At 49.8% G+C, this 461,373-nt stretch carries 374 protein-coding genes, 21 tRNA genes, 9 rRNA genes, 3 other RNA genes, 10 pseudogenes and 2 riboswitches (1 of these 419 cut by a window edge); of the genes and pseudogenes, 310 read left to right on the forward strand and 107 right to left on the reverse strand.

The features are described 5' to 3' along the window. Positions 1-425: 425 nt before the first annotated feature. From AC3ARB_RS00885 to AC3ARB_RS00965, 17 genes and pseudogenes are all read left to right on the forward strand, one after another. Positions 426-661, forward strand: a pseudogene (locus AC3ARB_RS00885) (transposase); the annotation flags it as partial. Positions 662-1,153: 492 nt separating this feature from the next. After that, positions 1,154-2,697, forward strand: a 16S ribosomal RNA gene (locus AC3ARB_RS00890). A 234-nt stretch (positions 2,698-2,931) separates the two neighbouring features. Further along, positions 2,932-3,004 (forward strand) — tRNA-Ala (locus AC3ARB_RS00895). Between the two features lie 279 nt (positions 3,005-3,283). After that, positions 3,284-6,187 (forward strand): 23S ribosomal RNA (locus AC3ARB_RS00900). A 94-nt stretch (positions 6,188-6,281) separates the two neighbouring features. Beyond that, positions 6,282-6,397, forward strand: a 5S ribosomal RNA gene (gene rrf, locus AC3ARB_RS00905). Together the 16S, 23S and 5S rRNA genes with 2 tRNA genes alongside form the textbook arrangement of a ribosomal RNA operon. Before the next feature lie 5 nt (positions 6,398-6,402). Continuing rightward, positions 6,403-6,475: transfer RNA gene (locus AC3ARB_RS00910), tRNA-Asn, on the forward strand. A gap of 195 nt (positions 6,476-6,670) precedes the next feature. Further along, positions 6,671-11,065: a PolC-type DNA polymerase III gene (locus tag AC3ARB_RS00915; RefSeq protein ID WP_488320716.1), complete on the forward strand. Its 4,395-nt coding sequence runs from the start codon at positions 6,671-6,673 to the stop codon at positions 11,063-11,065. Positions 11,066-11,133: 68 nt separating this feature from the next. Continuing rightward, positions 11,134-11,379: a hypothetical protein gene (locus AC3ARB_RS00920; RefSeq protein WP_488320717.1), complete on the forward strand. Its 246-nt coding sequence runs from the start codon at positions 11,134-11,136 to the stop codon at positions 11,377-11,379. Positions 11,380-12,092: 713 nt separating this feature from the next. After that, entirely contained in the window at positions 12,093-12,521 is a 429-nt protein-coding gene (locus tag AC3ARB_RS00925; protein WP_488320718.1) for a MarR family winged helix-turn-helix transcriptional regulator, read from the forward strand. A gap of 137 nt (positions 12,522-12,658) precedes the next feature. Continuing rightward, on the forward strand, positions 12,659-13,264 hold the full coding sequence (locus tag AC3ARB_RS00930) for an NADPH-dependent FMN reductase (protein ID WP_488320719.1): 606 nt from the start codon (positions 12,659-12,661) through the stop codon (positions 13,262-13,264). A 343-nt stretch (positions 13,265-13,607) separates the two neighbouring features. Next, on the forward strand, positions 13,608-14,576 hold the full coding sequence (locus AC3ARB_RS00935) for a thiamine pyrophosphate-dependent dehydrogenase E1 component subunit alpha (RefSeq protein WP_488320720.1): 969 nt from the start codon (positions 13,608-13,610) through the stop codon (positions 14,574-14,576). 535 nt (positions 14,577-15,111) lie between these two features. After that, complete coding sequence (locus tag AC3ARB_RS00940) at positions 15,112-16,107, forward strand: alpha-ketoacid dehydrogenase subunit beta (protein ID WP_488320721.1); 996 nt, start codon at positions 15,112-15,114, stop codon at positions 16,105-16,107. A 102-nt stretch (positions 16,108-16,209) separates the two neighbouring features. Next, positions 16,210-17,592 carry a dihydrolipoamide acetyltransferase gene (locus AC3ARB_RS00945; protein ID WP_488320722.1) on the forward strand — a complete coding sequence of 461 codons (1,383 nt, stop codon included), beginning with the start codon at positions 16,210-16,212 and terminating at the stop codon, positions 17,590-17,592. Between the two features lie 83 nt (positions 17,593-17,675). Continuing rightward, the gene (gene lpdA, locus AC3ARB_RS00950; protein ID WP_488320723.1) at positions 17,676-19,427 is read left to right on the forward strand and encodes a dihydrolipoyl dehydrogenase; all 1,752 of its coding nucleotides are present in this window, start codon (positions 17,676-17,678) and stop codon (positions 19,425-19,427) included. Positions 19,428-19,797: 370 nt separating this feature from the next. After that, entirely contained in the window at positions 19,798-20,694 is an 897-nt protein-coding gene (locus tag AC3ARB_RS00955; RefSeq protein WP_488320724.1) for an ATP-binding cassette domain-containing protein, read from the forward strand. Between the two features lie 9 nt (positions 20,695-20,703). Next, complete coding sequence (locus AC3ARB_RS00960) at positions 20,704-21,909, forward strand: hypothetical protein (protein WP_488320725.1); 1,206 nt, start codon at positions 20,704-20,706, stop codon at positions 21,907-21,909. Further along, positions 21,902-22,951 (forward strand): hypothetical protein, encoded by a 1,050-nt coding sequence (locus AC3ARB_RS00965; protein WP_488320726.1) that lies wholly within the window; start codon positions 21,902-21,904, stop codon positions 22,949-22,951. The genes AC3ARB_RS00960 and AC3ARB_RS00965 overlap by 8 nt, the downstream gene beginning before the upstream one ends. 44 nt (positions 22,952-22,995) lie before the next feature. On the opposite strand, the gene AC3ARB_RS00970 is transcribed toward AC3ARB_RS00965, so the two are convergent. Further along, positions 22,996-23,592 (reverse strand): hypothetical protein, encoded by a 597-nt coding sequence (locus tag AC3ARB_RS00970; protein WP_488320727.1) that lies wholly within the window; start codon positions 23,590-23,592, stop codon positions 22,996-22,998. A gap of 138 nt (positions 23,593-23,730) precedes the next feature. Between AC3ARB_RS00970 and AC3ARB_RS00975 the strand changes: the two genes are divergently transcribed. The 3 genes from AC3ARB_RS00975 to ffs all read left to right on the forward strand — a co-directional run bounded on the left by AC3ARB_RS00975 (position 23,731) and on the right by ffs (position 25,134). Beyond that, on the forward strand, positions 23,731-24,510 hold the full coding sequence (locus AC3ARB_RS00975) for an MBL fold metallo-hydrolase (protein ID WP_488320728.1): 780 nt from the start codon (positions 23,731-23,733) through the stop codon (positions 24,508-24,510). Continuing rightward, a complete protein-coding gene (gene tadA, locus AC3ARB_RS00980) occupies positions 24,507-25,010 on the forward strand; it encodes a tRNA adenosine(34) deaminase TadA (protein ID WP_488320729.1) in 504 nt (167 codons plus the stop codon). Before AC3ARB_RS00975 ends, tadA begins: the two co-directional genes overlap by 4 nt. A 27-nt stretch (positions 25,011-25,037) precedes the next feature. Then, positions 25,038-25,134: signal recognition particle sRNA small type (gene ffs / locus AC3ARB_RS00985), an RNA gene on the forward strand. A gap of 487 nt (positions 25,135-25,621) precedes the next feature. On the opposite strand, the gene AC3ARB_RS00990 is transcribed toward ffs, so the two are convergent. Both AC3ARB_RS00990 and def read right to left on the reverse strand, forming a co-directional pair. Next, the gene (locus AC3ARB_RS00990) at positions 25,622-25,942 is read right to left on the reverse strand and encodes a hypothetical protein (RefSeq protein ID WP_488320730.1); all 321 of its coding nucleotides are present in this window, start codon (positions 25,940-25,942) and stop codon (positions 25,622-25,624) included. Positions 25,943-25,956: 14 nt separating this feature from the next. Beyond that, positions 25,957-26,571: a peptide deformylase gene (gene def, locus AC3ARB_RS00995; RefSeq protein WP_488320731.1), complete on the reverse strand. Its 615-nt coding sequence runs from the start codon at positions 26,569-26,571 to the stop codon at positions 25,957-25,959. A 186-nt stretch (positions 26,572-26,757) separates the two neighbouring features. Here def and AC3ARB_RS01000 point away from each other — a divergent pair, with 186 nt between their 5' ends. Next, complete coding sequence (locus AC3ARB_RS01000) at positions 26,758-28,065, forward strand: uracil-xanthine permease family protein (protein ID WP_488320732.1); 1,308 nt, start codon at positions 26,758-26,760, stop codon at positions 28,063-28,065. Between the two features lie 97 nt (positions 28,066-28,162). On the opposite strand, the gene AC3ARB_RS01005 is transcribed toward AC3ARB_RS01000, so the two are convergent. Further along, the gene (locus tag AC3ARB_RS01005; protein ID WP_488320733.1) at positions 28,163-28,915 is read right to left on the reverse strand and encodes a hypothetical protein; all 753 of its coding nucleotides are present in this window, start codon (positions 28,913-28,915) and stop codon (positions 28,163-28,165) included. Between the two features lie 7 nt (positions 28,916-28,922). Next, positions 28,923-29,387 (reverse strand): annotated as a pseudogene (locus AC3ARB_RS01010) (cupin domain-containing protein); the annotation flags it as partial. Positions 29,388-29,651: 264 nt separating this feature from the next. Here AC3ARB_RS01010 and AC3ARB_RS01015 point away from each other — a divergent pair. The 3 genes from AC3ARB_RS01015 to AC3ARB_RS01025 all read left to right on the forward strand — a co-directional run bounded on the left by AC3ARB_RS01015 (position 29,652) and on the right by AC3ARB_RS01025 (position 31,450). Further along, complete coding sequence (locus AC3ARB_RS01015) at positions 29,652-30,611, forward strand: acyltransferase family protein (protein ID WP_488320734.1); 960 nt, start codon at positions 29,652-29,654, stop codon at positions 30,609-30,611. A gap of 173 nt (positions 30,612-30,784) precedes the next feature. Then, positions 30,785-31,054 carry a 30S ribosomal protein S15 gene (gene rpsO, locus AC3ARB_RS01020; protein ID WP_018164109.1) on the forward strand — a complete coding sequence of 90 codons (270 nt, stop codon included), beginning with the start codon at positions 30,785-30,787 and terminating at the stop codon, positions 31,052-31,054. Between the two features lie 279 nt (positions 31,055-31,333). Next, positions 31,334-31,450: a putative metal homeostasis protein gene (locus AC3ARB_RS01025; protein WP_488320735.1), complete on the forward strand. Its 117-nt coding sequence runs from the start codon at positions 31,334-31,336 to the stop codon at positions 31,448-31,450. 85 nt (positions 31,451-31,535) lie between these two features. On the opposite strand, the gene gshAB is transcribed toward AC3ARB_RS01025, so the two are convergent. The 4 genes from gshAB to AC3ARB_RS01045 form a co-directional block, all read right to left on the reverse strand. Next, the gene (gene gshAB, locus AC3ARB_RS01030; RefSeq protein ID WP_488320736.1) at positions 31,536-33,788 is read right to left on the reverse strand and encodes a bifunctional glutamate--cysteine ligase GshA/glutathione synthetase GshB; all 2,253 of its coding nucleotides are present in this window, start codon (positions 33,786-33,788) and stop codon (positions 31,536-31,538) included. Positions 33,789-33,953: 165 nt separating this feature from the next. Beyond that, entirely contained in the window at positions 33,954-34,211 is a 258-nt protein-coding gene (locus tag AC3ARB_RS01035) for a chorismate mutase (RefSeq protein WP_488320737.1), read from the reverse strand. A gap of 109 nt (positions 34,212-34,320) precedes the next feature. After that, entirely contained in the window at positions 34,321-35,562 is a 1,242-nt protein-coding gene (locus AC3ARB_RS01040) for a peptidase U32 family protein (RefSeq protein WP_488320738.1), read from the reverse strand. A 9-nt stretch (positions 35,563-35,571) separates the two neighbouring features. Continuing rightward, complete coding sequence (locus tag AC3ARB_RS01045) at positions 35,572-36,492, reverse strand: peptidase U32 family protein (protein WP_488320739.1); 921 nt, start codon at positions 36,490-36,492, stop codon at positions 35,572-35,574. Between the two features lie 260 nt (positions 36,493-36,752). Here AC3ARB_RS01045 and AC3ARB_RS01050 point away from each other — a divergent pair, with 260 nt between their 5' ends. The 46 genes from AC3ARB_RS01050 to AC3ARB_RS01275 all read left to right on the forward strand — a co-directional run bounded on the left by AC3ARB_RS01050 (position 36,753) and on the right by AC3ARB_RS01275 (position 95,150). Continuing rightward, positions 36,753-37,781 carry a 3-deoxy-7-phosphoheptulonate synthase gene (locus tag AC3ARB_RS01050; protein ID WP_488320740.1) on the forward strand — a complete coding sequence of 343 codons (1,029 nt, stop codon included), beginning with the start codon at positions 36,753-36,755 and terminating at the stop codon, positions 37,779-37,781. Positions 37,782-38,058: 277 nt separating this feature from the next. Further along, positions 38,059-38,736 (forward strand): type I 3-dehydroquinate dehydratase, encoded by a 678-nt coding sequence (gene aroD / locus AC3ARB_RS01055; RefSeq protein WP_488320741.1) that lies wholly within the window; start codon positions 38,059-38,061, stop codon positions 38,734-38,736. Further along, positions 38,726-39,595 carry a shikimate dehydrogenase gene (locus tag AC3ARB_RS01060; RefSeq protein WP_488320742.1) on the forward strand — a complete coding sequence of 290 codons (870 nt, stop codon included), beginning with the start codon at positions 38,726-38,728 and terminating at the stop codon, positions 39,593-39,595. Before aroD ends, AC3ARB_RS01060 begins: the two co-directional genes overlap by 11 nt. Before the next feature lies 1 nt (position 39,596). Continuing rightward, positions 39,597-40,658 (forward strand): 3-dehydroquinate synthase, encoded by a 1,062-nt coding sequence (gene aroB, locus AC3ARB_RS01065; protein ID WP_488320743.1) that lies wholly within the window; start codon positions 39,597-39,599, stop codon positions 40,656-40,658. 32 nt (positions 40,659-40,690) lie between these two features. After that, positions 40,691-41,857, forward strand: coding sequence for a chorismate synthase (gene aroC / locus AC3ARB_RS01070; protein WP_488320744.1), 1,167 nt, complete (start codon positions 40,691-40,693; stop codon positions 41,855-41,857). Positions 41,858-41,955: 98 nt separating this feature from the next. Beyond that, on the forward strand, positions 41,956-43,239 hold the full coding sequence (gene aroA / locus AC3ARB_RS01075; protein ID WP_488320745.1) for a 3-phosphoshikimate 1-carboxyvinyltransferase: 1,284 nt from the start codon (positions 41,956-41,958) through the stop codon (positions 43,237-43,239). After that, positions 43,232-43,723, forward strand: a complete 492-nt coding sequence (locus tag AC3ARB_RS01080; protein WP_488320746.1) for a shikimate kinase — start codon at positions 43,232-43,234, stop codon at positions 43,721-43,723. The genes aroA and AC3ARB_RS01080 overlap by 8 nt, the downstream gene beginning before the upstream one ends. Positions 43,724-43,954: 231 nt before the next feature. Then, positions 43,955-44,404: a LytTR family DNA-binding domain-containing protein gene (locus tag AC3ARB_RS01085; RefSeq protein WP_488320747.1), complete on the forward strand. Its 450-nt coding sequence runs from the start codon at positions 43,955-43,957 to the stop codon at positions 44,402-44,404. Positions 44,405-44,413: 9 nt separating this feature from the next. Continuing rightward, positions 44,414-44,827, forward strand: a complete 414-nt coding sequence (locus AC3ARB_RS01090) for a DUF3021 domain-containing protein (RefSeq protein WP_488320748.1) — start codon at positions 44,414-44,416, stop codon at positions 44,825-44,827. 90 nt (positions 44,828-44,917) lie between these two features. Next, complete coding sequence (rpmH, locus tag AC3ARB_RS01095; protein WP_488320749.1) at positions 44,918-45,055, forward strand: 50S ribosomal protein L34; 138 nt, start codon at positions 44,918-44,920, stop codon at positions 45,053-45,055. A 262-nt stretch (positions 45,056-45,317) separates the two neighbouring features. Further along, entirely contained in the window at positions 45,318-46,088 is a 771-nt protein-coding gene (locus AC3ARB_RS01100; protein WP_488321512.1) for a TatD family hydrolase, read from the forward strand. After that, complete coding sequence (locus AC3ARB_RS01105; protein WP_488320750.1) at positions 46,081-46,554, forward strand: hypothetical protein; 474 nt, start codon at positions 46,081-46,083, stop codon at positions 46,552-46,554. The genes AC3ARB_RS01100 and AC3ARB_RS01105 overlap by 8 nt, the downstream gene beginning before the upstream one ends. Before the next feature lie 12 nt (positions 46,555-46,566). Further along, positions 46,567-47,139 carry a ribonuclease M5 gene (gene rnmV, locus AC3ARB_RS01110; RefSeq protein ID WP_488320751.1) on the forward strand — a complete coding sequence of 191 codons (573 nt, stop codon included), beginning with the start codon at positions 46,567-46,569 and terminating at the stop codon, positions 47,137-47,139. Positions 47,140-47,225: 86 nt separating this feature from the next. Continuing rightward, complete coding sequence (locus AC3ARB_RS01115) at positions 47,226-47,483, forward strand: type II toxin-antitoxin system Phd/YefM family antitoxin (RefSeq protein ID WP_488320752.1); 258 nt, start codon at positions 47,226-47,228, stop codon at positions 47,481-47,483. A gap of 3 nt (positions 47,484-47,486) precedes the next feature. Next, positions 47,487-47,744 (forward strand): Txe/YoeB family addiction module toxin, encoded by a 258-nt coding sequence (locus tag AC3ARB_RS01120; RefSeq protein ID WP_488320753.1) that lies wholly within the window; start codon positions 47,487-47,489, stop codon positions 47,742-47,744. A gap of 56 nt (positions 47,745-47,800) precedes the next feature. Further along, positions 47,801-48,652 (forward strand): DNA adenine methylase, encoded by an 852-nt coding sequence (locus AC3ARB_RS01125; protein WP_488320754.1) that lies wholly within the window; start codon positions 47,801-47,803, stop codon positions 48,650-48,652. Positions 48,653-48,662: 10 nt separating this feature from the next. Next, positions 48,663-50,363, forward strand: coding sequence for an AlwI family type II restriction endonuclease (locus AC3ARB_RS01130; RefSeq protein WP_488320755.1), 1,701 nt, complete (start codon positions 48,663-48,665; stop codon positions 50,361-50,363). Between the two features lie 17 nt (positions 50,364-50,380). Next, positions 50,381-51,253 (forward strand): 16S rRNA (adenine(1518)-N(6)/adenine(1519)-N(6))-dimethyltransferase RsmA, encoded by an 873-nt coding sequence (rsmA, locus tag AC3ARB_RS01135; RefSeq protein ID WP_488320756.1) that lies wholly within the window; start codon positions 50,381-50,383, stop codon positions 51,251-51,253. A 159-nt stretch (positions 51,254-51,412) separates the two neighbouring features. Beyond that, a complete protein-coding gene (locus AC3ARB_RS01140) occupies positions 51,413-53,152 on the forward strand; it encodes a hypothetical protein (RefSeq protein WP_488320757.1) in 1,740 nt (579 codons plus the stop codon). Beyond that, a complete protein-coding gene (locus AC3ARB_RS01145) occupies positions 53,152-55,605 on the forward strand; it encodes an LTA synthase family protein (RefSeq protein WP_488320758.1) in 2,454 nt (817 codons plus the stop codon). Before AC3ARB_RS01140 ends, AC3ARB_RS01145 begins: the two co-directional genes overlap by 1 nt. A gap of 102 nt (positions 55,606-55,707) precedes the next feature. After that, entirely contained in the window at positions 55,708-56,478 is a 771-nt protein-coding gene (gene sufC, locus AC3ARB_RS01150) for a Fe-S cluster assembly ATPase SufC (RefSeq protein ID WP_488320759.1), read from the forward strand. A gap of 2 nt (positions 56,479-56,480) precedes the next feature. Further along, positions 56,481-56,987: a GNAT family N-acetyltransferase gene (locus AC3ARB_RS01155; RefSeq protein ID WP_488320760.1), complete on the forward strand. Its 507-nt coding sequence runs from the start codon at positions 56,481-56,483 to the stop codon at positions 56,985-56,987. Between the two features lie 15 nt (positions 56,988-57,002). Beyond that, complete coding sequence (gene sufD, locus AC3ARB_RS01160; protein WP_488320761.1) at positions 57,003-58,265, forward strand: Fe-S cluster assembly protein SufD; 1,263 nt, start codon at positions 57,003-57,005, stop codon at positions 58,263-58,265. Between the two features lie 42 nt (positions 58,266-58,307). Further along, positions 58,308-59,534, forward strand: a complete 1,227-nt coding sequence (locus tag AC3ARB_RS01165) for an aminotransferase class V-fold PLP-dependent enzyme (RefSeq protein ID WP_488320762.1) — start codon at positions 58,308-58,310, stop codon at positions 59,532-59,534. Then, positions 59,521-59,952 carry a Fe-S cluster assembly sulfur transfer protein SufU gene (gene sufU / locus AC3ARB_RS01170; protein WP_488320763.1) on the forward strand — a complete coding sequence of 144 codons (432 nt, stop codon included), beginning with the start codon at positions 59,521-59,523 and terminating at the stop codon, positions 59,950-59,952. The genes AC3ARB_RS01165 and sufU overlap by 14 nt, the downstream gene beginning before the upstream one ends. After that, positions 59,949-60,359: an MmcQ/YjbR family DNA-binding protein gene (locus AC3ARB_RS01175; protein ID WP_488320764.1), complete on the forward strand. Its 411-nt coding sequence runs from the start codon at positions 59,949-59,951 to the stop codon at positions 60,357-60,359. Before sufU ends, AC3ARB_RS01175 begins: the two co-directional genes overlap by 4 nt. Positions 60,360-60,439: 80 nt before the next feature. Next, complete coding sequence (locus AC3ARB_RS01180) at positions 60,440-60,910, forward strand: hypothetical protein (protein WP_488320765.1); 471 nt, start codon at positions 60,440-60,442, stop codon at positions 60,908-60,910. A gap of 485 nt (positions 60,911-61,395) precedes the next feature. Further along, positions 61,396-62,814 (forward strand): Fe-S cluster assembly protein SufB, encoded by a 1,419-nt coding sequence (gene sufB / locus AC3ARB_RS01185; protein WP_488320766.1) that lies wholly within the window; start codon positions 61,396-61,398, stop codon positions 62,812-62,814. 581 nt (positions 62,815-63,395) lie between these two features. Then, positions 63,396-63,617, forward strand: a complete 222-nt coding sequence (locus AC3ARB_RS01190; RefSeq protein ID WP_488320767.1) for a hypothetical protein — start codon at positions 63,396-63,398, stop codon at positions 63,615-63,617. Positions 63,618-64,334: 717 nt separating this feature from the next. Further along, positions 64,335-73,343: a mucin-binding protein gene (locus AC3ARB_RS01195; protein ID WP_488320768.1), complete on the forward strand. Its 9,009-nt coding sequence runs from the start codon at positions 64,335-64,337 to the stop codon at positions 73,341-73,343. A gap of 71 nt (positions 73,344-73,414) precedes the next feature. Continuing rightward, positions 73,415-74,143 carry a 23S rRNA (guanosine(2251)-2'-O)-methyltransferase RlmB gene (rlmB, locus tag AC3ARB_RS01200; protein WP_488320769.1) on the forward strand — a complete coding sequence of 243 codons (729 nt, stop codon included), beginning with the start codon at positions 73,415-73,417 and terminating at the stop codon, positions 74,141-74,143. Between the two features lie 81 nt (positions 74,144-74,224). Next, a complete protein-coding gene (locus AC3ARB_RS01205) occupies positions 74,225-75,118 on the forward strand; it encodes a DUF7916 family protein (RefSeq protein ID WP_488320770.1) in 894 nt (297 codons plus the stop codon). Between the two features lie 97 nt (positions 75,119-75,215). After that, positions 75,216-75,845: a uracil phosphoribosyltransferase gene (upp, locus tag AC3ARB_RS01210; RefSeq protein ID WP_488320771.1), complete on the forward strand. Its 630-nt coding sequence runs from the start codon at positions 75,216-75,218 to the stop codon at positions 75,843-75,845. 5 nt (positions 75,846-75,850) lie between these two features. Then, positions 75,851-76,324 (forward strand): SMI1/KNR4 family protein, encoded by a 474-nt coding sequence (locus AC3ARB_RS01215; protein WP_488320772.1) that lies wholly within the window; start codon positions 75,851-75,853, stop codon positions 76,322-76,324. Between the two features lie 235 nt (positions 76,325-76,559). Continuing rightward, positions 76,560-79,256 carry a phosphoenolpyruvate carboxylase gene (gene ppc, locus AC3ARB_RS01220; protein ID WP_488320773.1) on the forward strand — a complete coding sequence of 899 codons (2,697 nt, stop codon included), beginning with the start codon at positions 76,560-76,562 and terminating at the stop codon, positions 79,254-79,256. Between the two features lie 121 nt (positions 79,257-79,377). Next, positions 79,378-79,635 carry a hypothetical protein gene (locus AC3ARB_RS01225; protein ID WP_488320774.1) on the forward strand — a complete coding sequence of 86 codons (258 nt, stop codon included), beginning with the start codon at positions 79,378-79,380 and terminating at the stop codon, positions 79,633-79,635. A gap of 355 nt (positions 79,636-79,990) precedes the next feature. Continuing rightward, complete coding sequence (locus AC3ARB_RS01230) at positions 79,991-80,188, forward strand: helix-turn-helix domain-containing protein (RefSeq protein WP_488320775.1); 198 nt, start codon at positions 79,991-79,993, stop codon at positions 80,186-80,188. A 267-nt stretch (positions 80,189-80,455) separates the two neighbouring features. Continuing rightward, positions 80,456-81,454 carry an LTA glycolipid anchor biosynthesis glycosyltransferase, IagA/BgsA family gene (locus tag AC3ARB_RS01235; RefSeq protein ID WP_488320776.1) on the forward strand — a complete coding sequence of 333 codons (999 nt, stop codon included), beginning with the start codon at positions 80,456-80,458 and terminating at the stop codon, positions 81,452-81,454. Positions 81,455-81,471: 17 nt separating this feature from the next. Beyond that, complete coding sequence (locus AC3ARB_RS01240) at positions 81,472-82,806, forward strand: glycosyltransferase family 4 protein (RefSeq protein WP_488320777.1); 1,335 nt, start codon at positions 81,472-81,474, stop codon at positions 82,804-82,806. Positions 82,807-82,832: 26 nt separating this feature from the next. Beyond that, complete coding sequence (locus tag AC3ARB_RS01245) at positions 82,833-83,219, forward strand: hypothetical protein (protein ID WP_488320778.1); 387 nt, start codon at positions 82,833-82,835, stop codon at positions 83,217-83,219. Positions 83,220-83,918: 699 nt separating this feature from the next. Further along, positions 83,919-85,859, forward strand: coding sequence for a threonine--tRNA ligase (thrS, locus tag AC3ARB_RS01250; RefSeq protein ID WP_488320779.1), 1,941 nt, complete (start codon positions 83,919-83,921; stop codon positions 85,857-85,859). A 54-nt stretch (positions 85,860-85,913) separates the two neighbouring features. Further along, a complete protein-coding gene (locus tag AC3ARB_RS01255) occupies positions 85,914-86,351 on the forward strand; it encodes a hypothetical protein (protein ID WP_488320780.1) in 438 nt (145 codons plus the stop codon). Positions 86,352-86,393: 42 nt separating this feature from the next. After that, positions 86,394-86,891: an FUSC family protein gene (locus tag AC3ARB_RS01260; RefSeq protein ID WP_488320781.1), complete on the forward strand. Its 498-nt coding sequence runs from the start codon at positions 86,394-86,396 to the stop codon at positions 86,889-86,891. 87 nt (positions 86,892-86,978) lie between these two features. Then, a complete protein-coding gene (locus AC3ARB_RS01265; protein WP_488320782.1) occupies positions 86,979-87,350 on the forward strand; it encodes a MerR family transcriptional regulator in 372 nt (123 codons plus the stop codon). Between the two features lie 14 nt (positions 87,351-87,364). Continuing rightward, a complete protein-coding gene (glnA, locus tag AC3ARB_RS01270; protein WP_488320783.1) occupies positions 87,365-88,708 on the forward strand; it encodes a type I glutamate--ammonia ligase in 1,344 nt (447 codons plus the stop codon). Between the two features lie 118 nt (positions 88,709-88,826). Continuing rightward, positions 88,827-95,150, forward strand: coding sequence for a ZmpA/ZmpB/ZmpC family metallo-endopeptidase (locus tag AC3ARB_RS01275; protein WP_488320784.1), 6,324 nt, complete (start codon positions 88,827-88,829; stop codon positions 95,148-95,150). 83 nt (positions 95,151-95,233) lie between these two features. Here the strand turns inward: AC3ARB_RS01275 and AC3ARB_RS01280 are convergent, their stop codons facing one another. Next, positions 95,234-96,019 carry a DUF2785 domain-containing protein gene (locus AC3ARB_RS01280; RefSeq protein WP_488320785.1) on the reverse strand — a complete coding sequence of 262 codons (786 nt, stop codon included), beginning with the start codon at positions 96,017-96,019 and terminating at the stop codon, positions 95,234-95,236. Positions 96,020-96,031: 12 nt separating this feature from the next. Further along, entirely contained in the window at positions 96,032-97,390 is a 1,359-nt protein-coding gene (locus tag AC3ARB_RS01285; protein ID WP_488320786.1) for an MATE family efflux transporter, read from the reverse strand. A gap of 88 nt (positions 97,391-97,478) precedes the next feature. On the opposite strand from AC3ARB_RS01285, the gene AC3ARB_RS01290 reads away from it, so the two are divergent. The 3 genes from AC3ARB_RS01290 to groL all read left to right on the forward strand — a co-directional run bounded on the left by AC3ARB_RS01290 (position 97,479) and on the right by groL (position 100,565). Beyond that, a complete protein-coding gene (locus AC3ARB_RS01290) occupies positions 97,479-97,874 on the forward strand; it encodes a single-stranded DNA-binding protein (protein WP_488320787.1) in 396 nt (131 codons plus the stop codon). Positions 97,875-98,375: 501 nt separating this feature from the next. Then, complete coding sequence (groES, locus tag AC3ARB_RS01295; protein WP_488320788.1) at positions 98,376-98,666, forward strand: co-chaperone GroES; 291 nt, start codon at positions 98,376-98,378, stop codon at positions 98,664-98,666. Between the two features lie 276 nt (positions 98,667-98,942). Beyond that, positions 98,943-100,565, forward strand: coding sequence for a chaperonin GroEL (gene groL / locus AC3ARB_RS01300; protein WP_488320789.1), 1,623 nt, complete (start codon positions 98,943-98,945; stop codon positions 100,563-100,565). Between the two features lie 86 nt (positions 100,566-100,651). Here the strand turns inward: groL and AC3ARB_RS01305 are convergent, their stop codons facing one another. From AC3ARB_RS01305 to AC3ARB_RS01335, 7 genes are all read right to left on the reverse strand, one after another. Continuing rightward, on the reverse strand, positions 100,652-101,797 hold the full coding sequence (locus AC3ARB_RS01305) for a tyrosine-type recombinase/integrase (RefSeq protein ID WP_488320790.1): 1,146 nt from the start codon (positions 101,795-101,797) through the stop codon (positions 100,652-100,654). Between the two features lie 127 nt (positions 101,798-101,924). Further along, complete coding sequence (locus tag AC3ARB_RS01310) at positions 101,925-102,362, reverse strand: PH domain-containing protein (RefSeq protein WP_488321513.1); 438 nt, start codon at positions 102,360-102,362, stop codon at positions 101,925-101,927. Between the two features lie 19 nt (positions 102,363-102,381). After that, positions 102,382-102,774 carry an ImmA/IrrE family metallo-endopeptidase gene (locus AC3ARB_RS01315; protein WP_488320791.1) on the reverse strand — a complete coding sequence of 131 codons (393 nt, stop codon included), beginning with the start codon at positions 102,772-102,774 and terminating at the stop codon, positions 102,382-102,384. Between the two features lie 13 nt (positions 102,775-102,787). Then, the gene (locus AC3ARB_RS01320; protein ID WP_488320792.1) at positions 102,788-103,066 is read right to left on the reverse strand and encodes a type II toxin-antitoxin system RelE family toxin; all 279 of its coding nucleotides are present in this window, start codon (positions 103,064-103,066) and stop codon (positions 102,788-102,790) included. Further along, on the reverse strand, positions 103,056-103,277 hold the full coding sequence (gene relB / locus AC3ARB_RS01325; RefSeq protein ID WP_488320793.1) for a type II toxin-antitoxin system RelB family antitoxin: 222 nt from the start codon (positions 103,275-103,277) through the stop codon (positions 103,056-103,058). Before relB ends, AC3ARB_RS01320 begins: the two co-directional genes overlap by 11 nt. Before the next feature lie 33 nt (positions 103,278-103,310). After that, the gene (locus AC3ARB_RS01330) at positions 103,311-103,532 is read right to left on the reverse strand and encodes a hypothetical protein (RefSeq protein WP_488320794.1); all 222 of its coding nucleotides are present in this window, start codon (positions 103,530-103,532) and stop codon (positions 103,311-103,313) included. Positions 103,533-103,541: 9 nt separating this feature from the next. After that, on the reverse strand, positions 103,542-103,904 hold the full coding sequence (locus tag AC3ARB_RS01335; protein WP_488320795.1) for a helix-turn-helix domain-containing protein: 363 nt from the start codon (positions 103,902-103,904) through the stop codon (positions 103,542-103,544). Between the two features lie 714 nt (positions 103,905-104,618). On the opposite strand from AC3ARB_RS01335, the gene AC3ARB_RS01340 reads away from it, so the two are divergent. From AC3ARB_RS01340 to AC3ARB_RS01570, 47 genes and pseudogenes are all read left to right on the forward strand, one after another. Next, positions 104,619-104,759 carry a hypothetical protein gene (locus tag AC3ARB_RS01340; RefSeq protein WP_488320796.1) on the forward strand — a complete coding sequence of 47 codons (141 nt, stop codon included), beginning with the start codon at positions 104,619-104,621 and terminating at the stop codon, positions 104,757-104,759. 218 nt (positions 104,760-104,977) lie between these two features. Further along, a complete protein-coding gene (locus AC3ARB_RS01345) occupies positions 104,978-105,196 on the forward strand; it encodes an XRE family transcriptional regulator (protein ID WP_488320797.1) in 219 nt (72 codons plus the stop codon). Then, positions 105,186-105,317 (forward strand): hypothetical protein, encoded by a 132-nt coding sequence (locus AC3ARB_RS01350; protein ID WP_488320798.1) that lies wholly within the window; start codon positions 105,186-105,188, stop codon positions 105,315-105,317. The genes AC3ARB_RS01345 and AC3ARB_RS01350 overlap by 11 nt, the downstream gene beginning before the upstream one ends. Before the next feature lie 192 nt (positions 105,318-105,509). Further along, entirely contained in the window at positions 105,510-105,851 is a 342-nt protein-coding gene (locus AC3ARB_RS01355; protein ID WP_488320799.1) for a hypothetical protein, read from the forward strand. A 62-nt stretch (positions 105,852-105,913) separates the two neighbouring features. Continuing rightward, on the forward strand, positions 105,914-106,225 hold the full coding sequence (locus AC3ARB_RS01360) for an excisionase (protein WP_488320800.1): 312 nt from the start codon (positions 105,914-105,916) through the stop codon (positions 106,223-106,225). Positions 106,226-106,227: 2 nt separating this feature from the next. Beyond that, positions 106,228-106,401 (forward strand): hypothetical protein, encoded by a 174-nt coding sequence (locus AC3ARB_RS01365; RefSeq protein WP_488320801.1) that lies wholly within the window; start codon positions 106,228-106,230, stop codon positions 106,399-106,401. Positions 106,402-106,403: 2 nt separating this feature from the next. Further along, entirely contained in the window at positions 106,404-107,738 is a 1,335-nt protein-coding gene (dnaB, locus tag AC3ARB_RS01370; RefSeq protein WP_488320802.1) for a replicative DNA helicase, read from the forward strand. Position 107,739: 1 nt separating this feature from the next. Further along, positions 107,740-108,336, forward strand: a complete 597-nt coding sequence (locus AC3ARB_RS01375) for a hypothetical protein (RefSeq protein WP_488320803.1) — start codon at positions 107,740-107,742, stop codon at positions 108,334-108,336. Next, the gene (locus AC3ARB_RS01380; protein WP_488320804.1) at positions 108,323-109,045 is read left to right on the forward strand and encodes a conserved phage C-terminal domain-containing protein; all 723 of its coding nucleotides are present in this window, start codon (positions 108,323-108,325) and stop codon (positions 109,043-109,045) included. Before AC3ARB_RS01375 ends, AC3ARB_RS01380 begins: the two co-directional genes overlap by 14 nt. Beyond that, positions 109,046-109,867: an ATP-binding protein gene (locus tag AC3ARB_RS01385; protein WP_488320805.1), complete on the forward strand. Its 822-nt coding sequence runs from the start codon at positions 109,046-109,048 to the stop codon at positions 109,865-109,867. Beyond that, positions 109,867-110,328, forward strand: a complete 462-nt coding sequence (locus tag AC3ARB_RS01390; protein WP_488320806.1) for a class I SAM-dependent methyltransferase — start codon at positions 109,867-109,869, stop codon at positions 110,326-110,328. Before AC3ARB_RS01385 ends, AC3ARB_RS01390 begins: the two co-directional genes overlap by 1 nt. 18 nt (positions 110,329-110,346) lie before the next feature. Then, complete coding sequence (locus AC3ARB_RS01395; protein WP_488321514.1) at positions 110,347-111,144, forward strand: DNA methyltransferase; 798 nt, start codon at positions 110,347-110,349, stop codon at positions 111,142-111,144. Next, the gene (locus tag AC3ARB_RS01400; protein WP_488320807.1) at positions 111,131-111,499 is read left to right on the forward strand and encodes a hypothetical protein; all 369 of its coding nucleotides are present in this window, start codon (positions 111,131-111,133) and stop codon (positions 111,497-111,499) included. The genes AC3ARB_RS01395 and AC3ARB_RS01400 overlap by 14 nt, the downstream gene beginning before the upstream one ends. Positions 111,500-111,514: 15 nt before the next feature. Next, complete coding sequence (locus AC3ARB_RS01405) at positions 111,515-111,763, forward strand: hypothetical protein (protein WP_488320808.1); 249 nt, start codon at positions 111,515-111,517, stop codon at positions 111,761-111,763. A 14-nt stretch (positions 111,764-111,777) separates the two neighbouring features. Next, positions 111,778-112,353 carry a hypothetical protein gene (locus AC3ARB_RS01410; protein WP_488320809.1) on the forward strand — a complete coding sequence of 192 codons (576 nt, stop codon included), beginning with the start codon at positions 111,778-111,780 and terminating at the stop codon, positions 112,351-112,353. A gap of 176 nt (positions 112,354-112,529) precedes the next feature. Beyond that, entirely contained in the window at positions 112,530-112,955 is a 426-nt protein-coding gene (locus AC3ARB_RS01415) for a YopX family protein (RefSeq protein ID WP_488320810.1), read from the forward strand. Next, positions 112,952-113,248: a hypothetical protein gene (locus AC3ARB_RS01420; RefSeq protein WP_488320811.1), complete on the forward strand. Its 297-nt coding sequence runs from the start codon at positions 112,952-112,954 to the stop codon at positions 113,246-113,248. The genes AC3ARB_RS01415 and AC3ARB_RS01420 overlap by 4 nt, the downstream gene beginning before the upstream one ends. Beyond that, on the forward strand, positions 113,241-113,645 hold the full coding sequence (gene ssb / locus AC3ARB_RS01425; protein ID WP_488320812.1) for a single-stranded DNA-binding protein: 405 nt from the start codon (positions 113,241-113,243) through the stop codon (positions 113,643-113,645). Before AC3ARB_RS01420 ends, ssb begins: the two co-directional genes overlap by 8 nt. An 8-nt stretch (positions 113,646-113,653) precedes the next feature. Beyond that, on the forward strand, positions 113,654-113,839 hold the full coding sequence (locus tag AC3ARB_RS01430; protein WP_488320813.1) for a hypothetical protein: 186 nt from the start codon (positions 113,654-113,656) through the stop codon (positions 113,837-113,839). 114 nt (positions 113,840-113,953) lie between these two features. Next, positions 113,954-114,313 (forward strand): hypothetical protein, encoded by a 360-nt coding sequence (locus tag AC3ARB_RS01435; RefSeq protein ID WP_488320814.1) that lies wholly within the window; start codon positions 113,954-113,956, stop codon positions 114,311-114,313. 1 nt (position 114,314) lies between these two features. Further along, complete coding sequence (locus tag AC3ARB_RS01440; RefSeq protein ID WP_488320815.1) at positions 114,315-114,809, forward strand: DUF1642 domain-containing protein; 495 nt, start codon at positions 114,315-114,317, stop codon at positions 114,807-114,809. Between the two features lie 45 nt (positions 114,810-114,854). Then, positions 114,855-115,313: an ArpU family phage packaging/lysis transcriptional regulator gene (locus AC3ARB_RS01445; protein WP_488320816.1), complete on the forward strand. Its 459-nt coding sequence runs from the start codon at positions 114,855-114,857 to the stop codon at positions 115,311-115,313. Between the two features lie 104 nt (positions 115,314-115,417). Then, on the forward strand, positions 115,418-115,960 hold the full coding sequence (locus AC3ARB_RS01450; RefSeq protein WP_488320817.1) for a site-specific integrase: 543 nt from the start codon (positions 115,418-115,420) through the stop codon (positions 115,958-115,960). 254 nt (positions 115,961-116,214) lie between these two features. Beyond that, positions 116,215-116,421 carry an HNH endonuclease gene (locus tag AC3ARB_RS01455; RefSeq protein WP_488321515.1) on the forward strand — a complete coding sequence of 69 codons (207 nt, stop codon included), beginning with the start codon at positions 116,215-116,217 and terminating at the stop codon, positions 116,419-116,421. A gap of 113 nt (positions 116,422-116,534) precedes the next feature. Beyond that, positions 116,535-117,014 carry a hypothetical protein gene (locus AC3ARB_RS01460; protein ID WP_488320818.1) on the forward strand — a complete coding sequence of 160 codons (480 nt, stop codon included), beginning with the start codon at positions 116,535-116,537 and terminating at the stop codon, positions 117,012-117,014. Beyond that, positions 117,007-118,719: a terminase TerL endonuclease subunit gene (locus AC3ARB_RS01465; protein ID WP_488320819.1), complete on the forward strand. Its 1,713-nt coding sequence runs from the start codon at positions 117,007-117,009 to the stop codon at positions 118,717-118,719. The genes AC3ARB_RS01460 and AC3ARB_RS01465 overlap by 8 nt, the downstream gene beginning before the upstream one ends. 11 nt (positions 118,720-118,730) lie before the next feature. Continuing rightward, the gene (locus tag AC3ARB_RS01470; protein WP_488320820.1) at positions 118,731-119,879 is read left to right on the forward strand and encodes a phage portal protein; all 1,149 of its coding nucleotides are present in this window, start codon (positions 118,731-118,733) and stop codon (positions 119,877-119,879) included. A gap of 71 nt (positions 119,880-119,950) precedes the next feature. Continuing rightward, positions 119,951-120,214 carry a hypothetical protein gene (locus tag AC3ARB_RS01475; RefSeq protein ID WP_488320821.1) on the forward strand — a complete coding sequence of 88 codons (264 nt, stop codon included), beginning with the start codon at positions 119,951-119,953 and terminating at the stop codon, positions 120,212-120,214. A gap of 48 nt (positions 120,215-120,262) precedes the next feature. Then, entirely contained in the window at positions 120,263-120,805 is a 543-nt protein-coding gene (locus tag AC3ARB_RS01480) for an HK97 family phage prohead protease (protein ID WP_488320822.1), read from the forward strand. 16 nt (positions 120,806-120,821) lie between these two features. Next, the gene (locus AC3ARB_RS01485) at positions 120,822-122,084 is read left to right on the forward strand and encodes a phage major capsid protein (RefSeq protein ID WP_488320823.1); all 1,263 of its coding nucleotides are present in this window, start codon (positions 120,822-120,824) and stop codon (positions 122,082-122,084) included. Positions 122,085-122,106: 22 nt separating this feature from the next. After that, a complete protein-coding gene (locus tag AC3ARB_RS01490) occupies positions 122,107-122,442 on the forward strand; it encodes a phage head-tail connector protein (protein WP_488320824.1) in 336 nt (111 codons plus the stop codon). After that, complete coding sequence (locus tag AC3ARB_RS01495; RefSeq protein ID WP_488320825.1) at positions 122,439-122,744, forward strand: phage head-tail adapter protein; 306 nt, start codon at positions 122,439-122,441, stop codon at positions 122,742-122,744. The genes AC3ARB_RS01490 and AC3ARB_RS01495 overlap by 4 nt, the downstream gene beginning before the upstream one ends. Further along, positions 122,744-123,091, forward strand: coding sequence for a hypothetical protein (locus AC3ARB_RS01500; protein WP_488320826.1), 348 nt, complete (start codon positions 122,744-122,746; stop codon positions 123,089-123,091). The genes AC3ARB_RS01495 and AC3ARB_RS01500 overlap by 1 nt, the downstream gene beginning before the upstream one ends. Further along, a complete protein-coding gene (locus AC3ARB_RS01505) occupies positions 123,078-123,434 on the forward strand; it encodes an HK97 gp10 family phage protein (RefSeq protein WP_488320827.1) in 357 nt (118 codons plus the stop codon). Before AC3ARB_RS01500 ends, AC3ARB_RS01505 begins: the two co-directional genes overlap by 14 nt. Before the next feature lie 14 nt (positions 123,435-123,448). Next, a complete protein-coding gene (locus AC3ARB_RS01510; protein ID WP_488320828.1) occupies positions 123,449-124,123 on the forward strand; it encodes a phage tail protein in 675 nt (224 codons plus the stop codon). A 3-nt stretch (positions 124,124-124,126) separates the two neighbouring features. Then, the gene (locus AC3ARB_RS01515) at positions 124,127-124,600 is read left to right on the forward strand and encodes a hypothetical protein (RefSeq protein WP_488320829.1); all 474 of its coding nucleotides are present in this window, start codon (positions 124,127-124,129) and stop codon (positions 124,598-124,600) included. Positions 124,601-124,638: 38 nt separating this feature from the next. Beyond that, complete coding sequence (locus AC3ARB_RS01520; RefSeq protein WP_488320830.1) at positions 124,639-124,767, forward strand: hypothetical protein; 129 nt, start codon at positions 124,639-124,641, stop codon at positions 124,765-124,767. A gap of 15 nt (positions 124,768-124,782) precedes the next feature. Next, a complete protein-coding gene (locus AC3ARB_RS01525; RefSeq protein ID WP_488320831.1) occupies positions 124,783-127,308 on the forward strand; it encodes a phage tail tape measure protein in 2,526 nt (841 codons plus the stop codon). A 1,189-nt stretch (positions 127,309-128,497) separates the two neighbouring features. Next, a pseudogene (locus AC3ARB_RS01530) lies at positions 128,498-128,797 on the forward strand (phage tail protein); the annotation flags it as partial. Next, complete coding sequence (locus AC3ARB_RS01535; protein WP_488320832.1) at positions 128,797-133,773, forward strand: phage tail spike protein; 4,977 nt, start codon at positions 128,797-128,799, stop codon at positions 133,771-133,773. The pseudogene AC3ARB_RS01530 and the gene AC3ARB_RS01535, both read left to right, overlap by 1 nt. A gap of 11 nt (positions 133,774-133,784) precedes the next feature. Further along, a complete protein-coding gene (locus AC3ARB_RS01540; protein WP_488320833.1) occupies positions 133,785-134,222 on the forward strand; it encodes a DUF1617 family protein in 438 nt (145 codons plus the stop codon). 2 nt (positions 134,223-134,224) lie between these two features. Beyond that, complete coding sequence (locus AC3ARB_RS01545; RefSeq protein WP_488320834.1) at positions 134,225-134,593, forward strand: hypothetical protein; 369 nt, start codon at positions 134,225-134,227, stop codon at positions 134,591-134,593. Next, positions 134,586-134,993 (forward strand): phage holin family protein, encoded by a 408-nt coding sequence (locus AC3ARB_RS01550; RefSeq protein ID WP_488320835.1) that lies wholly within the window; start codon positions 134,586-134,588, stop codon positions 134,991-134,993. Before AC3ARB_RS01545 ends, AC3ARB_RS01550 begins: the two co-directional genes overlap by 8 nt. Positions 134,994-135,082: 89 nt before the next feature. Then, positions 135,083-135,799, forward strand: coding sequence for a CHAP domain-containing protein (locus AC3ARB_RS01555; protein WP_488320836.1), 717 nt, complete (start codon positions 135,083-135,085; stop codon positions 135,797-135,799). After that, positions 135,796-136,401, forward strand: coding sequence for a hypothetical protein (locus AC3ARB_RS01560; protein WP_488320837.1), 606 nt, complete (start codon positions 135,796-135,798; stop codon positions 136,399-136,401). The genes AC3ARB_RS01555 and AC3ARB_RS01560 overlap by 4 nt, the downstream gene beginning before the upstream one ends. Before the next feature lie 12 nt (positions 136,402-136,413). After that, a complete protein-coding gene (locus tag AC3ARB_RS01565; RefSeq protein WP_488320838.1) occupies positions 136,414-137,271 on the forward strand; it encodes a hypothetical protein in 858 nt (285 codons plus the stop codon). 3 nt (positions 137,272-137,274) lie between these two features. Next, complete coding sequence (locus tag AC3ARB_RS01570; protein WP_488320839.1) at positions 137,275-137,778, forward strand: hypothetical protein; 504 nt, start codon at positions 137,275-137,277, stop codon at positions 137,776-137,778. A 67-nt stretch (positions 137,779-137,845) separates the two neighbouring features. Here the strand turns inward: AC3ARB_RS01570 and AC3ARB_RS01575 are convergent, their stop codons facing one another. Together AC3ARB_RS01575 and AC3ARB_RS01580 are read right to left on the reverse strand one after the other, a co-directional pair. Next, positions 137,846-138,040 (reverse strand): hypothetical protein, encoded by a 195-nt coding sequence (locus AC3ARB_RS01575; protein ID WP_488320840.1) that lies wholly within the window; start codon positions 138,038-138,040, stop codon positions 137,846-137,848. Between the two features lie 140 nt (positions 138,041-138,180). Beyond that, positions 138,181-138,330, reverse strand: a complete 150-nt coding sequence (locus tag AC3ARB_RS01580; RefSeq protein WP_488320841.1) for a hypothetical protein — start codon at positions 138,328-138,330, stop codon at positions 138,181-138,183. A gap of 314 nt (positions 138,331-138,644) precedes the next feature. Here AC3ARB_RS01580 and AC3ARB_RS01585 point away from each other — a divergent pair, with 314 nt between their 5' ends. The 9 genes from AC3ARB_RS01585 to comGG all read left to right on the forward strand — a co-directional run bounded on the left by AC3ARB_RS01585 (position 138,645) and on the right by comGG (position 143,812). Beyond that, positions 138,645-139,208, forward strand: coding sequence for a hypothetical protein (locus tag AC3ARB_RS01585; protein WP_488320842.1), 564 nt, complete (start codon positions 138,645-138,647; stop codon positions 139,206-139,208). Positions 139,209-139,540: 332 nt separating this feature from the next. Then, entirely contained in the window at positions 139,541-139,915 is a 375-nt protein-coding gene (locus tag AC3ARB_RS01590; protein WP_488320843.1) for a DUF1033 family protein, read from the forward strand. Between the two features lie 48 nt (positions 139,916-139,963). Next, the gene (gene comGA, locus AC3ARB_RS01595) at positions 139,964-140,935 is read left to right on the forward strand and encodes a competence type IV pilus ATPase ComGA (protein WP_488320844.1); all 972 of its coding nucleotides are present in this window, start codon (positions 139,964-139,966) and stop codon (positions 140,933-140,935) included. After that, positions 140,838-141,866 carry a competence type IV pilus assembly protein ComGB gene (gene comGB, locus AC3ARB_RS01600; protein WP_488321516.1) on the forward strand — a complete coding sequence of 343 codons (1,029 nt, stop codon included), beginning with the start codon at positions 140,838-140,840 and terminating at the stop codon, positions 141,864-141,866. The genes comGA and comGB overlap by 98 nt, the downstream gene beginning before the upstream one ends. A gap of 64 nt (positions 141,867-141,930) precedes the next feature. Next, the gene (comGC, locus tag AC3ARB_RS01605; protein ID WP_488320845.1) at positions 141,931-142,254 is read left to right on the forward strand and encodes a competence type IV pilus major pilin ComGC; all 324 of its coding nucleotides are present in this window, start codon (positions 141,931-141,933) and stop codon (positions 142,252-142,254) included. Continuing rightward, the gene (comGD, locus tag AC3ARB_RS01610; protein WP_488320846.1) at positions 142,214-142,657 is read left to right on the forward strand and encodes a competence type IV pilus minor pilin ComGD; all 444 of its coding nucleotides are present in this window, start codon (positions 142,214-142,216) and stop codon (positions 142,655-142,657) included. Before comGC ends, comGD begins: the two co-directional genes overlap by 41 nt. Further along, positions 142,614-142,904: a competence type IV pilus minor pilin ComGE gene (gene comGE, locus AC3ARB_RS01615; RefSeq protein ID WP_488320847.1), complete on the forward strand. Its 291-nt coding sequence runs from the start codon at positions 142,614-142,616 to the stop codon at positions 142,902-142,904. Before comGD ends, comGE begins: the two co-directional genes overlap by 44 nt. After that, positions 142,891-143,325: a competence type IV pilus minor pilin ComGF gene (gene comGF / locus AC3ARB_RS01620; RefSeq protein ID WP_488320848.1), complete on the forward strand. Its 435-nt coding sequence runs from the start codon at positions 142,891-142,893 to the stop codon at positions 143,323-143,325. The genes comGE and comGF overlap by 14 nt, the downstream gene beginning before the upstream one ends. Further along, positions 143,303-143,812 carry a competence type IV pilus minor pilin ComGG gene (gene comGG / locus AC3ARB_RS01625; RefSeq protein ID WP_488320849.1) on the forward strand — a complete coding sequence of 170 codons (510 nt, stop codon included), beginning with the start codon at positions 143,303-143,305 and terminating at the stop codon, positions 143,810-143,812. Before comGF ends, comGG begins: the two co-directional genes overlap by 23 nt. A 34-nt stretch (positions 143,813-143,846) precedes the next feature. On the opposite strand, the gene ldcB is transcribed toward comGG, so the two are convergent. From ldcB to AC3ARB_RS01650, 5 genes are all read right to left on the reverse strand, one after another. Beyond that, positions 143,847-144,626: an LD-carboxypeptidase LdcB/DacB gene (gene ldcB / locus AC3ARB_RS01630; protein WP_488320850.1), complete on the reverse strand. Its 780-nt coding sequence runs from the start codon at positions 144,624-144,626 to the stop codon at positions 143,847-143,849. A 3-nt stretch (positions 144,627-144,629) separates the two neighbouring features. Further along, positions 144,630-145,049 (reverse strand): TcaA NTF2-like domain-containing protein, encoded by a 420-nt coding sequence (locus tag AC3ARB_RS01635; protein WP_488320851.1) that lies wholly within the window; start codon positions 145,047-145,049, stop codon positions 144,630-144,632. Beyond that, positions 145,021-146,994, reverse strand: a complete 1,974-nt coding sequence (gene tkt, locus AC3ARB_RS01640; RefSeq protein ID WP_488320852.1) for a transketolase — start codon at positions 146,992-146,994, stop codon at positions 145,021-145,023. Before tkt ends, AC3ARB_RS01635 begins: the two co-directional genes overlap by 29 nt. 120 nt (positions 146,995-147,114) lie before the next feature. After that, positions 147,115-147,303 carry a hypothetical protein gene (locus tag AC3ARB_RS01645; protein WP_488320853.1) on the reverse strand — a complete coding sequence of 63 codons (189 nt, stop codon included), beginning with the start codon at positions 147,301-147,303 and terminating at the stop codon, positions 147,115-147,117. Positions 147,304-147,318: 15 nt separating this feature from the next. Continuing rightward, on the reverse strand, positions 147,319-147,501 hold the full coding sequence (locus AC3ARB_RS01650) for a hypothetical protein (protein WP_488320854.1): 183 nt from the start codon (positions 147,499-147,501) through the stop codon (positions 147,319-147,321). A 218-nt stretch (positions 147,502-147,719) separates the two neighbouring features. Between AC3ARB_RS01650 and AC3ARB_RS01655 the strand changes: the two genes are divergently transcribed. Continuing rightward, positions 147,720-148,565 (forward strand): undecaprenyl-diphosphate phosphatase, encoded by an 846-nt coding sequence (locus AC3ARB_RS01655; protein WP_488320855.1) that lies wholly within the window; start codon positions 147,720-147,722, stop codon positions 148,563-148,565. 35 nt (positions 148,566-148,600) lie between these two features. On the opposite strand, the gene AC3ARB_RS01660 is transcribed toward AC3ARB_RS01655, so the two are convergent. The 3 genes from AC3ARB_RS01660 to cysK all read right to left on the reverse strand — a co-directional run bounded on the left by AC3ARB_RS01660 (position 148,601) and on the right by cysK (position 150,844). Then, entirely contained in the window at positions 148,601-149,107 is a 507-nt protein-coding gene (locus AC3ARB_RS01660; RefSeq protein ID WP_488320856.1) for an ECF transporter S component, read from the reverse strand. Positions 149,108-149,467: 360 nt separating this feature from the next. Further along, complete coding sequence (gene gloA / locus AC3ARB_RS01665) at positions 149,468-149,839, reverse strand: lactoylglutathione lyase (RefSeq protein ID WP_488320857.1); 372 nt, start codon at positions 149,837-149,839, stop codon at positions 149,468-149,470. Positions 149,840-149,914: 75 nt separating this feature from the next. Then, a complete protein-coding gene (gene cysK / locus AC3ARB_RS01670; protein ID WP_488320858.1) occupies positions 149,915-150,844 on the reverse strand; it encodes a cysteine synthase A in 930 nt (309 codons plus the stop codon). Positions 150,845-151,116: 272 nt separating this feature from the next. Here cysK and AC3ARB_RS01675 point away from each other — a divergent pair, with 272 nt between their 5' ends. The 4 genes from AC3ARB_RS01675 to AC3ARB_RS01690 all read left to right on the forward strand — a co-directional run bounded on the left by AC3ARB_RS01675 (position 151,117) and on the right by AC3ARB_RS01690 (position 155,222). Further along, on the forward strand, positions 151,117-152,643 hold the full coding sequence (locus AC3ARB_RS01675; RefSeq protein ID WP_488320859.1) for a flavocytochrome c: 1,527 nt from the start codon (positions 151,117-151,119) through the stop codon (positions 152,641-152,643). A 224-nt stretch (positions 152,644-152,867) separates the two neighbouring features. After that, a complete protein-coding gene (locus AC3ARB_RS01680; protein ID WP_488320860.1) occupies positions 152,868-153,287 on the forward strand; it encodes an Rrf2 family transcriptional regulator in 420 nt (139 codons plus the stop codon). Between the two features lie 88 nt (positions 153,288-153,375). After that, positions 153,376-154,386: an NADP-dependent oxidoreductase gene (locus AC3ARB_RS01685; RefSeq protein ID WP_488320861.1), complete on the forward strand. Its 1,011-nt coding sequence runs from the start codon at positions 153,376-153,378 to the stop codon at positions 154,384-154,386. After that, positions 154,386-155,222, forward strand: a complete 837-nt coding sequence (locus AC3ARB_RS01690) for an alpha/beta fold hydrolase (RefSeq protein ID WP_488320862.1) — start codon at positions 154,386-154,388, stop codon at positions 155,220-155,222. Before AC3ARB_RS01685 ends, AC3ARB_RS01690 begins: the two co-directional genes overlap by 1 nt. Before the next feature lie 80 nt (positions 155,223-155,302). Here AC3ARB_RS01690 and AC3ARB_RS01695 read toward each other — a convergent pair whose 3' ends face one another. Continuing rightward, positions 155,303-155,932 carry a YigZ family protein gene (locus tag AC3ARB_RS01695; RefSeq protein ID WP_488320863.1) on the reverse strand — a complete coding sequence of 210 codons (630 nt, stop codon included), beginning with the start codon at positions 155,930-155,932 and terminating at the stop codon, positions 155,303-155,305. Positions 155,933-155,988: 56 nt separating this feature from the next. Between AC3ARB_RS01695 and AC3ARB_RS01700 the strand changes: the two genes are divergently transcribed. The 5 genes from AC3ARB_RS01700 to AC3ARB_RS01720 all read left to right on the forward strand — a co-directional run bounded on the left by AC3ARB_RS01700 (position 155,989) and on the right by AC3ARB_RS01720 (position 166,932). Continuing rightward, a complete protein-coding gene (locus AC3ARB_RS01700; protein ID WP_488320864.1) occupies positions 155,989-157,284 on the forward strand; it encodes an ATP-dependent helicase ComFA in 1,296 nt (431 codons plus the stop codon). Continuing rightward, positions 157,281-157,943 (forward strand): phosphoribosyltransferase family protein, encoded by a 663-nt coding sequence (locus AC3ARB_RS01705; RefSeq protein WP_488320865.1) that lies wholly within the window; start codon positions 157,281-157,283, stop codon positions 157,941-157,943. Before AC3ARB_RS01700 ends, AC3ARB_RS01705 begins: the two co-directional genes overlap by 4 nt. A 79-nt stretch (positions 157,944-158,022) precedes the next feature. Continuing rightward, on the forward strand, positions 158,023-158,571 hold the full coding sequence (hpf, locus tag AC3ARB_RS01710) for a ribosome hibernation-promoting factor, HPF/YfiA family (RefSeq protein WP_488320866.1): 549 nt from the start codon (positions 158,023-158,025) through the stop codon (positions 158,569-158,571). A gap of 168 nt (positions 158,572-158,739) precedes the next feature. After that, positions 158,740-159,945 (forward strand): FtsW/RodA/SpoVE family cell cycle protein, encoded by a 1,206-nt coding sequence (locus tag AC3ARB_RS01715; RefSeq protein ID WP_488320867.1) that lies wholly within the window; start codon positions 158,740-158,742, stop codon positions 159,943-159,945. 168 nt (positions 159,946-160,113) lie between these two features. Then, entirely contained in the window at positions 160,114-166,932 is a 6,819-nt protein-coding gene (locus AC3ARB_RS01720; protein WP_488320868.1) for a G5 domain-containing protein, read from the forward strand. Positions 166,933-167,196: 264 nt separating this feature from the next. On the opposite strand, the gene AC3ARB_RS01725 is transcribed toward AC3ARB_RS01720, so the two are convergent. Genes AC3ARB_RS01725 through AC3ARB_RS01740 form a run of 4 tightly spaced genes read right to left on the reverse strand, consistent with a single transcriptional unit; the run spans position 167,197 to position 172,304 of the window. Then, on the reverse strand, positions 167,197-168,102 hold the full coding sequence (locus AC3ARB_RS01725; protein ID WP_488320869.1) for a sensor histidine kinase: 906 nt from the start codon (positions 168,100-168,102) through the stop codon (positions 167,197-167,199). Between the two features lie 2 nt (positions 168,103-168,104). Next, complete coding sequence (locus AC3ARB_RS01730; protein WP_488320870.1) at positions 168,105-168,794, reverse strand: response regulator transcription factor; 690 nt, start codon at positions 168,792-168,794, stop codon at positions 168,105-168,107. Next, positions 168,795-171,605, reverse strand: coding sequence for an ABC transporter permease (locus AC3ARB_RS01735; protein WP_488320871.1), 2,811 nt, complete (start codon positions 171,603-171,605; stop codon positions 168,795-168,797). 9 nt (positions 171,606-171,614) lie between these two features. Next, the gene (locus tag AC3ARB_RS01740) at positions 171,615-172,304 is read right to left on the reverse strand and encodes an ABC transporter ATP-binding protein (protein WP_488320872.1); all 690 of its coding nucleotides are present in this window, start codon (positions 172,302-172,304) and stop codon (positions 171,615-171,617) included. A gap of 258 nt (positions 172,305-172,562) precedes the next feature. On the opposite strand from AC3ARB_RS01740, the gene AC3ARB_RS01745 reads away from it, so the two are divergent. From AC3ARB_RS01745 to tpiA, 4 genes are all read left to right on the forward strand, one after another. Continuing rightward, positions 172,563-173,033, forward strand: a complete 471-nt coding sequence (locus tag AC3ARB_RS01745; RefSeq protein ID WP_488321517.1) for an RNA polymerase sigma factor — start codon at positions 172,563-172,565, stop codon at positions 173,031-173,033. A gap of 15 nt (positions 173,034-173,048) precedes the next feature. Next, positions 173,049-174,113 (forward strand): anti sigma factor C-terminal domain-containing protein, encoded by a 1,065-nt coding sequence (locus AC3ARB_RS01750; protein WP_488320873.1) that lies wholly within the window; start codon positions 173,049-173,051, stop codon positions 174,111-174,113. Positions 174,114-174,237: 124 nt separating this feature from the next. Continuing rightward, a complete protein-coding gene (tuf, locus tag AC3ARB_RS01755) occupies positions 174,238-175,434 on the forward strand; it encodes an elongation factor Tu (RefSeq protein WP_488320874.1) in 1,197 nt (398 codons plus the stop codon). A 149-nt stretch (positions 175,435-175,583) separates the two neighbouring features. Further along, a complete protein-coding gene (gene tpiA / locus AC3ARB_RS01760) occupies positions 175,584-176,342 on the forward strand; it encodes a triose-phosphate isomerase (RefSeq protein ID WP_488320875.1) in 759 nt (252 codons plus the stop codon). 299 nt (positions 176,343-176,641) lie between these two features. Here the strand turns inward: tpiA and yidA are convergent, their stop codons facing one another. The 5 genes from yidA to serS all read right to left on the reverse strand — a co-directional run bounded on the left by yidA (position 176,642) and on the right by serS (position 180,636). Then, positions 176,642-177,454, reverse strand: coding sequence for a sugar-phosphatase (gene yidA, locus AC3ARB_RS01765; protein ID WP_488320876.1), 813 nt, complete (start codon positions 177,452-177,454; stop codon positions 176,642-176,644). A gap of 18 nt (positions 177,455-177,472) precedes the next feature. Continuing rightward, positions 177,473-177,772: a DUF1827 family protein gene (locus tag AC3ARB_RS01770; protein WP_488320877.1), complete on the reverse strand. Its 300-nt coding sequence runs from the start codon at positions 177,770-177,772 to the stop codon at positions 177,473-177,475. A 144-nt stretch (positions 177,773-177,916) separates the two neighbouring features. Beyond that, positions 177,917-178,450, reverse strand: coding sequence for a nucleoside tri-diphosphate phosphatase (gene ntdP / locus AC3ARB_RS01775; protein ID WP_488320878.1), 534 nt, complete (start codon positions 178,448-178,450; stop codon positions 177,917-177,919). A 62-nt stretch (positions 178,451-178,512) separates the two neighbouring features. Then, complete coding sequence (gene recX, locus AC3ARB_RS01780; protein WP_488320879.1) at positions 178,513-179,289, reverse strand: recombination regulator RecX; 777 nt, start codon at positions 179,287-179,289, stop codon at positions 178,513-178,515. 69 nt (positions 179,290-179,358) lie between these two features. Then, positions 179,359-180,636: a serine--tRNA ligase gene (serS, locus tag AC3ARB_RS01785; RefSeq protein WP_488320880.1), complete on the reverse strand. Its 1,278-nt coding sequence runs from the start codon at positions 180,634-180,636 to the stop codon at positions 179,359-179,361. Positions 180,637-180,997: 361 nt separating this feature from the next. On the opposite strand from serS, the gene AC3ARB_RS01790 reads away from it, so the two are divergent. From AC3ARB_RS01790 to AC3ARB_RS01805, 4 genes are all read left to right on the forward strand, one after another. Further along, positions 180,998-181,369 carry a BlaI/MecI/CopY family transcriptional regulator gene (locus AC3ARB_RS01790; RefSeq protein ID WP_488320881.1) on the forward strand — a complete coding sequence of 124 codons (372 nt, stop codon included), beginning with the start codon at positions 180,998-181,000 and terminating at the stop codon, positions 181,367-181,369. After that, on the forward strand, positions 181,370-182,956 hold the full coding sequence (locus AC3ARB_RS01795; protein ID WP_488320882.1) for a M56 family metallopeptidase: 1,587 nt from the start codon (positions 181,370-181,372) through the stop codon (positions 182,954-182,956). Positions 182,957-183,155: 199 nt separating this feature from the next. Beyond that, on the forward strand, positions 183,156-183,887 hold the full coding sequence (locus tag AC3ARB_RS01800) for a polyphosphate polymerase domain-containing protein (RefSeq protein WP_488320883.1): 732 nt from the start codon (positions 183,156-183,158) through the stop codon (positions 183,885-183,887). After that, positions 183,884-184,570, forward strand: coding sequence for a DUF4956 domain-containing protein (locus AC3ARB_RS01805; RefSeq protein WP_488320884.1), 687 nt, complete (start codon positions 183,884-183,886; stop codon positions 184,568-184,570). Before AC3ARB_RS01800 ends, AC3ARB_RS01805 begins: the two co-directional genes overlap by 4 nt. Positions 184,571-184,625: 55 nt before the next feature. On the opposite strand, the gene AC3ARB_RS01810 is transcribed toward AC3ARB_RS01805, so the two are convergent. Beyond that, complete coding sequence (locus AC3ARB_RS01810) at positions 184,626-185,435, reverse strand: Cof-type HAD-IIB family hydrolase (protein ID WP_488320885.1); 810 nt, start codon at positions 185,433-185,435, stop codon at positions 184,626-184,628. Between the two features lie 26 nt (positions 185,436-185,461). Continuing rightward, positions 185,462-186,307 (reverse strand): hypothetical protein, encoded by an 846-nt coding sequence (locus tag AC3ARB_RS01815; RefSeq protein ID WP_488320886.1) that lies wholly within the window; start codon positions 186,305-186,307, stop codon positions 185,462-185,464. Between the two features lie 308 nt (positions 186,308-186,615). Here AC3ARB_RS01815 and AC3ARB_RS01820 point away from each other — a divergent pair, with 308 nt between their 5' ends. Both AC3ARB_RS01820 and AC3ARB_RS01825 read left to right on the forward strand, forming a co-directional pair. Next, positions 186,616-187,812 (forward strand): phosphoglycerate kinase, encoded by a 1,197-nt coding sequence (locus AC3ARB_RS01820; RefSeq protein ID WP_488320887.1) that lies wholly within the window; start codon positions 186,616-186,618, stop codon positions 187,810-187,812. A 59-nt stretch (positions 187,813-187,871) separates the two neighbouring features. Beyond that, a complete protein-coding gene (locus tag AC3ARB_RS01825; RefSeq protein WP_488320888.1) occupies positions 187,872-188,561 on the forward strand; it encodes a CPBP family intramembrane glutamic endopeptidase in 690 nt (229 codons plus the stop codon). 198 nt (positions 188,562-188,759) lie between these two features. On the opposite strand, the gene pbp1a is transcribed toward AC3ARB_RS01825, so the two are convergent. Together pbp1a and recU are read right to left on the reverse strand one after the other, a co-directional pair. Beyond that, positions 188,760-190,949, reverse strand: a complete 2,190-nt coding sequence (pbp1a, locus tag AC3ARB_RS01830) for a penicillin-binding protein PBP1A (RefSeq protein ID WP_488320889.1) — start codon at positions 190,947-190,949, stop codon at positions 188,760-188,762. Further along, complete coding sequence (recU, locus tag AC3ARB_RS01835) at positions 190,921-191,532, reverse strand: Holliday junction resolvase RecU (RefSeq protein ID WP_488320890.1); 612 nt, start codon at positions 191,530-191,532, stop codon at positions 190,921-190,923. The genes pbp1a and recU overlap by 29 nt, the downstream gene beginning before the upstream one ends. A 78-nt stretch (positions 191,533-191,610) precedes the next feature. Between recU and AC3ARB_RS01840 the strand changes: the two genes are divergently transcribed. The 7 genes from AC3ARB_RS01840 to AC3ARB_RS01870 all read left to right on the forward strand — a co-directional run bounded on the left by AC3ARB_RS01840 (position 191,611) and on the right by AC3ARB_RS01870 (position 196,747). Continuing rightward, positions 191,611-192,138, forward strand: a complete 528-nt coding sequence (locus AC3ARB_RS01840; RefSeq protein WP_488320891.1) for an SLOG family protein — start codon at positions 191,611-191,613, stop codon at positions 192,136-192,138. Positions 192,139-192,231: 93 nt separating this feature from the next. Beyond that, positions 192,232-192,606, forward strand: a complete 375-nt coding sequence (gpsB, locus tag AC3ARB_RS01845) for a cell division regulator GpsB (RefSeq protein ID WP_488320892.1) — start codon at positions 192,232-192,234, stop codon at positions 192,604-192,606. A gap of 11 nt (positions 192,607-192,617) precedes the next feature. After that, an RNA gene (rnpB, locus tag AC3ARB_RS01850) (RNase P RNA component class B) lies at positions 192,618-192,993 on the forward strand. Between the two features lie 60 nt (positions 192,994-193,053). Beyond that, positions 193,054-194,211 (forward strand): THUMP domain-containing class I SAM-dependent RNA methyltransferase, encoded by a 1,158-nt coding sequence (locus AC3ARB_RS01855; RefSeq protein WP_488320893.1) that lies wholly within the window; start codon positions 193,054-193,056, stop codon positions 194,209-194,211. A 13-nt stretch (positions 194,212-194,224) separates the two neighbouring features. Next, the gene (locus AC3ARB_RS01860; RefSeq protein WP_488320894.1) at positions 194,225-195,601 is read left to right on the forward strand and encodes a cell division site-positioning protein MapZ family protein; all 1,377 of its coding nucleotides are present in this window, start codon (positions 194,225-194,227) and stop codon (positions 195,599-195,601) included. Between the two features lie 236 nt (positions 195,602-195,837). Then, the gene (locus tag AC3ARB_RS01865) at positions 195,838-196,428 is read left to right on the forward strand and encodes an ATP-dependent Clp protease proteolytic subunit (RefSeq protein ID WP_488320895.1); all 591 of its coding nucleotides are present in this window, start codon (positions 195,838-195,840) and stop codon (positions 196,426-196,428) included. A gap of 31 nt (positions 196,429-196,459) precedes the next feature. After that, positions 196,460-196,747 (forward strand): putative quinol monooxygenase, encoded by a 288-nt coding sequence (locus AC3ARB_RS01870; protein WP_488320896.1) that lies wholly within the window; start codon positions 196,460-196,462, stop codon positions 196,745-196,747. A gap of 582 nt (positions 196,748-197,329) precedes the next feature. On the opposite strand, the gene tyrS is transcribed toward AC3ARB_RS01870, so the two are convergent. Further along, positions 197,330-198,586, reverse strand: a complete 1,257-nt coding sequence (tyrS, locus tag AC3ARB_RS01875; protein WP_488320897.1) for a tyrosine--tRNA ligase — start codon at positions 198,584-198,586, stop codon at positions 197,330-197,332. A gap of 243 nt (positions 198,587-198,829) precedes the next feature. On the opposite strand from tyrS, the gene AC3ARB_RS01880 reads away from it, so the two are divergent. The 29 genes from AC3ARB_RS01880 to AC3ARB_RS02020 all read left to right on the forward strand — a co-directional run bounded on the left by AC3ARB_RS01880 (position 198,830) and on the right by AC3ARB_RS02020 (position 221,747). Continuing rightward, positions 198,830-200,284, forward strand: coding sequence for a hypothetical protein (locus AC3ARB_RS01880; RefSeq protein ID WP_488320898.1), 1,455 nt, complete (start codon positions 198,830-198,832; stop codon positions 200,282-200,284). A 169-nt stretch (positions 200,285-200,453) separates the two neighbouring features. Next, positions 200,454-202,925, forward strand: coding sequence for a bifunctional DnaQ family exonuclease/ATP-dependent helicase (locus tag AC3ARB_RS01885; RefSeq protein ID WP_488320899.1), 2,472 nt, complete (start codon positions 200,454-200,456; stop codon positions 202,923-202,925). A 79-nt stretch (positions 202,926-203,004) separates the two neighbouring features. Then, a complete protein-coding gene (locus tag AC3ARB_RS01890; protein WP_488320900.1) occupies positions 203,005-204,189 on the forward strand; it encodes a pyridoxal phosphate-dependent aminotransferase in 1,185 nt (394 codons plus the stop codon). 88 nt (positions 204,190-204,277) lie between these two features. Beyond that, entirely contained in the window at positions 204,278-205,624 is a 1,347-nt protein-coding gene (gene asnS, locus AC3ARB_RS01895) for an asparagine--tRNA ligase (RefSeq protein WP_488320901.1), read from the forward strand. Positions 205,625-205,668: 44 nt separating this feature from the next. Continuing rightward, the gene (locus AC3ARB_RS01900) at positions 205,669-206,511 is read left to right on the forward strand and encodes a hypothetical protein (protein ID WP_488320902.1); all 843 of its coding nucleotides are present in this window, start codon (positions 205,669-205,671) and stop codon (positions 206,509-206,511) included. 457 nt (positions 206,512-206,968) lie between these two features. Next, positions 206,969-208,156, forward strand: coding sequence for an acetate kinase (locus AC3ARB_RS01905; protein ID WP_488320903.1), 1,188 nt, complete (start codon positions 206,969-206,971; stop codon positions 208,154-208,156). A 349-nt stretch (positions 208,157-208,505) separates the two neighbouring features. Beyond that, positions 208,506-209,342, forward strand: coding sequence for an ABC transporter ATP-binding protein (locus AC3ARB_RS01910; RefSeq protein ID WP_488320904.1), 837 nt, complete (start codon positions 208,506-208,508; stop codon positions 209,340-209,342). After that, positions 209,335-210,033: a hypothetical protein gene (locus tag AC3ARB_RS01915; protein WP_488320905.1), complete on the forward strand. Its 699-nt coding sequence runs from the start codon at positions 209,335-209,337 to the stop codon at positions 210,031-210,033. Before AC3ARB_RS01910 ends, AC3ARB_RS01915 begins: the two co-directional genes overlap by 8 nt. A gap of 752 nt (positions 210,034-210,785) precedes the next feature. After that, on the forward strand, positions 210,786-210,980 hold the full coding sequence (locus AC3ARB_RS01920; protein ID WP_488320906.1) for a helix-turn-helix transcriptional regulator: 195 nt from the start codon (positions 210,786-210,788) through the stop codon (positions 210,978-210,980). A gap of 197 nt (positions 210,981-211,177) precedes the next feature. Next, on the forward strand, positions 211,178-211,414 hold the full coding sequence (locus tag AC3ARB_RS01925; protein WP_488320907.1) for a hypothetical protein: 237 nt from the start codon (positions 211,178-211,180) through the stop codon (positions 211,412-211,414). A gap of 29 nt (positions 211,415-211,443) precedes the next feature. Further along, positions 211,444-211,626 (forward strand): hypothetical protein, encoded by a 183-nt coding sequence (locus tag AC3ARB_RS01930; protein WP_488320908.1) that lies wholly within the window; start codon positions 211,444-211,446, stop codon positions 211,624-211,626. A gap of 17 nt (positions 211,627-211,643) precedes the next feature. Then, positions 211,644-211,841, forward strand: coding sequence for a hypothetical protein (locus AC3ARB_RS01935; RefSeq protein ID WP_488320909.1), 198 nt, complete (start codon positions 211,644-211,646; stop codon positions 211,839-211,841). Continuing rightward, positions 211,834-212,301: a hypothetical protein gene (locus tag AC3ARB_RS01940; RefSeq protein WP_488320910.1), complete on the forward strand. Its 468-nt coding sequence runs from the start codon at positions 211,834-211,836 to the stop codon at positions 212,299-212,301. Before AC3ARB_RS01935 ends, AC3ARB_RS01940 begins: the two co-directional genes overlap by 8 nt. A 13-nt stretch (positions 212,302-212,314) precedes the next feature. After that, a complete protein-coding gene (locus AC3ARB_RS01945) occupies positions 212,315-212,491 on the forward strand; it encodes a hypothetical protein (protein WP_488320911.1) in 177 nt (58 codons plus the stop codon). Then, positions 212,484-212,924, forward strand: a complete 441-nt coding sequence (locus AC3ARB_RS01950; protein WP_488320912.1) for a hypothetical protein — start codon at positions 212,484-212,486, stop codon at positions 212,922-212,924. Before AC3ARB_RS01945 ends, AC3ARB_RS01950 begins: the two co-directional genes overlap by 8 nt. Before the next feature lie 68 nt (positions 212,925-212,992). After that, entirely contained in the window at positions 212,993-213,172 is a 180-nt protein-coding gene (locus tag AC3ARB_RS01955) for a hypothetical protein (protein ID WP_488320913.1), read from the forward strand. A gap of 483 nt (positions 213,173-213,655) precedes the next feature. Then, positions 213,656-215,204, forward strand: a 16S ribosomal RNA gene (locus AC3ARB_RS01960). Positions 215,205-215,282: 78 nt separating this feature from the next. Then, a tRNA-Ala gene (locus AC3ARB_RS01965) sits at positions 215,283-215,355 on the forward strand. A gap of 284 nt (positions 215,356-215,639) precedes the next feature. Next, positions 215,640-218,543 (forward strand): 23S ribosomal RNA (locus AC3ARB_RS01970). Positions 218,544-218,637: 94 nt separating this feature from the next. After that, a 5S ribosomal RNA gene (gene rrf, locus AC3ARB_RS01975) occupies positions 218,638-218,753 on the forward strand. Between the two features lie 127 nt (positions 218,754-218,880). Further along, positions 218,881-218,953, forward strand: a tRNA-Val gene (locus AC3ARB_RS01980). A gap of 17 nt (positions 218,954-218,970) precedes the next feature. Continuing rightward, positions 218,971-219,043: transfer RNA gene (locus AC3ARB_RS01985), tRNA-Asp, on the forward strand. A gap of 88 nt (positions 219,044-219,131) precedes the next feature. Continuing rightward, a tRNA-Lys gene (locus tag AC3ARB_RS01990) sits at positions 219,132-219,204 on the forward strand. 3 nt (positions 219,205-219,207) lie between these two features. After that, positions 219,208-219,289, forward strand: a tRNA-Leu gene (locus AC3ARB_RS01995). Positions 219,290-219,300: 11 nt separating this feature from the next. Beyond that, positions 219,301-219,373 (forward strand) — tRNA-Thr (locus tag AC3ARB_RS02000). A 3-nt stretch (positions 219,374-219,376) separates the two neighbouring features. Next, a tRNA-Gly gene (locus AC3ARB_RS02005) sits at positions 219,377-219,448 on the forward strand. 16 nt (positions 219,449-219,464) lie between these two features. Beyond that, positions 219,465-219,538: transfer RNA gene (locus tag AC3ARB_RS02010), tRNA-Ile, on the forward strand. A 25-nt stretch (positions 219,539-219,563) separates the two neighbouring features. Then, positions 219,564-219,635, forward strand: a tRNA-Glu gene (locus AC3ARB_RS02015). Positions 219,636-220,028: 393 nt separating this feature from the next. Further along, positions 220,029-221,747, forward strand: a complete 1,719-nt coding sequence (locus AC3ARB_RS02020) for a phospho-sugar mutase (RefSeq protein WP_488320914.1) — start codon at positions 220,029-220,031, stop codon at positions 221,745-221,747. Between the two features lie 393 nt (positions 221,748-222,140). Here AC3ARB_RS02020 and AC3ARB_RS02025 read toward each other — a convergent pair whose 3' ends face one another. The 6 genes from AC3ARB_RS02025 to AC3ARB_RS02050 all read right to left on the reverse strand — a co-directional run bounded on the left by AC3ARB_RS02025 (position 222,141) and on the right by AC3ARB_RS02050 (position 227,390). Then, the gene (locus tag AC3ARB_RS02025) at positions 222,141-222,803 is read right to left on the reverse strand and encodes a hypothetical protein (protein ID WP_488320915.1); all 663 of its coding nucleotides are present in this window, start codon (positions 222,801-222,803) and stop codon (positions 222,141-222,143) included. 9 nt (positions 222,804-222,812) lie between these two features. Further along, on the reverse strand, positions 222,813-223,637 hold the full coding sequence (nadE, locus tag AC3ARB_RS02030; protein WP_488320916.1) for an NAD(+) synthase: 825 nt from the start codon (positions 223,635-223,637) through the stop codon (positions 222,813-222,815). 12 nt (positions 223,638-223,649) lie between these two features. Then, positions 223,650-225,110 (reverse strand): nicotinate phosphoribosyltransferase, encoded by a 1,461-nt coding sequence (locus tag AC3ARB_RS02035; protein WP_488320917.1) that lies wholly within the window; start codon positions 225,108-225,110, stop codon positions 223,650-223,652. Between the two features lie 308 nt (positions 225,111-225,418). Next, on the reverse strand, positions 225,419-225,694 hold the full coding sequence (locus AC3ARB_RS02040) for a GIY-YIG nuclease family protein (RefSeq protein WP_488320918.1): 276 nt from the start codon (positions 225,692-225,694) through the stop codon (positions 225,419-225,421). Continuing rightward, positions 225,684-226,430 carry a tRNA1(Val) (adenine(37)-N6)-methyltransferase gene (locus tag AC3ARB_RS02045; RefSeq protein WP_488320919.1) on the reverse strand — a complete coding sequence of 249 codons (747 nt, stop codon included), beginning with the start codon at positions 226,428-226,430 and terminating at the stop codon, positions 225,684-225,686. The genes AC3ARB_RS02040 and AC3ARB_RS02045 overlap by 11 nt, the downstream gene beginning before the upstream one ends. Beyond that, positions 226,431-227,390: a polysaccharide deacetylase family protein gene (locus AC3ARB_RS02050; RefSeq protein ID WP_488320920.1), complete on the reverse strand. Its 960-nt coding sequence runs from the start codon at positions 227,388-227,390 to the stop codon at positions 226,431-226,433. A 113-nt stretch (positions 227,391-227,503) separates the two neighbouring features. On the opposite strand from AC3ARB_RS02050, the gene AC3ARB_RS02055 reads away from it, so the two are divergent. From AC3ARB_RS02055 to AC3ARB_RS02130, 16 genes are all read left to right on the forward strand, one after another. Next, positions 227,504-227,896, forward strand: coding sequence for a YwiB family protein (locus AC3ARB_RS02055; protein ID WP_488320921.1), 393 nt, complete (start codon positions 227,504-227,506; stop codon positions 227,894-227,896). A 113-nt stretch (positions 227,897-228,009) separates the two neighbouring features. Then, positions 228,010-229,923 (forward strand): ATP-binding cassette domain-containing protein, encoded by a 1,914-nt coding sequence (locus AC3ARB_RS02060; RefSeq protein ID WP_488320922.1) that lies wholly within the window; start codon positions 228,010-228,012, stop codon positions 229,921-229,923. Positions 229,924-230,524: 601 nt separating this feature from the next. Further along, the gene (locus AC3ARB_RS02065; RefSeq protein ID WP_488320923.1) at positions 230,525-230,989 is read left to right on the forward strand and encodes a sigma-70 RNA polymerase sigma factor region 4 domain-containing protein; all 465 of its coding nucleotides are present in this window, start codon (positions 230,525-230,527) and stop codon (positions 230,987-230,989) included. A 305-nt stretch (positions 230,990-231,294) separates the two neighbouring features. Beyond that, positions 231,295-232,838, forward strand: a 16S ribosomal RNA gene (locus AC3ARB_RS02070). Positions 232,839-232,916: 78 nt separating this feature from the next. Next, positions 232,917-232,989, forward strand: a tRNA-Ala gene (locus tag AC3ARB_RS02075). 284 nt (positions 232,990-233,273) lie between these two features. Then, a 23S ribosomal RNA gene (locus AC3ARB_RS02080) occupies positions 233,274-236,177 on the forward strand. Between the two features lie 100 nt (positions 236,178-236,277). Next, a 5S ribosomal RNA gene (gene rrf, locus AC3ARB_RS02085) occupies positions 236,278-236,393 on the forward strand. A gap of 127 nt (positions 236,394-236,520) precedes the next feature. Then, positions 236,521-236,593, forward strand: a tRNA-Val gene (locus AC3ARB_RS02090). 17 nt (positions 236,594-236,610) lie between these two features. After that, positions 236,611-236,683: transfer RNA gene (locus AC3ARB_RS02095), tRNA-Asp, on the forward strand. An 88-nt stretch (positions 236,684-236,771) separates the two neighbouring features. Continuing rightward, positions 236,772-236,844, forward strand: a tRNA-Lys gene (locus tag AC3ARB_RS02100). A 3-nt stretch (positions 236,845-236,847) separates the two neighbouring features. Further along, positions 236,848-236,929 (forward strand) — tRNA-Leu (locus AC3ARB_RS02105). An 11-nt stretch (positions 236,930-236,940) separates the two neighbouring features. Next, positions 236,941-237,013, forward strand: a tRNA-Thr gene (locus tag AC3ARB_RS02110). Positions 237,014-237,016: 3 nt separating this feature from the next. Next, positions 237,017-237,088 (forward strand) — tRNA-Gly (locus tag AC3ARB_RS02115). Between the two features lie 11 nt (positions 237,089-237,099). Beyond that, positions 237,100-237,183, forward strand: a tRNA-Leu gene (locus tag AC3ARB_RS02120). 15 nt (positions 237,184-237,198) lie between these two features. Further along, positions 237,199-237,272 (forward strand) — tRNA-Arg (locus tag AC3ARB_RS02125). Positions 237,273-237,274: 2 nt separating this feature from the next. Next, positions 237,275-237,348, forward strand: a tRNA-Pro gene (locus AC3ARB_RS02130). 95 nt (positions 237,349-237,443) lie between these two features. Here AC3ARB_RS02130 and AC3ARB_RS02135 read toward each other — a convergent pair. After that, on the reverse strand, positions 237,444-238,700 hold the full coding sequence (locus tag AC3ARB_RS02135) for an ISL3 family transposase (RefSeq protein WP_488320924.1): 1,257 nt from the start codon (positions 238,698-238,700) through the stop codon (positions 237,444-237,446). Positions 238,701-238,958: 258 nt separating this feature from the next. Between AC3ARB_RS02135 and pbp1b the strand changes: the two genes are divergently transcribed. From pbp1b to rpoC, 3 genes are all read left to right on the forward strand, one after another. Next, on the forward strand, positions 238,959-241,253 hold the full coding sequence (gene pbp1b / locus AC3ARB_RS02140) for a penicillin-binding protein PBP1B (protein ID WP_488320925.1): 2,295 nt from the start codon (positions 238,959-238,961) through the stop codon (positions 241,251-241,253). 386 nt (positions 241,254-241,639) lie between these two features. Then, positions 241,640-245,269 (forward strand): DNA-directed RNA polymerase subunit beta, encoded by a 3,630-nt coding sequence (gene rpoB, locus AC3ARB_RS02145; RefSeq protein WP_488320926.1) that lies wholly within the window; start codon positions 241,640-241,642, stop codon positions 245,267-245,269. Between the two features lie 61 nt (positions 245,270-245,330). Then, entirely contained in the window at positions 245,331-249,014 is a 3,684-nt protein-coding gene (gene rpoC, locus AC3ARB_RS02150) for a DNA-directed RNA polymerase subunit beta' (RefSeq protein ID WP_488320927.1), read from the forward strand. Positions 249,015-249,204: 190 nt separating this feature from the next. On the opposite strand, the gene AC3ARB_RS02155 is transcribed toward rpoC, so the two are convergent. After that, the gene (locus AC3ARB_RS02155) at positions 249,205-258,879 is read right to left on the reverse strand and encodes a ZmpA/ZmpB/ZmpC family metallo-endopeptidase (RefSeq protein WP_488320928.1); all 9,675 of its coding nucleotides are present in this window, start codon (positions 258,877-258,879) and stop codon (positions 249,205-249,207) included. 136 nt (positions 258,880-259,015) lie between these two features. Here AC3ARB_RS02155 and AC3ARB_RS02160 point away from each other — a divergent pair, with 136 nt between their 5' ends. The 12 genes from AC3ARB_RS02160 (at position 259,016) to AC3ARB_RS02215 (ending at position 267,736) form a co-directional block, all read left to right on the forward strand. Then, positions 259,016-260,074, forward strand: coding sequence for a M24 family metallopeptidase (locus AC3ARB_RS02160; protein WP_488320929.1), 1,059 nt, complete (start codon positions 259,016-259,018; stop codon positions 260,072-260,074). Positions 260,075-260,086: 12 nt separating this feature from the next. Continuing rightward, positions 260,087-260,539, forward strand: a complete 453-nt coding sequence (locus AC3ARB_RS02165) for a deoxycytidylate deaminase (protein WP_488320930.1) — start codon at positions 260,087-260,089, stop codon at positions 260,537-260,539. Continuing rightward, positions 260,536-261,063 (forward strand): hypothetical protein, encoded by a 528-nt coding sequence (locus AC3ARB_RS02170; protein WP_488320931.1) that lies wholly within the window; start codon positions 260,536-260,538, stop codon positions 261,061-261,063. Before AC3ARB_RS02165 ends, AC3ARB_RS02170 begins: the two co-directional genes overlap by 4 nt. A 55-nt stretch (positions 261,064-261,118) precedes the next feature. Then, a complete protein-coding gene (locus AC3ARB_RS02175; RefSeq protein ID WP_488320932.1) occupies positions 261,119-261,748 on the forward strand; it encodes a hypothetical protein in 630 nt (209 codons plus the stop codon). A 505-nt stretch (positions 261,749-262,253) separates the two neighbouring features. Then, positions 262,254-263,345 carry a 3-phosphoserine/phosphohydroxythreonine transaminase gene (gene serC, locus AC3ARB_RS02180; RefSeq protein ID WP_488320933.1) on the forward strand — a complete coding sequence of 364 codons (1,092 nt, stop codon included), beginning with the start codon at positions 262,254-262,256 and terminating at the stop codon, positions 263,343-263,345. Next, positions 263,345-263,872, forward strand: coding sequence for a GNAT family N-acetyltransferase (locus AC3ARB_RS02185; protein ID WP_488320934.1), 528 nt, complete (start codon positions 263,345-263,347; stop codon positions 263,870-263,872). Before serC ends, AC3ARB_RS02185 begins: the two co-directional genes overlap by 1 nt. Continuing rightward, the gene (locus AC3ARB_RS02190) at positions 263,860-264,054 is read left to right on the forward strand and encodes a hypothetical protein (protein WP_488320935.1); all 195 of its coding nucleotides are present in this window, start codon (positions 263,860-263,862) and stop codon (positions 264,052-264,054) included. Before AC3ARB_RS02185 ends, AC3ARB_RS02190 begins: the two co-directional genes overlap by 13 nt. A gap of 33 nt (positions 264,055-264,087) precedes the next feature. Next, positions 264,088-265,266, forward strand: coding sequence for a 3-phosphoglycerate dehydrogenase family protein (locus AC3ARB_RS02195; RefSeq protein WP_488320936.1), 1,179 nt, complete (start codon positions 264,088-264,090; stop codon positions 265,264-265,266). Between the two features lie 79 nt (positions 265,267-265,345). Next, positions 265,346-265,576 (forward strand): DUF6440 family protein, encoded by a 231-nt coding sequence (locus AC3ARB_RS02200; protein ID WP_488320937.1) that lies wholly within the window; start codon positions 265,346-265,348, stop codon positions 265,574-265,576. Continuing rightward, complete coding sequence (locus AC3ARB_RS02205; RefSeq protein WP_488320938.1) at positions 265,573-266,070, forward strand: methylated-DNA--[protein]-cysteine S-methyltransferase; 498 nt, start codon at positions 265,573-265,575, stop codon at positions 266,068-266,070. The genes AC3ARB_RS02200 and AC3ARB_RS02205 overlap by 4 nt, the downstream gene beginning before the upstream one ends. Before the next feature lie 47 nt (positions 266,071-266,117). Next, positions 266,118-266,477: an arsenate reductase family protein gene (locus tag AC3ARB_RS02210; protein WP_488320939.1), complete on the forward strand. Its 360-nt coding sequence runs from the start codon at positions 266,118-266,120 to the stop codon at positions 266,475-266,477. 146 nt (positions 266,478-266,623) lie between these two features. Beyond that, a complete protein-coding gene (locus AC3ARB_RS02215) occupies positions 266,624-267,736 on the forward strand; it encodes a 5-methyltetrahydropteroyltriglutamate--homocysteine S-methyltransferase (protein WP_488320940.1) in 1,113 nt (370 codons plus the stop codon). 757 nt (positions 267,737-268,493) lie between these two features. On the opposite strand, the gene AC3ARB_RS02220 is transcribed toward AC3ARB_RS02215, so the two are convergent. After that, positions 268,494-269,051 (reverse strand): chromate transporter, encoded by a 558-nt coding sequence (locus AC3ARB_RS02220; RefSeq protein WP_488320941.1) that lies wholly within the window; start codon positions 269,049-269,051, stop codon positions 268,494-268,496. After that, complete coding sequence (locus tag AC3ARB_RS02225; protein ID WP_488320942.1) at positions 269,041-269,592, reverse strand: chromate transporter; 552 nt, start codon at positions 269,590-269,592, stop codon at positions 269,041-269,043. The genes AC3ARB_RS02220 and AC3ARB_RS02225 overlap by 11 nt, the downstream gene beginning before the upstream one ends. 176 nt (positions 269,593-269,768) lie before the next feature. Between AC3ARB_RS02225 and AC3ARB_RS02230 the strand changes: the two genes are divergently transcribed. The 6 genes from AC3ARB_RS02230 (at position 269,769) to AC3ARB_RS02255 (ending at position 273,490) form a co-directional block, all read left to right on the forward strand. Continuing rightward, the gene (locus tag AC3ARB_RS02230) at positions 269,769-270,308 is read left to right on the forward strand and encodes an ECF transporter S component (RefSeq protein ID WP_488320943.1); all 540 of its coding nucleotides are present in this window, start codon (positions 269,769-269,771) and stop codon (positions 270,306-270,308) included. Next, the gene (locus AC3ARB_RS02235; RefSeq protein ID WP_488320944.1) at positions 270,289-270,678 is read left to right on the forward strand and encodes a DUF4430 domain-containing protein; all 390 of its coding nucleotides are present in this window, start codon (positions 270,289-270,291) and stop codon (positions 270,676-270,678) included. Before AC3ARB_RS02230 ends, AC3ARB_RS02235 begins: the two co-directional genes overlap by 20 nt. A gap of 341 nt (positions 270,679-271,019) precedes the next feature. Then, positions 271,020-271,610, forward strand: coding sequence for a GDSL-type esterase/lipase family protein (locus AC3ARB_RS02240; RefSeq protein WP_488320945.1), 591 nt, complete (start codon positions 271,020-271,022; stop codon positions 271,608-271,610). 12 nt (positions 271,611-271,622) lie between these two features. Next, entirely contained in the window at positions 271,623-272,531 is a 909-nt protein-coding gene (locus tag AC3ARB_RS02245) for a magnesium transporter CorA family protein (protein WP_488320946.1), read from the forward strand. A 114-nt stretch (positions 272,532-272,645) separates the two neighbouring features. Continuing rightward, positions 272,646-273,059 carry a hypothetical protein gene (locus AC3ARB_RS02250; protein WP_488320947.1) on the forward strand — a complete coding sequence of 138 codons (414 nt, stop codon included), beginning with the start codon at positions 272,646-272,648 and terminating at the stop codon, positions 273,057-273,059. Beyond that, positions 273,059-273,490: a hypothetical protein gene (locus AC3ARB_RS02255; protein ID WP_488320948.1), complete on the forward strand. Its 432-nt coding sequence runs from the start codon at positions 273,059-273,061 to the stop codon at positions 273,488-273,490. Before AC3ARB_RS02250 ends, AC3ARB_RS02255 begins: the two co-directional genes overlap by 1 nt. On the opposite strand, the gene AC3ARB_RS02260 is transcribed toward AC3ARB_RS02255, so the two are convergent. Continuing rightward, entirely contained in the window at positions 273,453-281,483 is an 8,031-nt protein-coding gene (locus tag AC3ARB_RS02260; RefSeq protein ID WP_488320949.1) for a ZmpA/ZmpB/ZmpC family metallo-endopeptidase, read from the reverse strand. The genes AC3ARB_RS02255 and AC3ARB_RS02260 overlap by 38 nt on opposite strands. Before the next feature lie 206 nt (positions 281,484-281,689). On the opposite strand from AC3ARB_RS02260, the gene AC3ARB_RS02265 reads away from it, so the two are divergent. From AC3ARB_RS02265 to AC3ARB_RS02305, 9 genes are all read left to right on the forward strand, one after another. Beyond that, positions 281,690-282,577: an SPFH domain-containing protein gene (locus AC3ARB_RS02265; RefSeq protein WP_488320950.1), complete on the forward strand. Its 888-nt coding sequence runs from the start codon at positions 281,690-281,692 to the stop codon at positions 282,575-282,577. Between the two features lie 75 nt (positions 282,578-282,652). Then, complete coding sequence (locus AC3ARB_RS02270; RefSeq protein ID WP_488320951.1) at positions 282,653-282,826, forward strand: hypothetical protein; 174 nt, start codon at positions 282,653-282,655, stop codon at positions 282,824-282,826. Positions 282,827-282,896: 70 nt separating this feature from the next. Then, positions 282,897-283,181, forward strand: a complete 285-nt coding sequence (locus tag AC3ARB_RS02275) for a hypothetical protein (RefSeq protein ID WP_488320952.1) — start codon at positions 282,897-282,899, stop codon at positions 283,179-283,181. A 113-nt stretch (positions 283,182-283,294) separates the two neighbouring features. Continuing rightward, the gene (locus AC3ARB_RS02280; protein ID WP_488320953.1) at positions 283,295-285,154 is read left to right on the forward strand and encodes an SH3 domain-containing protein; all 1,860 of its coding nucleotides are present in this window, start codon (positions 283,295-283,297) and stop codon (positions 285,152-285,154) included. A gap of 30 nt (positions 285,155-285,184) precedes the next feature. Next, a complete protein-coding gene (locus tag AC3ARB_RS02285) occupies positions 285,185-285,826 on the forward strand; it encodes a DUF6287 domain-containing protein (RefSeq protein ID WP_488320954.1) in 642 nt (213 codons plus the stop codon). A 15-nt stretch (positions 285,827-285,841) separates the two neighbouring features. Further along, a complete protein-coding gene (locus AC3ARB_RS02290; protein ID WP_488320955.1) occupies positions 285,842-286,537 on the forward strand; it encodes a DUF6287 domain-containing protein in 696 nt (231 codons plus the stop codon). Positions 286,538-286,621: 84 nt separating this feature from the next. Beyond that, a complete protein-coding gene (locus AC3ARB_RS02295; RefSeq protein WP_488320956.1) occupies positions 286,622-287,449 on the forward strand; it encodes an exodeoxyribonuclease III in 828 nt (275 codons plus the stop codon). A gap of 87 nt (positions 287,450-287,536) precedes the next feature. Beyond that, a complete protein-coding gene (locus AC3ARB_RS02300) occupies positions 287,537-288,202 on the forward strand; it encodes a DNA alkylation repair protein (protein ID WP_488320957.1) in 666 nt (221 codons plus the stop codon). Between the two features lie 6 nt (positions 288,203-288,208). After that, positions 288,209-288,370, forward strand: coding sequence for a hypothetical protein (locus AC3ARB_RS02305; RefSeq protein ID WP_488320958.1), 162 nt, complete (start codon positions 288,209-288,211; stop codon positions 288,368-288,370). Positions 288,371-288,425: 55 nt separating this feature from the next. Here AC3ARB_RS02305 and AC3ARB_RS02310 read toward each other — a convergent pair whose 3' ends face one another. The 6 genes from AC3ARB_RS02310 to murA all read right to left on the reverse strand — a co-directional run bounded on the left by AC3ARB_RS02310 (position 288,426) and on the right by murA (position 295,347). Continuing rightward, complete coding sequence (locus AC3ARB_RS02310) at positions 288,426-289,109, reverse strand: YjjG family noncanonical pyrimidine nucleotidase (protein ID WP_488320959.1); 684 nt, start codon at positions 289,107-289,109, stop codon at positions 288,426-288,428. Positions 289,110-289,365: 256 nt separating this feature from the next. After that, positions 289,366-290,097: a DNA alkylation repair protein gene (locus AC3ARB_RS02315; RefSeq protein WP_488320960.1), complete on the reverse strand. Its 732-nt coding sequence runs from the start codon at positions 290,095-290,097 to the stop codon at positions 289,366-289,368. A 510-nt stretch (positions 290,098-290,607) separates the two neighbouring features. Further along, positions 290,608-292,287 (reverse strand): ABC transporter ATP-binding protein, encoded by a 1,680-nt coding sequence (locus AC3ARB_RS02320; protein WP_488320961.1) that lies wholly within the window; start codon positions 292,285-292,287, stop codon positions 290,608-290,610. A 392-nt stretch (positions 292,288-292,679) separates the two neighbouring features. Next, a complete protein-coding gene (locus AC3ARB_RS02325) occupies positions 292,680-293,447 on the reverse strand; it encodes an alpha/beta fold hydrolase (RefSeq protein WP_488320962.1) in 768 nt (255 codons plus the stop codon). Beyond that, positions 293,444-293,890 carry a peptide-methionine (R)-S-oxide reductase MsrB gene (msrB, locus tag AC3ARB_RS02330; RefSeq protein WP_488320963.1) on the reverse strand — a complete coding sequence of 149 codons (447 nt, stop codon included), beginning with the start codon at positions 293,888-293,890 and terminating at the stop codon, positions 293,444-293,446. Before msrB ends, AC3ARB_RS02325 begins: the two co-directional genes overlap by 4 nt. 194 nt (positions 293,891-294,084) lie before the next feature. Continuing rightward, positions 294,085-295,347 carry a UDP-N-acetylglucosamine 1-carboxyvinyltransferase gene (murA, locus tag AC3ARB_RS02335; RefSeq protein WP_488320964.1) on the reverse strand — a complete coding sequence of 421 codons (1,263 nt, stop codon included), beginning with the start codon at positions 295,345-295,347 and terminating at the stop codon, positions 294,085-294,087. Positions 295,348-295,470: 123 nt separating this feature from the next. On the opposite strand from murA, the gene AC3ARB_RS02340 reads away from it, so the two are divergent. After that, complete coding sequence (locus tag AC3ARB_RS02340) at positions 295,471-296,385, forward strand: aldo/keto reductase (protein ID WP_488320965.1); 915 nt, start codon at positions 295,471-295,473, stop codon at positions 296,383-296,385. Positions 296,386-296,452: 67 nt separating this feature from the next. Here the strand turns inward: AC3ARB_RS02340 and AC3ARB_RS02345 are convergent, their stop codons facing one another. Continuing rightward, positions 296,453-297,409: an asparaginase gene (locus AC3ARB_RS02345; protein WP_488320966.1), complete on the reverse strand. Its 957-nt coding sequence runs from the start codon at positions 297,407-297,409 to the stop codon at positions 296,453-296,455. Between the two features lie 69 nt (positions 297,410-297,478). Between AC3ARB_RS02345 and AC3ARB_RS02350 the strand changes: the two genes are divergently transcribed. From AC3ARB_RS02350 to AC3ARB_RS02400, 11 genes are all read left to right on the forward strand, one after another. Next, entirely contained in the window at positions 297,479-298,876 is a 1,398-nt protein-coding gene (locus tag AC3ARB_RS02350) for a Cof-type HAD-IIB family hydrolase (protein WP_488320967.1), read from the forward strand. Positions 298,877-298,922: 46 nt separating this feature from the next. Continuing rightward, a complete protein-coding gene (locus AC3ARB_RS02355) occupies positions 298,923-300,086 on the forward strand; it encodes a class I SAM-dependent rRNA methyltransferase (protein ID WP_488320968.1) in 1,164 nt (387 codons plus the stop codon). Further along, entirely contained in the window at positions 300,083-300,781 is a 699-nt protein-coding gene (locus AC3ARB_RS02360; RefSeq protein ID WP_488320969.1) for a type I 3-dehydroquinate dehydratase, read from the forward strand. Before AC3ARB_RS02355 ends, AC3ARB_RS02360 begins: the two co-directional genes overlap by 4 nt. Continuing rightward, positions 300,771-301,112: a YlbF/YmcA family competence regulator gene (locus AC3ARB_RS02365; RefSeq protein ID WP_488320970.1), complete on the forward strand. Its 342-nt coding sequence runs from the start codon at positions 300,771-300,773 to the stop codon at positions 301,110-301,112. The genes AC3ARB_RS02360 and AC3ARB_RS02365 overlap by 11 nt, the downstream gene beginning before the upstream one ends. Before the next feature lie 341 nt (positions 301,113-301,453). After that, positions 301,454-301,990, forward strand: coding sequence for a hypothetical protein (locus AC3ARB_RS02370; RefSeq protein ID WP_488320971.1), 537 nt, complete (start codon positions 301,454-301,456; stop codon positions 301,988-301,990). An 11-nt stretch (positions 301,991-302,001) separates the two neighbouring features. Continuing rightward, positions 302,002-302,430, forward strand: coding sequence for a hypothetical protein (locus AC3ARB_RS02375; RefSeq protein WP_488320972.1), 429 nt, complete (start codon positions 302,002-302,004; stop codon positions 302,428-302,430). A gap of 4 nt (positions 302,431-302,434) precedes the next feature. After that, complete coding sequence (locus AC3ARB_RS02380; RefSeq protein ID WP_488320973.1) at positions 302,435-303,124, forward strand: DivIVA domain-containing protein; 690 nt, start codon at positions 302,435-302,437, stop codon at positions 303,122-303,124. Between the two features lie 38 nt (positions 303,125-303,162). Beyond that, a complete protein-coding gene (locus AC3ARB_RS02385) occupies positions 303,163-311,424 on the forward strand; it encodes an Ig-like domain-containing protein (protein ID WP_488320974.1) in 8,262 nt (2,753 codons plus the stop codon). A 101-nt stretch (positions 311,425-311,525) separates the two neighbouring features. Continuing rightward, positions 311,526-315,284 carry an LPXTG cell wall anchor domain-containing protein gene (locus AC3ARB_RS02390; protein ID WP_488320975.1) on the forward strand — a complete coding sequence of 1,253 codons (3,759 nt, stop codon included), beginning with the start codon at positions 311,526-311,528 and terminating at the stop codon, positions 315,282-315,284. A gap of 273 nt (positions 315,285-315,557) precedes the next feature. Beyond that, positions 315,558-320,354 (forward strand): mucin-binding protein, encoded by a 4,797-nt coding sequence (locus tag AC3ARB_RS02395; protein WP_488320976.1) that lies wholly within the window; start codon positions 315,558-315,560, stop codon positions 320,352-320,354. 64 nt (positions 320,355-320,418) lie between these two features. Further along, positions 320,419-321,354 (forward strand): manganese-dependent inorganic pyrophosphatase, encoded by a 936-nt coding sequence (locus AC3ARB_RS02400; protein ID WP_488320977.1) that lies wholly within the window; start codon positions 320,419-320,421, stop codon positions 321,352-321,354. A gap of 267 nt (positions 321,355-321,621) precedes the next feature. Here AC3ARB_RS02400 and AC3ARB_RS02405 read toward each other — a convergent pair whose 3' ends face one another. Continuing rightward, positions 321,622-323,055: a UDP-N-acetylmuramoyl-L-alanyl-D-glutamate--L-lysine ligase gene (locus AC3ARB_RS02405; RefSeq protein ID WP_488320978.1), complete on the reverse strand. Its 1,434-nt coding sequence runs from the start codon at positions 323,053-323,055 to the stop codon at positions 321,622-321,624. A gap of 139 nt (positions 323,056-323,194) precedes the next feature. On the opposite strand from AC3ARB_RS02405, the gene AC3ARB_RS02410 reads away from it, so the two are divergent. The 6 genes and pseudogenes from AC3ARB_RS02410 to AC3ARB_RS02435 form a co-directional block, all read left to right on the forward strand. Then, positions 323,195-324,793, forward strand: a complete 1,599-nt coding sequence (locus AC3ARB_RS02410) for a putative polysaccharide biosynthesis protein (protein ID WP_488321518.1) — start codon at positions 323,195-323,197, stop codon at positions 324,791-324,793. Positions 324,794-324,931: 138 nt separating this feature from the next. Next, positions 324,932-326,029: a cystathionine gamma-synthase gene (locus AC3ARB_RS02415; RefSeq protein WP_488320979.1), complete on the forward strand. Its 1,098-nt coding sequence runs from the start codon at positions 324,932-324,934 to the stop codon at positions 326,027-326,029. A gap of 103 nt (positions 326,030-326,132) precedes the next feature. Further along, on the forward strand, positions 326,133-327,302 hold the full coding sequence (locus AC3ARB_RS02420; protein WP_488320980.1) for a MalY/PatB family protein: 1,170 nt from the start codon (positions 326,133-326,135) through the stop codon (positions 327,300-327,302). Positions 327,303-327,404: 102 nt separating this feature from the next. Beyond that, positions 327,405-328,406 (forward strand): catabolite control protein A, encoded by a 1,002-nt coding sequence (ccpA, locus tag AC3ARB_RS02425; RefSeq protein WP_488320981.1) that lies wholly within the window; start codon positions 327,405-327,407, stop codon positions 328,404-328,406. A gap of 190 nt (positions 328,407-328,596) precedes the next feature. Next, positions 328,597-328,899 (forward strand): annotated as a pseudogene (locus tag AC3ARB_RS02430) (IS1182 family transposase); the annotation flags it as partial. 159 nt (positions 328,900-329,058) lie between these two features. Next, a pseudogene (locus tag AC3ARB_RS02435) lies at positions 329,059-329,345 on the forward strand (transposase); the annotation flags it as partial. Between the two features lie 231 nt (positions 329,346-329,576). Here the strand turns inward: AC3ARB_RS02435 and AC3ARB_RS02440 are convergent. From AC3ARB_RS02440 to AC3ARB_RS02450, 3 genes are all read right to left on the reverse strand, one after another. Then, positions 329,577-329,870, reverse strand: a complete 294-nt coding sequence (locus tag AC3ARB_RS02440) for a hypothetical protein (protein WP_488320982.1) — start codon at positions 329,868-329,870, stop codon at positions 329,577-329,579. A 279-nt stretch (positions 329,871-330,149) separates the two neighbouring features. After that, a complete protein-coding gene (locus AC3ARB_RS02445) occupies positions 330,150-331,820 on the reverse strand; it encodes a formate--tetrahydrofolate ligase (protein ID WP_488320983.1) in 1,671 nt (556 codons plus the stop codon). 26 nt (positions 331,821-331,846) lie between these two features. Continuing rightward, positions 331,847-332,476 carry a hypothetical protein gene (locus AC3ARB_RS02450; RefSeq protein ID WP_488320984.1) on the reverse strand — a complete coding sequence of 210 codons (630 nt, stop codon included), beginning with the start codon at positions 332,474-332,476 and terminating at the stop codon, positions 331,847-331,849. Positions 332,477-332,736: 260 nt separating this feature from the next. Next, a riboswitch (glycine riboswitch) is annotated at positions 332,737-332,812 on the forward strand. 10 nt (positions 332,813-332,822) lie between these two features. Then, positions 332,823-332,914: riboswitch (glycine riboswitch) on the forward strand. Positions 332,915-333,099: 185 nt separating this feature from the next. On the opposite strand from AC3ARB_RS02450, the gene AC3ARB_RS02455 reads away from it, so the two are divergent. Both AC3ARB_RS02455 and AC3ARB_RS02460 read left to right on the forward strand, forming a co-directional pair. Next, positions 333,100-334,428, forward strand: a complete 1,329-nt coding sequence (locus tag AC3ARB_RS02455) for an alanine/glycine:cation symporter family protein (RefSeq protein WP_488320985.1) — start codon at positions 333,100-333,102, stop codon at positions 334,426-334,428. Between the two features lie 175 nt (positions 334,429-334,603). Further along, on the forward strand, positions 334,604-335,800 hold the full coding sequence (locus AC3ARB_RS02460; RefSeq protein WP_488320986.1) for a cation diffusion facilitator family transporter: 1,197 nt from the start codon (positions 334,604-334,606) through the stop codon (positions 335,798-335,800). Positions 335,801-335,850: 50 nt separating this feature from the next. Here the strand turns inward: AC3ARB_RS02460 and AC3ARB_RS02465 are convergent, their stop codons facing one another. Both AC3ARB_RS02465 and AC3ARB_RS02470 read right to left on the reverse strand, forming a co-directional pair. Continuing rightward, complete coding sequence (locus tag AC3ARB_RS02465; RefSeq protein WP_488320987.1) at positions 335,851-336,231, reverse strand: PH domain-containing protein; 381 nt, start codon at positions 336,229-336,231, stop codon at positions 335,851-335,853. Positions 336,232-336,242: 11 nt separating this feature from the next. Beyond that, positions 336,243-336,842 carry a TVP38/TMEM64 family protein gene (locus AC3ARB_RS02470; RefSeq protein WP_488320988.1) on the reverse strand — a complete coding sequence of 200 codons (600 nt, stop codon included), beginning with the start codon at positions 336,840-336,842 and terminating at the stop codon, positions 336,243-336,245. Between the two features lie 93 nt (positions 336,843-336,935). Here AC3ARB_RS02470 and ssrA point away from each other — a divergent pair. Next, positions 336,936-337,282, forward strand: a transfer-messenger RNA (tmRNA) gene (gene ssrA, locus AC3ARB_RS02475). Positions 337,283-337,351: 69 nt separating this feature from the next. Here the strand turns inward: ssrA and AC3ARB_RS02480 are convergent. Beyond that, positions 337,352-337,683 (reverse strand): annotated as a pseudogene (locus AC3ARB_RS02480) (transposase); the annotation flags it as partial. A gap of 156 nt (positions 337,684-337,839) precedes the next feature. Then, a pseudogene (locus AC3ARB_RS02485) lies at positions 337,840-338,159 on the reverse strand (transposase); the annotation flags it as partial. A 270-nt stretch (positions 338,160-338,429) separates the two neighbouring features. On the opposite strand from AC3ARB_RS02485, the gene rpsB reads away from it, so the two are divergent. After that, a complete protein-coding gene (rpsB, locus tag AC3ARB_RS02490; RefSeq protein WP_488320989.1) occupies positions 338,430-339,209 on the forward strand; it encodes a 30S ribosomal protein S2 in 780 nt (259 codons plus the stop codon). Positions 339,210-339,322: 113 nt separating this feature from the next. Continuing rightward, positions 339,323-340,363, forward strand: coding sequence for a translation elongation factor Ts (gene tsf / locus AC3ARB_RS02495; RefSeq protein WP_488320990.1), 1,041 nt, complete (start codon positions 339,323-339,325; stop codon positions 340,361-340,363). 59 nt (positions 340,364-340,422) lie between these two features. Here the strand turns inward: tsf and AC3ARB_RS02500 are convergent, their stop codons facing one another. Then, the gene (locus tag AC3ARB_RS02500; protein ID WP_488320991.1) at positions 340,423-340,644 is read right to left on the reverse strand and encodes a hypothetical protein; all 222 of its coding nucleotides are present in this window, start codon (positions 340,642-340,644) and stop codon (positions 340,423-340,425) included. Between the two features lie 51 nt (positions 340,645-340,695). Then, the gene (locus AC3ARB_RS02505; protein WP_488320992.1) at positions 340,696-341,142 is read right to left on the reverse strand and encodes a hypothetical protein; all 447 of its coding nucleotides are present in this window, start codon (positions 341,140-341,142) and stop codon (positions 340,696-340,698) included. A gap of 265 nt (positions 341,143-341,407) precedes the next feature. Here AC3ARB_RS02505 and metG point away from each other — a divergent pair, with 265 nt between their 5' ends. From metG to lepA, 12 genes and pseudogenes are all read left to right on the forward strand, one after another. Continuing rightward, positions 341,408-343,459 (forward strand): methionine--tRNA ligase, encoded by a 2,052-nt coding sequence (gene metG / locus AC3ARB_RS02510; protein WP_488321519.1) that lies wholly within the window; start codon positions 341,408-341,410, stop codon positions 343,457-343,459. 221 nt (positions 343,460-343,680) lie between these two features. Next, entirely contained in the window at positions 343,681-345,309 is a 1,629-nt protein-coding gene (locus AC3ARB_RS02515; protein WP_488320993.1) for a glycosyltransferase, read from the forward strand. Further along, on the forward strand, positions 345,309-347,114 hold the full coding sequence (locus AC3ARB_RS02520; protein ID WP_488320994.1) for a glycosyltransferase: 1,806 nt from the start codon (positions 345,309-345,311) through the stop codon (positions 347,112-347,114). Before AC3ARB_RS02515 ends, AC3ARB_RS02520 begins: the two co-directional genes overlap by 1 nt. After that, positions 347,101-347,841, forward strand: coding sequence for a sulfite exporter TauE/SafE family protein (locus AC3ARB_RS02525; protein WP_488320995.1), 741 nt, complete (start codon positions 347,101-347,103; stop codon positions 347,839-347,841). Before AC3ARB_RS02520 ends, AC3ARB_RS02525 begins: the two co-directional genes overlap by 14 nt. An 18-nt stretch (positions 347,842-347,859) precedes the next feature. Next, on the forward strand, positions 347,860-348,627 hold the full coding sequence (gene cysQ, locus AC3ARB_RS02530) for a 3'(2'),5'-bisphosphate nucleotidase CysQ (RefSeq protein ID WP_488320996.1): 768 nt from the start codon (positions 347,860-347,862) through the stop codon (positions 348,625-348,627). A 27-nt stretch (positions 348,628-348,654) separates the two neighbouring features. Beyond that, entirely contained in the window at positions 348,655-349,611 is a 957-nt protein-coding gene (locus AC3ARB_RS02535; protein WP_488320997.1) for a hypothetical protein, read from the forward strand. 28 nt (positions 349,612-349,639) lie between these two features. Beyond that, entirely contained in the window at positions 349,640-350,410 is a 771-nt protein-coding gene (locus AC3ARB_RS02540; RefSeq protein ID WP_488320998.1) for a sulfotransferase family 2 domain-containing protein, read from the forward strand. Between the two features lie 20 nt (positions 350,411-350,430). After that, complete coding sequence (gene cysD / locus AC3ARB_RS02545; RefSeq protein ID WP_488320999.1) at positions 350,431-351,324, forward strand: sulfate adenylyltransferase subunit CysD; 894 nt, start codon at positions 350,431-350,433, stop codon at positions 351,322-351,324. Beyond that, the gene (cysC, locus tag AC3ARB_RS02550; RefSeq protein WP_488321000.1) at positions 351,324-353,156 is read left to right on the forward strand and encodes an adenylyl-sulfate kinase; all 1,833 of its coding nucleotides are present in this window, start codon (positions 351,324-351,326) and stop codon (positions 353,154-353,156) included. The genes cysD and cysC overlap by 1 nt, the downstream gene beginning before the upstream one ends. A 1-nt stretch (position 353,157) precedes the next feature. Then, complete coding sequence (locus AC3ARB_RS02555; protein ID WP_488321001.1) at positions 353,158-353,973, forward strand: ABC transporter permease; 816 nt, start codon at positions 353,158-353,160, stop codon at positions 353,971-353,973. Then, positions 353,973-354,698, forward strand: a pseudogene (locus AC3ARB_RS02560) (ABC transporter ATP-binding protein); the annotation flags it as partial. The gene AC3ARB_RS02555 and the pseudogene AC3ARB_RS02560, both read left to right, overlap by 1 nt. A 677-nt stretch (positions 354,699-355,375) precedes the next feature. Beyond that, positions 355,376-357,208, forward strand: a complete 1,833-nt coding sequence (gene lepA / locus AC3ARB_RS02565; RefSeq protein WP_488321002.1) for a translation elongation factor 4 — start codon at positions 355,376-355,378, stop codon at positions 357,206-357,208. A gap of 96 nt (positions 357,209-357,304) precedes the next feature. On the opposite strand, the gene AC3ARB_RS02570 is transcribed toward lepA, so the two are convergent. Together AC3ARB_RS02570 and pepF are read right to left on the reverse strand one after the other, a co-directional pair. Further along, positions 357,305-357,778 (reverse strand): glutathione peroxidase, encoded by a 474-nt coding sequence (locus AC3ARB_RS02570; RefSeq protein ID WP_488321003.1) that lies wholly within the window; start codon positions 357,776-357,778, stop codon positions 357,305-357,307. After that, a complete protein-coding gene (gene pepF, locus AC3ARB_RS02575; protein WP_488321004.1) occupies positions 357,778-359,577 on the reverse strand; it encodes an oligoendopeptidase F in 1,800 nt (599 codons plus the stop codon). Before pepF ends, AC3ARB_RS02570 begins: the two co-directional genes overlap by 1 nt. 168 nt (positions 359,578-359,745) lie before the next feature. Here pepF and AC3ARB_RS02580 point away from each other — a divergent pair, with 168 nt between their 5' ends. Continuing rightward, entirely contained in the window at positions 359,746-367,734 is a 7,989-nt protein-coding gene (locus AC3ARB_RS02580; RefSeq protein ID WP_488321005.1) for a discoidin domain-containing protein, read from the forward strand. Between the two features lie 185 nt (positions 367,735-367,919). Beyond that, on the forward strand, positions 367,920-375,938 hold the full coding sequence (locus AC3ARB_RS02585) for a G5 domain-containing protein (protein ID WP_488321006.1): 8,019 nt from the start codon (positions 367,920-367,922) through the stop codon (positions 375,936-375,938). Here AC3ARB_RS02585 and AC3ARB_RS02590 read toward each other — a convergent pair. Continuing rightward, positions 375,922-376,182, reverse strand: a pseudogene (locus AC3ARB_RS02590) (hypothetical protein); the annotation flags it as partial. The gene AC3ARB_RS02585 and the pseudogene AC3ARB_RS02590 sit on opposite strands and share 17 nt — an antisense overlap. A 175-nt stretch (positions 376,183-376,357) precedes the next feature. On the opposite strand from AC3ARB_RS02590, the gene AC3ARB_RS02595 reads away from it, so the two are divergent. Continuing rightward, positions 376,358-386,608: a beta-N-acetylglucosaminidase domain-containing protein gene (locus tag AC3ARB_RS02595; protein WP_488321007.1), complete on the forward strand. Its 10,251-nt coding sequence runs from the start codon at positions 376,358-376,360 to the stop codon at positions 386,606-386,608. Between the two features lie 91 nt (positions 386,609-386,699). Here the strand turns inward: AC3ARB_RS02595 and AC3ARB_RS02600 are convergent, their stop codons facing one another. Then, positions 386,700-388,874: an LTA synthase family protein gene (locus tag AC3ARB_RS02600; RefSeq protein WP_488321008.1), complete on the reverse strand. Its 2,175-nt coding sequence runs from the start codon at positions 388,872-388,874 to the stop codon at positions 386,700-386,702. 153 nt (positions 388,875-389,027) lie between these two features. Here AC3ARB_RS02600 and AC3ARB_RS02605 point away from each other — a divergent pair, with 153 nt between their 5' ends. From AC3ARB_RS02605 to AC3ARB_RS02720, 24 genes are all read left to right on the forward strand, one after another. Beyond that, on the forward strand, positions 389,028-390,170 hold the full coding sequence (locus AC3ARB_RS02605) for a glycoside hydrolase family 3 protein (RefSeq protein ID WP_488321009.1): 1,143 nt from the start codon (positions 389,028-389,030) through the stop codon (positions 390,168-390,170). Between the two features lie 109 nt (positions 390,171-390,279). Continuing rightward, a complete protein-coding gene (locus AC3ARB_RS02610; protein ID WP_488321010.1) occupies positions 390,280-390,723 on the forward strand; it encodes a dUTP diphosphatase in 444 nt (147 codons plus the stop codon). Beyond that, on the forward strand, positions 390,720-391,466 hold the full coding sequence (locus tag AC3ARB_RS02615; RefSeq protein WP_488321011.1) for a protein NO VEIN domain-containing protein: 747 nt from the start codon (positions 390,720-390,722) through the stop codon (positions 391,464-391,466). Before AC3ARB_RS02610 ends, AC3ARB_RS02615 begins: the two co-directional genes overlap by 4 nt. Before the next feature lie 234 nt (positions 391,467-391,700). Further along, positions 391,701-393,059 (forward strand): DNA repair protein RadA, encoded by a 1,359-nt coding sequence (gene radA / locus AC3ARB_RS02620; RefSeq protein ID WP_488321012.1) that lies wholly within the window; start codon positions 391,701-391,703, stop codon positions 393,057-393,059. Between the two features lie 66 nt (positions 393,060-393,125). Further along, the gene (locus AC3ARB_RS02625; protein WP_488321013.1) at positions 393,126-393,851 is read left to right on the forward strand and encodes a MerR family transcriptional regulator; all 726 of its coding nucleotides are present in this window, start codon (positions 393,126-393,128) and stop codon (positions 393,849-393,851) included. Between the two features lie 149 nt (positions 393,852-394,000). Beyond that, positions 394,001-395,266 (forward strand): DUF1576 domain-containing protein, encoded by a 1,266-nt coding sequence (locus tag AC3ARB_RS02630; protein ID WP_488321014.1) that lies wholly within the window; start codon positions 394,001-394,003, stop codon positions 395,264-395,266. Continuing rightward, positions 395,267-395,617: a hypothetical protein gene (locus tag AC3ARB_RS02635; protein WP_488321015.1), complete on the forward strand. Its 351-nt coding sequence runs from the start codon at positions 395,267-395,269 to the stop codon at positions 395,615-395,617. A gap of 234 nt (positions 395,618-395,851) precedes the next feature. Next, a complete protein-coding gene (gene ispE, locus AC3ARB_RS02640; RefSeq protein WP_488321016.1) occupies positions 395,852-396,703 on the forward strand; it encodes a 4-(cytidine 5'-diphospho)-2-C-methyl-D-erythritol kinase in 852 nt (283 codons plus the stop codon). Between the two features lie 140 nt (positions 396,704-396,843). Then, complete coding sequence (locus tag AC3ARB_RS02645; RefSeq protein ID WP_488321017.1) at positions 396,844-397,587, forward strand: response regulator transcription factor; 744 nt, start codon at positions 396,844-396,846, stop codon at positions 397,585-397,587. Continuing rightward, entirely contained in the window at positions 397,580-398,923 is a 1,344-nt protein-coding gene (locus AC3ARB_RS02650; RefSeq protein WP_488321018.1) for a sensor histidine kinase, read from the forward strand. The genes AC3ARB_RS02645 and AC3ARB_RS02650 overlap by 8 nt, the downstream gene beginning before the upstream one ends. A 137-nt stretch (positions 398,924-399,060) precedes the next feature. Continuing rightward, on the forward strand, positions 399,061-399,801 hold the full coding sequence (locus tag AC3ARB_RS02655) for a hypothetical protein (protein WP_488321019.1): 741 nt from the start codon (positions 399,061-399,063) through the stop codon (positions 399,799-399,801). A gap of 35 nt (positions 399,802-399,836) precedes the next feature. Beyond that, entirely contained in the window at positions 399,837-400,712 is an 876-nt protein-coding gene (locus tag AC3ARB_RS02660) for an ABC transporter ATP-binding protein (RefSeq protein WP_488321020.1), read from the forward strand. Between the two features lie 2 nt (positions 400,713-400,714). Continuing rightward, a complete protein-coding gene (locus AC3ARB_RS02665) occupies positions 400,715-401,488 on the forward strand; it encodes a hypothetical protein (RefSeq protein ID WP_488321021.1) in 774 nt (257 codons plus the stop codon). A gap of 140 nt (positions 401,489-401,628) precedes the next feature. Further along, the gene (locus AC3ARB_RS02670; RefSeq protein ID WP_488321022.1) at positions 401,629-402,078 is read left to right on the forward strand and encodes a zinc-dependent MarR family transcriptional regulator; all 450 of its coding nucleotides are present in this window, start codon (positions 401,629-401,631) and stop codon (positions 402,076-402,078) included. Then, entirely contained in the window at positions 402,075-402,779 is a 705-nt protein-coding gene (locus AC3ARB_RS02675) for a metal ABC transporter ATP-binding protein (RefSeq protein ID WP_488321023.1), read from the forward strand. The genes AC3ARB_RS02670 and AC3ARB_RS02675 overlap by 4 nt, the downstream gene beginning before the upstream one ends. Beyond that, complete coding sequence (locus AC3ARB_RS02680) at positions 402,769-403,584, forward strand: metal ABC transporter permease (RefSeq protein WP_488321024.1); 816 nt, start codon at positions 402,769-402,771, stop codon at positions 403,582-403,584. Before AC3ARB_RS02675 ends, AC3ARB_RS02680 begins: the two co-directional genes overlap by 11 nt. Positions 403,585-403,746: 162 nt before the next feature. Then, positions 403,747-404,769: a branched-chain amino acid aminotransferase gene (locus tag AC3ARB_RS02685; RefSeq protein WP_488321025.1), complete on the forward strand. Its 1,023-nt coding sequence runs from the start codon at positions 403,747-403,749 to the stop codon at positions 404,767-404,769. A 233-nt stretch (positions 404,770-405,002) separates the two neighbouring features. After that, entirely contained in the window at positions 405,003-406,094 is a 1,092-nt protein-coding gene (locus AC3ARB_RS02690; protein ID WP_488321026.1) for a PTS sugar transporter subunit IIC, read from the forward strand. Positions 406,095-406,456: 362 nt separating this feature from the next. Then, on the forward strand, positions 406,457-407,392 hold the full coding sequence (locus AC3ARB_RS02695) for a 2-dehydropantoate 2-reductase (RefSeq protein WP_488321027.1): 936 nt from the start codon (positions 406,457-406,459) through the stop codon (positions 407,390-407,392). A gap of 76 nt (positions 407,393-407,468) precedes the next feature. Then, positions 407,469-408,464 (forward strand): phosphate acyltransferase PlsX, encoded by a 996-nt coding sequence (gene plsX, locus AC3ARB_RS02700; protein ID WP_488321028.1) that lies wholly within the window; start codon positions 407,469-407,471, stop codon positions 408,462-408,464. A gap of 28 nt (positions 408,465-408,492) precedes the next feature. Next, entirely contained in the window at positions 408,493-409,989 is a 1,497-nt protein-coding gene (locus tag AC3ARB_RS02705; protein WP_488321029.1) for an AAA family ATPase, read from the forward strand. Positions 409,990-410,012: 23 nt separating this feature from the next. After that, positions 410,013-411,308: an adenylosuccinate lyase gene (gene purB, locus AC3ARB_RS02710; RefSeq protein ID WP_488321030.1), complete on the forward strand. Its 1,296-nt coding sequence runs from the start codon at positions 410,013-410,015 to the stop codon at positions 411,306-411,308. A gap of 117 nt (positions 411,309-411,425) precedes the next feature. Continuing rightward, entirely contained in the window at positions 411,426-412,541 is a 1,116-nt protein-coding gene (locus tag AC3ARB_RS02715; RefSeq protein ID WP_488321031.1) for a PfkB family carbohydrate kinase, read from the forward strand. Position 412,542: 1 nt separating this feature from the next. Continuing rightward, on the forward strand, positions 412,543-413,460 hold the full coding sequence (locus AC3ARB_RS02720; protein WP_488321032.1) for a pseudouridine-5'-phosphate glycosidase: 918 nt from the start codon (positions 412,543-412,545) through the stop codon (positions 413,458-413,460). A gap of 53 nt (positions 413,461-413,513) precedes the next feature. Here AC3ARB_RS02720 and AC3ARB_RS02725 read toward each other — a convergent pair whose 3' ends face one another. Beyond that, positions 413,514-414,005: an S-ribosylhomocysteine lyase gene (locus AC3ARB_RS02725; protein WP_488321033.1), complete on the reverse strand. Its 492-nt coding sequence runs from the start codon at positions 414,003-414,005 to the stop codon at positions 413,514-413,516. Between the two features lie 236 nt (positions 414,006-414,241). Between AC3ARB_RS02725 and AC3ARB_RS02730 the strand changes: the two genes are divergently transcribed. From AC3ARB_RS02730 to AC3ARB_RS02745, 4 genes are all read left to right on the forward strand, one after another. Next, on the forward strand, positions 414,242-415,849 hold the full coding sequence (locus AC3ARB_RS02730) for a ribonuclease Y (RefSeq protein WP_488321034.1): 1,608 nt from the start codon (positions 414,242-414,244) through the stop codon (positions 415,847-415,849). Positions 415,850-416,027: 178 nt separating this feature from the next. Beyond that, on the forward strand, positions 416,028-422,012 hold the full coding sequence (locus AC3ARB_RS02735) for a glycosyl hydrolase family 95 catalytic domain-containing protein (RefSeq protein WP_488321035.1): 5,985 nt from the start codon (positions 416,028-416,030) through the stop codon (positions 422,010-422,012). Positions 422,013-422,356: 344 nt separating this feature from the next. Next, positions 422,357-424,798: an SF1B family DNA helicase RecD2 gene (gene recD2 / locus AC3ARB_RS02740; RefSeq protein ID WP_488321036.1), complete on the forward strand. Its 2,442-nt coding sequence runs from the start codon at positions 422,357-422,359 to the stop codon at positions 424,796-424,798. After that, positions 424,791-425,168, forward strand: a complete 378-nt coding sequence (locus tag AC3ARB_RS02745) for a hypothetical protein (RefSeq protein ID WP_488321037.1) — start codon at positions 424,791-424,793, stop codon at positions 425,166-425,168. Before recD2 ends, AC3ARB_RS02745 begins: the two co-directional genes overlap by 8 nt. Positions 425,169-425,267: 99 nt before the next feature. Here the strand turns inward: AC3ARB_RS02745 and AC3ARB_RS02750 are convergent. Then, positions 425,268-425,882: pseudogene (locus AC3ARB_RS02750) on the reverse strand (DinB/UmuC family translesion DNA polymerase); the annotation flags it as partial. On the opposite strand from AC3ARB_RS02750, the gene AC3ARB_RS02755 reads away from it, so the two are divergent. From AC3ARB_RS02755 to AC3ARB_RS02780, 6 genes are all read left to right on the forward strand, one after another. Then, positions 425,800-425,970: a hypothetical protein gene (locus AC3ARB_RS02755; protein WP_488321038.1), complete on the forward strand. Its 171-nt coding sequence runs from the start codon at positions 425,800-425,802 to the stop codon at positions 425,968-425,970. The pseudogene AC3ARB_RS02750 and the gene AC3ARB_RS02755 sit on opposite strands and share 83 nt — an antisense overlap. Positions 425,971-426,070: 100 nt before the next feature. Continuing rightward, the gene (locus AC3ARB_RS02760) at positions 426,071-428,827 is read left to right on the forward strand and encodes an SH3 domain-containing protein (protein ID WP_488321039.1); all 2,757 of its coding nucleotides are present in this window, start codon (positions 426,071-426,073) and stop codon (positions 428,825-428,827) included. A 142-nt stretch (positions 428,828-428,969) separates the two neighbouring features. Continuing rightward, positions 428,970-429,818 carry an SAM hydrolase/SAM-dependent halogenase family protein gene (locus AC3ARB_RS02765; protein WP_488321040.1) on the forward strand — a complete coding sequence of 283 codons (849 nt, stop codon included), beginning with the start codon at positions 428,970-428,972 and terminating at the stop codon, positions 429,816-429,818. A gap of 20 nt (positions 429,819-429,838) precedes the next feature. Next, a complete protein-coding gene (locus AC3ARB_RS02770) occupies positions 429,839-430,384 on the forward strand; it encodes an ECF-type riboflavin transporter substrate-binding protein (RefSeq protein ID WP_488321041.1) in 546 nt (181 codons plus the stop codon). A 158-nt stretch (positions 430,385-430,542) separates the two neighbouring features. Then, entirely contained in the window at positions 430,543-432,192 is a 1,650-nt protein-coding gene (locus AC3ARB_RS02775; RefSeq protein WP_488321042.1) for an ABC transporter ATP-binding protein, read from the forward strand. Next, on the forward strand, positions 432,185-433,018 hold the full coding sequence (locus tag AC3ARB_RS02780) for an energy-coupling factor transporter transmembrane component T family protein (RefSeq protein ID WP_488321043.1): 834 nt from the start codon (positions 432,185-432,187) through the stop codon (positions 433,016-433,018). Before AC3ARB_RS02775 ends, AC3ARB_RS02780 begins: the two co-directional genes overlap by 8 nt. A 28-nt stretch (positions 433,019-433,046) precedes the next feature. Here AC3ARB_RS02780 and AC3ARB_RS02785 read toward each other — a convergent pair whose 3' ends face one another. From AC3ARB_RS02785 to AC3ARB_RS02825, 9 genes are read right to left on the reverse strand one after another with little or no spacing between them, the layout of a single operon-like run. After that, a complete protein-coding gene (locus AC3ARB_RS02785) occupies positions 433,047-433,553 on the reverse strand; it encodes a DUF3278 domain-containing protein (RefSeq protein WP_488321044.1) in 507 nt (168 codons plus the stop codon). A gap of 1 nt (position 433,554) precedes the next feature. Beyond that, positions 433,555-433,746: a hypothetical protein gene (locus AC3ARB_RS02790; RefSeq protein WP_488321045.1), complete on the reverse strand. Its 192-nt coding sequence runs from the start codon at positions 433,744-433,746 to the stop codon at positions 433,555-433,557. A gap of 37 nt (positions 433,747-433,783) precedes the next feature. After that, positions 433,784-434,317 carry a DUF3278 domain-containing protein gene (locus AC3ARB_RS02795; RefSeq protein ID WP_488321046.1) on the reverse strand — a complete coding sequence of 178 codons (534 nt, stop codon included), beginning with the start codon at positions 434,315-434,317 and terminating at the stop codon, positions 433,784-433,786. A gap of 39 nt (positions 434,318-434,356) precedes the next feature. After that, positions 434,357-434,566, reverse strand: a complete 210-nt coding sequence (locus AC3ARB_RS02800; RefSeq protein WP_488321047.1) for a hypothetical protein — start codon at positions 434,564-434,566, stop codon at positions 434,357-434,359. 17 nt (positions 434,567-434,583) lie between these two features. Then, a complete protein-coding gene (locus AC3ARB_RS02805; RefSeq protein ID WP_488321048.1) occupies positions 434,584-435,102 on the reverse strand; it encodes a DUF3278 domain-containing protein in 519 nt (172 codons plus the stop codon). Positions 435,103-435,113: 11 nt separating this feature from the next. Next, positions 435,114-435,296, reverse strand: coding sequence for a hypothetical protein (locus AC3ARB_RS02810; RefSeq protein ID WP_488321049.1), 183 nt, complete (start codon positions 435,294-435,296; stop codon positions 435,114-435,116). A gap of 10 nt (positions 435,297-435,306) precedes the next feature. Then, positions 435,307-435,825, reverse strand: a complete 519-nt coding sequence (locus tag AC3ARB_RS02815) for a DUF3278 domain-containing protein (RefSeq protein WP_488321050.1) — start codon at positions 435,823-435,825, stop codon at positions 435,307-435,309. Positions 435,826-435,836: 11 nt separating this feature from the next. Beyond that, positions 435,837-436,337 carry a DUF3278 domain-containing protein gene (locus AC3ARB_RS02820; RefSeq protein ID WP_488321051.1) on the reverse strand — a complete coding sequence of 167 codons (501 nt, stop codon included), beginning with the start codon at positions 436,335-436,337 and terminating at the stop codon, positions 435,837-435,839. 11 nt (positions 436,338-436,348) lie between these two features. Continuing rightward, complete coding sequence (locus tag AC3ARB_RS02825; RefSeq protein WP_488321052.1) at positions 436,349-436,546, reverse strand: helix-turn-helix transcriptional regulator; 198 nt, start codon at positions 436,544-436,546, stop codon at positions 436,349-436,351. Positions 436,547-436,876: 330 nt separating this feature from the next. Here AC3ARB_RS02825 and tig point away from each other — a divergent pair, with 330 nt between their 5' ends. Further along, the gene (gene tig, locus AC3ARB_RS02830) at positions 436,877-438,160 is read left to right on the forward strand and encodes a trigger factor (RefSeq protein WP_488321053.1); all 1,284 of its coding nucleotides are present in this window, start codon (positions 436,877-436,879) and stop codon (positions 438,158-438,160) included. Positions 438,161-438,279: 119 nt separating this feature from the next. Here tig and AC3ARB_RS02835 read toward each other — a convergent pair whose 3' ends face one another. From AC3ARB_RS02835 to AC3ARB_RS02845, 3 genes are read right to left on the reverse strand one after another with little or no spacing between them, the layout of a single operon-like run. Next, positions 438,280-438,903 carry a DsbA family protein gene (locus AC3ARB_RS02835; RefSeq protein WP_488321054.1) on the reverse strand — a complete coding sequence of 208 codons (624 nt, stop codon included), beginning with the start codon at positions 438,901-438,903 and terminating at the stop codon, positions 438,280-438,282. A 1-nt stretch (position 438,904) separates the two neighbouring features. Then, positions 438,905-439,312: a nuclear transport factor 2 family protein gene (locus tag AC3ARB_RS02840; RefSeq protein WP_488321055.1), complete on the reverse strand. Its 408-nt coding sequence runs from the start codon at positions 439,310-439,312 to the stop codon at positions 438,905-438,907. A 4-nt stretch (positions 439,313-439,316) separates the two neighbouring features. Continuing rightward, positions 439,317-440,132 (reverse strand): MBL fold metallo-hydrolase, encoded by an 816-nt coding sequence (locus AC3ARB_RS02845; RefSeq protein ID WP_488321056.1) that lies wholly within the window; start codon positions 440,130-440,132, stop codon positions 439,317-439,319. 161 nt (positions 440,133-440,293) lie between these two features. Between AC3ARB_RS02845 and AC3ARB_RS02850 the strand changes: the two genes are divergently transcribed. Both AC3ARB_RS02850 and rpoE read left to right on the forward strand, forming a co-directional pair. Beyond that, entirely contained in the window at positions 440,294-440,632 is a 339-nt protein-coding gene (locus AC3ARB_RS02850; RefSeq protein WP_488321057.1) for a winged helix-turn-helix transcriptional regulator, read from the forward strand. 140 nt (positions 440,633-440,772) lie between these two features. After that, on the forward strand, positions 440,773-441,363 hold the full coding sequence (gene rpoE, locus AC3ARB_RS02855; protein WP_488321058.1) for a DNA-directed RNA polymerase subunit delta: 591 nt from the start codon (positions 440,773-440,775) through the stop codon (positions 441,361-441,363). 113 nt (positions 441,364-441,476) lie between these two features. Here rpoE and AC3ARB_RS02860 read toward each other — a convergent pair whose 3' ends face one another. From AC3ARB_RS02860 to AC3ARB_RS02945, 18 genes are all read right to left on the reverse strand, one after another. Next, positions 441,477-442,169: a methionine ABC transporter permease gene (locus AC3ARB_RS02860; RefSeq protein ID WP_488321059.1), complete on the reverse strand. Its 693-nt coding sequence runs from the start codon at positions 442,167-442,169 to the stop codon at positions 441,477-441,479. Continuing rightward, positions 442,163-443,233 (reverse strand): methionine ABC transporter ATP-binding protein, encoded by a 1,071-nt coding sequence (locus AC3ARB_RS02865; RefSeq protein WP_488321060.1) that lies wholly within the window; start codon positions 443,231-443,233, stop codon positions 442,163-442,165. Before AC3ARB_RS02865 ends, AC3ARB_RS02860 begins: the two co-directional genes overlap by 7 nt. Further along, entirely contained in the window at positions 443,226-444,599 is a 1,374-nt protein-coding gene (locus AC3ARB_RS02870; protein WP_488321061.1) for a M20/M25/M40 family metallo-hydrolase, read from the reverse strand. The genes AC3ARB_RS02865 and AC3ARB_RS02870 overlap by 8 nt, the downstream gene beginning before the upstream one ends. Before the next feature lie 107 nt (positions 444,600-444,706). Next, positions 444,707-445,576: a MetQ/NlpA family ABC transporter substrate-binding protein gene (locus AC3ARB_RS02875; protein ID WP_488321062.1), complete on the reverse strand. Its 870-nt coding sequence runs from the start codon at positions 445,574-445,576 to the stop codon at positions 444,707-444,709. Positions 445,577-445,726: 150 nt separating this feature from the next. After that, a complete protein-coding gene (locus AC3ARB_RS02880) occupies positions 445,727-446,572 on the reverse strand; it encodes an amino acid ABC transporter substrate-binding protein (protein WP_488321063.1) in 846 nt (281 codons plus the stop codon). Between the two features lie 94 nt (positions 446,573-446,666). Further along, on the reverse strand, positions 446,667-446,981 hold the full coding sequence (locus tag AC3ARB_RS02885) for a hypothetical protein (protein ID WP_488321064.1): 315 nt from the start codon (positions 446,979-446,981) through the stop codon (positions 446,667-446,669). Between the two features lie 12 nt (positions 446,982-446,993). Continuing rightward, positions 446,994-447,236, reverse strand: coding sequence for a hypothetical protein (locus AC3ARB_RS02890; protein WP_488321065.1), 243 nt, complete (start codon positions 447,234-447,236; stop codon positions 446,994-446,996). Positions 447,237-447,340: 104 nt separating this feature from the next. Then, positions 447,341-447,703 carry a hypothetical protein gene (locus AC3ARB_RS02895; protein ID WP_488321066.1) on the reverse strand — a complete coding sequence of 121 codons (363 nt, stop codon included), beginning with the start codon at positions 447,701-447,703 and terminating at the stop codon, positions 447,341-447,343. Continuing rightward, complete coding sequence (locus AC3ARB_RS02900) at positions 447,696-448,841, reverse strand: amidohydrolase (protein ID WP_488321067.1); 1,146 nt, start codon at positions 448,839-448,841, stop codon at positions 447,696-447,698. The genes AC3ARB_RS02895 and AC3ARB_RS02900 overlap by 8 nt, the downstream gene beginning before the upstream one ends. Beyond that, positions 448,834-449,436 (reverse strand): hypothetical protein, encoded by a 603-nt coding sequence (locus tag AC3ARB_RS02905; protein WP_488321068.1) that lies wholly within the window; start codon positions 449,434-449,436, stop codon positions 448,834-448,836. Before AC3ARB_RS02905 ends, AC3ARB_RS02900 begins: the two co-directional genes overlap by 8 nt. Before the next feature lie 68 nt (positions 449,437-449,504). Next, the gene (locus AC3ARB_RS02910; RefSeq protein WP_488321069.1) at positions 449,505-449,738 is read right to left on the reverse strand and encodes a GlsB/YeaQ/YmgE family stress response membrane protein; all 234 of its coding nucleotides are present in this window, start codon (positions 449,736-449,738) and stop codon (positions 449,505-449,507) included. Between the two features lie 86 nt (positions 449,739-449,824). Further along, positions 449,825-450,700: an N-carbamoylputrescine amidase gene (gene aguB, locus AC3ARB_RS02915; protein ID WP_488321070.1), complete on the reverse strand. Its 876-nt coding sequence runs from the start codon at positions 450,698-450,700 to the stop codon at positions 449,825-449,827. Continuing rightward, positions 450,697-451,803, reverse strand: coding sequence for an agmatine deiminase (gene aguA / locus AC3ARB_RS02920; RefSeq protein WP_488321071.1), 1,107 nt, complete (start codon positions 451,801-451,803; stop codon positions 450,697-450,699). Before aguA ends, aguB begins: the two co-directional genes overlap by 4 nt. 341 nt (positions 451,804-452,144) lie before the next feature. Beyond that, complete coding sequence (nspC, locus tag AC3ARB_RS02925; protein WP_488321072.1) at positions 452,145-453,272, reverse strand: carboxynorspermidine decarboxylase; 1,128 nt, start codon at positions 453,270-453,272, stop codon at positions 452,145-452,147. Next, positions 453,272-454,531, reverse strand: a complete 1,260-nt coding sequence (locus AC3ARB_RS02930) for a saccharopine dehydrogenase family protein (protein WP_488321073.1) — start codon at positions 454,529-454,531, stop codon at positions 453,272-453,274. The genes nspC and AC3ARB_RS02930 overlap by 1 nt, the downstream gene beginning before the upstream one ends. Beyond that, on the reverse strand, positions 454,528-455,388 hold the full coding sequence (gene speE / locus AC3ARB_RS02935) for a polyamine aminopropyltransferase (RefSeq protein WP_488321074.1): 861 nt from the start codon (positions 455,386-455,388) through the stop codon (positions 454,528-454,530). The genes AC3ARB_RS02930 and speE overlap by 4 nt, the downstream gene beginning before the upstream one ends. Positions 455,389-455,758: 370 nt before the next feature. Continuing rightward, positions 455,759-456,217 (reverse strand): HIT family protein, encoded by a 459-nt coding sequence (locus AC3ARB_RS02940; RefSeq protein ID WP_488321075.1) that lies wholly within the window; start codon positions 456,215-456,217, stop codon positions 455,759-455,761. 4 nt (positions 456,218-456,221) lie between these two features. Continuing rightward, on the reverse strand, positions 456,222-457,676 hold the full coding sequence (locus AC3ARB_RS02945) for an aminotransferase class I/II-fold pyridoxal phosphate-dependent enzyme (protein WP_488321076.1): 1,455 nt from the start codon (positions 457,674-457,676) through the stop codon (positions 456,222-456,224). Positions 457,677-458,693: 1,017 nt separating this feature from the next. On the opposite strand from AC3ARB_RS02945, the gene rnhC reads away from it, so the two are divergent. From rnhC to AC3ARB_RS02965, 4 genes are all read left to right on the forward strand, one after another. Then, complete coding sequence (gene rnhC / locus AC3ARB_RS02950; RefSeq protein ID WP_488321077.1) at positions 458,694-459,671, forward strand: ribonuclease HIII; 978 nt, start codon at positions 458,694-458,696, stop codon at positions 459,669-459,671. 1 nt (position 459,672) lies between these two features. Beyond that, on the forward strand, positions 459,673-460,269 hold the full coding sequence (gene lepB, locus AC3ARB_RS02955) for a signal peptidase I (RefSeq protein WP_488321078.1): 597 nt from the start codon (positions 459,673-459,675) through the stop codon (positions 460,267-460,269). 376 nt (positions 460,270-460,645) lie between these two features. Continuing rightward, the gene (gene nrdR / locus AC3ARB_RS02960) at positions 460,646-461,137 is read left to right on the forward strand and encodes a transcriptional regulator NrdR (RefSeq protein WP_488321079.1); all 492 of its coding nucleotides are present in this window, start codon (positions 460,646-460,648) and stop codon (positions 461,135-461,137) included. Next, positions 461,124-461,373, forward strand: the beginning of a protein-coding gene (locus AC3ARB_RS02965; protein ID WP_488321080.1) for a replication initiation and membrane attachment family protein. It continues 938 nt past the right edge of the window; 250 of the gene's 1,188 nt are visible here — the first part of the coding sequence; it begins with the start codon at positions 461,124-461,126; its stop codon lies off the right edge, out of view. The genes nrdR and AC3ARB_RS02965 overlap by 14 nt, the downstream gene beginning before the upstream one ends.

Raw genomic sequence — 461,373 nt, forward strand, 5'->3', positions numbered from 1 at the left:
CTTAGTGTAACATTTCACGAACAAGAACAACAGGACACAAATGTCCTGTTTAGAATAAAATGCAGCTTTTTGAAGAAATTCAATATAGGGGATAATACTAGAGTTTTTCATATTAAGGATGACCGCGGGATTTCCAGATGTCTCTTGAATTTTACAAGAGGTTAGTTCATAACTGATTGTTGCGACAGTAGGTACCACAAGCAAGGATTCAAAATGGTCACTAATTTTGAAAGATGAAGTAGAAATTACCTGTGGTGCTAGTTGATTTTTCAGTATAAAAAAAGCTCGCTTGGATTAAACTGTAAGTGACAAAACATACAGGAGATCATCCCAATGAGCCACTTACATAATACCGCTAACTCTCATCGTGTATAATGGAGTTTACGTCAATTATCACACGTTTGCCATCGCTTTTATCAAAACGACTGTCCAGATACCTTAGACAAGCCATGGATGACAGGGTTAATCCCGACGACCTTGTCCTTATAGACAGCTTCCCTTTGCCACTTTGTCAATCCGTCCGCAATCACAGGGTTTCGATTTTTAAAGGAGTAGCCGATATTGGTTACAATGCTTCTAAACAGGTATGGTTTTACGGCTTTACAGTCTATATGTTAGTGACCTTGTCGGCTATATTCTAAACGATGTTGTCACATCTGCCTTAGGTTAATTAAGTCATGAGCTTAAAGCAGATTTGGCCAAAGAAAGGTATGGGGGCCTCTAAAAACTAGCTTTTTGACTATTTTTCCAAGTCAAAAGTCTATCAAATCAACGATTTGAATGTTGTTAATTGAGTTTTTAGAGGTCCCCACGTGAAACTCATTAAAAGAATGTCTTGTGAGTGGCTGAGAGAACGTGAAATTGAGTTTTCTCAGTAATGATAAAAAAATAAAACTTCCCCCTTGCCAAGCCCGAACAGATGTGTTAAGATATAACAGTTGTCTCGCAAGAGACGCCTAGTGCAAAAAAAGATTTCAAAAAAACTAAAAAAAGTAGTTGACAAAGAAATCTGTCTGTGCTAGAATAAGATAGTTGTCTCGCGAGAGACGTCATGACCCTTGAGAACTGAACAAGACGAACCAAGTTGGGATTGAATTTGATGTTTAATCCCGTCAATAACAATAAGTCAGTAAAGACTGACCAAGATAAAACTTTATATGAGAGTTTGATCCTGGCTCAGGACGAACGCTGGCGGCGTGCCTAATACATGCAAGTAGAACGCTGAAGAGGAGCTTGCTCCTTGGATGAGTTGCGAACGGGTGAGTAACGCGTAGGTAACCTACCTGATAGCGGGGGATAACTATTGGAAACGATAGCTAATACCGCATAATAGTCTTTCTCGCATGAGAGAGGCTTGAAAGGAGCAATTGCTTCACTATCAGATGGACCTGCGTTGTATTAGCTAGTTGGTGAGGTAACGGCTCACCAAGGCTTCGATACATAGCCGACCTGAGAGGGTGATCGGCCACACTGGGACTGAGACACGGCCCAGACTCCTACGGGAGGCAGCAGTAGGGAATCTTCGGCAATGGGGGCAACCCTGACCGAGCAACGCCGCGTGAGTGAAGAAGGTTTTCGGATCGTAAAGCTCTGTTGTAAGAGAAGAACGTTGAGTAGAGTGGAAAGTTACTCAAGTGACGGTATCTTACCAGAAAGGGACGGCTAACTACGTGCCAGCAGCCGCGGTAATACGTAGGTCCCGAGCGTTGTCCGGATTTATTGGGCGTAAAGCGAGCGCAGGCGGTTTAATAAGTCTGAAGTAAAAGGCAGTGGCTCAACCATTGTATGCTTTGGAAACTGTTGAACTTGAGTGCAGAAGGGGAGAGTGGAATTCCATGTGTAGCGGTGAAATGCGTAGATATATGGAGGAACACCGGTGGCGAAAGCGGCTCTCTGGTCTGTAACTGACGCTGAGGCTCGAAAGCGTGGGTAGCGAACAGGATTAGATACCCTGGTAGTCCACGCCGTAAACGATGAGTGCTAGGTGTTAGGCCCTATCCGGGGCTTAGTGCCGGAGCTAACGCATTAAGCACTCCGCCTGGGGAGTACGGCCGCAAGGCTGAAACTCAAAGGAATTGACGGGGGCCCGCACAAGCGGTGGAGCATGTGGTTTAATTCGAAGCAACGCGAAGAACCTTACCAGGTCTTGACATCCCGGTGCCCGCCCTAGAGATAGGGTTTTGCTTCGGCACACCGGTGACAGGTGGTGCATGGTTGTCGTCAGCTCGTGTCGTGAGATGTTGGGTTAAGTCCCGCAACGAGCGCAACCCCTATTGTTAGTTGCCATCATTTAGTTGGGCACTCTAGCGAGACTGCCGGTAATAAACCGGAGGAAGGTGGGGATGACGTCAAATCATCATGCCCCTTATGACCTGGGCTACACACGTGCTACAATGGCTGGTACAACGAGTCGCAAGTCGGTGACGGCAAGCTAATCTCTTAAAGCCAGTCTCAGTTCGGATTGTAGGCTGCAACTCGCCTACATGAAGTCGGAATCGCTAGTAATCGCGGATCAGCACGCCGCGGTGAATACGTTCCCGGGCCTTGTACACACCGCCCGTCACACCACGAGAGTTTGTAACACCCGAAGTCGGTGAGGTAACCATTTGGAGCCAGCCGCCTAAGGTGGGATAGATGATTGGGGTGAAGTCGTAACAAGGTAGCCGTATCGGAAGGTGCGGCTGGATCACCTCCTTTCTAAGGAACCCCTTATGGGGAAACGGATACTTGAGTTTGTCTTGTTTGGTTCTGAGGGGTCAGTTTAACAATTGAAGACTCAATACACATAAGTGTAGGGGCCTTAGCTCAGCTAAGCGAAACCTTCAGGTTGAAGCTTTGTCGAAGCGTTAGCGCACGACAGGAACCAGCGGATACCAAACGATATCATATCGAAACAAACTAAATAACGTTAATAGTACATCCCATATGTACGGGGCCTTAGCTCAGCTGGGAGAGCGCCTGCTTTGCACGCAGGAGGTCAGCGGTTCGATCCCGCTAGGCTCCATAGGATATAAGTTCCTACTAAACTGAATAAAGTGAAGTTGAACACGTGACTAATTTCTTAGTAAATTTCTCGACCTTCCCTAGACTGCGAGCAGTCGTCGTCAGGTTTCGAAATTTATACAGAAATTTCCGCAAGCGGACCGTCACTTTGTATCCTAACTTTGTCCATTGACAATTGAATATCTATATCAAATTCCATTTATTTAAGATAAATGAAATAGTAACAAGAAAATAAACCGAAACGCTGCGCATGAACATGCGATAAAATGATTAATTTAAAGGTTAAGTTAATAAGGGCGCACGGTGGATGCCTTGGCACTAGGAGCCGATGAAGGACGTGACGAACAACGAAATGCTTTGGGGAGCTGTAAGTAAGCATTGATCCAGAGATGTCCGAATGGGGGAACCCGGCAGGTTGATGCCTGTCATCCGCATCTGTTAAGGATGTCGGAGGGAAGACGCAGTGAACTGAAACATCTAAGTAGCTGCAGGAAGAGAAAGCAAAAGCGATTGCCTTAGTAGCGGCGAGCGAAACGGCAGAAGGGCAAACCGAAGAGTTTACTCTTCGGGGTTGTAGGACTGCAACGTGGACTTAATTTTGATAGACGAATGACATGGGAAGGTCAGCCAGAGAGAGTGAGAGCCTCGTAGTCGAAATCGAAGTTATACCTAGCAGTATCCTGAGTACGGCGAGACACGCGAAATCTCGTCGGAATCCGGGAGGACCATCTCCCAACCCTAAATACTCCCTAGTGACCGATAGTGAACCAGTACCGTGAGGGAAAGGTGAAAAGCACCCCGGGAGGGGAGTGAAATAGAACCTGAAACCGTGTGCCTACAACAAGTTCGAGCCCGTTAATGGGTGAGAGCGTGCCTTTTGTAGAATGAACCGGCGAGTTACGATATGTTGCGAGGTTAAGTTGAAGAGACGGAGCCGTAGGGAAACCGAGTCTTAATAGGGCGTCATAGTAACATGTCGTAGACCCGAAACCATGTGACCTACCCATGAGCAGGTTGAAGGTGCGGTAAAACGCACTGGAGGACCGAACCAGGGCACGTTGAAAAGTGCTTGGATGACTTGTGGGTAGCGGAGAAATTCCAAACGAACTTGGAGATAGCTGGTTCTCTCCGAAATAGCTTTAGGGCTAGCGTCGACATTGAGATTCTTGGAGGTAGAGCACTGTTTGGATGAGGGGGCCATCTCGGTTTACTGATTTCAGATAAACTCCGAATGCCAAAGAATTATGGTCGGCAGTCAGACTGCGAGTGCTAAGATCCGTAGTCGAAAGGGAAACAGCCCAGACCACCAGCTAAGGTCCCAAAATATATGTTAAGTGGAAAAGGATGTGGGGTTGCACAGACAACTAGGATGTTAGCTTAGAAGCAGCTATTCATTCAAAGAGTGCGTAATAGCTCACTAGTCGAGTGACCCTGCGCCGAAAATGTACCGGGGCTAAAACATATTACCGAAGCTGTGGATGACACTTATGTGTCATGGTAGGAGAGCGTTCTATATGCGGCGAAGGCATACCGTGAGGAGTGCTGGAGCGTATAGAAGTGAGAATGCCGGTATGAGTAGCGAAAGATGGGTGAGAATCCCATCCACCGTAAGACTAAGGTTTCCAGGGGAAGGCTCGTCCGCCCTGGGTTAGTCGGGACCTAAGGAGAGACCGAACGGTGTATCCGATGGCCAACAGGTTGATATTCCTGTACTAGAGTATGAAGTGATGGAGGGACGCAGTAGGCTAACTAGAGCCGGCGATTGGAAGTGCCGGTCTAAGCAGTGAGGCTTGGTATGAGTTAAATGCTTGTACCTATAAGGTTGAGCTGTGATGGGGAGCGAAGTTTAGTAGCGAAGCTAGTGACGTCACACTGCCAAGAAAAGCTTCTAGCGTTGTATTATACTCTACCCGTACCGCAAACCGACACAGGTAGTCGAGGCGAGTAGCCTCAGGTGAGCGAGAGAACTCTCGTTAAGGAACTCGGCAAAATGACCCCGTAACTTCGGGAGAAGGGGTGCTGGCTTTAAGTCAGCCGCAGTGAATAGGCCCAAGCAACTGTTTATCAAAAACACAGCTCTCTGCTAAATCGTAAGATGATGTATAGGGGGTGACGCCTGCCCGGTGCTGGAAGGTTAAGAGGAGGGTTTAGCGCAAGCGAAGATCTGAATTGAAGCCCCAGTAAACGGCGGCCGTAACTATAACGGTCCTAAGGTAGCGAAATTCCTTGTCGGGTAAGTTCCGACCCGCACGAAAGGCGTAATGATTTGGGCACTGTCTCAACGAGAGACTCGGTGAAATTTTAGTACCTGTGAAGATGCAGGTTACCCGCGACAGGACGGAAAGACCCCATGGAGCTTTACTGCAGTTTGATATTGAGTATCTGTACCACATGTACAGGATAGGTAGGAGCCTATGAGATCGGGACGCCAGTTTCGATGGAGGCGATGTTGGGATACTACCCTTGTGTTATGGCTACTCTAACCCAGATAGGTTATCCCTATCGGAGACAGTGTCTGACGGGCAGTTTGACTGGGGCGGTCGCCTCCTAAAAGGTAACGGAGGCGCCCAAAGGTTCCCTCAGATTGGTTGGAAATCAATCGTAGAGTGTAAAGGTATAAGGGAGCTTGACTGCGAGAGCTACAACTCGAGCAGGGACGAAAGTCGGGCTTAGTGATCCGGTGGTTCCGCATGGAAGGGCCATCGCTCAACGGATAAAAGCTACCCTGGGGATAACAGGCTTATCTCCCCCAAGAGTTCACATCGACGGGGAGGTTTGGCACCTCGATGTCGGCTCGTCGCATCCTGGGGCTGTAGTCGGTCCCAAGGGTTGGGCTGTTCGCCCATTAAAGCGGCACGCGAGCTGGGTTCAGAACGTCGTGAGACAGTTCGGTCCCTATCCGTCGCGGGCGTAGGAAATTTGAGAGGATCTGCTCCTAGTACGAGAGGACCAGAGTGGACTTACCGCTGGTGTACCAGTTGTCTTGCCAAAGGCATCGCTGGGTAGCTATGTAGGGACGGGATAAACGCTGAAAGCATCTAAGTGTGAAACCCACCTCAAGATGAGATTTCCCATGATTTTATATCAGTAAGGACCCTTAGAGAAGATGAGGTTGATAGGTTGGGAGTGGAAGTGTTGCGAGACATGGAGCGGACCAATACTAATCGTCCGAGGACTTATCCGAAGTCAAAATTAAGTCAGTAGAAGTATTGACAAGCGTAGCGGTTTTGAGTTACAATATAGGTATTCAATTATCAGTGGATAAGCACTGAGATTAGTTAAGTGATGATAGCCTAGGAGATACACCTGTTCCCATGCCGAACACAGCAGTTAAGCCCTAGTACGCCTGAAGTAGTTGGGGGTTGCCCCCTGTGAGATAAGGGAGTTGCTTAGCTATAATCCGCCATAGCTCAGTCGGTAGAGCGCATGACTGTTAATCATGATGTCACAGGTTCGAGCCCTGTTGGCGGAGTAAGAAAAGGAAAACGTTGAGCAATCAGCGTTTTCTTTTTGTTTTAAGTTTTTCTTAGAAGAGTTGGTGGCTAATAAGTTTTTGTCTACGATTTGGTTTTGTTAAGAGGAGATGGGAGGGACATAAGCTCTGCCATTTCCCAAAAAACGCTAAAAATATGGTAAAATAGGGGGACTAGAAACGAGGGAGAAGACTATGTCAGACTTATTTCAGCAGTTGATGAGCCAAATTCAGATGCCTCAGGAGGTCCAGGCGTCGCCGCCCTTTTTGTCTGCGGACATCAAGGGGGTCAAGGTTCACAGTCAGAGCCGCCATTGGGAGTTTGATCTAGCCTTTGCGGAGGTTCTGCCCATCGCGGCCTACCGGGAGCTTAGAGAGAGGCTGACAGCTACCTTTGCGGCTGCCGACATCAGGGTGAGCCTGCGGGTTTGGGTCAATGAGCCGAGCTTTTCAGGCGAGTTGTTGGAGGCTTACTATCGGGAGGCTTTTGAGTTTGAACCCTGCAACCAGCCCAATTTCAAGGCCTCTTTTAGCCAGTTGGCGGTCAAGTACGATGGTCAATCGCTGATTATCGAAACTCCAGAGTTTTTGGTGGTCGAGCATTTCCAGAAGACTCACTTACCCAACCTCCGTCAGCAGTTGGCTGATTTTGGTTTGGGACAGGTTAACCTCGTTTTAGAGCCCTGTGCCCAGACCACTCAGGACCTGGTCAGTCAGTTTGAGGCCAGTCGGGAGGATATTCTCCAAGAGGCTCATCAACAGGCGTTGGAAGCCCAGAAGTCGCTAGAGGCCAGCCTGCCACCTAAGGAGGAAGCCAAGCCGACCTTTGATTACAAGGAACGGGCCAAGGCTCGTCAGGCTGGTTTTGACAAGGTAGCCCTGACCCCTATGATTGAGGCCCTAGATATGGAGGGCGAACGGGCAGTCTTTGAGGGTCTGGTCTTTGATGTGGAGAAGAAAACGACCAGAAACGGTCGCCACATTTTGACCTTCAAGATGACCGACTACACTTCCAGTTTCTTTCTGCAAAAGTGGGTCAAGGATGATAAGGAACTTAAAGAGCTAGACTTTATCAAGAAGGGCAGCTGGGTTCGGGTTAGAGGGTCAATCGAGTTCAACCAGTTTTCTAAGACCCTTACCATGAACGTCCAAGAGGCCAAGGAAATCAGCCACACGCCTCGCAAGGACCTGATGCCAGAGGGCGAGAAACGGGTGGAGTTTCATGCCCACACCAACATGTCCACCATGGATGCCCTGCCGACCGTTGAGGATTTGGTGGCAACGGCTGCCCGCTGGGGCCATAAGGCCATAGCCATCACCGACCACGCCAACGTCCAGTCCTTCCCCCACGGCTACCACGCTGGCCGCAAGGCTGGCATCAAGGTCATCTTTGGTCTGGAGGCCAACATCGTTGAGGACAAGGTGCCCATCACCTACAACGAGGCGGATTTGGACCTCCACGAGGCCACCTATGTGGTCTTTGACGTGGAGACGACCGGTCTCTCAGCTGTCCACAACAAGCTGATTCAGATTGCGGCCTCCAAGATGTACAAGGGTAACATCATTGAGCAGTTCGATGAGTTCATCGACCCTGGGCACCCCCTGTCTGCCTTTACCACCGAGCTGACAGGCATCACCGACAACCATGTCAAGGGCGCCAAGCCCATTGAGCAGGTCCTGGCTGAGTTCAAGGCCTTCTGCGAGGGCACGGTCATGGTCGCCCACAACGCCACCTTTGACGTGGGCTTTATGGACGCCAACTACGAGCGTTATGGTTTTGGGAAAATAGCAGAGCCCGTCATCGATACCCTGGAGTTTGCACGCAACCTCTACCCAGACTACAAGCGTCATGGTCTGGCTGCGCTGACCAAACGCTTTGGCGTTGCCTTGGAGCACCACCACATGGCCAATTATGACGCGGAGGCCACCGGTCGCCTGCTCTTCATCTTCCTAGAAGAGGCTAGAGAAAAGCATGGTCTGACCAACCTCCTCCAGCTCAACACCCAGCTGGTGGCTGAGGATTCTTACAAGAAAGCTCGGATTAAGCACGCCACCCTCTATGTGACCAATCAGGTTGGGCTCAAAAACATCTTCAAGCTGGTCAGCCTATCCAACGTGGTTTATTTTGACGGGGTGGCTCGGATTCCTCGGACGGTGCTGGATGAGCACCGTGAGGGGCTGATTTTGGGGACGGCCTGCTCAGACGGCGAGGTCTTCGCTGCCCTCCTGTCCCAAGGTTATGAGGCCGCCCGTGACTTGGCTGGCTACTATGACTTCATCGAGGTCATGCCACCAGCCCTCTACGCCCCACTTGTCGCCAAGGACAATGTCAAGGACATGGCGGCCGTGGAACAGCTGATCAAGGATTTAATCCAAATCGGTCGGGACCTGGACAAGCCTGTTTTGGCAACAGGCAACGTCCACTACCTGGAGCCTGAAGACGAGATTTACCGAGAAATCATCGTCCGAGCCCTGGGGCAAGGGGCCATGATTAACCGGCCAATCGGTCGGGGGGAAGATGCCCAGCCAGCTCCCCTGCCTAAAGCTCACTTTAGAACCACCAATGAAATGCTGGACGAGTTTGCCTTTTTGGGAGAAGACTTGGCACGGGACATCGTCATCACGGCTCCCAATGCTATGCTGGAGCGATTCGAGGAGGTGGAGGTGGTCAAACGGGACCTCTACACTCCTTATATCGAAAAGGCTGAGGAGACCGTTGCGGAGCTGACCTACCAGAAAGCCTTTGAGATTTACGGCAATCCCCTGCCAGACATCATCGACCTGCGGATTGAGAAAGAGCTGACCTCTATTTTGGGTAATGGTTTTGCGGTGATTTACCTGGCCTCCCAGATGCTAGTTAACCGCTCTAACGAGCGGGGCTATCTGGTTGGTTCACGGGGATCGGTTGGGTCTAGTTTTGTGGCCACCATGATTGGGATTACAGAGGTCAACCCCATGCCCCCTCATTACGTCTGCAAGTCTTGCCAGTACAGCGAGTTTATCACCGATGGCTCCTATGGTTCGGGTTACGACCTGCCCAACAAGGACTGTCCGCAATGCGGCAGCCATTTGACCAAAGACGGCCAAGACATCCCCTTTGAGACCTTTTTGGGCTTTGACGGCGACAAGGTACCCGATATTGACTTGAACTTCTCAGGGGACGACCAACCGTCGGCCCACTTGGACGTGCGGGAGATTTTTGGTGAGCAATACGCTTTTCGTGCAGGAACGGTGGGAACGGTGGCCGACAAGACGGCCTACGGCTTTGTGCGGGGTTACGAGCGAGACTATGGCAAGTTCTACCCCGAGGCCGAGGTGGATCGCCTGTCTAAGGGCGCTGCTGGGGTCAAGCGAAATACCGGCCAGCACCCGGGCGGTATCGTTGTTATCCCAGATTACATGGATGTGTATGATTTTACGCCCATCCAGTACCCGGCGGACGATGTGACGGCCAGCTGGCAGACCACCCACTTTAACTTCCACGATATTGACGAGAACGTGCTCAAGCTGGATGTTCTGGGTCACGATGACCCGACCATGGTGCGGAAACTCCAGGACTTGTCAGGGATTGACCCCAAGGACATTCCTGCGGACGACCCTGGGGTTATGGCCCTCTTTTCTGGGACGGAAATTCTGGGGGTGACCCCAGAGCAGATTGGGACGGCCACGGGCATGTTGGGGATTCCTGAGTTCGGAACCAATTTCGTTCGGGGCATGGTGGACGAGACCCATCCGACCACTTTTGCGGAGCTCTTGCAGCTGTCGGGTCTGTCTCACGGGACGGACGTTTGGTTGGGCAACGCTCAGGACTTGATTAAGAACGGCATTGCGACCCTGAAAACCGTTATCGGCTGTCGGGATGACATCATGGTTTACCTCATGCACGCGGGATTAGAGCCTAAAATGGCCTTCAACATCATGGAGCGGGTGCGGAAAGGCCTCTGGCTGAAAATCTCTGAGGAGGAGCGCAACGGCTACATCCAGGCCATGAAGGATAATAAGGTGCCAGACTGGTACATCGAATCCTGTGGTAAAATCAAGTACATGTTCCCTAAGGCTCACGCGGCGGCCTACGTGCTCATGGCCCTGCGGGTGGCCTACTTCAAGGTTCATCACCCGCTTTACTACTACTGTGCTTATTTCTCCATCCGGGCCAAGGCCTTTGAACTGCGGACCATGTCAGGCGGCCTTGAGGCCGTTAAGGCCCGCATGGCTGACATTCAGGAGAAAAAGAAAAACAACGAGGCCAGCAATGTGGAACAGGACCTCTTTGTCACCCTGGAGTTGGTCAATGAAATGCTGGAGCGGGGCTTTAAGTTCGGTCAGCTGGACCTCTACAAGAGTGACGCCATCGAGTTCAAGATTGAGGGTGACACCCTGATTCCGCCTTTTGTTGCCTTGGAAGGTTTGGGCGAGAACGTTGCCAAGCAACTGGTGGCGGCTCGTGAGGAGGGGGACTTCCTCTCCAAAACGGAACTCCGCAAACGGGGCGGCCTGTCAACGACCCTGGTTGAGAAGATGACCGACATGGGCATCCTGCATGGCCTGCCAGAGGACAACCAGCTCAGTTTGTTTGATGACTTGTTTTAGAGGGGATTTTCTGACAAAAAGGACCTGTTCAAGTTGTCCTTGGGCGCCACTATTTAAGGAGGCGTAAGATGATTTTTTGGAAAAAACTGCGACAAGATTTTGAAGAGAGCAAGTCCCCCGATGATGATTTTCTGGGCTGGTTCTTGCGGCGAAAACTGGGTTTCTGGGGCAAGATGGCCGTTGTTGCCAGCTTGTGGTTGATTTGGATTTACCTCTACCTCAACATCCACCTCTATGTTTATGTCTTTCGAGGGCTCTTGCTCTTAGCTTTAGGAACGGGTTTGATCCGTTTTTGGAAATACCTGCGGAAATAAACCTCACCAGCTTGTGATGAGTTGTTTTTTTGGGTGCTGTTTATGGTTCAAATCCTTTTGGATACCTTGAGTTTTTTGCGACTGGTGGGACTGATTATCCTGTTTGTGGACTGGATGCGTAAGCTCCATACTCGGAAATTTTCTCCCTAAAAGCAGTTTTATTTGACCTGTCAGACCTGCCCGCAGTAACAAGCCGTTAATGGTCCAGAGCTGAGGGAATTGATTAGCTGGAAAGTATCGTGGTTATCTGGGCAACGTGGACACGTCAGTTTCTTTTATAAGCTCTTTTGTTGGACCTGTCAGACCAGGACCAAGCAGAGGATTAGTCTGGTCAGGCCAGCAGATGAAGGCCCTCAAAATTTATATGGATGGCTCAGTCGTCTGATCGGCGGGGATCCGGGCTATATAAAAGTAGCCTTCCTTGGTGCTCTGAAAATCTTCCTCTTTATGCGGCTGAGTCGGCTTCCTTTGGACTTGCTAGTTAAGGTCTTTGCTCAGTTGGACAAGTTTTAAGCTGGGCCATCTCAGAACCTCCTCTAGTTTTATGAACTGGTCTTCAAGCCTCGGTGGGTACACTTGCCTGCTCAGCCCTAGCCCCTGATTTGTCAGGGGCTATTTTTCTAAAAGAAGGGCTGGCAAGGTGTTTGGCTTGCCCTTGTCACTATTTAGTGGTAGGATAGAGGTCAGAGAAATGAAAGAAAGGGGGGGCAGGCATGAGCAAGCAGGTGAAAGAGACGGCCCGCAAGGCCAATATCGTTTTTCGGAAGGCCCAGATGAGCATTGATAACCATGTGGTGCCTCAGTTGCGGGAGCAGGGGATTACCCATACCCAGTTTGGGGTTTTGGACCTGCTTTACAGCAAGGGGGAGCAGCGGATTAGCCAGCTCTTGACAGGACTTTTGGCCACGTCTGGCAACATGACTGTGGTTTTGAAAAATATGGAAAAGAAGGGTTGGGTCTATCGTCGGCCTTGCCCAGAGGATAAACGGGCTAGTTTGATTGGTTTGACCGAGGTTGGTCGAGACCTCATCAGTCGTGTCCTGCCTGGTCACCTGGACCGAGTAGAGGAGGCCATGAGCGTCCTGACCGAAGAGGAGCAGGAGCAGCTGATTAGCCTCTTGAAAAAGTTCAAAAATTTGTAGGAAGATCTTATTAGGGGTGTTCTGGACAAAAATACTACTTAGTGAAATTTTTGAGACAAATCTGTTGACAATCTCTTGGGCTTGGCTTATAATCACTACATAGTCATAAATATGACTGAGAAGTAAAGGAGATAGTCATGTCTATCATAAACACTATCAAATCACTATTTTCCAAAAAGGAGGACATTGTCATGTCTAAAAACATTTTGTTCGTTGTCGGCTCTTTGCGTGAGGGCTCATTTAACCACCAGTTGGCTGCGGCTGCTGAGAAAGTCTTGGCTGAAAAGGGTGCCAGCGTGAGCTACCTTGACTACAAGGATGTGCCACTCTTCAACCAAGACCTTGAAACACCAGTTTTGCCAGCGGTTCAAGCGGTGCGTGATGCGGTTCAAGCCGCAGATGCCATCTGGTTCTTTTCACCAGTTTACAACTACTCTATCCCAGGTGTGGTGAAAAACTTGACCGACTGGATTAGCCGTGCCCTTGACTTGTCAAATCCAAAAGGCCCTTCTGCTATCAACGAAAAAGTAACAACGGTTTCAGCTGTTGCTAACGGCGGTCACGACCACCTCTTTGCAGAATTCAAGCAAATGCTGACCTTTATCCGCACCACTCCAGTGGGTGAGTTCACAGGTTCACCAGTTAACCCAGAAGCTTGGGGTACAGGTGAGTTGGTGGTATCTGACGAAGTTATCGTTAAACTCTCTGCTCAAGCAGACGCTGTCTTGGCAGCCCTTAACTAAAGCTTTTAAACCAGATTCCTCGGAGTCTGGTTTTTTTGCGGTGCAAGTCTTGTGCCCTAAACCAGTGCAACAGTTTGGTAGACTGTTCTAGTTTTTTGGAAAACGTTCGGGAATAAGAAACGATAATTTGACTGAGTAGTTCTTTTTCAGATAAGTTGACGCTTTTGCTGGCATTTTTTCTAGGCTCAGTTGTGACTTTCAGGAAACGGAAAAAGATTGTGAAAAGACAATCTTTTTCTTTTCAAAACTGACCTATAACAGCTCAGGAAAGGGTTGAAATACTTGCACTTTGTGATGTTTTCCGATAAAATAGAAGGGTAATAAAATTTTGTTGGAGGACAACATGGTAACACTCTCTAAAGAGACACATTTGGAAATGTATTTGAAAATGCAACGCATTCGTGAGTTTGATATGCGGATTAACAAACTGGTGCGTCGTGGTTTCGTTCAAGGGATGACCCACTTCTCAGTTGGTGAAGAAGCGGCTAACGTTGGTGCCGTTCAGCACTTGACTTATGATGACTGCTTCTTCTCTAACCACCGTGGTCACGGTCAATCAATCGCTCAAGACATGGACTTGAACGCCATGATGGCTGAACTTGCTGGTAAAGTAACCGGTGTGTCTAAGGGCCGTGGTGGTTCCATGCACTTGGCAGACTTCAAACGTGGTAACTACGGGACCAACGGTATCGTTGGTGGTGGTTACGCTATGGCTGTCGGTGCGGCATTGACCCAACAGTACAAGGGGACAAACAATATCGCAGTTGCCTTCTCAGGTGACGGTGCGACCAACGAAGGTTCTTTCCACGAGTCTGTTAACATGGCAGCGACTTGGAAGCTCCCAGTAATCTTCTTCATCATCAACAACGGCTATGGTATCTCTATGGATATCAAAAATGCTACCAACACCCCTCACCTTTACACCCGTGCTGAAGCCTACGGTATCCCAGGTTTCTACGTTGAAGACGGTAACGACGTTTTGGCCGTTTACGAAACAATGGGCAAAGCTGTTGAGCACGTTCGTGGTGGAAACGGACCAGCCATCGTTGAGGTCATCTCATACCGTTGGTTCGGTCACTCAACTGCCGACGCTGGTGTTTACCGTACCAAAGAAGAAGTTGAAGAGTGGAAGAAAAAAGACCCAATGATCAAGTACCGCGACTACTTGACCAAAGAAGGTATCGCAACTCACGAAGAGCTTGACGCTATCGACGCCCAAGTGGTTAAAGAAGTTGACGATGCTTACGAATTTGCCGTAAACAGCCCAGACCCAGAACTCTCAGTAGCCTTTGAGGATGTTTGGGTAGACTAAGTTGTGAGAGCGTTAAAAAGGCAAAGTCAAAACAGGAAATCGGCAGAAAATCCTGATTTTCTAGACGATTTATCTTTTTGACACTGCCTTTAGCTCGAGCACGATTGTAACGTCAGAAGGTTGTCTAAGCACTAAAGTGCTTGACAATCTACGGCAACCACGATAGTGGTCTGCCTACTTGTCTGACTAAGACGTTATCGCTGTGTTATCGACAGTGATAACTCCGTGTCGTAGATGGTAACCTAACCCCTCTCGACACCCCAAACCCGTTTACGACAAGGCTTGTTGCTTGTCCAGTCAGGACGACTGGCGAGCGAAGCGAGCCACTAATGGATAGATTCGCTGTGGTGAAACAGTCATCGGCCAGTTTTGGCTGATGACTGACGGAAGTTTTGAGACCTTAGGCTCAAAACTTAGCCATGAGATGCCGTAGGCAGCTGCTGGCGTCCGTCACCACCTAAGAATCTATCCAAAAACAAAAAAAGCAATCATTGGAAAAAATCTTTTCATAAACAACACAGGAGAAAAACACAAAATGGCTGAAATGAAATTGATGGCTCTGCGTGAGGCGATTAACCTTGCCATGAGCGAAGAAATGCGTAAAGACGAAAATGTCTTCCTGATGGGTGAGGACGTTGGTATCTACGGTGGTGACTTCGGTACCTCAGTGGGTATGTTGGCTGAATTTGGTGAGAAGCGTGTTAAAGACACGCCAATCTCTGAAGCGGCTATCGCTGGTGCAGCGGTTGGTGCGGCCATCACTGGTCTGCGTCCGATCATCGACTTGACCTTCATGGACTTCATCACCATCGCCCTTGACGCGATTGTCAACAACGGTGCCAAAAACAACTACATGTTCGGTGGTGGCTTGATTACCCCTGTTACCTACCGTGTGGCATCAGGTTCAGGTATCGGTTCTGCGGCTCAGCACTCTCAATCACTTGAGGCTTGGTTGACTCACATCCCAGGTATCAAGGTGGTTGCACCTGGTACAGCTAACGAAGCTAAAGGTCTCTTGAAATCTTCTATCCGTGATAACAACATCGTTATCTTCATGGAGCCAAAAGCCCTCTATGGTAAAAAAGAAGAAGTTAACCAAGACCCAGACTTCTACATCCCACTTGGTAAAGGTGACATCAAACGTGAAGGTACTGACGTGACCATCGTGTCTTACGGCCGTATGCTGGAGCGTGTTATCCAAGCAGCTGACGAAGTGGCAGCAGAAGGCATCAGCGTTGAGGTTGTCGACCCACGTACCCTGATTCCATTGGACAAAGAAATGATCTTTGACTCTGTTAAGAAAACTGGTCGCTTGATCTTGGTCAACGACGCTTACAAAACGGGTGGTTTCATCGGTGAAATCGCATCTCAGGTTGCTGAAAGCGACGCTTTCGACTACCTGGATGCCCCAATCATCCGTTTGGCCTCAGAAGATGTGCCAGTTCCTTACGCTCGTGTTCTTGAGCAAGCCATGCTTCCAACTGTTGAGAAGATCAAGGCTGCTATTTATCGCTCAGTTAACAAAGGTTAATGTTGCCTAGTGGTCGGGCAGAGCCCAATGGCCGAGCGGTAAGACCGTTCTGTCTAGCTCTGCTATTACCCCAAGGAAAAGAACACTAAGAAAGGAAACCCCATGGCAGTAGAAATTATTATGCCTAAACTCGGTGTGGACATGCAAGAGGGTGAAATCATCGAGTGGAAAAAGCAAGTGGGCGATGTCGTTAAAGAAGGCGACGTCCTGCTTGAAATCATGTCTGACAAGACAAACATGGAACTTGAGGCAGAAGACTCAGGTGTCCTCTTGAAAATCGTTCGTGGCAACGGTGAGACCGTGCCTGTAACAGAAGTTATCGGTTACCTGGGCGCTGAAGGCGAAGTGGTTGAAGAAGGTAGCACGCCAGCAGCGGCTCCTGCGGAAGCCCCAGCAACAGTTGAAGCTGCTCCTGCTGCAGCCGCAACACCAGCACCAGCATCGGTCAAACGCCCAGCTGGTGAGAAGGTGCGTGCTACCCCTGCGGCTCGTAAGGCGGCTCGTGACCTGGGCATCGACCTTGACTTGGTTCCAGGTACAGGTGCTAACGGCCGTGTCCACAAGGATGACGTTGAAGCCTTCAAGGGTGCCGCTCCGAAGGCGACGCCATTGGCAGCTCGCATCGCGGCTGGCGAAGGCCTTGACTTGGCTAACGTGGTTGGTACAGGTGTTGGTGGCAAGATCACTAAGGAAGATGTCCTTGGTGCCATCGCTCCAGTTGTTGCTCCAGCAGCGGCAGCGGCTCCAGTAGCAGCTGACAAGCCAGCTAAGGAATTGCCAGAAGGCGTTGAAGTGATTAAGATGAGCCCAATGCGTAAGGCCATCTCCAAAGGTATGGTTAACTCTTACTTGACCGCTCCAACCTTCACGCTCAACTATGACATTGACATGACCAACCTCATGGCTCTTCGTAAGCAAGTTCTTGAGCCAATCATGAACAAGACTGGTTTGAAAGTGACCTTCACTGACCTGATTGGTCTGGCGGTTGTGCGTACCCTCATGAAACCTGAGCACGAATACCTCAACGCTTCCCTGATCAACAATGCTGAAGAAATCGAACTCCACCGCTTTGTGAACCTGGGTATCGCCGTAGGTTTGGATGCTGGTCTGGTCGTGCCTGTTGTTCATGGCGCTGACAAGATGAGCCTGTCTGACTTTGTTGTGGCGTCTAAAGATGTTATTAAGAAAGCCCAATCTGGCAAGCTCAAATCAGCTGAAATGTCTGGTTCAACCTTCTCCATCACTAACCTGGGGATGTTTGGTACTAAGACTTTCAACCCAATCATCAACCAGCCAAACTCAGCTATCCTTGGTGTAGCGGCAACGGTTCAAACCCCAGTTGTGGTTGACGGCGAAATCAAGATTCGTCCAATCATGGGCCTTTGCTTGACCATTGACCACCGTATCGTTGACGGTATGAACGGTGCCAAGTTCATGGTTGACCTCAAGCACTTGCTTGAGAACCCATTGGAGTTGTTGATCTAAGTTAGTCACTATAAAGCTGTGCAGACTACCCACTCGGGCTGGTCTGCTCGGCTATTTTCAAAAAACTATAAAAGGAGATAATCATGGCAGTAGAAGTCATTATGCCTAAACTCGGTGTTGACATGCAAGAAGGTGAAATCATCGAGTGGAAAAAACAAGTCGGCGATGTGGTTAAGGAGGGCGATGTGCTCTTGGAAATCATGTCAGATAAGACCAACATGGAACTTGAAGCTGAAGATTCAGGTGTGCTCTTGAAAATCGTTCGTGGTAACGGGGAAACTGTTCCTGTAACAGAAGTTATCGCCTATATCGGTGCTGAAGGCGAAGTGATTGCTGAAGGTGCTGCGCCAGCAGCGGCTCAAGCAGAAGCTGACCTTAAAGCGGCTGGTCTTGAAGTGCCAGCAGCTCCAGCGGCGGCTCCAGCAGCTCCTAAGGCTGAATTGGCAGCTGACGAGTACGACATCATCGTTGTTGGTGGTGGTCCTGCTGGTTACTACGCTGCTATCCGTGGTGCGCAACTTGGTGGTAAAATCGCCATCGTTGAGAAATCTGAGTTCGGTGGTACCTGCTTGAACGTGGGCTGTATCCCAACTAAGACCTACCTCAAGAACGCTGAAATCCTTGACGGTTTGAAAATCGCGGCTGGCCGTGGTATCAACTTGGCATCAACCAACTACACCATTGACATGGATAAGACGGTTGACTTCAAGAACAGCGTTGTTAAGACCCTGACTGGTGGTGTTCAAGGTCTCTTGAAAGCCAACAAGGTAACCATCTTCAACGGTCTTGGTCAAGTTAACCCTGATAAGACGGTGACCATCGGTTCACAAACCATCAAGGGTCGTTCAATCATCCTTGCAACTGGTTCAAAAGTATCTCGCATCAACATCCCAGGTATCGATTCTAAGCTTGTTTTGACATCTGACGATATCCTTGACCTGCGTGAAATGCCTAAGTCACTCGCTGTCATGGGCGGTGGTGTTGTCGGCGTGGAACTTGGTCTGGTTTGGGCATCTTACGGTGTTGAAGTAACCGTTATCGAGATGGCTGACCGCATCATCCCAGGTATGGACCGCGAAATCTCACTCGAGCTTCAAAAAGTCCTTTCTAAGAAGGGCATGAAGTTCTTGACATCTGTTGGTGTTGAGGAAATCGTTGAAGCCAACAACCAATTGACCATCAAACTCAACAACGGTGAGTCTGTGGTTGCTGAGAAAGCCCTCTTGTCTATCGGTCGTGTGCCACAAATGGCTGGTCTTGAGAACCTTAACCTTGAACTCGACCGTGGTCGTATCAAGGTGAATGCTTACCAAGAAACCTCAATCCCAGGCATCTACGCTCCTGGTGATGTGAACGGTACTAAGATGTTGGCTCACGCTGCGTACCGTATGGGTGAAGTAGCTGCTGAGAACGCCATGAATGGTAACCACCACAAGGCTAAACTCGACTTCACACCAGCTGCGGTTTACACCCACCCTGAAATCGCTATGGTTGGTTTGACAGAAGAGCAAGCCATCGAGAAATACGGTAAAGACAACATCATTATCGGTCGCAACAGCTTTACGGGTAACGGCCGTGCCATCGCTTCAAGCGAAGCTCACGGTTTCGTTAAGGTTATCGCTGACAAGAAATACCATGAAATCCTTGGTGTTCACATCATCGGCCCAATCGCTGCTGACATGATCAACGAAGCAGCAACCATCATGGAAGCTGAATTGACCATCGACGATGTGGCTGCGTCTATCCACGGTCACCCAACCTTCTCTGAGGTGATGTACGAAGCCTTCCTTGATGTGCTTGGAGTGGCTATCCACAACCCACCAAAACGCAAATAATAGACAAAAACAGAGTTTGGGCAGACGTCCCAAGCTCTGTTTTTCAATAGGCAGGGGGCTCTTTGTGTAGGACAGGAGGTCGCTGTGCTAAGGGTGACGGCAACCTCCTGCCCTTATCACGATTTATGGCGTTTCTATGTTGATGATTTGGACTTGAAACGTCGCCCTGCTGTTGACCAAAGTGATTAGCAAGGCTCAGTTACTGTTTTTGAATTGACTTGACGAGCGTTTTGGCCCCACCAAGGCGACTTTTCTTGGTTAAGGCTCGGCACTTTGTTGGCGTTTTCCTTTTTGCTTGACACGGTGGGGGAGGTAGTATAATATAATGGTTATAATAAGTTAGCTCTGCTGATGGCAAGGAGGCGTGACGATGGTTCATTTACAGATTGAAGACTTGTCATTTTCTTATAAGGACAAGGTGATTTTTGACCGCATCAATTTATCGGTGACTTCCCCGGGGATTATTGGCTTGGTCGCTCCAAACGGGACTGGTAAATCAACCTTTGTTAATATTTTGGATGGTAGCTTGCCGGGATTTTCTGGAAGCATTACCTATCAAGGCGTGACCTTGGGGTCAAAGGCCTATAAAAAGCAGTTCCAAGCGGACCTGTTGCGGATGCCTGACCAGTTTGACCTGTTTGGTGAATTAACGGGGCGTGCTCATTTGAAACTCTACCATGGCTTGGCGAAATCTCCAAAACCTCTTGCTGAGGTCATTGACCGTTTACAGATGGGGGCTTATGTTGATAAAAAAGTAGCGTCTTATTCTCTGGGCATGCGGCAGCGGTTAGCCTTTGCCATGTCCTTGGTGGCCAATCCAACTGTTTTTCTATTGGATGAAATCATGAACTCGCTGGACCCGATGAATGTTCAGCTGATTTCCGATGTTTTGTTGGAATTGGTTGCTGAGGGAAAGGTTATTTTCCTGGTTTCTCATATTTTGGATAATTTGGAGTTTTTGTCAGAGCGGATCATCTTTTTGAGGGATCAAAAAATTATCCTGGAATACGCTCCAAAATCCTTGCCGACCCAGGACCTTACTTTTGAATTTGCTAAAGGGGTCACTGAAGAGGCCAAACAAGCTTTTCTAGCCAGCGTATGGCCGAGCTGTGTGGCCCGTGATGGTAGCTTTGCTATTGACCAAGAGCTAACAAACGAGGAGTTACGGGGTCTTTTGGCGCTTTTTTTGAATCAGTTGGCCCTGTTTAGACGGATTCATTTGGGGCCAAAGTCCTGTCAGGTTTTTTATCGGGAGCTTTATCTCTAGGAGGTGTCGATGATTGCTTATTTTTTGAAGCGTTTGGTCAAGCATCAGGCTTATGGGATTAAGTGGTTGGTCTTGCTCTTTCTGGGAGCTTTTCTGCTTTACGGGGCTTGGACAGATACGGCGTCATTTTTGGAGGACCTGGAGTGGTCTCACTACCAAGAGTCCCTGCTTTACCGAGAGCAGTTGGCTTTTTCTCAGAAAGCCTATGCGGAGACGGAAGATTTAACGACTTATGAGAAGTTGGTTTTTCAGCAGAATCTAACGATTTTTAGTTCTGGTGTAGAGGGCTATGAGGCTTTTCAGGCAGGTGATTATGCTGCTAGTGTTGGTCATGAGTTGAAACGGATCCGAACGACAGCTGAGGCCTACAAGATTGGTAATGGGGCTATTCCGCCAGGAGGAGGCTATTTCGTTAGTACGGTCAAGCAGTATGATCATTTTGTGACCTTAAGGGAGGCCTATTATCGGGAGTTGTTGCGGCACCCAGAAGAAATCGGCAAGGAAGAGGCCCTTAATCTCTCGGCCTTGGATTTGTTTTTACACCTGACAGGCTATTGGAAGGCTAAGGCGGCGGACTGGCTTAACTTGAATAGCTACCTGTTTTTGGTGCCTCTGCTGTTTTCGGTTGGGCTGGTAACAAGGGATCGTAAGGTTGCTTTACTTTACAGGAGGATGGGCTACTCTAATCGGACCTATACCAGAGACCTGTTTTTGGCCAATTGGTGCCATGCCTTTCTGTGCCAGCTTGTCCTGTGCTTAGGGGTCTTTTTGCCTCTCGGTTTCAGGTTTGGCTTTGGTAATCCCTTAGTCCGTTTGGGGTTTATTTGGAATGGTCAGTTGGTGGACTTGCCCTTTTGGACTGCCATGGCCAGTTATGTTGGTTTGGTCTTGATTTTGGATGCGTTGTTGATTTTGCTGGCCCTCTTGGTTGAGCTGGTTTTAGAGGAATTATCAGCGATTGCAGTAACAGCAGTGGTCTTGTTGGCTGGGCTGCGTCTGGCCTTTTTGAGGAGTGATTACTTGGGTAAGTCCTATAACCCCTTTTACTATTTGGACAGTTTTCGTGCGTTGAATGGCTGGGTCAATCTCACACGCCAGGGGCTCAACCTGTCCTTTGACCGTTTCTTGATTGGGGCAGGAGTTGTTGGTGGCGGTGTGCTAGTCCTGCTTGTTCTGGTCTTGTTGGTGAAAGAAAGGAGAGGTGCTTATGTCTAAACTGACGAGCTTGTGGCTCTGGTGTCGGGGCATCGTTCTTGTCCCCTTATTGGCTCTCTTGGTCAGTCTGTCTGTGTTTCTCGTCCCTTATTCGCCGAAAGAGTGGCTTTCTTTCTCTGATGATTTAGAGGTTTTAGAGACCAAGTTGATAGAGCATGGAGCCTTCTCTCAAGAATTGGAGGGCTGGTTCAAGGAAGTCTATGAAATTGAACGCAAAGAAGGTGTGGCGATTCTGATGAACAAGGACCAGGGAGAATTGGCCGATTTGCTGGCTAGCAAATACGAGACCTTACGAGCCATTGAAGAGCAACTCATCCCGTTTGACCTGTCCTTAAAGGGCCTGTCAGACTTAAAACGGAATGCTATTTTGGTGGGATATGCTCAGGAACACGGCTTTGATTTGTTTGTCCAGGAGTCAGCTTTTGGTTATTTGAGCCGTTTACTCAACCTGTTACAATATGGCGGGGTGATGTGGTGCTTTCTCATTGCCTTTATCAGTCAACTGTATCGGCGACGACAGCAAGAGTCTCTGGCCCGCTGGTCCTTTAACACCTCTTGGCACCGCTGGCTGGTGTCCTGTCTTTACGGGCTTGTGACCTACCTCCTACCGACTGCTCTGGTGCTTGTTGTCTTTCTGGCTTATGGCCTTTCTCAGAAACTTAATCCGCTGGCCTTCCCAATTATTCTTGGCGGAGAGCAGGGCTTCGAGGCTGTTTCCGTGTCCAGTTTTTTGTTGCCTTTGCTGACTTATCAGCTCATTGGGCTGGCTGTGATGCACCAATTGAGCCGTTTTCTGGTTTTGCTGAATGGGGACTGGACCTTGATTCTCCTGAGTTTTGCAACAGGCTGGTTGCCTCTTGTCCTTCCGATTCGGGAATTGATTTGGTCGCCTTTTCATGTGATTCACTCCTTTGCCAGTTTTTCTGCCCTTGACCATCGGCTGCCTTGGCAAGGGGCAAGCCTTGCTCTGGGGAGTTACTTTATCTTGCTGAGTTTGGGCATTGCTGGCTTGAAAAAGTGGCGGCGATTGCCTTATCTCTAATCAAGCAGCCTCCACGGTGTCGTGGAGGCTGTTTTGGTGTGTGGTTAGGCTTGTTCGATATGTCCAACAGTTTTTGGCTCTACTGCGGGAGCTTTTTTCCCGAAGAAGTAGCTCGCAAAGGCTAGGCCAGTCAAGGCGTAGACGGCCACCATGAAAGGCAGGTTGTTGCGGATATCGGTAATGAGTTGGACGTGGATAAAGGTCAGGCCAGTAGCCAGGGCGTTGAGGCGGTTGCCCCAGGTCAGGAGGTGGGCAGGTGCCGTCAGAGCAGGCAGGTAATTAACCCGGGCGTAGGTCAGGCTATAACATGCCACGGAAGCCAGAGCCACCAGAGCCAAGTTGCCAGTCAGGCTGGTCCAATCTGTCGCTGGGCTGAGGTTGGCGTGGGACAAGCCCAGGGGCAGGGCCCCTATCAGGAGCGACCCTTGGGCCAGGCCAGCCGCTGTCTTGTCTAGGATTTCTTGCTGACCAGCTAGGAATAGAGCCCCCAGCATCCAAACGTAGGCGAAGATGCCCGTGGTCAGAGCAAAGAGCTTGTCGCTAGGGTAACCGCCCAGGCTGAGGGTTCCGAGCAAGAGCAGGGGTAGACCGATGAGCAGGCCCAACCAAATCAGGCCAGAGCGGTAGTTTTTGAGTGTCATGAGTAGTCCTCCATAGGTGATTTCTTCTATTATAGCTTAATTTGAGGGGCCTTGTAACCCCTTTCGGCCATTTGATAGCCGTTCTTGTTTACACTTCGCTTTCGTGCTATAATAAAGCAAAACCTCAAGGAGAAGGACATGAAACTACACACACTAGGCTCATGGGGGGGCTACCCCCACGCTGGGGCTGGTACGACCAGCTTCCTCTTGACTGGCCAGGATGGCTTTACCTTGCTCATTGACTGCGGCAGCCAGGCCCTCAACGAGCTGGAAACCGTTCACTCGCCCCTGGACCTCGACGCCGTCATCATCAGCCACTACCACCCTGACCATGTGGCTGACCTAGGCGTGCTCCGCCACTACCGTCAGCTCTACCCCAGGGACGCCTGGACGCCTCGGGTCCTGCCTATTTACTGCCACGCCGAGGACGCCCACGAGTTCGCCAAACTGACCGTTCCCGATGTCAGCACCGGCATCGCTTACGCCCCCGACCAAACCCTTACGGTTGGCCCCTTTGCCATCACTTTCATCAAAACCGTTCATCCTGTGGTTTGTTACGCTATGCAAATAGCCGAGCAGGCAACTGGTCAGGTTCTGGTTTTCACGGGTGATACAGGCTACTTTGAGGGCCTGGCTGACTTTACCAGCGGAGCGGATTTGTTCTTGGCGGATGTCTATTTCTACGAAGGCAAGGAAAATCACCCCGCCCACCTGACCAGCAAGGAGGCAGGTCTCATTGCCAAAGAAGCTGGGGTGAAAAAGCTGGTTCTGACCCACCTGCCCCAGTTCCCAGAGCCTCACATCCCAGCTGAAAATCACCTAGAAACCCTCCGTCAGCAGGCTGAACACTGGGCAGACGGCATTTCTGTTGACCTGGCCCAGCCTCACAAGGCTTGGGACTTGGGTGATTTGGCATGACCCAGTACACAGCAGAAGAAAAGGTCTATTTTATGGGACAGGCCTTGTTAGAGGCTGAAAAGTCCTTGGCCAAGGCAGAAATTCCCATCGGGTGCGTGATTGTCAAGGACGGTCAGATTATCGGCCGAGGCCACAATGCCAGAGAAGAACTTAACCAGGCCATCATGCATGCGGAAATCATGGCCATCAATGAGGCCAATCAGGCAGTCGGTAACTGGCGGCTGCTGGACTGCACCCTTTTCGTGACCATCGAGCCTTGCGTCATGTGCAGCGGAGCCATTGGGCTTGCCCGAATCCCGCAGGTTATCTATGGGGCCCAGAACCCCAAGTTTGGGGCGGCGGGAAGCCTCTATGAGATTTTGACTGATGAACGGCTCAACCATCGGGTTGAGGTGGAAATCGGGGTTTGTCAGGAGGCCTGTGCGGCCATCATGCAGGCCTTCTTCCGTCAGGGGCGGGAGCGGAAAAAAGCCCAAAAAGAGCAAGAAAAGGCCATCTAGGCCTTGCAAAATCCTGAAAATATGGTAGAATAAAAGTGGAGCAAGGTTCTTGCGTGAAGCGGGTCAGGGGAGGAATCCAGCAGCCCTAAGCGATCTAGAGCTTGTGCTCTTTTTTTTGTTATCTTTTGACAAACCCAGCCTAGTATGGGATAATGAAGGTGTAAAATGATTTCTGTTCATCCATTGGGCAGAAAAGCCCCCTGCTCACTTCCACATCAGCAGGGGGCTTTTTGGCACTATCAGTCCTCGTCGTCTAGCCATTTTTCAACGACTAGGAGGATTAGAACCTGTATTCACATCTCAGCAGTCACTGGACTGGCTAGTCTTAGCTCACTCTTTGTCACATTTTTTTGCAATACAGGCAGTATTTCTGCAAAAATGTTTCTCGATTGCACCAAAACTAGCCTAGTCAATCAACTCCTTTGATTGTGAATACAGGTTCTTAAACCGACCACAAGTGGTCCGATGATAGTTGTAAAAATGATTTCTTCCACGGGCAAACTCACCACCAATCTATGGCGGTTTAGCTAGTGGCAATCTGATTATACCACAAAAGAAACCATTCCCCCACCTGGCAACAGGTGGGGGAATGGTTTTGTGGGGAGGTACTACTATTCCTCAATAAGGTAGTTTGACCAAAAGCAGTCTAACATTTTTTGGAACAGGTTATCGCTGAAATCTTCTATGTCAGGGATTTTTTCTTGCAAGGTTGGCCGCCAAAAGGCCAGGTCATCTTTGGTATGTTGGTCGGCAAATTTGTTAATTGTCAGGATTATTTTATCTCTGTCCGAGAGGCTAATTCCCATTTCCAAGCAAAAGAGGCTGGCAGATTTGACCTCATCTCCATAGAGTTCCGTTAGTGCGGAACGTAATAACTGGTTTGTTTCGTAGACTTGCTCGAGCGTTAACTGATAATCTTTTTCTGATAACATTGCGGTTACCTATTCTAATCCAAAAGCACCAAATCTTCCGGCTGGTCAAACGGGTTGGTTTTGTTAATCCGGTCGTAGAAGAAGATGCCGTTGAGGTGGTCGATTTCGTGTTGGACGACGATGGCGTTGAAGCCCTTGAGCTTGATGCGTTGGGCTTGGCCGTTTTTATCAGTGTAGTCCACGGTGATGCGGCTGTGGCGGGGCACATAGCCCTCAACTGGGCGGTCAACGGACAGGCAGCCCTCGCCGTCTGCCAGAGCGGTCTGTTGGACCGAGTGGGCCACGATTTTAGGGTTGAACATGATGACTTCCAGGGCGTAGGCCTCCCGTGGTGGGTTGCCCTCCTCGTCTTCTGGGTTGGGGACCAGAGCCGCGATGAGGCGTTTTGAGATGGCCAATTGCGGAGCAGCCAAGCCGACACCTGCCCGCAAGCCTAGTTTCTCGTTCATGACAGGGTCTTGGGAGTGCTTGAGGAACTGGAGCATCTTTTCGCCCAGGATGATGTCCTCATCAGACAGAGGGAAGTCAACAGGCTCTGCGGTTTCCCGTAGGATGGGGTTGTCTTCGCGGATAATATCGGTCATATCAATCAAGTGGCTGGCACGAATAATCTTTTCTTGGGGTGTCATGGGGTTCTCCTTTTTTCTTCTACTATACCATAAAATGACAAACAATTAAAGTCTGGGCTTGCTAGCTAACCACAACTTAAATCTGAACGTTTTTTGGCAAACGACTCAAAAATATTTCATAATTACTTGATTAACCACGTATTTTTTGTTATAATAAAGCTCTATTCCATCAGAAAGAGGTTTATCATGTCACAAAAACCAACCCATCACGCCGATGATTTGCTTTATGGCTTAGAGGACAAGCCTAGCCTGCCAGAAACCATTTTGCTGGCCCTCCAACATATCCTGGCTGCCTTTGCGGGCATCGTGGCCGTGCCCCTAGTTATCGGTTCAGCTCTGCAATTTTCCGCCCAAGAAACAGCCCTCATGGTTAGTGCCACTGTTTTTGCGTCCGGTCTGACCACCATTCTCCAGTCCAAAGGGGTCGGCCCAGTCGGTTCTCGGGTGGCCAATATGATGGGGACGGACTTTACCTTTGTGAACCCATCCATTGCGGTCGGGGCCAAGTTTGGGGTGGCCGGTATCGTGGCGGCGACCATCACGGGTGCCTTGGCAGAGATTATCCTCAGCCGCTTCATCAAGCCCCTCATGCGGTTTTTCCCGCCCCTCATCATCGGGATTGTGGTTTCCTTGATTGGTGTCACTCTCCTGCCAGTCAGCATTGACTGGGTGGCTGGTGGTTTTGGGTCTCCAGACTACGGTTCCCTCAAGAACCTAGGTGTGGCCTTTACTGTTTTGGCCTTCACCCTCTTCCTCAGCCACTTTGGTAAGGGCATGTGGAAGACGGCTGCTGTTTTTGTCGGCATGGTCTTTGGTTATGCCATCTCCATCCCTCTGGGCTTGGTGGACTTGACCCCTGTTAAGGAAGCCAGTTGGGTGGCCTTCCCCAATGTTCTTCGCTACGGGTTTACTTTTGATTTGGCTTCAACCCTATCCTTTGTTCCAGCTTATATCGTGTCCAGCATTGGCACGGTTGGTGTGGTCATGGCCATTGGTGAAGCCTCACGCACCAAGGTCAGCAGCGAGCGGATTTCCGCTGGTGTTCTGGCTGACGGTCTGGGCTCTATGGTTTCTGGCCTCTTCGGTGCTGGTCCTAACACCGCCTTTTCGCAAAACGTGGGCCTGATTACCCTGACCAAGGTGGCCAGCCGTCACGTCATGGTGGTTGCCGGTTTGATTTTGGCGGTTTTGGGCCTCTTCCCCAAACTGTCTGCCCTGATTTCGGTCATGCCTAGTCCAGTTTTGGGTGGGGTTGGGGTTATCATGTTCGGTCTGGTGGCTGCTCAAGGCCTCAAGACCCTGGGGCAAATTGATTTGGGTGACCGTGAGCTCCTCATCATTTCAGTGGCTTTTGCCCTTGGTATCGGCGTAACCGTCCGTCCTAATCTTTTGGACCAATTGCCAGAGGCGGTTCGCATGATTTTCTCTTCAGGCATTTCCGCAGGAACCCTGGTGGCCCTCTTGCTCAATGTCATCTTGCCTGAGAAAAAATAAGTCCTTATCGCTTAACAGTTAAAGCAACGGTGATGCTACCGTTGCTTTTTTGTGTTTTTCTGCCCATTGAGACGGTTGTCCTCAAAGACAACAACCATCAGAAAGCCGTCCAGTTAAAGCTGGCCGGGTCCAGGGCCATGCGGCCCCCATCAAACTGATTGACATGTTCTGGATCGGCCAGCTCTCTTTGATTAAAATCTGTCTGCCCAATCACCCAATGGCCGCTATTATCAGGGGCCAGCTGGTAGAGGTAGGCGGTGCCTTGACCGTTACCAGAGCTCCACTCGTCCCACTCCACCGTGCCGTCATGGTAGATGGTGAAACTCTCCCGCCTGCCGCCGCCACCTGCCACATAGGAGCGAGCTAGGTAGGTCGGCACCCCGTTTTGCAGGTAGTAGATGGCCGCCAGATGCAGGTAACCCTCCCCAATCTGAGCGGTAATCAGCTCGGCCGTCCCATTGCCGTCTATATCCACAAAGGCATAGTGGGTGCCCCGACCAGGCGTGGGATCAGTTGCGACTAGATGAAGGGTGGTCGCATAGAGTTCCTCGTTGCTCGGCGGTTGGTTCTCAGTTTGGCTGGTTTGGGGGTCCATAGCAGAGCTGGTCTCACTCGTCGTCTGACTAGAGGCTTCCGTCTGTGAACTGGAGCTAGTAGTGCTAGGAGCAGAGCTGATTGAGGTTGTTGTGCTTGAGCTAGCCTTAGTAGCCTTAGTCGAGCTGACCTTGCTGGAGCTACTAACTCTTGTTGAGCTGGTGCTGTTGGCCGTCTCATGCTTGTTGGTTTTGGTCTGGCAGGCCGTCAAGAGGGCCAGGCAGCAGGTCAGGGTCAGTAGGCTTATCTTTTTCATCTTCATCTCCTTTGGTCAGGCGGGTGATGATGGCTGCATGGTCAGGGTAGGTTTCCAGCAAGTCAGCTCGGTCAAAGAGCTCAAAATCTTCGTATTCAAACCCAGGGGAGACCATACAGGACACCAGGGCAAAACCGCCCGGCTCCTCAACCGTTGAGCCGAAGATGGTGCCCTTGGGTACGCAGTATTGCAAGACCTGACCAGCAGCTAAATCATGCCCCAACTGGGCGGTGGTGTAGGTTCCGTCTGGGTCAATCATGTGGACGGTCAAAGCTTGCCCAGCATGGAAGTACCAGATTTCATCAGCGGTTAAGCGGTGAAAACGGGACGGGTTGTCTGCGGTCAGTAAAAAATAAATGCTGGTGTAGAGCTTGCGGTGGTCCTTAAAGTCGTCACCAGCCTTGTAAACCTGGCGGTAGTAGCCGCCCTCAACATGGGGAATGAGGCCTAATTGGTCGATTAATTCTTGCATATTGTTTCTATACTCAATCACAATCACCATCAGACTAATGTATCCATCCAAGGCTGTCTGTCACAGCGACGTGATGGTAGCTGCTGGGATGGTCAATGTGTTGTCGCTCCTTATCTTGTTTGGTTTTAGTATATCAGTTCCAACCTCTTCTGTACAGTTTTTCCAAAAAATGATAAAATGGAACGGAAACTATCGTGAGGAGAACCGAGATGACTAGAGGTGTTCGTCAATCCAAATTTGAAATACTTCGCATTTTAACCACTTTTGCCATTGTTTGTTTCCATATTATTGTTCATGGAACCTTCCCTAGCCGAACATTCGGGGGGGGGGGTAAGCTTCTTTGAGCTTGTTTTTACCTCGGGGGCTACGCTTAATGCTATTTTTGTTCTGGTGACTGGCTATTTTTCGGTCTATCAAAACAAATCAACCTGGCCCAAGATAGTGGCTCTTTTAGGGCAATTGTATAGTTCCATGGTCTTTGTAGCCCTGATTTTAGTAATCTGGCGGCAGCCCTTAACCAATGAAGTGCTGGTCAAGCTAGCCTTTCCTTTTGATGATAGTGTCTGGTTTGTGGAGACTTTTCTATGGTTGTTAATGGTCATGCCCTTTTTGAACCAAACGCTCCATCAGTTGATAGGGGCGAGAAAGTGGCTCCTGATTTTGCTTGTTTTTTTGGTCGGTAGTTTAGTACCGACTTACTTCACTGTTTATCCCTTCCATCAACTGCTTTGGTTTATTGGGCTTTATTTGCTTGGGGGTGCCTATCGCCAGATGGAGGCTGTTGCCTGGCAGAAGGTGCTGATGAGCGTGTCGTTTTTGGGAATCGGTTGGTTCAGCCTCTGGTTGGTAAATGCACAACAGGAGCTGAGAGGGGTTGCATTTATGGATACCTCCTATTTTTCCTCTGTCTGTTTTGCGGTGGCTGTTGTTGTCTTGGTGGACTTGTTGCCAGATTTTTCTTGGCAGTGGGTTAATCGCTTGTCTTCTTTAACCTTGGGGATTTATATTTTTCACGATAATAATTTTATTCGTCCCTTGCTACATCAGCTGATCAATTTTGGTCAACTAGCGCTCGATGTGGAGTTTGGCGTGATGATTGGGTTTGTCTTGACCCGGGGGCTTCTTGTTTTTGTGGCAGCTGCTCTTCTTGAACTGGTAAGGAAAGGGTTGTGTGATAAAGCGATTCAAGCCCTGTCTCGTTCTTGGTTTAAGGACCTGGTCTAGTTTAGAAAAATACCTGCCCAGCTCGGCTATTGCCCCAAAAAATCGGCCATCATCTGGTTTGACAAAACCGACGGGGCGTGGTAGAATAAAGAGGTCTTTATGACAATAACCTCTTCTTGGTTCTGGGGCCGCCATCCCAGTACTCAGTTGGAGGAGAAAAAAGGAGAAAAAACATGGCAATCTCAAAAGAGAAAAAGAACGAAATCATCGCTCAATACGCTCGTCACGAAGGTGACACTGGTTCAGTTGAAGTGCAAGTCGCTGTTTTGACTTGGGAAATCAACCACCTCAACGACCACATCAAGCAACACAAAAAAGACCACGCTACTTACCGCGGTTTGATGAAGAAAATCGGTCACCGTCGTAACCTTTTGGCTTACTTGCGTCGTACCGATGTTAACCGCTACCGTGAGTTGATCGCGTCACTCGGTCTGCGTCGTTAATTTTTTCGCTAAAACTGTTGTTGACGTCGTTAAGGCGGTTTGCCGTACCCTAAGTACAGCCCGCACCGCCTTGCCTAGCCAACAGTCAGGTTTATCTGAAAAAATCAAAAGTCTTCCAAATTTGGAGGACTTTTTTGTTTTCCTAAGGGCCGAGATGGGCAAGTTTTTTGCTGCTTCTAGTTGGTTTTTGGGAGTGTTCAAAATTTGTTGTTCAATATAGTTTACCAGTTAATTAAATTGTGCTATAATCTTCTTATCCCCAAGAAAAGGAGAATGAACATGGCAGAACGCATGGATTTATCAAGTGCCTACCGCAAGCTCAAGAGCCCTAACATCAAGACCCGCAAGCGGGCCCTCAAGGTCATTCACGAGCACAAGCGGCAGAACAAAAAATAGCAGGTTTGGGCTGGGCCCAGCTTGTTACTAACGACAGGTGTTGTCACATCACAAAAAGCAAACGGTTGGCCGTTTGCTTTTTGTCTTAATGGAGTTCGGGGAAGAGCTTGGCCAGGATTTTTCCAGTCAGGGCTTGGCCTGGTCCCTGATGGCAATAGGTGTGCATGTACATGGAGGGGTTGAAATTGAGCTCGATGCAGGTGCAGTTGGGTTTGTCAGGGCGAGATGGCTGGGTGCGGTCAGGGATAATCAAATCCACCCCGCAGGCCCAGGCCCCGATAGCCGTGGCCATGTCCGCGGCTAGCTGTTTGTAGGAGTTATCCATGTCAGCCGTCATGTCGATGGAATCCCCACCGGTGGAAATATTGGAATTGCCCCGCAGGTCAGCCTTGACACCAGCAGGTAGGATGGTTTCTGGGCTGTAACCCTGTTGTTGAAGCATGAGGAGTTCGATGTCACCTAGATTGATGATTTCCAGCGGTGAACGGTGGTCCCGCCCTCGCAGGGGATTTTGGTTTTTGATGGCTACTAGTTCAGCGATGGTGTGCTTGCCGTCTCCGACCACGTTGGCGGCCACCCGTAGCAGCACGGCCTCGCAGGTGCCGTCCAGAACAAAGAAGCGGTATTCGGTGCCTGGGATAAATTCTTCCACTAGGACGGCCTGGTCTTCAGCGAAGGCGATGTCCAGGGCCTTGTCATAGGCTTCTAGGTTGGCTGGTTCATGGAAAATCGAGATGCCCAGCCCAAAGTTGGTTGACTTGGGCTTGACCACGATTGGGTGCTCGGCGATTTGCCCAAAGTAGCGGAGGGCGTCGGCTTTACTGGCGAACTCGCTCCCCGCTGGCACGGGGAAGCCCGCTTGGGCCAGGAGCTTTTTGGTCACGGTTTTGTTGGCCATGGCCAGAGGCACCACATAGTTGTCTCGTGCAGTCATGTTGCCGTTCTTGACGTACTCGATGTGGTCTTTGTGGCTGAGCTTGAGAAATTGGTCGGCCTCGTCCAAAATCTCCAGAGAGACCCCTTTCTGGATGGCGTCGAACATGAGGAGCTGGGTGGACAATTCCATGGTCTCGTAGCCCTTGAGGGCATAGGGAGCAGTCCAGAAATAGTCCCGATAGGCCTGTCCTTGTTGCTGACCGAAGGCCGTCAGAGAACCAGATTCAACCTTCTCCAAGAGTTGGCCAGCCAGGGTCTGGCTAGGGTCAGCGACAGCAGTTTTAATCTGGTCAATCAGGCCTTGGTAGCCATCGCCCAGGTCAAAATGATCAACCAGTTCTTGCATGGCCGTCAGGAGTTTCTCAACCTCAGCCTCCTCAGGCAGGCTGTCCAGAGGGTGACTGAGGGCGATGCGGTTATTGAGTTGCTCAGCTACCAACAGATCCTGGTCAATGTCTGAACTGCTGTCCAACCAAAGCAGGGCCAGGGCAAAGAGGTGGACGGTGTCTAGGGTGACTTGGCTGATGCCTAGTGGTTCGAAGGGATTGAGGTCAAAGCAGCGGAATTCCAGGTAGCTGATGCCCTTGGTCAAGAAATCACGGTTGCGTTTGCTGCCCCGCAGGCGGACGGCCGAGTAAAACTCTTTCTCAGCAGAGAGTTGGCCAGCCGCCACATAACCCTCAAGGTCAGCCACATAGCGGTCCAAACTAGCGAAGGACACCCGAATATCTGAGTGGTTAACGTAGCCATGGGTACTGTTGCGAATGGAGCGGACAGGGCCGGTCAGATCCTCCTTGAGAAAACCTGGCTCAGCCAAAGGACTAGCCCCGTAGAGGTAGGTCAACAGCCAGCGGTAACGCAGAAAATTCTGGGCCAGCTTGAGGTAGAGGTCGTTTTGGAAAGCCAACCTGTCCTCGTAGCCGCTTTGGGAAAATAGCAGAGCGGTCAAGTCTTTACCCAAGCCTAGATTGTAGTGGATGCCACTCATGGATTGGAGGCGTTTGCCGTAGCGGTGAGCCAGCCCCACCCGATAAGCGTATTCGGTCTGGTCTTCCAAGGCAGCGATGGTGATGTCGTCTTCGCTGATTTGTGGTGGCATGGACAGGGGCCAGAGGTACTCGTCCTTGGCGATGGTTCGACCAGTCACATCGCTAATGCCCCCCAGAGAACGACGGGCTTCTTTGGTGGAGCTGGCAACAGGTGTAATCAATTCCAGTTGAGCCTCGCTGTAATCAGTTTGAATGTAGGGATGGAAGGTGCGTGAGCCAAAAGCCTTGGGATGGGGTGTCTGAGCCACAGTACCTTGGTTGGTGATGCGGAGGCTCTCCCGTTCCAGGCCGAAACTGGCTTGGAGGATGGGTGCGGTTGATGGCAGGTTTTGGAGTAGGTGATTCAGGGTCATGCGTGTCCTCTTTTCTCTAATTATCCTGTTCATATTATAAAATCTTTGAGGAGGAAACTCAACTTTTTGACATGGGTTGGCGACTTTTGTTTGGATTTGCTTTGACTGAGTTCAAACAGCCTCTAAAGCTCTGCTATTTTTCAAAAGAAAAGTAGAGGTGGTCGCTTACTGCTTGCTCTGAAAGGCTCTGGACAATCGCATGATTTCGGTGTAGATGTGGGCGATGTCGTCAGCCAATTCAGGTCTGGTCAGGTAGGATTGGACCTTGCTGATGACGGCGTCTTCCCGCCCCTGATCAAGGACAGGCAGGCCCTGGGCTTTTTTGATGGCCACGATGTCCTCGACCACGGCCATCCGTTCTTCAAAGAGAGCGACCATCTGGCGGTCAATGGCATCGATTTTTTGTCGTTCTTGACTGAGCATGGGGCTTGTTCACTTTCTAAACTGATCTTGCCACTAGTATACTGCGTTCGGGTTGCGACGGCAAGCTGATTGGCGAAATGGTGCTTGCCTTCCCAAAGGCCTTCCTCATCTATTTTTGCTTTCTAATCATGTCCCATTTTTGGACGGGGTGCTTGACTCTCATCTTGCAAATCATCATGGCGTTTGGGGCCACCTCAATGGGCTCGCCGTCTTCGTTCCATAGTTCTTCCAAGGTTTGCTCGAAGTGACGCATGCCAGGCCCGTAGAACTCGATGGTCTGCCCGACCTTGAAATTGTTGCGTTGCTGGATGGTGGCGATTTGAGTGTCAGGGTCGTAATCCAAAACCTGGCCGATGAAATTGTAGGCAGGGATTTTGCGACGTGGGCCAAAGAGTTGTTTGTTTTCATCTGGAATCTCGTAGTAGAATCCTGTAGCGAGTTCCCGTTGGGCAGCCTTCCAGAGTTCGTCAATCCATTCTTGTTTGACCTCGTAGTTGTCAGGGTCTTGGCAGTAGCTGTCAACGGCTGCCCGATAGACGTTGCAGACGGTGGAAACGTAGTGAATGGATTTCATCCTGCCTTCGATTTTCAAGCTGTCCACGCCAGCATTGACCAAATCAGGAATGTTGTAAATCATGGTCATATCGACCGCACTCATGGAGAAGGGCTCGACGTCCTGGTCCTGTTCGCCCATGGTCACATGGCGTTTGGCACCGGTCGTGTCGATGTCGAAAAGGCCGTACTTCCAACGGCAGGATTGGCAGCAGCCGCCACGGTTAGCGTCCCGCTGGGCCATGTGGTTGGACAGAACGCAGCGACCGGAGTAGGAGATGCACATGGCTCCATGGATAAAGGCTTCGATTTCCACATCCACCTTGTCCTGCATCTCGACAATTTCTGCCATGCTGACCTCACGGGCCAGAACCACCCGCTCCAGCCCCTCGTCCTTCCAGAAATTGAGGTTTTCATAGTTGGCGGCAGAGGCCTGGGTGGAGAGGTGGATAGGCAGACCTGGCGCCTCGCTGGCACAGATGTCCATGAGGGCAACGTCTGATACGATGACCGCATCGACACCGATGTCCCGCAGGGTACGGAAGAAATCGCCAGCCCCTTCCTCGTCTCCCTCGTGGGTGACCATATTGGCCGCCACATAGACCTTGGCCCCCCGCTTGTGGGCAAAGGCAACCCCCTCACGAATCTCGTCGTAACCGAAGTTTCCTGCCCGACTGCGAAGCCCGTAAGCCTCGCCCCCGATAAAACAGGCGTCCGCCCCGTAGTGAATGGCGGTTTTCAATTTTTCTAGCGTGCCAGCTGGTGCCAGCACCTCAGGTTTTTTCAAACGTGTCATCATCAAACCTCCTTACTTAACAACCTTGGGATCAAAGAGATAGAAGCCCGTATCTAGCCCTCGATGGGCAGGGTGGAGCTCCCTGACCGCTCGTTCCAGCTGGTCCGCCTTGGCTTGGTGCCATTCGCCAGCTTGGATAGTCTCTTTGGCTTGGGCAAATAGCTGAGCGATTTTGACGAACTGGTCCTGAGGAGTGAAAAGCCCCTCCAACTTCCATTGGTGCACAGGCATCTCTGCCAATTCCTGCAAGTGTTGAGCCATCAGGATATCGTTATTGGCAAAGATATGGGTGCCGTTGGTGTCCTCATAAACCGAGTAGTGGGTGTCAGGCTTGTTGGGTTCGGAGAGAAAGAAGCCCCTGTCCTTGCCGACGGTTTCCGTGTCTTTGATATAGTTAAAGTAGTTCTGCAAGAGTGGCCGTTTAGACTGGTGAATACAGGTCGCTCCGTAAACCAAGCACTCAACAGGCACCTTGGCTTTCTTGGTCAGGATTTTCAGGGAGTCTCGAGGGACTTCCCGAGCGACCACCGCTGCGACTGCCCCACGGTCAGCCCAGAAATTGATTTGGCGAGAGCTCGTGACCACCACCTGGGTATCGTAGCGGTAGGGGATAAAGAGGTCAGGATTTTTCATGACCTGAACCACCCCAGGGTCCCCAGCCGTGATGGTGTCAACGCCGATAGCCCTGAGAAAGGCCAGGTAGTCTGGCACCTCAGCGATGCCGTCATTGTGGAAAATGGCGTTGACCGCCACTGAAACCTTTTTCCCGTAGCTATGAGCCAGTTTGGTCAGTTCAGCCTGTTCCTGACGGCTGAAGGAGTGGGGCAGTCGCAAGCCGAAACGGTCTTCTCCAAAGTAAAGGGTGTCAACCCCAGCCTTCAAGAGTTCCTCGGCCTGGTTCAGTGATTCGACTGTTGCAATCAGTTCAATCATTGGTTCACCTCAGAAGATATGGTTATGTCAATCCATTATAGCATATATTGAGCTAGAAATGAGATACCCTATAAAATTTTGTTAACTTTTTCACCAGTTTTTATCTTTTTGACCTCTTCTTTCTATCCCTTTCTTGAAATCAGTCCTGTCTTATGATAGAATATTAAGTGATGATTCTCACAATCAATCCTGTTTGAGGAATGGTTGGGAATAGATTAACATGAGCTAATATTGTTGAAAAAAGACGGGAGAAACCAGCTGTGGCGTTCAGACAAAAGGGGGAACCGATTGCGATTGAGACTATTCGCCAGAACTATCGCTTGTCGGGCGAGGTGCTTGCCAAAAAATCTGATCGAGATAAGGAGTTGGAGGCTATTATCAAGGGAGAGGATGACCGTATTCTGTTGGTAATCGGCCCATGTTCGTCAGATGATGAAGAAGCTGTTCTGGAATACGCCCGCCGTTTGGCCAAGTTGCAAGAGGCGGTTCAGGACAGAATCTTTATGGTTATGCGGGTCTATACGGGCAAGCCCCGCACAAAGGGGGATGGTTATAAGGGGCCGCTCCACCAGCCCAACGCCTTAGACTTGCCAGACTTGATTAAGGGGGTGCTGGCCGTTCGTAAACTCCATTATCGTGTGAACACAGAAACGGGTTTGACAACTGCTGATGAGCTGCTTTACCCGTCCAATTTAGTTTATAGTGACGATTTGGTTTCCTATTATGCGGTGGGGGCTCGCTCGGTCGAAGACCAGGAACACCGCTTCGTCGCCTCTGGCATTGATGCCCCAACGGGCATGAAAAACCCAACCTCCGGCAACCTTGAGGTCATGTGCAATGCCATTTATGTGGCCCAGTCCGCTCAAAGTTTTATTTATCAGAATGCCGAAGTGGAAACCTCTGGCAATCCCTTGGCTCACGCTATTCTGCGTGGTGGGGTTAACCTGTATGGCAAGGCTCAACCCAACTACCACTATGAGAACCTACTTGAGGTTATTGAGAAGTGCGAGACCATGGGTCTTGCCAATCCCTTCATCGTGGTTGATACCAACCATGATAATTCTGGAAAGCAGTATTTGGAGCAGGTTCGAATCGTCCGTCAGACCCTGATTAACCGCGAGTGGAATGAGAAAATCAGAACCCATGTCCGTGGTTTTATGATTGAATCCTACTTAGAAGACGATCGTCAGGACACCCCAGAGATTTTCGGCAAATCCATTACAGACCCCTGCCTGGGCTGGGACAAGACAGAAGCCCTGATTAGGGAGATGTATGACGCTCTCGGCTAAACTGCTCGCTCTAACAGGAAGCAGCTACCCTAGTTGACTCATTAGCTCCCCCTATCGTGCAAAGTGAAAAACCAATGCTTCACTAACGATAAGGGGAGTTTTGGTCTAGTCCCAACCAGGCTATCCCTTCCGTAGAAGCAGGCCTTTATGAGGCGACGTTTGAGTTGGCAGGAAGTATTTTTTCAAATTGTCAGAATATTAAGTGACTAGAATGAAAAAATATAGTAAAATGAAACCAATCAATTTGAATGTGAAAGAATAAGAAAAGGAGAGGCTGATGAAATTAGTTGTATCCATTATGCCCGGTTCCTTGGAGGAGCTGGCCCAGCTTGATTTGGCAAGTTTTGAAGGGGCAGACCTGATTGAATGGCGAGCAGATTATCTGGCCCCAGAGGACATCTTGCCCCTAGCCCCAGCTGTTTTTGAACGATTTGCTGGCAAGGACATCCTGTTTACCCTTCGGACGGTGGCAGAAGGTGGGCAGTTGGCCATTTCGGATGAGGACTATGTAGCCCTTATCCGCCACGTTAACGACCTCTACCAGCCCGCTTATCTGGATTTTGAGTATTATTCCCATCAGGCGGTTTTTGACCAGGTCACTGACTTGTCCAATCTGGTTCTGAGCTACCATAACTTTGACCGAACACCTGAAAACCTGATGGAAATGTTCTCGGAACTGACCGCCCTGGCCCCTCGTGTGGTTAAGATTGCCGTCATGCCCCAGCAGGAACAGGATGTTCTGGACCTGATGGCCTATACCCGAGGCTTCAAAACCCTCAATCCTAATCAGGACTACGCGACCATGAGCATGGGGAACTTGGGCAAGCTCTCTCGCTTGGCGGGTGATCTGGTCGGTTCGTCCTGGTCCTTTGCTAGCTTGACGGCTGCCAGCGCTCCTGGTCAGCTGAGTCTGGCTGACATGACCCACATGAGGGAGGTTCTCTATGGAGATTAACGGTCATACTAGAATGGCTGCCGTTGTTGCCAGACCCATCAAGCACAGCATCTCCCCCTTTATCCAGAATTTTGCCTTTCGAGAGCATGGCGTCAACGCCGTTTACCTGGCCTGGGACATCGCCGAGGAGGACTTGGATCAGACCCTGAACAACATCCGCCGCTACGACATGGTGGGGCTCAACATCTCCATGCCTTATAAGCAGGCGGTTCTCCCCTTTCTGGATGAGCTCAGCCCAGCGGCAACTCTGATTGGAGCGGTCAACTGCATCTCCCACGAGGACGGCAAGCTGATTGGCCACAACACTGATGGTCAGGGTTTTCTCCTGAGTTTGGAGAGGGAGCTGGGTTTCTCGGTTGCGGGCCAGGACCTGGTCATCTTGGGTGGCGGCGGTGCAGCGACAGCCATTGTCACCCAAGCAGCCTTAGACGGTGCCAAGTCCATCAGCATCTTTAGGCGGACCTCTTCTTTGGGCCATAGCAGAGCTTTGGCTCAGCAACTGACTGAGCAGACAGGGACGGTGATTGAGCTTTTGCCCCTTGAGGATAGCAAGCTCTTGGAGGAACGACTGCAAGAAGCAAGCCTCCTGGTCAATGCGACCAGCGTGGGTATGGATGGCCAGTCCTCGCCTCTGGGTGCCGAGGTCAGCTTGCCAGACGGCTTGGTTGTTGCTGACATCATCTACCAACCCTTTGAAACGCCCCTCTTAAAACGGGCTCGAAAACAAGGCCTGCCAGCCATCAATGGCCTGGGCATGCTGCTTTATCAGGCAGCCATTTCCTTTAAGATTTGGACGGGTTTGGACATGCCGACCGAGAAAATCTGGACGGCACTAGAAGAAACCTACAAGGAGAATTGATATGATTGTGCGTGTGGATTTACCCCACCACCCCTACGATATCCTCATTGAGGAGGGGAGTTTAGAGCAGGTTGGTCAGTGGGTGGCCAGTCTCTGGCAGGAGCAGAAAATTACTATTATCACTGACGACCGTGTTGGTGGTCTTTATGCTGACACGGTCAAGCACCAGCTGGAAGCGGCTGGTTTTGAGGTGGCCGTTTTTGATTTCCCTGAAGGGGAGGCCAGCAAAAATCTGACCACGGTCAACCGAGCTTACGAATTCCTGGTCAATTTTGGCATGACTAGGAGTGACGGTATCATTGCCTTGGGAGGCGGTGTGGTCGGTGATTTGGCTGGCTTTGTGGCAGCGACCTACATGCGGGGCATTCATTTCCTGCAAATTCCCACTAGCCTGACGGCCCAGGTGGATGCCTCTATCGGGGGAAAAACTGGCGTCAACACTGATTTCGCCAAGAACATGGTGGGGGTCTTTGCCCAACCAGACGGGGTCTTGATTGACCCGACCGTCCTAAAAACCCTTGGTCGCCGTGAATTGGTTGAGGGCATGGGGGAAGTCATCAAGTACGGTCTGATTTACGACCGAGAGCTTTGGCAGCTTTTGGACGGTTTGGCTGGTCCTGATGACATTCTGACCCATGCCACCACCATCATTCATCGGTCTTGCGAGACCAAACGCCACCATGTGGTGGCAGATGAGTTGGACAAGGGCATCCGCCTCTACCTCAACTTTGGTCACACCATCGGCCATGCGGTGGAAACGGTGGCTGGCTATGGTCAGGTCATGCATGGCGAGGCTGTCGCCATTGGCATGGTCCAGCTGGCTCGTGCGGCCGAACGAAAAGGCCTGATGCCAGTTGGTATCACCCAGCAAATTGAGGCCATGTGTGCCAAGTTTGGCCTGCCAACACGTTTTGCTCCTTGGCCAGTTGAGGACCTCTACGTTGCCTTAACTCACGATAAAAAAGCCCGAGGCAAGACCATCAAAACCGTTATCGTTCCTGAATTGGGGCGAGCGGCCATTAACCAAATCCCCCTAGTAGAGCTGAGAGATTATTTGGAGTGATAAGATGCTGAGAGATTATTTGGAGTGATAAGATGAGGTATTTTACAGCAGGAGAATCCCACGGACCAAGACTGACGGCCATTATCGAAGGGGTGCCAGCAGGTCTGCCCTTGACAGCAGAAAACATTAACGGTGAACTCAAGCGTCGCCAGGGCGGTTACGGTCGTGGTGGTCGCATGACAATCGAGAGTGATCAGGTGGAAATCACCTCGGGTGTCCGTCATGGCCTGACCATGGGCAGCCCCATCACCCTCAATGTGACCAACCGTGATTTCAAAAACTGGACGGAAATTATGGCGGTAGCTGATGTCGAAGATAAGATCAAAGCCCGCCGCAAGCTGACCAAGCCCCGCCCTGGTCATGCTGATTTGGTTGGTGGCATGAAGTACCGCTTTGACGACCTGCGAAATACCCTGGAGCGGTCATCGGCTCGTGAAACCACCATGCGGGTGGCAGTCGGTGCCGTTGCCAAGCGGCTCTTGGAAGAATTGGGTATAGATATTGCCAGCCATGTTGTGGTCTTTGGTGGCATTGAGGTCCAGGTTCCAGACGGTCTGACCGTCGCAGACATCAAGGAGCGGGCTGGCCAGTCTGAAGTTTCCATTGTCACTCCTGAAAAGGAGCAGGAGATTAAGGATTACATTGACCAGATTAAAAAAGAGGGGAACACCATTGGAGGAATCATCGAAACCGTGGTCGGCGGCGTTCCCGTCGGCTTGGGTTCTTATGTTCAATGGGACAGAAAACTGGATGCCAAGCTGGCTCAGGGTGTCGTCTCCATCAACGCCTTTAAGGGGGTTGAATTCGGTGTCGGCTTCAAGGCCGGTCACCTGCCAGGTAGCGAGGTCATGGACGAGATTGCCTGGAGCGAGGCGGACGGCTACACCCGCCGGTCCAACAACCTGGGCGGTTTCGAGGGAGGCATGACCAATGGCCAGCCCATCGTGGTGCGTGGAGTCATGAAACCTATTCCGACCCTCTACAAGCCCCTCATGAGTGTCGATATCGAAACCCATGAACCCTACAAGGCTAGCGTGGAGCGGTCTGACCCAACGGCTGTTCCAGCGGCTGGTGTCGTGATGGAAAATGTCGTGGCAACCGTTTTAGCGACAGAAATCCTTGCCAAGTTCTCATCAGACAACATGGAGGAGCTCAAGGAGGCTGTCGCCCGCCACAATGATTACATCAGACATTTTTAGGGTAAGGTCAAGCCTGAAAAAATAGAAATGTGCAGTCATTAGCTAGGATTAGTTAGGAAACAACCTAGTCTAGCACCTCGATTGAGCAAGGAGACGATATGAAACTGAGAACCAAGGTTGAGCGTCTGGCAGGAACCATTCGGGTGCCAGGTGACAAGTCTATTAGCCACCGCTCCATCATGTTCGGTAGTGTGGCCAAGGGGCAGACCACCATTCACGGGTTGCTGCGTGGTGAGGATGTTCTCTCCACCATGCAGGTCTTTCGTGATTTGGGGGTGACTATTGAGGACGATGGGCAGGTAGTGACCGTTCAAGGGGTTGGTTTTGACGGGCTTCAAGCACCGAAAAAGGCCCTCGATATGGGGAACTCTGGCACGTCAATCCGCCTGATTTCAGGTGTCTTGGCTGGTCAGGATTTTGAGGTGGAGATGTTCGGTGACGATAGCCTGTCCAAGCGTCCCATGGATCGGGTGACCGAGCCCCTGTCTCAAATGGGAGCGACCATTTCTGGTCAGACTGACCGAGACCTGCCCCCCTTGCACCTCAAGGGCAGCAAGTCCCTCAAGCCTATCCATTACCAACTGCCAGTCGCCTCTGCCCAGGTCAAGTCAGCCCTGATTTTTGCGGCCCTGCAAGCTGAGGGTCAATCCGTCATCATCGAAAAAGAGCCGACCCGCAACCACACTGAGGAGATGCTTATCCAGTTTGGTGGTCAAGTTGCCATTGACGGTAAGGAAATCCGCCTTTCAGGCGGTCAGGAATTGACCGGTCAGACTGTCGTGGTGCCAGGTGATATTTCCAGCGCAGCCTTCTGGCTGGTAGCTGGGCTGATTGTTCCTAACAGTCGGGTGGTTCTGGAACATGTCGGTATCAATGAAACTCGGACGGGAATCCTCGATGTCATCCAGGCTATGGGCGGAAAAATCACAATCAGTCAGGTGGACGAGATGGCCAAGTCGGCGACCCTGACGGTGGAGACGTCAGACCTCCACGGGACGGAAATCGCTGGCGACATCATTCCTCGCCTAATTGACGAGTTGCCCATTATTGCCCTCTTGGCGACTCAGGCCGAGGGTCAGACCCTTATCCGCGATGCCCAGGAGCTCAAGGTTAAGGAGACTGACCGGATTCAGGTGGTGGCTGATGCCCTAAACGCTATGGGTGCAGCCATCACACCGACCGAGGACGGCATGGTGATTGAGGGCAAGACCACCCTGCATGGGGCGACCATTAACACCTTTGGTGACCACCGCATCGGCATGATGGCCGTCATTGCTGCGCTGCTGGTCCAGGACGGTGAGGTGGAGCTGGAGCGGGCTGAAGCTATCAAGACCAGCTACCCCAACTTCTTCGACCAAATGGAGGAACTCATCCATGGCTAGGGTTTTGATTGGTTTTATGGGGGCTGGCAAGACGACTGTCGGTCAGCTCCTGACAGACCAGCTTTACGATATGGATGCGATTTTGGAAGACCGTATCGGTATGCCAATCAAGGATTTCTTTGAGCAAAAAGGCGAGCCAGCCTTTCGTCAGCTGGAAACGGATTTGCTCAAGGAACTCTTGGCTTTGGGAGAGGTCTGGATTTCCCCTGGTGGTGGGGTGGTTCTGAATCCAGCCAACCGTATCCTGCTCCAAGGGCATGACCTGATTTTCTTGGAGGCTGATTTTGAAACGGTTTATGACCGTATCCGTCAGGATAAGGACAACAAACGCCCCCTCTTTCTCAAGAATAGCAAGGAAGACTTCAAGGCGATTTTCGACAGTCGGCAAGCCCTCTATCGAGAATTGGCCACGATGACCGTTCCTGTGGCTGACAAGAGCCCAGAGGAGATTGCTGAGCTGATTAGAACAGGTCTCAATGCTTGAGCTCAAAGGAGAATGGATTGACGGTCGCTTTTCTAGGGAGAAGTTCGGCTCCGTAACCGGTTCACTGTGATTATCGCTTTTTAGGTTGGGGTTGGCCCAGCCTTTTTGCGTGGGGAAATCACCGCTCACCAACCAAAATCAACCACTTACCGCAAATCTGCTCCCAAAGCTCTGCTATTTTGCTAAAATAAAAGCAGATGAGACGTCCATCAAACCAAGAAAGGAGTGCTTATGAAGTGCCAGTTTGAAGAAGACCACCAGCAGGAGGAGTTGCTGATTAGCCTGAAAAAGGCTAGTCGTGATGCCCAAGTGGAGGCGGTGCTGGCCTACCTGAGCCAGTTCGGTCAGGTTAGCCCGGACATCGTGCCTGTCAAGACCGCTGACCGCATCCAGATGCTGCGGGTGGCGGAGCTGATTGCCGTGGAGGTGGAAGGGAGCGACCTGCGGCTCCACACCCAGAAAGGGAGCTTGGTGACCACCGACCGCCTCTACAAGTTCCAGGCCAGGCTCAATAACCCTGACCTGGTCCAGGTCTCCAAGCAGATCCTGCTCAATATCGCCCACCTCAATTACTTGGAAGCCAGTTTTTCTGGCAATATGACCGCTTTTCTTAGCCAGGGGGTCAAGGTGACTGTTAGTCGCCGCTACCTCAAGGCCCTGGAGCAAAAACTAGGATTATAGGAGTTTATCATGAAAAAATTATTTGACCGCTTTGCCTATGGCGTGACCATTGGCAGCTTCATTTACCTGGCTCAGTTGTTTATTTGGAACATCGCCGAGCAGACCAGCCAGCAGCTTCTGGTTACCGTCTTTTTCTCAGGCCTCATGGGCCTGTCAGCCCTGATTTATGAGCTGGAAAAGGGTTCTGACTTGGCCAAGACGACCCTGCATTTTGTAGTGATTTTAGCTCTGGTGGCTGGCATGACCAGCCTCAACGGCTGGGTGGACTGGACAGCTGACCTTGGTTTCTTGTTTGGTTTTTTGACCCAGTTCAGCCTGATTTACCTGGCCATCTGGACCCTGATTTACCTGCTCAACCGCCAGCAAATCAAGCGTATCAACGAAAATTTACGAAAAAAAGCAGATAAGCTTGACAAGGCGTGAGTTTTGAGATAAAATAGCAAGGTATGTTTAGTAACTGATATCACAATAGCCGGCTAAACGAATACGAAAATCTATGAGGAGGTATTCATCGTGAAACGTACTTATCAACCAAGTAAAATCCGTCGTGCCCGCAAGCACGGTTTCCGCAACCGCATGTCTACTAAAAATGGACGTCGTGTGCTTGCAGCGCGTCGTCGCAAAGGACGCAAGTCTTTGACACAAGCTTAATGCTCAGAACCCCGCCAGAAACTCGAGTCTGGTGGGGTTTTGATTTTTGTGAAATTTTGCAGGGAATTTTCTGAAAACCAGACAACAAGACCCACCTCACACCTCCCAGCCTATCAGCTCTGCCAGAGTGCCACAGGTTACTTGAGGGCTAGGCAGTTGGTTGCCAGCTGTACTGAGGGGACGATTAAGCCAACTAGGACCACCATAACAGATAAACTGGGGCACGATTTTTCCAAAAATATGGTACAATAAAGCCATGACTATCGAGATTTTTGACACCCACACCCACCTCAACGTGACTGCTTTTGAGGGGCGTGTGGCAGAGGAACTAGAACTGGCTAAAGAAATGGGTGTGACCCGCCACAACGTGGTGGGCTTTGACCGTCCGACCATTGAGACCGCCATCGAGCTGGCCGACCGCCACCCTGAAATCTACCTGACCCTGGGTTGGCACCCGACTGAGGCTGGCGACTACACTGATGAGACTGAGAGCTACCTGCGGGACAAGCTCCGCCACCCCAAGGTCGTCGCCCTGGGCGAGATTGGCCTGGACTACTACTGGATGACCGCCCCCAAGGCCGTCCAGCGGGCCGTTTTTGACCGCCAGATGGCCCTGGCCAAGGAGCTGGACCTGCCCTTTGCCGTCCACACCCGCGACGCCCTGGAGGACACCCTGACCGCTATCCGTGAGGCCAACATCGGCCCCCGCGGCGGCATTATGCACTCTTTTTCAGGCTCTTGGGAAATGGCAGAGCAGTTCATGGAGCTAGGGATGATGATTTCGCTCTCAGGTGTGGTCACCTTTAAGAAGTCAGTCGAACTTCAAGAAGTGGCTAAACGCATCCCCCTAGACAAGCTTCTGGTGGAAACTGATGCCCCCTACCTAGCCCCAGTCCCTAAACGAGGACGAGAAAACAAGACCGCCTACACCAGACACGTTGTGGACTTCATCGCTGAGCTACGAGGCATGACCACGGAAGAAGTTGCCAGAATCACGACAGAGAATGCTATGAGGTTTTTTAGACTTGACTGACCGTTTAATTATTGATGATTATTTAGACAGTTTTCCGGAAACTCTACTCATGAAAATTGATTTGGAGGAGACCAGACGGTTCAACCAGTTGTTGATGAAACATGGGGTTCAGGAGTTAGTGTTTAAACCCTTAACTTATTGCCTGACTGCTTATGTTGTTAAGGAGTGGAAGACGATTGTTGAGATTTTGGACAGGCTTAGTCTTGATTCTAGTAAGGATTATGATTGGTTTGAGACTAGCTTTAGCAGTTTGTTTGAGGGACAAATACTGCTAGATGACACTCTTTATTGTCAGGCTTATTTCTACGTTTTCGACATGATTGCTAATGGTCACCCTAAAGTTTATGGCCTTAAAAAATCTGAACAAGAGTATATCTATTTAGAGAACACTGCTGTCACAGGTGGAGTCCGAGTTCTAGAATATCAAGATAAACTAGTGCTACTTACCCTTTCGGGATATGACTAAGTTAGGAGTTTTATGACTGATAAAATCACCATCCAAGAAGTCGTCGTCGTGGAAGGCAAGGACGACACCGCCAACCTCAAACGCTTTTACGAGGTGGACACTTACGAAACCAGGGGGTCAGCCATCACGGACGAGGATTTGGAGAGAATTGAGAAACTCCATAATCTGCGTGGGGTTATTGTTTTTACTGACCCAGACTATAACGGTGAGCGGATTCGTCGCATCATCACGACAGCCATTCCCACCGTCAAGCAAGCCTTTCTCAACCGAGACGAGGCCGCCCCAAAGTCCAAGACCAAGGGACGATCGCTGGGTGTCGAGCACGCCAGTTTTGAAGACCTGGAAAAAGCCCTCAAGGGTGTCCGAGGCAATTTTGAGGACGAAGATAACTTTGACATCACCCAAGCTGACTTGATCCGATTGGGGCTCTTGCTCAAATCAGACAGCCGCCAACGCCGAGAATACCTGGGCCAAGAACTCCGTATCGGTTATTCCAACGGCAAACAACTGCTCAAACGATTGAGATTGTTTGGGGTGACCTTGGAAGAGGTGGAGGAGTGTATGGGAGGCTATACAAGAAAGTAGGATTATTTTCTCAACATAGACTTGTACAAGAATTTTGACAAGTCTTTTTTTTTCTGTTACAATGGTGAAAAATAGGAGGATATCTTATGGAAGCAGTCGCTTATTCCCATTTTCGTAATCACCTCAAAGACTATATGAAAAAGGTAAATGATGAGTTCGAGCCTCTGATTGTGGTCAATAAAAATCCTGACGAGGACATTGTGGTCCTGTCTAAAAGCGAGTGGAGTAGCATCCAAGAAACCCTTACGGTCGCTCAAAATGCTTACCTGTCAGAAAAGGTTTTGCGTGGCATGGCAGCCGTTCGAACTGGTAAAACACAAGAACGTCAGCTAGTAGAGGATTAGGTCATGAAACTTTGTTTCACGGATGAGGCTTGGGAGGACTATCTCTATTGGCAGGGGCAAGATAAGAAGACCCTCAAGCGGATTAACAAGATTATCAAGGATATTCGACGCCACCCTTTTGAAGGCATTGCCAAACCAGAACCGCTCAAGTACGACTACCAAGGTAGCTGGTCACGGCGAATTGATGCTGAAAACCGCTTGATTTATATGGTTGAAGATGATTGCTTGTATGTTTTGTCGGTCAAGGATCATTATCGGTAGGGATGTTGCAATAAATGTTGTGATCTGATTTTGGTAGAGGTGGAGGAGTATAGAAGGTGAAACCGATTTTAAAATATAGGGGTGGAAAATCAAAAGAATTGCCAGCTTATATTGATTTGATACCTGAATTTAAAACTTATTTTGAGCCTTTTTTTGGTGGTGGTGCAACTTTTTTTCATCTAGAACCAAATCAAGCAGTTGTTGGAGATATTAACCAGCAGTTAATGACATTTTATAAGGAAATTTCATCTCATAAATTTGTCAAAATTAAAAAAGAGTTGTTGGGTTTGCAAAATGAATACGAGGAAAATCGTAGGTTGTTTTTGTACCAAAAATCTTTAGAGCCTCATAATCGGGTATTAGACCCAAATGATGAGCTTTATTACAAAATTCGTGATATGTTCAATGGGAAACGAATTTCAGAGTACGAGAAAGCAACACTGTATTTTTTTATCAATAAGACAGCCTACTCGGGCATGATACGCTATAATTCATTAGGAGAGTTTAATGTCCCATATGGTAGGTATGCAAATTTTAATACTAATTTGTTGACAGTAGGACATCATACTCTTTTATCTGGTTCAGAACTTTATACGGGTTCTTACGAAAAGTCTTTTTGTCGAGCTACAGAAAAAGATTTTATTTTCTTAGATCCTCCCTATGATACCGTTTTTTCAGATTATGGGAATGAAATGTTTACAGGAGATTTTGGTGAACATGAACATCGAAAATTAGCTGAGGATTTTAAGAATTTATCTTCTCGAGCATTGATGATTATTGGCGAAACTCCTTTAATTACAGAGTTGTATTCGGAGTTTATATTTGGCAAGTATCCGAAGAACTATTCGGTAAACATAAGAAACCGATTTAAGTCGGAAGCAAATCACCTTATTATAAAAAATTACTAAGGAGAAATTTATGGCTCGTTTTGGAGAACGCTTTTTGTTGGGATTTACTAGTCCGAGGAACCCAAATTTAATTACCAAATATATTGAAGTGATTGAAAAAAATAATCTCGATGGGGAGGCTTATGATGTTCGTTTTCAGGAGGTGTTTTATAATGTGTTGTCCGAAGCTAAAGTTGCGGGAGAAGAAGCTGGTCAAGCAAAAGATAAAGCATTGGCAGGAAGAGATAAATTGACACGTATGCCTCAAGCATTGGGATTCTTTATTACTCAAAACGGGAAACCTTTTAAGATTACCACAGCTGGGAATTTATTGAAAGATGAAAATTTATTTGAAGATGTGCTTTTACATCAACTATTAAAATTTCAATTACCGTCAAAATTACATCAGGAAAGTAAGACAAATAAGGGATATTTCAATATAAAGCCGTTTTTAGAATTGATTCGTTTGGTAGATAGGCTTGAATATTTAACTTATACGGAGTTGTACATATTCGGTATGACACTGACTGATTATCGAAAATTTGATGCTACTGTAAATGCTATCAAACAATACCGAATCAGTAGGAAGACAGAACAGAATAAGAAGCAATTTGATTATGATGTTCATGTCAAGGTTTTTTCTGATTTATATCGAGATATTATTGATTCGGGAAATATTAGCACGAGAGAAACACCGACGACAACCCCTGAAGAATTCATGAAGAAAAAACTTAGAAATTGGGGAGATTATACAGATTCTATTTTTAGACTATTAAGATCCTCTGGGTTGTTTGTTTTAACTAGGGGGAACTCTCTATCTATAAGTTCCAATCGCCAAAAAGAAGTTGATTATCTTTTAAAACATGTAGAGCGTGATATTCTTCCATTAGATATTTCTCGGGAGGAATATGATGCTTATCTTACGAATCCATATATTCCTACATTGTTAACAGATGACAAAGAACAACTCATAGGCTCTTTAGTTGATTCGGGAAGCTATGGCGAGAATACCGAAGAATTGTATCTCTTAAAGCAAAGATTGGGCAAACAACGTCAATTAAATAGAGAGGCTAAGGTTAGAAAGCAGATTTCATCATTAAAATCAGGCGATAAATCTCAAATCAACGATATACTTAGTGTGTTTAAAGCAATAAAAAATAAAGAAATCCAACCAGCAAGTATGAGACCGACGTTTTTTGAATGGAATATTTGGAGAGCGATGACGATGATTAACCACGGTGATATAAAAGGGAATTTTAGAGTTGATGACTCTGGTGTACCGATTTCAACAGCTGGAGGTGGCCAAAGTGATATTATCGGAGATTATGGTGATTTTAATATTGGTGTTGAAGTAACATTGTCGACAGGTAAGAAGCAATATGAAATGGAAGGTGAACCTGTCTCTAGACATATTGGTGAAATGCAGTTAAAGAAACCAACTTTTGGAATTTTTATTGCTGAAGAAGTAGTTGATACTGTGGTGCACCATTTTTATACTTTATCACATCAAAATTCAAAAATTTATAATGGTGTAGTAGATATTATTCCTATGAATATTGATACATTTATTGAATTCTTTGAAAAAGCAACTGGTAAAAATATTTCTCCACAGGACTTATATTCTATACATCAGCATTCGATAACTGTATCTAAGAAAATGCTCATTGAAGGTAAAACAGAAGATGATTGGCATCGATCTGTGCTTGATAAAGTATTTGACATTGTTAGCTAAATTTAGAAAGAACACACATGAAAATCGCAGATAGAAACGCTACGCGTGCCATTTTGGAACGGCACGGGTTTACCTTTAAGAAGTCTTTCGGTCAGAACTTTTTGACCGACACCAACATTTTGAGCAAGATTGTGGCCACGGCTGAGATTGACAAGAACGTCAACATCATCGAGATTGGGCCTGGTATCGGGGCTCTGACCGAGTTTTTGGCTGAGAGTGCCGCTGAGGTTATGGCCTTTGAGATTGACGACCGCCTGATTCCCATCTTGGCGGACACCCTCAGCCAGTTTGACAACGTTCAGGTGGTCAACCAGGATATCCTGACCGTGGACCTGGCCAGCTACATCGGCAAGTTCAAGAACCCTGACCTGCCCATCAAGGTGGTGGCCAACCTCCCCTACTACATCACCACGCCTATTCTCATGCACCTCTTGGAGAGCAAGATTCCCTTCGCTGAGTTCGTGGTCATGATGCAAAAAGAGGTGGCCGACCGCATCTCTGCTGAGGCCAACACCAAGGCCTACGGCAGCCTCTCCATCGCCGTCCAGTACCACATGACCGCCAAGGTGGCCTTCATCGTGCCCCGCACCGTCTTTGTGCCGGCCCCCAACGTGGACTCGGCCATCCTCAAGATGGTTCGCCGCGAGGAGCCCTTGGTTAGCGTTAAGGACGAGGATTATTTCTTCCGTATCGCCAAGGCCAGCTTTGTTCACCGCAGAAAGACCTTGTGGAACAACCTGACCAACCATTTTGGCAAGTCCGACCAGGTCAAGGACCAACTGACGCAGGCCTTGGCCATGGCAGAGCTGGAAGCCTCTGTCCGAGGTGAAGCCCTGACCCTGGCTGACTTTGCCAGACTGGCTGACGCCCTGCAAGCGGCAGGCCTGTAACCAATCCGCCTATCAAGGTTAGTTTGCCCAACGTCTTCGTTGACAGGTCTGGCTAAGCTTGCTATACTTGATGATGGATTTTTCCAAAACAAACGGTTCGGATGAGGTCTGTGCGGCGTTGGTCGGCAACTCATCCGAGTTTTTTATGAAGGGATTCTCATGTTAAAAACGCCTATACAAAAACACCCTAATCTTCTTGCCCTTGGGTTGTTTGTGGTCTTTTCCTTGCTCCTGCTTCTCCCCCACTTGCTGACTAGGGGGATGGTGACAGGGGCTGATTTGATTTTCCATTATAATCGCTTTTACGATGCAGCCATGCAACTGAAGGAGGGAAATTTTTCTCCGTTTATCAGCCTTTATGGTTACCAGCAGTCAGGGCGGATAGTGAATGCCCTCTACGGCCCCTTGTTTGCTTACCTGCAAGGCGGTCTGGTCTTGTTGAGTGGCACCTGGTTTCGTTACCAAATCTTGTCCAACCTCCTCTTGGGGGTGGTGAGTTCTAGTTCCCTCTATGCCCTCATGCGGGTCCTCAAGGTCAGGTATCGATTTGCCATCCTCTTTTCCCTCTTTTTCGTGACCACTTATTCCATCCAATACTGGTGGGCTACCCAGGGCTTCACCAGCTGGGGAGTGGCCCTCTTTCCGCTCTGCTTGATTCCTGCGGTGCGATTTTTACAAACCAAGACAGTGCCCGTGGTTTGGATGGCAGGGGCTGTTGGGCTCATGTTACAGGTTCACATGTTGTCCACCCTTTTTTTGGTCTTGGCCTACGGCCTCCTCTTTTTCCTGGGTTGGGTGACTGCCCGTGACAAGTGGCGAATCGTGGGGCAGGTGCTGGTGTCAATCGGCATTTTCCTGGTTTTGACGGCCAATATCTGGCTGCCGCTGGTTCATATCAATCTGGAAAACACTCTCGTGCCTCCTTTTATCAATAAAAAATTTGTCTCCAATACAGTAACTTGGTCTAAGACCCTCTTTCTTTATTACCCTTATTCCTTGCCAGCTGTCTTTCTCGCCTACCTCTGGTTGACGCTGAGGCAATGGAAACGTCATACCTTGGCGATTGCAGGGGTGTCTCTAACCTATGTTCTTTTCTTTGTTCTGTCTACTAACCTGTTTCCCTGGCAGTTGGTGGCAGGTAAGGGGATAACCCTGGTGGAATTGATTCAGTTTCCATTTCGTTTTTTCCTTTATGCTAATGCTCTGGTTTTGGCTGTTCTGGCTTGGCAGGTCGGCAACCTGTCTCAGAAGGCTCAGAAACTGGTGACGGGCCTAGCTGTTCTGGCCTTATTGGTTGGGGTCTTGTTCAGCTGGCAGGAAAGTGTCAAGGAAATCCAAGGTCACTATTACAGCGACAGCTTTCTGACCAAACGCATCCACACCACCCTTTACGGCACTAGCGATGAGGTGCGTGCTTCCTTTCACACCAAGGACTTGTCGGCCTTCATTCATCTGGCTCAGAAATCCACCCCAGACTATGTGCCCGATTTGTCCCTAAGCACGGCCCCCAAAACCAATGAGGAGTCGGACAACACCTATGACACCTACCGTGATCAGGTGATTTTGCCCAATGCAGGTTTCGACAAGCAGGTGCAGGGCAAGAGCCTGTTGTTGACTTGGGAGGCAGCTACTGCGAGTCCGACGGCCTTGCCCGTCATTATTTACCAAGGTAGCCAAGTGGTCCTAAATGGGCAAGAAGTGAGCAGGGCTGACCTTAACCTGTCTACCATCGGTGTGCCGACGGTTCAGGGGCAAGCAGGGCAGAACCAACTGATCCTATCTTACCCAACCCCATGGTGGGTGGTCCCAATCCTGGCGATTAGCCTTGGTGGCTGGCTGCTTTGGTTAGTCTTGGCAGGGCTGACGGTGTTCCAAAATCGAGCAAGGGGTGAGGTCTGATGAAGAAACCTTCTTTCAAGTGGCTGGGACAGTTTGTCCTAGTGATGGCCATGACAGTGGTTCTGATCATGGCAAGAGCCCTTTTGCTCACTAAGCTAGCTTTTCCCACCTGGTTTTTAAGCTTGAGTGGCCTAGCTTATCTGGTGTTTACAGCCTACCTGTTGCTCATTTTAATCCGTTATGACCGACAGATTTGGACGGTTCAATTTGCCAAGCACCTGGCCTACTTTTTCGGTGGTCTCTACCTGGTCAACCTGGTTTATCGGCTTAACGCCAAGGCCTTTGAACCCTGGAATATTGTTCGGAACAACCTCTTTCAACTGGAGCTGTTGGCTATGGTTTTCTTGCCTGTCCTTGTCTGGCTCCTGTTGCGACGGTGGCCAGCTGGTCGACAAAGGCTCCTATCCCTTGGCGACAAGCTCCTCTACCCTGACAGCTACCTGCTCCTGGCCTCTTTCTTGTCCCTCAGCCCTCTAGCCGTTTCCTATTGGAAAGATAGCCATTATCAGACCTTGGTCGAAAAAGGGACCTATCAGGCCTTCTTCCAACAGACCCCTGTTTTTGCCAGCCTGCATGTTTTGGCCTATTATGTGTTTCTGGTTTATTTGGTCAAGGCTTATCAGGCCTTTCGAGCCAATCGGACTGGCGGTCGGAGCATGGCCTTTATCAGCTTGGTGCTGGCGATTCTGTCCCATATCGGCTACCAGGCTTCAATGGCTGGTGGCACAGGTGCTTACTTTAGCCGTCATCTCTTTCCAGGTGCCATTGTCTTTCAGGTCTTTTGCCTCTTTTTACTCAATGTGTTCATCAGTCTGGTCCTCAATCGGCAGGTCCTGTCGGTTGCCCTCATCGCCAGTCTCAATATCAGCCTCATTACCATCAATTTCCTGAAATTCCGTTACCGTTCAGAACCCTTGACGCCCAACGATTTCAAATGGATTGGTAATGCTGGGATGTTGTTGAGCTTTATCAGCCTGAGGGCTGTCTTGGTATCGGTTTTGGCCATAGTGGTGCTGGCTTTGGTCTATGTTCACCTCCGCAATCGCTTTTTCCAAGGGCCAATTATCAGCTCTCTTTGGAAACGTTTGGTGGGGATAGGGACCATCTTGGCTGTGATTTTTGGCATGGGCTTTGCCATTCGTCAGGAAAAGAACCACCAAATCTGGTCAGGAATACCTATCCTGTCCCAGGTCAATAACTGGCGGAATGTTGACTGGAAGGGCTATGCCTTTGTGGCCCGCTACCGAACCCTGTCTTTTCTTTGGTTGCAACAGTTGAGTAAAAGCAGCATGGAAGAGCCAGAAGATTACTCGGAGAAAAGTCTGCGTCGGATTGCTCGCAAATACAGCCGTCTAGCAGAGACCATTAACCAAAATCGGCCCAATCACTTGACCGACCAGACCGTGATTTACGTTCTGAGCGAGAGCTTGGCTGACCCATCAAGGCTGCCAGGCCTCAATCTGAGCCACAATGTCCTGCCTAATATCCAGACCATCATGGGTCAGACAACCAGTGGCTTGATGAAAAGTGATCACTACGGCGGTGGCACAGCCAATATTGAGTTTCAGGTTTACAGTGGCCTCCCCTTTTATAATTACAGCTCGTCCATTTCATCGGTTTACCTAGACGTGGTGCCCAAGATGAAAAAACTGCCAAGTATCAGTGACCTTTACCCTGCTGACAATCGGGTTGGGATTCACCCTTATTTTGACACCAGTTACAACCGTAATATGGTCTATAAACAGTTAGGTATCGCTCATTTTTATAGCCTCAATAGCCTGACCCATCCGATTGCGGTCACAGCTGATGATTACCTGGGCAATTTTGTCAGTGATCAAAAGACCTACGACCTGATTTTGGACCAGGTTAAGGCTGGTCAATCACGCTTTATCTCGGCCATTACCATGCAAAACCATGTTCAGTGGCGGGCACAAGGACCAGCTGAGATCATCGGTACAGGACCAGGCTTCACCGTGGAGGAAAATGCCAACCTGACCAGCTATGTTCGCCTGCTGTCGCAGACGGATAAGGCGACTCAAACTTTTTTAGACCAGCTCAAGCAATTGGATCAAAAAGTGACCCTGGTTTTCTTTGGTGATCACCTGCCGGGCCTCTATCCAGAGTCAACCTTTGCAGCAGATCCGAGCTTGCAGTACAAGACCGATTATTTCATCTGGAGTAATTTTGAGACGCAGGCTTATCATTATGAGTTGATTGGGCCCAGCGACCTCAACGCCTTGATGTTAGAAACGACTGGTAACAAGGTCAGTCCCTACTATGCCTTGTTGACAGAGGTTCTGCACAAGGATCGGGTTGGCCAAACCAATCGTGTTCAAGACCTTGCGGCCGACCTCAGGCTGGTTCAGTATGATTTGTCACGGGGCAAGGGTTATTTATTGAAAGAGCCAAGTTTTTTTGAAATCCCAGTTTTTATAGACGATAATATTCGTTAAAAATTAAAACACGGCAATAACACAAGTGCCGTGTTTTTTGCTATAATTCTAAGAGAGCAGGTGGGCGATTCACAGGCCCGCCAAGACCAGAAAGGAAACCACATGTCAACCTTAGAAATCAAAAACCTGCACGTGTCCATCGAGGACAAGGAAATCCTGAAAGGGGTCAATTTGACCCTCAAATCAGGTGAAATTGCGGCCATCATGGGCCCTAACGGAACAGGCAAATCCACCCTGTCCGCCGCCATCATGGGTAACCCCAACTTTGAAGTGACCGATGGCGAAGTCCTCTTTGACGGCGTCAACATCTTGGAGCTAGAAGTGGATGAGCGGGCCCGTCTTGGCCTCTTTTTGGCCATGCAGTACCCGTCTGAAATCCCTGGTATCACCAATGCCGAGTTTATCCGTGCAGCCATGAACGCTGGCAAGGAAGACGAGGACAAGATTTCCGTCCGTGACTTCATCACCAAGCTGGACGAGAAGATGGAACTCTTGGGCATGAAAGAAGAAATGGCCGAGCGTTACCTCAACGAGGGCTTCTCAGGAGGGGAGAAAAAACGCAACGAAATCCTCCAACTCCTCATGCTGGAGCCTAAGTTTGCTCTTCTGGATGAGATTGACTCTGGTCTGGACATCGACGCCCTCAAGGTAGTCTCAAAAGGGGTCAACGCCATGCGGGGCGAGGGCTTTGGTGCCATGATCATCACCCACTACCAGCGTCTCCTCAACTACATCACCCCTGACGTGGTTCACGTCATGATGGAGGGTCGCGTGGTCCTCTCTGGTGGCCCTGAGCTGGCTGCTCGCCTGGAGCGTGAGGGCTACGCCAAGATTGCTGAGGAGCTGGGCCTCGAGTACAGCGAGGACGTGTAAGGGTGTTTAGCAACAACCTATCTCAATCCTATCGGGTTCGCCCCTTAACGCTGGACGACAGCCCAGAAATTCTAGCCCTATATCAGACCAATCCCCTTTATTTTGAGCATTACCCGCCGCAACCGACGTTGACCAGTGTTGCCAGCGATTTAACCAAGTTTCCGCCATCAAAAACCGCAAGCGATAAGGTCTTTCTAGGTTTCTTTGATGGGGAGACCCTCTTGGGCGTTCTGGATCTGATAAGGGATTACCCGCAAGATGGAACCGTCTATCTGGGCTTGTTCATGGTTCATGCTGCTTATCAGGGGCAGGGCTTGTCCAGTCAGTTGCTGACGGAGATCTTGTCGGCTTTAGGGGCGGACTACCAAAAGGCTCGTTTGAGTTATGTCGCCACCAATCCCCAGGCGTCGCAGTTTTGGACAAAACAGGGCTTTATCCCTACGGGGGAGCGGCTAGAGACGGGTGACATTGAGATTGTTGTCGCTGAGAAACACCTGAGACAGGAATAAGGAGTAAATATCATCATGACCAAAGATACCATTCAAGCCTATTCCCAAGGCCTAGCTGAGCCCCAGTGGCTGCTGGACCGTCGTTTGGCGGCTTTTGGAAAAATAGCAGAGCTGGACTTGCCTGTCATTGAGCGGGTCAAGTTCCACCGTTGGGACCTGCTGTCGGACAGCCTAGAGCTCAGCCAAGACTTTGCCAATGTTCCTGATTTTATGGCCTTGGGTGACAACCCCAAACTGGTTCAGGTCGGCAGTCAGACTGTCCTTGAACAGCTGCCTATGGAGCTGATTGAGCAGGGTGTGGTTTTCACCGATTTTGCCACTGTTCTGGACGAACAGCCTGAACTCTTGGAGCAGTTTTTGGGTCAGGCCACGCCTGATGACAGCCACAAACTGGCTGCCCATAACATGGCCTATTTTACCAGCGGAGCCGTCCTCTATGTGCCTGATAATGTCGAGGTGGACCAACCGATTGAGGGCATCTTCTTCCAAGACAGGTCATCTGCTCAGCCATTTGTCAAAAAAATCCTCATCATCGCTGGGAAAAACAGCAAGTTCTCCTACCTGGAGCGGTTGGAAAGCCTGGGCGAGGGTGAGGCCAAGGTGTCGGCCAATATCAGCGTGGAGCTTATCGTCCAAGACGGCAGTCAGGTCAAGTATGCGGCCATCGATCGTCTGGGTCAGCAGGTGACGGCCTATGTCAGCCGCAGGGCCCGCCATGCCAGAGACGCTAGCGTTGACTGGGCCATGGGCGTCATGAACGAGGGCAATGTGGTCTGCGACTTTGACAGCGACCTGATTGGCAATGGGAGTTCGGCCAACCTCAAGGTGGTGGCAGCTTCCAGCGGCCGTCAGGTTCAGGGCGTGGACACCAGCGTGACCAACTACGGCAACCACTCCGTCGGCCATATCCTCCAGCACGGGGTGATTTTGGAGCGGGGAACCCTGACCTTTAACGGGATTGGCCACATCATCAAGGGGGCCAAGGGGGCAGATGCCCAGCAGGAGAGTCGGGTGCTCATGCTCAGTGACCAGGCTCGGAGCGATGCCAACCCTATTTTGTTGATTGAAGAAAATGAAGTGACCGCCGGTCACGCGGCCTCAATCGGCCAAGTGGACCCAGAGGACATGTACTACCTCATGAGCCGAGGTCTGGATCAGGCCACGGCCGAACGCCTGGTTATCCTGGGTTTCCTAGGTTCGGTCATCACCGAAATCCCAGTCAAAGCGGTTCGTGAGGACATGATTGCGGTTCTGGACAAGAAGTTACAGGAGCGGTAGGGTGATCGACCCAATGCCTGCCACCTTAGAAAGGAGCTCATTGTGCGAGATTTGAAAGACATCAAAAGAGACTTCCCCATCTTAGACCAGCTGGTCCACGATGAGCCCTTGGTTTATCTGGACTCGGCGGCGACCAGCCAGAAGCCTCTTCAGGTTATTGAATCGGTGCGTGCCTACTACGCTGAGGACAATGCCAATGTCCACCGAGGCGTGCATTGTCTGGGGGAACGCGCCACCCAGGCCTATGAAACAGCCAGGGAGACGGTGCGTGAGTTTATCAAGGCCAAGTCCACCAAGGAAATCATCTTCACCTCTGGCACCACGGCCGGCCTCAATCTGGTGGCTGGTTTTGCTGGTCAAATCCTGCAACCTGGCGACGAGGTTTTAGTTTCTGTGGCCGAACACCACGCCAACCTGATTCCCTGGCAGCAGGTCTGCCAGCGGACGGGAGCTAAACTGCTCCATGTGGAGTTGTCTGATGGCCAGCTGGACATGGCGGACTTGGTCAGCCGGTTGTCTGACCGAACCAAGTTTGTTAGCCTGGCCCAGGTGTCTAATGTCCTGGGCTACATAGCCCCCATCAAAGAAATTGCCCAGCTGGTTCATGCCAAGGGGGGCTATCTGGTGGTGGATGCGGCCCAGTCGGCTGCCCACCTGCCAGTCGATGTTCAGGATCTGGACTGTGATTTTCTGGCCTTTTCTGGCCACAAGGTCCTGGGCCCGACGGGCATCGGGGTCTTGTACGGCAAGGAAGACCTGCTCCGTCAGTTTGAACCCCTTGCCTTTGGGGGTGAGATGATTGAGTTGGTCGATTTGCACCAGGCGACTTGGAAAGACTTGCCTTGGCGGTTTGAGCCGGGCACCCCTAATATCGCTGGGGCTATTGGCCTGGCGGCGGCTCTACGCTACCTGTCTGAGGTCGGCATGCCTGCGGTGCACCGCCATTGCCAAGACCTAACGGCCTACACCCTGGAGCGACTGCAAGCCATGGAGGGCGTGACCATCTATGGGCCAGCGGAACCTGAGGGTCGGGCAGGCCTCATCAGCTTTGGGCTGGCTGGGGTCCACCCCCACGACTTGGCCACGGCCCTGGACTATGAGGGCGTGGCCGTGCGAGCGGGCCACCACTGTGCCCAGCCCCTCCACCGCCACTTGGGGGTCGGCTCGACCCTGCGGGTCAGCTTTCACCTCTACAACGACGTGGCCGACTGCGACCGCTTTTTGGCGGCCCTCGTGACTGCAAAGGAGTATTTTCATGGCCTTGTCTAAACTGGATAGCCTCTACCTGGCGGTGGTGACCGAGCATTCCAGGAGCCCCCACCATCGAGGCCTTCTGCCTGGCACCCAGCCCACGACCAAGCACAACCCCACCTGCGGGGACGTCCTCTCGGTCAGCGTCCAGCTGGCCGAGGACCGCATTACTGCCATCGGCTTTGACGGCGACGGTTGCAGCATTTCGGTGGCCTCTGCCTCCATGATGTCTGACGCGGTTTTGGGCAAGCCCCTCTCCGAGGTGCTTGCAATGGCAGAGCTCTTTTCCGACATGGTTCAGGGCAAGCCCATCCCCAAAGCAAACGATCTTGGCGATGCCGCCTTCCTGGCTGGCGTGGCCAAGTTTCCCCAGCGGATCAAGTGTGCCACCCTGGCCTGGAATGCCTTGAAAGATGCCCTGGAGGTCGATCGATGAGCCTAGACGACAGGATTCTAGCCTGTGTGGCTTTCGGCGACCAGTTGCCTGGGGCCAGGGTTTATTACCGAACCGACTGGGATTGTTACTATTTTGACGTGGCTGGCAAGTTTTTCGGCCTCCTCTTTCCCCAGGCTGACAAGGGCTTTATCAACCTGAAAAATCGCCCCCAGGTCAATCAAGACCTCCGAGACCTCTACCCAGAAGCCATCAAACCAGGCTGGCACCTCAACAAGACCCACTGGAATTCTATTTCTTTAGAAACAGAAGCCATCAGTCAGGCCATGTTGGCAGAGCTGATTGAGCAATCCTACAAGCTGGTTGTTGCCACTCTACCCAAGAAGGTGCAGGCCCAGCTAGTAAGCCTATCAAGCTGGAGCCAGAAAAGTGAAGGGCGTGCAGAGTAGCTAGCCCAAGTCCCCGTGGCATTTGCTTAGGTCAGAGCCTGCCCAGTTCATTTCCCCGTGGCATTTGCTTAGGTCAGAGTATGACCTGTCTATTTCCTCGTGGCATTGGCACTGGTCAGAGCGTGACCTGGCCATTTCCTCGTGGCATTGGGCTTGGTCAGAGCCTGACCTGTCTATTTCCCCGAGGCATTTGCTTAGGTCAGAGCTTGACCAGCTCAATTCCCCGTGGCATTTGCTTTGGTCAGAGCATGACCAGTTCATTTCCCCGTGGCATTGGGCTTGGTCAGAGCTTGACCTGGCTATTTCCCCGAGGCATTAGTCTAGGTCAGAGTTTGACCAGTTCATTTCCCCGAGGCATTTGCTTTGGTCAGAGCTTGACCTGGCTATTTCCCCGTGGCATTGACTTTGGTCAGAGCTTGACCTGGCTATTTCCCCGTGGCATTGGCTTAGGTCAGAGTATGACCAGCTCATTTCCCCGTGTCATTTGCTTTGGTCAGAACGTGACCTGGTCATTTCCCTGTGGCATTAGCTTTGGTCAGAGCTTGACCTGACCATTTCCTCGTGGCATTGGCTTAGGTCAGAGCCTGACCTGTTCAACTCCCCGTGGCATTTGCTTAGGTCAGAGTATGACCTAAGCATTTCCCCGTGGCATTGGCTTAGGTCAGAGCTTGCCCAGCTCATTTCCCCGTGGCATTGCTTGGGTCAGAGCTTGCCCAGTTCATTTCCCCGTGGCATTAGTCTAGGTCAGAGCCTGCCCAGTTCATTTCCCCGAGGCATTAGCTTAGGTCAGAGCCTGACCTGTTCAACTCCCCGTGGCATTTGCTTAGGTCAGAGCCTGCCCAGTTCATTTCCCCGAGGTATTGGCATTGGTCAGAGCTTGACCTGTCTATTTCCTCGTGGCATTAGCTTAGGTCAGAGCCTGCCCAGCTCATTTCTGCCTGGCTTGGCCTGAACAAGCTTGTCTCCTCGGGTATTTCCCCATCTTTTATTTAGCGATTGACGGGCCAGCTTAGGGCTTGCCCCAGAAAGGACACTTATGTCAGAAACAACTGAAATTGTAACCCCTAAGCCCATCGACCTGGGCGAGTACAAATTTGGCTTCCATGATGATGTGGACCCGATTTTCTCAACCGGTAAGGGCCTCAACGAGCAGGTCATCCGTGAGCTGTCGGCTGCTAAAAATGAGCCTGAGTGGATGCTGGACTTCCGTCTCAAGGCCTTTGAAGCCTTCCAGAAAATGCCCATGCAGACCTGGGGGCCAGACCTGTCGGACATTGATTTTGATGAGATTATCTATTACCAAAAGCCGTCTGACAAGCCAGCCCGGTCTTGGGACGATGTGCCTGAGAAAATCAAGGAAACCTTTGAACGGATCGGGATTCCCCAGGCTGAGCGGGCCTATCTGGCTGGTGCTTCAGCCCAGTACGAGTCCGAGGTGGTTTACCACAACATGAAGGAAGAGTTTGAGAAGCTGGGCATCATTTTCACGGACACCGATTCGGCCCTGCGAGACTACCCAGACCTTTTCAAGCAGTATTTCGCCAAATTGGTGCCGCCGACCGATAACAAGTTGGCCGCCCTCAACTCGGCCGTTTGGTCAGGTGGCACCTTCATCTACGTTCCCAAGGGGGTCAAGTGTGACATTCCCCTGCAGACCTACTTCCGCATCAACAACCAGAACACCGGTCAGTTTGAGCGGACCCTCATCATCGTTGACGAGGGGGCCAGCGTCCACTACGTCGAGGGCTGTACCGCGCCGACCTACTCCAGCAACAGCCTCCACGCGGCTATCGTGGAAATTTTCTCTCTGGAAGGGGCCTATGTTCGCTACACGACCATTCAGAACTGGTCGGACAACGTCTATAACCTGGTGACCAAGCGGGCCCGAGCCCTCAAAAACGCCACCGTCGAGTGGATTGACGGCAACCTGGGGGCCAAAACCACCATGAAGTACCCGTCGGTTTACCTGGACGGCGAGGGGGCTCGCGGGACCATGTTGTCCATCGCCTTTGCCAATACCGGGCAGAACCAAGACGCAGGCGCCAAGATGATTCACAACGCTCCTCATACCAGCTCTTCCATTGTCTCCAAGTCCATTGCCAAAGGCGGCGGTGCGGTTAACTACCGAGGTCAGGTCACCTTCGCCAAAAATTCACGTAAGTCAGTCAGCCACATCGAGTGCGACACCATTATCATGGATGATTTATCCAGTTCCGACACCATTCCCTTCAATGAAATCCACAACTCCCAGGTGGCCCTGGAACACGAAGCCAAGGTGTCCAAGATTTCCGAGGAGCAACTCTACTACCTCATGAGCCGTGGCCTGTCCGAACAAGAAGCCACCGAGATGATTGTCATGGGCTTTGTCGAACCCTTCACCAAAGAACTCCCAATGGAATACGCTGTTGAGTTGAACAGACTGATTGCTTATGAGATGGAGGGGTCAGTTGGCTAGAATCGTTAGCAGTTCCATAGCTAAAAGACTATGGAACGCAACGATTCGCCAACTGAGCGTATGGTTAATAAAGAAAACCGCTAGGTTTTCTACTGCTGAGGTTGATTATCATGGGTAGACTAGAAACATCCCAACACTCGTCAAAGACGGTGCAACTGTTTTTCAGTTGTTGTCATTCTGCTAACTGAAGTGGCGGATGAAGAAAGCCGTCAGGCTTTCTACTTCTTTACATGATTTTTTAGGAAATCGGGATACTCCAACACTCGTCAGTGAACGGTAACTTGATTTTTAGTTGATACCATTCTGCCAACTGAGCGTATGGTTAATAAAGAAAACCGCTAGGTTTTCTACTGCTGAGGTTGATTAACGTAGATAGACTAGAAACATCCCAACACTCGTCAAAGACGGTGCAACTGTTTTTCAGTTGTTGTCATTCTGCCAACTGAAGTGGCGGATGAAGAAAGCCGTCAGGCTTTCCACTTCTTTACATGATTTTTTAGGAAATCGGGATACTCCAACACTCGTCAGTGACAGGGAACTTGATTTTCAGTTGATACCCTTCTCCCGACAGAAGTAACGGGATGAAGAAAAGCGGTAACTTTCTACTCACTCAAGCCGTAATCTTAGATAAAACCATGGCTATGCCACATCCTCTAATCTCATCAGAGAAGGTCAAAAAAGCCCCTTGGTCTCGCACACCAAGGGGCTTTGGTTTTGGTAACAAGATGCTACGCAATTCTTTCACCTATGATTATCCCATGTTGGGTCAGGTTTGTCAAGGAATAGGCGGTTCCTTTCAGTAATAGCCTGACGCTCAGGTTGATTTGCGCTATAATAGACTGACTGTCGTGCCTTTTCGACTAGTCTATCGGAAAGGAGGTAACTAGTCATGCTTGTAATTCTTCAAGAGCTCTTGCTCAACATTGTGGCAGAAGTGATAGCAGGCTTAGTCCTTTATCTCATCTGCAAATGGTTAGATGATGAGCCGTAAGCGACAGCTAGCCTAACCCCTTAATCTCATCAGAGAAGGTCAAAAAAGCCCCTTGGTCTCGCACACCAGGGGGCTTTGGTTTTGGTGAAGCACTGCCTCGAGTTCTTCTATCTCCGATTACCCCATGTTGGGTTTGTTAAGGAAAAAGCGGCGGTCAACTGGCAAAGGGCAAATCCTTTCAGAGCCTAAGCATAATCTTTAACGCTCTAATCAGTTTTGATACTAGATTGTGAAAAATTTATGAAAGTTTTGAAAACAGATGAAAGAAGTCCAGCTGATTTATTTGATATTTATAATAAATCGCCAAGGCAAATAACTCTGGGAAACAACTTAGAAACCGCTTTCCTCGGGGGGGGTATGGATTATAACAACAATCTTAAAAACTTCTTAATAATCCTTGAAAAACACGTCAAATTACTTGCTTTTATACGAAAAGTAGTGATATAATACTACGGTATACAGACCTTGGGGGAATGAATTGTTTCCTCGAAGAATGTAGAATGAAACGATTTTCAAAAGGAGAACAAATTTGGAAAACAAAACTAACTTGCGTCGTTCAGTTAGACCAGAGCGTCGTGAACGCTTTTCCATCCGTAAATTTAATGTCGGTGTTGCTTCGGTAGCAGTAGCGGCATTCTTCATGGCGGGTGGTTCGAGCGTGGCGGCAACTGAGCTTTCAGGAACAGGCACGACAGAGGCGACAACAGTAGCAGGTGGTGAAACCACTGGCGAAACTAGCCCAGAAGCTACCGATGCAGCTGAGGAAGCTGAACCAGCTCCTGCGGTTGAAGTCGCACCAGCAGCACCACAAGCAGAGGAAGCTAAGGCTGAGGAAGCTCCAGTAGCAGAAGTTGCACCAGAAGCACCAAAAGCTGAAGAGGCTCCAAAAACTGAGGAAACTCCATCAGCAGAGGTCAAAGCTGAGGAAACTCCAAAAGCTGATGCACAACCAGCTGAACCAGTTACACCAACAATTACGACTCGTGTTGCAACCGAGGAAGCGCCAGTAGTTGCTGCTCCTGTACGGACCGCTGCAACAACCTACCGTGTGCAATACATTGACGCTGAAACCGGTGAACAAGTCAAACAAGAGAACCGTTCTGTTAACCAAGAGACAACGAACGCTAAAGACGAGCCTGTAACCTTCAAGGTTGACATCAAGTTGGATGCCCCAACAGGCTACAAGGCTGAAACAGCTAGCAACAACGCTGGCACTGAATTTGCCATCGTCAACAACGCTATCGCTGCTGCCATCGTTGAGGGCAACACAGCAAGCCGTACCATCAAGGTGTTTGTGCGTAAAGACGCAGCTGCTGCCAGCAACAACAATACTGAGGGCAGAACAGATTTCCGTGGAAAAACGGAACAAGCAGATTTCCGTCCTGTTTCTGTCTTAGTGTCTAACCAAGATGGTTCATCAGAAACTAAGACCATTGAAGTTAAAGGTTTAATCAGCGTTCCAGACAACCAGCATAACCCAGACGCGACGTTTGGTTATGAAATCAAACTGCCAAACGATACTTTCCGAGCAGGTGATAAACTCGTTCTGACCTTTACTGAACTTGGTCCGATGAACACCTTGACGTCCAGTCCTGTTAAGGAATTGGTTTCCGATGAAGGGATTGTCTTTGGTACCTTGGTAGCCAATGCGTCAACGCAGAACTATACCAACTTGGATGGTCGTCCATCCTACTTCTCTCAACGTAACGACGCGTTGACACCAGTTGAAAAGCTGGATCAGGACATCAAAGCTCGCGGTTATTCGGTTAGCCATACTTATATCTTCAACGAAAACGTTGAAGCCCTGCAAGAGGTTTACTTCGGTCAGCGGATGCAAGGCTCAGTGCTTTACCCTCGTGTAGAGGTTGCTAAGAACGTTGAAGCCAACATCACGGTCAATGACCAAGTGATTGTTGACGCCCCTTATACCATTGCAGGAGACCCTCGTCCAAATGGTGAGACAGGACCATCTATTATCAACTCAACGGGTGACGTTGCGGTAAAAGCCATCAAGGGCTCGACCGAGCAAGAAATCATTGGATATAACTCCATTTGGAACTTCTGGACCCGTGGTCAACAGTATGAGCCAGGAACGGTCTTAACCATCAACCTGAATGACACCGAACTCTCTAGATTCCAGTCTCTGATTGCCGACGGTGCAGAGTACCCACTCTTCAAACCACGTGCAGCTGGTGGTTCTGAGCAGAGCGTTGCCCTTGTTAATGAACACGACGTTATCCTCTTCGGTCAGCGGACAGCACCAACTTTCCGAGTTAAAGAGGTTCAAGACAACAAGCTGTCTATTGAACTCGTTGAAGGCAGCATGTTGCCAGGTTATAACTACCAGTTCCACATGGGAGACGAGAGTGGTGTTAACCGTGTGTTTACAGATCATACACTTGATTATATCCGGGTTAATGGTAACAACGCCGTTCTTGAGAACTTGGATGGCACCTTGACCGTTACGACGCCAGAAGGCGACGAGGTTGTTGACGGTAACATCCGTGCAGCCAAAGCGGTTGTCAACTGGACGATTCGTTCAGACCAGCCACTTTCTGGTGGTATTCGTAGAGGAGCTGAAGGTAACGTTATCTTGCGTTATGTTGATGCTGATACAGCAGGTACAGCGACCAATCACCTTTTGACAGCGACTCCGATTATCAATACCATTGAAAAAGAGCGCCTCTTGCGTGATAAGTATGCGACAGCCAGACCGACCAAGGATTTGACCGAAGCTAACGCAGCGACTGAAGCGGACAAGAAGACAACAACTAATGTCACCACAGCAGCTAATGGTGTGCCGACAACAACTGTTACAGCACCTTACTTGATTAAAGACGCTGACGGCAACTACTACATCTTCAAAGAGTACACAACAGACGGCAAGTATAGCATCGATAATGCTAAGCGGGAAGGAACCATTTCCCTCAAGCAGGCCAACATCGTTGCAGCCTATAACAAGGCTCGTTTCTCTGATGTTGTCGTTAACTACTACAAAGAAGGTACTGAAACACGTCTGAAAGCTCAAGACACAACAACTTATGACAAGACACCGAAACTGACCAACCTTGTTGGTGAAGCTTACGATGTCACATCTATTGTTGCCCCTCCAGAATTGACAGACGAGAACGGCTTGGTTTATGAGTTGAAAACAACACCTCAAGCGGCTGGTGCAACAGGTACTTTGGAAGCGACAACCAAACAAGTTAACTACTACTACGCTCCTAAGGCTGGTGGCCCAGTAACCGTTAAGTATGTTGCTGAAGTTGGTTCAAACAACACCAAAGAAACCATCAAAGCTGATGAAATCGTTCGAGCTCAAGGCACCCAAGTTGGTACAGACTATGTGGTATCAGATGCCTTGAAACCAGCTTTAATTGCTCAAGCTGGGATTGACTTCCTTAAGGTTCGTACTGAGGCTGGTTCAGCACCAGAAGCAGGTGATGTTACTGCTAACGAGCAAGTCATTACCTACGTTTACAAACCAATCCAAAACGCAATCATCAACTTTGTTGAGGTGGCTTCTAAAGAGCCAAACGCTGCGGTTGTTAAAAATCTTGACCAACCTCTGACTTCTGAGACCCAACCTAAAGACGCTAAGCGTTTGGCTGGCGAAACCATCACCTTGTCAACAGCAAACCGTATTGCAACTTACCTTGCTCAAGGTTACGAATTGGTTTCTGATGAATTCACCGAAGGTGGTGCCAAGGTTTATGACAATGTCAAAGAAAACCCGGGGACAGCTAGCCAGGTTTACACGGTTAAACTGACACCTAAGAAGGTCGTTATCGACCCAGAAAAACCAGAAAACCCACCAGTTCCAGCAGGTGTGACTCTGGAGGCCCAGACTGATACCGTTACCCGTAACATCACTTACACCTACAAGGATGGTAATAAGGCTGGTCAAGAAGCAGCACCTAAACAAACTGAAACCGTTGAGTTCACTCGTGTGGCAACCATTAACGCTGTCACTAAGGAAGTGACCTACACGGACTGGAAGGTTAAAGGCTCTGATAACCAGCCAACGAAGTTACTGTCACAGGTAACATCACCAGATCGCACTAGCGAGTTCTACGATGCTGAACGCACAGCGGTTCCAGCAGTTACCGTTCGTGCCCTTGAAAACAATACGCCTAACCGCATCATCGACGAAAAAGTTGAATACTTAGCTCAAAAAGGTGGTGCTGTTAAAGTAGCATACGAAACTGACTTGGGTGAAAAACTCAAAGGTGGTGCGACAACTGAGGTTAAACCAGCAGGTACACAAGTTGGTGAAACCTACAACACCACTGTACCAGCAACCAAGTTGCCGACGATTAGTGAATTTGGCATCGACTTCCTTTTGACAGGTGTTAAAGAGAATTCAGCACCTGAAAACGGTTCTGTTGCTAAGGACGAGCAGGTCATTACCTACATTTACAAGGCCATCCAAGCAGCCAACGTTCGCTTTGTTGAAGTGGATAAAGCTGGTACAGAAGTTAAAGAGCTGGACAAACTGACCACTGAAGAGCAAGCAAAAGATGACAAACGTCTGCCTGGTCAACCAATTACCTTTGACCGTCCAGTTGCAGAAGTGATTGCCGACTTGGTTAAGCAAGGTTATGAAGTGGTAGCCAATGATGTTCCAGGCACACCGACTTACGATAACACCAAGGATAACAAAGGCAACCCAAGTCAAGCCTTTACTGTTAAAGTAACACCACGGATTATCCAAACACCAAACCCACAGGATCCTGAGATTCCAGCTGGCGTTAAGGTTGATGCCTTGACCGAAGAAGTTTCTCGGACCATTATGTACAAGTTTGATAACGCAGAAGGTCCAGAGGCTGCACCAACTAAGGTCCAAGAACCAGTGACATTCACTCGTGAAGTGATCATCAACTTGGTTGAAGCCCTGAAAAACCCAGCTAACTACACACCAACCTACACCGACTGGTCAGCAGACCAAACCCTGCCAGCCGTAACCTCACCAACAGCTGCTGACAAAGCAGACTTGGCAGGCTACACCGCTGACAAACCAGTTGTTGACGCTCAGACGGTTAAAGCAACGGATGAGGACCCAACCGTTACGGTTGTTTACACTAAAGACCCTCAAAAAGCAACTATTACCTTCAAGACTGACGCGACTGCTAAAGAGCCTAACAAGGACCTTGGTTCAATCGTTAAAGAAGGTAAGTCAGGTGAGCCAATCACAACTGATGAGTACAAGGCTAAATTGGCTGAGCTTGAAAAAGCTGGTTACGAAGTAAACCCACCATTTGAAGATGACTTCAAGGGTGATAAGAACTTCGATAACGTTAAAGATGAAAACGGTGAACCAACTCAGAAATACACTGTTGTTGTGAAAGAGCGTGTGGTTCCTGTGACTAAGGACAATACCCCAGGTACAAAAGTTGATCCTGAGAACCCTAACTCACCAGTTTACCCAACACCATCTGAAGAGATTGTGACTGAGAAAACTGTTACTCGTACTATTACTTACACTTACTTGACACCAGAAGGTGAGCCTGTTACTGAACCAGTTGTTCAAACAGTAACCTTCACTCGTCCTGCGACCGTGAACTTGGTGACAGGCAAGGTTGAGTTTGGTGCTTGGTCTGAAGACCAGAAATTTGCTCCTGTAACCTCACCAACAGTTGCTGACAAACCAGAATTGGCTGGCTACACCGCTGACAAACCAGTTGTGGCAGAAGTGCCAGTTAAGGCAACAGATGAGAACAGCCGTGTTCAAGTTGTTTACACTAAAGACGATCAGAAAGCTGTAACAAGTTTCACTTACCAAGATAAAGACGGTAAGGATAAAGTTGTCGAAGGTAACACACCGATTGAGGAACTTGGTAAGACAGGTGAGCCATTGACTAAGGCTGCTGATGTCGCAGAGAAAATCAAAGCGGCTGAAAAAGCTGGTTATGAACTCGTTAGCAACACTTACCCAGAAAACGGCAAGTTCGATAACGTTACAGACGAAAACGGTGAACCAACTCAGAAATACACTGTTGTTGTGAAAGAGCGTGTGGTTCCTGTGACTAAGGATAATACCCCAGGTACACCAGTTGATCCAACTGATCCTAACTCACCAGTTTACCCAACACCATCTGAAGAGATTGTGACGGAGAAAACTGTTACTCGTACCATCACTTACACTTACTTGACACCAGAAGGTGAGCCTGTTACTGAACCAGTTGTTCAAACAGTAACCTTCACTCGTCCTGCGACCGTGAACTTGGTGACAGGCAAGGTTGAGTTTGGTGCTTGGTCTGAAGACCAGAAATTTGCACCTGTAACCTCACCAACAGTTGCTGACAAACCAGAATTGGCTGGCTACACCGCTGACAAACCAGTTGTGGCAGAAGTGCCAGTTAAGGCAACAGATGAGAACAGCCGTGTTCAAGTTGTTTACACTAAAGACGATCAGAAAGCTGTAACAAGTTTCACTTACCAAGATAAAGACGGTAAGGATAAAGTTGTCGAAGGTAACACACCGATTGAGGAACTTGGTAAGACAGGTGAGCCATTGACTAAGGCTACTGATGTCGCAGAGAAAATCAAAGCGGCTGAGAAAGCTGGTTATGAACTCGTTAGCAACACTTACCCAGAAAACGGCAAGTTCGATAACGTTACAGACGAAAACGGTGAACCAACTCAGAAATACACTGTTGTTGTGAAAGAGCGTGTGGTTCCTGTGACTAAGGATAATACCCCAGGTACACCAGTTGATCCAACTGATCCTAACTCACCAGTTTACCCAACACCATCTGAAGAGATTTTGACGGAGAAAACTGTTACTCGTACCATCACTTACACTTACTTGACACCAACTGGTGAAACAGCCTCAGCGACCGTTGAGCAACCAGTAACCTTCACGCGTCCTGCGACCGTGAACTTGGTAACAGGTAAGGTTGAGTTCGGTACTTGGTCAGAAGACAAACTCGTTCCAGAGGTTAAGTCACCAATCATCCAAGGCTTCTTGGCTGACCGTGCGACTGTTGGTGAAGCAACTATCAGCAACACAACAGAAAGCTACACTGAGAACGTTGTTTACAAACCACTTGGTCAATACGTTGTTAAAGTTCCAGGTCAAGATCAGCCAACAACTGAAACTTACCCGAACAACCCAACAGACCCAACTAAACCAGGTGAACCAAAAACTGTTGTACCATTTGTACCAGGCTTCACACCAGTTGACGGAAGCAACAATCCATTGAAACCAGTTAATCCAGCTGATCCAACTGAGGGCTATGTGGTTCCAGCTATCCCAGCTGACCCAAGTGTTGATACCCCAATCGTTTACGTTCAAGACGGTCAAACAGCGACTATCGTCTTCAAGTCTGATGAGACGGCTAAAGAGCCTAACAAGGAACTTGGTACAGTTAACGAAACAGGTAAGTCTGGTGAGAAAATCTCAGCTGATGCTTACAAGGCGAAATTGGTTGAGCTTGAAAAAGCTGGTTACGATGTGAAAACTCCTGCTAAGGATGAATTTGCAGGTGACAAGAACTTTGATAACGATAAAGACACTCCACAAACCTTTGAAGTTGTCTTGAAAGAGATTGTAATTGAAGTTCCTAAGGACGCTGTTCCAGGTCAACCAGTTGATTCAAACAACCCTAACTCACCAGTATGGCCATCAACTGTTGAAGGCTTGGTGAAAGAAGAGATGGTTACTCGTACCATTAAGTACATTGATGGTGAGGGTAAAGAAGTTTCTACTACTGTAACTGAGACCTTGAGCTTCACTCGCCCTGCAACAGTTAACTTGGTAACAGGTGAGGTGGTTTACGGTGCTTGGACAAGTGCAGATGACAAGTTTGACGCTGTTAAGTCACCAGTTATCCCAGGTTACTTGACTTCAGTTTCAGAAGTTCCAAGTGCAACTGCTAAGGCAACAGATAAGGATTCGGAAGTTCTTGTGGTTTACCGTCCGCTTGGTAGCTACATCATCAATGTTCCAGGAAAAACTCCAATCACTGATGTTTATCCGAACAACCCAACTGATCCAACTAAGCCAGGCACACCAACAACTGTTGTACCATTTGTACCAGGATTTACTCCTGTTGATGGTAAGAACCAACCGTTGAAACCAGTTGATCCAACTGACCCAACTAAGGGTTACGAAGTGCCAGCACTTCCAACTGACCCAAGTGTTGATACCCCAATCACTTACCTGTCAAATCCGCAAGTGGCTACTATCGCTTACGTTGACGATAAAGGCACTGAGCTTGTAAAAGATGAGGTGTTGGGTAAAGCAGGTGATAAGATTGCTTATACAACTGCAGATCGTATCAAGGAATTGCACGCTAAGGGTTATGAAGTTGTAACTGACAACTTTGATCAAGCAGCAATCTATGATAACATTGACGGCAACGTTCAAGAATTTAAGGTTGTTGTAACTCCTCGTATTATTCCAGTAACGGAAACAGCTGTTCCAGGTCAACCAGTTGATTCAACTGACCCTAACAGCCCAGTATGGCCAGCAGGTGTTGACACACTTGAAACCGTTAAAGACATCACTCGTACCATCACTTACGTCAACGACATGGGTGAAACTGTCTCAGCAACTGTGACTGAGAAAGTAACCTTTACTCGTGATGCAAAAGTGAACTTGGTAACTGGTGAAATCATGTACGGTGAGTGGACATCAGCGGACAACATGTTCGATACTGTTAAGTCTCCAGTTATCCCAGGCTACTTGGCAGATACGGCTTCGGTTCCAGGTTCAACTGCGACGCCAACTGACGGAAATTCTTCTGTTGTTGTGACTTACAAACCAATTGGTAAGTACATCATCAACGTTCCAGGTAAAGATCCAATCAACGAGGTTTACCCGAACAACCCAGAAGACCCAACTAAGCCAGGCAACCCAACAACTGTTGCACCACATGTACCAGGCTTCACACCAGTTGATGGCAACGGTCAACCATTGAAACCAGTTGATCCAACCGATCCAACTAAGGGTTATGTGGTACCAGCTATCCCAACTGATCCAAGTGTTGATACCCCAATCACCTACCTTCCAGTTCCAAGTGTTCCAAGCACTCCAGTGCCGACAACACCTGAAACCAAGGAAAAACACCAAGTGATTGTTCGTTACCACGATACTAACGGTAACGTGATTAAAGCTGAAGTTGTGGATACTGAGACAACCATGACTGGTCTGCCATACGACACCACTGATAACCGCCCTGCGGAAATCGTGAAAGATGGCGTTCGCTACGTCCTCGTTCCTGAATTGACCCAAGGTCAAGAAGAGGGTATGGTAACAGCAGGCGTGACTTATGTGACTTACGTTTACAAGGCTGTTGTGGAAACACCAGCTAAGCCTGAAATGCCAATGACTCCTGCTAAACCAGCTCCAGCACCGATGGCTCCTGTTCAACCAGCAGCCCCTGCTCAAGCAGCTGCTAAAGCACCAGTCGCTCAGGCAATGCCAATGCTCCCAGAAACAGGTGATGATAACTCCGTAGCAGCTCTTGCTGGTACAGTTCTCCTTGCCTCTGCAATGGGTATGGCAGCAACACGTCGTCGTAAAGAAGACTAAGCCTAGCCTAAGGCAAAAAAACCTAGACTTGTTCTAGGTTTTTTTGTGCCCTGCCATGCTATAATAGACTTATGGAAACAAATGATATGGTTTATGGCGTTCACGCCGTTATGGAAAGTTTACAGGCCAATACAGGCAACAAGCTCTACCTTCAAGACGACCTCCGAGGGAAGAATGTGGACAAGGTCAAGATCTTAGCGGCCGAGAAAAAGGTGTCGATTTCTTGGACCCCCAAAAAGACCCTCAACGAGATGACGGATGGCGCGGTCCACCAAGGCTTTGTCCTGCGGGTATCGGAGTTCGCCTATGCGGACTTGTCGGTGATTTTGGCCAAGGCAGAGCAGGCAGATAATCCCCTTATTCTCATCCTTGATGGGCTGACAGACCCGCATAACTTTGGGTCTATCCTGCGGACGGCTGACGCCATGGGTGTGGTTGGGGTTATCATTCCCAAACACCGGGCGGTTGGGGTCACGCCCGTGGTGGCTAAGACCTCGACAGGGGCGGTGGAGCATGTGCCCATTGCCCGTGTGACCAACCTCAGCCAGACCCTGGACAAGCTCAAGGAGGCGGGCTTCTGGATTTTTGGCACGGATATGGACGGCACCCCAGCCAAAGGCTGGAACACGGCTGGCAAGTTGGCCCTCATTATCGGCAACGAAGGCAAGGGGATTTCGGCCAACATCAAAAAGCAGGTTGACGAGATGGTGACCATTCCCATGACGGGACATGTGCAGAGCCTCAACGCCAGTGTGGCGGCAGCCATTCTTATCTATGAAGTGGCTAGGAAGAATCTTTGATGAAGAGCGGATGATAAAAGAGCGTTTTCAAACGCTCTTTTTTTCGGTATAATAGAAGAACAAGAAGAAAGGAAGAGTGACATGAAGCGTTTAATTTCTGCCTATGCCAGTGAGGTGAGTAAGATGGGGAAAGCTGATCTTAAGCAGGCCATCTTGGCCAGCGAGGGTCGCACCATTCTGGGGGAAACGGTTGTGACGGCTGCTCCCCTGATTGAAGGGGTCAGCAATGCGGAGATGATGGCTAGTTTTGGCTGTGACCTCCTAGTGCTTAATGAATTTGATGTCTTTGTCAAGGCTATTAAGGGGTTTTACCCCTGTGACAATCCCATCGCTGAGATTAAGAAACTGACGGGGCGTCCAGTTGGTATCAATTTAGAACCCGTTGATCCGACTGAAAAGGTGCTGGATGAGCAAGTGCACCTGCCTGCTGGTCGTTTGGTCAGTCCAGAGAGCCTGCGAGCTGCTCAGGAGTTGGGGGTAGATTTTATCCTGCTGACGGGAAATCCATCAACTGGGGTCTCCTTATCGGCTATCCAATCGGCTATCGGTCTGGCTCTTGAGCATTTTGATGGCCTGGTTTTTGCTGGCAAGATGCACGGGGCTGGTCTCGGTGAGCCTGTGGTTAATCCAGATGCTCTTAGGGCCTTTGTCCAGCTGGGAGCTGATGGTGTTCTGGTGCCTGCTGTTGGAACTGTTCCTGGAGTTCGTGAGGAAGGTTTGGCCCCAATCGTGGCGGAACTCAAGGCCCAGGGAGCTTTGGTCATGTCAACCATCGGCACTAGCCAGGAGAGTGCGGACCCTCAGACCATTCGAGAGTTTGGCCTGAGCAATAAGCGGGTGGGTAGTGACATTCACCACATCGGTGATGGAGGCTACGGTCGTATGCCTGATCCTGAGAACATCATGGCCCTGAGTTTGGCCGTTCGGGGCAAACGCCACACCTATTTCCGTATGGGGCAATCCCCTCTGAGATAGGCCCAGTAGGTCAGAGGGATTCTTATAAAAACGTTTCCCTTTTTACCCGTCTTGTGATAAAATAGTAGGGATAAAAAGTAAAGAAGGTGGTTTTCTTATGGAAAAATGTCATGTTATTTCGCATCCACTCATTCAGCATAAGCTGTCTATCCTGCGTCGGACAACGACCTCGACCAAGGATTTCCGTGAGCTGGTCAACGAAATTGCCATGCTCATGGGTTACGAAGTGTTGCGTGATTTGCCGCTGGAGGATGTGGAAATCGAGACACCGATTACCAAGACCGTTCAGAAGCAGCTGGCTGGTAAGAAATTGGCCATCGTGCCAATCCTGCGTGCTGGTATCGGCATGGTGGATGGGCTTTTGAGCCTGGTACCAGCGGCCAAGGTTGGTCATATCGGCATGTACCGAGATGAGGAAACCCTGACCCCTGTTGAGTACCTGGTTAAGTTGCCAGACGACATTGACCAACGCCAGATTTTTGTGGTGGACCCAATGTTGGCGACTGGTGGTTCAGCTATCCTGGCCGTTGATTCCCTCAAAAAACGTGGGGCAACCAACATCAAGTTTGTCTGCCTGGTAGCTGCTCCAGAAGGGGTTGACGCTCTGGCAGCAGCCCACCCAGATGTGCCAATCTTTGCAGCGGCCCTTGATGAAAAACTCAACGAGAACGGTTATATCGTCCCAGGTTTGGGCGATGCTGGCGACCGTCTCTTTGGGACAAAATAGATAAAATGTTGGAAGTGAAACAGGAAACAATTGTCAATCCTCTCCCAGATGAAAGGCTTTTATCCCAAAGAGAGAAGTCCTGGAGGATTATATTACCAGAGGATTACCGGCAATTTTTAAGACGGTATAACGGTTGTATCCCACAAGAACAAGTCTTTTCTTGCGGTGGCTGGGACTATGTTGTGGAACGCTTTCTTTGTTTAGTAGCTGATTATGAACAGGAAGTAGCTATCTACGATATTGAAGTGGTTGAGAGCCAGCTTGGCGAACGTTTGACGTCGAATCCGGATCAATTGGGAATTGATTTTTTGCCTATTGCTGCCTTGTTTTCAGGTGATCTCTTATGTTTAGATTACCGGCAGTCAAAAGAACAGCCTAAGGTTGTCATTTGGTACCATGAAACCTCTGGCGAGTTTGAACCAGACACGAAACCCGTTGCGAGTAGTTTCACAGATTTCTTAACATTGTTGAGGAATTAGTTGTGACAACACTTGTATGAATCGTTTTTATTGGTTTAATAAGCGGTTAACTGCTAATGGCCGATTTGGCACGAACGACCTGAACCAACCTATGCCAGCATGGGTTGGTTTTTATCTGGCAAAATCTTTGTGACACCTTAGCAAGCTGGTCCTGCTTTTTCCCTCAAAATATGGTAGAATAGACAAGACAGGGTTTTCGCTCTGCCATGTCCCAAAAAAGAAAGTGACGCTAGTTATGATTATCAAGAAACTTGAAAGCAACAACCATAAAGACACCATCCAGGAGGAGGTGGCCATCTTGCAGGGCCTCCTGGAGGAGACCACCAAGGGCATGATTGGGGAGGAAGGGTTCGGCCTGATTGAGCGGCTGACCGACCTGTCCAAGAGCCAGAACTATCAGGAGCTGGAGGCTGTGATTGCAGATTTGGACAGCCAGCAGATGGAGGTGGTGTCTCGCTATTTCTCTATCCTGCCTCTTTTGATTAACATTTCTGAGGATGTGGATTTGGCCTACGAGGTTAACTACCAGAACAACACGGGCCAGGACTATCTGGGCAAGCTGTCCCTGATTTTGGACACGGTGGCGGACCACCCAGACGCCAAGGCCATCTTGGAGCAGGTCAACGTGGTGCCAGTTCTGACGGCCCACCCGACCCAGGTGCAACGCCGAACCATGCTGGGCCTCAATCACCAGATTCACCTGCTTTTGCGTAAGTACCGTGACGTCAAGGCGGGCCTGGTCAACCGTGACAAGTGGCTGGCTGACCTCCGCCGCCACATCGAGCTCCTCATGCAGTCGGACATCATTCGGGAGAAGAAGCTCAAGGTCAAGAACGAAATCAGCAACGTGACTGAGTACTACAACCGCTCCCTCATCAAGGCCATCACCAACTTGGTCAGCACCTACAAGCGACTGGCCGCTGAGCGGGGGCTTCCTCTTGAAAACCCCAAGCCCATCACCATGGGCATGTGGATCGGTGGCGACCGAGACGGCAACCCCTTTGTGACCGCCGACACCCTTCGCCTTTCTGCCCACACCCAGGCTGAGCTGATCCTGACCTACTACCTCCAAAAAATCGCCAGCCTCTACGGGATTTTCTCCCTATCGACCAACTACGTTGGGGCGTCTAGCGCCCTGCGGGCCATGGCCGAGCTGTCCACCGAGTCTTCGGAGTTTAGGGAAAAAGAGCTCTATCGCCGAGCCCTGACCTACATCGAGAAAAAATTGACCAACACCCTGGCCTACCTCTTGGAGGATGAGGAGCAGCTGCCACGTTACAAGACGGCAGCTGACTTCCGAGCTGACCTAGCGGTTATCGAGGAGTCCTTGCTGGCCCATCAGGGTCAGACCCTCTTGGGTGGGGATTTTGAAGAGCTGGTTCAGGCTGTGGACATCTTTGGCTTCTACCTGGCCAGCATCGACCTCCGTCAAGATTCCTCTATCAACGAGGCCTGCGTGGCTGAGTTGCTCAAATCAGCTGGGATTGAAGCGGATTATTCTAGCCTGTCAGAGGCTGACAAGTGCCGAGTGCTCCTCCACCAGTTAGAAGCAGACCCTCGTCTTCTGTCAGCCACCAACCAGCCCAAGTCAGACCTCTTGACCAGCGAATTGGCCATTTTCCAGGCTGCCCGTGAACTCAAGGACAAGATGGGCGAGGAGATTATCAAGCAACACATCATTTCCCACTCAGAGAGCGTGTCCGACCTCTTGGAACTGGCCGTCCTCCTCAAGGAAGTTGGTCTGGTGGATAAGGATTTTGCCCGCATCCAAATCGTGCCCCTCTTTGAAACCATCGAGGATTTGGATAATGCCCCAGGTATCATGCAGGACTACCTGAGCTTGGACTTGGCCAAGACCTGGATTGCTGGCAACAAGGGTTACCAGGAAATCATGCTGGGCTACTCGGATTCCAACAAGGACGGGGGCTACCTGTCCTCTGGCTGGACCCTTTACAAGGCCCAGAACGAATTGACCAAGTTGGGCGAGGTTCACGGGGTCAAAATCACCTTCTTCCACGGCCGTGGGGGAACGGTTGGCCGTGGTGGTGGCCCATCTTACGACGCCATCACTTCCCAACCATTTGGGTCAATTAAAGACAGGATTCGGGTGACCGAGCAGGGCGAGGTCATTGGTAACAAGTACGGCAACAAGGACGCCGCCTACTACAATCTGGAAATGCTCCTGTCAGCGACCCTGGACCGCATGGTAACCCAGATGATTACCGATGCCAACGAAATTGACGGCTACCGAGCCAGCATGGACGAGATTGTGGCCGACAGCTACCAGATTTACCGTGACCTGGTCTTTGGCAACCCGCATTTCTACGATTACTTCTTTGCGGCCAGCCCTATCCGTGAGGTGTCTAGCCTCAACATCGGTTCCCGACCAGCAGCCCGCAAGACCATCACGGAAATCTCAGGCCTCCGTGCCATTCCTTGGGTCTTCTCCTGGTCGCAAAACAGGGTCATGTTGCCAGGCTGGTACGGGGTTGGGTCCAGCTTCAAACGCTTTATTGATAAGGAAGAGGGCAACCTCAAGAAGCTCCAAGACATGTACCAGAAATGGCCCTTCTTCAATTCCCTCCTGTCCAACGTGGATATGGTTCTGTCCAAGTCCAACATGAACATTGCCTTCCAGTACGCTCAGATGTGCGAGGACGAGGCGGTGCGTGATGTCTTTACCATCATCTTGGACGAGTGGCAGCTGACCAAGGACGTGATTTTGGCCATCGAGCAACACGATGACCTCTTGGAAGAATTGCCATCCTTGCGAGCCAGCTTGGACTACCGCCTGCCCTATTTCAACGTGCTCAACTACGTTCAAATCGAGCTGATCAAACGCCACCGCCGTGGCCAACTGGCCGACCGTGACCTCAAGCAAATCCACACCACTATCAACGGCATTGCGACTGGTTTGCGAAATTCGGGGTAAAAGAGTAAAATGACTTGCTCAATCGAGCAGGTCATTTTCTAGTGACCAATTCCACAATGGACAAGCCGCCTCCAATCACGTATAATTGAAGGAAAGCTACCAGTTATTAAAGGAGGTTAGGATGCCTATGTTTAATCGCATCAAAAAAGCCAGACAAGAGTATGAGGGTTATAAACTGACGTCTAGTGATGAGGGGGTTATCGAGTGGTACCTCAAGCGATTTGCCAAAGACATCACTCAGTTTGCCTTATCTCTGATACTTTTGGCTTGTTCTACTTGGCTGATTTATGATTTGTCTAGGATCATTGTTATGTTCAAGGTAGTCATCATTCTCTACATTGCTTTTCTGGTTTTAGATGTTTTAACAAGAAAAAAGTAGCCTTGTCTCGTTTTTCAGTACTAACTCTCCTTGAAACTAGAATATGGTGTTCAAAAACTCTTAGAAGTATTTTCAGTATCGTACTTCTAAGAGTTTTTGCTTTTGATAAAAGAAAAAGATTGGGGAAAAGAACACAAATGTCCTGTTCCCCAATCTGAATGGTAGCCGTTTAGCTACCTTTTACTTATTTTTATGGCCGTAGCCAGAAAAATAAATCTCTAAAAATTCCCCACATGTTGTTGGCTCCTTTCTGTTTTTATATTTTTTATTGAGAATTATTTCTCAACACCTCTTTTTTACTGTATCCAATGACGAATAACTAGTATGGAGATAGTCACAATGATTGGAGCAGTACATGATAGAATTTGCATCCTTGTGGGTAACCATGGCCGAGAAAAACCTTTCCCAGTACCGACTATTGAAAGCTGGTATTGACAATAAGACCTTGGATGGTCTCAAGAAGAACAAGAATATCACCCTCCTAACCCTGGAGAAGTTGTGCCGGATACTGGATTGTACACCGAATGATATTGTGACCTTTGTGGCTGATTAGTTTCCGCTCTGCTATTTCCAAAAAACTAACAAAACTGTAAGAACCTGTATTCGCAATCGAAGTAGTTGGTTGACTAGGCTAGTTTTGGCACAATCGAGAAACATTTTTGCAGAAATACTGCGCGTATTGCAAAAGAATGTGACAAAGAGTGAGCCAAAACTAGCCAGTCAGGTGACTGCTGAGATGTGAATACAGGTTCTAGGTTGACCTTGCAGTTTTTGGCGTTTTCTGGTGAAAAAATGGGGCAAATGGGGTATAATAGGGGGTATGAAAGTTTTATTGTACTTGGAGGCGGAGCATTACCTGAGGAAATCGGGTATTGGGCGGGCCATTAAGCATCAGAAGCAGGCCTTGGGCCTGGCTGGGGTGGCCTACACGACCGACCCCAAGGCGGATTATGACCTGGTTCATGTCAATACCTATGGTTACAAGAGTTGGCGGGTGATGAAGGCGGCCAAGAAGGCTGGGAAAAAGGTCATCATGCACGGCCACTCGACGGAAGAAGATTTCAGGGATTCCTTTATCGGCTCCAACCTGGTCAGCCCCCTTTTCAAGTGGTACCTCTGCCAGTTTTACAAGTTGGCGGATGCCATCATCACCCCGACGGCCTATTCCAAGTCATTGCTTGAGGCTTATGGTTTGAAGCGACCTGTTTATGCGGTGTCCAACGGGATTGACCTTGATCGTTATGTGCCAGACCAGACCAAGGAAGAGGCCTTTCGCCAGTATTTTGGCTTGACGGCTGACCAGCCTGTGGTCATGTGTGCGGGTCTCTACTTCAAACGCAAGGGCATCGAGGATTTTATTAAGGTGGCTGAGAGCCTGCCTGAGGTTCGCTTTATCTGGTTTGGTGAGACCAACAAGTGGGTTATCCCTTGGTCGGTGCGACGGATTGTGGAGAAAAATCACCCCGCCAACGTGACCTTTGCGGGCTACATCAAGGGAGATGTTTTTGAAGGGGCCATGAGCGGAGCGGACGCCTTTTTCTTCCCAAGTAAGGAAGAGACGGAAGGGATTGTCGTTTTAGAAGCGCTAGCCAGTCGCCAGCACACGGTCTTGCGGGACATCCCTGTTTATCAGGGTTGGGTAGATGACCGCTCTGCCCATTTGGCCAAAGACGTGCCGGGCTTCGTCAAGGCCATCCAGGACATCTTGGCCAAGCAGACCGACAAGCGGGAAGCGGGCTATGCGGTGGCTCAGTCGCGGGCCATGGCCATCATCGGCCAGGAGCTCAAAGCGGTCTATGAAGAGGTTTTGGGCCAGTAAGTTAGAAAGGAGGCTCTATGCGTATCGGGCTATTTACAGACACCTATTTTCCACAGGTGTCGGGGGTGGCGACCAGTATCCGCACCCTCAAGGAGGAGCTGGAGCAGCTGGGGCATGAGGTTTACATCTTTACGACCACGGACAAGGGGGTCAACCGCTACGAGGACCCGACCATTATCCGCCTGCCCAGCGTGCCTTTTGTGTCCTTTACGGACCGGCGGGTGGTTTACCGAGGGCTCATGACCTCCTATCGGGTGGCCAAGAGTTACCAGTTGGATATCATTCACACTCAGACCGAGTTCGGCGTGGGGATTTTGGGCAAGATTGTGGGGCGGGCCCTGCGGATTCCAGTGGTCCACACCTACCACACCCAGTACGAGGACTATGTGGACTACATCGCCAAGGGCCGGCTTATTCGCCCAGGCATGGTCAAGCACATCGTCAAACGCTACCTCAACGACCTGGATGGCATCATCTGCCCCAGCCGGATTGTGACCAACCTCTTGGACAGTTACGGGGTCAAGCCCCTCAAGCGGACCATCCCGACAGGGATTTGCTTGGACAAGTTTGTTCGTGACGATATTTCCTCTGGTGACATAGCCGAGCTGCGAAGCCAGCTTGGGATTGAACCAAACGAGACCATGTTGTTGAGTTTGTCTCGGATTTCTTCTGAGAAAAATATCCAAGCGGTGCTCAAAAGCCTGCCTAGCGTTTTATCCGATAACCCAGCTGTCAAATTAGTGGTGGTTGGTGACGGCCCTTATCTGGGAGAACTCAAGTCCTTGGCTACCCAGCTGGGCATCAGCGACCAGGTCATCTTTACTGGCATGATTGCCCACGACCAGGTGGCCCTCTATTACAAGACCTGTGACTTTTTCATTTCGGCCTCTACCAGCGAAACCCAAGGCCTGACCTACACCGAGGCTTTGGCGTCGGGCAAACCCATTATCGCCCACGGCAACCCCTACCTGGATGACCTAATCACGGACAAGATGTTTGGTACCCTTTACTACCATGAGTGGGATTTGGCCGATGCCATTTTGGACGCCATTGCCAGCACTCCAAACATGACCGAGCGAAAACTGGCCGCCAAGCTGAAGGAGATTTCCGCCCAGCAGTTTGCCCAGTCGGTTTACGAGTTCTATGTGGAACGGATTGATGCTAGGGAGGCCAAGGCCTATGACCAGTTCGCCCTGGACTACGAAGAAGGCCCAGTTGAAACCTCATTGCACTTGGCCAAACAGACGGTGACCTTCCCTCTGGTTTTGGCCAAAAAAACCGTCACCACCTCGGTCAAGGTCCTCAAGGTCCCATTCCGATTAGTGGGTCAGGTTAAGGATTTCTTTGAGTAACCTTCTTCTTGTTTAAGGAGATTTCTATGAATCGAACATACAAGCCTTACCTACCTTATCTGATTTTTCCTGTCCTGACCTATTGGTCGTCAAGTATCTATGGTTTGGTCATGACAGCAGGTCTCTTGCCCTACGATGAGATGGCTCTAAAAGGCCTGATGGTGTCAAATCTAGTGGTATTTAGCCCAGTCTCTGTCGTCTTGGTCTCTCTGATTTACGGTTTAAGAAGAGGATTTTCCCTGAGCTTACCTGTTTTATTAGCCCTGCTTTACTTGCCTTATGTGGCCTTTATTTACCTGACAACTAATTCTGTTGGTATTGAGGTTTATGTCTTGATTTATGGCATTTTATCCCTGCTTGCCGTCAGTTTGGGAGCAGGCTTCCGCTGGCTCTGGAAAAAATACAGCCAATGACTTGAAATTTCCCCGTGATATGGTAGAATAGTAGGGAAGACACGTCGCATTTGTCAGGCTTTGTAGAGAGTGCTCGGTTGGTGAAAGGGTGCAAGACAGCAAGTGACGATACTCCTTCCTCGATTTTATGCCAACATAAAAGGGTGGTTCCCTTATCGCCAACATGAGGTTCATGGCTTTTTGTCATGGATAAATGAAGGTGGAACCGCGTCACGACGCCCTTTTACGAGGGCGTCTTTTGTTTGTTTCGTTTTGATTTTTGGATACTTTTCTGAGGTAGCACGGACGGGAGCGACCGCCGTTGGCGTTCCATCCCTAACTTCTGAGCCCTCCTCGCCTTTCTATTTTCAGGCTCGGAGCTCCAACAGTCCACTGGACTGTTGTTCCCCAAGAAGTTCCGTTGCAGAATAAGCGATAAGTCGCTTATTCTGCTCTTGCTACAACGAAAAGTATCCAGAGAGCGCTCACTTCGTTCGCGGATTAGCAGAGCAATCAAATTGTTCAGCCCAGCGAAGCGAGCTTAAAACGCAGTTGTCGCCGTGGTGAAAACTTCCTCATCGCTTCAAGTGATGAGGAAGTGGGGGATTTTGGAGACCTTAAGCTCCAAAATTAGGCATGGAACTCCGAAGGAGGTCGCTGCCGTCCCCCACCACTTAAGACAACTGCAAAGAAAAAGAAATTACATTAAAGGAGAAACCCATGATTAAAATCACTTTCCCAGATGGTGCGGTGCGTGAATACGCTAAAGGCAGCACCACTTACGACATTGCCCATTCCATCAGCCCTGGTTTGGCCAAAAAGGCCTTGGCTGGTAAGCACAATGGGGTCCTTCTGGACACGGTTCGTCCCATCGAAGAAGATGGTAACTTGGAAATCGTGACCCAGGACCATGAGGATGCTCTGGACCTGCTCCGTCACTCAGCAGCCCACTTGTTTGCCCAGGCGGCCAAACGGCTCTTCCCTGGCCTGCGTTTGGGTATCGGCCCTGCCATCGAAAATGGTTTCTACTACGATACGGACAATGCGGACGGTGGTCAAATCACCAACGAAGACCTGGCCGCCATTGAACAAGAAATGGCCAAAATCGTCAAGGAAAACTACCCATGTATCCGTGAGGAAATTTCCAAGGAAGAAGCTCTGGAGCTGTTCGCGGACGACCCTTACAAGCTGGAGCTGATCAATGAGCACGCTGACAGCGGTCTGACTGTTTACCGTCAGGGCGAGTTTGTTGACCTCTGCCGTGGCCCGCACGTGCCATCAACGGGCCGGGTCCAGGTCTTCCAGTTGCTCAATGTGGCGGGTGCCTACTGGCGGGGTAACTCGGACAATGCCATGATGCAGCGGGTTTATGGTACCGCTTGGTTCGACAAGAAGGACCTCAAGGCCTACATCCAGATGCGTGAGGAGGCCAAGGAGCGTGACCACCGTAAACTTGGTAAGGAACTGGACCTCTTCATGATTTCCCAAGAAGTTGGTCAGGGTCTGCCGTTTTGGTTGCCAAATGGTGCCACTATCCGTCGTGAATTGGAACGCTACATTGTCGATAAAGAATTGGCGTCTGGTTACCAGCATGTTTACACGCCACCGCTTGCTAGCGTGGACCTCTACAAGACCTCTGGCCACTGGGAGCACTACCATGAGGACATGTTCCCTGTTATGGATATGGGCGACGGTGAGGAGTTTGTCCTGCGTCCAATGAACTGCCCGCACCACATTCAAGTCTTCAAGCACCATGTGCATTCCTACCGTGAGTTGCCAATCCGTATCGCTGAAATCGGCATGATGCACCGCTACGAGAAATCGGGTGCCCTGTCAGGTCTTCAGCGGGTGCGGGAAATGTCCCTCAACGACGGTCACCTCTTTGTGACCCCTGAGCAGATTCAGGAAGAATTCCAAAAGGCTCTCCAGCTTATCATTGACGTTTACGGAGACTTCAACCTGACCGACTACCGCTTCCGTCTGTCCCTTCGTGACCCAGAAGACAAGGAAAAATACTTCGACGACGACGCCATGTGGAACAACGCCCAAGGCATGCTGAAAGCTGCCCTTGATGAAATGGGCGTGGACTACTTTGAAGCTGAAGGCGAAGCTGCCTTCTACGGTCCGAAATTGGATATCCAGGTTAAAACAGCCCTTGGCAACGAAGAAACCCTGTCAACGATCCAGCTGGACTTCCTTCTGCCAGAACGCTTTGACCTCAAGTACATCGGGGCTGATGGTGAGATGCACCGTCCAGTCATGATTCACCGTGGGGTGATTTCAACCATGGAACGCTTTACGGCCATCCTGATTGAGACCTACAAGGGTGCCTTCCCAACCTGGTTGGCGCCAACTCAGGTGACCGTGATTCCGATTTCCAACGAGGCTCACCTCGATTACGCTTGGGAAGTGGCTAAGCAACTCAAAGACCGCGGTGTCCGTGTCGTGGTGGACGAGCGTAATGAAAAAATGCAGTACAAGATTCGTCAGAGCCAGACCAGCAAGATTCCTTACCAGCTGATTGTTGGGGACAAGGAGCAGGCTGACAAGGCTGTCAACGTCCGCCGTTATGGTAGCAAGGAAACGCAAACCCTTGCGGTGACTGACTTTGTGGAAGCTATCTTGGCTGATATTGCCAGAAAATCAAGACCTCAAGACTAATTGAGACACAGAAAAAAGCCCGATTGCTCGGGCTTTTGGTGGTATAATAGAGACATGTTATCAGTTGAATTTCGAAAAGTTGGAAGGACAGAGTGCCCACCAGGTCCAGATTGGTTTGAGGTGGAGCATTTTGATACGCCCTTATATTTTGCTTTTACCAATACACAATTATCTGCGTATTTATCTCTGAATTTGGGGGAATTTGACTATAATAGCCCTTGGTTGGGGAAGTTTAGGATGGGTTACACGAACCTTAACATTTGCCAGCGTGTGCCTCTTTATCAGGCTAGGAACTTTTTTCTCTTTGGGAAAAAGGTTGACGGTAGTCTCTACATAGCAAAATATTATTCCCATTTTCTAAAAAATCTGATGACTTTTGGTGATGAACATGTCTTGTTGGACCAAACACTTTATGAGCTCAAGAAAATCTACCAGTTTGAAGAACTAATCCCTGTTGGTTATAAATTAATTAACAGTTATTACTGGCATTAAATCAAGCCCGATCGCTCGGGCTTTTTGTGGTATAATGGGGTTATGAACTTTCATTTTGATCCTAGTCAATTAAAAATTGGTATGCGAACAGCCAAGACTGGCTTGGCTGTTTTTCTCGTTCTGTTGCTTTTTGAAATTTTGGGCTGGGAAGGTAGCCAGATTGCGGCCTTGACAGCGGTTTTCAGCCTGAGGGAAGACCTAGATAAGAGCTGGTCCTTTGGTGTGTCACGGATTTTGGGCAATAGCATTGGAGGGGGGATGGCTCTGATGTTTTACTTGTTACAGTCGGTGTTTGGTGACCGAGTGCTGGTGACCTTGCTGGGTGTTCCTTTTTTTACCATGGCGACGATTGTGCTCAATGTAGCCTTCAATAACAAGGCTGGAATCGTTGGAGCGACTGCTGCTTTATTGATTATCACCCTGTCTGTGCCGACTGGGAATGCCTTTTCTTATGTGATTATCCGAGTGTTACAGACCTTTCTTGGTGTTTTTGTTGCGATTTTGGTTAATAGTGACCTGAAAACATGGAGAAAATCTTAAAAAAATCATCTATGTTAGATTTTGTAACATATTTTTATTGACAAGTTAAGGGAAACCACCTATAATAAGGGTATGAAAGGAGGCGTTATGAGAGAGAAGGAACTTCGTCGGTCTTTGGCTGTTTTTCCTATCGGGAGTGTTATGCAGTTGACGGATTTGACCGCTCGGCAGATTCGTTATTACGAGGAACAGGGTCTGGTTAAGCCCAAGCGGACAGATGGTAACCGCAGGCTTTATTCCCTCAACGACATGGACAGGCTCTTGGAGATTAAGGATTTTATCTCTGAGGGGCTCAACATGGCTGCCATCAAGCGGGAATATGAGCAGCGCCAGCTGATTTCCCAAAAAGAGGAAAAAGTCTTGACTGATGCGGATGTCCGTCGGATTCTTCATGATGAACTCCGCACCCAGAGTGGGTTTACCCCGTCGCTGTCACCTTTTGGTGGCCTTGGATTTTAATAAAGGAGCTTGCAATGCCAATCACAAAAGAGGATATCCTCCGCCAAGTCGAAGAGAAAAACGTGACCTTCCTCCGCCTCATGTTCACCGACATTTTGGGAACCATGAAGAACGTGGAAATTCCGGCCACGCCTGAGCAGTTGGAAAAGGTCTTGTCCAACAAGGCCATGTTTGATGGATCGTCCATCGAGGGCTTTGTCCGTATCAATGAATCGGACATGTACCTCTACCCTGATTTGGACACCTGGATTGTCTTCCCGTGGGGGGATGAAAATGGTGCTGTCGCTGGTTTGATTTGTGATGTTTACACGGCGGAGGGCGAGCCTTTTGCTGGTGACCCGCGTGGTAACCTCAAACGGGCCCTCAAACACATGACTGCCTTGGGTTACAGCGATTTTAACTTGGGTCCAGAACCAGAGTTTTTCCTCTTCAAGTTGGATGACAAGGGCAATCCGACCCTGGAAGTCAATGACAAAGGGGGCTACTTTGACCTGGCTCCAACTGATCTGGCTGACAACACCCGTCGGGAGATTGTTAACGTTCTGACCCAAATGGGCTTTGAAGTAGAAGCCAGCCACCACGAGTGTGCGGTTGGTCAGCACGAGATTGATTTCAAATACGCGGATGTTTTGAAAGCTTGTGACAACATCCAGCTCTTTAAGCTGGTTGTTAAGACCATCGCCCGCAAGCACGGCATGTATGCGACCTTCATGGCCAAGCCCAAGTTTGGCATTGCAGGTTCAGGCATGCACTGCAACATGTCGCTTTTCAAAGACGGTAAAAATGCCTTCTTTGATGAGAAAGACCCACGTGGCATGCAGCTATCAGAAGATGCTTATTACTTCCTGGGTGGTCTCATGGCCCACGCTTACAGCTACACCGCCATCACCAACCCAACGGTCAACTCTTACAAACGTCTAGTTCCTGGTTTTGAGGCCCCAGTTTACATCGCCTGGGCTGGCCGCAACCGTTCACCTCTGATTCGGGTTCCTGCCAGCCGTGGTATGGGCACTCGTTTGGAACTCCGTTCGGTTGACCCGACGGCTAACCCTTACCTGACCATGGCTGTCCTTCTGGAAGCTGGCCTGGATGGCATTGCCAACAAGATTGACGCTCCAGCCCCTGTTGAGGCCAACATTTATAGCATGTCTGCTGAAGACAGAAAGGCTGCTGGTATCATCGACCTGCCATCAACCCTCCACAATGCCCTCAAAGCCCTCAAGAAATCTGAAGTGGTTCGGGCGGCCCTTGGTGAGCACATTTTCGAGAACTTCTATGCGGCTAAGCGGATTGAGTGGTCTAGCTATGCCAGCTACGTTTCCCAGTGGGAAATCGACACTTATTTAGATTTGTATTGATGTCTTCCCCGACCCTCATGGTGTCGGGGTTTTTTAGGTGATATTTTTAGAGATGAAACCTGCATTTTTAGAGGTTTTATGGTAAAATGAGACGTATTAACTAAAAATGGAGGAACGCATGAAAAACAAGGAAAATTGGCGTCGCATTAGTCGCTTTTCCATTCGTAAATTGTCTATCGGTGTGGTGTCGGCCACTATCGGTATCAGTCTCTTAGGTGCTGGTTTGGCCAGTCAGCCAGCCCTTGCTCATGAGATGGGTGACCAGGATTGTCAGTTGGTGCAACACGGCACTGTTCACCTTGACTACCAGTATGTCAACGAGAAGGACTTGACTGCTGAACAGCGGGCCTTGCTCAAGTCTAGCGATCAATTTGCCAAGGAAGTTGCTGACAAGAACGCCACCTACATTCTGGTTTACCAGCCAAAACGTGGCCTTCTGACCCTGCCAAACACAGGTGATTTACCTAGTGGCCTCACAAGTCTCCTGGGAGCTTCTGCCCTGGCGGGTGTGATTTTGGTGGTTAGCCGCCGCAAGAAAGAAACGGCCATGACCGTGCTCTTGGTGACCTCAGCTGCAGGTCTGGCCCTGTCAAGCACCCAGGCTTCTGCCCTGCAAGATGGCCTGACCAGTTTCTTGACTCAGACCTACACCGTTGCAACTGGCCACCAACTGCCACAACCTGAGTGGGTTATCGGGGACTTGGAATTTGCCAGCTACCTGGTGATTCCACAAGAAGACTGTGTGCCTCTTGCACCAGTAGTTGAAACACCAGCTCCTGTTACGCAACCAGAAGCCCCTGTTGCCGAAGAGGTTGCCCAGCCTGAACAGCCTGTTATCGAACCAGTTGTTGTGTCTCAGCCTGAGCAGTCGGTTCAACCTGAGCAACCAACTCAACCACAAGTGGTGGAAGTGGTCACGCCTGTCCCACCAGTTACTGAAGTCGTTGAGGTGGTGACACCAACCCAACCTGTGGTCGAGACGGTTGAAGTCGTGAAGCCGGCTGAACCAGTAGTCGAAGTCATCGAAGTTGTCAAACCAGCTGAACCAGTGATTGAGAACGGCGAAGTGGTTACCCCAACTGAACCGGTGATTGAAGTCATCGAGGTTGTGAAACCAGCTGAACCTGTAGTGGAAACCGTAGAGGTTGTGAAACCAGCTGAGCCGGTAGTGGAAACCGTAGAGGTTGTGAAACCAGCTGAACCTGTAGTGGAAACCGTGGAGGTTGTGAAGCCAGCTGAACCAGTAACTGAAACCGTTGAAGTGGTAACACCTACTGAGCCTGTTACTGAAGAGGTGGTGGTCACACCTCCTGTCGTTGAGGAGGTCACCCCACCAGTTGTTGAGGAAACCCCTGAACCTGAAGTTCCTGTCACTCAAAATGGTCCTTTGGACGGCCTTCTCACGACGGAAGATGAAAAACCTGAATTCCCACTGGATCAGGTTAAGACCGAGCCTGTTGACTTTAAAACAGTTTCCACTCCAGACGACAACCTTTGGGATGATGAAACTGTGGTTGATGTCCCTGGACAAGCTGGCAGCGTCAGCTACATTGTCCTAGATGATGTCCGCCAAGTTCTGGCTGAAACAGCCCCTGTAACCCAAGAACAACGGGTAGGGACCAAGCCAGTTGAAGGGACTATTGTTGAAACAATCGAAGAAACTTTAGATTATACAACACGTTATGAGGACACCGAAGACCTCTACGAAGAGGAGACAGAGACCGTCACTGTTGGTGTAAATGGTAAAAAACGGGTAACAGCAACTTACCGAACCCTCAAAGGGGTTAAGCAAGATAACCCAACCATTAAAGAAGAAGTCATCTTGGCAGCCATTGAGGCAGTGATTCGTCGTGGTATTCGACCAATCGAGGACACAATCGAGGTTAAAACGACCAAGGTCTTGAATCTGGATGACATTACCTACATCGATAGTCCTGACCTCTATCTTGGCAAAGAAGAGACCGTCAGTGAAGCAATTCCTGGGGAAGCTACAGTTACGACTACCTATAAGACCATCCGTGGTGAGCAAACTGACGAAGTTGTTGGGACACCAGTTGAAGAAGTGACTAAGGCCCCTAAAGCCAAGGTTGTTAAACGGGGCACCAGGGTTGAGGCTAACCAACAAACCCCTCTTGCTATCAAACAAACGGTTGCAGTCGGTCAAACCCCAGAAGCTAGTGCCAGCATTGACCCCGCTAGTCTGGAAAAAGTAACCAGCATCGTCTGGAAAGAGCTTCCTGATACCAGTAAGAAAGCTGAGAACTTGCCAGCTGTCGTTCTTGTGACCTACGAGGATAAGTCGGTTGACGAAGTGCCTGTGGTGCTGGATGTCATTTTGGAAAAAACCAAGCCAGTCTTGACCTTGGTCACCCTGACTGAGCATGATGACGATAAGAAAATCACCCTCAACTACGATTTGGAAGACCCAACCAACGCCTACGTTTCTGCTAAGATTGAGATTTACGATGGCGAGCGTTTGGTGAAATCGCAGAGCGTTGACAGTTTTGATGACTTCGATGTCACTGATTTGGACTGGTTTGTGCCTTATACACTCAAAACCACTCTGGTTTATGACCTGGGCAATGGCCAGCAGACCGAATCCCTCAAGGAAGAGCCGTTTGAGCTGTCCTACAAGAAGGTCGAAATCAAGCACGTTGACCGCGTAGAACTTTACGAAAAACAAGCTGATGGCAGCTACCGCTTGACCGAAGAGTTGGCCAGCAACATCACCGACTTCTCACGTTACTACGCCAAGGTCATCGATGACAAACAGAAAGACATCTACCTGTCTCTGACAGCCTCTGAAGAAACCACAGCTGATGGTCAGCCTGTCTTCAAACTGACCGCAACTGCTCCTCAACTGATTGAGTACACTGGTCAAGGCCGTGATAACAAGGACAACTACCAGTTCTTCGTGCCGAAGACCCAGGTTTACACCGATGGTAAGATTCGCAGCTTTGACGATTTGGTCAAGGCCATGCGGGCCAACCCAGCAGGTGTCTATGAATTGGGCGATGATTTGGATGCCACCAAGTTTGCTCTAGCTGGTGACGCTGCAAGCTACATTCCAGAAAACTTCTCAGGTCGTTTGATTGGTAACAACCATCACATCAAGGGCCTGAAAGCACCGCTCTTTAGCAACTTGACAGGTGCCTTCGACGTCAAAGATTTGGCTTTAACTGAGGTCAACATCAACATGCCAAACGCCACCAACATTGGTGCCTTGGCCAAGGAAACCAACGGTATCGCTGGACAAAGCAAGGTGACCAACGTGGCCGTTCAAGGGTCGATTGTCGCTAACCGTTTTGCGGGTGGTTTGTCCTTCCTGGGACGTAACACGGCCTTTGAAAATGTTTCCTTTGATGGTAACTTGACCACAACTAACGGTTGGCAAGTTAACATCAGTGGCGGTCTGGTTGGCTACCTGCGTAATGCCAGCAGCATCGACAAGGGGCGTGTTAATGCCAATATCACCGTTGACGCTAACCAGAACCCAGGTTCCTTCCATATCGGGATGATTGCCGGTTCTGTGGGTGAAAATGGTGGCGGCTTCACGACCCCAATCACTAATGTGGTTGCTAGCGGCAGCTTGACCAACAAGTCTGCAACAGAAGCCCGCATCGGTGGCCTGGTTGGTTCCTTGACGACCACTTCTCGCTTGAGTAATGCTGTTAGTGACGCTGTTGTGACTAATGGTCAACCACTTGTTGGTGCTAAGTTGACACCTGGTACCCAAGACCCTGCTACTAATGTGATTAAGCTAGATGAAGCAGCTCCTAGCTCTGCTATTGCCGATAAGGCCGCAGAAATGGGTATCACGGTTGCTGTGGATAACTTTATCCGCCCAGACATCAACAAGTACGATGTGGATTACAGTAAGGTTGCTGGCTACCAGCCAGACCACCTGCTCCGCTACCAAAACCTTGAGAAGCTCCTGCCATTCTACAACAAAGAATTTATCGTGCGTCAAGCCAAACTCATGCCAGACGGCAAGTTGACGACCAGCCCGATTGCCTCTGTTGTGCCACTGGCTGGCAATGAGATTATCGCTGACTACGCTGGTCGCAAGGCTGACATCAACAAGCTTTTGGTTCGCTACGCTGACGGTAGCGTAGACTACCTTGATTTGTCTTACAAGGAAGACTTCCGTGACACGGCTATCGCTGAGTACAGCGTGGCTGGCACAGACCTCCTCTACACGCCAAACCAGCTGACAACCAGTTACAAGGATACGGTTAGCAAGGTTCTGCCTGCTTTGTCTAGTCTGACCTACTATGATGAGAGCCTGCTCAAGGCCATGAACAAGGATACGGCTGGTTCATCGGTCAAAGAACTGATGGACAAGCTCTACCTCAAGGATTCCTTCAACCATGTCATGGCCAACCTGGAGAACTTCCTCGCGGAAGCCCTGGCCACATCTAACGTTTTGACAACCAAGGACCACGATCTGGCCCAGTACATCCTGGACAACAAGGAAGCCCTGGTCTTGGGTATGGCCTATGTCAACAAGTGGTACAACTTCAACTTTGAAAACCTCAGTGCCAAGGACCTGCTTCTGTCTTACCAAGACTTCTATGGCAATAAGGCGGATAGTTTGGAATGGTTGATTGGACTGGGTCGTCAAGGCTACGATGCCCTCAACCCTGTTAATAATGTGACGACTTACGCTTCACAATTTGCACCATACACAGGATCAAAAGACCTGGTAAGCTACCTGTCTGACAACCGTAAGAGCCTGACCTCTTATGCGACAGACAACGACTGGTTCAAGGCGACCAGCAAGGCTTATATTGCCGAAGGTCCGTCTAAGGTATTGCCAAACCAAGACGTCACAGCCTTTAGCCTTCTGAGCACACCAAGCCAGCAAAATGGTATCCTGCCACTCTTGACCACTCGTGGCGAAACCTTTATGATCACCAACATGGGCGGCATCACCTACGGTATGTACGACCGTTACTACAACTTCGATAAGGTTCGTGCTGCTGCGACGCAGGAAGAAAAAGAAGCTGTCATTAAAGATATGGTCGACCAGGCAGCCATCTGGCAGCGTGACCACTTCGACTTCTGGTACCGCAATGCTCCAGAAAATGTTCGTGACCGCTTGATTAAACCGATGGTGACTTGGGATGGTTACCAGATTCCAAACGGTGGCCCATGGTTGCCAATGTTTGGCGATGATACCCGCCCTGCTATCCTGGACTTCTTTGGCCCAATCGGTAGCCGAGCCCACTTTGTCAACAACGGTGCGGGTGCGGTTGCCAACGGTTCAACCATCTACTTCATGTTTAATCAGGTCTTGAACCAGTATGGGTCATCAGTCTTTACCCATGAAGCGGTTCACAATAATGATGGCAGTATCTACCTGGGTGGTTTTGGTCGCCGCTTTGGTCAGCGGGCTGAGCTCTTTGCGACCGGGCTCCTCCAGGTGCCGACGGAACACAAGTCTACTGATTTTGGTATCAATACCATGTATGATTATGCGGCATTGGGTTACACAGATGCGGATAATCGTTATCAAGCCCTGTCTCCTGAACGATTCCAAACATCTGCTGACCTGGAAGAATTCTACAAGCGTACCTTTGATGTTCTCTACACCTTGGATTACGCTGAGGCTGAGGTTGTCTTGAAGAACATGACCCCTGAACAGCAGAGTGCCTACTTCAACAAGATTGAGAACTACCACGTCAACGACGTCGGTACAGGTGCCCAGACTCATGCGGGTAACGTTGTTCGTCGCTTCACTGCTGACGAATGGGCTAAGCTCAACATCAAGACGGTCAATGACTTGATTGATAACGATACCTTAACCCACCGTGAGTATGCGATTGGGGTCAACAACACCGAGAGCCGCTACGGCCGTAACGGTTACTACATGGCTCAGATGTTCTCACCAATCTACTCTGCTCTGTCTAACGACACGGGTGCTCCTGGTGACCTCATGTTCCGTCGCATTGCCTTTGAGCTTTTGGCTGAAAAAGGCTACGAGAATGGCTTCATCCCTTACACCTCTGACAAGCTGGCCAATATTGCCAAAGAACGTGGTTCAACAGGTACAGAAACCTGGGGAGGTACTCGAACTGTCGGTAATGTCACTGACAAGGTTGTTCTTGATGTGGTCTTCGGTGGTAAGTACGCCACCTGGGCAGACTTCAAGAAAGACATGTTCCGTCAACGGATTGAGAAAGTCGGTAGCTTGAAACCAGTAACCATCACTTACAAGGGTCAAGACATCACCTTGTCGTCTTACGCTGATATCGAGAACCTCTTGAAAGAAGCTTTAGAAGAAGACCTACGTCGTTTCGGTGTCGGTGCCAAGTCTCCTTCGGACGCTAACAACCGCAACTACGCTAACGATTCTCGTGTTAAAGAAGTGAAGGCCAAGATTTACAATGCCTACCTTCGTCAGACAGACGACTTCAGAAGCTCTATCTACAAGCCTTAATACTCTTTGGTTTGAGCCTATCGTTAAAAAAATCGCCTCCGTAAGGGGGCGATTTTTGCGTTAGATAAAGAGATGGGGGTGGTTCAGCAGGCCTTGTTTGAGAGAGGGAGAAAGCCCCCATCCCTATCCAGTTGTAGGTAGAGTTGACTGAGGAGGGCCTGGCAGTTGAGCTGTCTGGCATAGGCCAGGTGGTCGTCACCATCCACAGTCAGTTGAGGTAGCCAGGTGACCAACTGGTCCTGGTCCAATCGTCCCAGAGAGAGGTTGGCTAAGAGGACAGCTGCCAATCGCCCAGGTTCGCCTGCGGTCAAGACTTGTGGAATCGTCTGGATTAAGCTGGCGATGAGGTCCAAGACCTGATGGAGTTTTTCTTTTGGGAAATGGGGGTGACAGGAGGCAACTTGTAAGTAGTCCGCCCCGTGGGCGAGGGCATGGACCCAGCCGGCAGGTTCTTGGTAGCCCCTAAAATCAGTTTCCTTGGGCAGATAAGTCAGGATGAGGTCAAAGAGGTCAAGCCGCTGGTCAGGTGTTAGACAATCGTGCAAGGCATGGCCATCAAGGCCATCAACGTAGAGCAATAGGGCATGGAGGAGGCTGGTAAAGGAACGGGTCAAGCTGCTTGCTCTGCTATTGTCCAAAGACGGAGCTAAAGCGAGGGTCTGCAGACCACGAGTCTGGGTCTCGGTAAAGAGCCAGTGGGCTTGTTTGGTGCTAATCAGGCCATCAATGAGGGCGTGGGCTAGGCTGGCGTAAACCAGCTGGTCCCGAATCTGGGGGTCAGGGTCGCCGATGTGGGTCAACAGCCAGTCTAGCTCCTGATTGGTGTAGGGGGTGTTTTGGGTCAGTTTGGTTTGCAGGTGTGGTATCACGTGGCGCTCCTTTTAGTTGCCGTAAGTAACTTGGGTCCAATCCTTGAGTTTATAGACGATGGCCCCGTAGAGGACGGTGAAGGCGTTGGACAGCAACATGGCAATCCAGACGCCAGTAGCCCCTAGATTGGTCCAGGCAGCCAAGATCCAGATGATTGGTAATCGCAGAACCCAGAGCCTACCGACTGACATGATCATGGAGTAGCGGGTCTGGCCGGTCCCTTGGAAAAAGCCGGTGTAGGCAGAGAAGAGGCCCATGAAAAAGATGATGAAGGCTGTGTAATAGAGGTATTCGACCGCCTCTTTCCAGAGCATGACATCGGAGCGGTCAGTGATAAAGAAGGCTAAAATCTGTTCTTGGAAGAAGAAGATGGTCAAGCAGCCAACGATGGAGGTGAACAGGATAAAGAGAACCGATTGGCGAAAGATTTTCTGTGCCCGTTCAAAGAGACCTGCTCCCAAGTTCTGACCGATGATGGCGGTCAAGGCACCACCAATCCCCATCTGAGGCTGGGTTAGGAGGTCAGAAATCCGATTGACCATGGAATAGGCGGACAGGGTAGCGGTGCCGTAAGCAGCGATGGTACTGTTCAAAATGGTGAAGCCCAAGGCTGCCCCGCCCATGCCCAGGGCAGACGGGGTGCCAACCCGAAAGAGGGTCTTGATAGTGGGCCAGTTGACCTGTAACTTGGCCAGGGGTACCTTAATCAGGGATTCCTTTTTCACCGCCCAAGCTCCCATGAAGAGGAGAACCACCTTGGCGACCACAGTTGCCCAGGCAGCACCAGCGATTCCCCAGTCCAGACCAGGTAGACCAACCAGAGGAATGGTCTTGAAAATCAAGAAGGGGTCAAGAACCAGATTGACCACCGATGAAACGGTGTTAATTAGGGTGATGGACTTGGTCTTTCCCTGGGCGTTGAGGATGGACTGGTAACCAAAGAAGGCCATGTCAAAGAAAAGGCCAATGAAATTGATTTTCAGGTAGGTGACTGATTTGTCATAAAAATCTCCGCTGGCCCCCATCCAGCGGATGAAGAGGGGGGACATGACATAGCCTAGCACTGAAAAAACAAGGCCAAGCCCAAAGAGCAAGGCTAGGGTGTTTTTGGCATAGTTGGTGGCCCGTGCCTTGCGATTGGCTCCGATAGCTTGAGCCATGAGACCCGTGGCAGCAACCCCAAGCCCCAGTCCTAGCGAAATGAACAAAAAGTTGAGCGGCCAGATAAAGGAGGTGGCAGCGAAGTCCAGGGACGATAGCTGAGCAACATAGAGGCCGTCCGTCAGGTTATAGAGGGTTTTAATCAGGTTATTGAGCATGAGGGGCGTAGCCACCGAGAGGATGACTCGGTTGATATTGCCCTCCAACATAAAATTTTTTTGAGAATTTTTCATCATAAATTAACTATACCATATTTTTTTCAAACCTTCTACGAATAACTAGATAGGAGGAACTAATATGTACAACAAAATCATGTTAATCGGCCGTTTGACGGCCCTGCCAGAAATGGTCAAGACGCCCAATGACAAATCGGTGACCCGAGTGACCCTTGCGGTCAACCGTCGCTTCAAATCCCAAAACGGAGAACGGGAGGCTGATTTTATCCAAGTTGTCTTTTGGGGACGAATTGCTGAAAGCCTAGCCAGCTATGGCGGCAAGGGAAGTCTTATCTCGGTGGATGGCGAATTGCGAACCCGCAAGTACGAGAAAAATGGCTCGACCCGCTATGTGACGGAAGTGTTGGGCCACTCTTTCCAACTTTTGGAAAGTCGCTCCCAGCGGTTGATGCGTGAAAACAATGTTGAACACGACGTTGCTGATGTGATTCTGGAAGAAGAGGAGCTACCGTTTTGAACTGACCTCCAAGCCACTGCTACACCAGTGCCGATTGGTTATCAGGCACTGCCTTGGTGGTTGCCTTGGTGAGGGAACTCGCAATTCGCTGCTCTTGCAGCCCATGATGAATTAAGAACCTGTATTCACATCTCAGCATTCACCTGACTGGCTAGTTTTGGCTCACTCTTTGTCACATTTTTTGGTCATACGGGCAGTATTTCTGCAAAAATGTTTCTCGATTGCACCAAAACTAGCCTAGTCAATCAAATACTTCGATTGTGAATACAGGTTCTAAGGTTTTGCTCGTATTGAACTGACCTTACCTTACTTTGATAAATTTTAGAAAAATAGATTGGGAAGCGACCTGGTTTCAGGTCGTTTTTCTGAGGTTTTTTCTTGACTATTTTTGACCAAGTGGTAGAATAGAAAGAGGAATTAGCACTCGCTTGTTTAGAGTGCTAAAACTAGCAGACCTGCTCTGCTATTGCTTACAAAATCAGAAAAATCGGAGGAAATCTCATGTTGAAACCTTTGGGGGACCGAGTGGTCCTGCGTTTGGAAAAAGCGGAAGAGCAAACGGTTGGCGGCCTGGTTCTGGCCGGTGCCAGCAAGGAAGAGACGGCCAAGGCGGTCGTGGTGGCGGTCGGCCAGGGCATTCGGACCCTGACGGGTGACTTGGTGGCCCCGAGTGTGGCCCTTGACCAGACCGTTTTGGTGGACAAGCATGCGGGCGTGGCCGTCAAACATGAGGGCCAGGACTTGGTCATTGTGCGTGAGGCGGATATCCTGGCGGTTGTAACAACACCATAAGCCTAAAGGCTTAGGTATTGTACGCCAGCCGCTAGTGCGGTCTGGCTAACAACCGCACTAGTCTCGAACGAAAAAAGTATCGTTTTTCGTTCTCGCCGTCGGCGTTAGTTGTAACAACACCATAAGCCTAAAGGCTTAGGTCTTGTACGCCAGCCGCTAGTGCGGTCTGGCTAACAACCGCACTAGTCTCGAACGAAAAAATCATCGTTTTTCGTTCTCGCCGTCGCTAACACTTGTGGCAGGAACCATTTAGTTTAACATAGAGAGGTAAAAAATATGGCAAAAGACATTAAATTTTCAGCAGACGCTCGGGAGAGCATGGTGCGTGGGGTGGACATTTTGGCCAACACGGTCAAGGTGACTTTGGGGCCTAAGGGCCGCAATGTGGTCTTGGAGAAGGCCTTTGGCTCGCCCCTCATCACCAATGACGGCGTGACCATCGCCAAGGAAATTGAATTGGAAGACCACTTTGAAAACATGGGGGCCAAATTGGTCTCTGAAGTGGCTTCAAAGACCAATGACATTGCTGGTGACGGAACAACCACAGCGACCGTTTTGACCCAGGCCATCGTCCGTGAGGGCCTGAAAAACGTGACGGCTGGCGCCAACCCAATCGGCATCCGTCGAGGCATCGAGGCGGCCGTAGCCGTAGCCGTTGAAGAGCTCAAAAACCAGGCCCAGGCCGTTGCCAACAAGGAAGAAATCGCCCAGGTTGCCGCTGTGTCGTCTCGCTCTGAGAAAGTCGGCGAGTACATCTCTGAGGCCATGGAAAAGGTTGGTCGTGACGGGGTCATCACCATCGAGGAGTCTCGTGGTATGGAGACGGAGTTGGAAGTGGTTGAGGGCATGCAGTTCGACCGTGGCTACCTGTCCCAGTACATGGTGACCGACAACGAGAAGATGGTTGCGGAGCTAGACAATCCATTTATCCTCATCACCGACAAGAAGATTTCTAACATCCAGGACATCCTGCCTCTGCTTGAGGAAATCCTCAAAACCAACCGTCCCCTCCTCATCATCGCGGACGACGTGGACGGTGAGGCCCTGCCGACCCTGGTTCTCAACAAAATCCGTGGCACCTTCAACGTGGTGGCCGTCAAGGCTCCTGGCTTCGGCGACCGCCGCAAGGCCATGCTTGAGGACATCGCCATCCTGACGGGCGGCACGGTCATCACGGATGACCTGGGTCTTGACCTTAAGGATGCGACAATGGCTGCGCTTGGTCAGGCGGTTAAGGTTGCAGTTGACAAGGATTCTACCGTTATCGTTGAGGGAGCTGGTGAAGCTTCGGCCATTGCCAACCGTGTCAACATCATCAAGTCACAAATCGAAACCACAACCTCTGAGTTCGATCGGGAAAAACTCCAAGAACGCTTGGCAAAATTAGCCGGTGGCGTAGCGGTCATCAAGGTCGGTGCAGCAACCGAAACCGCCTTGAAAGAAATGAAACTCCGTATCGAAGACGCCCTCAACGCGACCCGTGCGGCCGTTGAAGAAGGCATCGTTGCCGGTGGCGGTACCGCTCTGGTCAACGTGATTGAGGCTGTTAGCCAGCTTGACCTGACAGGTGACGAAGCGACCGGTCGCAACATCGTCCAACGGGCTCTGGAAGAACCAGTCCGTCAAATCGCCCTCAACGCAGGCTTTGAAGGCTCTGTTGTTATTGACAAGCTCAAGAACAGCCCTGCTGGTGTTGGCTTTAACGCAGCCACTGGCGACTGGGTCAACATGCTGGAAGCTGGTATCATTGACCCAGTCAAGGTAACCCGCTCAGCCCTGCAAAACGCTGCCAGCGTGGCCAGCCTGATTTTGACCACCGAAGCGGTTGTGGCCAACAAACCAGAACCCAAAACCGCTGCACCTGCCATGGACCCAAGCATGATGGGCGGCATGATGTGATAAAAATCAAAAACCCTTGATTTTCAAGGGTTTTTCGTCTGTTTCCGGTGTGTTTTTTGAAGTTTTGGGGCAAATTTGGGGCAAAATCATAGTTTGTTGAGATTGCTGAGCAGATTTGCTCTTGCATTTCGGGTAACGTGGTTATAAATTGACAGTGTCGTGTCTGCATCGGCATGTCCAACCCTTTCCATAATCGCTTTCAAGGGCACGTTCATTTCTGCAAGTAAGGAAATATGGGAGTGCCTAAAGATGTGGCTGGTCAATATTTTTTTGAAACTCAATTCCTCCTCAACCCTATGAAGCATGTCGTTATAGGCATGTATGGTCAGAGGGGTTTGACGCTTATATGAGCTGATAAAGATGTAGGAACTGTCATTGTAGTCTGGGATGTTGGTTTTATTCTCCAAAATGAGTTCCTCAATGATTTTTATCGCCCTATCAGGCAGTTCTACCTCCCTTTCAGAAGGGGCGTTCTTTGGCGTTGTTTTCTGGGCCTCCGCCATGCTTTTCAGCGTGTAATCAAGTGTTCCATCAACAATGACACTATAACCTGTGTAGTTTCGCAGTTGTAAGGCTTGCAACTCTCCGTAGCGGAGTCCAGTCAGATATAGAAAATCACTAATCCTTGCATGTAGCAGGCGCCTTTTATTGCCATATAACCAGTCAATAATGGATGCCGCCTCATCCTGCTCCAGGTACTTTTCTGAAATATGTTTCCGCCGCTTATCCTCTTCAACTTTTTTGGGTGTTATTTTGGTCTGCCTGACAGGGTTGGTGCTGATGTAATTTTTTTCAACGGCAAAATCCAAAATCATTGATAAGGTGGTTCTGATTTGCTTGGTATAATTAAGTGAGTGCTTACCGAATGTGTAGAGGGTATCAATTAACTTGTTAATGAGTGCTGAATCGATTTTTGAGACCAAGGCATCATTAGGAATGATTTCCCGAATGTGCTTCATCATGGGTTTGACTTTGATCCAGCTGGTCCGCTTAACTCTTACCTGATAGTAACTAAACCACTCTTTGTAAACATCATCAAAGGTTACCTCAGTAATATTTTTTTTACCTAAAATGGCAGCAATCTTCTCATCCAATATCTTTTGAGCTTGCTTGCGAATCCGGGGTGTGTCTTTTTCCATCAGCGTTGAGACACGTCGCCATTTTCCGGTATAGGGGTCCTTGTAGCGTTCTAAAAAGTTTATTTTTCCGCTTTGGTGTGCCTCAATCCACATTGCATTTACCTCATTTTCTGATAAAATGGGTATAGTAAAGAGACCTCCCAAAATTGGTGGTTTTTTACTATATCTGATGAATCCCTACACTCAAGGTTTGGCGACGGAGAGTGTGGGGATTTTTGTATTACAAGTTATTAATTGCTAAGCGGTTGTTATAAGCAAGTTCAAACAAGTATTTGTATAGAGGTGTAATATCTGTACTCTTAGGGAATTCAAATTTATGGCGGATTAGGTGCTCACTGTGAGATTTGAGATGGATATTTTCGAGATAAGTTATTGTAATTTCGCTATCATCTAAACCGAAGCCTGCTGTTTCCATTTCAACATCAACGATATTCATTAGGAAGATAGATTTGAGGGCCGTCTTCTTACCAGTTGCACCCTGCTTATCAACGAATATAATGCGGATATTTGTGAAGATAATCGCATCTCTAATCAGAACATATCCGCTTTGGATTGTTTCGTCAGGAAGAAGGTAAGGAGCATACTCTGCAGTGAGCTTGTCTACGCTTTGTTGACTAAAATTACCGGCTAGCCCTTGAGCCAGTTTACCAAAATTAATTGCCATTGATAGGCCTCCTTTAAATAATATTTGCTAGTTTGTTAAACTCCTCCAAAACCATGACTTCCTCAGCTACGGTTTTGAGTTTGTACTTCTCCATGAAAGTCAGGTAGTTAAAGGAGCTATGGTCATCATAGTCGTCCAACTCTGCTTTCAGGAGGTGGTGGATCATGTTGCGATTGGCCTGGAGCTCGTATTTTTCCCTAAAGACCTCGTAGAGGTGGGGGAGTTGGCCCCTGTGGCCCAGTTCGTGCAGGATGTACCGCACTCGGTCTTTTTGGGCGATGTGGCTACTGACGAAGACGGTGCGCAGGTCTGCGATGTAGAAAGCCTCGTCACTATCTTCGAGCTCATCGCCGTCAAAGATATGGATGTGGATGTCGAACTTTTGACAAAGTTCTCTTTCGGTCATAGGCAATCAGTCCTTATCTTTTGAGTTTGTAGATTTTACTGCGGTGACCAACTTTCAGGGCTAGGACGACGAGCTGGTCGTCTTGGATGTCACAAATGACACGGTAGTCTTTAGCAATCCGATACCGCCAGTAGCTTTTAAGGCTCCCTTTGAGGGCCTTTCCTGTTTGTCTGGGGTTGTTGCAACCATCAATGTTGGTTGCAAGCCAGTCGATTATCTGCCGTTTAATCGCTTTATCTAGCTTGGAGAATTGCTTGTCGAAAGTAGCAGTAGTGACCACTCTATAGGGCATAACGTTCTCTCATTTCTGCCAGTGTATAAGTGACTGGATTCTCCAAGTAATCGGAATAGGCTTTATCTGCCGAGGCGATGTCATCCTCATCTTCTAAACGCTCTAAGATGGTTTGGGAGGCAAAGTCTGAAAAATCTAGGCCGTGTTGTTCGAGGTACTGTTGAATGAGTTTTCCTTGGTCGTCGTTAATGGTCATGGTAAATGTTGTCATAACTTTTTCCTTTATCGTTTTAGTTTGTACATCTTACAGGCCGAGTAGCTCTCTAGCTTGGCTGAGGTTATAACCCTGCTGACCGTTGGTTTGGTAGTTGGTCAGGGCAGTCATTCCTGCCTGATAATCTTCTATGTCTTCAATCTGACGAAGTAGGCTATCAAGCAGGCTCTCTTGGGCTTCGGGGTGCTCAGATAAGAACTTGGTGATTAACCTGTCCTGCTGTGGTGTCGTGTTAAGTGTAATGGTGGTCATGGTGTCCTCCTATTCTAAACTTCTGAGATAGCCCTCAATAATGCCCTGGATTGCTTTCTTGTCTTGGTCACTCAAAGGCTTGCCGTTGAATCGCATGGCTGTACCAGCGAGTTTTTCAACATCAACCTCTTTTCCTTCAAAGAAGAAGCGTTCTTGGTCAGAAGCGATGGCAGGGTTATCTGTTCGGCCTAAAAGGTAGTCAACGGATATGCCGAAGAAATCTGCAATTTCTTGTAATCGTTCAGCATTTGGCTTTTTTGTTTTTAAGTTATAAAGCGAATTTCTACTGTAACCAAGTTTTTCTTCTAATCCATTGATTGACAGACCTTGTTTATTGGCAAGTTCTTTTATTTTTTCAAACAAAGAAAACATTGAAAAATCAACCTTTCTAAGCCTGCGAAAAAAATATTTAATCTTTTTTCGAAAAACACTTGACTTTGTTTAATCGATTGATTATAATTGTAATCGTAAGCTAAAGTTTTAGCGAACAAGACAAGCAAAAAAATAAAGTCAACTAACTGATTGGCATCGGTTTTTGGTAGATGAGCCTTAGCTTTAAGCAGGTCTTTTCTCTATGGTTTTATTCTAATCTATTGATTATTTTTTGTCAAGTATTTCGCTAAAATTTTAGCAAAAAATGATAAAAAGTCCATTGATAACTGAATAGAGCATGCATGGTTGAAAAAAATAAGCGAAAGAGTTAGCTACTCTTTGACAACAGTCGCTAATTATGGGATAATGTAGGAGAAGAGGAACCATTCTAACAAGTAACTGTTAGTGTGGAAAATCCCCTGCTGACCGTCCAAGTAAGCAGGGGATTTTTTGTCTAGTTGGCACTAATCGTCTTCGTCATCTAGCGAGCGTTTGAAGAGCTCGGTCAGGACGTTGATCCATAGCGGGACTAGAATGTTTTTGAGGAACCATTCTGCCACAGTAACTCACCTCCAATCTATGGCGGTATCGTTAGTGCCAGTCTTATTATACCATAAACCAAGCGTGCTCTATCAGTTAGATAGGGCACTTTTTATTTTTTAAAAAGTTGGTTCGCTAACTTTTTAGCAAAAATGATAAAAGGAGGTGAGGGGAATGGCAGACATTGCTATTTCGTTGAGGAGTAAGTCAGTCTCTGAGACGATTGAAAAAATCACTCAACTAAAAGAAGCACACCCAGATGATGTGCTTCGGGTAGATGTTACGATTCTTGATGACTACTATTCAAACTCGTAACAGCGTTGTAGAACTGCTTATAGAACGACTCAATGTTGTCTTCTGATAATCCAGAATGTTGAACACCTTTAGTAACTCTCACGCTATAATGTTCTACTGCTAACTTTGTCAGTTCTAAAGCAATTTCTTTATTAGTCAATGACATCGTTTTTACCTCCTTTCTGGCTTTATTATAGCAGATTAAGAGGTGATGGGACAAGAAAAGAAAGGAGGTTTCGATGAACCCACAATTACAAAAATGGATTCAGTTGGTCAAGGACCGACTGCACGAGACAGAGATGCCACGAGGTGACCTGGCTAAGGCTTGCGGGGTGGCCAACTCGACCATCTCGGAGTTGATCAAGTATGGTAAGGGGAGCGATGAGCTCAAAGGAAAAGTTTCTAAAACCCTTGGCATCGAAAAGAGCTGGACAGCGAGGAAACAAGATGGCTGCTAAACTCATCGCCAATTGGCAAAAGAAAAATCACCAGCTCAGTCAGCTGATGATTGATAGCCTGGAAGGTCTAGAGGTCTGGGAACTGGTCCTGGCTCTGGGGCGGATTAGGAAGGGGGTGTGACACTTGTCTGATTATGATAAAAACTACTGGTTTGTCCAGGTATCTGTGGGTTTGGGCAATTTTATCCTTAATTGGGTGTTTTTCGACTTTCGCAGAGCTTTTGCAGTGCTCTTATTGCAGCTAGTCATTGCTTGGTTGCTGTCTCGATTTTGTGACTAAGCTCTGCTATTTTTCAAAAAAGAAAGGAGACTTATGACGGCGAGAGACATGACGATAGTTGAGCTCTCGGTGCTTAACGCGATTAAAAATTGTGCCAGCTATGATTTGCCCATACAGGCATCTGAGCTGAGGGACCAGCTGAAGCTGACCAAGCGAACGCTGGAGGAGGTCATTGAGAGCTTGAGAGTGAACTTCGGCCACCCCATCGTGGCCAAGAAGCGAAAGCCTAACGGCTACTACCTGCCCAGGTCCGAGGAGGAGCGGCAGGACGGTCTTGCCCCCTACAAACGGCAAATCCTAACTGAGCAGAGGACTGTGGCAGCCATCCAGGCTGTCGATTTGGACCAGTATTGGTCACAAACAGAAAAAGCCTGACGGCAATCAGGCTCTTACGAAAATAACTACTTAAATTATAACACAGATTGGAGGATTTGGCTATGCCAAAGACTGAAGTAACCTATCGAGCGGTTGGTCAAAATGAAGAGGCCACCCATGGCGACTATGATCATCTCATGCAACGCTGGGAAGGATTGAGCAGAGCAACGGCCAAACAGTGGGCCATGGAAATGCGGGAGCACCCCGACTTTGAGAAGTTTGTGCTGAACCCCACTCATCGGCTAGTTTTCATTGACTATGAGGGGTTTCAACTTTTCGTGACGTGGAAATCTCGTAATCGGTATCGTCCGAAGAAAGAAAGCTTGACAGAAATGTTGGAAAACATGAAATTAGAAAAACGGTTAGGAGCGTAGCGATGACACTTTTTGTATTATTTATCCTGATTGTTATTATCATTTGTCAGAGCCTCATCATTCGCATGGTGGTGAAAAAGCTAAGAAAAGTCAAAGAAAAGCTAGCCTACGCCTACTCACACGAGGGTCAGCGGGAAATCACCATGAACACGATTAAGAATAGGATGTGGAACTAACGATGGACGAACAATTACCAATCCTACCTCAAGACATTCCCGCTGAGCAGGCGGTTTTGGGGTCTATTTTCATCAAGCCCGACAAGCTGGTCACGGTGGCGGAATACCTCCAGCTCACGGACTTTTTCCGACCGGCTCACCGTACCATCTACGGGGCCATGCTGTCCTTGTCGGCGGCGGGCGAAGCCATTGACCCCATCACCATGCGGACCACACTAGAGGCTAGCGATAGCCTGGCGGGTGTGGGTGGTTTAGGGTACATCGCAGAGCTGGTCACGATTGTGCCGACCTCTGCCAACGTGGAGCACTACGCCAAGATAGTCGCTGAGAAGGCTCAGCTCCGTGCCATCATCGCTAATCTGTCTGAGTCTGTATCGGCTGCCTATGGTGGCAGTATGGGAGTTGACGACCTGATCACACAGGCAGAGCAGGCCCTGACCAAGGCTAGACAGGCCAACCACAAGGGGAGTTTCCAGTCTGCCAAGGACATCATCTGGGCCGTCCAGAGCAAGCTGGAGGAACGCTCTAACAACAAGACCGAGGTGACAGGCCTGCCCACAGGTTTCGTGGACTATGACCGACTGACAACAGGTCTGCACGAGGATAACCTCATCGTCCTGGCCGCCCGTCCTGCTATGGGTAAGACTGCCCTGGCCCTTAACATGGCCCAGCACGTTGCCGTTAACCAGGGCAGGCCTGTGGCCATCTTCAGCTTGGAGATGGGAGCAGAGAGCTTGATGGAGCGGATGCTGGCCGCAGAGGGAGCTGTCAAGAGTTACCACATCAAGACGGGGCGATTAGATGCTGACGAATGGCAACGGCTGGTCTATGCCCAGGGCAAGCTCTTTGAGGCACCCATCTACATCGACGACACGGCTGGCATTCGCATGGCTGAAATTCGTTCGCGGGCAAAAAAACTGGCCCAGGAAGTGGGCGGTTTAGGGCTGATTGTCATTGATTACTTGCAGCTAATCACAGGCTCACGGCCTGACAATCGCCAGCAGGAGGTGTCAGATATTTCCCGCCAACTGAAAATCCTAGCCAAGGAGCTGAAGGTGCCTGTGATTGCCCTCAGCCAGCTTTCCCGTAGTGTGGAGCAACGGCAGGACAAGCGGCCTGTTTTGTCTGACCTGAGAGAGTCAGGCAGTATTGAGCAGGATGCCGATATTGTGGCTTTTCTCTATCGGGATGAGTATTACAGCCAGGCTAGCGATAATCAGCATGAGAATAATGTTACAGAGCTGATTTTGTCTAAAAATAGGCATGGTAGTCGTGGCACGGTTAAGCTGTACTTCCACAAGGAGTATACCAAGTTTTCAAATGTGAAGGAGGATTAGGGTGGAAAAATTCGACCACTATTTCAGCAACCATATCGCTGAGAAAATTGAACTGGATACAGTAACGATTATTGACTATTACAACCCTGAAAAAGATTATCAGTATAATCTTCGCTACATTTTCGACAAACGGAACTCATCGTTAGCCATTACAGGAGATTTCGGTGAGTTGGTCGCACGTAATTTTACAAATATGGGAGAGTGGGATACTTTCTACTGTCACTACACAGAAAATCTAGGTTATTTTCTTGAGAAATTGTTAACTTCAAGCAGGCCAGTTCATTACTTTGACCGTAAAGAAGCTAAAAAATTAGTTTTGAATAGATTCTTCGAAGTCGAGGATGAAGAGGAGCTGATAGGAGACGATTATTGGATATTTGACAATCTTTTTAACGTTTTCGACGAAGAGTCGGGTTTCAATATCATCCCCACAGTTTTCCTTGATCGTTTTGATAGTGACTTTGAAGAGTATGAAATCTATGAGGAGTTGAGCACAGCTGGTCGTTACGTCAACGAAATTTTCGAGCTTTACTTAGATACTTATAAGAGAGCCTATGAATACTTGACGAAGGAGAATGATAACAATGGCACAACGTAGAATGTTCAGCAAAAAAATTACGGAGACAGACCGTTTCATCGAGATGCCCTTGTCTTCTCAGGCTCTTTATTTTCACCTCAACATGGGTGCTGACGATGAGGGGTTTCTTGACAAGGCCAAGACGATTCAGCGGACCATCGGTGCGAGTGATGATGACATGAAATTGCTGATTGCGAAAGGGTTTCTGCTACCGTTTGAGAGCGGGGTCGTGGTCATTCGCCATTGGCGGATTCACAACTACATTCAGGCTGACCGCTTTCAAAATACTATCCACCACAACGAGAAGGCTCAACTGGATTATGATGACTCAAAAACGGCCAATCTAAAGCCTTTAGGGGTATGTATCCAAGATGTATCCAAAACGGAGACACAGGTTAGGTTAGGTAAGGATAGGTTAGGTAAGGATAGGTTAACTACCTATACTGTCGAGATTGTGGATTATCTGAATCAGCAAACTGGTCGGAATTTCAAACCGAGCAACAAAACGACCCAGAAGCTTATCCAAGCGAGATTTAACGATGGGCATACGCTGGATGACTTCAAGCATGTGATTACGGTGAAATGTTACGAGTGGCAAGGGAAGGCAGACATGGCCAAGTACTTACGGCCAGAAACCTTGTTCGGTAACAAGTTCGAGAGTTACCTTAATCAGCCCTTACCAAGACATTTGCAACACCAGGACGAACCAGACGAAAGGTTGGGATTTTAGATGGGATTACTTGAACAGTTACAAGACCGACGGTTGCTGGATGAGACCTGCCATGTGCATGGTTGCAGGCTTTGGTTGACCAAGATGCCTATCTTGGGCGAGGTCAAAGAGTTAAAGCAATGCCTGGAATGCACAGAAGCAGCCGTTAAGACCTTGGGGCGTCAACTCAATCATGATGCCAGGGTCAGCAGTCAGCTGGCTGAGACCTATGCGGTCTTTGACAAGCACAGTCTGGTCTCTGACAAGCTCAAGGTTAAGAGCTTGGCGACTTATGAGCCGAGACTTGATGTTGACCGACAAGCGATTAACTTTGTCAAACGCATGGAGCAGTTCTACCGGCAGGGCGGTGTAGGGAATGCCATCATCACCGGTCCGTCAGGCGTTGGCAAGAGCCATCTGACCTACGGCATGGCCCAGTGGTTGAATGAGCAGTTTAAGGCCCACGGCCAGCCGAAGAGTGTGCTGTTTGTATCGGTGGTGGACCTGTTTACCCGAATCCGTGAGAGCATGAGCTATGCCAATGGCTACTCGCCGGCCGAGGTGGTGGCCCTGCTGAGCAAGGTGGACTACCTGTTTTTGGACGACCTGGGCAAGGAGAGCCGTAAGGCGGACGGGCGAACCAATGAGTGGGCCCATCAGATTCTTTACGAGATTTTGGACAAGCGGAGCAACACAATCATTAACACGAATCTGACCAGCAAGGAAATCAAGGCCTTGTATGCGGACGATTATGGCAATGGTGCTCTGAGCAGCCGTATCCTGGAAGGTGTGACGGGGAATAGCTTTGTTTATCCGAAGGATATGGATGATAGGAGGTATTGATGGGTGATATCAGAATTTTAGATGCTTGTTGCGGTAGTCGGATGTTTTGGTTTGACAAAAACGAGCCACACACGACCTACATGGATAGACGAGAAGAATCATTTGAAATCCACGGCAAGCATATCAACGTGAAGCCTGATATTGTGGCTGATTTTCGGGACATTCCGTTTGAAGATGAGATTTTCAATCTGGTTGTATTCGACCCGCCCCACCTACTGTGGGCAGGTCAAAAATCCTTTATGCGAGCCCAGTATGGTCAACTTGACGTTTTGACCTGGCGACTTGATTTACAACAAGGATTTGAAGAGTGCTTTCGAGTTTTGAAAACTGGCGGAACTCTTATTTTTAAGTGGTCAGATGCTCAGGTCAATGTCAAGGAAATTTTAGAACTGGTTCCACACCAACCATTATTTGGTCAACAACGTGGAACAACCCATTGGTTGGCATTTATGAAATTTTAGGAGGTATTAATGCGACAGATGACCGTATGGGCTCTGTTTGATAGTGGCAATGGCTCCTACACCAAGGGGGCTGAGGCCCTCAATCGTTCAGGGGGGGCGAACATTGATATCTACCCTATCGGGATTGATGTTGAGAAGAAGAACAACCACTTCATTGAGTTGAACTTGGCGGATTACGGGCGGTTGTTTGGTGATAATACCATGTTCGAGACCTTGGATAAGCTCCCAAAACCTGACTTGATTATCGCTAGTCCGCCATGCGAAAGCTGGTCCAATGCTAGTGCAATGGCTGAGGGGAATGCTTGCTGGAAGCAGGAAGACTTATCTGACAGTTTGTTCTCTCCTCAGCGTGAACCGAGCATGTTTACCATCAGAAATAAGACAGACTATGAAAAAGCCTATATCAACTACAAGTACGATAGGCAGTTCATGAAACGGGTCAATGGAGAACTGACGGCATTTAACACTGTTGAGATTATTAAACGGTATCAGCCCAAGGTGTTCATCATTGAGAACCCAGCTAGCGGGAGACTTTGGAAGTATATTGAACAGGTGATGGGATTTAGATTACCACATCTGAATATTACTAGATACAACAACTATGACTACCCACTGCAAAAGCCAACAAAATTTGCGAGCAATATTGACTTGACGTTAAAAAATGACAGAATCAATCAAGATATCGCTTGGAATCATTTTTCGAAATCATACAATGAGCGGTCCAATATTCCGCAGCAGTTGGTAATTGATATTTTTTACAAGGTACTAGATTACCTGGAACAGATTGATAAGGAGGTACTAGATGACAGACCATAATCGTGTGTGGACTATCCTGTTTTGGGAGGACAAGCATCGCAAGCTCTCCGAGGAAGAAAAGTTTCGGTTGATGAAACTGACTGACGAGGAATTTGCCCCTGCTTTGGACAAGTTGGCAAGAAAATCCTATGTGGGATTTGATAAGGCTGTCTTGCAGGAGGCTATCAACTGGATTGATTTCCTGGAGGACGAACGGCGGCGGTGCTATAAGGAACTTGAAGAAAATGAAGTCGAGAATGAGCGGTTGAAGGCTCAAAATCGTGGCCTGATGGAAGCTCTTGGTCGGCAGGTCTGGGATGAGATGCGGAGCTCGGCTATGTCGCGGAAAAACCGTAGGAAGTTTAATTATAGATAGAGAAAGGAAATTGATATGTCACAAGTTATTTTTGAGCAGTTGTTTGAGCGGATGGAGGCTGACGAGTTCAGCGAGAGTGCTTGGTCTTTCCCAGACTTTAAGCGGACCTATTCTCCGACTGTCAAATTGGTTAAAAAGGCCTGCAAGGAAAAAGGTGTGGTCTTTGAGGAGTTTTTGAGCTACTGGCGAGAGCGGAAGTTGCTTGAGAGGCGTTTGGACCAGGCTAAGAGCAGGGCTGGCCGTCGGAAGTATTTAGCGAGGTAGAGGGAGAGCATGACATGAGTGATAATTTTGATAGCAAAATGAGAGGAATCTATGGATGGACGGTTGAGGGCGGAAAGGCTGTTCCACCACTTCACCGTTTTCCCAAAGAAGTCAAGGACAGGCTGGACTACTTTGCTGAAATGATGGAGTACGGCCTGAGTATGAGAGGCTGCCTTGAGTGTGTCTTTAGCGAGACAGAACCCGATGGTTATTGGCTTGGTGCTACAAAAGACTGGTTGCCACAGGATGACATCTTCAAGAAATGGGTCGGAACGACGGAAAGCGTGGCCTGGACAGAGGCCGTCATCTATTTGCTTTATGGTAACTGGACAGATGTGCCAGAAAGCCAGACGGAGCTTGAGCTAGGCATTGAAGAACATCCAGTAACGTTCGGCGATGAAATCAAGTCAATCAGAGAAACAAACCATCTGAAAACAGTGGAACTATCTGAAGCTGTCCGAAAACACTTTAACCAGCACGGACCAGTCAAAGGTTTACGTTTTGATCAAGTCAAAGTTCGACCATCATGTGCGAGTGGGGGCACATTACATTCGGCAAACAGTTGGAGGACGCCTACAGGCAAGTCATGAGAGAGTTGATTGAGGAGGTGGAGTGATGGAAGATGTTAGAATTTTGATGTTGGTCTTGTTAGGTCGGCTTGTTGCAGACCTCTTGAAAACTTTAAATGATGGGTGCTCGAGTGTCTCTAGTGTAGTTACACAGCTAGGCGATAAGAATTACAAAATCACGTTGGAGGTGGTCGCAGATGATTCCGAAGTTTAGGGCGTGGGATAGTATGAATAATGAGTGGGCGAAGAATTTCTTCTTTTGTTCAGAGGGAGGTATCTTTACTCCTGATTATGGATTCAAGGGAAAACGACATAGAAGAACTAACGTCTATCCTATTGTCAAACAAGAGCGGCTCATCCTCATGCAATCCACAGGCCTGTTTGACAAGAACGGTGTGGAGATTTTTGAGGGGGATTTCATTGCCCTTGATGAACTCACATATGTTGTTAAGCAAGGGATACATAAATTTTCTCGTTTTGAAGGGGTTGGTTTCTATCTCCTAATAGATATGGGAGATATCTATATCGTTGACCCCATGGTAACGGATGGCAACAGACTTGAAGTCATCGGTAACATCCACGAGCACCCGCATTTGCTAGAAACCAAGGAGGATAACCAGTGACCAAGAAAGAGATTATCGAAAAATACAAATCAGGCTTCTGCGTTTATGGCAACGATCCTATTCTGACAGAAGAGTGGTTGCTTGATAAAGAAAATACGATTGCCACCGAATTACGTTTTATCGGCTACGATGCAAATCTTTGGCCTATGCCAGATTGGAGAGAGTTTGACAAGAATAATCCGTGGCATGTTAAAAGACTTAAAAAGTGTAAGCAAGTTGCCAAAGATTTTGAAGGAAAGGTCTATATGGATTTTATCTGCATAACGGATATTTTGGAGGTGGCCCATGATTAACAACGTTGTTTTGGTTGGACGCCTGACCAAAGACCCAGAATTGCGGTACACACCTAGCAATGTGGCCACGGCTAGTTTTACCCTGGCGGTCAATCGCAACTATAAGAACGCCGATGGTCAGCGGGAAGCGGATTTCATCAACTGCATTATGTGGCGGCAGTCTGCTGAGAACTTGGCCAACTGGTGCCGAAAGGGGCAACAGATTGGTATCACAGGGCGGATTCAGACCCGAAACTATGAGAACCAACAAGGCCAGCGGGTCTATGTGACCGAGGTGGTGGCTGAGAGCTTCCAGGTTCTGGAGAAGCGGGACAATGGAGCCAACGCTGACAGTTTAGCCAACCAGATGCCACCGAGCTACGGCCAGCCCATATCAGACGACGACCTGCCCTTTTAGATGAGCCTATGGTGATGCGGCGGAAAGAGTACGCCCTCTATAACGGCGAGGAGTTGTTGGCCATGGGGACGGTTATGGAAATAGCAGAGCAGATAGGAGTGAAACCCAGCACTGTCCACTACTATCGCTCCAAAGAGTATGCAAGGCGGACCAGCGATGCCAGAGGCAGGCGTCTGGTCTGCTTGGAGGATTGAGATGATTAGAATTTTAAGATTTCTGTCAAGGCTTTTGCCTAAGAAAAAACCGCCCAAGCCTGTTAAGGTGCGGTGTGGGTGTTGCGAGCATGAATTGGAAGTGAGGCGGGTAATATGACGCCAGAGGAATTTTACCAAAGAATCGACCAGGAGCGGGAAGGGATGTCCCTGGCAGCATTTCTTGGCGAATTTGAAGACATTACGCCGAAAATGATTGGCCAGTTCCGTGGGTACCGCACCAAGGGGCTCTTGCCCACAGTGAGGACGTTGATAGCTCTGGAAGACCTCTTTACCGAGGAGGAAATGAGGAAGCTCTTAACAGCCAAATTGAACGGTGGGCGTTTGCATATGAAGACCCAAATCATGGCCCAAGAGTATCTGGAGAAATTGACTGAACAGAAGACGGTCGGAGGCTTCCAACGTGAGGTCTCTCGGAAATTTTGGCTCGAAAGAGCGATGATGGAGGAAATTTGAAATGGACAATCAAAAATTGTATGACAAAATCAATCAGCTGCCGTCCGTGTTAGTCTGGCAAGGTTGCGGTGCCAAGGTCATGGTGGCCAAGGACAGCGTGCTGGAGCTGGTGAGGCAGTTGGACGAACCGCAGAAGGTGGTCGTGCCGAGGTTTGTGGCGGAGTGGATTGAGGATGCGAAGCAGAACGAGGCTTACCTCGGATACGCTATAGCTAGGCTTGCCAAAACAGAGGAACTTGACCCTTGGTTTGAATATAATGATAACGTCGCACTCTTCGCCCGTGCCTGGTTGGATGGTTACGATGTGGAGCGGGAGAAGCTGTACACGGTGGAAATTGCTGACCCCGAAAAACCAAATGGGAAGAAAACCAATCTAGCAAAATTCAAAGGCAAGGTATTTTTGTCAAGTACAGTAGGTGCTGCCCCACTCACAGAAGCTGAAATCAAAAGGAATCATGAGTGGGTTTGGCCGTTTGCGAGGGAGGTAAAAGCATAGCAGAGTCAGCTAACTACTCTATGTGTTGGACAAGAAAGGAGCGTCATGAGATTATTCAAGGAGATTGACAAGAGAGCAACCAAGGATAATGCTGACGAGGTGCTTAGCCTATACCGTCGCTATGCCAATATGTCTGGTAAGGAATATACTCCGAAGGTAACAGCTTCCTACTCGCTTGAGCCGAGAGGAAGCGGGGGCCCTGTGAGCAGGTCAACCGAAATCTCGGTCACCAATCGAGTGGCTGCATGGAATGAGCTAGAGGCAATAGCTGCGGCCATCAATCAGATTAGTGACTCATTTGCCAGGCAAGTTGTCATCAGGAAGTATTGTGAGAAGCCGATATTGCCGGATAAAGCTATCTATCCTGACCTAGGGTACTCTGAGAGTGAGTTCTACCGCTTGTGGGAACGAGGTGTGGTTGAATTTGCCGAATGCTATAAAGGCGGTGAGCTTCTCGTCTTTCGGAAATCAATTCTTGGGAGAGATTTGCAAGAAACTTGCTAGAAAATGGCGGTTTCAGCATGGTAAAATAGTATCATCAGAATACTAGGAAGAGGTCAGGAGCGGATATCGCCCTGGCCATTTTGATTAGATTGGAGGTGGTGGACATGAATCTGGTTGAGCCAATACGAGACAAGGATGACATCCAAGCGATGAAGGACTATCTTAGAGAATGGAGTGAACGGAACTACATTCTATTTCTGGTTGGGATTAGCACAGGCTTCAGGATTGGAGACATTCTCAAGCTCAAGGCTAAAGACGTCCAAGGCTGGCATATTCGTGTCAGAGAACAAAAGACTGGCAAGAACAAGACTATCAAGATGACCAGAGAGCTCAAGAACGAGCTCCGAGAGTACACCAGGGACATGAAGCCACATCACTATCTATTTCCTAGCAGGAACGGCAAGAACAAGCCTCTCGACCGCAGGACAGTCTACTGGATGCTGAAGGTGGCTGCTGCTGATCTAGGAATTGATAATATCGGCACTCACAGCATGAGAAAGACCTTCGGCTATCATTACTACCAGAAATACAAGAACGTGGCTGATTTGATGGAGATTTTCAACCATTCAAGTCCAGCTATTACCATGATTTATATCGGCGTCCGTCAGGACGATTTGGACAGAAAGATGAGCCAGTTCAGTATCTGACTTCCTCAATTAGACATATTGAGGGAAACGCTAATTCAAAATGGGAGGAGCTGGAATCGGTTGGTGTGTCTAGCTTTCTGGCCAAGTGTTCAATTAGACACAATATAAGATATGACTAATTCAGACAGGGGATTTCGGAGAAAATGGCCTACAAAAAACCAAAACACGCTGATTGGTTCAGAGACTGGCAGATAAAATTTTATAACTCGAAACGCTGGCGGACGTTACGAAATCAAATCAGAAGTGATAAGAGAATGCGTTGCGATATTTGCAATCGTCTGATTCATGGCAAGAGCATTGTTGACCATGTGATTGAGATTAACGAGATGAATTATCTCGATGAAACGATTACGCTCAACGAAACTAATCTTCAGCTACTTTGTTTCGAGTGTCACAACAGAAAAACTTTTGAAAGCAAATTAAATTTGAATTTGGAAAATCGAAACGTTAATTTATTTTGACAAATCCCCCCCACTTTTGAATTTTGACAGCCCCCGGTAATAACGACGTCAATCCAGCTGTGTGCCTCTCCCCCAAAATTGACCAAAATTGATACAAGAAAGGAGCATGAATTTTGAAAATCAAGGAAGTTTTAGAAGAGCTAGAAATCAGTCGTGCGACCTTAACCAGGTATCGGAAAAAGCTGGGGATTTTTGAGGAAACACGGTCTGAAATCACGGAAAGTCAGTTCAAAGCCATTGAAAAGTTGGCGAGAAAGCGGCAAAAGTACACCAGAGAAGATAGGGTTGAGCTGTCTAGGAAGACCTTCAAGGTAGTTCCGAAGGAAAAGTTGCTTGAACATCGAGATGGTGATTCGGTGGCTTTGAGAAACCTTAAAAATCAGTATAACCACAATCAGAAAATCATCGAAAACTTTCAACTGGAGATTAACAAGGAAATCAACGAGGGCGAGTTGCCTGACAAGTACCTGCTAGACGGCATGGAGAAGTATCAAAAGCTGAATATGCAAATCATGGCGACGATTGATAAGCAGAGCCCGCAGGGAGACAGTCTGGCGGAGATCATTAAGGAGAAGTTGGCTGGTTATGGTTGAGATGAAAAATTTTGACAGGTATGTTGAGCTTATCGAGGCTGGTAAGGTGCCAGCCTGCAAAGAGCTTTTGATGTCAATCGCTCGGGTTAAGCGGTTCAAGGATACCTACATCTTCAAGCAGGAGGAAGCGGATAAGCGTATCCGTTTCATCGAGGAAGAGTGTAGCAATACCAAGGGGAAATCTGGGAAGTTAAAACTGGCCTTGCCGCAGAAGGTTTGGCTAGAAGTGGCCTGGGGGTTCTACCACATGGCAGAGGTGACCAAGACTGACCCTGACACCATGGAAGAATACAAGGATTTTGAAGAAAGGCGGCTCATTCATGAGGTGCCTATTATTGTTCCTCGAGGGACTGGGAAGACCACCTTGGGGTCTGCCATCGGGGAAGTTGGTCAGATTATCGATGGGGAGTGGGGGGCTGATATCCAGTTGCTGGCATATAGTCGTGAGCAGGCTGGCTATCTCTTTAACGCTTCTAGGGCCATGTTATCAAACGAGGAGAGCTTGCTGCACTACATGCGGGAGGCTGACATCTTGCGGTCAACTAAGCAGGGTATCCTCTACGAGACGACCAACAGCCTCATGTCTATTAAGACCTCAGACTATGAGAGCTTGGACGGGACCAACGCTCACTACAATATCTTTGATGAGGTTCATACCTACGACGATGACTTCATCAAGGTTGTTAATGATGGGTCGAGCCGTAAGCGGAAGAACTGGATTACCTGGTATATTTCGACCAACGGGACCAAGCGGGACAAGATTTTTGATAAATACTATTCGCAGTGGGTGGATATTCTGGACGGGAAGGTTGACAATGATTCGGTCATGCCGTGGATCTATAAACTGGACGAGGTGGCGGAAATTCACAATCCTGATGTGTGGGCTAAGGCTATGCCTCTCTTGGGTATCACGACGGAAAAAGAGACCATCATGACCGACATCGAGATGAGCAAGAACGACCCTGCCAAACAGGCGGAGTTGATGGCAAAGACCTTTAATCTGCCGGTCAATAACTATCTGGCCTACTTTAGCAACGATGAGTGTCGGGGTTGGTCTGAGCAGTTTGAGCCTGGTCTGTTTGTCGGTGACGATGAGCGGAATGCTCGCTGTGTGATAGGGGTTGACTTGTCAGATGTTAACGATATCTGTTCTATCTCCTTCATGGTAGTGCGTGGTGAGGAGCGGCACTTTATCAACAAGAAATTCATGCCACGGCATACCATCGAGGGCTTGTCTAAGGAGTTACGGGACAAGTATGCAGAATGGGAGCAGGCTGGTCATGTCCATGTTCATGAGTTGGACATCAACGACCAGGCCTATATCTTCGAAGAGCTGCGGGCCTTTATGAGCGAGCACAAGATGTTACCTGTGGCGGTTGGTTATGACCGCTATAACTCAAGGGAGTTGGTGCGGCTCTTTAATAACTACTACGGGGACATCTGCTTTGACATCCCTCAGACGGTTAAGAAGTTGTCTTATCCGCTGAAGGTTTACAAGGAAAAGGCCAAGATGGGCAAGATTATCTTTGATGACCCTGTGGCGACTTGGAACCATGCTAATGTGCGGGTTAAGATTGACGCCAACAACAACGTTTTCCCTAACAAGGAAAAGGCCAAGGACAAGATTGACGTCTTTGCTAGTCAGCTGGATGCCTTTATCGTCTATGAGGACCAGAAGGAGAATCTGAGCTATTATTTTGATTGAATGAGGTGTTTATGAACAATTATCTGAAGCAGTTGCGGGAGGTGTTTGCGAGGATTTTTCGGCCTAACAACCAGAAATCCACCAAGGCTTACCTGCAACGGCACATGTCCTACTGGAGGCGGAACTCGATCTATCTGGACAATATTTACAACAAGATTTCAACGGATACGGCTCAGATGCGGTTTAAGCATGTGAGGATTACCCGAAATCCTGGGGGTGTTGACAAGATGGAGTGGTTTGAGGGGAGCGACCTGGCCAATGTGCTGTCGGTATCTCCTAACCCGCTGGAAATCCCTGTGGTTTTTTGGGCAAACGTGACCAGGGCCATGTTGCGGGACGGGGTGGCGGTGGTGGTGCCTCGGTGGGAGGGCGACCGCCTGACCGAAATCTGGTTGGCTAAGAAGACCCTGTCCTGGACGGCTGAGCTGGTCGAGCTTGTGCTGGACGATGTGACGGTGACCTTGCCTTTGGCGGATGTGTGGGTCTTTGAAAATCCCAAGCTGAACGTGACGGCCCAGCTCAACCAAATCACGGAGCTTATCGACATCAACCTGAACGCTCTGACGGAGAAGTTGAGCGAGGGCAACAGCAGTCTGAGGGGCTTTTTGAAGCTGCCGACCAAGGCGGCAGATGAGCACTTGCGGAAGCTGGCCCAAGGGCGGGTCAACAGCATGCTGTCCCTGGCCAAGACTGGCGGTATCGCCTATCTGGAACAGGGGGAGGAGTTTCAAGAGCTTTCCCATGACTATGCGACGGCCTCTAAGGAGGAGCTGGAGTTTCTGAAGTCCCAGCTCTATCATGCCCACGGGATTAACGAGAAGCTCTTTACTTGCGACTATACGGAAGAGCAGTATCGGGCCTATTACTCTAGCGTGATGAAGCTCTATCAGCGGGTCTTTTCGGAGGAAATCAACCGCAAGTTCTTTACCAAGACAGCGAGGACGCAAGGGAACAAGCTCTTGGTCTTCTTTGATATGGCTGACATGATCAGCTTCAAGGATTTGGTCGAGGGTGGCTTTAAGTCCAAATATGCGGGCTTGATGAACTCAAATGAGTTCCGCGAGACCTATCTGGGCTTGCCTGGTTATGAGGGCGGTGAGGTCTTTGAGACTAACTTGAACGCTGTGCGGATTGGTTCTGAAGGTGGAGGGGCAGAGTAATCCCAGCGGTGCTTTTTGTTACTTAAAATTACTTCGAACTACTTAATTTTACTTAAAACAGGAGGAAAACTATGAACAAACGGATTAAGAAGAAGCGACGGTTGACACTTTTGCTATACCTTTTGCGGGCAAGAGTAGGGCTATTAGAACGAGCCAACAACCTGCAACAGGAAGTCATCGAAGACTATGGCCATCAGCTAGCCGAGGCCAAGCGTGAGCTGGCTGAGTTGCGGGCGGTGGTTGAGCAGAATGCTCAGGCTGCTAATGGAAGATTTAACTATCTTGAGAAAAAGGTGGCTGACAAGTTTTCTAAAAAGTCTTGGTTCGGTCGTTAGGCTATCTGGGTGGGTGGTTGGCAAAATCTAAGGGAAAGGAGGACATCTATGGAAAGGGTAAAATCCTTTGTCGTTAAGTCGGTCGGTGAGGAAGCTGCTGACTATCACTTTGAGGCCTATGCCTCAACCTTTGGTAACGTGGACCGTGATGGCGATGTGATGGCCAAGGGGTGCTTTGACCAGACGGTGGCCACTAAGGCGGTGGTGCCCATGTGCTTGAACCACGACCGAGACCGTGTCATCGGCAAGCATGAGTTGGTGGTCGATGAAAAGGGGCTGAGAACTCGGTCAACCTTTAACCTGAGCGATCCTGAGGCTAAGAAAATCTACGACCTCATGAAGATGGGTGCCTTGGATAGCCTGAGTATCGGCTTTTTTATCAAGGATTACGAGCCTGTGGACCCGACACAGCCGTTCGGGGGTTTGGTGTTCAAAGAGGTGGAGCTCTTTGAAATCTCGGTGGTGACGGTGCCAGCCAATCCCCAGGCTCTGGTCGATACGGTCAAGCAGTTGGACCAAGAGGCCAAGGAAAAACGTCTCGCTTGTGCGAACATGAAGCAAGCTATCATGCGGAAACTTGCAACTATTTAAGAAATGGAGAAGAAAAATGAACAAATCACTTATCGAACTGTTGGAAGCTCGCCAAAAGGCAACTGATGAACTGGCTGAGGTCAAGCTGAAAAAGGCTCAAATCAAGGTGGAGCTGAAGGCTGAGACCTTGGAAGAAGCTGAGTTGAAACGTTTGAACACTGAGGCGGCTGCTTTGGCCACCAAGGGTCAGCTCTTGAAGGATGAGTTGGCTGACTTAGATGCGGACATCAAGGCTGCGGAGGAGAAGTTGTCTAATGCTGCCTATGCTATCCGAGACCATCAGAAGGGAGCTGGGACGGTTGACTATCTGAAAACCAAGGAAGCTGCCTTGGACTTTGCCCGTATCCTGATGGAGAATGAGGGTAGCGGTAGCTCTGCTCGCAAGGCTTGGGAGGCTAACTTGGCTGAAAAAGGGGTGTCTGGTCTGGGTAAAATCTTGCCAGAGCCTGTTTTGCTGGCTCTCCAAGATGCCTTCGTGGATTACAGCGGTATCCTGAACCATGTAACCAAGGACCCACGCTATGCGGTGCGGGTGGCCTTGCAGTCTCAGGTGGCGACTGCCAAGGGGCATAAGGCTGGCAAGACTAAGAAAGATGAAGAGTTTGCTTTCACAGATTTTTCTATCAACTCTGCCACGGTCTATATCAAGTACAGCTTTGAGTACGCTGACTTGAAGAAGGACACGACAGGGGCTTACTTCAACTACGTTATGAAGGAGCTGGCAGCTGGTTTCATCCGTGCGGTTGAGCGGGCGGTGGTTATCGGTGACGGCAAGGGGTCAGGCGATGCGGACAAGATTACTGAAATCAAGTCCATCGCTGAGGAGACTGAGGCGGCCTTGTTCGATACCCAGGAAATCGACCTGAAAGAGGCTTCCTTGAGCTTGACGGCTTTGGAGGCTTTGGTGGCAGGTATGGACAAGCTGGTCGATACGGCTACGCCAATCCTCATCACGTCTAAAACTATCGCTCGTAAGCTGAAGCTGGCCAAGGACGCTGATGGTCGTTACCTGGACCCTCAGCCATTTGCTCCTATCTCAACGACTGGCAACACTATCTCAGGCTTTACCGTCTATGTCTATGACTGGATGGAGGGGGCTACTAACCCCATCATCGCCGTTGCGGACAAGGCTTATCACATGATTGGCGATGATGTGGCGGCTGACCGCTTTGAGGACTACGATGTCACAGTTAACCGTCGTCATATCGAGCTGGCCAGTGTGATGGGTGGCCGTTTGGCCAAGTACAAGTCTGCGGTTAAGTTTACAGCCGCTCTGTAAGAGCTAGAAGGAGGTGTCAGCGATGGCAATCCTTGAACAGATTAAAGAAATGGTCGAAGTGGACGTTGAAGAGGATATCTTTGACGTCCAGCTTTTGGCTTATATCAATAGCGGGATTTCATATTTACAAGGCAACGGGATTCCTGTTGTGAACATCGAGGAAGGGACGGATTTTAAGGCTTGGCCAGATGTTAGGGAAGAGGATAGGGCGACAATCCTAGACTGGCTCCATCTGCGGTGCCTTCAGCGGTTCGACAAGTCTCTACTGTCTGGGAATGGGACTACGCTGAGTTGGATTGATGACGAGTTGACCAACTTGCTCTACCATCTAAAAGCTGTCTATGCGGTAGCACCATGAGGTCATCACGGGTAGCTATCGTTCTCCACTACGACCAACGGGTTGAGGTGGAGGCTGGGGTTTGGGAAACGCAAACCCAATCCAAGACGGTTAAGGCTGAGCAGGAGCGCCTCTACCAGCGGCGGCTGGACAGGGCTCTGGCAGATGGTCAGGTGTTGATAGCTCGTTTCCGTGTGCGGTCCAACTATGTGACAGACCAGCTGGACTATGTGACCTATCAGGGTCGAACCTACAAGGTCAGCCTGGCTCTGCCAGATGTTGACAGTCACTACACCATCATTGAGTTAGGGGAGTTGAAATAATGGCTAAGAAATTTTTTACTCGTTCGGAGGTTCAGAAAATCCTAGCGGGGAACCTGTTAGGCGCTGAGGTCTTTTACATGGAGCGGGAAGAGAAGTCGTCGCCAGATAATGTCATCCTCTACTACCGTTTGACCCCAAGCGGGAGCCTGCACGCTGACGACCAGGTCCATCTGCGGAAGGTGAGCCTGCAAGTCAGTCACTACCACAAGAAGAAATTGGACAGCATCGAGGATTTGATGCTGTCTCATTTTCGTTGTGAGCCTATCCAGATTAACCTGAAACAGCCTGAGACGGACTATTTGCTGACGGTGTTTCGGTTCGAGGTGTTTACCAATGGGCAGTGGTAGCGTGACGATGAAGCCACTCCGGATCAATATCAAAGACCAGGTGGCTGAACTGGTGAAGAAGGCTGGTCAGGCTACGGCGGCGGATATTCGAGCGGGTAGCCCGAGGCGGACAGCTGGTGGCAATGCTTACGCTGAGGGGTGGACGACAACAGTTGTCGGCGAGTCAGCTGTGGTGCATAATGCTGGCAAACGGAAAAGTCTGGGCCATCTGCTGGAGAATGGTCACGCCACGAAAAACGGTGGCTTTGTTGGCCCGCAAGAACACATCAGGCCGGCTTATATCAAGAATAAGGCCATTTTTCTCGATGAAATGAAATCCATCAAAATTAAACCGACAAATTAAGAAAGGGGTCAGTTATGACTTATCAATACGATACCAGGGAAGTCACTCACGGCAATGCGAGTGGCTTTTTTGCTAAGATTTCCAAAAATTCAAGCGGTTCTTTGGAGGTTGGCACGGCCCATCCATTCACAGGGATGCGGGGGACGTCTTTTGAAACCTCGCAAGAATCCAATGCCTACTATGCCGATAACGTGGAACACGTCCGCTTGCAGGGCAAAAAGTCAACAGAAGGCTCTATCACGACTTACCAAATCCCGAAACAATTCATGGTTGACCATTTGGGCAAAAAGTTGACGACGTCAACACCGCCAGCACTTATCGATACGGGGGTCAATGCTAACTTTGTCTGGGGGTACGTCGAGACGGTGACGGATGAGTTTGGTGCCGAAATCGAAGAATTTCACATCTGGACCAACGTTAAGGCGGCAGCTCCGAAGGGCAGAACGGCCTCAGATGAGGCTTCGGCAACACCTAGGGAAATCGAAATCCCATGTACGGCGTCGCCAAACAACTTTATTCTGGACTCTGACAAGAAGCCTGTGTCTGAAATCGTGTGGCGAGACGATGCGAGCGGTACGGTGCGGGCTGAGTTTGACAAGCTCTTTGCGACCAAAAAAGGCAAGGTTATGGACTTCATCAACAAGGCCTTGGGCGTGGCAACGGCTGCTTCTCCAGGTGTGGGAGGCTAAACGATGATTAAGAAAGAGTTAACATTTACGGTTTTCGACCAAGATGGGCAGGAGGTGGAGCAGACAGAGACGGTCCGCTTCCTCTACTCTCTGCCAGCGGTTCGGCTCTATGAGCAACGGACTGGGCGGAACTTTTTTGACGATAGCCAAAAGGCGGCTCAGGCATTTGCTGAGGCTTTGGGCCAGGCAGGCTTGAGCAGGGATAGGGAGCTGACTGAGGAAGAGCAGTTGGCTCTTTTGCCTATCCTCATGGAGGCGGATTTGCTGGCGTTTCTGATGGCGGCTATCCCCTGCTTTTACGGCGAGGTGGTGGATGGTCGGTTCGTCCAGAACGAGCTGACGGCCGAGGCTGCTGAAGAGGCCATGTGGTTGGGCGAGCTGATCAACGTGTACTTCTACACGGAGTTGATCGTTGAGCTCAACCGCCATCAGCTCAAGGTGCCACAGGACCGAAAAAAGCCTCAAGTGAAGTCATAATCTCGGAGAAAATCTATCGGTTAGTCTTTGAACATCGGGTGCCTGTCGATTGGGCTGAGGGTCAACATTTTAACTATTTGATGGGGACCTTGGCCCAGATGGGCAGGCGTGATGATGAGAAGAAACAGCTGTCTAATGCGGACTTGCTGAGTGTGATGACCGATTAGGAGAAAGGAGAGACTATGGCAGAAACATTTGAAGGCTTGTTTGTCAAATTTGGAGCCAATACGGTCGAGTTTGACAAGTCGGTCAAGGGCATCAACGGGGCCCTGGCAGTCCTGAGAAAGGACATCAGTAACCTCAATCGTGAGCTAAAGATGGACCCTGGCAATGTGGACCTGCTCAATCGGAGGTTGGAGAATTTCCAAGAGCAGGCACGTCTGGGGGCCATGAAAATAGCAGAGCTTAAAAAAGAACAGGAGGCTCTGGGAGCGACTGAGGTTGGTTCTGAAAAATGGGTTAAGCTGCAGGTTCAAATCGAGCAGGTGGAGACCCAAATGCGGTCGGTGGATAAGGCTATCCAGGCGACCAAGGAACAAATCGAGGAAGTGGGAGACGGCAAGTCCCTCTACAACCTCAATAAGCAACTGGACGATGTGGCTAGTGAGCTGGACATCGTCAATCAGAAGCTAGACCTGGACCCTGGCAACGTGGAGCTAGTGGAGCAGAAGATGGGCCTTTTGGCCAAGCAGTCTGAGCTGGCTGGAGACAAGGTTCAGGCTCTGAAGAAGAAACAGGCTGCTTTGGGCGATGAAAACATCGGTACCGATGAATGGCGGGAGCTAGAACACGCTATCGGCCAGGCTGAGGTCGAGGTGTTGAAAATCGACCGTGCCATGGATGAACTGGGTGATTCTAGCCGTGAGGCGGCAGGGAATGTCGATGAAGCGGCAGGCTTTCTCAAGGCGGACATGATGATGGACGTGGCTGAGAAGGCGGGGGCCGCTGGTGCTGCTATGCGGGAGTTTGGTCAACAAGCCATGGAAACTGCGGCAAGTATGCAAGCCAGTAAAGCCCAGTTTGCGACCGTTTTTGGTGACATGGAAGGTCAAGCACGAGGGTCTTTGGAGAAAATCGGTGCAGAGCTTAACATCGTACCTGAACGACTGCAGGGAGCTTTCACTCAGATGGCAGGCTTTGCCAAGACGACTGGCATGGACACGGCTGACGCTTTAGCTCTAACAGAGAGAGCGACACGGGCAGCAGCCGACGGGGCTGCTTTCTACGATAAATCCATCGAAGACGTCACGGAAAACTTGCAGTCTTTCCTGAAAGGAAACTATGAAAACGATGCGGCTCTGGGTATCTCTGCCACAGAGACCACGAGAAACGCTAAAGCGAATGAACTTTACGGCAAATCGTTTAATGAGCTGAGTGAGGCTCAAAAACAACTGACCCTGCTCCAAATGGTTGAGGACGGCCAGAAAGCCGCAGGGGCTTTAGGTCAAGCAGCTAGGGAATCGGACGGCTTAGAAAACGTTATGGGGAACCTAAAGGCTAGCACAGACAATGCGATGGCTGCTTTGGGTGCCCCTATACTGAAAGAGCTGACACCAATCTTTCAAGAGTTGACCAAGATTGTCCAAGCGGTGGCTGATTGGTTCAGCCAACTTCCTGAGCCTGTCAAGCAAGGTGTGGTTATATTTGGGTTAGTGACCGCAGCGGTCTTAACCCTTATTGGGGCCATTGCACCGCTCATCATCGCTATCACGGCCATTAGTGCTCCGATAGGGTTAGTAGTCGGTGGGATAGTCGGGGCTATTACGGTTATTGGTCTAATAGTTGCTGCCATCATGAATTGGGGCTCTATCACTGATTGGTTGAAGGGGGTCTGGGATGCCTGTGCTGCTTGGTTGGCTAGTCTTTGGGACAGTATTAGTGCCACGGGTCAGGCGACCTGGCAGGGGTTTACTGACTTTTTGACTAATCTCTGGAACGGGGTCATCTCTGGCGGTCAAGGGTTGTGGAATGGGTTCCTTGCCTTTCTGTCTGGTCTATGGTCTGGAATAGTAGGCACAGGGCAGAGTCTCTGGCAGGGCTTTTCAGGGGCTTTGTCAGGTATCTTTTCCAGCCTCATCTCAGGAGCTCAAGGGATTTGGAACGGCTTTACAAGTATGCTGACGGGATTATGGAATGGGCTGATCTCGACGGGCTCCAATTTGTTCAACAATCTGAGTAGCACGATTTCTGGGATTTTTAACGGCCTCCTCTCGACGGCGACCAATGTGTGGAACAACATCAAATCCGCCATAACTAACGCCATCGAGGGAGCCAAAAATGCGGTTTCCAATGCGGTTGGGGCACTCAAGAGTATCATGAATTTCTCATGGAAGTTGCCTCATTTGAAATTGCCACGGATTAGTGTTAGCGGTGATTTTAGTCTGAAACCGTTGCGTGTGCCGAGCTTTGGCATTGAGTGGTTCGCAAAAGGCGGTATCATGACCAAGCCGACCTTGTTTGGCATGAACGGGTCTAACCTGATGGCTGGTGGCGAGGCTGGTCCTGAGGCGATTTTGCCGCTTAATAAGTCAACGCTGGGGGCTATCGGTCAGAGTATCGCCAAGACTATGAACCTGTCGAACAACATCAACGTGAACTTCTCGGGCATTACTATCCGAGAGGAAGCGGATATCAACCGCCTAGCCGATGCGGTCAGTCATCAAATCGCCGAAGCTATGCAACGGCGGACGCAGTTGAAAGGAGTGTAAAATGGTCCGTTTGAACGAGTTAATCATTGACGGCGTGAAGACGTCGTCTTTTGCTTGCGATGTTTTGGTGGAAACCAGGCCTAAGGTTATGGTTTCGGCCTCTAAGACGGCTCTGCTGGAGCACAAGGGGATAAGCGGTGCCATCGTGCAGTCAAATAGGCATCGTGGCCTTATCGAGAAATCCTACCATATCGCCCTAATCGACCCGAATCAGGAAGATATCTATCGATTCACGGCCTTGCTGGCCCGTGAGAAGTTTTGGCTGGAAAACGAGCAGGAACCGACGGTTCGGCTCTGGTGTTACAAGGTCAACAGTTACGAGCTGGGCAAGGACGAGTTCGGGGCTTGGGTAGCGGATGTGACCTTCATCTGCCATCCGACCAAGTTTTTCAAGGAGAGCAATACGCAGGTGGTGAATGCCTCGGGTGCGGTGCTTCGGGACACGCAGACGGTGTGGTTTGATGTGTCGCAGAATCAGCCTGGTGAGCAGAGGGTCTATGTGAAATACTCCAAATATGCTGACGGTCGTGAGATGAGCGATAATCCTGCCATGTATGTTGGTGTGGCCACAAGCATGGAGGCGACAGCTCCTGCTAGGCCTTCTAGCTATCGGTGGCAGAGGCTACAAGGGGGCGATATGCAGGTGGTTTGGGCTAATAGTGCCGATGGTCGTTTGGACTACACGACCGTCGGGACAAACGCTCAGTCTAGGGTGGTCGCTAAGGCCAGGCCCCGCTTTGAGGCTAGGGACAATAGCCGAGAGGCCATTATGGACATCTGGCAGACCAGGCAGGCCGTTAGGCTGAAGCCTAACACAACCTACACCTTGACAGCCAGAGGGTGCTCTAAGTTCTATGCGGAGAATGCTAGGGATTATCGAGCCTATCTGTTTATGGATTTTGGTTACAAGAGCCCTGTGACAGCGTCCTTGCAGTTTAAGAACAATAATTACGACGTCAAATCAGTTACCTTCACCACCCCAAGCAACCTGTCTCCTAATCAGACACTTATGCTTCGGGCACAGGGGCGGGAGGAGGACGCTGACTGGACAGGTCTGTCGCTGGATTGGTATGTGCTTACTGAAGGCAATCAGGCAAGGCAGGACTATCCGACCAACGAGGCGGCCCAGTTCATGAAATACCGTTACATGGGCTTTATGACAACTAGCACTCGTCCAGCTGGTGGGTCGGGGGTTATCTGGCCGCAGGGGTCAGCTTTGGCTTATCCCAAGATAACCATCGTTGGTGAGAGTGCCTCTGAGACGTCGTTTACGGTGGGAGACCAAGTGATACGGCTTGAAAAGCTCTCAGAATCGCTTGTGATGATCAATAATCCTGAGCATCCGAGCTTTTTGACGGCACGGGGCCAGCCGATTAAGTGGTCGGGGGACTTCATCACCATAGACACGTCACGGGGTCAGCCTGTGGGTGTGGTTTTGGGACCTGGGATTAGGTCTTTGACATTTGAGACAGTTTGGGGGTGGGCGTAATGCTTTATTTGCTTGATAGAGATGTTCGGACGGTACGTTGGAACGGCCTGCCCTTGCACGAGGCCAGCTCTGCTATTGTCAAAGAAGAGCTGAACGGTGACCACTTTTTGGTGGCTAAGTACCCTATCTCGGACAGTGAGATTTATCGGCAGATTCGAGAGGATATGTTGATTAAGGCTCCTACACCTGACTTAGGTCCCCAACTGTTTCGGATTAAGAAACCCGTTGAACATGATGATTATGTGGAGCTGACGGCCTACCACATCACGGAGGACATCATGCAGCGGTCGGTTGAGCCTCTGGGGGTCAAGCAGACAGGCTGTGCGATGGCTCTGTCTCAGCTGGTGCAGAGGGTGAAGACGCCTCTGGGGGATTTCTCTCTGACCAGCGATATTTTCGACCGTCATACCTTTAACACCACGGAGACGGAGACCCTCTACTCGGTCTTGATGGACGGCAAGCACTCCATCGTGGGGACCTGGGAGGGGGAGTTGGTGCGGGATAACTTTGCCTTGTCGGTGAAGAAGGCTCGCGGGGCGGACCGTGGGGTTATCATCACGACCCACAACAACCTGGAAAGCTATCAGCGGACCAGAAACTCGCAAGGGGTGGTGACACGGGTGCACGCCAAGGCAACCTTTAGGCCTGAAGGGGCTGAGGTGGACACGGTCTTGCGAGTGACGGTGGATAGCCCTCTGATCAACCAGTACCCCTACATCAACGAAAAGGAGTATGAGAACAACGAGGCCAAGACGGTTGAGGACTTGCAGAAATGGGCGGAAGCTAAGTTTAAGCACGAGAAAATCGACCAGGCTTCTGACGCTATCGAGATTGCGGCCGTTGAGATGGATGGGCAAACGGTCCATCTAGGCGACACTGTCACCATCAAGAGCAGAAAACATGGCGTGGACTTGACCAAAAAGGCCATCGCCTACGAGTTTGACTGTTTGGCCAATGGTGGCAAGGGAGCTTACCTGTCCCTGACCTTTGACGATAATCCTGGGGCAGGTGGTTCAGGGGTGTCCAGCGGGGTGTCTGCGGCTGCTGAAGCCATTTTGGAAGCTGCTAAGACAGCGGAGGACAGGGCCATTGACAAGGCTATTGCTAATGCCAACGCTGCTTTTGACGCTGAATTTGACAAGGCCAAGCAGGCTATCGAGGACAGTATTGAGGAGGCCAAGGCCGCCGCTGAGGTGGTCAAGGCTGAAATCGGTGCTGAGGTCGAGGCTGTGGCCCGTGAGGGTCAAGCTGTTAAGCGGACGGTAGAAGCAGGTCTAGCTGAGGCCGACCGCAAAGCCAAGGCTTTTGAAAGCGACGTTCGTAGTCGTGTCGGTCAGGTTGAGACCAAGGCCAACCAAGTCGCAGACCAGGCCCGTCAGTCAGACCAGAAAGCCGACCAGGCCTTGACCAAGGCAGGGGCGAGTGAGAAACTAGCTCAGACGGCCAAGGATACGGCAGACCGTGCCATCAGGCAGGCTGGCGATAACCTGCGGACGGCTCAAGAGCGGGTTAATCAGCTCCAGGCAGACCTGGACACGGCTAAGAGGTCTATCACTAGCCAGGCTAGGGATATCTTGAACCAGGCTCAAGCTCAGCAAGACCTGACCAGTCGGTTGCAGACCGTCGAGACGACAGCCAACGGGACCAAGACTTCCGTGACGGAGTTGAGCAAGACCCTCAACACGGCGACAGGCAATCTTGCTAGTGTCACTCAACGGGTAGCCAGCACCGAGACGAGCTTGGCCGGCGTCCGTGACCAGTACAGTCAACTGAGTCAGACTTTGTCTGGGCAGACTGGGCAAATCACGGCGGTAACTCGGCAGACGGCAGACCTGCAACGAGGCTTGGACGGGGTTAAGGAGCGGTTTGAAAAACTACAAATCGGCACGCAGAATCTGGTCCCTAACTCCAAAATCAATGAGAGCTCCAATGCTTATGGCTTCGGAACTCGCCAGGTCAATTTAGAAGCAGGCAAGACCTACTGGTTCGGGGCTAGGGCCAAGAAGACAGGCGGAACGGCTGATAAATCGGCCAGGGCCTACCTGGCTAAACAAGGTTGGTCGGAATATACCTGGTTAGATTTCACAAAAACAGAGTACGAGGTCAAATGGATCAAGCACGTTCCGAAAGCCTCTGGGATGTTTGACATCAGGAGCTATTGGTTCCCTGGTGGCGGTGACCGCTCTGGGACGGCTGACATTGACTGGTACATGGTTGCTGAGAGTGATTTGAAGCCAGCGACGTGGTCAGCTGCTGAGGAAGATTTCCGCCAGGAGCTGGCAACCTATGTGAGGACAGCGACGGAAAACACCTCGCGCCTTGAGCAGTCTATCCAGACGGCTGACGGCAAGGCTGAGAGTGCCAAGACCTTGGCCCAGCAGACGGCTCAGGGATTGGAGTTAAAGGCGGAAAAGAGCACGCTTGATACAGTGACTGGGCGGATAAGCTCGGCTGAGGCCTCTATCAGGACCCAGGCTGAGCAAATCGCCCAGCGGTTGACCAGCACGCAGGTGGAGTCAGCTATCACGGCTAAGGGATATCAGACCAAGGCCCAGGTCGATGCCAACATTACAGGGCGTGGCTATATCACCAATGCCGCCCTGGCTGGTTATGTGCCGACAACGAGTTTTGACAACTACAAGACCGAGACGGCTCAGGCCATCGAGCGGGGGTTGACGGCGACTAGAGCCTTGATACCGACGGAGGTTGGCGGGCGTAATCTTGTTAGAGGCTCTGCCGAGCTCAAACAAGGGAGCAGAGGTTGGGCAGAAGGTCACTGGAGAACAAGTGGTATCGGCGGCAGTGTTGAGTACAATGTCACCTTGCCATCAAGTCCAATAAAAGGTGTGACGAAAGGTGTTAGGATTAGTAGCACAGACAGCAATCAGATTGGTCTGTGCCAAGATGGTCAGTCATTACCTCCTGGCACCTACACGTTTAGCGTATGGGTATTGGGTTCAAGTGGGTTGAGCCCTCATATTACAGGAGCCTATTCTCAGGAGCCGGGAAATCCTTTCAGCGCCGGAAGTAAATATGCTAATCTAACGGATAGTAATTGGACCCTCGTGACACAAACGTTCACATTGACCAAGCGGTATGCCAATATCTCTCTAGCCTATTTGATGTTAGCAAATCCTGGTACAGTTTATTACGCAGCTCCATACATTCATGCTTCCACCTTGGTCGGGTCATGGTCACCAGCACCTGAAGACATGGTCACTTCGGTCGATTTTAGCCGTGTCAAAGAGACGGCAGAGCTCTACGAGCGGGTCATCGGACGGTCGGAAGGAGATATTCAGACCAACGTGGCTAGACAGGTCTTGACTAGCCAGCTCTATCAGACGGAGGTGACTAAGGCTAATTGGGATAGTCGCAACCACATTCGTAACGGTAGCTTTGTGGCTAACGGTACCCACTGGAATGATAACACTGCTAACTCTGGTGTGTCTGTTAACTATGACCATTCCAAGGCTGTTGATAACCGCAGACGCTCTGGTGTCCACATTTGGGGAACACCTAGCAGTCGTTTCAAAGGTCTGTACCAATTGTTTTCTCTAAAGGCTACTACTGGGCAAAAGGTGACCTTGTCAGCCCTCGTTTCTCGGGATGGAAATGGACCGGGAAATATGGAATTGGGGCTACATTTCCGCAGGGGCGGAGCTATCGTTAATCAAACTTGGAAATACATTACTCCTGGAGAGGTTAAGCAAGGGAGCTATGAGCGACAGGTTTGGACAGTGAGTTTGCCGGTGGATGTCGATGAAATAAATGTGATGTTCTATCTTGAGTCTGGGAAGGCGAGTAACTATTACCTCACCGAGATATCCTTTGCGGTTTCGGACCGTTTTGTAGGCTACGCTGAGGCCTTAGAGGATACCGAAGCCTTGGGGACCCGTGTCACCCAGCTGGCTGACAGTTACGGGATTAAGGTTCTGGGTAACAAGGAGAAAATCCTGTCGGAACTCAACCTGAACTCGAATGGTGTCCGAATCGCTGGTAAGCTCATCCATCTGGATGGGACGGTTACGGCTAGCGATGCCTTTTTCCAGTCGGTGCTGGCCGACAAAATTGAGGCTGGCAACATTAAGGCAGGAGCTGTGACGACCGCTAAGATTGCTGCAGGTGCGGTGACGGCTGACCATTTGCTTGTTAATCAGGCCATGATTGACAAGCTGGTGACCAATAGCGTGTGGGCAGATAGGCTCCTTGCTCAAGACGCTTTTGTCAACAAGCTCAAAGCTGTCGAAATCCAGGCAGGCCAAATCAGAGCGGGTCTTATCAACACAGACATGTTGGCAGCTAATGCGGTGACGGCTGACAAGTTGCTGGTTAACCAGGCTCTGTTTAATAAATTGATGGCCGATGAGGCTTACCTAAAACAGCTCTTTGCCAAGCGGGCCTTTATCACGCAGGTGCAGTCGGTGGAGCTGTCTGCGAGCAAAATCACGAGCGGGACGATTGATGCCAGGAGGATTAGCGTGATCAATCTAGACGCAAGAAATATTACTAGTGGCAAATTGAGGTCTTCTAACGGAGCAACGTCATTTGACCTCGACAAAGGCGATTTGACGTTTAATTCCAGCGCTACGATTAATTTCAATTCTTCGAGCAATGCCATCGAACGCCGTCGGGGCGGAAATACTGGATTTATGAAAGTCCAGGATTCAAGTGGCGGTGGGGTCGATGTCATGATAGGTGCGAGCTCAGGTTACGCTTGGGATAATATCAATACTGGTAAATTTGCAGGTTTCTTGGCCAGCCGTGATAATGATTACTCAGATTACGCGTCGGTCTATGGTGATACGATTAATTTTAAACATAATCAATATGGTCCCAAAATGTGGATACACACGATAGCCATGAAGCAAGATTATAATCTGGTAAATATTCTGGATAGACTCATCCACAACATGGAGAAGTTGCACAGAGCTGGTGCTTTTGGCAATCAGACGCATTACACAAACTTTTTTAACTAAAGGAGAAACACATGAAACTCACACTTAGAAACAACCAACTCATGACTTTAGCCAACATCTTGAAAACGGTGCAACCTAGAAACATGGCAGCCAACCGTGGTCGAGCTAAGATTTTTGCTAAGGCCCAGGCTAAGCTAGAGGAGTATGTCAAGGACGAGACAGACATCCTAACAGCCTATTGCCAAACGGACGAGACTGGTCGCCTGGTCCAGGATGAGACAGGTAGCTTTGTGCCGAAAGAGGGTGAAAGTTTTGCCACAATCAACGAGCTCTTAACAGAGCTGGGAAAAGAGCCTGTGGTCCTTAAAGCTGGGGAGTACGCTAAACGGTACATGGATTTCCTGGACTGGTTGGGCACGGCAGAGGACGATTTCACAACCGATGAGGTGGTCTTGATTGACGACCTCTTGGAGCAATATGAAGTAAGCAAAGTAGAAAAAGGAGACTAACAATGACTAAAAACCAACAACAAACACAACCAAAACCACTTGACCTTGACCAAATCACGCAGCCCTTTGACCTGGCGACGGCCTTGACCTATATGCGGGAGAATGGGGAGTTCGTCCGTGGGGCGGATAATGGGCAGGCCTTCTACCTCTATCTGGAGCACAAGACGGTGCCTGTGGTGGTTAAGGGGCGACGCCGGTTCGAGACCTTTGAGACCATCTCTGGGATGACTCAATGGGGCGGGGCGGTTACTAATCTGCCGCTCTCGGCTTTGACGGGTGACCAGTTCCACATCATGCTCTTTGATGAATCGGGTGAGCCGATTTGGCACAATCCTGAGCCGGTAACAGAAAGGGAGGTAGACAATGGTTGAGGTCTTTGAGGCCTTAAAGGCCATGAGCGACACGCATGAGGAAAAGGTGCTGTTTACCCTCTCCTTAATCATGGGAGCTATGTTGCTGGATTTTCTGACAGGGACGATTGCGGCAAAAATCAACCCAGACATTACTTTCAAAAGCAAGGCTGGGATTGATGGTATTTTGCGGAAATTAGCCAGTATTGTCCTCTTGACTTACTGCATTCCCCTGTCGGTGGTTTTGCCTGATGGGGTTGGTCCCATGACCTTGCAGGTGCTTTACTGGGGCTATCTGTTCTTCGAGTTGCTCTCTATCGTGGAAAATGCTAAGAAGATGGGACTCAATACGGAACCCTTGGAGGTTTTTATCAGTCATTTCCTGCCCAAGAGGGGGAAGAGAGACGATGAGCCGCATTAAGACACTAGCACTGGGATTGGCCTTGTGGCCTTTAGTGGTCTTTGCCTGGCCAATCCTGGCGTGGTATGTAGATAGAAAGGATATGAAACATGAGAACAATTCATAACATCTTGACTTGGGCCTGGAACTTGGCCCGTTCGGGCATGGGGGTTGATAAGGATGGCTACGCTGGCATGCAGTGTGTTGACCTGGTCAGCTGGCCCGCTAAGCATTTCTTCGGTATTGACCTCTGGGGCAATGCCCGCGACCTGCTGGACAGTGCTGAGGGCGTTGGTTGGGAAGTGGTCTATGCGTCTAGTGGCATGAGGCCTGAGCCTGGGGCTTTCTTCGTCATGGACTACTGGGCTGATGGGGTTAACTTCGGCCATACGGGCCTCATCATTGGCGTTACTGGTGATTGGCTGGAGACGGTCGAGCAGAACTTGGCTGGTGACCTGGACTATGGTAGCCCTGCCCAGTTCAACCAGCGGCCGCTCTCTGACCTGGTGGGCTGGTTCTATCCGCCTTATGAGGCAGAAGCTGGCTCTGAGCTGGCTGTGACGGACAGCTCTGCTATGGTTCCAGAAGAGGGGGAGCTCACCCTTGGCCATATGTCCATCAATGTGCGACGGTCACCTAGCCTTTTGGGCGAGGTGGTGGCGGTCTATGAGCCTGGCGAGGTGGTCCACTATGACCAGAAAATCCTATCCTCGGACGGTTACCGCTGGATCAGTTTCGTTGGGCAGTCAGGCCATCGGAATTACATGGCCATCGCCCCTGTGGACGCTAATGGCAATCGGGTCGGTCTCTGGGGGACAATCCGATGAGCGGGCGGGGGACAGAAGACCGCCGAAACTCAACAGGCCTGGTCCAGGTGGACGGTGGCTACCGAATCAAGCAAGGGGACAGGAGTTCGGTCATCGCCTTTCAGCTGGTGGATGAGAACCTAAAAGGCATCGACCTAGATGGTCAGGAGGCTCTGGTCCAGCTGGTGCAGGGGGAGGACTTCCGCATCATCTATGAGACGGCTGTGACGGTGGCTGGTGACCGTGTCAGCTTTACCATCGACCAGCCTATCCCTCTGGGGGAGTGTTGGGTAGAGGTCAAGGCTGGGGGTTATGTTTTCCCGTCTGACCAGAAGGTCAAGCTGAGGCTGACCCAGTCGGCCACCAAGTATGGGACGGCTGAGCTTTTCGCTATGGAACCCATGGTGGAAATCCGTGAGCTGGCCAGGCGTCAGACCTACGAACACCGCCAGATTGAGGCCAGCAGGGTCTGGACCATTGACCACGAGTTGGGCAAGCGTCCTAGCGTGACCGTCATCGACACGGCTGGCAATGAAGTTTTTGGTGACGTCCTCTATGAGGGCGAGAGCCGTATCGTCGTTTCGTTTAGTGCCGAATTTTCAGGCACCGCTATTTTGAATTAAAAGGAGAAAAACATGTCAACATTTTTAACCAACATCGACCTCAAGGGGAATCAGCTGCTTAATGTGGCCTTGCAGAACTTGGCCGTAGCCCCTGCCAGTCCTAAGGAGGGTCAAATCTACTTTGATACGGCTGAGAAAGCGGTCAAGGTCTATGCGGGCGGTAGCTGGCAGGCTGTGGGGGCGTCTAGCGGGGCTAGCGAGCTGACGGCTGAGGCTATGGAGGCCTATGTTCGTGATAACCAGGAGGCTTTCAAGGCTCATGTGGACGGGGGCTTGAGCTTCTCTGAATTAACAAGGATTTTGGACGACGGAGCGGGTGGCCGTGCTGGCGAGAGTTTTGTAGCCTCTGGCTTCGACAGTGCTGTCCAGAACGCCACTCTTGACAACTACACGCTGCACTTGCTTAAAGACCAAATTTTGGATGATGAGGCCAAGCAAGGCCTGGGTCAAGAGCTGGCCCCTGTTCTGGAAGAGAAACTGAAAGCCCCTGGCGGGGTCATCCCGACCTTGCAGGCTGGTCTTGAGGCCAAGGCTCAGGAGCTGGCTCAGGCTGAGGTGGCCAAGCTGGTTGAGGCGGCACCAGAAGAGCTCAACACCTTCCAGGAAATCGCCGAGGCCATCAAGGAAAACAAGGAAGCTCTGGCACAGATTGCCAACACGGCTCGGGTTCATACTCAGGAGCTGAATTTCGGGGCGGGTGCGACCCAAGAGGTGGCCCATAATCTGGGGCGTCGCTTCGTGTCTGTCAGCCTCTACGATAGCCTGGGCCATCAGGTTCTGGCAGATGTCCGTCTGGTGTCTGAGACCAGGGCAGAGGTGACGGTGGCAGAGAGCTTTACCGAGACCCTGACGGCCGTGGTGGTGGGCTAGCCTATGCGGTATCTGGGACAGCGAACCAACCCGCTTGACTTGGCAGTTCAGGCCGATACTCCTAAGAAACGTCGGGGACCTCTGGCTCTTAACATGGAGCGAACCAATCCCATTTGGACCATCAATTTTGACAATGGCTGTGGTCTGCAATTTCCAAGCAATCCCCGGAACCCTGGGGTCTATGGGGTTAACCAGCCGATGGACTTTACCCAACCAGTTCCCCAGAAGAACGTTAAGGCGTTTCTTTTGCAGAATATCTTAGGCATTCTGCCCTACGTTACTCGATATAAGGGGTATAGCGGGGTCTGGGTTCATTGGAAAGATGACTGCGTGGTCCTGAACCCTGTTAACGACAGGGAGGCCTATGATTTTTCAGCGGCCTATCTCAATCCCGAAGACACGGACCCTGTTTCAAAAGAAAACCAGCGGAACGCCATTAGGGTCATGTGGGAGCTGGGCATTTGGACGGACGAAGAGCTGAGCTTCTTTGGAGCGAAGAAAAGATAAGACAAGCAATCCCTCTGGAGCAAATCCAGGGGGATTTTTTTGCATGTAAAAAGGCCGACAAGTCTAGTCAGCCTTTAAGGTTCCTGGCATACTCTTCCAAAATCTGAGCCTTGGCCATAGTCATCTTGATGATTTTTTCAGGGTTGTTTTTGTAGCCATCCAAGAATTGAGTGGATAGTTTCAGATCCTTAGCGATTTGGTAGGTTGTCACGTTGCTTTCAAGTAGAAGCCATGTGATGACTGCCACTGTATCTTTAATCATCATTTTCCTCCTTATTGCGGTAAAACAGATAAACATTGATGGCGATTAAAAGAACTGCAATTGGGATAATCATTGTTTTTCTCCTTGGTATATGATACAATGAGAGTGTAGAGGGCTTTCGCCCTCTCACCCACTAGCGTTTACCTTTTTCTTTTGCGGGAGCCAGGTTGACGCTTTTTGTTTTGCTCTCGGACATTGAGAGCGGTGATGAGTGCCGCTATCGCTGCGATAGTTGGCGGGATGTTGTCGATTACTTTTTCAAGTAATCTGACATAGGTTTCCTTGTCCATTGTTCTCACCTCACTTTCTATATTCATTATACAATTATAATTGTAGCTTGTCAAGGGTTTCTTGCGATTTTTTGAAATTATTTTGGGGCAAATTTGGGGCATAAGTTGATAATTATTGTAAATTTACCACCAGATATGATAAAAGTTGACCGCCAATGAATGCTTATAAAACAGCGTTTTTTACTATTTTAGTTCATCGGAAAAACTCGACTTATTATGGGCGGCATGATGTGATAACTGAAAAAGCAAATCATTCTCGGATTTGCTTTTTTTTTTGCTATACTGGAAAGAAATCGAGTATTAAGGAGAGTGTTATGGGATTTTTTGACCGTTTGTTCAAAAAAGTTGAGCGTGTAAATCGTGGAGAAGAACCTGTTGAGAGTGTGGCGGAGGCCTTTGTGATTGACCGAGCAGAGATGGCCGATGATTATTGGCGTGAGATGTCTCAGAACATCCTGGTCAATGCTGTTAAGGGGGCTAGTCAGCCCATCGAGCGGGCCTTTGTTCTGGTAAATTTTAAGTCAGGTGAGGAGGCTTTTGAGATTTTCTATCAGGTTGACGGCCAGTTAATCACTTGGAGAGACTTAGGCGAGGAAGGCAGGGAGAAAATTGCTGGGAGACTCCTGCCCCAAGCCAAGGAGGTGGCGGAGGCCGTTCATCAGGAATTTGATGAGGGTGGTCTTGAGCGGATGGTCTATGCCATGTTGCAGTTTGAGCAGGCCACTATGGCCTGGTTTGGCCGCAGACGGACAGCTGAGACACCAGAGGCCCAGCTCACCTTTGACCAGCTTTCTCAGGCCTGGTTTGACCTTTTGAGTACGCAAGCTCCTCAACAAGCTCTGGATAGCGACTCTCCCCTCCCCTATGTGGAATTGTAAGCGAAAAGGCCTTTGCCAGTAGCAAGGGCTTTTTTTTGTGAATTTGTAGAAGAGGTGATGTTTTCTTGACAAACTGCTGAAACCAGAGAAGGTTTTGTCTGCTAGAACGAACTGGCTTCACATCACTTTTTTTAGCTGGAAAGGAGCTTGTTCCAAGAAAGAGCAATCAGCTTTGACCTGACTTCGTTAGGCAAAACATCAACAAATTTCTCTCTAAACCCCTTCATCTTGGGCAATCTGCCCTCGAACTTTGTGTATTTGTGAGACTTTCAGACAAATTTTTTCCCATTCATCTGCTTTTAAGCTATAATGGTTCTCAGAAGAGGTGATTTATGACGTATCAAGTAGTGGAACTCTACGGCTACTTTGAACCCTGGTGGTTCTTGGAGGATTGGAAAGAAGACATTGTTGAGGTGAAAAGTTATGAGCGGTTTGAGGATGCCTTAGCAGCCTTTAAAAAACGCTGGATGCACTTCAAGGTGAGTCACCCCTATTACAAGAGCCAGGCTAGCCTCTTGACGGCCTTTTGGGATCCCCAAAATCAGTCTGATTGCCTCGATTGTGACGAACCCTTGCAGGAGTACCGCTCGCTTGCTCTCTTGAAGGATTGGGAAGAATTGCCAGAGGCTTACCATCAAGCCGTTTTCAAAAAACGCAATGACCCGCCAGCCCCCATGTCAGCCTGTAAGATAAAAAAGATTGGTTAGTGCCAATCTTTTTTGTTTTGTCTTACGAATGATTAGTCAGGAGGGCTTATGGTACAAGATATTGCAAGGGCCTTGATCAGCGAGGCCAGAAAACAAGGTGCTCAGGACATTTACTTGATTCCTAAAAAGGAGACCCACGAGGTCTTTCTGCGAGTGGGTGATGACCGGGTGTTCCTCAATCAGCTAGACAGCCAACAGGCAGCTAGTCTAATCAGTCACTTCAAATTTGTGGCGGGTATGAATGTGGGCGAGAAACGCCGCAGCCAGCTGGGTTCCTGTGACTATGACATCGGTGACACTCAGGTCTCGCTTCGCCTGTCCACTGTGGGAGATTATCGGGGGCAAGAGAGCCTGGTTATCCGCCTCTTGTTTGATGGCAGGCGAGAGCTTCGCTATTGGTTTGATGGTTTGGAGCTAGCCAAAGACATGCTGGGCCAACGGGGGCTCTACCTCTTTGCAGGGCCAGTTGGGTCGGGTAAAACCACCCTCATGCACCAGTTGGTGGCGGAAACTTTCGCTGGCCAACAGGTCATTTCCATCGAAGACCCTGTGGAAATCAAGGAGGAGGCCTTCCTGCAGCTCCAGCTCAATGAAGCCATCGGCTTGACCTATGATAGCCTGATTAAGCTGTCTCTCCGTCATCGGCCTGACGTGCTGATTATCGGGGAAATCCGTGATACTGAAACCGCCAGAGCCGTGGTCAGGGCCAGCCTAACAGGGGCGGTTGTCCTCTCGACTGTCCACGCCAAATCCATCCCAGGTGTCTATGCCCGCCTGCTGGAATTGGGAGTCAGCAAAGAAGAATTGACAGCCTGTCTGGCAGGCATCAGCTACCAACGTTTGATTGCGAAAGGAGGCCTGATTGATGTGGCCACAGAAAACTTTGCCAGCCACCAGCCCGACCGCTGGAACCAGCAACTTGATGACCTGGTTGACCAAGGACATCTCTCTGACCAGGCGGCCAGGACCGAAAAAATTAAGGCTGACGGAACAGAAAAAACTAATTCAGCTCTTTCATAACCTGCTGGCCAGCGGCTTTAGCCTGACAGAGATGGTGGACTTTTTGGAACGGAGCCAGCTCATGAAACCAGCCCACGTCCAGCAGATGCGGCAGTCGCTGATGCAGGGGCAGGGCTTGGCTACTCTCTTGGCTGATTTGGGCTTCGCAGACGGCTTGGTCACCCAGATGGCTTTGGCTGATGTTCACGGTAACACCCAGCAAAGTCTAGCTAGTTTGGAAGACTACCTGACCCAAATCCTCGTCGTCCGCAAGAAACTGGTAGAGGTCATGACCTACCCCATCATCCTCTTGGGTTTCCTGGTTCTGATCATGCTGGGCCTCAAAAACTACCTCTTGCCCCAGTTGGAGGGGGACAATCTGGCCAGCCGGCTCATTAACAACTTCCCCCAACTCTTTTTTGGGACAATGGCAGGGCTGGCAGTTGCTGCTGTTCTGCTCTGCTATTTCTCCAAAAAAGCCAGTCCCATCGCCCTCTATAGCAGGCTCAGTCGCCTGCCCTATCTGGGTAAGTTTGTCCAGCTCTATCTGACGGCCTACTACGCCAGGGAGTGGGGCAATCTCTTGGGTCAGGGCCTGGATTTGGCCCAGATTGTCCAGCTCATGCAGGAGCAGAAGTCCAGGCTTTTTCAGGATTTGGGACGGGACTTGGAGACGGCCCTCTTGGCCGGTCAGGCCTTTCACGAAAAGGTTTTGGACTACCCTTTTTTCAAGCGGGAACTGAGCCTCATGATTGCCTATGGCGAGGTCAAGTCTCGGCTAGGCAAGGAATTGACCCTCTATGCTCAGGAGACCTGGTCCAGTTTCTTTGCTCGCCTCAATCAAGCCAGCCAGCTTATCCAGCCCCTGGTCTTTCTCTTCGTGGCCCTCACGATTGTCATGATTTATGCGGCCATGCTTCTACCCATCTATCAAAATATGCCGACCTTCTAAGGTCTCGGTCGTCGCCCCTCGCTTGACTTGCCCAGCAAGTCCCTGTCTAAAAAAGGAGAATGCCATGAAACACTTTTTCAAACACCTGCGTCGCAAGACCGTTAAAGCCTTTACCCTTGTGGAAATGTTACTGGTCCTAGCCATCGTGAGCGTCTTGCTCTTGCTCTTTGTGCCCAATCTCAGCAAGCAAAAAGAGAGCATTAATAAGGCTGGCGGTAAAGCCTTGGTTAAAGTCGTTGAAAGCCAGGCAGAGCTTTACAAACTTAGCCATGACGACGAACCAACTTTGTCCGCTTTGGAAAGAGAAGGCTATCTGGATGACAAACAAGTGAAAGAGTACAAGGCCTATGTCGGTTCTGATAAAGCAACTCAACGGGTACAGGACTAAGGCCTTTACCCTGCTGGAAAGTTTGTTGGTGTTAAGCCTAGTCAGCCTTTTGGCCCTGACCCTGTCAGGTTCGGTAACTTCTACCTTTCAGGCCATCGAAGAGAAACTCTTTTTCCTCAATTTTGAGCAGGTTTACCTGGACAGTCAAAAACTCAGCAGCAGCCAGCAGGCCCCTGTCGTCCTCACCTTGTCTGACCGTCAGATTTCCAATGGCTATCAGACCATCAGTTTGCCCGCCAGCCTTGAGTTGGTTCAGGAGCAACAGATTACATTTTCAGCGGGAGGTGGCAACTCGTCCCTGGCCAAGATTGGCTTCAGAACCCAGGACGAAACCGTCACCTACCAGCTTTACATAGGGAGTGGTAAGTATAAACAAACACGTCAAAGCCTACATACTCCTTGAGAGCCTGATTGCCCTTGGGGTGCTGGTGACCATCGCCAGCCTGGTCCTGGGGCAGTTGGGTCGTCATCAAGGGGAAATAGCCGAGCAGATCAGAGAGCAAGAGGTGCTTAACCTGGCCCTCATGGCTGTCCAGACGGGGCAGTCTAGTCTAAGCCTAGATGGTCTCAGCGTTGAGGTTGTCCAAACTGACCAAGAGTTAATCGTTTACGAGGGAGAAAGGGTGGTGATGAGCCTTGCTAAAAACTAGATTACGAGCCTTTACTCTCCTAGAAGTCCTAGTTGCCCTCTTGGTCATCGCAGGCAGCCTGACCGTCTATCAGGGCCTGACCAAGGTGGTCGCCCAGCACACCAGCTACCTATCTGATAACAACCGAGACAACTGGCTGCTCTTTTGCCAGCAGTTTAGGCAAGAATTGGCCGGTGCCAAACTTGATAAAGTCGAGGGTAACCGACTTTACATCAGTAAAAAAGGCCAGAGCCTGTCCTTCGGCAAATTCCGAGCCGACGATTTTCGCAAGGCCAACGGCGATGGCAGGGGCTACCAGCCTATGCTCTTCGGTGTCAAGTCTGCTGACTTTAGCCAGTCAGGTCAGCAGGTGACCCTGAAATTGACCTTTGAGACCGGCCTAGAAAGGACTTTCATCTATGCTTTTGACCAAACGCCTTAGGGCAGGTATCTTGCTCTACGCCCTTTTCATGGCGGCCGTCTTTGCCCTTTTCTTGCAATTTTATGTGGGCAGGGTCAAGGCTAGTCATCAGGTTAGACAAGCCCTCTATCACCAAACCCAGGCCAGTCTCATGGCCGAGATGACTAGAGACCAAGTCCAGGAAGACCGTGGCAGCTTCCAGTTTGACCACGGGTCAACTAGCTATCAACAAACTGATGACCAGCTCCTAATCACCGTAGAACTGACCAGTGGGCACAGTTACCGTTATGAATTTTTGGCTCAGAAAAAACCTGAGACCGAGGAGACAGACAAACCCAACCCTCTAAAGAAAGAGAAAAAGTCTCAGGCTGACCAGCCGTTGACCAATCCAGAAACAGCTCCCTCAGCGGATTTAACCCTGAAAACAGAAGGAGAAAAAACTGGAGAAAGGATAGAACAAGTCGAAGATGAGGGTGAAGCTCCCTCAAGCAGCCCGTCCTCAGACTAGACCAAAAAATGAGCCCCTAAAGGCTCATTTTGATTTAGTAATCCCCACCAGGGATACCGAAATATTCTTCTAAGGTGAGGCCTGACGCATGAATATCGCTGGCTTCTTTCCCGATATAGCGAATGTGCCATGGTTCGGGCATGTAACCTGTGATGTGCTCCTTGCCAGGCAGGTAACGGACAATAAAGCCGTAGTGGTGAGCATTATCCTGCAACCATTGGCTGGCTTGGGGTTCTTCAAGCAAACTACCATTACCATCAATGATGTCGAAGGCTAGACCAGTTTGGTGCTCGCTGTAACCAGGTCGGGCAGAATAACGGTCAGCTGCTTCACGACCATCGTTAGAGACGTAGTTATTGTAGAGACCTGCTTGCGTATCATAACTACGGAAGCCACTATAAGCAGAGGAAATCGGGTAGCCTTGAGCCTGCATGTCAGCCAATAGGGATTGGAACGCAGCGAGGGCTGTTGGGTCTTCACCGAAACCATAGCTTGGATCAAGGGGGTGTTTTTTGTTGACGATAATAATCTCGTCATATTTGCCCTGAATGGCGTAGTAAGAGCCGTTATAGTGAGCTGGTGTCGAGGTGGCTACTGTTGCCTCACTTGAACTGCTGGATGAGTTGGTCGTTGAGCTGTCGGTTTCACTTGTTTGGCTAGATGAGCTGGTTGAACTCGTTGAGCTACTTTCTGACGTTGTTGAGCTGGCCAGGCTTGCTGGTGGAACCGTAACTTCTTGGGTCTCTTTTTTGCCGCAAGCCACTAAGAGGCTGGCACTTAGAAGAAGACTAGCTAGTAGTTTGTGAGCTGTCATGTCTTATCCTCCTCCTTCAATGTTATAAATCTTGAAGCTATCGCCTTCTTTTCTCAAGTAATAGAACTGACTTCGGTCAACGCGTGAACTTCTGCCATTTCTAAAGTATTGAACAAAGACGTTGTGCATGGTAATCTTGTACTGGTTGTTGCCAAGGTCTTCGAAATTGGTCATTTCAAACTTGACGTCGGAGTTGTAGCTGAGGTTAGCTCGATCTGCTCCGCCATTGACCGTGTAGTCTACCATGTCTTGGTAAGCATGGCTGGACGTGTCATAGTAGGTTTCAAAAGTATTCGTTCGGTTTTGAATGGAATAGTAAAGCGATGTACGGTAGTCTCGCATGAACGTTGTGATTTTAGACTTGGTTTCCTCAAGCTGGCAGGGGAGATTCCTCTTAGAGGCTCTCGATGGTCTTGAGAACATTGTCTACGGTGAAGCCGTAGTTTTCGATGACTGTCGCAGCTGGGGCTGAGGCACCGAACTTGTCGATACCGATAACGGCACCGTCCAGGCCGACATACTTGTACCAGGTCAGGCTGGCAGCCATTTCGATGGCTACACGGCGGCGGACCCTAGATGGCAGAACGCTTTCCTTGTAGTCAGCAGATTGCTGGTCAAAAAGTTCGGTTGATGGGACTGAAACCACCCGCACTTTGCCGCCTTGTTCAGCGTAGGCCTTGGCCGCTTGAACAGCCAAATTAACTTCAGAACCTGAAGCAATCAGGATGGTGTCAAAGTCGCTTCCTGATTCATAAACCACATAGGCACCCTTGGCAACCTTGCCAAAGTCTGTCCCTTCTTCGACCGTCAGGTTTTGACGGGTCAATACCAGGGCAGTTGGGGTGGACTTGCTGGTCAGGGCATGGTGCCAGGCCGCCTGGGTTTCACGGGCATCAGCTGGGCGGATAACCGTCAGGTTAGGCATGGCCCGCAGACCCGCTAAATGCTCAATTGGTTCGTGGGTTGGGCCATCTTCACCAACGGCAATGGAATCGTGGGTGAAGACATAGGTCACTGGCAACTCTTGGAGGGCAGACAGGCGGATAGCAGCCTTAACATAGTCAGAGAAGACGAAGAAGGTGCCACCGTAAACCCGAAGACCACCGTGGAGGGCCATGCCGTTGAGGACAGTTCCCATAGCAAATTCACGCACCCCAAACTGGATGTTGCGGTTGAGCGGGTTTTGGCTGTCTTGCAGGCCATCGCTCTTAATGTAGGTCATGTTAGAATGGGCTAGGTCAGCTGAACCGCCCAGGAAGTTTGGCAGGAGCTCGGCAACCGCATTGATGGCGTCTTGTGAAGAGTTGCGGGTAGCTTGGGAGAAGCCGTTCTCGTAAACTGGGAAGTCAGCCTCAGTTAATTCAACCACATCCTCGTTGGCCAAAATCTTAGAGATTTCCTCAGCGACTTCTGGGTAGGCTGCCTTGTAGTCAGCGACCAATTGTTCCCAGGCAGTGTAGGCTGCGGCACCGCGGTCGGCGACCTTGGCCTTGAAGTCAGCGTAAACCTCTGCTGGCACCTCAAACGGCGCGTGTTCCCAGCCCAGGGCCTGGCGGGTAGCGGCAGCCTCGTCTGGACCAAGTGGGGCACCGTGGGCAGCGTTTGACCCAGCCTTGTTTGGCGAACCGTGACCAATCACGGTTTTCACCTCAATCAAGCTCGGTTTTCCAGCTTTTTTGGCAGCTTCTAGCGCAACTGAAATTGCCCCCAAATCCGTGCCGTCTTCAACCAGGCTGGTGTGCCAGCCATAGGCCTCATAGCGGGCCCGAATGTTTTCGGAGAAGGCATCCTTGGTCTCGCCGTCCAAGCAGATGTCGTTAGAATCATAGAGGACGATGAGCTTGTCCAGGTTTTGCAGGCCAGCGTAGGAAGCCGCTTCTGCAGAAACGCCCTCCATGAGGTCGCCGTCGCCGCAAATCACATAGGTGTAGTGGTCAAAAATCGGGAAGCCGTCCTTGTTGTACTTGGCAGCTAAGAAACGCTCGGCTTGGGCGAAGCCGACAGCGGTTGAAATCCCTTGCCCGAGCGGGCCAGTTGTGGCATCAACGCCCTCGGTGTGGTCAACTTCAGGGTGACCAGGGGTTTTAGAGCCCCATTGGCGGAAGTTTTTGATCTCGTCCAGGGTCATCTGCTCGTAGCCTGACAGGTGCAGGAGGGCATAGAGGAGCATGGAGCCGTGGCCAGCTGACAGGACAAAACGGTCGCGGTTGATCCAGTTCGGTTGGGCTGGGTTAACCGTCAGGTGTTTGGTGTAAAGCTCGTAGGCCATAGGGGCAGCACCCATGACAATGCCAGGGTGGCCGGACTTGGATTTCTCGATGGCATCAATGCCAAGGAAGCGAATGGCGTTAACGGATTGAATAGACATAAGTTCCTCCATCTAGTGTTGAAAACGTGTACTTTTTTATTATACCATAAAAAAAGGTCATTTTCTTCCTCTTTTGGAAAAAATCCCCGCACAAGTTTTTGTACGGGGATAGCGGTGCTATTAAGAATTACGACCTAACATAAAAAGGAAGATGGTCAGATAACCGAGACCAGCTGTCAGGACAAGCAGAACCAAGAGGAGGGCGATTTTTAGCCAGATGTTGACTGGTAGGCTCTGCCATTTCCACAAAAGTGTCGCTAGAAAAAAAGCAGAAGCTAGGAAAATGAATAAGAGGGAAATGAAGAGCATCAGAACCTCCTTGGGTCAGGGCGTGCAGCTGAGGCTTAGGATGGCCCCGAGCATGAGGAAAAAGAGGAGAACAAAGGCGAGGCCGATAGCCAGAGCAAGTAAGGTTCTGAGCCAAATTTGGGTGGGGAGTTTGTGCCAAATTCGGGTCAGGGTGGCGATATAGAGGCCGCAGACGATGACAAATAGCAGGGCTGACATGATTTTTCTCCTCTTGTTAGGTTTTGTCTCAAGTCTAGCATATTTTTGGGGCTGGGGCAAGGAAAAAGCGGTTTCAGGGAGGAGAGGCTTTTTCAGAAAACGAAACGACCACGAGCCACGGGGAAACCATCTCTCGGCCACATCAGCTCTTAGCCTCACTTCTTTCTGGCTATTTACTGAAAATTTTACTATAATAGAAAAAAACAAGCGAGGTTGTCATGCTAATTGAACTCTTAAAAGCCATATTTTATGGCATCGTTGAGGGCATTACCGAATGGTTGCCCATTTCGTCCACCGGTCACTTGATTTTGGTTCAGGAATTTGTTCAGTTCAAGGGGCAAAACCAGGCCTTTATCAACATGTTCAACGTGGTGATTCAGCTGGGGGCTATTTTGGCGGTTATGGTCATCTATTTTGACCGGCTTAACCCCTTTCAGAAGGGCAAGTCGGAGCGGGAAGTCCGCCTGACCTGGCAACTCTGGCTCAAGGTGGTCATCGCCATCCTGCCAGCTCTGCTATTGGGCTTGCCCCTCGATGACCTCTTGGAAAAATACCTCTACCACTTTGTGCCGGTGGCCCTCATGCTAATCCTCTACGGTGTAGCCTTTATCTGGCTGGAAAATCGCCAGGCCAAGGAAGCAATCCAGCCTCAGGTGACCAGTTTGGCGAAAATGTCCTATAAGACGGCCTTTTTGATTGGTTGTTTTCAGGTTCTGAGCCTGATTCCAGGGACTAGCCGATCTGGAGCGACCATTATTGGAGGCATGCTCTTGGGAACCAGCCGCCCGGTGGCGACCGAGTTCACCTTTTTCTTGGGCATTCCGGTCATGTTTGGTTACAGCGGCCTTAAAATCCTCAAGTTTTTCTTGGAGGGCAACAGCCTGAGCTTGAGCCAACTCAGCATCCTGCTGGTAGCTATGGGGACGGCTTTTGCGGTCAGCTACTATGCCATTCGCTTTTTGACCAACTACGTCAAAACCCATGATTTCAAGGTCTTTGGTTACTACCGTATCGGTCTCGGAGGCCTGCTCCTAGCCTACTGGTTGCTTACCTTGATATTTTAGGAAAATGAACAGGCCTCGCAAGGCGAGGCCTGTTTTTAATCGGTCAGAAAGGCTTTTGCCTGCTTCAAAAACGGGGTCCTGTAGTAGATAAAGCTGACGATAGCCAGGGCCATGGCTGTCGCTGCTAAATCAAAGGGGATTTTGATGATGGCGTATTCCAGAGTTCGATAGACAAAGGTTCGTCCGAGAAAATAGCCTACATTGTCAACGATGGTACCAGCCAAAAGGGCAGGATAGACCACCTTTTTCGGTGCAGGGAGACCATACTTGGCCACCAGGAGGGCGATGACCAAGACCTGTAAGCTGTAGGTGGCCAGGGTCACAAACATGGGTTCTGGGTAGAAGAAGAAGTCTCCCAAGAAAGAGCCGAAGCCAGCGATGATGACCGCTTCCTTGGGCTTAAAAATCAGGGCTGTCAAGTAAATGATAATCCCGTTGAAGTAGAAGTGGCCACCTGGCACAGGGATGGACATGAAACTAGCACTGAGCAAGATGGTCAGGGCCATAAACAGGGAAGCACTGGCTAGGCGTTTAGCGGACATGGTGTTTCCTTTCTAAGGACAAAGGGCTGATGGACGAGCCAGGCTCAGCAGAGAGGACCTGTTTCTAGCTCTTCCTAGGAACTAGAAAAGCGGGAGGCAGACGAGTCAGCAATCACTTAAACTCAACAAATTCAGACGATTGATAGGGGGCAAGGTGTCTAAAACTTGGTCATTCTGGTTCGGCCAAACTGCTTTGGGATTGTTGAACATCAAGATCAGCTTGGAGGAACTTGTCCAGCCTATTTTTGATTGGTTTTTAGGATGAAGGTGCCTTAACTGATAAAGAAAAGTCCTTAGACCAATGGTTTTAAGGACTTTATCTTCATGCTGAAGGAAAAGTGTTATCCCTCTTTCAGTTATTTAGGCTTGAGTACGAATGACTTCAATCTTATAACCATCTGGGTCAGTGATGAAGTAGAAGAGACCTGGTTCGTCAGGCAGACCACCAATCTTGGTAACAGGATAACCGGCCGCTTCATGGCGGGCATGGTCAGCCTCTAGATCATCGGATGAGATGGCGATGTGGCCGTAGCCTGTTCCTAACTCGTAGCCAGGATGGCCATAGTTGTAGGTCAGTTCCAGCTCGTAATCATCCCCCTCAAAGCCCAGGTAAACTAGGGTAAATTGATGGTCTGGGAAATCGCGACGGCTGATTTCTTTGAAACCAAAAGCATTTTGGTAAAAGGTGATTGAAGTGTCCAAATCTTTAACACGGACACAGGTGTGTAACATTTTTTAGCCATACTAGCCTCCTTTTTGTAATGAAACTAGTTTACTAGGTTTCTTTTGTTTTTTTAAGAATCTTGCCTAGTTGTTGAAATCAAAGGCAGGCAGAGAGAGGTAACGCTCACCATTGTCGGCCAAGATGGCCAGGACCTTCTTACCAGCACCCAGTTCCTTAGCCACTTCAATAGCAGCATGAATGGCTGCACCAGATGAGATGCCGACCAGGAAGCCTTCCGCCCCACCGACGGAGCGGGTTGTGGCAATGGCATTATCAGAAGACACCCGAACCACGCCGTCGTAGCTGGTGGTGTCCAGGGTATCTGGGATAAAACCAGCAGAGATGCCTTGAATCTTGTGGGGGCCAGGCTTTTCACCTGATAAGATGGCAGATTCGTCAGCTTCAACCGCAAAAATCTTGATGTCTGGGTTGGCAGCCTTGAGGACCTTAGACACGCCAGTCACCGTGCCCCCTGTTCCGACACCAGAGACAAAGGCGTCCAGACCAGTTGGACCAAAGGCTTCCAAGATTTCAGGGCCCGTTGTGGCCTCGTGAACTGCTGGGTTGGCCTGGTTTTGGAACTGCATTGGGATAAAGCCCTGACGCTCTTCAGCCAGTTCATTGGCCTTGGCGATAGCCCCTTTCATGCCTTCAGCACCTGGGGTCAGGACCAGTTCAGCCCCGTAGGCCTGAATCAGCTTGCGGCGTTCCAGGCTCATGGTCTCAGGCATGACGATGACCACCTTGTAGCCCTTAGAGGCGCCAACCCAAGCCAAACCGATCCCCGTGTTGCCAGATGTCGGCTCGATGATGGTGTCGCCTGGCTTGATTAGGCCTTGGGCTTCCGCGTCCTCAATCATGTTGAGGGCGATGCGGTCTTTGACAGACGAGCCTGGGTTGAAGTATTCCAGCTTGACATAAACGTCCGCTGCCCCTTCCGGCACCAACTTGTTGAGTTTGACGATTGGGGTTTTCCCCACCAATTCCCGAATGTTGTTGTAAATTTTAGACATAAGTCACCTCTTTTTTCTTTTCTTTTATTATAGGAAATGGCAGAGCAGATGTAAAATAGTCTTTTTTAATAATAGTGATAGGTTTTGTGTATCAGGTGCTCTGAGAGTGGCTAGAGGTTTAGGCTGGTGGTAAAAAACAGCTCTGCTATGCTCCAAAGTTAAGAACAGTGCTGAATAATGAAGTTTCTCAGGAGTTTTTTGAAAAAGGGGTTGAAAATTTTCGTGAAATAGTTTACAATAAGTGATGTGAAAAACATATCAAGGAGGATAAGATGAAAAAATCATCTCTTTTAGCCCTTATCTTAGGGATTATGACTATCCTGTTAGTCGCTTGTGGCCAGAAAGGCCCGACAACTGCTTCAAGTAGCTCAAGCAGCACAGCTGCTAGTTCGGAGAAGACAGAGACTGTTTCGGGAGCTTCTGAAAAGGTTTATACTGACCCTGCTGAATTGAAGGACAGCTACGATGTGGTTGTTATCGGTTCAGGTGGTGCTGGTATGTCTGCAGCCATCTCTGCTAAGGATGCCGGTGCTAACGTGGTTATCCTGGAAAAAATGCCGGTTGTCGGTGGTAACACGGCCAAATCGTCTGCTGGTATGAACGCTTCGGAAACCAAATTCCAGAAAGAGCAAGGCATTGCCGATAGCAATGACAAATTCTTTGAAGAGACTTTGGCTGGTGGCAAGAATACAAACGACCAAGAACTGCTTCGCTATTTTGTTGATAATTCAGCCGCTGCTATTGATTGGTTGGATAGTCTGGATATCACCCTCAGCAACATTACCACTACAGGAGGGATGAGTGAGCGTCGTACCCACCGTCCAGCCGATGGTTCCGCTGTCGGTGGCTACCTGGTTGATGGCCTTTATGCTAATGTGGTTGAGCGTCAAATCCCAACCTTTGTCAATGCGGCTGTTACCGATGTTTTGGATAAAGATGGGAAGGTAACTGGTGTTACTGTTAACCTTGATGGTAAGGAAAAGACCATCTCTGCCAAGGCTGTTGTCTTGGCCACAGGTGGTTTTGGTGCCAATATGGACATGGTGACCAAGTTTAAACCTGAACTCAAGGGTTATGTGACCACCAACCAGGCTGGTTCAACAGGCGATGGTATCGCTCTGGCCGAAGATCAAGGAGCAGCAACAGTTGATTTGGAGCAAATCCAAATTCACCCAACAGTTGAACAAAGCAGTTCTTACCTGATTACCGAAGCCGTTCGTGGTGAAGGTGCCATCCTGGTCAACCAAGAGGGTCAACGCTTTGTCAACGAAATGCTGACGCGTGATAAGGTCTCAGCAGCCATCAATGCTCTTACTCCGAACCATGCCTATGTTGTCTTTGACCAGGCTCTCCGTGGTCGAGTGAAAGCCATTGAGCAGTATGACAGCAAAGGTCTAGTGGTCAAGGGTGATAGTTTGGAAGACTTGGCTAAGGCCTTGGAAATTCCAGAAGCCAACTTGCTAGCCACCCTTGAGACTTGGAACAAGGCTGTCGCTGATAAATCAGATGCTGCTTTTAACCGCGAAACTGCCATGGACAACGACCTTTCCCAAGGCCCATTCTATGCCATTAAGGTAGCTCCAGGTGTTCACCACACCATGGGTGGTCTCAAAATCAACACCCAGGCCCAAGTGCTTAATACCGATGGGCAGGCTATCACTGGTCTCTATGCAGCCGGCGAAGTCACCGGTGGTATCCATGGTCAAAACCGTATCGGTGGTAATGCCGTTGCCGACATCATCATCTTTGGTCGTCAAGCAGGTAATCAAGCCGCTAACTTTGTCGCTGAAAATAAATAAGTTAGGGTAAGTAGAGGCTAACCCCCTCACTTAATCCCACCATTTCTAATCGAACAAGATTGAAGGAGAGGCCCCTGTTGGCCGATCTTCTTCAATCTTTTTTGTCCCCCCAAAAAACCAAAAGAAGGCAACTCTCTAAAAAATGCCAAGCCAATCCCTTGCCAAGTTTTGGGAACTGTGATAAACTTGTTCTTGCATCAGATACAAGAAAGGGTGGACGCACCATGGACACTAAATTTTCCGTTGCCCTCCATATCCTTGCCATGATCAGTGAGAGTCGGGAGGTTTTGACCTCTCAGGCCCTGGCCACCAGCGTGGGGACCAATCCCAGCTATATCCGCAAGGTCATCGCCCTCCTCAAGCAGGCAGGTCTCATCCAGTCCCATCAGGGCAAACCAGGCTACCAGCTGGGCAAGTCGCCTGAGGACATGAGCCTCTTGGAGATTTATTATGCCACCCAGGAAGTGGTCCAGATCCGCCTCTTTCAGGTTCACCAGCAGGCCAATCCAGCCTGTCCGGTTGGCCGCCATATCGAGGCAGCTGTGAACCCTGTTTTTTCAGCGGCTGAACAAGCTCTGGAAGCCCAGCTTAGTCAACAAACCCTGGCCCAGGTCATCGCCAATCTCTATGCCCAAGCCAGATAAGCCTGCTGACCCCGTCAGCATTTTTCGCCCACTAACTTAAACTTGTATCAGATACAAGTCTAAAAATAACAAAAGAAAAGAGAACCACATGAGAGCAGCCCAACACACCCGTTACAACAAAAACAACATCACCCTCACCTTGACGGATTTGCCCAAACCGCAGACAGCAGCCCACCAGGTGTTGGTCAAGGTGACCGCCGCAGGGGTGAACCCTCTGGACAACATGATTTCCCGTGGCGAGGTCAAGATGATTGTCCCTTACAAACTGCCTCAAACCGCAGGCAATGAAGTGGTCGGTCTGGTGGAAGCCATCGGCAGCCGAGTGAGCAGTTTCCAGGTCGGAGATCGTGTCTTTGGCCGTCTGCCCTTGGATAATATCGGTGCCTTCGCTGAGTACGTGGCCGTTGAGGCCGCAGCCTTAGCCTTGGTTCCAGATTACCTGACCGATGTGGAGGCGGCAGCCGTTCCTTTGACCGCCCTGACCATCATGCAGGCCCTTGACCTGATGGGAGCCGAGGCTGGCAAGACCATCTTCATCTCTGGTGGCACTGGCGGGGTCGGTGGCATGGCCATTCCTCTGGCCAAGGCCAAGGGCTTGACCGTTATCACCAATGGCGATGGGGCAAATGCTGAGCGTGTCCTGGCTCTGGGAGCTGACCGCTTCATCGACTACAAGACCGAGGACTACACCCAGAGCCTGTCCGAGATTGACTATGTTCTGGACACGCTGGGCGGTGCAGAAACCGAGAAGCAGATGGGCATTATGAAACAAGGGGGCCAGCTGGTTTCCCTGCGGGCCCTGCCAAATGGGGCTTTTGCCAAGCGGATGAACCTTCCCAAGTGGAAACAGGTGCTCTTTGGCCTGGTCGGTGGCAAATTCGACAAGATGGCTGTTAAGTATGGAGTGACCTACCACTTCATTTTTGTCGAGAGCAACGGTGCCCAGTTGCAGGAAGTGGCAGACATCTTCACTAGACTTGAAATCAAGCCCTCTATTGACACGGTTTACCCCTTTGACCAGGTCAACGCTGCTTTGGACAAGGTGGCCAATGGCCGTTCTCGTGGCAAGACCGTCCTGACCTTTGAAGGAGGCAACTAATGACCTATTTACACACCGGCAACACCTACCTGACCGTCGCTGGTCAACAAATGGCCTACCGAGAGCTGGGGCGAGGCCAATCTGACCTGCCCTTGCTCCTATTGACCCATCTGGCGGCGACCTTGGACAACTGGGATCCCAAACTCATCGACCTCTTGGCTCAACGCCAGCACCTGATTTTGGTGGATTTGCCAGGGGTTGGGGCCAGCCAGGGTCGGGTAGGGACGACCATTTCGGAAATGGCAGAGCAGGCTATCCGCTTTATCCAAGCCTTGGGATATGAGCAAATCAACCTGCTCGGTCTGTCCATGGGTGGCATGGTGGCCCAGGAAATGGTCCGCCAGGAGCCTCGTCTGGTCAACCGCCTGATTCTAGCAGGAACAGGCCACCGCGGTGGCGTCGAGATTGACAAGGTTACTGGCAAGACCTTCCGCTACATGGCCAAGGCTGCTCTGGAGGGGATTGACCCCAAACGCTATATTTTTTACCCCCATGATGAGGCTGGTCGGCAAGTGGCCGAACAGGTTCTGGGTCGCATGAACCAGCGACTAGCAACCTTTGCAGATAAGCCTATGTCTGTTCCTGGCTTTCTGACCCAGCTGCGAGCCATCAAGCGTTGGGGGCGTGACCCCGAAGATGACCTGAGCCACATCACCCAACCGACCTTGATTGTCAACGGCGATAAGGACATGCAGGTGCCAACGGAAAACTCCTACATCATGCACCAGCGGATTAATGATAGCCAGCTCATCATCTACCCTCAGGCCGGTCACGGATCGATTTTCCAGGAAGCCCAAGCCTTTGCAGAGGCCGCTAACAGCTTCTTAGCAAACTGATGTTCTCTGAGAATAAAGGCCTGTCAGCTCTACTATTTTTCCAAAAAATCAAGCCCCTGGTCGCAACCAGAGGCTTTTTGCTAATCTATGGGCACTTCAACAATCTGGCTGCCGGACGGTGTAGCAACCACCTTGCCCTGGTAAAACTCGGTCAGGGCAGCCTCAAAGCCAGGAATGGTCTCAGGGTCCAGAAAGATCTGGGTAGTGATATCAGCCTGGAAGTCGGTGTTGACCTCAGTCAGGCCCTGCTCAGCCAGGAAGTTGGCGTAGGTCTGGTACTGGGGGTAGGTCAGGGTGAGGGCCAAGCCCTCTTGCCGTTTGACCTCAACCCGGCCGATTTCAGCGATGGCCCCAGCAACAGAGCCGGCGTAGGCCCGAATCAGGCCTCCTGCCCCCAGCTTGATGCCGCCAAAATAGCGGGTGACCACGGCCACCACATTGGTCAGCTCCTGCTTTTCCAGGACGGTCAGCATGGGCACGCCGGCTGTGCCAGAGGGTTCGCCGTCGTCGCTGGACCGCTTGATTTCCGACTTTTTGCCGACAATAAAGGCCGAGCAGGAATGGTTGGCCTTGTGGTGGAGTTTTTTGATGCTGGTGATATAGTCTCGTGCCTCTTCCTCCGTTTCCACCCGTTTGAGGTGGCAGATGAAGCGGGACTTTTTAATCTCTTCTTCGACGATACCGTCTGCTTTGATGGTCTTGTAGTTCATAGCTCTATTTTACCGATTTTTGCGTGATTTGGCAAAGGTTTTACGAATAATCCAGTATGGAAACCAATCAAGACAGACTGGGTAGGAGGTTTGTGAGCAGCCAATTAAGCCCAGAGGAACGCCAATTTGCCCAAACCATGCCCAGCACCATCAAGCAGGGCAGTCGCTTGCTCTGTGCCCGCTGTGCAGAGGTCATGACAGCCCGCCTGCCAGCAGGCGACCTCTACTGCCGAGCCTGCATTCAGCTGGGCAGGGTGCGTGAGGCAGAAGACCTGTACTATTTTCCCCAAGAGGCGTTTGCAGGCCAATCCTACCTCAACTGGTCGGGGAACTTGACCCCCTACCAGCAGGAGGTGGCTGACCTGCTCTTGCTGGCTCAGGCAGCCCGCCAGAACATTTTGGTCAAGGCGGTGACAGGGGCGGGTAAGACCGAGATGATTTACCGGGTGGTGGACCAGGTCTTGCAGGAAGGAGGAGCAGTGGCCCTGGTCAGCCCACGGATTGATGTCTGCAAGGAACTTTATGGCCGGATCAGCCGTGATTTTTCCTGCCCCGTCAGCCTGCTCTACGGCGGCTCAGACCCCTATCAGCGGTCTCCTCTGGTTATCTCGACGGTCCATCAGCTCTACCGCTTTTACCAGGCTTTTGAGCTGATTATCATCGACGAGGTGGATGCCTTTCCCTTTGTGGACAATGCCAGTCTCTACCATGCGGTGGACCAGGCCTTGGCTCCCACAGGCAGCAAGGTCTTTCTGACCGCCACCTCGACCGACCAGCTGGACAAGCAGGTCCGTCATGGCAAGCTCAGAGAGGCCACCCTGGCCAGGCGTTTCCACGCCAATCCTCTGGTGGTGCCCAAGCCGGTCTGGCTGTCAGGGCTTCTGGAACAGACGGCCAAAGGAAAACTGCCCAAGAAACTCCTGCTCGACTTGACCAAGCAGGCAGAGACAGGCTACCCCTTGCTGATTTTCTTTCCCCATATTGAGCTTGGCCAGGATTTTCAAGCTGTCCTGCAGGCCTATTTTCCTGAGGAGAAAGTCGGCTTTGTCTCCAGCCAGACCGAGGACCGAGCCCAGCTGGTGGAGGATTTTCGGGCGGGTAAGCTGCGGATTCTAGTCACGACAACCATCTTGGAGCGGGGCGTAACCTTCCCTGGGGTGGACGTTTTTGTCCTCTGGGCCAACCACCGCCTCTACACCAAATCCAGTTTGGTTCAGATTTCTGGTCGGGTTGGCCGCAGCAAGGACCGGCCGACTGGGGTTCTCAACTTTTACCACGATGGCCTGACCCGCAACATGCAGCGGGCCGTGGCCGAGATTAAGGCCATGAACCAGAAAGGGGGCTTTGCATGACCTGCCTGCTCTGCGGGGGAGACTTGACCGCCCAACCACGTTTCACTGACCTGTTCTTGCTCCGCCAAGCCTCCGATTTGGCCTGTGGCGCCTGTCGTTCTTCTTTTGTAAAAATAGCAGAGCCCCACTGCCCGTCTTGTTACAAGGCAGGTCGTTTAGAGGTCTGCACCGATTGCCTCTACTGGCAGGAGCAGGGCTACCAAGTCCATCATCAGGCCCTCTACCATTACAACGAAGCCATGAAGTCTTACTTTTCTCTCTATAAGTTCTTTGGAGACTATGTTCTCGCTCAGCTATTTGCCCAAGACATCAAAAAGGCCATCAAGGCCTACAAGGGCTATGTGGTGGTGCCAGTTCCGGTCAGTCCAGGAACCCTGGCTGAGCGGGGCTTTAATCAGGTGGCGGGCCTCTTGGACATGGCGGGGGTGGCCTACCAGGACCTCCTGACCAAGGGGGAGGGGATTAAGCAGTCGGAAAAATCCCGAGCCGACCGCCTGGCCAGCCGTCCCAACTACCAACTCTTGTCCGAAAAAACCTTGCCTAAAAAAATTTTATTGGTCGATGACATCTATACCACAGGGGCCACAATCGCCAGTATTGTCGGGCTTTTACATGAAAAAGGTGTAAGCGAGGTGAAAACTTTTTCACTTTGTCGCTAGAAAACGGTTGCACTATCTTTCAGTTTGTGCTATAATAAAATCAAAGAAAAGGCAAAGGCCTTAGAAAAGAGGACATCTTATGATTAAATTTAGCATTCGTGGCGAAAACATTGAAGTAACAGAAGCCATCCGTGACTACGTTGAGGCTAAGGTATCTAAGATTGAAAAGTATTTCCATGAGGATCAGGAGCTGGATGCCCGTGTTAACCTCAAGGTTTACCGTGAAAAAACAGCCAAGGTAGAAGTGACCATTCCCCTGGGCAACTTGACCCTGCGTGCTGAGGACGTGTCTCAGGACCTTTACGGTTCTATCGACCTTGTGGTTGATAAGATTGAGCGTCAAATCCGTCGCAACAAGACTAAGATTGCTAAAAAACACCGTGAGAAAGTTCATGCTGGCAACGTTTTTGCTGCCGAGTTTGAAGCAGTTGAAGAGGAAGAACTTCTGCCAATCAATGTGGTGCGGACCAAGAACATCACTCCGCTGGCTTTGGACGTTGAGGAAGCTATTCTTCAGATGGAACTGCTGGGTCATGACTTCTTCGTCTATACTGATAAAGAAGACAAGACAACCAACATCCTCTATCGCCGTGAAGATGGCGGTGTTGGCCTCTTGAAAGTCAACTAATCTCGCTCCTTTCATTTTCCCTAGGCGTCGTGAGACGTCTAGGTTTTTGTTTTGAGAAATGAAACCTTGGATAGATAGACCAGTTGTACTAACGGCTGGAGATGGTTTTTTTGCGTTAAACGTGGTATAATGAGCCTAATTAATTTTAAGTGAAGAAATGATGCTGACATGACGATTGACAAAAAACACTTGCTAAATTACTCCATTCTCATTCCTTATCTGATTTTATCGGTGCTGGGGCTGATTATCCTCTACTCTGCGACGAGTGCGAACGAGGTTTATTTTGACCGCAATCCCTTCTTCCCTGTCATTAAGCAGGGGGCTTATTGGGTAGTGAGTTTGCTGGGGATTTTATTTACTTACCGGATGAGGCTTTCTTTTTTGAGAAATAAAGGCCTGTTGAGTTTGGTCATGCTGACAGAGTTGTTGCTCCTGATTGCGACCTTGTTCTTTGGTCGGGCAGAAGATGGTAACGGGGCCACGGGCTGGCTCTTCATTGCTGGGCTGAGTTTGCAGGGAGCGGAATATCTAAAACTTATTCTGGTCTGGTTTTTAGCCTTTACCTTTGTGGAGCATCGCGAAGCCATTGCTAGGGATGATTATCTTGGCCTGTTCAAAGGGCGGTTGTTGCCGCGAAAGCTTACCGATTGGCGTGTTTGGGTGAGTGCCATGATTCTCTTAGTGGTTTTCCAGCCCGATTTGGGCAATGCGACCATTATTTTTTTGACGGCAATCATCATGTATTCCTTGAGCGGTGTGAGTTACCGTTGGTTCTCCTCCCTGTTAGCGATGATTGTGACAGGGTCAACCCTTTTCTTAGGATTTATTGGTTTGGTTGGGGTTGAACGGGTGGCCAATATTCCCCTTTTTGGCCACGTGGCTAAGCGGTTTTCGGCCTTCTTTAACCCTTTTGTTGACCTACAGGATTCAGGTTTGCAGCTGGCCCATTCTTACTATGCTATGTCAAATGGTGGTTGGTTTGGTCGAGGGTTAGGGAATTCCATTGAGAAAAATGGCTACCTGCCAGAAGCGGCTTCTGATTTCATTTTTTCCATTGTGATTGAGGAGTTAGGTTTGATTGGGGCTGGTCTGATTTTGGCCTTGACTTTCTTTCTGATTTTGCGGATTATCCATGTTGGCCTGAAGGCCAAGGATGATTTCAATGCCCTCTTGGCTTTGGGGATTGGTGCCTTGCTCTTCATGCAGGTCTTTATCAATGTTGGGGGGATTTCAGGCATGATCCCTTCAACAGGGGTAACTTATCCCTTCCTGTCTCGGGGAGGCAATAACTTGTTGACCATTTCCTTGGCCATCGGGATTGTTCTTAATATTGATGCCAATGAAAAACGAGCGGCACTGGCTCGTCAGGTATAGGTTCAGCAGTGACTGATAGAGGTTGGGTTTCCCCAGCCTTTTTTTGTTTGTCAAAGGAGATAAGGCTTTGGAGCTCGGCCATTTGATCAAATTGAAAAAAAACATCTTGAAATAATAAAATAAACGTGCTATGATAGAGTTGATAACGCTTACCTAAAGGAGAGAGCTATGACGGTAAAGAAACATGATATGCGGGAGCGGCTCTACCGCTATGCCCTGAGAAAAACCACCCGTGGCGTGGGTTCAGTGGCTATCGCTATCTTTGCGGCAGGGGTTCTGCCAACGGCGGTGACGGTTCAGGCCAATGAGGTGGCTGAGCCTGTTCTGGCACCTAGTCAGCCAGTAGCTGAGACGAGTGAGGAGGAGCCACCCCTCCATGCCAGTCCAGCGGCGACTGTGGGCACAGCAACACCAGCCCTAGAAGGCCTCAAGGACCAGGCCAAGGAGGTTCTGACCTTTGAAGAGGGCAGTCTTGCTGAAACTGGAGGCAGTTTGCAGGGGAGCCAGGCCAGCCTGACGGGCCAGGACCCTTATTTTGGGGCTTCTTTGACCCTGGGGGCTGGAGCTGATAACGCCCTCAAGTTGCCCAACTACATCAACACAGGCCAGCAGGACTCATCCTTTGCCTTCTGGTTCAACGCGGATTCGTCGGTGACAGAGTCCAATCCTCAGGCCTCGGCAGTCCTTCTCCAACAGGGGGAGTCTGGTCGGACCATCCTGTCCCGCTTGCCTGACGGCCGCCTCAACACCTACATCAACGCTCAAAATGCGACCAGCACAGGAACGACAGCTGCTGATCAATGGCAGCATGCGGCCTTTGTGGTCAAGCAGGAGGAGCGAAAGGGTCAATTCTTCATCAACGGTGTCTTGGACAAGGAAGTTGATTTGGGGGCCGGTAAGGTGGATGCGGTGACCTCCCTGATTGTTGGTGCCCACAAAACTCCTGGCAACCTAGACCCACATCCTTTCCGAGGCAAGATTGATGACCTCTACATCTTTGAAAAGGCCTTGACGGCTGATGAGGTCACAACCATCTATGCTGAAAAAGCCCTGCCGATGCTAAAAGCGGAGCAGTTGAACCCGCTGGTGACTGAGGTGGAAACAGCTCTGGCTGATTTGAAATTACCAGCGAATCACCCTTTAGTGACCAATTTACAGGCCAATCTGGCCCTGGCCAAGCGAGACTTGACCGACCTGGCTCAAGTGAAAAAAGTGATTGCCGACCTGCGGACGGGATTGACCAATTACAAGTCTAATCAAGGTCTGGTCGTTGACATTCGGCCAGATGAGGTCCTTCGCACCATTGACAGCGCCAGCATTTTTGGCATCAATCACCGCTACGCCTTCAATGGCTACGGTTCCTTTGACCAGGAGACCGGCAGCATTCGGCCAGACTTCAAGGAACTTTTTGACAAGGTGAGTTTTGGGTCCTTCCGTTACCCAGGTGGCACCATTTCCAACCTCTTTAACTGGAAGACCTCTGTCGGGCCAGTTGAAGAGCGGAAAAAGCAGATTCATGGCTTCTATAACAACCCTAACCAGGGGGGGATTGCCCCTAATTTTGGCTTGGCTGAATTGATTAGCTTTGCCAAGGAAGCAGACTCGGAAATCGTTTATGTCTATAGTCTGGGGCGGGGCAATGCCCGTGATGTGGCTGACCTGATTGAGTATTTCAATGCGGAAGTCGGCACCAATGTCAACGGCGGTATCGATTGGGCTGCGGTGCGGGCCAGCCAGGGCCATCCAGACCCTGTCAATATCCGCTTCTTTGAAATTGGTAACGAGATGCAGCAGGGTGGACCAGCAGGAGACGGCACCTATTCCCAACAGTATTGGGTGCAATTTGTCCCAGGCAAGTCGCCAGACCAGGCCTACATTGAGGGCGGACGGGCTGTCTTCAACAAACAGTATGCCGTTAAGGAAGAGGATTGGAACGCCCGAGCTTCTGTCAGCGACGGTACAGCCAACCAGGTCCGCTACATGCGTTACGCCAACGTCAACCCTAAAACCCTGGTTGACAATCGGATTGTTGACGACCCTAATTTCGTCGCCGTTAACCGCGATGGCATCGAGGTCTTCGTCGGTCAAAACGACCGCTGGCGGCAGGTGGCTGACCTGACGACCGCAGGGGCGACTGACAAGGTTTACCAGATTGATTACAGCACCGGGGCTATTAAGTTTGGTGACGGGGTCCACGGGGCTATTCCGACCGCAGGCGAGCAGATTTATGCCTCTTACAGCGTGGAAAAAGAGGGCTTTTTGGCCATGTCACGGGCCATTAAGGAGACCATGGCCGCTATTGACCAGGCCGAGGGCAAGACCCGCCAAGCCAATGTTTACACCAGTTTTGAGTCCCGAGGCTTTATTGAAAAAATGGCCGAGCGGGGAGCCAATGATTGGTATGATGGCATGACCATCCACCCCTACTCAGGTACCGTTCCAGGAGGCTCTGATACCAGACTCTTCTATGACAATGCCATGAAAAAGGCTGAAGAAGTCGGCATCAAGCATGTGGAAGACTACCTTGCCATGTTGCCAGAGGGCAAGGTGCCAGTCATCAGCGAATTTGGCATCTTCCGCAACACTGAACCCCAACTGCGTTCCCTGACCCATGCCCTCTACATTGCCAAGGTCATGATGAGCTATGTCCAGCTGGGCAGTCCTTACATCCAAAAACACACCCTGGTGGACTGGTACAGTTCAGGAGCTGATTCTCTGGGCCCAACCCAGCAGGCCGTGATTCAGGCCGTTGCCCGAGCTGGAGCCAGCACCCAGACGGGTACCGGTGAATTTGATTTCTTTGCCACTCCATCTGCCCATGTCTTGCAGATGTACAACGCTGGTTTTGGCAATGAGATCATCGCAGCTGGTGTGGCCAGTGGAGATAAACTTGCCAACGGGGTGACCCCAGTCAGTCTCCTGGCCAGCAAGGACAAGGAGGGGCATGTCTACATTGCCGCCGTTAACGTGGACAGGGAAAATGACCGGCCTATCTCCCTCAACCTGGAGGGCATTGACCTGACTGGCAAGGTGGTTGAGGTCCAGGAACTGACTTCGGCTGACATTGCTGATGAGAACACCATTGACGACCCAGACAAGGTCCGTATTGTCCGCAGTCAATTCACCGCTGAGGAAGATGCTCTTTACACCTTGAAGAAACATTCCTTTGTGGTCTTCAAGATTAAGGAAGCCCTGCCACCACGTACAGAAGAGGAAACAAGACCGTCTGACACGACCTTGCAACTTCGTAACGTTGCCAGAAAGATTGCACCGACCAGCAACAGCAAGACCCTGATTGAATCGTCCTTGTCAACCATTCCGTCTGTCCAAATTGCCAATCCTCAGAAGGCGACGGATGGCAGTCGTGCTAACAGTGGCAACGATGAGAACAACACCAAAATCATTGCTGGACGAGAAACAGGTAGTGGCGACAATGGTTACAGCAACTGGGAGTCTGTTTACCTCCAGTATGACCTGGGCAAGGTTCATCCCATTGAAGCCATTAACATCTATCGCAACACCTATGCCAATGCCATTTCGACCTTCAAAAATGTCAAGGTCGAAGTCTCCACCACCCCAGATTTTTCAGACAATGTCCATGTGCTCTTTGAAGAAGGGGATTTTGTTGAGACAGCTGCAACTAAGGGAGTCCCACAAATCCTGCGTCCAGCGCAGCCAATTGACGCTCAATACGTTCGGGTTTGGGGCAGAGGCCACTACATCCAAAACACCAACAGCAGCTGGGCAGGCTACAGCAACGGCGTCCTCATTAACGAGTTAGAGGTCATGGCCAAGGTAGAAGTGGCGGAGGACACGGAGTCGCAGGCTGTTAACTTGGCCAAATTGAAGGCACCTTATGTCTACGGCTTGGACCCAACCAACCTGGCCGCCATCAATGACGGCAAGTTTGATAACAATTACGCCGTTCACAACACGGTTGGCAACTCCTACCTGCAATACGAGTTCAAACGGGCCTATAACCTCCAAAGCATTCGCTACAAGCTGCAACCAGGTGTCTATCGGGTGACCTCTGTTGCTCTCGACAGCAACCCTTATCCAAACGATGAACAGGAAATCTTCCGTCAGCGAGAGGTGACGGTTGATGAGAACACGATTTTTGAGGTCAGCCTCCCAGAAGGCACCCAGTCCCAATACGTTCGCTTCAGGGCTCAGCGGGCAGACGGCCGTCCAGTCGGTTACTCCGAGATTGAAATCTTGGGAACAGGTGACAGCTACGACGAAGCCATGCCGCCTTATGTGGCACCTACTTCTCGCTTTAACAAGCTGGTTTGGTCGGATGAATTTGATGGCGATGCCGTGGATGAGAGCAAGTGGCAGATTATCGACGGTATGGTCAACCACGCCGCCATCTATAACCGTGGGGCCGTTTCCATCAAAAAAGATGGCGACAAGAGCTACCTGTCCATCCGTAGCAAGAACTATGATTCAACAAAAGACCTGATTGATGCCGTTGGTATTGACCGCTATGATGACAAGGCCTTGGCCAGCAAAATCACCTGGTCGTCAGGTCGTGTCGAGTCCAAGGACAAGTACGCCTTCCAGTATGGGCGGATGGCTGTGCGGGCTAAGGTCAATGATTCCAAGGGTATTTGGCCAGCCATTTGGATGTTGGCCCAGGACGAGACTGGTCATGATGAAATTGATGTCCTGGAGTATCTGGGTCACACGCCTTGGCAGGCTTGGACCACCAACCACTTTGGTATCCTGGCTAAAAACAAGGAAGCCCATGGGGTTCCGATTGAATCTTACGAGGCTTGGAGCCAGAATTTCCATGTTTACGAAGTGGAATGGACACCGACAGCCATCAAATGGTTTATTGATGGTCACCATGTTTTCACTTCTGAACGTGGTCGGGATGATGGTCGTGACGGCATGCATAGCCGGCCGATGTTCCCAATCCTGGAAACCCAGGTTGGGGATGGCTGGGTCGGAGATGTGGATTACAGCCGCAACGAAACCAAGCAGGACAGTGAGTACCTGATCGACTGGATTCGGGTCTACCAAGAAGAAGGACAAGACCAGGTTTACTTTGACAATCTTGATAATAGTTCTAGTTCCGACAGCTACTTTATCCGTCCAAAAGATACGCTCGGCAAATTGGTTTCCGTTTCAGACGGTACTGCCCCGCATGAAAATAAAAACCATTTCTACTACGGTGGTCAGCCTCGCTACGAGACCAGCCGTCTTTACGCCCAAGACAACCAGCAAGAAAATGCCTTGGTTTATGAGATTCACAACCCAAGTGCGGTTCATTTGACAACCTACTACAAGACCCTAGAGGACCACAAGGTTTATAATGGCGCTGCTTGGGCTGATGAAGGCAAATCCATTCGCAAACACCTGGTTGGTGGCGAGTCCATTGATTTCAAGGTCTTTAGCTCTACTGATGGTCAGACTTGGAGAGCAGAAGCCGTCTCTGTGGTGGATAACTTTGTTGAAGCCACACCAGCCTATGCTCGGACAACCTTTGATGTCAAGCAGCTGTCAGATGGGGCACGGTTTGTCAAAATTGTCTTCCCAACTGTCCAAGGTCGTCAATACATTCTGAACAATGGGCAACGAAGAGACATTTTGAGCCATGATGTGCAACTGGCAAAAGTGACCTTTACAGGTCCTGAGGGAGCGGTTCCTGAGACGCCGCCAGTTGAACAAGACCAACCAGGCAACAGTGGCACTCAGACTGATCAACCTCAGCCCCCTGTTTCGGATCAGCCGACAGGTGGCACTCAGATAGACCAGCCACAACCACCTGTTTCGGACCAGCCGACAGGCGATATTCAGCCTGACCAACCCCAGCCTCCTGTTTCGGTGGCGACTTATCGGGAATCCAGACGGCCGATTGCGTTTGCGGTTGAGTATTTACGAGACCCCCACCTTCCGATTGGGACAGAAGAGGTTCTTCGTGAAGGCCGGCCAGGTCAGCTTGTAGCGATTTATGAGGACACTGTGCGTCATGGTTACCCTCTGTCAACCCTTTGGGAAATCAAAGATTTCCGACTGCCGATAAGTAAGATTGTCCGAATTGGCACCCGTCCAGTCTCCACCAAGGACACTCGATCTGTGGTTGAGCCGATTGCGTTCAAGATTGACCGAATTCCTGTGGCCCACCTTGATTTCGGTAAGGAAGTGGTGGTGCGTGAGGGTGTGTCTGGCCGAGTGACCAAGGTTTACGAAGACCAAACGACAGCTGGACAGACCACTACTCGTTTGATTGAGCTAAAAGACCGCGTTGAACCTGTCAGCAAATTGATCTTGGTGGGTACTCGTCCAATTGTGACTAGCCGTACAGTGCCTCGTGAGGTCGTTGAGACTCTTTCCATGCTGGTTGAGCGGGTGGAAACTTCTACGCTAGACATTGGTCAGGAAAGGCTTGTTCGTGAGGGGAGAGCAGGTCGCCTGGTCAAGGTTTATGAAGACACCTACACCAATGGCCATAAAATCGGTGAACGCTTGGTCGAAATCAAGGAGACCTTAGTGCCAATCAAGCAATTGATTTTGGTGGGCACTCGTCCCAAGCAGGTTAGCCGTACTCAAATCCGTGAAGTGGTGGAAAGTCTGCCTCTGGAAGTGGAGCGGGTGGTCACGACCGCCCTCAAACCTGGGGAAGAAAAAGTGCTTCGCCAAGGCCAAGCTGGTCGTGTGACCAAGGTCTATGAAGACACCTACACCAATGGTGTCCTGACCCAGGTACGTGTGCTTGAGATTAAGGAGGTGGTGACCCCAGTTAAGACCCTAATCTTGGTGGGACCCCCAGCAGTCCAACCACCGCTTCTCAACCCATCACCAGCGGTAGAAGCGTCAGCTATTGCCCATACCGAAACAAGTCACTTGGATGGTTTGACCTCAAAGAACGCGTCAACTGAAGAAACCTCTCAAAATCTGGACTCAGCACCCCTTGCCATGAGTGCAGCTGGCCTCCTCTCAACCCTAGGTTTTGTTGGTTTGAAAAAATCTGACCAGGATTAATTGTCTGATGACACAATTGCCCCAGAGTGGTTTTAACCATCCAAATCTTAGAACCGGTATTCACAATCGAAGTATTTGATTGACTAGGCTAGTTTTGGTGCAATCGAGAAACATTTTTGCAGAAATACTACCCGTATTACCAAAAAATGTGACAAAGAGTGAGCCGAAACTAGCCAGTCAGGTGAATGCTGAGATGTGAATACAGGTTCTTAATTCACAGCTCTGCTATTGACCATAAAAATAACCTAGGTTAGGAAGACTAGCCTAGGTTTTTTTATAAAATCGGATGTGAAACTGGCTACCCTGGCCCAGTTGACTGGAGGCGGTGATATGCCCTTGTTGCCGCGTGATGATTTGCTTAGCGAGGGCAAGTCCGATACCGACAGTTTCTGGTTTCGCCGTTTGGCCCTTGTAAAAACGATCGAAGATGTGGGGCAGGTCCTCGGGAGCAATCCCGCTCCCTTGGTCTTTGATGACCAAATCGCTATAAAGAGCGGTCGCTGTGACGGTTAGCTCTACTTGGCTCCCTGCTGGCGAGTGCTCCAGGGCATTTTTTACCACGTTGCTGATGGCTTCCTTGGTCCAGTTAGGGTCGCAGACCAGATGAGCTTTTTGGTCGACGTGACTGATGAGGCGAACCTGACGTTTCAGAGCTAGTGGCTCCAATTCCTTGAACACACCTACCAGCAGGTCCTGCCAGTTCACCTTCTGAGGTTTGAAGTTGATGACCTGGGCATCAATTTGGGCAGTGGTTAAAATCAACTTAATCAACCAAGTCATCCGTTCCAGCTGGCCGCTCATCTTGGTCAGGCAGACTGTCCGATCTTCGGGTGACAGGTCGGGTTCCTGTAAAAGGTCGCAGAGCAGGGTCAGAGAGGTCAGCGGTGTCTTGAGCTGGTGGGAGATATTAGCCAGCATCTCCGCCATGTGGTGGTTTCGCCTAGCCTCTTCCTCAAACTGACGCTGAAGCAGGCTAGCCACCTTATAAATTTCACTACGTAAGACCTGGCTTTCTCCTTCAGCCTGGTCGCTGATTGGCGGCACCTCCCGCCTGTCCTGCACCAGAAGCAGGTAGTCGCTCAAGGTCTGGAGTTCTCTTTTATGCCGTCTTTTTTGGGTCAATAGCAGAGCTGCTAAGAGGGCGAGAAGGAGGCTTAACAAGACGGTCATCTTCAGTCCTCCTTTTTGAGCCGATAACCCAGGCCTCGAATGGTTTCCAGATAGCTGCCGTTAGGATCACCCAGCTTTTGCCGTAGTCGCTTGATGGCTACTGTCAGACTATTATCAGTGACAAATTCCCCAGCCTCTTGAAAAAGGCTGTCCAACAAGTGTTGGCGGCTCAAGACCTGTCCCCGATGATGAATCAAGATTGACAGCAAACGATAGTCTGCCCCTGTTAGCACAATTTCCTCCTGCCCTGAATGAACCCGAGCGGTCTGGGTATTAACCTGAATTCTCCCGATGGTATGGAGGTGCTTGACGGAACTGGTTCGGTCAGACCGCCTCAGAACAGCCTTGATACGGGCCCGTAATTCCTGAATCCGAAAGGGCTTGGCCAAGTAATCATCTGCCCCTGCTTCAAGTGCGAGAACAGTATGAACCTCATCGTCGTGGGCAGTCAGAAAGATAATGGGGGTCTGGCTGGTTTGCCGAATCACCTGGCAAATCTCCAAACCGGTTCCGTCCGGCAGGCCCATGTCTAACAAATAGAGGGCAATCTCTTTCACTTGAGGCGACTGGATGATAGTCAAAGCCTCTGCCTTGGTCTGGGCAACGAGCAAGGACCACTTGTCCAATTCTAGGGCCAAACGCAGGCCATCAACAATCATGGGGTCATCTTCAACCAGTAAAATCATGGGCATTTATCCCCTTTCCTGCTTCAAGTAGTCAATCAGTGGCCTTTTTGTCAGCTGCCCAAAGCTCAAGCGAGCCAAGAGCACAACCAGTAGACCTACTCCTATTATAACTAGAAGGACGGAAAAAGGAAAGCTTGGGGTGAAGCCACCAATCTGACTCATGACGGCTTGGGTGGTTCCCCAAATCAAGAGACCAATAATTGGCAGGCCCCAGAGTAGACTTTGCCCAAAGAGAAGAAGAAGTTCTAGGGTGACCAATTGTCTAAGTTGCTTGATGCTCATGCCCTGGGAAGCCAGCATGGCCAGCTCCTGCCGTCGACTGGCCATGAGACCAGAGGTCGAGCTAAAGAGATTAAGCAGGCTAATCAGACTGGTCAGAATGATGAAACTCACCAAGACCACAGTTAGAACCTGTTCCAGCTGAGTTTTAAGCCCATCTTCCACAACCTCACCATCGATGACGGCAAAATCATCTTTTGGCAGGTTTTGGAGCTGTTCCCAAAAAGCTTGCTGGTCAGCTTGCTCCAGATTCAATTTGAAAGACAGGACCCGTTCGGGTTGAGCAATCTCCGGACGGCTTTCCTGGCGGATTTTATCCAGGGTGTCCAATGTGGTAATCAGCCAGACACTTTCGTCTCCTCCGGACAAGATTCCTTTAAGGTCTTGACCATTAGTGAGGCCAACGATATCCAAATCTAACCACTTGTAGACGGGCTTGTCATTCTCCATCGCCTGCCAGAGTCCCAAAGGAAACTGGTCCCCAGCTGTTAGGCTGGTCGCCTGATTGATTTGGTAGAAGGCGAAATCCTTAGCATGTCGGCCAGCTACCATCATGTTTTTGGTGGTCAATTCCATGGTGTTGTAGAGGATGACAGGGTAGTCCTGATCAGTGACTTGGCCCCCAGAAGCGGTCAGGATTTTTTCAAAACTGGTCTGGTCTAAACCGAGAATGGCGACAGAAGAATCTGGAGCAACTCCATGAGTTTTCCACTCCTCAAGTTCCTCAGGAGAAAGGTATTGCCTGAGAATCAATTCCTGTTTTTCGGCCACTTCTTGACTGAGAATGCTGTCTTGGGTAACACCAAAGTAACGTTCCATCCGGCTCTCAACCACCTGGTCTGCACCAGCAACAGCCTTAATATCAGCGGTCAGCTGGGCGACTGTATCAGGATTGGCATTGGATAAGGGGATAAACTGTTTATAGTCTGCGCCAGTTCCTAATTTCAGCTGAGGACCGCGAACATCTGAGATCCGGTGGCGAAACACCTCACGGGTCAGTTGCCCCGTGTAGCTAGTCACCGCCAGCACCACCATAAAAGCAACCAGAGCGGTAACGATGCTCCGACTCTTATGCCCCTGCAGGCGGATAAAGCGCTTAGCCATGAGGTGGTTGAGGGCTCTCGTCGTTTTTGGTAGTTTTTGGGACATGGCAGAGATGCTCAACCAGCGGCGTTTGTTCACCTTGTCTAGTGTCAGGGTCTGACGCTTTTTCAGGCCATCCATGGGGGATAGCTTAGTCAGTTGGCGAGCTGGACCAGAAGCAGCCAGTAGAATGGTCAAGAGGCTAACCAAGGCTGTTAGGAGCAGATTGCTGGGTGAGACCCTGAGGTCAACCCTCAAGGCGGTCAATTCTGGACCACCCAAACTCACCAGATTAACTAAGTTTGATTTAATCAAACCAAGCCCCAGGAGGACCAAGCCAAACCCAGCACCGATGCCCAGCGGTAGAGCCAGCAAAAAGAGACAGAAGGCTTCCAAATAGACACTGATGCGGCGTTGGCTTCTGGTCGCCCCAATCGAGGTTAAGAGGCTCAGGTAGCTGGCCCTGTCCTCGTAGGACAGCTGGAAGATGTTGGCAATAAGTACCACCGCCACCACCATAATCAGACTGACAAAGAAGCCTTGCATGAGGAAGAAAATTTTGGAAACACTACTACCTGTGGTCAAGCCTGATACGGTCATCAGGATCTCGTTGACCTCTAAGGATTTGCCGTCTTTACGCAACTGGTAGAGGAAGTCGTTTGGCATGGTGTCGTGATCCAGAATCAGGGACAGGTTGGCTGTTTCAGCTGTCTCAGCCAGGTCGGGATTGACTGTGATGGCCGAGTAAAAGGCAGAGCCCTCTTCAAAACTGGTTGGTTGGATAAAACCGACCACGGTATAAGTGGCTTGGAAATTGGTCGGAATACGGGTCTCTTCATGCTGGTCATGAAAAGGATCGTTTGCGGGAAAAACACCGAATTTCTGAGGTAGGTCTAGGGTTTGCCCAGGCTCGATGATGAAGTCTAGGAAGGGAAAGACGGTCTTGTTCCTTCCCTTGTTGGTCAGTTGGCGACGGAAGGTATCGACACTAATCTCGTCCCCCAGTTTCAGGGTGCTACCGTCTGCCAACAGACTCTGGCTGAGAACCACTTCATGGGCAGTTTTTGGGAAACGCCCTTCAGTCAGTTGTAGAGGAGACCAGTCCAGGTAGTTGGGTGAGTATTCTTTAAGCGAGAGAAAGGGTTTCTCGGGTTTGGGAGCTTGGTCTAAAAGGCTGAGGCCGCGGTCAACTGACAGGGCAGAAGCCGTCACATGCCTCTGGTTGCTAATGGTGTCCTGCTCAGCCTTATTGAGCCCAAAAATAGTCACATGAGCTTTGCCAGTATGGTGCTGGGCGACCTTGGTCAGGTAGGTCAAACTGGTGTCCTTGCCAACAAAGACGCAGGTCATGAGGGCAATCATGAGGGCAATGCCAGTCAGGGTCAGGACAAAGCGACCCAGGTTCTTTTTTAGGGCCAGAAAACTGACCTTGAGGATAATTAGGTATCGGGTCATAAGGGGCTCCTAGAGTTTGGTTCGAAGCAGGTCGTCGCTGATCAAGCGACCATCCTCGATGGTGATTAGGCGGTCTGCCTCAAGGGCGATGCGTTCATCGTGGGTGATGAGGATAATGGTCTGCTGGTAGTCACGGTTGGCTGCTTTCAGTAAGTGGAGAATGTCCTCGCTATTTTTGCGGTCCAAGTTGCCTGTTGGTTCATCGCAGAGCAGGATATCGGGGTGGCTGTAGAGGGCTCGGCCGACAGCTGTCCGTTGCTGTTGGCCACCCGAGAGTTGGTTGGGTAGATGGGTGCGGTGTTTGTCCAGCCCCAGGTAGTTGACAAAGTTGTCCAAGCGTTCTTGGTCCAGTGGTCGCCCGTCCAAGAGGTGGGGCAGGCAGATGTTTTCCTCGACTGTCAACATGGGAAGGAGGTTGTAAAACTGGTAAATCAGACCGACATGCCGCCGCCTGAAAATAGCCAGTTTGTCTTCCTTAAATTGATTGATGTCCTGCCCACCAATCAAGACCTGTCCAGCCGTCGGGCGGTCAACCCCACCCAGCAGGTGGAGCAGGGTCGATTTCCCGCTGCCTGATGGGCCAACGATGGCAACAAATTCGCCCTTTTGAACAGAAAAGCTGACCCCGTCCAGGGCGGTTAAGAGGGTCTCGCCTTGGCCATAGGTCTTGGTCAGGTTGTCACAACTTAAAATGGTCATCTTGGTGTCCTCGTTTCTTTTGCTTATTTCCATTATACACCTTGAGTGTGACCAGTAGGTGACGATTTTGGTGACAAAATGGTCACCAAATAGCAAGACTAGTGCCAACAGTAAAATAAGAGAACGGTCAACCTTGGTTTGATGTTGTTGAAAAAATTTTCCGTCTGTTGTAACCAAATCCCATTCTCGTTCGTTATAATAGTGAGAAAGGGGGTGAGCCAGATACGCTTAGACGATTACGAAAACGATGTGGTGGCCATGGCCAAGGAAATCTCTTTCTACCTGCAAAAGGCTGGTGCTAGCCCAGCCGACAGCCAAGACATTGCCCAGGATGTTTTGATTAAGCTCTTGGAGGCAGAACTGGTTTTACCCTATGACAAGATCAGGGCTTGGCTTTACCGCTCTGCCATTCGGGCCTATATCGACAAGTACCGACGGGACAAACGCTACCATGAGCTCGTGCAGTTAGACTTTTTTACCCCAGATCAGGTGACAGCCTTTGACCGAGATGATTTCGACTTTCTCTACCAGGCGGTCGGTCGCCTCAAAGACCTTCAAGCCCTTGTTATCGATGCCTACTATTTCCAAGACCTCTCTGTCAAAGCCATCAGCCAGCTCTTAGGCATGAGCCAGGCCAAGGTCAAAACCACCCTCTTTCGGGCCAGGAAGGCCCTAAAACGTGATTTGGAGGGCCAGGGCTTCGATGCTCAGAGCCTCCTCAATGACTAAAGAAAGGACACTCCCATGAAAACTTTTGAAATTGCTGCTAAAAAATCCAAACGCAAAAACCTGCTCAAAACAAGTCTTATCGCCACAGGTCTGACCCTGACCAGTTTGGGCCTTGCCCACATGGGCTTGGCTCGCTTGACCTCTCATAACGCTTGGGAAATCCATGATTATTACAGAACCCTGCAAGCCATCAGCCTGCCTAATATCGAGAGCCAGACGGCCTATTTTGAGGCGACTTCTCAGTACACCGGTTCCTTCCATGTGGATCAGACCAAGGACATTGCGGGTATCACAGTGCCCTATGAGACGATGGCGTTTCCCTATGCCCTTCGTCCAGTTGCTGATCCTGTGCGTTTTCCACGAGGCTATTTCGATGAGGGGAACACAGGCCTTTACACCTACGGTCAGGGTTACAAGATTCCCGTTTTTTACAACACCAAGTTTGATTACCGCGTGGGCCATCGGCAGATGGCTGTGACCCAGGACATCGCCCACCTACCTCAGATGAGCGGTCAAGCCGTCGAGATGGCGGTCACCTTTGATAAGCCTTATAGTTTTGAAGAAATAGCAGAGCTGGTCCCAGATAACCTCAAGGTCAACTGGTACTGGATTGGCACCACGACCCCCTTTGATACCAGTCTAGCCCTGCCACTTGGCTATGACGGCAGTTCTGCTCCACAAAGCTACCAAGACGTGCAAGAAGAACTGACCAAACTCAATAAACTAAGTGGCAAAGCCTTGCAGGACTACTTGGATAGCCGGCCAGAACCAGCTGATGTGACCCCAGAACAAGCCCGTCAAAACGGCTATACCCATTTTGTTGGCAAACTGCAAGAGGCCATTGACCAGAAGATGCTTGAACACTCTTATGGCATGGGAGACCATGCCTATCACTTGAGTGAGGATGCCAAGGCCTACTTAGCGGCTAACCCAGACGCCAAGACGGCTAAGTTTGCAGGTGTCATCCTGACTGGTCGAGCAGAAGACTTTGCACCGTTGCAGAACCAGCCTTGGATTTTTGGCTCAAACATCGGCCAACATGTGACCATTCAGCCCTATCACACCCTCGATGTAGAATAATTTTGGAAATGGACACAAAATACTTGCATTTTCCTCATAATCTGATAGAATAGTAAAGTAAGATTAGACTGTATTGCCTACTGTCTGTCTATAAAATATATTTTATACGGAGGCTTTTTCCAAAATGGCAAAAGAAAAATACGATCGTAGCAAACCCCACGTTAACGTTGGTACCATCGGACACGTTGACCACGGTAAAACTACCCTGACTGCAGCTATCACAACTGTATTGGCACGTCGCTTGCCTTCATCAGTTAACCAACCAAAAGACTACGCGTCTATCGATGCTGCTCCAGAAGAGCGCGAGCGCGGTATCACTATCAACACTGCACACGTTGAGTACGAAACTGAAACTCGTCACTACGCTCACATCGACGCCCCAGGTCACGCGGACTACGTTAAAAACATGATCACTGGTGCCGCTCAGATGGACGGTGCGATTCTCGTAGTAGCTTCTACTGACGGTCCAATGCCACAAACTCGTGAGCACATCCTTCTTTCTCGTCAGGTAGGTGTTAAACACCTTATCGTCTTCATGAACAAGATTGACCTTGTTGACGACGAAGAACTCCTTGAGTTGGTTGAGATGGAAATCCGTGACCTTCTTTCAGAATACGACTTCCCAGGTGACGATCTTCCAGTTATCCAAGGTTCAGCTCTTAAAGCCCTTGAAGGTGACGAGAAGTACGAAGACATCGTTATGGAATTGATGGCTACTGTTGACAGCTACATTCCAGAACCAGAGCGTGACACTGACAAGCCACTCTTGTTGCCAGTCGAGGACGTGTTCTCAATCACTGGTCGTGGTACAGTAGCTTCAGGTCGTATCGACCGTGGTACTGTTCGTGTCAACGACGAAATCGAAATCGTTGGTTTGCAAGAAGAGAAGCGTAAAGCTATCGTAACTGGTGTTGAGATGTTCCGTAAACAGCTTGACGAAGGTCTTGCTGGTGACAACGTTGGTATCTTGCTCCGTGGTGTACAACGTGACGAGATTGAGCGTGGTCAAGTTATCTCTAAACCAGGTTCAATCAACCCACACACCAAGTTCAAAGGTGAGGTTTACATCCTTACTAAAGAAGAAGGTGGCCGTCACACGCCATTCTTCGACAACTACCGTCCTCAGTTCTACTTCCGTACAACTGACGTTACCGGTTCAATCAAGTTGCCAGCTGGTACTGAAATGGTAATGCCTGGTGATAACGTGGCTATCGACGTTGAGTTGATCCACCCAATCGCCGTTGAACAAGGTACGACATTCTCAATCCGTGAGGGTGGCCGTACTGTTGGTTCAGGTATCGTTTCATCAATCGAAGCATAATTCGCTTGATTTCCCAAGAATAATTTAAGTCAGACACCGAAAAAGGCCCGAAAGGGCCTTTTTCTTGTCTAGAAACTCACAAAAACCTTTCTTGTCAGCGGGAATTATGGTAAAATAAAGAGGTAAATAAAAATAGAAGAGGTGTGTGCATGTCACGTAAACCAATTATCGCTGGAAACTGGAAAATGAACAAGAATGTTCAAGAAGCCATGAGCTTCGTTGAAGAAGTGAAAGGTCAACTGCCATCAGCAGATCTTGTTGAAGCTGTTGTCGGAGCTTCTCCGCTCCTCCTTAACGCCGTAAAATTTGCAAGCACAGGCTCAGACCTGAAAGTTGCTGCTCAAAACTGCTACTTTGAAGATGCAGGTGCCTTCACCGGTGAAACATCTCCAAAAGTATTGGCTGATATGGGGCTTGACTACGTTATCATCGGCCACTCAGAGCGTCGTGACTACTTCCACGAAACTGACGAGGACATCAACAAAAAAGCGCAAGCTATTTTGCGTAACGGCTTGACACCAATCATCTGCTGTGGTGAGTCTTTGGAGCTCTACGAAGCTGGTAAGGCTGTTGAGTTTGTAGGTGCTCAAGTGTCCGCTGCCCTTAAAGGCCTGACTGCTGACCAAGTGGCATCACTGGTTATCGCTTATGAGCCAATCTGGGCCATCGGTACTGGTAAATCTGCTACTAAAGATGACGCTCAAACCATGTGTAAGGCTGTTCGTGACGTGGTTGCCGCTGACTTCGGTCAAGAGGTGGCTGACAAGGTTCGCGTGCAGTACGGCGGCTCTGTGAACCCAGCTAACATCGCTGAGTACATGGCTTGCCCAGACGTTGACGGTGCCCTTGTTGGCGGTGCTTCCCTTGAGCCTGCTAGCTTCTTGGCCCTCTTGTCTGCGATTAACTAAACAGTTTAAAGCGGTTGGGACTTGTCCCAGCCGCTTTGTTGTTTTTTGGGAAAAGGGTGTTGAAAAGGGAAGGAGTGACTGATCTATCCAGACAGGGGGAGGCTAGGTTGCGGCTTGGGCTGTGCCCTAACCATATGTTGCTTTTCTAGTTGTTTGGGATTGAAAAAATCGACTGGCGGCTGTCCAGTCGTTTTTGCTGATGATTGTTCAGGTATCGTTTCTGAGGTTTAGGTTAGCTTCGTCCACAATACACTAGACGATGGGTTATCTGCTAATCTGGTGGTGCTGGTCTTTGATGATTAGTCAGTCAATACCCAGGTGGTGATGGCGTGGGCGACACCGCTCTCGTCGTTGGAGAGGGTGATGTGCTTGGCGATTTTTTTGAGTTCAGGGTTACCGTTTGCCATGACAACAGGAAGGGCAACGATTTCCAGCATGGCACGGTCGTTTTCCTCGTCTCCGATGGCCATGGTCTGGCTCATGTCGATGCCCAGTTTTTCAGCCAAGTGCTTGATGGCATTGCCCTTGCTGACGGTCTTTTTGACCACTTCCAGGTAGAAAGGGGTGGATTTGACCAGACCGAAACGGTCATGGTAGTCGGCAGGAATCTTAGCGATGGCGGAGTCCAGAATGGCAGGCTCATCAATAAACATGATTTTGACAATTTCCTTGTCAGTCATTTCTTCTGGTGTCCGATAAAAGACGGGCATGTTGACCAAGGTGGCCTCGTGGATGGTGTATTTGCCGATGTCACGGTTGGCGGTGTAAATCCCTTCCTTGGTGATGGCGTGCATGTGAACTCCCAGTTTTCGGGCCAGGAGTTCCAAATCCAGGTAGTCCTCATAGGTCAGGGTTTCCTTGACCAAATCCTCGCCAGTTGCCGTATCCTGAACCAGGCCGCCGTTGAAGGTGATGACGTAATCGCCTGGATCACGGAGCTTGAGGTCGTCTAGGAGTGTCTTGACCCCAGCGATGGGGCGACCGGTGGTGATGACCACCTTGACGCCAGCGGCCTTGGCTGCAGCAACGGCCTCCTTAACCTCTGGGGTCAATTCCTTTTTGCTAGTCAATAGGGTGCCGTCGATGTCAACGGCTACAAGCTTGATGGACATGCTTGGCCTTTCTAAGCCTTAGCGGCAGGGGATGGAGATTTCAATCAGTCGGTCGGTGTGGATGGTTCTGACGTGTTCCATGAGGGCACGCTCAGGGTCGATTTTCCGCTTGAAGAAAAACTCCCGAATCTTATCTAACTCGATGGGTTTGATGGCTCGGTGCTTGTTGGTAATCAGGAGTTCATAGTGGGTAGGTGCTTGCGAAAAAATCACATCGGTATTACCTGCTGAATAAACCTCGACCAGGATGGCGTCGGTGTTTTTCAGTTGGTTCTTGACCATTTCCAGGTGGCTATTTGTGACATTTATCAGTCGCATGGCTGGACCTCCTTTTCGTTCTTTTCTTTATTATAGCATGAAAGTTAGGATTTTGGTAAAAAAGTAGAGTTATGGCATAAAATCTTTTTAGCTCTGCAATTTCCCCAAGAAAAAAACACCTGCCAAGGCAGGTGCGGGGATGACTTAACGATTCTTGAGTTCTAAGTAGCGTCTGTACCAAATCTCAACGAAGTCCTTGGAGAAGGGGCCTTTTTGGTTGTTAATCCAGTCCACCAGGATTTTGACGTTTTCCTTGAGCAGGTAGTCCAAATCTGTGGGATAGCCCATCTTGCGGCGGTGCTTTTCATACTCTTCGATGTCGAGGAGTTTTTTGGTGCCGTCAACAAAGACCTTAACATCCAGGTCGTAGTCGATGTACTTGAGGGCTTCCTGGTCCATCAGGTAGGGGCTGGCCATATTACAGTAGTAGGCGATGCCATCCTCCCGAATCATGGCCACCACGTTGAACCAAAATTTTTTATGAAAATACACTAGAGCGGGTTCTCTGGTCACCCAGCGGCGGCCGTCGTTTTCCGTGACCAGCGTGTGGTCGTTGACCCCGATAACCGCATGGTCAGTGGTTTTGAGAACCATGGTCTCCTTCCAGGTTCGATGGTGGTTGCCGTCGTGCTTATAACTTTGAATCGTAATAAAGTCGCCTTCTTTAGGTAACTTCATAACCCACCAACTTTCTAGTCAGTTTATCCCCACCATTATACCACAATATCACAAAAATAACATTAAAAATAATCACGAATAGCCCGATCGATGGCCGAAAACTCATACCCCTTACGAACTAGAGCCAGCTTGAGCCGCTGTTTGAGCTCGTAGCCCTGGTACTTGCGGCTGTATTTGCGGTCTTGCTTTTCCAAATCAGCCAGCAGCAAGTCATAGTCCTCTTCCTCGTCCTTTTTGGGGCTGATCTGGGCAATGGCAGAGCTGCTAGTCTGGCTAGAAAAGCCACGGGTCAAGAGGTTCTGATGGATTTTTTTGAGCAGGGCCTGGTGGGGGATTTTGCCCTGATACTTTCTCAGCAGTTTTTCAGCAATCTTCTCAGCCAGGGGGTCAAAATCCAAGTCGGCCAGGCAGTCAGAAATGAGCGATTTGGCAATGCCTTTTTGAGCCAGTTTCTGACTGAGGACATAAGGCCCCTTGTCGCCAGATAGGAGCTTGCCTTGCAGGTAGGTCTTCGTGTACTTGCGGTCGTCCAGCCACTTGTCAGCCTTGAGGTTGGCGACAACCTGGTCGATGATGTCGGTGTCAATCTCATGCTCAGTCAGATAGTCTCTGACTTCCTTGACCGTCCGAGCCTTGAAGGACAGGTGGTAGAGGGCCAGGTTCTTGCCGTGAGAAAACTGAGCAAAGGTCTTAATCTCCTCTAGTTCCTCCTGACTGACCGCTTTGCCCTTTGTCAAAAAAAAGCGGACAATGGTGTCTTCGGTTACATAGAGTTTTTCGGTCTCGTCCAATTCCAGCAGGTAGAGGCGTTTTTTCTTTTCCAGTTTGGTGATGATCATGGGTCTATTATAGCAAAATTTAAGGGAAAAGACAGAAAAACAAGCCCCTTGGGGGGCTTGTTGGCCTGATTAGGCGTCGATTTTCTCAACCCCACCCATGTAAGGGCGAAGGACTTCTGGAATGGTCACCGAACCGTCTGCGTTCTGGTAGTTTTCCAGGATGGCAGCTACGGTACGGCCGATGGCCAAACCAGAGCCGTTGAGGGTGTGGAGGAGTTTGACCTTGCCGTCCTCGTCGCGGTAGCGGATTTGGGCACGGCGGGCCTGGAAGTCCTCGGTGTTAGAGCAAGAGGAAATCTCACGGTAGGCATTTTGGGCTGGAATCCAGACCTCCAAGTCGTAGGTCTTGGCGGCTGAGAAGCCCATGTCCCCTGTACAGAGGGCCAAGACACGGTAAGGCAGGCCCAGTTTTTGGAGAATGCCTTCGGCGTTAGCAGTCATTTTCTCCAATTCCTCATAAGATTCTTCAGGCTTGGCAAATTTAACCATCTCCACCTTGTGGAATTGGTGTAGGCGGATGAGGCCACGGGTGTCACGGCCAGCTGAACCAGCCTCAGAACGGAAAGACGGGCTCATGGCGGTTAAGTAGATTGGCAGGTCCTTGCCGTCCAAAATCTCGTTGCGGTAGAAGTTGGTCAGAGGCACTTCAGCTGTTGGGATAAGGACAAATGGCCGCTCCTCGTCAGCAATCTCAAAGGTGTCTTCCTTGAATTTTGGATACTGGCCTGTACCAAACATGGAATCACGGTTGACCATGTAAGGGGTCACCATTTCCTGGTAGCCAGACTTGCCGTGCTCGTCCAACATGAAGTTGTAGAGGGCACGTTCCAAGCGGGCACCCAATTTCTTGTAGAAGAGGAAGCGGGCACCGGTCACTTTGGCGCCACGTTCCCAATCCAGGATGTCCAGGTCTTCACCCAGGTCCCAGTGAGCCTTTGGCTCGAAGTCAAATTCCCGTGGGGTACCCCAGCGGCGAACTTCCACGTTGTCTTCCTCGTCGGCACCTACTGGCACGCTGTCGTGGGCTGTGTTGGGCAGGACGGTGATGATGGCGGTCAGCTGCTCATCAATGGTGGCCAGTTCGGCGTCGATGGCCTTGATGCTGGCAGACAGCTCCTGCATGGCAGCGATTTGCTGGCTGGCATCTTCTTTGTTGCGTTTGGCAAGGGCGATGGCTTCAGAAGCCGTGTTACGCTCGGCCTTGGCTTCTTCTGATTTAACCAAGAGCTCACGACGTTTTTCGTCCAGGGCTTTGAGCTCTTCTAGGCTCTCGCGAGCCACGCCCCGTTGGGCAAGTTTTTCGGCAACACCGTCAAAATCGGTGCGTAGGCGTTTGATGTCTAACACGATGGGTTCCTCCTTAATAAAAAACAGCACCAGTGGTCTGCTGGAGCGTTGTCACGCGGTTCCATCCAGCTTCGCACAAGTGCCTTGATTGGTTATTACATTTTGGGTGTCAACCACTTGGTCAACGGTAACGGTAGAATTTCACTTGGTCATCCTATCTGCTCACAGCGACCGCAGACTTTCTGAAAAGACAAGGCAAGTTACTTATCCGTTAGTCCTATTATAGCCTAGACGCTGGCAAATGTAAACCATAAACTGGGAAAAGTCTGTTTCAGCAGAGATTTTCAGTCCTTTTACTTGACCAATTAGACAGACAGATGTAGAATAAAGAGGAAACCATCTGTCTAAGGAGTAAAAACACGTGAAACGACTACCAGATTCAGAATTTGCAGTGCTCAAGGTCATCTGGCGACTGGGTGAGCCCATCACCTCAGCCCGAATTATGGAGCAGCTGGAACATGACAAGGACTGGAAACCTCAGACCCTCTTGACCATCCTGGCCCGTCTGGCTGAGAAGGGCTTTCTTAAAAGCGTTCGAGTGGGCAGGGAGCGGCATTACAGCGTCCTGATTGGTGAGGAGGAGTACATGGCGGTGGAGACCAAGGACTTTCTCAACCGCTTTAAGAATAATTCTCTGGGCCATTTGGTCAAGACCCTCTTCCAGCAGCAGAACCTGTCCGATGCTGACTTGGACGAACTCAAAACCATTCTCCAAGAAAAGGGAGGCAAGTAAATGGGCCTGCTCTTAGTTTCTTTGGTTGCTGTGAGTCTGGTGACCTCATTACTAGCCTTGGGGCTCAGTTTCTTGTTCAATAGCCTCAAGGGCAAGATTTCGATTCGGATTAAGTATTTTCTGTGGATTAGCCTGCTCCTTAGCCTCTTATTGCCTCTGCGGCCGCAGTTTGGCTCTGGCCTCTTTCAGATTGATAAGGGACAGCTGGAACAGCCCCTGGCAGCGACGGTTAGTTTGGGGAAGACAGCGTCCACTAGCCTTGCTCCAACAGGGGTCTGGGACAAGATCCTGACCTTTCCTTGGCTGTCTAGCCTGATTGTCGTTTGGTTTGTTGGTGTAGCCCTTAGCTTAGGCTGGAAGGTTTATCATATTTGGCGGTTCCAGCACCTGCTCAAGCGGTGGGGAACCCCTGTGGTTGAGCAGGATGTCTTGGACAGTTTGGGGGTTGTCCAGGAGCTTTTGGCCATCACCAAGCCCGTTAAGGTGGTTCACTACCCCCTGACTCACACGCCTATGTTGCTCGGTTTTAGAAATCCTATGATTCTTTTGCCGCACCTGGACTACACGGACGATGAGCTGGATTTGATTTTTGAGCATGAACTGACCCACTTTAAGCACCGTGACATTTACGTCAATCTCCTGGCTGTTTTGGTGACCAGCCTGCATTGGTTCAATCCCTTGGTTACCTTTATGGCCAAGGAAACCCAAGAGGTGGCAGAGGCTTATTGTGACCATGATGTGCTGAGCTATCAAGACAAGGCCTATCGGACCTTTTACGGGGAAACCATTATCAGCATGATTGACCAGAGTCGTCAGAAGACGTCGGCCATGCCAAGTTGTTTCTACTCCAATAAATTTAACCTCAAACGTCGCATGGAGGCTATCGTCTCCACGGAACCATCGGCCAAGAGCCTGACTGGTTTGGCGGTCCTTATGGTGGCGACCTCCCTTCTCTTTTCAGGGTCGGTCTTTGCCCTGGTGGAAAACACCCCAGTGGTGGCAGATTTGGCCAAGGCCATCAACCGCCTCAGCCCAGAGGACTTGAAGGCCAAGGTCAGCCAGGCTTTGGACCAACCCCAATCGGCCTTGACCGACTGGGAATTATCTGAAACGGCCGACCTCTATCTGGTCAGGGTTTCTGATCAGAAGAAACGCCATGCCTACGCCATTTCCAAGTGGTCAGGCCAAGTTAGAACCCTCTCCGCCGAGGTGCTTGTCCCTACTCAAGAGGAGACAAAACCCTCGTCTTCGACAAACTCGTCTAGTTCAGCAGGGCGTGCTAGTCAGACTGAGGCGGGAGCAGCTGCTAGCTCAGAGGCCAGTTCGACCCAGGAGACAGGGGTTGGTCGAGCGACTACTAGCCCAGCAGCTCAATCGGGGACGGCTGTCACTCAGGTTCCTGCTACACCAGTTCCAGTCAGTCAAGAATCAGTGGTCCAGCCAGTGCCTGCGGTAGAACCTCTTGCTCCAGCAGCAGTTGTTGTTCCACCAGCTCCTGAACCAGTAGCACCTATCGCTCCTCTCGAAGTGGATGATCCATCAGATGATAACGATACCCCTGATGATGATGACGATGACGACGATTAAGGCAATTAGAGGCTGGTTTTCCAGCCTCAATTTTTTTACAATAGCGAGTCAAATGCCTTGACAAAAAACAAAGACAAATGTAGAATGATACTTGTAAACGACTTTTGTAGAATAACAAAAGTATTTTTTACGGCAGACATTCTACAAATGTCTTTAATTTTTAACTTAAAAACGACAACTGTCGAAAAAGGAGAAGCCCATGACAAAACCATTGCAAACCACTTTTCAACGCATCGAAACCAAGTACCTGATTAGCAAGGACCTTTACCAAACCTTGTTGGCTGCTTTTGAACCTCATCTGGTGGCTGACGCTTATGCCCATTCCAGCATCAGCAATGTTTATTTTGACAGTTCTGATTTTCAAATGATTCAGGACTCGGTTGACCGCCTGCATGGCCGTGAAAAGGTTCGGATGCGGACCTATGACAAGGCCCCTCACCAGGACAGCGAGGTTTTCTTGGAAATCAAGAAAAAAGAAGGCGAATTTGGCAAGAAATACCGCATGACGGCCTCTGTTAAAGCTGTTGAGGATTTGGTGGTATCTGGTCTGGTGGCAGATGGGGTGACCGACGAGCGGGTTGAGCGGGTTGTGACCGAGGTCAATGCCTTGCAAGACCGTTACGGCCAACTCTTGCCCAAGATGTACATCGCCTACAAACGCTACTCGCTGGCGGGCATTGCGGATAAGAAGGTTCGTGTGACCTTTGACACCGATGTTATCTGTCGCCCTCATCAGGTTAGCTTGACCGATGGCCGCTATGGTTTCCCTCTGGTTAGTCAAGACCAGGTCATCATGGAAATTAAGGTACCTGGTGTCTGCCCAGCTTGGTTGCAGGACATCTTGGACGAGCATGGTCTGGCTGATCAGCCCTTCTCCAAATACGCCACAGCCTACGCCTTGACCCAGGCCCAGGAAGAGGTGGCGTCGTGATCACGCAGCTCTTTAACAGCGTTTATGTAGACAACCAAGCCACGGTATCGCCCTACATCTATGCCTTGTCCCTCTTGACCAGCCTGGTCTTAGGGGTCTGTTTGGCCCAGTTCTACAAGTACAAGACCCTCTATACCAGAGATTTTGTCATTCTCTTAGCTATTCTTCCCAGTTTGATTTCTAGCTTGATATTTCTGGTCAATGGTAACTTGGGAACTAGTGTGGCTGTGGCAGGTGCCTTTAGCCTGGTTCGCTTTCGGACGGCCGCTGGCGGTGCCAAGGAGAGTTTATTCCTTTTTATGGCCATGGGGATTGGCCTGGCAACGGGGACAGGTTATCTGCTCCTAGCGGTCTGCTCGGCCTTCTTTCTTCTAGTGGCTGTTCTCTTACTAGAGATGACAGGTTTTGCTAAGACCAACCAGCTCAGACGACAGATTTCAGTGACAGTGCCCATGGATTTTCACTATGAACTCTTGTTAGAGGCCATTTTGGAAAAGACCTGCCAGTTTATCGAGTTGTCTTCCATCAAGACCAAGGCTAAAAAGCAGACCCTGATTTTGGAGTATCTGGTTGATTTGAAACCAGAGGTCAGCGACAAGGATTTGATTCAGGAACTCCTGGCCTACAAGGATGACCTGGAGGTATCGGTCAGCCGTGTAGCAGGTAAGAAAAAATCCCTCTAAAGAGAGCAAAAAAACGCCCGCAGGCGTTTTTTGTGTGGAGAATGAGTTGGAAAAATCAGAGAAACAGCTCAGAAAGTTTTCTAGCCACCCCGTCCTCGTTACAGGTCCAAGGCAGCTGCTCATCTGCAAATTCGAGCAGCAGGGGATTGGCGTTTTTCATGGCATAGCCGGTTTGGGCGAAAGCCAGCATCTCCGTGTCGTTATGCTCATCGCCGAAGGCAATCAAATCACTCCGGTCAAATCCTAACTGCGTCAGCAATTTTTCCAAAGCATAGGCCTTGTTGACGCCCTTGGGCGAAAACTCCAGAATGTTGAGCGGGCCCCCCCAAGAGTCCACCTCTAGCTCGCCCTTGAAGTGAGCCTTGATGTCGCGAGCCAGCTGATACTTATCAGCATGTCGGGTTTGGACCAGGAGGGAGAGGGGATTTTTAGTGATTTTTTCGGGGAAAAGGCGGAGCTCTTCAGGCAGTTCAGTTAGGCCAAATATGGCAGGGTCGATAGCCTCTTTATGGTCCAGGGTCAGGAAAAAGTGGTTCTTATACTCGGTCGAGACAAAATCCAGCTCAAAACGGTCAGTTTGCTTGAGGAGTTCGTGTACATGGGTGGTGTCAATGGTCACGGCATGCTCGCCAGCCCAGTTTTTCCCAGGCAGGTGGGTCAGGGCTCCGTTGAAGTTAATCATGGGTGTGGCTAGGCCTAGCTGCTCATAGTAGGCCTTGGAGGTCAGATAGGGGCGACCAGTCGCAATCACGACCGTGTGGCCCTGTTCAATCACCTTGGCAATCACATCCACACTGTAATCCGAGATGGTGTGGTCGCTGTGGAGTAAGGTACCATCCAGGTCAATTGAAATTAGTTTTTTCATGCGTTTTTTCTCTTATTCGTCTATGCTCAAGTAATCATTTTGATGTGTTCTTCTACAAAAATTTTGGATGTTTCTTGTGAGATTCTAGCAAGATCACTGAGACAAAATCCCTGTTCTAATAGCCTATCAAATAATGTCCAAGCGGCATAATAGGCTTCTCGTTCGTGATTGGTCGTTCCTAACCCCATGGTGAACTGAAAGAGCACTTCTGAAGTTTCCTCTTTCACATAAGGTAAAATGCCTTTTAGGATGTCCCTATGCTTGTCACGGCACTCCTTATACCATTCTTCTTTACTGGAAATGTATTGATGGTCGCTCAGGCCGGGAACGACTGCTTGGCTAACCTTCATTGCCAGCCCTTCTTCTAAAATAAGACATGCTAGAGGTCTTAGCCATTGGGCATTTGATTTTTGGATTTTATTATGAATGATATGTGTTAATTCGTGAGCCAGTAGCATCTCGTTATACAAGTTGCTGTTATCATTTTCAATTGGGAAACACAAGGCTAACTTATCACCATTCGGAGCAACAAAAGCATTTCCTTCAAAAAATCCGACGAAATAGATGACACTAAATGAAACGGAGTCGCTATAATTTAAGGTTGCTTTGATGTTTTCTAATAGACGATAGATCTTGTCTTCATCAACCTCAAACCGTTTAATCCGCTCAATCGATTCTTCATAATTGGCATAAGCTGTTTCAAATAGTTCAAAAGCACGTTTTTGCCCGTCATCTGTCGGTGGAACAGCGGCAAAACCATACTTTTCTTTCCAAATTTTAAATTTATCCTGCACAGTGTCAACTGTTTTAGATGCCTCATAAAACTCTAAAAATTTATTTTTCAGGCTGATAAATTCGATGTTATTGACCATATCCTTCTCCTCTGACCAGCGTCAACGATGACAGCCTCTTTTAACTATCTATTAGTAACAAGAGTTTAGGAAAACCTGCTAAAAACCTTATTCAAGACTCTTCAACCCGTTCAAAGGCATCGCTCTAAGCTGTCTGCCTTGCTGGCCATGACTATTGTTGTCATAAGAGCTATTATAGCACAAAATCCCTTCCTTGTAAAAATGGCAGAGCTTTTGAGCCAGAAAGCAAAAAATTCACAAGTTTTTGAGAAAAAATTTCATGAATGTGCTATAATGGAAGGGTAAACAAAAATTTAAGGAGGCCATCCATGGCAAAATTGACTGTAAAAGACATCGACCTTAAAGGCAAGAAAGTCCTCGTCCGTGTTGACTTTAACGTTCCTTTGAAAGACGGCGTCATCACCAACGACAACCGCATCACAGCGGCTCTTCCAACCATCAAGTACATCCTTGAAAATGGTGGCCGTGCCATCCTCTTCTCTCACCTTGGTCGTGTTAAAGAAGAAGCTGATAAGGCTGGTAAGTCACTCGCTCCAGTTGCCAAGGCTCTTGGCGAAAAATTGGGTCAAGATGTTGTTTTCCCAGGTGCTACTCGTGGTGAAGAACTGGAAGCAGCTATCAACGCTTTGGAAGATGGCCAAGTGCTCTTGGTTGAAAACACTCGTTTTGAAGATGTTGACGGCAAGAAAGAATCTAAAAACGACGCTGAACTCGGTGCTTACTGGGCATCACTTGGTGACGGCATCTTCGTTAACGACGCTTTCGGTACAGCCCACCGTGCCCACGCCTCAAACGTTGGTATCTCAGCTAACGTAGAGAAAGCCGTAGCTGGTTTCCTTTTGGAAAACGAAATTGCTTACATCCAAGAAGCTGTTGAAGCACCTGTTCGTCCATTCGTGGCCATCCTTGGTGGTTCAAAAGTTTCTGATAAGATTGGTGTTATCGAAAACTTGCTTGAGAAAGCTGACAAAGTCCTTATCGGTGGTGGCATGACTTACACCTTCTACAAGGCTCAAGGTATCGAAATCGGTAACTCATTGGTTGAAGAAGATAAGCTTGACGTGGCTAAGTCACTTCTTGAAAAAGCCAACGGCAAACTGATCTTGCCAGTTGACTCTAAAGAAGCCAACGCTTTCGCAGGTTACGATGTTGTTCGTGACACTGAAGGCGAAGCTGTTTCTGAAGGCTTCCTTGGCCTTGACATCGGTCCTAAATCAATCGCTAAATTTGAAGCTGAGCTTGAAGGTGCTAAGACAGTTGTTTGGAACGGTCCTATGGGTGTCTTTGAAAACCCTGACTTCCAAGCTGGTACAATCGGTGTGATGGATGCTATCGTGAAGCAACCAGAAGTGAAATCAATCATCGGTGGTGGTGACTCAGCAGCAGCAGCCATCAACCTTGGCCGTGCAGACAAGTTCTCATGGATCTCAACAGGTGGTGGAGCTTCAATGGAACTCCTCGAAGGTAAAGTTCTTCCAGGCTTGTCAGCCTTGACTGAAAAATAAGTCATTTGACGATAAGAGAGGTGGTTGACCACCTCTCGTTGTTATTTTTAGGAGAAAACATGAAAAAGAATCTTAGTCAAGTCATCCTTAAAAAAGTATGGGTTATCATCCAGTTTGTCGCTCTGGCTTGGTTGTCGACAAGCCTGATTGTCTGGTCAGATGATCTCCACCAAAGCAATCAGTTAACAGACACGAGGGTTTTTGTGGTTGTCTTGTTAACCCTACCTCAGCTTGGCTTTTTTATCTGGTATGCTGTGCAACAAGGCTTGTTGAAAAAAGAAACCTTCTCATGGAGGTTGATAAAAACCAGTCTCTGGGGTCTCTTAATCCTTTTGCTAGGTAACCCTCTGCTCCATGCTCTTTTGGATTTGATGGGGCTAGGTATTGAAACGACAGCCAATCAGCAGGAAATTTTAGCCTTGATTGGCAGCTATCCACCTGTTTTGCTGTTCATCCAAAGTGTCTTAGTGGCTCCTATTTTGGAAGAAATTCTCTTTCGAGGTATTTTGGGGGAATTGCTGTGCGGTAAAAGCTTTTTGGCCTATCTGATTCCGACCACTCTGTTTGCTCTAGCCCATCGCCCGACGGATATCGGCTCATTTGTCGCTTATTTTTGGCCCGCTCTAGTATTTTCGTATCTTTATCGATCAACTGGACGTTTAGAAGTGCCCATGTTAACGCATCTCTTGATGAATGGCTTGGCCTTTACAGTCGCTTATTTGGTCCATTATGGCATTCTGGTGGTTTAATGGGTGGATAGTTTAGAACATTCAAGTCAGACTCGTCTGAAAAATTCCTTGGATTTTAGGTCCCAAGGAATTTTTTTGATGTGCGATTTTTCAAGGAGGGCAGGTTGTTGAGACCTCGTAGGCTGCCAAACGAAAAGCAAACTCAAGTTAGAGTTTGCTTTTTGTCTGAACAGAGATTTTTCGCTTGGAACGATTCTTCTAGCCGTTGTCGCTACTTGAGCTGCTTTCAGTGCTTGTTGACGATTCGGTGTTCGATGAAGCACTCGTCTCACTCTGGCTGGAAGGGCTACTCTCAGTAGTTGTCGTACTTGTTTCAGAAGAAGTGATAGACGTTTCGGTAGTGGCTGGTGTTGTCCAAGCAGAACCATAGTAACCTGTATAGGAAGAGAACTGCTGTTGAGGGGTGTACCCCTCTCTATAGAGGTAGTTACCACTACGGTAGAGGCCTTCTGGCATTACCCAGTCCGCGCCAGAATAGTCATCTAAGTAGCTCATCATGGCCTTATAGACTTGCTGGGCGATACGAATATCACTACCATATAGTGGCGTCAAACGGTTGTTGTAACCAGTCCAGACAGCCATGGAGTATTGTGGGGTGTAACCAACAAACATTTCATCTGGTGCCATGAGACCAACACTCTCAGGAGTTACCCCGTGTTCTTGAGCGATAATCTCGTATTCTTCATCGGTGTAGTTTGAAGTTCCTGATTTACCTGCCTGGTTGATGCCAGGGATGTAGGCTGTTGTACCGGTACCACCAGTATAGAGAACTGTTTTTAGAATATCAGTCATCATGTAGGCCGTGATTTCTGACATGGCACGGGTAGCCTCAGGAGCGTATTCTTCGATGCGGCCATCGCTGAATTCGATTTTACGGACGTACTGTGGCTTGATGTAGGTGCCGCCGTTGGCAAAGGCAGCGTAAGCTGCAGCCATTTTTTCACTGCTGGCACCGTATTCTTGGTCAACGACAGATGTGTGGCTGGAAATGGCGTTGGAATAATAGAGTTCAGGGTAGTTAATCCCGATTTGACTGAGGAAAGCTTTTGAACGATCTAGGCCGACGGCTTCCAATGTTTTGACGGCTGGGACGTTACGAGAGGTTTGGACAGCTTGTTGAACAGTCATCCAACCATAGTGGAGTTTGTCCCAGTTGTTTAGCTCGGTGTAGGTCCCTGGCCAATAGTAGCGATTGTCCTGGATTTGGTGACCGGTAGTTTGGTAAACCTCGTATTCAAAAGCAGGGGCGTAATCGGTGATTGGTTTCATGGTTGAACCCCAGTCGCGGTCGGTCATAACGGCTTGGTTGGTACCAAAAGAGGTGTTTGGGTCTTGGTGACGTCCTCCCAATTGGGCGATGACCTTACCATTTGTGACGTCCATGACTGTTGAGGCCACTTGGAACTCGTTATCTGGGTAGTAAACAAATTCGTCCGTGTTGTAAATGTTCCAGAGGTGTTGTTGGACTTCCAAATCAACGTTGGTGTAAACCCTGAGACCGGCAGTGAAGAGATCGCTACCAGTTTTTGCTTCCACTTCTGCGACCACTTGCTTGAGGTAGTTATCCAAGTAATGAGGGTAACTTGGCGCTTCAGAGAGGGGCAAAAGACCGTCGGTAATCGGGGTGGCAACAGCCATGTCATACTCTTCTTGGCTAATATGTTCATGACGCAACATTTGGCCTAGAACCAGATTACGACGTTCCTGAGCGAATTCAGGGTTGATATAGGGGTTGTACTGGCTAGGTGCTTGCGGGATACCGGCCAAAAGGGCTACTTGAGCAGTTGTCAGGTCCTTCAAGTCCTTACCAAAATAGGCTTTTGAAGCTGTCAACATGCCGTAGTTACCGTTACCCATGAAGACCTTGTTGATGTAGAAGGTCAGGATTTGGTCCTTGGAATATTGCTTCTCCATTTGGAGGGAGAGCCAGACTTCCTGAGCCTTCCGCTTGAGGGTACGGTCAGAATTTTCGGTTGAGAAATAGGCCAATTTAATCAACTGTTGGTCCAAGGTTGAGCCCCCTTGGAGGGTGTCGTTGGTTAAATTGTGCCAGGCAGAGCCTAAGATACGATAGACATCGACACCACGGTGTTGGTAGAAACGGTGGTCTTCGATGGCTGTGATGGCCTGGGTCAATTTGAGAGGGATGTTTTCAGCGGTAATGCTTTCCCGCTTTTCAGCTCCCAAATCAGCGATGAGATTGTCTTGGTTATCAAAAACCAAGCTGGAGCTAGTTGCTTGCAGGACCTCCTCGTTGAGTGTGGGAGCACTGCTCACATAATAGGTGAACAGCAGGCCACCAGCGAGAATAGCCAAAATTGATGCGACAAGGCCGACACCAAGGACGTATTTGAGAAGTTTAAGAGAAGTCTTTTTGATGGTAATCACCGCCTAATAAATTTTTATCAATAACATCAAGGTAGGGAATTTGAGGAAAAGCACCGTGAGGGATAGCGAACCCAAATTTTTTGATATAATCAAGAGGAATGGATTTGCCACCATCAGGCGTTTGGTAACAAGCAATCAGGTGTTTGGCAGGTAAGAGGAAGGTCAGCTGGAGCTGCGAAAAATGCAGCAGGACAAAACTGATGCCCCCTTGGTCAATCACCCGTGCCATATGCTCAATTTGGTGGGGATGAAAGTTTTTTAGGGGAAAAGCTGTTTTTTGCTGGGTTTCCTTGGCCTCAAAATCCAGATAGCGTCCCCGATAGACGCCAGAGTAGTCGGTTGTTGAGGCCTGCCTGAAATAGGCCTCGACAATCTTGGCTCGGCTTCGTTTGGGGTAATCAACCTTGACAATCTGAATAGGGGTTGGTTTCTTGTGAATGACTGCCCGCCCCCTAGACAAGTAGTAGTCGTTGGTAGCGTTGATGGCGGTCTCAAAAGACATGCCCCGATTAGCAAAAGTTGTTTTGGGTTGCTGGTTGTTTTTTTGAGGCGACCTCTTTATCTGATTGGGATAGTTTACCATAGCCCTCCTTTTTACCTCTCCCTGATGTTAGAGGAGAATCACTCTATTATACCATAAATTTTGAAAGGATAACAAATAATGTCTGCAATTCTCATCGCTGGTTATAAAACAACCGATTTAGGGATTTTTTCTGAGAAGGACCCCAAAGTAAAACTGATCAAACAAGCCATTAGAAAGGACTTAATCAGTTTTTTGGAGGAGGGAGTTGACTGGTTTGTCTTTCAGGGGAATTTGGGCTTTGAGGTTTGGTGTTTGGAAATTGCTAGGGATTTGCAGGCTCTCTATCCTTTGCAATTGGCGACCCTTTTTCCCTTTGCAGATTATGGGCAACAGTGGTCGGAGGCCAATCAAGCTGTCTTAGCCCAATTTCGCCAGGTAGATTATGTTAACCATAGTTTCCAGTGTTATGAACAGCCAAGGCAACTGAGGGATTATCAGGAGTTTTTGATAAAAAACACTCAAGGGATTTACTTATTCTATGATGATGATTGCCCGACAAGGCTGTCTTATCTGGATAAGCGGGTGCGTGAGGAATCGGATTTTTGGATCAAGAGACTGACCTTTGAACGCCTCAACGAACTGGCCCAAGATATGGCTGAAAATTAAAAAGTTTTTACTTGATTTTTTACGTGAAATTTTGTACCATGGAGAGGAACGTTTTTTGAACGGTAGCAACAAGTTTCAGTACGGAGTGAGAGAATGGCAAATGTGATTTACAGCCCTAAAGACATCTATGAACAAGAGTTCAAAGTTGTGATGCGTGGCTTTGATAAGGTAGAGGTTGACGAGTTCTTGGACAACGTCATTCAGGATTATGAACTGTTTTTGGCAGAGATTTCAGCCTTAAAGTTGGAAAATGCTCGCCTCAAAGCACAAATCCAGGAGTTGGAGGAGGAGAAGTTAACCCAGACGCAAGAACTAGACCATTCTTACCGTCAGCCAACGCCTGCCTATGGCTATGACGACTTTGCTCAGGAAACGGTCAAGCCAAGTTCGGCGGCGAGCAACTATGACATTCTTAAACGTTTGAGCCGTTTGGAACTAGAAGTTTTCGGCAAGCAGATTGCTGAATAAGATGATGTGCAATTTTTGGATAATCGCGTGCTGAGTTAGATTGGCATGAGGAAAGTCCATGCTAGCACTGGCTGTGATGCCGGTAGTGTTTGTGCTAGACGAACCAATAAGTCTAGGGACGCAGTTTTCTGCGTTACGGCGGTCAAACCGGCTAAGTCTTCGGATATGCCCAAGTCGACCTGAAAGTGCCACAGTGACGGAGTTTTCGGGGAAACCTGAAAAATGGAACGCGGTAAACCCCTCAAGCTAGCAACCCAAACTTTGGTCGGGGCACGAGGAGGCTGGAAACGAACGGACCACCTTGGCTGTTGCCTGGCAACAGAAGACAGATGATTATACAGGGAAGCAAGACCTAGTTGCTTCCTGGACAAAACATGGCTTATAGAAAATTGCATAATAGGTAGGCTAGCGGATGCTAGCCTTTGTTGTAACATAAGAAAGAAACAGATGAAACAAGAATTTACATTAGTGGCGACAGCCGCAGCAGGCCTAGAGGCCGTTGTCGGCAAGGAAATCAGAAACCTGGGTCTGGATTGCCAAGTGGAAAACGGCAAGGTCCGCTTCAAGGGCGGTGTCAAGGAAATCATCACCACCAATCTCTGGCTGCGGGCAGCTGACCGCATCAAAATCATCGTGGGTGAGTTTCCTGCCCATACTTTTGAAGAGCTTTTTCAGGGCGTTTTTGCCCTGGACTGGGAAAACTACCTGCCACTAGGCTGTGCCTTTCCCATCAGCAAGGCCAAGTGCGTCAAGTCCAAACTCCACAACGAACCCAGCGTTCAGGCCATCACCAAAAAAGCGGTGGTGAAAAAGCTCCAGAAGCATTTCCATCGCCCAGAGGGGGTACCCCTCATGGAGAATGGCCCTGAGTTCAAGATTGAGGTCTCTATCCTTAAAGACCGAGCGACAGTTATGATTGACACGACTGGTTCCAGCCTCTTCAAACGGGGCTATCGGACCGAAAAAGGTGGTGCTCCCATCAAGGAAAACATGGCAGCGGCCATCATGCTTCTGACCAACTGGTTCCCTGACAAGCCTCTGGTGGACCCGACCTGTGGTTCTGGCACCTTCTGTATCGAGGCGGCTATGATTGGGCTCAACATCGCCCCTGGCTTCAACCGGAACTTTGCCTTTGAGGCCTGGCCCTGGGTGGACAAGGCTTTGGTGGAGCAGGTTCGGGCTGACGCCGATAGCAAAGCTAACTATGATGTTCAGTTGGACATCTCTGGTTTTGACATTGACCACCGCATGGTGGAGATTGCCCAGAAAAATGCTCAAGAAGCAGGTCTAGGGGATGTCATCACCTTCAAACAGATGCGGTTGCAGGATTTCCGAACCAACAAGACCAACGGGGTCATCGTGTCCAACCCACCTTATGGCGAACGGCTTTTAGATGACAAGGCCATCGGGATTTTGTATAATGAGATGGGGCAGACTTTTGCGCCCTTGAAAACATGGAGCAAGTTTATTCTGACCAGCGATGAAAATTTTGAAACGACATACGGCCAAACGGCTGACAAGAAGCGAAAACTCTACAATGGCACTCTCCGAGTGGATCTCTACCAGTTTTACGGTACGCGTGTCAAGAGACCTAACCAAGATTAAAGGAGGAACAAGCATGGCAAAGGATTTGATACCACAAGATGACCAGACCCTGAAGTTTGAAGAAGCGACTAACCTTACCGTTGAGGAAGCTGTTCAAAAAGAAGCAGATATGGTCGCAGGGATTACCCCTAACGATGGGGTATTAGACAAGTATATCAAGAGAAACCGTGAAAAGGTTGGCGAGCGAAAATTCGATAGCCAGTTGGCAGGTGCTTCTCAACTGGACACTACTACCCTGGATAACTATATCCAGAAGCAACGGGAAAAATTAGAAGAAACAGGTACTTTGCCTGTTTCTCCAGTAGCGACACCAGAGGCTAAAAAACCAGCAATTCCTGTGATTGATTTTACAAATTTACCAGAAGTTGGTTCAAAACAAGCTGACGTGAGCGGGGTTGAAACCTTCTATGGGGAAACCTTTTTGACACCTAAGCCCGTTTACAAGCACAAAAAAGCCATTATCGGTGGTTTGGCGGCACTTCTTTTGACTACGGTTGGTTTGGCTTATGGTTTGAACTACCTCAGCAAGCAAGGGGAAACAGAAACTTCGCCTAGCAGTTCGGGTACTGTTAGCACCAAGACAACAACGAGCCGCTCGTCAACAGCAGACTCTTCACAGGTTCAAGCAGACAGCAAGGCCTTTGATGACCTCTTCAAGACCTTCTTTGCGGATGAGGACCAGACAAAGCCATTGAACAGCGCCTTTGCTGAGCTTCCAAAATTGGAAGAAGCCCTGAAAAAATTGGAAGGGACCTCGGCTTACGAAGCGGCTAAAACCAAGTTTGATGGGTTGGAAAAGGCCATCACAGCCATTCAGGCCATCAATGACAAATTTGAAAGTCCAGTGATTGTAGACGGTGAAAAACTGACTGCCAGCCTCAAATCAGGAGCCAGCTTGGAGGATTTGACCGCCTCAGCCCTTAACACTGGCCGAGCCAGTCTAGATAGCCTGCTCCAAGGTGTTATCACCGAAGCGAGAGGCCTTGCTCAGACCGGCTCAGGAAGCACTACGACCAGCACAGCTGCTGGGACCACTGCTTCGGAGGTTTATGTGCCGATTGTTGAAGGGCCAACTGCTAAGGTTGAAGCTGAATACAGCCATTTGGAACGACACATGAGCCGAGTGCCTTACAACGATCAAGCTATCGCTGATACGCAAAACCCTGCTTGGACCTTTACCCCAGGTGTCTTGGAAGAAATCCTGCGTGTTTCTCGTGAGCGAGCTTACATCACAGGAGAGGACTATATCCTTGAACCTGTCAATATCATCAATGGCAATGGTTACTACAACTTGTTTAGAGGAGATGGTACCTACCTCTTCTCCTTGAATGCCAAAACAGGTTATTTTGTTGGTAATGGTTCAGGCCATGCAGACGCTTTGGATTATTAAGGGATTAAGAACCTGTATTCACATCTCAGCATTCACCTGACTGGCTAGTTTTGGCTCACTCTTTGTCACATTTTTTGGTAATACGGGCAGTATTTCTGCAAAAATGTTTCTCGATTGCACCAAAACTAGCCTAGTCAATCAAATCCTTCGATTGTGAATACAGGTTCTAAGGTTTTTGTTTGACCATTTCTGACCAAAGCGGTATAATGATAGAAAATCATCTTTTGGAGGGACTTATGATTCCAGTAGTCATTGAACAAACCAGTCGTGGTGAACGTTCTTATGATATTTATTCTCGCCTGCTCAAGGACCGCATCATCATGCTGACCGGTCCTGTTGAGGACAACATGGCTAACAGCATTATCGCTCAGCTTCTTTTCCTGGATGCCCAGGACCCAACCAAGGACATCTACCTCTATGTGAACACACCTGGAGGCTCAGTTTCAGCTGGTTTGGCCATCGTGGACACCATGAACTTTATCAAGGCAGATGTCCAAACCATCGTGATGGGTGTGGCGGCTTCTATGGGAACCATCATCGCTTCATCTGGTGCCAAGGGCAAGCGGTTCATGCTGCCCAACGCTGAGTACATGATTCACCAACCGATGGGTGGTACAGGTGGAGGAACCCAGCAAACCGATATGGCCATTGCTGCCGAGCACCTGCTCAAGACCCGTAAACGCCTAGAACAAATCTTGGCTGACAATTCTGGTAAGACCGTGCGTCAAATCCACAAGGATGCGGAGCGTGATTACTGGATGACGGCCGAAGAAACCCTAGCTTATGGTTTCATTGACGAAATCATGTCCAACAATGCTTTGAACTAACCCCTTTCCCGACTTCTAGTCGGGTTTTTTATTGGATGAAAGCAACCGCCCTCAACGGTTTTGTTTTCCTATCGTGGGAAATGGCCGAGCCCTGCAGTTTGTTGAGGACATGGAGGGGGCTGAACTAGCTGTCGCTATCCGTCAGCGGTCAGGGAACCTGCGGTATGACTATTTTGTCTCCCATGCCAATCCTGATCAGGTGCTCTTGGTGGACACTTGGACAGACCAAGCAGCTTTTGATACCCACCATACCTCACCCGAGATGACCCAAATCATGGCCCTGAGAGAAACACATGGCCGCCCAGGGGTTGGTGTATGACCAGGCCAATTTTTCTGACCATGGCAAGTCTTTTCAGCGAGATTAAAAGAACCCACCGCTGAGTAGCAGCGGTGGGTTAGCTTGTTATTCTTTCTCAGCTGGCTGGTTGGTCAGGAGGTCGTTGTAGTTTTCTTCGTCTTCGTGGTTATCACGGATGACCTTAGACAGGGTGAAGGGGTAAAGGTGTTGTTTCACGTTAGTCATAAAACTTCTCTGTTTTTACGAATAGTAAGGTACAGGAAAGTTTGGACGGTGGTTCTAAGTTTCTGAACGGGGGTGGTGCCTATGCAAGGATACACACATTCTGACAGAAAGGAGGAACAGTTTGTCACTAGCTGATCTAATGATGATACTGGTTGCTGTTGTCGGTCTTGTGATCGACTTGATTGGCCTTGTTATCATCATTGTTAAAGCCTTTACAGACAAAAAATAACCGTCACGAAACTTATACCAGGTTTTGACGGTTATTTTTTAACTCAAGAAACCTGAACCACCGTTTGGCGGTCCTGTGGCTCCGAGTGGGGACTCGGAGCTTTTCTATGTTTAGTATAGCAGACGGTTTGGTCGTCTGTCAAACAAAAACTAATAAGTCAAGACAAAGTAGTTTTTCTTACCACGGCGGATAACAGTCAACTCGCCGTCAATCTTGTCGGCATCGGTCAGGCTATAATCCAAATCCTGGACCTTGTCGCCGTTGATGGAGATGGCACCGTTGGTCACGTCCTCACGGGCCTGGCGTTTGGATGGGGAAATGCCTGCGGTGACCAGGACTTCCACGATGTTGCGGTCGTCTTGGCCGGTCACTTGGTAGGACTTGACGTGGCTGAGGCCTTGCTTGAGGTCGGCTGCCGACAGGCTCTTGATGTTACCTGCAAAGAGCTGATTGGTGATGTTGAGGGCTTGTTCGTAGGCTTCGGCTCCGTGAACCAGGGTCACGACTTCCTTGGCCAAGACTTTCTGGGCCAGGCGTTCGTGTCGGGCCTGGTTGAACTGGCTTTCCAGCTCGGCGATTTCCTCCAGAGACAGGAAGGTGAAAATCTTGAGGAAGCGGACAGCGTCCTCGTCCATAACGTTTAGGAAATATTGGTAGAGGGCGTAAGGGCTAGTTTTGGTAGCGTCCAGCCAGATGGCGTTGCCCTCGGACTTGCCGAACTTTTTGCCGGTGCTGTCGGTGATCAGGGGCACGGTCATGACATGGGCGGTCTTGCCAGCCTTACGGCGGAGGAGCTCGGTACCAGCGGTCATGTTGCCCCACTGGTCAGACCCACCGACCTGGAGGGTGACGTCATGGAGGCGGTTGAGCTCGTAGAAGTCGTAGCCCTGCATGATTTGGTAGGCAAACTCGGTGTAGGAGATGCCCGTCTGGATGCGGGACTTGACCGAGTCCTTGCTCATCATGTAGTTGACGGTGAAGTACTTGCCGACGTCTCGCAGGAAGTCGATGAAGCTGATAGAGCTGAACCAGTCGTAGTTGTTGGTCATGACGGCCTTGTTGTCGCCCTCGTCAAAGTTGAGGAAGCGAGAGAGTTGGCCTTGGATTTTGCCACTCCAGTCAGCCACGGTCTCCTTGGTTTGGAGGGAGCGTTCGCTGTCCTTAAAGGACGGGTCACCAATCAGACCAGTTGCACCGCCCACCAGTGGGAAGGGCTTGTGGCCAGCCAGTTGCAGGTGGCGGCCAATCAAAATCGGTACCAAGTGGCCCAGATGGAGGCTGTCTGCGGTCGGGTCGTAGCCGGTGTAGAAGGCCACTTGGCCCTCAGTCAGGGCCTTTTCCAAGGCCGCCTCGTCTGTGGTTTGGAAGACCAGGCCACGGGCCTTTAATTCTTGAAAAATGTTCATGCGTTTATCCTTTCAATGCCTTTACCCTCCATTATAGCAGAAAAAGGTGGGTCAGGGCAAGTTTTTGGGAAATGGCCGAGCGGTTAAGGGGGATGAGGGCTGGTTTGTTGGCTTTCTGTTTTTCAGAAAAATTTCTCTCGTTATCAGAAAACATTTACTTGCCTAAAATCGCAGTAAATACTTGACAAATTCGGGGGGGGGGGGTAAAATGATGGTGAATTTTTGTAGAAAAAGGAGACCAAGATGAAAAAAATGTTGAGATTGGGCCTAGTCCCCCTCACGGCCCTAACCTTGGCTGCTGTCGTCAATGCCCCTCTTGTCAAGGCTGAAGAAACAGCTGATATCAACACGGAAGTCACCTACACACCACTAGACGACCAGACTTCACCAGCTAATGACTCTTCATTAGTAGACCAGCGGTCAGCAGAGGAAACTCCGCCAGAGAACCAACAGCAACCTAAAACCATCACTGTTGACCTTGTGTCTAAAGCAGAAGATGGTACTGTTTTAGAGACCATAACTCGTGAGTTAAACTTGAATCCAGAACCAGGGATTTTTGGGTGGAGCTACTCCTACAAGGACAGGGCTAATCATATCGCAGGCTATCGGCTATCTCATTATAATCGTCATGAGGTGACCTATGACGAGGTTCAAAATGGTGATAGGGTTGTTTTAGAAGCTATTTTTAAGCCGGTTGCCCCCGACCAGCTGGATGAAGATGCCTTGACCTTTTCTGTCGTACCGTATGACACGAACCTTAAACCTTTGCCACTTGAACCTAAGACAGTGGTTATTTATCCAGGTGAGATATTCTATCCCAATGTAACAAACTCTCCTGTTTACCTTGGCTATGAGTTTAGAGGGGTAGGTCCAGTTACCCATACATATTATGATAAAGTCAAAGAGGCTATTGCTGAACGTGGTTCCTATAGCTTCGGTGTTCTCTACTCGCCAGCTGAGCCAAAAGAGGAATTGAAAAACAAAACCATCACCATCATTGAAGAACGTCAAGATGAAGAGGGGCGGGTGATTTTCAAGAAAGAACATGTGTTCAACTTGAAACCACATCAAGAGGAGCAGCTTCCACTTGATCAGACCCTTGATCAGCTCATTCGTGGTAGCAATATTGCGTCTTGGGATGCCTATGACGATGGTGCGGTCATCTACTTTACGACCCGCAGACGGCCTAAGGCTGACAAACCCGATTCAACTTTGGATGACTTTAAAAAAGACCAACAAACACCAGAGGTAAAACCAAACCCAGTTCCGACTCCTGAACCAGAAGACAAACCGGCCCCAACTCCAGTTCCAAAAGACTTGTCAGCCGACCGCAACAAGTTGCTCTTGAGCTTGGACGAGTCCAAGCTGACTGATGAGCAAAAGGGCAAACTGGCTGAGAAGATTGCCTTTGCGGAGACGGAGAAAGACTTGGCTGACCTCAAGGCTGAGTTGGTGACCCTGGTTAAGGCGGCTGAAAAGTCGACCGAGAAACCTGCTGATAAGCCGATGACAGGTAAGCCTGAGGTTAAAGCACCGACCCCTGCGGCAACAGCCAAGCCAGCAGCAAACACGCCTGCTAAGTCAGACAAGCCTGCCTTGCCTGCAACGGGTGATGGGGCTCGTTTGGGGCTTTTGGCAGCTGGTTTCAGCTTGCTTTTGCTGGGTCTTGGCTTGGCCAAGGCTCGGAAACACAATTAGATAGCTGAGTTGACCTAAGACAAACTCGATCGCAGGGCCTGCGGTCGGGTTTTTGTGTGGTCTGGGGTGACTGGTTGCGGTGGGGGAGACGGGGTGTTCTGCTTGGCTATTTCCCAAAAGCAGGGAAAGCCCTATCCCTAAGCGAGGGTCTTGTGCTATAATAGGAGCTATGAACAAGCAGTTGACAAGCTATGCCGTCGTGGATTTGGAGGCGACAGGAACGGGAGCTAGGGCCAGTATCATTCAGGTTGGGATTGTGATTGTGGAGCGGGGTCAGGTGGTGACCAGCTTTGCGACCGATGTTAATCCCCACGAGCCCTTGGATGACCACATCAGGTCCCTGACGGGGATTACGGATGAGCAATTGGCCAAGGCACCGACCTTTTCGCAGGTGGCTGGTCAGATTTATGATTTGATTAAGGACCGGGTTTTTGTGGCCCACAATGTCCATTTCGATGCTAACCTCTTGGCTGAGCAGCTTTTTTGGGAGGGCTATGAGCTCAAGACCCCACGGGTGGACACGGTTGAGCTGGCCCAGCTCTGTTTTCCGACGGTGGACAAGTACAACCTGTCGGCCCTGAGTGAGTTTTTGGGGATTGAGTTGTCTGCGGCCCATCAGGCCATCGACGATGCCCAGGCGACTGCCCAGCTTTTTATTCGGATCCAGCAGAAACTGGCTGGTCTGCCCCGTCAGACCCTATTAAGTCTTAACCAGCTGGCCGATAACTTGATTTATGAGACGGGTCAGGTTCTGGCGGAGGCCCTTGAGCAGGCTCCCCATCAGCCCTCGGCGGGTTTGGTAGCAGCTGGAGACTTGCTGGTGGCTGCTCCCCGTGTGACGCCGTCTGGTGGCCGTCCGACTGGGGACTTTGCCCGAGATCGTGAGGCCATGGGCCTGGATGATCGGCCGGTTCAGACCGCTTTTGCTGATTTGGTGACCCAGAGCTTTGACCAGCCCGAAGCCACCTTTATCGAGGGGCCTGCTGGTCTGGGCAAGACCTATGGTTACCTCTTGCCGCTTTTGGCAATGGCTGGCGCCCACCAGCTGGTGGTGGCTCTGCCGACCAAGCTCTTGCAGGACCAGATTGTGGCCCAAGAGGGGCAGGGCCTGGCAGAAGTTTTTCAGACCAGACTGACCAGCATCAAGGGGCCAAGAAATTATTTGGACCTGGATAGATTTGCCAGAAGCCTCAAGACACCAGACAGTAACCGCCTGATTAACCGCTACAAGATGCAACTCTTGATTTGGCTCTTGGAGACCCAGACAGGTGACCTGGATGAAATCAAGCAGAAGCAGGGCATGGAAGCCTATTTTGACCGGCTCAGGCATTGTGGCAAGGTGAACCACCGCTCGCCCTATTGGGAGGTGGATTTCTGGCACCGGCTGAGCCGAGAGGCTGAGGCCAGTCAGCTGGTGGTGACCAACCATGCCTTTCTTTTGGCCTGCCTCCAAGATGACCCGACCTACCTGGCCGACAAGGTCTTGGTGGTCGATGAGGCCCAGCGTTTCTTTCTGGCCATGGAGGCGGCTTCTCGAGCTCGGGTTGATATGACCCAGACCATGCTGACGCTTAATAGCCTGTTGGGCCAGGAAAAATCCCTGCTCCACCGTAGGCTCTTGGAGAGCATCCAGGCCAGGCTGGGTCAGCTGGTCTCGACCTATTACGCCAATCGGTCGGCTGGTCTGGATATGACCTTGATTGAGGGCCTGCGTTTGGACCTGTCCGAATACGACCAGCCTAGTTTAGAGGACCTGCGAGCCGTTTTAGCCCCGCATTACCGAGACTTTTGGCTGGAAACCAGCCAAGCAGAGGGCAAACGCCAGACCGAGCTGGTCGGGGCTAGTCTGGACTTCCTGCAATTGGCTCCCTACTTGGACCAGGTTAAGAAAGCCTATTTTATTTCAGCAACGGTGGCCATCAGTAAACGGGTAGCCCTGCCAGACCTCTTGGGACTAGATTACTACCAGCTCCACCAGCTGCCTCAAGTCCCTAATCCCAAACAACACATCTGGTTGGATACCACCATGCCTGAACCACTGGTCAGCGATGAGGGGCCTTACTGGGACGAGGTGGCCGACCGCTTGCGGATCTTGAGCCATCTTGACTTGCCCATGCTGGTCCTCTTCACCGCCAAGCAGGCCCTCCAGCAGGTTTCGGACCAGTTGGATACCTGGGGGATTTCCCATCTGGCTCAGGGCAAGCAGGGGCAAGCCAGTCAGGTCAAGCGGCGGTTTGACCGAGGTGACAGCAAACTCTTGCTGGGGACAGGTAGTTTCTGGGAGGGGGCGGATTTTGCCCAGCAGGACCAGCTCCTGATTGTGGTGACCAAGTTGCCTTTTGACAACCCCAAAGAGGGTTTTATCAAGAAGGTCAATCGCTACCTGACCCAGACGGGGCGCAAACCCTTTTACGACTATGCCCTGCCCCTGGCGGGGCTCAGGCTCAAGCAGGCCTTGGGGCGGGGCCAACGAACAGCCCAACAAGACTCCTTGGTGGTGATTTTGGACGGCAGGCTCCACAGCAAACCCTACGGCAAGAGCCTGATTAAGGGACTGACCCAGTTGGCCCCCCTAAAATCGGAAAAATTTGTACAAATCCTGTCAGAAATTCAAGAATTTTGCTATAATGAAAGGGACTGACACGATTAACAGGGTCAAGCAGGAGGGCAGTCGTTTGCAAAAGACGGGTTCTTGCTCTTTGCTTGCTAGAAAGGACATCATGACCAAATTATCGGACAGGGTCCTCGCCATGGGCGAGAGCGTGACCCTCAAGGCGGCGGCCAAGGCCAAGGCCCTCAAGGCCGACGGCCGGGATATTCTGGAGCTGACCCTGGGTGAGCCCGACTTCATTACCCCTGCCTTTATTCGGGAAAAAGCTGTCGCAGCCATCGAGGACGGCTCGGCCAGTTTTTACACGGTGGCCAGCGGCTTGCCTGCCCTTAAAGAAGCCATCAACAATTATTATCAGACCTATTATGGCTACCCTGTCGCCCAAAACGAAGTTGTCGTTGCGACTGGGGCAAAATTCATTCTCTACGCCTTTTTCATGGCCACTCTTAACCCAGGCGATGAGGTCATCATTCCTACCCCTTACTGGGTCTCCTATGCGGACCAGGTGGAGATGGCCGGTGGCCGACCAGTCTTTGTCCAGACGACAGAGGCCAGTAACTTCAAGGCCACGGTTGACCAACTGGAAGCTGCCAGAACAGACCAGACCAAGGTCCTCTTGCTCAATTCCCCGTCTAATCCGACCGGCATGGTTTACACGGCTGAGGAATTGACCGCCATTGGCAACTGGGCGGTTAACCATGACATCCTCATTTTAGCCGATGACATCTATGGCCGTCTGGTTTATAATGGGGCGATCTTTACCCCCATTTCCAGCCTGTCAGAGGCCATTCGCCAGCAGACCATCGTGGTTAACGGCGTGTCCAAGACCTATGCCATGACCGGTTGGCGGGTGGGCTGGGCGACTGGTTCAGTTGAAATCATCTCAGCCATGAGCAAGATCATCAGCCAGACCACCTCTAACCTGACCACCGCCTCCCAGTACGCTGCCATTGCGGCCCTAACAGGCGACCAGGCACCGATTGAGGCCATGCGGGCCACCTTTGAAGACCGGCTCAACACCCTTTACCCGCTGTTGAAGGAAGTACCTGGTTTTGAGGTGGTTAAACCAGAAGGAGCCTTCTACCTCTTCCCAAATGTTAAAGCAGCCATGACCCTCAAAGGCTTCGATGACGTGTCAGCCTTCACCGAGGACATCTTGGAAAAAACAGGCGTGGCTTTGGTCACAGGAGCAGGCTTCGGAGCCCCAGAAAACCTCCGCCTATCCTATGCGACGGATATGGAGACTTTGAAAGAAGCCGTTCATCGATTAAAGGCTTACATGGAAGAAGTGTAACGAGCTGCACCTATGACTAAATGAGGGGTACGTCCACACGACATCAGGAAGTATCAAAAAAACGATTGAATTTAGAAAAGAGAAGACCATGACAAGAACATTGATTACCATCAAGCAAGTGGCTGACCATGTTGGCCAAGAAGTGACCATCGGCAGCTGGGTTGCCAACAAATCAGGCAAAGGCAAGATTGCCTTCCTGCAACTCCGTGACGGCTCTGCCTTTTTCCAAGCCGTAGCCTTCAAACCAAACTTTATCGAAAAATTCGGTGAAGAAGAAGGAACTGCCAAGTTTGAGCTCATCAAACACCTGAGCCAGGAATCTTCTGTTTATGTGACTGGTATCGTCAAGGAAGATGAGCGGTCTAAGTTCGGCTATGAGCTGGACATCACCGACATCGAGCTGATTGGTGACAGCCAGGATTACCCAATCACGCCAAAAGAGCACGGGACTGATTTCCTTATGGACAACCGCCATCTCTGGCTCCGTTCCCGCCGTCAAAATGCCATCATGCAAATCCGTAACGCCATTCTTATGGCTTCAGCTGAGTTCTTCGACCGCAACGGCTTCATCAAGTTTGACAGCCCAATCCTGTCAGGTAATGCTGCGGAGAACACAACCGAACTTTTTGAGACAGATTACTTTGGTCAGCCAGCTTTCTTGAGCCAATCAGGTCAGCTTTATTTGGAAGCTGGGATGTTTGCCTTGGGTCGTGTCTATGACTTTGGGCCAGTTTTCCGTGCGGAAAAATCTAAAACCCGCCGTCACTTGACCGAGTTCTGGATGATGGATGCCGAGTACCCATTTTTGACCCACGAGGAGTCGCTTGATTTGCAAGAGGCTTATGTCAAGGCTTTGATTCAGGGCGTGCTTGACCGAGCACCACAAGCTCTGGAAACTCTTGAGCGTGATACCGAGCTCTTGAAAAAATACGTTGCCGAGCCTTTCAAACGGGTGTCTTACGACGATGCCGTGACCCTCTTGCAGGAACACCAAAACGATGAAGATGCCGACTACGAGCCAATGGTTCACGGTGACGACTTCGGTTCACCGCATGAGACCTGGATTTCAAACTACTTTGGCCTGCCGACCTTTATCGTCAACTATCCAGCCAGCTTCAAGGCCTTCTACATGAAGCCAGTTCCTGGCAATGAAGAGCGGGTCCTCTGTGCCGACCTCTTGGCCCCAGAAGGTTATGGGGAAATCATCGGTGGTTCTGAGCGGGAAACCGACTACAACAAACTATTGGCCAAAATCGAAGAAGAAGGCCTCAATCCAGCGGATTACGAGTTCTACCTTGACCTCCGTAAATACGGTAGCGTACCGCACTGTGGTTTCGGTCTCGGTCTGGAACGCATGATTACCTTCGTTGCAGGGACCAAACACATCCGAGAGGCCATTCCATTCCCACGGATGTTGCATCGTATCAAACCATAAGATCAATCCAGCCTCGGCTGGATTTTTCTGAAAGGGGATAGAAGATGAAGAAATTTCTTAAATATGGTTGTTTGTCTGCTTTAGTCTTTTTGGTGCTGCTCATGCTGTTTGCCGTCTGGACTTGGAAGGCGATGTTGACTGTCCCGCAAGAAACGAAACAGGAGCAGATTAGAATCACCAAAGAGTTTTTTGAAGACCATCTTGGGCTAGAGGTGATTTCGGTGGTTCCAGATGACAAGATTTGGTCTGAAGCAGGTCATTTTAATGTCACAGTCACCTTAAAAGATGGGACCGTCTTGGATTTAGACGATTTCCAAGACGGTCCGCCCTACACCCTTACCTATTCAACGACTGGATCTGAGACCGTTGACAGCCTTTTAACAGATATTTTGCTTGAACGAAGCCTTAACCGTGATTTTCAGGTGGCTGTCTATCCCTTTGAAGACATGAAAAATCTGCTTTTAAGACCAGAAGTTCATGCCATGGTGGATAAGGAAAAGAGTCTCGATTGGCATGTTTATATGGACTTGGCTGTCGATGTGGAGCAGCTGGATCAGGCATTTTTCGAGGAAATGACCAAGATTAAATCCTTGATGACTTATCATCTGGAACACGAGACGATTTTTGATGCCTATACCATCGAGCCAGAAAATCAGCTTGCGGTTAGGGAAGGTGTCAATCGTTTGGTCGATCAGGGCTACTTTAAGCTCTATCTCGCCTTTGCTTTGCCAGACTTACCAGCAGATGCCAAGATAGAAGACTATTTGAACATGGACGCAGTCGCTGCTTTGCCCAAACATACTAGGGTTGGCCTTTATGATGAAATCCATGCCCATGCTAGGGTACGTGTGGTTTACGAGACGTCTGATTTTCCCGAAACCGACTAATGGGTCTTGTCGGCTTAGGCCAAAGGCCTGGTGGCTGATTAAACCCAGGGTGTACTTGCTGTTCTGTTATTTCGAGCAGGTAGCCTAGAGCGAGGAATGACCATAGTTTATTTGCTAAGGTCAGTGCAAGACACAAAAAAACGCCAAACGGCGTTTTTTGTGTCTTAGCAGCCCTTGTGGTTGTTGAGGGTTCGCTCAAAAGCGTTGCTAGAAATGCCTTGTTCCAGAATGAGTTTAGCCCATTCTTGATTGGTTAAATCAGTATCATATGATTTTCGTGTCATATCTTTGGTTTAATATTTTTTGTGAATACCGGTTCTTAGCTTTAATTTACTGGCTTAGAGCTGTATAAAACAAAGTATTAACTCCCGAAGAGGAAAAAATCATCTGCAAAACGTGCCTTTTTGCCAAAAATTTGCTATAATGGAAACGTATAAAACGAAAATAGAGGTGTAAGATGTCAAAAACAATTGCAATCAACGCTGGTAGTTCAAGTCTCAAATGGCAACTCTACAAGATGCCAGAGGAGCAAGTGCTTGCTGCTGGTGTTATTGAGCGTATCGGTTTGAAAGATTCCATTTCAACCGTTAAATTTGACGGTAAAAAAGAGTCGCAAACCCTGGATATCGCTGACCACAGCCAAGCAGTAAAACTGCTCTTGGACGACCTGATTAAGTTTGAAATCATCGGCAGCTACGAGGAAATCACTGGTGTAGGTCACCGTGTCGTTGCTGGCGGCGAAGACTTCAAGCAGTCTGTTCTCTTGGACGACGCGGCTATCGCCCGCATCGAAGAGCTGTCTAGCCTGGCTCCTCTTCACAACCCAGCCAACGTTGCTGGTATCCGTGCCTTCAAGGCCATCCTTCCTGACATCACCAGCGTGGCGGTCTTCGATACGGCCTTCCACACCACCATGCCAGAAGTGGCCTACCGCTACCCTGTACCAAACCGTTTCTACACCGACCACGCTGTTCGTAAGTACGGTGCTCATGGTACCAGCCACTACTACGTGTCTCGCCAAGCGGCTGAGCTCCTCGGTAAGCCCCTTGAGGAAACCAAGCTCATCACTGCTCACATCGGTAACGGCATCTCCATTTCTGCCATCGACGGCGGTAAGTCTGTGGACACCTCTATGGGCTTCACCCCTCTTGCTGGCCCGATGATGGGCACACGCTCTGGCGATATTGACCCAGCCATTATTCCTTATTTGGTGGAAAATGTAGCAGAGCTGGAAACCGCTGCTGACGTGATTAACGTGCTTAACAAAGAGTCAGGTCTTAAAGGCATTGCTGAAGTGTCTAGCGACATGCGTGAAATCGAAGCAGGTGTTGAAGCAGGTGATGAAAAATGTACCCTGGCCTTCAACATGTTGATCAATCGCCTGCAAAAATTCATCGGTCAATACCTTGCCGTTTTGAACGGAGCAGATGCCTTGGTCTTTACAGCGGGTATCGGTGAAAACTCTGTTCGGGTTCGTAACGCCGTTGTTTCTGGTTTGACTTGGTTCGGTATGGACATCGACCCAGAGAAGAACGTCTTTGGTAACTCAGGCGACATCTCAACACCAAACGCCAAGGTGCGTGTTCTGGTTGTTCCAACAGACGAAGAACTTGTTATCGCTCGCGACGTTGAAAAATTGAAATAAGCTGACTAAAATGCCCACTCTGTGGTATTAAAATATAAAGACAAATCAAAAAGTTGCTAGAACTAAATGTTCTGGCAACTTTTTGACATTTTTAGAGCTATTTATTAGCGAGTAACAGCGTAGTAGATAATACCACCAGCAATCACAAATTTTGCCCCTGCATAAATCATAGCAGCAGTCATCATGACAGTGTTCCTCCATAGTTAAACTCGTTACATTTCATAAATATTTTATAGTGTACATAAAATTGAAAAATTAAGTGAAAATTTCAGAAAATAAATGTTTTTACTTTTCACTTGTCTAATGTTATACTAGCTGGAGTATTGCGATGAAAGGAAGAGGGTAAGATATGCGAACAACAATTATTGAAGTTTCCAGTTTAATGAAAACATTTCGCCATCAAAAGGCGTTAGACGGTATTGATTTTAAGATTGCAGAAGGGCAAATTTTTGGCTTTTTGGGACCCTCTGGCTCTGGAAAAACAACGACTATCAATATTTTGACGGGGCAGTTAAAAGCTGATTCAGGCCAGGCCTTCTTGCTTGGAAAGTCCAGTGACAGCTTGAAGCCTGAAGATTTCAGACAGATAGGTATGATGGGGGATGGCTTAGGGGCTTATGACAAAATGACTGTTTGGGATAACCTTTCTTTTTTTGCTCGATTTCATCAACAGTCATTTTCAGTCTTAGAATCCTTGTTGAAGCAATTGGAACTATATGATGCTCGAGATACAAAAGTTGAAAAATTATCAACAGGAATGAAACAACGCCTATATTTGATTCGCTCTCTCTTGCATCAGCCGAAGGTCTTGTTTTTAGATGAACCGACGTCAGGTATGGATCCCACCTTGTCTCGTAAAGTTCATGCCCTCTTGCTCGACTTAAAACATAAAGGGGTGACTATTTTTCTGACAACACACGATATGGAAGAAGCGACTAAGTTATGTGATGAGGTAGCTCTTCTGCATCAGGGTCAAATTGTGGAGCGAGGAACACCAACGGAGATTGTGTCTCGATATAGTCAGGAAGAAATGGTAGAATTGACTTATCAAAATGGTAGAAAAAAACTTGTTTCTCGCTCAGAACTTTCCAATCATATCAGTGAGTACGTGACCAGTATTCATACGGTCACAGCAACTTTAGAAGATGTTTTTATTCAATTGACAGGAGAACAATTAGATGTTTAATGAGTTTAAGAGTCTGCTTTGGTTACGTTGGCGTTACCTCTTAGCAACCAAAGTTATTTTGTTTGTTTGCGTTTTGACCCCTTTTCTTGATTTTTACTTACTTAGCTTATGGGAAGTTGCCCGTCAGGACACCTATTTTTTGAATATGGCTCTCTCTATGATTTATAGTTTAACGGCAGGTTGTTTCATCACCATGATGGTTGGGGAAGAGAAAGAAAAAAACAATCTCAAAACCTTACGCTTGTCAGGTGTTCGGGACAGTCTGTATTTGTTATCTGTGATATTCTTCCCTGTTCTATTTTCTTTTATGAGTGCTTCTATCCTTCCCTTGGTTTTTGGTACAACATTTGGAAGTTGGTTAATCTATTTTGGGGTGATTGGTACAACCATTCTAACCTTTATTTTTTTGAATTTGACGATTGCCCTATTAGCCAAAAGCCAGCAACAGGCTGCTGGTATTAGCATGTTTATCTTGATGTTGGCAACATTTTTACCTGCCTTTGCACCATTACATCCGATGTTAAAACAGCTGACTTATCTATCTTTTGTTGGTGCCAATGCAGAATTTTTGACGAGTTTAGTAGATTATCAATTCGTCAGTTGGTCTTTTGTTGCTCAACTTGTTTGGCTAGTTGGTCTTATTTTAACGAGTATTTGGGCTTATCGTCGAACCATTATTTTAGGTTATTGAATATTACGATAGCAGACGAAGAACTGGTTATCGCCCGCGATGTTGAAAAATTGAAATAAGCTAGCAAAAATGATGGGTACCCCCCATCATTTTTTACTAGCCTGATTTTGAAAAATACCCCAACCATCTTATCATACCATAAATCCGCTTTCAAAAACAGACTTGTTTTTAATAGTTTTTTGTGCTATTCTCTAGGTGAGGACAAGGGTACTCTAGAATAAATTGGGGGGAGAGAGGAGGTAGAAGCGACAATGGGGAGTACTTGTTGACAGATTAGGACTAAAGATTTTCTATTATAAACTTGAATGTAGGGAGGTATGCCGTTGGTTAGACAGGTTTTGAAAAAACGCTTTTCTTTTTGGAAAATAGGGAGGCACTATTTGATAGACCTCTACTTGCTGGTTAATCTCTTTATTATCTTACCGCTCGCCATTATCCATATCAACTTCTTTCGCTATCCCGTCCCTGATTTAGATGTGTCTTCACGCTTATGGGAAAGTGTTCAAATGCTGTTCATTGGATGGCTTGCTTTGCTGTTGATCAAATTGGTCTTTTTGCTCGTGATAAAATTTGTTGATAAGTTAGACACATAAATTTATTTTTGGCCTCACTCAATGAGTGAGGTTTTTTCTTGCCTAAAAATTTTGTAAAGAAAACTTTACTTTTTTTGTAAAATACGCTTGACATTTAATGTAAAGCAAGCTATACTATAAATGTAAAGTTAACTATACAAAGAAATATTGGAGGAGGCAATGGACACCAAAATCCAAGAACTCCGCAAGGCTAACAAAATCAGCCAAGCGGAACTCGCAGACGCTCTGGACGTCACCAGGCAGACCATCATTTCCCTAGAGAAAGGTCGCTACAACGCCTCGCTGGAGTTGGCCTACAAAATTGCCAAATACTTCGGCAAAACCATCGAAGAAGTGTTTATTTTTGAGGACTGATACACCCCAGTGGGGTGTATCAGGTACGAGCCTGAAAACCAGAGAGCGAGTACAGTCCAGTGGACTGTTGAGGTGCGAGCCTGAAAATGATAAAGCGAGCAAGCCCCGGTGGGGTGTATCAGCTGCGTCCCTATAAACAGGAGAGCGAGCAGAATACCAGCGTTATCGAGAGAAGTCAAAAGTAGAAAGAGGACAAGATGATGACAATGAAGCAATTTATTAACGAAAACATCAAACCAAGCCCCAAGTGGTTCCAAGCCCTGCAAGGGTTTGGGACAGGGGTTATACTGATGGGACTCTGCATCACCCTTATCCATAGTGTTTACAAGGGAGAACCCATAGATTGGTCATTTTTAAGTTCACAGTTTGTAGGCATCCTACTGGTTAACAGCAATACCATTTTGCTGGAAGTTGAGAAGTGGTTGCCGTTTTAAGTTGGGTAAATTATACGAGGAGAAGATTGATGAAAACATTGTGGGTAAAACTTAGAGAAACTGATCAAGAATTAGACCGATTGCCTTGGTATCACAAACTAGCGCTTGAGCTTTTACTGTTAGCGGCTCTGGTGGCGATCTTGCCCTTGTTTGGGGACATTTATCATCTTGGTCAGACAGTTGGAGCTCATCTTTACAATACATTTTTCTGAGAATTGGAGATAAGGGTATGACTAAACAAATCTTAATGCTCTTGGAAAACCTACTGGTTGGCCTCATGGTGTTTTTGTTAGCCATCAGCATGACAGGCTACCTAGGCTGGCATCCTGTGACTGTCCCCATCGTGGAGGGACTGTTTGTGACAAGCATTGCTCGTTTAGGGATAAAAAATTTGAAAAAGAAAGTTGTGGAGGGGAATCATGTTTGATAAGATTTGGAACATATTGTTTAAGAAAAAGTCAGAACAAGACTTTCGCAAGGGGTTATTCAAGGGACTAATCGCCTTGGTCGTGTTGTTAGTAGAATTGGGTTTCATTTACTGGCATGCCCAACCCTGGTACCCTAAGACCATTTTACTCATTTTGGCAGGTTTGGTCGTGATCCATCTTTATGCTTATACCAGAGCCCTTGTTGATAAGGCCTACTTTAAGAAACTCTACATTAATGCCTACGATGAACGAAACAAGGAAATTATCAAGTTATCGGTGGTGTCGAGTTATGTTATGGTCATGATGGTCGTGATTTATCATTTTGGTTATGCTTTTGGGGCAGAACTGGTTATCCTAGAGCCCAAGATGATTTCCCTGAGTGGTTTTTGTGCCACACTTTTAGGAACCGGAATTAGTGGCTTTTTCGGAAGCAAATTAATCTTACAGAAATTTTATTAGAGAGGCGAACATTATGACATCACTTAAACAAATCTTACAATTGTTTATCATGGGCCTAGCTATTGGCATCCTGATTTATGGGCTTGTGGAGAGCCTGATTGGTTTAGGCTTGACCCTGGCAGTCCTCTATGTGATTGACAAGTTCTTGACCCAAAATCTTGCTACCAAGGGAGGTGAGGTCCATGACTAAGCTCAGTCCTGAGGCCTTTCGCAAGGAAATCCTCGTTCATGGCCTCCTTTTTCTAGGTCTCACCTTGCCCTCTTGGTTGCTCTACCAAAGCATCACCATCACCTGGATAAGGCTTATCTTGATGGGGCAGTTTGGCTTTTACTTGGTAGTCGGCCTGTTCAATCTCTACACCGTCTTCAATGCTAAGGCGTTCAAGCGAGCCTTGACTGCCCGTAATGACGAACGTTACCAGTTGATTCAACATAAGGCAGAAATTTTTGGTTACCGCTCCCTGCTCTTTTTACTGGGGTTGGTGGTTGGTTTTGAGGGGGCTGGTCAACTGTTTGGTTACAGTAGCCTTGTCCTTGGCATCTGGGAATTTGCCTTGCTCATGATGACCCTGAACGCCGTAACCTACGCCCTAGCCAAACTCTACTACCAGCACCGGCTCTAGTCCTCCCCCTCGCTCTGCTGGTTGCACCAGCTGGAAGCTCGGCTATTTTTCAATAGAAAGGGCAGCTTATGTCGCTCTCACAAGGCTTGGTCAAGCTCGTCTTGGCTGTCCTGCTTCTCCTCTTTGGCTCGCTCCCCATGGGCATCGCCGCAACCTTTGTGCCCCTGCTACCAGTCGCGGTGCCCGTGCTCTTTGTTTTGCAGTTGCTTTTGATGGCCTTTTTATGGTTGGGAAAATGGCAGAGCTGACTAACTTTTGATGGTATCTGGTAGCGGAAGCCCACCAGATACCTGCCCGCGGCCTGCTCCTAGATGACTACCTGGCCCAAGCCAAATCCCAGCTCAGCCTTCAAGACCAGGCCCAGTTTGCCCAACTCCTCACAGGTCGGAGTTTCCAGGGGCCTTGCTAGCTCTATCGAAAACGCCGTGCCTTTCTCAGTAATGATAAAAAAATAAAACTTCCCCCTTGCCAAGCCCGAACAGATGTGTTAAGATATAACAGTTGTCTCGCAAGAGACGTCTAGTGCAAAAAAAGATTTCAAAAAAACTAAAAAAGTTGTTGACAAAGAAATCTGGTTGTGCTAGAATAAGATAGTTGTCTCGCAAGAGACATGATGACCCTTGAGAACTGAACAAGACGAACCAAGTTGGGATTGAATAGTATGTTTAATCCCGTCAAGAAAAACAATAAACGGATAAGCCAGTCGGCTTAGTCGGACAAACCATTATATTTTATATGAGAGTTTGATCCTGGCTCAGGACGAACGCTGGCGGCGTGCCTAATACATGCAAGTAGAACGCTGACCTCTGGTGCTTGCGCTAGAGTGATGAGTTGCGAACGGGTGAGTAACGCGTAGGTAACCTACCTGATAGCGGGGGATAACTATTGGAAACGATAGCTAATACCGCATAACAGTCTTTCTCGCATGAGAGAGATTTGAAAGGAACAATTGTTTCACTATCAGATGGACCTGCGTTGTATTAGCTAGTTGGTGAGGTAACGGCTCACCAAGGCTTCGATACATAGCCGACCTGAGAGGGTGATCGGCCACACTGGGACTGAGACACGGCCCAGACTCCTACGGGAGGCAGCAGTAGGGAATCTTCGGCAATGGGGGCAACCCTGACCGAGCAACGCCGCGTGAGTGAAGAAGGTTTTCGGATCGTAAAGCTCTGTTGTAAGAGAAGAACGTTGAGTAGAGTGGAAAGTTACTCAAGTGACGGTATCTTACCAGAAAGGGACGGCTAACTACGTGCCAGCAGCCGCGGTAATACGTAGGTCCCGAGCGTTGTCCGGATTTATTGGGCGTAAAGCGAGCGCAGGCGGTTTAATAAGTCTGAAGTAAAAGGCAGTGGCTCAACCATTGTATGCTTTGGAAACTGTTGAACTTGAGTGCAGAAGGGGAGAGTGGAATTCCATGTGTAGCGGTGAAATGCGTAGATATATGGAGGAACACCGGTGGCGAAAGCGGCTCTCTGGTCTGTAACTGACGCTGAGGCTCGAAAGCGTGGGTAGCGAACAGGATTAGATACCCTGGTAGTCCACGCCGTAAACGATGAGTGCTAGGTGTTAGGCCCTATCCGGGGCTTAGTGCCGGAGCTAACGCATTAAGCACTCCGCCTGGGGAGTACGGCCGCAAGGCTGAAACTCAAAGGAATTGACGGGGGCCCGCACAAGCGGTGGAGCATGTGGTTTAATTCGAAGCAACGCGAAGAACCTTACCAGGTCTTGACATCCCTCTGACCGGCCTAGAGATAGGCTTTCTCTTCGGAGCAGAGGTGACAGGTGGTGCATGGTTGTCGTCAGCTCGTGTCGTGAGATGTTGGGTTAAGTCCCGCAACGAGCGCAACCCCTATTGTTAGTTGCCATCATTCAGTTGGGCACTCTAGCGAGACTGCCGGTAATAAACCGGAGGAAGGTGGGGATGACGTCAAATCATCATGCCCCTTATGACCTGGGCTACACACGTGCTACAATGGCTGGTACAACGAGTCGCAAGTCGGTGACGGCAAGCTAATCTCTTAAAGCCAGTCTCAGTTCGGATTGTAGGCTGCAACTCGCCTACATGAAGTCGGAATCGCTAGTAATCGCGGATCAGCACGCCGCGGTGAATACGTTCCCGGGCCTTGTACACACCGCCCGTCACACCACGAGAGTTTGTAACACCCGAAGTCGGTGAGGTAACCTTTATGGAGCCAGCCGCCTAAGGTGGGATAGATGATTGGGGTGAAGTCGTAACAAGGTAGCCGTATCGGAAGGTGCGGCTGGATCACCTCCTTTCTAAGGAACCCTTTTAAAGGGTAACGGATACTTGAGTTTGTCTTGTTTAGTTCTGAAGGGTTATACCCATCGGTATGTGGGGCCTTAGCTCAGCTGGGAGAGCGCCTGCTTTGCACGCAGGAGGTCAGCGGTTCGATCCCGCTAGGCTCCATTATCTAGGATACAAAGTGACGGTTCGCCTTGGCGAAAAGTTCTGTATAAATTTCGCGAACTGACGCTGAATGCTTGCATTCAAGGCAGTTTAAGAAATTTACTAGGAACTTAGTCACGTGTTCAACTTAGATAAACCCTAATGTTAAAACCATATAAGGTTTAACACTTGTCCATTGACAATTGAATATCTATATCAAATTCCATTTATGAAAATAAATGTAATAGTAACAAGAAAATAAACCGAAACGCTGCGCATGAAAATGCGATAATAATTAATTTAAAGGTTAAGTTAATAAGGGCGCACGGTGGATGCCTTGGCACTAGGAGCCGATGAAGGACGTGACGAACAACGAAATGCTTTGGGGAGCTGTAAGTAAGCATTGATCCAGAGATGTCCGAATGGGGGAACCCGGCAGGTTGATGCCTGTCATCCGCATCTGTTAAGGATGTCGGAGGGAAGACGCAGTGAACTGAAACATCTAAGTAGCTGCAGGAAGAGAAAGCAAAAGCGATTGCCTTAGTAGCGGCGAGCGAAACGGCAGAAGGGCAAACCGAAGAGTTTACTCTTCGGGGTTGTAGGACTGCAACGTGGACTTAATTTTGATAGACGAATGACATGGGAAGGTCAGCCAGAGAGAGTGAGAGCCTCGTAGTCGAAATCGAAGTTATACCTAGCAGTATCCTGAGTACGGCGAGACACGCGAAATCTCGTCGGAATCCGGGAGGACCATCTCCCAACCCTAAATACTCCCTAGTGACCGATAGTGAACCAGTACCGTGAGGGAAAGGTGAAAAGCACCCCGGGAGGGGAGTGAAATAGAACCTGAAACCGTGTGCCTACAACAAGTTCGAGCCCGTTAATGGGTGAGAGCGTGCCTTTTGTAGAATGAACCGGCGAGTTACGATATGTTGCGAGGTTAAGTTGAAGAGACGGAGCCGTAGGGAAACCGAGTCTTAATAGGGCGTCATAGTAACATGTCGTAGACCCGAAACCATGTGACCTACCCATGAGCAGGTTGAAGGTGCGGTAAAACGCACTGGAGGACCGAACCAGGGCACGTTGAAAAGTGCTTGGATGACTTGTGGGTAGCGGAGAAATTCCAAACGAACTTGGAGATAGCTGGTTCTCTCCGAAATAGCTTTAGGGCTAGCGTCGACATTGAGATTCTTGGAGGTAGAGCACTGTTTGGATGAGGGGGCCATCTCGGTTTACTGATTTCAGATAAACTCCGAATGCCAAAGAATTATGGTCGGCAGTCAGACTGCGAGTGCTAAGATCCGTAGTCGAAAGGGAAACAGCCCAGACCACCAGCTAAGGTCCCAAAATATGTGTTAAGTGGAAAAGGATGTGGGGTTGCACAGACAACTAGGATGTTAGCTTAGAAGCAGCTATTCATTCAAAGAGTGCGTAATAGCTCACTAGTCGAGTGACCCTGCGCCGAAAATGTACCGGGGCTAAAACACATTACCGAAGCTGTGGATGACACTTATGTGTCATGGTAGGAGAGCGTTCTATATGCGGCGAAGGCATACCGTGAGGAGTGCTGGAGCGTATAGAAGTGAGAATGCCGGTATGAGTAGCGAAAGATGGGTGAGAATCCCATCCACCGTAAGACTAAGGTTTCCAGGGGAAGGCTCGTCCGCCCTGGGTTAGTCGGGACCTAAGGAGAGACCGAACGGTGTATCCGATGGCCAACAGGTTGATATTCCTGTACTAGAGTATGAAGTGATGGAGGGACGCAGTAGGCTAACTAGAGCCGGCGATTGGAAGTGCCGGTCTAAGCAGTGAGGCTTGGTATGAGTTAAATGCTTGTACCTATAAGGTTGAGCTGTGATGGGGAGCGAAGTTTAGTAGCGAAGCTAGTGACGTCACACTGCCAAGAAAAGCTTCTAGCGTTGTATTATACTCTACCCGTACCGCAAACCGACACAGGTAGTCGAGGCGAGTAGCCTCAGGTGAGCGAGAGAACTCTCGTTAAGGAACTCGGCAAAATGACCCCGTAACTTCGGGAGAAGGGGTGCTGGCTTTAAGTCAGCCGCAGTGAATAGGCCCAAGCAACTGTTTATCAAAAACACAGCTCTCTGCTAAATCGTAAGATGATGTATAGGGGGTGACGCCTGCCCGGTGCTGGAAGGTTAAGAGGAGGGTTTAGCGCAAGCGAAGATCTGAATTGAAGCCCCAGTAAACGGCGGCCGTAACTATAACGGTCCTAAGGTAGCGAAATTCCTTGTCGGGTAAGTTCCGACCCGCACGAAAGGCGTAATGATTTGGGCACTGTCTCAACGAGAGACTCGGTGAAATTTTAGTACCTGTGAAGATGCAGGTTACCCGCGACAGGACGGAAAGACCCCATGGAGCTTTACTGCAGTTTGATATTGAGTATCTGTACCACATGTACAGGATAGGTAGGAGCCTATGAGATCGGGACGCCAGTTTCGATGGAGGCGATGTTGGGATACTACCCTTGTGTTATGGCTACTCTAACCCAGATAGGTTATCCCTATCGGAGACAGTGTCTGACGGGCAGTTTGACTGGGGCGGTCGCCTCCTAAAAGGTAACGGAGGCGCCCAAAGGTTCCCTCAGATTGGTTGGAAATCAATCGTAGAGTGTAAAGGTATAAGGGAGCTTGACTGCGAGAGCTACAACTCGAGCAGGGACGAAAGTCGGGCTTAGTGATCCGGTGGTTCCGCATGGAAGGGCCATCGCTCAACGGATAAAAGCTACCCTGGGGATAACAGGCTTATCTCCCCCAAGAGTTCACATCGACGGGGAGGTTTGGCACCTCGATGTCGGCTCGTCGCATCCTGGGGCTGTAGTCGGTCCCAAGGGTTGGGCTGTTCGCCCATTAAAGCGGCACGCGAGCTGGGTTCAGAACGTCGTGAGACAGTTCGGTCCCTATCCGTCGCGGGCGTAGGAAATTTGAGAGGATCTGCTCCTAGTACGAGAGGACCAGAGTGGACTTACCGCTGGTGTACCAGTTGTCTTGCCAAAGGCATCGCTGGGTAGCTATGTAGGGACGGGATAAACGCTGAAAGCATCTAAGTGTGAAACCCACCTCAAGATGAGATTTCCCATGATTTTATATCAGTAAGGACCCTTAGAGAAGATGAGGTTGATAGGTTGGGAGTGGAAGTGTTGCGAGACATGGAGCGGACCAATACTAATCGTCCGAGGACTTATCCGAAGTCAAAATTAAGTCAGTAGAAGTATTGACAAGCGTAACGGTTTTGAGTTACAATATAGGTATTCAATTATCAGTGGATAAGCACTGAGATTAGTTAAGTGATGATAGCCTAGGAGATACACCTGTTCCCATGCCGAACACAGCAGTTAAGCCCTAGTACGCCTGAAGTAGTTGGGGGTTGCCCCCTGTGAGATAAGGGAGTTGCTTAGCTAATATATAGGGAGTTTAGCTCACTGGGAGAGCTGAAACAGTCTAGTAGACTGTTTCAGGTTGTGGATGAAGAAAGCGTAGCTTTCCTCACTACAGATGCTTGACCGCTGAGTTGAACGACCGACTAGGGAGTTTAGCTCAGCTGGGAGAGCATCTGCCTTACAAGCAGAGGGTCAGCGGTTCGATCCCGTTAACTCCCATTACTAGAAATAGTATAGGTCCCGTAGTGTAGCGGTTATCACGTCGCCCTGTCACGGCGAAGATCGCGGGTTCGATTCCCGTCGGGACCGTTGAAACATCACAGTGTGATGTTTCAAGTGACCAGATAAAGAAAGACGGAAGTCTTTCCACAAATGGTTAAGTGTTAATTGAATAGAAGACTCGTTAGCTCAGTTGGTAGAGCAATTGACTTTTAATCAATGGGTCGCTGGTTCGAGCCCAGCACGAGTCATATGCGGGTTTGGCGGAATTGGCAGACGCACCAGATTTAGGATCTGGCGCTTTCGGGCGTGGGGGTTCAAGTCCCTTAACCCGCATGAAGAGATAGGCCGGCTTAGCTCAGTTGGTAGAGCATCTGATTTGTAATCAGAGGGTCGCGTGTTCAAGTCATGTAGCCGGCATATGCGAACGTAGTTCAGTGGTAGAACACCACCTTGCCAAGGTGGGGGTCGCGGGTTCGAATCCCGTCGTTCGCTTGACCGAAAGGTTTATGGGCGCGTAGCTCAGGTGGTTAGAGCGCACGCCTGATAAGCGTGAGGTCGGTGGTTCGAGTCCACTCGTGCCCATTCACTGAAAAGTGATTTTAGATATGCTCCGTTGGTCAAGGGGTTAAGACACCGCCTTTTCACGGCGGTAACACGGGTTCGAATCCCGTACGGAGTGTCTGTTAAGAAGAGGTTGCCTCTTCTTTTTTTGTTCTTCTGAATTTGAAAACCATCTACTGTGACGCTACAAGATAGCGAAAAGAAATACAAGACAGTGAAAACCATTAGGACAAACGCATGAAAAAAACGACGATTTCAGAAAACAATTTTTCAGATAAGTGTTGCACTTTTTAGATGAAAATTTTGGTATAATTTCCGTGAGATGAATAGAATAGTACCGATTATCGAGGTGTTTTCAAGAAAATTTCCAAAAAATGAATGTAACTCAAAAAGATAGTTGCATTCTTTTTTCATGCGTACGTCGTGTGAAAACCATGAAATTCTGTTTTCTTTTTTCAAAAATTATGGTATAATGAAAGCGATTAAAAAACGACTACCTAAGGAGATGACAATGACTTATACTGAAACCTATCAAAGCTGGCTCAACCAGCCTGAACTGCCAGACTTCCTCCGTCAAGAACTCTTGGCCATGGATGAAAAGACCAAGGAAGACGCCTTCTATACTAACCTGGAGTTTGGTACCGCAGGCATGCGGGGCTACATCGGGGCTGGCACCAATCGCATCAACAGCTTTGTGGTTCGCCAAGCTACCGAAGGTCTGGCCAAGCTGATTGACAGCAAGGGCGAGGACGCCAAAAAACGTGGTGTTGCCATCGCCTACGATAGCCGCCACTTCTCGCCAGAGTTTGCCGAGGATTCTGCTCGTGTTTTGGCTGCCCACGGCATCAAGGCCTACGTTTTCGAGAGCCTGCGCCCAACGCCTGAACTCTCCTTTGCCGTTCGCCACCTCAAGGCTATCGCTGGCATCATGATTACGGCCAGTCACAACCCCAAAGAGTTCAACGGCTACAAGGTTTACGGCGAAGATGGGGGCCAAATGCCACCGGCTGACGCTTCTGCCCTGACCGACTACATCCGTGCCATCGACAACCCGTTTGCGGTTGCTGTGGCTGACCTTGAAGAAGCCAAAGCCAGCGGTTTGATTGAGATTCTTGGCGAAGCCATTGATGCCGCCTACCTCAAAGAGCTTGAGAGCATTACCATCAACCACGACCTCATCGCCGATCATGGCCGCGACATGAAGATTGTCTACACCCCTCTCCACGGTACGGGTGAAATGCTGGCGCGTCGTGCCCTGGCCCAAGCAGGCTTCGAGTCTGTGGCCATCGTTGATAGCCAGGCCCAGCCTGACCCAGACTTCTCAACCGTTAAGTCACCAAACCCAGAAAGCCAAGCCGCCTTTGCCCTGGCAGAAGAGCTGGGCCGCCAAGTAGATGCTGACGTGCTTCTGGCGACTGACCCAGACGCCGACCGCCTCGGTGTTGAAATCCGTCAAGCCGACGGCAGCTACCTCAACCTGTCTGGTAACCAAATCGGTGCCATCCTGGCCAAGTACATCTTGGAAGCCCATAAGCAAGCCAGTACCCTACCAGCCAACGCTGCCTTGGCCAAGTCCATCGTGTCAACCGAGCTGGTGACCAAGATTGCTGAAAGCTACGGGGCAACCATGTTCAACGTCTTGACAGGCTTCAAGTTCATCGCTGAGAAAATCCAAGAATTTGAAGACACCAACAACCACACCTACATGTTTGGTTTTGAAGAGAGCTTTGGCTACCTGATTAAACCATTCGTGCGTGACAAGGATGCCATTCAGGCTGTTCTTCTCATCGCTGAGATTGCTGCCTACTACCGCTCGAAAGGCCTGACCCTGGCAGATGGTTTGGACGAGATTTACAAGGAATACGGCTACTTCGCAGAGAAAACCATTTCCATCGACCTGGCCGGTATCGACGGTGCTGCTCAAATCAAGGCCATCATGGCCAAGTTCCGTGAGGCAGCTCCTAGCCAGTGGGGGGGTATCGAGCTGGCCTTGGCAGAGGATTTTGCCAAACAAACCGCAACTGCAGCTGACGGCACCGTGACCCAACTGACCACACCGCCATCAGACGTGCTCAAGTACAGCTTGACTGACGATTCTTGGTTTGCCGTTCGCCCATCAGGTACCGAACCAAAAATCAAGTTCTACATCGCAACTGTCGGCCAGGACATGACCGAGGCCCAAGACAAGATTGTAGCTATCGAAGCCCAACTCAAGGACTTTATCGCCTAAGCAAAAAGGAGGCTGGGACAAAAGTCCAAACCCCAATATTAAAAGCGAACAAAGAAGGATTTCTGAAAATCAGAACCTCTCTTTGTTCGCCTTTTTTGTTTTTTAGTTTCATCGGGGGATAATTGTATGAGATTTCGAAAACTCAAAATCTTTTTGTCCCAGCCTCTTTCTTGCTTTGAATTCATTTTAGCTTGGTCGCTAATTGGACAGAATATAGGGTAGAGAGGAACTTATGGGTTATTGATTTGGTCAAACATGCTTGGCGTTACCTTCTGATAGCCTATTTCCCAAAGGAATCACATCTAGTGCTGTGTCTGTATCACGAAGTTGTTCATCAGCCGTATAGAATTTGATATGGGCCGCAAAGGTTAATAAGCCTTAGTGTTTTTGAGGTCATTCTGATTTGGCCAACCAATAATTGCGATGAGGCTCGATGATTATCTGAAAGCGTGGGACTAAAAACCGATGAAAATCTGCTAAGTTGACAGGGGTTACTGGTCGTTTAGCGGTGTTAAATTGATTAGCACTGGCAGGTGTTAAAAACAGCTTGACTGCTGTTTTCCCACCCTCCAGTTCAATCGTCTCAAAACCAAATCGACTGCCCGCAACTCCAGTTAAGGGCTCTCCGATGTAGAAAAAGGTCTTGTTCTTCAGCAAGTCATAGGCCTGTTCAGGAGATATCCTATTTCTAGCTTGAGCATAAAGGATGCAAAAGCTATCAATGACATCACGCAGGCTCTCCAATTCCTCCCGAGACACCTCAAAGGACCCAGCAGGAAAACCGTGGAGAACCAAGCTCTGTGTCTCAGTTCTTTGTAAAGCGTCATCTGCTGCAATCCCAAGAACATAATCCTGGCCTTGAGCTCCGTAGACTTTTGACATTTCTTCAAAACTATCCTGTGTCAAACAGACATGGACATGCTGATCAAAGGCTTGACCATCCTGATTAACCAAGACCTTAACAGGGTCGTCTAAGTGATTAAAGAAATCTAGGGCCTCAAGCGTTGCTGGGAGAAAGCGAGGAGCTTCCTTCTTCTTTTTTAACCAAGAAAACATCCGCTCCTCCTATTTCCAAAAGTCATCAAAAACGGTGATGGGCAAATGACGCTTATGCTGGGTCTTGTGCCACCAGCTTTCAATCTTGTCCTGGGCTTCTGGACTGACGGTCTTGCCTTCTAGGTAGTCATCGATGTCTGCATAGGTGACACCCAGAGCGACCTCATCGGCCTGACCAGGCTTGTCCTCTTCCAGGTCCGCAATCGGTACCTTGTTGTAGAGGGCAGGATCAGCGCCCAGTTCTTGGAGGAGCTGCTTGCCCTGCCGCTTGTTGAGGCGGTAGAGGGGCAGGATATCTGCCCCGCCATCACCGAACTTGGTGAAAAAGCCGGTGATGTTCTCAGCAGCATGGTCGGTCCCGATGACAGCCCCCTTGTTGTCGCCTGCGATGGCGTACTGGGCAATCATCCGCATACGGGACTTGATATTGCCCTTGTTGAAGTCCGTAATGGGCTGGCCAGCAGCTGCTAGGCTGGCCACCATGCCGTCCACACCCTCTTTGATGTTGACGGTCAAGACCTTGTCAGCCTGGATAAAGTCCAAGGCTTTTTGAGCGTCAGCCTCGTCAGCCTGAATGCCGTAAGGCAGGCGGACAGCGATGAACTGATAGGTCTCATCCCCTGTCTCGCTACGGAGCTCTGCCATTGCCAGCTGAGCCAAACGGCCCGCTAGGGTCGAATCCTGCCCGCCTGAAATGCCCAAAACCAGGGTCTTGAGGAAGGGGTGCTTGAGCAGGTAGCTCTTCATAAAGTCGATGGAACGGCGAATCTCCGTGCTTGGGTCAATGCTGGGCTGGACACCCAGCTGGGCGATGATCTCGGTTTGTAGGGTCATAAACTCCTCTTTCTAGTCCTTGGCCTTGGCCAGGGCTTTTTTGCGTAAGCTATCAATGAGGGCCATCTTGTTGTCCCAAACGTCCTGGGCCAAATCAACTGGGTAGGGTTGGGGGTTGAGGATCCGCTTGTACTCGTCCCAGAGCTGGTCGTACTGCTGGCGGCCGTAGGCCTGAATCTCAGCCAGGGTCGGTAGGTCGTAAACCAGTTGGCCATCTTGGAAGATGTCCACCAAGAGCGGTACAGCGTCAAAGTCACGAACGGTCTTGTTGATGTAGGTGTAAACAGGGTGGAACATGAAGACCTCGTCCAGCTGGTTAACGTCAACATCGCTGTAAGTGATGTAATCTCCTTCTGACTTGCCCTTTTCACGGCTTGTAATTCGCCAGACCTGCTTCTTGCCTGGGGTAGAAACTTTTTCGGCATTGCTGGACAGCTTGATGGTGTCAATCATCTGACCATTGTCATCTTCAATAGAGACAATCTTGTAGACCGCACCCAGGGCAGGTTGGTCGTAGGCGGTAATCAGCTTGGTGCCAACACCCCAGACGTCGATTTTGGCCTTCTGCATCTTTAGGTTGAGAATGGTGTTCTCATCCAGGTCGTTGGAGGCGTAGATTTTGGCATCTGGGAAGCCAGCCTCGTCCAACTGTTGACGGACTTTCTTGGACAGGTAGGCCATATCGCCCGAATCCAATCGCACCCCTTTAAAGTTAATCTTGTCCCCAAATTCCTTAGCGACAGCGATGGCCGCAGGCACCCCAACCCGCAGGGTATCATAGGTGTCCACCAGGAAAACACAGTCCTTGTGGGTCTGAGCATAGGCCTTGAAGGCAGCATAATCATCACCGTAGGTTTGCACCAGAGCGTGGGCATGGGTCCCCAAAACAGGGATGCCAAAAATCTTACCCGCTCGGATATTGCTGGTACCGTCCGCCCCACCGACAACCGCCGCCCGGGTTCCCCAGATGGCCGCGTCCATTTCCTGGGCCCTACGAGTACCGAACTCCAAGAGGGGCTCATCTTCGATAACCGACTTGATGCGTGCCGCCTTGGTGGCAATCAGGGTCTGGAAGTTGATGATGTTGAGAACAGCCGTCTCAATCAGTTGGCATTGGGCCAAAGGACCCTCAACTTGAAAAATGGGTTCATTAGCAAAGACCAGATCGCCCTCACGGGCAGACCGAACAGTCAGGGTCAGTTTGAAATCCGCCAGATAGGCTAAAAAGTCTTCTGGATAGCCCATGTCCCTCAGGTAGGCCAGGTCAGTCTCGGTAAAGGTCAGCTGCTCCAAATAACGGACCAAACGCTCCAGACCGGCAAAAACCGCATAGCCATTTCCAAAAGGCTGCTTGCGGAAATAAGCCTCAAACACGGCATGCTTATTGTGGATGCCCTGTTCAAAATAAACCTGCATCATGTTGATCTGGTAGAGGTCCGTGTGCAGGGTCAAACTGTCATCTTGGTATAACATCATGTCTCCTCGTTTCTTTGTATAGGCTCTATTATAACAAAAATAGGCTAAGATTTGTAGCTAAGAAATTGAATGGGCTGTTCTACACGAGGGGAGCAGAAGGGGAAAGATTGATATGGTCTCTCTGGGTGATGATAGTAGCTTAAAAAGCAATCGTGATAGGAAGATTGGAAGTGGCAATATCATCCGATTTGTGTGATAGTTAATGTGCATGAGGTAGCCTTTCTAAATTGGTGTTGTAACTTTATTTTATCAAGTCTATTTCTCTAATTCAAAAAGCAACGGATTTAATGCCGTTGCTTTTTGTGTTAGTCAGGGAGACTTTTGTCTCGGGTTCGTTCTTGAATATAGGCCAGTTTGGAAGCCCGTGTTTGGCGTTTGAAGCGGACTTCGGCCGATTGGGCCTCTTGTTTGCTGTCAAAGGTTTCATGGTAGATGAGTTCAACAGGCAGGCGAGGTCTAGTGTACTTGGCTCCCTTGCCAGCATTGTGGGTCTGAATGCGGCGGTCTAGGTCGGTGGTGTAGCCGGTGTAGAGGCTGTCATCGGCACACCTGACCACATACATGTAGGCCTTAGTTGCCATAGTAGATGGCCTTTATCTCATCGGTGTAGTCGCCATTTTTCTCATGGACAATCAGGGGCGGCAGGATTTTCAGGCCTTCCAGAGAGCCGTCCTTGATGGCTTCGACCAGAACCATGTTGGCTTCCTTACCAGCCTTGGGGTAGATAAACTGGACCCGTTTGGGAGCTAGTTTGTAGCTTTTTAGGGTATCAATGATTTCTAAAAATCGGTCAGGTCGGTGGACCAGGGCCAGACGGCCGTTGGATTTGAGCACCTGTTGGCTGACCTTGCAAATCTCGTCCAGATTGGTTGTGATTTCGTGCCTGGCCAGCAAATAATGCTCACTCAGGTTTTTCTTAGAGGTTTCGGTAGCCTTGAAATAGGGTGGGTTGCAGAGAATCAGGTCAACCTGGGACCGTTCCATGTGGTCGATCAGGTGTTTGAGGTCGTCCTTGATGACGGAAACTTGATTTTCCAAGGCATTGAGCTGGATGGACCGCTCGGCCATTGCCGCCAAACGCTCCTGCAACTCCACGAGAACGATCCGGGCCTGGGTTTGGGAGCTGGCAAAGAGGCCGACCGCCCCGTTGCCAGCACAGAGGTCCACGATGAGGCCCCGGCTGGGGAGCTTGGGAAAGCGTGAGAGGAGGACGCTGTCGACCGAGTAGCTGAAAACTTCGCGGTTCTGGATGATTTTGATGTCGGTTGAGAAAAGCTGGTCGATGCGTTCGCCAGCTTGGAGGGTAGGATTTGTCATTTAGTAAAGCACTCCAAATGTGTAGCCGTTGTCTTTGTAATATTGGATGATGTGAGGCAGGGCCTCAACGGTCAGGTGTTTGTTAGCGGTATCGTGGAGGAGGACGACCTTGAGGTTGCTAGGAGATTGGCTAAAAGCAACGCTAGAGGCGGTATGGAAGGCAATCATCTCATCCAAGGTTAGGGGTTGGCGAGGGTGAGGCTCGGCATCGCCAAAGGAAGCATTCCAGTCGATCCATTCCAGCCCAAGTTCGGCAGACAAGCGGTGGTTGGTCTCTTCGATGCCAGGCCAGGACATAGCACCGCCAGGATACCGCCAAACTCTGGTTTGAAACTTGAGACCCAGAATACGCTTGAAGGCATGGTCAGCCAATCGGGCTTCTTCTAAAATTTGCTCAGGATTAGGGATGCGATTAGGATAGAGGAGGTCCAGGTCGTGGCTAAAACTGTGCAGGCCGATAGCGTGTCCCTCGTGGATTTCACGGTTGTAGAGGTCAGCATTTTCTTCTGTGACATAAGCCCCAATGGGGAAGAAAGTCGCATGAACCTGATGGCTGGCTAAAATATCTAGAATGGCTGGTGTAATGGTATGGTTAGCCCCATCGTCAATGGTTAAGAAGACCAGATTATCGCCCTCGTAGGGAACTTGACCTGTCAGGTATTGCTGAATGGTTTTGACATCGTGAGCATAGCTGGCTGCAGCATTGTTGTGGTTGCGATGGTCCATGAGTTGTTCAGCAGGCGGTGGGGTTGGCTCTTCTGCTGGAGCAGGTTCGGGCTCAGGTGCTGGTTCCTCGGCCGCTGGTGTTGTTTTGGCTTTTATCTGTGCCAATAGCGGAGCTGTTGCTTTTTCTAGTTTTGTCCAATCTTGTTGGTAGCTTTTTAACCAGTAGCCGATAAGCAGTAGGCCAAGGAGGTTCAAAGCAACCAATGTCAACTGCAGGCGGTTAAGTTGTTTCATCCTATTTATCATCTCCTATCCAAATCTTCTATTTCATTATAGCTTAAATGTAACGAAAAATCCAAAACTTTTGTGGTATAATTGGGAGTAAGATTTGGGAAAGGATAACTCCGATGAAGATTCAACTCAATAACACTATCCAAATTGACGATCAGACTGAGCTGATTCATGAGCTTTATGAAGGGGAAGTCGTGGAAAAGTCAGGAGGCTTCTACTTAATTTATCAAAATAACGACCAAGAAAAAGTGGTCATCAAGGTCAAGTCCACTGAGCTGGTCATGACCCGTTTTGGCACACCGCAGACCCTGATGCGATTTGTGGCAGGCAGTCAAGCACCAGCTACGATTCCGACCCCTATGGGTGTCCAGCAACTGGTAACAGTGACGACCTTTTTCAAATTGGATGAAGTGGCTAAGACGGTTCAGGTTAGTTATGACCTGTTGACATCTCCAGAAGCTGAACAAGCCTTGGCGACCTACACCTTGACGATTAGTTGGGGGGAGTAGAGGGGGCTTATTGGAGGCACTTTTTGACTAGAACTGGAGTTTATTATCACTTCTAAGCTTTGCCTCGACTACTGAGGCTTTTTCTTTTTCTTATGGAGTGTTATAATAAACCTATGATTATTTTCTCCGCTAACAAGATTGAACGCTCCTTTGGGGGCGATGTCCTTTTTGATAACATTTCCCTTCAGGTGGATGAGCGTGACCGGATTGCCCTGGTGGGCCGCAACGGGGCTGGCAAGTCCACCCTGCTCAAGATTCTGGTGGGCGAGGAGGCTCCAACCTCTGGTACCATCAGCACCAAAAAAGACCTGAGCCTGTCCTACCTGGCCCAGGATAGCCGCTTTGATTCGACCAAGACCATCTACGCAGAGATGTTGGCTGTCTTTGACGACCTGAGGCAGACTGAGGGCCGTTTGCGGGCTATGGAGGGGCAAATGGCAGAGCTGATAGGCAGCGACCTTGACCGCCTCATGGCCGACTATGACCGCCTGTCGGAGGACTTCCGCAGCCGAGGCGGTTTCACCTACGAGGCTGACATCAAGAGCATTCTCAACGGCTTCAAGTTTGACCAGACCATGTGGGACATGCCCATCTCTGACCTCTCTGGTGGTCAGAACACCCGCCTGGCTCTGGCAAAAATGCTCCTAGAAAAACCAGAACTGCTAGTTCTGGACGAACCGACCAACCACTTGGACATCGAGACCATTGCCTGGCTGGAAAACTACCTGACCCATTACCAGGGAGCCCTGATTATCGTCAGCCACGACCGCTATTTCCTAGACAAGGTGGCCACCATTACCCTGGATTTGACCCCCCACAGCCTGGACCGCTATGTGGGTAATTACTCCACCTTTATGGAGCTCAAGGCCCAGAAACTGGAGACTGAGGTTAAAAATTACGAGAAGCAGGCCAAGGAAATTGCTAAGCTGGAAGACTTTATCAACCGCAACATCGTCCGGGCCTCAACCACCAAGCGGGCCCAGTCCAGACGCAAACAACTGGAAAAGATGGAACGCTTGGACAAGCCTGAACTGGGCAAGAAGGCCGCTAACATGACCTTTGCGACAGCCAAATCCTCTGGCAACGTGGTTTTGACTGCTGAGCAACTGGCCATCGGCTACGATAATGAGGTGCTGGCTCAGCCCATTTCCCTAGACGTCAGAAAATACGACGCTATCGCTATCGTGGGGCCAAATGGTATCGGCAAGACCACCCTGATCAAGTCCATCGTGGGCCAGCTGCCTTTCGTGTCGGGCGAGGCCGTTCTTGGGGCCAATGTGGACATGGGCTACTACGACCAGACCCAGAGCCGGCTGACGCCGACCAACAGCGTGCTGGAGGAGCTCTGGCAGGACTTTTCCACCACACCTGAGGTGGAGATTCGCAACCGTTTGGGGGCCTTCCTCTTTTCAGGGGACGACGTCAAAAAGTCCGTCGCCATGCTGTCAGGTGGTGAGAAAGCCCGCCTGCTCTTGGCCAAACTGTCCATGGAAAACAACAACTTCCTGGTTCTGGACGAGCCGACCAACCACCTGGACATCGACAGCAAGGAGGTCCTGGAGGCCGCACTCATTGATTTTGACGGTACCCTGCTCTTTGTTAGCCACGACCGCTATTTCATCAACCGCGTCGCCACCAAAGTTCTGGAACTGGCTCCTGATGGAGGCACCCTCTATTTGGGCGACTACGATTATTATTTGGAGAAAAAGGCAGAGCTGGAAGCAAGAGCCCAGGCTGACCAGCCGACCCAGGCCAGCCCAACGGCAGCCCCATCAGCTGGCGCCAGCGATTACCAGACCCAAAAGGCAGACCAAAAAGAACGCCGCAAATTAGCCCGCCGCATCGAAGAGTTGGAAAGCCAACTTGAAAACCTAGAAACCCGCCAAGCGGAGATTAACGAGGCCATGCTGACCACCAACGACATCGGCCAACTGACAGACCTTCAAAAAGAACTGGACAGCCTGGACCAGCAACAGCTGATCCTTATGGAGGAGTGGGAAAGCTTGAGTGAGGAGATGGAAGGGTAATTCTATGGGACATCAAGATGATTGGTTTATGAGGCAAGTTCAAGGAATGGCCAATGTGATTGACAAGGCTTTCGCTTGGAAATCAGCCAATTGGATTTAGGAAGTGTCGAGGACCAAGAGGGGAAACTAATCGACGGAACGGTCTATCTGGAGAACCTCTTAGCAACTGAAAACTTTTCGCAAGCCAGTCGGTTCATCAAATCTCAGATGAAGACCCTAGACCCTGTATTCACATCTCAGCATTCACCTGACTGGCTAGTTTTGGCTCACTCTTTGTCACATTTTTTGGTAATACGGGCAGTATTTCTTCAAAAATGTTTCTCGATTGCACCAAAACTAGCCTAGTCAATCAAATACTTCGATTGTGAATACAGGTTCTTTAATCACCACGAGTACAGTCTCTTGGTTGAACATTATATGATCTTTTTGTTGGGTTTGGATGAACAGGTTTTGTTCAAACACCACTTAGACCAAGACAGCCTAGCAGAGTTGAAAGCAGATTTGTTGCGATTCGAGTGGTGACTTATTTTATATCAGACGACGCTTTAAGGAGTGTCGTCTGATTTTATTTCAGGACACAATTGTCCTGTCGTTCCTATTCGTGACATGTTACACCAAGTATACTCAAGGAAGAAAGGAAGTTCCTCCTCTGTTTGACGATTTCAGCCTGCTCTACCAAGTCGTCCGTCCGACCGTCCTTCGCCTCATGAGCGTCTATCATGTCAAACTTTGGGAAAAGGCAGACTGGGACCAAGAAGGGATGCTGGTGCTCTATCAATTATTAGCGGAAGACCCAAGACTTCGCTACCAAATTCCCCGCCTAGGTGTCTACTTCAAAACCAAGTTTACCAATCACGTCAAAGATGCCCTGAGAAAACAAGAAAGTCACAAACGTCGCTTTAACAAGCCTTGCAAGGTTGACATCAGCGATCTGGCCCACCAGATACCTGCCCGAGGCCTGCTCCTAGATGACTACCTGGCCCAAGCTAAATCCCAGCTCAGCCCTCAAGAACAGGGCCGATTTACCCAACTCCTCACAGGTCGGAGTTTCCAGGGGCCTTGCTAGCTCTATCGAAAACGCCGTGCCTTTCTCAGTAATGATAAAAAAATAAAACTTCCCCCTTGCCAAGCACACTCAGATGTGTTAAGATAGAACAGTTGTCTCGCAAGAGACGTCTAGTGCAAAAAAAGATTTCAAAAAAACTAAAAAAGTTGTTGACAAAGAAATCTGGCTGTGCTAGAATAAGATAGTTGTCTCGCAAGAGACTGATGACCCTTGAGAACTGAACAAGACGAACCAAGTTGGGATTGAATAGTATGTTTAATCCCGTCAATAATAATAAGTCAGTAAAGACTGACCAAGATAAAACTTTATATGAGAGTTTGATCCTGGCTCAGGACGAACGCTGGCGGCGTGCCTAATACATGCAAGTAGAACGCTGAAGAGGAGCTTGCTCCTTGGATGAGTTGCGAACGGGTGAGTAACGCGTAGGTAACCTACCTGATAGCGGGGGATAACTATTGGAAACGATAGCTAATACCGCATAACAGTCTTTCTCGCATGAGAGAGGCTTGAAAGGAACAATTGTTTCACTATCAGATGGACCTGCGTTGTATTAGCTAGTTGGTGAGGTAACGGCTCACCAAGGCTTCGATACATAGCCGACCTGAGAGGGTGATCGGCCACACTGGGACTGAGACACGGCCCAGACTCCTACGGGAGGCAGCAGTAGGGAATCTTCGGCAATGGACGCAAGTCTGACCGAGCAACGCCGCGTGAGTGAAGAAGGTTTTCGGATCGTAAAGCTCTGTTGTAAGAGAAGAACGTTGAGTAGAGTGGAAAGTTACTCAAGTGACGGTATCTTACCAGAAAGGGACGGCTAACTACGTGCCAGCAGCCGCGGTAATACGTAGGTCCCGAGCGTTGTCCGGATTTATTGGGCGTAAAGCGAGCGCAGGCGGTTTAATAAGTCTGAAGTAAAAGGCAGTGGCTCAACCATTGTATGCTTTGGAAACTGTTGAACTTGAGTGCAGAAGGGGAGAGTGGAATTCCATGTGTAGCGGTGAAATGCGTAGATATATGGAGGAACACCGGTGGCGAAAGCGGCTCTCTGGTCTGTAACTGACGCTGAGGCTCGAAAGCGTGGGTAGCGAACAGGATTAGATACCCTGGTAGTCCACGCCGTAAACGATGAGTGCTAGGTGTTAGGCCCTATCCGGGGCTTAGTGCCGGAGCTAACGCATTAAGCACTCCGCCTGGGGAGTACGGCCGCAAGGCTGAAACTCAAAGGAATTGACGGGGGCCCGCACAAGCGGTGGAGCATGTGGTTTAATTCGAAGCAACGCGAAGAACCTTACCAGGTCTTGACATCCCGGTGCCCGCCCTAGAGATAGGGTTTTGCTTCGGCACACCGGTGACAGGTGGTGCATGGTTGTCGTCAGCTCGTGTCGTGAGATGTTGGGTTAAGTCCCGCAACGAGCGCAACCCCTATTGTTAGTTGCCATCATTTAGTTGGGCACTCTAGCGAGACTGCCGGTAATAAACCGGAGGAAGGTGGGGATGACGTCAAATCATCATGCCCCTTATGACCTGGGCTACACACGTGCTACAATGGCTGGTACAACGAGTCGCAAGTCGGTGACGGCAAGCTAATCTCTTAAAGCCAGTCTCAGTTCGGATTGTAGGCTGCAACTCGCCTACATGAAGTCGGAATCGCTAGTAATCGCGGATCAGCACGCCGCGGTGAATACGTTCCCGGGCCTTGTACACACCGCCCGTCACACCACGAGAGTTTGTAACACCCGAAGTCGGTGAGGTAACCATTTGGAGCCAGCCGCCTAAGGTGGGATAGATGATTGGGGTGAAGTCGTAACAAGGTAGCCGTATCGGAAGGTGCGGCTGGATCACCTCCTTTCTAAGGAACCCTTTTAAAGGGTAACGGATACTTGAGTTTGTCTTGTTTAGTTCTGAAGGGTTATACCCATCGGTATGTGGGGCCTTAGCTCAGCTGGGAGAGCGCCTGCTTTGCACGCAGGAGGTCAGCGGTTCGATCCCGCTAGGCTCCATTATCTAGGATACAAAGTGACGGTTCGCCTTGGCGAAAAGTTCTGTATAAATTTCGCGAACTGACGCTGAATGCTTGCATTCAAGGCAGTTTAAGAAATTTACTAGGAACTTAGTCACGTGTTCAACTTAGATAAACCCTAATGTTAAAACCATATAAGGTTTAACACTTGTCCATTGACAATTGAATATCTATATCAAATTCCATTTATGAAAATAAATGTAATAGTAACAAGAAAATAAACCGAAACGCTGCGCATGAAAATGCGATAATAATTAATTTAAAGGTTAAGTTAATAAGGGCGCACGGTGGATGCCTTGGCACTAGGAGCCGATGAAGGACGTGACGAACAACGAAATGCTTTGGGGAGCTGTAAGTAAGCATTGATCCAGAGATGTCCGAATGGGGGAACCCGGCAGGTTGATGCCTGTCATCCGCATCTGTTAAGGATGTCGGAGGGAAGACGCAGTGAACTGAAACATCTAAGTAGCTGCAGGAAGAGAAAGCAAAAGCGATTGCCTTAGTAGCGGCGAGCGAAACGGCAGAAGGGCAAACCGAAGAGTTTACTCTTCGGGGTTGTAGGACTGCAACGTGGACTTAATTTTGATAGACGAATGACATGGGAAGGTCAGCCAGAGAGAGTGAGAGCCTCGTAGTCGAAATCGAAGTTATACCTAGCAGTATCCTGAGTACGGCGAGACACGCGAAATCTCGTCGGAATCCGGGAGGACCATCTCCCAACCCTAAATACTCCCTAGTGACCGATAGTGAACCAGTACCGTGAGGGAAAGGTGAAAAGCACCCCGGGAGGGGAGTGAAATAGAACCTGAAACCGTGTGCCTACAACAAGTTCGAGCCCGTTAATGGGTGAGAGCGTGCCTTTTGTAGAATGAACCGGCGAGTTACGATATGTTGCGAGGTTAAGTTGAAGAGACGGAGCCGTAGGGAAACCGAGTCTTAATAGGGCGTCATAGTAACATGTCGTAGACCCGAAACCATGTGACCTACCCATGAGCAGGTTGAAGGTGCGGTAAAACGCACTGGAGGACCGAACCAGGGCACGTTGAAAAGTGCTTGGATGACTTGTGGGTAGCGGAGAAATTCCAAACGAACTTGGAGATAGCTGGTTCTCTCCGAAATAGCTTTAGGGCTAGCGTCGACATTGAGATTCTTGGAGGTAGAGCACTGTTTGGATGAGGGGGCCATCTCGGTTTACTGATTTCAGATAAACTCCGAATGCCAAAGAATTATGGTCGGCAGTCAGACTGCGAGTGCTAAGATCCGTAGTCGAAAGGGAAACAGCCCAGACCACCAGCTAAGGTCCCAAAATATATGTTAAGTGGAAAAGGATGTGGGGTTGCACAGACAACTAGGATGTTAGCTTAGAAGCAGCTATTCATTCAAAGAGTGCGTAATAGCTCACTAGTCGAGTGACCCTGCGCCGAAAATGTACCGGGGCTAAAACATATTACCGAAGCTGTGGATGACACTTATGTGTCATGGTAGGAGAGCGTTCTATATGCGGCGAAGGCATACCGTGAGGAGTGCTGGAGCGTATAGAAGTGAGAATGCCGGTATGAGTAGCGAAAGATGGGTGAGAATCCCATCCACCGTAAGACTAAGGTTTCCAGGGGAAGGCTCGTCCGCCCTGGGTTAGTCGGGACCTAAGGAGAGACCGAACGGTGTATCCGATGGCCAACAGGTTGATATTCCTGTACTAGAGTATGAAGTGATGGAGGGACGCAGTAGGCTAACTAGAGCCGGCGATTGGAAGTGCCGGTCTAAGCAGTGAGGCTTGGTATGAGTTAAATGCTTGTACCTATAAGGTTGAGCTGTGATGGGGAGCGAAGTTTAGTAGCGAAGCTAGTGACGTCACACTGCCAAGAAAAGCTTCTAGCGTTGTATTATACTCTACCCGTACCGCAAACCGACACAGGTAGTCGAGGCGAGTAGCCTCAGGTGAGCGAGAGAACTCTCGTTAAGGAACTCGGCAAAATGACCCCGTAACTTCGGGAGAAGGGGTGCTGGCTTTAAGTCAGCCGCAGTGAATAGGCCCAAGCAACTGTTTATCAAAAACACAGCTCTCTGCTAAATCGTAAGATGATGTATAGGGGGTGACGCCTGCCCGGTGCTGGAAGGTTAAGAGGAGGGTTTAGCGCAAGCGAAGATCTGAATTGAAGCCCCAGTAAACGGCGGCCGTAACTATAACGGTCCTAAGGTAGCGAAATTCCTTGTCGGGTAAGTTCCGACCCGCACGAAAGGCGTAATGATTTGGGCACTGTCTCAACGAGAGACTCGGTGAAATTTTAGTACCTGTGAAGATGCAGGTTACCCGCGACAGGACGGAAAGACCCCATGGAGCTTTACTGCAGTTTGATATTGAGTATCTGTACCACATGTACAGGATAGGTAGGAGCCTATGAGATCGGGACGCCAGTTTCGATGGAGGCGATGTTGGGATACTACCCTTGTGTTATGGCTACTCTAACCCAGATAGGTTATCCCTATCGGAGACAGTGTCTGACGGGCAGTTTGACTGGGGCGGTCGCCTCCTAAAAGGTAACGGAGGCGCCCAAAGGTTCCCTCAGATTGGTTGGAAATCAATCGTAGAGTGTAAAGGTATAAGGGAGCTTGACTGCGAGAGCTACAACTCGAGCAGGGACGAAAGTCGGGCTTAGTGATCCGGTGGTTCCGCATGGAAGGGCCATCGCTCAACGGATAAAAGCTACCCTGGGGATAACAGGCTTATCTCCCCCAAGAGTTCACATCGACGGGGAGGTTTGGCACCTCGATGTCGGCTCGTCGCATCCTGGGGCTGTAGTCGGTCCCAAGGGTTGGGCTGTTCGCCCATTAAAGCGGCACGCGAGCTGGGTTCAGAACGTCGTGAGACAGTTCGGTCCCTATCCGTCGCGGGCGTAGGAAATTTGAGAGGATCTGCTCCTAGTACGAGAGGACCAGAGTGGACTTACCGCTGGTGTACCAGTTGTCTTGCCAAAGGCATCGCTGGGTAGCTATGTAGGGACGGGATAAACGCTGAAAGCATCTAAGTGTGAAACCCACCTCAAGATGAGATTTCCCATGATTTTATATCAGTAAGGACCCTTAGAGAAGATGAGGTTGATAGGTTGGGAGTGGAAGTGTTGCGAGACATGGAGCGGACCAATACTAATCGTCCGAGGACTTATCCGAAGTCAAAATTAAGTCAGTAGAAGTATTGACAAGCGTAACGGTTTTGAGTTACAATATAGGTATTCAATTGTGATTGGACAAGAGACCAATCAGCCATTAGTTAAGTGATGATAGCCTAGGAGATACACCTGTTCCCATGCCGAACACAGCAGTTAAGCCCTAGCACGCCTGAAGTAGTTGGGGCTTGCCCCCTGTGAGATAAGGGAGTTGCTTAGCTAATATATAGGGAGTTTAGCTCACTGGGAGAGCTGAAACAGTCTAGTAGACTGTTTCAGGTTGTGGATGAAGAAAGCGTAGCTTTCCTCACTACAGATGCTTGACCGCTGAGTTGAACGACCGATTAGGGAGTTTAGCTCAGCTGGGAGAGCATCTGCCTTACAAGCAGAGGGTCAGCGGTTCGATCCCGTTAACTCCCATTACTAGAAATAGTATAGGTCCCGTAGTGTAGCGGTTATCACGTCGCCCTGTCACGGCGAAGATCGCGGGTTCGATTCCCGTCGGGACCGTTGAAACATCACAATGTGATGTTTCAAGTGACCAGATAAAGAAAGACGGAAGTCTTTCCACAAATGGTTAAGTGTTAATTGAATAGAAGACTCGTTAGCTCAGTTGGTAGAGCAATTGACTTTTAATCAATGGGTCGCTGGTTCGAGCCCAGCACGAGTCATATGCGGGTTTGGCGGAATTGGCAGACGCACCAGATTTAGGATCTGGCGCTTTCGGGCGTGGGGGTTCAAGTCCCTTAACCCGCATGAAGAGATAGGCCGGCTTAGCTCAGTTGGTAGAGCATCTGATTTGTAATCAGAGGGTCGCGTGTTCAAGTCATGTAGCCGGCATATGCGAACGTAGTTCAGTGGTAGAACACCACCTTGCCAAGGTGGGGGTCGCGGGTTCGAATCCCGTCGTTCGCTTTTGATGAGGAGCTGGGGTGGCGGAACTGGCAGACGCACAGGACTTAAAATCCTGCGAGGGTAACCTCGTACCGGTTCGATTCCGGTCCTCAGCATAAAAATTAAATAGAGCACCCTTAGCTCAATTGGATAGAGTACCTGACTACGAATCAGGCGGTTAGAGGTTCGACTCCTCTAGGGTGCATACGGGAAGTAGCTCAGCTTGGTAGAGTACTTGGTTTGGGACCAAGGTGTCGCAGGTTCGAATCCTGTCTTCCCGATTTAAGCACTGGTCAGTCAGTGCTTTTTCGTTGTTTATGGCATGGAAATCAACTAGTTTTTTCGGCTCATTGTCAACTGTAGTGGGTTGACCAATCTAACACCGAGAGAGGACAAGTCTTGTCTTCTCTCGTTTTATGTTTATGGCAATGAAAATACGAGTTTTGAAGTTTTCAAAGTTTCGGAAGCCAAAAGCATTCCGCTTAATGACCTTGATGAGATTATTTGTCGCCTCGAGTTTAGCGTTTGAGTAAGGCAGTTCCAGAGCATTGACAATCTTGTCTTTATCTTTCAAAAAGGTCTTGAAAACCGTCTGAAAGATAGGATTGACAGCTGGCAGAGCCTCTTGGATAAGCCCAAAAAACTGGTCAGCTTGCTTCTCCTGGAAATGAAACAGGAGCAGCTGGTAGAGCTCGTAGTGCTCTTTCAGTTCTTGAGAATAGCCGAGCAGCTTAGCGACAATCTCCTGGTTAGTCAAGTGCATGCGAAAAGTTGGACGATAAAAGCGTTTATCGCTGATCTTACGACTATCTTGCTGGATTAGTTTCCAGTAGCGTTTGAGTGCCTTGTACTCGTGAGATTTTCTGTCAAACTGGTTCATTACCTGTACGCGTAGCCTGTTCATGGCCCTGCTTATGTGTTGAACAATGTGGAAACGGTCGAGGATGATTTTAGCAGTTGGAAATAGTTTCTTAGCGATGTCGTAGTAAGGGCTAAACATGTCCATGGTGATGACCTTGACACGGTTTCTGACGGCTCTCGGATAGCGTAGGAAGTGGTTGCGAATGGTAGCTTGGGTTCGACCGTCTAGAATTGTGATGATTTTGAGCGAGTCAAAGTCTTGAGCGATGAAGCTCATTTTGCCTTTCTTGAAGCTGTATTCGTCCCAGGACATGTTCTCAGGAATCCAGTTTAAGTCTGTCTTGAACTGGAACTCTTTTAGCTTTCGGATGACCGTTGAGGTTGACACCGCCAGGCATTCAGCGATGGCCGTCATCGCCACCTTCTCAAGCAGTTTCTGGGCGATTTTCTGATTAAGGATGAGAGGAATTTGGTGGTTTTTCTTAACCAATGAGGTCTCAGCGACAGCTATTTTTCCGCACTCCTGGCATCGGAACCGGCGCTTTTGCAAGCGAATGAGTGTCTTGTAACCAGCACATTCTAGGTAGGGTATTTTGGATGGTTTCTGGAAGTCGTACTTGGCCATCTGGCCTTGGCAATGTTGGCATTTTGGAGCAGGGTAGTCCAGCTTAGCGATGACTTCCTTGTGACTTCCAGCCTCCACAATCTCCAAAATAGTGATGTTAGGGTCTTTAATTTCCAGCAGTTGTGTGATAAAATGATTCTGTTCCATATGAGTCCTTCTAATGTGAGTTTCGTCGCTTTTCATTGTAGGTCATATGGGACTTTTTTTCTACATTCAAAAGGCCCTATAATCTCTGTGGTGGATTTACCCACTACAGAAATTATAGAGCCGTTTTTTCTTGCTTGCTTTCTTTTTGTTCTGCTACTTTTATCATATCAGGAATATTCTTTTTAGAGGCCTGAGGTTTTTAGAGTATCTTGAGGTCAGTTTGATTTTTTTTTGTTATAATATAGGCTGAGGTGTATTATGAGAAAACGTCATTATCGTCAGGAATCAGCCTTGTCTGGGCTCAATGTATTTGATTTATTTGGGGTTGTTTTACAGACTCTGAAGCTTTTATCGCATTTTTTTTATAGTTTACTCTTTTTGTTTGGCCTGTTTGGAGCGGGTACGGCGATGGGTTATTTGGCTAGTCAGATTGATGGGGTCAAGTTGCCTGATAAGGAGACCTTGGTTAGTCAGGTTGGGACCTTTACTCGGATTTCTAGCATGACTTATGCGGATGGTTCTCAGATTGCAGCCATTGATTCGGATTTGTTGAGGACACCTGTTGAGGGCTCTGCTATTTCCCAAAACATCAAAGATGCTATCGTGGCGACGGAGGATGAGACTTTTGAGACCCACAAGGGGGTTTTGCCCAAGGCGGTCTTTCGTGCGGCCTTGACGTCTCTGGTTGGCATCGGGGAGACGAGCGGTGGCTCGACCTTGACCCAGCAATTGATTAAGCAGCAGATTTTGGGGGATGCACCGACCTTTAGTCGGAAGTCTCAGGAAATGATCTATGCTTTGGAGTTGGAGCGTCACATGGCTAAGGAGGATATTCTGACGAATTATCTGAATGTGTCGCCCTTTGGGCGGAACAATCGTGGCCAGAATATTGCAGGAGTTGAAGAGGCAGCTCAGGGGATTTTTGGTGTTTCTGCCAAGGATTTGACCATTCCGCAGGCTGCTTTCTTGGCTGGTCTGCCTCAAAGTCCGATTGTTTATTCGCCTTATACGTCGGATGGTAATTTTAAGACGCCAGATGATATGGCTTATGGTCTGAAACGGGCCCAGCATGTCTTGTATAACATGTATCGGACAGGTGTTTTGGATAAGGAGGCTTACGAGAGCTACAAGAATTATGACTTGAGCCAGGATTTCAAACGGCCTGAGGCGATTCCTGCTACTTCCCATGACTTTTTATACTATACGGTGATGGATGAAGCCAAGGAGTTGATTTACAACTACTTGTTAGACCGTGATGGGGTTTCTGAACAAGACCGTAAGGATGATGCGGTTCGTGCAGCCTATTGGGAAAAGGTGCCCGAGGAATTGTCTCTGGGTGGTTATACTATTACCTCTACAATCAATCGTCCGATTCATGAGGCTATGCAGGCTACGGCAGCTAATTTGGGTTACTTGCTGGATGATGGAACGGGATTTGTTGAGACTGGTAATGTTTTGATGGACAACCGTACAGGTGCAGTGCTGGGCTTTGTCGGTGGTCGTGACTATGCTAATAACCAGAACAACCACGCCTTTGATACCAAACGGTCGCCTGGGTCTACCATCAAGCCGATTCTGGCTTACGGGATTGCCATTGACCAAGGGTTGATTGGCAGTGCTAGTATCTTGTCCAACTACCCAGCTAATTTCTCAAGTGGCCAACCCATTTTATATGTTGGGAGCAAGGGGACGGCAGCAGTCACCTTGCAGAATGCCCTGGACATGTCCTACAATATCCCAGCCTTTTGGACCTATAAGCTTCTTCGAGAACGGGGAGTTGATGTGGAAAGTTACATGACCAAGATGGGCTATGAGTTTGAGGATTATAACATTGAAAGTTTACCGATTGGTGGTGGGGCAGACATGACGGTTGCCCAGCAGACCAACGGTTATCAGACCCTGGCCAACAATGGGGTTTACCACAAGAAACACGTGGTGGCTAAAATCACCGCCAGCGATGGTAGGGTTATCTATGAGTACACGTCTCCTGGTGAACAGGTTTATTCGCCAGCGGGAGCCAGCATCATGACCCATCTCTTGCGTGGGCCCTTGCGGTCAGGTCTGACGACAGCCTTTCTTCGGGAAATTGGTGCCCTTAATCCGAGCTTACCAAACGGGGACTGGATTGGTAAGACGGGAACCAGTGATGATAATGTGGATTCGTGGTTGATTGTCGGTACGCCAGCCGTGACCTTGGGAACTTGGGCAGGTCACGATGATAATTCTCCTATGAGTAATATCTCGGGTCGTCATACCCATCGTTATGTGGCCCAGCTGGTCAATGCGATTCACAATGCCGATCCGTCAGTCTTTGGCCTGGATCAGAAATTTGCCCTAGACCCTAGTGTGATCAACTCAACCGTTCTGACCTCGACAGGCCAGCAACCAGGTCGGGTCTCCATCAATGGTCAAGACATCACTGTTAACGGGGGAACGACAACCGCTCACTGGGCTAAAAATCCTGCTCCGATTACCAGCTATGACTTTATGGTGGGAGGGTCCGCCAGTGACCGTCAACAGGCCTGGAATGCCTTCTTTGGTCGGACACCGTAAGAAACAAGATTCTTGTAAATCCAAGAGGAATATGCTATAATTACTAGGATATTTGTCGTTTGTCTTGGTTGAAATCTTGTCCAATTAAGACTAGCAGCAGTTAAATCACGAAAAACCTCTGATTTAGCTGCTCTTTTTGTGTCTATTTTTAGGTTTTTTTGAGTTTGTTACCTAAACTTAAAAATTCTAAAAATTTCTCGAAAAGGACAGGCCAGTCTTGGCTGGTAAGGTCTTGCCTGTGGGCAAGGAAGATTTTGGGGTTCTTGGGGCATGGTTACAGCATCTGGCACTAGCTGGTCTGCTCGGCCATTTTCCAAAAACCAAAACCCTCGGCCCTAATCGAGACGGTTGGGGGCGGAAATGATTAGATGTAGAAGGAGTTTAACGTGGCAGGACATGACGTTCAGTACGGGAAGCATCGCACCCGTCGCAGTTTTTCACGCATCAAGGAAGTTCTTGATTTGCCGAACTTGATTGAGATTCAGACGGATTCCTTTAAGGAATTTTTGGATAATGGTCTAAGAGAGGTTTTTGAGGATGTGCTTCCAGTTACCAACTTTACGGAAACCATGGATTTGGAGTTTGTGGGCTATGAGCTCAAGAAACCTAAGTACACTCTGGAAGAGGCTCGGAGCCATGATGCCCATTATTCAGCACCGCTTTATGTGACCTTCCGCTTGATTAACAAGGAAACTGGTGAAATCAAGACCCAAGAGGTCTTCTTTGGTGATTTCCCGCTCATGACTGAGATGGGGACCTTTATCATCAACGGTGCCGAGCGGATTATTGTTTCCCAGCTGGTGCGTTCGCCTGGTGTTTACTTTAACGACAAGGTGGATAAAAACGGTAAGGTAGGTTACGGCTCGACCGTTATCCCTAACCGTGGTGCCTGGTTGGAATTGGAAACAGATGCCAAGGACATTGCCTATACCCGTATTGATAGAACCCGTAAACTGCCGTTTACAGCCTTGGTTCGGGCTCTTGGTTTCTCTGGTGACGATGAGATTGTGGACATCTTTGGTGATAGTGAATTGGTTCGCAATACCATCGAGAAAGACATCCATAAGAACCCAGCAGACGCTCGAACTGAAGAAGCGCTCAAGGAAATCTACGAACGCCTGCGTCCAGGGGAACCAAAGACTGCTGAGAGTTCTCGTAGCATCATGATTAACCGTTTCTTTGATCCTAAACGCTATGATTTAGCTGCGGTTGGTCGCTACAAGATTAATAAAAAACTTAATATTAAGACGCGTTTGCTCAACCAGACCATTGCGGAAAATCTGGTAGACCCTGAGACCGGTGAAATCTTGGTATCTGCGGGGACCTTCATGAGCCGTGAGGTGATTGAGTCTATCGAGGACCACTTGGATGGTGACCTTAATAAGGTGGTTTACACACCAAATGATTACGCAGTTTTGACAGAGCCTGTTTTGCTTCAGAAATTCAAGGTTGTTGCTCCTAAAGATCCTGATCGCGTGGTTACAATCGTTGGTAATGCCAATCCTGGTGACAAGGTGCGTGCCTTGACAACAGCGGATATTTTGGCTGAAATGAGCTACTTCCTCAACCTGGCTGAAGGGATTGGTAAGGTAGATGATATTGACCACTTGGGTAACCGTCGGATCCGCGCGGTTGGTGAGCTCTTGGCCAACCAGTTCCGCACCGGTCTTAACCGAATGGAACGAAATGTCCGTGAACGCATGTCTGCTCAGGACAATGAGGCCCTGACACCGCAACAAATCATCAATATTCGTCCTGTAACAGCAGCTGTCAAAGAATTCTTTGGCTCATCTCAGTTGTCACAGTTCATGGACCAGCACAACCCGCTGTCTGAGCTGTCTCACAAACGCCGTTTGTCAGCCTTGGGACCTGGTGGTTTGACTCGTGACCGGGCTGGCTATGAGGTTCGGGACGTTCACTACACCCACTATGGCCGCATGTGTCCAATCGAGACCCCAGAGGGACCTAACATCGGTTTGATCAACAACTTGTCGTCTTACGGTCACCTCAACAAGTACGGTTTCATCCAAACCCCTTACCGCAAGGTTGACCGGGCGACTGGTCAAGTGACCAACCAGATTGACTGGTTGACCGCCGATGAGGAAGACGAATTTACCGTGGCTCAGGCCAACTCTCGTTTGAATGACGACAACACCTTCGCAGAAGAAGTTGTTATGGGTCGTCACCAGGGTAACAACCAAGAATTCCCAGCTTCAATCGTTGACTATGTTGACGTGTCACCCAAGCAGGTAGTTGCGGTCGCAACAGCTTGTATTCCATTCTTGGAAAACGATGACTCCAACCGTGCCCTCATGGGAGCAAACATGCAACGTCAGGCTGTTCCCCTCATTGACCCTAAAGCCCCTTATGTGGGTACGGGGATGGAATACCAAGCGGCCCACGACTCTGGTGCAGCAGTCATCGCCCAGCATGACGGTACCGTTGTTTACTCGGATGCCGATAAGGTTGAGGTTCGTCGCAAGGATGGTGGCCTAGACGTTTACACCATCACTAAATTCCGTCGTTCAAACTCAGGCACTGCCTACAACCAACGCACCCTTGTTAAGGTTGGCGATCAGGTTGAAAAAGGTGATTTTATCGCTGACGGTCCGTCTATGGAGCGTGGGGAAATGGCCCTGGGTCAAAACCCTATCGTTGCTTACATGACCTGGGAAGGTTACAACTTCGAGGACGCGGTTATCATGAGTGAGCGTCTGGTGAAAGAGGATGTTTACACCTCTGTTCATTTGGAAGAGTATGAAAGTGAAACTCGCGACACCAAGTTGGGCCCTGAAGAAATTACCCGTGAAATTCCTAACGTGGGTGAAGATGCTCTGCGTGACTTGGACGAGTTGGGTATTATCCGCATCGGTGCGGAAGTTAAAGAAGGTGATATCCTGGTTGGTAAGGTCACACCAAAAGGTGAAAAAGACCTGTCTGCTGAGGAAAAACTTCTTCATGCTATCTTCGGAGACAAGTCCCGCGAAGTTCGTGACACCTCTCTGAGGGTGCCACACGGTGGTGATGGTGTCGTTCGTGATGTGAAAATCTTTACCCGTGCCAACGGTGATGAATTGCCATCAGGTGTGAACATGAAAATCCGTGTTTACATCGCTCAAAAACGTAAAATCAAGGTCGGTGATAAGATGGCCGGACGCCACGGAAACAAGGGTGTCGTGTCTCGTATCGTTCCTGTTGAGGACATGCCTTACCTGCCAGATGGCACACCGGTTGACATCATGTTGAACCCTCTTGGGGTACCATCACGGATGAACATCGGTCAGGTTATGGAACTCCACCTTGGTATGGCGGCTCGTAACCTGGGTATTCACATTGCGACCCCAGTCTTTGACGGGGCGACTTCAGAAGACCTCTGGTCAACTGTTCGTGAGGCTGGTATGGATTCTGATGCTAAGACTGTCCTTTACGATGGTCGTACGGGTGAGCCGTTTGATAACCGTGTCTCTGTCGGTGTCATGTACATGATCAAGCTCCACCACATGGTTGACGACAAGCTCCACGCTCGTTCGGTAGGTCCTTACTCGCTGGTTACCCAGCAACCACTCGGTGGTAAGGCCCAGTTCGGTGGTCAGCGTTTTGGTGAGATGGAAGTTTGGGCCTTGGAAGCCTACGGTGCGTCCAATGTCCTCCAAGAAATCTTGACCTACAAGTCAGATGACGTGACTGGCCGTCTCAAGGCTTATGAAGCCATTACCAAAGGTAAGCCAATTCCAAAACCAGGTGTTCCTGAGTCCTTCCGTGTATTGGTTAAAGAACTCCAGTCCCTTGGTCTTGACATGCGTGTTCTGGACGAGGATGACAATGAAGTGGAACTGCGTGATCTGGACGAGGGTGAGGATGATGACGTGATGCACGTTGACGATCTGGAAAAGGCTCGTGAAAAACAAGCTCGCGAAGCGGCAGCATTTGCCCAAGAAGAGGCAGAAGCACGTGAAGCTGAAGCAGTAACGGAAGATAGTGAACTCGAAGCTGACACAGAAGAAACTGAAGAATAAGAGCTAGGAGCTGGTCTGTCAGCTCCCTAGCCCTAGTCATATAGTAAGAAAGGTAAGATTAGTGGTTGACGTAAATCGTTTCAAAAGTATGCAAATCACTTTAGCGTCACCAAGTAAGGTCCGTTCGTGGTCTTACGGTGAGGTTAAAAAACCAGAAACCATCAACTACCGTACCCTCAAGCCTGAACGGGATGGTCTCTTTGACGAGGTGATTTTTGGCCCGACCAAGGACTGGGAGTGTGCGTGTGGTAAATATAAGCGAATCCGTTACAAGGGCATTGTTTGTGACCGCTGTGGGGTTGAGGTTACTCGGGCTAAGGTTCGTCGTGAGCGGATGGGCCACATTGAGCTCAAGGCACCGATTTCGCACATTTGGTACTTCAAGGGAATTCCAAGCCGCATGGGCTTGACCCTGGACATGAGCCCTCGAGCCTTGGAAGAGGTCATCTATTTTGCAGCCTATGTGGTTATTGACCCTAAAGAAACTGGCCTGCAGCACAAGTCCCTCTTAACCGAGCGGGAATACCGTGAGAAACTCTTGGAGCATGGCTACGGGTCATTTGTTGCCAAGATGGGGGCGGAAGCCATCCAAGACCTGCTTAAACAGGTGGATTTGCCGACCGAGATTGCCAGCCTCAAAGAAGAGCTCAAGACGGCAACTGGTCAAAAACGGGTGAAAATTGTCCGTCGTTTGGATGTTTTGGACGCCTTCTATAAGTCTGGTAACAAGCCAGAATGGATGATCCTCAACATCCTGCCAGTTATTCCACCGGATTTGCGTCCAATGGTTCAGTTGGACGGTGGTCGTTTTGCAGCCTCGGACCTTAATGACCTCTACCGTCGGGTTATCAACCGAAACAACCGTTTGGGCCGTCTCTTGGAACTTGGTGCTCCTGGCATCATCACCCAGAACGAAAAACGGATGTTGCAAGAAGCGGTTGACGCCTTGATTGACAACGGCCGTCGTGGTCGTCCAATCACAGGCCCTGGTAGCCGTCCACTCAAGTCCCTTAGCCACATGCTAAAAGGTAAGCAAGGACGTTTTCGTCAGAACTTGCTTGGTAAACGGGTTGACTTCTCAGGCCGTTCGGTAATCGCCGTTGGTCCAACTCTGAAAATGTACCAATGTGGTGTGCCACGTGAGATGGCCATCGAACTCTTCAAGCCATTTGTCATGCGGGAAATTGTTGCTCGTGACTACGCTCAGAACGTTAAAGCGGCTAAGCGGATGGTTGAACGTGGCGATGAGCGGATTTGGGACATTCTGGAAGAAGTCATCAAAGAACATCCAGTGCTCCTTAACCGGGCACCTACCCTTCACCGTTTGGGTATCCAGGCCTTTGAGCCTGTCTTGATTGATGGTAAGGCTCTGCGTCTTCACCCCCTGGTCTGTGAGGCCTACAACGCCGACTTTGACGGTGACCAGATGGCCATTCACGTGCCGCTGTCTGAAGAGGCTCAGGCGGAAGCCCGGCTCCTCATGTTGGCGGCGGAACACATCCTCAACCCCAAAGATGGTAAGCCAGTTGTAACCCCATCTCAGGACATGGTTTTGGGTAACTACTACCTGACCATGGAAGATGAGGGGCGTGAAGGCGAAGGCATGGTCTTCAAGGACCGTGACGAAGCTGTTATGGCTCTGAAAAATGGCTATGTCCACCTGCACAGCCGTGTTGGTATCGCTGTTGATAGCATGCCTGACAAGCCGTGGAAGGATAGCCAACGCCACAAGGTCTTGATGACAACGGTTGGTAAGATTCTCTTTAACGCGGTTATTCCAGATGACCTGCCTTACCTCAACGAACCAACCATGGCCAACCTGACTGATGGGACACCAGATGTTTACTTCTTGGAACCTGGTCAGGACATCAAGGCAGCTATCAAAGCTCTGCCATTGAACGTGCCGTTCAAGAAAAAGAACCTGGGGCACATCATCGCGGAGACCTTCAAGCGTTTGAGAACAACAGAAACCTCTGCCTTCCTTGACCGTTTGAAAGACTTGGGCTACCACCACTCAACCTTGGCTGGTTTGACCGTGGGTATCGCGGACATCCCTGTTATCGACAACAAGGATGAGATCATCGAAGAAGCTCACGATAAGGTTGAACGCATCAACTTGGCCTTCCGCCGTGGTTTGATGACCGATGACGACCGCTACATCGAAGTGACCACCACTTGGCGTGAAGCCAAGGAAGCCTTGGAGAAACGCTTGGTTGAGACCCAGGATCCGAAGAACCCAATCGTTATGATGATGGACTCTGGAGCCCGTGGTAACATCTCAAACTTCTCCCAGCTGGCCGGTATGCGTGGTCTGATGGCGGCTCCTAACGGTCGCATCATGGAACTCCCAATCCTGTCTAACTTCCGTGAGGGTCTGTCGGTACTCGAGATGTTCTTCTCGACCCACGGTGCCCGTAAGGGGATGACCGATACGGCCTTGAAGACCGCTGACTCGGGTTACTTGACCCGCCGTCTGGTTGACGTGGCTCAGGACGTGATTATCCGTGAAGATGACTGTGGCACCGACCGTGGTTTGACCATTACAGCCATTACCAACGGTAAGGAAGTTACTGAAACGCTGGAAGAGCGTCTTAATGGTCGTTACACCAAGAAAACTGTTAAACACCCTGAAACCGGTGAAGTTATCTTGGGGGCTAACCAGTTGATTACCGAAGCCAAGGCTGCTGAAATCACCAAAGCTGGTGTTGAAGAAGTGACCATCCGCTCTGTATTTACTTGTAACACCCGCCACGGTGTCTGCCGTCACTGTTACGGTATCAACCTGGCGACCGGTGATGCGGTTGAGGTTGGTGAAGCCGTTGGTACCATCGCTGCCCAATCCATCGGTGAGCCTGGTACCCAGTTGACCATGCGGACCTTCCACACGGGTGGTGTAGCATCAAACACCGACATCACCCAGGGTCTTCCGCGTATCCAAGAGATTTTCGAGGCCCGTAATCCTAAGGGTGAGGCTGTGATTACAGAGGTTAAGGGTGAGGTTGTTCAAATTGAAGAGGACGCCAGCACTCGGACCAAGAAAGTCTTTGTTAAGGGCCAAACTGGCATGGGTGAGTACCAAGTACCGTTCACCGCTCGTTTGACGGTTGGTGAAGGCGACTTTGTCAACCGTGGTCAGGCCTTGACGGAAGGTTCTATCCAGCCCAAACGCCTCTTGGAAGTTCGTGATACCCTGTCTGTTGAAACCTACCTTCTGGCTGAGGTACAAAAAGTTTACCGTAGCCAGGGTGTAGAAATCGGCGACAAGCACGTTGAGGTCATGGTTCGTCAAATGCTCCGCAAGGTGCGTGTCATGGATCCAGGTGATACCGATCTCTTGCCAGGTACCCTCATGGACATTGCAGACTTTACCGATGCCAATGCTGAGTATGTTATCTCTGGTCAAATCCCAGCGACAGCCCGCCCAGTTCTGATGGGAATCACCAAGGCCTCTCTGGAGACCAATTCCTTCCTGTCAGCGGCTTCCTTCCAGGAAACCACTCGCGTCTTGACCGATGCGGCTATCCGTGGTAAACGGGATAATCTGCTTGGTCTCAAGGAGAACGTTATCATCGGTAAGACCATCCCAGCAGGTACGGGTATGGCCCGCTACCGCAACCTGGAACCACAAGCGGTCAACGATGTTGAGCTACTTGAAGAGGTTGATGAGGTCCAGGAGGCTGAATCAGCGGTGTCTGAACCAGCAACCCTTGAACCAGAAGTGGTTGACGTGACAACTGAAGACTAAATCTGTTAACAAGCTGCCCTCGGGTGGCTTGTTTCTTTATTCCATATGAGTCTTTCTAATGTGAGTTTGGTCGCTGAGCTTGTCAGTCATATGGGACTTTTTAGTATACAAAAGCAACGGATTCAAATCCGTTGCTTTTTTTTTGTGGTAGTCTGGGAGACTTTTGTCTCAGGCTCTAAACTAGACTAGCTTATTTGTAGATAGACTCTCTAAAGTCATTAGTCAGTTGGTTGTAGGCCTTGATGATAGCCAGTTTGAGGAGGTGACGGTCTTGAGTCACAGCGTTTGAGTTAGCTTTCAATCTCGTCAAATCCCTAGCGGTCGCTTGATTCAGTAATCTCTGGATATCTTCTCTGCTGTTCAAAACATGCTGGCGACCATTGTAGCTAATGGTTATAGCCTTGAGGCGGTCAAGCTGTGCGGCACGAGCAGCGTATTCCGCCTTCTTGAAATCAGCGTAGCTTTGGCCATCCAAAATCTTGTTCAGGATGTAGAGGTCGCTGAGCGGTTTACCACTCGCTTCGGCCTCAGCCTTGAGTTGGTTACTGGTGTAAGGCAGGAAGCCTTCTTCCCAACCTTTGGCAGCCAGAAGTTCAAAGGCTGTTCGACGGAATTGGAAGCCACCAGAAGCACCGTTCGGGTTGACGTTACCGCCATAAATCGGTGCGGTCAATGGCAACCAGTAGTAGTTAGCATCATCTGTGCGGACGTACTCCTTGCCGACAGTTGGATTGCCACCAGCCCCGTTGGTGCCGACTGGGTCCTTAAGAAGGGCGTTGGCATCAATCAGCTTGTCAATCTCAGCAGTACCGATAGCAGTCCATTCGGTTGGGGTCAGGTTCCGTACCCGGTCGTTGGTATGGGTGTAGGTGATACCGCCTGAGTTTTCAGTTTGACTAGTGCCTAATTCCAACTTATGGAAGAAGAGGCTCTGTTCACTTGGTGCCAGTTTACGGATAGCTTCCAACTCCAAAAGGTCCAGACTGTAGGTGACATCCATGACACCCTTCATGTAGTTCTCAAGGTCAGTCGTGGTGCGGAAGAGTCGAGGGCTGCTGTTGTGGTTGGCACCTGACAGGTTGCCAAATGCTGAGTTGAAACCAAGCCAGTAGTCATTGGCACTTGACACTGATTGGAGCAAGCCCAGGGCGTAGGACTCGGCCCCATGACCAATCCGGCGGTCGTGACCATTGAGCATAACCTCACGGTCGTAGTTGTGGGTTAGCTCATGGGTTGTGGTGGAAATCCCCTGATCGGTCAGCAGGTTGGTTCTGAGGAACTGGACGCGGTCACGGCCGTTGGCAAAGGCACTCTGCGGTCCCTCTGGGTAGTAGAGACCAAGTGGGCCGTAGAAGTCGTCCACGATGCTGTAGCTATCCCCATGTTCGACCATCCACCGTCTGTCAGAGCCTGATGCTACATTGTAACCTTGGAGGACGATGGTCTGGCGGTTGGCCAGGACATCTTTTTTCTCCGGAAGGGTAAAGCGGCTCCACATCTCAAGGAAGTTGTTGATACTTTCCATATAGTTTGGAATATCTTGAGTCTTGGCTTTGGCGACAGCCGCCGCGTACTGGGCTGATGCTGGGTCTGCCAGCTGGCCGAAGTTACCCAAAGTCAGGGTAGTCATGCTTGACAGGACGAAAATCTGGTCTTCCTTGTCCAAATTGAGGAGTGGCAAGAGGTAACGCTCGTATGGTTTTTCCTGTTGCAAGGTCAGGGCATTCTGAGCAGTGTAATTCTTGAGTTTGTCGTAAATCTTGACATGAGGAGCACTTGGGTGTTCTTCCGAAGCTTTTTCGTAGAGGAAGGCCTTGGTATTTTCCTTGAACCAGTCCTCATTGGTCTTGTTAGGTAAGAAGAGCTGGCGACGTTTCTCCAAGAAGTTGAACAAACCTGCGGTGTCTGTTACCTTGGCTAATTTTTCATCGTAGGTGCGGACGTTGTCGGTCAACTTGAGGCTGTTGGCAGTATCGGCCATACTGATCACATGATCCACCACATTGACCTTCTTGCCATCAAAGTCAGGACGGTAAATCACAAGGTTCTTGATGTTGTAGTCCCCGTAGTTGACATCGTAAGACCGTTCCAGATGGGCCAGACCCAGCATGAGGCGGTCCACATCCTTGGTCAGTTCCTTGGTCAAATGACGGTTGAGGGCATCAGAGGTCAAATCAATGCTGGCATAGCTAGAAATCAAGGCCTTGACATGGTCTGCCAGCTTGGCCTTAACAGCCTCCAGTGGTTTTTTGAGGTAGAGCAGGCGGTTGGCAGCCTGTTCCTTGGTGGCTGTCACACGACCGTTGGTCACTTCTTCTTGAATGTTATAGAACCTAATCAAGTTCTCGACGGTCAGGTTGGTATGGGCCGTCAGCTTATTGACAATGTTCTGAACGGTGCTTTCTGGCACTTGGTTGAACTGTTCTGGGGTGTAGAGCAGGCCATCGCCAAAGCTGAACTCACGAATCTTAGTCGTTTTGAAATTACCAAGAGCAGTCAGGTCATGTTCTTCCTTAGTGTTGTCGTCAAAGTGGAGGAAGAGCTTGTTGATGGTAGCGTTAGCCAGAGTGTCAGCAGCAAAGCGGGTATCAGCCATTGGGACAGCAGACAAGAGCTTGGTTGTAAAGAGCTTGCTGTCGCTAGTCAGCTTATTGGCATACTTGACAATGGTGTGACGGTCATAGTAAGGCAGGAGCTTCTCCATGTTCTCATAGGCCGTTTCATAGCCAGGTTTGGCCTTGGTCAGGCTTGACCAGTTAAAGGTTGTTGCTGTCGCACTTGGAGCGGCTGTTCCAGCAGTTGGCGTTGTTGTTGCTGTTGCATTTGCTCCTGCTGGACGTGCTCCCCAGTTGGCAGAACGAGTGGCAGCCTCTTCTGGTGAAATAGTTGGAATACCACCCTGAGCAGTAGAGCCTGTAACGGTTGCACTATTTACGATGTTACCAAAAGCCTTAAAGCCAACAAATCCATTGCCGTTTGTGGTAGTAACAGCACTGATGACATTATCAACCGTTACAAAGCCTAAGCGGCCAACAGCACCACCAGCATAGGCAGTGTTCCGACTTGGTTTAATAGTTCCAGTAGCATAGGAGTTGCTAACTGTTCCATTAACTTCTCCGACAAGTCCACCAATTGGAGAACCACTAGCAGTCACCAAGGTCGTTAGATTGACAGTCGCTTTGGACTTGGTGAGGGTGCCACTGACTTGTTGACCGATGATGCCTCCCATCTGATGACTAACGCCATTATTTCGAGTTGTAATCGTGACATCTGTGGTGACATGTTCAATTAGGGTACTACCTGTTGTCTTGAAGACCAGTCCACCGACATAAGAGTTAACTGCCAAGGAACCCTGCACCTCAACATCTCGAATTGTAGCGTTGTTGGCGTTCTTAGCCAAGGCACCGACTTCTCTGAGACTGGTGTTGTTGATGTTGACACCAGTTAGAGCAATATTAGAGACGCTGCCGTTGAGGTCACTAAAGAGTGGGCCTGTCAAACCTTCAATGCTAAAGCGTTTGCTGTCATCGATACTTGAAAGGCTACCAGTGAATGCTTGCTTGATATATGGGCTACCATCTGGACTAGCAGTAGCCTGCATATCAGCTGACAGGTAGTAGGTGCCTCTTGGGTCAGCGTTCATGGCCTTAATCAGTTCATTGAAGTCTGAATAGGCTCCTGGTTTGGTAACAATCTTGCCAAGCTTGAAGCTGTAACCCTCTGTTTTAGTGATGTTGTCATTGCCGAACTGCACCAGTTCTGGCTGGGTGGCGGTGACGGTGAAGCCGTCGCCACTATCGGTAATGCTGGCAACTGGCAGGTAGACGTCCTTGTTCTTGCTGGTTCTGATTTTAACCACATAGTTGGTCAGGTCAGTCTGGCTTGGTGCGGTGGTCAGGCCGTTAACCCGAGTCAATTGACCAGCGGCATCGACGGTATAGAGCTCGTTTTCAGCCACGTTGCGGAACTCGACTTTTTTGGTGGTCAGTTCAAACTGGCGACGGTCAGTCAGGGTTTCGTCCTGTTGGCCTTGACCGAGACCCAGGTCGTAGGTCAGGATGGTCTCAACGGTGTACTCAACGTTATGCTCCAGCTTGTTCAGGGTCAGTTCTTGCTGACCGCTCTGCCATTGTCCCAAAGGAAGCTCCTGAACGAGGTCGTTCCCCTTGAGGAGACGGACCTTGGCACTGGTGTAGGTGCCTGATGGGTCTTCCAGGCGGTAGGTGAGGGTGGCTGTTCTGGCCTCATCGTCATCCACCAGCTTGGTTAGGGTCAGGGTTGGTTTGGCGACCACATCAACTTGGACATCCACCTCGTCAGCAGAGTTATCAGCGTAGGTGACGCGAACCTTGCCGGCCTTGTTGCTACCTGGCTCCGTGGTGCTCGGCTGGGTCAACCAAGTGATGTTGCTACCTGTTGGGAGGCCTTCTTGGGAAATGCTGGCGCTGGCCAGGTTGGTGAGGTCAGTACCTGTAGCTACCCGTTGTTTGACAGGGGTTGGGTTGGTACGCTGGGCCAGGTTCTCACGTTCTTGAACCACGATGGTCACGTTTACCTCGTCGGTCGTGTCATCATCGTAGGTGACGATAACCGTGGCCTGGAGGTTGTTGTTGGCCTGGGCGGTGCTTGGTTCTGGGTCCTTCCAGGCAAAGGCCTTCATGTTTTGAGCGGAGTCGGCCACGATGCTGGCGCGTGGGTCCAGGGTATCGCCAACCTTGACGGTCTGGGTTTGAGCCGTCGGGTTGTTGACGTCATTCATCGGTTTAGCCTTAACGATGATGGTTGCTTCAACCTCGTCTGTGGTCTTGTCCTTGTAGGTCACGATCACTGTGGCCTTGAGGTCTTGGTTGACCTGACTGGTATTTGGTTGACCATTTTTCCAAGCATAGCCTTGCACATCCTGGAGGTTGGCAATGGAGCTCGGTTCAATGCTGTCTTGTGGGGTAACAGGGTTGCCGACTGTCACGGTTTGTGGTTTAGCCGTTGGGGCATAGACATCCTTCATCGGTTTGGCCTTGACGACAACGGTTGCTTCAACCTCGTCCTGGGTCTTATCCTTATAGGTCACAAGAACGGTTGCTTTGAGATTTGGGTTCGGCTGCTCTGTATTAGGTTGGTCATTTTTCCAAGCATAGCTTTCCACATCCTGCAGATTGGCAATGGAGCTTGGCTCGATGCTAGCCTGTGGTAACACCTGTTCCCCTGCAGTCACGGTCTGTGGTTTAGCCGTCGGCGTGTAGAAGTCTTTCATGGACTGGACGATCACATAGACGTCAACTTCTTCAGATGAGCCATCATTGTAGGTCACAATGACGATACCAGGAATGTCTAAACCAGGTTGGTCGGTACTTGGTTTTTCCCCCTCCTTCCAAGCATAGCCTCGCACATTTTCCAGACCTTCCTGGTCAATACTGTCAGCAGGGTCTAACTGTGAGCCAACGACCACGGTACGGTCAACCCCTTCAGGATTTTGGTAAACAGCATCTGAACCCTTGATGACAAAGTCATTTCCTTGGCGGGTAATGCCATAGCCACTATTTTCTGGATAGAGGGTGAAGACCAGATTATCCGTCACTTGTTGGTCATTGACGGTAACCAGAGCATGTTCTAGATGAAGTGGTGTCAGACGGGTTACCGGTTGGTCGTTGACAATGATAGCGACTGGTGTTGTGATTGATTCCGTCACAACCAGCTTGGTGTTGAGTGGCAGCTGAATCTGGCCATTGTCAGCACTCAAGCGGTCGATGGCGACGGTCGCGTCATCGTCAAATTCTCCCACCAGACGACTGAGGTTTAAGTTGGCTGGTCGGTCAGCTGTGCCAGTCAAAGTCAGAGACTTGAGGGCCGTCAGACCGCTGGCAGGGGTTACCTGGCTGTTGGTCAGGTTGAGATGGTCAAGACCGGTCAGGGTTAGGCTTGAGTTTGGTGAGACGTTCTGGAGGTTGAGAGTGGTGTTTTGACCACTTGTGCCTCGGTAGGAAAGGACATGTGGTGAAGTGCTAGTGATGGTTGCCCCTGTTCCAGAAGCAGTAACCCCCTCTTTCACCCTTGCCTGACTGTCTAGGCTTAGGCTAGCGTTTTGACCGGCCAGTTTGATGGCCTTAAACTCAGTTCCTTCGGTCGAATTGGTCAGCGTGACTTGGCCGCCGTTGACATCCAGGACAGGGTGGTTGCTTGACCGGTTGTTTAGGGTGGTGCGGACATTGTTAAAGGTAACTTGGTTGCCGTTGGTGCGGATGACACTGTCATTTTGAGCCCCGTCAGGCAGGATGTCCAAAGTGAGGTCTTTGAAGGTAACGTTGGCTAGGGTCTCTAGGTTGAGGCCTCTGAAGCTCAAGGAGTTGCCCTGACCGTCAATGGTTACGGCCTTGTTGATGGCAAAGGTGTTTGCGCTAGCCGTATTGGCCACCGAAATGCCTTGAACGTTTTCCACTAGCTTGATGGTGACGCCGTCTGTCGCCAGTTCCAGGGCCCGCTTGAGGCTGTCGAACGGCGCTTCCTGGGTACCTTGGCCGGCCAGGGAGTTGTAGTTGCCGTTGCGAACGTAGAACTCGGTCGGTGCCGTCACATCGATGGTCACGTCCACATCGTCAAAGCTATCATCGGTATAGGTCACTCGAACCTTGGCAGGGATATCCTGGCCAGGTTGGTCAGTCGATGGGGCTTGTTGGTTCAACCAGTCGATGGTTTTGACCACACTCTGGTCAGCGATGGTGACGCTGTTTGCGGCAGCAACACTTGCCCCAAGGGAGACGCTTTGCTTCTTAGCCGTTGGCTGGTGGGTGTCTTTGAGTGGTTGAGCCTTGACGTCGATGGTCACGTCCACATCGTCAAAGCTATCATCGGTATAGGTCACTCGAACCTTGGCAGGGATATCCTGGCCAGGTTGGTTAGTCGATGGGGCTTGTTGGTTCAACCAGTCGATGGTTTTGACCACACTCTGGTCAGCGATGGTGACGCTGTTTGCGGCAGCAACACTTGCCCCAAGGGAGACGCTTTGCTTCTTAGCCGTTGGCTGGTGGGTGTCTTTGAGTGGTTGAGCCTTGACATCGATGGTCACGTCCACGGTTTCAGATGAGCCGTCCTTATAGGTCACCATCACGCGACCTGCGATACCCAGACCGGCTTGTTCCGTGCTCGGTTTACCGTTTTCAGCCCAGTTGATGGTGGTATCTTCTGGGAGGTTTTCTGGGGAAATGCTGGCGCTGGCTTGAGGAACGTCACCAACCATGAGAACCTGTTTAACTGGTTTTGGATCGGTCAGCTCAGCTTGTGTTTGAACTTTCGTGCCGACCCGTTGCACCTGGGTTTTCGCAGGTGTTTCAGCTAGAATGTGGCGGGTACCGTCAAGCACAATGTAAGTGACAGAGCCATTTTCACCTGGTGTGTCAATGACTGTTTGTCCTTTCAAGAGTTGGTCATCATCTGTTGAGGTAATTGGGAAGTTCACAACTTCCGTGACCACTTGATCCATTGGGAATTCAGGCAGCGGTTCAGCTGTCTCAACTGCTACCCCCTCTTCCGGTGTTGTTTTCTGTTCAGGCACAGCGTTTTCATCCAAAGGATTGCTTCCAGCGGTTAATTCGTCCTGGTTAGAGAACCCGTCCCCGTCCTCATCAGCTTCTGGGTCAAAGGTTGGCAGCGGTTCAGCTGTCTCAACAGTCTCCCCCTCTTCGGGTGTTGTTTTCTGTTCGGGCACAGAGCTTTCATCCAAAGGATTGCTTCCAGCGGTTAATTCGTCCTGGTTAGAGAACCCGTCCCCGTCCTCATCAGCTTCTGGGTCAAAGGTTGGCAACGGTTCAGCTGTCTCAACAGTCTCTCCTTCTTCGGGTGTTGTTTTCTGTTCAGGCACAGAGCTTTCATCCAAAGGATCGCTTCCAGCGGTTAATTCGTCCTGGTTAGAGAACCCGTCCCCGTCCTCATCAGCTTCTGGGTCAAAGGTTGGCAGTGGTTCAGCTGTCTCAACTGCTTCCCCCTCTTCGGGTGTTGTTTTCTGTTCAGGCACAGAGCTTTCATCCAAAGGATTGCTTCCAGCGGTCAATTCGTCCTGGTTAGAGAACCCGTCGTTGTCCTCGTCAGCTTCTGGGTCAAAGGTTAGCAGCGGTTCAGCCGTTACGCTCTCACCCTTGCTAGTAACTGGAACTTCATCTACTGGGAATTCAGGTAGTGGCTCAGCGGTCAGACTTTCCCCTTTGCTCGTCACTGGAACTTCATCTACTGGGAATTCAGGTAGTGGCTCAGCGGTCAGACTTTCCCCTTTGCTCGTCACTGGTACTTCATCCACTGGGAATTCAGGTAGTGGCTCAGCCGTTACGCTCTCACCCTTGCTAGTGACGGGCACTTCGTCCACTGGGAATTCGGGCAGGGGTTCAGCAGTCACACTTTCACCCTTGCTAGTGACGGGTACTTCATCCACCGGGAATTCAGGCAGGGGTTCAGCCGTTACGCTCTCACCCTTGCTAGTGACGGGCACTTCATCTACTGGGAATTCAGGTAGTGGCTCAGCCGTAACGCTCTCACCCTTGCTCGTCACAGGTACTTCATCCACAGGGAATTCAGGCAGGGGTTCAGCCGTTACGCTTTCTCCCTTGCTAGTGACGGGCACTTCATCCACCGGGAATTCAGGTAGTGGCTCAGCAGTTACGCTTTCACCCTTGCTCGTCACAGGTACTTCATCCACTGGGAATTCAGGTAGTGGCTCAGCCGTAACGCTCTCACCCTTGCTAGTGACGGGCACTTTATCTACTGGGAATTCAGGTAGTGGTTCAGCCGTAACGCTCTCACCCTTGCTCGTCACAGGTACTTCATCCACAGGGAATTCAGGCAGGGGTTCAGCCGTTACGCTCTCCCCCTTGCTCGTCACAGGTACTTCATCCACTGGGAATTCAGGCAGTGGTTCAGCCGTTACGCTCTCACCCTTGCTAGTGACGGGCACTTCGTCTACTGGGAATTCAGGTAGTGGCTCAGCGGTTAGACTTTCCCCTTTGCTCGTCACAGGTACTTCATCCACTGGGAATTCAGGCAGTGGTTCAGCCGTTACGCTCTCACCCTTGCTAGTGACGGGCACTTCAACGGTTTCAAGGCTAGGTGGGGCTGGTGGTGTCACGGATTCCACTACTTGAGGTACTGGTTGAGTGACAGTTTCTATAAGCTCAGGAGTTGGCTGGGCAACCTCTTCGGCAACAGGGGCTTCTGGTTGCGTAACAGGAGCGGGTGTTTCCACTACTGGTGCAAGAGGCACACAGTCTTCTTGTGGAATCACCAGGTAGCTGGCAAATTCCAAGTCCCCGATAACCCACTCAGGTTGTGGCAGTTGGTGACCAGTTGCAACGGTGTAGGACTGGGTCAAGAAGCTGGTCAGGCCATCTTGCAGGGCAGAAGCCTGGGTGCTTGACAGGGCCAGACCCGCAGCTGAGGTCACCAAGAGCACGGTCATGGCCGTTTCTTTCTTGCGGCGGCTAACCACCAAAATCACACCCGCCAGGGCAGAAGCTCCCAGGAGACTTGTGAGGCCACTAGGTAAATCACCTGTGTTTGGCAGGGTCAGAAGGCCACGTTTTGGCTGGTAAACCAGAATGTAGGTGGCGTTCTTGTCGGCAACTTCCTTGGCAAATTGGTCGCTAGACTTGAGTAAGGCCCGCTGTTCAGCAGTCAAGTCCTTCTCGTTGACATACTGGTAGTCAAGGTGAACAGTGCCATGTTGCACCAACTGACAATCCTGGTCACCCATCTCATGAGCAAGGGCTGGCTGACTGGCCAAACCAGCACCTAAGAGACTGATACCGATGGTTGTGGATACAACCCCGATGGTCAGTTTACGAATGGAAAAGCGACGAATACGACGCCAATTTTGCTTGTTTTTCATACGTTCCTCCATTAATTAGATAATATGTCTTTATTTTATCAAAAAGGTGCTAGGAAAGCCAGAACTTATCGGTTTTTAAGGAAAAGATTTGTCAATTCTGGCCAATGGGGGTATAATGAGAGCAAAGGAGGGACTTATGCAAGCACGATTGAACAAATTTTTGGCCAAGTTGGACCGCGAGGAGCTGGATGCATTCTTGGTCACAGGCGAGAGAAACATCTACTACCTGACGGGGTTCTGGGGGTCGGCTGGGACGGTCTTTATCAGCCGTAACCGACGGATTTTTGTGACCGATAGCCGTTACATCTTGGTGGCCAAGCAGGTCGTCACAGGTGATTTTGAGGTGGTGGACCATCGGGATGCCCTGGGGGCTATCTGGGACCTGATCAAGGATGAGGGCCTGTCCACTATTGGTTTTGACAATCAGGTGTCTTACGCTTATTATCAGGCCCTGACAGCTGTTTTTGAGGGCTATGACCTCAAGCCAATCGGCAATTTTGTGGAGGAGCTGCGGCAGATTAAGGACGAGAAAGAAATTGCCATCATCCGTCAGGCCTGTCGGATTTCTGACCAGGCTTTCACCGACGTTTTGGACTTTATCAAGCCGGGCAAGACCGAGCTGGAGGTGGCGACTTTCCTGGACTTCCGCATGAGAGAACTGGGTGCTTCTGGCCTGTCCTTTGACACCATCGTGGCCTCGGGTTACCGCTCTGCCATGCCCCACGGACGGGCCAGCGACAAGGTCATCGCCACAGGCGAGAGCCTGACCCTGGACTTTGGTTGCGTTTTTGAGCACTACGCCAGCGACATGACCCGCACGGTTCATATCGGGCAGACCACTGACCAGGAGCGGGAGATTTATGCCCTCGCCCTGCGGGCAAATGCCGAGCTGATTGAGCAAGCACGGGCAGGCATGAGTTTCAAGGATTTTGACGGCGTGCCGCGTGGCATCATTGCTGACGCGGGTTACGGGGCCAACTTTACTCACGGGATCGGTCACGGCATGGGCCTTGATGTTCATGAGGAGCCATTTTTCCGTGGCAAGGGTGTCTTGCAGGCTGGCATGGTGGTGACCGACGAACCAGGCATTTACCTGGACGGCCTCTACGGGGTCCGTATCGAGGACGACCTCCTCATCACGGAAACAGGCTGCGAAGTCCTGACCCATGCCCCTAAGGAATTGATTGTTTTGTAAGAGGAGAACCAGATGACCAATCGCCTATCCTGGGAAGATTATTTTATGGCCAATGCGGAGCTGATTTCCAAACGCTCCACCTGCGACCGAGCCTTTGTCGGGGCCGTCTTGGTCAAGCACAAGCGGATCATCGCCACAGGCTACAACGGTGGGGTGTCTGCGACGGATAACTGCGACGAGGCTGGCCACTACATGGAGGACGGCCACTGCATTCGGACGGTCCATGCCGAGATGAATGCCTTGATTCAGTGTGCCAAGGAGGGGATTTCCACCGATGGCACCGAGATCTACGTCACCCATTTCCCTTGCATCAACTGCACCAAGGCCCTCCTGCAGGCTGGTGTCACGAAAATTACCTATAAAACAGCCTACCGCCCCAATCCCCTAGCCATTGAGCTCATGGCCAAAAAAGGCGTGACCTGTGTCCAGCATGAGGTGCCTGAGCTCAAGTTAGGAGAAAGATGACAGCAATCATTTTAAGTTTCAGTCCCCAGGTTTTTCCTAGCTTGTTGACTGGGAAAAAACAGTTTGAATACCGAAGTCGTTTCCCCAAAGGGGAGTTAAGGGCCTATCTTTACCTGTCTAGTCCGGTCAAGGCCATTGTTGGCTATCTGGACTTGGGGGAACGCCTGGAGGTGGCGAGCTTGCTGGCCAGCGACCTGGCAGAGCCAGTCAAAACGCGTTTGTCTCGGTTCAAGGAAACCTATGCGTCGCCCATTAAGGTCTTGGGCTTGTTTGATGAGGGGCTGTCCTTGGAGGATATTCGAGAACTGGGTGGTCAAGCTCCCCAGAGTTTTACCTATGCCCAAACCTATCCCTTGTTGGCTGAGATTTTGGGTAATCGGTCAGCCAGAACTTATCTCATCAACCCAGACCAAGACTTGGAAGGGTTAGGTTGGTTCAGTCAGGAGTTGCTAGAGCGGTATCCGCAAGTTATCCCTGTGCCTGATGGTCTGCTCTGCTATTTTCCTGCGGGGTTAAGCCGTTAAAGGCTATGAGGAAGAAGTTGGTTGTTAATTGAATAAATAAAGAGGTGTGGGGCGAATGATTTGGTTAATTTTAGGTTTCAGTATTTTAGTTGGCGTCGGGTGCTTGATTTGTTGGGTTTGGTATAAGAGAGAAAAAGACAGGGAGCAGGCTGACTGTCAGGTTCTTGGTAAGGTTGTTGGTTATCGCTATGGTAGTGGTACCATGCTGCCCAAGGTAGAGTATAGGGTTGGTCAAAAGACCTATTACCGAAGTTTGGAGTATGAGGCTGTTGTGACCGTTTCGACTCCTTTTAGTTCTACTCAGGCGGAAAGTCAGGATAACCCTCTAGATAAGGTGATAACGATTAGACGACATTCCCTTTACTCCTTTAATGGCCTGATGAAGCATCATTTCCCTAAGGGGAGTTTGTTGACGGTTTATTACTGTTCTCATTGTCCCAAAAGGTCTTATGTGGAACGTTATGCAGGGACTAAGCGTATGGCTTTTTGGAGCATGTGTCTTGTTCTGACCATCTATTTTTATATCATAGGGATTGTGTTCTTGGTTCACTTCTTCCCTTGGTTAGAAGATTGGATTTTTCTAGTTATTTTCCCTGGTAATTTTTTGATTTTAGGCTTTTATTTTTATCAGATGTTGTTCAAACCCATTCGTGATGCCAAGAAGGGGAAACTGACCAAGAGTTGATCGTTCTATACCCGCAAGTTATCCCTATACCTGACTGCCTGCTCCGCTATTTTCCCAAATCGGTGTTGGGCAACGGTAAGGGCTGAAGTTGGAGCGAGTGAGAGTATGATAAGGGAGAAGAAAATGACGAGAAAATGAGAAGTTTAGCTCTTTTGACTTTCAATTTATTGGCATTAGTAGCTTGTGGTAAATGAGTTGGACCGCAAGAAGTGGGGAGTTCGTCCTCACACCGTCGTGGCAACTTCTTATTTTGAGTAGCCGTGACGGGGAAAAAGGCCGAAAGGTCTTTTTTTCTGTATTTTTTCTGAAAATATTTTCCTTACTAGGGACTTGTGCTTAGATAAAACAAAAACCGAATGATCTTTTAAAAAATACAACAAAAAGTTTGTTTATTGTTGTTTCGCTTATTTTTCGAAGAATAAGCTGATTTCTGAGTGAAAAAATAGCGAACTTTGCCATCTTGTGCTATAATGGTAAAAATATTTCTAACAGAACGAGGTGTGTCATGACCGTTTATAATTTTTCAGCAGGACCAGCTGTCCTGCCCCAAGAAGTGCTTAAAAAGGCCCAGGCAGAGTTTCTGGACTATGCAGGCTCAGGCATGAGCGTTATGGAGCTGTCCCACCGAGCTCCTGAGTTTGATCAGATTATTAAGGACGCGGAGAGCTTGCTCCGTGAGCTCATGGCCATTCCTGACAACTACAAGGTCCTCTTCCTACAAGGCGGGGCGTCGACCCAGTTCTCTATGATTCCCCTCAATCTTGCCCTGGGCAAAAAAGCTTATTATCATGTAGCTGGTTCTTGGGGCAAAAAGGCCTATACTGAGGCGGTTTTGCTCTCTAAAACCCTACCTTTTGAGCCAATCTTGTTGGCCTCATCAGAGGACAGCAACTTTGACCACGTGCCAAGCTTTGACGCTTCTAGCATTGATCCCGAGGCGGCCTACGTCCACATCACGACCAACAACACCATCGAGGGGACGAGCATCTATGAGGTGCCGGATACCAATGGCGTGCCTGTCGTGGCGGACATGAGTTCCAACATCCTGGCGGCCCAGTACCGAGTGGAGGACTTTGGCATGATTTACGCGGGTGCCCAGAAGAACATCGGGCCTGCGGGCGTGACCATCGTCATCATCCGTGAGGACTTGATTAACACGACGCCTGCCCTGTCGTCCATGCTGGACTACAAGATCCAGGCCGACAACGACAGCCTCTACAACACCCCGCCGACCTTTGGTATCTACATGGCCAAGCTGGTCTTTGAGCACGTCAAGGCTCTGGGCGGTGTTGGGAAAATGGCAGAGCTCAACCGAGAGAAATCTGGTTTGCTCTATGATTACATCGAAGGGTCTGATTTTTACCGCAGTCCAGTGGTCAATCCAGCTGACCGTTCGGTAGCCAATATCCCATTTGTGACGCCGAGTGAGGAACTGGACAAGCTCTTTGCTAAGGAGGCAGAGGCTGCTGGCTTTAAGAACATCAAGGGCCACCGCAGCGTGGGTGGCATGCGAGCCAGTCTTTACAACGCCTTCCCGAGTCAGGGTGTGGTGGATTTGATTGCCTTTATGGCAGACTTTGCGGAGAAACACGGCTAATGGAGATTAGGCTTGCCCACCCTAACGAGGTGGACCGTATTTTAGAGATTATCGCAGACGGCAGACGCTACATCGTTAGCACTGGCAGCGACCAGTGGCAAAACGGCTATCCTGACCGTGAGGTTATTGTGGCGGATATTCTGAATGGCTATGGCCAGGTGGCTGTGGTTGATGGTCAGGTGGCGGCCTATGTGGCCTTGACGGGTCATGACCCTGCCTACGACCAGCTCCTGTCTGGGGCTTGGACCCACCCAGAAAAAAGAGACTACCTGACCTTCCACCGCTTGGCGGTGGGGGAGGCTTACCGTGGCCAAGAGGTGGCTCTGGCCCTGCTGGAGGGTCTGATGGAAGTCAGTCAATCACGGGAATTTCGAGCCGATACCCACCAGCTCAACCAGGCCACCCAGGGGCTCTTGACCAAGCTGGGCTTTGTCCACATCGGCCAGGCCCTCTTGCCAGATGGGGAGCGGTTGGCCTATGAGAAGGTCGCAAACGAGCTGACAAAGGAGCACAAATGGGCAGAGTGATATCAAAAGACCTCTTTCTGGGTGGTTTTTGGTACCGGTTTGACGACGGTATCAAGGAACATTTTAATCCAGGTTTATTTGGAGGTTATTCTGGAGACAAGGGGTCTCGGATTGAGCCAGCCTTTTTCGGTGGCTACAAGGCTATTCGCTCTGATGGCCATACCGAGACAGCCAAGATATAGTGACACATCAGTGCATACAGACAAGGAGAATTCATGGTATTCAGCGTAAAAACCTACAACAACATCAACAAGATTGGTCTAGCGGAGCTGGGCAATGCCTTCCAGGTTGACGGCGACCGTTCTGACAACCCAGACGCCTACATCATCCGCAGCCAAAACCTGCACGGCGTTGACTTGCCAAGCAACCTGAAAGCTATCGCCCGTGCGGGTGCAGGGACCAATAACATCCCAATCGATGAAGCAACCGCAGCTGGTATCGTGGTCTTCAACACGCCAGGTGCCAATGCCAATGCGGTTAAGGAAGCTGTTCTGACCTCACTTTTCTTGTCGGCTCGGGATTATTTTTCAGCGACCAAGTGGGCCAATACCTTGACAGGGGAAGATGTGCCCAAGCAAATCGAAGCAGGCAAGAGCCAGTTTGCGGGAACGGAGATTGCTGGCAAGACCCTGGGCATCATTGGTTTGGGGGCTATCGGGGCTCGGATTGCCAACGATGCCCGCCGTCTGGGCATGAACGTCTTGGGCTATGACCCTTATGTCTCTATCGAGACGGCCTGGAGCATTTCCAGCCACGTCAAGCGGGTCAATGACCTGAAAGAGATTTTCACCCAGTCTGACTACATCACCATCCATGTGCCGCTCACGCCAGACACCAAGGACACCTTTAACCGCTCTGCCTTTGCCCTTATGAAAAAAGGAACGACCCTGATCAACTTTGCCCGTGCGGAGTTGGTGGACCACGCTGCCCTTTTTGAGGCCCTGGAAACGGGTGTCATCAAGCGTTACATCACCGACTTTGGGACCGAAGAGCTCCTCAATAAGCCTGGCATCACGGTCTTTCCGCATGTGGGTGGCTCAACTGAGGAGGCCGAGCTCAACTGTGCCATCATGGCCAGCAAGACCATCCGCACCTTCCTGGAGACGGGGGAAATCACTAACTCGGTTAACTTCCCTAATATGCACCAGGTTCTGGACGCCCCTTATCGGATTACCCTGATTAACAAGAACGTGCCGAACATCGTGGCCACCATTTCGACGGCTGTGTCAAACCTGGGCATCAACATCGACAACATCATCAACCGGTCCAAGGGTGATTTTGCCTACACCATTTTGGACCTGGACGAGAGCGACAAGGCCAAGATTGATCAGCTGGTGGCTGCCTTTGAGGCCGACGCCAACATCGTCAAGGTTCGCCTGATTGAAGGCCGCTAAATTCTAGCCCTGGTCCGCCTTGCGGAGCGGGGCTTTTTTTGGTATCATTTAGGAAAATAGCAGAGCGGAGAAATTAATCATGTTTTTTGATGAGGATAAAAAAGAGCAAAAACGGGTGAAGCAAGCAGAGGCTCTTGAACAACAAGCCTACCTTAAAGAGCGGTTTGAGGTGGTTCATTTTGTTCCTGAGGGTATGGCCACAGCACCGTTTTACATTCGGGATAGGGAAACAGGGGTGGAATACCTGCACCTTAATGGGGCCATCACACCCCTGCTAACTCCAGACGGCAAGCCCAAGGTGAGACCATGAGCCTTTTCAAACTGATTTACCCCTCGCCCATCGGTGACTTATCGATAGTGGCGGATGAGGTTGGTCTGGTTGGCATATGGTTTGTGGGACAGGCCTATTTTGAGCGAGGGCTGACGGTAGAACCTGAGCTGGGCCAATTGCCTATCCTTGACCGTGCTTGTGACTGGCTGGACAGGTATTTTGCAGGTCAGGAGCCTGATGTGGCCGACCTGCCCTTGTCAGCTAGGGGGACAGATTTCCAGAAACGAGTCTGGACAGAGCTGGCCACAATTCCCTACGGTCAGACGATAACCTATAAGGCTTTGGCTGACAAGCTCAGCTGCAAGTCTGCCCAGGCAATTGGCGGTGCGGTGGGGAAAAATCCCCTGGCCATTCTGATTCCCTGCCATCGGGTTCTGGGAGCGGACGGCAGTTTGACGGGCTACGCTGGTGGTCTGGACAAGAAAATCTGGCTCTTGGAACATGAGGGCCTAAGTCTGACATTGGCTGAATAGCTCAGCTATTTTCCTAAAAAATGAAAGAGAAAGAAAGTGGTGAAAAGATGACATATAGTTACTACGAATACCCTAAGTGCAGCACCTGCAAGGCAGCCAAGAAGGAGCTGACCCAGCTGGGACTGGACTTTACTGCCATCGACATCAAGGCGACTCCGCCCTCGGCTGAGGAACTCAAGGCCTGGATGGAAGCGACGGGTTTGGACCTGAAAAAATACTTTAACACCAGTGGCAACAGCTATCGGGCTTTGGGCTTGAAAGATAAGTTTGATAGCCTGACGGTGGATGAGGCCTTGGCCCTGCTGGCGGCTGACGGCATGTTAATCAAGCGGCCGCTTCTGATTAAGGACGGCAAAATCCTGCAAATCGGCTACAAGACGCCTTATGCAGACTTGGGCTTGGATTAAAAGTAAAAGACTGGGCAACCAGTCTTTTGTTATAGTTTGAAACTATATATTGCCTGATAAAATGGGTATTAGTCAGGAAAAGACCAATCTGCTATAATGAAATCATCTCTGAAATATACAGAAAAATCATGAAAGAGGATGATGTGATGACTAAAAAATACTTTGAACACGTTGGTAGCTTTTTGCGGCCAGAGGAATTGAAAGAAGCCCGTGCAAAATTTGCGGCTGGTGAGCTCAGTTTTGAGGAGTTGACAGCCATCGAAGACCGCCTGATTACTGATCTGGTTGACAAGCAGGTGGCCGCAGGTCTTGAAAAAGTGACCGATGGCGAATTTCGTCGGGCCAACTGGCACGTGGATTTCTTCTGGGGCTTTGAAGGCATCGCCCGCCACCAGTACGGGGAAGGCCTGCACTTCGTCGGGGTTGAAACCAACGACGACTCAGCCATCGTGACCGGAAAAATCAGTTTCAACAAGGACACTCATCCTTTCATCAACCATTTCCGTTTTGTCAAACAATTGGCTGACGAGCGTGGTGTGGAGGCCAAAATCACCATTCCTGCACCTGCCCAGTGCTTGATTGAACTGCAACGGGGAACAAATATGCAGGCAGCTTTGGCAGTCTACCCCAACCCAGCCGAATTGGCTCAGGATTTGGCCAAGGCCTACCAGGAGTCTATCCTGGCCCTCTATGAGGAAGGGGCTCGGACCATCCAGTTGGACGACTGTACTTGGGGAGCCATCATGGACGAGGACTTCTTCAAGTCAGTTATCAAGGGCGTGGATAAGGATTTCCTGCGGGAGAATTTCCTCCGCATCAACAATGCCGCCATTGCTGACCTGCCAGCTGATTTGCAAATCAACACCCATGTCTGCCGTGGCAACTACCAGTCAACTCACTTGACCTCTGGCCCTTACACGCCAGTTGCGGAGACCCTCTTTGGTCGTGAAAATGCCACTGCCTACTTCTTGGAGTATGACAACGACCGTGCAGGTGGTTTTGAACCTCTGGCCGAATTCAAGGACCCTAACAAGGTCGCGGTGCTGGGTCTCATTACGACAAAAGACGGTCAGCTGGAGGACAAGGAGACCATTATTGCCCGCATCAAGGAAGCTAGTCAATACTTGTCTCTGGACCAACTCTGGTTGGCCACCCAGTGCGGCTTTGCCTCGACAGAAGAGGGCAATATTATCACGGAAGATGACCAATGGAACAAGCTCAAACTCGTTAAAGAAATCATTGACGAGGTTTGGGGATAACACTAGAGCGTGAGTAAGTACAGCACAAGGCTAAAGCATTCTAAAACATTAATGTCCATCAAAACAATAAGAACTTCAAGGGGATAATAACGACGAAAAAATCAAAACTATTTGTTGTATTCACATTGCTTTCATTCCTCACGTCAACAGCTTCCCCATCTCTCATTTATGCAAACGAAGCAAGTCACATTCAGCGAATAAAGAGTCAACAGTTTAGTATAGTAGAACAATTGCTAGCAAGAGCATTACAACAAGCCGGTCTTGATGTTAGAACTGCAAATGCTGTGGCTTCAGTAGTTGTGACGGTAGCATGGTGGTTTGTATGATGAGATTACATGAACGATTAATCCAAAGATGGCAGAGGAAAAAATGGTTTCTTATTGGGAGCCTCACTCCTGCTCTTATCTACTGGATAATAAGATTCTGGGATTACCTTTTTGGCTAAGAAAGGGAAGAATAGGACAATTTCTTTTCATAGGAGAGTTACTGTCTTTATGAAAAACCAATGGAAGAAACTTAGAACCTGTATTCACATCTCAGCATTCACCTGACTGGCTAGTTTTGGCTCACTCTTTGTCACATTTTTTGGTAATACGGGCAGTATTTCTGCAAAAATGTTTCTCGATTGCACCAAAACTAGCCTAGTCAATCAAATACTTCGATTGTGAATACAGGTTCTTAACCTCGTTAAAGAAATCATCGACGAGGTTTGGGGATAAGAAAATCAGGTTTGGGGAATCCAAACCTGATTTCGTTTTTAGAGCTTGAGCACCATACCAGCCACAGCGGCCAGGATAATCAGCAAGATGGGATGGCATTTGCTGGTTTTATAAATCAGGAGCAGGGCTGCGGATAGGCCTAGCAGGGACCAGTTGAGGTCGGTCAGCCAGGCAGTGAGGTCTTGAGGAACCTGGCCCCAATAGGTGTTGAAGGCAAGTCCCAGCCCGGTGGTAAAAATCAGACCAGCAGAGGCCGGCCGCAGGCTGGCAAAGACCGACTGGACCAGAGGAGAGGTCTTGACCTTGTCTAGGACCTTGGATATGCTGAGGCAGACTAGGACTGAGGGCAGGGTCAGGGCCAGAGGGGCCAGCAAGGCCCCAGGAACACCAGCGGTTAGGTAGCCCACATAGGTGGCCATGTTGATGCCGATTGGACCAGGGGTGGATTCGGCCACGGCAATCATGTTGCTGATGTCGGTGCTGGTAAACCAGCCCGTTTCCTGACTTAATTCATAGAGAAAGGGTAGGGTGGCCAGGCCACCGCCGACGGCAAAGAGGCCGATTTTAGCAAAGGCGAGAACGAGTTTAATCAGCATGTTTATCTCCTTGTTTGAGGGCCAATCGCAGAGCTCCTAACAAGCCAACGGCCAGAACCACCAGGACGGGCGAGAGGCTGAGGAGGAGTGAGACCAGGGTGACCCCGATAAAGATGGCGACAGCCACCTTGTCCGTCAAGGCAGTTTTGGTCAGGCGGTAGATGGCGTCCCCAATCAAAACCACCACCCCGGCCTTGATGCCAGAAAAGGCATGCTTGACCAGAGCCAATTCTGAAAACTGGATTAAAACCGATGCCAGACCAGTGATGAGGAGAACGGGAACCAGAATCACCCCCAGGGTGGCCACAAAGGCCCCCAGGCTTCCAGCCACCTGATAGCCGACAAAGGTGGCCGTGTTGACTGCGATGATACCAGGTGTCACCTGACCGATGGCAAAAAAGTCGGTGATGTCCTCGTCGCTGGCCCATCCGTGGGTCTGGACGATTTCCCGCTGGATGATGGGCAACATGGCATAGCCACCCCCAAAGGTAAAACTGCCGATTTTCAGAAAGGCCCAAAAAAGTGACCAGAGCTTTGACATAACCGCCTCCTTTTGATGTGCTCCCTCTAGTCTAGCACATTTTCGAGGCAAGTGCCAGTTGGTTTTTTGGGACAATGGCTGAGCAGGCAACTTTTTTGCCCCTGTTCAGCTACTTATGGGCCACTTGAGCAGGGTTTGGACTTGACAGAGCAGAGCTTTTGACCTAGACTAGAAGCATGAGACTGACCACCCATCGCCTAACCAGAATTGCCCTCATGGCCGCCCTCTGTGTGGCCCTCCGCTATGCCTTTGGAGCCTTTCCAAATGTTAAACCCATCACCGCCATCTTTCTGGTCCTGACCATCAGCGGGGGTCTGCTTGATGCCTGGCTGGTCATGGCCTTGACCATGACCCTGACCGCTCTTGTCCTGGGTTTCGGCCCCTGGGTGGCCTGGCAGCTGGCTGCCTACACGGTGGTCTTGGGCTTGTGGAAATTTCTGGCCTATCCCTTAACAAGTTTAGTCAAATCTGATATAATAAAAAGGACAAGCCAGGTCAGCTTGGCTGGGGTTATGGGCATCATCTATGGCCTGGTCATCGACAGCCTGTCGGCAATCTTGTACAGTATGCCCATCTGGGCCTATGTCCTCAATGGCCTGGGCTTTAACCTGGCCCATGCCCTGTCCACCGCCATCTTTTACCCCATCATCACAACCATTTTTGCCCGCCTCGGGCCAGATATCGAAAGGAAAACTTATGAAAAAATTCATCTCTAACCTCTTTGCTTTAGTAGCTCTGCTTATTCTGACCGCCTGCGGTCAGGCCAAAACCGCCGATAGTGCCGCCAGTTCTGCCAGTTCAAGTGTCAGTGGGCCGACCGTGGAGCTGGTGGTGACCAAGCCTGACGGCTCTAAGAGCGAGACCGTGACCTTCGAGGAGGGCGACAGCGTGCTGGACATCCTGGATGCCGCCTACGACATCGAGGAGACCAACGGCTTTATCACGGCCATCGACGGCCTCAAGCAGGATGAGAGCAAGAAGACCTACTGGATGTACAAGGTCAACGGTGAGGTGGCCGATAAGGGGGCTGGCGAGCTGGAACCAAAGGCTGGCGACAAAATCGAGTTCTACCAAGAGAAATTTTAGCAGATTCCCATTTGGTGCGTTACACCATCTCTGTCCAATTTTGAGTTGAGCAATCCATCCCAGGGTTGCTTTTTCAACCCTCCAGGGATGCTCTGATCCCTTATATGGAAAAATCTTCGAAGCTTATGTGACTCAGAAAATTAGGAAATTATTCACGATTGGGCGGTTGAAACGTAGAAGCAGAGTGCCTGCTTGTTTGATGATTCGAAAAAATTCCGTTTGAGGCAGGATGCTTACTTGACGAAAATGGGCGAGAGTAGTAAGCTAGTTGTTATGGAGACCAACTGGAAAAGTCTAAATAATGAATAGTAGCAAGAAAATTGACCTTAAAAGTGCACCTGATGTTTAAGAAAGGAAACATCATGCACCTCTTCCTCTTAGGAGACAGCCTTTTTGCCCGCCATGAGGGCAGAGACCTGCCCCATATTGAGTATTCACTCAGAGAGCTTGAACCAGAGTTGACCATCACCAACTGGGCGGTGTCAGGAGACAATAGCCTTGACCTCTTGAGGCATTTGGTGACCAAGCCCTTGCCAGCTGCAGATTGGGTGCTGGTCTTTATCGGTGCCAATGATTTAGCCCAGCACAAGCAGGTTTTTCTGGGCGAGTATGAGGATAATCTTACGAAAATCCTTGCCCACCTCCGACAGGTTTTTCCAGCTGATCGGCTTGTCCTTTTGACACCCAGCCCAGTGGATGAGACAAAGCAAGCCTACCGCACCAACCGCCTTGTGGCCTATTATGGTCAGGTGGTTAAAAAGGTGGCGGAGCAGGCTGGTTGCCAGGTCTTGGACACGGTTGCCCTCTTTGAAGGGAGCCAACTGCCCATGCCTGACCTGCTCAGGGGCAGTTTGGATGACGGCCTGCATTTTGGCCGCTCGGCTTATGACCTCTTGGCCAGGGAACTGGTCGCACGCTTGACCATAGATTAGAAAGGGATGACCATGCAAACCCAAGATTTTTCAACCAACAAGTGGCTGGCCCTCAACCTGGATGACCCAGCTGACCATGCTTTTTTGCAGGACCGCTTGGCCATTGACGAGGAGTTGGCCAACTACATCCAGGACGCCAACGAGATGGCCCGCCTGGAGCATGACAGGGACCAGAACCGCCTGGTGGTCATCTACAACGCCATTCACCAAGATAAGATTGACCACAGCTACGACAGTAGCCCCGTTACCTTTATTGTCATTCCCAATCGGGTCATCACCCTGGTCACCGACCAGACAGCCTACCTCTTGGACCGCCTCAAGGTCATGCTGGCCAAGCACCAGCCCCAAACGGTTCACGATTTTCTCTTTTGGGCCTTTCTCTTGATTTCCAAGGACTACATCAAAATCCTGGACAAACTGGACAGGGAATTGACCCAGACCAATCACCTCATCCGTCAGAAAACCACCAAGGATAGGATTTTGGCCCTGTCCGACATCGAGATGAGCATGATTTACATCCGCTCGGACAGCAAGCAGAACGTCCTGGTTCTGGAGCAGCTGACCAGCCACCAGGCCACTCGCCAACTGAGCGAGGAGGAGCGGGAAAAGCTGGACGACGCCCTGATTGAGGCTCGGCAGGTTTTGGACATGGCAGAGCTGGGCACCCAGACCATGGGCCAGCTCTCAGCCACCTACAACAACGTCCTCAACAACCAGCTGAACGACACCATGAAAATCCTGACCGTTCTGTCCATCCTGCTGGCCACCCCAGACATCATCACAGGCTTCTTCGGCATTAACGTCCCCCTGCCAGAGTTTCTGGTCAACAGCAAGCTGGGCTGGCTCATGGTTATCGGCATTATTGGCATCGTCTTTTTACTGGTTTACCGCTTGGTGTTTAGCATTCTCAAAGAAAAATAGAGGATGTCGTTCTGTCCCGTACAGGACGAGGTCCTTTTCTTTTGGAACAAGTTAATTCGGTGTGTTTAAGATAGATTAGAGAACTAGTGTATAATAGAGTAAAGGAGGTTTGTTATGACACGCAAGCGACTAGTGATGATTGTGACAAGTATTTTAGTGGTGGGTGGCTTGCTTATGGCCTTTAGTATAAATGGCGATAAGCAACTTTCAAAGGAAGCAAAACGCAACCGAGAGTATGAAGTGAGTTTGGTTAAAGCACTAAAGAGAACATATAAGAATTTAGAGGAAGTTTCTATATTGACTTCGGGATTTGAGGAGGAAAAACCAGGTGGTTGGTATGCAAAGATTCGTCTTACATTTACAGATGGAACAAAAATAGAGTATGGAATAGGTCATAATTTGGGTTATCATAGGAATGCTTCAGCTATAGCACCTCCTCAAATTCTATATCAATTGGAAAACTATCTAGGAGATACTACAAAAGATATTAAAATTATCTATTCTGATGGAGAGGAGAGTGTTGATTAATGTCTTTTGACTACACAGATGAACAGCTGAATAATTTTAACTGGGGTAAAAATGTTTACAGCGTGAATGAGGATTATGTGAATCGACATCAGCAAGATAAAATTCCTCCTCTTTTGGTAGTTGATAAAGACTCAAAAGACTTACTTTATAACGAGACAAATATTATAAAAACCCCCGATAATCAAATGTTCCAAGTCATCAAAACTTATTCTGATCCAGTTACGGGCTTCGACGGCATGGCAGTTGCACCGATTATTGACGGCCAACCCGACTATAATAGTGTTGCGGTGATTGCGGCGGCGACAGCTAAAAACCACTTGCTTGTATCTGTTTTGGTGCAGATGATTGTCATCACACAAACCCCCTCTGGAATATTTCCAAAGGGGGCTTTGTTTAGTTTGGCCCTTTCTTGGTCAAGGCTCGGCCATTGACTTTAACCAGGTACTCGCGACGGAGTTCAGGTTTTATCGGGTCTTTGGTGTTGACAAAGATGAGGTCATAATCTTTATCTGCTGAGATAGCTTGGTTTGGATTGGCCCATCGCCAGCCATCAGGGAGCGTGATGCTTGAAAGGAGGGCCCCTTCTTTAGCACCATAGTAGGTTGGTAAAATGACCAGTGGGGTCCAATCACGGGTCATTTTGTGGATTGGAATGCTTCGTGGGTTAAAGTCGGCAGCTGTTGGAATGGTGGTGTAGAAAATGTTGTAAACACCAGCGTCAAGTTTGGCAATATCTGCCGTTTTGCTCACGTTAGCAACGACATTTTTCGGCTCGTTTCGACCGTCAGGAGTACCTGTATTGACAAACATAAACTCGTCGTCAACAGAGACTTCTAAGCGATAGCCTTCGCGGTCGATGGTGATATCCTCTAGGAGATTTGGCACCTCTCCTTTGACAATAGTAAGGGGTTTAACACCTGTCAGTTTTGGTTTGTCAGCGTAGTAGCGGGCCATATCTGCTTTTTGTTTGTCGCTTTGCAGCCAGCGTACCCAGTCAATATCCAGGCTCTGTCCTGCTAGATTTGTTCCAGCATCACCAGGCCAGTTGCCACCCATGGCGAGGTTGAACTGGATGTACTGTGGTCGGTTGAAGGCGGCTTTGAGGGCTTGAGACCGTTCAGAATCATCATAGATGATGGTGTTGTAAATGACATCATCCACATACCACTCGATGCGATCTTCAGACCAGTTGATACCAAAGATATGGTAGTCATCAGCAAAGTCATTTGGAAGGGTTAGGGTACCGTGATAACCGGAGTCGATGTTGCCATCGTTGTTGGTGGTAGGGTAGTAGAAGTGTGGCGTACCATAAACGGTTTTGTTGCCGGGACCATTGGTTACCCCTACCATTTCCATGATGTCAATTTCACCTGTGGCTGGCCAGCCATAGCCCTGGCCATGGGTAATGCGATTAGCGATGTTGAAATCAGCACCTAAAGTCCAGAAAGCAGGAAAGACGGCCTGACCTTTTGGTAACTTCATCCGAGCTTCAATACGGCCGTAAAGAAATTCTTGTCGGCCGATGGTTTGAACACTACCTGAGTTGTAGGTCACTAAGCGGGCATTGTTGCCATTGCGTTGGGTGTGGCGGTAGTGGTCAGCCTCTGGTCGGTCAGTTGCAGTGATTTTCAAGATACCATCTGCTACATTGACGTTTTCTTTGCTACTGCTGTAATGCTGTTGTTCATTGCCGCGAACATTGCCCAGTTCGTAGCTCCACTTATCATCATCCAGCTTGCTACCATTGAATGTATCCTTCCATAACTCATGGTAGAAGGTGTTTTCGGACACCTTGATGTTGTCCATGAGAATGGTAGTGTTGAGGGTGTTGGTATCTTGCTGGTTGTTATGCCATTTGACCAAACCGATATGGGTCTTGGTGCTATCCGCGGTAAAGGTCAAGGTTTGCTTGGCCCATTTTCCGATGGAGTCTCCCAGTTGGTTAATGCCTTTACCACCTTGGAGGGTCCGCTGGTTGCCATTAGCGTCAACAACTTTGACGGCAAAGAAGGCTCCATCTGGCTGGTGACCGTCAGCCACATCAATCTTGATGTCGGCGGTTACTGTGTAGGTTTTGCCAGGGATGGTATTGACCTCGTAGAAGAAGAAGTCGTTAGCGGTTCTATCCTTGGTTTTGTAAACCTTACTGCCATCAACAACCTTGGTGTAGTCTGCCCGATTACCTGTCCGATGAATCAATCCAGTCGGCTTGTTTGAAGTGTAATCATTGGCTTCCAAACTTGGGTTGTTAATGAGGTTGAGGCTCACTGGTGGCTCCAAAGGTTGGTCGTCAGGTTTCTCTGGGGAATTGGTGACCGGAGAACCGTAAATTGAGCTTCTAAAGTCTTTGGTTTGTCTGAGGTAGGCGTTGTAAATCGCTGCCTTGAGGCTGTTGACATGAGAACCGTGAGCGATATCGTAGGCTTCGTAGCTGTTGAAGGTGTAGCTATACAATGGGCTATTGTGAACCTTCTCAGTAGCGTCGTGACGAACAGCCAAATCCATCAGGATTTGAATTTGTTCAAAAGAGGTAATCTCAAAGGTCTCTCCCAGGTAGTTGACGGTGATTGGTGCCAATTGTCCCGTTTTTTCAATCCGACGTTGGAACATGGCTTTCTTGAAATCGGCCCAGCTGCTGTAACTGTCTTTCAAGACGTGATCAAAGACATGCTTATCGGTTATCAATGGCACATCTCTGCCGAACCAGTTACTGTAAATCAGGGAGCCTTCTTTTTTAGCGGTTTCACCGAGGAAACCAGAGGTATAAGGCAGGAAGCCGTCTTTGTAACCTTTTTCGGCCAAGAGTTCAAAGGCCATCCGACGGAACATGAGATCGCCTGGAGCCCCTTTCTCATTGGACAGGGCAGCATAGTGTGGGGTGAAGAGGTAGCTTTGGAAGTAGCCGTTGCGTTCCAGACTATTGATTTTAGTAGGGTCGTCTTTAGAAGTTGTAGCATAACCTCTAAGACCAATCAGGTTCTTGTCAATGAGGTCTTGCCAGGTTCTTAAGCTATTGGCTTCTTGGTCAGTCAGGCCACGGATGCTGTTGCCAGCATGTGGCAAGATGCGTCCGTTTTCGTCTTTACCATCATAGTTCTCCAGAACACCGAACCAGTTCTTGGTTAAACCTGTTCCCTGCTTGAGAACGGCTTCAGCCTCGGCGTAGTCCAAGGTATAAAGCACATCGAAGACCCCATTCATATAAGTCTTGACATCGTCAGCGTTTTGGAAACGCTCAGGTGAGACGTTGGTCATGCGGTCCAGAGCGTCTTCCTTATCCTTATAGTCAAAGATAAGGTTGAGGGTCAGGGCGTCTTCAGCATGGCCGAGGAGGCTACCAGATTGGAGAAGGCCCAAAGCGTAGGCTTCGGCCCCCATGCCCTCACGACGGTCATAGCCACCTAAGTAGGCCTTTCCATCGTTGTTATGGGTGGCTTCGTGGGTGAAAACAGATGTACCATAGTCTTCCAAAACTTTGTCGTAGTTGTAGGCAATTCGTTGGCCGTCAGCCCAGGCTCCTGCACCAATGTTAGCCACATCTGCACGATCACCGACGGGGCCAAAGAAGTCCTTGATGGCTTGGTTAGCATTTTCGCCAAAGAGAGGCAACCAGTCTTTGCCGTTGTTGACGTAGTAACCATCCCAAACTGGCATCGGTTTGATCAGTTTATCACGGCTATGTTTTGGAGCAATCCGATACCAAGCATCAAAGTGGGCTGCCTGGCGTTTGGCTGTCAGATTGACCCTCTCTTTGATTTTATCAAGCTGTTGAGCTTTTGGTTGGTTGGCATTGAGGTAGCGGTCGTACATGCCGTAGGTGATAGAACCCATAGTTGTCATGATGAAGAGTTCATCTTCCTTGGCAGTTAGGAGTGGCAGGATACCGTTGCGTTCCGCCTCCGTCGTGAGCAGGCTATAAACCCGCACATCCTGGTTAGGTAATTCTTTTGATGGGGCTTCAACGACATAGGCCTTGCTGGTCGCCTTGAACCAGCTATTGTCATCTTCAAATGTGGTGAAGAGCTTGCGGTTGGCGGTCAGGTAGTCGGTCAATTCAGCCTTACCTGTTACCGGTGCAATTTTTTCCTTGTAAGTTTCGATGTTTCGGGAAGGTTTGAGGTAGTCATAACCTTCTTTACCTTCGGTCAAGTTGACCAGAAACTCCAGCGTATTGACCGGTTTACCGAAGAAATCTTGGTGGAAGCTAGCCAGGTTCTTGATATTGGTCTGGTCAAAGTTGACATTGTACCAACGATTCAAGTAGGCCAGACCCATCAGGATCCGCTCTTTATTGGCCTTGATGTAGTCAATCACATAGTCTTGTGCGACCCCGTTGTTGGCCATGATGGCCTTATCGGTGGCCAATAGCTGGCGCAGTTGATTTGGCAAGTCTGCCTTGATGGCATTAAAGGTAGGTTCCAGGTAGAGCTTGTCCATGGCGTCAGAGACAGTACCACCCTTGAGGTCGATGTTGAGGGCAGACTGCATGGCTTCAGACTTGTAGGCCACATCTCGAAGGCTTGGTAGGACTGCCTCTACAATCCGATCGTTGTTAGACAGGAATTGCTCTGGGGTATAAATCAGACCTGTACTGCCAATGTTGTACTCGCTGACAGCCGTGTTACGGAAGTCGGACTTGTAGGCCAAAGGCAGGTAGTCGATGGTCTCATCCGCGTAATGGAGCATGAGGCGATTGAGTTCGGTCTTAAAGCGGCTGACATCAGCGATGATCTGATTATTGACCATAGGTGTCACAGACAGGAGCTTGGTGTTATGGAGCTTGCTGCTTGGGTCAATCAAGTTACCGTAGCTAACCAGGGTTTCTTTGTTGTAGAATGGCAGGAGTTTCTCCATGTTCTGGTAGGCTGTCGCACGGCTGGTTTGGGCACCTGGTAGACTAGTGTAGTTGGTGCGGTGCTGGTTAGACAGGCTGAGTGGCCGATCCTTACCAACTAGGAAATCAAATTGATCCTGAAAGCCAGCTTGGACAGATCCTTCCACAAGTTGGTCGACAGCTGTTTTCACTCGGAAGGCGACTTGGCCGTTGTGAGTGGTTTCCTCAAAACTGCCTACAGGAAGGAGCAGGTCCCTGTAACGACTAGAGTTGATTCGAACAAAATACTGGCTGGCTGCCTCTGGCGATTTCCCTTGGAAATGTTCGACCGTTGTCAAGTTGCCGTCCACATAACGATGGAGCGTGATGTGGTCAATGTCCTTAATCTCCAGTTTTTTGGTGCTGAAGCGAACATCCCGACTAGGGAGTTGAACCGTTTCTTGAGCCCCATCCTTGGTATAGGTGAAGGTTGTCCGAATCTGATAGTCAGTATCGTAGTTGGCAAAGGTTAGTTGTTTGTTGGCCAAATCGTCCTTGGTCAAGCGAAGCTCGCTAATCTTTTGGTTTCCCTGATAGATGCTGACAGTCGCCCCAGTAAAGACCTGTTTAGGGTCGGTTAACTGGTAGCTAATGGTTGCTGTCTTAGTCTGGTCATCAGTTGTCAAACTGGTGATGTCTAGGATAGGGCGATCAGCTTGCTTGAGCAACAGGCCCTTGATTGCCTCACGCAGGTTAGTAGTAGCGGTGTTGACCTGTTCTTGAGTGACCTGCGGGTTGTTGAAGGTTTGTTGGCCAGCGATAGCCTGGCGTTCAAAGTTTTTCCAGCTGTCAGTTGTGTAGTCTGTTGCTTTTTTAGTCGCCGCTTCGCTTAGGGCTTTTTCCAGTTCTGTCTTATCAACGGTCGCTGGTTTTTCAGGTTTCTCGGCTGGCTTAGGCGTTAAACCAGTGATGGCATTTCTCAAGTTAGTTGTAGCAGTGTTGACCTGTTCTTGAGTGGCCTGTGGGTTGTTGAAGGTTTGTTGGCCAGCGATAGCTTGGCGTTCAAAGTTTTTCCAGCTGTCAGTTGTGTAGTCTGTTGCTTTTTTAGTCGCCGCTTCGCTTAGGGCTTTTTCCAGTTCTGTCTTATCAACGGTCGCTGGTTTTTCAGGCTTCTCGGCTGGCTTAGGGGTCAATCCAGTGATGGCATTTCTCAAGTTAGCTGTAGCAGTGTTGACCTGTTCTTGAGTGGCCTGTGGGTTGTTGAAGGTTTGTTGGCCTGTGATAGCTTGGCGTTCAAAGTTTTTCCAGCTGTCGGTTGTGTAATCCGCTGCTTTTTTAGTCGCCGCTTCGCTTAGGGCTTTTTCCAGTTCTGTCTTATCAACGGTCGCTGGTTTTTCAGGCTTCTCGGCTACCTTAGGCGTCAAACCAGTGATGGCATTTCTCAAGTTAGTTGTAGCGATGTTGACCTGTTCTTGAGTGGCCTGTGGGTTATTGAAGGTTTGTTGGCCAGAGATAGCCTGGCGTTCAAAGTTTTTCCAGCTGTCAGTTGTGTAGTCCGCTGCTTTTTTAGTCGCCGCTTCGGCCAGGGTGTTAGCGAGCTCGGATTTATCAACAGTGGTCGGTTTGTCGTCCTTATCTGGTTTTGGCTGAGGCTGCTCTTGGTCTTCAGGCCTTGTTGGTGGCTGAGTTTGCCCCTTGTCCTCGGTGACGACTGGTGGTTGAGTCTGTTCTGTCTCCACGGGTTTCGTACCACGCTTAACCTTGGCCTTGATGGCTTGCTTGGAGATGATTTCGACTGGCGTACCGATAATCTCTTCTGTTTTCTCACCACGGATGGTTTTGTAGGTTGTTAGGATGGTTTTTTCCCCTGCAATAGCAGAGCTGATAGGCTCAAATTGGCCAAGTGGCAAGCTATCGGTATCCAGGTAGTCCAACTCTGACACGTTGAATGGGATTTTAGTTGTGATGACAACTCTTCCTTCAAGAGGTTTTGTCCCGACCCGTTCAAGCTGATTGAGAGCAGGTGTGGTCTGAATAATTTGACGTTGCCCATCAACTACCGCATAGGTTAAGCTACCCGTCTGGCCGATTTGGTCAACCAGGCTGTCTCCCTCCCAGAGATTCGGGTCTGCCGTTAGAACACGATCAAATGGTAAAGCTTCAGTGATGATACTGTCGATAGGGAAGGCAGGCTTATCTTGGGCCGTTGTTCCGATGTCAAGAACTTCTCCAGTTTCGGCAGGTTGTTCATCAGGTCTAATGACGATGGGTTGGGCAATCCTTGGTGTTTCTGGAAGAACGAGTGTTGTCTCTGTAGGTACTTCAGGCTGAGCTACCACAGTTTCGGCAGGTGTTTCAGGCTGAGCTACCGCAGTTTCGCCAGGTACTTCAGGTTGATTTTCCACGGTTTCGGCAGGTGTTTCAGGTTTAGTTACCGCAGTTTCGGTAGGCACTTCAGGCTGATTTACTGCAGTTTCGCTAGGTACTTCAGGCTGAGTTGGCAGCGCTTCTGCAGGTGTTTCAGGTTTAGTTACCGCAGTTTCGCCAGGTACTTCAGGTTTAGCTACCGCAGTTTCGCTAGGTACTTCAGGTTTAGTTACCGCAGTTTCGCCAGGTGTTTCAGGTTTAGTTACCGCAGTTTCTGCAGGTGTTTCAGGTTTAGTTACCGCAGTTTCGCCAGGCACTTCAGGCTGAGCTACCACCGTTTCGCCAGGTACTTCAGGCTGAGTTGGCAGCGTTTCTGCAGGTGTTTCAGGTTTAGTTACCGCAGTTTCGCCAGGTACTTCAGGCTGGGTTGGCAACGTTTCTGCAGGTGTTTCAGGTTTAGTTACCGCAGTTTCGCCAGGTATTTCAGGTTTAGTTCCTGCTGTTCCTAGTGCTGTTTTGTCGAGTGGGCTTGTGGCTTCCTCTTGGGTCGGTTTGGCCGTAGTGGCTTCTTGTCCTGTGCTGGTCTGAGTGACCGTTTTATCAGCAGTTACTACGGTTGGAGCGACTTCTGGTAGGTAGTAGGTAAAGATGCGGTCGCCGATTTTTTCCTGAGGTTGTGGCAGGGTCTGACCCAAGGTGACCAGGTGGTTTTCTGTTAGGAAAGTCGCCAAACCCGCTTCAAGAGCTTGGCTATTGGCGGCCGTCAGGGCTGCCCCAGAAAGTGCCGTCACCACAAAGACCTTAACGACTTGCTCCTTGTGGCGTTTGGAAATAGCGACAAAGACCGCAAGGACACCTAATCCTGACAGGAGGGTGTAGAGACCGTGATTATCGCTGGTCTCAGGCAGGGTTGCCAAGCCCTTATCTTTACGATAAACCAAGAGGTAGTGGGTGTCTGTTTGAGCGATTTCTTTGGGGAAATCTTTGCTGTCGCGGAGCAGGTTTTTCTGCTCAGCAGTCAGGTTCTCATAGTCCACATACTTGTAGGTGATGGTGGCTTTTTGAGCAAGATCCCCAGTTTCATCAGCGTGGACGGTCAAGGGTTGCAAGGGGGAGGCTGTCGCTCCTTGTCCCAGAATAACATGCCCCAAAATACCAGCAGAAGTAACGCCGACCACGGTTGAGGCGACAGCTACTTTTAACTTTCTAATTGAAAACCGAAACTGTTTATTTTGCCAGTTCATGCTGTGGTTTCCTTTCTAACTTTTTTGTATGCGTTAACATTATAGCATATTTCCTTGATTCTGTCTGTTATTGTTGGAAAAAATGATAAAAAAAGTTTGGTTATAGAAACAAGAGAATAAAAGCGACTGAAGACGCTTGTTTTTGTTTGCGACCCCTTACAAAAAAGCGTATAATAAAGGTGAGAACAAATAAGGAGGTTTTTCTCATGGCTTGGATTATTTTTCCAATTTTTCTCTTGCTTCTGGCAGTCGGTGTGATTGCCAGCACCCTCTATGTGGTCCGTCAGCAGACGGTGGTCATCATTGAACGCTTTGGTAAGTACCAAAAGACAGCTGGGTCGGGTATCCACCTGAGACTGCCCTTTGGCATTGATAGCATTGCAGCCCGTATCCAACTCCGCATGCTCCAGAGCGAGCTGGTGGTGGAGACCAAGACCAACGATAATGTCTTTGTCACCCTCAACGTGGCCACCCAGTATCGGGTTAACGAGCAAAATGTCACCGACGCTTACTACAAACTCATGCGACCAGAGGAGCAAATCAAGTCCTACATCGAAGATGCCCTGCGGTCATCTGTTCCAAAGTTAACTCTTGATGAACTTTTTGAGAAAAAAGACGAAATCGCTCTGGAAGTCCAGCACCAGGTGGCTGAGGAGATGTCTAGCTACGGTTACATTATCGTCAAAACCCTGATTACCAAGGTCGAACCAGATGCCGAGGTCAAGCAGTCCATGAACGAAATCAACGCAGCCCAACGCAAGCGTGTCGCTGCCCAGGAACTGGCCAACGCTGATAAGATTAAAATCGTGACCGCCGCCGAAGCCGAGGCTGAAAAAGACCGCCTGCACGGGGTTGGTATTGCCGAGCAACGCAAGGCCATCGTGGACGGCTTGGCTGATTCCATCCAGGAACTCAAGGATGCCAACATCAGCCTGACTGAAGAGCAAATCATGGCCATCCTCTTGACCAACCAATACCTGGATACCCTCAACACCTTTGCCGAGAAGGGGAACCAGACCATCTTCCTGCCTAACAGCCCACAAGGAGTAGAAGACATCCGCACGCAAATCTTGTCTGCCCTGAAAGCGAGGTAACTTATGGATACTTCCTGGCTAATTTTTCCCCTTTACTTTTACTGGGCGGCCGGTTTTCTCTTTGGAGAACTGGGTATGCTGATCTTTGGCCTGGCTCACGTTCTGACTTTTGGGCTCTTGCTCTGGAAGTTTCGCTCACGCCTGAGCATTTGGCGGGTTATCGGCTTGTTTGCTTTGGCCTACTTGATCTGTGGTATTCTCCTCTTTGTCGGTTTGCAGCTACTTTACATGGGAATCTTGCCTGTTTGAGCCAGCAGCTGCTGATCGGATATCCCTGTCACCCATCGTTTTGCCCCTTGGGCTAGAATAGGAGGTTCTTATGCCTATCTTTGATTGGTTACAACCTGACAATCCCCTCTTTTATTGGTATGTTTACTTTATTTTTGGACCAGCCTTTATGCTGGGCTGGTGGGGCCTGGCTGGCATGGCCCTGATTCACCTCATCATCTTTGCGATTCTGTTCAAGGCCCGCAGCAAGGCCGCTAAAAACCAAACCTGGCCCCGCCGCCTGCTGGGAGCACTAGGCCTATTGCTTTTAACCAACCTCTTTTCAGGTGTCTTGGTCTACGGCATTGTTTGGGTGTTGTTTAATCGTCCTTTTTAGGGTAATAGCAGAGCTGAACAAATTTTTATAAAAAATAAGCTTGAACTCGATTTTTTAGGATTTTTTCCGAATAGATAAGTGACAAGAAAAATCATTTATCTGAGGAGGAAATCATGTTCAACTCATCTAAACAAGACCGCTTTGCCATTCGTAAGTATGCCGTAGGTGTCTGCTCGGTTGTGGTAGCCAGTCTTTTGTTCCTAGGAACCAGTCGAGTCTCGGCTGACCAGCTTGAGGCAGCAGCAAAACCAAGCACTGAACAGGTGGCCGATAGCTCAGACCAGTTGCAGGACCAGGAACTTGAGGCAGAAGCTTCAGAGCATCAGCCCGCTGAAGCCAATCAAGCCCTAGCTAACGAACCAGTTGCCACGCCAACTACTGAAACAGTCATAGCCCCAACTACTGAGCCAAGCTCGACCCAACCACTGGATCAAGTGGGTAACCAGCCACAAGAAACCGAGATGGAGCCAGCCCAGCCAGCCTCTGTGCCGGCAACTCAATCGGTATCAGTAGCAGAGGCCGGCAAACCAACTGAGCCAGTAGCCGTAGAAGTTGCCCCTGTAGTTAAGGAGCAGACAGTCTCAACGAGTAAAGAGGAGAAGGGGCAAGTTGATCCAGCAACCAGCGTTAAAGAAGTCTCAGAACCTCAAGTTATCCCAGTAGAATCAAAACCAGAGCCATCACCCCGAACAACTGACTTAGCTCCTGCCAAATTTACTCGAGGGACAGCTTTCCGCTCCTTTGGCATGACCCGTTCAGCTACACCATCAGGGGTCATTGGGGATGATTATCCAGATCGTTGGCGACATCTGGACCCAGATAGTAACATTGATGACTGGGGGATGTATGTTCGCTACTGCACATCTTTTGTGGCTCACCGATTAAGTTCGGCTAATAAGTTTGAGCTGCCACGAGCTTACGGTCATGCGGGAGAATGGGATAATCGCGCTAAAAATGAAGGGTATAGAGTAGATTCTACCCCTGCACGCGGTTCGGTAGCATTTTCGGATCCAACGCTATCGAATAAATATGGCCATGTAGCTTGGGTTGCGGCAGTGAATAATGACATGGTGACGGTTGAAGAATATAATCCGAACTGGGATTTTAAATACGGTACTCGCACAGTCCATAAGAGTGCCTTTACTGGCTACATTCATTTCAAAGACTTGAGCCATGGAACTGTTGTGACTGCACCAATTTCAAGCGTCGGAACGACTCATGGTTTTCCAAATCAAGGCAGTTACACCTTTACAAAACGGACGGGGATTAAACAGTCACCAAGTCTTTCTAGTCCAGATCGGGGAACTTATGAGGTTGGTGAGACTGTCAACTATGACAAGGTATTAGAAAGTGAGAACCATGTCTGGCTTAGTTACATCAATTTTTCAGGAATTCGTAGTTATGTGGCCGTCAAAGCCTTAACTTCAGTAGCTACACCAGCACCGTCTCGTCCAACAACAGGTACCATTGCTATTCAAAATAAAAACAGTCAGACGGGTGATTTCGATGTGGTCATCACTAATGTTTATCACTCGGCAGGTGTCCGGGAAGTCCAAGTGCCAGTTTGGTCTGATAAGGGTGGTCAAGATGATATTGTTTGGTATCGGGCCCAGCACCAGGGAGGCTCGACGTATAAGGTTTCCGTACAAACCAGTCGGCATAAAAATGACACAGGTACCTACCATGTTCACCTCTACTATGTCCAAAATGATGGCAAGCAAGTTGGTGCAGGGGCAACCAGTACGGAAGTTACTCGGCAACAAGTTTCTTCTATGACGATTGCACCAAGTGGCGTTTATCACTTTACCAAGACTTTACCAATTAAAAATCAAGCCAGTATGGCTAGTCCAACACTTGACTATTACTATGCTGGTGAAACCGTTAATTATGATCGGGTTGTGACTGCCGAAGGTCGTCAATGGCTGAGCTACCTTAGCCATGGAGGTGCACGACGTTATATTCCTCTTAATTAATCATCTCCTATTTGAAGAAAGGATTATCCCATGCTTAATTCATCACTCAACAAGAAACTCCTGCTCCTGACCCTCTTGACCAGCGTGGCAACCTTGACCGCCTGTGGCAACAAGGAAGCCAAAACTGTGCCGAGTGCTAGCAGTGCCTCAATTGCTGCTAAAGTGACTGTTAAATCTAGTTCAGCTGCCGCCACAGTCGCTAGTCAAACGAGCTCAACAGAGACTCAGGTTGAAGAAACAAGTACCGAAGCCAATTCAGAAGAAACCGAGACTGAAGAAACAGCAGCAGAAGTCGAGGAGCCAGCAGCTCCTGTGACAACAAGTCTAGATGTTAACGGCCTGGTCGCAGGCGATTACAGCTCTATTGCTGGTACTTGGGCCAATGCTGAGGGAGAGGTGATCACAGTTAATGCGGACGGTGAGATGACTGTTCAAAGAACAGATGGTGACAGTTTTACTGTTCATATGAGAGCAAGTGGTATCACAGAGACAGGTTATGTTTATGGTGGTGTTGGTAGTTATCATGGTGATGATTTTTGGTCGAATGCCGTCATAGCTATTGTACCTGCGGGTGCTGCAAATATCCTGGGCGAAGTTGTCGAACAGGACCATATTGAAATTGGCCATGGGGTTCATGCTGCTTACCCAGAAGAACAATATTTCCGTCAATAGAGAAAGGATTATCTCATGTCTATCCAATCCTCATCATTGTCAAAAAAACTCTTGCTCCTGACTCTCTTGACTAGCGTGGCAACCTTGACTGCCTGTGGGAACAAGGAGGCTCAATCAGTTCCAAGTAGCAGTCCCTCAGCTACTGCTAAAGTGACTAGTAAGTCTAGTACAGCTGCTAGTCAAACGCGCTCAACTGCAGCTACGGTATCTGGTCAAACGAGCTCAACAGAGACTCAGGTTGAAGAAGAAGGTTCCGAAACCAGTTCAGAAGAGGTTGCAACGGAGGCAACCGCTACGGAGTCCGAGCAGGAATCAAGTCCTGTCCAGGCAGAACCAAGCAGCTTGCCAACAACCTTTGACCTAAACGCTCTATCCTCTGGCGATTACAGCTCTATTGCCGGCACTTGGGCCAATGCTAAGGGATGGGTCTTTACTGTAACGGCTGAGGGTGTTCTCTACTTTGGAGAGGCTTTTGATGACAATGCTCACCATAAGATTGAAGAAGCTAGGCTCAACAACAATGGTCGGGTAGGTGGTAGCCTTGGCTTTTACCGGCACGGAGAACGTGCTGGTGGTGCAGTTATTGTAATGGTTCCAGCAGGTGTTGCCAATGTCAACGATTTGGTTGGTGATCTTGACCACATTGAAATTGGACATGATATTAGCTCAGGTTATCCAGAAGAACAGTTCTTCCGTCAATCGTCTCAATAGGGTCTTAAAACCAAGGCACAAAGTCCTCTTTTTAGGGGACTTTTTGGTATAATAGAGAGGACTTTAAGAAGAAAAGGACCTCACATGAAACTGATTTCTTGGAACATTGATTCCCTCAACGCTGCCCTGACGGCCGACAGCCCACGTGCCCTCCTATCTCGTGCTGTTATCGACACCTTGGTTGCTGAAAATGCAGACATCATCGCCATTCAGGAAACCAAACTCTCTGACAAGGGACCAACTAAAAAGCACATTGAGATTTTGGAAGGCTACTTCCCAGACCATACTATTGTTTGGCGGTCCTCTTGCGAGCCTGCTCGTAAGGGTTACGCTGGCACCATGTTCCTCTACCGCAAGGACTTGAGTCCAGTTGTCACCTACCCAGAAATCGGCTCACCAACAACCATGGACTGCGAAGGCCGCATCATCACTTTGGAATTTGACGACTTCTTCGTCACCCAGGTTTACACCCCAAATGCTGGAGATGGTCTCAAACGCCTAGCTGACCGCCAAATCTGGGATGCCAAATACGCCGACTACCTGGCCCAACTGGATGCCATCAAGCCTGTTTTGGCGACCGGTGACTACAACGTGGCCCACAAGGAAATCGACCTGGCCAACCCAGCCAGCAACCGCCAGTCACCTGGCTTTACCGACGAGGAGCGTGAAGGCTTCACCAACCTCCTGAACCGCGGTTTCACCGACACCTTCCGCCACCTCCATGGCGATGTGCCAAACGCCTACACCTGGTGGGCCCAACGCAGCCGGACCAGCAAGATTAACAACACGGGCTGGCGGATTGACTACTGGCTGACCAGCGACCGCATCGCCGACAAGGTAACCAAATCAGAGATGATTGATTCAGGAGCCCGTCAGGACCATACCCCGATTGTTATGGAGATTGGCCTCTAGGGTTTGGGGCAATAGCAGAGCTAACACCCTAAGAGGACCTGGCTTTGCCAGGTCCTCTTAACTGCCCGAATAGAAAGGCAAGCCACCATGACCAGACTAACTCAGCTCCAAACAGCCTTTGAAGCCGCAGCTGATCCCAAAAAAGCTGAAAAAATGGCGGCCTATGTCCGCCACCACTTTGTTTTCTATGGGGTTCCAGCTCCCCAACGCCGCCAGCTCTACAAGGCCATCATTGCCCAAGACAAGAAAAACCAGGTTTTCGATTGGGACTTGCTTGAGGCCGCTTGGGCCACTCCCTACCGAGAACTGGATTATTTTGTCTGTGATTACCTGAGGGACAGGAGTAAGGACTTGTCAGCGGCCGACCTGCCCCGACTTATCCCTTTCTTTAAGACCCAGCAATGGTGGGAGACCATCGACAGCCTGGCCCCAAGTCTGGGACAATTAGCTTTACGGAGCCAAGCAGCTCGCCAGCTCATTCTGGATTGGGCAGTGGCAGATGATTTTTGGCTAAGACGAACAGCCATCATCCACCAACTGGGGCGAAAAGGCCAAACCGATACCGAGCTTCTAGCCCACATCATTCAGCTAAACCTAGGACAGACAGAATTTTTTATCAACAAGGCTATCGGCTGGGCCTTACGAGACTACGCCAGGCACAAGCCTGACTGGGTTAGAGCCTTTGTGGCTGACCACCGAGACCAACTGACTCCCCTATCCATCAGGGAGGCCATGAAACATTTGGAGGAGTAAGATGAGATGAAAAGATATCTTAGAACTAGGCACTACGGTTTTGCCCCTGAAAGTGAGGCAACCATTTTTGACATGGAACAATTCGAGGTCGCCTTAGCAGAAAACCGTTTTTTGAACATCTACGTTCCCACCAAAGAAGATGCCACCATTGCCCCTACGGTTTTGTGATTGATGGTGATACCCTAGTCGCCATGACAGATTAAAAAGAGCCCGCAGGCTCTTTTTATAATAACTCAAGTAAGTCTTGGTAGCTGGTCAGGACATGGTTTGGCTCCACCCCAACGTCTAGGGGCTTGCCCTGAGGGTTGTAGTAGGCGGTGTCTAGACCAAAAACGGCAGCCCCCTTGATGTCCGCCAGCTGGTTATCCCCAATCATGAGGCTGGTTGAGCGGTCAAAACCTTCAATCTGCTCGGCCATTTTCCCGAAAAAGCGGGCGTCGGGCTTGTTGTGCCCCAGCTCCTCGGAGATGAAGACGGCCTCAAAGAGGGGGCCCAGCCCCGAAGCGGCCAGGCGGCCCTTTTGGATGGCAGCCACGCCGTTGGTGGCGGCGTAGAGCTTGTAGCCACGGGCTTTTAGGGTCAATAGCAGAGCTTCCGCCCCGTCATAGGTCTGGCCCTGCTGGCTCAGTTGCTGCTCATAGGCCTGAGCCAACTCAGCCCCATCCACGGTCTGACCAAAGTGAGCAAAGAGGCGGGCAAAACGGCTGTTAACCAGGTCTTTTTTGGTGATTTGCCCCTGCTCCAGGTCCCGCCAGAGCTGGCGGTTGATGGGGCGATAGACGGCCTTATAGGCCTCAGGGTCGGCCACCCCATACTGGGCCAGGAGCAGGTCCAAGGCCACCTCCTCTGCTGCGTCAAAGTCCAGCAGGGTGTGGTCTAGGTCGAAGAGTAGAAATTTGTAATACAATTTAGGGATTTTCCTTTCTAGGGGGGTGCAAATGGCTTTAAGGGGGTGCAAAATTACCCGACCCATTCTATAACTTCATTATACCACAAAACAAAAAAAGCGGTCACACCTACTAATGTATGACCGCTTCCCTTTTCTATGCTACAATATCTAATCCTGACCTAAATCTAATGAATATTATATGCTATTTACCAATACAAAAGGGCCCCTCCAGGATCACAAGGGGACGGTTTGAAGTGCCCCTCTTGTGTTGTAACTATGGTTTTAGTTTCATATAATAATCCCTTTGCTCTGGATCTAGTTTTTCTATTGCCATCCGGAGGGTCACCCGGGGCATGGACTTCCCGTGTTGAGCTAGAAATGCCAACAATTTCTCCCTGTCCTTCTTACCTGCTTCTCTAATCCAGCTACCTACAGCCTTGTTGATGAGTTCATGTTCATCGTATAAAAGAATTTCAGCAATCTTAAAGGTATCCTCCACCTGTCCTTTCTTAATGAAGGCGTAGGTGCTGACAATTGCCGTTCTTCTCTCCCAGGGGGCATCAGATTCGGCAAGCTGATATAGGATTTTTCTATCCTTATCAATCAGATACTCTCCAATTATGTTATAGGCTCCCCGATCTACAAAATCCCAATTGTTAAGTCGATCATGTCTTCTTAAATAGAGATCAAAGAGTTCTTTTTTCTTCTCGGGTGTAGTCTTCTTGTCCTTGGCTTGATAATCCATAATGCTTACTGCACCCATTCGGATTTCGTAGTATTTGCTTTCGAGAAGCTTTTCAATTTCTTCAATAGACATAGACTTATACTTTTTAGCGATTTTAAATACATCCCCAAATTTCACCCCAAAGGCTTGAGTCTCCTTGTCTTCTCCTTTGAAATACTTCTCGAGCTTCTTGAGCTCTTTTTCCGTCTTAAGCTCCTTTAGGGTATCGATAAAAGCCTCGGCTGTAAGCACTATATCTTGATTTTCTTGCTTCTTAACCATATCCTTTCTCTCCTTTTTTTATTTTTATTTTTTACCCTCAGTTATAAGCTTTATTCAACTGTTCAATCTCAAGCTTCTTCATCTTTAAATCAATATCAATGACCCTTTTCACACGATCTTTGTCTTGGTCCTGAAGATATTCAAATAATACCTAAAGAAAAATTTTCCAACAGCACTTGTCTATCTGAAATAGTATACACTCGACATGATGTGTCTTTAGAGAATCAATGATACTATTTAACGATTTGACACTTTCTAACGATTAATTTTGAATAAATATTATAAGATGTACTACCATTACAAAAAAGTTTCCTATCATCCTTAAGAACAGCTAAAAAGCCTTGAAACCAAGCTATTTCAATGGATTTTAATCGTTTATTTGTATCATTTAACTTCTACAAATTTCGAAAAATAAATGAGTATAAGGCATCGCAAGTCTCCTAATCCGTGATTGCTTCTATTATAACATAAAACACAACTGACCGTCAGACCAGTTGTGCCTTTATGTAATCAGAGCATTTGTTCTGCCACGAAACGGGCATAGGTATCATGGCTTTCCAAGAGCTGGCTGTGCTTGCCTGCTCCGGTCACCTGATGGTTTTCAATGACATAGATGATGTCGGCATCAACAACCGTTGACAAGCGGTGGGCGATAACGATGACTGTCTTTTCGGCTGCGACCGCATTGAGGCTTTGGGTTACCGCATACTCAGCATCCGCATCCAGATTGGCCGTCGCTTCATCAAAGAGGATAATGTCAGCCTGCCGCAAATAGGCTCTGGCAATCTGAAGCCGTTGTTTCTGGCCACCCGACAAGAGCTTGCCCCGTTCGCCAACAGCTGTTTCCAGACCGTCAGGCAGTTGTTCCAGGTCTTGTAAGAGAGCCGCCTTGTCCAGAGCCTCGTAAAGCTCTGCGTCACTGACCTCTCTGTTCAAACCGTAGCAAAGGTTGTCCCGAATACTGCCTGAGAAAACCGCAGCGTTTTGGGAAACCAAGGCCAATTTTTGCCGCCAGCTGGCCAAGGCAAAGCTGGCAATGTCCTGTCCACCTAAGAGGATGCGACCTGATGAAAGGGGATAAAAACGTTCAATCAAGTGGAAAATGGTGGATTTTCCTGACCCAGACGGCCCAACCAGGGCAATTTTTTTGCCTTGCGGAAAGACCAAATCAACGCCGTCCAAGACAGGTGTTTCTGCTTGGTAAGAGAAAGATACCTGCTCAAAGACCAGGTCGCCTGAACCTGGCTCAATCCCACCGTCTAATGGCTCAGGAGTGACCTCCAAGAGCTGGACCAAGGCAGCTGTTGCCCCTGCCACTTTTGCCCTAGCAGTAAAAAATCCTGACAGGCCACCAACTGGATTGAGCAGTTGGAAGAGGTAGATGAGAAAAGAAACCAGGGTACCGACGGTCAAACTGCCCGCAGCCACCCGCTGGCCACCGTAGGTAAAGATAATGGCCACCGTCCCAAAAATAAAGAGCAGGCCAAAAGGCGAGTTGCAGGCTGCGACCAAATCCGCGGTGACAGCAACCTTTCTCATCTTCTCGATTTGTTGGCCTAGAAAGGCTTTGGTTTGCTCTTCCGCCCCTTGGCTTTTGACCAGCTCGATTTCTTGAAACTGTTCGGTCAACTCCCCTGTCAAGCGGCTGGTCTCGTCTTGGAGGATTTTGGCGTATTTGTTGCCAAAAGCTGACAAGGGAATGATGAAGAGCGACATCAGGGGTAGGCCTAGGAGCAGAACCAGGGAGAGTTTCCAATCCAGGTAGAACAAGACACCTGCTGTCCCCACCAGCGTGACCAGGCTGGCGATGAAAAAGGGCAGATTCGTCACGACAAACTCACGAATGGTTGCCGTGTCATTGACAATCCGAGAGGCTAGCTCACCGCTCTTGCGATTATCAAAAAAGGGCTTGGGGGCAGTGATTAGGTGCTGGCTGACCGTTTGACGTAAACTGGCCACCTGGCCTTCACCAGATCGGGCAAAGAGGTAGTTGCCCAGGGAGACCAAGAGGGCCTGGCCGATAAACAAGCCGATCACCATAAGCAAACTGCCCACGCTGAGGCTGCCACCCTTGTGGTCAATCAGCCCCTTTAAGGCCAGAGGAATGAGTAGGGCTAAACCACTTGAAAGGACTAGTAAAATCCCACCCAAAATCATGAGGGTGTCTACACGAATAAAGGTTTTCTTCATAAAATAACTCCTTTGATTATTCTCATCTGCTCTTGAGAAGCACTTACAAGTTTATTATAACGTTTTCAGAATTATTGTCAACAATCTTCTGTTTTTTTTGAAGTTTCAGACGATTTTGCTTTTCAATTGATTGAAAGGGAGGCTGGGACAAAAAGATTTTGAGTTTTCGAAATCTTATACAATTATCCCCTGATGAAACAAAAAAGGCGAACAAAGAGTGGTTCTGATTTTCAGAAATCCTTCTTTGTTCGTTTTTGATATTGGGTTTAGGACTTTTGTCCCAGCCTCTTTTTGAATTCTGAAGTTGATTCTTTAAGTTTGAGCATGAGCTTGGGCGTTTTGGCAAAACCAGTTAGTCACTCTTATCTATCTGTGGTCTTCCAATCATCCGGTTAATCGTCCATCTCTTTCTCCCGCCTAAAAGCTACCGCAACCCGTCCAGCCGTTTCTTGAGGGTAAACCATGTAAACATCATGTCCAGCCCCTGCAAAGACCTCATGCGTGACCCAACTGCCTGTCGCAGACAAAACGGTTAACTTGGCTGCTAGGGTCTCCTCTGGTTGGTCGCTGATGATGACATGAGTGGGCACCTGATAATCAGCTGCTTGCAAAGTCAAGCCAAACGCCCTGCGGTAGGTTAGGAGAGCCAGGATGGTTTCAGGAGTTAGCTTGAGTTGGTAGAGGTCGCTGGCCTCCTTAAAGGCGTAAGCCTCTTGCTCGGCCCGTTCAAGGTTGGCTGACCAGGCTTGGTGCCCAGCTCGAGCTTGGTTCAGGTGCTCTGCCATGTCCCCAAAAACCTGAGCATCCAGATAGGCCTGGGCTCCCTCCAACTCCGCCGCCAAGGGCAGGGCTGAGAGGTCAAAGCAGCCCCCATCCAAAAGGACCAGACGGCTCACTCGCTCAGGGTGGTGGTGGGCAAAAGCTGCCGCCAAATCCGCTCCAAGAGAATAGCCGAGCAGGTCGCAAGGTTCTTCTGGTAAGACAGCCCGTAACCAGTCCAGAACATCTTCCTTGCAGGTCAGCTGGGTGTCTAAGTTGTCTGGGTGACCCGGCAGGGGTAGGTAAATCAGACGAATCCCCTCTTCAGCCAAGGCCAGCCGCAGATCCTCTGCATAGTAGCGGTTGGAACCCAGACCATCTAAGAAGTAAACTGACCTCATGACCGCTCCTCCTCAAAGAGGCTGAGCCAGTCACCGTAGCCTTGCTCCGCCATGTCCTCGTAGGGGATAAAACGTAGGGCAGCTGAGTTGATGCAGTAGCGTAAGCCTCCCTTATCCATGGGACCGTCGTTAAACACATGGCCCAGGTGGGACTGGCTTTCTCGGCTCTTGACCTCGATGCGTCGCATGTTGTGGGAGCGGTCATCGTGATGGGTCAAAAAGCGGTTGTTGACTGGCTGGCTAAAGGCTGGCCAACCGCAACCTGAGTCGTATTTATCGAGGGAGGAAAAGAGGACTTCCCCTCCCACCACATCCACATAGATGCCCTTTTCAAAAAAATGGTCATACTGGCCGGTAAAGGCTCGCTCGGTTGCTGCTTCCTGGGTCACTTGATAGGCCAGGTCGCCGATTCTGGCTCGGAGTTGTTCTTTGCTTTCTACCATGTTTGTTTTCTCCTTATAAACGTCTTGACTAAATTGTAACATAATTTTCCTGAATTGGACACCTTAGGCAGTGTTGTCCCTCGCTATGGGGCAGCCAAAGCCATTCTTGTCAAAACTGTTCAGAACGGGTCAGTTGCTAACGGACTGACCTCAAGCGGAGACAAAAAGGCTGGGACACGTGGTCCCAACCCTAATTAGTCCTCGTCAATCAGACTGATGTCTGCTCCCAAGGCCTGTAATTTATCAATAATGTTCGAATAGCCCCGCAGGATATGCCCGATGTTGGTGATTTCAGTGGTGCCATCGGCCATGAGCCCAGCAGTTACCATAGCAATACCTGCCCGCAAATCGGTCGCCTTGACAGGAGCACCAGTCAAGGCTTTGCCTCCTGTATAGACAATCTGACCGCCGACAACAGCGATGTCAGCTCCCATGCGTGCCAATTCTGGCACATGGTTGACCCGTTTTTCGTAGATGGTGTCTACAATCTTGCCCCGTCCTTGCGTTTTAAGAAGAAGTGGGGTCAGGGGTTGTTGCAGGTCAGTTGCAAAACCAGGGTAGGGGGAAGTGATGAGGGAAACAGCCTTGAGTTGGTCTTGTTTTTCAACGAAGATGGCATCGGGTTCGATGGTCATGCGAACCCCCATTTCCTCCAACTTAGCGATGAAGCTCTCCAAGTGTTCGTAGAGAACATTGGTTACGCGAACGCCTTCGCCGACAGCTGCAGCCAGAGCGATGTAGGAACCAGCCTCGATACGGTCAGGAATGACCTGATGACGAGTGCCACCCAATCGCTCAACGCCTTCGATGGTGATGGTATCTGTCCCAGCCCCACGGATATGGGCTCCCATGTTGTTGAGCATGATGGCCAAATCAATGATTTCAGGTTCACGCGCAGCATTGTCAATGGTTGTCTTGCCTTCAGCCAGGACTGCGGCAATCATGGTGTTGATGGTTGCCCCAACGCTCACGGTGTCCATGAAAATGTGAGCTCCCTTGAGGCGTTTACCGCCCGTCGAGAGAATCATGTTTTCACCTGCGTAGCTGATGGTTGCTCCCATGGCTTCAAAGGCCTTGAGGTGGAGGTCAATCGGACGTGGGCCCAAATCACAACCACCAGGCTGACCAACTTCAGCATGGCCAAAGCGACCTAAAAGGCTGCCGTAGAAGTAGTAGGAAGCCCGAAGTTTACTAATTTTATCCGCTGGGATGTGGGTGTTTTTCAGTTGACCTGGATGGACCTTGAGGGTTTCGCCTTGGCGGTCAACCTGAGCCCCCAGAAGTTCGAGCATGTCAATCAAGTGAACAACATCGCTCAGGTCAGGGACACTATCCAAAATCACCTCTTGATCAGCCAGGATAAGGGCTGGAATCAGGGCAACAACAGAGTTTTTAGCCCCTGAAACAGCGACTTCACCCTTGAGGGGACGCCCCCCCTTGATTACTATTTTTCGCATATCTTTGTTTCTTTCACTCAAAAAATTCAACCTCACCATTCTATCATATTTCAAAAAATTTGACAATTGGAGATAATCACAGGTGATGATTTTCTGCTATAATAAAAGAAAAGGAGGTAGCACATGTTACAAGACATTGGACAAACGGGCCTCAAGGGCTCACGGCTAGCCCTGGGCTGCATGCGGATGGCTGGCCTGGACGTTGCAGCCGCCAAGGAGGTTCTGGCCACGAGCCTGGACCTCGGCATTAACTTTTTCGATCACGCTGACATCTACGGCAAGGGCGAGTCGGAGCGGCGTTTTGCTGACGCAATGGCAGAGCTGGGCCTCAAGCGGGAGGACTTGATTATCCAGTCTAAGTGTGGCATCCGACCAGGATTTTTTGACTTTTCCAAGGACCACATTTTGACCTCTGTGGATGGGATTTTGGAGCGGCTCAATACAGACTATCTGGACATTCTGGCCCTCCACCGACCAGATGCCCTCATGGAACCAGAAGAAGTGGCGGAGGCCTTCTATCAGCTCAAAAAGTCTGGCAAGGTCAGACACTTTGGGGTCAGCAACCAGAACCCCTACCAGATGGAATTGCTCCAGTCTTATTTAGACCAGCCTCTGGCGGTCAACCAGCTCCAGCTGTCGCCAGCCCATACCCCGATGATTGATAGCGGCCTCAACGTCAACATGCTCAATAGCTCAGGCATCAACCGTGATGGAGGTGTTCTGGACTATTGCCGCCTGAAAAAAGTGACCATTCAGGCCTGGTCGCCTTTCCAAGTCGATTTGGCCGAGGGAATTTTCTTTAACCATCCCGACTATGCTGACTTGACGGCCACCTTGGATACCTATGCCCAGCAATATGGGGTGAGCCGTGAGGCGATTGTAGTGGCTTGGATTCTCCGCCACCCAGCTAAGATGCAGGTTCTCCTGGGAACTATGAACCCAGATAGGCTTGCCAAGATGATGCAGAGCCAGTATGTGAACCTGTCCCGTGAGGACTGGTATGCCATCTACCGCAGTGCAGGCAACAGCCTACCTTAACACAAAAAAATCGCCGAAAGGTCGGCGATTTTTTTTGTTGTCTGCTTTAATCAAGTCGTGGGGTGGCTTAGCCCTGGATATAGTCAGCCAGTTCCTGCCCTGTTAGGCCAGCATTGAGAGCCATGAGGAGCTTGATTCGGGCCTTTTGGGCATTGAGTTCCTTGACGAAGAGGACCCCTTTCTTGGCTAGGTCAACCCCGCCACCCGCATAGCCGTAAACGGGTTCAGCAATGCCGTTGAAGCAGCGGGAAACAAGGACAACAGGCACTCCCTGGTCGAGTAGGGGCTGGAGGGCGGCGGTGGCCTCTGGTGGCAGGTTGCCTGCCCCCAGGGCCTCGATAACCAGACCGTCCACGGTGTCTGGGGTCAGGAGACTAATCAGGTAGTCCCCCATACCGGCATAGGCCTTGATGATGGGGACGTTGCCGGTGATCTGGTCCAGGTCAAAGCGGACTCTGGGCTCCGCTGTTTTGAAAAAGAGGATGTCGTTTTTCATGATAATGCCCAAGGGACCGTGGGTTGGGGTTTGGAAGGTGGAAACGTTGGTGGTGTGGGTCTTGGTCACATACTTGGCGGCGTGGATTTCGTCGTTCATGACCACTAGAACCCCCTTGTCTCGGCTCTTGTCGTGGCTGGCTACGCGGAGGGCTGAAAGGTAGTTGTAAATGCCGTCGCTGCCCAGTTCGTTGGAGCTCCGCATGGCACCTGTCAGGACGATAGGAATATTGGGAACCGCCAGGGTGTCCAGGAAATAAGCCGTTTCTTCCAGGGTATCCGTGCCGTGGGTGATGACGATACCATCTACCTGCTCAGCCATGTCCCGAATGAGGCCATAAAGGGTCATCATGTGGTCGCAGGTGATGTGGGGGCTAGGCAGGTTAAAGGCGTCACGGACGATGAGCTCAAGCTCTAGGTCCAGGGCCAGCTGGGTCATGGGATTGGTGGCAGAGGGCAGGACCTGACCTTGGGCGTCGGCCTGCATGGAAATGGTGCCTCCGGTGTGGAGAACGAGGATTTTTTTCATGATGTGGTCAAACTTTCTGAAATTATGCTATACTATTGTAACATAGGAAGCGGAGAAAGGGGTAGAAATTTGGCAATTAAAGCGGTGTTTTTTGATATTGACGGGACCCTCTTGACTGATGGCAAGCGGGTGCAGCGGTCAACTGAGCAAGCCATTCGTGAGCTGAAAAAAGATGGGATTTTGGTTGGTCTGGCGACTGGTCGGGGTCCTGCTTTTGCGGCACCTTTCATGGAAAATTATGGGCTGGATTTTGCAGTGACCTACAACGGCCAATATGTGATGACCCGTGACGAGGTGATTTATGCCAATCCTTTGCCCAAAACGGTGCTATTTGCCCTCATGCAATACGCTAAGAGCCGTCGGATTGACCTGTCTTTTGGCATGGCTTCTGGCCTGATGGGGTCAGGGCTTATCCACATGGGAACCCAGACCAAGGCACAGATTTTGGCGACCCTCTTGCCCAAGTCTTGGAGCCGAACCCTTGAGCGGGTCTTCAAGCACGGTGTTCGTACCCTAAAACCGCAAAATTACGATAAATTGAAGTCCCTGCTGACCGAGCCTGTCTATCAGGTGGTCATGGTGGTGAGCCAGGAAAAAGGTCAGGCCCTAGCAGAGAGTTTTGCCAACCTGACCGTCACCAGAAGCAGTGCTTATTCAGCGGATGTCATCAGCAAGAACCAGTCCAAGCTCAGAGGGATTTGTCGTTTGGCGGAGCATTTTGGCTTTGAATTGGAAGAGGTCATGGCCTTTGGGGATTCCGACAACGATAGAGAGATGTTGAGCAATGTTGGTATCGGTGTGGCCATGGGTAATGCCAGTCAAGATTTGGCTGGTTTGGCCAAGTACCAAACCACCAATAACAACCGGGACGGCATTGCCCAAGCCTTGTTCCATTACGGCCTCATCCAACTGCCAAATCAGGAGACCTTTGTCTCTGACGATGACAACTTCAACAAGGTCAAGGCCTTTCATCAGGTCATGGACCAGGAAACCAGAGAAGTTCCCCAGGCCTTTGACCTGTCAGCTGCCAGCCGTCGGGTTGGTTTTCAGCTTGAAGAATTGGTGGAATTTCTCTATGCCAACACCTCAACTGACCCACTAGCCTTTGACGAGGCCATCCGAGCAGCTCATGAGGCCTTGGACCAGGCCAAGGCCAAGGTCCAGCAAAAGCCCCTAGCCGTGTCTCCCTTGGTTGGTCAGGTTGATGCCCTGACAGACCTACTTTATTTCACCTACGGCTCTTTTGTGCTGATGGGGGCTGACCCTAAACCGTTTTTTGATCGGGTTCACCAGGCTAATATGGGCAAATTATGGCCTGATGGCCGACCACGCTTTGACCCAGAAACAGGCAAGGTCCTCAAGCCAGATGACTGGGAAGAACGGTTTGCTCCAGAAAAGGACATCCGTCAGGAATTGGACCGCCAGATTCGCAAAGCCTTAAAAAAATCTCATCAGGAAAGAGAATAAGTCACTAACTGGTTGAGAATTGGCTAAATTATGCTATAATGGTCTTATGTATAAGCTATCTGTTGGTACCAAAACGGCCAAGAAACTTAGGGCTGGTGTGCAGTTGTTAGAGGGGGCTGACCTTGATCAAAAGGCTACTTCAGACGGCCTGGTTACCCTCTACACCCAGACGGGGCAGCAGCTGGGCCAGGCCTACCTGTCCCCTCAACAGAAAGGGGTAGGCTGGTTTTTGGGCCAGGGACAGTTTGACCTGGATCAGACCTATTTTGAAGAGCTTTTTGAGACCGCCAAGACCAAGCGTCTGGGCTACGCCCAAGACGCGACCACCACGGCCTACCGTCTCTTTAACCAGGACGGGGATAGGTTCGGTGGCCTGACCATCGACCGCTACGGCGATTTTGCCCTCTTTTCCTGGTATAACCCCTTTGTGTACAGCCTAAAAGCGACCATTGTGGCGGCTTTTCAGGCCGTCTATCCCGAGCTGGTGGGTGGCTATGAGAAGTGCCGTTTTCAAGGGGCAGCTCATGAGACCGCTCACCTTTATGGCCAGGAGGCTCCTGAGACCTTTACCATTTTGGAAAATGGCGTCCGCTACTCAGTCTTTTTGAACGAGGGGCTGATGACTGGGATCTTCTTGGACCAGCATGAGGTCAGGGGCCGTTTGGTTGATGGTCTGGCAGCAGGCAAGTCCCTGCTCAATCTCTTTTCCTATACGGCCGCTTTCTCGGTTGCGGCAGCCATTGGCGGAGCCCAAAAAACGACCTCGGTCGATTTGGCCAAACGTAGCCGTGAGTTGTCCCAGGCCCACTTTGAGGCCAATGGGCTGACTATGGCTGACCACCAGCTGGTGGTCATGGACGTTTTTGAGTATTTTCGCTACGCCAAACGCAAGGGCCTGGTTTATGATGTGATTGTCATCGACCCACCCAGCTTTGCCCGCAACAAGAAGCAGACCTTTTCGGTGGCCAAGGACTACCACCGCCTGATTGCCCAGGCCCTGGAAATCTTGAGTGAGGACGGTATCATCATCGCCTCCACCAATGCCAGCAACCTGTCCCTAGCAGCCTTTCGCAAGGAAGTGCAAAAAGGCTTTGGTCAAACCACTCTCAAGGAGGTCCATGTGGACCAACTGCCAGCAGATTTTGCGACCAATCCATCTGATGAAAGTAGTAATTACCTCAAGGTGATTACGATGAAGGTAACCCCATGAAATTTGTCGTACCCGTGATGCCTCGAAGTTTTGAGGAAGCGACCAACCTTGACCTAGCTGCCTATGAGGGGGCTGACATCATCGAATGGCGGGCAGACGTCTTGCCCAAGGAGGCCATCACTCAAGTGGCCCCAGTCATTTTCGAAAAATTTGCAGGCTACGAGATTATCTTCACCCTTCGGACGACCGATCAGGAGGGCGGGTGTTGTTTGACCTCTAGAGACTATGTGGAGGTGATCAAGCAAATCCAGGCCCTCTACCAGCCTGATTACATTGATTTTGAGTACTACACCCATCAGGCTGTTTTTGAGGAGCTTTTGGACTTTCCCAACCTGATTTTATCGCATTACGATTTTGAAAAGGTTCCTGAAAACATCATGGAAATCTACTCGACCCTGACAGCCCTGTCCCCTCGAGTGGTCAAGGTGGCCTTTACCCCTCGCAATGAGCAGGAGGTTTTGGATATGATGAACTTTAACCGAGGCTTTAAGACCCTGAACCCAGAACAGACCTACATGAGCATTGCCCTTGGGAGCTTGGGTCAGGTCACTAGGGTTTTTGGTGACTTGTTTGGGAGCAGTTGGACGGTCGCCAAGGTTGGCCAAGCTCTGGCCCCAGGCCAGCTGAGTTTGGCAGCCACCCAGCAGATTTTAGAACTTTTAGGACAAAATGAAGGAGACACTCATGACGACTAACATTTATGATTTAGCCAACAACCTCGAGCGGGCAATCCGTACCCTACCAGAATACCAAGCTGTTTTAGATGCCAAAGCTGCTATCGACCAAGATGATGCCACCAAGGCTCTCTGGGAGGAGTTCAGCCAAATGCAGACGGAAATCCAAGACATCGTTCAGGCAGGCGAGTTGCCAAGCCAGGAAGAGCAAGAGCGGATGCAGGCCCTGATTACTCGTATTGAAGGCAACCCAAGCCTGAAAAATTACTTTGACCACCAACAACGCCTCTACATCTATGTGGCTGATTTAGAGCGGATTATCTTCTCTCCGATTAAGGAATTGGGCCAGTAAGCAAGGACGCCAAACCGTCCTGAGGCCTATCCTCTAAAGACAATACAGATAACCTGGTTTAGGACCAGGTTTTTTGTTTGCTGCTTGTTTGGAAATGTTTGAATCATCAAAGACTCTGCTTGGTTATCTTGACTATTCAAATTATTTGAGCGATAATGTAAAGTTTTTGGTGTTTTTTATATAAAATTTACTAAAAAAATCAATTTATCTTAGAAAAACTGTTTGATTTTTTTTTTTTGCTAAACTTAATATAAGTAACTAAGAATGGGGGATTTTCTATGTCGAAACGGTCACATTCTCTCTTTGGGTCGTCTAGTGATTCTTTCCGTCAGGAGATAAGAGTGCTGGAAGAAGACATTCTGAGTTTGACCTCTCTAAAGGAAAAACAGGCCATGAAACTGGCTCAACTGACCCAAACCTTGCATGAACGGCGTGAGGAAGTCGAGTTGGTTCAAGAGGCAATAGCTGATGCCAAGAATCTTGCTCGCACCATGGTCAGTGACGCCAAGGAACAGGCCCAGGAAATCATGCTTCTGGTGGAAGAAGACCTCAAGGCCTATGCTGCTGATTTTGAAGAGCAGCTGTCAAACCTTAATCGCCTGAAGGCGACCTTAGTTGAGCAAAAACAAGGCTTGGAGGAGGAGCTGATTGCCTTGATGGGTCGCCACAAGTCAGCCGTTGAAACCCTTGACGATGAGGCGTTTCATCAACTCAGTCAGGAGATGGTTCTGGGCTTGGAAGAGGTTGATCAGGTTTTGGAAGCGACTAAGGGGGTCCTTGGCAGTCTAAAAGAGGCTGGTGCCGTTTCTCAACAGCCTAAGGTGCTCAATGTGTTGCCAGAGACAGACGGCGACATTCCTGTCTATTCCTTTGGGTAAGAGGTGGGCTTATGGACAAGCTAAATGCCCAGTTTCAAAACCTCTTGGTTAGCCGGTCCTTTATCTTGAAAACAGAAAAAGGCTCACGGTGGCTATTTTATAAGGGGCGGTTGACCTTGGACGAGGAGCTTCTCGTCGATTTCACGATTCAGGTGCCATGCAGCGACCATCGTGAAGTTGTTCAGATTGTTTTTGAGGACCTGGCCTTTTGCCAGGCTCATTCTCAAAAATCAGCCTGGCTCAAGCACCTCAACACCCTCAATCGTGAACACGGGGTTTATTATTATTTTTGCTTGCGTGACAACGGCAGTATCTTTGCCCGAAGTATGATTCCTGTTGACCCTGATCGGACGGACATGATTTTAGATGTTGTTCAGGTCGGAGGGCATCTGGTTCGCCAGTTACGCTTGGATCGGTTACGTTTTGAAGGAGGTGATTAAGGAGATGAGAGAAGAAAGAAATGTTGGCTTAGGGCAGGGGTTGTTTGATTACGGTAAACGCCCAGCGACAGAGGTTCGTGAGGCCTTAAAAAAAGACGTTCATCAGCTCCGTCAGGAGACTGCAGGACAAGCTCAGCGGATAGCTGAGCTGGAAAAGGAATTGAGCCAGGTCAAGGCTGAGGAAGATTTGATTCGGGAGACCATCCTAGATGCCAAGCATCTGTCTAAGCACCTCTTGGCTGAGGCCCGTCGCAAGGCCAGTGAGTTGGTTGCGACGGCTGAAAAGGACATGACCGAACGCTATGACAGGATTTGTCTAGAGATTTCGGACCTAAAGGCTGAACGGGAGAGGCTTCAGGACCTTAAAGGGACTTTGGTGACCGATTTGGAGGCCTTGTTGGCAACTTATCGGGAGCGGGTTTTTGCTCTAGCTCCCTCAAGAGAGGTGGAGTTTGTTGAGGCAGAGGTATCGGAGGCCGAGCCTCGGAGCCCTGACGGGGTGACCGAGACAGGCCAAAGCAAACAGCGGATTGTTTTACCTCGGGCGACGCCTAAGGAGGCATTGGAAGCCTTGGAGATTTGGGAACCTCCAATGACCTCTAACCGTTTGTTTGAAAGTCTGACCTCTGATGAGAAACTGGCCACATCAGACTCTTTATGGTCAGAGAGGATTTCAGTTATCCCGCCAAATTAAGGGATGAAACAGCTAGGAAAGGATGAAAAGGAAGAATGATGACATTTCAACGAGAGACCAAACAGATTTTTTCGCTACGTAAATTCAAGGCCTATGGCACGGCTTCAGCCCTCTTGGGAGCGGCCCTCTTGTCCTCAAATCAGTTGGTTTGTGCGGATGAGTTGGCTGAGCCGACCAATCCAGCCGTGGAGGATTTGACTGCTGGCCATGTCGCCACCCTGTCACCTGTGGTTGAAACAGACAACTTGGTGATTAGTGTAGAACCAGAGGCACCCCTTAGTCGCCAGGTGACCCTATCTTATGTGGTGCGTTATGTCAATAAAGCGACAGGTGAGCTGATTCATGAGGTGACAAAGACAAGGACGGTGGAAACCACAGAGGGCCTAGCGACCAGCTCAGTGACGGAAGATGCTGCGGAACTGACGACCGTCCCAGCCCTGTCAGCTTACCGTTTGGCCCAGGGCCAAGACCAGAGGGTCGATCAGGTCCTGACGGAAGGTACTGAGACCATCATCACCTATGAGGCGGAAGCTCCAGTGAAGGAAGAGGCCTCAACTAAGGACACAGAACCAGCTAAGGCAGAAGCGACAGGCGAGGGGACAGGTTCCAGTCAGCCAGAAACTGGCCAGCCTAGCCCAGCAGCTGGCCAGTCGCGGGCTAGTGAGTCGAGTTCTGAATCTGCCCGCCCAGCCCTCACGGTGACTGGCGAGGCCAAGTACACGCCTTTCAATGATGAGACCCTCCTCAAAGGTCAGACCAGCCCTTATAGTCTGGTGACGATTGGTTTGCCATCTGGCCAAACCCTAAAGGCCCAAGCTGATGAGGCAGGTGCCTTCGGGGTGACCCTGAAAGGGATCAAGCACAATAGCCAGCTGACCCTGACCGCTCGCTTGGATGACCAGGAAGCCAGCACCACCATCACGGTTGCCCTCAACAAGGCCCTGCCACGGCCGAGCAACCAGGGCCAAAAGCTGGAGGAGGGGGCTAGTTTCCGCAAGGTGGAGACCCCAATCGAAGAGGGCAAACCCTACCTGACCCTCGAAAACTACTCGGAAGGTGTTGATAAACGTTTCAATAACCTCAAGGGCTTAGATGTTGTCGAGTTTCGTGCCTCAAAGTCGGAGGATGTCACACGCGAGTTGGTTTTTAAGATGGGTTATTCTGGGATTGCAACTGAAGATTTGGAGTTGACCCAGACGGCGAAAGATCTAGGTTTCCAGATGGATAAAACTACGGGCTTTATCAGAGGAAATATTGTTGTTTCTCAGAACACAGGCGGTAGTTATAGTATCGGCTTTCAGAGTAAGTTGGATCCGAGCATTAGGGTTGTAATTCCCGTTAATATTGAAACGCTCCCTGTCCCCCCTTATTATGGTTTGTTTCTTTACGATGATAGTCAGATGCCTTACTTACTCAGACTTGAGAACGGAAACAACCCAGTGGAACTTGTCAAGTTGAGTGGGGGGATTTCTGACACGGACTTGACCTATGATTTTAGGGTAACCACTACACCTTTTGGTTATTATGTCGGGGAAGGTGAAACTGTAGCTAATGCTACCAAGGACACTCCTCGATACCGAGCGGTAATACCGATTTTTGCAGGGAGAGACGAGATGAGCGATCATCGCGATAATCCTTTAGCAATCCAAATCACGAATTTCCAAGTTTTATCTGCTGATAGAGATGTAGAAATTAAGCTTTTAGATAGACGCGTGGGAGTGGATGTGCTTCCAGGTCACGTCGAGGATTTTCAAACATTAGGTTCTACTGCCATTGGGGGTAGGTATGATGAAAGTTATGTTCCACAATTTGGTGGTCAAAGGACTCCCTACTACCTCCAGTTTACCAAGTTGCCTAAAACGGCTGGTAACTACAAGGCTAAGGTCCAAATCACGGATAACCTTGGTAAGACCAAGACCTTTACCCTCAACCTGAAGACTGAGGAGCGGTCCATCTCAGGAGCCTTGACCAATGCGGATGTGGACTTTGTCGGTGACCGTGAAAAGATTAGTTCCCATTCTGGCCTAGTGACGGTGCCGTCAAGCTCAGACAGGCAGGTCCTGGGGACAGTAGAGCTCAACAAGGAAAACGCCTGGATCCGAGATGTCAAGTTCCCAGCAGGAGTGGTTATGGAAGCCCTAACCCAGAACGAGGCCAACCAGCCGACCAAGGTGGCCATCGTCAAGCAGGAGGGGACCAAGCTTAATCCTGGTAAGTACGACTTTGACGTCAAGGCCATTGATGGTCACTTTCAGGCCAATGCCCCAGACCGTCGCTTTACGTTTGAGGTTGTCGATAACATCAACCCCATCGACCACCAGATTTGGACCGAAGGGACTATCCCAACTCCTATCTCTGTCTCTATGGAACGGGGGGCAAAAATCGTGGGTCTGCGGGTGGTCACCACAGGTGGCCACGCCTACCTTGAGGGCAATGTGACAGCCTCTAATATCGGGGTTTACAGCCTAAAGCGGACCGATGCCATCCAGACAGCCAGGGTCTATGCCACCTACCAAAACGGGGATGGGACCACGACAGAGACCTATACAGACTTCACCTATGAGGTTAGGCCTGCCCCTGAGAACAACCTCCACCTGGAGGTGACTAACCCCAACCAGAGGGTTGAAGAAGGTGGCACCTGGCAGCTGATGGAAATCACCCACACCGAGGGGGCCGACCTCAAGGTGGACACGGCAGCCCTTCCTAAGGGAACACGGTTTGACCCAGTGAGAAAGACCATCTCAGGCCGTGGTCTCTTTGAAGGGACCTATGACATCCCTGTTGTTGTCGAAAAAGACGGTCAGGTTAAGGGCGAAATCGTCCACCTGGTCGTGACCCCAGGGACCTTTAGTGTCGAGGATGAGGCCATCACAGTTGAGGTTCTGGACGGGACTGTTCCCCTCAAGTTCAACAACATCCCTGATGATGCCGTAGTAACCTTTACCGATTATTGGCGAGAAGGTTATGGTTTCTTTGGTCTGTCAGATTACGGATTGAAGATAGAAAATAACGTACTTGTTGGACCGCCGACTAAACATGGAACAGTTGAGATGTTTGCTACTGTGAGTCGGAAGAGCCCAACAAATGGCTTGGTTCGGTCAGATAAGGCCAAGTTGACCATCAACATTACCCCTCTTCAACCAAGTCTGACGGCTACGCCTGACAATCAGACGGTATCTGCTTTAACACCTATCACAGAGGTCAAACTAACTAAAGATTTGCATTCGCGATTGGTAGTGACAGATTCCAACTTGCCAAAAGGTGTGACCTTTGATAGTGAAAACTTGACGATCAAGGGGACACCAGAGGAAACAGGTCGCTATACTTTTACAGCTCGTGCTATTTTACCTGATAACTTAGGAGGTGGTACTGCTTTTACTAATATTGTAATCAATGTTAGCCCTCTTCAACCAAGCTTTACCCTTTCAGGTGCAACACGGACCTTCTCGGTTGTAGAGGATATGGAGCCTGTGACCATCATGCCAGACGAACGGACCCTCATTGAGGTTTCTGGTCTTCCAAATGGGGTGCACTATGACCCAGAAACTAAGCAGATCACGGGCCGTCCAGACGCAGGGGTAAATCGTTATGAAATTACAGTTCACGGAACCCTGCCATTGGCTCTAGGGGGAGGTACCCTTACTAGACGTGTGACCCTCAATGTTACTCCAATCAAGCCGAGCCTTGATGCCACTAACCCAGAGCAAAGCGTTGTGGCCAAGACCCCGATTCAGACCATCAAACTGACCAAGGATGCCTACTCTGAACTCGATGAGGCCTTCATCGCCCAGGTCCGTGCTTTGGGCTTGACCTACAAGCCTGACACCATGGAGATTACGGGTAGCCCAAATGTGGTCGGGGAGCACCGGATTCGCTTGACGACCAGCCTAACCCCGCAGTATGCAGGCGGATTAAGGGACACCAGGGTTACTAAGGATTTGGTTATTAACGTGACCTCTCCGACAGTGAGCTTGGACATCGCTGGTCAAGACCAAACCAAACGGGTTCTGACAACCCTTGACACCATCAGGCTTGAGGCTCCTGAGGGGGTTGATATCAGCTTGGACGATAGCTTGCTACCGCCAGGCACTCGCTATGACGACGAGACCAAAACCATTGTGGGCACGCCAACCAAGGTTGGGACTTACACCATTCCTGTATCGGCTCAAGTAACGGGTGTGACAGGGTCACCTGCGGTGACCAAGAACGTGACCATCAAGGTGACGGCCTTGCCAGCTATGGTTGATTTGACCAATAATAACCAGGTAATCACGCTCGGTCAAGCGATTGAGCCGATTGTCCTAAGTCATAACGAACATGGTCGCTTAAAACTAGACTTGCCTTTTGGTGAGGTAACAGAAGAGAATATTGCAGAGTACCTCTTGGACCGCTATGGCTTGATTTACAATCCAGAGACCAACACCATTTCAGGAACCCCAACACGGGCAGGTTTCATGCGTTATCGGATCCAGTCTCAAAACCAGGCTGACCACGGTGGTTTGGTGGATGAAAAACTCTTTACCCTGACTGTTAACAGACCAATTACCAACATGCCAACAAGTGCTGTTCCGGTGATTGACGCCATTATCGAAGGCACAAACACGGTAACTGGTACAGGTGTGGCAGGGGCAACGATTGACATCACACTTCCGAACGGGGTTAAGAAATCTGTTGAGGTCAACACCGAAGGCAAGTGGACAGTGGAATCGGACGTACCATTTGTCAAGGGGCAAAACGTTAGTGTTAGCCAGACGGAGACGGAGAAAGATAGCAGTGACCACGTTAGTGCAACGGCTGTTCCACAGATTACCAAAGGTGATCAGGGTGAACCAGGTAAAGATGGTGCGGCTGGTAGAGACGGTCAAGATGGCAAAACCTTGTCAGCGAAAGTGACCAAGGAAGGTGACACTACCACCATCAATTACTACTATGACACCAACGGCAACGGCCAGCAAGATTCTGACGAGCCAACAGTCAGCACAGCGACCATCAAAGATGGAGCGAACGGTGCAGATGGAGCGGCTGGTAGAGACGGTCAAGATGGCAAAGCCTTGTCAGCAAAAGTGACCAAGGAAGGTGACACCACCACCATCAACTACTATTACGACACCAACGACAACGGCCAGCAAGATTCTGACGAGCCAACAGTCAGCACAGCGACCATCAAAGATGGAGCGAACGGTGCAGACGGTGCAGCTGGTAGAGACGGTCAAGATGGCAAAACCTTGTCAGCAAAAGTGACCAAGGAAGGTGACACCACCACCATCAATTACTACTATGACACCAACGGCAACGGCGAGCAAGATTCTGACGAGCCAACAGTCAGCACAGCGACCATCAAAGATGGAGCGAACGGTGCCGATGGTGCGGCTGGTAGAGATGGTCAAGATGGCAAAACCTTGTCAGCAAAAGTGACCAAGGAAGGTGACACCACCACTATCAACTACTACTATGACACCAACGGCAGCGGTGAGCAAGATTCTGATGAGCCAACAGTTAGCACAGCGACCATCAAAGATGGAGCGAACGGTGCAGATGGTGCGGCTGGTAGAGACGGTCAAGACGGCAAAACCTTGTCAGCAAAAGTGACCAAGGAAGGTGACACCACCACTATCAACTACTACTATGACACCAACGGCAACGGCCAGCAAGATTCTGACGAGCCAACAGTCAGCACAGCGACCATCAAAGATGGAGCGAACGGTGCAGACGGTGCAGCTGGTAGAGACGGTCAAGATGGCAAAGCCTTGTCAGCAAAAGTGACCAAGGAAGGTGACACCACCACCATCAACTACTATTACGACACCAACGACAACGGCCAGCAAGATTCTGACGAGCCAACAGTCAGCACAGCAACCATCAAAGATGGTGCGGCTGGTAGAGACGGTCAAGACGGCAAAACCTTGTCAGCAAAAGTGACCAAGGAAGGTGACACCACCACTATCAACTACTACTATGACACCAACGGCAACGGCCAGCAAGATCCTGACGAGCCAACAGTCAGCACAGCGACCATTAAAGATGGAGCGAACGGTGCAGATGGTGCGGCTGGTAGAGATGGTGCGGCTGGTAGAGATGGTGCGGCTGGTAGAGACGGTCAAGACGGCAAAACCTTGTCAGCAAAAGTGACCAAGGAAGGTGACACCACCACCATCAATTACTACTATGACACCAACGGCAACGGTCAGCAAGATTCTGACGAGCCAACAGTCAGCACGGCGACCATCAAAGATGGAGCGAACGGTGCAGATGGTGCCGCAGGTAAAGACGGTGCGGCTGGTAGAGATGGTCAAGATGGCAAAACCTTGTCAGCAAAAGTGACCAAGGAAGGTGACACCACCACCATCAATTACTACTATGACACCAACGGCAACGGGGAGCAAGATTCTGACGAGCCAACAGTCAGCACAGCGACCATCAAAGATGGAGCGAACGGTGCAGATGGTGCGGCTGGTAGAGACGGTCAAGATGGCAAAACCTTGTCAGCGAAAGTGACCAAGGAAGGTGACACTACCACCATCAATTACTACTATGACACCAACGGCAACGGCCAGCAAGATTCTGACGAGCCAACAGTCAGCACAGCGACCATCAAAGATGGAGCGAACGGTGCAGATGGAGCGGCTGGTAGAGACGGTCAAGATGGCAAAGCCTTGTCAGCAAAAGTGACCAAGGAAGGTGACACCACCACCATCAACTACTATTACGACACCAACGGCAACGGGGAGCAAGATTCTGACGAGCCAACAGTCAGCACAGCGATCATCAAAGATGGAGCGAACGGTGCAGATGGTGCGGCTGGTAGAGATGGTCAAGATGGCAAAACCTTGTCAGCAAAAGTGACCAAGGAAGGTGACACCACCATCAATTACTACTATGACACCAACGGCAACGGTGATCAAGATTTTGACGAGCCAACAGTCAGCACAGCGACCATAAAAGATGGTGCGAACGGTGCAGACGGTGCGGCAGGTAAAGATGGTGCGGCTGGTAGAGACGGTCAAGATGGCAAAACCTTGTCAGCAAAAGTGACTAAGGAAGGTGACACCACCACTATCAACTATTATTACGACACCAACGGCAACGGCCAGCAAGATTCTGATGAGCCAACAGTCAGCACAGCGACCATCAAAGATGGAGCGAACGGTGCAGATGGTGCGGCTGGTAGAGATGGTCAAGATGGCAAAACCTTGTTAGCAAAAGTGACCAAGGAAGGTGACACCACCACCATCAACTACTATTACGACACCAACGGCAACGGTCAGCAAGATTCTGACGAGCCAACAGTCAGCACAGCGACCATCAAAGATGGAGCGAACGGTGCAGATGGTGCGGCTGGTAGAGATGGCAAGTCTGTCAATATGTCTGAGAATCCAATTGTCCATAATGTTTACACTGGAGATGCTGAGGTAACAGGTTTGGGTATTTCGGGAGCGACGATTACTGTTGTTTTGAATGATGGTACACGACTGACGACTACAGTTCAAACAGATGGCACTTGGACGGTAACTCTACTAGAACCTCTTAAATTGGGAGACAATGTTTTTGTTACTCAAACGGAAGTTGGAAAAGATAAGAGCTCCTCAGTTGATGCGACAGCTGTTGATAGGACCTCAACTGTAACAGGTGAAGTTCCAACTGGTCGTCTGATTCCGCCAGCACCGGAAGTTCCAACTGGTCGTCTGATCCCGCCAACTCCGGAAGTTCCAACTGGTCGTCTGATCCCGCCAGCACCGGAAGTTCCAACTGGTCGTCTGATCCCGCCAGCACCAGAAGTTCCAACTGGTCGTCTGATCCCGCCAGCACCGGAAGTTCCAACTGGTCGTCTGATCCCGCCAGCACCGGAAGTTCCAACTGGTCGTCTCATTCCGCCAGCACCGGAAGTTCCAACTGGTCGTCTCATTCCGCCAGCACCGGAAGTTCCAACTGGTCGTCCTATCCCGCCAACTCCGGAAGTTCCAACTGGTCGTCCTATCCCGCCAGCACCAGAAGTTCCAACTGGTCGTCCTATCCAACCAGCACCAAAAGTTCCAACGGATTCTGCTACTCCGCCAGCTTCAGAAGTTCCAACTGAGCCAAGTACTCCAGTGACTTCAATCGTTGTTCCGAATGTCAGTGTTCAATCCCAAGGAGCTAAAACAACTCAAGTAACAGAGGCACTTGAACGCTCTGATGTAAAAACTAATGCAGTTTCCTTACCAAATACGGGCGATTATGCATCTGTCTTCATTGAACTTGTGGGCTATATGAGTTTGATTGGTGGAGCAGTCCTGGTGAGACAATCTCGTAAGAAAGATTAGGTTTCTTTCTTCGGAAAACTTATTTTTGGAAATAGCGGGATAAACAGGTCAAACCTAGTGGTTTATCTTGCTTTTCCATCATTGTTGAAAGGAGGAATTTGATGAAAAAAGACTGGAAAAATATACGAAAATACGCTATTCGAACAATCTCTGTCGGAGCAGCTTCGATTTTAATCGGCATTGGGAATCCAGTAATGTTCGATGTGGCTAGGGTTGATGCTGCGACCCAAGAGGAGGAGAACTCCATTAACCCTATGGGAGCAGATATTTATGCTTATCCTGATCAAATCTCACAGACAGCAGATTTTTTAAGACGAGCTGTAGCTGAAAATACTTTGGCAACTAAGCTGGCTACCCTGCAGGAGAAAATCAGTGCTTATGATACGAAAAATCCAGGTGATTATGGTACGGCACAGTGGGAGAATTATGCTAATAAAATAGCAGAGGCTCGTGCCTTATCTGGTCAAGCTTCAAGTTTGTTACAGATTTTACCAGATGCCGCTGATAGAGCTCAAACTTATGTCCCCGAAGCACTTGAGTTGCGCCGTCAGAAAGATAATTGGACGGAGATTAGGGTAGAGGGGGATGAAACCCGAGAGCAGGCTGTTGATCGCCATTTCCGTCAAACACTAGCGGTTCATACAAGACTTAAAGAGATGTTTGATGACATTTATGCTGTTCAAACTAGTTACAGAAGCTTGATGCCACCGATGGTGAATCCGCTTGATGAGATGGTGCGTCAGATTACCGATTTGGAAAACAAGTTGTCTTCAGCTCAGACACAAGCTGCTCAATGGGGGAGTGATATTCGCAAAGGCTTTTATGAGGAAAATAAGGCGACTGTCAGCAATCTGAACGGTCTATTAACAGAATCAGATAAAGAGGCGGTTAGGTCGGCTCTAGAAAGTTTTTTGCTGAGCGATGATGAACCAAGATTCTTTATGGACTATTTTGGTGACTATGAGCTAGAATTTGATAATAAGGGGTCTATGACCGTTATCCATTCGGACGCATCGCGTACTTTTGTCCCCTTATCGCTTTTTGCGAAACAAGATCCAAATTCGCAGCCGACACCACTGGCTGAGGAAGCAGATCAAGCTCAGCTCACCGAAGCTCGTTCCAAAGTTGAAGCGGCTGAGCAGGCAGTTGCAGCGGCTTCAGCCAAATTGGAGGAAGTATCAGAGAATAACTTGATTACTCCAACTGAAAAGTCGACTGTAGATCAGCTTCGTGAAGCGGCCCTTGAGGCTCTTGCGACTGCTCAGAGTGCAGTTTCCTCTCTTCCATCTAGTCCAGACAAGGCAGCGCTTGAGACCAGTTTGTCTGCTCTGAAGGTTATTGATAGCCCAGTTATTTCTGACGCTGATAGCAACGGTCGTTTGGATTCGGAAGAGGCCCGCCAAGCTGAGGAAGCCCGTAAGGCTGAAGAGGCCCGCCAAGCTGAAGAAGCCCGTAAGGCCGAGGAAGCTCGTAAAGCCGAGGAAGCTCGCCAGGCTGAGGAAGCCCGTAAGGCCGAAGAGGCCCGCCAAGCTGAGGAAGCCCGTAAGGCTGAAGAGGCTCGCCAAGCTGAGGAAGCCCGTAAGGCCGAGGAAGCTCGTAAGGCCGAAGAGGCCCGTCAAGCTGAGGAAGCTCGTAAGGCTGAAGAGGCCCGTCAAGCTGAAGAAGCTCGTAAGGCCGAAGAGGCCCGCCAAGCCGAGGAAGCCCGTAAAGCCGAGGAAGCCCGTAAAGCCGAAGAGGCCCGCCAAGCCGAGGAAGCCCGTAAGGCCGAAGAGGCCCGCCAAGCTGAAGAAGCTCGTAAGGCTGAAGAGGCTCGCCAGGCTGAGGAAGCCCGTAAGGCCGAGGAAGCTCGTAAGGCTGAAGAGGCTCGCCAAGCTGAGGAAGCCCGTAAGGCCGAGGAAGCTCGTAAGGCCGAAGAGGCCCGTCAAGCTGAGGAAGCTCGTAAGGCTGAAGAGGCCCGTCAAGCTGAAGAAGCTCGTAAGGCCGAAGAGGCCCGCCAAGCCGAGGAAGCCCGTAAAGCCGAGGAAGCCCGTAAAGCCGAAGAGGCCCGCCAAGCCGAGGAAGCCCGTAAGGCCGAAGAGGCCCGCCAAGTTGAAGAAGCTCGTAAGGCTGAAGAGGCTCGCCAGGCTGAGGAAGCCCGTAAGGCCGAGGAAGCTCGTAAGGCTGAAGAAGCCCGTAAGGCCGAAGAGGCCCGCCAAGCCGAGGAAGCCCGTAAGGCCGAAGAGGCCCGCCAAGCTGAAGAAGCTCGTAAGGCTGAAGAGGCTCGCCAAGCTGAGGAAGCCCGTAAGGCCGAGGAAGTTCGCCAAGCTGAGGAATCCCGTAAGGCTGAAGAGGCTCGCCAAGCTGAGGAATCCCGTAAGGCTGAAGAGGCCCGCCAAGCTGAGGAATCCCGTAAGGCTGAAGAGGCCCGCCAGGCTGAAGAAGCCCGTAAGGCCGAAGAGGCCCGCCAGGCTGAGGAAGCCCGTAAAGCCGAGGAAGCCCGTAAGGCTGAAGAGGCCCGCCAAGCTGAAGAAGCCCGTAAGGCCGAGGAAGCTCGTAAAGCCGAAGAGGCCCGCCAAGCCGAGGAAGCCCGCCAAGCCGAGGAAGCCCGTAAAGCCGAAGAGGCCCGCCAAGCCGAGGAAGCCCGTAAGGCCGAAGAGGCCCGCCAAGCTGAAGAAGCTCGTAAGGCTGAAGAGGCTCGCCAGGCTGAGGAAGCCCGTAAGGCCGAGGAAGCTCGTAAGGCTGAAGAGGCTCGCCAGGCTGAGGAAGCCCGTAAAGCCGAGGAAGCTCGCCAGGCTGAGGAAGCCCGTAAGGCTGAAGAGGCCCGCCAAGCTGAGGAATCCCGTAAGGCCGAGGAAGCTCGTAAGGCTGAAGAGGCCCGTCAAGCTGAAGAAGCTCGTAAGGCCGAGGAAGCTCGTAAGGCTGAAGAAGCTCGTAAGGCCGAGGAAGCTCGTAAGGCTGAAGAAGCCCGTAAGGCTGAAGAGGCCCGCCAGGCTGAAGAAGCCCGTAAGGCCGAAGAGGCCCGCCAAGCCGAGGAAGCCCGTAAGGCCGAAGAGGCCCGCCAAGCTGAAGAAGCTCGTAAGGCTGAAGAGGCCCGCCAAGCTGAGGAATCCCGTAAGGCCGAGGAAGCTCGTAAGGCTGAAGAGGCCCGTCAAGCTAAAGAAGATCGTAAGGCCGAGGAGGCCCGCCAGGCTGAGGAATCCCGTAAGGCCGAGGAACCTCGTAAGGCTGAAGAGGCCCGTCAAGCTGAAGAAGATCGTAAGGCCGAGGAGGCCCGCCAGGCTGAGGAAGCCCGTAAGGCCGAAGAGGCCCGCCAAGCTGAGGAAGCCCGTAAGGCCGAGGAAGCTCGTAAGGCCGAGGAAGCTGATAAAGTCAATGAAGAGTCGGCTATTCCAGATGTTGCTCCAACATCGGACGCCTTGCCAGAGTATGTATTCAATCCAGCGGATTTTGTTGATGTTCTGCCACAGAGCAATCTGACTGTTCCAACTCATGATTCGACGGTAGAGGAAGCTAACATATCAGTTGCAAACTTACCGACAAACTCAACGAAGGTTGATTGGTCTCTTGTTTCCAATTCGATTCCGACAAGTGATCAAAACACCACTGAGGTTAAAGAAGAACGGAAGGGAGAAGTATCTTCAGGTAAAAGCTCAGAGTCAGCTGTTTTGACCTCAGTGACTAATTTAGCACCAGCTGTCACTAGGGCAGAGCGATCTGAAGCCAATCCAACTGATAATTCAGCTGGTCAATCAGAGAAACAATCTATCAAAAGGGTTTTACCGGCAACGGGTGAATCAGTACCAACCTTCATTGAACTAACAGGTTACATGCTTTTGTTAGGTGGTACTATTTTGCGGAAAAAATCTCGTAAAGAAGATTAGAGGGTGTGTAATCTGACCGTGAAATCTAAGAGGAACAAACAACCAATTGATGATAGAAACAAGGTGTTGTTGACCTGAACGGTATGACTACCATTAAGCTAGCGAGGGGGGCTGGATTGCTCCTCTCGCTGTTTTAAAAGACAATACAGATGACCTGGTTTAGGACCAGGTTTTTTAAGTTATTTGAGTGATTTATCTGTATTTTTTTGAAAAAATATGCTAAAATGGCTATGATTAGAAAAAATCAAATGAAGTGAGTAAAAGGAGCCGTTGATGAGCGATTCTACTAAGAAACAAACATTTACCATTCGCTTTCTCCTGACCGGTACGACTGAGATGTTACACCAAGTAACCGTTGACTACAAGGCTGGTTTTTCCCTGACGGAGCATGCGGCGGATTTTTTGGCTAAGGGTTATGAGATTTTGGAGAGTGATTTCCCTCAAAAACCGAATCCGAAAAATCTCAAGAAAAAAACCTATACGGTTTACCTGCGTGAACGCGTAACGGTCGTTTTCCCAAGTCAACCTAAGGGTGAAGGAGAACCGGTTGACGGTTCAGAGGGCCTGGTATGGCCTGCTGGTCTGGAAGATTTCGATTTGACAGTGACCCGTTCACGGGTCATTACCTACCAATACCAAGATGGTCGTCAAGCCCAACCACCTGTTCGTGAACTGGTTGATTTTGAACGCTCTGCCATGGTCAACCATGTGACAGGCGAGGTGACCTATCTGCCTTGGCAAGCCATTGGTGACGCAGAGTTTGCGCAAGTTGACACGCCGAAGTTGCCAGGCTACACGGCCGACATTTTGAGTGTTGACGCAGTGGAAGACCTGGAGTTGGAGACAAGTAGTGATGTCGATATTGTGGTCACTTATAAAGTTGAGCCTCAGTATGCCACCGTTGAAGTTTTGGACCAGGCTTCGGACAAGTTGTTGCGTAGCGATGAGTTGAATGGCGAAATTAATGCGGTCATCGATTACCCGATTGCAGAAGTTTTGGACCACTATAAGGCGAGGGGTTATGAACTGGTTGAGAACCCGTTTGAAACCGAGCAAGTCTTTGGTAAGACAGCTGGAGAGCGTCAGGTTTTCCGAATTGTTCTGAAGCCTCAGGAAATTTTGGTTCATGAGGGGGAGTTGCCAGAAGTTGGTCAACCTGTTTACCCTGAGCTGAAAAACAGTGTGTTGTGGCCAAGAGGGGTGCGTGAGTCGAAACTACGTCGTCGGGTTACCCGTACCATCACACGCCAACATGAAGATGGTCGCGTGATTGATACGGTTGAACAGGTGGTGGAATACCGTCGTCCAGCCCGCATCAACTTGTTGACCCAAGAAGTATCGTATGCGGATTGGGAACTTCTGTCTGAGGAGGCGAAATTCCCTGCTTATGTGCCTGAGGAATTGACGGGTTATAGCCCTCGTCCTCGCAAATTGCCAGAATTGACGGTAGTGACGCCAGATAGTGCAAACCTGAAAGAAGTCGTTACCTACACACGTCAAATTCAGCGGATTAGCCTGCGATTTGTGGACCGTAGTCAGCAGGATTTGGTCTTGTATCAGACCCAGTTGGTTGGTAAAACGGGCGAAGCCATCCGCTTTAACCACCATAAGAAAATTCAAGAGTTTCGTAACATCGGTTACGATGTGATTGAAAATGATTTCCCAGAACAGGCCAGCTTTACTGCTGATATCACCAAGCAAGAGGTTTATAGCATTGTCTTGGAACCTCGCACGTTGGTGGTATCTCCAAGCGAACCTAAGGCGGCAGGTCGGTTTATTGATGAAGTCGCTCAAAATGGTCCTAAGTGGCCTGTGGGTGTGGATGAACAGTCTCTGCGTCATTTGGTGACACGGACCATTCATTACCGCTATGAAACGGGCAAAAAAGCCCAGGAATCTCATGTGGATGCGATTTTGTTTGAACGTGAAGCAGAGATTAACCTGGTGACCGGTCAAGTAACCTATAGCCCGTGGGTAAGCCAAGAATCAGCCTTCTCTGACCATCAGGTTCCAAGTTTGGACGGCTATTATGCCAACCGTGAAGTGGTTGCTGGTTTAGAGAATATTGCCGTTGATTCAGCAGACTACGAAGTGACGGTTTCCTACATCAAAACCTCTAACCAAGTGAGTTACACCATCCAAGATGTGACTGCAGATGAAACCCTTGAAACCAAGCTGGTCAACGGTCGCTCGGTTCAGAAGCTGCGCGAAGAAATTGACCGCAAACTGCAACCGTATTTGGCCAAGGGTTACAAATTGGAAAATTCGCAACGCCTGAATTTAGCCCTGAAAAATTCAGAGACCACTAGCTTGACGATTGAATTGTCTCAAGAGGTCTTGGATGTTCTTCCAGACCAACCACAAGAAGCCAATGGCTTTGTGACAGGTTACAGCCAGTTGAACTGGCCAAGTGGTTTGGAGGCTGATCAGCTCAATAAAACCATCACCCGTCAGGTTAGTCTGGTTTATGCAGATGGGAAGCCAGCTGCTGAACCGATTGTTCAGTCCTTGAACTTTACCCGCTCTGCTCGAGTTAACCTGGTGACTGGTCAAGTGACCTATGGAGACTGGACTTCTGGAGACGGTCGCTTTGAGGCTTTGAGCTTGCCAGAGATTGATGGCTACACACCAAACGTGATTAGCCTACCTGAAGAAGTGGTTTCAGCAGAAGAGGCCAATAGCTTGGTTGAAGTGGTTTATCACGCTCAACCAGGGCAACTGGCGGTTGTTTACCTGGAAGAAGGTAGTGAAAGGGAACTTCATCGGGATGAGTTTACTGCTCCAGTTGGTGAGCAACTCAGCTATTCTGTTACTGAACGCCTGCCACTCCTGGATTTGATGGCCTATGATGTGGTATCGACAAGCTGTCCAAACCGTTTGGTATTTGACACAGAAGCAACAGCTTATCAGGTTATTCTTCGGGCTAAGACGGTTGAAGTGACGGCAGAAGCCCCACGTCAAGCACAGACAACTAGCTGGTTGGATGGCTATGGTCTCTTTAACTGGCCAGAAGGTCTTGATAAGGCTTCGCTTGTTGGTGATTTGCGTCGTGTCATCCGCTATAAGACTGACCTTGGTGAGGTTTTGGATGCCCAAGAAGTGGTGCAAACTGCACGCTTGACGCGTTCAGCCCAAGTTAATCTGGCGACAAAAGAAGTTTCTTACCAAGAATGGACGTCCGATGTTGCAACCTTTGGAGCAGTGGAAAATCCAGAGTTTGATGGCCTTGTTCCACATTTGGCTGAAGTTCCGGCCTTGGATGTGGCTACTAATCATCAGCACATCAATCACGTTATTGAAGAGGTTGTGGTTTACAGTCGTCAACCTTACCATTGCCAATTCAAGTTTGTGGATAGCTTGCGTCAAGAGGTTCTTGGCGAGGTGGCTTTGACAGTTCTCGATAAGAAAGCGATTCATGAGTCTTATCAAGATTTGCTGTCGACCTATCAACAATTGGGTTATGTGCAGACAGGAAATGAAACCCTCAATCTGAAAGGATGGAAGCTAACTGACACCAAGGTCTTTGAAGTGGCCTTGAAACCTCAGTTGATGGTGGTGACCATTGACCATATTGACGAGGCTTTTGCTTCCTTTGACGAGGATGTTGCTAGCCAGTTGCAAACTCTGGAAGGCTTGTCACGTTTGGACTTGTCTCGTCAGGTCAACCGCACCATCAAATACCTCTACACCAATGGCAAACCAGTGTCACGCGCTTATCAGGACAGCATTACCTTTAAGCGTTCTGCACGGGTTAATTTGGTGACAGGTGAGATTTTCTATGATGATTGGACTAGCTACTACCCTATTTTTGACGAAGTCTTGTCACCAGTGGTTGATGATTATCGACCATCTAAGGAAATCGTTGGCCCAATTGAAGAGGTGACGGCGGACAGCCTGGATATTATTGAGACCATCATCTACACCCGTAAGGTCCAACAAGTTGTGGTTAGCGTGGTGGATAAGGCGACTGGTAACATCATTTATGCCGAGTCGATTACAGGAACAGGTGGTGTGGCTGATACAGGCTACGAAGTGTCTAAGTTTGTGAAAAAAGGTCAAGACGTTGTCTCTGATGAAGGGGCGGCCACTCTTGAAGCAAGCTCAGTAGTCACTGCCCCAGAACAGGAAGCCAAAGAGCCAGCAGACCAGCCTCAGGCTGATGAAGCAGTTGTGGCTCCAGTGGTCGAAACAGTTGCTGAAGAGCCGGTGGCAACGCCTGCTCAAGAGCCAGTAGAGCCTGTGGCTGATAAACCAGTTACCAAGAAGACGGTTGTTATCGGTTTTGATGACTTGGAGCTACAAAAAGAACATGGTCTGCCTCTGTCTGACTTTGTCAAAACCCTGAATCGAGAAATTCGTTTCGTGGATGAACAAGGCAAGTCCTTGAAAGAAGCAGTGACTCAGACCTTGACCTTCCACCGTCAGGCAACCCTCAGTCCTAAGCACAAGGCTGTTCAATTTAGCCCGTGGGTAGCTGTTGAGGAGAAAGCATTTGCTGTCCTTCCGAGCCCAAGTATCGAGGGGTATAAGACTGGTCAAAAACGTGTAGCTTCTTACACACCGAAGCAACATGAGATGGGCACCTTGGTTGAAACCATCGTTTACGAACCAGCTCAAGCCTTCCAGGTTGAGAACATCTCCATTGTTTTTGCCGAAGAGGACACCAACGAAGAAATTTTGAGTTTTAACTTTGTTGGTAAGACTAAGGCTGACTGTGAGAAAAAAATCAAGAAAGGTCAAGCTTTCTTGACTTACAAGGGCTATGAAGTGGTGAGCTCAGACTACCCAGATAAGGGAGAGGTTAAGGACGATACCCTTCATTATCGGATTATTGTTCGAAAGAAACCAGAGGGTGAGCAAGCTGCCCCCCTTCAAGCACCAAGTAAAGTAGCTGGTCAAGAGCCAGCTGAAAAGACCCCGATTGCTCAGCCAGAGCCAACTGCCAAGGCAGAAGACAAGGCTGCTTCAACGGAGAAACCAGTCGCCAAATCAGCTCCAGCAGCTGAGCAAGCGACCCAAGAATCAAAGAATAAACAAAAAGGTTTCTTTGACTTCTTCTTCAAAGACTAAACCTAAAGAGCACGGCACCAGATCAAGGGGCCGTGCCCTTTCTATGAGAATAAAGGAGTAAAACATGTCTAAAATTTTAGTTTTTGGCCACCAAAACCCTGACACGGATGCAACGGCATCAGCCATTGGCTGGGCTTACGTTGAACGTGAAGCTTGGGGCAACAACACAGAAGCGGTATTGCTAGGCGAGCCCAATGAAGAAACAGCTTTTGCCCTCAACTACTTTGGTGTTGAGACGCCACGTGTGGTAACGTCTGCTAAGGCAGAGGGGGTTAGTCAGGTTATCTTGACAGACCACAACGAGTTCCAACAATCCATCTCAGATATCCGAGAGGTTGAGGTCCTAGGTGTGGTTGACCACCACCGTGTGGCTAATTTTGAAACAGCTAATCCGCTTTACATGCGTCTGGAGCCAGTAGGTTCGGCGTCATCAATCGTCTACCGTGCCTCAAAAGAAGCAGGTGTGACCCTGCCTAAGGAAGTGGCTGGTCTCCTCTTGTCTGGCCTTATCTCCGATACCCTCTTGCTCAAGTCTCCGACCACCCACGCCAGCGACCCAGAGGTCGCGGCTGAATTGGCGGAGCTGGCAGGCGTGAACCTGGAAGAGTACGGCCTGGCTCTCCTCAAAGCTGGAACCAACTTGGCCAGCAAGTCAGCTGACGAGTTGATTGACATCGATGCTAAGACTTTTGAACTTAATGGCAACCCAGTCCGTGTGGCTCAGGTCAACACCGTTGACATCGCTGAAGTCTTGGAACGCCAGGCAGAGATCGAAGCAGCCATGACAGCTGCAAGCTCAGTTAATGGCTACTCTGACTTTGTCCTCATGATTACCGACATCGTCAACTCCAACTCAGAAATCCTGGCCCTGGGTGCCAACATGGATAAGGTTGAGGCTGCCTTTAACTTCAAACTGGAAAACAACCACGCTTTCTTGCCAGGTGCCGTGTCTCGTAAGAAACAGGTGGTGCCACAATTGACAGAAAGCTTTAATGCTTAATGACCAGCAGACCTTCGGGTCTGTTTTTTTGGAGATAGGGTGGAGGTAAAAATTGAGGGTTAACCCAGTTAGTCTTGCTTTGATGATAACAGTAAAAAGTCTCAATTTTTGAGAAAAGCCTCTATCGGGAAAATCTGGCAGATGACTGTGAAGCGTTTTTCACCCCTTTCAAGGGATGGCGATTAAGGCGAACTCATCAAAAATCCCCCAAGAACAGAGGCCTGGCCGCTATTCTTGGGGGATTCTTTTGGTCGGAGAGGTTAGTGTCTAAGAGCTGATGACTTGCTCTGCAATCTCAAAGTCGCCCTCGTAGGGCATTTTTTGGCCTTTGACAATCTGGTAGCGGTCACGGCCCTTGCCAGCGATGATGACAGCGTCCTGGTCAGTCTGGGTCAGACCGAGTGCCGTTTCGATAGCGGTCTTGCGGTCAGGGAGGATGGTGACTGGCCGATCAATCTGGTCGGCAATTTCCTGACAGATGGCGGCTGGGTCCTCGTGGTTGGGGTCGTCTGCGGTCAGGATAACAGTCAGGTCAGGGTAGCGGTTGATGACCTGGGCAAAATCCGCTCGGCGGCTCTCAGCCTTGTTGCCTGTTGAGCCGATGATGAGGATGACCTGGCCAGTCTGGTGGCTGGTCACTACCCCAATCAATTTGTCCAAACTATCGCCGTTGTGGGCGTAGTCCACATAGATTTTGGCCCCGTTGGTCTGGGTCAGGATCTCCATGCGACCTGGGACAGTCGTCTTGGCAATGCCTGTTTTGATGTCTGTGAGGCTGGCGCCCAAACGCAGGCAGGCGAGACCAGCGGCGACGGCATTTTCTTGGTTAAAATCACCAATCAGCTGGCAATCATAATTGCCAGCCAGTTTGCCCGCCAGAGTAAACTGATTGGCGGTGCTGGTCACAATGGCGTTATCAGAACCTGCCCCGTAGCGGTCGCCCTCTCTACCCGCAACTCGCTCCAAAGCCACCTCAGCCTGGTCCATGGCCTGGTTGATGATGACCGCTCGGCTATTGTCCAAAAGCATGAGCTTATGGGCGAAGTAGTCCTCAAAGGTCGGGTGCTCGATGGGGCTGATGTGGTCGGGTGTGATGTTGAGAAAGACGCCCACATCAAAGGTCAGGCCATAGACCCGCTTGAGCAGATAGGCCTGGCTGGAGACTTCCATAATCAGGTGGCTACAACCGTTCTTGACCGCCTCAGCCATCATGGCAATCAGATCCAGGCTCTCAGGCGTGGTCAGCTGGGACTTGAAGAAGGTCTCCCCGTCCAGGGTGGTGTTGGCCGTCGACAGCAGGGCTGGCTTGTGGCTCTCCTTGAGGATGTGGAAGGCGAAATAAGCAGCCGTGGTCTTGCCCTTGGTGCCCGTAAAGGCCAGGAGCTTGAGCTTGTCCTGAGGGTTGCCGTGAAAGGCCATAGCAAGCAGGCTCATGGCTTTTTTGATGTCTTTGACGACAATGGCAGAGCAGGCCACACCGTAGTCTTTTTCAGCGATGTAGAGTTTTAGGCCAGCTGCCACCGCCTTGTCCAGGTAAGCAGGGTCAAAATTTGCCCCCTTGACGAAAAAGAGGGTGTCAGCATCTACTGAACGGCTATCGTAGCTAATCTTACTGAAGGTCGTCTCATGCCAAGAAGGTGGTAAGGTGATGAGGTTGTCATCAGCTTTTAAAATCTCAAAAATCTGTGCTAAGTTTATCATACTTCTATTGTAAACGGAAAGTTGCTGTTTTACAAGTGACAAGTAAAGGTTTATAATAGAAAGTAGTGAATTTAGAAAGTAAGGATTACCTGTGACAGACAAACCTGTGAAAAACGCCGACCTCAGTCGGGAAGAAAAAATGCTACGAGGGACAGCCTGGCTGACCTTTGCTAACTTTATGAGCCGCCTTCTGGGTGCTTTTTATGTCATTCCCTGGTACCGTTGGATGGGAGAGGCCGCTCCCCAGGCCAATGCCCTCTTTGGTATGGGCTACAACGTTTATGCCATCTTCCTCCTCTTATCAACCACAGGTCTCAACACAGCCGTGGCCAAGCAGATTGCCAAATACAACAGCTTGGGCCGAGAGGAAGAAGGACTAGCCTTGGCCCGCCAGTTCATCTGGCTCATGTTGGGGTCTGGGGTGGTCTTTGCGGCCATCATGTATCTGGGTGCACCAGCTTTTGCGGCCTTGTCAGGAGGAGGAGTTGAATTAACTCAGGTCCTTCGGAGCATGACCTTGGCTGTCCTCTTTTTCCCAGTCATGAGTGTCCTGAGAGGGGTCTTTCAGGGCTACAACAATGTCAAGCCCAATGCCCTCGGCCAGTTGGCTGAACAACTGGTTCGGGTCATTTGGATGTTGGCGACGGCCTTTGCCATCATGAAACTGGGCTCCAAGGACTATGTGGCAGCGGTCAGCCAATCCACCTTTGCCGCCTTTATCGGCATGTTGGCCAGTCTAGCCGTTCTAGGAGCCTACCTCTGGAAGGAAGGGCTCTTGGTTAAATTGTTGACCAAGCCGACCCATACAGTGGCCTCGTCAGCCAGCAGAGCCATCTTGGTGGAAACCTTCCAGACTGCCCTGCCCATTATTCTGACAGCTTCAGCCATCCAACTCTATCAGCTCATCGACCAAGCCAGCTTTATCAACCTCATGAGCCTCTGGACGACCGAGAGCAAAGAGACCCTCAATGTGGTCTATGCCTACCTGTCTGCCAACCCCAATAAAATCATCATGATTATTGTGGCGGTGGCGGTTTCCATCGGTGAGGTTGGCTTGCCTCTCCTGACAGAAAGCACGGTCAAGGAGGATAAGCGGAGCGTGGCTCGCCTGATTCTCAATAGCTTCCAAATGCTCCTGGTCTTTGTTTTCCCAGCCCTTATGGGGGCTATTCTCCTGGCTGAGCCCCTCTACACCTTCTTTTACGGCCCGTCGGAAAAACTGGCCATTGGCCTTTTTATCGCCATTCTCCTTCAAGCCTTCCTCCAGTGCCTCTACATGGCCCTCTCGCCTATGCTTCACGCCATCTTTGAGAGCAAGGCGGCTGTTCGCCATTTCCTTTATGGGCTTTTGGTAAAATTGCTGACGCAGTTACCGCTGATTTGGCTCCTGGGAGCTTATGGGACGGTGTTGTCAACGGCTTTGGGTCTCTTGGTGCCCCTGGTTTTCATGTTCAAGCACTTGCATGGCAAAACCTACTTTAACCGACAGTTACTGGTTAGGACAACCCTGAAGATTAGCCAGAATACCCTGGTGATGTCTTTAGTGATTGCCTTCATAAATGGGTTGCTTGGCTTGGTTTATAAGCCAGCAGGAACCCTATCTTCGGCCCTCTATCTGTCCTTGTTTGGTTTACTAGGTGGCCTGATTTACGGTTACCTGTCCCTCAAGACCAGAAGTCTGGATGCCTTGTTGGGGGCTCGGGCAGAAGGTCTGCGACAGAAATTGAAGATGAACTAGATGTGAGAGGCCTATGGGCCTCCTTTCTTATAGGTTTAGGCTATAACTAATCGTCTTGAAAAACTATGAGAGTAGCTCTGCTATTTCCCAAAAATCGTGATAAAATAGAAGGGAAGAGAAGAATGAGGAGAGATAGACATGGACTATAAGAACTTGCACTTGGAGACCCAGTTGGCTCAGGCGGGCATTCGGGTGGACGGCCAAACAGGGGCCCTGGTGTCGCCTATCCACCTGTCAACCACCTACCAGCACCCAGAGTTTGGCCAGTCAACAGGCTTCGACTACACTCGGACCAAGAACCCGACCCGCACTAACCTGGAGCGAACCCTGGCGGCCATCGAGGGGGCGGATTATGCGGTGGCGACCAGTTCAGGCATGAGTGCCCTGGTCTTGGCCATGGAGATTTTTCCTGTCGGCACCAAGGTTTTGGCCTGTCGTGACCTCTATGGCGGTTCTTTCCGTTGGTTTGCCAAGGAGGAGACCAAGGGGCGGTTTAGCTTTGTCTATGCTAATAGCCAAGCTGACATGCTTGATTTGTTAGACGAGACCATCGACGTGGTCTTTATCGAGACCCCGACCAACCCCCTCATGACTGAGTTTGACATTGAGCGGATTGCCAAGAAGGCCAAGGAGCTGGGAGCGACGGTAGTGGTGGACAATACCTTCTACACGCCTGTTTACCAGCGGCCTATCGAGCTGGGGGCGGATATTGTCATCCACTCAGCGACCAAGTACCTGAGCGGCCACAATGATGTCCTGGCTGGAGCTGTCATCACCAAGAGCCAAGCCATTTACGACCAGCTCTTTTACAACCTCAATACGACTGGGCCTGTCCTGTCGCCCTTTGACAGCTACTTGCTCATGCGGGGCCTCAAGACCCTCAAGCTCCGGATGGAGAAGTCAACAGCCAATGCCCAAGAATTTGTGGCTTATCTGGAACAATCGCCCCACATCAAGGAGGTTCTCTACACGGGCAAGGGGGGCATGGTCTCCATTAAACTGGCTGATCAGAACAAGATTCCAAACCTGCTCAACAAGCTGAAAATCTTCACCTTTGCCGAAAGTCTGGGCGGGGTGGAGAGTTTGATTACTTACCCAACGACCCAGACCCACGCGGACATTCCTGCGGAAATCCGTCATTCTTACGGCCTGACTGACGACCTGCTCCGCCTGTCCATCGGTATCGAAGACGTGCGGGATTTGATTGCTGATTTTGAGCAAGGCTTGGCGGATTAAGCCCAATCAGACTGACCGATAGAGGGTGGTGGCCGCCCTCTATTTATGTTATAATCAAATCATGTAAGAGCTACCCGATATTGTTTGCTAGAAAGGATGCCCCATGACTACTTACGATTTTACGACCCTACCAGAACGCCTGTCCACCAATGCCATCAAGTGGCAGAAGACGGCGACCGACCCAGACCTCTTGCCCCTGTGGATTGCGGACATGGATTTTCAGGTTTTTCCTGAGATGACGGTGGCCATGCAGGCCTTTGCTGCCCGCTCGGTCTTTGGCTACGAGAGCCCGACCGATGGCCTCTACCAGGCGGTTATCAACTGGGAGCGAGAGGAGCACGGCTTTGAGCTGGAAAAAGAGGACATCCTCTTTATCGAGGGGGCGGTGCCAGCCCTGGCGGTGGCTATTCAAGCCTTTACCAAGGAGGGCGAGGCTGTCCTCATCAACACCCCTGTTTACCCGCCCTTTGCCCGTTCGATCCAGCTCAACAACCGCCAGCTGGTGACCAACACTCTGGTCGAAAAGGACGGCCGCTTTGAGCTGGACTTCGACCAGCTGGAGCGGGACATTGTGGACAACGCCGTCAAGCTCTACATTTTCTGCAACCCGCATAATCCTGGTGGTCGGGTTTGGGACATGGCAGAGCTGGAAAAGCTAGGCCAGCTCTGTCGCAAGCACGGGGTCATCCTGGTTTCGGATGAGATTCATCAGGACCTGGTCCTCTATGGCAAGAAGCATATGTCCTTCCAGACGGTTGACCCAAGTTTTGCTGATTTTTCCATTGTGTTGGCCTCGGCCACCAAGACTTTCAATATTGCAGGGACCAAGAACAGCTTTGTCTTTGCCAAAAATCCTGAGCTGAGAAAGGCCTTTAGCAAGCGGCAGTTGGCCAACAACCAGCATGAGATTTCCAACCTGGGCCTCTATGCAACCGAGGTGGCCTTGACCCAGGGCAAGTCTTGGTTGACGGAGCTTAAAACGGTTTTGGAGGGCAACATCGACTATCTGCTGGGCTATTTTGCCAAAAATGCCCCAAAACTGCAGGTCATGAAGCCAGAGGGAACCTACCTGCTTTGGCTGGATTTTTCGGCCTACGGGCTCAAGCATAGCGAGGTTGGACGGCTCTTGGAGGAAGAGGCCAAGGTTTTACTCAATGACGGTCTAACCTTTGGCCGTGAGGGCAAGTTGCGCTTCCGCCTCAATGCGGCGGCCCCAAGAGGGGTGATTGAAGAGGCTGCCCAGCGAATTTGTCGGGTTTTTTCAGGTTTTTAGCAAAAAAATCTAAGAAAATCGCGTTTTTCTCTTGAAAGTGTTTCCAATACATGTTAAAATAATATTGAAAACGACATTTTCAAAGAGAAAGGACGTCTAAAAATGAACACAGATGACACCATTACCATATACGACGTGGCCAGGGAAGCGGGGGTTTCCATGGCTACGGTCAGCCGTGTTGTCAATGGCAACAAGAATGTTAAGGAAAATACCCGTCAAAAGGTCCTTGATGTGATTGACCGTTTGGACTATCGTCCAAATGCTGTGGCACGTGGTCTAGCCAGCAAGAAAACGACAACGGTTGGGGTGGTCTTACCCAATATTTCCAACAGTTACTTTTCCGTTTTGGCCAAGGGTATCGATGATATTGCAGCCATGTATAAGTACAACATTGTTCTAGCCTCTAGTGATGAGGATGACGATAAAGAAGTCAATGTGGTTAACACCCTTTTTGCCAAGCAGGTGGACGGCATTATCTTTATGGGTCACCGCTTGACCGATAAGATTCGGGCGGAGTTCTCTCGCTCTCGGACACCGGTTGTCCTTGCAGGGACGGTTGATTTGGAGCACCAATTGCCGAGCGTCAACATTGACTTCCAACAGGCAGCGGCTGATGCGGTGGCTGTCTTGGCGGAAAAAAACCAGAAAATCGCCTTTGTGTCTGGTCCGTTGATTGACGACATCAATGGCAAACTCCGTTTGAATGGCTACAAGGAAGGCCTCAAGCAGAAAGGATTGACCTTCTCAGAGAGCCTAGTTTTTGAAGCCAAGTACCGCTATGAGGACGGCTTTGCTCTGGCGGAACGTCTGATTCATTCAGGAGCGACGGCGGCTTATGTGGCCGAGGACGAATTGGCGGCAGGCCTGCTCAATGGTTTGTTCGCAGCAGGCAAACGGGTACCAGAAGATGTGGACATCATCACCAGTGATGATTCCCTGCTGGTCAAGTACACCCGTCCTAACCTGACGTCCATCAGCCAACCGATTTATGACTTGGGGGCAGTTGCCATGCGGATGCTGACCAAAATCATGAACAAGGAAGAACTGGAAGAAAAAGAATTGATCCTCAACCACGGTATCAAGAGACGCCAGTCAACCAAATAGCACCTTTAGGAGAGGCCGGGGGTTGCACTGCCCCCCCAAAAGCCTTCCTGACTAGCACAAAAAAGCAACGGTTTTGCTGCCGTTGCTTTTTGCATTAGAGAGATAGACTTGATAAAATAAAGTTGTCAAATCCTATTTCGAAAGGCTATCTCAGGCACATTAACGATAACACAAATCAGACGACATTACCACTAGAACTCTCTTGTCTTTTCTGTCCACTTATCCCCACCAAGCTCAGCTAGTTGTGGCAGACGCTGGCTATGGGAGCGAGGAAAATTTGGTTACCCTTGATGAGTGGGGGATTGACCATTTGATTAAGTATGGCCTGTTTGACAAGGAGCAGAAAAAGCCTTACAAGCAGTCGTCTAAGAACTTGGACAGTTGGACTTACGATGAGGCTTGTGATACCTATACCCATCTTGATGAGTTGGTCTATCACTTTGAAACCATCAAGCACAGTAAAACAACTACTGGATTTGAGCAAGAAATTAGAACCTGTATTCACAATCGAAGTATTTGATTGACTAGGCTAGTTTTGGTGCAATCGAGAAACATTTTTGCAGAAATACTGCCCGTATTACCAAAAAATGTGACAAAGAGTGAGCCAAAACTAGCCAGTCAGGTGAATGCTGAGATGTGAATACAGGTTCTTAGGCTTTACAAGGCGGATTCCCCTGATTTAACACCGCAGAAGGGGCTCTATATCAACGAGAGGTACCAGGCCTTGAAACAAGAAGAAACAGAGGATCTTTTATCTGCAGAAGGCAGCCGCATCTTAGCTAGGCGTAAAGTTGATGTGGCACCTGTCTTTGGTCAGGTAAAGGCTTGTTTGGGCTACAACCGCTGTAACCTGAGAGGAAAACGGCAAGTCCAGATTGGCATGGGACTAGTCCTCATGGCAACAACCTCCTCAAATACACCAAGAAAATGGCCCTAAACCAAAACAGAGACTCACAACAAGGTGAATCTCTGTGTTTTTTGAGCTTAGAAGGACTTTTGTCTCGGGCTCTTGCAATAATTTCTTGTCCAACTTTTTGGGTCAGTACAAGTGGTTGAGTGGCTCCCTTCGCTGATTTTATCAGCTGAACAGCCCTTACGACAGTAGCGAGCTTTGCTCGTTCAATCTGCAACCTGAGGAAAATTTTTGTCTCGGTCACATTTTCTGCTCTGCTATGGTCCAAAAAGGGCGGAGCCCACCGCAAGGGTCAAAGGGAAGGCGAAAACCAGGGCCAGTCCGAAGAGGAAAAGGCCAAACTTACGCCCTAAACCAGCGGCAATCAGGGATAAGATGCCAAAAATGGGAAAAATATAGAGGGTTAAAGCAAGATTAAAATCACCACGCCCATGTCCTAAAAAGTTCCAAATTGGAAGGAAAAGACTGAGCCAGAGAGCTGATACCAAGAGGATAAACCTAATCTGGTAACGATCAATGTGACCTTTGAATGTATCAAAACGCGTTGACATGCTAACCACCTCCCTTGGTAACTTTATGATAATATCAGGATAGAATTGACAAAGATTTAGCGGTTTCAACATGATCTCTACCTAAACAAAATGCATACCACTATGTTTCAGTAGTATGCATGTTTCGAAAGTTCAGTAGTATGCATGTTTCGAAAGTTTTCTTGTAAATCGTTCGGCAATCCGTGCGATTTATCTGGTCAACCTTAGACCACAACGTTAACGATTGCTTTATTTTCAACAACATCGTTTAGGTCGAGTTCTGGTCATAGAAACCCTTGCCTAGAAAAGCCCAACTGCTGTGCCGTCTGGCAGAACATCCATCTTGAGGGCGGCAGGTTCTTTGGGCAGGCCTGGCATGGTCATGACATCACCCGTCAAGGCCACGATAAAGCCTGCTCCTGTTTTAGGGACGAATTCACGGATGGTCAACTCGAAGCCTTCTGGAGCTCCCAAGAGGGCTGGGTTGTCTGAGAAACTGTACTGGGTCTTGGCCATGCAGACAGGGAGCTTATCCCAGCCAAGGGCTTCAAACTCAGCCAGTTGAGCCTTGGCCGTCTGGCTCAGGGTCACGCTGCTGGCACGGTAGATGCTCTTGGCAATCTTTTCAATCTTGGTCACCAGGCTGTCATCAGCTGCATAGAGACGGCGATAGTCTGCCTGGTCTTGTTCCAGAACCTCAACCACCTTGGCAGCCAAGTCAAGGCCACCATCAGCACCCTTGGCCCAGCTGGTGGTCAACTCAACAGGCACACCAATCTCAGCACAGAGTTCCTTGAGGGTGGCCACTTCTGCTGGGGTGTCGGTCACAAATTCATTGATGGCCACAACCGCAGGAACACCAAACTGGCGAATGTTGTCCACATGGCGGGCCAGGTTGGCAAAACCTGCCTTGACAGCCTCAACATTTTCCTGAGCCAGGTCAGTCTTAGCCACACCACCGTGCATCTTGAGGGCACGCAGGGTGGCAACAATGACAACCGCACTTGGGGTGGTTGGCAGGTTCGGGGTCTTGATGTTGAGGAATTTCTCCGCCCCCAAGTCAGCACCGAAACCAGCCTCGGTGACCACGATGTCGGCCAAACGCAGGGCTGTTGAGGTGGCCAGAACCGAGTTACAGCCGTGGGCGATATTAGCAAATGGGCCACCGTGGACAAAGGCAGGTGTGCCGTAGATGGTCTGCACCAGATTAGGCTTGATAGCGTCTTTGAGGATGAGGGTCAGGGCCCCCTCGACCTTCAGGTCTCGAACATAGACTGGCGATTTGTCATAGCGGTAGGCGACCACGATATTAGCTAGGCGTTCTTTGAGGTCAGACAAGTCCGTCGCCAAGCAGAGAATGGCCATGATTTCACTGGCCACGGTGATGTCAAAGCCGTCTTGACGAGGGATACCGTTAATCGGACTGCCCAGCCCCACGATAACCTGACGGAGAGCTCGGTCATTGAGGTCCACCACCCGTTTCCAGATGATGCGACGAGGGTCGATGCCCAACTCGTTGCCCTGTTGGAGGTGGTTGTCAATCAGGGCAGACAGGGCATTGTTGGCTGTGGTAATGGCGTGCATGTCACCTGTAAAGTGGAGGTTGATGTCCTCCATAGGAAGCACCTGGGCGTAGCCTCCGCCAGCTGCTCCGCCTTTTACCCCCATAACAGGGCCCAAAGAAGGTTCCCGGAGGGCAATCATGGCTTTTTTGCCCAATTTATTGAGGGCGTCAGCCAGACCGATGGTCATGGTGGACTTGCCCTCACCTGCTGGGGTCGGGTTGATGGCCGTCACCAGCACCAACTTGCCCAGGGGCTGGTTTTGCAGCTCGGCTATTTTTTCAAAAGAAAGCTTGGCCTTGAACTTGCCGTAAAGCTCCAGGTCGTCTGGGGAAATGCCCAAGGGGGAAACGATGTCCACGATGGGTTTTAGGCTTGCAGCTTGTGCAATGGCGATGTCTGTTGTCATGAGAATCCTCCTTTTATAAAACGCGTTTAAGCTGGTTTTTGGGCTGTCCAAGTCGGCAGGACTTCTCCCAACCAACTCAGCACCTCTTCTAAATCACTACCTTCTGTCGACAGCAGGTAAATCTTTTCACTGTTAGCTGTTGGTACAAAACTCACCGACACAATCAGAGCCCCGTTAGGCAAGATGACCCGACTGATGGAAGACTCATGAAAGAGGTCATTAAACAAGTCACGCTCCAGAGCAATATCAGCCCCTTCAACACCTGAAAAAGCATCCACTTGGAGGGCCAGCATCAAGTCTGTTTCACTCATCTGGTTGTCAGTCAACTCTTTTAACTTCTCCGTGTAATCTTTCTTAGCATAACTGGTCAAGGAGAGAATGCTCAAGGTTTCTGGATTGGTCCACTGTTTGGTATTGGCAATAGCAGCATTATGGTTGAGATCAGTGAATGGCAAGACCTTGCTCGGGAAAGTGATGTAACCAAGCTCATCATTGCCTTCAACAAAGTTACCAGCTGCCCCATTATCTGCCACCATCTCTTGAGTGGAGCTACTGGAAGAGCTGGCCAGCTGAGAAGATTCACTCTTTGGGGCTTGACAGGCAGCCAGTAAACCACCTACAAGCACTAAGCGAGCAATTTTTGATAGGATTGACAATAATCATTACCTCCTTAAATCCTTCTGCTATATTATAACAAAATTTAGATGGAAATACACATTTTTTCAGAAAAAACTTATTTTATCGTATCTTTCCAATCATCAATCTCAATCATTGATTAAAAAACCGAACCTTCCCCTTGAAAAACAGTCAAGATAAGACTAATCATAAAAATCTCTAAACATTATGATTTGAATCACAAGGACTTGACAAATGAAAGAAACTTGGGTAAAATCAGACTATCTATTTTTCATACCGAATGACGACATTAGGAGAGTAAGGGCAACCTTCACCGACGGCGTAACACGCTCAGGTACCTGCACCAGCAGGTGGGAACTGATGATCTGACGGACTTCTGGAGAGACCATTTCACTATGGCACCGAAGGGGCAAGGCGTAACAGCTCAATCTCTCAGGTAAAAGGACAGAAGATGACAAGAAAGACCTAGGAGCAGCTTCTTTTTGGGGCACCGCTTTTCTGGGGAATGGCCGGTCTATCAGGCTTTCCCTATCCTCTTACCAGAGGTGACTTGTCTCTTTTATCTCAAATCTCCAGAAGTCGATGACCATCTACTTCTTTTTTGTGGCCTCAATCGGTACCCATTTTCTACAAAGGAGGCACTATGCTAACACTTTTTGAAACCATCAACAACCTGGTCTGGGGACCGCCCCTGCTCATCCTGCTCATGGGAACTGGCCTCTACCTGACCCTCCGCTTAGGCGGACTGCAGTTCGTCCGTCTGCCCAAGGCCCTGTCACTGATTGTGACCGACAAGGCGGACGGCCAAGGCGAGGTCTCCAGCTTTGCAGCCCTCTGTACGGCCCTAGCTGCCACCGTCGGTACCGGAAACATCGTTGGTGTCGCGACTGCCATCACTTCTGGCGGTCCTGGAGCCCTCTTCTGGATGTGGGTGGCTGGTTTTTTGGGCATGGCCACCAAGTACGCCGAAGGCCTCTTGGCCATCAAGTTCCGCACCAAGGACGAAAACGGTCAAGCCTCGGGTGGTCCCATGTACTACATCACTCTGGGCATGGGGGACAAGTGGAAACCCTTGGCCATCTTCTTTTCCATCAGCGGTATTCTGGTAGCCCTCTTTGGCATGGGAACCTTTGCCCAGGTCAATGCCATCAGCTCTGCCCTGGAAAACAGCCTCAGCCTGTCACCAAAATTGGTCAGTCTAGTCTTGGCTGCTTTGGTGGCCACCATCATTTTCGGGGGAATCCAGTCCATCTCCAAGATTTCAACGGCTGTGGTGCCCTTCATGGCCTTGGCCTATATCGCCGCTACCCTTTGGATTTTAGCCACTCACGCAGAAAAGGTCTTGCCAAGCTTGGCCCTGGTCTTTAGCTCTGCTATGTCACCAACAGCAGCCGTCGGGGGCTTTGCAGGAACGACCGTCAAAAACGCCATCCAAAAAGGGGTGGCCCGCGGGGTCTTCTCCAACGAATCAGGCCTGGGGTCTGCCCCTATCGCTGCCGCTGCCGCCAAGTCTAACAATGCCGTGGAGCAGGGGATGATTTCCATGACCGGGACCTTTATTGACACCATCGTCATTTGTAGCCTGACCGGTCTAACCCTCCTGGTCACCGGCCAATGGACGGACAACTTGGTTGGGGCTCCCCTGACTCAGGCTGCTTTTGCCACCAGTTTTTCGACAGCTGGCGGTAACCTTTTGGCCCTTTGCCTGACCCTCTTTGCCTTTACAACCATTCTGGGCTGGTCCTACTACGGCGAACGCTGCTTCACCTTCGTCTTTGGCAGCAAGCACCTGACCCTCTACCGCCTGGTCTTTGTCCTCATGGTGGCTCTCGGTGGCTTCCTCAAGCTGGATTTGGTCTGGATTCTAGCTGACATCGTCAACGCCCTCATGGCCCTGCCCAACCTCATTGCCATCCTAGCCCTCTCGCCCGTGATCGTGGCTGAGACCAAGGCTTATTTTTCGGGGAAATAGCCGAGCGGTCACAAAGCCTAGGTTTAAAAAACGTTTGGCCTTGAAAAAGATTACCAACTTCCCTGAACGTAAAAAAAAAGACAAGTGATGGCCTTGACCGTCACTTGTCTTTTTTAGGTCTTGATGACCAAGCACCATTCCCGCCGTCTCCCAAAAACCGTGTTATAATAGTCTTATGGACCAACAAACGAAAAATTTGAAATTAGCTGAACGAGGCCCTCTCATCAGCATTGCAACCTATATCCTGCTGGCGGCTGGTAAGCTGACGGTCGGCTACCTTCTAGCCTCGTCCTCGCTGATTGCGGATGGTTTTAACAACCTGTCTGATATTTTGGGAAATCTGGCCATCCTGATTGGTTTGAAAATGGCTCAAAAGCCTGCGGACGGTGACCACAAGTTTGGCCATTGGAAAATCGAAGACCTGGCTAGTCTGGTCACCGCCTTTATCATGTTTGTGGTAGGTCTCCAGCTGCTCTTTCAGACCGTCCAGAGCATCATTGACCATGATGAAACCGCTATTGACCCGTTAGGGGCTCTGGTGGGACTGATTTCGGCTGGGGTCATGCTGGTGCTCTACCGCTACAACAAACACCTGTCCCAGACCCTCAAATCAGGTGCCCTCCTGGCAGCTGCCAAGGACAACCTCTCAGACGCCTTGACTTCTGTCGGGACGGTTGCTGCGATTCTAGCCAGCCACCTCAAGTTCCCCATCCTGGACAGGCTGGTTGCTCTGCTCATTACCCTCTTTATCCTAAAAACGGCCTACGACATTTTTAGTGCGGCTACCTTTAGCCTGTCGGACGGTTTCGATGCCCAGCACCTCCACCAGTACGAGGAGGCTATTCTGGCCATTCCCAAGGTTTCGGCGGTCAAATCCCAGCGGGGGCGGACCTACGGCTCCAACGTCTATCTGGATGTGGTGGTGGAAATGCACCCTGACCTATCGGTTTATGAGAGCCACGAGGTGACCGAGCAGGTTGAGCACCTGCTCAGGGACAAGTTCGGGGTCTATGACATTGATGTCCATGTGGAGCCAGCCAGCGTTCCTGAGGACGAGATTTTTGACAATGTCTATAAAAAACTCATCAAGCTGGAAAAGACGGTTTTGTCTAAGATTCCTGACTGTGAGGAGTTCTTGGCGGATAACTTCTGCCTGATTGACCAGCATGGCAAACGCTTCTCAGCCAGCCAGTTTCTCCTTGAGAAACCCTCTCTGGCCAATGACTTCGAGAATCCTGAACTGGTTTCGGTCAGCCAAAAGACCAAGTTGCTCAACTACCGCCTCAACGGCAACTACCACACCTCCATCTGGCGGCGGCATGAGACCTGGAAACTCCTCTATCATCAGGTGACCGTCAAGAAACCAGACTAAAGCAAAAGAGACCTGTCAGCGGCGATAAGCCAGTTGACAGGTCTTTTTTTCTAGGTCAAAACAGCCGCCGCCAAGGCCTGCTGGATGGCGATAACGCTGTTGTCGCTCTTGAATTGGAGGACTTCAGCTGGTTCTGCAGCTGAAGAAATCCAGATTTTCAACTCTGCATCCAAGTCAAAGTGACCTGAGGTTTCCACGGTGAAGCGGGAGATGGAGCGGTAGGGAATGGACTTGTAGGAAATCTTTTTCCCTGTCACGCCCTGCTTGTCCACCAGGATCAAGCGGTATTCGGTAAAGACAATCAAGTCTCGAACCAGGCTGAAGGCCAAGTCAACCTGTTCACCGTCCACCAAGATATCGACCAGGTCACGCTCGACCTTGTCTGTGTTTTGTTGCGAGGCATTGCCCAGCAGTCCTGAAAATAGTCCCATAAGAACCTCCTTTATGATAATAAGCGAAGTAGGTAATCTGCAATTCGGCTACCATAGACCCAAAGGTAAGAATAGCCGAGAATGGACAGGGGTTTGGCTAAGAGAATGATGGTTAAAAACCGTTTCAGCCTCATGTTGGTTAGGCCCGTTATCATGACCACAATATCAGCTGGAGACACCGGAGAAGCCATACAGAAGATGAAAAAGCGTTGATAGGTTTTACTGTCCAGTTTTTTCTCGTACTTGCGGAACTCGTCTTCCTTGACGAAAAGCAGGATAAAGGCTCTGCCATATTTCCGAACCAAAAGAAACAAGAGGACGCTGCCGATAATGATGCTGATGTAGTTATAGATGAAGCCCCAGACCGGTCCGAAAATCATGGCTCCAGCGACGGTGGTCACGCCTCCGGGAATGATGGGCACCACAATCTGGATGATTTGGATGAGCATGAAGAGGAAGGGGGCCAGAAGGGGAAATTTGGCCACCCAGTCCTTGAGGGCGTTAGTGTCGTTGAGGATGCCCATGTGGTAGAGCCAAATGACTAAAAGAACTGAGCCGACCAAGGTCATGAACCCTAAAACTCGGAAAAACTGCTGCAATCGTTTATACATACCCCTATCATACCAAAATAAAAAACTTTTTGCACTTTTTTGCCTTATCTGCTATAATGAAAAGGCTAAGAAAACCAACTTAGCCTTGAATCTGGGGTCGTTACGGATTCGACAGGCATTATGAGGCTTGTTCTGCAACCCGCGTGGCGGCGTTAACGCTCAGTTAAATATAACTGCAAAAAATAACACTTTTTACGCTCAAGCAGCTTAATAACCTGCCAGCGTGACTGACGGCCGTTTGCTTACGGCAGCCTGAGGTCTTTATTTAGTAAGCTGGCTGGCTGGGCTTGTTTCGACCCAACCAGCGAGACTTAGAAACTCGCCTGACACAGGCTTGAGCCATGTGTCGGTGTCAGGTTAAAGCAAGACATGACCTATGGTTGTAGACGAATGAGTTAGCAGGTGTTTGGACGTGGGTTCGACTCCCACCGGCTCCATGATAGGTTCTTATAAGTTCCTAAAACTTCTTATAAAAGAGCGAAGAGGCTGGGACAAAAGTCTTCCTCAACTCAAAAACACAGAGATTCACCTTGTTGTGAGTCTCTGTTTTGGTTTAGGGCCATTTTCTTGTTGTATTTGAGGAGGTTGTTGCCATGAGGATCAGTCCCATGTCAATCTGGACTTGCCGTTTTCCTCTCAGGTTACAGCGGTTGTAACCCAAACAAGCCTTTACCTGACCAAAGACGGGTTCCACATCAACTTTACGCCTAGCGAAGATGCGGTTGCCTTCTGCAGATAAAAACTTCTCTGTTTCTTCTTGTTTCAAGGCCTGGTACCGCTCGTTGATATAGTTCCCCTTATGCGGTGCTAAATCAGGGTCATCCGCCTTGTAAAGCCTAAGAACCTGTATTCACATCTCAGCATTCACCTGACTGGCTAGTTTTGGCTCACTCTTTGTCACATTTTTTGGTAATACGGGCAGTATTTCTGCAAAAATGTTTCTCGATTGCACCAAAACTAGCCTAGTCAATCAAATACTTCGATTGTGAATACAGGTTCTAATTTCTTGCTCAAATCCAGTAGTTGTTTTACTGTGTTTGATGGCTTCAAACTGATAGACCAACCCATCAAGATGGGTATAGGTATCATAAACCACATCATAAATCCAATTATCTAAGTTCTTAGACGACTGCTTGTAAGGCTTTTTCTGCTCCTGGTCAAACAGACCATACTTAATCAAATGGTCAATCCCCACTCATCAAGGGGAACCAAATTTTCCTCGCTCCCATAGCCCGCGTCTGCCACAACTAGCTGAGCTTGGTGGGGATAAGTGGACAGAAAAGGCGGAAGGGTTCGGGTGTCAGTCGGATTTTGGAAAGTGAAACAGTCCAGTGGATTGTTTCAGCCTAAGCTATAAAACAAGAAATGTGAGGGAAAATCGAACCCTACGGGTTACCGATTGAGCCCCACTCCTTTTTTCTGGAAAAAATAAGCCTGAGACTTGTCAAAGTCCTCATTTTTTGGTAAGATAAGAGAGTTGTGACAACAACAAATACTCATTTTGGATGAATTGTGGTCCTGTTGCCCTTGTGGTGGGCCTGCAAGTTGAAATCTGAAAGAGGGAAAAAACAAAAAGGAGAAATACTCATGGCAGTAATTTCAATGAAACAATTGCTCGAAGCTGGTGTTCACTTTGGTCACCAGACTCGTCGCTGGAACCCTAAGATGGCCAAGTACATCTTCACAGAGCGTAACGGTATCCACGTTATCGACCTGCAACAAACGGTTAAATTGGCTGACCAAGCTTACGACTTCATGCGTGACGCTGCAGCTAACGACGCTGTTATCTTGTTCGTTGGTACGAAGAAACAAGCATCTGAAGCGGTTAAAGAAGAAGCTACTCGTGCTGGTCAATACTTTATCAACCACCGTTGGTTGGGTGGTACCCTCACTAACTGGGGCACAATTCAAAAACGTATCGCTCGCTTGAAAGAAATCAACCGCATGGAAGAAGACGGTACTTTCGAGGTTCTTCCTAAGAAAGAAGTTGCTTTGTTGAACAAGCAACGCGCTCGTCTTGAGAAATTCTTGGGCGGTATCGCTGACATGCCACGCATCCCAGACGTGATGTACGTGGTTGACCCACACAAAGAGCAAATCGCTGTTAAAGAAGCTAAGAAACTTGGTATCCCTGTTGTGGCCATGGTTGACACCAACGCTGATCCAGACGATATCGATGTGATCATCCCAGCTAACGACGACGCGATTCGTGCTGTTAAACTCATCACAGCTAAATTGGCTGACGCGGTTATCGAAGGCCGCCAAGGTGAGGATTCAGTTGCTGCTGTTGAAGCTGAGTTGGCTGCTGAGCCTGCTTCTGCTGAGTCAATCGAAGAATTGGTTGACGTTGTTGAAGGTAACAACTAATCACCCCTGTTTAGGTCAAGTAGCTCTGCTATTGACCCAAAACACCTAAACAAGTAACTAAAACCTTAGGGCGGGGCCTTGCCCTCGCCCTTTTATAAAGAAGGAGACCTAAAATGGCAGAAATTACTGCAGCTTTGGTAAAAGAATTGCGTGAAAAATCAGGTGCTGGCGTTATGGACGCTAAGAAAGCCCTGGTTGAAACTGACGGTGACATCGACAAAGCGATTGAGCTTTTGCGTGAAAAAGGTATGGCTAAGGCCGCTAAGAAGGCTGACCGTGTTGCGGCTGAAGGCTTGACTGGTGTTTACGTTAACGGTAACGTGGCAGCTGTTGTTGAAGTTAACGCTGAAACTGACTTCGTTGCTAAAAACGCCCAATTTGTTGACTTGGTAAACGAAACTGCAAAAGCAATCGCTGAGCAAAAACCAGCTAACGACGAGGAAGCTCAAAAAGTGACCCTGTCAAACGGCGAAACCTTGGAAGCAGCTTACATCAACGCCACTGCAACGATTGGTGAGAAAATCTCATTCCGTCGCTTTGCTTTGATTGAGAAAACTGACGCTCAAGCCTTCGGTGCTTACCAGCACAACGGCGGCCGTATCGGTGTTATCTCAGTTATCGAGGGTGGCGACGAGACCCTTGCTAAGCAAGTGTCAATGCACATCGCTGCCATGAAACCAACTGTATTGTCTTACAAAGAGTTGGATGAGCAGTTCATCAAGGACGAGTTGGCTCAACTCAACCACAAGATTGAATTGGACAACGAGAGCCGTGCCATGGTTGGCAAACCAGCTCTGCCATTCTTGAAGTACGGTTCAAAAGCTCAGTTGTCTGATGACATCATCGCTCAAGCAGAGGCTGACATCAAGGCTGAGTTGGCTGCTGAAGGCAAACCAGAGCAAATCTGGGACAAAATCTTGCCAGGTAAACTGGACCGCTTCATGCTTGACAACACTCAAGTTGACCAAGCCTACACCCTTCTTGCTCAAGTTTACATCATGGACGACAGCAAGACTGTTGAGGCTTACCTGAACAGCGTTGGTGCTTCTATCCCTACATTCGCCCGCTTTGAAGTTGGTGAGGGTATCGAGAAAGCTTCAAACGACTTTGAAGCAGAAGTTGCTGCGACAATGGCTGCTGCTTTGAAAAACTAATTTAAGATATTAGAAAAACAGGCCCTTGGGGTCTGTTTTTTTGAACATAGCAGAGCGGTTTAGGTGATTTTGTCTAGGAGATAGGTGTCCCAGCTGTTTGGGGGAGGAGTTTTACAGAAACCTATTAGGGTCATGGCATAGGGGTCACAATCATCAACTTCGGTGGTGATGATCTCATACTGGCTAAAGAGGGACTTGATGACTTGGTTGATAAACGATTGAAAGTCCTGTAAGTCCCGTCCAGTCATGTAGGCAATTTCATTGTCCTCAACAAAAGCCAAGTTGGTGACCTGACCGTCTTGCTTAGTATAGAAGACCGTGTCAGGGAGAAGTTACTCAAACCGTTCTGATCCAGTTGTCCATGGGTTAATGGCTTGATGAGTCGCTTGGTAATGCGAAAACATGAGCTGGGCAGACGTAGAGAAGTCATCCTGTCCCCGTCTGGCCTTGTGAATGGGGTGTGCTAAGCCTGGTTCAAGCAGATGAGGTCGGTTGAGTTCCAACTCAAAACACCTGCGGCGACGCGTAAAGCCACCTGCGGTTAGGAAGGCAATTTTCTCCCGGTCATCAGAGGAGAGCATGACCTGAAAACCGAGCCCACTCTCCTGGAGCAGGGACTGAAAGAGCAGCTCTGCCATATCCAAGGGAAAGCTCAGTAAGTCTAAGGTCAGGTAGGTTTTTCCCTGGTGATAGGGGTTGCTATAGAGGGTGATGTGGCCCAGGGCTTGCTTATGATAGTGGACGGTGATTTGGTTTAAGGTACGATGAAACTCTAACATGGGATTCTCCTTGAACTTAGTTTATCGCAAATAGCGGTCATGGTCAATGCTGTCGTTTCATAGCCAATCATGGACAAGTTTCCTCTACTATGTTAGATTGAAGAAACCCCTTTGGAGGCTATTAAGGTGAAAAACTTATTTCTGACCCTGCTGACTGTGGCTCTCTTGGGGCTTGCCCTGCTTAACCTTTTTCCTGAGCTGGAAAACCAGCTCCACCAATTTTTAGGCTGGTATTAGCTAGAGGATTGGCCTGATTTGTGCTATAATAAAATGGACTACCCAGGCCCATTTGTCTGGACGAAAGGATTTTATGATGACAAAAGCACCATTTTACATTACGACACCGATTTACTACCCGTCTGGCAAGCTCCACATCGGGTCTGCCTACACCACTATCGCCTGCGATGTTTTGGCCCGCTATAAGCGCCTCATGGGCCACGAGGTCTTCTACCTGACTGGCCTTGATGAGCACGGCCAAAAGATTGAAGAGAAGGCCAAGGATGCTGGCCTGGACCCGCAGACCTATGTGGACAAGATGGCGGTTGGGGTCAAGGAACTCTGGAACCTCCTGGACATCCAGTACGACCACTTTATCCGCACGACTGACGATTACCACGAGGCTGTTGTTGCTAGCGTTTTTGAAAAATTGCTGGCGCAGGACGACATCTATCTGGGTGAGTATGCGGGCTGGTACTCGGTCTCTGACGAGGAGTTCTTCACCGAGAGCCAATTGACTGAGGTTTTCCGTGACGAGACTGGCAAGGTGACCGGCGGTATTGCCCCATCAGGTCACGAAGTGGTTTGGGTATCTGAGGAGTCTTATTTCCTCCGCCTCAGCAAGTACCAGGACAAGCTGGTCGAGTTCTTTAAGGCCAATCCAGATTTCATTCAGCCAAAAGGGCGTTTGAACGAGATGCTGAAAAACTTCATCGAGCCTGGTTTGGAAGACTTGGCCGTGTCTCGGACCAGCTTTACCTGGGGCGTGACTGTCCCAAGCAACCCCAAACACGTGGTGTATGTCTGGATTGATGCCCTGCTCAACTATGCCACAGCGCTGGGCTATGGCCAAGAAAAGACAGAAAACTACGATAAGTTCTGGAAGGGAACGGTCTTCCACATGGTTGGTAAGGACATCCTCCGCTTCCACTCCATCTACTGGCCAATCATGCTCATGATGCTGGACATGAAGCTGCCCGACCGCCTGATTGCCCACGGCTGGTTCGTCATGAAGGACGGCAAGATGTCCAAGTCCAAGGGCAACGTGGTTTACCCTGAGCCCCTGGTCGAGCGTTACGGCCTGGATGCCCTGCGTTACTACCTCATGCGGAGCCTCCCAGTCGGGTCTGACGGGACCTTCACCCCTGAGGATTACGTGGCCCGTATCAACTACGAGCTGGCCAACGACCTGGGCAACCTCCTCAACCGCACGATCGCCATGGTTAACAAGTACTTCGGCGGCCAGGTGCCTAGCCTGACGGCTGGTGCGACCGCCTTTGATGGGGATTTGGTGGCAATGGCAGAGCAGGCCATCAGCGACTATCAGACCAACATGGAAGCCGTTGACTACCCACGTGCCCTTGAGGCAGTCTGGAACCTGATTGCTCGGACCAACAAGTACATCGACGAAACAGCCCCATGGGTCCTGGCCAAGGAAGACGGCGACAAGGCTCAGTTGGCTGCTGTCATGAGCCATCTGGTGGCTAGCCTGCGTGTGGTTGCTCATTTGATTGAGCCATTTATGATGACTACCTCAGCAGCTATCATGAGCCAGCTTGGCTTGCCAGCAGTGTCTAGCCTGGATGGTTTGACCTTCTCAGACCTGCCAGCTGACTTGACAGTTGTTGCCAAGGGCACCCCAATCTACCCACGTCTGGATATGGAAGAAGAAATCAGCTATATCAAGGCCCAAATGGGTGGCGGCTCTGCTATTGACCCAGAAGAAGAAACTGAGTGGGACCCAGCCAAGGTGGAGCTCAAGAACAGCAAGGCAGCCATCAAATTCGAGGACTTCGATGCCGTGGAAATCCGCGTGGCCGAGGTCAAGGAAGTCAAGAAAGTCGAGGGTTCTGACAAGCTCCTCCAGTTCCGCCTGGACGCTGGTGACGGCCAAGACCGACAAATCCTGTCTGGTATTGCTAAGTTTTATCCAAATGAGCAGGAGTTGGTCGGCAAGAAACTGCAAATCGTGGCCAATCTCAAGCCCCGCAAGATGATGGGCCTCCTCAGCCAGGGCATGATTCTGTCGGCTGAGCATGACGGTAACCTGACCCTTTTGACCGTTGACCCAAGCGTGCCCAATGGCAGTTTGGTGGGGTAAACGAATAAAGTAAGAATCTTAGTCTAAGACTGAGATTCTTTGTGTTCTCACTGAGATTTCAAAGAGTTAGGTCGGGAAAAAACCTTTGATTTATGCTATAATTAAAAGATAGACAAAATCCCAGAGACCCCCCAAAAAAAAAAAACTACCGGCTTGCCGGAAAATGTTTGGGAGGGGGCTTTTATCAGACTAGGCTGTTTTTGTTAGGAAAGAGAGATGAGATGTCGCGACCTTTGATTAGTGTGATTGTGCCGATTTACAATGTGGCCGACTATATTGGGGCCTGCTTGGGCAGTATTTGTCAGCAGACCTACACCAATCTGGAGATCATCTTGGTTGATGATGGCTCGACAGATGACAGTTTGGAGCGGGTTGCGGATTTGGTTGCGGCTGATGGCCGTATCCAACTGCTTCGCCAGACCAATCAAGGCCTGTCTGCGGCTAGAAATGTTGGCTTGGACCGAGCGACTGGGGCTTATGTGACCTTTGTGGATTCGGATGATCGCCTTTATCCAGATGCTATCTCTGACCTCTACCAGGCCCTGGTCAAGCATCAAGTTCCCTTGGCCATCGGCAGTATTGCCTGGGATGGTCGCGAACCCATTTGCTTTACAGAAGAGGTCTTGGACCGCCTAGCCTTGATTGAGGCGACGCCTTCGGTGCCCCATAACACCGTGACAATCACTGCCTGGGGCAAGCTTTACGCCCGCCATCTTTTTGAGGGCATTCGCTACCCTGTCGGCAAACTTCACGAAGACGAGTACACCACCTATAAGCTCTATTTGGTTGCAGGGTATGTTGTTACCATCCCCCACTTGGTCTACCACTATGTGGACCGTCCTGGTTCTATTATGACCTCTCGTTTTACTTTGAAAAATGCTGAAGTGCTTGACGCTTTTAGGGAAAAATACCAGGTCTTAGAAGCTCACGGCCTATCCGGCCAGACTGCTCTAAAAAAATACCGAAACTACACTCGAACCATCTGGCAACATGGGGTCATCAATGAGGACCAAGAACTCTGTCGCTTAGCCCGCAAGTCCTACTGGTACGGTTTTGGTCGCCTGACCTGGAAGGGCAAGCTAGGAGCTATCAGAACTTATGGTTTGTCCTGGCTTAAAGAACTTTTGGGTTGGACCACATGGAGGCGTTTGGCATCGGCTTACCAACTCTTCAAGGTCTGGCGGTCAGGTCAAGATTTGGCTAATCCTCCTATTTTTTACTCGGACAAGGCTGGTCTGGCTTACCATGTTAACTTCAAGGCGGCCTCATCCAGTATCGAAACCGTCCTCTTGGCTGTTGAGCATGGCCTGCCCATGGATGGGGAGGACAAGTTTGCCAAGGCTCGTGCCCTCTTGTCTAGCCCTGGTCAGCCCACAGAGGCTTATAAACATTTTAGCTTTGCTATTAACCCCTTCAAGCGACTGGTGTCCTGCTATGAAAACAAGGTGGTTCAGGCAGCAGACCAGGCCTTTGACATTTATCTCTTTGGCTGGCTCAAGTCGTCCAAGAGTTTTGACCAATTTGTCCAACGGGTGACTAAAATTCCACCCCAATTCCTGGAGGGTCACCTGGCCTATCAGCACCCGATTTTTTATAAGGATGGTCAGCTCGTGCTAGACTACGTGGGTAAGGTGGAGACCATCCGTGAGGATTATGCCAGCCTGGCCCAGGAGCATGACTTGCCAGCCCTGCCCCATAAAATCCAGTCGGTCAAGACCGACTGGCGAGACCATTACACCACGGCCCTGGCCCAGCAGGTGGCGGCCTACTACCGTGAGGACATCAAGCTGTTGGGCTATGAGGACACCTATCAGGACCTCTTGGCCTATCTAAAAGAAAGGAACCGCTAATGCAGCCCTTAGTCAGTGTGATCATCCCTGTTTATAACGTGGCCGACTACCTTGGTGCCTGTTTGGAGAGCGTCTGCCAGCAGACCTATACCAACCTTGAGGTGCTTCTCATTGATGACGGCTCCACGGACGGTAGTTTAGATAAGGTGCGTGACTTGGTTCAGGCGGATGCTCGGGTTCGGGTTTTGACCCAAACCAATCAAGGGGCCGCCGCTGCCCGCAACAAGGGCCTTGATGAGGCCAAGGGAGACTACCTCTTCTTTGTTGATGCGGATGGCTGGGTGACGCCTGATGCAGTGGCCAGTCTTTACGCCTTGACCCAGGAGTTTCAGACCAAGCTGGCTGTGGGCGGAGTTGTTTATTATAATAGCGAAGGTGGTATAAATCAAACCTCAACTTTTTCGCGTGGAGTTTGGTCATCGACAGATATTATCCGAATGATGTATACAGAACATCGGTCGCTTGCTTTAGGGGCGGGTAAATTCATTCACCGTGATTTATTGAGTACTCTACGTTTCCCAAACGGTAAGCTAGTAGAGGATGCTTTTTTCCAACCTCAGTTGTATCATTTAGTTAATAGGGCTGCTCTGGATTCTAAATTAGTATACCATTATTTTTATCAGCGTTCAGGCAATGCATCATCTGCTCTATCTCTAGAAATGTATCAACATCATTTGGAGGCCTTGGCATCTAGTGCTCTTTTGTTTGGCAATGATTCAACCTTGGTTGATGTGATTAGGAGTCGTCAGTTTACAGTAAAGGCTCACTATCTTGGAAAGGCAGCTGATAGAGGTGACTGGGCTCTTTTGAAACAAATTGCGAGAGACTACTGGAAAGATTTTTCTTACCTTTCTTTGAAAGATAAAACTCGGTATTTGAAAGCCTACTTCCTTTATCAGTGGGGGATACCTATCTGGCATTTTCTTAAACGTTGTAAGAAAAAGTGTTGGCAACAGGTGTTATTACCTTTAGATAATCGATTTAAGAACAGTGTTTGGTATCAATGGCCAAGAGGGGTGATGAGAGGTTTTTTAAAGGAAACTGGGAATCGTCGCAACCGCCTACCAGCTTTTCGTGAGGGTTTGGCTCAAGTCCAGCGGACAGGTTATTTTGGTAACACCATTGGGCGGTATGCTCATTTGCCTCAGTTGGGTGTTTGCTACCTAGACAATGCCAAGGTGGCCTCAACCTCCATCAAGGAGGCTCTACTTTTGGCCAATGGTGGTAGCATGGCTAACCTGTACCAAAATGACATCCATATACACTTCAGCCAGTATTTTGTCAGACCAATTGAACCCGGTGTTGCCCTGCCTGACTTTAGCTTTGTCTTTGTTCGTAACCCCTTTGAGCGGGTGGTGTCCACCTACAAAAATATGTACCATAGCAAGAAAGTCTGGTCAACCTTCAAGGTTTACCTCTTTGGTTATTTCAAAAAGGACAGGGGCTTTGACTATTTTGTGCGAAAGGGTCCTGTTCGGATTTCGGACAAATGGGCGGACACCCATCTGGTCAGCCAGCATGTTCTGGTTTATGGGCCTGAGGGCCAATGCTACGCTGATTTTATCGGGCGATTTGAGCACCTGACTGAGGACTGGAAAGAGGTTCAGCAGCGGGTGGCCTTGCCAGATTTGCCTGTCCGCAACCAGACGGCTAAGAGCGACTGGCGGGACTACTACACTCTGGAGTTGGCCCAGATGGTCTACCAGCGTTATCAAAAAGACGTCGAGGTCTTTGGTTACCAAGACGCCTACCGAGACTTAGTGACTTATTTGGAGGAGAAGGAAAAGAGCAGTGCTGGACTTTAGTTTGTATGTGCTTGTTGGTTTTCTAGCCCAGCTGATTGACGGGGCCATGGGCATGGCCTACGGCCTGTCTTGCAGCACCTTTTTGCGGTCGCTGGGGGTGCCTTCCCTGATCAGCACGGCCTGCATCCACGTGGCCGAGGTCTTCACCACCCTCTTTTCAGGCTTGGCCCATTTTCGTTTGGGCAATATTGACAAGCAACTCTTTTACCGTCTGAGTATCAGCGGTGTGCTAGGTGGCCTCCTGGGGATTTTAGCCCTGCGGTATCAATGGGTACCAGCCCTGGATCGACTGATTGATGGCTACCTCTTGGTGATGGGGATTTATATCCTGTCCAAGGCCTTTCGGCCCAAGATGCTGCCGCCCAAACCCTCACAAGTGCCCCTTATCGGCTTTTTCGGTGGTTTTTTAGATGCCATTGGTGGCGGTGGCTGGGGACCTATTGTGACCACCCACCTCTTGGCCCAGTCGCCGACCCCACGGACGGTTATCGGCAGTGCCAATGCGGCAGAATTTTTCGTGACCAGCCTGCAAACCCTCTTTTTTGTGGCCTATGGCCTGGCGGATTTGCAGCGGTATGGTTTGGTTATCCTGGGTCTTATGCTGGGAGGCCTCTTGGCCGCCCCCTTGGCCGCTTACTTGGTGACCAAACTCAAGCCCCGTTTCCTCTTTCTGATTGTGGGGACGGTGATTATCTTGCTTAATGCCTACCGCCTCTTGGCGGCCTGATGACAAAGGAGTGTTGACATGACCCTAGCGGTGATTAAGGACTTGGCCAGACAGGCTGGCCAGGCCATCTTAGCGATTTACGACCAGTTTGAACCAGGTCAGGAAGTCTCTAAAGCCGACCAGTCGCCCCTGACTGCGGCTGATTTGGCAGCCAATGCCATCATTGTGGCAGGCCTGCGAGCGGCCTTTCCCAGCTTTGCCATTTTATCCGAAGAGGAAAAGGACAATCTGGACCGCCTGACCAATGACTGGTGCTTTATCGTGGACCCTCTGGACGGCACCAAGGAGTTCATCAAGAAAAACGGCGAGTTCACGGTCAATATCGCCCTGGCCCATCAGGGCCAGCCTGTTCTCGGGGTGATTTACGCCCCTGTCTTGGACGAGCTCTACTATGCGGAACAAGGCAAGGGAGCCTTTCTGGAGAAAGACGGTCAGTCCCCAATCCGCCTGCAGGTTTCTAGTCGAACTTCCAAGTTGCGTGCGGTCGCCAGTCGCTCCCATCAAGCTCCTGAGTTGGAGGAGTTATTGAGCAGGCATGGTGTGACTGATTTTGTGGCCATGGGGAGTTCCCTGAAAGGCTGTTTGGTGGCCAAGGGGGAGGCAGACATCTATTTCCGCCACAACCCGACCATGGAGTGGGACACGGCTGCCATGCAGTGCATCGTCGAGGAGGCAGGCGGAATCTTCCGCCAGATGGACGACAGCCCCATGACCTACAATCGGGAGGATTCTTTGAATGAGAGGGGATTTTATGCGATTAATAAGCAGAAAAATCGACTAAACTAATCAGCTTGCTGGTTTTAGGAGTGAATGATGAAACAAATCTTAAAAAAGCTATTAAAGAAACTCCCTTGGTTGAATCTTGTCCTCTTTTACCTATGGCCTGGTTTTCCTGTTTACATCACCGAAAAAATGCTCTGGCTGTACCGGTGGCGAAAACCTATTAAGCCCTATGCCTTTATCAGGGTTCATAATGAAATAAAGACGATTGATGTTTCTTTGAAGAGCATTTTGCCTGTAGTCAAAGGTGGTGTGATTGGCTTTCATGACAGTGATGAGCCTGATGATGGGACAAGAGACTACGTCCTTGCTTTCTGTGAGAAGTACCCTCAGTTTACTCCAGTCCACTATCCGCATAAGGTGATGCCCTCAAGCAGTTCGGCTTATCGAGATTTATCCCTAAATCCAAGTCATCGACTAGATAGCTATTATAATACTATTTGGGACCATCTTCCTAAAAATGAATGGGTCATTAAGGTGGATTGTGACCATGTTTATGCTCCTGACCGTATCGAAGATTTGTCTCGTTTACTCCTTCGTAAAACTGATTGTATCATGCTTAGTAGATTAAATATTCACCACTGTGAAGGAGACCATATTTTTGCCTGTCAAAAAAGAGAATGTGGTATCCTGGATTTACAAGAACCAGGTGATCACTGGATTCTATATAATGGGGATAATATCCCTAAATCTCCTTTTACCATGTATGTGAATGATCAAAATGTTCCAGTTTATGAACGATTATTAGCGGTTTGGAAATTAAATAGGATTTATAGTGTTTTGAGCAATTGGCATTTTCCTTACCTCAAGATTAGGAGAAAGGGGGAGTCTGAGGTAGTTGAAGATTATAAGCCTTATCGAGTTGCTGACTTGTCTGCCTTGAATGATGGTCAGTACCGTGGACGACTACCGAAGGATATGGTTGTTCCAGAGAAGATTTTAACGATTTACAAGCAATTAAACTTAGAAGGAAAGCGGATTTTACCGTAGAAACTACCTTTATCAAAAGGAGATAATGATGTCCCAAAGACAAACAACAGGACCTAGTATTCTTAAAGCCTATTTTTACATCACAAAAGCCCACCTTAAATCACGAGGGAAATTGGCTACAAATCGCTTGGTTCATGTGAACCCTGCTTATAAGGTCGGTTACTATGAAACACCCAAAGTCTTATCCACTTCTATTACTCGAATGATGGTGACCGATGCTGGGATTCCCGTTGAGAAGGATATGATTTATAAGGCTATGGCTGATAATTTTGCCTTACATAATGTTAGTAACGAAGTGATTCAAGAAGTCAAGTTTACCTTTGCATTTGTTCGTAATCCTTTTGCTCGCTTAGTATCTCTCTATAAGGATAAGGTGGTTAGGAGAAAATCTCAGAATCTTTGGTCAGTTTATAGTGACTATATGGGTGGTATTTTAAGGGAAACGGAATCTTTTGCGGACTTTGCTTACTGGGTTTCTAAAATTGATGATACCATTGCTGAGTACCACTTTATTAGCCAGTATACTCGCCTTTATGAAATGCCTCTCAACAAAGAGCGATTGCCTATTGATTTTATTGGCAAATTTGAATCAGTAGTGACAGACTGGGCTTACATTCAAGAGAAGACTGGTCTACCTGACTTGGGGCATTTTAATCAAACTCCTAAGGACGACTGGCGAGACTACTATGATTTGAAAACAGCAGAGCTGGTCTACCAGCGTTATCAGAAAGACATTGAGGCCTTTGACTATGAGGAGGCCTATCAGGATTTATTGGCCTACCTGAGGGCCAAGGAGTAGGGAATTAAGAAAGGATAAGCATGACCACGCACTTAAAACAGTTAGAAGCGGAAGCTATTTACATCATGAGAGAAGTCGTGGCCGAGTGTGCCAACCCTGTCATGCTTTACTCGATTGGCAAGGACAGTTCGGTCATGCTCCATCTGGCCATGAAGGCCTTTTACCCTGAGCTGCCGCCCTTTCCCCTGCTCCATGTGGATACGGGTTGGAAGTTCAAGGAAATGATTCGTTTCCGTGATGAAACAGCTGAACGCCTGGGCTTGAACCTAATCGTTCACACCAATCCTGAAGGTGTGGCAAAGGGCATTAACCCCTTTGATCATGGGAGTAGCTACACCGACATCATGAAAACAGAGGCTCTAAAACAAGCCTTAGACCAACATGGCTTCGATGCCTGCTTTGGTGGGGCAAGACGGGACGAGGAGAAATCCCGTGCCAAGGAGCGGGTCTTTTCCTTCCGCAATGAGTTCCACGCCTGGGACCCTAAGAAACAGCGGCCTGAGATGTGGAACCTCTACAACACCCGCCTCAAGCAGGGGGAGAGTATTCGGGTCTTCCCTCTGTCCAACTGGACTGAAAAAGACATCTGGGAGTACATCCAGCAGGAAAATATTCCCATCGTGCCTCTCTACTTTGCCAAGGAACGGCCAGTGGTGGAGCGGGATGGCCACCTGATTTTGGTGGACGATGACCGCCTGCCCATCGGAGAGGACGAGGTTGTTGAAAACCGCATGATTCGTTTTCGGACCCTGGGCTGCTACCCGCTGACGGGTGGGATGGTGTCTGAGGCTACCGATTTGCCGAGCGTGGTCAAGGAAACCCTGGGAGCAGTCGTTTCCGAGCGGACCAGTCGAGTGATTGACCACCAGGGTGTGGCCAGCATGGAAAAACGCAAAAGAGAGGGCTATTTCTGATGAAAACACTTCGTTTTATCACCTGTGGCAGCGTGGACGATGGCAAGTCGACCTTGATTGGCCGCTTGCTTTACGAGTCCAAGATGATTTACACCGACCAGGAACAAGCTCTGGAGTTGGAGAGCAGCGTGACCAGCCAGGATGGTGAGCTGGACTATGCCCTGCTTCTGGATGGCCTGGTGGCCGAGCGGGAGCAAGGCATCACCATTGATGTGGCCTATCGCTATTTTTCAACGGAGAAACGGCAGTTTATCGTGGCTGATACCCCTGGCCATGAGGAATACACCCGCAATATGGCGGTTGGGGCCTCTTTTTCCGACTGTGCCATTCTTTTGATTGACGTGACCAAGGGGCTGAGCTCCCAGACCAAGCGGCATTTTCGGATTTGCCAGCTCATGGGCATCCAGCACTATGTTTTTGCCCTCAATAAGATGGATTTGGTCGCCTATGACCAGGCGGTTTATGAGGGGATTTTGGCAGAATTGCAGAGCTTTTTGAACCAGTTTGACCGTCAGACAACCTATGCCATGATTCCCTTGTCAGCCAAGAAGGGCGACAACCTCCTAGCTAAGTCGGACCAGATGACCTGGTACCAGGGCCAGGCCTTGCTTCCTTATTTGGAGGACTTGGACTTGGTGGACAAGGAGGGACCAGAAGTGGTCCTACCTATCCAACGGGTTTCCCGTCCCAACAGCGATTTTCGTGGCTTTCAGGGCCAGCTGGCAGCTGGTCGCCTGACTTTGGGGCAGGATTTGCAGGTTCTGCCAGGTCAGATGACGGCCAAGGTCAAAGGTCTTTACGCTGGCGATCAGGCTGTCGAGACGGCAAGTGTCGGCCAGGCGGTGACGGTTGAGCTGGATCGGGAGATTGACATTTCCAGAGGGGACGTTTTGACGGCCTCGTCTCTGGTTCAGGTCAGCAACAGCTTTGCGGTTCAGCTGCTTTGGACGGGCGATGAGCCCCTGCGATCAGGCCAGCACTACTACCTCAAGCTGGGGACCAAGCTGATTTCCGCCATCGTGACCAAGATTAAGCACCGGACGGACATCACGACCGGCCAGGCCCAAGAGGTGGCCAGCATTGCCAAAAACGATTTGGCCTACTGCTATTTGAGCACCTTTGAGGCCATTGCCTTTAGCCGTTTTGGGGACATGGCAGAGCTGGGACGCTTTATCCTGATTGATAAGCTGACCAACATGACGGCAGCTTGTGGGACCATTTCCGAGAGCCTGCAAGACGTTCGCAACCTGACCTATCACGATACCCTGGTGACCAAGGCAGACCGAGCTGGCCAGAAGGGACAGACCCCGCTGACCCTCTGGTTTACAGGCCTGTCTGGGGCAGGCAAGTCCACCCTGGCCAATGCCTTGGAGACCTACCTGATTGCCAAGGGTAGACACACCATGTTGCTGGACGGGGACAATATCCGTTTTGGTATCAGCAAGGACCTGGGCTTTTCATCAGCTGACCGCCTGGAGAACATCCGTCGGGTGGCTGAGGTGGCCAAGCTCATGAACGACGCAGGCCTGATCACTATCACCTCGACCATTTCGCCGACAGCAGACGACCGTGACTGTGCCAGACAGATTATCGGGTCGGACAACTTTATTGAGGTCTACGTGTCCACCTCTCTGGAAGCTTGTGAGGAGCGGGACGTCAAAGGGCTCTACCAGAAGGCCCGCCGTGGCGAGATTACTAATATGACAGGCATTCAAGACCCCTACGAGGTGCCGAGCCAACCTGATGTGGTGATTGACACGGTAGGCAAGGCCATCGGGGATAGTTTAGAAGAACTCATCAAGGCCCTGACGGCCTTACAGAAAGGGATTTAGCATGAACAAGCACGTAGGCTTTTTTAGCAGACGCCATTGGGTGATTTGGAAGGCCTTGGTCAGAACAGACTACAAGTTACGCTATCAGGGCAGTTTTTTAGGGCATTTTTGGGACTTTATCAAGCCCCTCATGCTCTTTAGTGTCCGGTTTATGGTCTTTTCTCGCTTTCTGGGTTTTGGAAAAGGGGTGCAAAACTTCCCCCTAGCCCTCTTTTTGGCCACCATGCTGTGGACCTTCTTTCAAGAGGGGACTAGCCAAGCCATGACGGCGATTATGAGCCGCAGGGAGATGATCAAAAAGGCCAAGGTGCCTAGCCTAGCCATCATCCTCTCCTCTCTGACAGGCTCCCTCTTGAACCTGGGCAACAACTTCCTGGTGCTGATTCTCTTCTTTTTTGGGAGCGGTTTGTCCCTGTCGGTCAAGAACCTGTTCTTTTTGCCCCTCTTGTTGGAACTCTTGCTCTTGACAACAGGCCTGGCCCTCTTTCTCTCGGTGGCCTATACCTACTTTAGGGACATATCCAGTCTTTGGACCATTTTCCTGCAGGTGACCATGTACACAGTGCCCATTATCTATCCCATGAGTCGGATTGTGGCCTACAACGAGCAAGTGGCGGGAATTCTGATGCTCAATCCTATGGCTCAGATGATTCAGGACGCTCGCTATGTGCTCCTGGGATCAGAAACACAGACCGCCGCCCAGCTGATTCAGCACCCCTTCTTGGTGCCTGTGCCCTACCTGATTCCCCCGCTCTGCTTTGTGGGCGGCCTCTTCCTCTTTAAGACCTATTCTAAGAAATTTCCGGAGATTCTATAATGATGACCAGCCCAGCTATTAAAGTAGAACACGTTAAAAAGCAGTTCAAACTCCCTGTATCCAAGGGGAAAACCATGAGGCGACGACTGATTGACCGCCTCAAGGGCCAAAAGGGCTATGTCCGTCAGGAAGTCCTCAAGGACATCAGTTTTGAGGTGGAAAAAGGCGACTTTTTCGGCATTCTTGGCCGCAACGGCTCAGGCAAGTCCACCCTTTTGAAAATCATCACTGAGATTTACACCCCAGATGGGGGTAGCGTGACGGTCAACGGGGACTTGGTGTCCTTTATCGAGCTTGGGGTTGGCTTTAACCCCAACCTGACCGGCCGGGAAAATGTTTACCTGGCCTGTGCCCTCTTTGGTTTTGACACCAAGGAAGTGGATGCCATGTATGACGACATCGTTTCCTTTGCCGAACTCCATGACTTCATGGACCAACGCTTGGAGGTTTATTCTAACGGTATGCGGGTGCGGCTGGCCTTTTCCGTGGCCATCCAGGCTCACGGAGACATCCTCATCCTAGACGAAGTTTTGGCTGTCGGAGACCAAGCCTTCCGTGAAAAGTGCCACGAGTATTTCATGGCTCGAAAAACCAGTGGCCAGACCACGGTCCTGGTCACCCATAGCATGGAGTCGGTTCTGGACTACTGCAACAAGGCCCTCTTCCTGGAAGACGGCTACATCAGTTGCATCGGCTCGCCAGAAGAAGTGGCCAAGATTTACACCGAACGGGTTCATCCCCAAAAACCTGCCCAACAGCAACGGTTTTATTGAGAACGCAATCGAGTGTTACCAGGAGACCTTTGCTTAAATCGAGGACCTGTCGCTTTTTTGATTAAAATGGAGAGAAAAAGCTGATTTATTACAGCCTAGTTGCTGCAACCAGTCTCTTATCAACCTGTCGTGCTGATGTGGGCCAAAGTGATCCACCGCTTATTACCAGCCCGTCTAGTCATGCTTACTCTCATTATGACTTATATGACGCCGAAGTTGAGCAATTTCAACGCTTATCTCAGCTCTGGGAAGCAGGCAGAGAGACCTATGTCTTGTTTGTTTCTGATTTTTAGAAAGCAATGGCCAAGGGCGATGAGGGTTTTCAAGTAGATGATAAGAAACTTGTGCTTGATAGCCTGTTTGCCTATCGTGATGAGGACGAACAGATAAACAATGGCTATTGGATGTTCTTCGTAGAAAAAGAAAGTTAGCGGTTCCTGAACAAGCTGGTTCCAGTCTGATAACAGTGGTCAGCTTGCCCTGAGAAATCGTTGTTCTTCTTCTCAAGCTGGGTTCGCTGAGCCTGGCTTTTCTTGTTTGGTTGATGACCAGTGAAAGAAAAGTTTTTGCTGGAGGAAAAATGGAAGAAAATTTGGTATAATAGAGGGAAAACGACTAAAGGATTACCCATGAACATCGAAGATTTGAAAAAACGTCAGGAGAAGATTCGTAACTTCTCCATCATTGCCCACATTGACCACGGTAAATCAACCCTGGCCGACCGGATTTTGGAAAAGACTGAGACCGTTTCTAGCCGGGAAATGCAGGCCCAGCTTTTGGACTCCATGGATTTGGAGAGGGAGCGTGGCATTACCATCAAGCTCAACGCTGTCCAGCTCAACTATACCGCCAAGGATGGGGAAACCTACACCTTCCACTTGATTGACACGCCTGGACACGTGGACTTTACCTATGAGGTGTCTCGTTCCTTGGCAGCCTGTGAAGGGGCTATCTTGGTGGTCGATGCGGCCCAAGGGATTGAGGCTCAGACCCTGGCCAACGTTTACCTGGCCTTGGACAATGACCTGGAAATCCTGCCCATTATCAACAAGATTGACCTGCCAGCTGCTGACCCAGAGCGGGTGCGTGGTGAGATTGAGGACGTGATTGGTCTGGATGCTTCTGAAGCGGTGCTGACCTCAGCCAAGGCTGGTATCGGTATCGAGGATATCCTGGAGCAGATTGTGGAGAAGGTGCCAGCACCGATTGGTGATGTGGAGGCCCCGCTTCAGGCCCTGATTTTTGACTCGGTCTACGACCCTTATCGTGGGGTAATCTTGCAGGTGCGGATTGTCAACGGTATGGTCAAGCCTGGCGACACCATCCAGATGATGTCCAACGGCAAGACCTTTGATGTGACCGAGGTCGGGATTTTCACACCGAAAGCCATCGGCCGTGATGTCCTGGCGACGGGTGATGTTGGTTACATCGCTGCCTCCATCAAGACGGTTGCCGATACCCGTGTTGGTGATACGGTGACCCTGGCTAAAAACCCTGCTTCTGAACCGCTTGAGGGTTACAAACAGATGAACCCTATGGTCTTTGCAGGTATCTACCCTATCGAATCCAACAAGTACAACGACCTGCGTGAGGCTTTGGAGAAACTCCAACTTAACGACGCCAGTCTGCAATTTGAACCAGAAACCTCTCAAGCCCTGGGCTTTGGTTTCCGTTGTGGCTTCTTGGGTCTCCTTCACATGGACGTTATCCAAGAGCGTTTGGAGCGGGAGTTCAACATTGACCTAATCATGACCGCTCCGTCGGTAGTTTATCATGTTCATACCACAGATGGTGACATGGTTGAAGTGGCCAACCCGTCAGAGTTCCCAGACCCGACTCGTGTGCAGAGCATCGAGGAGCCTTATGTCAAGGCCCAAATCATGGTGCCACAAGAGTACGTTGGTGCGGTCATGGAATTGGCCCAACGTAAGCGGGGTGACTTTGTGACCATGGACTACATTGACGACAACCGGGTCAACGTCATCTACCAGATTCCACTGGCGGAGATTGTTTTTGACTTCTTTGACAAGCTCAAATCGTCCACCCGTGGTTACGCTAGCTTTGACTATGAGATTTCGGAGTACAGAACCTCCAAACTGGTCAAGATGGACATCCTCCTCAACGGCGACAAGGTCGATGCGCTCAGCTTCATTGTCCACAAGGAGTTTGCCTACGAGCGTGGGAAAATCATCGTGGAGAAACTTAAAAAAATCATCCCTCGCCAACAGTTTGAGGTGCCAATCCAGGCGGCTATTGGCCAGAAAATCGTGGCTAGAAGCGACATCAAGGCCCTTCGTAAGAACGTTTTGGCCAAGTGTTATGGCGGTGACGTGTCTCGGAAGCGTAAGCTCTTGGAGAAACAAAAAGCTGGTAAGAAGCGCATGAAGGCCATCGGTTCGGTCGAAGTGCCGCAGGAAGCCTTCCTGAGCGTGCTGTCCATGGATGAGGATGATAAGAAATAGACCGTCATTAGCTTTGGATGATTTCGATAGCAGGCTCCTGAGTATAACTATAAACAAAGACTCCCCCACCAGAAAAACTGGTGGGGGATGTCGTGTTTAGAGCTGGTCTTTGATGACTTGTTCGAGGTCTTTGGGGCTGGTTGTTGGGGCAAAGCGATTGATGACCTGGCCGTCACGGCCAATCAGAAACTTGGTGAAGTTCCATTTGATGGCCTCGCCCATGAGCCCCTTGGCCTGATTTTTGAGCCAGACAAAGAGGGGGTCAGCCTCTGGCCCATTGACCATGACCTTGGCAAAGCGGGGAAAACTGGTGCCATAGGTTAGCTGGCAAATCTGGTCGATGGTCTGGCTGTCTTCCAGGGCTTGGAGGAATTGATTGCTGGGGAAGTCCAGGACAACGAAGCCTTGGTCCACATAGGTCTGATAGAGGGCTTCCAGCTCCTTGTACTGGGGCGTCAGGCCGCAGCTGGTTGCCGTGTTGACCACGAGCACCACTTGGCCACGGTAATCAGCCAGGGATTTGGCTGTGCCGTCTAGGGACGTGATGGTAAAATCATAGAAACTGGTCATTAGGCCTGTCCCAGCTCTTTGGAGTAGGCGATGATTTGGTCAACCGTTTCGTCCAAGAAGGCGATGGTGTCACGCAGAGGCTTGTCGGTCGAAATGTCGGCACCGATGATGAGGGCGGTGTCCAGCGGGGTCTTGCTGCCGCCAGACTTGAGCAGTTCCATCCACTGGGCGGCTCCCTCAGGCTTGTTTTTGATGTTGAGGTAGCCAGCGGTTGAGATGACCAAACTAGCCGAATAGGTGTAGCTGTAAAGGCCCATGTAGTAGTGGCTTTGACGCATCCAGGTCAGAGCAGCATCGTCATCGATCTCGACGGCATCGCCCCAGAACTGGGTCAGAACGTCTTTCATGATGGCGTTGAGCTGGTCAGCACCAAAGGTCTTGCCTTCTTCAATCAAGGTGTAAACCTGGCGTTGGAAGGCGGCTTCCAAGAGGTGGGTGATAAAGTTGTGGAAGTAGGTGTCGGTCAGACGGTGGGCCAGGGCAAAGCGTTTCTGGCGAGGGTTGTCAAACTGGTTTTCCAGCAGATCGCTGAGCAAAAGCTCGTTGAGGGTTGATGGGGCCTCCACGCCGTAGGTGGACATGTGGGCGTTAAAGTAGCTTTGGTTGCGGTCGGAGAAGATGAACTGACCCGCGTGGCCAATTTCATGCACCAGGGTATAAACATCGCTCATGCGGCCAGTCCAGCTCATGAGGATGTATGGGTGAACACGGTAAGGGTCGTTGGCATAACCGCCAGACTCCTTGCCTGTATTTGGGGCGTAGTCCACCCAACGCTCCTCGTTAAAAGGCCGAATGGCTGCCAGGTAGTCCTCACCAAGAGGGGCACAGGCTTGCATGGTTAGGTCATAGGCGTCAGCAATTGACACTTCAGGGTTGAGTTCGTTGTCGATGTCCAGCTTCCAGTCGGCAAAGGTCATTTTTTCCAGACCGTTGACCTTGGCCACGTGCTTGAGGTATTTCTGAGCCACAGGGCCGAACTCAGTCATAATCAGGTCAATCTGGCGGTCAAACATGGCCCGGTCCACTTCTTGCTTGGACAGAAGGTAATCAAAAACATTGGCATAGCCCCGCATATCGGCTTGGATTTTCTCCGATTTGACTTGAGCCAGGTAGGCTGCGGCAGCAGCATTTTGGTGCTGGCGAAGACCAGCTGAGAAGGAGCGGAAGGCTTTTTCACGCACCTCGGCATCCTCGTGGTTCTGGTAGAAGTTCTCGTAGAGGACAAAACCATTCTCATAGGTCTTGCCGCCCGCTTCAAAACTCTCCATGGCAAAGTCGCCCGCCCGCATCTTAGAGTAGATGTCCACAGGGGCACCAAAGACCTCACGCAGGTTGGTCAAGGCCTTTTCCACCTCAGGGCTGAGGGCGTATTTTTTCTGGAGTTTTGTCTTGCGAATAGCAGAGCTGAAGTGAGGGTTGCTTTCCAACTCATCAAGGACAGCATCGTCAGCAGCTTCCAGAGCAGCGTCAAAGAAAGCCAGGGCAACCTGAGCCTTAGTGATAAAGTCACCGCTGGCAGCAGCCAGCTGGGCAAAGGTCTCGTCACCATAATCCGTTGTCTGTGGCATGAACCCATAGGCACCAATGTGACTAATAGCGATGCTAATCTGTTCCAAGTCCATCAGAGCCTGGGTAAAATCAGCTGTGCTAACCAGCTTGCCCTCGTAGCGGTTGGCAAAGTCAGCGATGGCAGCCAGAGTATCAGAGATAGCTGTTTCAAAAGCAGCCTGGTCAGCAAAGAGGGCAGTCAAGTCCCAGAGTTGGTCTTCTGGAAATTCCGAACGATTTTGTTGTTTCATGAGTAGTCTCCTTTTTCTTTGATAAAACCATTATAGCAAAAAAATGTTGAACTGCCTATTTTAGCCTGTCTCTAAAAATTTACTAAATTTTACCAAGAAAGCACTTGCAAAACATAAAGAAAACGAATACAATGGAGATAACGATATAATAATGAAAAGGAGTTCCCCATGCTAAAACAAGGAAAATCAGGCTCAAATAAGGGTAAATTGGGTGTTTTACTCTATTCAGCCTTGATCTTGGGAGCTGGTTTAACCAGCGAGCAAGTTTTTGCCAACACAGAGACCAACTCTAACTCACCAGATACCAATACCATCCAGACCAACCCAGTAGCTCAGCCATTGGGCACGCCAGAAAATACCGCACCAGAAGGTACCGAAGAGGCAAGAGCTACTGAACAGCCAGCTTCAGAGGAGGTTGTAGCTGACTCAGTGATTATGAAGAGCGAAGCTCAAGATCAAGAGAGTGAAGTGGCGGCTCATGGCCCACTACCGTCTGAGGCTCAACTCAACTACCATAAGGAAGAATTGGCTGCCTTTATCCATTTTGGGATGAACACCTTTACGGATAGTGAGTGGGGTAATGGTAAGGAAAATCCTAGTTCCTTTAATCCGACAGAATTAGATGCGGAGCAATGGATTAAGACCCTGAAAGACACCGGTTTTAAGAGGACAATTATGGTGGTTAAACACCATGATGGCTTTGCCCTCTATCCGTCTGAACACACTACTCATGACGTGGCTTCTAGCCCGTGGAAAAATGGTCAGGGTGACGTGTTGTTGGAAGTGTCTGAGGCAGCGACCAAGCATGACATGAACCTGGGGGTTTACCTGTCTCCTTGGGATGCCAACCATCCGAAATACAAGGTGGAGACTGAGGCTGAGTACAATGAGTATTACCTCAATCAACTGAAAGAAATCCTTGGCAACGACAAATACGGTAATAACGGTAAATTTGTCGAAGTCTGGATGGACGGAGCAAGAGGTTCCGGTGCTGAGGCTGTTACCTATGAATTTGACAAGTGGTTTGACTACATTCGTCAGGCCGAGGGCGACATTACCATCTTCTCATCAGAGCCAACAAGTGTGCGTTGGATTGGTAACGAGCGTGGTATCGCAGGTGATCCCGTTTGGCACAAGGTGAAACGTGACCAATTCCGTAATGCCAATAATGCTTACCTGAATTCAGGTGATCCAGAGGGTGATATGTATTCTGTTGGTGAGGCAGATGTGTCCATCCGTCCAGGTTGGTTCTACCATGCCAACCAACAGCCCAAGTCACTCAAGGACTTGATGTCCATCTACTTCCAGTCAGTTGGCCGTGGCACGCCACTTCTGCTCAACATTCCGCCAGACCGTCGTGGTAAATTTGCGGACAGCGATGTGGCTCGTTTGCAAGAATTTCATGCGACCTTGGAGGCCATGTATGCGACCAACTTGGCTGAGGGAGCTACTGTTACAGCCACCTCAACTCGTGCCAACCGTCTTTACAATGCCAGTCACTTGACTGATGGCAAGGAAGATACGGCTTGGGTACCAGCTCGTGATTCCAGAACGGGCGAGTTTGTTGTGGACTTGGGTCAAGCTCGTGAGTTCGATGTGATTGAACTCAAAGAGTTTATCCAAAAAGGCCAACGGATTTCTAATTTTGAAGTTGATGTTGATGTCAATGGTCAATGGTTGCCGTATGTTAGTGGCAAGACTGTTGGCTACCGTCGCTTGCTTCAAGGTCAGCCTGTAACGGCCAGCCGTTTGCGGGTTCGGATTACGGACGCTCAAGCGACCCCAATGCTCAGTAATTTTGCTGTTTATAAGACACCTAAGAGCGTTGAGCTGTCAGATGGCTTCCCATTTGGCACAACCTATGTGTCCCACCTGGATGCCAACCGCCACAACAGCCAATGGTTTGAAGAAAATGAGGGCATTCGTGGCAAGTCCATGTGGACTAACCGCCAAGGGGCTCAAGTTGAGTTCCAATTCACTGGTAGCAAGGCCTACGTTGTCAGTACCATTGACCCTAACCACGGTGAATTGGAAGTTCACATTGACGGTCAAAAAGTAGCCGATGTCAATACCCAATCCCCAACTCGTAAACGCAGCCAGTTGGTTTACACCACAGATGACCTGACTCACGGTAACCATACCCTGAAACTGGTCAACAAGACTGGCCGTGCCATTGCGACCGAGGGTATATACATCCTCAACAATAATGGTAAGGGGATGTTTGAAGTGTCTACTGACAGCCTCGAAGTGCCTAAAGGCCGTGAGGCGGTGGTGACCATTCGTCGAACTGGCGGTAGCCAAGGGGAATCTACCGTTAAAGTGATTACTGAGCCTGGCACAGGTGTTCACGGTAAGGTTTACCGTGACACAACTGAGGTTGTCCGTTTTGCTGATGGTGAAACTGAGAAAACTGTCCGCATTCCAACACTTGCCTATACTGAGCAGGCTGACCAGAATTTTGATTTCACCGTGAAATTGACGGAAACAACTGGTGGTAGCTTACTTGGCATGAAGACAGCCACTAGGGTGACTGTTTTGGGTAACCAGCAAATTGTTAGAACCCCAGATGTTAACCATGCTCGGGGGGCAAGGGTTGAAGCTAGTGATGTTGAAGTAGCTCAATTCTCAGCTGACAAGGCTGTTGATGGAGACCTGACTACCCGTTGGGCAACTAACAAGGATGCGGCAACCCCGACCTTGACCTTGACCTTGCCAGAAGCGACCCACATTGAGCGGGTAGAAGTGGCATGGGACCAACGGGCCAATGCCAGTCGTCAAATCACCGCTGATCCGAACGTTAAGGCTTGGAAACTGTCTTACACCAGTCCAGACCAGCCTGATGTTTGGAAAGTGGCTCATGTCAGAACAGGTGAGCCTGTTGTTGAGGAATCCATCGCTATCGCTCAGCCATTTGTCGCTAAAAAACTCAAGCTGGAAGTGACCGACTACGTGGCCGGCCAGCTCAACTGGAGAAACGCAGCCATCAATGAGTTCAGAGTCTTCTCTAACCGCTTGGCGGATACCACAACCCCACCAGCGGCTGATGTTTTGAATACCCCGGATGTCAACCACTTGCAAGGGGCGACCGTTGTGGCCTCAAACGTTGAGGCGGGCACCAAGTTTATCGGTGACAAAGCGGTTGACGGCAAGGCTGACACCCGTTGGGCGACGGACAAGGATGCCCCAACCCCAACCCTGACGGTGACCCTGCCACAAACCACCCACATTGAGCGGGTAGAGATTGATTGGGACCAGCGGGCTAATGCCAGCCGTCAAATCACGGCCGACCCTAACGTCAAGGCTTGGCGGCTGTCCTATGCCACTGCTGAAGCTCCAGACCAGTGGCAGGTCGCCCATGAGCGGGCGTCAGCTGATCCAAAGGCTGCTGAGGTCATCAACCTGGCCACCCCAGTTAATGCCAAGCACCTCAAGCTGGAAGTTCTGGAATCTGTTGCTGGTCAAATCAACTGGAACAACGTGGGCATTCGTGAAATCCGTGCCTACTCTAACCCAACAGAAACCATTGTCAACACCCCAGATGTCAACCACCTTCGGGGAGCAGTTGCCGTGGCCTCCAACGTTGAGGCAGGTACCAAGTTTACCGGCGATAAGGCTGTTGACGGTCAAGACGGTACTCGTTGGGCAACCGACCGCAATCCAAACCAGCCAAGCTTGACCTTGACGTTACCAAACACCACCCACATTGAGCGGGTGGAGATTGACTGGGACCCTCGTGCCAATGCTAGTCGTCAGATTACCGCTGACCCTAACGTTAAGGCTTGGCGCCTGTCCTATGCGACCGCAGCTGCCCCAGATCAATGGCAGGTGGCTCACGAGCGTCCAAGTGGAGACGCCAGTCTTGCTGAAGTGGTGGCTTTGTCAACCCCAATCAATGCCAAATACCTTAAATTGGAAGTTCTGGAGTCTGTTGCAGGCCAGCTCAACTGGAACAACGTGGGTATCCGTGAAATCCGTGCCTACTCTAACCTAGCACCAGCGGCTGGTTCTCGCCTGGATCAAATCCAAAGCCTCAGTCTCAACAACGACCAAACCCGCCTGGTACTGCCTGACCTCACTGGTGTTGAACTGGTCGGCAGCGACAAGGATGGGGTTATCGACCTGGCTGGCCGGGTTTACCAACCATTGACCAACCAAACCGTTAAGGTAACCCTCAAACAGACCTTGGGCAGCGATGTTCTCACCAAGGAATTTGAACTGGCCGTCGCTGGTCGCTACGCTGATGAAGGTGTCGGACAAAAACCAAGCGTTGTCCCTGTTGTGCAACAATGGCATGGCCGTGAGGGCACCAGCAGCATCAGCAACGCGACAGTCGTAGTGGCTGATGACAACAACTTCGCCAAGGCGGCAGACCTCTACCGCGAAGACCTGGCTGCCCGTGGCCTGACCCTTTCACGGGGCAATAGCACAGCTGCTCAACGGGTTGAGTTCAAGAAAGTCAGCGACAAGGGTTATGGTCAAGAGGGTTATGGCATCACCATCAACAACGGTGTCATCACCATCGAAGCTGATAGCCATACCGGTGCCTTCTATGCCACCCGTACCCTCTTGCAGATGGGTGAGACAGGCCTGCAAAATGGAGAAATCCGTGACTTCCCAAGCTTTAGCCACCGTGGCTTCCTGCTGGATACCGGCCGTAAATTTGTGCCATACGATGTCGTGATTGACATCATGAAAAACATGGCCTACTACAAGATGAACGACCTCCAGCTCCACCTCAACGATAACTACATCTTCCTCAAGAAACACATCGAAGGCAAGAACCTGACCCCTGAACAGGAGCTGGAGTACGTTCTCAACAATGCCACAACTGGTTTCCGTGCGGAGATTGACGTGGTGGGTGAAAACGGCGTTCGTCTGACTTCTGAAGAGCATTACACCAAGGATCAATTACGAGAACTGGTACGTTTGGCTGGCGATTTGGGCATCAACCTGGTTCCTGAAATTGACACGCCTGGCCACGCCATGTCCTTTGTTAAGGTTCGTCCAGACCTTATGTACAAGGGGGCAGAGCTCGGTGGCCACCACAATGTTGAGCGGGCGGCCATGCTGGATTTGGATGCCAAATACAATGAAACCCTAGCTTTTGTTAAGTCTGTTTATCAAAAACTCTACTTTGATGAGGACGCTCCTCTGAAAGATGTCACCACTGTCCACATCGGTACCGATGAGTACTATGGTTCTTCAGCATCTTATCGACGTTACCTGGCCGATATGCTTCAGTATGTCAAGGAAAAGGGCAAGACCCCTCGTTTCTGGGGCTCACTCTCTCTGAAAACCCAAGGCCAAGAGATTGATGGTCGTGGCACCGAACTTCAAATCTGGAACCTGGGCTGGCATAACCCTGATTTGGCCCTGGCTATGGGTGCTAAGGTCATCAACATCACCGATGCCCCGACCTATAGTGTGCCAAGTGGTAACGGTTCGGTTGGTGGTTACGGGGACTACTCTGGCTACATCACCCAGTATGACCGTTGGACACCAAACGATTTCCGGACGGCTGGTCGTCAAGGTAAAAATTATCCTGCTTCTCATCCGCAAATCATCGGTGGTGGCCATGCGGTTTGGAACGATAACATCGACCTTCACGAGACGGGTATCACCTCTTATGATGTCTTCAAACGCTTCTTTGCGACCATGACGGTTACAGCAGACAAGACCTGGGGCTCACCACGTTTAGCGCCAGCCTTTAAGGACCGTCAAACCCTACCTGAAGAGCGTCTCTATGCTCCGAACACCAACCCTGAATACCGCTCTGCTATTGACAACATCACCATCAGCAAAGATAGTTTGGTGGCTCTCACGAGCGAGGGCGTTACGGCTGGTGCAGAGGGCTTGACCTTCGGGAAGCAGGAGGACTACCTGGCGACTGGTTTGGGTCAAGTGGGTCCAAATGCTGTGCTGAACCTGGAAGTGACCCTGGATGGCACTGGCCCTCAAGGGATCCTGACCGATGGTCGTAATGGCATCTTCCTGTCTGATAAAGACGGTAAGTTGGCCTATGCCTTTGAACACCTTCATGTGCAGTTTGACAAGACCCTGGAACCAGGTCGTCGTTACAAGGTGACCTTTGTTACCAAGGAGCTTAACACGGATGTCTATGTGGATGATGTTAAGGTAGCCCGTCTGCCACAGGCTGAGCATCCAGCCTTAGCTTATACTAGTTTTGTGTTGCCATTGGATTATGTAACTGGCTTTAAGGGTACCCTGCATAGCTTGAACCTGAGCACCGCGCCTTATGTCAACCCAAATATTGTCAATCCACAGGAGTTTGCCTCAATCGTGGCCAGCAACCAGGACAACGAGCATGGTGGCGAGATTAGCATGGCCTTTGATGGCAATACTGGTACCATCTGGCACTCTGACTGGGTCAAGAAGGACCCGACCTACACCGTTGACATGCGTCTTAAAGAAGCGACTGCCCTGCGGAGCTTCACCTACCTGCCTCGCCAATCTGGTACCAACGGTAACATCCTGCGTTACGAGCTTTATGCTAAACGTGATGGTGCCCTGACCAAGATTGCAGAAGGCAATTGGGCCAATGATGCGACGGAAAAAGAACTTCTTTTTGACAACCTGACCACAGACCATGTCCAACTCAAGGTTCTTGAGGGGGCATCTGGCTTTGCTAGTGCGGCAGAATTGACCCTCCACAAGGTCCGTGTCGCTCAACCACAACCAGAAAACCAGGGTAATGGCACAGGTAGCAACCCAGGAACGGATACTGGTAACAATAATTCAGGTACTGACAGCGGCAATACAGGAGGTACTGGAACTGGCAGCAGCACAGGTTCTGATACTGGTAATACAGGTGGAACCGGTACAGGTACAACTCCTGGCAATGGTACAACCCCAGGCACGACCCCAGGAACTGGTGCCGGAGCGACAGGTGGTACAGGTGCAGTTGTTGTCAATACGGTACCAGACCGTCGTCAAGCAGAGGAAATTGTTGATTTTGAGGTTCTGGAAGTTCTGGATCCAAATCTTGAAGCAGGTAAAAAGGTTGTTGACCGTGAGGGTGTTCCAGGTCGTCTTCTTAAAGTTTATGAGGAAGTTCGACAAGGAGACATCGTACTTAGCAGTAAGGTGGTTGATATTAAGGTTATTTCCCTACCTGTTGCTCAGTTGGTTCGAGTTGGTACTCGTCAAACGGTGGCACCTACCTCTCGTCTGAGAGAAGAGGTGGTTGAGTTAGCTTTCGACACAGATACCCTGCAAGATCCATACCTTGAATTAGGTAAGACAGTAGTTGCTAGAGAGGGTGTTCCAGGTCGTGTCACCCGTGTCTATGAAAAGGCTGATGAAACCAGTGAGGAACGCTTGGTCGAAGAAAAAGATCGTGTTGAACCTGTGAATAGGCTTGTTCTGGTCGGCACCCGTCCGATTACCACCACGACGACAGTTCCTCGTGAGGAGTCAGAGACCATCGCCTTTGACACCGAGTACCTGGACGATGCCAGCCTTCCTCTGGGCCAAGAAGTCGTGGCCCAGGTCGGTGTCAATGGTCGCCTCATCAAGGTCTATGAGGACACCTTTACCAACGGTGTCAAAACGGGCGAACGCCTGGTTGACGTGAAGACCCTTAGCCTGCCAGTCACTCATATTGTCCTTCGAGGCACCAAAGTTGTCCAACCTGAAGAGAAAGAAGAACTGGTTACTAAGCACGGTGAAGGCCTAACAGCTGAGGAGAAACCAAGCTTCCCAATCGACCAAGTGCCAGACGCTAAACTCCTTCCTGAAACTGAAGAGGAAAAACCAGCCTTCCCACTTGATCGGGTTCCAGCTAATGGGACTGGACAAGAAAGGCCTCTTACTCAACAAGGTGAGGGTGTAAGGACTGACAAGTTGCCAGAAAACGCGACTGGATCAGAAACTCCAGTCACTCAGAAAGGTGATAGTGTGACAGCTGAGGAGAAACCAGTCTTCCCAGTAGACCAGGTGCCAGCCAACACACCAGCTCCAGTGGCTATCCAGCCAGTTGCCCAAGCACCTGTGGCTAGTCCAGCACCAGCAACAAGTGCAGACAGCGGCAAACCAAGCCTGCCAGCGACAGGTGATGCTGATTCAGCCTTGATGGCCATCGGTGCAGCCAGCCTCTTGGCAACACTTGGCTTGGCTGGTCTTAAAAAGAATGACTAGTTTTCTCTAGGAGTTTGTTACTTCTAAACTCATCCCCCACTCGCTTAGGCAAGTGGGGGAGTTTTGTTTTCTTTCATGTAATGTGGGAAAATGTTTGAAAGTGATAATAAACCTTGACAATAGGGCGAAAAGTTGATATGATATAGTTACTATAAAGGAAAACGCTATCAAAAAGGAGAAGGCAAATGAAACATTTGTTTGATAAGCAGAACAAGTACAGCATTCGTAAGCTGTCTATAGGTGTCTGCTCGGCTGTTATCGGTCTGAGTTTTTTGGCACCTGGTGCAGTTGAAGCGGAGCAGGTTGAGTCTGCCAACCAACCGGTGACGACTAGTGAGACGGTGTTAGAAGTGCTTGAAGGAAAATCCGAAGATCCAGTAGACAGTACTGAGATTGAAGAAGATAAAGGTACTACTAAGGAGGAAGTACCGACTGAAGCTATTGAGACATCGGCTGTTGGAGCAGAGGAGTCTGCCGCTGGTTTGTTAGAGGATAAGAATTTCTTGGACTATTCGGCACTGAATGCTGGTGCGGTCAGCATGAGTCCAGTTTATCCTGCTAGTGCACCAGGAAATAAACTGATGGCTTCCGAAGCCCAACCGGCTGCTCCAGCTCTCCCGACGCCAATCACAGAGATTACTAACCAGACTCTGGCTGCTGGAACTGGTAATAAAATCGTTTTAGATGAGACCGTAAAAAATCACCTGAAAACAGCGGATAGTGGCACCATCTATTTAGAATATCGGGCTCCGCAAAATACCACTCAGATGAATGGCCTGTTCAGTGCCAGCAGCTCGACCAACGGCAACCAGTACACTGTTATTTACACCAAGAATGGTAAGGTTGGTGCTGAAATTCGTTCCCGTCAAACCATTGATTTGAGCGAGGGAACAGAACCTGTCAAGTTTAATGAGTGGAATGCTGTTGCCCTTACCTACAAGAAGGATGCAGCAACCAATCAAACCAAGGTTGACCTCTATGTGAACGGGGTTCTTTCTCAGACTAAGGACATCGCCCAAGATGTTTTCAAACCGATTGTAGACCTTAACCATGCCCAGTTGGGGGCTGCACAGCGGGCGGCCAACTCTGTTTGGGGAGTTCCTGGCATGGAGTTCCGTAACTTCAGTCTCTACCGTGAAGCACTGACACCAGAACAAGTAGAGGCACGTTCAGCCCTCTTCAAACGTCAGGCTTATGAATTGCCTAAAAATCCAGACGAAGTGGTTTCTGATCAAGTGACTGTCTTCCAGGGGGGACGTAACAACCAAAAACATGAAGGCGTCTTTTCTTATCGGATTCCTGCCCTCTTGGTGACGGATAAGGGAACTGTCATTGCAGCGACTGACCAACGCCAGACCACTTTTAACGACTGGGGCGATATTGCAACGGTTATTCGTCGCAGTACTGACAACGGGAAAACCTGGAGCGGTATTACCAAGCTGGTTGACTTGAAAAACAACCCAAATCCTGAAAACCCGCAGTTGCAGCCGATGACCATTGATACGGCCTTGGTTCAGGATCCAACTACCAAACGGATTTATGCCTTCTATGACATGATTCCAGAGATGCAGGGGGCCTTTGGTTTAACCCTCAACAAGGTTCAGAGCCATAGCCAGATTGATGGTAAGGCCTACCTCAACGTTTATAAGGAAAATGAGGCTGCGCCTTACACCGTGCGTGAGAATGGCGTTGTTTATACCCCAGAAGGTCAAGCAACGGATTACCGCGTTAACGTTAATGACAACAGTCAACACTATGCCAACCTGGGGGATATTTATAAGGGTAATGACTTGATTGGTAACATCTACCATCAATCCAACACGACCTCCCCATTCAAGATTCCTAAGAACATGTACATCTGGATGTCTTATTCAGATGATGATGGCGTCACCTGGTCTCGTCCAAAAGACATGACCCCAAGCATCAAGAAGGACTACATGAACTTCATGGGGGTTGGTCCTGGTGCCGCTCTGGCTCTCCACACAGGACCGCATAAGGGCCGTTTGATTGTCCCAGCTTACCTGACTAACTTTACTGGTACTCATCCGCTCTACAATGGGTCTATGTCTACCCTGTCCTTCTACTCAGATGATCACGGGGAAACCTGGAAGGCTGGTGAGTCCGTCAACGACAACCGCACCCTGTCGGATGGTACTGTGATTCATTCCAGCACTATGGGGAACTCTCGAGAGCAAACTACCGAAGCCAGCATTGTCCAGCTCAATAATGGTGATCTCAAGATTTTCATGAGGGGAACTGTTGGCAAGGTGTTGATGGCTACCAGTAAGGATGGCGGTGCAACCTGGACAGACGAATTGATTAAGCTGGATGATGTGACGGATGTTGGGGTTCAGTTGTCGGCTATTCAGTTTAACCGAGATGGTAAAGAATACGTTGTTTTGGCTAACGCTGAAGGACCTAATCGTTTTAACGGCCATGTGCGTTTGGCTGAAGTTGACGCCCAAGGTAATCTTAACTGGATTAACCATCGCTTGATCCGAGATGGTAAGTTTGCCTATAACTCCATTCAAAAATTGAGTAATGGCGACTTTGGTTTGCTCTATGAGAATAGCGAACCTGGTGAAAACGAATATAGCCTCCGCTACAAGACCTTTAACTGGGCCTTCTTGACCAGCCCAGAACCAAAATTGCCAGATATCAATGTTTCTCGTGTCGATTTTGAAGGGGATGATTTGGCCGTCTTGACCTTTGATGATACCGTTCTGTCAACCAACAACCCGAGCTTGCTTTTGTCTAATGGTAACCGTGCCCAGTTTGTTGCTCAACGCGAGCCTAATAAGTTGGTTTACCGCATTCAGCCAACTGATAAAGGTCAGCTGGTTTTGGAAGTGGCTAGTGGTGACATCAGTAACATCAATGGACCAAAAGTCAACATTGTTACTAAGTTAGGTGAAAGTAGTAACCTGGCCAAGATTGATAACAAAACCATTCGTGTGACCGCAGGAAATACTGACGCTTGGCAACCAGGAGCTGGTCCAGACAAGTTGCTCGATGGGAACAAAGGTAGTGTCGCTGAATTGAAGTGGGATACTAATGCCAACCGTGTCAATGGGGTTTACCCAGAAGCTTGGCGGTTGCCACAAAGTGTGACCCTCTCATCTCGTGATGGCCAACCGATGGATTTGACCGCTCTATTGGTGACCAAACGAATTAACGAAAACGGCACCATGACCAAGTATAAGGTGGAAGCCTTCAAGGGAACGGAGCAGGTTCATACTTCTGGGGATCTAAGTGTCGCTTATGATCAAGCAGAAGTTGTTCACCAGTTCAATCCTGGAACTCAGGCTGACCGTGTTGTTCTGACCGTCTTAGAAGCCAAACGAACGGCTGCTGGTGAGCCAACGCCAACCATGTTGACCTTGAAAGAGCTGGCTCTCTTTGGGACACGGCCAAGCCAGCCTGAGGCACCTAAAGATAATGCCCCTTCGGATGAGGGAACAGGCAATACAAGTAACACCGGTAATACAGGTAATGAATCAGGTGGTACAGAGACGACTCCACAAACGCCACCAGCTCAACCAAAAATCGTTAAGCAATTGGAAAACCAGACCTTGGAGACAGCAAGTGGTACTAAGATTGTCCTGGGAGATGATGTTAAGGAACATCTGAGAAAAGCAGATAGCGGTACTATTTATGTGGAATACCGAGCACCAGAAAATGCCCCTGCTTTCTACAGCTTGCTCAATGCTACCAGTGGAACAGACGCTAATAAGTATACGGTGCTCTACTCTAAGAATGGGCAAATCGGAGCGGAGATTCGCCCAGGGGTTACAGTTGATGTCAATAATGGCACGGAACGGACCAAAAATGGTGAATGGAACGCTGTTGCCCTGACCTATGAGAAAAACCCAACCAACAACAAGAACACCGTGAAAATCTTTGTTAACGGTGTCCTATCTGCAACACGAGATGTTGAACCAGATGTCTTCAAGGCCATCAGCAACTTGCAACATGCTCAACTCGGAGCGGCTCAGCGTGGCAATACATCGCCTTGGGGCGTCAACGGCTTAGAGTTCCGCAACTTTACTCTTTACAGCGACGCCTTGCCAGAAGAAAAAGTTCTTGAACGCTCTGCCCAATTCAAACGAAAAGCCTACACCCTACCAACCAACCCAGGCGAAGAAGTCACTGAAAAAATCGCTGTCTTCCAAGCCGGTCGCAATGGTGGTAAGAATGCGGAAGGTGTCGGCCACTATCGGATTCCAGCTCTCTTGGTAACTGATAAGGGGACAGTGATTGCTGTCAGTGACCAACGTCGTAACCATTACCTTGACTGGGGTGATATTGCCATTGTAGCTCGTCGGAGTTCTGACCAGGGCGAAACTTGGGGCAATACCATCAAGATTATTGACCTCAAGCAGAACCCAAATGCCACTGACAAGAACCAAGATAACGTTCTCGCCATTGACTCAGCTCTGGTACAAGACCCAGTCAGCAAGCGGATTTTTGCCTTCTATGACATGTACCCAGAAGGAAAAGCTCTCTTTAGCCTGCCAGCTACTCGTGAAGGTAACGTCGAATACACCACAATTAACGGTAAGAAGTACCTTAACCTCTACAAGGGCGATGAACCAACACCTTATACCGTGCGAGAAAATGGTCGTGTCTTCACGCCAGATGGGGTAGAGACCAATTATCGAGTTGATGTTGATGGCGGCGGCTTCGCCAATAGCTACGCTGATTTGGGAGACCTCTACGAAGGTGATCGTAAGATTGATAACATCTTCTTCCAAACCGCTAAGGGTAGCCCATTCAGAGCACCTAACAACTCCTTCATGTGGATGTCTTATTCAGATGATGATGGTGTGACATGGTCTAAACCAAGAGACTTGACCCCAGACCTGAAAGCAGATTACATGAAGTTCCTGGGAACAGGGCCTGGTACAGGTATTGCCCTCCATTCTGGTGAACACAAGGGCCGTTTGATTGTGCCAGCCTACGCCACCAACTGGACAGGAAATCTCAATGCCCAATCATCTCTGATTCTCTATTCGGACGACCAAGGAGCTACATGGCATGCCGGCCAGTCAGTCAATGATGGTCGTACCTTATCTAATGGTAGCGTTCTGAACCTGCGTGACATGAACAACGGTAGTGAAATTAAGACAGAAGCCACTGTTGTCCAGCTCAAGAATGGTGACATTAAGATGTTTATGCGTGGTGCAAAAGGCAAAGTCACTATGGCTACCAGCAAAAACGGTGGTGAGAGCTGGGAAAACGAGATTGTTCAGTTTGACGATGTCAATGATGTCTATGTTCAGCTATCTGCTGTTCGTGTTGAACGTGACGGCAAGGAATACGTCATCTTGGCTAACGCTGAAGGTCCAGGCCGAACCAATGGTCATGTCCGTGTGGCTGAGGTTGATGGACAAGGCGAACTTAATTGGATTAACCACCGCCTGATTCAAGACGGTAACTTTGCTTACAACTCTATCCAGCATCTGGGTGGCGACGACTTTGCTCTGCTTTACGAGCATAACGGTGCCAACGAAAACACTTATAGCTTGTACTATAAGAAATTTAACTGGACCTTCCTGACCAGCCCAGAACCGAAATTGCCAGATATCAATGTGAAGTCTGTTGCCTTTGAGGGTGACAACTTGGCCCTTATTACCTTTGAAGACACGGTTCTTCCAACCAACAACCCTAATCTACTCTTGTCTAATGGCAATGTTGCTCAATTTGTCGAGCAACGTAGTGGGGATACACTGGCCTACCGTATCCAACCAGGTGATAAGGATAAGACCGTATTGGAAGTGGCAACTGGTGACATCAGTAACATCAACGGTCCAAAAGTTAACGTGGTGACCAAGTTGGGTGCAAACAGCAACTTGAGCAAGGTTGACCGCAAAGCGCTTAGAGTTACAGCGGCAAATGCTGACGCTTGGCAACCAGGTGCTGGTTCCGACAAGTTGCTTGATGGCAATAAGACCAACAATGCTGAACTCAAGTGGGATACGCCGTCTAACTACGTTGATGGGGCTTATCCAACTGCTTGGAAGTTGCCACAAAGTGTAACCGTCTCCACTCGGGATAATGAACCAATCGACTTGGCTTCTCTCTTGATTACCAAGCGGATTAACAACAATGGTACCATGACCAAGTACAAGGTTGAGGCCTATAATGGGGATACCAAAGTCTATGATTCAGGCGATGTAGCTGTCGATTATAGTAAGGCTGAAGTTGCCCATGAATTTACAACTCCAATCAAAGCCAACCGTGTGGTTGTGACAGCTCTGGAAGCCAAACGTGATGCCAATGGTGAAGCGACACCAACCATGCTGACCCTGAGAGAATTGGCCTTGTTTGGTCCACATGAGGCAACTCGTGAGCGTCAATTCACAACAGTCTTGCCATACCAAACGATTGAGCAGCAAGATCCAAGCAAGCCAGTAGGCTTCCGCAATGAGACAGGTGGTGAAAATGGTAGCTTGACCAAACGGGTTCGTGAGACCTTGATTAACGGTCTGGTAGCTCGAACAGAAGAGCTTGGTCAACCAATTCGAGTTGAGCCGAAAAATAAAGTGATTATTATTGGTACAGGTACAAACACAGGAACAAATACAGGAACAAATACAGGTACAAACACAGGAACAAACACAGGAACAAATACAGGTACAGGTCAACCAACGCAAACGGTGACCACCCGCCAAGATCGTGTGACTGAGACCCTGCTGTTTGACACCGAGACCTACACTGATCCGAGCTTACCAGCAGGTAAACAAGAAGTGGTTAGTCAGGGTGAAAATGGCAGCATGGTGAAGGTTTACGAAGTGACCCTGACGGATGGAAAAGAGACTGGTCGTCGCTTGATTGACATTACCGATATTGTGCCGCCAAAAGCTAAGGTGGTTCGTGTCGGAACTGGCACGACAACAGGAACAACCCAGGCTCAACCAACTCGTCGTGAAGTGGTTGAACCCATCGCCTTCCAAACTGAGCGTCTGACAGACGCTAACCTTGAACTTGGCCAGGAGATTGTCGCTCGTGAGGGTGTGCCAGGCCGTGTGACCAAGGTTTACGAGACAGCAGCGGGTTCATCAACCGAACGCTTGGTTGAGGAAAAAGAGCGTGTGGCCCCTGTTAACAAGATTGTTCTAGTCGGCACCCGTCCAGCAGGTCCAAAAACCACCACAGGCCGCCGTGAGGTCCCAGAGGTTATTCCGTTTGAAACCGAACGCCTCCAAGATGACACCCTGGATTTAGGCAAGGAAGTCCTTGTTCAAGCAGGTGTCAATGGTCAGGTCATCAAGGTCTATGAGGACACCTTTACCGAGGGCAACAAGACAGCTGAACGTTTGGTTGAAGTGAAAAGTCTGGTGCAACCTGTTCGTCAGGTGGTTCGTGTCGGCACTCGCCCTGTCACTACCACGACGGCAGTTCCTCGTGAGGTGCCAGAGACCATCGCCTTTGACACCGAGTACCTGGACGATGCTAGCCTGCCTTTGGGCCATCAAGTCGTGGCCCAGGTCGGTGTCAATGGTCGCCTCATCAAGGTCTATGAGGACACCTTTACCAACGGTGTCAAATCGGGTGAACGCCTGGTTGACGTGAAGACCGTTAGCCTGCCAGTCACTCAGATTGTACTTAGGGGCACCAAGGTTGCCCAACCTGAGGAGAAAGAAGAGCTGGTTACTAAGCATGGTGAGGGTGTGACGGCTGACGAGAAACCAGCCTTCCCAGTCGACCAAGTGCCAGTCACTCAGAAAGGAGACAGCGTAACGGCTGATGAGAAACCGGTCTTCCCAGTTGACCAAGTGCCAGACGCTAAACTCCTTCCTGAAACTGAGGACGAAAAACCAGCCTTCCCACTTGATCGGGTTCCAGCTAATGAGACTGGACCAGAAACGCCTCTTACTCAACATGGTGAGGGCGTAAGGGCTGACGAGTTGCCAGCAAATGCGATTGGATCAGAAAGGCCAGTCACTCAGAAGGGAGACAGCGTGACAGCTGATGAGAAACCAGTCTTCCCAGTCGACCAGGTGCCAGCTAACACACCAGCTCCAGTGGCTATCCAGCCACTTGCCCAAGCACCTGTGGCTAGTCCAGCACCAGCAACAAGTGCAGACAGCAGCAAACCAAGCCTGCCAGCAACAGGTGACGCCGATTCAGCCTTGATGGCCATCGGTGCAGCCAGCCTCTTGGCGACACTTGGCTTGGCTGGTCTTAAAAAGAATGACTAGCTGTCTCTAGGAGCTTGTTACTCTTAAATGCAATAGAGGTTGGGCAAAAACTAGCCTCACAATAAAACCACACAGTGATTTCTGTCTTGAAAACAATCAAGATGCAAGAATCATCGTGTGGTTTTTGATTTTTAGCTATTTTAGCAGCCCAATTCTTAGCCAATTTTGTGAGATTCATGCTCATAAAGAGGAATCCGATTTCTGTTTGGACGGTTTGGTGACCTCTAACGTGAACCATCCTCACTTGCTTAGGTGAGTTGGGTTTATTTATGATAAATTAATGCTAGTTTTTGTTGTTTTTTTAGGATTAGACCTTGCTTATTTGGGTATTTTTTGTTAATATTGTAATTGGAAACGTTTGCGAAAAGTCGCGAATCAAGCTACTCACATGAGTCATTAAAAGGAGGAGACTAGCGTTTATGAAGCATGATAAAAAAGAATTCTTAAATAAACTGTATCATTATTCTATCCGCAAAACTAGCCTAGGTGTTGGTTCCGTTATTGTCGGTCTGTTCTTGTCGGGTGCCCTACCTCAAGAAGTGGTTTTGGCTGACAGTGTGACTGAGCCAGCAACAGAACAGGAGGGGAGCCTTGTTAGGGATAAGGTTGAGGACACAGCTGTTGAGCCTGACACGGTCACTGCCGAAGAACCTGTGGTTGACAAGGAGACTTCACTAGTGTCCAAGCAGGAGGAGTCTGTTGTGGTGGCCGAGGAACCAGCAACAGTTGCTGACGAAGAAAATGTTGAAAAACCTGTTCAACCGAAAGAGGAGAACAAGGTTCTTTTGGCGTCTCCAGCCCCATCAGGAGCATCCCAAGTCAACCAGACCAGCTCGCCAATTGAATGGCACAAGGTTAACCACTATAACGAAACGGATAAGGCGGTTAACTTTGACAAGGATTGGAAGTTCAACCTGGGCGATAGTGCTGGGGCTTCAGCCAAGAGCTATGATGATTCCAGCTGGAAAAATCTTGATTTGCCGCATGACTTTAGTTTGATTCAAGACTACACTCAGGCTGGTGAGGCAGAAAGTGGCTACAAGCCTGGTGGTACTGGCTGGTACCGCAAGTCCTTTACTATTGGTGATGAGGCGGCCAAGGGCCGTGTTCACCTCAACTTTGATGGTGCCTACATGGAGACGGAGGTCTTCATCAACGGCACCTCTCTGGGTGTTCATACCAACGGTTATAGCCCCTTCAGTTTTGATTTGACCGACCACCTGAAAAAGGATGAGGAAAATACCCTGGCCATCAAGGTGACCAACCCGATTCCAAGTTCGCGTTGGTATTCTGGTTCGGGGATTTACCGGTCTGTGGAGTTGAACTTCACTCCAGCAGTTCATGTGGAAGAGTATGGGGTGACTGTTCGGACGCCTGATTTGGCCACCAGTCACAACCAGGCTGCGGGTAGCCGGGTTGAGGTGTCAACTGCGGTGGTCAACCAAAGCAGTGCAACAGCTAATGTCAGCGTTCAGACAACCCTTTTTGAACGCAACAGCGACGGCAGTTTGGGTGCCCAAGTTGCCCAATCCAGCAAGAGTGCGACGAGCAGCTTGACAGCTGGTCAGAGCTCTGCTATTGCCACAAACCTTAACCTTGTGAGGCCAAAACTCTGGTCGGTGGATAGCCCTAACCTCTATGTGCTTCGGACGGAGGTCTTCCAAGATGGGCAAAAAATCCAGTCCAGGGACCAGGAAACAGGCTTCCGCTTTACCGAATTTGATAGCAATACAGGCTTCAAGCTCAATGGTCAGGCCATGAAACTCCAAGGGGTTTCCATGCACCATGACCAGGGTGGTCTTGGGGCGCGTGCCTACTATGATGCCATTGAACGCCAGTTTGAGATTTTGAAAGACATGGGTGTCAATGCGGTTCGGGTGACCCACAACCCATCTTCTCGTGCCATGAAAGACATCGCCAACCGCAAGGGGATGATGCTGATTGACGAGGCCTTTGACACTTGGGAACACGCGAAAAATGGTAACACCAACGACTATGCCCGTTGGTTCAATGTGCCGATTGGCAACAGCGTTCAGGGCCTTAATGGGGCTAGTGCTAACCAAACCTGGGCGGAGTTTCATATTAAGCAGATGGTTAAGAGCGGGGTTAACGACCCGTCCATCATCATGTGGTCAACGGGGAATGAGGTGATGGAAGGTTTCGCTGCCAATACCTCTAACTACCCAGAAGTGATTAGCAAATTGGCCCGTTGGGTGGAAGAAGTTGACCCAACTCGTCCAGCGACCCTGGGCGATAACATGCTGAAAAATAACAATACGACCTCAATCGCCATGGCCAATGCCTTGAGCAATAAGTCAGGTATCAAGGGTATTGTCGGCTATAACTATGCTGGTGGTGCCCAGTACGACCGTGGGCATCAGGCCAATCCTAACTGGATTATCTACGGTTCGGAGACGGCTTCTGCTGTTAACAGCCGTGGGGTTTATGATGTTAAGGGCAATGAACGCCGTAGCGACCGACAGTTGACCTCTTATGACCAGAGTGCCGTGGGCTGGGGCCATGTGGCCAGCGAAGCCTGGTTCGATGTCATCAAACGAGACTTTGTTGCTGGTGAATTTGTCTGGACAGGCTTTGACTACCTGGGTGAGCCAACCCCTTGGAACGGGGTAAGTTCAGGTGCCGTTGGTGCCTGGGGGTCACCGAAGAGCTCCTACTTTGGTATCGTTGATACAGCTGGTTTCCCGAAAGATTCTTACTATTTCTACCGAAGCCAATGGAACCAGAAAGACACCACCCTCCATGTCCTTCCTGCTTGGGAAGAGTCTGTGGTTAAGAAAGATGCCAACAACAACGTTGAGGTTGTGGTTTATTCCAACGCTGACAAGGTGAAACTGGTGCACGTGGCACCAGACGGTCGAGAGACTGATTTGGGGACTAAGGAGCTGACCACTGAGCGGACAGCTGCTGGCTACAATTACAAGATTTACAAGGGGGCCGACAAGCAGCAGGCAGACCATAAAAACCTCTACCTGACCTGGAATGTGGCCTACCGTCCTGGCACCATCAAGGCCATTGCCTTGGATAGCCAAGGTCGTGAAATCACCAAGACTGTTGGTAACAAGGAAGTTAAGACCTTTACTAGCCCAAGTCAGTTGGTGGCTCAAGTAACCAAGAAAGACACTACTGTTGACAGCCATGACCTGGCTTATGTGACCATCGACGTCAAGGATGCTGCAGGCAATCTGGTGGTCAATGCCACCAATCCAGTCACCATTACGGTTGACGGTCCTGCTGAGTTGGTTGCTATGGACAACGGTAATCCAGTTGACCACCAGTCTTACCAAGACAACAACCGCAAGGCCTTTGGTGGTAAAGCCTTGGCCATCCTCAAGATGACTGGTCAAGCTGGTACGGTTCGCGTTACAGCAACAGCCCCAGGATTGACTGCCGCAAGGACTGAATTTACCGTAGGTGCTAAGACAGCTCCGAAAGCAGATGTGGTGGATAGCTACAAGCTGACCAAGACCATCTACCTGAAAAAAGGTGCGGAGCTGACCCTGCCAGACAAGACCACCATCCGTTACCAGGATGGGCGTGAAGAGGAGAAGGCCCTCAGCTTTGACCGCTCTGCTATTGCTGCTAAACTGGCCGCAGGCGAGAACTTCACAGCAGTCGGCACCATCGCTGGCTTGACCAACAAGGCGGAAATCGTGGTGTCCATCATCGATCAAATCGCGGCCATCAAAAACATCAGCACGGCTACTGAAGTTGGCGTTCAACCGACCCTGCCAGCGACTGCCCAGGCCTACCTGGCGGATGGCACCCTCTTGTCATCAACTTTCCCTGTTTCTTGGCAAATGCCAGAGGCGTCACAGTTTGCTCAGGAAGGGACAGTTTTGGTTAACGGTTCTGCCAACGTCTTGGGGCAACGCCTGCCGGTGACAGCCAGCGTCCGTGTGGCCAACAAGACCTTGACCATCGACCAAAACGTGGCTCCGGTAGCCGCTAAACTGACGCAGAACATCACGGGTTCTGACACCTTGGAAGCCATCCGTGACCGCAACCTGACCGTATCAGCCAACTCAAACGGTGGTGCCAACCCGACCATCTGGTCCAACTATGACGCTGCCCAGGCTGGTCAAAATACTGCTAAACTGACCTTTGTTTATGACACGGCTCAAAACATTGCCGAAGTCAATGCCTACTATCACCGTGATAGCTGGTCCCTTCGTCCACCGAAATCAGCCACCTTTAGCTGGAGCCGTGGTGCAGGTGAGGCACATCAGCCAATTGCTGCAACTGCCTCTGCCCCAGAAACGGTTAACGGTCTGACCAAGGTTACCTACCGTTTGGAACGACCAGTACCAGCTGTTGAATTTGCCATGACGGTGGAGAATGCCGACGAAAATCTGGGCAACCGCAAGACCTCAGTTGGTATTGCCGAGTTGGAACTGATGACCGCCCTGGAACGCTTTGCAACTCAGAGCGATGCCAGCCTGACCGAGGTTCGTTCTGGTAACCAAGTCCATCAAGGAAACAAGGTGGCACCAACCATGCGGATTCCAGATGCTGGAGCCATTTCTGCCCGCAACGCAACAGCCAACGTTGGGGTGACCGTGCTGCCGGCCAAGGACGGCGTGGTGAAAATCTTCACCGAGTCTGAGGACAAGTCACGAACAGGTCTTTACACCATCAACCTGATTCCTGAAAGCCCACAAACGCCTGAAGACAAGCGTTATGTGGCTCGTGATCAAGTGACCATCACCGCAGGTTCAACCGAGAACCGTCCAAGTGAAGCTGTTGGTAACGCCAATGACTTCAACCTAGGTTCGGTTTGGCACTCAGCCTGGTCTGGAACTGATGTGGCTAACCTCTGGGTGACCCTAGACACCGGCCGTGTCAGAACCTTGGACGGTCTTGCCTACATGCAACGTCAGGACGGTACGCCAAACGGTAAGGTGACCAACTACGAGGTTTACATCAGTTCAGATAATCAAAACTGGGAAAAAGTGACCAACGGTAGTTTTACCGATACCAATGATTGGCAAGAGGCCAGCTTTAGCCCTCGCCAAGGCCGTTACCTCAAGTTGCAGGCTGTGAACACTTTGGGTAGTGGCAACAATGCCAACCGCTTCATGTCAGCCAGCGAATTGCGGGCCCGTGAAGTTGTCAATGCCAATACCAAGACAGTCTTGGCCGATAGCCATGTCAGCCTGCCAACCAGCAGCCTGACCCATACTGGTCAAGCCTTGACACCAAAACCACTTGTTCAAGTGGACGGTCGGACCTTGGTTGAGAACACTGATTACACCCTGACCTATGCTGATAATATTGGTCAAGCTAATCAGCGGACAAGTGGTCGTGTGACCATTACCGGTAAGGGAGCCTACGAAGGCACAGTAACCAAGACCTTCACTATTTTGCCAAGTCAAGTGGCAGCTGAAGTCGTGTCTGACGGCACAGTTGAATTGCCAGACAGCTGGACAGCTCCACAGGCAGCTGATGCAGCAGCTATTCAGGCCGCTCTGACTGACCCAGCCTACCTGCAGAAGAACTACACCGTTTTCCCAACCCCTCAGAAAGTGACCTACGGTGACGGTTTGCTTCGTCTGGACGGTCGTGTCAACCTGGTTATCGGTAGCGGTGTGGACATTTACACCCGCAACCGCCTCAAAGAAACCCTGCAAGCCAACAACATTTCCTACACGACTGGCTCTGCGGCGGAGGCCAATAGCACTAACATTTACCTGGGTATCCATGGTCAAGAGACTCTGGCCAGCCAACACCAAACTAGCCAAGCCCTGTCAGCTAACCTCTTTGACAAGATTGATGCCCATAGCCTGGTCATCAAGGACAATGCCATCTCTGTTGTTGGTAAGGATACCGATGCGGTCTTCTATGGTTTGACCACCCTCAAACACATGCTCAAGGATAGCCCTCAGCCAGTCCTACGTCATGTGGCCGTTGAAGATTACGCTGATATCAAAAACCGTGGCTTTATCGAAGGTTACTACGGTAACCCATGGTCCAACGAAGATCGAGCAGAGCTCATGCGTTACGGTGGTGACCTCAAGCTGACCCAGTACTTCTTTGCACCGAAGGATGATGAATATCACAACAGCCGCTGGCGTGACCTCTACCCAGCAGAGAAATTAGAAGATATTCGTGAGCTAGCCAAGGCTGGTAACCAGAGCAAGACCCGCTACGTGTGGACCCTGCACCCATTCATGCACAATCGGATGCGTTTTGATGATGCCAATTACCAAAACGACCTCAACGTCATCAAGGCCAAGTTCACTCAACTGATGGACGTCGGTGTCCGTGAGTTCGGTATCCTAGCTGACGACGCTCCACGTCCACAGGGTGGTTACGATAGTTACAACCGCCTCATGCGTGATTTGACCGATTGGTTGGAAGAAAAGCAGAGCGACTATACTGGCCTACGGAAGGAAATGGTCTTTGTCCCTCACGAATACTGGGGTAACGGTAGTGAGGCTGAGCTCCGCTCCCTCAATGCCAACCTGCCAGAAACCAGTGCCTTGACCCTGACCGGTGGTCGGATTTGGGGTGAGGTTTCTAGCAACTTCCTCAACAACCTTAAAACCAATCTGACAGCTGAAGGAGCAGCCTATCGCCCAATTCAACTCTGGATCAACTGGCCATGTACCGACAACTCTAAGCAGCACCTGATTTTGGGTGGCGGTGAGAAATTCCTCCATCAAAATGTTGACCCAAGCCTGATTGCCGGTATCATGCTCAACCCAATGCAGCAGTCAGAACCTTCTAAGATTGCCCTCTTTAATGCGGCTGAATACACTTGGAAGGTCTGGAAATCAGAAGCAGAAGCCAAGGCAGTCAATGACATGGCCTTCAACTTCACCGAAAACGGCACCTTCAAGGATAGCAAGGAATCTCAAGCCTTCCGTGAACTCGGTAAGCACATGATTAACCAGGCCATGGATAGCCGTGTGGTCAAACTGGAAGAGTCTATCGAATTGGCACCGAAACTGACTGCCTTCATGACCAAGTTGCGGGCAGGTCAAGATGTGACCGCAGAGCGGACCGAGTTGCGTCAGGAATTTGCCAAGTTAAAAGCTGCCGCAGAAACCTACAAGGCTTCTGGTCATGCCCGCATGAAGGATCAAATCAGCTACTGGTTGGACAACACCATTGACCAGATGAATGGTTTGGACAAACTCTTGACAGCAACCGAGCACTTGGATGGTGATAAGACCGCTCTGTGGAGCAACTACAAGGCTGGTCTTGACCACTATAATGCTTCTAAGACCCATACCTTCTGGTACGTTAACCACTACGAAGAGGCTGAATTGGGCGTTCAGCACATCAAGCCATTCACCCTCAACCTCTTGGAGCATGTGGCTGGTAAGATTGAACAGGCCCTGGATCCAAGTGTCATCCAGACCCGCCTCATCACCAACCGGACCCTCTCCCAAGGTGACTTGGTTAGTGTGACCGATGGCAAGCTCAACACTCAAATCTTGGTGCAAACACCGAACACCATTTCAACAGGTGACTATGTTGGTTTGGCCTTCAACCGTCCGATTGCCCTCAAGAGCCTGGCCTTTGCCATGGGAGCAACCAGCAACCCTCGTGACACCTTCACAGCAGCTAACATTGAGTACCTCAATGCTAATGATGAATGGGTACGCTTGACCACACCAGCCTATACGGGTAATGAGCCAGTCATCAACTTTGATGGCCTAGACCTGGAAGCCAAGGCTGTCCGCATTGTGGCAACAGCTGACAAGGCTAATACCTGGTTGGGTGTCCGTGAAATTGCGGTTAACCGTCCATTGGAGGCTCGTCAAGAGACTGGTTCAGTGACAGGTACCATTACAACCAGCGGCAACTTGGTTTACAAACTGAACACGACTCAGGCAGCTGCTCTGGATAATAACAACAGCACCGAAGCCATGTTTGCTAACAGCAATGGCCAGGACAACACACCAGCCGACAGCTGGGTACAACTCAATCTGGACAGTGCGACACCATTGTCTAAGGTGACCATCGTTCAAGGTAGCGGCGACAAGATTGCCCGTGGTGTGGTGGAATACACCGCAGACGGTCAAACCTGGCATAAATTGGCGGATGTGACTGGCGACCAAACCATCAGCATTCCAACTGATGTGACCGCAAGCGCTGTCCGCATCAAGAATAGTCAGGAAATGCCTAAGTGGTGGCGGATTGCTGAGTTCAAACTTGAGAGCAAGGCTGGCGTACCAGACTACACCGAGACCTCTCAATCTGCCTTGGCGGATACCAGAACCGTTAAAGGTTTGGATAGTTACAGCATGACCCTGCCAGCAACTGCTGTTTTGAAACCAAATGATTACTTGGGTCTTAAACTGGAACGTCTCCACCAATTGGAGAGCCTGACCTTGACTGGTAGCAGCAACGCTCAACTGAGCCTGCTCTACTCACCAAACGGTGTGGAGTGGTACACCAAGGATCAAATCAGCAGCCACGACCTGGTTCGCTACGTTCGTTTGGTCAACGAAACAGGCAGCGACCAGACCGTTTCTGCCCAAGCCCTGACGGTTAAGACCAAGGAAGTCCTACCTGACCGTCTGAACAAGACCAGTATGGGTGTTCATGCGACTTACGGGGCATCTGATGTTCGTAACCGTAACAACCTGGCCGAGCTCTTTGATGGCAAACTGACCAACCATGTGGAATTCTCAGACTTCCCACGTTCTGGTGGCGACATTGTCATCAAACTAGGCAGCCCGCGTCCTGTTCGCAGCATCCGTGCTTACATTCAGGATGGCACCGCCAACTACCTGCGTGATGGTAAGATTCAGGTCAGCCCAGATGGGCAAACGTGGACCGATGTGGTGACAGTCGGTGACGGCCAAGCCAATGCCGGTCGAGATGATTCCCTGACCGATGGCTGGACCCATGACAGCACCCGTCCGGGTAACCGTTACATCGAAGGTCGCTTGGCGACTCCAGTTCCAGCCAGCTACCTGCGTGTGCTCTTTACAGCTGATTACAACCACCGCTTCGTTTCCTTCACTGAGTTGGTCATCAATGATGGCGAGTTCGTTAAAACCGTTAACGACCCGACCGTTGTGACGACAGGACCTGAGACCGCAGACTCCCTGGCTACCAACCTGGCAGACGGTCGCCTTTTGACTGGTTACAGCACCGCCGAGCGAGCTGGCGAGCTCCATTACCGCCTGTCGGAAAACACTGGCCACAACCACGTGACCATCCTGTCAGCCCTCACTCCAGGTCAGAGCGTGCAGGTTAAGGCCCGTGTGGTTGAGGAAATGGCAGAGCGCCATGACCGTGCAGTTGCCAGCAAGTGGATTGACCTTGGGGCATTGGATAGCAGCTTCAAGACCTTCGTCCTGCCAAGCAGCGTCAAACACCTCCTGGATGTCAAACTGGTTCATGACGGCAAGGCCTTGGAAGTCTATGAATTGGCAACCTACTATCAACCAGTTCCAGATCAACCAACACCACCGACTGGCCCAACCAAACCAGTCCAACCACCTCTTGCCCAACCAGGTCACCAACGTGAGGTGTCAGAGCCAATCTTCTTCAGAACAGAAGTGATTAGTGACCCGAACCTTGACTTGGGAACTGAACGGGTTGAACGTGAAGGGGTACTCGGTAGCCTGGTTAAGGTTTACGAGGACACGCTTGAAAACGGTCAAGTAACAGCTTCAAGACTTGCAGAAATCAAGTCCCTGACCCTTCCAGTTGCAAAAATTATTCGTCGAGGTAGTCGTCCAGTCGTGATTAAAAACACCAGCACTCGAGAGCAAATCGAGGAAATCGCCTTTAGAAGTGATGAAATCCGCGTGTCACATCTTGATTTGGGCACAGAGATTGTTCTGCGTGCAGGAGTTCCTGGCCGTGTGACCAAGGTCTATGAAGACACTGTTACCACTGGTGGAGGACGGACCAGCCGTCTTGTTGAGATTAAGGATCGAATTGAACCAATCAACAAACTGGTTCTCATCGGTACTCGCCCTCTGGTAACCAGCCGCACGGAAACTCGTGAGGTAGTGACCGACTTGCCGCTTACTGTGGAGCGTATTGAGACAGCTAGTCTGGCCCTTGGTGAAGAGCGTGTTCTGCGTGCCGGTCACGCAGGGCGTCTGGTGACCATCTATGAGGACACCTATACCAACAATGTCAAGACAGGTGAACGGGTTCTGGAAGTCAAAGAAGCCCTGATTCCTGTTAAGAAACTGATTTTGGTGGGCACTCGTCCAGCTGAGGTGACCCGTACTGAGACCAGAGAAGTGATTGAACCCCTGCCGATGGAAGTGGAACGGGTGGTGACAAGCAGCCTTAAACCAGGCGAGGTTAAGGTGCTTCGTCCAGGTCGTCCAGGCCAAGTCATCAAGATTTACCAAGACACCTACACCAACAATGTCAAGACTGCTGAACGTGTTCTTGAGGTGAGAGAAGTCGCTGTTCCAGTTAAGACCTTGATTTTGGTTGGTGCTCCTGTGGAGGAGCCAGCAACTGTTCCAGTGGCTGGACAACCGGTGCTTAACCCATCACCAAAACAGGCAAGTGCCGTGGCTCCTATCGCCCCAGAATTGGCTCAGGCAAGCCCTGAGACGGCTAAGGAGCCGAAGACAGATGCCGTGGGTGCTGCTCCGGTCGCCGTGAGTGCCGTTGGTATCTTGTCAACTCTAGGCCTAGCAGGTCTTAAACAGAAGGACTAGTGGCTCTCTAAAACGCCAGTTCTGCCCCCAGACTGATAGCAGTCTGGATAACTAAAAAAGCAGTTGGCCTAGTGGCTAACTGCTTTTTTGGTTATTGATTTTCCTCGGGAGGTGGGGTTTCTGAGAGGGGGGATTGGTCGCTTGCCTCAGGCGGACCTGGTGGATTTAGGCTGGCATAGGTCGGTGCTCGGTAGAGGTCTAGGCTGGTTTTATTGCCCCTCTGGCTGTATAGGCTGGTTGATTTCGAACCGAGGGTGGCTTCAATAGCTGTTAATTGCTCCAGAGCATCGGTGTAAGAGATGGTATTGGGGTCAATTTGAGGCAGGTCATTTCCCTTGTAAAAGCGGAGTAGATCTCCTGTTTGCACCTTGTCGCTGATGGCCAGCTGCTGGGCAGCGGCATCACGGATGGCAGTGATCCGAGCTTGCGTGCTTTCATCAGGATGGGTAATTTCTTCACCGGTATCGGTTTTGTAAATGTTACCAGCGTAGCTGGTGTAATCTGGGGCAACCACGTGGCCAGCTGTTCGAAAGGCCACGATTTGTTGGTTACTTGGGGAGAGTAGGTCTTGTCCCAGATGGATGAAGGGTTTGTTATCAATACCGAGGAGGTGAAGGAGGGTTGGAAGGGCGTCAACCTCACCGCCAAAGGTTGAACTAATGTAGCCCTTGTCCATGCCTGGGATATGGATCATAAAAGGTACCCGTTGCAGCATGGCATTATCATAGTTTGTCCATGTTTCAGGGTTTTTACCAATTAAAGGTGCCAAGTCAGGGTTACGTGAGTTGGAAATGCCATAGTGGTCACCATAGAGGACAATGAGAGAATTTTCATAGAGACCAGAAGCCTTGAGGTAGTCAAAGAAGGCCTTGATGGAGGTGTCTAGGTAGTTGGCGGTAGCAAAATAGCCGTTGATGGTTTCATCTTGGGTCTGGGCCAGGGGGAATCCCACCTCGTCCCCAGTTAAATTTTGATAGGGGTAGTGGTTGGAGACGGTGATGAACTTGGTGTAAAAGGGTTGCTGCAGCCGTTCAAGATAGGGAATAGCGTCTGCAAACATGACCTTGTCGTTGAGACCGTATTGGAAAGAGTTGTCCTTGTTAGGGGAGGACATGTAGGATTGGTCGAACCAGTTCTGATAGCCCCACTGTTTGTAGACGTTGTTGCGGTTCCAAAAAGTGCCGATATTGCCATGAAAAACGGCTGAACTGTAACCACCGAGATGGTTGAGCAGGTGAGGTGCGGCCTGTTGGGTATTGTCGCCACCGTATTGGACAAAATAAGAGCCTTGATTGAGACCAAAAAGGGACAGTTCCATCAGGGTTTCTGAATCGGAGGTTTTACCCGCCTGGACCTGATGGAAAAAATTTTCAAAGGCAAAGGTTTGCTTGTCGTGAAAGAGGCTGTTGAGAAAGGGGGTGACTTCATAAGCCTGTTCATCCACCGTCAGCTGGTAATCAATCAGAAATTGCTGGAAGCTCTCTAGGTGGAGGATAATGACGTTTCGCCCCTTGGCCATTCCAAAATAATGAGGATTGGGCTCTGCCCGATGTTGGCTGACATAGTCGATAATGGCCGTAATTTCCTCTGGTTTTGCCCCAGAACGAACCTTTTGGGTCCTGTAGGTTTGGTTGCTGTCATAGCCCAGAAAGGCTGGAAGCCCCAAGGCCCTCACCACATAAGTGTTGGAGAAACCTCGACTAAGCAATTCAGGCCGATCGATTTCTGCCAAAAAGAGGTTGATGGAAAATAGCAGAGCAGCAAAAGAAGTGACCGCAAAACCGAGGCGATTGGATAGAAAACGATTGTCCAGTTGCAGTTTCTTTTTCCAGAAAACCACAGCTAGAAAGGCAAAATCCAGCAAGTAAACCAAATCCCAGGGCCGAAGTAGATTGACCGCCGAATCTCCCAGACCAGAAAAAACCTTGCTGGTTGAAAGGATGGCTGAAATGGTGATAAAATCAGAGAACTCCCTAAAATAGATGGCGTTAGCGACCAGGAGGAGGTTGAGCAGACCGTAGATGAACAAGGCCCCATTGTAAAAGGACTTGGTCTTTTTTAGAAAAAAGGTGAATCCTAGCATGAAGAGGGAGGCTGGAATAGGGTTAATCAGGCTCAATAGCAGCTGGTAGGGATTTTCCAGCCCCAGATGAAAGTCGATGTGGTAGGCCCACATGCTTTTGAGCCAATAAAAGCCAATCAGACTAGCGATAAAGCCAGCTCGAAAGCTCATCAGCCGGTAGAGTTTTGGTAAAAATGATTTCACGGTGATTTTCCTTCAGGGTTTGACATCTTTAGTCACATTATAGCATAAAAGCCAGCTCAACTCATCTTGGAACTTGCCAGAGTTGGAATATTTGAGGTTTTTTGCTATAATATCAAGTAATACGTTTGCTTATCAACTTGAAAGGAGGTCAGTATGCGTAAACGCCTAAAAGCGATTTTTATTTATCTCATTTTTTTGAGTTATTTTTCCAGCTTATTTTTCGCTTATCGTGGCCAAATGACCCTTAAACCAAGTGCTGTCCCTTCGGATCCTCCTAAGGAAGAGCAGGTAGCAAAGCCAGAAGCTACCTTGGTTGACCGTTACCTTAGCCAGATGACCCTAGAAGAAAAAATTGGTCAGCTCTTTTTCTCCCGTGTGCCAGCCTATGGCCAAGCAGAAGATTTAGCAACCTATCATTTGGGCGGCTATATTCTGTTTAGTCGGGATATGGAAGGGCAGACCCTAGATAGCCTTAAAGCGACCCTGGCCAGCTACCAGGAATCCTCCAAGATTCCCCTCTTGATTGGTTCGGACGAAGAGGGCGGTCTGGTAACCAGGGTCAGTGATTTGTTGGCGATGCCTTTTCCGTCGCCCATGGCTCTCTATCAGGCAGGAGGCCTACCTGCTCTTGTCGAGGATACGAAGGCCAAGGCAGACTTGCTCAAGTCTCTAGGCATCCATACAGGCCTGACACCAGTGGCTGATGTGGCCACTGATAGCTCGTCCTTTATCTATGACCGAACTTTAGGAACGGATTTGGCGACGACCAAGACCTACATCACAGAAGTGGTCAAGGCCATGGGGGAGAAGCAGTTTGGCTCCACCCTCAAGCATTTTCCAGGTTACGGGGACAATGGCGATAGCCACACGGACATCATCTACGATGAGCGACCGAGGGCTAGTTTTGAGGCCCATGATTTTGAACCGTTTAGGGCAGGCATTGCAGCTGGAGCAGATAGCATCTTGGTCTCCCATAACATCGTGACGGCTTTTGACCAGGTGCCTGCGTCCATCTCTCCTCAAGTGACCAAGGTCCTGCGGGAGGAGCTGGGCTTTGATGGGGTGATTATGACGGACGATTTGGACATGGCAGGGCTGGCAGATTTTATCAGTCAGGAAGAGGCGGCCTTTGCGGTCATCAAGGCAGGTAATGACCTGGTCATGAGTTCGACCTACCAAACGCAAATTCCTTACCTGCTGGAAAAGGTTCGAACAGGTGAATTAACCGAAGAACGGATTGACCAATCGGTCCGCCGTATCCTGGCCTGGAAAGAAAAGCTGGGCTTGTTGAAGTAAGTCAGTTTGGACGGGGAACCGTCCTTTTTTGCTTTTCTGGGCCGAATAACCTATAATAGAGGGAGTAAACTGTGGGCTCTGCTATTGGCCCCAAAAGGAGAAGAACATCATGAAAACACGTGGATTTGAGCTGGTGTCCAGCTTTACGGACGAGACCCTTTTGCCCAAGCGGGAGACGGCCCATGCGGCGGGCTACGACTTGCGGGCGGCGGAGACGGTGGAGCTGGCTCCAGGAGAGATTAAGCTGGTGCCGACTGGTGTCAAGGCCTACATGCAGGCGGGTGAGGTCCTTTACCTCTATGACCGGTCGTCCAACCCTCGTAAGAAGGGCTTGGTCCTGATTAACTCGGTGGGGGTCATTGACGGTGACTATTACGGCAACCCCGGCAATGAGGGTCACATTTTTGCCCAGATGAAGAACATCACCGAAGAGACCGTGGTGGTGGAAGCTGGTGAGCGGATCGTCCAGGCTGTTTTTGCCCCATTCTTGTTGGCTGACGGTGATGTGGCGACAGGGGCTCGGACTGGTGGCTTTGGGAGTACGGGGAAATGATTGAACGTGACAAGGCCATTTTGGCTGGCCTGTTTTTATCTAAGTATAATCAGGAGGCTTTATCATTTCTAGGCTTCTCCTCCTATCAAGAAGCGTTCAATGTTCTCGGATTAGCTCTAGGAGTAGCTCCAGCTTCAATCAAGAATTATCGTGATGAATTTGCTCCCTTGTTTCCTCAGTCACCCCGTAAGGGGTGGCAACACCGTCAGCGTCGAGATTATTGTTTAGTGATTTTTGAACGGTATCAGAACTGTGATTTGCTTGCTCTTGGAAATATGGTCAAATCCTTCTTTATTTCCAATCCTGAACTTGAAGATTGGTTAGATAAGAAGGCGTTGCTCTCCGAAAGAAAGGTCTTTGGGGACCGATTGGTGACAGGAAAAGCAGCAGAAACTTATTTTTTGAAACAATACAGTAGACTTCCTCAATTTCAAGGTTTTGTGGTAGAGGATACACGAGATTATGGTTGTGGGTTTGATTTTAAGTTAAGCCGGGAAGATGATTTTCTTTGTGTAGAGGTCAAAGGGTTGCGTGCCTTGTCTGGCGGTTTGTTGATGACAGAAAAAGAATATCGTGTTGCTGAGCAATTAGGAAATCAGTATGCTTTGTTTGTTGTGAAAAACTTTATCGATAAGCCTCATCATGAAGTGATTGTTAATCCTTTACGTTCTCGATTGACTTTTGTTAGGAGAGAAGAGGAATTGATTCGAGTGACTTACCATGCTCAGGTGACGATGAAATAGAAAGGATACCATAAGGGGGTATTTTCTAAGAAAATATTTAGAACCTGTATTCACATCTCAGCATTCACCTGACTGGCTAGTTTTGGCTCACTCTTTGTCACATTTTTTGGTAATACGGGCAGTATTTCTGCAAAAATGTTTCTCGATTGCACCAAAACTAGCCTAGTCAATCAAATACTTCGATTGTGAATACAGGTTCTTAGTAGGAAACTGCCCTTTTTATAGAGAGTAATTATGGCTAAGAAAAAATCAACCTTTGTCTGCCAGGACTGCGGCTACCATTCCCCTAAATATCTGGGGCGGTGTCCCAACTGTTCCAGCTGGGCTTCTTTTGTCGAAGAAGTGGAAGTGGCCGAGGTCAAGAATGCCCGTGTCAGCCTGACGGGTGAGAAGTCCAAACCCGTCAAGCTCAATCAGGTGACCTCCAGCGACGTGGCCCGCACCAAGACAGACATGGAGGAGTTCAACCGAGTGCTAGGTGGTGGCGTGGTCCCAGGCAGTCTGGTTCTCATTGGTGGCGACCCTGGTATCGGCAAATCCACCCTGCTGCTGCAAGTTTCCACCCAGCTGGCCAGCAAGGGCACGGTCCTCTACGTTTCTGGTGAGGAGTCTGCCGAGCAGATTAAGCTGCGGAGCGAGCGTTTGGGCGACATTGACAACGAGTTTTACCTCTATGCGGAGACCAATATGCAGAGCATCCGAGCGGAGATTGAAAAGCTCCAGCCTGATTTTTTGATTATCGACTCCATCCAGACCATCATGAGCCCAGAGGTGTCCAGCGTCCAAGGGTCTGTGTCTCAGGTGCGTGAGGTGACAGCCGAGCTCATGCAGATTGCCAAGACCAACAAGATTGCCACCTTTATCGTGGGTCATGTGACCAAGGAAGGGACCCTGGCTGGGCCTCGCATGTTGGAGCATATGGTGGATACCGTGCTTTACTTTGAAGGGGAGCGGCAGCACACCTTCCGTATCCTGCGGGCGGTTAAAAACCGCTTTGGCTCCACCAATGAAATCGGGATTTTTGAAATGCAATCTAGCGGACTGGTGGAAGTCCTCAATCCTAGCCAGGTCTTTCTGGAGGAGAGATTGGACGGGGCGACAGGCTCTGCCATTGTCGTGACCATGGAAGGGACACGCCCAATCTTGGCGGAAGTCCAAGCCCTGGTAACCCCAACCGTTTTTGGCAATGCCAAGCGGACGACCACAGGTCTGGACTTCAACCGAGCCAGTCTGATCATGGCGGTGCTGGAAAAACGCTGCAACCTGCTCTTGCAGAACCAGGACGCCTACCTCAAGTCGGCTGGCGGGGTCAAGCTGGACGAGCCAGCCATTGACCTGGCAGTTGCCGTGTCCATCGCTTCCAGCTACAAGGACAAGCCGACCAATCCTCAGGAGTGCTTTATCGGTGAAATCGGCCTGACTGGTGAAATCCGTCGGGTCAACCGGATTGAACAGCGGATTAACGAGGCCAGTAAGCTGGGCTTTACCAAGATTTATGCCCCTAAAAATTCCCTAACGGGGCTCAAGCTGCCCAAGGGCATTGAGGTCATCGGCGTGACAACGGTCGGTGAGGTGCTGAAAAAAGTTTTCTAAAATCGGTAAAAAAGTCTTGACTATCACGCAGCGTCATAGCTTATACTGGGGTTAGGAGGTGATGAGATGAAGACCGTTAAAGAGGTTTGTGATTTGGCAGGCGTGAGTCGACGCACCCTGCATTACTATGATGACCTGGGTTTGCTAAAACCAAGCCAGGTGACCGAGGCTGGCTATCGTCTTTATGATGAGGTAGCCTTGCGTCGGCTTCAGGACATTCTTCTCTTTAAGGCCTTGGACATCCCTCTGAAAGACATTCAGACCTTGCTGAACGCCCCAAGGGCTGTCAGGCAGTCATTATTAAGTGACCACCTTCAAATTCTAGACATGAAGCGGGCTCACTTGGATGGGGTGATTGGCTTGGTCAAATCCATGATTAAAGGAGAAGAAGCGATGGCTTTAGACATTTTTAATACCCAAACTCTTAAAGACTTTCAAAGGGAAGCCAAAGACCGCTGGGGTCAGACCTCAGCCTATCAGGCATTTGAAGAGAAAGAGCAAGTAGCTCCAAGTCAGGACTATCAAGGTCTCTTGATTCCGATTTTTCAGAAATTTGCTGGTCTTAGCCAGCTATCGGTTTCTGATGAGGCAGTCAAGACTTGTGTGCGGGAGCTCCAAGATACAATCAGTCAGCACTTTTATCCCTGTGATGATGCCATGCTGGCCTATCTTGGTGAGCTTTATGTGACTGATGAGCGGTTTACCCAGTGGATTGATGGGCAGGCTGGTGCTGGCACAGCTCGTTTTGTTCATCAGGCGATTGGGGCGGTTGTGGCTGATGAGACCAGGTGATGTCAGGCAGTCTCTTACTGTCGTCAGATTATCGTTCGGTGGCTGAGTCAGCAATCTGCCTGCTCTGCCATCTTCCCAAAGAAAATAGTTCCCCTGTCAAGTGGCAGGGGATTTGTGGTATAATGAAGAAAATGGGTTTGGGAGGGTCTATGGAAGCAAAAAAGCAGCACATTGAGCGTAAGCGGGTTATCCTGTTCTTGGGGGTCTTGACCCTGCTCTACGCTCTCGCCATGCCTGATCGGGCGGATTTGCTGGTTAATCTGGGTAAATTGGTGCTTAGTCCGACCCAGCTCTTGACCGATTTTTTTGCGGTGGCTGGTTTGTCGGCAACTTTTGCCAATGTGGCTGGGCATTTCTTTGTGGCTCATTATTTGATGAGCCGAAACGAGCGGAGTAATATCAACGGCCTGCAGATTGGGGCGGTCGGGATTTTTGCGGGTCACGCCTTTTTTGGAACCCACTTGCTCAATATCCTGCCCTTGATTTTCGGCATGGTTCTCTATGCCAAGTTCACCAAGCAATCCTTCAAACTCTACACCACGGTGAGTTTGTTTGCGACGGCCCTGGCTCCCTTTGTCTCCTATCTGGCTCTTCATGATGGCCTGTCCTTGGGCTCTCTGGCCTTTGCGGTCTTGGTCGGTCTGATTCTGGGCTTCATTGCGCCTGCTCTGGCTGAGGAATTTCTCAAGTTTCACCACGGTTTGACCCTCTATAACTATGGTTTTACCACGGGCATTATTGGCATGATGGTGGTTTTGCTCCTGCCCTATTTTGGTATCGGGGTGGCTTCGGCCAATCTGATTAGTCAGGGGTATGATGCCTACCTACTGGGCTATCTGATTTTGATTATCCTGGTCTTGCTGGGGTTGCAGCTCCGCCATTTTCCCCAAGCCCTCCATGCTTATAGCCGGCTAATCCGTAGCACTGGGCGGGTGCCAGACGACTTTGTGTCCAAGTACGGGCTCTATCCTGCCCTCTTGAACATGAGTGTGACAGCGGGGCTTTACCTGCTGTGTCTCTTGGCCATGAGGGTTCCCTTCAATGGGCCGATTTTGGGTGGGGTCCTGACCATTACAGGGTTTTCAGCCTTTGGCAAGCACCCTCGGAATACCCTGCCAGTTAGTTTTGGGGTGGCTTTAGCGGCTCTCTTGGCTGGGCAATCCTTGGGAGATGTTCGCTTCGCCTTGACCTTCTTGTTTGCGACAGGGCTTAGCCCGATTTCGGGGTTTTACGGCCTGGTTTACGGGGTCTTGGCAGGTTTTCTCCACTACAACCTGTCAGCGACGGTCTTTGGTCTCCATCAGGGCCTTAGCCTCTACAACAATGGCTTTTCGACAGGTTTTGTGGCCGCCTTCTTGGTGCCCATCATTGATAGTTTGCAGGATCATAAACAGTATTGGATAAGGAAAAAATAGATGTTAGTTGAAAAAAACAAGGCGACACGGATCATGAAGGAGATTGTCAGCTATTTTTTGGACAATGACCTCAACGATTTTCACATTGATTTTACCATCAGCGACGGGGTCTTCCGTTTCTACATTGAGGCGGTGACTGACCAGGAGCCTGCTAGCTTTCAGAAGCTGGTGGCTGACCTCAACACCGAGCGGCAGCTGGAGGTGGACGAGTACTACAACGCCCTCCTGGGTAGCCACTGCCATGCTCACGAGCATGACTACACCTTCCTGGGCAAGGCCATCGACAAGGCCGAGGGCCAGTTCGAGGGTGGCAAACTCTCCCTTTTGATTTGGCGGTTTGAAGAACATTAACATGGAGCTGGCCCTTGGGCTGGCTTTTCTTTTTTAGGGAAATGGCAGAGCGGTCATACTGGTCTGCTCAGCTATTGTCCAAAGACGCTTTGACAATCATCGGCAGACACCTTGCCCGACAATCGACTCATTTTCTAGCCAGAGAGGCCTAAAACTGAGAAAAAATGGGGGATAATGGACGAATCTGGGGGACTTGTGGTAAACTAGGAGCAAGATGAGACAAGGGGGGCAGGCATGACCATTATCGAAAAAGCACCAGCCAAGATTAATCTGGGTTTGGACATTTGCGGTCGGCACGAAGACGGTTATCACGAGTTGGCCATGATTATGGCCAGCGTGGACCTCAATGACTATGTGACGGTGACTGAACTGGAGGCTGACGAGATTGTCATGACCTCCAACAGCCACCGCATGCCCCACAATGAGAAGAACGATGTGGTCAAGGCCGCCCGTCTGGTCAAGGAAAAGTATGGGATTAAGACTGGGGTCAGAATTGAGTTGGAGAAGAACATTCCCATCTGTGCCGGTTTGGGCGGCGGTTCCAGCGATGCGGCGGCCACCCTGCGGGCCTTGGACAAACTCTGGAACCTGGGCATGAGCCAGGCCGAGATGATTGAGCTGGGTTTTGCCATCGGGAGTGATGTGCCTTATTGCCTGTCAGCTGGCTGTGCCTACATCGCTGGCAAGGGGGAGCAGGTTGAGTGTTTGCCGACCAAGCTTTCCTCTTGGGTGGTTCTGGTCAAGCCGGATTTTGGGGTGTCAACACGCACGGTTTTCAAAGACATTGACCTTGAGACCATTTCTCGGGTGGATATTGAGGGCCTCAAAAGGGCCCTGATTGCAGGTGATTACGAGGCCATGCTGGCCTGTATGGGCAATTCTCTGGAGGACATCACCATTGCCAGACGGCCCCTAATCCAGAAGATTAAGGACCGCATGCTGGCGGCTGGGGCCGATGTGGCCCTCATGTCGGGTTCAGGTCCGACCGTCTTTGCCCTCTGCCCCACGGCCAAACGGGCCGACCGGGTTTACAACGCCATGAAGGGCTTCTGTAAGGAAGTCTACAAGGTCCGAACTTTGGTCTAGTTCCCTTGGGGAAATAGCAGAGCAATCAGTCTGGTTTGAGAGCTAGTGAGCCCGCTTTTATGGGCTTTTCAAGTGTAGTGATTGTTCGTTTAATTCCCCTTGTGGTAAAATAGACTAATCATTGTTTAGAATGGATAAGAATGAGTTTACGAGTATTTGTATTAGAAGACGATTTTAGCCAGCAGGGGCGGATTGAGGCCGCCATTGGTCAAGCTGTCAAAGACAAGGGCCTTGCCATCAAGTCGTTAGAGATTTTTGGCAAACCCAGTCAGCTCTTGGAGGCCATCAAGGAGACAGGGAATCACCAAGTTTTCTTTTTAGATATTGAGATAAAAGGTGAAGAGAAACGAGGGATGGAGGTTGCACGAGAGATTCGTGAGAAGGATCCGAGTGCTATTATTGTGTTTGTAACCACGCATTCAGAGTTCATGCCAGTAACTTATAAGTATCGGGTGTCAGCCCTGGATTTTATCGACAAGGCTCTGCCATTGGCCGACTACCAGGAGGCCATCACATCAGTCTTGGAGCATGCCCAGGCCAATGTCAGCCGAACCGTATCAGATGATGCCTTTGTCATCAAGAACGACTACGCCCATGTCCAGGTGCCTTTTGCGGATATCCTCTATTTTGAGACCTCATCGACCGTCCATAAGGTTATCCTGACCACCAAGACGGGTTCCCTGGAGTTTTACGGCAAGGTCTCGGAAATCGCCAAGCTGGATGACCGCCTTTACCAATGCCACCGAGCCTTTGTGGTCAACCCAGCCAACGTGACCAAGCTGGATCGGGCAAGCCAGACGGTGCATTTTGAGACAGGGGACAGCTGCCTAGTGTCTCGTTTGAAAACCAAGGGCCTGGTTGAGAGGTTGGAGCAGTATGTCTAATTTTCCTCTTTTTGCCCTGATAATCTTCTGCTTGGACTGGCTGATTAAGGTCTATGTCTTTCAAAAAATCAGCAACCTAGCAGTCAGTCGGCAGGCCATTTTCTTACTCTTACTGGGTGTGTCAGCAGTTTACCTGCTCAATCCTCAGGTGAGTTTGCTGCTGGAACCCCTTTACCTCTTGGTCTGGATGTTTCTGGTCTTGAAGCCCTTTTGGAAACTCAGTCAAATCTTCTATTACGGCCTCTTGCCCTTTGTCCTGGTTGAGCTCTGTCTGCGGATCATGGGGGCCTACCAGGCCAAGTACCTCCTACTCATTGAAACGCCGACTTATCCTGAAGGATTCTTGTTTACAGCCCTGGCCTATGGCTTGCTCTTTCTCATCTACCGTTTGTTTATGGCGGTTATGGCAGTGGATTTCAAGGTGGTCAACCAGATGTTCTACCACCAGCGGTTTACCCGTCTGTTAAGGGTTTTGATTGGGGGTCTACTGACCTATTCGGCCATTCTCCACCCTCACCTGGTCTTATCAGGTCAACAGCAGGAGGCGGTTCTGACCTATCAATCAGATGGTTTTGAGGTTTCTGTCGATGTGATTTTGTCCTATCTCATCCTCTTTGTGGCTGGGGTCATCTACCTCAACTATAAGTCCAAGGATCTTCTGGCCCAGAAGCTTCAAGAGGCTAAGGACAGTCAGCTTTCTGCCCTGGCCTCTTATAGCCAGCACGTCGAGGCTCTTTATGGGGAATTGCGGAGCTTCCGACACGATTATTCCAACGTTCTGGTCAGTCTCAGCTTAGCCATTGCCGACAGGGATATGGATCAGGTGGAGCGGATTTATCAAGCGGTTATGGCTGATTCAGACAAGCCCTTCTATCAGGGCAAGTACGACATTGCCAAACTCTCTAATCTCCAAAATGATGCCATGAAGGCCATCCTATCTGCCAAGCTCCTGGCAGCCCAGGCCCAGGGGATTGATTTGGCGGTAGAAGTGGAAGAACTCATTGACGCACCAGCTATGGACCTCTTGGAAGTTATCCAGATCCTCTCCATCTTCTTGGACAATGCCATCGAGGCGACCTTGGAAGCAGCCCAGCCCAGCTTGCTGGTCGCCTATTTCCAAGAGGGCAATCAAAAAATGCTAGTGATTGAAAATACGACCCTAGCGGAGCGGGTGGATACCAGGGATATTTTCAAGGTCGGTCAGTCCACTAAGGGAGATGGGCGTGGGATTGGCCTAGCCAATGTCCGTACCATTCTCACTAAGTATCCCCAGGTCAGCCTCCAAACCACCAGCTACAAGCACCGCTTTAGTCAGGTCTTGACCTTTAGAGACTGAGCCTTGGTTTGGCTGTTTAGCTAAACCTACCGTTCATGACAAAATAAGAACCATTCGTGACAGTAGCCACTCTCACGAGTGGTTTTTTTATATACTGTACTCATAACAAAGATAACTTAAGTCAAAAGGAGATACACATGAATCTTTTCCCTTCCGTTTTTGCTTCCGTCTTTAAGCGACGGGATGTCAACATCCTCTTAGCTTTCAGCTTTATGCCCCTGCTGGCATCTGCTCTGACCAGCCTATCAGACACGGCTCAGGTTGACCAAACCATGACACAAAGTTTGATTGGCTTTCTGCTATCGGTTATGGAAACCCAGTTCCAATTTATCCTACCAGGTCTGATGCTGGGCTTGATTACAGCTTCGGTCTTCCGAGATGAGATTGACTCCCGCATCCTCTTCCTCTACAAGGACATCAAACGGTCAAGAATCTTCAATGCCAAGCTCCTCAGTCTATATGCGGTCTATGGGGTCTTCTTCCTAGCAACGGTGCTGGTGACCACGGTGACCTATCTTATCTACACCGTTCCCCAGACTGGTTTCCAACTCTTGCCAAGTACTAATGTCGCAACGACACTTCACTATATGGCAACGCTGGTGGGACTTAACCTGATTCTCATCACCCTTTTGGCAGCTCGCTCCATCAAGACCAAGACCATGGTTGCCGTTATGCAGGGGATTTTCTTCAACCTCTTTGCCAATACAGCCCCTGTGTGGGTTGGTATCCGTTATGTCGTCCCAAATAGCTATGCGACCAAACTTGCTCCGCAATTTTCATTGGGTCTAGCCCTTGCCATTAGCCTTGGCTTGACCCTGCTCTACCTGGGCCTAGCCTATCGGTCAGCCCGTCGCAACTTTAACCAAATTGAATTTTAGAATTAGCACATAGAACAAAGAAAGAGAGAAAAACAATGCTTAACATCCAAAACCTATCGAAAAAATTTGCAGGAAACGACTTTTACTCCCTCAAGGATGTCAGCCTTGAGATTAAACAGGGCGAGATTGTCGGTCTTATCGGAAAGAACGGTGCCGGTAAATCAACCCTGATGAAACTGATGGCCAAATCCCTCAAACCAACTCAAGGGTCTATCAGCTACAAGGGCGTGGACATCAACACCGCCGACAACCTCTTGACGGACTTTGGTATCATGATTGACCCTGTCTTTTATCCTGAGATGTCTGTTGTGGACAACCTCAAGTTCTACCTCAAGCTCCACGGCAAGACCCAGTACATGGGCAATATCGAAAAGACCCTCAAACTCTTGGAACTCTGGGAGGCTCGTAACCGTAAGCCTAAGGGCTTCTCCTTTGGGATGAAGCAGCGGACGGCCCTGGCCATTGCCATGGTGGCAGAGCCTGACTTCCTGATTTTGGACGAACCTTTCGTGGGGCTTGACCCTATCGGGGTGCAGAAGCTGATTGACATCCTCAAACAGTGGTCTCAAGAACGTAACATCTCTATGTTGATTTCCAGCCACCAGTTGGGCGAACTGGAAGCCCTCTGCCAACGCTATGTCTATATCGACAAGGGTGAGTTGGCGGATGCCTTTGAGGGGCAGGGGGCTCCAAGTGTCTTGGTTGAGGTCAATAGCAGAGCTGACCGAGCTGACTTGTCTGCCTACCTATCTGATACTGTCCGCTTGGATGACAATGTCCTTGAAATCTCAACCCTTGCCACCCCTCAAGAACTCAATGCTGTTCTTGCCTACCTTGCCAGCCAGAACCTCATCTCTGGTTTGACGGTCAAGGAAAACCAACTCAAAGAAATCTTTAGCCGAGGAGAATAACCATGTTACAACTCTTACAACCTGTTTTTGAAAGTATCTGGAAACGAAGAGAAACCAAAATCTTTATCGGTCTGGCAATCCTAAACCCAACTTTCATCTTGATTTCGACCTTTTTGCCTAAGGAAGCTAATTTTTATCAACCCTCTGTAGCAGAAGGCTATGAACTCTTCTCATTCACAGGCATGGAAGCCATGATTCATGGCTTTGCTAACTCACTGGTCTTACCCATCCTAGCGCTTTTCTATCTGACCTATACCGTCTTTCGAGGGGAGGCAGATGCCCGTACCCTTTTCCTTTACAAGGATATCAAGCGGAGCGACATTTTCTGGGCTAAGGTGGTTAGTTTGATTGGTATTGTCTTTCTCTATTCTGGGGCTATCTTCGTGACCAGTCTAGTCTATTACTACGCACGTATCGGCCATATGGACTACGCCAGTTTGAATTTCTGGGCTCAAGATCCTGCTGCCAATGCTAATTTCTTCCAAACCTTCTTTGGAGAAAGTTTTAGTATGATGGTCTGTGTCTTCTTGGCAGCCTTTCTGTCCTTGAAAAAAGGCTTGGGTGTGACCATGGCGACCTCCTTTATCTATCTGATTGTCTTGGTGGTGATTAACAATTTTGGATTTAGTTTCTTGTCGCCTCTTGGCAATCGGGATGCCCTCTATGACGGTGGAAGTTTCTTCCTTGTCCTGGGAACCGCAGCCCTCGTCACCCTGATTTACAGCACTGGCTTGGCCCACCTGACCCTCAAACACTTTAAGGGGATGGAGTATTAGGTGATCAGTCAAAGAGGGAAGAGCATTCTTATCTTGGCTAATCTTTACAGGTTGTGAAAACACGGCCTGTTTTTTCATTTTGCAAAAGCCTGTTTTTATGGTAAAATTAACCAGTAAAGTGATAGAAATGAGGTCCCTTCATGACAGAATTAGCCCAGAAATTGGACAGGGTAATGAACAAGATTTTGCTGACGGCGGAGAGCCAGCACGAGCTTTTGCTTGGCCATTGCCAGAGCGAGGTCAAGCTGACCAACACCCAGGAACATATCCTCATGTTGGTAGCCAAGGAACAGCTGACCAACTCGGATTTGGCGCGGGAGCTCAACGTCAGCCAGGCGGCGGTGACCAAGGCTGTCAAGGCCCTTTTGACGGCGGGGCTCTTGTCGGCAACCAAAGACGAAACGGACGGTCGGGTGACCTTCCTGACCCTAACTGACGAAGCTCTGCCCATTGCCCAAGAACATGCCCACCACCATGACCACACCCTAGAGGTTTATGAGGCATTGCTGAGCGGTTTTTCGAGCCAGGAGCAGGCAGTCATTGCCCGCTTTTTGGACGGGCTCTCTCAGGGATTGGACGGTGGCAAATGAGGTACATCACCGTAGAGGATTTGGCCTTCCAATATGAGGCGGAGCCAGTCCTAGAGCACATCAGCTACCACCTGGACAGCGGGGAGTTTGTCACCCTGACAGGGGAAAACGGGGCAGCCAAGACCACCTTGGTCAAGGCGACCCTGGGGATTTTGACCCCAAAAACGGGGACGGTGACCATCGCAGACCAAAACACAGCAGGCAAGAAACTCCGCATCGCCTACCTGCCTCAGCAGATTGCCAGCTTCAACGCAGGCTTTCCCAGCACGGTTCAGGAGTTTGTGACCTCTGGCCGCTACCCCCGCAGGGGCTGGCTGGGTCGCCTGACCGACCACGATATGGAGCATGTCAAGGTCAGCCTGGAAGCCGTCGGCATGTGGGAACACCGCCACAAGCGGATTGGTAGCCTGAGCGGGGGCCAGAAGCAGCGGGCGGTCATCGCTCGTATGTTTGCCTCGGACCCAGACATCTTTGTCTTGGACGAGCCGACCACAGGCATGGACGCTGGGACCACCCAGACCTTTTACGAGCTCATGCACCACAATGCCAAGACCCACGGCAAGGCCGTGCTCATGATTACCCATGATCCAGAGGAGGTCAGCCGCTACGCTGACCGAAACATCCATCTGGTTCGCAACAACGACCTGCCTTGGCGGTGCTTTAACATTCACGACAAGGAGGAGGACCACCATGTTCACTGAGGTCTTAGCCTATGATTTCATGCAACGGGCCCTCTTGTCGGTCGTTGCCATTAGCATTTTCGCCCCGATTTTGGGGATTTTCCTAATCCTGCGGCGGCAGAGCCTGATGAGCGATACCCTCAGCCACGTGTCGCTGGCTGGGGTGGCTGTCGGCATTCTCTTGGGCATCAACCCGACCTGGGCCACCTTGATTGTGGTCAGCCTGGCGGCGGTGGTCTTGGAGTACCTGCGGACGGTTTACAAGCATTACATGGAGATTTCCACAGCCATTCTCATGTCTATGGGTCTGGCCCTTTCCCTCATCATCATGAGCAAGGCCAAGTCAGGTTCAGGTGTCAGCCTGGAGCAGTACCTCTTTGGTTCCATCATTACCATCAGCCAGGAGCAGGTCATTGCCCTCTTTGTCATCGCCCTGGCGGTTCTGGTCCTGACCCTGCTCTTCCTGCGGCCCATGTACCTGCTGACCTTCGATGAAGACACGGCTTTTGTGGATGGCATTCCTGTTCGAGCCCTGTCCATCGCCTTTAACGTCGTGACTGGCGTGGCCATTTCCTTGACTATCCCTGCGGCTGGGGCCCTCTTGGTTTCCACCATTATGGTCCTGCCGGCTTCCATTGCCATGCGTTTGGGGAAAAGCTTCCGCTCCGTGATTTTTTACGGGATAGGGATTGGCTTTATCGGTATGGTGTCGGGTATCTTTCTGTCCTACTGGGCAGAAACACCAGCCTCTGCCACCATCACCATGATTTTTATCAGTCTTTTCCTCCTGACCAGCCTGATTGGACTTGTCAGACGGAAAGCCTAAGCACAAGAGCCCCCTCTGGCTGAGGGGCTCTTTTCTTGTGAAAATAGCAACTTGTCTGAATATTATTTTTTAGCTAGAAAAATGGAAATTTTCAGAAAAAAGACTAGACAAGTGAGAAAAAATAGGGTATGATAATAAAAATTAAAAAAAGGAGAGCATGAGATGACAAGTGTTGAGACCATTGACTGGAACAATCTTGGTTTTGGTTACATTGATACCGGTAAGAAATTTCGGGCTTATTTTAAGGATGGCAAATGGGGTGAGGGCAAGATTGAGACCGACAAGCACCTGACCATCAGCGAAGCCTCTAACGTTTTTCACTACGGCCAGACCTGTTTTGAGGGGCTAAAGGCCTATCGGACCAAGGACGGTTCTATCCAGCTTTTCAGGCCGGATGAAAATGCCAAGCGGATGCGGCAGTCTGCTGAACGCTTGCTTATGGAACCCTATCCAGAAGAAGACTTTGTCCGAGCCATTCACGAGGTCGTCAAGGCAAATGCCGAATGGGTACCACCATACGGTACAGGGGCCTCCCTTTATATCAGACCCTTCCTGATGGGCATCGGAGACACCGTTGGGGTAGCGCCAGCCACAGAATACGTCTTTTCTATCTTTGTGACCCCTGTTGGGGCCTACTTCAAAGGTGGTCTAGCGCCAGCCCATTTCCTCGTCAGCGACTACGACCGAGCTGCCCCAAGAGGGACGGGAGCTGCCAAGGTGGCCGGCAACTACGCGGCCAGCCTCTACCCAGGCAAGATGGCCAAGTCTCAGGGCTATGCTGATGCCATCTATCTGGACCCTGCGACCAAGACCAAAATCGAAGAAGTGGGAGCCGCCAACTTCTTCGGCATCACGGCAGATGGCAAGTTTGTCACGCCCCTGTCGGACTCCATCCTGCCAAGCATCACCAAGTACTCGCTCATGAAATTAGCCGAGGAACGCTTGGGCTTGACGGTGGTTGAGGGGGATGTCTTTGTGGACCAGCTGGATCAGTTCGTGGAGGCTGGTGCCTGCGGTACAGCCGCCGTCATCACCCCAATTGGTTCCATTACAGCTGGCGACCACAAGCAGGTCTTCTACTCAGAAACCGAGGTTGGTCCGACCATCAAACGCCTCTACGAGGAGCTGGTCGGCATCCAGTACGGAGATGTTGAAGGACCAGAGGGGTGGGTGCAAACCGTCTAGTGACGCAGTTTATCTGTGATGACGTCGTTAGCTCGCTTTACCCTACCATTAGTAGGCCTTCAGCGAGCTGTTTAGTCCTCAAAGTAAACTGAGCCACTAGACTAGCCCATCATCAGAGGAGACGGTCGGCTGGTGACAGCAGCTGACTTATTTCTCAATACTAAAAATCAGAATATTCGGTTAATTGAAAGGGGATTGAAATCTTTCGATGCCCTTATGAAAAGGAGATTCTTATGACCACACACGACACGACAACAACCACGGGAGAGACCTTCGGGTCCTTTGTAAACAAGGTGCTGTCAGGGACAGCCATTGGGATCATCGTTGCCCTCTTGCCCAATGCCATTTTGGCCAACGTCATCAAGTACCTGCCTCAGGCAGACTGGTTGACTGACCTGTCTCGCATCCTCACCATTTTCCAATTCTTCCTGCCCATCATGTCAGGTTTCCTGATTGCCGAGAACTTCAAGTTGACCAGCATGCAGCAGGTAGCGGTCGGCGGTGCGGCCTACATCGGTTCTGGAGCTTGGACCTTCCGCCTTTTTGACAAGGCAGAAGAAACAGGGGCTGTTTTGGAAGCCCTTGGGCTCTTTCAGCTCCGTGGTTTGGGTGATGTCATCAACATGATGCTGACGGCTTCCTTGGCTGTTCTGGTCTGCAAGTGGATTGGCAACCGTCTGGGGTCTCTGACCATCGTTCTCCTGCCCATCATCGCTGGTATCGGCGTTGGTTACCTGGGTTGGCTGCTCTTGCCTTATGTGTCCCAAGTGACCACAACTATCGGTAACGCCATCAACAGCTTTACCGCTCTCCAGCCAGTTCTCATGAGTGTCCTTATCGCCATGTCCCTGTCTATCCTGATTGTGACCCCGATTTCAACGGTGGGTATCACCATCGCCATCGGCCTGACGGGGCTGTCAGCTGGTGCGGCAGCCCTTGGGGTTGCGGCGACCCAGACTTTCTTGGCCATTGCGACCGCCCCAAAAAACAAGGCAGGTGTGCCGACAGCGATTGTCCTGGGAGCGACCAAGATGATGATGCCAAACTTCTTGACCCATCCGATTATGGCGATTCCTATCTTGGTGACCTCTGGTTTGAGTGCCCTGGCTGTGCCCCTCTTCAACGTGACGGGTACCCCAGCGACCGCAGGTTTTGGCTACATCGGCTTGATTGGACCTTTGGCGGCTCTTGAAAATACCGGCCCTGTCCTCATGATTGCCATCTGGTTCTTGATTCCTGCCGTGATTGCTTTTGTCAGCCACTACCTCTGCCTCAAGGTCTTCAAACTTTACTCAGACGAGATTTTCGTCTTCAAAGGCAACTAAGCCTTTAGCCAGATCCCTTGGTCTGGCTTTTTTCTTTTGGGAAATAGCAGAGCTGGTCAGCGGCTTTTCTTCAGTTAATACTGGTGGGACAAACGCATGAAGAAAACGACGATTTCAAAAAACAATTTTTCAGAGAAGTGTTGCCCTTTTTAGATGAAAATTTTGGTATAGTTTCCGTGAGATGAATAGGGTAGTATCGAATATCGAAGTGTTTTCAAGAAAATTTCCGAAAATGTATGTAACCTAAAAAATAGTTGCATGCCTTTTCTTCATGCGTACGGCGTGGAATGCTAGCTAGGTCACTTTTATTTTCTTCTAAAATATGATAAAATGAACCGATTACATAGTTAAGGGAGACAATCATGTTGATTTACATTGCAGGTGCTGGTGCCATGGGCTGCCGTTTCGGAGCTGCCCTCCACAAGGCTGGTCAGGAGGTCATTCTCTTGGACAACTGGGCCGACCATGTTGCAGCCATCAGGGAAGATGGGTTACGGATTACGGGCGATGTGGAGGAAGTCCTTGACCTAACCATCATGACACCTGCTGAGGCTAGTCGTTTGGCGGATGTGGTCATTGTTTTTACCAAGGCCAACCAGCTGCGGCAGATGTTGACGGACATCCAGCCCATCTTGGGACCCGAGACCAAGGTGCTCTGTCTCCTCAATGGTTTGGGTCATGCGGAGACCTTGGCAGAAGTTGTCCCTAAACACAATATTCTCATGGGAGTAACGGTCTGGACAGCTGGTCTCAAGGGACCTGGCCAGGTGGAACTGAAAGGGACTGGTAGCCTGACCATCCAAGGGTTGGGAGAACCAGCCCAGGCCTTTGGCCGAGAGTTTGCTCTGCTATTGACCCAAGCAGGTCTAGAGGCTAGCTACACGGACGACGTCCTGCGAGCCATTTGGACCAAAGCAATGGTGAACGGAACCATGAATGCCAGTTCGGCCCTACTGGATGCTAACCTGGCTCAAGTGTTTGCCTCGCCGTCAGGGGTAGCCCTGGTGAGGAGTGTCTTGGCTGAGTTTATCGCCGTAGCGGCACATGAGGGACTTGACTTTGATCTGGAGGAGACCTACGTTGATATCGAGCGAATTTCTTTGGGGGTTGGCCACCATTACCCGTCCATGCACCAGGATTTGATTCAGCACAAACGCCTAACGGAGGTGGATTATCTTAACGGGGTGATTGCTCGGAAAAGTGCCGAGCTGGGTTTGTCAGCTCCCTACTGCCAAATCATGACCCAACTGATTCATGCTCGGGAAGAAATCAACGCCCAAATAACGGACAATGGTTGAGAAAAACAAGGAGGAAAATGATTTTTTCCTCTTTTTCTGCTATACTGGTAGTAAGACATTTAGAAAAGAGAAACAAATGACCAAAAAAATCATCGCTGTTGATGCCATGGGAGGGGACCATGCCCCCCAAGCTGTGGTAGAAGGGGTTAACCGTGCCCTGGCTGATTTTCCTGACCTCCACGTCGAGCTCTATGGCAAGCAGGCGGAAATCGAAAAATACCTGACCAACAAAGAGCGTGTGACCCTTGTCCACACGGACGAAAAAATCAACTCGGATGACGAGCCAGCCCTAGCCATCCGCCGCAAAAAAGAGGCCTCCATGGTCCTGGCGGCCAAGAGCGTCAAGGAGGGGCGGGCCCATGCCGTGGTGTCGGCGGGCAACACAGGGGCCCTTTTAGCTGCTGGCCTTTTTGTAGTGGGCCGCATCAAGGGCATCGACCGTCCTGGCCTCATGTCCACCCTGCCGACCACCGATGGCCGTGGCTTTGACATGATGGACCTGGGGGCCAATGCCGAGAGTAAGCCCGAGCACCTGCACCAGTACGCCATTTTGGGCAGTTTTTACGCCCAGAAGGTGCGTGGGATTGACAAGCCTCGTGTGGGTCTCCTCAATAATGGCACGGAACATACCAAAGGTGACCCCTTGCGTAAGGAGACCTACCAGCTCCTGAGTGAGGACACCAGTATCAACTTCGTCGGTAACGTTGAGGCCCGTGACCTCCTGGACGGGGTCTGCGATGTCGTGGTAGCGGACGGTTTTACGGGTAATGCCGTGCTTAAAGCCATCGAAGGCACCGCCAAGGCCATCACTGGTCAGCTCAAATCAGCCATCAAAGGTGGCGGCCTCCTGGCCAAAATCGGTGGCCTCCTCCTCAAATCCAGCCTCAAAAAAGCTCTGGGTGGCCTGGACTACAAGAAGGCCGGCGGGGCCGTCCTCCTGGGCCTCAAGGCCCCAGTCGTCAAGGCCCATGGCTCGTCTGACGCCGAAGCCATCTACTACACCCTCAAACAAACCCGCACCATGCTGGAGAGTGGGGTTGTGGAGGCCAGTGTGAAGGAGGTTGGGGAGTAATATTTGAAACAAAATAGAAGGTGAAATTATGATTGAGAAAATAATTAGTATAAAAAATTTTGCTTCTTTTACAAATTATAATAGTGGTGATGGATGGGATGGTGTATTTAGCAAAAATAATATTATTTATGCTCCGAATGGTAGTGGAAAAACAAGCTTGTCATTGATTTTTGAATCACTAAGAGGTAGAGAACAGTTAGTTCATAAAAAAAAATCATTATTCACTGACGAGAAACCATATATCTACTTGAGAGCTGATTCTAAATCCTATAAGTTTAATAAAGGAAAATGGAATTCTGCTATTCCACAGATTGCAGTTTTTAATAGTTATTATTTAGAAAATAATGTTTATGTCATTGGAAATGATAGAGCAATAGCTAGTTCAATAAGTACTAATGTTTTATTTCAAGAAACTCCTGAAGTACAATCCCGTATTTTAAAGGAAGTTAAGCGATATGATAAAAAAATCGGTGAGGTAAACTCTCAGAAAGATAAATTGAGAAAGCAATTATCAAAACTTCAATCTGGTGAAGATTCTGAAAATTCCAACGACAAATTGAGAGATTTAATACAGAAAAGTAAAGCTTTGCTGATAGAACGGAAGAGACTGGTAGAGGAAAGAAAACTAGTCCCAAATAAATATCGCTCTATTCAAGTAAAAGAAACTAGTTTAAAATTTGTAAATAGTATAAATAAGTATTTAAATAGATTTACTCCTAATATTGAGTTTGTTAGTGTTGAACCAGTCTATACAAAGGAGCACGGATTTAAACATGCAAATTTTGAAATTAAGGTTAATGGACGAACTATTACTTTGAATGATAGAACTGAGTCTTCTTTGAAGTATTTTTTAAGTGAAGGTGATAAAAATTCGGTTGCTCTTTCAATATTTCTTGCTAAATTTGATTTGATATCTGATTTACATGAATATATAGTTGTTATAGATGATCCGTTTACAAGTTTTGATAGTTTTCGAAAATCTACTACTGTTAGAGAACTCGAAAGACTATCGTTAAAAGTAAAGCAAATGATAGTTTTAACACATGATTTACACTTCGCGAAAGATTTATCCAAAGGATTAGCAGGTGTAAAAAAATTAGAAATAAAGACACTATCTAATAATAGAATAATAGAGGAAGTAGATTTTGATAAAATGATGTTGACAGGATTAATAAAGGATATTGATTCACTACATTCACTATCAAAAATCAGTACCTATGATCAAATAGATTTATTAAAAATTGCAAGAAGTATTAGACCTTCTTTGGAAGGCATGTTTCGTATAAAATTTTGGGGAGAGTTTCGAGAGAATGAATGGCTTGGTGATATGATAGATAAAATTAGAAATTCTAATCAGGAAAGTAGATTTTTTAGGTTAAAAAACTATCTTGAAGAGATAGAAGATATTAATGATTTCTCTAAAAAATTTCATCACAGTAGTTCTCAGTATATAAGTGAAAATATTGATTTCCAAGAATTATTGACATTTGTGAGACGAACTTTACAAGTCTTAGATAAAATCTAGAATATAAATCAAAGGAGCACACAATGCTACAACGTTATTCCCGCCCAGAGATGGCGGCCATTTGGAGTGAAGAGAACAAGTACCAGGCTTGGTTGGAAGTCGAGATTTTGGCGGACGAAGCTTGGGCTGAGTTGGGGGAAATCCCTGCGGAAGATGTGGCCCTGATTCGGGAGAAGGCTGGTTTTGACATTGACCGGATTCTGGAAATCGAGCAGGAGACCCGTCACGATGTGGTGGCCTTTACCCGTGCGGTGTCGGAGACCCTGGGCGAGGAGCGTAAGTGGGTCCACTACGGCCTGACCTCGACCGATGTGGTGGACACGGCCTACGGCTACCTCTACAAGCAGGCCAACGACATCATCCGTGAGGACCTGAAACGCTTCACGGCTATCGTGGCTGAAAAAGCCAAGGAGCACAAGTACACCATCATGATGGGCCGGACCCACGGTGTCCATGCGGAGCCAACAACCTTTGGTCTCAAGTTGGCCACCTGGTACAGCGAAATGAACCGCAACATTGAGCGTTTTGAGCGAGCAGCTGCGGGGGTTGAGGCTGGTAAAATTTCGGGAGCCGTTGGTAACTTTGCCAACCTCCCTCCATTCGTCGAGGAGTATGTCTGCCAGAAACTCGGCATCCGCCCTCAGGAAATTTCGACCCAGGTCTTGCCTCGTGATTTGCATGCGGAATACTTTTCAACTCTGGCCATTATCGCCACATCCATCGAACGCATGGCGACCGAAATCCGTGGCCTGCAAAAATCAGAACAACGAGAAGTCGAAGAGTTCTTCGCCAAGGGCCAGAAGGGCAGCTCTGCTATGCCCCATAAACGCAACCCAATCGGGTCTGAGAACATGACGGGGCTGGCGCGGGTGATTCGTGGCCACGCGGTGACCGCTTTTGAGAATATTCCCCTCTGGCATGAGCGTGACATTTCCCACTCGTCGGCCGAGCGGATCATCGCTCCTGACACCACCATCCTGATTGACTACATGCTCAATCGCTTTGGCAATATCGTCAAAAACCTGACCGTTTTCCCTGAAAACATGCGTCGCAACATGGACAGCACCTTTGGCCTCATTTACAGCCAGCGGGTCATGCTCAGCCTGATTGAGAAGGGCATGACGCGTGAGGGAGCCTACGACTTGGTGCAGCCAAAGACTGCCCAGTCGTGGGACAATCAAGTGGATTTCAAGCCTCTCTTGGAAGCGGATGAGCGAGTGACGTCTCGCCTGACCCAAGACGAGATTGACGAGCTCTTCAACCCAGATTACTACGCCAAGCGTGTCGATGACATCTTTGAGCGACTGGGGTTGAATTAAATGATTAAAAAAGGAGAGGAAAGCCCTCTCTTTTTTGCTTGACACCGGTTACAAAAAGGTGTAAACTAAATTTAGGACAAAAGTTTTCTTTTGGAACAAAAGTTGAAAGGAGCGAGCATGTTAAGCAAGAACGAAGCGGCCCTTTTGAGCCTCTTGGACCAGGACCCCTTTCGGTCCCAGCAGGATTTGGCTGACCAGTTGGGCCTACCCAGGTCAACGGTGGCCAATCTGATTTCAGGTCTGGTGGCCAAGAAATACCTCTTGGGACGAGCCTATGTCCTCAACCAGCAGGCAGATGTCATCTGTATCGGCGGTATGAATGTGGATCGTAAGTACGTGCTCCAATGCGACATGATCCCCATGACCAGCAACCCCGTAACCTCTAGCCAGAGCCTGGGTGGGGTGGCTCGTAATATCGCTGAAAATTTGGGACGTCTGGGGCAGACGGTCACCCTATTATCAGTGGCAGGGCGAGACCATGACTACGACTGGATTCGCCAGCAGAGTGAGCCCTACATCAACTTCCAGCAGGTGACCCAACTGGACGGGCAGGCCACTTCTTCTTATACCGCCATCTTAGACCGAGATGGGGATATGCAGCTGGGCCTGGCTGATATGGGGATTTGTGAGGCCATGACCCCTGACTGGTTGGCAGGCTTTGTTCCAATCCTTCGTCAGGCCAAACTTTTGGTTTTGGACCTCAATGTCCCTCTGGCGACGACAGCGGCTGCTATCGATTTGGCCAGAAAGGAAAACCTGCCCCTGGTCATCATCCCTGTCAGCAGTCCCAAGATGACCCACCTGCCTCAGGACTTGCGGGGGGTCACCTGGCTTGTGGTCAATCAGGATGAGAGCGAAACCTTCTTTGACCGCAGGGTCAGAAACGACCAGGACCTGGAAGCCATCGCTGACGCCTGGCTAGCGACTGGCCTGGAGCAGGTGCTGATTACTCGGGGCAAATGGCCCAGCTACTATGCCAGCCAGTCTGGGGAACGAGGATTTTACAGCCCACCGATTGTTGACCAGGTGGTCGATGTGACAGGAGCAGGAGATTCCTTCTCTTCTGGGATTATCTATGGTCACTTGCAGGGCAAGACTGCCCAGGAGGCCATCGCTTATGGGCTCTGCAATGCCTATCACACGGTCCAATCCAGGGACTCGGTCAGAAAGGACCTATCCGCTGACCAACTGGAACAAGATGTCATTAACCTAAAAGAAAAAGGAGCAATCTAAAATGAACCACTTACTCTCTATCAGCAAGGAAGTCCAAGAGGCTTTGGCGGCTAAAAAGCCAGTCGTGGCCCTGGAATCAACCATCATTTCCCACGGCATGCCTTACCCGCAAAACGTGGAGATGGCTAAGACCGTGGAGCAAATCATCCGTGATAACGGGGCTGTGCCAGCCACCATCGCCATCATGGATGGCCAGTTTAAAATCGGTCTGGAAGAAGAAGACCTGGAGCGTTTGGCCAAGGAAAAACCAGTGGCCAAGGTCTCTCGTCGTGACCTGCCAGAGGTCTTTGCTAAGAAGCTTTTGGGAGCAACAACCGTTGCCACAACCATGATTGGGGCTCACTTGGCGGGAATCAAGGTCTTTGTGACTGGTGGTATCGGGGGTGTTCACCGTGGGGTTGAAGACACCATGGACATCTCAGCTGACCTGGACGAGTTGGGCCAGACCCCTGTGACCGTGGTCTGTGCGGGTGCCAAGGCGATTTTGGACCTGCCACGGACCTTGGAGTACCTGGAAACCAAGGGTGTGCCTGTGGTTGGTTACCAGACTGACTACCTGCCAGCCTTCTACACTCGGACCTCTGAGTATAAGCTCAATACCCGGGCTGACAGCACTGAAGAGATTGCCAGCATGATGGCCTATTCTGATGCCCTGGGCCTCAAGGCAGGTATCCTGGTGACCAATCCCATTCCAGCTGAGCATGAAATTCCGCATGAGAAAATTGATGCCATCATCGCCCAGGCCGTTGCTGAAGCCGATGAAAAAGGCGTGCGTGGCAAGGATAGCACGCCATTCCTCTTGGCCAAGATTGTCGAGCTGACGGGTGGTGACAGCCTCAAGACCAACATTCAGCTGGTTTACAACAACGCTAAGGTCGGCGCCCAGATTGCAGCAGACTACGCTAAATTGGGGCAATAAGCAGACTAAAAAACCAACCGAGAGTTGAACTCGGTTGGTTTTGTGCTTGTGGCCTAGCAACCCTTGAAACCAGTTCTCTCAAAGGCGTTGCTAGAAATGCCCTGTTCCAGAATGAGTTTGGCCCATTCTTTGGCGGAGTGAAGGCTGTGGTCCTTGTAGTTGCCACAGGACTCAATGGTGGTTCCTGGGACGTCTTCCCAGCTGATTTGCTCTGCGATTTCCCTTAAACTATCGGTAATGACGCTGGCGATCTCCTCAGCTGTCGGTTGACCCCACATGATCATGTGGAAGCCCGTCCGACAACCGAAAGGCGAGCAGTCAATCATGCCGTCGATCCGTTGGCGAATGAGTTTGGCCAGAAGGTGCTCGACGGTGTGGAGACCAGCCGTGTCCATGGCGTTGTGGTTGGGCTGGATCAGGCGGATGTCAAAGTTGGTGATGACATCGCCCTTGGGGCCGTATTCCTCAGAAATCAGGCGAACGTAGGGGGCTTTAACGATGGTGTGGTCGAGCTCAAAGCTCTCAACAGTAACTTCTTTGGTCATGTCTATCCTCCAAAAATTTCATTGACACCCTCTATCATATCATATTTTTTTGTCAAGGCTTACATTTTTGAATTGTGAAATTGAAAAAAATATGGTAAACTAATAAATGGTTTCTGTGGAAATTTGGATTTTGAGGTTACTGCTCAGCAGGAGGTGATGGGTTTGTTCATCCCATCAGCAGGGTGGGCTTTGATGTCGGGTATCCCAGAACTGAAATTTTTATTGAGGTGACGACCATGACGACAGTAATTGTTACCATTGTCTGTGCCCTCATCGGATTTGTTGTTGGTTATGTGGTTATTCAGGCAGGGATGAAATCTGCCAAGGAGAACGCAGAACTGACCCTTCTGAACGCTGAACAAGAGGCGGTCAACCTTCGTGGTCAAGCAGAACGTGATGCTGATCAGATTAGGCAGACGGCTGAATTGGAAAGCAAGGCCAAAACCAAGGAAGTCTTGATTGAGGCCAAGGAAGAAGCTAGACGCTATCGTGAAGAAGTTATTGAAGAATTTAAGTCAGACCGTCAGGAATTGAAACAGATGGAAGCACGCTTGACTGAGCGTGCCTCATCACTTGACCGTAAGGACGAAAATCTTTCGAGCAAAGAAAAGACTTTGGACAGTAAAGAACAAAGTCTGTCAGATAGGGCTAGACATATTGATGAGCGGGAGCAGAAAATTGGTGAACTAGAAGCTCAAAAAGCTCAAGAACTGGAAAAAATTGCCAGTTTGACCCAGGAGGAGGCTAGGGAGATTATCCTGGCTGATACGGAGCAGGAATTGACCCACGACATTGCCACTCGGGTGCGTGAGGCTGAACGTGAGGTCAAGGACCGAGCAGATAAAACTGCCAAGGAGCTCCTGGCCCAGGCCATGCAACGCTTGGCTGGGGATTTTGTGACCGAGCAGACCATTACCACGGTTCACCTGCCAGATGATGGCATGAAAGGACGGATTATCGGTCGTGAGGGCCGCAATATTCGGACCCTTGAGAGCTTGACGGGGATTGACGTTATCATTGACGACACCCCAGAAGTGGTTGTCCTGTCTGGTTTTGACCCCATTCGTCGGGAGATTGCTCGGATTACTCTTGAGCAGCTCATCAAGGACGGCCGTATCCACCCAGCCCGCATCGAGGAGTTGGTGGAGAAGAACCGTCTGGAGTTGGACAATCGCATTCGTGAGTACGGTGAGGCAGCCGCCTATGAGATTGGGGCACCGAACCTTCACCCAGATTTGATTAAAATCATGGGTCGCCTGCATTTCCGCACCAGCTATGGTCAAAACGTCCTTCGCCATTCCATTGAGGTGGGTAAACTGGCTGGGATTCTGGCCAGTGAGATGGGTGAAAATGTGGCCCTGGCCCGTCGGGCAGGTTTCCTCCATGACATGGGCAAGGCCATCGACCGCGAGGTTGAGGGCAGCCACGTGGAAATCGGTACCGAGTTTGCTCGCAAGTACAAGGAGCATCCTGTGGTGGTCAACACCATTGCCAGCCACCACGGCGATGTGGAACCTGAGAGTGTGATTGCAGTCTTGGTTGCGGCAGCCGATGCCCTCAGTTCAGCCCGCCCAGGTGCTCGAAATGAGTCCATCGAGAACTACATCAAGCGACTTCGTGATTTGGAAGATATTGCCAAGAGCTTTGACGGGGTGCAAAATAGTTTTGCCCTCCAAGCTGGCCGTGAAATCCGTATCATGGTGCAACCGCAGAAAATTTCTGATGATCAAGTGACCATCTTGGCCCGTAAAGTTCGTCAGAAAATCGAGAACAATCTGGACTACCCAGGCAACATCAAAGTAACTGTCATCCGCGAATTGCGGGCAGTTGACTATGCTAAATAAAACAAATCCCTTTCTGGTTTGACCAGGAAGGGATTTGTTGTTCTTTTTCAACAAAAATCAACATTTTCTGCTAAAAAGACTTGATTTTTTATGGTTTTTTATGATACTATATGTTTATGTGGAAAACGATTTCAACGAAAGTGTATGCTTATCGTTGGTTTGAAAGTGAGGTTTTTGTGTGAAACATCAACTGTTTACGAAGAAAAGCCATTTCAGTATCCGAAAACTGAGTTTGGGTGTTTGTTCGGTCATCATTGGGACCAGCTTGTTTGGTCAGGTGACAGCTGAAGCAACAGAAGTGGTTGCAACAGGTAACTCGACGGCTTTGGAAGCGGAGTTGTCAGGTGAGGGAGCTCAGGAGGACGCTGATAAGCAGACGCCACCGTCATCAACTGAGGCATCTGGTCTTGAGGGAACCCCTTCTGCACCATCAGCCACCCAAGTTTCTGAGCTGTCAGCCAGCCCAGCGCCAGCCATTTTACCAAGCCCTAAGGCAGAGGAGAACTTGTCTGGTCCTGTGGTAACTGACCAGAACACCTATACCCTGACCTATGAACGCCCAGCGGCTGCTACCTACCAGGGTTGGGAGAGTGAAGCCCTTCCGATTGGTAACGGGGAGATGGGGGCCAAGATTTTTGGTTTTGTCGGTGCTGAGCGGATTCAGTTTAACGAGAAGACCCTTTGGTCGGGTGGTCCGACCCCAGAGGCGACCAACTACAATGGTGGTAACCTGCAGGACAAGCATGCCGTTTTGCCTGAAATCCGTGAGGCTTTGGAACGTGGTGACACAGCGACGGCGAAACGTTTGGCAGAGCGTCATTTGGTTGGGCCGAATTCTGAAGAATACGGTCGCTACCTGGCTTTTGGTGATGTTCTGATTGACTTTACCAATCAGGACAAGACCCTGGAGAGTGTGACGGATTATCGTCGGAATTTGGACATCACAACAGCTGTAACCACAACCAGCTACACCCAGGACGGGACGACCTTCAATCGGGAGCATTTTATCAGCTTCCCAGATGATGTGTCAGTGACCCGTTTGACCAAGTCGGGTGACAAGGCTCTGGAATTTGACATTTCCATGCGGTTAACCGATGATTTGCGGGAAGGGAACAATACCTACTCTAGTCGGAAATCTACTTATAAGACTGCGGACATCAGCTATGATGACAAGGGAATTTTGCTATCTGGTACGGTAACCAATAACAAGTTGACCTTTGCGTCTTATCTGGGAATTGATACCGATGGTACCATCGAACGTCACGAGGACAAGTTGTCGGTTCGTGGGGCTTCTTATGCCAATCTTTTGATGAATGCCAAGACGGACTTTGCCCAGGATCCAAAAACCAATTACCGTCGGCCAGGTGCTAAGGTTGTTGACGAGGTTAAAGCTACGGTTGCAGCTGCAAAAACCAAGACTTACGACCAAATCAAGGCTGATCATGTGGCTGACTACAAGTCCCTCTTTGACAGGGTTAAGATTAATCTGACAGACAAGGAGACGGCCACACCAACTGACCAGTTGCTTCGCAACTACCGACCAGAAAATGGTCAGCAACTGGAAGAAATGTTCTTCCAATATGGCCGCTACCTGATGATTACTTCATCTCGTGACAAGGCTAATGCCCTGCCGGCTAACCTGCAAGGGGTCTGGAACGCTGTGGACAATCCACCTTGGAACTCTGACTACCACCTCAACGTTAACCTCCAGATGAACTACTGGCCTGTTTATAGTGCCAATATTGCCGAGACAGCGATTCCCCTTATTAACTACATCGACGACATGCGTCACTATGGCCGTATCGCCGCAGAAGAGTACGGCAACATCGTGTCCCGTGATGGTGAGGAAAATGGTTGGCTGGCGCATACCCAGGCGACACCGTTTGGCTGGACCACACCAGGTTGGTCCTATTATTGGGGTTGGTCGCCAGCATCCAATGCCTGGATCATGCAGAACGTTTACGATTACTACAAATTCACTCAGGACAAGGACTATCTGGAAAGCAAGATTTACCCAATGCTGAAAGAGACGGCCAAGTTCTGGAACAGCTTCCTGCATTATGACCAGGCCAGCGACCGCTACGTGTCATCACCATCTTATTCGCCAGAGCACGGAACCATTACCATCGGTAACACCTTTGACCAGTCTCTGGTTTGGCAGCTCTTCCACGACTACATGGAGGCAGCTGAGATTCTTGGTAAGGATGCGGATTTTGTAGCGGAAGTCAAAAACAAATACGATAAGCTCAAGCCGCTTCACATCAACAAAGCTGGTCGCATCAAAGAATGGTATGAAGAAGATACTCCTGCCTTTACGGGTGAAGGCGTAGAGCTCCATCACCGCCACGTGTCTGAGTTGGTGGGACTTTTCCCAGGAACCCTCTTTAGCAAGGACACGCCAGAATACTTGGAGGCTGCCCGCGCCACCCTCAACCACCGTGGTGATGGAGGAACTGGCTGGTCCAAGGCCAATAAGGTCAACCTTTGGGCCCGTCTTTTGGACGGTAACCGAGCTCATCGCCTCTTGGCTGAGCAGCTCCGTGGTTCTACTTTGACCAACCTTTGGGATACCCATACCCCATTCCAGATCGATGGGAACTTTGGGGCGACTTCTGGTATGACTGAGATGCTCTTGCAATCCCACACCGGCTACATCGCACCACTCCCAGCCTTGCCAGATGCTTGGAAGACTGGTCAGGTGTCCGGTCTGGTTGCCCGCGGTAATGTGGAAATTGACATGGCCTGGCAAGAGAAGAACTTGACCAGCATGAAGATGGTGGCCAAGTCAGGCGGTACCCTGCAAATCGACTATCCGAAGATTGAAACAGCCAACCTGACTATCAATGGCAAACCAGCCAGCTTCCGTAAGGTTCAAGATGATCGGATTGAAGTGGTGACCCAGCCAGGAGATGTGATTCTTTTGGGTGACATCTTGGGTCGGATTACTGATTTGACTGCTGAACGGACAGGTGAAAACCTCAGCCAGCTGACCTTCTCATCTGTTGATGGGGCAAACTTCTATCGGATTGAACGTGTGGGTCGTGATGCCGCTGGTCAAGTGGTAGAGACCAGAACATTTACGACAGAGACGTCCAGCTACACCGACCGAACTGTCCTGCCTAGCCGTTCCTATGATTATAAGGTTGTGGCTGTTTTGGGTGACATCAGCACAGCTGAATCCAATGCGGCATCAATTGCGGAAGTCAAACAAATCATGGACGACCGCGACAGTAGTATCCGTTACGGTTCTCTCTTTGGGAACTGGGCAGATGCTGCCCTCTACGCTGGCACTGAGAAATTCGGTGATTTGACCGGTCGCAATGTCAGCGAAGCCGATGCAACGGTTACTGTGCCGTTTGTGGGGACTGGGATTCAGATTTATGGTTTGAAACACAGTGGTTTGGGCAAGGCCTTTGTGACCATTGATGGTCAGGACAAGGGTGAAATTGATTTCTACAAGACTGGCCCGACTGAAAAAGGTGTTCTGATTGGTGAATTTGCTGGTCTGACCGATGGCCCACACGAAATGACCATTCGAATTAACCCAGCAGCTCCAACCCGTGGTGAACGCAACAAGATTTCTCTGGACTACTTCCGTGTTTTGAGTTCTAGTCCAAGTGAGACTGAGGTTCTGGATGACCGTGACCCGCGTGTTGGTTATGGCTCTGCCTACGGCAACTGGGCGGATAAGGCCCTCTATGGCGGTACTGAGAAATTTGCGGATGTTTCCCGTGGTGGCTATGATGAGGCTGCTCGGACAGCGACCCTGACCTTTGAAGGAACTGGTATCCAAGTTTACGGCCTCAAGTCGAGCAGCCTGGGCAAGGCGACCGTGACCATTGATGGTCAGCCGGTTGATCCCCTGCTCTTCAACAAGTCGGGTGGCACCGAAAAAGGTGTCTTGATTGGGGAATACCGTGGTTTGACGGATGGTCGTCACACCATTGCTATCACGGTTGCTCCTGAAGCGGTCAATGGTAGCCAGCAAAAGATTTCCCTGGATAAATTTATCATTTTGAAAGCCCCTGTGGTGATTGAACAGTCTTACCCTGCTGGCTTAACGGATGTGGCTACAACAGCTAACCATCTGGCGGTGACCCTGCCTGTCGGTGAATGGACCAAGGTGGAAATCAGCCTGCCAGAACAGGCCCAACCGATTGTCCTGACCAAGTCAGGTGATGACATTACGGTGGCTAATGCTAACCGAGCAGATGGTGCAGCAGCTGGTCAAGTTCATCTTGCTCTGCCAACTGGTCAAAAGGCTGGTTTGGTGCGGGCGGTGACCTATCAGGGAACTGAAGTTCTTGGTCAGGAGCTCGCTTACCTGAGCCGAGCCAGTCAACCTGCTCAGCCATTGCCTGAAAAACGCCTGCGTAAGGAAACAGTGACCCTGCCATTTGATACTGTCAGAGTTGCTGATTCAAGTCTTCTGGTGGGGACTGAAGTGATTGAGCAACAAGGTGTCAACGGTAGTGTGGTTAAGGTTTACGAGGACACCTATGTCAATGGTTCACTTACCGAAACAGGGGCCACACCGATTCGTGAAGAAAATCGTGTTGAGCCAAAAACACATCGGGTACGTTACGGAACAGGGGCAAAACCTCAGACAACGCAAACGGTGACCACCCGCCAAGATCGTGTGACTGAGACCTTGCTGTTTGACACCGAGACCTACACTGATCCGAGCTTACCAGCAGGTAAACAAGAAGTGGTTAGTCAGGGTGAAAATGGCAGCATGGTGAAGGTTTACGAAGTGACCCTGACGGATGGAAAAGAGATTGGTCGTCGCTTGATTGACATTACCGATATTGTGCCACCAAAAGCTAAGGTGGTTCGTGTCGGAACTGGCACGACAACAGGAACAACTCAGGCTCAACCAAGTCGTCGTGAAGTGGTTGAATCCATCGCCTTCCAAACTGAGCGTCTGACAGACGCTAACCTTGAACTTGGCCAGGAGATTGTCGCTCGTGAGGGTGTGCCAGGCCGTGTGACCAAGGTTTACGAGACAGCAGCGGGCTCATCAACCGAACGCTTGGTTGAGGAAAAAAATCGTGTTGCCCCTGTTAACAAGATTGTTCTAGTCGGCACCCGTCCAGCAGGTCCAAAAACCACTACAGGCCGTCGTGAGGTCCCAGAGGTTATTCCGTTTGAAACCGAACGCCTCCAAGATGACACCCTGGATTTAGGCAAGGAAGTCCTTGTTCAAGCAGGTGTCAATGGTCAGGTCATCAAGGTCTATGAGGACACCTTTACCGAGGGCAATAAGACAGCTGAACGTTTGGTTGAAGTGAAAAGTCTGGTGCAACCTGTTCGTCAGGTGGTTCGTGTCGGCACTCGCCCTGTCACTACCACGACGGCAGTTCCTCGTGAGGTGCCAGAGACCATCGCCTTTGACACCGAGTACCTGGACGATGCTAGCCTGCCTTTGGGCCAAGAAGTCGTGGCTCAGGTCGGTGCCAATGGTCGCCTCATCAAGGTCTATGAGGACACCTTTACCAACGGTGTCAAATCGGGTGAACGCCTGGTTGACGTGAAGACCGTTAGCCTGCCAGTCACTCAGATTGTCCTTCGAGGCACCAAGGTTGTCCAACCTGAAGAGAAAGAAGAGCTGGTTACTAAGCATGGTGAGGGTGTGACGGCTGACGAGAAACCAGCCTTCCCAGTCGACCAAGTGCCAGTCACTCAGAAAGGAGACAGCGTAACGGCTGATGAGAAACCGGTCTTCCCAGTTGACCAAGTGCCAGACGCTAAACTCCTTCCTGAAACTGAGGACGAAAAACCAGCCTTCCCACTTGATCGGGTTCCAGCTAATGGGACTGGACCAGAAACGCCTCTTACTCAACATGGTGAGGGCGTAAGGGCTGACGAGTTGCCAGCAAATGCGACTGAACCAGAAAGGCCAATCACTCAGAAGGGAGACAGCGTGACAGCTGATGAGAAACCAGTCTTCCCAGTCGACCAGGTGCCAGCTAACACACCAGCTCCAGTGGCTATCCAGCCACTTGCCCAAGCACCTGTGGCTAGTCCAGCACCAGCAACAAGTGCAGACAGCAGCAAACCAAGCCTGCCAGCAACAGGTGACGCCGATTCAGCCTTGATGGCCATCGGTGCAGCCAGCCTCTTGGCGACACTTGGCTTGGCTGGTCTTAAAAAGAATGACTGATTTTCCTTAATTTGGAAGAATAGCACTCTTTCCCCTCAGATGCCCAGGTGTCTGAGGGGTTTTGAGTTGGCCTGAATTTTGTTAGGTCAGGCCGATTTAAGGCGTAATTGTGCTATAATAATACTCGAAGACCATCGCTATTAGGCGAGGGTAGTACTGGTACAGCACTTTAGTTTATCTTAGTTTTAGAGGCACTTTTCCAGCAGTCCACTGGGTTGCTGGAGTTCTTTGTGACAACTATTATTCTCCTAAAATAAAACGACAGGCCTAGAGTGGGTCAAGATTAGTTGACAACCTCTGATTTGCAAAGCGTATCAGTTTAATGATTATAGACGGGAGCGAGTATGGAAACTTATTTTTCTGGCACCATTGAGCGGGTGATTTTTGAAAATGCCAGCAATTTTTTTAAGATTATCCTCTTGACCATCGAGGACACAGACAGCGACTTTGATGATTTTGAAATCATTGTGACAGGAACCATTGCAGATGTGGTGGAAGGAGAAGACTACACCTTCTGGGGCAATCTGACCCAGCACCCAAGATACGGTGAACAGTTGGCTGTGACCCGCTACGAGCGGGCCAAGCCCTCGGCTGCTGGTCTGGTCAAGTATTTCTCCTCCGACCAGTTCAAGGGCATTGGTAAGAAAACGGCTGAGAAAATCGTTGAACTCTACGGAGAGACCGATACCATCGACCGAATTTTGGAAGACCCCAGCCGCCTGGCTGACATTTCTGGCCTGTCCAAGGTCAAACGGGAGGGCTTTATTGCCACCCTCAAAATCAACTACGGCACCGAGCAAATCCTGTCCAAGCTGGCTGAACTGGGTCTATCAACCAAGCTGGCCCTGCAAGTCTTGGACAAGCACAAGGACCTGACCTTGGAAGTGGTCCTGGAAAATCCCTACCAGCTGGTTGAGGACATCAAGGGCATCGGCTTTAAGATTGCCGACCAGCTGGCGGCCAACCTAGGCATTGATGACCAGTCGCCCCAGCGGTTCAGGGCTGCCCTCATTCATTGCCTCTTGGAGACCTCGATTGAGCAGGGAGATACCTATGTGGAGGCCAAACAACTTCTGGAAAAAGCCTTGAACCTGCTTGAGGACAGCCGTCAGGTCGCCTTAGAACCATCTAGCGTGGCCCAGGAATTAACCCAGCTCATTGCTGAGGACAAGGTCCAGCAAATCGGTACCAAAATCTTTGACAACAGCCTCTTCTATGCAGAAGAGGGCATCAAGAAACACTTGACTCGTATCCTCGAAACCAGACTGGGCGACCCTATTTCCGATACAGAAATCGCCCAGGAAATCCAAGCGGTGGAGGACAAGTTTGGCATCGCCTACGACCAGACCCAGAAGGCGGCCATTGCCCAGGCCCTCAATAGCAAGGTCTTTATCCTGACGGGAGGTCCTGGAACGGGGAAAACCACGGTTATCAACGGTATCTTGACAGCCTACGGCAAGCTCCACGGGGTAGATATGGATGGTAACAACCCGCCCGTCATCCTGGCCGCCCCGACTGGTCGGGCCGCCCGCCGCATGAATGAATTGACGGGACTGCCTGCCGCCACCATCCACCGCCACCTGGGCCTGACTGGGGACTGGGACTACCAGACCTTGGATGATTATCTTGACGCTGACCTCATCATCGTGGACGAGTTTTCCATGGTGGACACTTGGTTGGCCAACCAGCTCTTCGCCTCGATTTCCTCTAACACCCAGCTCATTATTGTCGGCGACAGCGACCAGCTGCCATCAGTCGGTCCGGGCCAGGTTTTGGCTGACCTGCTCAAGGTGCCTGACCTGCCCCAGGTGCGCTTGGAAAAAATCTTCCGCCAGTCGGAGGACTCGACCATCGTGACCCTGGCCAGCCAGATGCGAACAGGATTCCTGCCCAGCGATTTTACCGCCAAAAAACCAGACCGCTCCTACTTTGAAGCTCAGAGCGACCATATCCCAGAGCTGGTCAGCAAGATTGTCAGCTCGGCTATTCGCAGCGGCATCAAGCCTCAAGAGGTTCAGGTGCTAGCCCCCATGTACCGCGGACCTGCCGGTATCGACCGCCTCAACCAAATCCTCCAGGAGCTGCTCAATCCCAAGAGCGAGCGGCTGGAGTTCGGCTTTAACGACCTGGTTTTCCGTCAGGGCGACCGGGTCCTCCACCTGGTCAACGACCCCGAGAGCAACGTTTTTAACGGCGACATGGGCTACATCACCGACCTGGCTGCCGCCAAGTACACCGACAGCAAGCAGGACGAGCTGACTATCGCCTTTGACGGCAACGAGGTGACCTACCCCCGCAAGGACTGGGGCAAAATCACCCTGGCCTACGCCATGAGCATCCACAAGTCCCAGGGCAGCGAGTTCCCCGTCGTCATCCTGCCCATCACCCGCTCTTCTGCTCGCATGCTCCAGCGCAACCTCATCTACACGGCTATCACCCGGGCCAAGAGCAAGCTGGTCACCCTGGGCGAGCTGGCCGCCTTCGACCAGGCCGTCCGCACCCTGGGTAGCCAACGCCAGACCTATCTCCTGGAGCGATTTGTCGGCGAGGCCAATAGCAGAGCAGACCAGGAGGAGACGCTAGAAGCCAACACCCCTCTCTCTGACCAAGCCCCGTCAGACCAGCCACAAACCCAAGTTACCCCTGGACAACCAGCACCAAAAGAGCCAGCCAGCTACATCCTGACCAAGGACAACCTCCTGACCATCGCCCCCATGATTGGGGTGACGGCAGAAGATATTGAACGGTTTTTTGGGAACAAACAAGCAGGAGAATTGAATGGATAAAACATATTTTCTCAATGATTTTTCATTGGAAAAAATAATTATTGACTACCAAGATATCATTATAACTATCTACAACCCTTATTTTGAACAATCTGAAAACATACAATGTAAAAATTTTATTGGGATTAACTATGTAGGCCAATGGGATGAGAATGTAATAGAAAAAATAGAAATAACATCTCAAACCTCAAAAATTGCCTTACTCAAGGAACAAATTGCTCGTAATTCTAACCCCCATTTGTCTGGAGGGGGCAGGCGACGATTTGATGGAACTTGGATGGAACTTATTGTTTATTTGATTGATGGTGTTAACATTGATGTGGTTTGTCAAGAGATTATATTACCTCTCAGCTTCAGGTCAAATTCTTAAACTTCTGTTGAAAAAGGCCTTTGAAGCACTCATCACATCGGTTCAAGCTACCTAAACCTAATCCCAACACACCAAAATCCCACGGTCACCACCGTGGGATTAATCTTTATCTTCTAAAAGGTCTAGGCTGCCATCATCATTTTCTAAGCCAGTCGCTGTCACCCCCAATAAACGGATGCCTGAGAAATTTTCCTCAAACTCGTCAAAAATCTCATAAGCCACCTTTTCAATGACCTCCAGCTTCCTAGTCGCCTGATCCAGGGTCCGCCGTTTGGTCAGGGTCGTAAAATCCGCATAGCGGACCTTGACCACGATGGTCTTGCCTGCCTTGCCATAGCGGTCCAAGAGCTTAGCAACTCAGCGGGCATTTTTTGTCAGCTCCAGTTTGATGTCCTCATCGTCATAGAGGAGCTTGGCGTAGGTTCGCTCACTGCCCATAGACTTGCGAACCCGGTCGGGTTTAACAGGACTGTTGGAAATGCCTCTGGCCTTGCGGTAGAGGTCATAGCCGAAGCGACCGAATTGGTCAATCAAGGTCAATTCTGGCACTGCCTGCAAGTCTGCCCCAGTGAAAATCCCCATCTGGTGGAGGCGTTCCACCGACTTTTTCCCAACTCCATGGAATTTCTCGATGGGCAACTTGGCCAAAAAGTCTTCTGCCTCTTCTGGCAAAATCAGGGTCAGGCCAGCTGGCTTCTGGAAATTGCTGGCCAGCTACATCCTGACCAAAGATAATCTGCTGACCATCGACCCCATGATTGGGATTGACCAAAAAGATTTAGAAAAATTTTTCAAGAAATGAGATTTTTTGAGAAGGTTTACGAATAACTTAGTGGAGAGCCTGAAGATGTGTTTGTAACCATCGTCCAATCATGTTATAATAGACTAAGGAGGACTTTGTTATGAAAAAAACAAGAATCAAAACTTATCTGACTGTCCCAGTTTTTTTAGGGATGTTGCTGGCAACAGGACAGGTGGATGCGGATGAGGTTGCAGCAGCTACTACAGCGTCCACAAATCAAACAACATCTGCGACATCGGAAACGGTGACAGCAACAACAGAAATTGTCCCATCTCAAGGCACCTATACCTTTATTGAAAAAACTGGTGTTAAGAGTGAACCCAATCAAGCTAGCCCTGATTTGGACTTTTACCAACCGGGTGAACAAGCTCATTATGATAAGACTGTTGAAAATGATGACCGTCTCTGGATTAGTTACAATAACAATGGAGGAACCCGCAGTTATGTCGCAGTGAGGGATTTACCAGATTCCCAACAAGCTACCGAGAATCAGAGCCAACCAGCAGAAGCTGAGGCTATTCCGCCTGCTCCGTCGTCTCCAGCAGTGTCCACGCCAACAGCCCCAACAACGACCAGTCTTCCGTCTAGCGGTACCTATACCTTCACAGCTAAGACAGGTGTTAAGAGTGAGCCAAAATTGTCTTCACCTGATCGAGATTTCTATAGCCCCGGTGAGAAGGTTAACTACGATAAAACCGTTGAACAGGACAATCACCTGTGGTTGAGCTACACGAACTTCTCAGGTGGTCGTAGCTATGTGGCTGTTAAATCTCTGACGCCTGCTCCAGTAGTTAGTCAGCCCGCTCCGTCGACTCCAGCAGTGTCCACGCCATCAGCATCACCTGCCACTAGTTTTCCGTCTAGCGGCACCTATACCTTTACGGCTAAGACAGGTGTTAAGAGTGAGCCCAAGTTGTCATCACCTGATCGAGATTTCTATAGTCCAGGTGAGAAGGTTAACTACGATAAAACAATTGAGCAGGACAATCACCTGTGGTTGAGTTACACGAACTTCTCAGGTGGCCGTAGCTATGTGGCTGTTAAATCTCTGACGCCTACTCCAGTAGTTAGTCAGTCTACTCTGTCGACTCCAGCAGTGTCCACGCCATCAGCATCACCTGCCACTAGTTTTCCGTCCAGCGGCACCTATACCTTTACGGCTAAGACAGGTGTTAAGAGTGAGCCCAAGTTGTCTTCACCTGATCGAGATTTCTATAGTCCAGGTGAGAAGGTTATCTACGATAAAACAATTGAGCAGGACAATCACCTGTGGTTGAGTTACACGAACTTCTCAGGTGGTCGTAGCTATGTGGCTGTTAAATCTCTGACGCCTGCTCCAGTAGTTAGTCAGCCCGCTCCGTCGACTCCAGCAGTGTCCACGCCAACAGCCCCAACAACGACCAGCCTTCCGTCTAGCGGTACCTATACCTTTACGGCTAAGACAGGTGTTAAGAGTGAGCCCAAGTTGTCTTCACTCGACCGAGATTTCTATAGTCCAGGTGAGAAGGTTAACTACGATAAAACAATTGAGCAGGACAATCACCTGTGGTTGAGTTACACGAACTTCTCAGGTGGCCGTAGCTATGTGGCTGTTAAATCTCTGACGCCAGCTCCAGTAGTTAGTCAGCCAGCATTGTCCACGCCATCAACATCACCTGCCACTAGTTTTCCGTCCAGCGGCACCTATACCTTTACGGCTAAGACAGGTGTTAAGAGTGAGCCCAAGTTGTCTTCACCCGACCGAGATTTCTATAGCCCCGGTGAGAAAGTTATCTACGATAAAACAATTGAGCAGGACAATCACCTGTGGTTGAGTTACACGAACTTCTCAGGTGGCCGTAGCTATGTGGCTATTAAGGCCTTGTCGCCTGTTGTTGAAGACAAGAGTGATTTGAAGTCAGAAGCGACTAAAAAGTACAATGCTAAGGCGGCTGTCACTGACTATCAAGTCAATAAGCCAACTTTTACGGTAGAAGTGACAGGTCAAGCGGACACCAAATCTGTTTCTCATGTTCGCGTAGCGGTTTGGTCGGAGGATAAGGGACAAGATGACCTCAAATGGTATGAGCCAAAGATTGAAAATAATCAAGCACAGGTGACCGTTGATATCGCTAACCACTCTAATACTGCTGGAACCTATCGTGTTCATGTTTACACAACCTATGCAGACCAGACAACTGCTGGTATAGATTTGGGAGCGTATCAAATCAATCAACCAGTTGGTAAAGGAGCCTCCGCCTCTCAAGGTAACTATGAAGTCTTGACCAAGACCATCTATCTTGATGCAGGCCATGGTGGTAGTGATCCTGGTGCGGTTTACTTTGGAAAAACAGAAAAAGAGTTGAACTTAGCAATCCAAGAGTCACTGATGACGCGGTTGATGAAAGCAGGTTATGAAGTTGTTTTGACACGCTCAGTTGACAATTTTGTGGACTTAATTGACCGCTCAAAACGTGCGAATAATAGCCTTGCTGACCTCTTCTTGAGCATTCATTTCAATGCGGCCCCAAATTCAGAAGCTAAAGGTATTGAAACTTACTATTACAAATATAATGCTTATTACCCACCTCGTATCAATGGTGACTATCATGTGAATGAGGAGCGTCTGAATAGAAGTAAGTTCTTAGCCGAAGCTATCCATAAAGAAACTGTTGGTAATACTGGTGCCTATGATAATGGAGTTCGCCGAGAAACCTTTTCTGTCCTGCGTGAAACTACTGCTCCAGCAGTCCTAGTTGAACTAGGTTACATGTCTAACCAAGCAGAAATGGCTAATATCCGTCAAGCCAGCTACCAAGAAAAACTGGTTGATGGTATCTTCAATGGTATCCAAGCCTATTACCGTCGGTTTACCTAAGCGATTCGTAGAAAAAAAGTTATAGTTTCCAGCTATAACTTTTTCTAGTTATTTGGAGTATAGTCAGCTTTGTTTTTCTATGGTACAATTAAATCTCAGTTTGCTTGTTAAGCAGCTCAGCCTGGACCTAGAAAGGAACTTTATGTCTAATAACTTATTAGTCCTCCAATCAGATTTCGGTCTGGTGGACGGGGCGGTGTCGGCCATGATTGGGGTGGCTCTGCAAGAAGAGCCGACCCTTGGCGTCCATCACCTGACCCATGACATCACGCCTTATAACATTTTTGAGGCTTCTTACCGCCTCTTCCAAACCATTGAGTACTGGCCTGAGGGCACGACCTTTGTGTCGGTGGTTGACCCTGGTGTGGGCTCCAAACGCAAGAGCGTGGTAGCTTTGACCAGTGCCAACCAGTACATTGTGACCCCTGATAATGGAACTCTGTCCTATATCAAGAAGCACGTGGGCATCACCGCTGTCCGAGAGATTTCCGAGGTGGCCAATCGCCGAGCCAACACCGAGCATTCCTATACCTTTCATGGGCGGGATGTCTATGCCTATACGGGTGCCAAACTGGCCAGCGGCCACATCAGCTTCGAGGAAGTGGGGCCAGAGTTGTCGGTTGACGCCATCGTCGAATTGCCAGCCGTAGAGACCGTGCTTGAGGATAATCTGGTTAGGGGTGCGGTGGACATCTTGGATGTTCGTTTCGGTTCCCTCTGGACCTCCATCACCCGTGAGGAGTTTTACAGCCTGACCCCTGAGTTCGGTCAACGGTTTGAGGTGACCATCTACAACAACGACATGCTGGTCTACCAAAACCAGGTCACTTATGGCAAGTCCTTTGCGGACGTGCGGATTGGTCAGCCCATCCTCTACATCAACTCCCTCTACCGAGTGGGACTGGCCATCAACCAAGGCTCCTTTGCCAAGGCTTATAACGTGGGTGTCGGCCCACAATGGCATATTGAAATCAAACGTTTAGAACAATAATAAGACTAGGAGAAAATCTCATGAAAAACAACACCATCAAACACATCGTCGCAACAGGTATCGGTTCAGCACTCTTTGTTATTATTGGTATTTTTATCAATATTCCGATTTTCGCTAACACGTCTATTCAGTTGCAGTATGCGGTACAGGCTCTGTTTGCAACCCTCTTTGGCCCAGTTGTTGGTTTCTTGGTTGGATTTATCGGGCACACGGTGAAGGACTCTATCCAATACGGCAATGTTTACTGGGCTTGGATTCTGGCCTCTGGTGTTCTTGGTTGGGTTATCGGCCACTTCCGTAAACGTTATGATGTGATCACGGGTCAATTTCCACTCAAATCGATCATTGCTTTTAACCTTGTTCAAGTCTTGGCTTCCGTCTTGGCTTACGGTCCAGTGACGACCATCGGTGATAAGATTCTCTACGCTCAAGAATGGTCTTACCTCCTGACTCAGGGAGCTATTGCAGGTCTTTCTAACGTTTTGACCATGGCCATCGGCGGTACCCTCTTGCTCTCAATCTACGCTAAGAGCCGTACCAAGTCAGGTAGTTTGTCAAAAGACTAGTTTTTCATTGAAAAAAGCCGATGACGGCTTTTTTCGCTGGTCTGGCTTGTGGTATAATAAAATGACAGTGGTGGCATATGTGTGACCTATGGGATAGGAGCTGAGCAGCTCTGCCATGTCCCAAAAGACCAGCCCCAAAAGCGAAAAAAGAGGTTTCTATGACAGAAATGATACGATTTGAGGACTTTTCCTTCAAATACGACGCCCAGGCTGAGCCGACCCTCAAGGGCATTAACCTGACTATCGAGGCGGGGGAAAAGGTCCTGATTGTGGGGGCGTCGGGGTCGGGCAAGTCCACCCTGGGTCAATGCCTAAACGGGATTATCCCCAATATTCATAAAGGTGAGAGTAGCGGCCGGCTATTGATTAAGGGGCAGCCAGCTGTTGACCTGTCCATTTATGACAAGTCCAACCTGGTCAGCACGGTCTTGCAGGACACGGATGGTCAGTTCATCGGCCTGACGGTGGCAGAGGACTTGGCCTTTGCCTTGGAAAACGATGTGGTGGCAGTGGCAGATATGCGGGCCAGCGTCCACAAGTGGGCCGACCAGCTGGACTTGATCAGCTTGCTGGACCATCGGCCACAAGACCTATCTGGCGGTCAGAAGCAGCGGGTTAGTCTGGCTGGCGTCCTGATTGATGAGAGCCCGATTCTGCTCTTTGATGAGCCCTTGGCCAACCTGGACCCCAAGTCTGGCCAGGACACCATTGCCCTGATTGACGACATTCATCGCCAGACAGGGGCGACCACCCTCATCATCGAGCATCGCCTGGAGGACGTCCTCTACCGGCCGGTTGACCGATTGGTCCTCCTTCATGAGGGTGCCATCGTTTTCAACGGCTCGCCTGAGGAGGCCCTGGCCACGACCATTCTGGCCGACCACGGCATCCGTGAACCCCTGGACCATAGTGTGGCGCGTCAGCTTGAGGCTGCTGGCTGGACTAAGGGAGTTGGTTCCCTGCCTGTCTTGGGAAATAGCAGAGCTTTTGACCCCAAAACCAAAGAACCCTTGCTCAGTCTGTCCAACTGGCGGTTTGGCTATGAGGCTGCGCGGCCCATTCTCAAGGGCATTGACCTGACGCTCTACAAGGGCGAGCGGGTGGCCATCGTTGGTAAGAACGGGGCGGGCAAGTCCACCCTGGCCAAGAGCCTGAGCCAGTTTGTTCAAGCTGAGGGCCAGATTAGCTACCGTGGTCAGGACATTTCAAGCGATTCGGTCAAGGAACGGTCGGAGCGGATTGGCTATGTTCTGCAGAACCCCAACCAGATGATTAGCCAGACCATGATTTTTGATGAAGTGGCTCTGGGGCTTCGCCTGCGGGGCGTGCCTGAAGAGGAAGTGGCTGAGCGGGTGGAACGGGTTTTAGCAGTCTGTGGCCTGACTCCTTTTCGCAAGTGGCCCATTTCAGCCCTGTCCTATGGTCAGAAGAAGCGGGTGACCATCGCTTCGATTTTGGTCCTCAATCCTGAGATTATCCTCTTGGACGAGCCGACGGCTGGCCAGGACCAGAAGAACTACACGGACATGATGCGGTTCTTGGACGAGCTCAACCAGCTGGGTCACACTATTGTCATGATTACCCATGACATGCAGCTCATGCTGGAATACTCGGACCGCTGTTTGGTTCTGAGTGATGGTCAAGTGATTGCCGATGACAGCCCTGTGGCCGTGCTCAGCCAGCCTGACCTGCTGGAAAAAGCCAACCTCAAGCAGACCAGCTTGTTTGCTTTGGCGGACAAGTTGGGGGTCTCTGCCCAGGACTTGACGGCCTTTTACATTGAACAAGGAGGTGGCTTGCGTGGCTAATTCCAAACTTATCGGTTATCATGAGGGTCAGGGGTTTCTTTATGACCTGTCTGGTGTGGCCAAGTTGCTCTTTTTTATCCTGGTTTCTGTGGCGGCCATGACCACCTATGATACCAGGTTCATTGCCTTTATCGCCTTTGGCTCCCTGGCCCTTTTCAAGCTGGCCAGAATTCGCTTTAAGCAGGTTTCTCTTGTTTTGATGGTGGTAATCACGATTGCCGTATTTAATCTGTCCATGGTTTACCTCTTTGCCCCTGGTTATGGGGAGGAGATTTACGGGACCAAGACCTTGCTCTGGCAGGGCTGGGGTCGCTTTTACCTGACGGCTGAGGAGCTCTTTTACCTGCTCAATCTTTTGCTCAAATATTTTTGCACGGTGCCTCTGGCCATTCTCTTTCTCATGACGACCCATCCCAGTCAGTTTGCCTCCAGCCTCAATCAGGTTGGGGTCTCCTATAAGATTGCCTATGCAGTCAGTCTGACCCTGCGTTACATTCCTGATATTCAGGAAGAATTTGGCATGATCAAGCTGTCTCAGGAAGCTAGGGGACTGGAATTGTCCAAGAAGGCCAAGCTCATGGAGCGAATCAAGGGCAATGTCCAAATCTTGGTGCCCCTGATTTTCAGCTCCTTGGAGCGGATTGACACCGTGTCAACAGCCATGGAGCTCCGCCGTTTCGGCAAGAACAAGACTAGAACCTGGTACACCTATCAAGCCCTGACCAAGAAAGATATCTTGGTTGTCGGCCTTGCGGTAGCCCTTGTCCTCATCACCCTGGCCCTTTTTGTGGTCAATGGCGGTCGGTTTTATAACCCATTTTCATAGCAATCAAAAACAGGCAGAGGCCTGTTTTTTAATCTTTTTTGATGTTGTGCTTGCCGAATCGGTACATGGCATAACCAAACAAGCTACTGATGACAGCGTGAACTAACATATAACGCCAGTCGATTAAGTTGCTCAAAAAGGTCCCTGAGTCAGCCTGCCAGGTCATGAGAACGTGTTGGAAAATGCCGAAGAAAATTCCCATACGGATACACTGTTTTTTCAGCTTAGCCAGCTTGATCGCATACTCGTCCTCTTCAACATCAACCGTGTTTAACTTGAGGCTTTGCAGTTTGTAAAGCAGGTAGCTGTTGCTGAGGAAAAAGACAGCAAAGTTGCTAAAGAGCAGGCCGTAGAAGGCAGCTTCCAAATGCTTGTCTACAAAGAGAATAGCCACAAAGCTGGACAAGAGGTTAAAGGTAAAATTGACGACATAGAGCCGGTTGCCGATGGCGTTGATCTGAGCCTCCCGGTATTCGTCAAGCTCCTCGATGCCGTAAAAGTGTTTGAGGATGGTTTTCCAAAGTGATGGCGTCATCTTAGTCTCCTTTGCGTGTGTTAGCGTAGTGAATAAAGCAGAAGAGGGCTAGCCAGAGCAGGCTCACCAGGAGCTGCCGTGGGGCTAGGGCCAGTTCCCAGAAGGGCTGCTGGTCTAGCAGAGCCGCCATCAGGTTCCTGGCGACATGAAGCGCCAGGGCCAGGAGCAGGGGTGACTTGTAGCGGTTGAGCATGAGTGTCTCCTTTTTTGGAAATAGCCGAGCGGTGAACCTAATCCTCGTCCAGAACCATGATAGTTGAGAGCAGGTGCTTTTTGGTGAAGTGATAAAAGAGGAGGCTAAGCAAGGCAGCCCTGATAAGCTCCTCTGGCCTCATCAACTCAGTCATCAGATGAGGGAACTGCAAGCCTGCCTCCCACAACCCTTGCGTCAGGATTTGGAAGAGAAAGAAAACCCAGGCATTGCGGCGGTGACGTTTGAGGCGTTGGGCTTTGACGGCCTCATAGTCTTGGGCCAGAACCTCGATATTAAGCAGGCCCAGCTTATGGCAGGTCTTGCTCATATAAAGAGTAGTAGCCAGCAGAAGAACCACCTGGCTGAGCAAAAGAACGTGATAGGTCAAGGTCAGGTCAATGGTTCTAAGGATAGGTGCCAAAAAGATGGTTAACAAACTACCCGCAAAGAACATCATAAAGCAGGTGTTGCCGATAGCGTTGACCTGCTGGCGACTGTATTCGTCCAGCACTTCAACCCCGAAGAGGGTGTGGATGAGGCGGTCAAACAGATTGGAATTAGGTTTAGTCATGAGAATCTCCTTTTTTGGGAAAATAGCAGAGCGGTGAAGCTAGTTGGTTTTCTTTTGGCGTCGGGCATCAGCCATGACTAGACCAGTCAGCCAGCCGATAACCCCGACAACCAAGACCCGTCTAGGGTCAGCAAAGATAGCTAGAAAATCACCCCCACGCTCTTGAGCGATGACAAAAGAAATGCAGGTATGCAACCAGATGGCCATAAAAAGACTAGGGTGTTTGAGATGTGACAGTAATTTCATCATGAAAGGCCTCCCTATAACTAGTTGCCTTGACGGAATTGGACAAGAGACTTACTGGCTAATCCAAAGAAGATGCCACAAAGTAGTCCGAAAATCAGATTTTTAGGCTGACTCAACTGGTCCAAGAAAGGTTTGTTGAGGTCGAACAGGTCTAAGAGACAGGAGCAGACATATAGACCTGTGCCAAAAAGGCTCCCAGCTTTTAACCCAAAGTGGCGTAGCTGTTGTTGCTCATTAGGGCTTAACTCTTCCTTGTCGAATTGGGTCAGATGGGAGGTCTTGGACAGGATATAGGCAAAGAGGATAAAGAGCACACTACCTAGGACGATAGGATACCCCCAAGCCACCAGTTTTGGATGACTTTCAGCTAAAAACAGGGCTACTGGATTGCCAAGGAGCAGGCAAACGGTCAAAATCATGAAGCAGTGGTTGCCGATGCGATCAAGTTCATGCTGTTTGTACTCATCCAGAGGACCAACAATACCATAAAAGCGTTTGATGAGTTTGGTTGCCATAGGTTCTTTGATTGGTTTAGTCATGAGAACCTCCTTTACTTGTTCTTGTTTTGATAGGCCATAAAACCAGCCACTAGAAGGGCTGTGATGACTGCTCCGACCAGTTGCTGAAGGGTTAGCAGGTTGGTGATGCTTCCACCTGTTGTCACCTCGATAATGGCCCGAATAGGGGCATAGATGAGCAGAAAAATGACAAGGTTCTTGAAAAAGTTTTTCATGAGAATCCTCCTAGTCGATGATTTTGATTTTGCGGAAGTTATCTCTGAGTTGTACAAAGAATGCGATGATTGATATGATGGCCACCGAGCCTGGCGTTGCAATCTTGAAAAAGACCTCTGGGCTAGTGCCGTCTTCTTGAGGGATACCCATTCTCCACAAGGCTAGGCTTACCAGAACACCTGTGACAGCCACCATTAGGGTCTGCCACAAGGTGCGTTTGAACATGGTTCGCTTGGCGGTTTTGAGCTGGTCTTGTTCAACTTCCAACTTATCCAGTTCCAAGCGTTTGATCAATTTGACTTGACCGTTGAGAGGGATTAGCAGTCCCAGAAAAATCACCCAATCCCAAATATCAATGGCAAATAAGCTGAGTAGGAAGGCGAGGGTCATGCCACTATACAAGAACATAAACATGTGATTCCCGAACGTGTTAATCTCACTCAGGCTGTACTCGTCGAGCTCCCCTTCGATGCGGTAGAATTTGCGGAGGAAGGTCAGGTAAAGGTTGTCGGTGTTTAGTTTTTTCATGAGTTGTCTCCTTAGTCAATGATTTTGATTTTGCGGAAGTTTTTAATGAGCAGGTAGATAAAGCGAAGGCCGACAAAGATAGCCCAGCTACCGAGGGCAATGTCGTGGAAAGTGGACTCAGGTGGCTGATGGGCAGCGGTGAGCCAGAACAGTCCGCCGAGTAAGAGTGCCGTAAAGCTAGTTTGAAGGAGTGTTCGTTTGAGCATGGCCCAGCGAGCTTGTTTGAGTTCGGAACGCTCGGTCTCAATCTTATCCAAACCTAGCCGCTTGGCCATTCTTTTTTGTAAATGCGGTGGCAAGAAGAGAAGAATGAGAAATATCAAACCGCCGGTATCAGCAATATCGAAGAAATAGAACAGAAAACTGATAAAGACGAGTGAATACATAAGCATGTACATGTGATTCCCGAACGTGTTAATCTCGCTCAGGCTGTATTCGTCAAGCTCCCCCTCAATACGGTAGAATTTGCGGAGGAAGGTCAGGTAAAGGTTGTCTGTGTTTAGTTTTTTCATGAGTCGTCTCCTTATAAATGTCTCGTCTCCCAAAAGAGGGTGTTAAGGTCAGTCTCCAAGACTTCTGCCAGCTTGATGCAGAGGTCCAGGGAGGGGTTGTACTTGTCATTTTCGATCAGGTTGATGGTCTGCCTGGCCACCCCGATGGCCTTGGCCAGGGCCAGCTGGGACAGGCCTCGCTCGGTGCGGTAGTCTTTGACGCGGTTCATGCGGCCTCCTTTCGTAGGGTGTCTCGTATATGTGACACATCAGCTTAAAATTTTTTGAGCCTTAGCTCAGCTGTATGTCTCGTATATATGACACCTCTGGGTAAAAAATTTTGGGAGCAGCCTCCCTAGTCACATATATGTTACACTATTAGTATAGCAGATGGGGAAAGGCGTGTCAACTATAAATGACACTTTTTTGAAAAAATTTTTCCAATTTTGGTATTTAAGCTAAAAAATAAAGAAAAACAGCAATATTGACGTAAAATAGTTTCAAAATTCCGCTAAATGTGGTAAACTAAGCTGTATACTATTTTTAAGGAGTTTGACAGCATGTCTACATCATTTGAAAACAAAGCGACTAACCGTGGCGTGGTGACTTTCACCATCAGCCAGGACCAAATCAAGCCAGCTTTGGACAAGGCGTTTAACAAAGTTAAGAAAAACCTCAACATCCCAGGTTTCCGTAAGGGTAAAGTTACTCGTGCCATCTTTAACCAACGTGTGGGTGAAGAGGCTCTCTACGAAGAAGCTTTGAACAGCATCTTGCCAACAGCCTATGAAGCAGCTGTTGCTGAGCTTGGCCTTGAAGTGGTTGCCCAACCAAAAATCGACGTGGTTTCTATGGAAAAAGGTCAGGACTGGACCATCACGGCTGAAGTGGTGACCAAGCCTGAAGTGAAACTTGGCGACTACAAGAACTTGGCAGTAGAAGTTGAGGCTTCTAAAGAAGTGACTGACGAAGAAGTTGACGCTAAGATTGAGCGTGAGCGTCAGAACTTGGCTGAGTTGGTGGTTAAAGAAGCTGCCGCAGAAAACGGCGACACTGTTGTGATCGACTTTGTCGGTTCTGTTGACGGCGTTGAGTTTGACGGCGGTAAGGGTGAGAACTTCTCACTCGGTCTTGGTAGCGGTCAATTCATCCCAGGCTTTGAAGACCAACTGGTTGGTGCCAAGGCTGGCGATACCGTTAACGTTAACGTGACCTTCCCAGAAAACTATCAGGCTGAGCACTTGGCTGGTAAGGCTGCCCTCTTTGTGACAACCGTTCACGAAGTTAAGGCTAAAGAAGTGCCTGCCCTTGACGACGAATTGGCTAAAGACATCGACGAAGAAGTAAACACTCTTGATGAGTTGAAAGCTAAGTACCGCAAGGAATTGGAAACAGCTAAAGAATTGGCCTTTGACGATGCTGTTGAAGCAGCTGCCCTTGAATTGGCTGTTGCCAACGCTGAAATCCTTGAGTTGCCAGAAGAGATGGTTCACGACGAAGTGCACCGTGCCATGAACGAGTTCATGGGCAACATGCAACGCCAAGGCATCTCGCCTGACATGTACTTCCAGTTGACAGGTACAACCCGCGACGACCTCCACAAGCAATTTGAAGGTGACGCTGAGAAACGTACCCGCACTAACTTGGTCATTGAAGCTATCGCTAAGGTTGAAGGCTTTGAAGCAACTGCTGCGGACATCGAAAAAGAAATCACTGACCTGGCAACCGACTACAACATGCCAGTTGAACAGGTGCGTGCTCTCTTGTCTGACGACATGCTCAAGCACGACATCGCCATGAAGAAGGCTGTTGAAGTCATCACCAGCACAGCGACTGTAAAATAAGTCTCTCTAAAAAGCAAGTAGGTTAAGGGCTACTTGCTTTTTTGTTATGCTTTTAAGCTAGTTTTTCTTGCAAAGGCAACCACCAGTTGTGGTTTAATTGGTGGTTGTGTGCTCTATGATTATTGCTTTGTCAAGATGTCTTGGAGACGATTTTCTAAGTCCTGGGCTGTTTGAGCCCCTTGAATCATATTGTAGAACTTACCTTTATGCTCTAAGATTAAGGTCGGATAGGAAGTAACTCCCATCTGGCGTGCAATTGTAAAATCAGGGTGGCTATCTTCTGGTTGATTCAAGACTTCTTCCAACTCTTCCATTAGCGTCAGCGATAAATTGTACTGTCTAAACAAGTTTTCATAAGAGCTGGAATTTGCTAAGTTCAACCCCTGTTCAAAGAATAACTTTTGCAGATCAAAGGCGATAGGCATCAGTTGTTGGGTTGGTAGATGCTCCCGAAAGAAGGTTAAGGCACGGGCAGGGACTAAGGAATCCATAACCCCAACGCCTTCATCAAGTAAATCATTGTAGGCTTGGCCGAAGATCATGTGGTAGTAGGTCTCAATCTTTTGATTGATGGTTTTAGCCACTTGGAAATCTCGCAGAGACCTGACATTATCGCCGCTAAAAAGCCCGCCAGAAATAATTTCTAAGTCAAGTTCGGGGTGCTTGTCCATAAAGGGCAGGAAGATATGATTGAAGCCGTAGCTCCAGCCACAGTAGGCATCCCAGATGTAGTAAAGTTTCATGTTAGTTCTCCTTGGTCATGGTGGCAAGGACAGGGACACTGTCTACAATCTGCTGGAAGTGGCTGACCTTGTCTTGGTCATTGAAACGATAGACATGGACAAAATCAGTCGCAAAAGACTTTTGAGTCATCTTGTAACGCCCACTGTATTGTCCTAGAACCATAACTTGATTATCAGCGTAGGTAAACTCTCGTGGGACTGCCTTAAAGTCTTCCCACTCCGTGCCAAGACGCTTGTGGACATTGTCTAAAACGGCTTCTGGTCCGATATAAGTGCCAGCGTAAGGGAAGCCAACACTCTCTGTCCAGCTGACATCATCAGCCAGGTAGCTGGCAAAGTCTGCTAATTTTCCTTGACCAGTCAGCTCGTAAGTATCGATAAGGAGTTGTTTATAAAGTTCTTTTTTCATTTGTTTACCCCCAAGCCATTTCGCCGGTCACAACCTTAGCACTCAAACCTAGAACGCCTTGGTTTGCATAGTTTGGATAGATAGCTGACATTTTGTCCATAAAAGTAGATGAATCTTTTGCTGTTTCTAGGATTTCTAGACTATTTGCCAAGTAGCTTTCAGTTGCGATGAGGCTGTCCTTGTTGTGGTGTCCCTCTGGATGAGCGTGGCTAGGAATCAACAAGTCAATGTCAAGGCCAGCTAGGCTGTCCAAACGCTTGATCCAGCTCTGCATTTTTTCAGGAGTAGCCGTGTCTGCCAAAAAGACATGGATACCGTCGTTAAAGGTATCAATACCACCGAGGAGCAAAGCGTTGTCTGCTTGGTAAAGGTTAGTGCGGTGGCTATCATCTCCAACCAAATCGAAGGTCAAACCAGCAAAATCAATGCTTTGACCATCAAGAACCTTGGGGAGAACAACATTGGTAGGAGCTTGTTCGCCCAACTGTGGAGACCAGACAGCCAGTTTTTTGCCGACCGTATGGGTGATGTGATCAAAGGTTTCTTGAGTCGCGTAGGCTGTTACCGCTGGGAAAGCTGCTTTAATCGTTTCCAAACCAAAGTAGTAATCAGGGTCACCGTGAAGAAGATAAACTTTTTCCAAATCCAAGTGGTTATCCTTGAGGTAGCGGACAATCTCCTGAGCCATAGCCTGCGTGAAGCCAGCGTTAATCAAGAAGGCCTTGCCGTCTTTTTCCACCAGGGTGCTGGTGATAAAGAAACTTTTATCGTCTGAGTAAAAAACGCTGAGGGTAAAATCCTTTGTGATGAATTGTTTCATGGTGAAACTCCTTTGATTGATTGTTTTTTATAGAGTCCTATTTGACTTTATGGTACAATTATAGACAGATAAATCAGCTTGAACAAGTACGTTTTTTTGATGACGTCACGATTTTTTACTGTCCTAATGGCCAACCACAAGGAAAAAAAGGGGGAAAAATTTTGGCAACTTTTACTAAGCACACCATTCCAGAGTGTCCCTTTGTGACCACTCAAGGGATTTTGTCTGGCAAATGGAGTATTTTGCTCTTACATCACATCGAGAAAGAGCCTGTTCGCTTTAATGAGCTTCAGCGACGGTTGACAGGTATTTCCCATGCGACTTTGACCAAACAACTGAGGCAGCTAGAAGAAGATGGCTTGGTTGTCCGCAAGGTCTATCCAGAGGTTCCTCCAAGGGTAGAATATGAATTGAGCGATATGGGGAGGGAATTTCGAGCTGTCCTTGACCAGATTGAGGCTTTTGGGGAGAAGTACATCGATTTTGTTAAATCGAAATAGGTTTTCTACGATTATCTGAGGACACTAAATGGAGTTTTGTTGTGGTTTGTAGGAAAAACTTTTGACGAAATGGGATTTTTATCGTAAAATAGAGAGTAACGATAAATTTTAGCGAGAGCTAACAAGAAGAGGAGAGCGTCTTGGAATTAGAAGTATTTGCTGGACAAGAAAAAAGTGAATTGTCTATGATTGAAGTGGCCCGTGCCATCTTGGAAACACGTGGACGTGATGAAGAAATGTTTTTTAGCGAACTGGTGAACGCGATTCAAGAATACCTTGGAAAATCAGATGCGGACATTCGTGAGGCCCTGCCTTATTTCTACGCTGACCTTAACACGGACGGTAGTTTCATTCCCCTTGGTGAGAACAAGTGGGGCTTGCGGTCTTGGTATGCCATTGATGAGATTGATGAAGAAATCATCACCTTGGAAGAAAACGATGATGAAGAGGCTCCTAAGCGTCCTAAGCAGCGGGTTAATGCCTTCCTTGGTGACGATGAGGATGCCATCGACTACAACAATGATGACCCAGAAGATGATGCCTTCCGTCGTGATGAGATTGATATGAGTTACGACACCGATGATTCCGACGACGAGGAGTCAGAGGTGGAAAGCTATGATTCAGAACTCAACGAGATTGATATTGACGCCCCTCTGGAGGATGATGATACAGTCTCTTTGGATGATGACGAAGATGATTATTCTGACGAGGAAATTTCAGAGGATAACTAAGACAGAAAAGGCCAGCTGGCGTAGCTGGTCTTTTTGCTTGTTCTCGTTACTGCAAGCGATCGTAAAGCCCTAAAAAAGACAAGCCCTAAAGTGAGCTTGTCTCTTGACTGATGTTACTTATGGCTAATCTTCCGTGTTAGGGAGTCACCCAAGAACTGGATAGAGAAGATGATGAGGAGGATAAAGAGGGTGGCCACCCAGGTCACATCCTGATTAAAGCGGTTGTGGCCGTAAGCGATAGCGACTTTACCCAGACCACCAGCTCCGATAGCGCCAGCCATGGCGGTTTCCCCCACCAGGGAAATCAGGGTCACGGTTGACACCCGAATCAAATCTGGCAGGCCTTCCGTCAGGTAAACCCAGACGATGTCCCAGGTAGTCGCTCCTGAAGCCTGTGCGGCTTCGATAATGCCCTTGTCCAGCTCTGCCATGACCACCTGCACCTGCCGGAGGAAGAAGGCAAAGACCGCAAAGGATAGAGACACGTTGGCCGCACTTTCCCCCAGAATGGTTCCGACCAAAAGGCGGGTCAGGGGGCCAAGAATGGCCAAGAGGATGACAAAGGGAATGGCTCGGAAAATCGAGGCGATCTTGTCCAGAACGAAGTTAATCCAGCGGTTTTCGATGACCCCGCCAGGAGCTGTCATGACCAGAAGCAGGCCCCCAATAAGGCCGACGGAGCCCCCGATGATAAAGGGGATGATGGTCATGTAAAGGGTGCTGGCGATGGCGGTGCCCCAACCAGCGTCGCCCGACCAACCCAGCTTGTAAACATTGGGCAGGTAGGTTTGAATGAGTTCTAACATGATAGGCCTCCTTTCAGGATGGTCACGGTCAGGCCGTGGGCTTTGAGGGCGGCCAGGGCCTGGGTCAGCTGGCTCGGCTGGGCAGTCAGGATGACCACCAGCTCACCGACCGACACCCCCTCAAGGATTTGGATATTGGCGTAGAGGATATTGGCTTCGACCCCGTAATCCCGATAAATCTCGGTCAAGACAGGCTCGTCCGTGCTATCTGTGTCGTATTTGATTTGGGTCAAAATGGCTCCCGCAGGCAGGTGACGAACGATAGGCTGCTGACGGATTTTGTCCAGAGCTTCGTCGATGCCAGTCGCTACGGTGATAAATTCTTGGGTCAGAGCTTCTTTCGGATTGCTGAAAATGTTGAGGACAGACCCCTCTTCAACCAATTCCCCATCCTGCATGACCGCTACCCGGTTACAGATGTCCTTGACAATCTGCATCTCGTGGGTAATCATGACGATGGTCAGGCCCAGCTTGCGGTTGAGGTCCTGGAGAAGGGCCAGGATTTGCTTGGTGGTCTTAGGATCCAGGGCTGAGGTGGACTCGTCAGAAATCAGGATCTTAGGGTCATTGGCCAGGGCTCTGGCAATGGCCACCCGTTGCTTCTGACCGCCTGACAGCTGGGAAGGGTAGTTGTCCGCTCGGTCAGCCAGACCAACCAGGGCCAGCAGGTCTTCTACTTTTTTTGCCTTGTCGTCCTTGCTCAGCTTGGAGTGCTTGAGGGCGAAGGCCACATTTTCTCGGGCCGTTTTCTGGGCCATGAGGTTGAAGTGTTGGAAAATCATGCCAATGTCCCGCCGTTTTTCCCGCAGTTCAGCTGGCGATAGCTGGACACGGCCGTCTGCAAAGAGGACATCACCGTCCACAGTTACTTGCCCAGCCGTCGGTTTCTGGAGCAGGTTGATGACCCGAACCAGGGTTGATTTCCCTGCACCCGAATACCCCACGATACCGTAGATGTCACCTTGGTTGATGTGGACCGTCACGTCCTTGACTGCTTCAATCACCCGCCGTTTCTGGTGGAAGGTGATGTCAATCTGGTCCAGTTTGATGATTGCATTACTCATAAGACTGAATTAACTCCTTGATTAGTTGAATATGGGTGTAGTAGTCGGCCAGGCTGACGTTCTCATCGCCACCATGGTCCCGACTCTTGGGATTCCCAATCCCAAAGGCCGCCATGGGCACGCCCAGGGCCTCGTAAACCTTGTGCATAGGCCCGGTCCCCCCTGAGGTAGGCAGGACCGACACCCCATCGGGATAGTGCTTCTTGGCCAGCTCGATGACTTGTAAAATGGCTGGCGCAGACAGGTCACTCCGGTAGCTCTCCTCGCCCAGGGTGTAGGTCACCTCCACCTGGTCAAAGCCCTGACGGGCTAGGTGTTGTCGCACACAATCCAGGACATAGGCTGGGGTCAGGCCTGGAACCAGTCGCATCTCCATCTTGGCAGTGGCCTGGGCAGGCAGGATAGTCTTGACCCCTTGCCCTTGATAGCCTGACCCCAGCCCCTCGATGGACAGGGCTGGTTCAAAGTAGTAGCGTTGGAGAAAGGCCGCCCGCTCCTCAACCAAGAGAGGCAGGGTCAGGCCGTACACCCTCTCAATATCTTCGGGATGGTCAACCGCATACTGGGCCACCAAATCCAGCTCCCGCTGGTTTGGCGGCAGAACTCGGTCATAAATCCCGTCAATCAAAATCCGTCCCTCTCGGCTCCGCATGGAAGTCAGGGCCTCAATCAGGTACCAGGTGGCCGAATCAACCACGCCCCCGTATTTGGAGTGCATGTCAACGGCTGCGGAGGTCACTGACAGGTCAAAGGTCACGATGCCCTTGTTGCCACCCGTGATTTCCAGTTGGTTCTGGTTGTTCTTGCTGCCCTGCTCCCAAATCAGGAGGTCGGCTGGCAGGAGCTGGTCCCGATGCTTGGCCAGGTAATGCTCTAGGTCGGTTGAGGCCGATTCCTCAGCCCCTTCGATGATGAAGATGATGTTGACAGGTAGGGGGCCGATTTCCCGCAGGTACTTGCGGACGGCAGTTAGGCGAGCCGTGATGTGACCCTTGTCATCATTGACCCCACGGCCATACATGTAGCCCTCACGGACCGTCAATTTGAAGGGGGCGCTGGTCCAGGGCTGGTCATCATCAGCAGGGACGGTGTCGTAATGGTTGTAGAAAATCAGGGTCTTAGCGTCAGCCCGTGGGCTGTCAAAACGAGCGATGACAAAGGGAGCTGTGTGGCTGCTGTCCACCTGAACGGCTGCTCCGCTATTGTCAAAAATCTCAGCCAAATAGGTGGCCACGTCCTGGAGGCCCACCTGCTGGGCAAAGATGGACTTTTTGGCAATCAGGGTCCTCAGGACCTCGAAGTAGTGCTGGGCGATTTCGTCCTCTTTGAAGGCCTTAATCAGCTGTTGGTCTCGGTCGGTCAGCATGGGGCTCCTTTCTAGTTGGTCAAGCGGTGCTGTTACTTTGTCTTAAAACAAGTGGGAGGAAAATCACAAACGGCGTGTGGGGACACGCCGTTCTTTAGCCAAGCGACTTACCAAACTGGTACGTCAACGTTGTTAGAAGTTTCTTCGATGATGGCCTTAACCTCGTCGGTGTGGTAGGCCTTAACCAGGGCCTTGATCAAGTCAGCCTTGTCAGATGACTCCCAGTCTTTCTGAGCAGCGATGATGTTAATCCACTGTTTAGCAGCCTCGTTGCTTGACTCTTCACGGTAGAGTGAGGTTGCGTAGTCGATGCCTGCTGGCACGGCGAAGCTGTTGTTGATGATGGCAGCGTCAACTGATGAGAGGGTTGCTGGCAACTGGCTGGCTTCAACCTCCTTGATGTCAAGGTTTTTCTTGTTTTCCTTGATGTTAGCGATGGTTGCCAATTCAGTACCAGAAACGTCCAATTTAATCAAACCAACGGCTTCAAGAACGTAGAGGGCACGGCTTTCGTTGGTCACATCGTTTGGAATGGCGATGGTTGCTTTATCAGGGATTTCTGAAACAGCCTTGTACTTGGCCTTGCCACCGTCGCCGTCAGTACCTGGGAAGAGGTTGATTGGGCTGATGTAGGTTTCTGCAACAACGGCCAAGTCATCACCAGTTTCCTTGTTGTGGTTGTCCAAGTAGTTGTAGTGCTGGAAGGCGTTGATGTCCACTTCACCGTTGGCAAGAGCAGGGTTAACCTGTGGGTACTCGGTAAACTCGGTGAATTCAAGAGTGATCCCCTCAGCCTTGAGGCCTTCTTGGATGGCATCCCAACGAGCTTGGTCAGAATCGGTCTTGGTCATGATACCGACCTTGAGAACCTTAGCATCAGCTGTGCTACTTGCTGAGTCAGCGGCCTTATTGCCACAAGCGGCCAAGAGAGCGGCGGCGGCCAAGCTGAGGCCTGCAAATTTTACGATTTTTTTCATCTTAGTTTCCTCTTTCTTTTCAAAACTGTTACTATTATCCCATAAGTCCTTAGAAGTTTCAAATAGTTAAAATAGAAGTTAGGTTATAGTTTCAAACTATACCACATCGAAAAGAAAACACCTGCCAAGATGGACAGGTGTCAGTCGGGATTACTGATTCACATCAGCTTCCTCAGGCAGGTAGCTACCACCCAAGAATTCTTGTGAGAGTTTTTCAAGGGTGCCATCAGCGTAGAGTTCTTGGATACGCTTGTTGACAAAGGCTTGGAGTTCAGTTTCTTCCTTACCGAAGATGAAGTAAACGTAAGGCTTGTTGGCAGAGGCTTGGTCGATTTCCACGATTTCCAAGTTTTGCAGGCCTTGCTCTTCAATGATGGTTTTGACTGATTGGGTCTCAAAAATCTTGTAGTCGAACTTACCATCTTCAACGTTACGCAACTGGGCAGTGATGTTTTCGTTGGTGTAGTTGATATTGGTTTGAGCGTCAGCGTTTTCTTCGTTGTACTTTTCAAGCATGGCAGCTGTACCCGTTCCTTGAACGACCTGGGTTGACTTGCCAGCGATGTCCGCGTAGCTCTTGATGCCTGAATCCTTATGAACAGCGATAACCAGTGGGTTGGTCGCAATCGGTGCAGAGTAAAGGTACTTTTCTGCACGCTCGTCGTTGTAGCTCAGGTTGTTAGCCCCGATTTGGAACTTGTCTGAGTCAAGACCGGTGAAGATTGATGACCACTCGGTCTTTTGGTAAACAACCTCGTACTTGTCAGAGCCTTCAAAGACAGCCTTGGCCACTTCGATGTCGTAACCTGTCAGGTTGCCGTCTTTCTCAAAAGAGAAAGGCTTCGTGGTACCAACTGTCGCTAGAGTTACTGTTTCTTTGGCTGCAGCAGCTTCTGATGAGCTGCTAGCTGGGGTTTCAGCAGACTTGCTGCCGCAAGCCGCCAAGAGCAGGCCAGATGCTAGGGCCAGGCCCGTTACTTTAAGCAATGATTTCATGTGATAAGTATCCTCCATTTTTTACTTCTCCTATCTTATCACGAAATAGTTCTTTTGCCTAGTAAAGATATCTTATGGAGGTGATAGGTTTTCTTTATCGCTCTCTCTTGAAGCGGAGCCAATAGCCGATCATGAAAACAGGTCCCAGCAGGCACCAGATGAGGATCGCTGTTCTTGTCCAACCAGACAGGCTGAGAGTGATCAGAAGACAGGCCAGTAAGTCCACCACATACATCCCTAAGGATAATTTTTTCCAGCCGTTTTCTAAGGCGAAAAAGGACAAGGACATGACCGCATTGCCCAACCAGATGACCGTCCCCAGATTATAGGGGGAACCGCTAGCCCTCATAGCAATACCAGCCAAAACAACAGCAAGGACAATCGTGAACAGATCACTTTTCCCTTTCATGATAAACACCTCCTAGGACAATTTTTTATAGGATTTTCTAGCCTTTCTAAAAAAGATTAAACTCAACACCAAGCTAGTGATTGGAAAGAGGTACCGAGGACTAAAGTAGAGCCAGACCAAAACCAAACCTGTCCCGTCTCCGTCTCCACTCATCGGCAAACTTGGCGTCCCAAAGTGAAAGAGGATAAAGCTAGTCGCCAGCAGAATCACTGCAGAGATAAAGTAGGTCACAAAACACATGATGTCTTTGAACATGACAATCACCTCCTTACCCTCAGTTTAACAAAGAAAAGCAGAAAACGCCAACAAAAAGCGGTTTGGGAACCAAAAAAACCAGCACCAGGGCTGGTTTGAACGCCTTAATAGAGACGATGCAGGTCACCGTCAACAAAGCCATAGGCTAGGGCCTGATAACTGGTCAGGTGAAGCTTAAACTGACCTTGGGCCAGATAGTCAGATAAAGCCAGACCAACCTTGGCTTCAATCACAGACCAGTCAGCCTCTTCCTGCCAGTAGAATGACTGATCTCGATTGTCCCAAATCTCATCACAGGGCCAATCCTGACCATCATCAACCGATCCTGTGCCGACCAGTTCTATTTGCCAGTAATGGTCCTCGCAGGTATAGAGATTAAAGCAGAGACCGACCAAGTGGTCTGGCAACCCATTTTTTAGCTGATCATCAAGCCAGTCATGTAGAGGTGTGGCTAGAGAATTAGTCATTGGTCTGACCTCCAAAATAATCCAACAAGAAGAGAGCACTCTCCACATAGTAAGTCACGGCTGTTGGCAGCATGTCATCACTAAGGATAAATTGGTCGCTGTGGAGGTCGTGGGCATCTGGCTGGCCGTTTGAACCGATAAAGGCAAAGACACCTGGGATTTTTTCCTGATAGGCGGCAAAGTCTTCCCCGATGGCCATGGGTTCCACCTCAATAACCGGTGCCAAAGCTCTGCTATTTTCCATCAAAAGTGGCGTCAAGACCTCATCGTTATAGGTCACACTTGGGGTTTGGGCCCAGTCGATGTGGGCGGTGACCCCGAACTGGGCTGCTGTGGTCTCGACGATGGTGGTGAACCGTTCCCGCATGTGGGCCTTGAGGTAGGGCGTGAAGGTGCGGATGGTCCCCTCGAAAAAGCCCTCCTTGGGCAGGACGTTCCAGGTCGAGCCCACGCTGATGTGGGTGACGGAGAGGACAGCTTGGTCAAAGGCTGAGACGGTGCGGGCCACGATAGCCTGGAGGTTGTTGACCATGCTGGTGATGGCCAGGACCGTGTCCACCCCCATCTCAGGCTTAGCGGCGTGGGCGCTGGCCCCTGTCACGGTGACCTTGAACTTCTCCACACCCGCCATGATGGCCTTGGACCTCAGGCCGATGGTCCCGACCGGCAGCTGGGGCATGTTGTGGTAGCCCAGGATGGCAGACACCCCGTCCAGACCATCGGCCGCAATCACGCTGTATGCCCCCTTGGAGACCTCCTCGGCCGGCTGGAAAATCAGGCGAACCGTGCCCTTGAGCTGGCTTTCCTGCTCCTTGAGGAGCTCTGCCGCCCCCAAGAGGCTGGTCATGTGGAGGTCGTGACCGCAGGCGTGCATGGCCCCATTTTGGCTGGCATAGGGCAGGGTCGTTTTTTCGGAAATGGGCAGGGCATCAATATCAGCCCGTAAGGCAATAATCGGCAAGCCCTGACCAACTTCTGCCACCAGGCCTGTCTTCAAAGGCAAATCCAGAATTCGGATGCCTAACTGGGTCAAGTGGTCCCGCAAGAAAGCAGTGGTTTCAACCTCCTCCTCAGACACCTCAGGGTGCTGGTGGAGGTAATGGCGGATTTGGGTCAGTTTGGTGTAAAAGTCAGTCATTGGTGTCCTCGTTTGCAAAATACTTTTCCTCATAACTGAGGTTGTAGTGGCGTTCGCTCAATTGATGAATGTCATAGTCAGCTGCCCTAGCCTTCATCAGGTAATCATTGACCACCTCATACTTGTGGACGTAGTGGTCAGACCAGCTTTCTTGTTCAGAGGTATGGAGGTAGGTTTTGCCGTTTTCGGTCACAATATCGTACTCCAACCCGTTGCCAGACAAATAGACCAGGAACCAGATGAAAGAAGTGACCGGAAGGAGAGCAATTACGGTCCCCAGATAGAGGCCCCAGTCCCAATTTTTAGCCCGCCTAACCAGCACCAGAGATAACCAAATCATGCCACTAAACAGGAAAATAGTGCTGATGTGATCGTTAAGATTGGGCCGTAAGGCCAGTCCTTGAGTAGCTAGGAGTTCCTGTCCCAGAAGGATGGCAAGCATGACCAGGACCAAAAAACGACGACCTCGTTTTTCCCACTTGTAAAGAGGGCGTAGGGGGCTAGGTTTCCCCAGCTTGAACCTGACCCAACGGTAGAGCCAACCACAGGCTGACCCAATCAAGTAGGGGCTGAAAAATAAGATAAGATTAGTCATGTTCCTATCCTACCATTTTTAGGAAAAATTGGCATGAAAAAAGCTGGCAATCCAGCTTTTTAATCGATTTATCTCCGCTCACCAGTCACATAAGCCACAACCATGGTTACCAGGGCGGCCCCGATGATGGATGGAAAAATAGCCATGCCAGCCAAATCAGGTCCCCAGTCGCCAAGGAGATTTTGGCCAACGTAGGAGCCGACAATGCCAGCAAAGATGTTAAAGAGGCAGCCTTTTTTCTCGCTTTTAGCCAGGGCTGTACCCAAAGAGCCGATAATGGCTCCGATAATCAAGGTCCACATGGGATACTCCTTTCAGGTTTAGGAAAATAGGTTTTCAGAAATTATCAAGTAAAACTCTGAAAATCCAGCCGATGCCCTAGTCCGTTCTACTCCGAAATCCTCGTATACATGTGCGGACGGCGGTCACGGAAGAGGCCCCAGTCCAGACGCTCACGGGCACCCTTGTCCAGGTCGTAAGTGGCCAGCAAGACTGTTTCGCTGGTCTTGTCCGCCAATTCCAAAACCTCACCAGTCTCGTCTGTCAAGAAAGAAGAGCCGTAGAAGTTAAGTTGAGAGCTTTGGCCACCGTTTTCGGTCTGAGGCGTTACCTCTTCTAAGCCGACACGGTTGGCTGCAATAACTGGCATGATATTGGCCGCAGAGTGGCCCTGCATGGCCCGTTGCCAGTGGCCGGTGCTGTCGGTGCCCAAGATAGGCTCAGACCCGATAGCCGTTGGGTATAAGAGCAATTCTGCCCCGTTGAGGGCCAGGCAGCGAGCGGTTTCTGGGAACCATTGGTCCCAACAGATGCCGATACCAATCTTGGCATAGCGGGTGTCCCAGACCTTGAAGCCCGTATTGCCAGGGGTGAAGTAGAACTTCTCCTGGTAGTAGTGGTCGTCAGGGATGTGGGTCTTGCGGTAAAGACCCAGAACTTCCCCGTCCGCATCAATCACGGCGATGGAATTGTAGAGGGAATTGCCATCTTTTTCATAGAAACTGATGGGCAGAACCACGCTCAACTCACGGGCGATGGGCTTGAAGTGCTGGATGGCGTCGTTGTCTTCCACCGACTTGGCGTAGGCGTAGAAGTCGTACTGACGCTCCTGGCAGAAGTAAGGCCGCTCAAAGAGCTCAGGCAAAAGGATGATTTGGGCACCCTGGCTGGCCGCCTCACGCACCAAACGCTCAGCGGTCGCCAGGTTTTCCGCCACCTCCTGGTGGCACTGCATCTGAATAGCTGCAACGGTTACGGTTCTCATAGGTTTCCTTTCTCCCCTTGTGGGGCTGGGATTTGCTGGGTCAAACAGTGGATATTGCCACCGCCCAGGAGCAGGTCACGGGCCGGGATCGGCGTGACGGTTCTTTGGGGAAATAGCTGAGCTAGGAGCTTGATGGCTAGCTCATCATGTTCATCGTTGAAAACTGGCACCAGGACGGCCCCGTTGGTGATGTAGAAGTTAACGTAGCTGGCCGCCAGGCGTTCACCAGCAGACCGTTCCTGTTCTCCGACCTCGTAGCGGTAGCCAGGCAGGTCTTGCTCGGTCACGGTCACGATGGTTTTTGGGGTCAAGAGCTTGTGGACGGTGAAGGGCCGTCCCTTGGCATCGGTCACGGTGGCCAGGTAGTCCAGGTTGGCCTTGGACATGGCGTATTGGGGGTCAGTTTCATCATCTGTCCAGGCTAGAACGATTTCTGCTGGGCCGACAAAGGCTGCCACGTTGTCCACGTGTTCATTGGTCTCGTCTTCATAGATGCCATAAGGCAACCAGATGACCTTTTCAGCCCCCAGGTAGTCCAGCAGGTCTTGCTCGATTTGGGCCTTGGTCAGGTCAGGGTTGCGGCCTGGGCTGAGCAGGCAGGCTTCGGTGACGAGAATGGTTCCTTCCCCATCGCTATGGATAGCTCCGCCTTCCAGAACGAAAGGGTGGGCATCATAGACAGGCAAATCCAGGTGGGCAGCAAAGCGGCTAGCCACCTGGTCATCGTCTTGATAGTCTTGGTAGAGCCCGTCAAACTCACCACCCCAGGCATTAAATGCCCAGTCCATGGCCAGTCTCTCTGCTCTGCCATTGACCAAAACAGTCGGCCCAGTATCACGGGTCCAGGCGTCGTTGACGGGGATGTCCAGGTAGTGGACGCCCTCGCCCAGCATGGCTTGGGCTTCGCTCAGGTGGTCGGCGTCAACCAGGAGGTAGACGGCCTCGGTCTGGCGGATGGTGGCAATGATGCGGGCAAAGGCCTCCTTGGCCCCCTTGCCATCATAGGGCCAGGAGCCAGGCCGGGTCGGCCAGGCCATGAGGGTGCCCTGGTGGGGCTCATACTCAGCGGGCATGCGATAGCCCAAGGTTTTTGGTGTGGTCATGGGGGTCTCCAGATTAGTTAAATTACAGGAATAAGGCTATTACCTAAAAATACATAAAACAACTTATTATTGTCCTCACTTATTTTCCAATACCAAGTAGATAAGTAAGGGTAAGGATAACCAGAGGAATTATCAAGTTCTCTAGAATTTTCTGAATGGGGTAAATCGGTTTCACATCTTTGTTAAAAAACTTCTTGACTATGGTAATATCACTATCTTTCTCTAGAGGATACGCACAGAAATGCAATATGACAATCAATCCCCAAATTATTAGAAAAAATGTTTTTTCACTCATTAAAGATTACTTTCTTTCAAACTAAACTGCTAGATTAGATGCATTACTACGACAACCTCATCTTAAAATCTTCATAACCAAACTGTTTGACCAGCTGGCAGTCGCCCTTGTGGTCCATGGTCATGAGGCTCGGTAGGCCGATGCCGTTGAAGGTGTTGTTTTTGACAAAGGAATAGATGGCCATGTCCTCAAAATAGAGGCGGTCGCCGATGGCGATTGGCCCGTCAAAAGAATAATCCCCGATAATATCACCCGTCAAGCAGGTGTTAGAAGACAGGCGGTAGGTGTGGGCCTTGCTATTTGGCAGGTCACCGCCACGCAGAGGTGGGCGATAGGGCATTTCCAGCACGTCAGGCATGTGACAGGTGGCTGAAGCGTCCAGAACCAGGGTCTCGATGCCGTTTTCCACGATGTCCAGCACTTCAGTCACCAAATAGCCAGCCTTGAGGGCCACGGCCTCACCAGGTTCCAGGTAAACCTCGACACCGTAGGTTTCTTGAATGTGGCGAATGCAAGACTTAAGCAGGTCCAAATCGTAGTCCTCACGGGTGATGTGGTGACCGCCACCCATGTTGAGCCACTTGAATTGGTGGAGGTAGGAACCAAACTTGTCTTCAACTGCTTTGAGTGTTGTCGCCAAGTCGTCCGAATTCTGCTCACAGAGGGTGTGGAAGTGGAGGCCGTCCACCAGTTCAATCAGGTCTGGGCTAAACTTGTCCACCGTCACCCCGAAACGAGAACCGAAGGCACAGGGGTCGTAGAGGGCTTGATCGTCCTGAGTGGAACACTCAGGATTGACCCGCAGGCCGATGGAAACACCAGCTGCCTTGGCCTTGTCGTAGTGCTTTCTGAGCTGGCGTTCCGAGTTGAAGACGATGTGGTCTGAAATGGCCAGCACCTCGTCAATCTCGCTGTCCTTGAAGGCTGGGGCAAAGACGTGAACCTCACCGTCAAATTCCTCTCGACCCAAGCGGGCCTCATAGAGGCCGCTGGCGGTCGTTCCAGCCAAATACTGGCTGATGAGAGGATAGGTGGCGTAGAGGGAATAGGCCTTTTGGGCCAGCAAAATCTTACAACCTGTCTCGTCTTGGACATTTTTCAAAATCTGGAGATTGCTCTCCAATTTTGGCAGGTCGATGACGTAGGCAGGGGTTGGAATCTGGTCAATCTTCATTAGTCAACCACTTTCGGATTTTCAACGACAACCCACGGCAGGCCGTACTGGTTGAGCAGGTCCATGAATGGGTCTGGGTCCAATTGCTCCAGGTTAAAGACGCCAGGCTGCTGCCAGGTGCCGTCCATAACCAACTTGGTCCCAATCATGGCTGGCACGCCAGTGGTGTAAGAGATGGCCTGAGAGCCAACCTCGCGGTAGCACTCTTGGTGGTCACAAACGTTGTAGATGTAGATGGTTTTCTCAACGCCGTCCTTGATACCGGTGAAGATACAGCCGATGTTGGTTTTACCCACGGTGCGTGGACCAAGGCTGGCTGGGTCTGGCAGGAGGGCCTTGAGGAATTGAATCGGCACAATTTCTTGACCGTTGAAGTTGATGGTGTCAGTACGAAGCAAGCCGACATTTTCCAAACACTTCATGTGGGTCAGGTAGGACTGGCCAAAGGTCATGAAGAAACGAATCCGTTTCACATTTGGAATAAATCGAGCCAGGGACTCGATTTCCTCGTGGTGGAGGAGGTACATGTCTTTGAGCCCGACTTCTGGGAAGTCATATTCACGTTTGATGGACATGGCTTCCACTTCCACCCACTTGCCGTCTTCCCAGTAAGAACCTGGGGCAGACACTTCACGCAGGTTGATTTCTGGGTTGAAGTTGGTGGCAAATGGGTAACCGTGGTCACCGCCATTGCAGTCCAGAATGTCGATGTAATGAATTTCATCGAAGTAGTGTTTGAGGGCGTAAGCGGTAAAGACGCTGGTCACCCCTGGGTCGAAGCCAGAACCGAGCAGAGCTGTCAGCCCTGCTTTTTCAAAACGCTCCTGATAAGCCCACTGCCAAGAGTAGTCGAAGTAGGCCGTGAAGCCTTCTTCGGCACAGCGTTTTTCGTAAATGGCCCGCCACTCAGGGTCTTCGGTGTTCTCCGCCTCGTAGTTGGCCGTGTCGATGTAGTGGACGCCCGTCGCCAAGCAGGCATCCATGATGGTCAAGTCCTGGTAAGGCAGGGCCACGTTGAGGACCGCCTTAGGCTGGTAGCGTTCAATCAGGGCGATAACCTCCTCAACCTTGTCGGCGTCCAGAGCAGCGGTCTCAATCTTAACGCTGGTCTTGCTTTCAAGTTTAGCCTTGAGGTCGTCACACTTGGACTTGGTCCGGCTGGCAATCAAAATCTCGCTGAAGGTGTCCTCAGCCTGGCAAATTTTGCTGATAGCAACTTGGGCAACGCCCCCACAACCAATAACTAACAAACGACTCATATTTTTTTCTCCTCTTCTTCTAAGATGTCTTCAACATAGCGGGGCAGCATGAAGGCTCCCACGTGCAGATTGGCGGTATAGTATTCGGTAAATAGCTGGCGCTTTTTCCAGCGGTCCTTGTCAAAATCATGGACAGGATGATAGACCTTGGAGGCAAAGCCAAAGAGCCAGTAGCCCGCAGGGCTGGTCGGAATGTGGGCCTGATAGACCCGACTGATTGGGAAGGACTGGGTGGCCTTGCGGTGCATGGAGCGGCAGGCCGACTCGTCCTCGTCAAAGAAGGGGCTACCGTGCTGGTAAATCATGATGCCGTCCTCCTTGAGGGCTCGGTAGGAATTGCCATAAAATTCCTTGGTAAAGAGGCCTTCCGTATGGCCAAAGGGGTCGGTAGCATCGTTGATGATGATGTCGTACTCGTTCTCACAGTTGCGTAAGAACCGCAGTCCGTCTTGGAGGTAAACCGAGACCCGTGGGTCATCCAGACCCTGGGCGTAGTCAGGGAAGTATTCCCGACAGACCTCGACCAGCATCTCATCAGGCTCCACCACGTCGATCTGCTCGATTTCTGGGTAAAGGCTAAGCACCTGGGCCACGCCCCCATCGCCCCCACCCAGAATCAGAATCTTCTTGGGATTGGGGTGGATGGCCATGGGCACATGGGCCACCATTTCATTGTAAACAAAATCGTCAGCATCAGAGAACAAGATTTTACCATTCAAGGTCAAAATCCGCCCAAAGGCTGGCGACTCCAACACGGCGATGTCTTGAAACTCGCTCTTACCAGCAAAGAGCTGCTGGCTGGTGCGAATGGACAACTTAGCATCCGCCGTGTGGATTTCAGAAAACCACATTTCCATAATTAAGATACAAAGGGCGTTAAGCGGACACAGACAAAATGCCAAGATTGACCGAAGATGCTGGCATCTAGGGAGAGCTTGACAGTTTGGCCCAGTCCGTAGCCCGTGTTCAGTTCCTTTCTAAAACTTTTTCTATTTGTAACAGCAAGTGTCTTCGCTTTTATATTTTTCAAGCTCAGACCTCCGATAGTCCACTGGACTATCGGAGCAGTCGCTTATGACCTAGTGACTTGATGAGATTTTACGAGCTGTTTTAGGGCGTGTTCAGTTCCTTTCTAAATAAAGTTATTAACGATACCTGATAGACAGGAGAGATACCTACGCTTGAGCTCGGGTTCAACCCATTTTTCAACAACGTTCGTTAGAGGCCTTAGAATAACTTGGCCAACTCTTGCTTAAGCTTTGCCTTCAGTTGTTCTAGCTCTTCTGCTGACACGACAGTGTTATCAGCGTACATCTCGTCAAAAGGGAGCCACCAAACAGGTCCCTTACCAGTTTGGCCGTAGTCACCTAAATCGCCTGAGCGACGTGGAAACAGGTGCCGATGCAGATGGCTGTGGCCATTTCCGAGGCTTTCAATATTCATCTTTTCTGCAGAAAAGGCAAGACCAACAGCTTGGGAAACCTCCGCCATCTCTGACAAATGCTTATCACGATAGGCTTTAGGTAAGTGATGGAGTTCCGTCACATGTTCTTTACTCAAAAAGAGGGTATAGCCCTTGAAATGTTGGTGGTCGCCAATCACAACATAGCCTGTTTCAAGTTCTTTGACCAAGTAGGGATTGGTGCCCGATTTTATCATCTCAATACGTTCACAAATGAAACACATCTCTTCATCCTTCCGCGATTACATTAATAATCTCAACATTGGGGTCTTCGGTCCCCTGAAGCGAGCAACCGCGTTCCTTGGCGAAGTGGATATAGTCCACGATGTCTTGGGTGACCCGTTCGCCAGGGGCGAGAAGCGGAATGCCTGGCGGGTAGCACATGACAAATTCACCGCAGACCTGGCCGACCGCTTCATCAAGCGGCAGGCGTTTGCGTTTGGCATAGAAGGCCTCCTGCGGAGAAAGCACCAGCTGGGGCTGGATGTATTCGCCAGCAATCAGGTCACTGCCGTCACGGGAATAGAGGCGTTTGATGTCCGCCAGGGCTCCCACCAGCCGTTCGATGTCCTGGAGGCGGTCGCCGATGGACACGTAGGCCAGGATGTTGCCGATGTCACCAAATTCAATCTGGATGTCATACTCGTCGCGGAGGAGGTCATAGACCTCAATCCCTGTCAGACCAATCCCCTGGGTGTAAACAGACAGCTTGGTCACATCAAAATCATGGACCGTCTCACCGTCAATCAATTCCCGACCGTAGGCATAGTAGCCACCGATGGCATTGATTTCCCGGCGGGCATATTCGGCCATCTCCACCACCTTTTCAAAGGATTGCTTGCCTCGCAGGGCTAGGTTTCGGCGGGAAATGTCGAGGCTGGACAGGAGCAGGTAAGAAGCAGAAGTGGACTGGGTCAGGTTGATGATTTGCCGCACGTATTCGGCGTTGACATCGTCGCCTACCAGAAGTATAGAGGACTGCGTCAGGCTCCCCCCAGACTTGTGCATGGAAACGGCAGCCATGTCCGCCCCAGCCTCCATGGCTGATAGCGGCAGCTGGTCGGTAAAGCCTAGATGGGCACCGTGAGCCTCGTCAACCAAGACCTTGAGGCCTGCTGCGTGTGCCATGTCCACCAGAGCTTTGAGGTCTGAACAGACCCCGTAGTAGGTGGGGTTGTTGACCAGAACGGCAACTGCGTCGGGGTGCTCTGCTATTGCGGCAGCAAAACGGTCGGTCTCAAGGGCTAGTGCGATGCCAATCTGGGGCTGGACGCTCATCTCCACGTAGATGGGAATGGCTCCGCAGAGAACCAGGGCGTTGATGGCCGACTTGTGGACGTTGCGAGGGAGGATGATTTTGTCGCCGGCCTTGCAGGTCGCGAGAATCATGCTCTGAACAGAGGAAGTCGTGCCGCCAATCATGAGGAAGGCGTGCTTGGCCCCAAAAGCCTCGGCCGCCAACTCCTCGGCCTCTCGGATAATGGACACGGGGTGGCCCAGGTTGTCCAGGGGTTTCATGGAGTTAACGTCAATGCCCACGCACTTTTCGCCCAGAAGCTCCACCAGCTCTGGGTTGCCGCGGCCCCGCTTATGGCCAGGAACATCAAAAGGCACGATGCGTTTCTTGCGTAAATTTACCAGGGCTTCATAAATGGGGGCCCGTTTTTGGTCGAGGTGTGTCAAAACAACTCCTTTCGTGGGATGGTATTAGTCAGTTAGGTCTAGGGTTTGCAACAGATTCGGCGAGCTTAGCGAGCCATCCGAATCGTTTTCGCGGTATCCATCGTATCACAAGGGCTAGATAGGCTAGATGATAAGATCTTGTCTATGCGGCGTAGCCGATCAGATGCCCATCGCTTACCCTTAAAGAGCGATGGGCCTAGGACTAGTCACCGCCGTGGTCGAAACATCGTTAGGGAACTAAGGATGTTGGCAAACGGTGAGACCTTAGGCTCAACGTTTAGCCATGGAACTGCCAAGCAGGTCGCTGGCGTGCCAGACCACTTAAGGTGACTAGAAAAATAGTTATTTTATAAGAAAAACCGTCAAAAAAGAGCAGGATAATCCAATCCTGCTCCACAATCGCTTGATCTATTTCTTCTCTTTGGAGTGTGTGTGCCTAATGTTTCCTACTCTTCCAGTTGCAAATATCACGTACTTTATTGACCGTTTCACAAGATGATTGTGGGCTTACCCCCACAGCTGCTTAGTGACTGAAGCAAGGTCAGTCATCAACTTATAAAATCGAGCTTTAGAACGGATGGTCACATCGGCGAGTTTGTCGGATTAGCTGCTCATTTGATGTCAATCTAGGCAAACTTTGCAACCATACTGAGCGTATGGCAAAAAGTTTAACGACGAGTGACACTCAAAGGAGGAGCTAAGGCACCAGCTCGACAGTGAACAGACGTTCAACCTCAATCAATAATGTGGTCTTGCGACCACGCTTCGGCTATCGCCCCGCCTGTCCGTCGGCTTCTCAAAGGGCACTATTTGCTAGAAAACTAAGAACATTCTACTCTTTCTAGTCAAGTTTATTCTACCACGCTAGGGATTAAACGTCAAGTATTTTTTCCTAAAAAAGGATGTATCAGCCACCAGTCCTTTGAAAAAAACAAAACATTTCCGAACGATGAAAAATCTTCTAAAATCTTTCCCTTTATTCCAGCACATCGGCTCGTTTTGTGATAGAATAGAATCATGTCACATTTGGTTTTCACCCTCAGCCCCTCAGAGCTGGCTAAAACCCAGCAAGAGCTCGCCCCTTACGCCGTTGCCAACAAAAACGCCCACGCCCTAGTGGTCGCCAAACTCGACGGCTGCACGGCCACCCTCTACACTTCGGGGAAACTCCTGATTCAGGGGGAGCGGTCGGCTCAGGTGGCTGATTATTTAGGCCTTGGGGAAGTGGCAGAGCAGGGAAAAGCCGTGTCATCAGGCCAGTCCAGTTCTATTAGTAAGTCCAATTCTAGCCCAGTCGGTCGTCAGGCCGCACCTGGCCAACCCAGCAATAACCTGATTCTGATTGGCTCAGATGAGGTGGGAAACGGGTCTTATTTTGGAGGCCTTGCTGTTGTGGCTAGTCTGGTCAAGCCAGAAGACCATGCCTGGCTGAAAAGCCTGGGTGTCGGTGATTCCAAAACCCTGACCGACCAAAAAATCCGACAACTGGCCCCGCTTTTGGAAGACAAAATCCCCCACAAGGCTCTGCTATTGTCACCAAAAAAATACAACCAAGTGGTGGGAGAAGGCCTGCGTCATAATGCCGTCTCCGTCAAAGTCGCCCTCCATAACCAGGCCATCTTCCTGCTCTTGCAGGAGGTCGCAGCCCCAGAGGCCATCGTCATCGATGCCTTTACCAGCGAGGGCAACTACCGCAGGTACCTGCGGGCCGAACGCAACCAGTTTGCTAATCCCATCAGCCTGATTCAGAAGGCCGAGGGCCAGTACCTAGCTGTGGCGGTCAGCTCCATCATCGCCAGAAACCTCTTTTTGGAAAATCTGGACCAGTTAGGCCAGGAGGTCGGCATGCCCCTGCCAAGTGGAGCGGGATCGGCTTCGGACCAGGTGGCCAGTCGGCTCTTGCGAGCGGGTGGCCAGGAGCAACTCGCCCAAGTGGCCAAGCTCCACTTCAAAAACACTCAAAAAGCGTACGATTTAGTTAAGAAAGGCAAGTAAAATGAAACAGTTTCTCAAGGAATGGACCAGTACCCTCCTGTTTATCACCGTCATGTTTTTGGCCTGGCTCTTTGTTTTTATGAATGTCAAGGTTGACGGCCACTCCATGGACCCGACCCTGTCCCACAATGACAGGCTCTTTGTCCTCAAGATAACACCGATTGATCGGTTTGACATTGTCGTGGCTCAAGAAGAAGACAATGGCCAGGTCAAACGCATTGTCAAGCGGGTGGTCGGTATGCCAGGCGACACCATCAGCTACGACAACGATGTCCTGACCATCAATGGCATCGAGGTTGACGAACCTTATTTGGAGGACTACTTGGCCAAGTTCAAGGAGGACAAGCTCCAGGCAACTTATTCTTACAACCAGCTCTTCCAAGATTTGGCTAAGAGTTCGGGTGCCTTTACAGCTACAGATGGTGGTCTGACGACCAACTTTACGGTGACCGTTCCAGAAGGGGAATACTATCTCTTAGGGGATGACCGGATCGTGTCCAAAGACAGCCGTCAGGTTGGCACCTTTGAACGGGAAGACATCATCGGTGAGGTCATGTTCCGTTTTTGGCCGCTTAAAGCGGTTGGTGGTCTGGATTAAGCCTTGAAAGCTCTGCTTGTCAGGGCTTTTTTGCTGTATCCGTTGGAAATGCCAGCTTCTGACGTGCGAACTGAGTTGCTCGGCCATTTCCCCAACACGCCAAACGCATGAAGAAAACGACGATTTCAGAAAATATTTTTTCAGAGAATTTTTGCACTTTTTAGATGAAAATTTTGGTATAATTTCCGTGAGATGAATAGATATAGTACCGAATATCAAGTGTTTTCAAGAAAATTTCTGAAAAATGCATGTAACTCAAAAAGATAGTTGCATGCATTTTCTTCATGCGTGCGGCGTGTTTCTCCAACGCCTAGTCGTGTACAGAATGACAGCATTATGCTATAATATAGTGTTAGAAACCAAAGGGAGGGAAATCATGCGTTGTCCAAAATGTTATTGCACCAAATCGAGTGTTCTTGATAGTCGTCAGGCCGAAGAAGGGACAGCCATCCGCCGACGCAGGTCCTGCGATGAGTGTCAGACCCGCTTTACCACCTTTGAACGGGTGGAGGAACTCCCTCTCTTGGTGATTAAAAAAGACGGCACCAGAGAACAGTTTTCTCGGGATAAGATTTTCAGCGGTATTCTCCACAGTGCCCAGAAGCGACCAGTTTCTAGCGATGACCTGGAAGGGGTGGTGGATCGGATTGAGCAAATGGTTCGCCAGACCTTTGAGAGCGAAGTCCCCAGTCATGAAATCGGCAACCTGGTCATGAGTGAGCTGGCCGAGCTGGATGAAATCACCTATGTTCGTTTCGCCTCGGTTTACCGGTCCTTTAAGGACGTGGACGAGATTGAGGAGTTGCTCCAGGAGATGACCAGCCGCGTGCGTAGTAAGAGAGGAAAGTTGTCACATGATACCGAATGACTATTTTCGCTACCTCAAAAACAACCTGATTGCTCCTGATACCAGTAGCCTCCTTCAGCTCTACCAACCCATTATGGGCAGTGACGCCTATGTGGTTTATAGCTATTTGGTTCATTTTTTTGATAATGGCAGAGCGGCCCACCGTTTTTCTGACCTGCTCAATCATGTGCAGCTAGGCTTTGATCGGCTCTTGTTGGCCTTTGATGTCTTGGGGGCCCTGGGCTTGATTAGCCTCT

Source organism: Streptococcus sp. ZY171113 (assembly GCF_057748235.1).

Coding starts and splice junctions, on each gene's coding strand:
- AC3ARB_RS01690 (WP_488320862.1), top strand. CDS start 154,386: ATGACCTATTTACACACCGGCAACACCTACCTGACCGTCGCTGGTCAA.
- AC3ARB_RS01480 (WP_488320822.1), top strand. CDS start 120,263: ATGGAAAGGGTAAAATCCTTTGTCGTTAAGTCGGTCGGTGAGGAAGCT.
- AC3ARB_RS01435 (WP_488320814.1), top strand. CDS start 113,954: ATGACGCCAGAGGAATTTTACCAAAGAATCGACCAGGAGCGGGAAGGG.
- AC3ARB_RS01715 (WP_488320867.1), top strand. CDS start 158,740: ATGACGATTGACAAAAAACACTTGCTAAATTACTCCATTCTCATTCCT.
- AC3ARB_RS01275 (WP_488320784.1), top strand. CDS start 88,827: ATGAAAAACAAGGAAAATTGGCGTCGCATTAGTCGCTTTTCCATTCGT.
- AC3ARB_RS02215 (WP_488320940.1), top strand. CDS start 266,624: ATGACTAAAAAATACTTTGAACACGTTGGTAGCTTTTTGCGGCCAGAG.
- AC3ARB_RS01355 (WP_488320799.1), top strand. CDS start 105,510: ATGACGGCGAGAGACATGACGATAGTTGAGCTCTCGGTGCTTAACGCG.
- AC3ARB_RS01570 (WP_488320839.1), top strand. CDS start 137,275: ATGCGGTATCTGGGACAGCGAACCAACCCGCTTGACTTGGCAGTTCAG.
- AC3ARB_RS02695 (WP_488321027.1), top strand. CDS start 406,457: ATGTTGATTTACATTGCAGGTGCTGGTGCCATGGGCTGCCGTTTCGGA.
- aguA (WP_488321071.1), bottom strand. CDS start 451,803: ATGACCACACCAAAAACCTTGGGCTATCGCATGCCCGCTGAGTATGAG.
- AC3ARB_RS01045 (WP_488320739.1), bottom strand. CDS start 36,492: ATGATTGAACTGATTGCAACAGTCGAATCACTGAACCAGGCCGAGGAA.
- AC3ARB_RS02800 (WP_488321047.1), bottom strand. CDS start 434,566: ATGATGAAATTACTGTCACATCTCAAACACCCTAGTCTTTTTATGGCC.
- AC3ARB_RS01245 (WP_488320778.1), top strand. CDS start 82,833: ATGAATCGAACATACAAGCCTTACCTACCTTATCTGATTTTTCCTGTC.
- AC3ARB_RS01255 (WP_488320780.1), top strand. CDS start 85,914: ATGTTATCAGTTGAATTTCGAAAAGTTGGAAGGACAGAGTGCCCACCA.
- AC3ARB_RS01860 (WP_488320894.1), top strand. CDS start 194,225: ATGGCAAAGGATTTGATACCACAAGATGACCAGACCCTGAAGTTTGAA.
- AC3ARB_RS02175 (WP_488320932.1), top strand. CDS start 261,119: ATGATTTGGTTAATTTTAGGTTTCAGTATTTTAGTTGGCGTCGGGTGC.
- AC3ARB_RS01515 (WP_488320829.1), top strand. CDS start 124,127: ATGATTAAGAAAGAGTTAACATTTACGGTTTTCGACCAAGATGGGCAG.
- cysK (WP_488320858.1), bottom strand. CDS start 150,844: ATGTCTAAAATTTACAACAACATTCGGGAATTGGTGGGGAAAACCCCA.
- AC3ARB_RS01555 (WP_488320836.1), top strand. CDS start 135,083: ATGAGAACAATTCATAACATCTTGACTTGGGCCTGGAACTTGGCCCGT.
- AC3ARB_RS02325 (WP_488320962.1), bottom strand. CDS start 293,447: ATGAGGTCAGTTTACTTCTTAGATGGTCTGGGTTCCAACCGCTACTAT.
- AC3ARB_RS02235 (WP_488320944.1), top strand. CDS start 270,289: ATGAAAAAATTCATCTCTAACCTCTTTGCTTTAGTAGCTCTGCTTATT.
- AC3ARB_RS02885 (WP_488321064.1), bottom strand. CDS start 446,981: ATGAAAGGGAAAAGTGATCTGTTCACGATTGTCCTTGCTGTTGTTTTG.
- nrdR (WP_488321079.1), top strand. CDS start 460,646: ATGCGTTGTCCAAAATGTTATTGCACCAAATCGAGTGTTCTTGATAGT.
- AC3ARB_RS02400 (WP_488320977.1), top strand. CDS start 320,419: ATGTCTAAAATTTTAGTTTTTGGCCACCAAAACCCTGACACGGATGCA.
- AC3ARB_RS01590 (WP_488320843.1), top strand. CDS start 139,541: ATGACGTATCAAGTAGTGGAACTCTACGGCTACTTTGAACCCTGGTGG.
- aroC (WP_488320744.1), top strand. CDS start 40,691: ATGAGGTATTTTACAGCAGGAGAATCCCACGGACCAAGACTGACGGCC.
- AC3ARB_RS02870 (WP_488321061.1), bottom strand. CDS start 444,599: ATGCTGACCGACCGAGACCAACAGCTGATTAAGGCCTTCAAAGAGGAC.
- AC3ARB_RS02660 (WP_488321020.1), top strand. CDS start 399,837: ATGCTTAACATCCAAAACCTATCGAAAAAATTTGCAGGAAACGACTTT.
- comGD (WP_488320846.1), top strand. CDS start 142,214: ATGTCGGTTCTGATAAAGCAACTCAACGGGTACAGGACTAAGGCCTTT.
- AC3ARB_RS02385 (WP_488320974.1), top strand. CDS start 303,163: ATGACATTTCAACGAGAGACCAAACAGATTTTTTCGCTACGTAAATTC.
- AC3ARB_RS01500 (WP_488320826.1), top strand. CDS start 122,744: ATGGCTAAGAAATTTTTTACTCGTTCGGAGGTTCAGAAAATCCTAGCG.
- AC3ARB_RS02940 (WP_488321075.1), bottom strand. CDS start 456,217: ATGTGTTTCATTTGTGAACGTATTGAGATGATAAAATCGGGCACCAAT.
- AC3ARB_RS01510 (WP_488320828.1), top strand. CDS start 123,449: ATGACTTATCAATACGATACCAGGGAAGTCACTCACGGCAATGCGAGT.
- AC3ARB_RS00970 (WP_488320727.1), bottom strand. CDS start 23,592: ATGACACTCAAAAACTACCGCTCTGGCCTGATTTGGTTGGGCCTGCTC.
- AC3ARB_RS02360 (WP_488320969.1), top strand. CDS start 300,083: ATGAAATTTGTCGTACCCGTGATGCCTCGAAGTTTTGAGGAAGCGACC.
- AC3ARB_RS01580 (WP_488320841.1), bottom strand. CDS start 138,330: ATGGACAAGGAAACCTATGTCAGATTACTTGAAAAAGTAATCGACAAC.
- lepA (WP_488321002.1), top strand. CDS start 355,376: ATGAACATCGAAGATTTGAAAAAACGTCAGGAGAAGATTCGTAACTTC.
- AC3ARB_RS02265 (WP_488320950.1), top strand. CDS start 281,690: ATGGCTTGGATTATTTTTCCAATTTTTCTCTTGCTTCTGGCAGTCGGT.
- AC3ARB_RS02820 (WP_488321051.1), bottom strand. CDS start 436,337: ATGAAAAAACTAAACACAGACAACCTTTACCTGACCTTCCTCCGCAAA.
- ldcB (WP_488320850.1), bottom strand. CDS start 144,626: ATGACAGCTCACAAACTACTAGCTAGTCTTCTTCTAAGTGCCAGCCTC.
- ssb (WP_488320812.1), top strand. CDS start 113,241: ATGATTAACAACGTTGTTTTGGTTGGACGCCTGACCAAAGACCCAGAA.
- AC3ARB_RS01550 (WP_488320835.1), top strand. CDS start 134,586: ATGGTTGAGGTCTTTGAGGCCTTAAAGGCCATGAGCGACACGCATGAG.
- AC3ARB_RS02225 (WP_488320942.1), bottom strand. CDS start 269,592: ATGTCAAAGCTCTGGTCACTTTTTTGGGCCTTTCTGAAAATCGGCAGT.
- AC3ARB_RS00990 (WP_488320730.1), bottom strand. CDS start 25,942: ATGTTATCAGAAAAAGATTATCAGTTAACGCTCGAGCAAGTCTACGAA.
- AC3ARB_RS02465 (WP_488320987.1), bottom strand. CDS start 336,231: ATGGGACTATTTTCAGGACTGCTGGGCAATGCCTCGCAACAAAACACA.
- hpf (WP_488320866.1), top strand. CDS start 158,023: ATGATTAAATTTAGCATTCGTGGCGAAAACATTGAAGTAACAGAAGCC.
- radA (WP_488321012.1), top strand. CDS start 391,701: ATGGCTAAGAAAAAATCAACCTTTGTCTGCCAGGACTGCGGCTACCAT.
- pbp1b (WP_488320925.1), top strand. CDS start 238,959: ATGAGAAAACGTCATTATCGTCAGGAATCAGCCTTGTCTGGGCTCAAT.
- AC3ARB_RS01415 (WP_488320810.1), top strand. CDS start 112,530: ATGATTCCGAAGTTTAGGGCGTGGGATAGTATGAATAATGAGTGGGCG.
- rpsB (WP_488320989.1), top strand. CDS start 338,430: ATGGCAGTAATTTCAATGAAACAATTGCTCGAAGCTGGTGTTCACTTT.
- AC3ARB_RS01585 (WP_488320842.1), top strand. CDS start 138,645: ATGGGATTTTTTGACCGTTTGTTCAAAAAAGTTGAGCGTGTAAATCGT.
- tyrS (WP_488320897.1), bottom strand. CDS start 198,586: ATGAACATTTTTCAAGAATTAAAGGCCCGTGGCCTGGTCTTCCAAACC.
- aroD (WP_488320741.1), top strand. CDS start 38,059: ATGAAATTAGTTGTATCCATTATGCCCGGTTCCTTGGAGGAGCTGGCC.
- AC3ARB_RS02345 (WP_488320966.1), bottom strand. CDS start 297,409: ATGAAAAAAATCCTCGTTCTCCACACCGGAGGCACCATTTCCATGCAG.
- AC3ARB_RS02675 (WP_488321023.1), top strand. CDS start 402,075: ATGAGGTACATCACCGTAGAGGATTTGGCCTTCCAATATGAGGCGGAG.
- AC3ARB_RS01475 (WP_488320821.1), top strand. CDS start 119,951: ATGAACAAACGGATTAAGAAGAAGCGACGGTTGACACTTTTGCTATAC.
- AC3ARB_RS01900 (WP_488320902.1), top strand. CDS start 205,669: ATGAAGAAATTTCTTAAATATGGTTGTTTGTCTGCTTTAGTCTTTTTG.
- AC3ARB_RS01935 (WP_488320909.1), top strand. CDS start 211,644: ATGACTAAACAAATCTTAATGCTCTTGGAAAACCTACTGGTTGGCCTC.
- AC3ARB_RS02320 (WP_488320961.1), bottom strand. CDS start 292,287: ATGAAGAAAACCTTTATTCGTGTAGACACCCTCATGATTTTGGGTGGG.
- AC3ARB_RS02595 (WP_488321007.1), top strand. CDS start 376,358: ATGAAGCATGATAAAAAAGAATTCTTAAATAAACTGTATCATTATTCT.
- groL (WP_488320789.1), top strand. CDS start 98,943: ATGGCAAAAGACATTAAATTTTCAGCAGACGCTCGGGAGAGCATGGTG.
- AC3ARB_RS02555 (WP_488321001.1), top strand. CDS start 353,158: ATGAACAAGCACGTAGGCTTTTTTAGCAGACGCCATTGGGTGATTTGG.
- AC3ARB_RS02395 (WP_488320976.1), top strand. CDS start 315,558: ATGAGCGATTCTACTAAGAAACAAACATTTACCATTCGCTTTCTCCTG.
- AC3ARB_RS01340 (WP_488320796.1), top strand. CDS start 104,619: ATGGCAGACATTGCTATTTCGTTGAGGAGTAAGTCAGTCTCTGAGACG.
- AC3ARB_RS02220 (WP_488320941.1), bottom strand. CDS start 269,051: ATGCTGATTAAACTCGTTCTCGCCTTTGCTAAAATCGGCCTCTTTGCC.
- AC3ARB_RS02845 (WP_488321056.1), bottom strand. CDS start 440,132: ATGAAACAATTCATCACAAAGGATTTTACCCTCAGCGTTTTTTACTCA.
- AC3ARB_RS02860 (WP_488321059.1), bottom strand. CDS start 442,169: ATGTTAGAACTCATTCAAACCTACCTGCCCAATGTTTACAAGCTGGGT.
- AC3ARB_RS02630 (WP_488321014.1), top strand. CDS start 394,001: ATGGAAGCAAAAAAGCAGCACATTGAGCGTAAGCGGGTTATCCTGTTC.
- AC3ARB_RS02060 (WP_488320922.1), top strand. CDS start 228,010: ATGATTATTTTCTCCGCTAACAAGATTGAACGCTCCTTTGGGGGCGAT.
- AC3ARB_RS01950 (WP_488320912.1), top strand. CDS start 212,484: ATGACTAAGCTCAGTCCTGAGGCCTTTCGCAAGGAAATCCTCGTTCAT.
- AC3ARB_RS01720 (WP_488320868.1), top strand. CDS start 160,114: ATGACGGTAAAGAAACATGATATGCGGGAGCGGCTCTACCGCTATGCC.
- AC3ARB_RS02835 (WP_488321054.1), bottom strand. CDS start 438,903: ATGAAACTTTACTACATCTGGGATGCCTACTGTGGCTGGAGCTACGGC.
- ntdP (WP_488320878.1), bottom strand. CDS start 178,450: ATGAAGTTACCTAAAGAAGGCGACTTTATTACGATTCAAAGTTATAAG.
- nspC (WP_488321072.1), bottom strand. CDS start 453,272: ATGAAGATTGACCAGATTCCAACCCCTGCCTACGTCATCGACCTGCCA.
- AC3ARB_RS01575 (WP_488320840.1), bottom strand. CDS start 138,040: ATGATTAAAGATACAGTGGCAGTCATCACATGGCTTCTACTTGAAAGC.
- AC3ARB_RS00940 (WP_488320721.1), top strand. CDS start 15,112: ATGGCTGAAATGAAATTGATGGCTCTGCGTGAGGCGATTAACCTTGCC.
- comGC (WP_488320845.1), top strand. CDS start 141,931: ATGAAACACTTTTTCAAACACCTGCGTCGCAAGACCGTTAAAGCCTTT.
- AC3ARB_RS02910 (WP_488321069.1), bottom strand. CDS start 449,738: ATGTGGACCTTGATTATCGGAGCCATTATCGGCTCTTTGGGTACAGCC.
- AC3ARB_RS01390 (WP_488320806.1), top strand. CDS start 109,867: ATGGGTGATATCAGAATTTTAGATGCTTGTTGCGGTAGTCGGATGTTT.
- AC3ARB_RS02040 (WP_488320918.1), bottom strand. CDS start 225,694: ATGGCAACTAAGGCCTACATGTATGTGGTCAGGTGTGCCGATGACAGC.
- AC3ARB_RS02815 (WP_488321050.1), bottom strand. CDS start 435,825: ATGAAAAAACTAAACACCGACAACCTTTACCTGACCTTCCTCCGCAAA.
- AC3ARB_RS02160 (WP_488320929.1), top strand. CDS start 259,016: ATGCAAGCACGATTGAACAAATTTTTGGCCAAGTTGGACCGCGAGGAG.
- AC3ARB_RS02045 (WP_488320919.1), bottom strand. CDS start 226,430: ATGACAAATCCTACCCTCCAAGCTGGCGAACGCATCGACCAGCTTTTC.
- AC3ARB_RS01925 (WP_488320907.1), top strand. CDS start 211,178: ATGATGACAATGAAGCAATTTATTAACGAAAACATCAAACCAAGCCCC.
- AC3ARB_RS02135 (WP_488320924.1), bottom strand. CDS start 238,700: ATGGAACAGAATCATTTTATCACACAACTGCTGGAAATTAAAGACCCT.
- AC3ARB_RS01685 (WP_488320861.1), top strand. CDS start 153,376: ATGAGAGCAGCCCAACACACCCGTTACAACAAAAACAACATCACCCTC.
- AC3ARB_RS00925 (WP_488320718.1), top strand. CDS start 12,093: ATGAGCAAGCAGGTGAAAGAGACGGCCCGCAAGGCCAATATCGTTTTT.
- AC3ARB_RS02795 (WP_488321046.1), bottom strand. CDS start 434,317: ATGACTAAACCTAATTCCAATCTGTTTGACCGCCTCATCCACACCCTC.
- cysQ (WP_488320996.1), top strand. CDS start 347,860: ATGACCCTAGCGGTGATTAAGGACTTGGCCAGACAGGCTGGCCAGGCC.
- AC3ARB_RS02805 (WP_488321048.1), bottom strand. CDS start 435,102: ATGACTAAACCAATCAAAGAACCTATGGCAACCAAACTCATCAAACGC.
- AC3ARB_RS01090 (WP_488320748.1), top strand. CDS start 44,414: ATGAAAAAATTATTTGACCGCTTTGCCTATGGCGTGACCATTGGCAGC.
- AC3ARB_RS02785 (WP_488321044.1), bottom strand. CDS start 433,553: ATGACGCCATCACTTTGGAAAACCATCCTCAAACACTTTTACGGCATC.
- AC3ARB_RS02025 (WP_488320915.1), bottom strand. CDS start 222,803: ATGTTTTCTTGGTTAAAAAAGAAGAAGGAAGCTCCTCGCTTTCTCCCA.
- yidA (WP_488320876.1), bottom strand. CDS start 177,454: ATGTCCATCAAGCTTGTAGCCGTTGACATCGACGGCACCCTATTGACT.
- AC3ARB_RS02270 (WP_488320951.1), top strand. CDS start 282,653: ATGCTGATCTTTGGCCTGGCTCACGTTCTGACTTTTGGGCTCTTGCTC.
- AC3ARB_RS01795 (WP_488320882.1), top strand. CDS start 181,370: ATGGGCCTGCTCTTAGTTTCTTTGGTTGCTGTGAGTCTGGTGACCTCA.
- cysD (WP_488320999.1), top strand. CDS start 350,431: ATGACCACGCACTTAAAACAGTTAGAAGCGGAAGCTATTTACATCATG.
- AC3ARB_RS02305 (WP_488320958.1), top strand. CDS start 288,209: ATGAAAAGATATCTTAGAACTAGGCACTACGGTTTTGCCCCTGAAAGT.
- AC3ARB_RS01345 (WP_488320797.1), top strand. CDS start 104,978: ATGAACCCACAATTACAAAAATGGATTCAGTTGGTCAAGGACCGACTG.
- AC3ARB_RS01240 (WP_488320777.1), top strand. CDS start 81,472: ATGCGTATCGGGCTATTTACAGACACCTATTTTCCACAGGTGTCGGGG.
- AC3ARB_RS02705 (WP_488321029.1), top strand. CDS start 408,493: ATGATTGAGAAAATAATTAGTATAAAAAATTTTGCTTCTTTTACAAAT.
- AC3ARB_RS01545 (WP_488320834.1), top strand. CDS start 134,225: ATGACTAAAAACCAACAACAAACACAACCAAAACCACTTGACCTTGAC.
- serC (WP_488320933.1), top strand. CDS start 262,254: ATGACCGTTTATAATTTTTCAGCAGGACCAGCTGTCCTGCCCCAAGAA.
- AC3ARB_RS01705 (WP_488320865.1), top strand. CDS start 157,281: ATGACCTGCCTGCTCTGCGGGGGAGACTTGACCGCCCAACCACGTTTC.
- AC3ARB_RS02230 (WP_488320943.1), top strand. CDS start 269,769: ATGAGACTGACCACCCATCGCCTAACCAGAATTGCCCTCATGGCCGCC.
- rnhC (WP_488321077.1), top strand. CDS start 458,694: ATGTCACATTTGGTTTTCACCCTCAGCCCCTCAGAGCTGGCTAAAACC.
- AC3ARB_RS01335 (WP_488320795.1), bottom strand. CDS start 103,904: ATGTTTTCTTTGTTTGAAAAAATAAAAGAACTTGCCAATAAACAAGGT.
- AC3ARB_RS02890 (WP_488321065.1), bottom strand. CDS start 447,236: ATGTTCAAAGACATCATGTGTTTTGTGACCTACTTTATCTCTGCAGTG.
- AC3ARB_RS01940 (WP_488320910.1), top strand. CDS start 211,834: ATGTTTGATAAGATTTGGAACATATTGTTTAAGAAAAAGTCAGAACAA.
- AC3ARB_RS02355 (WP_488320968.1), top strand. CDS start 298,923: ATGTATAAGCTATCTGTTGGTACCAAAACGGCCAAGAAACTTAGGGCT.
- AC3ARB_RS02315 (WP_488320960.1), bottom strand. CDS start 290,097: ATGGTTAAGAAGCAAGAAAATCAAGATATAGTGCTTACAGCCGAGGCT.
- comGG (WP_488320849.1), top strand. CDS start 143,303: ATGCTTTTGACCAAACGCCTTAGGGCAGGTATCTTGCTCTACGCCCTT.
- tpiA (WP_488320875.1), top strand. CDS start 175,584: ATGTCACGTAAACCAATTATCGCTGGAAACTGGAAAATGAACAAGAAT.
- AC3ARB_RS02035 (WP_488320917.1), bottom strand. CDS start 225,110: ATGTTATACCAAGATGACAGTTTGACCCTGCACACGGACCTCTACCAG.
- AC3ARB_RS01930 (WP_488320908.1), top strand. CDS start 211,444: ATGAAAACATTGTGGGTAAAACTTAGAGAAACTGATCAAGAATTAGAC.
- AC3ARB_RS02535 (WP_488320997.1), top strand. CDS start 348,655: ATGAAACAAATCTTAAAAAAGCTATTAAAGAAACTCCCTTGGTTGAAT.
- AC3ARB_RS02415 (WP_488320979.1), top strand. CDS start 324,932: ATGGACTATAAGAACTTGCACTTGGAGACCCAGTTGGCTCAGGCGGGC.
- AC3ARB_RS01140 (WP_488320757.1), top strand. CDS start 51,413: ATGTTAAAAACGCCTATACAAAAACACCCTAATCTTCTTGCCCTTGGG.
- AC3ARB_RS02580 (WP_488321005.1), top strand. CDS start 359,746: ATGCTAAAACAAGGAAAATCAGGCTCAAATAAGGGTAAATTGGGTGTT.
- AC3ARB_RS01235 (WP_488320776.1), top strand. CDS start 80,456: ATGAAAGTTTTATTGTACTTGGAGGCGGAGCATTACCTGAGGAAATCG.
- AC3ARB_RS01470 (WP_488320820.1), top strand. CDS start 118,731: ATGAACAATTATCTGAAGCAGTTGCGGGAGGTGTTTGCGAGGATTTTT.
- AC3ARB_RS00920 (WP_488320717.1), top strand. CDS start 11,134: ATGATTTTTTGGAAAAAACTGCGACAAGATTTTGAAGAGAGCAAGTCC.
- AC3ARB_RS00960 (WP_488320725.1), top strand. CDS start 20,704: ATGATTGCTTATTTTTTGAAGCGTTTGGTCAAGCATCAGGCTTATGGG.
- AC3ARB_RS01305 (WP_488320790.1), bottom strand. CDS start 101,797: ATGTGGATTGAGGCACACCAAAGCGGAAAAATAAACTTTTTAGAACGC.
- sufB (WP_488320766.1), top strand. CDS start 61,396: ATGTCAGAAACAACTGAAATTGTAACCCCTAAGCCCATCGACCTGGGC.
- recX (WP_488320879.1), bottom strand. CDS start 179,289: ATGATCATCACCAAACTGGAAAAGAAAAAACGCCTCTACCTGCTGGAA.
- AC3ARB_RS01385 (WP_488320805.1), top strand. CDS start 109,046: ATGGGATTACTTGAACAGTTACAAGACCGACGGTTGCTGGATGAGACC.
- AC3ARB_RS01730 (WP_488320870.1), bottom strand. CDS start 168,794: ATGCCCATGATTTTACTGGTTGAAGATGACCCCATGATTGTTGATGGC.
- AC3ARB_RS01440 (WP_488320815.1), top strand. CDS start 114,315: ATGGACAATCAAAAATTGTATGACAAAATCAATCAGCTGCCGTCCGTG.
- AC3ARB_RS02655 (WP_488321019.1), top strand. CDS start 399,061: ATGAATCTTTTCCCTTCCGTTTTTGCTTCCGTCTTTAAGCGACGGGAT.
- AC3ARB_RS01145 (WP_488320758.1), top strand. CDS start 53,152: ATGAAGAAACCTTCTTTCAAGTGGCTGGGACAGTTTGTCCTAGTGATG.
- AC3ARB_RS02680 (WP_488321024.1), top strand. CDS start 402,769: ATGTTCACTGAGGTCTTAGCCTATGATTTCATGCAACGGGCCCTCTTG.
- recU (WP_488320890.1), bottom strand. CDS start 191,532: ATGGTAAACTATCCCAATCAGATAAAGAGGTCGCCTCAAAAAAACAAC.
- msrB (WP_488320963.1), bottom strand. CDS start 293,890: ATGGTAGAAAGCAAAGAACAACTCCGAGCCAGAATCGGCGACCTGGCC.
- AC3ARB_RS02380 (WP_488320973.1), top strand. CDS start 302,435: ATGAGAGAAGAAAGAAATGTTGGCTTAGGGCAGGGGTTGTTTGATTAC.
- AC3ARB_RS01380 (WP_488320804.1), top strand. CDS start 108,323: ATGGCACAACGTAGAATGTTCAGCAAAAAAATTACGGAGACAGACCGT.
- upp (WP_488320771.1), top strand. CDS start 75,216: ATGGAAAAATGTCATGTTATTTCGCATCCACTCATTCAGCATAAGCTG.
- AC3ARB_RS01675 (WP_488320859.1), top strand. CDS start 151,117: ATGAAAAAATCATCTCTTTTAGCCCTTATCTTAGGGATTATGACTATC.
- AC3ARB_RS01645 (WP_488320853.1), bottom strand. CDS start 147,303: ATGCTCTTCATTTCCCTCTTATTCATTTTCCTAGCTTCTGCTTTTTTT.
- AC3ARB_RS02410 (WP_488321518.1), top strand. CDS start 323,195: ATGCTACGAGGGACAGCCTGGCTGACCTTTGCTAACTTTATGAGCCGC.
- AC3ARB_RS02165 (WP_488320930.1), top strand. CDS start 260,087: ATGACCAATCGCCTATCCTGGGAAGATTATTTTATGGCCAATGCGGAG.
- AC3ARB_RS01360 (WP_488320800.1), top strand. CDS start 105,914: ATGCCAAAGACTGAAGTAACCTATCGAGCGGTTGGTCAAAATGAAGAG.
- dnaB (WP_488320802.1), top strand. CDS start 106,404: ATGGACGAACAATTACCAATCCTACCTCAAGACATTCCCGCTGAGCAG.
- relB (WP_488320793.1), bottom strand. CDS start 103,277: ATGACAACATTTACCATGACCATTAACGACGACCAAGGAAAACTCATT.
- AC3ARB_RS02055 (WP_488320921.1), top strand. CDS start 227,504: ATGAAGATTCAACTCAATAACACTATCCAAATTGACGATCAGACTGAG.
- AC3ARB_RS02875 (WP_488321062.1), bottom strand. CDS start 445,576: ATGAAAAAAATCGTAAAATTTGCAGGCCTCAGCTTGGCCGCCGCCGCT.
- glnA (WP_488320783.1), top strand. CDS start 87,365: ATGCCAATCACAAAAGAGGATATCCTCCGCCAAGTCGAAGAGAAAAAC.
- AC3ARB_RS02615 (WP_488321011.1), top strand. CDS start 390,720: ATGATTGAACGTGACAAGGCCATTTTGGCTGGCCTGTTTTTATCTAAG.
- AC3ARB_RS02275 (WP_488320952.1), top strand. CDS start 282,897: ATGCCTATCTTTGATTGGTTACAACCTGACAATCCCCTCTTTTATTGG.
- AC3ARB_RS02200 (WP_488320937.1), top strand. CDS start 265,346: ATGTTTTTTGATGAGGATAAAAAAGAGCAAAAACGGGTGAAGCAAGCA.
- AC3ARB_RS02155 (WP_488320928.1), bottom strand. CDS start 258,879: ATGAAAAACAAGCAAAATTGGCGTCGTATTCGTCGCTTTTCCATTCGT.
- AC3ARB_RS01225 (WP_488320774.1), top strand. CDS start 79,378: ATGCCTATGTTTAATCGCATCAAAAAAGCCAGACAAGAGTATGAGGGT.
- AC3ARB_RS01085 (WP_488320747.1), top strand. CDS start 43,955: ATGAAGTGCCAGTTTGAAGAAGACCACCAGCAGGAGGAGTTGCTGATT.
- purB (WP_488321030.1), top strand. CDS start 410,013: ATGCTACAACGTTATTCCCGCCCAGAGATGGCGGCCATTTGGAGTGAA.
- AC3ARB_RS01905 (WP_488320903.1), top strand. CDS start 206,969: ATGTCAAAAACAATTGCAATCAACGCTGGTAGTTCAAGTCTCAAATGG.
- sufD (WP_488320761.1), top strand. CDS start 57,003: ATGACCAAAGATACCATTCAAGCCTATTCCCAAGGCCTAGCTGAGCCC.
- AC3ARB_RS02375 (WP_488320972.1), top strand. CDS start 302,002: ATGGACAAGCTAAATGCCCAGTTTCAAAACCTCTTGGTTAGCCGGTCC.
- plsX (WP_488321028.1), top strand. CDS start 407,469: ATGACCAAAAAAATCATCGCTGTTGATGCCATGGGAGGGGACCATGCC.
- aroA (WP_488320745.1), top strand. CDS start 41,956: ATGAAACTGAGAACCAAGGTTGAGCGTCTGGCAGGAACCATTCGGGTG.
- AC3ARB_RS02810 (WP_488321049.1), bottom strand. CDS start 435,296: ATGAAAAACTTTTTCAAGAACCTTGTCATTTTTCTGCTCATCTATGCC.
- pepF (WP_488321004.1), bottom strand. CDS start 359,577: ATGAAACAACAAAATCGTTCGGAATTTCCAGAAGACCAACTCTGGGAC.
- AC3ARB_RS01655 (WP_488320855.1), top strand. CDS start 147,720: ATGCTAATTGAACTCTTAAAAGCCATATTTTATGGCATCGTTGAGGGC.
- AC3ARB_RS02290 (WP_488320955.1), top strand. CDS start 285,842: ATGTCTATCCAATCCTCATCATTGTCAAAAAAACTCTTGCTCCTGACT.
- AC3ARB_RS02300 (WP_488320957.1), top strand. CDS start 287,537: ATGACCAGACTAACTCAGCTCCAAACAGCCTTTGAAGCCGCAGCTGAT.
- AC3ARB_RS02895 (WP_488321066.1), bottom strand. CDS start 447,703: ATGACTAATTCTCTAGCCACACCTCTACATGACTGGCTTGATGATCAG.
- AC3ARB_RS00955 (WP_488320724.1), top strand. CDS start 19,798: ATGGTTCATTTACAGATTGAAGACTTGTCATTTTCTTATAAGGACAAG.
- AC3ARB_RS02685 (WP_488321025.1), top strand. CDS start 403,747: ATGACAAGTGTTGAGACCATTGACTGGAACAATCTTGGTTTTGGTTAC.
- AC3ARB_RS01540 (WP_488320833.1), top strand. CDS start 133,785: ATGAAACTCACACTTAGAAACAACCAACTCATGACTTTAGCCAACATC.
- AC3ARB_RS01405 (WP_488320808.1), top strand. CDS start 111,515: ATGTCACAAGTTATTTTTGAGCAGTTGTTTGAGCGGATGGAGGCTGAC.
- AC3ARB_RS02260 (WP_488320949.1), bottom strand. CDS start 281,483: ATGAACTGGCAAAATAAACAGTTTCGGTTTTCAATTAGAAAGTTAAAA.
- AC3ARB_RS01855 (WP_488320893.1), top strand. CDS start 193,054: ATGAAACAAGAATTTACATTAGTGGCGACAGCCGCAGCAGGCCTAGAG.
- AC3ARB_RS01330 (WP_488320794.1), bottom strand. CDS start 103,532: ATGACCACCATTACACTTAACACGACACCACAGCAGGACAGGTTAATC.
- AC3ARB_RS01285 (WP_488320786.1), bottom strand. CDS start 97,390: ATGTTGGAGGGCAATATCAACCGAGTCATCCTCTCGGTGGCTACGCCC.
- AC3ARB_RS01650 (WP_488320854.1), bottom strand. CDS start 147,501: ATGTCAGCCCTGCTATTTGTCATCGTCTGCGGCCTCTATATCGCCACC.
- AC3ARB_RS01320 (WP_488320792.1), bottom strand. CDS start 103,066: ATGCCCTATAGAGTGGTCACTACTGCTACTTTCGACAAGCAATTCTCC.
- AC3ARB_RS01815 (WP_488320886.1), bottom strand. CDS start 186,307: ATGGTCAATAACATCGAATTTATCAGCCTGAAAAATAAATTTTTAGAG.
- AC3ARB_RS02285 (WP_488320954.1), top strand. CDS start 285,185: ATGCTTAATTCATCACTCAACAAGAAACTCCTGCTCCTGACCCTCTTG.
- AC3ARB_RS02585 (WP_488321006.1), top strand. CDS start 367,920: ATGAAACATTTGTTTGATAAGCAGAACAAGTACAGCATTCGTAAGCTG.
- AC3ARB_RS01315 (WP_488320791.1), bottom strand. CDS start 102,774: ATGACCGAAAGAGAACTTTGTCAAAAGTTCGACATCCACATCCATATC.
- AC3ARB_RS02240 (WP_488320945.1), top strand. CDS start 271,020: ATGTTTAAGAAAGGAAACATCATGCACCTCTTCCTCTTAGGAGACAGC.
- AC3ARB_RS02755 (WP_488321038.1), top strand. CDS start 425,800: ATGGGCAACTTGGCCAAAAAGTCTTCTGCCTCTTCTGGCAAAATCAGG.
- sufU (WP_488320763.1), top strand. CDS start 59,521: ATGGCCTTGTCTAAACTGGATAGCCTCTACCTGGCGGTGGTGACCGAG.
- AC3ARB_RS02745 (WP_488321037.1), top strand. CDS start 424,791: ATGGATAAAACATATTTTCTCAATGATTTTTCATTGGAAAAAATAATT.
- AC3ARB_RS01920 (WP_488320906.1), top strand. CDS start 210,786: ATGGACACCAAAATCCAAGAACTCCGCAAGGCTAACAAAATCAGCCAA.
- AC3ARB_RS01680 (WP_488320860.1), top strand. CDS start 152,868: ATGGACACTAAATTTTCCGTTGCCCTCCATATCCTTGCCATGATCAGT.
- AC3ARB_RS02635 (WP_488321015.1), top strand. CDS start 395,267: ATGTTAGTTGAAAAAAACAAGGCGACACGGATCATGAAGGAGATTGTC.
- AC3ARB_RS01660 (WP_488320856.1), bottom strand. CDS start 149,107: ATGTCCGCTAAACGCCTAGCCAGTGCTTCCCTGTTTATGGCCCTGACC.
- gshAB (WP_488320736.1), bottom strand. CDS start 33,788: ATGACCCTGAATCACCTACTCCAAAACCTGCCATCAACCGCACCCATC.
- AC3ARB_RS02205 (WP_488320938.1), top strand. CDS start 265,573: ATGAGCCTTTTCAAACTGATTTACCCCTCGCCCATCGGTGACTTATCG.
- rlmB (WP_488320769.1), top strand. CDS start 73,415: ATGGAAACAAATGATATGGTTTATGGCGTTCACGCCGTTATGGAAAGT.
- AC3ARB_RS01910 (WP_488320904.1), top strand. CDS start 208,506: ATGCGAACAACAATTATTGAAGTTTCCAGTTTAATGAAAACATTTCGC.
- AC3ARB_RS02420 (WP_488320980.1), top strand. CDS start 326,133: ATGACTACTTACGATTTTACGACCCTACCAGAACGCCTGTCCACCAAT.
- AC3ARB_RS00935 (WP_488320720.1), top strand. CDS start 13,608: ATGGTAACACTCTCTAAAGAGACACATTTGGAAATGTATTTGAAAATG.
- tsf (WP_488320990.1), top strand. CDS start 339,323: ATGGCAGAAATTACTGCAGCTTTGGTAAAAGAATTGCGTGAAAAATCA.
- AC3ARB_RS01880 (WP_488320898.1), top strand. CDS start 198,830: ATGAAAAAAATGTTGAGATTGGGCCTAGTCCCCCTCACGGCCCTAACC.
- AC3ARB_RS01735 (WP_488320871.1), bottom strand. CDS start 171,605: ATGACCCGATACCTAATTATCCTCAAGGTCAGTTTTCTGGCCCTAAAA.
- AC3ARB_RS01035 (WP_488320737.1), bottom strand. CDS start 34,211: ATGCTCAGTCAAGAACGACAAAAAATCGATGCCATTGACCGCCAGATG.
- AC3ARB_RS01525 (WP_488320831.1), top strand. CDS start 124,783: ATGGCAGAAACATTTGAAGGCTTGTTTGTCAAATTTGGAGCCAATACG.
- AC3ARB_RS01810 (WP_488320885.1), bottom strand. CDS start 185,435: ATGAAAAAACTAATTTCAATTGACCTGGATGGTACCTTACTCCACAGC.
- recD2 (WP_488321036.1), top strand. CDS start 422,357: ATGGAAACTTATTTTTCTGGCACCATTGAGCGGGTGATTTTTGAAAAT.
- AC3ARB_RS02505 (WP_488320992.1), bottom strand. CDS start 341,142: ATGTTAGAGTTTCATCGTACCTTAAACCAAATCACCGTCCACTATCAT.
- AC3ARB_RS01465 (WP_488320819.1), top strand. CDS start 117,007: ATGGTTGAGATGAAAAATTTTGACAGGTATGTTGAGCTTATCGAGGCT.
- AC3ARB_RS01825 (WP_488320888.1), top strand. CDS start 187,872: ATGAAAAAGAATCTTAGTCAAGTCATCCTTAAAAAAGTATGGGTTATC.
- def (WP_488320731.1), bottom strand. CDS start 26,571: ATGACACCCCAAGAAAAGATTATTCGTGCCAGCCACTTGATTGATATG.
- AC3ARB_RS02195 (WP_488320936.1), top strand. CDS start 264,088: ATGGTATTCAGCGTAAAAACCTACAACAACATCAACAAGATTGGTCTA.
- AC3ARB_RS01115 (WP_488320752.1), top strand. CDS start 47,226: ATGGAAGCAGTCGCTTATTCCCATTTTCGTAATCACCTCAAAGACTAT.
- AC3ARB_RS02340 (WP_488320965.1), top strand. CDS start 295,471: ATGTTACAAGACATTGGACAAACGGGCCTCAAGGGCTCACGGCTAGCC.
- AC3ARB_RS02255 (WP_488320948.1), top strand. CDS start 273,059: ATGTCTTTTGACTACACAGATGAACAGCTGAATAATTTTAACTGGGGT.
- AC3ARB_RS02930 (WP_488321073.1), bottom strand. CDS start 454,531: ATGAGTCGTTTGTTAGTTATTGGTTGTGGGGGCGTTGCCCAAGTTGCT.
- ispE (WP_488321016.1), top strand. CDS start 395,852: ATGACCATTATCGAAAAAGCACCAGCCAAGATTAATCTGGGTTTGGAC.
- comGA (WP_488320844.1), top strand. CDS start 139,964: ATGGTACAAGATATTGCAAGGGCCTTGATCAGCGAGGCCAGAAAACAA.
- tuf (WP_488320874.1), top strand. CDS start 174,238: ATGGCAAAAGAAAAATACGATCGTAGCAAACCCCACGTTAACGTTGGT.
- AC3ARB_RS01635 (WP_488320851.1), bottom strand. CDS start 145,049: ATGTTCTCAAGACCATCGAGAGCCTCTAAGAGGAATCTCCCCTGCCAG.
- AC3ARB_RS01060 (WP_488320742.1), top strand. CDS start 38,726: ATGGAGATTAACGGTCATACTAGAATGGCTGCCGTTGTTGCCAGACCC.
- nadE (WP_488320916.1), bottom strand. CDS start 223,637: ATGACCCTACAAACCGAGATCATCGCCCAGCTGGGTGTCCAGCCCAGC.
- AC3ARB_RS01430 (WP_488320813.1), top strand. CDS start 113,654: ATGGTGATGCGGCGGAAAGAGTACGCCCTCTATAACGGCGAGGAGTTG.
- AC3ARB_RS02520 (WP_488320994.1), top strand. CDS start 345,309: ATGCAGCCCTTAGTCAGTGTGATCATCCCTGTTTATAACGTGGCCGAC.
- AC3ARB_RS02645 (WP_488321017.1), top strand. CDS start 396,844: ATGAGTTTACGAGTATTTGTATTAGAAGACGATTTTAGCCAGCAGGGG.
- AC3ARB_RS01130 (WP_488320755.1), top strand. CDS start 48,663: ATGGCTCGTTTTGGAGAACGCTTTTTGTTGGGATTTACTAGTCCGAGG.
- AC3ARB_RS02650 (WP_488321018.1), top strand. CDS start 397,580: ATGTCTAATTTTCCTCTTTTTGCCCTGATAATCTTCTGCTTGGACTGG.
- tig (WP_488321053.1), top strand. CDS start 436,877: ATGTCTACATCATTTGAAAACAAAGCGACTAACCGTGGCGTGGTGACT.
- AC3ARB_RS01265 (WP_488320782.1), top strand. CDS start 86,979: ATGAGAGAGAAGGAACTTCGTCGGTCTTTGGCTGTTTTTCCTATCGGG.
- AC3ARB_RS02765 (WP_488321040.1), top strand. CDS start 428,970: ATGTCTAATAACTTATTAGTCCTCCAATCAGATTTCGGTCTGGTGGAC.
- AC3ARB_RS01700 (WP_488320864.1), top strand. CDS start 155,989: ATGGAAACCAATCAAGACAGACTGGGTAGGAGGTTTGTGAGCAGCCAA.
- AC3ARB_RS02460 (WP_488320986.1), top strand. CDS start 334,604: ATGGACCAACAAACGAAAAATTTGAAATTAGCTGAACGAGGCCCTCTC.
- AC3ARB_RS02365 (WP_488320970.1), top strand. CDS start 300,771: ATGACGACTAACATTTATGATTTAGCCAACAACCTCGAGCGGGCAATC.
- AC3ARB_RS02770 (WP_488321041.1), top strand. CDS start 429,839: ATGAAAAACAACACCATCAAACACATCGTCGCAACAGGTATCGGTTCA.
- AC3ARB_RS02050 (WP_488320920.1), bottom strand. CDS start 227,390: ATGAAACAACTTAACCGCCTGCAGTTGACATTGGTTGCTTTGAACCTC.
- comGB (WP_488321516.1), top strand. CDS start 140,838: ATGACCTGGTTGACCAAGGACATCTCTCTGACCAGGCGGCCAGGACCG.
- aroB (WP_488320743.1), top strand. CDS start 39,597: ATGATTGTGCGTGTGGATTTACCCCACCACCCCTACGATATCCTCATT.
- AC3ARB_RS01445 (WP_488320816.1), top strand. CDS start 114,855: ATGAGATTATTCAAGGAGATTGACAAGAGAGCAACCAAGGATAATGCT.
- AC3ARB_RS02210 (WP_488320939.1), top strand. CDS start 266,118: ATGACATATAGTTACTACGAATACCCTAAGTGCAGCACCTGCAAGGCA.
- AC3ARB_RS02605 (WP_488321009.1), top strand. CDS start 389,028: ATGCGTAAACGCCTAAAAGCGATTTTTATTTATCTCATTTTTTTGAGT.
- asnS (WP_488320901.1), top strand. CDS start 204,278: ATGACAAGAACATTGATTACCATCAAGCAAGTGGCTGACCATGTTGGC.
- ppc (WP_488320773.1), top strand. CDS start 76,560: ATGATTATCAAGAAACTTGAAAGCAACAACCATAAAGACACCATCCAG.
- AC3ARB_RS02725 (WP_488321033.1), bottom strand. CDS start 414,005: ATGACCAAAGAAGTTACTGTTGAGAGCTTTGAGCTCGACCACACCATC.
- AC3ARB_RS01495 (WP_488320825.1), top strand. CDS start 122,439: ATGAGGTCATCACGGGTAGCTATCGTTCTCCACTACGACCAACGGGTT.
- speE (WP_488321074.1), bottom strand. CDS start 455,388: ATGGAAATGTGGTTTTCTGAAATCCACACGGCGGATGCTAAGTTGTCC.
- AC3ARB_RS01750 (WP_488320873.1), top strand. CDS start 173,049: ATGAAAACTTTTGAAATTGCTGCTAAAAAATCCAAACGCAAAAACCTG.
- AC3ARB_RS02905 (WP_488321068.1), bottom strand. CDS start 449,436: ATGACTAATCTTATCTTATTTTTCAGCCCCTACTTGATTGGGTCAGCC.
- AC3ARB_RS01080 (WP_488320746.1), top strand. CDS start 43,232: ATGGCTAGGGTTTTGATTGGTTTTATGGGGGCTGGCAAGACGACTGTC.
- AC3ARB_RS01000 (WP_488320732.1), top strand. CDS start 26,758: ATGTCACAAAAACCAACCCATCACGCCGATGATTTGCTTTATGGCTTA.
- AC3ARB_RS01025 (WP_488320735.1), top strand. CDS start 31,334: ATGGCAGAACGCATGGATTTATCAAGTGCCTACCGCAAGCTCAAGAGC.
- AC3ARB_RS01175 (WP_488320764.1), top strand. CDS start 59,949: ATGAGCCTAGACGACAGGATTCTAGCCTGTGTGGCTTTCGGCGACCAG.
- lpdA (WP_488320723.1), top strand. CDS start 17,676: ATGGCAGTAGAAGTCATTATGCCTAAACTCGGTGTTGACATGCAAGAA.
- AC3ARB_RS01560 (WP_488320837.1), top strand. CDS start 135,796: ATGAGCGGGCGGGGGACAGAAGACCGCCGAAACTCAACAGGCCTGGTC.
- AC3ARB_RS02715 (WP_488321031.1), top strand. CDS start 411,426: ATGTTAAGCAAGAACGAAGCGGCCCTTTTGAGCCTCTTGGACCAGGAC.
- AC3ARB_RS01005 (WP_488320733.1), bottom strand. CDS start 28,915: ATGAAAAAGATAAGCCTACTGACCCTGACCTGCTGCCTGGCCCTCTTG.
- AC3ARB_RS01945 (WP_488320911.1), top strand. CDS start 212,315: ATGACATCACTTAAACAAATCTTACAATTGTTTATCATGGGCCTAGCT.
- AC3ARB_RS02470 (WP_488320988.1), bottom strand. CDS start 336,842: ATGTATAAACGATTGCAGCAGTTTTTCCGAGTTTTAGGGTTCATGACC.
- AC3ARB_RS01695 (WP_488320863.1), bottom strand. CDS start 155,932: ATGAACTACAAGACCATCAAAGCAGACGGTATCGTCGAAGAAGAGATT.
- AC3ARB_RS01190 (WP_488320767.1), top strand. CDS start 63,396: ATGAAGAAAAGCGGTAACTTTCTACTCACTCAAGCCGTAATCTTAGAT.
- AC3ARB_RS02665 (WP_488321021.1), top strand. CDS start 400,715: ATGTTACAACTCTTACAACCTGTTTTTGAAAGTATCTGGAAACGAAGA.
- AC3ARB_RS01490 (WP_488320824.1), top strand. CDS start 122,107: ATGGCAATCCTTGAACAGATTAAAGAAATGGTCGAAGTGGACGTTGAA.
- AC3ARB_RS01745 (WP_488321517.1), top strand. CDS start 172,563: ATGGCCAAGGAAATCTCTTTCTACCTGCAAAAGGCTGGTGCTAGCCCA.
- AC3ARB_RS01455 (WP_488321515.1), top strand. CDS start 116,215: ATGCGTTGCGATATTTGCAATCGTCTGATTCATGGCAAGAGCATTGTT.
- AC3ARB_RS00975 (WP_488320728.1), top strand. CDS start 23,731: ATGAAACTACACACACTAGGCTCATGGGGGGGCTACCCCCACGCTGGG.
- tadA (WP_488320729.1), top strand. CDS start 24,507: ATGACCCAGTACACAGCAGAAGAAAAGGTCTATTTTATGGGACAGGCC.
- AC3ARB_RS01180 (WP_488320765.1), top strand. CDS start 60,440: ATGACCTGTCTATTTCCTCGTGGCATTGGCACTGGTCAGAGCGTGACC.
- lepB (WP_488321078.1), top strand. CDS start 459,673: ATGAAACAGTTTCTCAAGGAATGGACCAGTACCCTCCTGTTTATCACC.
- ccpA (WP_488320981.1), top strand. CDS start 327,405: ATGAACACAGATGACACCATTACCATATACGACGTGGCCAGGGAAGCG.
- sufC (WP_488320759.1), top strand. CDS start 55,708: ATGTCAACCTTAGAAATCAAAAACCTGCACGTGTCCATCGAGGACAAG.
- AC3ARB_RS02455 (WP_488320985.1), top strand. CDS start 333,100: ATGCTAACACTTTTTGAAACCATCAACAACCTGGTCTGGGGACCGCCC.
- AC3ARB_RS01450 (WP_488320817.1), top strand. CDS start 115,418: ATGAATCTGGTTGAGCCAATACGAGACAAGGATGACATCCAAGCGATG.
- AC3ARB_RS02170 (WP_488320931.1), top strand. CDS start 260,536: ATGACAGCAATCATTTTAAGTTTCAGTCCCCAGGTTTTTCCTAGCTTG.
- AC3ARB_RS01725 (WP_488320869.1), bottom strand. CDS start 168,102: ATGACCGTCTTGTTAAGCCTCCTTCTCGCCCTCTTAGCAGCTCTGCTA.
- rpsO (WP_018164109.1), top strand. CDS start 30,785: ATGGCAATCTCAAAAGAGAAAAAGAACGAAATCATCGCTCAATACGCT.
- AC3ARB_RS01350 (WP_488320798.1), top strand. CDS start 105,186: ATGGCTGCTAAACTCATCGCCAATTGGCAAAAGAAAAATCACCAGCTC.
- AC3ARB_RS01400 (WP_488320807.1), top strand. CDS start 111,131: ATGACAGACCATAATCGTGTGTGGACTATCCTGTTTTGGGAGGACAAG.
- rnmV (WP_488320751.1), top strand. CDS start 46,567: ATGACTGATAAAATCACCATCCAAGAAGTCGTCGTCGTGGAAGGCAAG.
- AC3ARB_RS01890 (WP_488320900.1), top strand. CDS start 203,005: ATGACCAAATTATCGGACAGGGTCCTCGCCATGGGCGAGAGCGTGACC.
- AC3ARB_RS01915 (WP_488320905.1), top strand. CDS start 209,335: ATGTTTAATGAGTTTAAGAGTCTGCTTTGGTTACGTTGGCGTTACCTC.
- AC3ARB_RS02280 (WP_488320953.1), top strand. CDS start 283,295: ATGTTCAACTCATCTAAACAAGACCGCTTTGCCATTCGTAAGTATGCC.
- AC3ARB_RS02865 (WP_488321060.1), bottom strand. CDS start 443,233: ATGAGTAATGCAATCATCAAACTGGACCAGATTGACATCACCTTCCAC.
- AC3ARB_RS02720 (WP_488321032.1), top strand. CDS start 412,543: ATGAACCACTTACTCTCTATCAGCAAGGAAGTCCAAGAGGCTTTGGCG.
- AC3ARB_RS02825 (WP_488321052.1), bottom strand. CDS start 436,546: ATGAACCGCGTCAAAGACTACCGCACCGAGCGAGGCCTGTCCCAGCTG.
- AC3ARB_RS01230 (WP_488320775.1), top strand. CDS start 79,991: ATGATAGAATTTGCATCCTTGTGGGTAACCATGGCCGAGAAAAACCTT.
- AC3ARB_RS01505 (WP_488320827.1), top strand. CDS start 123,078: ATGGGCAGTGGTAGCGTGACGATGAAGCCACTCCGGATCAATATCAAA.
- cysC (WP_488321000.1), top strand. CDS start 351,324: ATGAAAACACTTCGTTTTATCACCTGTGGCAGCGTGGACGATGGCAAG.
- AC3ARB_RS01215 (WP_488320772.1), top strand. CDS start 75,851: ATGTTGGAAGTGAAACAGGAAACAATTGTCAATCCTCTCCCAGATGAA.
- AC3ARB_RS01565 (WP_488320838.1), top strand. CDS start 136,414: ATGTCAACATTTTTAACCAACATCGACCTCAAGGGGAATCAGCTGCTT.
- AC3ARB_RS02625 (WP_488321013.1), top strand. CDS start 393,126: ATGAAGACCGTTAAAGAGGTTTGTGATTTGGCAGGCGTGAGTCGACGC.
- AC3ARB_RS01410 (WP_488320809.1), top strand. CDS start 111,778: ATGAGTGATAATTTTGATAGCAAAATGAGAGGAATCTATGGATGGACG.
- AC3ARB_RS01885 (WP_488320899.1), top strand. CDS start 200,454: ATGAACAAGCAGTTGACAAGCTATGCCGTCGTGGATTTGGAGGCGACA.
- AC3ARB_RS01260 (WP_488320781.1), top strand. CDS start 86,394: ATGAACTTTCATTTTGATCCTAGTCAATTAAAAATTGGTATGCGAACA.
- gloA (WP_488320857.1), bottom strand. CDS start 149,839: ATGTTACACACCTGTGTCCGTGTTAAAGATTTGGACACTTCAATCACC.
- AC3ARB_RS01365 (WP_488320801.1), top strand. CDS start 106,228: ATGACACTTTTTGTATTATTTATCCTGATTGTTATTATCATTTGTCAG.
- aguB (WP_488321070.1), bottom strand. CDS start 450,700: ATGAGAACCGTAACCGTTGCAGCTATTCAGATGCAGTGCCACCAGGAG.
- murA (WP_488320964.1), bottom strand. CDS start 295,347: ATGCGAAAAATAGTAATCAAGGGGGGGCGTCCCCTCAAGGGTGAAGTC.
- AC3ARB_RS02190 (WP_488320935.1), top strand. CDS start 263,860: ATGGGCAGAGTGATATCAAAAGACCTCTTTCTGGGTGGTTTTTGGTAC.
- AC3ARB_RS02245 (WP_488320946.1), top strand. CDS start 271,623: ATGCAAACCCAAGATTTTTCAACCAACAAGTGGCTGGCCCTCAACCTG.
- AC3ARB_RS02445 (WP_488320983.1), bottom strand. CDS start 331,820: ATGACAACAGACATCGCCATTGCACAAGCTGCAAGCCTAAAACCCATC.
- AC3ARB_RS00965 (WP_488320726.1), top strand. CDS start 21,902: ATGTCTAAACTGACGAGCTTGTGGCTCTGGTGTCGGGGCATCGTTCTT.
- AC3ARB_RS01040 (WP_488320738.1), bottom strand. CDS start 35,562: ATGATGACACGTTTGAAAAAACCTGAGGTGCTGGCACCAGCTGGCACG.
- gpsB (WP_488320892.1), top strand. CDS start 192,232: ATGGCAAATGTGATTTACAGCCCTAAAGACATCTATGAACAAGAGTTC.
- AC3ARB_RS02840 (WP_488321055.1), bottom strand. CDS start 439,312: ATGAAAAAAGAACTTTATAAACAACTCCTTATCGATACTTACGAGCTG.
- thrS (WP_488320779.1), top strand. CDS start 83,919: ATGATTAAAATCACTTTCCCAGATGGTGCGGTGCGTGAATACGCTAAA.
- AC3ARB_RS02690 (WP_488321026.1), top strand. CDS start 405,003: ATGACCACACACGACACGACAACAACCACGGGAGAGACCTTCGGGTCC.
- AC3ARB_RS01865 (WP_488320895.1), top strand. CDS start 195,838: ATGATTCCAGTAGTCATTGAACAAACCAGTCGTGGTGAACGTTCTTAT.
- AC3ARB_RS02570 (WP_488321003.1), bottom strand. CDS start 357,778: ATGACCAGTTTCTATGATTTTACCATCACGTCCCTAGACGGCACAGCC.
- AC3ARB_RS02020 (WP_488320914.1), top strand. CDS start 220,029: ATGACTTATACTGAAACCTATCAAAGCTGGCTCAACCAGCCTGAACTG.
- AC3ARB_RS00915 (WP_488320716.1), top strand. CDS start 6,671: ATGTCAGACTTATTTCAGCAGTTGATGAGCCAAATTCAGATGCCTCAG.
- AC3ARB_RS01535 (WP_488320832.1), top strand. CDS start 128,797: ATGCTTTATTTGCTTGATAGAGATGTTCGGACGGTACGTTGGAACGGC.
- AC3ARB_RS01205 (WP_488320770.1), top strand. CDS start 74,225: ATGAAGCGTTTAATTTCTGCCTATGCCAGTGAGGTGAGTAAGATGGGG.
- AC3ARB_RS01800 (WP_488320883.1), top strand. CDS start 183,156: ATGACAAAACCATTGCAAACCACTTTTCAACGCATCGAAACCAAGTAC.
- AC3ARB_RS02880 (WP_488321063.1), bottom strand. CDS start 446,572: ATGAAATCATTGCTTAAAGTAACGGGCCTGGCCCTAGCATCTGGCCTG.
- AC3ARB_RS02610 (WP_488321010.1), top strand. CDS start 390,280: ATGAAAACACGTGGATTTGAGCTGGTGTCCAGCTTTACGGACGAGACC.
- AC3ARB_RS00930 (WP_488320719.1), top strand. CDS start 12,659: ATGTCTATCATAAACACTATCAAATCACTATTTTCCAAAAAGGAGGAC.
- AC3ARB_RS01740 (WP_488320872.1), bottom strand. CDS start 172,304: ATGACCATTTTAAGTTGTGACAACCTGACCAAGACCTATGGCCAAGGC.
- AC3ARB_RS01840 (WP_488320891.1), top strand. CDS start 191,611: ATGTCTGCAATTCTCATCGCTGGTTATAAAACAACCGATTTAGGGATT.
- AC3ARB_RS02185 (WP_488320934.1), top strand. CDS start 263,345: ATGGAGATTAGGCTTGCCCACCCTAACGAGGTGGACCGTATTTTAGAG.
- AC3ARB_RS02730 (WP_488321034.1), top strand. CDS start 414,242: ATGACGACAGTAATTGTTACCATTGTCTGTGCCCTCATCGGATTTGTT.
- AC3ARB_RS02405 (WP_488320978.1), bottom strand. CDS start 323,055: ATGATAAACTTAGCACAGATTTTTGAGATTTTAAAAGCTGATGACAAC.
- AC3ARB_RS01770 (WP_488320877.1), bottom strand. CDS start 177,772: ATGCGACTGATAAATGTCACAAATAGCCACCTGGAAATGGTCAAGAAC.
- AC3ARB_RS02515 (WP_488320993.1), top strand. CDS start 343,681: ATGTCGCGACCTTTGATTAGTGTGATTGTGCCGATTTACAATGTGGCC.
- AC3ARB_RS01820 (WP_488320887.1), top strand. CDS start 186,616: ATGGCAAAATTGACTGTAAAAGACATCGACCTTAAAGGCAAGAAAGTC.
- AC3ARB_RS01395 (WP_488321514.1), top strand. CDS start 110,347: ATGACCGTATGGGCTCTGTTTGATAGTGGCAATGGCTCCTACACCAAG.
- AC3ARB_RS02900 (WP_488321067.1), bottom strand. CDS start 448,841: ATGACTGACTTTTACACCAAACTGACCCAAATCCGCCATTACCTCCAC.
- AC3ARB_RS02540 (WP_488320998.1), top strand. CDS start 349,640: ATGTCCCAAAGACAAACAACAGGACCTAGTATTCTTAAAGCCTATTTT.
- AC3ARB_RS01955 (WP_488320913.1), top strand. CDS start 212,993: ATGTCGCTCTCACAAGGCTTGGTCAAGCTCGTCTTGGCTGTCCTGCTT.
- AC3ARB_RS02390 (WP_488320975.1), top strand. CDS start 311,526: ATGAAAAAAGACTGGAAAAATATACGAAAATACGCTATTCGAACAATC.
- AC3ARB_RS02670 (WP_488321022.1), top strand. CDS start 401,629: ATGACAGAATTAGCCCAGAAATTGGACAGGGTAATGAACAAGATTTTG.
- AC3ARB_RS02760 (WP_488321039.1), top strand. CDS start 426,071: ATGAAAAAAACAAGAATCAAAACTTATCTGACTGTCCCAGTTTTTTTA.
- AC3ARB_RS02295 (WP_488320956.1), top strand. CDS start 286,622: ATGAAACTGATTTCTTGGAACATTGATTCCCTCAACGCTGCCCTGACG.
- AC3ARB_RS00945 (WP_488320722.1), top strand. CDS start 16,210: ATGGCAGTAGAAATTATTATGCCTAAACTCGGTGTGGACATGCAAGAG.
- AC3ARB_RS02790 (WP_488321045.1), bottom strand. CDS start 433,746: ATGCTCAACCGCTACAAGTCACCCCTGCTCCTGGCCCTGGCGCTTCAT.
- rsmA (WP_488320756.1), top strand. CDS start 50,381: ATGAAAATCGCAGATAGAAACGCTACGCGTGCCATTTTGGAACGGCAC.
- AC3ARB_RS01290 (WP_488320787.1), top strand. CDS start 97,479: ATGTACAACAAAATCATGTTAATCGGCCGTTTGACGGCCCTGCCAGAA.
- groES (WP_488320788.1), top strand. CDS start 98,376: ATGTTGAAACCTTTGGGGGACCGAGTGGTCCTGCGTTTGGAAAAAGCG.
- AC3ARB_RS02775 (WP_488321042.1), top strand. CDS start 430,543: ATGACAGAAATGATACGATTTGAGGACTTTTCCTTCAAATACGACGCC.
- tkt (WP_488320852.1), bottom strand. CDS start 146,994: ATGTCTATTCAATCCGTTAACGCCATTCGCTTCCTTGGCATTGATGCC.
- AC3ARB_RS01120 (WP_488320753.1), top strand. CDS start 47,487: ATGAAACTTTGTTTCACGGATGAGGCTTGGGAGGACTATCTCTATTGG.
- AC3ARB_RS01485 (WP_488320823.1), top strand. CDS start 120,822: ATGAACAAATCACTTATCGAACTGTTGGAAGCTCGCCAAAAGGCAACT.
- AC3ARB_RS02440 (WP_488320982.1), bottom strand. CDS start 329,870: ATGTCAACGCGTTTTGATACATTCAAAGGTCACATTGATCGTTACCAG.
- AC3ARB_RS02250 (WP_488320947.1), top strand. CDS start 272,646: ATGACACGCAAGCGACTAGTGATGATTGTGACAAGTATTTTAGTGGTG.